The sequence below is a fragment of the Bradyrhizobium sp. SZCCHNR1051 genome (assembly GCF_032489615.1).
Classification (GTDB): domain Bacteria; phylum Pseudomonadota; class Alphaproteobacteria; order Rhizobiales; family Xanthobacteraceae; genus Bradyrhizobium.
In genome coordinates this window covers 1-327,386 of the sequence record NZ_JAUEYJ010000006.1, presented here as the reverse complement: position 1 = coordinate 327,386, position 327,386 = coordinate 1, and the positions used below count along the sequence as shown (strand labels likewise).

305 protein-coding genes, 5 tRNA genes, 1 pseudogene and 1 riboswitch are annotated in these 327,386 nt (G+C 66.1%); of the genes and pseudogenes, 166 read left to right on the top strand and 145 right to left on the bottom strand.

Annotated elements, in window-relative coordinates:
• Positions 1-811: 811 nt before the first annotated feature.
• The 4 genes from QW868_RS10000 to QW868_RS09985 all read right to left on the bottom strand — a co-directional run bounded on the left by QW868_RS10000 (position 812) and on the right by QW868_RS09985 (position 3,941).
• Positions 812-1,489 (bottom strand): nitroreductase, encoded by a 678-nt coding sequence (locus tag QW868_RS10000; protein ID WP_316230444.1) that lies wholly within the window; start codon positions 1,487-1,489, stop codon positions 812-814.
• Positions 1,490-1,610: 121 nt separating this feature from the next.
• On the bottom strand, positions 1,611-2,276 hold the full coding sequence (locus QW868_RS09995) for an HAD hydrolase-like protein (protein WP_316230443.1): 666 nt from the start codon (positions 2,274-2,276) through the stop codon (positions 1,611-1,613).
• Positions 2,277-2,340: 64 nt separating this feature from the next.
• On the bottom strand, positions 2,341-3,180 hold the full coding sequence (locus tag QW868_RS09990) for a uridylate kinase (RefSeq protein ID WP_316230442.1): 840 nt from the start codon (positions 3,178-3,180) through the stop codon (positions 2,341-2,343).
• Positions 3,159-3,941, bottom strand: coding sequence for an ornithine carbamoyltransferase (locus QW868_RS09985; RefSeq protein ID WP_316230451.1), 783 nt, complete (start codon positions 3,939-3,941; stop codon positions 3,159-3,161). Before QW868_RS09985 ends, QW868_RS09990 begins: the two co-directional genes overlap by 22 nt.
• A 150-nt stretch (positions 3,942-4,091) precedes the next feature.
• Here QW868_RS09985 and QW868_RS09980 point away from each other — a divergent pair.
• Positions 4,092-4,463: pseudogene (locus QW868_RS09980) on the top strand (uroporphyrinogen decarboxylase); the annotation flags it as partial.
• Between the two features lie 25 nt (positions 4,464-4,488).
• Here QW868_RS09980 and QW868_RS09975 read toward each other — a convergent pair.
• Complete coding sequence (locus QW868_RS09975; RefSeq protein WP_316230441.1) at positions 4,489-5,118, bottom strand: glutathione S-transferase; 630 nt, start codon at positions 5,116-5,118, stop codon at positions 4,489-4,491.
• Between the two features lie 47 nt (positions 5,119-5,165).
• Entirely contained in the window at positions 5,166-5,855 is a 690-nt protein-coding gene (locus QW868_RS09970; RefSeq protein WP_315775800.1) for a phytanoyl-CoA dioxygenase family protein, read from the bottom strand.
• Between QW868_RS09970 and QW868_RS09965 the strand changes: the two genes are divergently transcribed.
• Positions 5,854-6,033 carry a hypothetical protein gene (locus tag QW868_RS09965; protein WP_315784385.1) on the top strand — a complete coding sequence of 60 codons (180 nt, stop codon included), beginning with the start codon at positions 5,854-5,856 and terminating at the stop codon, positions 6,031-6,033. The two genes, QW868_RS09970 and QW868_RS09965, sit on opposite strands and share 2 nt — an antisense overlap.
• A 141-nt stretch (positions 6,034-6,174) precedes the next feature.
• On the top strand, positions 6,175-6,777 hold the full coding sequence (locus QW868_RS09960; protein ID WP_316230440.1) for a hypothetical protein: 603 nt from the start codon (positions 6,175-6,177) through the stop codon (positions 6,775-6,777).
• A 17-nt stretch (positions 6,778-6,794) separates the two neighbouring features.
• On the opposite strand, the gene QW868_RS09955 is transcribed toward QW868_RS09960, so the two are convergent.
• Together QW868_RS09955 and QW868_RS09950 are read right to left on the bottom strand one after the other, a co-directional pair.
• On the bottom strand, positions 6,795-8,288 hold the full coding sequence (locus tag QW868_RS09955; RefSeq protein WP_316230439.1) for an NAD-dependent succinate-semialdehyde dehydrogenase: 1,494 nt from the start codon (positions 8,286-8,288) through the stop codon (positions 6,795-6,797).
• Between the two features lie 153 nt (positions 8,289-8,441).
• A complete protein-coding gene (locus QW868_RS09950; protein ID WP_042338461.1) occupies positions 8,442-8,762 on the bottom strand; it encodes a hypothetical protein in 321 nt (106 codons plus the stop codon).
• A gap of 343 nt (positions 8,763-9,105) precedes the next feature.
• Here QW868_RS09950 and QW868_RS09945 point away from each other — a divergent pair, with 343 nt between their 5' ends.
• Complete coding sequence (locus QW868_RS09945; RefSeq protein ID WP_315758116.1) at positions 9,106-10,299, top strand: serine hydrolase domain-containing protein; 1,194 nt, start codon at positions 9,106-9,108, stop codon at positions 10,297-10,299.
• Positions 10,300-10,485: 186 nt separating this feature from the next.
• Here QW868_RS09945 and QW868_RS09940 read toward each other — a convergent pair whose 3' ends face one another.
• Positions 10,486-11,487 (bottom strand): adenosine kinase, encoded by a 1,002-nt coding sequence (locus tag QW868_RS09940; RefSeq protein ID WP_316230438.1) that lies wholly within the window; start codon positions 11,485-11,487, stop codon positions 10,486-10,488.
• A gap of 70 nt (positions 11,488-11,557) precedes the next feature.
• Here QW868_RS09940 and murJ point away from each other — a divergent pair, with 70 nt between their 5' ends.
• From murJ to trmB, 16 genes are all read left to right on the top strand, one after another.
• Positions 11,558-13,117: a murein biosynthesis integral membrane protein MurJ gene (murJ, locus tag QW868_RS09935; protein ID WP_316230437.1), complete on the top strand. Its 1,560-nt coding sequence runs from the start codon at positions 11,558-11,560 to the stop codon at positions 13,115-13,117.
• Between the two features lie 49 nt (positions 13,118-13,166).
• Positions 13,167-14,219 (top strand): tryptophan--tRNA ligase, encoded by a 1,053-nt coding sequence (gene trpS, locus QW868_RS09930; RefSeq protein ID WP_015663202.1) that lies wholly within the window; start codon positions 13,167-13,169, stop codon positions 14,217-14,219.
• A gap of 190 nt (positions 14,220-14,409) precedes the next feature.
• Positions 14,410-14,904 carry a universal stress protein gene (locus QW868_RS09925; RefSeq protein WP_316230436.1) on the top strand — a complete coding sequence of 165 codons (495 nt, stop codon included), beginning with the start codon at positions 14,410-14,412 and terminating at the stop codon, positions 14,902-14,904.
• A gap of 108 nt (positions 14,905-15,012) precedes the next feature.
• On the top strand, positions 15,013-15,582 hold the full coding sequence (locus QW868_RS09920; RefSeq protein WP_315784395.1) for a NifU family protein: 570 nt from the start codon (positions 15,013-15,015) through the stop codon (positions 15,580-15,582).
• Positions 15,583-16,020: 438 nt separating this feature from the next.
• Positions 16,021-16,722: a tRNA (adenosine(37)-N6)-threonylcarbamoyltransferase complex dimerization subunit type 1 TsaB gene (gene tsaB, locus QW868_RS09915; protein WP_316230435.1), complete on the top strand. Its 702-nt coding sequence runs from the start codon at positions 16,021-16,023 to the stop codon at positions 16,720-16,722.
• The gene (rimI, locus tag QW868_RS09910) at positions 16,719-17,201 is read left to right on the top strand and encodes a ribosomal protein S18-alanine N-acetyltransferase (RefSeq protein ID WP_315735571.1); all 483 of its coding nucleotides are present in this window, start codon (positions 16,719-16,721) and stop codon (positions 17,199-17,201) included. The genes tsaB and rimI overlap by 4 nt, the downstream gene beginning before the upstream one ends.
• 43 nt (positions 17,202-17,244) lie before the next feature.
• Positions 17,245-17,697 (top strand): Fur family transcriptional regulator, encoded by a 453-nt coding sequence (locus tag QW868_RS09905; RefSeq protein WP_315716937.1) that lies wholly within the window; start codon positions 17,245-17,247, stop codon positions 17,695-17,697.
• Positions 17,690-18,409 carry an HAD family hydrolase gene (locus QW868_RS09900; RefSeq protein ID WP_316230434.1) on the top strand — a complete coding sequence of 240 codons (720 nt, stop codon included), beginning with the start codon at positions 17,690-17,692 and terminating at the stop codon, positions 18,407-18,409. Before QW868_RS09905 ends, QW868_RS09900 begins: the two co-directional genes overlap by 8 nt.
• Positions 18,410-18,464: 55 nt before the next feature.
• Positions 18,465-19,862 carry a tRNA (N6-isopentenyl adenosine(37)-C2)-methylthiotransferase MiaB gene (gene miaB / locus QW868_RS09895; RefSeq protein WP_315735576.1) on the top strand — a complete coding sequence of 466 codons (1,398 nt, stop codon included), beginning with the start codon at positions 18,465-18,467 and terminating at the stop codon, positions 19,860-19,862.
• A 64-nt stretch (positions 19,863-19,926) separates the two neighbouring features.
• Positions 19,927-20,904, top strand: coding sequence for a PhoH family protein (locus QW868_RS09890; RefSeq protein ID WP_315735578.1), 978 nt, complete (start codon positions 19,927-19,929; stop codon positions 20,902-20,904).
• A 62-nt stretch (positions 20,905-20,966) separates the two neighbouring features.
• A complete protein-coding gene (gene ybeY / locus QW868_RS09885; RefSeq protein ID WP_315735580.1) occupies positions 20,967-21,476 on the top strand; it encodes an rRNA maturation RNase YbeY in 510 nt (169 codons plus the stop codon).
• A 2-nt stretch (positions 21,477-21,478) separates the two neighbouring features.
• Entirely contained in the window at positions 21,479-22,648 is a 1,170-nt protein-coding gene (locus QW868_RS09880) for a hemolysin family protein (RefSeq protein ID WP_315735582.1), read from the top strand.
• A complete protein-coding gene (gene lnt, locus QW868_RS09875) occupies positions 22,645-24,255 on the top strand; it encodes an apolipoprotein N-acyltransferase (RefSeq protein WP_316230433.1) in 1,611 nt (536 codons plus the stop codon). The genes QW868_RS09880 and lnt overlap by 4 nt, the downstream gene beginning before the upstream one ends.
• 231 nt (positions 24,256-24,486) lie before the next feature.
• The gene (locus tag QW868_RS09870; RefSeq protein WP_006615449.1) at positions 24,487-24,903 is read left to right on the top strand and encodes a helix-turn-helix domain-containing protein; all 417 of its coding nucleotides are present in this window, start codon (positions 24,487-24,489) and stop codon (positions 24,901-24,903) included.
• A gap of 323 nt (positions 24,904-25,226) precedes the next feature.
• On the top strand, positions 25,227-26,357 hold the full coding sequence (locus QW868_RS09865; protein ID WP_316230432.1) for a M20 family metallopeptidase: 1,131 nt from the start codon (positions 25,227-25,229) through the stop codon (positions 26,355-26,357).
• Complete coding sequence (trmB, locus tag QW868_RS09860) at positions 26,354-27,088, top strand: tRNA (guanosine(46)-N7)-methyltransferase TrmB (protein WP_316230431.1); 735 nt, start codon at positions 26,354-26,356, stop codon at positions 27,086-27,088. Before QW868_RS09865 ends, trmB begins: the two co-directional genes overlap by 4 nt.
• Positions 27,089-27,109: 21 nt before the next feature.
• Here trmB and QW868_RS09855 read toward each other — a convergent pair whose 3' ends face one another.
• A complete protein-coding gene (locus QW868_RS09855; protein ID WP_316230430.1) occupies positions 27,110-28,186 on the bottom strand; it encodes a DUF2336 domain-containing protein in 1,077 nt (358 codons plus the stop codon).
• Between the two features lie 423 nt (positions 28,187-28,609).
• Here QW868_RS09855 and rimP point away from each other — a divergent pair, with 423 nt between their 5' ends.
• From rimP to QW868_RS09800, 11 genes are all read left to right on the top strand, one after another.
• Positions 28,610-29,371, top strand: a complete 762-nt coding sequence (gene rimP / locus QW868_RS09850) for a ribosome maturation factor RimP (RefSeq protein ID WP_315784409.1) — start codon at positions 28,610-28,612, stop codon at positions 29,369-29,371.
• Positions 29,372-29,385: 14 nt separating this feature from the next.
• Positions 29,386-31,008 (top strand): transcription termination factor NusA, encoded by a 1,623-nt coding sequence (gene nusA / locus QW868_RS09845; protein WP_316177831.1) that lies wholly within the window; start codon positions 29,386-29,388, stop codon positions 31,006-31,008.
• Between the two features lie 80 nt (positions 31,009-31,088).
• A complete protein-coding gene (locus QW868_RS09840; protein ID WP_315735596.1) occupies positions 31,089-31,802 on the top strand; it encodes an RNA-binding protein in 714 nt (237 codons plus the stop codon).
• A 94-nt stretch (positions 31,803-31,896) separates the two neighbouring features.
• Entirely contained in the window at positions 31,897-34,656 is a 2,760-nt protein-coding gene (infB, locus tag QW868_RS09835) for a translation initiation factor IF-2 (RefSeq protein WP_315735598.1), read from the top strand.
• Positions 34,657-34,818: 162 nt separating this feature from the next.
• A complete protein-coding gene (rbfA, locus tag QW868_RS09830) occupies positions 34,819-35,235 on the top strand; it encodes a 30S ribosome-binding factor RbfA (RefSeq protein ID WP_315735600.1) in 417 nt (138 codons plus the stop codon).
• Positions 35,235-36,341: a tRNA pseudouridine(55) synthase TruB gene (truB, locus tag QW868_RS09825; protein ID WP_315812176.1), complete on the top strand. Its 1,107-nt coding sequence runs from the start codon at positions 35,235-35,237 to the stop codon at positions 36,339-36,341. The genes rbfA and truB overlap by 1 nt, the downstream gene beginning before the upstream one ends.
• Positions 36,342-36,343: 2 nt before the next feature.
• The gene (rpsO, locus tag QW868_RS09820; RefSeq protein WP_009025947.1) at positions 36,344-36,613 is read left to right on the top strand and encodes a 30S ribosomal protein S15; all 270 of its coding nucleotides are present in this window, start codon (positions 36,344-36,346) and stop codon (positions 36,611-36,613) included.
• A gap of 362 nt (positions 36,614-36,975) precedes the next feature.
• Positions 36,976-39,132, top strand: a complete 2,157-nt coding sequence (pnp, locus tag QW868_RS09815) for a polyribonucleotide nucleotidyltransferase (RefSeq protein WP_315735603.1) — start codon at positions 36,976-36,978, stop codon at positions 39,130-39,132.
• Between the two features lie 145 nt (positions 39,133-39,277).
• Positions 39,278-39,748, top strand: a complete 471-nt coding sequence (locus QW868_RS09810; protein ID WP_316230429.1) for a GNAT family N-acetyltransferase — start codon at positions 39,278-39,280, stop codon at positions 39,746-39,748.
• Positions 39,749-40,009: 261 nt separating this feature from the next.
• Positions 40,010-40,699 (top strand): hypothetical protein, encoded by a 690-nt coding sequence (locus tag QW868_RS09805; RefSeq protein WP_315784417.1) that lies wholly within the window; start codon positions 40,010-40,012, stop codon positions 40,697-40,699.
• A gap of 267 nt (positions 40,700-40,966) precedes the next feature.
• Positions 40,967-41,599, top strand: coding sequence for a hypothetical protein (locus tag QW868_RS09800; RefSeq protein ID WP_316230428.1), 633 nt, complete (start codon positions 40,967-40,969; stop codon positions 41,597-41,599).
• 18 nt (positions 41,600-41,617) lie between these two features.
• Here QW868_RS09800 and QW868_RS09795 read toward each other — a convergent pair whose 3' ends face one another.
• The 4 genes from QW868_RS09795 to fabA all read right to left on the bottom strand — a co-directional run bounded on the left by QW868_RS09795 (position 41,618) and on the right by fabA (position 46,597).
• Complete coding sequence (locus tag QW868_RS09795; RefSeq protein WP_316230427.1) at positions 41,618-43,603, bottom strand: autotransporter outer membrane beta-barrel domain-containing protein; 1,986 nt, start codon at positions 43,601-43,603, stop codon at positions 41,618-41,620.
• A gap of 224 nt (positions 43,604-43,827) precedes the next feature.
• Positions 43,828-44,628, bottom strand: a complete 801-nt coding sequence (gene fabI, locus QW868_RS09790) for an enoyl-ACP reductase FabI (RefSeq protein WP_315735608.1) — start codon at positions 44,626-44,628, stop codon at positions 43,828-43,830.
• Positions 44,629-44,775: 147 nt separating this feature from the next.
• A complete protein-coding gene (gene fabB / locus QW868_RS09785) occupies positions 44,776-45,999 on the bottom strand; it encodes a beta-ketoacyl-ACP synthase I (protein ID WP_315735610.1) in 1,224 nt (407 codons plus the stop codon).
• A 76-nt stretch (positions 46,000-46,075) separates the two neighbouring features.
• Complete coding sequence (fabA, locus tag QW868_RS09780) at positions 46,076-46,597, bottom strand: 3-hydroxyacyl-[acyl-carrier-protein] dehydratase FabA (RefSeq protein WP_315735612.1); 522 nt, start codon at positions 46,595-46,597, stop codon at positions 46,076-46,078.
• A gap of 455 nt (positions 46,598-47,052) precedes the next feature.
• On the opposite strand from fabA, the gene irrA reads away from it, so the two are divergent.
• Positions 47,053-47,523, top strand: a complete 471-nt coding sequence (irrA, locus tag QW868_RS09775) for an iron response transcriptional regulator IrrA (protein ID WP_315758200.1) — start codon at positions 47,053-47,055, stop codon at positions 47,521-47,523.
• 107 nt (positions 47,524-47,630) lie between these two features.
• Here the strand turns inward: irrA and QW868_RS09770 are convergent, their stop codons facing one another.
• On the bottom strand, positions 47,631-48,116 hold the full coding sequence (locus QW868_RS09770; RefSeq protein WP_409997689.1) for an SH3 domain-containing protein: 486 nt from the start codon (positions 48,114-48,116) through the stop codon (positions 47,631-47,633).
• Between the two features lie 413 nt (positions 48,117-48,529).
• Between QW868_RS09770 and QW868_RS09765 the strand changes: the two genes are divergently transcribed.
• On the top strand, positions 48,530-49,531 hold the full coding sequence (locus tag QW868_RS09765; RefSeq protein ID WP_315735614.1) for a D-glycerate dehydrogenase: 1,002 nt from the start codon (positions 48,530-48,532) through the stop codon (positions 49,529-49,531).
• Positions 49,532-49,816: 285 nt separating this feature from the next.
• On the opposite strand, the gene QW868_RS09760 is transcribed toward QW868_RS09765, so the two are convergent.
• Entirely contained in the window at positions 49,817-50,623 is an 807-nt protein-coding gene (locus tag QW868_RS09760; protein ID WP_315775821.1) for a molybdopterin-synthase adenylyltransferase MoeB, read from the bottom strand.
• 151 nt (positions 50,624-50,774) lie between these two features.
• On the opposite strand from QW868_RS09760, the gene QW868_RS09755 reads away from it, so the two are divergent.
• Together QW868_RS09755 and QW868_RS09750 are read left to right on the top strand one after the other, a co-directional pair.
• On the top strand, positions 50,775-52,133 hold the full coding sequence (locus tag QW868_RS09755; protein WP_316230426.1) for a peptidoglycan-binding protein: 1,359 nt from the start codon (positions 50,775-50,777) through the stop codon (positions 52,131-52,133).
• Positions 52,134-52,584: 451 nt separating this feature from the next.
• Positions 52,585-53,388 carry a ParA family protein gene (locus QW868_RS09750; protein ID WP_316230425.1) on the top strand — a complete coding sequence of 268 codons (804 nt, stop codon included), beginning with the start codon at positions 52,585-52,587 and terminating at the stop codon, positions 53,386-53,388.
• Positions 53,389-53,456: 68 nt separating this feature from the next.
• Here QW868_RS09750 and QW868_RS09745 read toward each other — a convergent pair whose 3' ends face one another.
• Positions 53,457-53,942 (bottom strand): cyclic nucleotide-binding domain-containing protein, encoded by a 486-nt coding sequence (locus tag QW868_RS09745; protein ID WP_316230424.1) that lies wholly within the window; start codon positions 53,940-53,942, stop codon positions 53,457-53,459.
• Between the two features lie 79 nt (positions 53,943-54,021).
• The gene (gene mutM / locus QW868_RS09740) at positions 54,022-54,903 is read right to left on the bottom strand and encodes a bifunctional DNA-formamidopyrimidine glycosylase/DNA-(apurinic or apyrimidinic site) lyase (protein ID WP_316230423.1); all 882 of its coding nucleotides are present in this window, start codon (positions 54,901-54,903) and stop codon (positions 54,022-54,024) included.
• A 105-nt stretch (positions 54,904-55,008) separates the two neighbouring features.
• Between mutM and ubiE the strand changes: the two genes are divergently transcribed.
• From ubiE to QW868_RS09680, 12 genes are all read left to right on the top strand, one after another.
• Positions 55,009-55,770, top strand: coding sequence for a bifunctional demethylmenaquinone methyltransferase/2-methoxy-6-polyprenyl-1,4-benzoquinol methylase UbiE (gene ubiE, locus QW868_RS09735; protein ID WP_315812186.1), 762 nt, complete (start codon positions 55,009-55,011; stop codon positions 55,768-55,770).
• Positions 55,767-57,341 carry a 2-polyprenylphenol 6-hydroxylase gene (gene ubiB, locus QW868_RS09730; protein ID WP_315758143.1) on the top strand — a complete coding sequence of 525 codons (1,575 nt, stop codon included), beginning with the start codon at positions 55,767-55,769 and terminating at the stop codon, positions 57,339-57,341. Before ubiE ends, ubiB begins: the two co-directional genes overlap by 4 nt.
• Before the next feature lie 210 nt (positions 57,342-57,551).
• Positions 57,552-58,979 carry a bifunctional phosphopantothenoylcysteine decarboxylase/phosphopantothenate--cysteine ligase CoaBC gene (gene coaBC / locus QW868_RS09725; protein ID WP_315735628.1) on the top strand — a complete coding sequence of 476 codons (1,428 nt, stop codon included), beginning with the start codon at positions 57,552-57,554 and terminating at the stop codon, positions 58,977-58,979.
• A complete protein-coding gene (gene dut, locus QW868_RS09720; RefSeq protein WP_315797170.1) occupies positions 58,976-59,434 on the top strand; it encodes a dUTP diphosphatase in 459 nt (152 codons plus the stop codon). The genes coaBC and dut overlap by 4 nt, the downstream gene beginning before the upstream one ends.
• A 189-nt stretch (positions 59,435-59,623) precedes the next feature.
• The gene (locus QW868_RS09715) at positions 59,624-62,131 is read left to right on the top strand and encodes a sensor histidine kinase (RefSeq protein WP_316230422.1); all 2,508 of its coding nucleotides are present in this window, start codon (positions 59,624-59,626) and stop codon (positions 62,129-62,131) included.
• A complete protein-coding gene (gene tsaE / locus QW868_RS09710; RefSeq protein ID WP_315784435.1) occupies positions 62,128-63,657 on the top strand; it encodes a tRNA (adenosine(37)-N6)-threonylcarbamoyltransferase complex ATPase subunit type 1 TsaE in 1,530 nt (509 codons plus the stop codon). The genes QW868_RS09715 and tsaE overlap by 4 nt, the downstream gene beginning before the upstream one ends.
• 348 nt (positions 63,658-64,005) lie before the next feature.
• Positions 64,006-64,311, top strand: a complete 306-nt coding sequence (locus QW868_RS09705; RefSeq protein WP_008963143.1) for a PilZ domain-containing protein — start codon at positions 64,006-64,008, stop codon at positions 64,309-64,311.
• 156 nt (positions 64,312-64,467) lie between these two features.
• Positions 64,468-65,190, top strand: coding sequence for a nucleotidyltransferase family protein (locus tag QW868_RS09700; RefSeq protein WP_315778422.1), 723 nt, complete (start codon positions 64,468-64,470; stop codon positions 65,188-65,190).
• 1,081 nt (positions 65,191-66,271) lie between these two features.
• Complete coding sequence (gene addB, locus QW868_RS09695) at positions 66,272-69,418, top strand: double-strand break repair protein AddB (RefSeq protein WP_316230421.1); 3,147 nt, start codon at positions 66,272-66,274, stop codon at positions 69,416-69,418.
• Positions 69,412-72,885: a double-strand break repair helicase AddA gene (gene addA, locus QW868_RS09690; RefSeq protein ID WP_316230420.1), complete on the top strand. Its 3,474-nt coding sequence runs from the start codon at positions 69,412-69,414 to the stop codon at positions 72,883-72,885. The genes addB and addA overlap by 7 nt, the downstream gene beginning before the upstream one ends.
• Positions 72,886-72,983: 98 nt before the next feature.
• Positions 72,984-73,304, top strand: coding sequence for a thioredoxin (trxA, locus tag QW868_RS09685; RefSeq protein ID WP_015663255.1), 321 nt, complete (start codon positions 72,984-72,986; stop codon positions 73,302-73,304).
• 140 nt (positions 73,305-73,444) lie between these two features.
• A complete protein-coding gene (locus QW868_RS09680; RefSeq protein WP_316230450.1) occupies positions 73,445-74,455 on the top strand; it encodes an ATP-dependent DNA ligase in 1,011 nt (336 codons plus the stop codon).
• A gap of 2 nt (positions 74,456-74,457) precedes the next feature.
• On the opposite strand, the gene QW868_RS09675 is transcribed toward QW868_RS09680, so the two are convergent.
• The 12 genes from QW868_RS09675 to aroA form a co-directional block, all read right to left on the bottom strand.
• Entirely contained in the window at positions 74,458-75,198 is a 741-nt protein-coding gene (locus QW868_RS09675) for a metallophosphoesterase family protein (protein WP_316230419.1), read from the bottom strand.
• Between the two features lie 12 nt (positions 75,199-75,210).
• Positions 75,211-76,551, bottom strand: a complete 1,341-nt coding sequence (locus QW868_RS09670) for a folylpolyglutamate synthase/dihydrofolate synthase family protein (RefSeq protein WP_316230418.1) — start codon at positions 76,549-76,551, stop codon at positions 75,211-75,213.
• Positions 76,548-77,486, bottom strand: coding sequence for an acetyl-CoA carboxylase, carboxyltransferase subunit beta (gene accD, locus QW868_RS09665; protein WP_315741229.1), 939 nt, complete (start codon positions 77,484-77,486; stop codon positions 76,548-76,550). The genes QW868_RS09670 and accD overlap by 4 nt, the downstream gene beginning before the upstream one ends.
• Before the next feature lie 94 nt (positions 77,487-77,580).
• Positions 77,581-78,417, bottom strand: coding sequence for a tryptophan synthase subunit alpha (gene trpA, locus QW868_RS09660; protein WP_316230417.1), 837 nt, complete (start codon positions 78,415-78,417; stop codon positions 77,581-77,583).
• Positions 78,414-79,637, bottom strand: a complete 1,224-nt coding sequence (gene trpB / locus QW868_RS09655) for a tryptophan synthase subunit beta (RefSeq protein WP_316161327.1) — start codon at positions 79,635-79,637, stop codon at positions 78,414-78,416. The genes trpA and trpB overlap by 4 nt, the downstream gene beginning before the upstream one ends.
• Complete coding sequence (locus tag QW868_RS09650; RefSeq protein WP_315741232.1) at positions 79,634-80,293, bottom strand: phosphoribosylanthranilate isomerase; 660 nt, start codon at positions 80,291-80,293, stop codon at positions 79,634-79,636. Before QW868_RS09650 ends, trpB begins: the two co-directional genes overlap by 4 nt.
• A gap of 77 nt (positions 80,294-80,370) precedes the next feature.
• Positions 80,371-80,763 (bottom strand): lipopolysaccharide assembly protein LapA domain-containing protein, encoded by a 393-nt coding sequence (locus QW868_RS09645; protein WP_315813581.1) that lies wholly within the window; start codon positions 80,761-80,763, stop codon positions 80,371-80,373.
• Positions 80,764-80,840: 77 nt separating this feature from the next.
• A complete protein-coding gene (locus QW868_RS09640; RefSeq protein ID WP_315716888.1) occupies positions 80,841-81,158 on the bottom strand; it encodes an integration host factor subunit beta in 318 nt (105 codons plus the stop codon).
• Positions 81,159-81,327: 169 nt separating this feature from the next.
• Positions 81,328-82,308 carry a signal peptide peptidase SppA gene (sppA, locus tag QW868_RS09635; RefSeq protein WP_315741234.1) on the bottom strand — a complete coding sequence of 327 codons (981 nt, stop codon included), beginning with the start codon at positions 82,306-82,308 and terminating at the stop codon, positions 81,328-81,330.
• A 218-nt stretch (positions 82,309-82,526) separates the two neighbouring features.
• Entirely contained in the window at positions 82,527-84,236 is a 1,710-nt protein-coding gene (rpsA, locus tag QW868_RS09630; RefSeq protein ID WP_315741235.1) for a 30S ribosomal protein S1, read from the bottom strand.
• Between the two features lie 248 nt (positions 84,237-84,484).
• Positions 84,485-85,123, bottom strand: a complete 639-nt coding sequence (gene cmk, locus QW868_RS09625; RefSeq protein WP_315784873.1) for a (d)CMP kinase — start codon at positions 85,121-85,123, stop codon at positions 84,485-84,487.
• Positions 85,120-86,457, bottom strand: a complete 1,338-nt coding sequence (aroA, locus tag QW868_RS09620) for a 3-phosphoshikimate 1-carboxyvinyltransferase (protein WP_316230416.1) — start codon at positions 86,455-86,457, stop codon at positions 85,120-85,122. Before aroA ends, cmk begins: the two co-directional genes overlap by 4 nt.
• Positions 86,458-86,608: 151 nt before the next feature.
• On the opposite strand from aroA, the gene QW868_RS09615 reads away from it, so the two are divergent.
• From QW868_RS09615 to QW868_RS09605, 3 genes are all read left to right on the top strand, one after another.
• A complete protein-coding gene (locus QW868_RS09615) occupies positions 86,609-87,013 on the top strand; it encodes a TIGR02300 family protein (protein ID WP_315741238.1) in 405 nt (134 codons plus the stop codon).
• 81 nt (positions 87,014-87,094) lie between these two features.
• Positions 87,095-87,170, top strand: a tRNA-Ala gene (locus QW868_RS09610).
• Between the two features lie 247 nt (positions 87,171-87,417).
• On the top strand, positions 87,418-87,669 hold the full coding sequence (locus QW868_RS09605; RefSeq protein WP_315741239.1) for a GIY-YIG nuclease family protein: 252 nt from the start codon (positions 87,418-87,420) through the stop codon (positions 87,667-87,669).
• Positions 87,670-87,676: 7 nt separating this feature from the next.
• Here the strand turns inward: QW868_RS09605 and QW868_RS09600 are convergent, their stop codons facing one another.
• Positions 87,677-88,138 (bottom strand): MarR family transcriptional regulator, encoded by a 462-nt coding sequence (locus QW868_RS09600; RefSeq protein ID WP_316230415.1) that lies wholly within the window; start codon positions 88,136-88,138, stop codon positions 87,677-87,679.
• A gap of 170 nt (positions 88,139-88,308) precedes the next feature.
• Between QW868_RS09600 and QW868_RS09595 the strand changes: the two genes are divergently transcribed.
• The 10 genes from QW868_RS09595 (at position 88,309) to QW868_RS09550 (ending at position 97,312) form a co-directional block, all read left to right on the top strand.
• Positions 88,309-88,734: an organic hydroperoxide resistance protein gene (locus QW868_RS09595; RefSeq protein WP_315741241.1), complete on the top strand. Its 426-nt coding sequence runs from the start codon at positions 88,309-88,311 to the stop codon at positions 88,732-88,734.
• Positions 88,735-88,885: 151 nt separating this feature from the next.
• Complete coding sequence (locus QW868_RS09590; protein ID WP_316230414.1) at positions 88,886-90,088, top strand: CaiB/BaiF CoA-transferase family protein; 1,203 nt, start codon at positions 88,886-88,888, stop codon at positions 90,086-90,088.
• A gap of 210 nt (positions 90,089-90,298) precedes the next feature.
• Entirely contained in the window at positions 90,299-91,618 is a 1,320-nt protein-coding gene (gene ugpB / locus QW868_RS09585; RefSeq protein ID WP_315758162.1) for a sn-glycerol-3-phosphate ABC transporter substrate-binding protein UgpB, read from the top strand.
• A 49-nt stretch (positions 91,619-91,667) separates the two neighbouring features.
• Positions 91,668-92,549 carry a sn-glycerol-3-phosphate ABC transporter permease UgpA gene (gene ugpA, locus QW868_RS09580; protein ID WP_315741244.1) on the top strand — a complete coding sequence of 294 codons (882 nt, stop codon included), beginning with the start codon at positions 91,668-91,670 and terminating at the stop codon, positions 92,547-92,549.
• A complete protein-coding gene (gene ugpE / locus QW868_RS09575; RefSeq protein ID WP_315758163.1) occupies positions 92,549-93,397 on the top strand; it encodes a sn-glycerol-3-phosphate ABC transporter permease UgpE in 849 nt (282 codons plus the stop codon). The genes ugpA and ugpE overlap by 1 nt, the downstream gene beginning before the upstream one ends.
• Before the next feature lie 110 nt (positions 93,398-93,507).
• On the top strand, positions 93,508-94,587 hold the full coding sequence (locus tag QW868_RS09570; RefSeq protein ID WP_315758164.1) for a sn-glycerol-3-phosphate import ATP-binding protein UgpC: 1,080 nt from the start codon (positions 93,508-93,510) through the stop codon (positions 94,585-94,587).
• A gap of 134 nt (positions 94,588-94,721) precedes the next feature.
• Positions 94,722-95,147 (top strand): Hsp20 family protein, encoded by a 426-nt coding sequence (locus QW868_RS09565; RefSeq protein WP_006613108.1) that lies wholly within the window; start codon positions 94,722-94,724, stop codon positions 95,145-95,147.
• A 58-nt stretch (positions 95,148-95,205) separates the two neighbouring features.
• Entirely contained in the window at positions 95,206-95,469 is a 264-nt protein-coding gene (locus QW868_RS09560) for a DUF1150 family protein (RefSeq protein WP_009026315.1), read from the top strand.
• A gap of 151 nt (positions 95,470-95,620) precedes the next feature.
• The gene (locus QW868_RS09555; RefSeq protein WP_316230413.1) at positions 95,621-96,127 is read left to right on the top strand and encodes a GNAT family N-acetyltransferase; all 507 of its coding nucleotides are present in this window, start codon (positions 95,621-95,623) and stop codon (positions 96,125-96,127) included.
• A 186-nt stretch (positions 96,128-96,313) separates the two neighbouring features.
• On the top strand, positions 96,314-97,312 hold the full coding sequence (locus QW868_RS09550) for a sulfotransferase domain-containing protein (RefSeq protein WP_315813588.1): 999 nt from the start codon (positions 96,314-96,316) through the stop codon (positions 97,310-97,312).
• Here the strand turns inward: QW868_RS09550 and ptsN are convergent.
• The 7 genes from ptsN to QW868_RS09515 all read right to left on the bottom strand — a co-directional run bounded on the left by ptsN (position 97,273) and on the right by QW868_RS09515 (position 104,119).
• A complete protein-coding gene (ptsN, locus tag QW868_RS09545; protein WP_315716874.1) occupies positions 97,273-97,734 on the bottom strand; it encodes a PTS IIA-like nitrogen regulatory protein PtsN in 462 nt (153 codons plus the stop codon). The genes QW868_RS09550 and ptsN overlap by 40 nt on opposite strands.
• A gap of 328 nt (positions 97,735-98,062) precedes the next feature.
• Complete coding sequence (hpf, locus tag QW868_RS09540; protein WP_315741249.1) at positions 98,063-98,665, bottom strand: ribosome hibernation-promoting factor, HPF/YfiA family; 603 nt, start codon at positions 98,663-98,665, stop codon at positions 98,063-98,065.
• A gap of 72 nt (positions 98,666-98,737) precedes the next feature.
• Complete coding sequence (rpoN, locus tag QW868_RS09535) at positions 98,738-100,375, bottom strand: RNA polymerase factor sigma-54 (protein ID WP_315741250.1); 1,638 nt, start codon at positions 100,373-100,375, stop codon at positions 98,738-98,740.
• A 212-nt stretch (positions 100,376-100,587) separates the two neighbouring features.
• The gene (gene lptB / locus QW868_RS09530) at positions 100,588-101,601 is read right to left on the bottom strand and encodes an LPS export ABC transporter ATP-binding protein (protein WP_316230412.1); all 1,014 of its coding nucleotides are present in this window, start codon (positions 101,599-101,601) and stop codon (positions 100,588-100,590) included.
• Between the two features lie 351 nt (positions 101,602-101,952).
• Complete coding sequence (locus QW868_RS09525) at positions 101,953-102,639, bottom strand: LptA/OstA family protein (RefSeq protein WP_316230411.1); 687 nt, start codon at positions 102,637-102,639, stop codon at positions 101,953-101,955.
• Between the two features lie 4 nt (positions 102,640-102,643).
• Positions 102,644-103,345 (bottom strand): LPS export ABC transporter periplasmic protein LptC, encoded by a 702-nt coding sequence (lptC, locus tag QW868_RS09520; protein ID WP_315813589.1) that lies wholly within the window; start codon positions 103,343-103,345, stop codon positions 102,644-102,646.
• 159 nt (positions 103,346-103,504) lie between these two features.
• Complete coding sequence (locus QW868_RS09515) at positions 103,505-104,119, bottom strand: ribonuclease D (protein WP_315741253.1); 615 nt, start codon at positions 104,117-104,119, stop codon at positions 103,505-103,507.
• A gap of 466 nt (positions 104,120-104,585) precedes the next feature.
• Here QW868_RS09515 and QW868_RS09510 point away from each other — a divergent pair, with 466 nt between their 5' ends.
• The 3 genes from QW868_RS09510 (at position 104,586) to QW868_RS09500 (ending at position 107,461) form a co-directional block, all read left to right on the top strand.
• Complete coding sequence (locus QW868_RS09510; protein WP_316161346.1) at positions 104,586-105,557, top strand: TRAP transporter substrate-binding protein; 972 nt, start codon at positions 104,586-104,588, stop codon at positions 105,555-105,557.
• A gap of 75 nt (positions 105,558-105,632) precedes the next feature.
• Positions 105,633-106,178 (top strand): TRAP transporter small permease, encoded by a 546-nt coding sequence (locus QW868_RS09505; protein ID WP_315741255.1) that lies wholly within the window; start codon positions 105,633-105,635, stop codon positions 106,176-106,178.
• Positions 106,169-107,461: a TRAP transporter large permease gene (locus tag QW868_RS09500; protein WP_316230410.1), complete on the top strand. Its 1,293-nt coding sequence runs from the start codon at positions 106,169-106,171 to the stop codon at positions 107,459-107,461. Before QW868_RS09505 ends, QW868_RS09500 begins: the two co-directional genes overlap by 10 nt.
• 697 nt (positions 107,462-108,158) lie before the next feature.
• On the opposite strand, the gene QW868_RS09495 is transcribed toward QW868_RS09500, so the two are convergent.
• Together QW868_RS09495 and QW868_RS09490 are read right to left on the bottom strand one after the other, a co-directional pair.
• Positions 108,159-108,794, bottom strand: a complete 636-nt coding sequence (locus tag QW868_RS09495; protein ID WP_316161350.1) for a hypothetical protein — start codon at positions 108,792-108,794, stop codon at positions 108,159-108,161.
• Positions 108,795-109,960: 1,166 nt separating this feature from the next.
• Positions 109,961-110,047: transfer RNA gene (locus tag QW868_RS09490), tRNA-Leu, on the bottom strand.
• A gap of 222 nt (positions 110,048-110,269) precedes the next feature.
• Between QW868_RS09490 and QW868_RS09485 the strand changes: the two genes are divergently transcribed.
• Positions 110,270-111,238 carry a complex I NDUFA9 subunit family protein gene (locus QW868_RS09485; protein ID WP_316163672.1) on the top strand — a complete coding sequence of 323 codons (969 nt, stop codon included), beginning with the start codon at positions 110,270-110,272 and terminating at the stop codon, positions 111,236-111,238.
• Between the two features lie 124 nt (positions 111,239-111,362).
• On the opposite strand, the gene QW868_RS09480 is transcribed toward QW868_RS09485, so the two are convergent.
• Positions 111,363-112,169 carry an undecaprenyl-diphosphate phosphatase gene (locus tag QW868_RS09480; RefSeq protein ID WP_315740364.1) on the bottom strand — a complete coding sequence of 269 codons (807 nt, stop codon included), beginning with the start codon at positions 112,167-112,169 and terminating at the stop codon, positions 111,363-111,365.
• 357 nt (positions 112,170-112,526) lie between these two features.
• On the opposite strand from QW868_RS09480, the gene QW868_RS09475 reads away from it, so the two are divergent.
• Positions 112,527-113,219, top strand: coding sequence for a glutathione S-transferase family protein (locus QW868_RS09475; protein ID WP_315758183.1), 693 nt, complete (start codon positions 112,527-112,529; stop codon positions 113,217-113,219).
• A complete protein-coding gene (queG, locus tag QW868_RS09470) occupies positions 113,168-114,352 on the top strand; it encodes a tRNA epoxyqueuosine(34) reductase QueG (RefSeq protein ID WP_316230449.1) in 1,185 nt (394 codons plus the stop codon). Before QW868_RS09475 ends, queG begins: the two co-directional genes overlap by 52 nt.
• A gap of 11 nt (positions 114,353-114,363) precedes the next feature.
• Here queG and QW868_RS09465 read toward each other — a convergent pair whose 3' ends face one another.
• On the bottom strand, positions 114,364-115,149 hold the full coding sequence (locus QW868_RS09465; RefSeq protein WP_315798607.1) for an alpha/beta hydrolase: 786 nt from the start codon (positions 115,147-115,149) through the stop codon (positions 114,364-114,366).
• A 327-nt stretch (positions 115,150-115,476) separates the two neighbouring features.
• Between QW868_RS09465 and infC the strand changes: the two genes are divergently transcribed.
• The 8 genes from infC (at position 115,477) to QW868_RS09425 (ending at position 123,182) form a co-directional block, all read left to right on the top strand.
• Positions 115,477-116,016 (top strand): translation initiation factor IF-3, encoded by a 540-nt coding sequence (gene infC / locus QW868_RS09460; protein ID WP_315740503.1) that lies wholly within the window; start codon positions 115,477-115,479, stop codon positions 116,014-116,016.
• Between the two features lie 466 nt (positions 116,017-116,482).
• Positions 116,483-116,683, top strand: coding sequence for a 50S ribosomal protein L35 (rpmI, locus tag QW868_RS09455; RefSeq protein WP_008539890.1), 201 nt, complete (start codon positions 116,483-116,485; stop codon positions 116,681-116,683).
• Between the two features lie 77 nt (positions 116,684-116,760).
• Complete coding sequence (gene rplT / locus QW868_RS09450; protein ID WP_012040570.1) at positions 116,761-117,120, top strand: 50S ribosomal protein L20; 360 nt, start codon at positions 116,761-116,763, stop codon at positions 117,118-117,120.
• 167 nt (positions 117,121-117,287) lie between these two features.
• Positions 117,288-118,370, top strand: a complete 1,083-nt coding sequence (gene pheS, locus QW868_RS09445) for a phenylalanine--tRNA ligase subunit alpha (protein WP_315798606.1) — start codon at positions 117,288-117,290, stop codon at positions 118,368-118,370.
• Between the two features lie 155 nt (positions 118,371-118,525).
• A complete protein-coding gene (locus tag QW868_RS09440) occupies positions 118,526-119,026 on the top strand; it encodes an endonuclease domain-containing protein (RefSeq protein ID WP_315740368.1) in 501 nt (166 codons plus the stop codon).
• Entirely contained in the window at positions 119,023-121,431 is a 2,409-nt protein-coding gene (gene pheT, locus QW868_RS09435; RefSeq protein ID WP_316230409.1) for a phenylalanine--tRNA ligase subunit beta, read from the top strand. The genes QW868_RS09440 and pheT overlap by 4 nt, the downstream gene beginning before the upstream one ends.
• The gene (locus QW868_RS09430; protein WP_316230408.1) at positions 121,428-122,204 is read left to right on the top strand and encodes a sulfite exporter TauE/SafE family protein; all 777 of its coding nucleotides are present in this window, start codon (positions 121,428-121,430) and stop codon (positions 122,202-122,204) included. Before pheT ends, QW868_RS09430 begins: the two co-directional genes overlap by 4 nt.
• A 33-nt stretch (positions 122,205-122,237) precedes the next feature.
• Positions 122,238-123,182 (top strand): MBL fold metallo-hydrolase, encoded by a 945-nt coding sequence (locus tag QW868_RS09425; protein WP_316230407.1) that lies wholly within the window; start codon positions 122,238-122,240, stop codon positions 123,180-123,182.
• A 134-nt stretch (positions 123,183-123,316) separates the two neighbouring features.
• Here QW868_RS09425 and QW868_RS09420 read toward each other — a convergent pair whose 3' ends face one another.
• Positions 123,317-124,729, bottom strand: a complete 1,413-nt coding sequence (locus QW868_RS09420; RefSeq protein ID WP_315740372.1) for a flavin monoamine oxidase family protein — start codon at positions 124,727-124,729, stop codon at positions 123,317-123,319.
• Positions 124,730-124,921: 192 nt separating this feature from the next.
• Between QW868_RS09420 and QW868_RS09415 the strand changes: the two genes are divergently transcribed.
• Positions 124,922-125,899, top strand: a complete 978-nt coding sequence (locus tag QW868_RS09415; RefSeq protein WP_315758191.1) for a YiiX/YebB-like N1pC/P60 family cysteine hydrolase — start codon at positions 124,922-124,924, stop codon at positions 125,897-125,899.
• Positions 125,900-125,915: 16 nt separating this feature from the next.
• Here QW868_RS09415 and QW868_RS09410 read toward each other — a convergent pair whose 3' ends face one another.
• The gene (locus QW868_RS09410; protein WP_315716843.1) at positions 125,916-126,191 is read right to left on the bottom strand and encodes a metal-sensitive transcriptional regulator; all 276 of its coding nucleotides are present in this window, start codon (positions 126,189-126,191) and stop codon (positions 125,916-125,918) included.
• A 46-nt stretch (positions 126,192-126,237) separates the two neighbouring features.
• Between QW868_RS09410 and QW868_RS09405 the strand changes: the two genes are divergently transcribed.
• Together QW868_RS09405 and QW868_RS09400 are read left to right on the top strand one after the other, a co-directional pair.
• Positions 126,238-128,889, top strand: a complete 2,652-nt coding sequence (locus tag QW868_RS09405; RefSeq protein WP_316230406.1) for a heavy metal translocating P-type ATPase — start codon at positions 126,238-126,240, stop codon at positions 128,887-128,889.
• Positions 128,890-128,965: 76 nt separating this feature from the next.
• Positions 128,966-129,718 carry a sulfate transporter family protein gene (locus QW868_RS09400; RefSeq protein ID WP_315740375.1) on the top strand — a complete coding sequence of 251 codons (753 nt, stop codon included), beginning with the start codon at positions 128,966-128,968 and terminating at the stop codon, positions 129,716-129,718.
• Here the strand turns inward: QW868_RS09400 and QW868_RS09395 are convergent.
• From QW868_RS09395 to nth, 4 genes are all read right to left on the bottom strand, one after another.
• Entirely contained in the window at positions 129,656-131,275 is a 1,620-nt protein-coding gene (locus QW868_RS09395; RefSeq protein ID WP_316230405.1) for a DHA2 family efflux MFS transporter permease subunit, read from the bottom strand. The two genes, QW868_RS09400 and QW868_RS09395, sit on opposite strands and share 63 nt — an antisense overlap.
• Positions 131,272-131,778 carry an isoprenylcysteine carboxyl methyltransferase family protein gene (locus QW868_RS09390; protein ID WP_315813479.1) on the bottom strand — a complete coding sequence of 169 codons (507 nt, stop codon included), beginning with the start codon at positions 131,776-131,778 and terminating at the stop codon, positions 131,272-131,274. The genes QW868_RS09395 and QW868_RS09390 overlap by 4 nt, the downstream gene beginning before the upstream one ends.
• Positions 131,775-132,827 carry a type III polyketide synthase gene (locus QW868_RS09385; protein ID WP_315770652.1) on the bottom strand — a complete coding sequence of 351 codons (1,053 nt, stop codon included), beginning with the start codon at positions 132,825-132,827 and terminating at the stop codon, positions 131,775-131,777. The genes QW868_RS09390 and QW868_RS09385 overlap by 4 nt, the downstream gene beginning before the upstream one ends.
• A gap of 209 nt (positions 132,828-133,036) precedes the next feature.
• The gene (nth, locus tag QW868_RS09380) at positions 133,037-133,861 is read right to left on the bottom strand and encodes an endonuclease III (RefSeq protein ID WP_315813478.1); all 825 of its coding nucleotides are present in this window, start codon (positions 133,859-133,861) and stop codon (positions 133,037-133,039) included.
• Between the two features lie 22 nt (positions 133,862-133,883).
• Between nth and QW868_RS09375 the strand changes: the two genes are divergently transcribed.
• From QW868_RS09375 to QW868_RS09360, 4 genes are all read left to right on the top strand, one after another.
• Positions 133,884-134,417 (top strand): DUF2244 domain-containing protein, encoded by a 534-nt coding sequence (locus tag QW868_RS09375; RefSeq protein WP_316230404.1) that lies wholly within the window; start codon positions 133,884-133,886, stop codon positions 134,415-134,417.
• A gap of 285 nt (positions 134,418-134,702) precedes the next feature.
• On the top strand, positions 134,703-134,918 hold the full coding sequence (locus tag QW868_RS09370) for a hypothetical protein (RefSeq protein WP_316230403.1): 216 nt from the start codon (positions 134,703-134,705) through the stop codon (positions 134,916-134,918).
• A 224-nt stretch (positions 134,919-135,142) separates the two neighbouring features.
• Positions 135,143-136,042 (top strand): bifunctional helix-turn-helix domain-containing protein/methylated-DNA--[protein]-cysteine S-methyltransferase, encoded by a 900-nt coding sequence (locus tag QW868_RS09365; RefSeq protein ID WP_315778139.1) that lies wholly within the window; start codon positions 135,143-135,145, stop codon positions 136,040-136,042.
• Between the two features lie 443 nt (positions 136,043-136,485).
• Complete coding sequence (locus QW868_RS09360; protein ID WP_316230402.1) at positions 136,486-136,908, top strand: hypothetical protein; 423 nt, start codon at positions 136,486-136,488, stop codon at positions 136,906-136,908.
• Between the two features lie 308 nt (positions 136,909-137,216).
• Here the strand turns inward: QW868_RS09360 and QW868_RS09355 are convergent, their stop codons facing one another.
• The 8 genes from QW868_RS09355 to dnaK form a co-directional block, all read right to left on the bottom strand.
• Positions 137,217-137,840 (bottom strand): 2,3-bisphosphoglycerate-dependent phosphoglycerate mutase, encoded by a 624-nt coding sequence (locus QW868_RS09355; RefSeq protein ID WP_315798592.1) that lies wholly within the window; start codon positions 137,838-137,840, stop codon positions 137,217-137,219.
• Positions 137,841-137,864: 24 nt separating this feature from the next.
• On the bottom strand, positions 137,865-138,683 hold the full coding sequence (gene dapB, locus QW868_RS09350) for a 4-hydroxy-tetrahydrodipicolinate reductase (RefSeq protein ID WP_316230401.1): 819 nt from the start codon (positions 138,681-138,683) through the stop codon (positions 137,865-137,867).
• 94 nt (positions 138,684-138,777) lie between these two features.
• Positions 138,778-139,080, bottom strand: coding sequence for a DUF1330 domain-containing protein (locus QW868_RS09345; RefSeq protein WP_315759109.1), 303 nt, complete (start codon positions 139,078-139,080; stop codon positions 138,778-138,780).
• Between the two features lie 32 nt (positions 139,081-139,112).
• The gene (gene pyrF / locus QW868_RS09340; RefSeq protein ID WP_316163688.1) at positions 139,113-139,844 is read right to left on the bottom strand and encodes an orotidine-5'-phosphate decarboxylase; all 732 of its coding nucleotides are present in this window, start codon (positions 139,842-139,844) and stop codon (positions 139,113-139,115) included.
• Positions 139,845-139,850: 6 nt separating this feature from the next.
• Positions 139,851-140,429, bottom strand: a complete 579-nt coding sequence (locus QW868_RS09335) for an NAD(P)H-dependent oxidoreductase (protein ID WP_316230400.1) — start codon at positions 140,427-140,429, stop codon at positions 139,851-139,853.
• A gap of 45 nt (positions 140,430-140,474) precedes the next feature.
• Complete coding sequence (locus QW868_RS09330) at positions 140,475-141,077, bottom strand: class I SAM-dependent methyltransferase (protein ID WP_315740387.1); 603 nt, start codon at positions 141,075-141,077, stop codon at positions 140,475-140,477.
• Positions 141,078-141,313: 236 nt separating this feature from the next.
• Complete coding sequence (gene dnaJ, locus QW868_RS09325; protein WP_315740388.1) at positions 141,314-142,444, bottom strand: molecular chaperone DnaJ; 1,131 nt, start codon at positions 142,442-142,444, stop codon at positions 141,314-141,316.
• A gap of 146 nt (positions 142,445-142,590) precedes the next feature.
• Complete coding sequence (dnaK, locus tag QW868_RS09320; RefSeq protein WP_012040546.1) at positions 142,591-144,486, bottom strand: molecular chaperone DnaK; 1,896 nt, start codon at positions 144,484-144,486, stop codon at positions 142,591-142,593.
• 421 nt (positions 144,487-144,907) lie between these two features.
• Here dnaK and QW868_RS09315 point away from each other — a divergent pair, with 421 nt between their 5' ends.
• Both QW868_RS09315 and QW868_RS09310 read left to right on the top strand, forming a co-directional pair.
• Entirely contained in the window at positions 144,908-146,416 is a 1,509-nt protein-coding gene (locus QW868_RS09315; protein WP_316230399.1) for a hypothetical protein, read from the top strand.
• A gap of 209 nt (positions 146,417-146,625) precedes the next feature.
• Positions 146,626-147,561: a hypothetical protein gene (locus QW868_RS09310; protein ID WP_316230398.1), complete on the top strand. Its 936-nt coding sequence runs from the start codon at positions 146,626-146,628 to the stop codon at positions 147,559-147,561.
• A gap of 164 nt (positions 147,562-147,725) precedes the next feature.
• On the opposite strand, the gene grpE is transcribed toward QW868_RS09310, so the two are convergent.
• Together grpE and hrcA are read right to left on the bottom strand one after the other, a co-directional pair.
• Positions 147,726-148,346, bottom strand: coding sequence for a nucleotide exchange factor GrpE (grpE, locus tag QW868_RS09305; RefSeq protein WP_316230397.1), 621 nt, complete (start codon positions 148,344-148,346; stop codon positions 147,726-147,728).
• A 132-nt stretch (positions 148,347-148,478) separates the two neighbouring features.
• A complete protein-coding gene (gene hrcA, locus QW868_RS09300; protein ID WP_315784965.1) occupies positions 148,479-149,567 on the bottom strand; it encodes a heat-inducible transcriptional repressor HrcA in 1,089 nt (362 codons plus the stop codon).
• A 184-nt stretch (positions 149,568-149,751) separates the two neighbouring features.
• On the opposite strand from hrcA, the gene rph reads away from it, so the two are divergent.
• From rph to hemW, 3 genes are read left to right on the top strand one after another with little or no spacing between them, the layout of a single operon-like run.
• On the top strand, positions 149,752-150,465 hold the full coding sequence (rph, locus tag QW868_RS09295; RefSeq protein ID WP_315759102.1) for a ribonuclease PH: 714 nt from the start codon (positions 149,752-149,754) through the stop codon (positions 150,463-150,465).
• The gene (gene rdgB, locus QW868_RS09290; protein ID WP_316230396.1) at positions 150,462-151,106 is read left to right on the top strand and encodes an RdgB/HAM1 family non-canonical purine NTP pyrophosphatase; all 645 of its coding nucleotides are present in this window, start codon (positions 150,462-150,464) and stop codon (positions 151,104-151,106) included. Before rph ends, rdgB begins: the two co-directional genes overlap by 4 nt.
• Positions 151,093-152,250: a radical SAM family heme chaperone HemW gene (gene hemW, locus QW868_RS09285; protein ID WP_315740396.1), complete on the top strand. Its 1,158-nt coding sequence runs from the start codon at positions 151,093-151,095 to the stop codon at positions 152,248-152,250. Before rdgB ends, hemW begins: the two co-directional genes overlap by 14 nt.
• Positions 152,251-152,263: 13 nt before the next feature.
• Here hemW and QW868_RS09280 read toward each other — a convergent pair whose 3' ends face one another.
• Positions 152,264-153,472 (bottom strand): penicillin-binding protein activator, encoded by a 1,209-nt coding sequence (locus QW868_RS09280; RefSeq protein ID WP_315740397.1) that lies wholly within the window; start codon positions 153,470-153,472, stop codon positions 152,264-152,266.
• 303 nt (positions 153,473-153,775) lie between these two features.
• Between QW868_RS09280 and rsmI the strand changes: the two genes are divergently transcribed.
• The 4 genes from rsmI (at position 153,776) to QW868_RS09260 (ending at position 157,041) form a co-directional block, all read left to right on the top strand.
• The gene (gene rsmI / locus QW868_RS09275) at positions 153,776-154,735 is read left to right on the top strand and encodes a 16S rRNA (cytidine(1402)-2'-O)-methyltransferase (RefSeq protein ID WP_316230395.1); all 960 of its coding nucleotides are present in this window, start codon (positions 153,776-153,778) and stop codon (positions 154,733-154,735) included.
• Entirely contained in the window at positions 154,722-155,132 is a 411-nt protein-coding gene (locus QW868_RS09270; RefSeq protein WP_315778149.1) for a YraN family protein, read from the top strand. The genes rsmI and QW868_RS09270 overlap by 14 nt, the downstream gene beginning before the upstream one ends.
• A gap of 33 nt (positions 155,133-155,165) precedes the next feature.
• The gene (gene gshB, locus QW868_RS09265; RefSeq protein WP_315770625.1) at positions 155,166-156,107 is read left to right on the top strand and encodes a glutathione synthase; all 942 of its coding nucleotides are present in this window, start codon (positions 155,166-155,168) and stop codon (positions 156,105-156,107) included.
• Positions 156,108-156,222: 115 nt separating this feature from the next.
• A complete protein-coding gene (locus tag QW868_RS09260) occupies positions 156,223-157,041 on the top strand; it encodes an exodeoxyribonuclease III (RefSeq protein ID WP_315716815.1) in 819 nt (272 codons plus the stop codon).
• Between the two features lie 33 nt (positions 157,042-157,074).
• Here the strand turns inward: QW868_RS09260 and QW868_RS09255 are convergent, their stop codons facing one another.
• Entirely contained in the window at positions 157,075-157,518 is a 444-nt protein-coding gene (locus QW868_RS09255) for a cyclic nucleotide-binding domain-containing protein (protein WP_315740402.1), read from the bottom strand.
• A gap of 66 nt (positions 157,519-157,584) precedes the next feature.
• A complete protein-coding gene (locus QW868_RS09250) occupies positions 157,585-158,271 on the bottom strand; it encodes a response regulator transcription factor (protein ID WP_315716813.1) in 687 nt (228 codons plus the stop codon).
• Between the two features lie 274 nt (positions 158,272-158,545).
• Between QW868_RS09250 and QW868_RS09245 the strand changes: the two genes are divergently transcribed.
• Positions 158,546-159,067, top strand: a complete 522-nt coding sequence (locus QW868_RS09245) for a L,D-transpeptidase (protein ID WP_316230394.1) — start codon at positions 158,546-158,548, stop codon at positions 159,065-159,067.
• A 20-nt stretch (positions 159,068-159,087) separates the two neighbouring features.
• The gene (locus QW868_RS09240) at positions 159,088-159,873 is read left to right on the top strand and encodes a hydratase (RefSeq protein WP_316230393.1); all 786 of its coding nucleotides are present in this window, start codon (positions 159,088-159,090) and stop codon (positions 159,871-159,873) included.
• A 25-nt stretch (positions 159,874-159,898) separates the two neighbouring features.
• Here QW868_RS09240 and QW868_RS09235 read toward each other — a convergent pair whose 3' ends face one another.
• Positions 159,899-160,582 carry a YggS family pyridoxal phosphate-dependent enzyme gene (locus tag QW868_RS09235; RefSeq protein ID WP_315759092.1) on the bottom strand — a complete coding sequence of 228 codons (684 nt, stop codon included), beginning with the start codon at positions 160,580-160,582 and terminating at the stop codon, positions 159,899-159,901.
• A 112-nt stretch (positions 160,583-160,694) separates the two neighbouring features.
• Here QW868_RS09235 and QW868_RS09230 point away from each other — a divergent pair, with 112 nt between their 5' ends.
• Positions 160,695-162,392, top strand: coding sequence for a diguanylate cyclase domain-containing protein (locus QW868_RS09230; protein ID WP_316230392.1), 1,698 nt, complete (start codon positions 160,695-160,697; stop codon positions 162,390-162,392).
• 23 nt (positions 162,393-162,415) lie between these two features.
• Here QW868_RS09230 and QW868_RS09225 read toward each other — a convergent pair whose 3' ends face one another.
• Positions 162,416-163,402, bottom strand: coding sequence for a GGDEF domain-containing protein (locus tag QW868_RS09225; RefSeq protein ID WP_315740505.1), 987 nt, complete (start codon positions 163,400-163,402; stop codon positions 162,416-162,418).
• Positions 163,403-163,726: 324 nt separating this feature from the next.
• Here QW868_RS09225 and leuS point away from each other — a divergent pair, with 324 nt between their 5' ends.
• From leuS to holA, 3 genes are read left to right on the top strand one after another with little or no spacing between them, the layout of a single operon-like run.
• Entirely contained in the window at positions 163,727-166,351 is a 2,625-nt protein-coding gene (gene leuS, locus QW868_RS09220) for a leucine--tRNA ligase (RefSeq protein ID WP_315813461.1), read from the top strand.
• Positions 166,338-166,889 (top strand): LPS assembly lipoprotein LptE, encoded by a 552-nt coding sequence (gene lptE / locus QW868_RS09215; protein WP_315740408.1) that lies wholly within the window; start codon positions 166,338-166,340, stop codon positions 166,887-166,889. Before leuS ends, lptE begins: the two co-directional genes overlap by 14 nt.
• Before the next feature lie 18 nt (positions 166,890-166,907).
• On the top strand, positions 166,908-167,936 hold the full coding sequence (holA, locus tag QW868_RS09210; protein WP_316230391.1) for a DNA polymerase III subunit delta: 1,029 nt from the start codon (positions 166,908-166,910) through the stop codon (positions 167,934-167,936).
• Positions 167,937-168,322: 386 nt separating this feature from the next.
• On the opposite strand, the gene QW868_RS09205 is transcribed toward holA, so the two are convergent.
• The 7 genes from QW868_RS09205 to hemJ all read right to left on the bottom strand — a co-directional run bounded on the left by QW868_RS09205 (position 168,323) and on the right by hemJ (position 176,497).
• Positions 168,323-169,219: a ParB/RepB/Spo0J family partition protein gene (locus tag QW868_RS09205; RefSeq protein WP_315740410.1), complete on the bottom strand. Its 897-nt coding sequence runs from the start codon at positions 169,217-169,219 to the stop codon at positions 168,323-168,325.
• A gap of 153 nt (positions 169,220-169,372) precedes the next feature.
• Positions 169,373-170,224 carry a ParA family protein gene (locus QW868_RS09200; RefSeq protein ID WP_315798580.1) on the bottom strand — a complete coding sequence of 284 codons (852 nt, stop codon included), beginning with the start codon at positions 170,222-170,224 and terminating at the stop codon, positions 169,373-169,375.
• A gap of 34 nt (positions 170,225-170,258) precedes the next feature.
• Positions 170,259-170,927: a 16S rRNA (guanine(527)-N(7))-methyltransferase RsmG gene (rsmG, locus tag QW868_RS09195; RefSeq protein ID WP_410051285.1), complete on the bottom strand. Its 669-nt coding sequence runs from the start codon at positions 170,925-170,927 to the stop codon at positions 170,259-170,261.
• Between the two features lie 10 nt (positions 170,928-170,937).
• Complete coding sequence (gene mnmG / locus QW868_RS09190; protein ID WP_316230390.1) at positions 170,938-172,815, bottom strand: tRNA uridine-5-carboxymethylaminomethyl(34) synthesis enzyme MnmG; 1,878 nt, start codon at positions 172,813-172,815, stop codon at positions 170,938-170,940.
• 236 nt (positions 172,816-173,051) lie between these two features.
• Entirely contained in the window at positions 173,052-174,389 is a 1,338-nt protein-coding gene (mnmE, locus tag QW868_RS09185; protein WP_316230389.1) for a tRNA uridine-5-carboxymethylaminomethyl(34) synthesis GTPase MnmE, read from the bottom strand.
• 179 nt (positions 174,390-174,568) lie between these two features.
• Entirely contained in the window at positions 174,569-175,834 is a 1,266-nt protein-coding gene (rho, locus tag QW868_RS09180) for a transcription termination factor Rho (RefSeq protein ID WP_315740414.1), read from the bottom strand.
• 240 nt (positions 175,835-176,074) lie between these two features.
• Positions 176,075-176,497, bottom strand: a complete 423-nt coding sequence (gene hemJ / locus QW868_RS09175; protein WP_316230388.1) for a protoporphyrinogen oxidase HemJ — start codon at positions 176,495-176,497, stop codon at positions 176,075-176,077.
• A 414-nt stretch (positions 176,498-176,911) separates the two neighbouring features.
• Here hemJ and QW868_RS09170 point away from each other — a divergent pair, with 414 nt between their 5' ends.
• The 4 genes from QW868_RS09170 to dnaQ are packed head-to-tail and all read left to right on the top strand — an operon-like array spanning position 176,912 to position 179,750.
• On the top strand, positions 176,912-177,751 hold the full coding sequence (locus tag QW868_RS09170; RefSeq protein WP_315740416.1) for a pyruvate, water dikinase regulatory protein: 840 nt from the start codon (positions 176,912-176,914) through the stop codon (positions 177,749-177,751).
• A gap of 11 nt (positions 177,752-177,762) precedes the next feature.
• On the top strand, positions 177,763-178,371 hold the full coding sequence (locus tag QW868_RS09165; RefSeq protein WP_316230387.1) for a Maf family protein: 609 nt from the start codon (positions 177,763-177,765) through the stop codon (positions 178,369-178,371).
• A 38-nt stretch (positions 178,372-178,409) separates the two neighbouring features.
• The gene (gene coaE / locus QW868_RS09160; protein WP_315759082.1) at positions 178,410-179,009 is read left to right on the top strand and encodes a dephospho-CoA kinase; all 600 of its coding nucleotides are present in this window, start codon (positions 178,410-178,412) and stop codon (positions 179,007-179,009) included.
• Positions 179,010-179,051: 42 nt separating this feature from the next.
• Positions 179,052-179,750: a DNA polymerase III subunit epsilon gene (gene dnaQ / locus QW868_RS09155; protein WP_315759081.1), complete on the top strand. Its 699-nt coding sequence runs from the start codon at positions 179,052-179,054 to the stop codon at positions 179,748-179,750.
• A gap of 58 nt (positions 179,751-179,808) precedes the next feature.
• Here dnaQ and secB read toward each other — a convergent pair whose 3' ends face one another.
• Positions 179,809-180,297 carry a protein-export chaperone SecB gene (gene secB, locus QW868_RS09150; protein ID WP_315740420.1) on the bottom strand — a complete coding sequence of 163 codons (489 nt, stop codon included), beginning with the start codon at positions 180,295-180,297 and terminating at the stop codon, positions 179,809-179,811.
• 385 nt (positions 180,298-180,682) lie between these two features.
• Between secB and QW868_RS09145 the strand changes: the two genes are divergently transcribed.
• From QW868_RS09145 to QW868_RS09135, 3 genes are all read left to right on the top strand, one after another.
• Positions 180,683-181,384 (top strand): Tim44/TimA family putative adaptor protein, encoded by a 702-nt coding sequence (locus QW868_RS09145; protein WP_316230386.1) that lies wholly within the window; start codon positions 180,683-180,685, stop codon positions 181,382-181,384.
• Between the two features lie 167 nt (positions 181,385-181,551).
• Positions 181,552-183,174, top strand: a complete 1,623-nt coding sequence (locus QW868_RS09140; protein ID WP_316230385.1) for a murein transglycosylase A — start codon at positions 181,552-181,554, stop codon at positions 183,172-183,174.
• A gap of 12 nt (positions 183,175-183,186) precedes the next feature.
• Positions 183,187-183,762 carry a Smr/MutS family protein gene (locus QW868_RS09135; RefSeq protein ID WP_316230384.1) on the top strand — a complete coding sequence of 192 codons (576 nt, stop codon included), beginning with the start codon at positions 183,187-183,189 and terminating at the stop codon, positions 183,760-183,762.
• 3 nt (positions 183,763-183,765) lie between these two features.
• Here QW868_RS09135 and QW868_RS09130 read toward each other — a convergent pair whose 3' ends face one another.
• The 4 genes from QW868_RS09130 to hslV form a co-directional block, all read right to left on the bottom strand.
• Positions 183,766-184,887: a hypothetical protein gene (locus QW868_RS09130; protein ID WP_316230383.1), complete on the bottom strand. Its 1,122-nt coding sequence runs from the start codon at positions 184,885-184,887 to the stop codon at positions 183,766-183,768.
• A gap of 214 nt (positions 184,888-185,101) precedes the next feature.
• On the bottom strand, positions 185,102-186,406 hold the full coding sequence (hslU, locus tag QW868_RS09125) for an ATP-dependent protease ATPase subunit HslU (protein ID WP_315740425.1): 1,305 nt from the start codon (positions 186,404-186,406) through the stop codon (positions 185,102-185,104).
• Positions 186,407-186,457: 51 nt separating this feature from the next.
• On the bottom strand, positions 186,458-187,057 hold the full coding sequence (locus tag QW868_RS09120) for a DUF2585 domain-containing protein (protein WP_316230382.1): 600 nt from the start codon (positions 187,055-187,057) through the stop codon (positions 186,458-186,460).
• 3 nt (positions 187,058-187,060) lie between these two features.
• Positions 187,061-187,621: an ATP-dependent protease subunit HslV gene (hslV, locus tag QW868_RS09115; RefSeq protein ID WP_316230381.1), complete on the bottom strand. Its 561-nt coding sequence runs from the start codon at positions 187,619-187,621 to the stop codon at positions 187,061-187,063.
• Positions 187,622-187,816: 195 nt separating this feature from the next.
• Here hslV and hisB point away from each other — a divergent pair, with 195 nt between their 5' ends.
• The 7 genes from hisB to coaA all read left to right on the top strand — a co-directional run bounded on the left by hisB (position 187,817) and on the right by coaA (position 192,582).
• Positions 187,817-188,410, top strand: a complete 594-nt coding sequence (hisB, locus tag QW868_RS09110) for an imidazoleglycerol-phosphate dehydratase HisB (protein ID WP_316230380.1) — start codon at positions 187,817-187,819, stop codon at positions 188,408-188,410.
• A 25-nt stretch (positions 188,411-188,435) separates the two neighbouring features.
• A complete protein-coding gene (locus tag QW868_RS09105; protein WP_315813449.1) occupies positions 188,436-188,960 on the top strand; it encodes a DUF2628 domain-containing protein in 525 nt (174 codons plus the stop codon).
• Positions 188,957-189,607, top strand: a complete 651-nt coding sequence (gene hisH / locus QW868_RS09100; RefSeq protein WP_316230379.1) for an imidazole glycerol phosphate synthase subunit HisH — start codon at positions 188,957-188,959, stop codon at positions 189,605-189,607. Before QW868_RS09105 ends, hisH begins: the two co-directional genes overlap by 4 nt.
• 60 nt (positions 189,608-189,667) lie before the next feature.
• Complete coding sequence (hisA, locus tag QW868_RS09095) at positions 189,668-190,402, top strand: 1-(5-phosphoribosyl)-5-[(5-phosphoribosylamino)methylideneamino]imidazole-4-carboxamide isomerase (protein WP_315778164.1); 735 nt, start codon at positions 189,668-189,670, stop codon at positions 190,400-190,402.
• Between the two features lie 11 nt (positions 190,403-190,413).
• Positions 190,414-191,190, top strand: a complete 777-nt coding sequence (gene hisF / locus QW868_RS09090) for an imidazole glycerol phosphate synthase subunit HisF (RefSeq protein ID WP_315740432.1) — start codon at positions 190,414-190,416, stop codon at positions 191,188-191,190.
• A 78-nt stretch (positions 191,191-191,268) separates the two neighbouring features.
• Entirely contained in the window at positions 191,269-191,592 is a 324-nt protein-coding gene (locus QW868_RS09085) for a phosphoribosyl-ATP diphosphatase (RefSeq protein ID WP_257167618.1), read from the top strand.
• 33 nt (positions 191,593-191,625) lie between these two features.
• The gene (gene coaA, locus QW868_RS09080; protein ID WP_315740433.1) at positions 191,626-192,582 is read left to right on the top strand and encodes a type I pantothenate kinase; all 957 of its coding nucleotides are present in this window, start codon (positions 191,626-191,628) and stop codon (positions 192,580-192,582) included.
• Positions 192,583-192,630: 48 nt separating this feature from the next.
• Here coaA and QW868_RS09075 read toward each other — a convergent pair whose 3' ends face one another.
• Together QW868_RS09075 and QW868_RS09070 are read right to left on the bottom strand one after the other, a co-directional pair.
• The gene (locus tag QW868_RS09075; protein ID WP_316230378.1) at positions 192,631-194,868 is read right to left on the bottom strand and encodes a PAS domain-containing hybrid sensor histidine kinase/response regulator; all 2,238 of its coding nucleotides are present in this window, start codon (positions 194,866-194,868) and stop codon (positions 192,631-192,633) included.
• A gap of 127 nt (positions 194,869-194,995) precedes the next feature.
• Positions 194,996-195,223 (bottom strand): hypothetical protein, encoded by a 228-nt coding sequence (locus QW868_RS09070; protein ID WP_315785023.1) that lies wholly within the window; start codon positions 195,221-195,223, stop codon positions 194,996-194,998.
• Positions 195,224-195,626: 403 nt separating this feature from the next.
• Here QW868_RS09070 and QW868_RS09065 point away from each other — a divergent pair, with 403 nt between their 5' ends.
• Both QW868_RS09065 and QW868_RS09060 read left to right on the top strand, forming a co-directional pair.
• Positions 195,627-195,974 (top strand): hypothetical protein, encoded by a 348-nt coding sequence (locus tag QW868_RS09065; protein WP_316230377.1) that lies wholly within the window; start codon positions 195,627-195,629, stop codon positions 195,972-195,974.
• A gap of 459 nt (positions 195,975-196,433) precedes the next feature.
• Positions 196,434-196,913: a hypothetical protein gene (locus QW868_RS09060; protein WP_316230376.1), complete on the top strand. Its 480-nt coding sequence runs from the start codon at positions 196,434-196,436 to the stop codon at positions 196,911-196,913.
• Positions 196,914-197,011: 98 nt separating this feature from the next.
• Here QW868_RS09060 and QW868_RS09055 read toward each other — a convergent pair whose 3' ends face one another.
• Complete coding sequence (locus QW868_RS09055) at positions 197,012-198,550, bottom strand: YifB family Mg chelatase-like AAA ATPase (protein WP_316230375.1); 1,539 nt, start codon at positions 198,548-198,550, stop codon at positions 197,012-197,014.
• A 228-nt stretch (positions 198,551-198,778) separates the two neighbouring features.
• On the opposite strand from QW868_RS09055, the gene QW868_RS09050 reads away from it, so the two are divergent.
• Positions 198,779-199,849 (top strand): DUF2336 domain-containing protein, encoded by a 1,071-nt coding sequence (locus QW868_RS09050; protein WP_316230374.1) that lies wholly within the window; start codon positions 198,779-198,781, stop codon positions 199,847-199,849.
• Positions 199,850-199,868: 19 nt separating this feature from the next.
• Here QW868_RS09050 and QW868_RS09045 read toward each other — a convergent pair whose 3' ends face one another.
• The 3 genes from QW868_RS09045 to QW868_RS09035 all read right to left on the bottom strand — a co-directional run bounded on the left by QW868_RS09045 (position 199,869) and on the right by QW868_RS09035 (position 204,526).
• Positions 199,869-200,702: an outer membrane lipoprotein carrier protein LolA gene (locus QW868_RS09045; RefSeq protein ID WP_409999129.1), complete on the bottom strand. Its 834-nt coding sequence runs from the start codon at positions 200,700-200,702 to the stop codon at positions 199,869-199,871.
• 123 nt (positions 200,703-200,825) lie between these two features.
• Positions 200,826-203,300 (bottom strand): DNA translocase FtsK, encoded by a 2,475-nt coding sequence (locus QW868_RS09040; RefSeq protein WP_316180678.1) that lies wholly within the window; start codon positions 203,298-203,300, stop codon positions 200,826-200,828.
• A gap of 11 nt (positions 203,301-203,311) precedes the next feature.
• A complete protein-coding gene (locus QW868_RS09035) occupies positions 203,312-204,526 on the bottom strand; it encodes an aminotransferase class I/II-fold pyridoxal phosphate-dependent enzyme (RefSeq protein ID WP_316230373.1) in 1,215 nt (404 codons plus the stop codon).
• Between the two features lie 810 nt (positions 204,527-205,336).
• On the opposite strand from QW868_RS09035, the gene bamA reads away from it, so the two are divergent.
• The gene (gene bamA / locus QW868_RS09030) at positions 205,337-207,841 is read left to right on the top strand and encodes an outer membrane protein assembly factor BamA (RefSeq protein WP_316230372.1); all 2,505 of its coding nucleotides are present in this window, start codon (positions 205,337-205,339) and stop codon (positions 207,839-207,841) included.
• 1,150 nt (positions 207,842-208,991) lie between these two features.
• Here the strand turns inward: bamA and QW868_RS09025 are convergent.
• Positions 208,992-209,750: an SDR family oxidoreductase gene (locus QW868_RS09025; RefSeq protein WP_316230371.1), complete on the bottom strand. Its 759-nt coding sequence runs from the start codon at positions 209,748-209,750 to the stop codon at positions 208,992-208,994.
• A gap of 187 nt (positions 209,751-209,937) precedes the next feature.
• Between QW868_RS09025 and QW868_RS09020 the strand changes: the two genes are divergently transcribed.
• Positions 209,938-211,464 (top strand): malonyl-CoA synthase, encoded by a 1,527-nt coding sequence (locus tag QW868_RS09020; protein ID WP_316230370.1) that lies wholly within the window; start codon positions 209,938-209,940, stop codon positions 211,462-211,464.
• Positions 211,465-211,471: 7 nt separating this feature from the next.
• On the opposite strand, the gene QW868_RS09015 is transcribed toward QW868_RS09020, so the two are convergent.
• Entirely contained in the window at positions 211,472-211,729 is a 258-nt protein-coding gene (locus QW868_RS09015; protein WP_315778175.1) for a hypothetical protein, read from the bottom strand.
• 557 nt (positions 211,730-212,286) lie between these two features.
• Between QW868_RS09015 and sdhC the strand changes: the two genes are divergently transcribed.
• The 10 genes from sdhC to QW868_RS08965 all read left to right on the top strand — a co-directional run bounded on the left by sdhC (position 212,287) and on the right by QW868_RS08965 (position 224,128).
• Entirely contained in the window at positions 212,287-212,685 is a 399-nt protein-coding gene (gene sdhC, locus QW868_RS09010; protein ID WP_008965547.1) for a succinate dehydrogenase, cytochrome b556 subunit, read from the top strand.
• Between the two features lie 20 nt (positions 212,686-212,705).
• Positions 212,706-213,080 (top strand): succinate dehydrogenase, hydrophobic membrane anchor protein, encoded by a 375-nt coding sequence (sdhD, locus tag QW868_RS09005; protein ID WP_316230447.1) that lies wholly within the window; start codon positions 212,706-212,708, stop codon positions 213,078-213,080.
• 3 nt (positions 213,081-213,083) lie between these two features.
• A complete protein-coding gene (sdhA, locus tag QW868_RS09000; protein WP_315785744.1) occupies positions 213,084-214,922 on the top strand; it encodes a succinate dehydrogenase flavoprotein subunit in 1,839 nt (612 codons plus the stop codon).
• A gap of 48 nt (positions 214,923-214,970) precedes the next feature.
• Positions 214,971-215,753 (top strand): succinate dehydrogenase iron-sulfur subunit, encoded by a 783-nt coding sequence (locus tag QW868_RS08995; protein ID WP_316230369.1) that lies wholly within the window; start codon positions 214,971-214,973, stop codon positions 215,751-215,753.
• Positions 215,754-215,874: 121 nt separating this feature from the next.
• Complete coding sequence (locus tag QW868_RS08990; RefSeq protein ID WP_316230368.1) at positions 215,875-218,025, top strand: ATP-binding protein; 2,151 nt, start codon at positions 215,875-215,877, stop codon at positions 218,023-218,025.
• A 64-nt stretch (positions 218,026-218,089) separates the two neighbouring features.
• Entirely contained in the window at positions 218,090-220,045 is a 1,956-nt protein-coding gene (locus tag QW868_RS08985) for an ABC transporter ATP-binding protein/permease (protein ID WP_316230367.1), read from the top strand.
• A 118-nt stretch (positions 220,046-220,163) separates the two neighbouring features.
• Positions 220,164-220,991, top strand: coding sequence for an FkbM family methyltransferase (locus QW868_RS08980; RefSeq protein WP_316180662.1), 828 nt, complete (start codon positions 220,164-220,166; stop codon positions 220,989-220,991).
• A gap of 86 nt (positions 220,992-221,077) precedes the next feature.
• Positions 221,078-221,563 (top strand): pyridoxamine 5'-phosphate oxidase family protein, encoded by a 486-nt coding sequence (locus tag QW868_RS08975; protein WP_316230366.1) that lies wholly within the window; start codon positions 221,078-221,080, stop codon positions 221,561-221,563.
• Positions 221,563-221,781 (top strand): hypothetical protein, encoded by a 219-nt coding sequence (locus tag QW868_RS08970; protein WP_315758646.1) that lies wholly within the window; start codon positions 221,563-221,565, stop codon positions 221,779-221,781. Before QW868_RS08975 ends, QW868_RS08970 begins: the two co-directional genes overlap by 1 nt.
• A 244-nt stretch (positions 221,782-222,025) precedes the next feature.
• The gene (locus tag QW868_RS08965; RefSeq protein WP_316230365.1) at positions 222,026-224,128 is read left to right on the top strand and encodes an OmpA family protein; all 2,103 of its coding nucleotides are present in this window, start codon (positions 222,026-222,028) and stop codon (positions 224,126-224,128) included.
• A 174-nt stretch (positions 224,129-224,302) separates the two neighbouring features.
• On the opposite strand, the gene argG is transcribed toward QW868_RS08965, so the two are convergent.
• The 5 genes from argG to QW868_RS08940 form a co-directional block, all read right to left on the bottom strand.
• Complete coding sequence (gene argG / locus QW868_RS08960) at positions 224,303-225,640, bottom strand: argininosuccinate synthase (RefSeq protein ID WP_315758649.1); 1,338 nt, start codon at positions 225,638-225,640, stop codon at positions 224,303-224,305.
• Between the two features lie 112 nt (positions 225,641-225,752).
• On the bottom strand, positions 225,753-226,532 hold the full coding sequence (locus QW868_RS08955) for a phosphatase PAP2 family protein (protein ID WP_315740453.1): 780 nt from the start codon (positions 226,530-226,532) through the stop codon (positions 225,753-225,755).
• Positions 226,533-226,578: 46 nt separating this feature from the next.
• Positions 226,579-227,064 (bottom strand): hypothetical protein, encoded by a 486-nt coding sequence (locus QW868_RS08950; protein WP_315740454.1) that lies wholly within the window; start codon positions 227,062-227,064, stop codon positions 226,579-226,581.
• 158 nt (positions 227,065-227,222) lie between these two features.
• The gene (rlmN, locus tag QW868_RS08945; RefSeq protein ID WP_315740455.1) at positions 227,223-228,434 is read right to left on the bottom strand and encodes a 23S rRNA (adenine(2503)-C(2))-methyltransferase RlmN; all 1,212 of its coding nucleotides are present in this window, start codon (positions 228,432-228,434) and stop codon (positions 227,223-227,225) included.
• 115 nt (positions 228,435-228,549) lie between these two features.
• Positions 228,550-229,161, bottom strand: a complete 612-nt coding sequence (locus QW868_RS08940; protein ID WP_315778183.1) for an invasion associated locus B family protein — start codon at positions 229,159-229,161, stop codon at positions 228,550-228,552.
• A gap of 263 nt (positions 229,162-229,424) precedes the next feature.
• On the opposite strand from QW868_RS08940, the gene QW868_RS08935 reads away from it, so the two are divergent.
• From QW868_RS08935 to QW868_RS08925, 3 genes are all read left to right on the top strand, one after another.
• Positions 229,425-230,399 carry an NADPH:quinone oxidoreductase family protein gene (locus QW868_RS08935; RefSeq protein WP_315785765.1) on the top strand — a complete coding sequence of 325 codons (975 nt, stop codon included), beginning with the start codon at positions 229,425-229,427 and terminating at the stop codon, positions 230,397-230,399.
• Positions 230,400-230,914: 515 nt separating this feature from the next.
• Entirely contained in the window at positions 230,915-231,922 is a 1,008-nt protein-coding gene (locus QW868_RS08930; RefSeq protein ID WP_316230364.1) for a hypothetical protein, read from the top strand.
• A 149-nt stretch (positions 231,923-232,071) separates the two neighbouring features.
• The gene (locus QW868_RS08925) at positions 232,072-233,250 is read left to right on the top strand and encodes a TAXI family TRAP transporter solute-binding subunit (protein WP_315740459.1); all 1,179 of its coding nucleotides are present in this window, start codon (positions 232,072-232,074) and stop codon (positions 233,248-233,250) included.
• A gap of 128 nt (positions 233,251-233,378) precedes the next feature.
• On the opposite strand, the gene QW868_RS08920 is transcribed toward QW868_RS08925, so the two are convergent.
• Both QW868_RS08920 and QW868_RS08915 read right to left on the bottom strand, forming a co-directional pair.
• Positions 233,379-233,792, bottom strand: a complete 414-nt coding sequence (locus QW868_RS08920) for a YkvA family protein (RefSeq protein WP_315758657.1) — start codon at positions 233,790-233,792, stop codon at positions 233,379-233,381.
• 104 nt (positions 233,793-233,896) lie between these two features.
• Positions 233,897-234,316, bottom strand: a complete 420-nt coding sequence (locus QW868_RS08915) for a 4a-hydroxytetrahydrobiopterin dehydratase (RefSeq protein ID WP_315811861.1) — start codon at positions 234,314-234,316, stop codon at positions 233,897-233,899.
• Positions 234,317-234,576: 260 nt separating this feature from the next.
• Between QW868_RS08915 and QW868_RS08910 the strand changes: the two genes are divergently transcribed.
• Together QW868_RS08910 and QW868_RS08905 are read left to right on the top strand one after the other, a co-directional pair.
• Positions 234,577-235,923 carry a TAXI family TRAP transporter solute-binding subunit gene (locus QW868_RS08910; RefSeq protein WP_315740462.1) on the top strand — a complete coding sequence of 449 codons (1,347 nt, stop codon included), beginning with the start codon at positions 234,577-234,579 and terminating at the stop codon, positions 235,921-235,923.
• A 139-nt stretch (positions 235,924-236,062) separates the two neighbouring features.
• On the top strand, positions 236,063-237,634 hold the full coding sequence (locus tag QW868_RS08905) for an alkaline phosphatase D family protein (RefSeq protein ID WP_315778186.1): 1,572 nt from the start codon (positions 236,063-236,065) through the stop codon (positions 237,632-237,634).
• A 45-nt stretch (positions 237,635-237,679) separates the two neighbouring features.
• Here the strand turns inward: QW868_RS08905 and QW868_RS08900 are convergent, their stop codons facing one another.
• Positions 237,680-238,054: a response regulator gene (locus QW868_RS08900; protein ID WP_315778187.1), complete on the bottom strand. Its 375-nt coding sequence runs from the start codon at positions 238,052-238,054 to the stop codon at positions 237,680-237,682.
• A gap of 168 nt (positions 238,055-238,222) precedes the next feature.
• Here QW868_RS08900 and QW868_RS08895 point away from each other — a divergent pair, with 168 nt between their 5' ends.
• The 3 genes from QW868_RS08895 to QW868_RS08885 all read left to right on the top strand — a co-directional run bounded on the left by QW868_RS08895 (position 238,223) and on the right by QW868_RS08885 (position 242,578).
• Positions 238,223-238,984: a Crp/Fnr family transcriptional regulator gene (locus QW868_RS08895; RefSeq protein WP_316230363.1), complete on the top strand. Its 762-nt coding sequence runs from the start codon at positions 238,223-238,225 to the stop codon at positions 238,982-238,984.
• Positions 238,985-239,380: 396 nt separating this feature from the next.
• The gene (gene typA, locus QW868_RS08890) at positions 239,381-241,207 is read left to right on the top strand and encodes a translational GTPase TypA (RefSeq protein ID WP_315740466.1); all 1,827 of its coding nucleotides are present in this window, start codon (positions 239,381-239,383) and stop codon (positions 241,205-241,207) included.
• Positions 241,208-241,333: 126 nt separating this feature from the next.
• Positions 241,334-242,578: an NAD(P)/FAD-dependent oxidoreductase gene (locus QW868_RS08885; RefSeq protein WP_316230362.1), complete on the top strand. Its 1,245-nt coding sequence runs from the start codon at positions 241,334-241,336 to the stop codon at positions 242,576-242,578.
• 99 nt (positions 242,579-242,677) lie between these two features.
• Here QW868_RS08885 and QW868_RS08880 read toward each other — a convergent pair whose 3' ends face one another.
• The 6 genes from QW868_RS08880 to QW868_RS08855 all read right to left on the bottom strand — a co-directional run bounded on the left by QW868_RS08880 (position 242,678) and on the right by QW868_RS08855 (position 247,903).
• Entirely contained in the window at positions 242,678-243,562 is an 885-nt protein-coding gene (locus tag QW868_RS08880; RefSeq protein ID WP_315811863.1) for a LysR family transcriptional regulator, read from the bottom strand.
• 7 nt (positions 243,563-243,569) lie between these two features.
• The gene (locus QW868_RS08875) at positions 243,570-244,640 is read right to left on the bottom strand and encodes a YeiH family protein (protein WP_315811864.1); all 1,071 of its coding nucleotides are present in this window, start codon (positions 244,638-244,640) and stop codon (positions 243,570-243,572) included.
• Positions 244,641-244,777: 137 nt separating this feature from the next.
• Positions 244,778-245,188 (bottom strand): thiol-disulfide oxidoreductase DCC family protein, encoded by a 411-nt coding sequence (locus QW868_RS08870; RefSeq protein ID WP_316230361.1) that lies wholly within the window; start codon positions 245,186-245,188, stop codon positions 244,778-244,780.
• Complete coding sequence (locus QW868_RS08865) at positions 245,188-246,513, bottom strand: SDR family oxidoreductase (RefSeq protein ID WP_316230360.1); 1,326 nt, start codon at positions 246,511-246,513, stop codon at positions 245,188-245,190. Before QW868_RS08865 ends, QW868_RS08870 begins: the two co-directional genes overlap by 1 nt.
• 10 nt (positions 246,514-246,523) lie before the next feature.
• Positions 246,524-246,991, bottom strand: coding sequence for a DUF2269 domain-containing protein (locus QW868_RS08860; RefSeq protein WP_315740471.1), 468 nt, complete (start codon positions 246,989-246,991; stop codon positions 246,524-246,526).
• A 9-nt stretch (positions 246,992-247,000) separates the two neighbouring features.
• On the bottom strand, positions 247,001-247,903 hold the full coding sequence (locus QW868_RS08855) for a dienelactone hydrolase family protein (RefSeq protein WP_316230359.1): 903 nt from the start codon (positions 247,901-247,903) through the stop codon (positions 247,001-247,003).
• A gap of 240 nt (positions 247,904-248,143) precedes the next feature.
• Between QW868_RS08855 and QW868_RS08850 the strand changes: the two genes are divergently transcribed.
• Positions 248,144-248,653, top strand: coding sequence for a GNAT family N-acetyltransferase (locus QW868_RS08850; RefSeq protein ID WP_006611902.1), 510 nt, complete (start codon positions 248,144-248,146; stop codon positions 248,651-248,653).
• A 187-nt stretch (positions 248,654-248,840) separates the two neighbouring features.
• A complete protein-coding gene (ppa, locus tag QW868_RS08845; RefSeq protein ID WP_011923519.1) occupies positions 248,841-249,377 on the top strand; it encodes an inorganic diphosphatase in 537 nt (178 codons plus the stop codon).
• Positions 249,378-249,438: 61 nt separating this feature from the next.
• Here the strand turns inward: ppa and folD are convergent, their stop codons facing one another.
• From folD to QW868_RS08830, 3 genes are all read right to left on the bottom strand, one after another.
• Complete coding sequence (gene folD / locus QW868_RS08840) at positions 249,439-250,323, bottom strand: bifunctional methylenetetrahydrofolate dehydrogenase/methenyltetrahydrofolate cyclohydrolase FolD (RefSeq protein WP_316230358.1); 885 nt, start codon at positions 250,321-250,323, stop codon at positions 249,439-249,441.
• Between the two features lie 263 nt (positions 250,324-250,586).
• Positions 250,587-250,925: a DUF167 domain-containing protein gene (locus QW868_RS08835; protein ID WP_315740474.1), complete on the bottom strand. Its 339-nt coding sequence runs from the start codon at positions 250,923-250,925 to the stop codon at positions 250,587-250,589.
• Between the two features lie 93 nt (positions 250,926-251,018).
• Positions 251,019-251,309 carry a YggT family protein gene (locus tag QW868_RS08830; protein WP_315740475.1) on the bottom strand — a complete coding sequence of 97 codons (291 nt, stop codon included), beginning with the start codon at positions 251,307-251,309 and terminating at the stop codon, positions 251,019-251,021.
• A 180-nt stretch (positions 251,310-251,489) separates the two neighbouring features.
• On the opposite strand from QW868_RS08830, the gene QW868_RS08825 reads away from it, so the two are divergent.
• Positions 251,490-251,565: transfer RNA gene (locus tag QW868_RS08825), tRNA-Ala, on the top strand.
• Between the two features lie 137 nt (positions 251,566-251,702).
• Here QW868_RS08825 and QW868_RS08820 read toward each other — a convergent pair.
• The 6 genes from QW868_RS08820 to QW868_RS08795 form a co-directional block, all read right to left on the bottom strand.
• Positions 251,703-252,509, bottom strand: a complete 807-nt coding sequence (locus QW868_RS08820) for a glutamine amidotransferase (RefSeq protein ID WP_315785792.1) — start codon at positions 252,507-252,509, stop codon at positions 251,703-251,705.
• An 80-nt stretch (positions 252,510-252,589) separates the two neighbouring features.
• Positions 252,590-253,369 carry an SDR family oxidoreductase gene (locus tag QW868_RS08815; protein WP_315785793.1) on the bottom strand — a complete coding sequence of 260 codons (780 nt, stop codon included), beginning with the start codon at positions 253,367-253,369 and terminating at the stop codon, positions 252,590-252,592.
• A gap of 217 nt (positions 253,370-253,586) precedes the next feature.
• Entirely contained in the window at positions 253,587-254,054 is a 468-nt protein-coding gene (locus QW868_RS08810; RefSeq protein WP_316230357.1) for a TerB family tellurite resistance protein, read from the bottom strand.
• Between the two features lie 125 nt (positions 254,055-254,179).
• Positions 254,180-255,589: an adenylate/guanylate cyclase domain-containing protein gene (locus QW868_RS08805; RefSeq protein WP_316230356.1), complete on the bottom strand. Its 1,410-nt coding sequence runs from the start codon at positions 255,587-255,589 to the stop codon at positions 254,180-254,182.
• 69 nt (positions 255,590-255,658) lie between these two features.
• On the bottom strand, positions 255,659-257,050 hold the full coding sequence (locus tag QW868_RS08800; protein WP_315778199.1) for a cytochrome P450: 1,392 nt from the start codon (positions 257,048-257,050) through the stop codon (positions 255,659-255,661).
• Positions 257,051-257,249: 199 nt separating this feature from the next.
• Positions 257,250-258,623, bottom strand: a complete 1,374-nt coding sequence (locus QW868_RS08795) for a hydrolase (protein WP_316163028.1) — start codon at positions 258,621-258,623, stop codon at positions 257,250-257,252.
• Positions 258,624-258,789: 166 nt separating this feature from the next.
• On the opposite strand from QW868_RS08795, the gene QW868_RS08790 reads away from it, so the two are divergent.
• Positions 258,790-260,472, top strand: a complete 1,683-nt coding sequence (locus tag QW868_RS08790; RefSeq protein WP_316230355.1) for an MFS transporter — start codon at positions 258,790-258,792, stop codon at positions 260,470-260,472.
• A gap of 75 nt (positions 260,473-260,547) precedes the next feature.
• Here QW868_RS08790 and QW868_RS08785 read toward each other — a convergent pair whose 3' ends face one another.
• Positions 260,548-261,549, bottom strand: coding sequence for an NADP-dependent oxidoreductase (locus QW868_RS08785; RefSeq protein WP_316230354.1), 1,002 nt, complete (start codon positions 261,547-261,549; stop codon positions 260,548-260,550).
• Between the two features lie 141 nt (positions 261,550-261,690).
• On the bottom strand, positions 261,691-262,278 hold the full coding sequence (locus QW868_RS08780; protein WP_316230353.1) for a TetR/AcrR family transcriptional regulator: 588 nt from the start codon (positions 262,276-262,278) through the stop codon (positions 261,691-261,693).
• Positions 262,279-262,383: 105 nt separating this feature from the next.
• On the opposite strand from QW868_RS08780, the gene QW868_RS08775 reads away from it, so the two are divergent.
• Positions 262,384-263,190, top strand: coding sequence for an oxidoreductase (locus QW868_RS08775; RefSeq protein WP_315778204.1), 807 nt, complete (start codon positions 262,384-262,386; stop codon positions 263,188-263,190).
• A gap of 74 nt (positions 263,191-263,264) precedes the next feature.
• Here the strand turns inward: QW868_RS08775 and QW868_RS08770 are convergent, their stop codons facing one another.
• On the bottom strand, positions 263,265-263,480 hold the full coding sequence (locus QW868_RS08770; RefSeq protein ID WP_315811878.1) for a hypothetical protein: 216 nt from the start codon (positions 263,478-263,480) through the stop codon (positions 263,265-263,267).
• A 115-nt stretch (positions 263,481-263,595) separates the two neighbouring features.
• A complete protein-coding gene (locus tag QW868_RS08765; protein ID WP_315740486.1) occupies positions 263,596-263,883 on the bottom strand; it encodes a hypothetical protein in 288 nt (95 codons plus the stop codon).
• A 321-nt stretch (positions 263,884-264,204) separates the two neighbouring features.
• Here QW868_RS08765 and QW868_RS08760 point away from each other — a divergent pair, with 321 nt between their 5' ends.
• Entirely contained in the window at positions 264,205-265,251 is a 1,047-nt protein-coding gene (locus QW868_RS08760; RefSeq protein WP_316230352.1) for a polysaccharide deacetylase family protein, read from the top strand.
• A 79-nt stretch (positions 265,252-265,330) separates the two neighbouring features.
• Here the strand turns inward: QW868_RS08760 and QW868_RS08755 are convergent, their stop codons facing one another.
• On the bottom strand, positions 265,331-265,747 hold the full coding sequence (locus tag QW868_RS08755) for a hypothetical protein (protein ID WP_316230351.1): 417 nt from the start codon (positions 265,745-265,747) through the stop codon (positions 265,331-265,333).
• Between the two features lie 424 nt (positions 265,748-266,171).
• Here QW868_RS08755 and QW868_RS08750 point away from each other — a divergent pair, with 424 nt between their 5' ends.
• Positions 266,172-266,750, top strand: coding sequence for a hypothetical protein (locus QW868_RS08750; protein ID WP_316230350.1), 579 nt, complete (start codon positions 266,172-266,174; stop codon positions 266,748-266,750).
• Between the two features lie 17 nt (positions 266,751-266,767).
• On the opposite strand, the gene QW868_RS08745 is transcribed toward QW868_RS08750, so the two are convergent.
• Positions 266,768-268,171, bottom strand: a complete 1,404-nt coding sequence (locus tag QW868_RS08745; RefSeq protein ID WP_316230349.1) for a GSCFA domain-containing protein — start codon at positions 268,169-268,171, stop codon at positions 266,768-266,770.
• Positions 268,172-268,558: 387 nt separating this feature from the next.
• Between QW868_RS08745 and QW868_RS08740 the strand changes: the two genes are divergently transcribed.
• Positions 268,559-268,813, top strand: a complete 255-nt coding sequence (locus QW868_RS08740; RefSeq protein ID WP_316230348.1) for a hypothetical protein — start codon at positions 268,559-268,561, stop codon at positions 268,811-268,813.
• A gap of 43 nt (positions 268,814-268,856) precedes the next feature.
• The gene (locus tag QW868_RS08735) at positions 268,857-269,021 is read left to right on the top strand and encodes a hypothetical protein (RefSeq protein ID WP_316230347.1); all 165 of its coding nucleotides are present in this window, start codon (positions 268,857-268,859) and stop codon (positions 269,019-269,021) included.
• A gap of 56 nt (positions 269,022-269,077) precedes the next feature.
• Here the strand turns inward: QW868_RS08735 and QW868_RS08730 are convergent, their stop codons facing one another.
• Positions 269,078-269,920 carry a nucleoside phosphorylase gene (locus QW868_RS08730; protein WP_316230346.1) on the bottom strand — a complete coding sequence of 281 codons (843 nt, stop codon included), beginning with the start codon at positions 269,918-269,920 and terminating at the stop codon, positions 269,078-269,080.
• A gap of 21 nt (positions 269,921-269,941) precedes the next feature.
• The gene (locus QW868_RS08725) at positions 269,942-270,610 is read right to left on the bottom strand and encodes a metalloregulator ArsR/SmtB family transcription factor (RefSeq protein WP_315785862.1); all 669 of its coding nucleotides are present in this window, start codon (positions 270,608-270,610) and stop codon (positions 269,942-269,944) included.
• A 74-nt stretch (positions 270,611-270,684) separates the two neighbouring features.
• Here QW868_RS08725 and QW868_RS08720 point away from each other — a divergent pair, with 74 nt between their 5' ends.
• The 4 genes from QW868_RS08720 to QW868_RS08705 are packed head-to-tail and all read left to right on the top strand — an operon-like array spanning position 270,685 to position 273,515.
• Positions 270,685-271,425 carry an MBL fold metallo-hydrolase gene (locus tag QW868_RS08720; RefSeq protein WP_316230345.1) on the top strand — a complete coding sequence of 247 codons (741 nt, stop codon included), beginning with the start codon at positions 270,685-270,687 and terminating at the stop codon, positions 271,423-271,425.
• A gap of 4 nt (positions 271,426-271,429) precedes the next feature.
• Positions 271,430-272,722: an MFS transporter gene (locus tag QW868_RS08715; protein WP_316230344.1), complete on the top strand. Its 1,293-nt coding sequence runs from the start codon at positions 271,430-271,432 to the stop codon at positions 272,720-272,722.
• A gap of 31 nt (positions 272,723-272,753) precedes the next feature.
• Complete coding sequence (locus QW868_RS08710; RefSeq protein ID WP_315785868.1) at positions 272,754-273,113, top strand: SHOCT domain-containing protein; 360 nt, start codon at positions 272,754-272,756, stop codon at positions 273,111-273,113.
• Between the two features lie 48 nt (positions 273,114-273,161).
• Positions 273,162-273,515, top strand: coding sequence for a DsrE/DsrF/TusD sulfur relay family protein (locus QW868_RS08705; RefSeq protein WP_316230343.1), 354 nt, complete (start codon positions 273,162-273,164; stop codon positions 273,513-273,515).
• An 851-nt stretch (positions 273,516-274,366) separates the two neighbouring features.
• Here the strand turns inward: QW868_RS08705 and QW868_RS08700 are convergent.
• The 4 genes from QW868_RS08700 to QW868_RS08685 all read right to left on the bottom strand — a co-directional run bounded on the left by QW868_RS08700 (position 274,367) and on the right by QW868_RS08685 (position 278,573).
• A tRNA-Thr gene (locus tag QW868_RS08700) sits at positions 274,367-274,442 on the bottom strand.
• Between the two features lie 147 nt (positions 274,443-274,589).
• A complete protein-coding gene (locus QW868_RS08695) occupies positions 274,590-276,479 on the bottom strand; it encodes a heme biosynthesis protein HemY (protein WP_316178776.1) in 1,890 nt (629 codons plus the stop codon).
• Positions 276,480-276,486: 7 nt separating this feature from the next.
• Positions 276,487-277,791, bottom strand: a complete 1,305-nt coding sequence (locus tag QW868_RS08690) for a hypothetical protein (protein WP_316230342.1) — start codon at positions 277,789-277,791, stop codon at positions 276,487-276,489.
• Positions 277,792-277,841: 50 nt separating this feature from the next.
• Positions 277,842-278,573, bottom strand: coding sequence for a uroporphyrinogen-III synthase (locus QW868_RS08685; RefSeq protein ID WP_316230341.1), 732 nt, complete (start codon positions 278,571-278,573; stop codon positions 277,842-277,844).
• A gap of 140 nt (positions 278,574-278,713) precedes the next feature.
• On the opposite strand from QW868_RS08685, the gene tsaD reads away from it, so the two are divergent.
• From tsaD to QW868_RS08665, 4 genes are all read left to right on the top strand, one after another.
• The gene (gene tsaD / locus QW868_RS08680; protein WP_315777336.1) at positions 278,714-279,781 is read left to right on the top strand and encodes a tRNA (adenosine(37)-N6)-threonylcarbamoyltransferase complex transferase subunit TsaD; all 1,068 of its coding nucleotides are present in this window, start codon (positions 278,714-278,716) and stop codon (positions 279,779-279,781) included.
• 214 nt (positions 279,782-279,995) lie between these two features.
• Positions 279,996-280,976 (top strand): NAD(P)H-dependent glycerol-3-phosphate dehydrogenase, encoded by a 981-nt coding sequence (locus QW868_RS08675; protein WP_316230340.1) that lies wholly within the window; start codon positions 279,996-279,998, stop codon positions 280,974-280,976.
• A 312-nt stretch (positions 280,977-281,288) separates the two neighbouring features.
• Complete coding sequence (locus tag QW868_RS08670; RefSeq protein WP_316230339.1) at positions 281,289-281,702, top strand: EVE domain-containing protein; 414 nt, start codon at positions 281,289-281,291, stop codon at positions 281,700-281,702.
• 167 nt (positions 281,703-281,869) lie between these two features.
• Positions 281,870-282,085: a dodecin family protein gene (locus QW868_RS08665; protein WP_315777333.1), complete on the top strand. Its 216-nt coding sequence runs from the start codon at positions 281,870-281,872 to the stop codon at positions 282,083-282,085.
• 227 nt (positions 282,086-282,312) lie between these two features.
• Here the strand turns inward: QW868_RS08665 and QW868_RS08660 are convergent, their stop codons facing one another.
• From QW868_RS08660 to QW868_RS08640, 5 genes are all read right to left on the bottom strand, one after another.
• Positions 282,313-282,717: a DUF2059 domain-containing protein gene (locus QW868_RS08660; protein WP_316204452.1), complete on the bottom strand. Its 405-nt coding sequence runs from the start codon at positions 282,715-282,717 to the stop codon at positions 282,313-282,315.
• 1,133 nt (positions 282,718-283,850) lie between these two features.
• Positions 283,851-285,353, bottom strand: a complete 1,503-nt coding sequence (locus QW868_RS08655; RefSeq protein WP_315777331.1) for an ammonium transporter — start codon at positions 285,351-285,353, stop codon at positions 283,851-283,853.
• Positions 285,354-285,392: 39 nt separating this feature from the next.
• A complete protein-coding gene (locus QW868_RS08650; RefSeq protein ID WP_006611147.1) occupies positions 285,393-285,731 on the bottom strand; it encodes a P-II family nitrogen regulator in 339 nt (112 codons plus the stop codon).
• Between the two features lie 332 nt (positions 285,732-286,063).
• Entirely contained in the window at positions 286,064-287,374 is a 1,311-nt protein-coding gene (locus tag QW868_RS08645) for an ammonium transporter (RefSeq protein WP_315740633.1), read from the bottom strand.
• A 90-nt stretch (positions 287,375-287,464) separates the two neighbouring features.
• Complete coding sequence (locus QW868_RS08640; RefSeq protein WP_172112996.1) at positions 287,465-287,803, bottom strand: P-II family nitrogen regulator; 339 nt, start codon at positions 287,801-287,803, stop codon at positions 287,465-287,467.
• Between the two features lie 246 nt (positions 287,804-288,049).
• On the opposite strand from QW868_RS08640, the gene QW868_RS08635 reads away from it, so the two are divergent.
• The gene (locus tag QW868_RS08635; protein WP_315797919.1) at positions 288,050-288,655 is read left to right on the top strand and encodes a GYF domain-containing protein; all 606 of its coding nucleotides are present in this window, start codon (positions 288,050-288,052) and stop codon (positions 288,653-288,655) included.
• Positions 288,652-289,122, top strand: coding sequence for a zinc ribbon domain-containing protein (locus QW868_RS08630; protein ID WP_316230338.1), 471 nt, complete (start codon positions 288,652-288,654; stop codon positions 289,120-289,122). Before QW868_RS08635 ends, QW868_RS08630 begins: the two co-directional genes overlap by 4 nt.
• A gap of 25 nt (positions 289,123-289,147) precedes the next feature.
• Here QW868_RS08630 and tesB read toward each other — a convergent pair whose 3' ends face one another.
• On the bottom strand, positions 289,148-290,020 hold the full coding sequence (tesB, locus tag QW868_RS08625; protein WP_316230337.1) for an acyl-CoA thioesterase II: 873 nt from the start codon (positions 290,018-290,020) through the stop codon (positions 289,148-289,150).
• Positions 290,021-290,175: 155 nt separating this feature from the next.
• Between tesB and QW868_RS08620 the strand changes: the two genes are divergently transcribed.
• Positions 290,176-291,396: a ubiquinone biosynthesis hydroxylase gene (locus QW868_RS08620; RefSeq protein WP_316230336.1), complete on the top strand. Its 1,221-nt coding sequence runs from the start codon at positions 290,176-290,178 to the stop codon at positions 291,394-291,396.
• Between the two features lie 3 nt (positions 291,397-291,399).
• Here the strand turns inward: QW868_RS08620 and QW868_RS08615 are convergent, their stop codons facing one another.
• From QW868_RS08615 to QW868_RS08605, 3 genes are read right to left on the bottom strand one after another with little or no spacing between them, the layout of a single operon-like run.
• On the bottom strand, positions 291,400-292,329 hold the full coding sequence (locus QW868_RS08615; RefSeq protein ID WP_316230335.1) for an alpha/beta hydrolase: 930 nt from the start codon (positions 292,327-292,329) through the stop codon (positions 291,400-291,402).
• Positions 292,330-292,332: 3 nt separating this feature from the next.
• Positions 292,333-292,530, bottom strand: coding sequence for a Trm112 family protein (locus QW868_RS08610; RefSeq protein ID WP_006613415.1), 198 nt, complete (start codon positions 292,528-292,530; stop codon positions 292,333-292,335).
• Between the two features lie 56 nt (positions 292,531-292,586).
• Positions 292,587-293,129, bottom strand: coding sequence for a TetR/AcrR family transcriptional regulator (locus QW868_RS08605; RefSeq protein ID WP_316230334.1), 543 nt, complete (start codon positions 293,127-293,129; stop codon positions 292,587-292,589).
• 91 nt (positions 293,130-293,220) lie between these two features.
• On the opposite strand from QW868_RS08605, the gene QW868_RS08600 reads away from it, so the two are divergent.
• The 3 genes from QW868_RS08600 to QW868_RS08590 all read left to right on the top strand — a co-directional run bounded on the left by QW868_RS08600 (position 293,221) and on the right by QW868_RS08590 (position 295,056).
• Entirely contained in the window at positions 293,221-293,571 is a 351-nt protein-coding gene (locus QW868_RS08600) for a hypothetical protein (protein WP_315740639.1), read from the top strand.
• Between the two features lie 295 nt (positions 293,572-293,866).
• On the top strand, positions 293,867-294,214 hold the full coding sequence (locus tag QW868_RS08595; RefSeq protein WP_316163049.1) for a cupredoxin domain-containing protein: 348 nt from the start codon (positions 293,867-293,869) through the stop codon (positions 294,212-294,214).
• 11 nt (positions 294,215-294,225) lie between these two features.
• Complete coding sequence (locus QW868_RS08590) at positions 294,226-295,056, top strand: FTR1 family protein (RefSeq protein ID WP_315740641.1); 831 nt, start codon at positions 294,226-294,228, stop codon at positions 295,054-295,056.
• Here the strand turns inward: QW868_RS08590 and QW868_RS08585 are convergent, their stop codons facing one another.
• Both QW868_RS08585 and trxA (QW868_RS08580) read right to left on the bottom strand, forming a co-directional pair.
• Positions 295,057-295,731, bottom strand: coding sequence for an LON peptidase substrate-binding domain-containing protein (locus tag QW868_RS08585; RefSeq protein WP_315715855.1), 675 nt, complete (start codon positions 295,729-295,731; stop codon positions 295,057-295,059).
• Positions 295,732-295,779: 48 nt separating this feature from the next.
• Complete coding sequence (trxA, locus tag QW868_RS08580; RefSeq protein ID WP_315781732.1) at positions 295,780-296,700, bottom strand: thioredoxin; 921 nt, start codon at positions 296,698-296,700, stop codon at positions 295,780-295,782.
• A gap of 288 nt (positions 296,701-296,988) precedes the next feature.
• On the opposite strand from trxA (QW868_RS08580), the gene QW868_RS08575 reads away from it, so the two are divergent.
• A tRNA-Gly gene (locus QW868_RS08575) sits at positions 296,989-297,063 on the top strand.
• 37 nt (positions 297,064-297,100) lie between these two features.
• Here QW868_RS08575 and QW868_RS08570 read toward each other — a convergent pair.
• The 3 genes from QW868_RS08570 to QW868_RS08560 all read right to left on the bottom strand — a co-directional run bounded on the left by QW868_RS08570 (position 297,101) and on the right by QW868_RS08560 (position 301,392).
• Positions 297,101-298,534, bottom strand: coding sequence for a caspase domain-containing protein (locus QW868_RS08570; RefSeq protein WP_316230333.1), 1,434 nt, complete (start codon positions 298,532-298,534; stop codon positions 297,101-297,103).
• 111 nt (positions 298,535-298,645) lie between these two features.
• Positions 298,646-299,950, bottom strand: coding sequence for a nicotinate phosphoribosyltransferase (pncB, locus tag QW868_RS08565; protein ID WP_315758706.1), 1,305 nt, complete (start codon positions 299,948-299,950; stop codon positions 298,646-298,648).
• Between the two features lie 95 nt (positions 299,951-300,045).
• On the bottom strand, positions 300,046-301,392 hold the full coding sequence (locus QW868_RS08560) for an amidase (RefSeq protein WP_315777325.1): 1,347 nt from the start codon (positions 301,390-301,392) through the stop codon (positions 300,046-300,048).
• Positions 301,393-301,776: 384 nt separating this feature from the next.
• On the opposite strand from QW868_RS08560, the gene QW868_RS08555 reads away from it, so the two are divergent.
• Positions 301,777-303,054, top strand: coding sequence for a PQQ-dependent sugar dehydrogenase (locus QW868_RS08555; protein WP_315777324.1), 1,278 nt, complete (start codon positions 301,777-301,779; stop codon positions 303,052-303,054).
• Positions 303,055-303,233: 179 nt separating this feature from the next.
• Positions 303,234-303,815: a c-type cytochrome gene (locus QW868_RS08550; RefSeq protein ID WP_316230332.1), complete on the top strand. Its 582-nt coding sequence runs from the start codon at positions 303,234-303,236 to the stop codon at positions 303,813-303,815.
• A 206-nt stretch (positions 303,816-304,021) separates the two neighbouring features.
• On the opposite strand, the gene panE is transcribed toward QW868_RS08550, so the two are convergent.
• The 5 genes from panE to QW868_RS08525 form a co-directional block, all read right to left on the bottom strand.
• Complete coding sequence (gene panE, locus QW868_RS08545) at positions 304,022-304,945, bottom strand: 2-dehydropantoate 2-reductase (protein ID WP_315740648.1); 924 nt, start codon at positions 304,943-304,945, stop codon at positions 304,022-304,024.
• A 116-nt stretch (positions 304,946-305,061) separates the two neighbouring features.
• The gene (locus QW868_RS08540; protein ID WP_315740649.1) at positions 305,062-305,799 is read right to left on the bottom strand and encodes an SDR family oxidoreductase; all 738 of its coding nucleotides are present in this window, start codon (positions 305,797-305,799) and stop codon (positions 305,062-305,064) included.
• A 108-nt stretch (positions 305,800-305,907) separates the two neighbouring features.
• Positions 305,908-306,516, bottom strand: a complete 609-nt coding sequence (locus tag QW868_RS08535) for a 2-hydroxychromene-2-carboxylate isomerase (RefSeq protein WP_315777320.1) — start codon at positions 306,514-306,516, stop codon at positions 305,908-305,910.
• A 104-nt stretch (positions 306,517-306,620) separates the two neighbouring features.
• Positions 306,621-307,934 carry an MATE family efflux transporter gene (locus QW868_RS08530; RefSeq protein ID WP_316230446.1) on the bottom strand — a complete coding sequence of 438 codons (1,314 nt, stop codon included), beginning with the start codon at positions 307,932-307,934 and terminating at the stop codon, positions 306,621-306,623.
• Positions 307,935-308,085: 151 nt separating this feature from the next.
• Positions 308,086-308,658, bottom strand: a complete 573-nt coding sequence (locus tag QW868_RS08525; RefSeq protein WP_315740651.1) for a DUF2239 family protein — start codon at positions 308,656-308,658, stop codon at positions 308,086-308,088.
• 164 nt (positions 308,659-308,822) lie between these two features.
• Between QW868_RS08525 and QW868_RS08520 the strand changes: the two genes are divergently transcribed.
• Positions 308,823-309,488 carry a glutathione S-transferase gene (locus tag QW868_RS08520; protein WP_315777318.1) on the top strand — a complete coding sequence of 222 codons (666 nt, stop codon included), beginning with the start codon at positions 308,823-308,825 and terminating at the stop codon, positions 309,486-309,488.
• A gap of 3 nt (positions 309,489-309,491) precedes the next feature.
• Here QW868_RS08520 and QW868_RS08515 read toward each other — a convergent pair whose 3' ends face one another.
• Together QW868_RS08515 and ggt are read right to left on the bottom strand one after the other, a co-directional pair.
• A complete protein-coding gene (locus QW868_RS08515; protein WP_315777317.1) occupies positions 309,492-310,898 on the bottom strand; it encodes a serine hydrolase in 1,407 nt (468 codons plus the stop codon).
• A gap of 167 nt (positions 310,899-311,065) precedes the next feature.
• On the bottom strand, positions 311,066-312,772 hold the full coding sequence (gene ggt / locus QW868_RS08510) for a gamma-glutamyltransferase (protein WP_316230445.1): 1,707 nt from the start codon (positions 312,770-312,772) through the stop codon (positions 311,066-311,068).
• Positions 312,773-312,941: 169 nt separating this feature from the next.
• Here ggt and QW868_RS08505 point away from each other — a divergent pair, with 169 nt between their 5' ends.
• Complete coding sequence (locus QW868_RS08505) at positions 312,942-314,345, top strand: MFS transporter (RefSeq protein WP_316230331.1); 1,404 nt, start codon at positions 312,942-312,944, stop codon at positions 314,343-314,345.
• Positions 314,346-314,423: 78 nt separating this feature from the next.
• Here QW868_RS08505 and purH read toward each other — a convergent pair whose 3' ends face one another.
• The 3 genes from purH to QW868_RS08490 all read right to left on the bottom strand — a co-directional run bounded on the left by purH (position 314,424) and on the right by QW868_RS08490 (position 319,606).
• Positions 314,424-316,016 (bottom strand): bifunctional phosphoribosylaminoimidazolecarboxamide formyltransferase/IMP cyclohydrolase, encoded by a 1,593-nt coding sequence (purH, locus tag QW868_RS08500; protein WP_316230330.1) that lies wholly within the window; start codon positions 316,014-316,016, stop codon positions 314,424-314,426.
• Positions 316,017-316,039: 23 nt separating this feature from the next.
• Positions 316,040-316,120, bottom strand: a riboswitch (ZMP/ZTP riboswitch).
• A 173-nt stretch (positions 316,121-316,293) separates the two neighbouring features.
• Positions 316,294-318,009, bottom strand: a complete 1,716-nt coding sequence (locus tag QW868_RS08495; protein WP_315758723.1) for a heparinase II/III family protein — start codon at positions 318,007-318,009, stop codon at positions 316,294-316,296.
• A 244-nt stretch (positions 318,010-318,253) separates the two neighbouring features.
• A complete protein-coding gene (locus tag QW868_RS08490; protein WP_315770591.1) occupies positions 318,254-319,606 on the bottom strand; it encodes an RsmB/NOP family class I SAM-dependent RNA methyltransferase in 1,353 nt (450 codons plus the stop codon).
• A gap of 195 nt (positions 319,607-319,801) precedes the next feature.
• On the opposite strand from QW868_RS08490, the gene QW868_RS08485 reads away from it, so the two are divergent.
• Entirely contained in the window at positions 319,802-320,056 is a 255-nt protein-coding gene (locus tag QW868_RS08485) for a DUF1674 domain-containing protein (RefSeq protein WP_315740657.1), read from the top strand.
• Between the two features lie 84 nt (positions 320,057-320,140).
• Here the strand turns inward: QW868_RS08485 and QW868_RS08480 are convergent, their stop codons facing one another.
• Both QW868_RS08480 and acs read right to left on the bottom strand, forming a co-directional pair.
• Positions 320,141-320,674, bottom strand: a complete 534-nt coding sequence (locus QW868_RS08480) for a L,D-transpeptidase (protein WP_315812021.1) — start codon at positions 320,672-320,674, stop codon at positions 320,141-320,143.
• Positions 320,675-320,863: 189 nt separating this feature from the next.
• The gene (gene acs / locus QW868_RS08475) at positions 320,864-322,816 is read right to left on the bottom strand and encodes an acetate--CoA ligase (protein ID WP_315811902.1); all 1,953 of its coding nucleotides are present in this window, start codon (positions 322,814-322,816) and stop codon (positions 320,864-320,866) included.
• Between the two features lie 377 nt (positions 322,817-323,193).
• Here acs and QW868_RS08470 point away from each other — a divergent pair, with 377 nt between their 5' ends.
• The gene (locus QW868_RS08470; RefSeq protein WP_315797905.1) at positions 323,194-324,381 is read left to right on the top strand and encodes a DNA topoisomerase IB; all 1,188 of its coding nucleotides are present in this window, start codon (positions 323,194-323,196) and stop codon (positions 324,379-324,381) included.
• A 12-nt stretch (positions 324,382-324,393) separates the two neighbouring features.
• Here QW868_RS08470 and QW868_RS08465 read toward each other — a convergent pair whose 3' ends face one another.
• Positions 324,394-324,762: a hypothetical protein gene (locus tag QW868_RS08465; protein WP_315811903.1), complete on the bottom strand. Its 369-nt coding sequence runs from the start codon at positions 324,760-324,762 to the stop codon at positions 324,394-324,396.
• Positions 324,763-325,243: 481 nt separating this feature from the next.
• Here QW868_RS08465 and QW868_RS08460 point away from each other — a divergent pair, with 481 nt between their 5' ends.
• The 3 genes from QW868_RS08460 to QW868_RS08450 all read left to right on the top strand — a co-directional run.
• Positions 325,244-325,798, top strand: coding sequence for a fasciclin domain-containing protein (locus tag QW868_RS08460; RefSeq protein WP_315797904.1), 555 nt, complete (start codon positions 325,244-325,246; stop codon positions 325,796-325,798).
• 216 nt (positions 325,799-326,014) lie between these two features.
• Positions 326,015-326,668: a cytochrome b/b6 domain-containing protein gene (locus QW868_RS08455; RefSeq protein WP_316230329.1), complete on the top strand. Its 654-nt coding sequence runs from the start codon at positions 326,015-326,017 to the stop codon at positions 326,666-326,668.
• Between the two features lie 14 nt (positions 326,669-326,682).
• Positions 326,683-327,386 (top strand): molybdopterin-dependent oxidoreductase (locus QW868_RS08450; protein ID WP_316230328.1); only part of this gene is annotated, 704 nt, incomplete at its 3' end.

Below are 327,386 nucleotides of genomic sequence, written 5' to 3'. Positions count from 1 at the left end.
GACCGCGCCTCTCCTTGGCGCCAAAGACCGCCCCCAACAAACGACGCCCCTCTTGACAACTTACTCCCCATACAAGGTTCAGCCGAGACATCCCGGCCCTCCCTGCGCGATGGGTTTAACGGCTGCTCCGTGCTCTCCCCGGGGACCGGGCTTGTTTGCCCCCGTCGCCCGCCACGACGCACGAACGTCATCGCGAGCTTGGCGCCAGCATCGGGGCGCCAGGACCACACGGCTTGACCGTCCGCGCGCTGCCCATCGTCCAGCGCAAAAGCACCTGACAGACACGCGGCCACCGCTCCCCGCCTCTACGTATCGTGACGACGCGTACGTCCCTCTGCATGAGGACGGGATGCATGGATAAGAGCACGATTTCGGAAAAATCGCAACAGAAAAATGCTGCAAGAGGAATTCGACGGCGATTTTCGCGATAGCTGACGCAAAACATGTGCTCCTCGCCTCGAACAGCAGCGCCGAATGATGCCCTGATCAGGCTTGGTTTTTGGCCGGAGTTTCTTCTGCTAGCTCTCTTTGACGCGAAGCGGCACGACCATATCGTGCAATTGACCTCGTCCGGGCCAGTTGCCCCAGACGACTTCCGCGCGGAACGTCCGGCCGCGACAATGCACGGTCAGAACCTCTCCGACGACCGGCGCGATACCTTCGCAATAATTTTCGTCGCGACGGAGCTCCTTCTCGGTAACGAGCTCTCCAGACTTGAGAAGAATCCGTCTGATCCAATAAGGCATCTGTGATTTTTTGAGCTATCGAAGCCACAACGTCTGTCGTTCCCTGCGGTCTCCTAGATGCCCGTCTACTCGTCGAACCCCACGAACACCGTTGCGTCCTTGACCGGCTTCCGCTCCGACACCACAGCATTGGCCGGGAAATCGTGATCCGGCCAGCCGAGCGCGATGCTCTTCATGATGACCTGGTCCTCGGCGATGCCGGCGTGCTCGCGCACGACTGGCGACTGCATGATGCCCTGGCTGTTGATGACGGCGCCGAGGCCGCGGGACCAGGCGGCATTGACCAGCGCCGTGGTGACAGCACCGCAATCGAACGGCGTGTCGTCGCTGCCGGCGAGCACGCGGTCATAGGTGACGATGATGCAGACCGGGGCGTCGAACTGACGGAAGCCGCGCAGCACCCAATCCTGGCGCTTGTCCTTGTCGTCGCGCGCGATGCCCATGGCGGAAAACAATTGCTTGGCGACGCCGATCTGGCGCTCGCGGTGCTGGCCATCGAACGGCTGACCGATGCGAAACTCGCGCGACTGGGGCACCCCGGCCAGCATGCGCTCGGTGTTGCCGGCGCGGATGCGGTTGAGCGGCTCGCCGGTGATGACGTAGAAATTCCACGGCTGGGTGTTCATCGACGATGGCGCGCGCATCGCCAGCGTGAGGATTTCCTCGATCAGCGCCCTTGGCACGGGATCGGGCTTGTAGCCACGGATGCTGCGGCGGCCGAGGATGACGTCGTCGAACTGCATGTGTGTGGGATTCCCGGGATAATCACTGAGCTGGCCGCGATCTTCGCGGCTTTCCGGTTCCCGTGCAAGGTTGCGAGTGGCCAGGAGGCCTCCTGCGTCCCGTAGCTACTGCTCGAACGGACTATCGCCTCAGCATCGACAGCACTGAACGCGCCAGATCATCTGGATTTTCCACGAGACTGTCTGCACCCGCGGTTTCGAGTTCGTCGCGGCTGCCAAAGCCCCAGAGCACGCCGAGGCTCCTCATCCGGACGGCGTGGGCTCCGGCGACGTCGTGATGGCGATCACCGACCATGAGGCTGTCGCGCGCGGCAATATTCCGTTCGGCGAGGATATGCGCCAGAAGCTCGGGCTTGTGGTCGAGCGCGCCCGATGCCACCGAGCCATGAATGGCGTTAAAATACGATGCGAGATCGAGATGCTCCAGAATGCGCCGCGCGAACACCTCGCGCTTCGACGTCGCCAGATAGATCCGCAAGCCGGCGCCGTGCATCTCCTGCAGCGCCTCGGGGATGCCGGGATAGAGCGCGCTGCCGAACAGGCCGCTGTCGCCATAATGCTGGCGATAGGCGAGAACGGCGTCGTCGACCCGGTCGTCGCCAAAGGCCTGCAGCAGCACGCGCAGCATGTCCTGCAACGGCGGGCCGATGACGGCAGTGACGTCGAGCGTGTCGTCAGGCGCATGTCCGAGCGACCGCAGCGCCGCCAGCGCGCTCGCGGCAATGCCGGGGCGCGAGTCGATCAGTGTGCCGTCGAGGTCGAGCAGGACCGAATGAACCGGGGACATGGCCGAGCATAGCGTGTCGCCGCACAGCCGCAAACATCCGGCACCCCATTGCCATATGCGGAGCTCAGCAGTGCCGATCCGGCGATAGCCGGCCTCCTCTTCTGAAGCGAACAGTCGGATGATCTACGTCGTCGTTGTTGAAAACGACATCGGCCGTCCGAGCCGGAGCACAGGTCTCTTCATAGAGGTCAAAGGCAGGCCCGTAGCGTTCTGCATAGACCTTCATGGCGATCTGCTCTCCGAGGCGGTCCTGATCACGCCCAAGGCCTCTTGCGTCAGAGATGCCTCTCGATGTCTCGACGAAGATCACGATGTCCCAATGATCCCGCAGCTCGGGCCGTTGAAGGAAGGTCCCATCGACGACCAGCACCGCATCGATCGGCGCCAGCTTGGAAGGCTGTGCGATCGCCAAATCACGTTCGAGGTCGAAGGACGCTGTCCTGTAGAGGCGGTCGCCACCGGGCGCCAGTGGCTCGAGCAACAGGGTTCTGACGGCGGACAGATCGCGGGCATCATCGTAGTAGCCGCGAGCGGAGAACCGTCCGCGCGCATAGCGCTCAGCCTTCGGACGGTGAAACCCATCGATCGATGTTCTGATGACCGGGCGACCGCTTCGTTCGATCAGCTCTGCCAACTCGTCCGACAGGGTTGTCTTGCCCGATGCCGTTCGGCCATCGACGGCCACTCTCATCGGATGCGCAACTTCGAGACGCGAGATCTGAAGTGCCAAATCACACAACGTCGCCATTCGATTTGAGCTCACCGATACCTCAACCACCGCTGACGTCCGACTCTGGTCCAGGATTAAAGCCGGCAGGCCAGCGCAAGATTCAACCTTTTCGTCCAAAGCACAATGCGCATGGGGCGCGCCAATACCGGCGGTCACGGCGCGGCGAACACCCATTCGAGCGCGGCGTTCTGCGCGTGCAGCAGAAACGCTTTGGCCTGCACCACCCGACAGGCGCGATGCCGCATGGCATCGGCCGAGACCTCATCTCCCCGCGTCACCGGCGGGCAGGGCAGGAAGTCCAGATCCGGCCGGAGGCCGTCCAGCAATGCTGCGGTGATCTGATAGTCCTGCAATTCGCCGAGATCGGTCGCGACGCGAAAGCGCGGCGAAGCGCCGGGCGCATGCCACCGCGCCGGATAGACCTGGACGACGTCGATCGGAAGCACCTGCGCGACCTCGATCCACGAGCCCAGGATGTTCGCGGCCGGCGCCACCACCGCGATCTTCAATCCCTCGATCGCGCCGCGGCGATGCCACAGGAAGGCGAGGTCGCCGAGCGTCTCGCAGGGATGGTTCTGCCGCGTGCGCGCGTTGACCACGGGCGCCTGCGCCCAGTGGGACAATGCATACAGTATCTCCAGCTCCGGCGTGCGGCAGACCACCGCATCGAACCAGTTGTCGAGATAGGCGGCGAGATCCTCAACCGCCTCCGTGGCGTTGAGACGTAGCGGCGCGTGCACGCACAGCCCGCCCATCGATCGCGCGCCGAGATCGAAGGCGGTGGTATTGCGCCAGCCGCCATCATCGACCACGAGAGCGATGCGCTGGCCCGCAAGCGTCTGCGGCATCTCGCGCGCCTGCCAGCAGGCCGCAAGCTCCTGCGCTCGCATCAGCATGCCTAGGATATCGGAGCCGTCGAGGTCACCCAGGGCCAGGATGTCGCGATCGCTCGTGATGCGCTCTCATCACATCCAAGGGGCACGCTGATATCGATGCCCCGCCCATGTCGGTCATGCGCCGTTCGCAATGCCTCGTCCCACCACCAGCATAACCTTCACCAAAACTCCAGGGAAGGACCCACGCCGATGGCGCAGATCGCGACGATCGAAACCGGGCTCTACCGCATTCCGCTCAGCGTCACGCTGTCCGACAGCACGCATGGCGAGATGACGGCATTCGAGCTGATCACCTGCCGCGTGCGCGATGCCGACGGCGCGGAGGGCGTGGGCTACACCGATACGGTCGGCCGCAATGGCGGCGCCGTCGCCGATATCCTCGGACGGGAGATTCCCGAACTGATCACGAGTCACGAGGCCGACGACACCGAGGCGATCTGGCAGCAGCGGGTGTGGTGAGGCCTGCATCATGGCGGACGGGGCGGACCGACCGTGCTGGCGCTGTCGGCGCTCGGCATCGCGCTGTGGGACCTCAAATCCCGGCACGCGAACCTGCCGCTGCGGTCTCGCGCGCCGCACGGCCGGCCTAAGCCTTTGCGCTCGGACGGCTCGACACCTCGCCGTACCATCGCTTGAGATGGCGGAGATGATCCGGCGGGTCGAGCTTGGCGCGGGCCGCGAAATCCGCCGTCACCATGGCGCTGATGTCGGCAATGGTGAAGTCGGGCCCGCAGACGAAGGCGTGATCGGCCAGCCGCGCGTCGAGCCACGCGAAGTAGTGCGCGACGCGCAGACGCCCCCGCTCGGCGAGCGCCGGGATCTGCTCGAGCGGCAGCGGGCCGGGCAGTGCGCGGCTCTCCAGCCCCGGCGCACTGTTTCGGAACGCTTCCTGAATGGCATAGATGCCGTCCCACTCGATCCGCCGGATCCAGCATTCGATCACGGCGCGCTCCTCCGCATTGCGTCCCATCAGAGCCGGCTCGGGATGCAGCTCCTCGATGTAGCGGCAGATCGCGATGATGTCGGTGATCGCAGCGCCGCTGTCGAGCTCCAGGACCGGCACCGTGCATTGCGGGTTCAGCGCGCGAAATTCCGGCCGAAACTGCTCCCCGGCGCGCAGGTCGAGCTGAACGGTGGGAATCGTGAGGCCCTTTTCCGCAAGGAAGATGCGCACGCGGCGCGGGCTTGGCGCGGTGGCGGAATCATACAGCCTCATGAGCGTCCTCTCTGCGTGATTTGGCTGGAAGCAGCGGGATGGTGCCGCTACTCGGCGCCGAAGATCTCGTCCTGATCCATGCGCACCGCACGCAAGGCGCGGGTCCGGCGCCACTCGTCCAGCTGCACCCATGTGGCGTAGGTGATCAGCAGCGAGCGGCGGCGCGCGCCGCTGCGGTTGCGCGTCGCACCGTGCAGCATGTTGACGTCGAACAGCAGGATGTCGCCGGCCTCGCCCGCCGTGACGAACGCCGAGGACGCGGCCTGCGCATCGTCCGTGTCGGGGCGATGCGAGCCTGGCGCCACTTGCGTGGCGCCATTGTCGGGGCCGAAGGAATCGAGAAAGGCCAGCGCGGAGACGGAATCGGTGCGCCGGCGCTCGACGCTGTCGCGATGCAGCGGCTGCGCGCCGCCATCGGCACACGGCTCGCGCCCTTCGACCTGGCCGAGGAAGAACGGCGCCTTCAGGACATGATGCACGGCGGCAAGCATCACCGGCAGGCGGCAGACCTGTTGCACCGTCGCATCGAGATCGACCATGGCGTGCCGCCAGTCGCGGCCGCGCGGTACCGGCCATTGCTCCGAGGGCAGCGTGCCGGACTCGAACGCATCGCGCAGTGGCGCGATCCAGTCCGCCGGGATCGCACCGCGCAGCAGCAGATAGCCGTCCTCCTCCAGCCGATGCGCATCGGCTTCAGAAAGTCGGCCGACGCCGGTGCGCGCGGGTGCCGCGGTCATGGTTGAGCTCGCAATCTCGAGGTCAGTGGCAACATTCGGCATGGTCGATGATCAGACGGCTCTCGGCAAGCGGCTGTCCTGGATGGGCACGGCGCGTGGCGGCGCGCGCTTGCGTTCATCCGGCTACGGCCGTGACATGACGGCGCGACGGCTGAGCCTGAAGGAGATCCCGCACTGAGGCGATAGGTCGCGCGCGGCGCATCGGCCCGGCAAGGCGCCATTAATCACCCGTTAACCTCATCGACCTACGTCTTCTTGCAACAGACGGCAACGATCAGAAACATAGAGAAGAGAGCGTTCAGACTTTTCGGAAGAGCACATGGCGATCGTCCAAAGCACCAGCCAGATCTCTCCCGCGATGGAGCGGGTCTATCGCCAGAGCAACCTGCTCGGCGAATGGAAAGGCAGCTGGACGGCCAGTGGCCAGGCGGTGAGCTTCAAGGTCGTCAACATTCGCGGCGCCGCGGCGACGGTGGAATACACCCACAATGGACGGACCGAGCGCGGCATCGGCCAGGTCAACGGCTCGACCATCGACTTCGGGTCCGTCACGCTCGGCACCAAGAACGGCAAGAACGCGGTGCTGCTGTTCTCGGCCGGCGGCGGCAAGGCCACGGCGATGCTGGAAAAGCAGGCGCCTCCCGCCGAACAGAGCAACCTGACCGGGAGCTGGGCCGGCTATTCCGGCGAGAACGGCATGAGCGCGAGCTTTCGCGTGCTGTCCGTCAACGGCAAGGAGGCGCAGGTCAGCGTCACCGCCAATGGCGTGACGCGCCAGGGCACCGGCATCGTCTACAAGAACGTCATCATGTTCGGCCAGACGCAGATCTCGACCGACGACGGCAAGACCGGCAAGGTCATCTACCAGGTCGGCAACAAGTCCTACATGGTGCCGGTGGACAAGCTGCCCAAGACGGCCTGAGCGCAGGCGTCCAAAGTTCACACCCCCGCCATCATCACATACTTGATCTCGAGATATTCCTCGATGCCGTGGTGCGAGCCCTCGCGTCCGAGGCCGCTCTCCTTGACGCCGCCGAACGGCGCCACCTCTGTCGTGATCAGGCCGGTGTTGACGCCGACCATGCCGGACTCCAGCGCCTCCGCGACCCGCCAGACCCGGCCGAGATCGCGGGCGTAGAAGTAGGAGGCGAGACCGAACGGCGAGGCGTTGCACATCGCGATGACGTCGGCCTCGTGCTTGAACCGGATCACCGGCGCGAGCGGGCCGAACGTCTCCTCCTGCGCGACCAGCGCGTCCGACTTCACGTCCGAGAGCACGGTCGGCTCGAAGAAGGTGCGGCCGAGCGCATGGCGTTTGCCGCCGGTGACGATCCTGGCACCGCCCTTGACCGCATCGGCGATGTGGCGCTCGACCTTCTCGACCGCTTCCTCGTTGATCAGCGGGCCTTGCGTCACGCCGGCCTCGGTGCCGTCGCCGATCTTCATCGCCGCGACCTTGGCGGCGAGCCTCTCGACGAACTGGTCGTAGATGCCGTCCTGCGCATAGAGGCGGTTGGCGCAGACGCAGGTCTGGCCCATGTTGCGATATTTCGAGACCATGGCGCCTTCGACAGCCGCATCGACGTCGGCATCGTCGAACACCACGAACGGCGCGTTGCCGCCGAGCTCGAGACCGAGCTTCTTCACCGTTCCGGCCGACTGGCGATACAGGATCTTGCCAACCTCGGTCGAGCCAGTGAAGCCTATGAAGCGCACGGACGGATGCTCGCACAGCACCTTGCCGATCGCAGGTGCATCGCCGGTGATGATGTTGAGCGCGCCCTTCGGCAAGCCGGCGCGTTCGGCCAGCACGGCGAGCGCCAGCGCTGATAGCGGTGTGTCGTTGGCCGGCTTCAGCACCACGGTGCAGCCGGCGGCGAGCGCGGGCGACACCTTGCGGGTGATCATCGAGTTCGGGAAATTCCACGGCGTGATGGCGCCGCAGACGCCGATCGGCTGCTTCAGCGCCAACAGGCGCGCATCCGGCTTCTGGGTTGGGATGGTCTCGCCATAGACGCGGCGCGCCTCCTCGGCGAAGAACTCGATATAGGCGGCGCCGATATCGACCTCACCGAGCGCCTCCGTCAGCGGCTTGCCCTGCTCGGAGGTGAGGATCAGCGCGAGGTCCTCGCGGTTGGCCGTGATCAGCTCGAACCATTTGCGCAAGGTATTGGAGCGCTGCTTGGCGGTCAGCCGGGCCCAGGCCGGGAACGCGCGTGCCGCAGCCTCGACGGCTTGCGTGGTCTCCGCCGCACCGAGCTGCGCGACCTTGGCGAGCTCGGCGCCGGTGGCTGGGTTGACGACGGGGAACACCGGCGAGCCGACCCAGGCACCATCGATGTAGCACTGCTCGCGCAGCAGCGACGGATCCTTCAGGCGGTCACGCAGGCTCGGAGCGGCAGTGGAGGCGCGGGCGGCGGCGGGCGGTGTCATCGGGTTCCTCCTCGAAAGCGAGCGATCTTTCCCCCGAATATAGCCACGCGCCGGCCGAGGCGCACGGCTCGTGCCCCTCCTCAACGGTACATTCGATCCGGCGATCCGTGCCTGTACGGCACCAAATGCTGAATGACGAGGAGTCGACCAGGATCAGGCCGCGCCGCTCATGTAGGTCTCGCGGCGGCCGATCATGCGCTCCGCCGCCGCCTTGGCGTCGGCCTTGGTCGAGGTCGCGCAGGTGCGGTATTCGAGATCGGGCAAGGAGGCGGGATCGCGGCGCCCGAACCACGATTTGTGGCCGACGGGCAAGAGCGCCAGCGCCTGCGCCACATTGTCGACCGCTCCGAACGAATACAGCGCACCGGTCGCAGCGATGCGCACCTCATAGATGCCGGGCGTGATCGGTGCCTCGATATTGTCACCGCGCCCCGGGCGGGGATACCGCTTCCACTCGCTCCACGTCGAAATCATATCGCCCCCAACGGCGGACATTGCCGCCAAAAACACGTCATCGGCTCGAAAAGGCCGGTCCTTCAACCCTTTAATGCAAAAATGGTTGCAACTCACAACAGTCGCAAGCCCATGGTGGGAACATGGCCCCCATGTGTCGGCCTCGCGGCTGGGTGGAACTAATCATGATTCTGGCGAAAAATTGAAGCGCTGTGGCCTTGCCGTGGCGCTGTTGTCCCCGCCTGCTTCGTCCGCGCCGCATCATCACGAGATCGCGACCGGCCGTTCGACCGACGATCCTTGCTGGCCGGGCCGGCCCGAGGAACAATCGCCTACCGTCATCAAGAACGGAACGGAGGAGACCATGCAGAACAAGACCGACATCGACGGCGTGCTGCGGCAGAAGGCGGAGGCGGGGGAGATTCCCGGCGTCGTCGCCGTCGCCGCTGACAGCAACGGCATCATCTATGAAGGCGCCTTCGGCAAGCGCGATCTCGGCCGCGACGATCCAATGACCGCCGACAGCGTGTTCTGGATCGCCTCAATGACCAAGGCCATCACCTGCGCGGCCGGGATGCAGTTGGTCGAGCAGGGCCGGTTGTCGCTGGATGCCCCGATCGGCGCGGTGCTGCCCGACCTCGCCGCGCCCAAGGTGCTCGACGGTTTCGACGCCAATGGCGAGCCGATCCTGCGGCCGGCGAAGACCGCGATCACGCTGCGCCATCTGATGACCCACACCGCCGGCTTCTGCTACGACATGTGGAACGGCGACATGGCCACCTATGTACAGAAGGCCGGGACGCCCGGCATCATCACCTGCAAGAACGACGCTCTCAAATTGCCGCTCGCCTCCGATCCCGGCACGCGCTGGGAATACGGCATCAACATCGATTTCGTCGGCAAGGCGATCGAGGCGGTCAGCGGCTCGAGCCTCGACGCCTATCTGCGCGACCATCTGTTCGCGCCGCTCGGCATGGACGATACCGGCTTCAAGCTCGGTCCATCGCAGCGCGCCCGCCTGGTCGGCATGCATGCCCGCGGCGAGGACGGCAAGCTGGCGCCGATCCCGTTCGAGCTCGAGCAGGAGCCGGAATTCCACATGGGCGGCGGCGGGCTCTACGGCACCGCCGGCGACTACATCCGCTTCACCCGGATGATCCTCAACAACGGCCGCGGCAACGGCAACCAGGTGCTCAAGCCTGAGACGGTCGCGGCGATGCGCGACAACCATATCGGCGAGCTGGAGATGACGAAGATGGCCGCGGCGGTGCCCGGTGTGACCAACGACGTCGATCTCTATCCGGACATCGTCAAGAAATGGGGCTTGAGCTTCATGATCACGACGGCGCAGACGCCGGAAGGCCGCAGTGCCGGCAGCCTCGCCTGGGCCGGCCTCGCCAACACCTACTACTGGATCGATCCAGCGCGCGACGTCACCGGCGTGATCCTGATGCAGCTCCTGCCGTTCGCAGACCGGCTGTGCCTGGAGACGTTTGCAGGCTTCGAGCGCGGGGTCTATGCTGGACTCGATGCCGCGGGCGGACAGAAGGCGGCGTGAGCAGACTGCCAACTGACCGGAGTGAGCTCGTAATGAGTTAGTTGGCGTCATGCCCGGGCCTGGCCCGGGCATCCACGTCTTCGGTCCCGCAGCTCAATAAAACGTGGATGGCCGGGTCAAGCCCGGCCATGACGGTGGAGAGAGTTGTGTCTCCGGTGAAAAATAACGCGTGACCACAGCTTCGACCTACACCTTCAGTCCGTTCTGGGCCGCCAAATCCTTCAGCGACACCTGCGGCCTTGCGCCGATGTGCTGGATCACCTCGGCGGCGGCGAGGCCGCCGAGGCGGCCGGCCATCTCGTAGCCGGTCTTGCGCACCAGCCCGAACAGGAAGCCGGCGGCGAACAGATCGCCCGCGCCGGTGGTATCGACCAGGCTCTCGATTGGATGCGCCGGCACCGAGATCACGCCGTCGTTCGACACCACGACGCAGCCCTTTTCGCTGCGGGTGACGATGCCGAGCGTGGCGTCCTCACGCAGCTGCTTCAGGGCGCCGTCGAAATCCGAGGTCTGGTACAGCGAATGCAGCTCGGCCTCGTTGGCGAAGACGAGATCGACGGTGCCGCCGCGCATCAGGTCGAGAAACTCCTCGCGGTAGCGATCGACGCAGAACGAATCCGACAAGGTCAGCGCGACCTCGCGTCCGGCGTCATGCGCGATCGCCGCCGCCTTCACGAACGCATCCTTGGCGTCCTTCGGGTCCCACAGATAACCTTCGAGATAGATGAAGCGCGCCGCCGCAATCTGCGCGGGATCGATGTCCGCGGCGGTGAGATTTTGCGCGGCGCCCAGATAGGTGTTCATGGTGCGCTCGCCGTCCGGCGTCACCAGGATGTAGCAGCAGCCGGTCGCCGGGCCGTCGGCAGCGGGCGCGGTATCGAAGGTCACGCCAGCGGCGCGGATATCATGCCTGTACATCCGGCCGATCTGGTCGTCCTTGACCTTGCCCACGTAAGCGGCACGCGCGCCCAGGCTGGCGAGGCCAGCGATGGTGTTGGCCCCCGAACCGCCGGACATCTCGGTGGCCGGGCCCATATCGGCATAGATCGCGGCCGCGCGGGCCTCGTCGATCAGCGCCATGCTGCCCTTGGTCATGCCGTGCCGGGCGAGAAAGGCTTCATCGGCATGCACCAGCACGTCGAAGATCGCGTTGCCGATCCCGAGAACATCGTATTTCGCGTCAGTCATCCACTGGCCCCGTTTACGGCGTTTTGCAAACGCTGCGGCCTATCACAAGCAGCGCTGCTATAGAAGCCTGATGATCCGCTCATTCGTGACTGTGTTGTCAGGAACACTGGCCTCGCGCCTGCTCGGCTTCATCCGGGATGCGCTGATGGCCGCGCTGCTCGGCGCCGGTCCGGTCGCGGACGCATTTCTCGCGGCGTTTCAGCTCGTCAACGTCATCAGGCGATTGTTGACGGAGGGCGCGCTCAATGCAGCTTTGGTGCCGGCATGGCTGCGAATATACCAGCACGGTGGCACAATGCAGGCGGCAGCCTTCGCCGGGCGCGTGCTCGGCACGGTCAGCGCCGGCCTGCTCGCGGCAACGCTCGTGCTGGCGCTGCTGATGCCGTTCGCGATGACGGTGCTCGCACCAGGCTTCGCCGGTGAAGAGACGCTCACCCTGGCCGTCAATGATGCCAGGCTGATGCTGCCCTATCTCGCCTTCGCCGGCCCCGCGACCGTGCTGCTCGCACTCTCCAGTGCACGAGGCCGCTTCGCGCTGGCCGCGTTTGCGCCGCTGCTCTTCAACGTCGCGCTGATCGTCGTGACCATCGTGCTGCTGATGCAACATCCGGATCCTGCGAACGCCGCACTGCTGCTCGCCGCCACGATCGGCGTCGCCGGGCTGCTGCAGCTCGCCGTCCTCGCGAGGCGAGGCCGCGATGGCCCCCTCGCCTCGCCGGTGCGCGTCACCTTCCATGCGGAAATGCGCGGCTTCTTCGCCAAAGCGCTGCCCGGCATGGTCGCCAGCGCCGGCCCGCAACTGATCGCGGTCGGCGGCGCGATCATCGCCTCCGCCTCGCCTTCCGCGGTCTCGTGGCTGTATTTCGCCAACCGCCTCATCGAGCTACCACTCGGGCTCGTCGGCGTTGCCATGGGCACGGTGCTGGTGCCGGAGCTGACGCGTGCGCTGCACGAAGGCAACAAGCAGGCGCTGGCGGAGGTGCAATCGCGCGGCCTCGAGCTGACGATCGGACTCGCGCTGCCTGCGGCGCTCGGACTGATGATCCTGAACGAGCCGATCATTCGTTTGCTGTTCGAACATGGCGCGTTCAGCTCGGACGATGCCGCCGCGACGGCGCAGGTGCTGACATGGCTCGCGGCGGCATTGCCGGCGCAAGTACTGACCAAGGCGCTGCAGCCTGCCTTCTTCGCGCGCGAGGACACGCAGACACCGCTGCGCGCGACGCTGATCGGATGCGGTGTCGCGATCGCGCTGGCGTTCCTGCTCGCACAATTGTTTGCGGCAAGTGGCATCGCGGCAGGGCTCGCGCTCGGTGCCTGGGCCAATGCGGCGGTCCTGATCCGGCGTGGCGCCACCAGCTTCGGCTTCGCGCTTCCTCCCGTCTCGCGGCGCCGGCTGCCGCGCATCACCCTGGCCGCCGCGATCATGGGCACCGTCCTCTGGACCGTCGCCGGACGCTTCGCCGGCACGTGGAGCAGCAGCCATCTCGGCGCGGCCGTGCTGCTCGCCGCCCTGATCAGCGGCGCCATCATCCTCTACGGAGTGCTTCTATTGTCCCTGGGCGCCGTGAGCTGGCGCGAAACCGTCCGGGCGATCCGGCAAAAGCCCGCCGACGACTTGCACCTTTGAGGCGCACGTGCCAAACGACCCCCCAAAATCATCATCCGGAACAGTGACCATGGCTTTCGTGGAACGGGTTTTCTCGGGCGTCCAGCCGACCGGCAACCTGCATCTCGGCAACTACCTCGGCGCGATCGTCAACTTCGTGAAGATGCAGGAGACGCACAACTGCATCTATTGCGTCGTCGACATGCACGCGATCACCATGCCGATCGATGTCTGGGGCGGCCCGGCCGAGCTGGCGCGCAACACCCGCGAGGTCACCGCGGCGTTCATCGCGGCCGGCATCGATCCGAAGAAGCACATCGTGTTCAACCAGAGCCAGGTCTCCGGGCATGCCGAGCTCGCCTGGATCTTCAACTGCGTCGCGCGCATCGGCTGGCTGAACCGCATGACGCAGTTCAAGGAGAAGGCCGGCAAGGATCGCGAGAACGCATCGGTCGGCCTCTACGACTATCCGGTGCTGATGGCCGCCGACATCCTGCTCTACCGCGCCACCCATGTTCCGGTCGGCGAGGACCAGAAGCAGCATCTCGAGCTCTCGCGCGACATCGCGCAGAAGTTCAACAATGACTACGGCGACTCGATCCGCAGCCACGGCTTCGGCGACGGCCTGTTCTTCCCGCTTCCGGAGCCCTTCATCACCGGTCCCGCGACGCGCGTGATGTCGCTGCGCGATGGGACCAAGAAGATGTCGAAGTCCGATGCCTCGGACTATTCGCGCATCAACCTGACCGACGATGCCGATACGATCGCGCAGAAGGTCCGCAAGGCCAAGACCGATCCGGAGCCGCTGCCGACCGAGGAAAAGGGGCTGGACGCACGTCCCGAGGCCGACAACCTCGTCGGCATCTACGCCGCACTGTCGGACCGCAGCAAGGCCGACGTGCTCAGGGATTTCGGCGGCGGCCAGTTCTCCAGCTTCAAGAACGCGCTGGTCGAGCTGTGCGTCACCAAGCTCGGGCCGATCGCCGCCGAGATGAAGCGCCTGACCGCCGATCCCGGCTACGTCGAGTCCGTCCTGGTCGACGGCGCCGACCGCGCCCAGGCCATCGCCGCGGAGACCATGAAGACGGCCAAGGACATCGTCGGCTTCATCCGCAAGCCCTGAGCAGCACGGCGCGCGCTCCGGAGTCGGCCTTGCGGCCGTAGCCAGGATGAGCGAAGCGACATCCGGGCTACTAGGAGCCGCACCACCGCTGTCATTGCGGGCGCAATGGAACCCGCAGCCCTCTCCCCAACGGAGGCGCGCTGTGGCAGCATCGCGGCCGGATCGACTTGCAGCAGCAGGCGGGAACGCGATGGCGGCGCAGCGGCAGAGCTACCAGACCGGCCATGCGCCGAAATGCCTGGTCGTGGTCGACGACAGCGAGGAGTGGGACCGCGCGGTCCGCTATGCCGGCCGCTGGGCGGTCCGTTCCGGCGGCCGTATCGTCATGCTGCACGTCATCGAGACGGAGGACCAGAACCAGCAATGGCTGGGGGTCGCCGATCTGATGCGGGCCGAGGCGCAGGAGCAGGCGCATGCCGAGCTCGACCAGGCCGCGGCGCTGCTGTCGGCGATCGGCGTGACCGCGCCGGAACGGGTGATCCGCGAGGGTGAGCCGACGACGCAGATCCTGGCGACGATCGAGCACGACAGCGACATCGCGCTGCTGGTGCTCGCCGCCCATTCCGGCCCCGAGGGCCCCGGCCCGCTGGTCACCCATGTCACCAAGACGAGCGGCGCCTTCCCGATCCCGCTGGTGATCGTGCCGGGCGATCTCGGTGACGCCGATCTCGACGCTCTTTCATAGGCTTAGATCGGAAACGCCGGCCATGCCCCCTTGATCGTGCGCGCGTTCGCGCCATCTGCTATGAGGAGACCACAGGCCGGCCTTGAACCGGCGCTGCCGGAGAAAACCATGTTCATCCAGACCGAAGCCACCCCCAATCCCGCCACCTTGAAGTTCATCCCGGGCCGCGTCGTGCTGCCTGCTGGCACGATGGAGTTCGGCAGCCGCGACGCCGCCGCGCGCTCCCCGCTGGCCGAGCGCCTGTTCGCCGTCGACGGCGTCACCGGCGTGTTCTACGGCGCCGATTTCATCACCGTCACCAAGAGCGACGGTGAGTGGCAACACCTCAAGCCGGCGATCCTCGGCGCGATCATGGAGCACTACATGTCGGGAGCGCCGCTGCTCGCCGATGGCAGCGCCGCCAATGACGAATCCGCCGACGAGGACGACGAGTTCTACGACGAGGCCGACACCGAGACGGTCGGCATGATCAAGGACCTGATCGAGAGCCGCGTCCGCCCGGCCGTAGCCAATGACGGCGGCGACATCACCTTCCGCGGCTTCAAGGACGGCATCGTCTATCTCAACATGAAGGGCGCCTGCTCCGGCTGCCCGTCATCGACCGCGACCCTGCAGCACGGCATCCAGAACCTGCTGAAGCACTTCGTGCCCGAGGTGGTCGAAGTCCGGCCGATGTAGCAAGCCAATGGCGAATGGGGTTGGCGAATAGACCTGCGCGCCAATCGCCATCTGCCTCTGCTCACGCTGCGTTGCCGACGGTGGCGGCCACGGCCGCCGCCCGCCGAATGCTCCACGATACCTCGCCGGTTACCGCGCTCTGCGCGCCATGCCGTCGGTGCCGATCCTGAGCACGGGCTTGCGAGCGATTGATCGCCTCGACCTGGACCGTCGGGCATGGCCTTTGCGACCGGATGGCGCGGCGGCCTGAACGTCGAACGGGACGATCATTCCAATAGCCCGGAAAGATTTGCTTAAATGAGCGCCAATTCAGTAGTTTGCGTTCTCGGTCGTGCGTGTTGATGCGTTTTTCCCGATCAGGATGTAAGAAAGCGGCAACCGACTTTCTCAAAGCCCCAAAAAGGTATTCGGCGCTCCCTTCAATGCGAATCTGACCGGATGTTGATCCTCGCCATCGATACTGCCCTCGACCATTGCGCGGCTGCCGTTCTGGACACTGATTCGGCCGCGATGCGCGCCGAGGAAACGCTGCCGATGAAGCGCGGCCACGCCGAGGCGCTGATGCCGCTGATCGCGCGCGTGATGCGCCAGTCGGGCGTCGGCTTCCACGAGCTAGACCGCATCGCGGTAACGACGGGTCCTGGTAGTTTCACCGGACTGCGCGTCGGCCTCTCCGCCGCGCGCGGCATTGCATTGGCGGCGCACAAGCCGGTCGTCGGCGTCACCACGCTCTCGGCCTACGCCGCACCCATCGTCAGCGAAGACCGTACCAACCCGGTGATCTCGGCGATCGATGCCCGGCACGACCATGTCTACTACCAAGTCGTGAGCGGCAGCGGCGAAGAGCTGGTCGCGCCTCAGGTCGCTGCGATCGACGACGTCTTGGCGGTCGCGCGGCTCGGCGCCCCACACCTCGTCGGCAACGCCGCGGCGCTGCTGGCCGAACGGTGGCCTCCGGAAGCCGCCGCGCCAGTTGCGGTCGACTCGCAAAACGGACCCGACATCACCTGGGTTGCCTGGCTCGGCGCGGCCGCGGACCCGGCGCGCGCGCCGGCGCGGCCGTTCTATCTGCGCGCGCCCGACGTCAAGCCGCCTGCCGGCGCGGCGCGCGCGCCGGCGCGGACGGCCCTCTCGTCATGAACATGTTCTTCCGCTGGCTCGGCAGCCCCAAACCGTTGATCGAAGCGGCCGCGCCGCGCGACGCCGCCAGGCTCGCCCAGATCCACGCCGCCTCGTTTCACCGCGGCTGGGGCGAAGGCGAGTTCGAGGCCATGCTGGCCGAGCGCAACACCATGATCCATCGGCTGCGGCTCGGGCGGAAACTCGTCGGCCTCATCGTCTCGCGAATCGGCGCGGACGAAGCGGAAATATTGTCGGTTGCACTTGACCCAAATCAGCGCGGCCGCGGATTTTCTCGTGATCTGCTGCTGCAGCATCTCGGGCACCTCGCGGGGCGCGGGGTCCGGACGGTCTTTCTCGAAGTGGAGGAAAACAACCAGCCGGCCCGCCGACTCTATGAACGCGCCGGATTTGCGACCGTGGGCCGTCGGGAACGCTATTACCTTCAGCCCGGCGGGGAACAGTTGAATGCGCTTCTGATGCGCCGGGACTTGTCGTAACCTGCGCTTGGTGGCAGAAAGCGCATCCTTGAGGCGAGACACGATGACCTCCTTGAAAACCACGCCAGCGCTCAATTCCACCGGAATCGAGGCCCGCTGTGCCGCCACCGGCATGCGCATGACCGAGCAGCGCCGCGTCATTGCCCGCGTGCTCGCGGAAGCCTGCGACCATCCCGACGTCGAGGAGTTGTACCGGCGCTGCGTCGCCGTCGACGACAAGATCTCGATCTCCACGGTCTATCGCACCGTGAAGCTGTTCGAGGATGCCGGCATCATCGAGCGCCACGATTTCCGCGAGGGCCGCGCCCGCTACGAGCAGATGCGCGACAGCCATCATGATCATCTGATCAATCTGCGCGACGGCAAGGTGATCGAGTTCACCTCCGAGGAAATCGAGAAGCTGCAGGCCGAGATCGCCCGCAAGCTCGGCTACAAGCTGGTCGACCACCGGCTGGAGCTGTATTGCGTGCCCCTCGACGAAGAGACGAATGGCTGACGCAGCGCCGGCTTCCAGCTTCGATCTCGTCATTTTCGATTGCGATGGCGTGCTGGTCGACAGCGAGGTGATCTCCTGTCAGACCCACGCCGACGTGCTCAGCCTGTGCGGCTATCCGATCACGACCGAGCAGGTGTTCGCGCGGTTCCTGGGCCGCTCCCTGAAACAGGCGAAGCTCGAGGTCGAGGCCGAGCTCGGCCACAGCCTGCCCGACGATTTCAACCCGAAACTGCAGGACCGCCTGTTCCGCGCCTTCGAGCAGGACCTCGCGGCGATCGACGGGATCACGGAGGCGCTCGACACCATCGACGTGCCGGTCTGCGTCGCCTCCTCCGGATCGCACCAACGCATGCGCGTCAGCCTTGGCGCCACCCGGCTCTACGATCGCCTCGCCCCGCACATCTTCTCGTCCTCCCAGGTCGAGAACGGCAAGCCCGCGCCCGATCTGTTCCTGTTCGCCGCAGCGCAGATGAGGGCGCGTCCGGGGGCCTGCGTGGTGGTCGAGGATAGCTTGGCCGGCATCCGGGGCGGTGTCGCCGCCGGCATGACGGTGCTCGGGTTCCATGGCGGCAGCCACTGCCGGCCTGGGCACGCCGACAATCTGCGCGCGGCCGGCGCCACCCTGGTTTTCGACGACATGCGGCAGCTGCCGGCGATTCTGAGCCGGCTATCCGAGAAAAAGCCAGCGGTCGCTGGATTTTCGGCCCCCTAGCCTATATTTGAGCGCGGCGCCGCATTGGCGCGCCTCCGACTGCATGCAAGGGTTCATGACGCCGCCGCGCAAGCTGCACATCAAGTCCTATGGCTGCCAGATGAATGTCTACGATGCCCAGCGCATGGTGGACACGCTGGGCTCCGAGGGCTTCGTCGAGACCGCTGAGGCCGGCGACGCCGATCTCGTGATCCTCAACACCTGCCACATCCGCGAGAAGGCCTCCGAGAAGGTCTATTCGGAGCTCGGGCGGCTGCGGGTCGCGAAGGAGGACGCCGCAAGGGCCGGCCGGACGATGCAGATCGCCGTGGCCGGCTGCGTGGCTCAGGCGGAAGGCGAGGAGATCATCGCCCGCGCCCCCACCGTCGACGTCGTGGTCGGCCCACAGAGCTACCACCATCTGCCGCAGCTCCTGGCCCAGGCCCGCCGCGGCGAGCGCGCCATCGAGACCGAATTCCCGGCCCAGGACAAGTTCGGCTTCCTGGCGAAGCCCAGCCGCGAGGCGATCCGCGCCCGCGGCGTCTCGGCCTTCGTCACCGTGCAGGAGGGCTGCGACAAGTTCTGCACCTTCTGCGTGGTGCCGTATACACGCGGCAGCGAGATGTCGCGCGCAGTGGCGCGCATTGTCGACGACGTGACGCAGCTCGCCGAGAACGGCGTTCGCGAGATCACCCTGATCGGCCAGAACGTCAACGCCTATCACGGCGAAGGCCCTGACGGCCGGCCCTGGACGCTGGGGCGGCTGCTCTACAGGATCGCCGAGATTCCGGGCGTGGCGCGGCTTCGCTACTCGACCAGCCATCCCAACGACGTCGACGACAGCCTGATCGCGGCGCATCGCGATCTCGGAGCGGTGATGCCGTTCGTGCATCTTCCGGTTCAGTCGGGATCCGACCGAATCCTGAATGCCATGAACCGCAAACACACTGCGTCCGATTACCGGGATGTCGTCGACCGTTTTCGCGCCGCCCGTCACGACATTGCATTCTCTTCGGATTTCATCGTCGGGTTCCCGGGCGAGACCGAGGAAGATTTTCGCGCCACCCTCGCGCTGATCGATCAAATCGGATACGCTGCAGCCTATTCATTCAAGTATTCGCCGCGTCCGGGAACTCCGGCAGCGGACATGCAGGAGATGGTGTCAGCGACCGAGATGGACGAGCGATTGGAGCGCCTCCAGAGCTTGATCGACAGCCAGCAAGCAGCCTTCAACAAGGCCGCGATCGGCCAGGTCGTCGACGTGCTGTTCGAGCGCGCGGCGCGCAAGCCCGGACAGCTGGTCGGACGGACCGCGTATCTGCAGCCGGCCCACGTCATGGCCTCCGACGACATCATCGGTCAGGTTCTGCCGGTGCGGATCGACAGCCTCGAACGCTACAGCCTGCTCGGCGAGCTCGTCACGGCCGCGCCGGCAGCGATCTCCCCCACGCCCCTTGTATCCATCGGAGGCTGAGCACTTGCCCAAGAGCGCATCGGATTCGTCTTCCCTCGCTCCCAGCCGCAAGTTCGACCGCGACATGTCCATGCCTCCCGAGACCCAGGTCGTCATCGATTTCGACGACAACCGCGCCGCTTCCGCCCTGGTCGGCCCCTACGGCCAGAATCTGGCCCTGGTCGAGCGAAGGCTCGGCGTCGTCGTCGATTCCCGCGGCAACCACATCACCATCGGCGGCAGCCGCGACGGCTGCGATGCCGCGCGGCGCGTGCTCGAATCGCTCTATGCGCAGGCCGTCAAGGGCCAGGATCTGGCGCAGGGCGACGTCGAGGGCGCGATCCGCGCCGTGGTGGCGCAAGGCTCGCTGTTCGAGTTCGACGCCAAGAACGCCAAGAACGCGTTCGAGAGCATCAACCTGCGCAAGCGCCCGGTGCGCGCCCGCACCGCCGCGCAGGATTCCTACATCCGCGCGCTGAAGCGCCACGAGCTCGTGTTCGGCATCGGCCCGGCCGGCACCGGCAAGACCTGGCTTGCGGTCGCGCATGCGGCGCAGCTGTTCGAGCGCAAGGAAGTCGACCGCATCATCCTCTCGCGCCCGGCGGTCGAAGCTGGCGAGCGGCTCGGCTTCCTGCCTGGTGACCTCCGCGAGAAGGTCGATCCCTATCTGCGTCCGATCTACGACGCGCTGTACGATCTGATGGATGCGCGCATCGTCGAACGCGCGCTGCAGGCTGGCGAGATCGAGATCGCGCCGCTCGCCTTCATGCGCGGGCGCACCTTGACCAATGCCGCGATCATTCTCGACGAGGCGCAGAACACGACGTCGATGCAGATGAAGATGTTCCTCACGCGTCTGGGCGAGAACAGCCGCATGATCATCACCGGCGATCCGTCCCAGATCGATCTGCCCAACGGCCAGACGTCGGGCCTTGCTGAGGCCGCGCGGCTGCTCGACGGCGTCGAAGGGATCGCACAGGTCAGGTTCACCGGCGAGGACGTCATTCGCCACGAATTGGTGGCGCGTATCGTCGCCGCCTATGAGAGCCCAAAGGCGCGCTGACCCTCGGAGCAAGCTCGCCGATCGGCGCATGATCCGAGCGCCATCCGCACAGAACGACCAGGATGCCACAAAGTCCCATTCCAACCACCGAGGTGATCGTCGCAGCCGACTGCTGGCAGGACCAGCCCGACGCCGAGGAGGTCATACATCGCGCCATCGTCGCCGCCGCTGAGACGGTCGACGCGGACGTCGGAGACGCCGAGATCGCGGTGATGCTGACGGACGACGACGGCATCCGCACCCTGAACAGCAATTGGCGCGGCATCGACAAGCCGACCAACGTGCTGTCGTTTCCGGCGCTGCAGCCGACCGGGCCGCGCGGCGAGGACGACGCACCGCGCATGCTCGGCGACATCGCCATCGCCTACGAGACGATGCGGCGCGAGGCCGACGAGGAGCAGAAGCCGTTCGCGCACCATTTGAGCCATCTGACCGTACACGGATTCCTGCATCTCGTCGGCTACGATCACGAGACCGATGACGAGGCCGAGGAGATGGAAGCGCTCGAGCGCGAGATCCTCGCCCATCTCGGCATCCCCGATCCCTATGCCGACCGGGAGCGGACGAATTGATCATGGCCGACTCCGAACCCATTCACGACAATCCGCGCAACACGCGCAATCTTCCGGCCGTGGTGCCGGCATCCGAGCTCGGCCGCTCGCCGAGCGAGAATTGGCTCCTGCGCGCGCTGCGTAATCTGTTCGGATGGAAGGGCGGCGGATCGGTGCGCGACGATCTGCAGGTCGTGCTCGACGCCTCGACACCCGACGACATCGGCTTCTCCGCGGTCGAGCGCACGCTCCTGCGCAACATCCTCGATCTGCACGAGCGGCGGATCGCCGACGTCATGGTGCATCGCGCCGACATCGTCGCGGTCAGGCGCGACATCACGCTCGGCGAGCTGATGAGCCTGTTCGAGAGCGCCTCGCATTCACGGCTCGTGGTCTACAACGACACGCTCGATGATCCCGAGGGCATGGTGCATATCCGCGACCTGCTCGCCTTCACCACCGCGCAGGCGCGCGTCTCGGACGAGGTGAAGGCGCGGCGCAAGAAGCCGCTGCCGGCCGGTCTCGACCTGAAGGCCGTCGACCTGTCGATGCCGCTGTTCGAGGCCAACATCATCCGCAAGCTGCTCTATGTGCCGCCGTCGATGCGCGCGATCGACCTGCTCGCGCAGATGCAGGCCTCGCGCATCCATCTGGCGCTGGTCGTCGACGAATATGGCGGCACCGACGGGCTGGTCTCGATCGAGGACATCGTCGAGCAGATCGTCGGCGAGATCGACGACGAGCACGACAGCGACGAGCCGCCGGCGATCGTGCGGCAGGCCGACAACGCCTTCATCGCGGACGCCCGCGCCAGCCTCGACGACGTGCGCCGGGTGATCGGCGAGGAGTTCGTGACCGGAGAGGCAGGCGAAGGGGTGGAGACGCTCGGCGGATATCTCGTCAATCATGTCGGCCGGCTGCCGGTGCGCGGCGAGTTGATCTCCGGCCCCGGCAATTTCGAGGTCGAGGTGCTCGATGCCGATCCGCGCCGGGTCAAGCGGCTGCGCATCGCGCCGCGCAAGGAGCGTCCCACACCCCGCCCGCCGCGCGAGAGCCGGCGCCGCGAAATGGCGCCGGAAGCGACCCCGCCGGACACGGACGTCCCGGCCGAGCCGCCGCCGGCAGAGGCCGGCCCGGCGCCGGGCCATGACGATAGCAGCCCGCCACGCGGCGACGGAGCCAGCTCACAGTGATCCGCCCATCGACGATTCGCGGCCTCGCCATCGGCGTTGTCCTGGCCTGGGGCTGGAAGCGCGCGGGGATCGCGCTCGCCGCCGGCGCGCTCTCCTCGCTTGCGATGGCCCCGTTCAACGCCTGGCCGGTGCTTGCGATCACCTTCCCGGTGCTGGTCTGGCTGATCGATGGTGCGGCGGCGGGACGGCGGCGCGGCATCCCGGCTGCCGCCTTCAGCGGCTTCTGTTTCGGCATGGGCTATTTCGTGCCCGGCCTGTACTGGATCGGCAACGCGTTCCTGGTCGATGCCGACACCTTCGCCTGGCTGATGCCGTTCGCCGTGCTGGGCCTACCGGCCTATCTCGCGCTGTTTCCGGCACTGGGCTTCGCATTGGCGCGGTTGATCTGGACGCGTGGTTCAACCCGTATCCTGGCGCTCGCCGTCTGCCTGACCGCGAGCGAATGGCTCCGCGGCCACGCGCTGACCGGCTTCCCCTGGAACACGTTCGGCTATGCCCTGTCGCAGCCGCTCGCGCTGGCGCAGGCGACGTCGCTGATCGGGATCTGGGGCATGACGTTCCTGGCGATCGCGATCTTTGCCAGCCCTGCGGTGCTGATCGACGGCAAGACCTGGCGCGAGCGCTGGCGGGTGCCGGCCGCAGCGGCCGCCTTGCTGGTGGTGATGGGCGTGTTCGGCGTCATCCGGATCGGCCTGCATCCGACCGCCTTCGTCGCCGATCTCAAGCTGCGGATCATGCAGCCGAACCTGCAGCAGGACGTCAAATTCAACTATGGCGCCAAGGCCGACGTCATGCGCCGCTATCTGGCGCTGTCGGATCGCGCCTCCGGTCCGACAGCCACCGGTGTCCGCGACACCAATGTCCTGATCTGGCCGGAATCGGCGTTCCCGTTCTTCCTGACCCGCGAGGCGGACGCGATGGGCCAGATCGCCGACCTGCTGTCGCCGGGCGCGGTGCTGATCACCGGTTCGGTCCGCGCCCCCGACGAGCCTCGGAACGTTCCCATCACCCGGGCCTACAATTCGATCTACGTGATCGACCACGACGGCACCGTGCTGTCGGTCTACGACAAGCTCCATCTGGTCCCGTTCGGCGAGTTCCTGCCGTTCCAGACTCTGCTGGAGCGGATCGGGCTCGAGCAGCTGACGCGGGTGCAGGGCGGTTTCATCCCGGGCACGGCGCGACGCAATCTGGACGTGCCACACGCTCCGCGTGTTCTTCCTTTGATCTGCTACGAGGCGATCTTTCCGAGTGACAGCGTGCCGAGCGAAGAACGCCCGGGCTGGATCGTCAACTTGACCAACGACGGCTGGTTCGGCATTTCGACCGGTCCTCATCAGCATCTGCAGCAGGCGCAGTGGCGCGCGATCGAGCAAGGACTTCCATTAGTTCGATCTGCGAACACCGGCATCTCTGCAGTGATCGATCCCGTCGGCCGTATCGTTAAGCAATTGCCACTCGGTGCAGAGGGCGTGCTGGATTCCGCGCTGCCTGTTGCGTTGCAGCCGACAGTCTATGCAAAGCTCGGCGACATTCCGGTTGCGATTCTGTTAGTGATCGCCCTGAGCACCGTCGTTCGCAGACGTGTTGCTCAAAAGCTTCCCTGACGACAGCAAGATCTCGATTCTTTCCGGGTCCGTAAGATTTTTTTTGACAAGCAAAACCCCAAGTGTTGACAGATAGCTGCTGCAATTCGCATTCTCGCGCGGCAGCATGAGCCGTCCAGATCGTTGCTCGGCCGTCTTCGTTAGTACGCATGCGAACAGAAATTGACGGTGTGAGCGCCTGAGGCATACTGCGACCGCCTCGTTCCGAGGCCCATTCTAAGGAGTTGAGAGATGTCGACGAAAGCGCCCAACCCTGTTGACAAGCATGTCGGCAGCCGGGTGCGGATGCGCCGTATCATGTTGGGCATGAGCCAGGAGAAACTTGGTGAGGCTCTCGGACTCACGTTCCAGCAGATACAGAAGTACGAAAAAGGCACCAATCGAGTCGGCGCCAGCCGGATTCAGCAGATCTCGGAGGTTCTGCAGGTCCCGGTCTCCTTCCTGTTCGAAGGGGTCCCGAGTGGCGGGACCAACGGTGAAGCTTTCGGCGAAGGCGCTTCGCCCGCCTATGTGTCTGATTTCCTGGCAACCTCAGAAGGACTGGCGTTGACCCGCGCATTCACGCGGATCCACGATTCAAAGCTTCGTCGCAGCATCGTCGACCTGGTCGAGCAGATCGCTGATCGCGAAGCTCCGGAAGAAGGCTAGCTGATGCGCCGGCGCTGACATTCCTATCGCGATTTCCTCTCATATGAATGTCAGCGCCTCGGGGGGCCATTAGCAGAACGCGTTTTGCGAGCGTCGCGCTGGGCATGCAACGCTTCGCAGGACGAATGGGCCGATAGACAACTTCGATTGCGACCAATAGAGCGCGATGGCTCCCCTTCGGGAAACGCTATCGCGCTCTAAATCGTTTTATGCACATGTGGCCTGGAACTCCGGCGTCCCAGCCGCCAACCCGCCCTGCGACGCGCCAGCGCGTCCACCGCCTGCTACCACTTCGTAACCATCGAGAACGATTTACAAAGCTCATGACCACCAGCAGCAGCCCGTTCGATAGTCGCACAATTCTCGAAGGCATCCGCCAATGGGTCGAGATCGAGACCCCAACCGAGGCGCCTGATCAGGTCAACAAGCTGGCTTCCCTTGTCGCGGATGGCTATCGCGGGCTTGATGCTACGATCGAACGGATCGCCGGACGCGACGGCTGCGGCGACCATCTCATCGCGCGCTCGTCATGGGGACAGGCCGAGCCCGGAATTCTGGTCCTCAGCCATCTCGATACGGTGCACCCGATCGGGTTCATCGCGCGGCTGCCGTTTTCGGTCGACGGTGACGTCGCGTACGGTCCGGGGATCTACGACATGAAGGGCGGCGCGTATCTCGCCTTTCACGCCTTTCGTCAGCTCTGCGCAGGCGGTGAAGAATCGCCGCTCGGCATTACTCATTTGTTCGTCTCGGATGAAGAGATCGGCAGCCCGACCTCGCGCGCGCTGATCGAGGAGGAGGGCCGCAAGGCCAAATACGTCCTCGTCACCGAGCCGGCGCGTGACGGCGGCAAGATCGTGACCGGGCGCAAGGGCGTGGCGCGGTTCGACGTGGCCATCCGCGGCGTGCCCGCGCATGCCGGCGCGCGTCCACAGGATGGACGCAGTGCGATCCGCGAACTCGCCAACGTCATCCATGCGCTCGAAGCGCTCAACGACCCCGCGCGCGGCATTACCGTGAATGTCGGCGTGGTGCGCGGTGGCACACGTCCCAACGTCATCGCAGAGGAAGCCCATGCGGAGGTGGATGCGCGGCTACCGACGCCAGCCGATGCAGAGGAAATCCTGCCCAAGATCCTGGGGCTGACCTCGCGCAGCGATGGCGTCACGGTTGAAGTCAGCGGCGAGGTGAACCGGCCGCCTTACGTCAAGGGCAACGCCGGCGCGGCCTTGTTCGAGCATGCGAAATCCCTGGCCGAAGAGATCGGATTCGAGCTCGTCGACACCCACACGGGCGGCGGTTCCGACGGCAATTTCACCGCACCGTTCACGGCGACGCTCGATGGGCTCGGCGTCGACGGCAAGGGCGCGCATACGCATTACGAGCAGATGTACATCTCCTCGATCGAGCCGCGGACAAGGCTGCTCTACCGTCTCTATCAAACCCTGCGATGAGCACCGCGATCAACATGCCTGTCGACGACGATCACGCCAGCACCGAGGCCTTGCATGGTCAGGGCTCGTTCTTCGGCCGGCGCAAGGGCCACAAGCTGCGGGCGCATCAGGCCGGCCTGGTCGACAACCTGCTGCCGCACCTCGCGCTCGATCTCGCCGCGCCCGCGGAAGCCGTGCTGCCTTCGCTGTACGATCAGCCGGTCGACGCGCTGCGGCTGGAAATCGGGTTTGGCGGCGGCGAGCATCTTGCCGCCGAAGCAAAGGCGTTTCCGACCACCGGCTTCATCGGCTGCGAGCCCTATGTCAACGGCATGGCCAAGATCCTGTCGGCCATCGAGGCCGACAACATCGGCAATATCAGGCTGCTGGCGGGCGATGCCGCCGAGCTGCTGGCCTGGCTGCCGCCGCAGTCGCTGCAGCGGATCGACCTGATCCATCCCGATCCCTGGCCGAAGCGGCGGCACTGGAAGCGGCGTTTCGTGCAGGATGCAACGGTCGCCGCGATGGCGCGCGTCCTGAAGCCCGGCGGCGAGTTCCGCTTCGTCAGCGACATCGCCGACTATTGCGCCTGGACGCTGTGGCATCTGCTGCGTTCGCCCGACTTCGCCTGGACGGCCGAGCGCGCCGACGACTGGCGCCTGCCCTGGCCGGGCTACACCATGACGCGCTACGGACGGAAGGCGACGCGCGAAGGCCGCGTCGCCAACTATCTGGTCTTCCGCCGGCGCTGACCGCTATGCCGGCGACGTCGTTCAATGTCGTGTCTTCCAGAACGCGACGATACGCTCGGCGGTCGATGGCAGCAGGCGCGCGTAGTTGACCCTGATCGCATCGATGTCGCGCTGCGCCGGCACGCGTTTCGGTCCGAGGCGCAGCAGGATCAGTGCATGCACGGTGCGCCAGTCGAGCCCGATCGTGCGCCCCAGGATCAGAAGCGGATCGTGACGATCGCCCGACACCAGCCGGTCGAGCGTCGCGATCTTAAGTCCGGTCATTGCGGCGAGCGCCGCGATGACCTCTTCGTATTTGTGCTCGGATGCGAAGCGGAACAGCGCCGACTGGTCCAAGCCGCTGGCTTCATACAGCGACAGGATGGTCCGCTGCGCGGGCACGAAATTGCGCGCGCTGTTCGTTGCGCGCGCCGCATCGGCAAGCTCGGCGAGAGCCTGCTTGATCCTCGCCTGCTTGTCCGGCCGCACGACATCGAACAGCCGCCGCCTGACGACATCGAGCGAGCCGGCCAGCAGTTGTTTCAGATGATCGTCGGAAACATCGTCGCGCCGACCGACCGTGAGGGTCAGCACGCCGTCGGAACTCGCGCGGTGGATCAGCGCGGCATAGCCGCGCGGGGAAAACGCTGCGCCATCATTGGCAGCGGTCCGCCGCACCACGTCGCGATCACCACGGCGCACCAGCACGTCCGTCATATCAGCCGACAGGCGCGGCCGCTCCGCCATCGCGAGCAGATGACCCTGGCTCTTGTCGTGCGCAATGTTGATGAGCGCGGGGTCGTCGAGCACGAGCGAACGGCGCAACAGCGGACCCGCCACCCCAACCTCGTCGTCGCGCGCGAGCCGGCTGACGACGGCACGTGGCGCCCTGAGGAGCCGCGACAACCGTTCCGCCAGATCGATCCGCGTCGGCAGATCCGCGAACGGGACCAGATCGATCAGGAGACCGTCGAACAGATTGATGTGCTCGGGACGCAGCTTCGTCGCATCCTCGAAGAACAGGTCGGCGATGCGGCGCGTGGCCTCAAGGCCGCGTTCAGCATTACCATCCCTGACGATCCCGCCGAGGCCGGGGATCAGCGCGGTAGCGGGGGTCATGACGTCTACTCGATACGCAACACGACACGTTTCCGTCCGCTCCGCTCCTTGCGGCATGACGACGGGGCGAAAAGCGCGAACTCAGCTCATTTTTAAGCGATCTTGGTGAATGAAGGGTTAGACCCTGCGGCATTCAGCCGTTGCCGGTCGGGGAAAACGATCCGATCCGCGGTCTCGGCGCGGAGTGAATTCCCGGTTCCAGGCCCCGTTTGAGCCGACACGACCCTTGCCGTCAGGCGGCAAAGCGGCTATATGAGCGCCATCAAACATCATCTCATATACGATCGCGTAGTGAGGGTGGGCCCTTCCGGACCCGCTCTTTTTTGTTACCTGGATCGCTCCGCCGCGGGCGGGATCGGTCCGGTGAGCGCGATCGAACAGGCCCCACGGCCCAACCAAGCAAGACACGCGATCGACGCCTCGATGACGGAACCTACGTTCGCAGCCGCTGACACCGACCTCCTGACCGAGCCCCGTCTCGTCGTCGAGCCGGGCGTTGCGGCGCGCGTGGCGGCGGTGGCCGACCCGGTGCTGCAGGGAATGGGGTACCGCCTGGTGCGGATCCGCATTTCGGGCGAAGGTGGTTGCACGGTCCAGGTGATGGCCGAGCGTCCCGACGGCACGATGCAGATCGAGGATTGCGAGGCGGTGTCGCGGGCGCTGTCGCCGGTGCTCGACATCGCCGACCCGATCGACCGCGCCTACCGGCTCGAGATCTCCTCGCCGGGCATCGACCGGCCGCTGGTCCGCCGTTCCGATTTCGCCCGCCACGCCGGTCATCTGGTCAAGATCGAGATGGCGGCGGCACATCAGAACCGCAAACGCTTCCGCGGCATCATTGCCGGGGTCGAAGGCGACGGCGTGCGCATCATCCGCGACGACGTGGCCAAGGACCAGGAGCCGGACGTCGTGCTGCCGATGGCCGACATCGGCGACGCCAAGCTGGTGCTGACCGACGAGCTGATCGCCGAATCCATGCGCCGCGGCAAGGCCGCCGAGCGCGAGAAGAAGCGCGACCTCGGGCTGGCGCCACCGTTGGCGCCGCACGCCAAGCCGGCGGCCCAGGCCAAGCCAAAACCGAAATCCAAGGACAAGCAGCCGGTCAAGAAGCCGCTGCCGACCAACACCAAGAAACATCGCCTCGCCGCCGACCGCGCGCGCAGAGGCGAGATCGATCCTGATTAGAGGAGATTTGAGCCATGGCCGTCAGCGCCAACCGGTTGGAACTGCTGCAGATCGCCGACGCCGTCGCACGCGAGAAGTCGATCGACCGCGGCATCGTGATCGCTGCCATGGAAGACGCGATCGCCAAGGCCGCCCGCGCTCGTTATGGCAGCGAGACCGACGTTCACGCCGAGATCGATCCGAAGAAGGGTGAGCTGCGGCTGTCGCGCCACATGCTGGTGGTCGAGAAGGTCGAGAACCCCTCCAACCAGATCTCGCTGGATGATGCCCGCCGCGCCAATCCGGGCGCGCAGATCGGCGACACCATCGCCGACACCCTGCCGCCACTGGAATATGGCCGCATCGCCGCGCAGTCGGCCAAGCAGGTCATCGTGCAGAAGGTGCGCGAAGCCGAGCGCGACCGGCAGTATCAGGAGTTCAAGGACCGCATCGGCGACATCGTCAACGGCGTCGTCAAGCGTGTCGAATATGGCAGCGTGATCCTCGACCTCGGCCGCGGCGAGGCCATCATCCGCCGCGACGAGATGTTGCCGCGCGAGGTGTTCCGCAACGGCGACCGCGTCCGCGCCTATGTGTTCGACGTCCGCCGCGAGACCCGCGGCCCGCAGATCTTCCTGTCGCGCACCCATCCGCAGTTCATGGCCAAGCTCTTCGCGCAGGAAGTGCCGGAAATCTATGACGGCATCGTCGAGATCAAGGCGGTCGCCCGCGACCCCGGCTCGCGCGCCAAGATCGGCGTCGTGTCGCGCGATTCCTCGGTCGATCCGGTCGGCGCCTGCGTCGGCATGCGCGGCTCGCGCGTGCAGGCCGTGGTGAACGAGCTGCAGGGCGAGAAGATCGACATCATTCCGTGGTCGCCCGACATCGCGACCTTCGTGGTCAACGCGCTGGCGCCCGCCGAGGTCGCCAAGGTCGTCATCGACGAGGACCGCGAGCGCATCGAGGTCGTGGTGCCCGACACCAACAACCAGCTCTCGCTCGCCATCGGCCGCCGCGGCCAGAACGTCCGCCTCGCCTCGCAGCTGACCGGCTGGGACATCGACATCCTGACCGAGCAGGAGGAATCGGAGCGCCGTCAGGCCGACTTCGAGAATTCCACGCGCGTATTCATGGAATCGCTGAACGTCGACGAGGTCGTCGGCCAGCTGCTGGCGTCCGAAGGCTTCACCTCGGTCGAGGAGCTCGCTTTGGTCGACCTCAAGGATCTCGCCGGCATCGAGGGCTTCGACGAGGAGACCGCGACCGAGCTACAGACCCGCGCCCGCGAATTCCTCGAGCAGCAGGAAGCCGAGCTCGAGGCCAAGCGCAAGGAGCTCGGCGTCGAGGACGCGGTGAAGGACGTGCCCGGTGTCACCACCAAGATGCTGGTCAAGTTCGGCGAGAACGACATCAAGACGGTCGAGGATCTCGCGGGCTGCGCCACCGACGATCTGGTCGGCTGGACGGAGCGCAAGGAGGGCGGCGAAGCCACCAAATTCCCCGGCATTCTCGACGGTCTCGATGTCTCCCGCGACGACGCCGAAGCCATGGTGATGCAGGCCCGCGTCAAGGCCGGCTGGATCAGTGAGGCCGACCTCGCCAAGACCGAAGCGGAAGCCGAGAATGAGGACGAAGCGACCGAAGGACAGCCCGCCTGACCCGTTTGGCTCGCCCCATGGACGGCACGATGACCCCCACCCTGACCCAGCTCGCTTGAGATGAGGAGCCGCATCACCGCATGCTCGCTTTGGCCGACCCCGAGCTCGACAATGGACCGCGGACCGAGAAGTCCGCGACCATGCGCATGTGCGCGGTCAGCCGCGACGTGCGGCCGATCGGCGAGCTGATCCGCTTCGTCGTCGGACCGTCGGGCGAGGTCGTGCCCGACATCAAGCGCAAGCTGCCCGGTCGGGGATTGTGGATCACCGCCTCGCGCCAGGCGGTTGCGGAGGCGGTGCGGCGTCACCATTTCAGCCGAGGCTTCAAGACCAACGTCCGCGTCCCGCCGACCCTTGCCGAAGACCTGGAAGCCTTGCTGGCCCGCAGCGCGATCGAAGCGCTGGGGATTGCCGCCAAGGCCGGCCAGGTCGTCTCCGGTTTCTCCAAGGTGGAAGCGGCGCTGTCGCAGCGGCAATCGCGGTCGACATTGGCTGCCCTCGTCCATGCCGCGGATGGCGCAGCCGACGGGATCCGCAAGCTCGACGCGCTGGTGCGGCCGAACGACGGGGACCAGGGCCAAGCCCCGACAATTCCGATCATCTGCTGTCTCACTTCGGCAGAATTGGATTTGGCACTTGGGCGCTCAAATGTGATACATGCTGCCGTGCTCGCAGGCCCGGCGAGCAGGACATTCCTGTCGCGCAGCCAGACACTGGTCCGATACCGGTCGGCCGACGCTGACAAGATTGCCGGAACCGCGGCCACGAAATCTGCTTCGACTTCGAAGACATAGCACTTTGAAGCCATAGCTACGAAGACATCGCGACGATTGCACGAATGAGACGGTGCGGTAGCCCGCACGCTGGTAACGAGATTAGGACGACTGAATGGCCGACAACAACACTCCGGGCGACAAGAAACTGAGTGTCCCGAGCAAGACCTTGACGCTGAAGCCGCGCGTCGAGACCGGCACGGTACGCCAGAGCTTCCCACATGGCCGGAGCAAGCAGGTGGTGGTCGAGAAGCGCGGCAAGCGCCGCGTCGGCGATGGGGGGCCCGATGCTCCGCATGCGCCGGAGCCGACCGTCGCCAAGGCGCCGCCGCCCCCGCCATCGCCGCGCTCATCCGGACCGCGCCCATCCGGCTCGTCGCAGCGCGGCGGATCCGGGGTCGTGTTGCGCACCCTGACGGAGGACGAGCGGTCGGCCCGCGCCAGCGCGTTGGCCGATGCCCGCGTGCGCGACATCGAGGAACGCCGCCAGGCCGAAGAGGAGGCGCGCCGCCGCGCCGAGCGCGAAGCCGCCGAACGCGCCGAGCGTGAGGCTGCCGAGGCGCGCCGCAAGGCCGAGGAAGAGCGCCACCGCCACGAAGAGGAAGCCAAGCGCAAGGCCGAGCTCGAGGCCAAGAAGCGGTTCGGCGAAGGCGAGGCGCCCCGTCCGGCGACATCCGCGCCGCAGCCCGCCGCGACCGCACCGGCCCGCTCGACGCCCGCCCCCGGCAGGCCCGTCGGCGCACCGGGCAGCCGGCCGCAGCAGATTGGTGGTCCGAGCTCGCGGCCCGGCGGCGCTCAGCCGGCGGGCGCACGCCCGGCCGGCGCCCGTCCTGCCGCCGGCGGTCCGCTCGGCCGCGCGCCGGCGGCGGTTGCCGCCGGTCCGGACGAGGATGAGGGTCCGCGCCAGATCCGCAGGGGTCCCGGCGGAGCCGCACGTCCTGCACCGCCGCCGAAGACCACGCACAAGCCGGGTCCGCAGAAGCAGCGCGGCCGCCTGACGGTGGTCACGGCACTGACGGCCGACGATGTGCGCGAGCGCTCGATCGCCTCGTTCCGCCGCCGCACGCAGCGCCTGAAGGGCCATGCCGCCAACGAGCAGAAGGAGAAGCTCGTCCGCGAGGTGACGATTCCGGAAGCCATCACCATCCAGGAGCTGGCGAACCGCATGTCGGAGCGCGCGGTCGACGTGATCCGCCTGCTGATGCGCCAGGGCGCGATGCACAAGATCACCGACGTGATCGATGCCGACACCGCGCAGCTGATCGCCGAGGAGCTCGGCCACAGCGTCAAGCGCGTCGCGGCATCCGACGTCGAAGAGGGTTTGTTCGACGTCGTCGACGATTCGACCGACACCGAGCCGCGCTCGCCGGTCGTGACCGTGATGGGCCACGTCGACCACGGCAAGACCTCGCTGCTCGACGCGCTGCGTCACGCCAACGTGGTCTCGGGCGAAGCCGGCGGCATCACCCAGCACATCGGCGCCTATCAGGTGACCGCGCCGGATTCCGGCAAGAAGATCACCTTCATCGACACGCCCGGCCACGCCGCGTTCACCGCGATGCGCGCCCGCGGCGCCAAGGTCACCGACATCGTGGTGCTGGTGGTCGCGGCCGATGACGGCGTCATGCCGCAGACGATCGAGGCCATCAACCACGCCAAGGCGGCGAAGGTGCCGATGATCGTCGCGATCAACAAGATCGACAAGCCCGACGCCCGCCCCGAGCGCGTCCGCACCGAGCTGCTCCAGCACGAGGTGCAGGTCGAATCGCTGGGCGGCGAGGTCGTCGACGTCGAGGTGTCCGCCAAGAACAAGACCAACCTCGATCGTCTGCTCGAAATGATCGCGCTGCAGGCCGACATTCTCGACCTCAAGACCAATTCGGATCGCCCGGCCGAAGGCACCGTGATCGAAGCCAAGCTCGATCGTGGCCGCGGCCCGGTCGCCACCGTGCTGGTCCAGCGCGGCACGTTGCGGGTCGGCGACATCATCGTTGCCGGCGCCGAGATGGGCCGCGTCCGCGCGCTGATCTCGGATCAGGGTGAGACATTGCAGGAAGCAGGCCCGTCGGTGCCGGTCGAGGTGCTCGGCTTCAATGGTCCGCCGGAAGCCGGCGATCGTCTCGCCGTCGTCGAGAACGAAGCCCGTGCCCGCCAGGTCACCAGCTACCGCGCGCACCAGAAGCGCGAGAACGCGGCAGCCTCGATCTCCGGCATGCGCGGTTCGCTCGAACAGATGATGTCGCAATTGAAGACTGCGGGCCGCAAGGAATTCCCGCTGGTCATCAAGGCCGACGTGCAGGGCTCGCTGGAGGCCATTCTCGGCTCGCTGGAGAAGCTCGGCACCGAGGAGGTCGCCGCCCGCATCCTGCATGCCGGCGTCGGCGGCATCAGCGAGTCCGACGTGACGCTGGCCGAAGGCTTCAACGCCGCGATCATCGGCTTCTCGGTACGAGCCAACAAGGAAGCGGCCGCGCTCGCCAAGCGCAACGGCATCGAGATCCGCTACTACAACATCATCTACGACCTCGTGGATGACGTGAAGAAGGCGATGAGCGGTCTCCTGGCCCCCACGCTTCGGGAAACCATGCTCGGCAATGCGCAGATCCTGGAGGTGTTCAACATCTCCAAGGTCGGCAAGGTCGCCGGCTGCCGCGTCACCGACGGCACCGTGGAGCGCGGCGCCAATGTCCGCCTGATCCGCGACAACGTCGTGGTTCACGAGGGCAAGCTGTCGACCCTGAAGCGCTTCAAGGACGAAGTGAAGGAAGTGCAGGCCGGCCAGGAATGCGGCATGGCCTTCGAGAGCTACGGCGACATGCGTGTCGGCGACGTCATCGAGTGTTATCGCGTGGAGACCATCCAGCGCTCGCTGTAAGTCCGAATCCTACAGAGCGCGCTGCAATTCGAGTGAGCAGCGATTCCGTGCGCATGCGGAATCGCTGCGTCCCTTGAACTTAACGAAGCGTCGTTGAACTCAATCAGAATGATCCTCTCGCCCGTGCTCACGCCGGGCGACGATCCATTGGATTTTTGAAAAATGCCTCGCCATCACCAGAGGGGAAGCGCCGCTTCCGGCGGCTCGCAGCGTCAGTTGCGCGTGGCCGAGACCGTGCGTCACGCTGTCGCCGACATTCTCAGCCACGGTGACGTGCACGACCCGGACCTGGAGGGACACATCATTACGGTGCCCGAAGTCCGCATGTCGCCCGACCTGAAGCTCGCCACGATCTACATCATGCCGCTCGGCGGACAGGATACGGACGTCGTGCTCGCTGCGCTGGAGCGCAACAAGAAGTTCCTGCGCGGCGACATCGCGCGGCGCGTTAACCTGAAATTTGCACCTGACATCCGCTTCCGCGTCGACGAGCGATTCGACGAAGCGGAACGGATCGAGAAATTACTGCGAACACCCGCGGTGCAGAGAGACCTCAATTCGGATTCGGAAGAGAGCTGATGACCATTCCCCCCGAAACCGGCACTGTCGACGCGCCGAGCGCCGAACCGACCGCCGCCAAGACGATCCATTCTGCCGACGGACGCCCGCCGCGCGACAACAACGATCCGCGCAACAAGCAGCGCCAAGGAAACGGTCAGGGCAACCAGCCACGCCGCGATCGCCGCGACGTCCATGGCTGGGTCGTGCTCGACAAGCCGATCGGCATGACCTCGACCCAGGCCGTGGCGGTGGTGAAGCGCCTGTTCCAGGCCAAGCGCGCCGGCCATGCCGGCACACTCGATCCGCTCGCCTCCGGCGGCCTGCCGATCGCGCTCGGCGAAGCCACCAAGACCGTCCCGTTCGTGATGGACGGCCGCAAGCGCTACCGCTTCACCGTGACCTGGGGCGAGGAGCGCGATACCGACGACACCGAAGGACGGGTCGTCGAGACCAGCCACAGCCGGCCGGATGCCGCGGCGATCCGGGCGCTGCTGCCGCAATTTACCGGCCGGATCGAGCAGACGCCGCCGCGCTATTCCGCGATCAAGGTCCAGGGCGAGCGCGCCTATGATCTCGCCCGCGACGGCGAGGTCGTCGAGCTCCAGCCGCGCCCGGTCGAGATCCATGAACTGACCCTCGTCGACCAGCCCGACCCGGACCATTCGGTGTTCGAGGCGGAATGCGGCAAGGGAACCTATGTCCGGGCGCTGGCCCGCGACATGGGCCGAATCCTCGGCTGTTACGGCCATATCAGCGCGCTCCGGCGGACCCTGGTGGGTCCGTTTACCGAGAACGACATGATTCCGCTGGAACAGTTGGAGGCTTTGTGCAATAGAGCCGCGTCCGGTGAGGGAAGCCTCGCCGACGCACTCTTGCCCGTTGAGACCGCGCTGGACGACATCCCGGCACTGGCCGTCACTCGGGCTGATGCGGCAAGGCTCCACAGGGGTCAGGCCGTCTTGTTGCGCGGACGGGATGCGCCCAATAGTAGCGGCACAGTCTATGTCACGGTCGCAGGCCGCCTTCTGGCGCTTGCCGAAATTGGCAATGGCGAACTCATCCCCAAGCGCGTGTTCAACCTGACCGGACTGACTGCCAGCTCCGGTCGCAACGAAAGAGACTGACGATGTCGGTGACCGCAGAGCGCAAGGCGGAAATCATCAAGGCGAATGCCACCAAGGCCGGTGATACCGGTTCTCCCGAGGTGCAGGTTGCGATCCTCTCGGAACGCATCAACAACCTGACCAGCCACTTCAAGACCCATGGCAAGGACAACCACTCCCGCCGCGGCCTCCTGAAGCTGGTCTCGACCCGCCGTTCGCTGCTGGACTATCTGAAGAAGAACGACGAGGCGCGCTACAAGGCGCTGCTCGAGAAGCACAACATTCGCCGTTGAGCTTCGACTGGGAATGAGCGCGCGGGGTGTTGCGCGCGTTGATGGCATGATGCCGAGGACGCCGCTTCGATCGCGGCGTTCGCGAATCCGGGATCATGCGGTCTGGCTGGATCTGGAAAGAGGCAGATGCGCTCTTCGACTGATCCTGCCCGGACCGTGCAGTACGCCTCAGCAGCAATCCGGCCGCTGGGCGTGACGGGCAAGGTGCCCGTTACTTACGAGAAGGATGGACGCCATCCGAAATAAGAAAACCATGGCAGGATCGCAGGGCGCTGATCGCAATCCAGCGCCCTGCAATCTTGCGCATGGTTTTTTTGTTTCTGCGGGGTCCGCCTTCAATCATCTCATGAAAGAAGATACCCATGTTTACCAAGCATTCCGTCGAGATCGACTGGGGCGGGCGTCCGCTCAAGCTTGAAACCGGCAAGATCGCCCGCCAGGCGGACGGCGCCGTCGTCGCCACTTATGGCGAGACCGTCGTGCTCGCCACCGTCGTCGCCGCCAAGGCGCCGCGCGAAGGCGTCGACTTCCTGCCGCTGACGGTCGACTACCAGGAAAAGACCTACGCTGCGGGGCGCATTCCCGGCGGCTATTTCAAGCGCGAGGGCCGTCCGACCGAGAAGGAGACGCTGGTCTCCCGCCTGATCGACCGCCCGATCCGCCCGCTGTTCGTCGACGCCTGGCGCAACGAGACCCAGGTCATCGTGACCGTGCTGTCGCACGACATGGAGAACGATCCGGACATCGTGGCGCTGGTCGGCGCGTCGGCCGCGCTGACGCTGTCGGGCGTGCCGTTCAAGGGCCCGATCGGCGCCGCCCGCGTCGGCTTCGCCAATGACGAATACATCCTCAATCCCACCCTCGACGAGATGGCCGACACCCAGCTCGACCTGGTCGTCGCCGGCACCTCGGACGCCGTGCTGATGGTGGAATCGGAGGCCAAGGAGCTCAACGAGGACATCATGCTCGGCGCGGTGATGTTCGGTCACCGTCACTTCCAGCCGGTGATCAATGCGATCATCGAGCTCGCCGAGAAGGCCGCCAAGGAGCCGCGCGACGTCGCGATCATCGACAACGGCGCGATCGAGAAGGAGATGCTTGGGATCGCCGAGCAGGACCTGCGCAAGGCCTATGCGATTCCCGTGAAGCAGGAGCGCTACGCCGCCGTCGGCGCCGTCAAGGAAAAGGTGATGGCGCACTTCTTCCCCGAAGGGCAGGAGCCGAAATACGACAAGCTCCGCCTCTCCGGCGTGTTCAAGGAGCTGGAAGCCAAGATCGTTCGCTGGAACATCCTGGACACCGGCAAGCGCATCGACGGCCGCGACGCCAAGACCGTGCGCAACATCGTCTGCGAAGTCGGCGTGCTGCCGCGCGCTCACGGCTCGGCGCTGTTCACCCGCGGTGAGACCCAGGCGCTGGTCGTGACCACGCTCGGCACCGGCGAGGACGAGCAGTACATCGACGCGCTGTCGGGAACGTACAAAGAGACGTTCCTGCTGCACTACAACTTCCCTCCCTACTCCGTCGGTGAGACCGGCCGTCTCGGCGGCACCAAGCGTCGCGAGATCGGCCACGGCAAGCTCGCCTGGCGCGCCATCCACCCGGTGCTGCCGCCGCACCACGAGTTCCCCTACACCACGCGCGTGGTGTCGGAGGTGACGGAGTCGAATGGCTCGTCGTCGATGGCCACCGTCTGCGGCTCGTCGCTGGCGCTGATGGATGCCGGTGTGCCGCTGAAGCGGCCGACCGCGGGCATCGCGATGGGCCTGATCCTCGAAGGCAGCCGCTATGCGGTTCTCTCCGACATCCTCGGCGACGAGGACCATCTCGGCGACATGGACTTCAAGGTCGCGGGCACCGAGAGCGGCATCACCTCGCTGCAGATGGATATCAAGATCGAGGGCATCACCGAGGAGATCATGCGGGTTGCGCTGGGCCAGGCCCGCGACGGCCGCATCCACATCCTGGGCGAGATGTCCAAGGCGCTGACCGCCGCGCGCGCCGAGCTCGGCGAATACGCGCCGCGCATCGAGACCTTCAAGATCCCGACCGACAAGATCCGCGAAGTGATCGGCACCGGCGGCAAGGTGATCCGCGAGATCGTCGAGAAGACCGGCGCTAAGGTCAACATCGAGGACGACGGCACCGTCAAGGTCGCCTCCAACGACGGCGAGGCGATGAAGGCCGCCATCAAGTGGATCAAGTCGATCGCCTCCGATCCGGAGGTCGGCCAGGTCTATGACGGCACCGTCGTCAAGGTGATGGAGTTCGGTGCCTTCGTGAACTTCTTCGGCACCCGCGACGGCCTCGTGCACATCTCGCAGCTCGCCGACAAGCGCGTGCAGAAGACCTCCGACGTCGTCAAGGAAGGCGACAAGGTCAAGGTCAAGCTGCTCGGCTTCGACGACCGCGGCAAGACGAGGCTGTCGATGAAGGCGGTCGACCAGACCACTGGCGAGGATCTCGAGGCCAAGCAGAAGGACACGCCCGCCGAGGCGCGCGAGGCCGCTGGCGAGTAAAGCCGGCGTCCCTTCGAATGAAATACAAAGGGCGGCTTTCGGGCCGCCCTTTTTTGTTGTCCTATTGGTCGCGCACCCTCACGCGTCCCAGGTCACGGCTGCGGATGCAGAGGCCAAGCCGTCACCTCGCTTCAGGTCACCACACATGCTCCATCCTATCATCCGCCCTGCCCGCCCGGACGAATACGACGCCGTCGCCAGCCTCTGGATGGAAAGCTGGTGCTCGACCGGATTGGAGACCCCGAGCGAGAGGCTGCTCGCGCTCCTCAGGGAGCGCGTGCCGCGTGAAGTCGCTGGCGGTTGGAGCCTGTATGTCGCCGACGACCGCGGCGGCCTCGCGGCGATGCTCGCGATCAACATCCCCACGCTCTATCTCGACCAGCTGATGATCGCCCCGTCCCATCAGGGCCGATCGCTCGGCCGCCGGCTGCTCACCTTCACCCGCGAGCTGCTGCCGGACGAAGTGTGGCTGCGCTGCGCAAAGGGCAATGACAAGGCTTGGCGCTGGTATGAGCGCGAGGGCTTCGTGCTGGAAAAGGAGGAAGCTGACCCGCTGCACGGCCGGATCATGAAATATTATCGATGGAAGCGTGACGGTCAGGCGGCAGGCTCCTGATCGCAGGGCGTGCAAGCGCAAATCTTACGCGTGGCGACCGGAAACCATTGCGTGCGCCTTCGCAGGCGAACTAAGTTCGAGTTCGCGACGACCTCGCATTCTCGAACCGTACCCATGTCCGTGCCGCTCCTGTCGATCCGCCGCCTTGCGCTCGTCGCCCTCGCCGCTGCCTTCGCAACCGGGGCTTGGGCCCAGGCTCCGTCAACAACGGCGTCCAAGGCCGCGCCCGCAGCCAAGAAACCCTCCGGAAAGACAAAGCCGATGGCGAAACCAGGCGCCATCGAAAGCGGTCCGTGCCGTCTTGGCGTCATTTCCGCACTCGGCGACCAGCTCGCCGTCAGCAAGTTCGGTCTCACCGTGTTTGAAACCGAAGAGGACGAAGTCACGTTGCCGGGATGGGGACTGGACGACCTCGCCATGGCGCGCGTGCGCGCGGCTACCGGCGGCGACCCGACCGTGCGCAGGATCGGCTATCCGAAAGGCGCGTTCGAGGTCTACTACCACCCGACATCGCGCTTCCTGCCCGATCCGAAGGAGAGCCTGACCGCGATCGTGCGCAACGTCACGACGAATGCGAGCTGCGCGCGCTATCTCGTCGTCACCAGGTTCGAGACGACCATTCCCAACACCACCCTGAGGCTCAGAGGCATCGGCGCCTACAATCAGGGGGTCGGATCGATCCTCAGGCACTCGCATCTGTTTGCGAACGTCAACATCACGCTCATCGACGGCCAGTCCTACGAGAAGATCAGCTCGTTCTCGGCCGACACCGGCGCCAGGCTTGCCGAGACCATGAGGCTCACCGAAGACCCTCTCAACAAGCTCGACAATGCCGACTTCCCCGAGCCTCTCGCGGCTGCGGCCTCCAGCACCGTCCTGCGCGAGCGGCTGCGCACCCTGGTCGCGGCGAAGCTCGATCGCGACCTGCCGAGCTATCTGAAGATCGAATGATGCGGGCGCAGACTTCGGACGACTCGAACGAACTCTCTTCGAGCTCCCTTGGCTTGATCCTTTTCCTCCCTGCGACGAGTTCTCCCAGTGACCATCTCTCGCCGATTTGCTGCGCTCATCATTGCCATGCTCTGGTCCTCCACCAATGCCCTGGCGCAATCGGCCCCGGCGCCGCTGAATGCCAAGCCCGCGAAGCCAGCAGGCAGCAATGCCAAGGCCGCCAAGCCGACGACGGCCCACCGCGAGGGCGGACCGTGCGAGGTCGGGGTGATCGCCGCGCTCGGCGATGTCTTCACGGTGCAGAAGAACGGCATGACCCGCCTGGGCAACGAGTACGCCGAAGTGCCGGTGCCCTGGGGCTTCGACGACATCGTCTACGCCCGTGTGAAGGCAGCCGCGGGTGATGCCGGAATCCGCCGCATTGGCGTCCCCAAGGGAGCATTCGATCCGTTCTATCAGTCGCCCCCAATCAAGGCTGAGAACGGGAAGCTCACGCCCATCGTCAGGAAGGTGGCCGGCACGGCGGGTTGCGCTCGCTACCTCGTGATCACCCGCCGGACCGACAGCGAACCCTCGACAAACGACGAGGTCACCGGCGTCGGTGTCATCAACAGGGGCGAGGGATTTGGCCGGATCAGCCACGTCTTCATCATGCTCGATATCCAGCTCTACGACGGGGCGACGTTCGAGACGCGCGAGCCAGCCACGAGCTCCAGATCGCTGCTCTCACGGCTGACGTCCGGCGTCGGACCGCCATCTCACGCCGGGGACGTCGACAACTCCGCATTCCCCGCCTCGCCGCCGGAGGCTGCGAACAACAACGTGCTGCGCGACATGGCGCGTTCGATGCTCAAGTTCCGGCTCGACCAGCGCTTGCCGGCCTATTTCGGGCGCGAATAGAACGACGAGTTCGGCGCGTCACAGCCTGATCTTCAGCACCGCGTGGCCCGACTGCTGGACGAGACCGGACGATGTCGCGTTGATGCCATAGCGGATGCTGAGGTCGAGCCGGTCGTTGCCGGCGGCCACAAGACCAAGGCCCGCCGAATAGATCCATGGCGACAGGCCGAGGCCGTGGGTGACGAAGCTCTCGCCGCCGCCCGAGAACGCCGCGCGGATCTGCAGCGGCTGATTCAGCGCGTTGTAGCCGACGCCGATATCGCTGGTCAGACGAATCTGCCTGATGGGCGCGTAGACAGCTTTCAGCTGCGCCGTCGTCACGAGCTCCTGATAGATCTGAGGATCGACGTTGAGGCTGAAGCCGCCGGCACCGTTCTCGCTGTAGGAATTGCTGCGAACCGTGCCGTAGTCCAGGTGCAGTGCTGGAACGAGCGCGAATCCGTCCTGCAGCGGAATCCGCGTCTTGATGCCTGCGCCGGCATGGCCGCTGTAGGAGCGATAGCTGCCGCCGGCGGATGCGCCCATGAAGCTTAGCGACCTGTTTTCGCCGTTATCGGTCGATCCGCCATCGAGCTGATAGTCGAAGAGGACATCTCGGGTGATCGCGTAGGCTCCATAGAGCCCGAGCTGATAGGAGGCGAGACCGAGGCGGTTCGGCACGGCGGCGTCGCTTCCGGTGATCGTGTGATGAGAATAACCGAGAACGCCGCCAATGATGGCGCGGGACGAGACCGCGACGTCGGCGCCGAACGCCAGACCGCCGCCGGTGGCATCATAGCCGGGAACGCCATCGCGCCCCGTTTGCTGCGCGGTGCCGCCGAGAGGCTGCATCCAGACATTGCGACCAGCGGCCCAGCCGATGCTGCTGACATCGTCGAGCCTGTTGGTCATCGTCTGCCGGAACGCCTGCTGGCCGACATGGGTCGCCTGCGAGGCCGCCCCGGTCAACACCGGCAACGTCTGCTTCACGGCAGCGCCGAGAGAAGGTCCGTCGAGATTGTCGAGTGCGGCAAAGCCTGAGACCATCGATCCGGTCCAGCCGGCCGGCGTCATCGACAGTCGGTACAGCACGTCAGCCGCCTCCAGTCCGACGCGGCCGCCCGCAGACCGCAGCGTATCCGCATAAGGCTGGATCAGCGACATCGTCGCCAGTCCCCCGGTCAGGTTTCCGGTGAGGTCGTAGGTCGACACCAGCATCTGCGCGCCTGCGGCGTTGCCGCTCGCCGTGCCATAGAGGCTGGTCAGGGTGCCGCGCGAGAGGGTGTTGAACAGCACGCTGCCCTCGGGAGTCACCGAGCCGAGCAGCGTGAAGCCCGCCGCGGTGCTGCCGGGCGGTGCGACACCCGCACCCCAGAAATAGCCGTTCTGATAGCTCGTGATGACGAAACGGCCCGGCGCCTGCGTGCCGAACAATGTCGGACTGACGATCCGCCAAGGCGTGCCGGCGGTCCACGCCCATTGCGGCACGGAGTTGGCCGGCACCGGTGCCGACGGCGGCGGCGTGAAGGTCGCGGGATCATAGGGCAGCATGTAGGCCCAATGCGTCACCAGCAGGCTGTCGCCGGTGATCATCTGCATTTCCATGCCGGTCACGCCGTTGACGTTGCGCATATAGCCGAGTCCGACGGTCGCAGTGCCACCGCCGGTCGGCGTGAACAGCATGGTGATCTGGCCGCTGGTGGTGACGAAGCCCTGGATGGTCGAGGTGTCCGTCAGCAGCGCCAGCCCGATCCTGAGCTGCGCGACGCTGGTGCCGGTGAAGGCACCGTTGGTCGCGGTGCCCAATGTCCACAACGTCTGGTCACCGATCGGGATTGGGTTGGAGAAGCCCGTCTTCGGCGACATGTACGCGAGAAGTTGCGCCGTCGGCACATACCAGCTGGTGTTGGAGATCGTGGAGTCCCAGACGCTCGATTGCGCCTGCGCCGGCCCGGCGCTCCCTGCCGCAAGCGCAATGCCGGTCATCGCGCAGAGAGCGATGACATGGGCCTTCGAACGCAGCATCAATCGCCCCCACGACTTGTCTTGCTGCCGGCGCGAGCGGCTGGCTGACGGAAGCGGCCGATGCACCGGTCATGATGCATCGCAGCGTCGTCGCAACAACCAACACGAGTTGCGCCAATGCTTCCTGATTAGCCGTTCAGGAACATTGTCTTCAACTGGGAAAATTTGGGTCGATCGGGGGACGGAGTCTCGCGTTCCCCTGATACCGCCGATACGCGCGGAGGTCAGTCCGCCTTGAGATCCTCGGGGCGCGGCATCGAGATCACGTTGTAGCCGGAATCGACGTAGTGGATCTCGCCGGTGACGCCACCGGACAGCTCCGACAGCAGATAGAGCGCCGAGCCGCCAAGCTCCTCCAGGGTCACGCCGCGGCCGAGCGGCGAGTGCTTCTGCTGGAACGCGAACATGAAGCGGGCATCGCCGATGCCCGAGCCCGCCAGCGTGCGCACCGGTCCGGCCGAGATCGCGTTGACACGGATGCTGCGGCGGCCGTAGTCGGCGGCGAGATAGCGCACCGAGGCTTCCAACGCGGCCTTGGCGACGCCCATCACGTTGTAGTTCGGCATCACCCGGTTGGAGCCGTCGAAGGTCAAGGTGATCATGCTGCCGCCGCTCTCCGGCATCAGCTCGGCGGCGCGCTTGGCGATCTCGGTGAAGGAGAAGCAGGAGATCAGCATCGTGCGCGCAAAATTCTCGCGCGAGGTGTCGGCATAGCGGCCCTTGAGCTCGTTCTTGTCGGAGAAGGCGACGGCGTGGACGACGAAGTCGAGCCCGCCCCAGGCCTCGCGAAGCGCCGTGAATACACTGTCGACGCTGGCAATGTCCTCGACGTCGCAGGACAGCACGTGCTTGACGCCGAGCTCGTCGGCGAGCGGACGGACGCGCTTGCCGAGCGCGTCGCCCTGATAGGTGAAGGCCATCTCGGCGCCATGCGCAGCCAGCGTCTTGGCGATGCCCCAGGCGATCGAATGGTCGTTGGCGATGCCCATGACCAGGCCGCGCTTGCCTGCCATCAGACCCTGCATGATGTCTCTCCTTCGTCATGCCGGGATCGGCCCAGCCAGGATGATCGCTCCGCCTTCGAGACGCCAATGGCCGGACATCGGTGCGAAGAATGAGCTTCGCGCTGCTGCCCGGCCATGATGCCGACGAAACCAGTGCTGTTGGAAATCTTAAGCGTCGAGCTGCTTGAACACCAGCGTCGCGTTGGTGCCGCCGAAGCCGAACGAGTTCGACAGCACGGTGCCGAGCTTGGCGTTATCGATGCGCTTGCGCACGATCGGCATGTCGGCAAAGGCGGGATCGAGCTCGGTGATGTTGGCGCTCTCGCAGATGAAGCCGTTCTTCATCATCAGCAGCGAATAGATCGCTTCCTGGACGCCGGTGGCGCCGAGCGAGTGGCCGGTCAGCGCCTTGGTCGCGGCGATCGGCGGACATTTCTCGCCGCGGCCGAACACTTTCCGGATCGCCTCGATCTCCGGCGGATCTCCGGCGGGTGTCGAGGTCGCATGCGGATTGATGTAGTCGATCTTGGTCTTCACGGTCGACAGCGCGAGCTGCATGCAGCGCTCGGCACCCTCGCCGGAAGGCGCAACCATGTCGTAGCCGTCGGACGTCGCGCCGTAGCCCACGATCTCGCCGTAGATCTTGGCGCCGCGCGCTTTGGCGTGCTCGAGCTCTTCCAGCACGAGGACGCCAGCGCCGCCGGCGATCACGAAGCCGTCGCGCGTGACGTCATAGGGCCGCGACGCGGTCGCCGGCGTGTCGTTGTGCTTGGACGACATCGCGCCCATCGCGTCGAACAGCACCGACAGCGTCCAGTCGAGCTCCTCGCAGCCGCCGGCGAACATCACGTCCTGCTTACCGTACTGGATCATCTCGTAGGAATTGCCGATGCAATGATTGGAGGTCGCACAGGCCGAGGAGATCGAGTAGTTGACGCCCTTGATCTTGAACCAGGTCGCCAGCGTCGCCGAGGCCGTCGACGACATCGCCTTCGGCACGGCGAACGGACCGACACGCTTCGGGCCCTTGGTGCGGGTGATGTCGGCCGCTTCCACCAGCGTGCGCGTCGATGGCCCGCCTGAGCCCATGATGATGCCGGTGCGGACGTTGGAGACGTCGGTCGGCTCCAGCCCGGAATCGAGGATCGCCTGCTCCATGGCGACATGATTCCACGCCGCCCCCTCGCCGAGGAAGCGCATGGCGCGGCGGTCGACCACGTCGGCGGGATTCAGCGTCGGCGCACCTTGCACCTGCGAACGAAAACCAAGCTCGGCATATTTCTCAGCACGGGAGATGCCGGACTTCGCCTCGTACAGGCTGGCGAGCACCTCCTGGGTGTTGTTGCCGATCGATGAGACGATGCCCATGCCCGTGATGACAACCCGCCTCATGATGTCCGCCTCACTTTGCTCGTGTGTTCTGTTGCAGCCGCGCCTGCTGCACTGTCTGTGGTCGCAGCCCGCTGGTTCAAGTCGGCGCGGCGTCCTGCTTGAACAGGCCGACCTTCAGGTCCTTGGCGCGATAGATAATCTCGCCATCCATCGAAAGCCACCCGTCGGCAATACCGAGCACCAGCTTTGAGCGCATCACGCGCTTGATGTCGACATTGTACACAACCTTGCGCGCGGTCGGCAGAACCTGGCCGGAGAACTTGAGATCGCCGAGGCCCAGCGCACGGCCGCGCCCGGCGCCGCCGGTCCAGCCGAGGTAGAAGCCCACCATCTGCCACATCGCATCGAGGCCGAGACAGCCCGGCATCACCGGATCATTCTTGAAATGGCAGCCGAAGAACCAGAGATCCGGCTTCACGTCGAGCTCGGCGCGGACGACACCCTTGCCGAACTCGCCGCCGGTCTCGGAGATCTCGACGATCCGATCGAACATCAGCATCGGCGGCAGCGGCAGTTGCGCATTGCCGGGGCCGAACAGCTCCCCGCGGCCGCAGGCCAGCAGGTCCTCGTATTCATATGCGCTGCGCCGATCCAGCATGCTTGGTGGCCTTTCTCAACGATCCCCGGTGGAATTTGTGCCGCGCGACATGGACCGTTCCCGCGCGCCGCCCCCCCTCCGCGCCGCGCTGGCCGGTCATCGCGTCGGCACGAAGGCTGGGCCATCGCACCTGGCGAACATGACCGTTGTCAGCGGCGGGCCTAACGACGCCTGGATTCGCGCACATGGCCATCACGGCCGCCGGCGCTCACCATGGCAGGGCAATCGGGTCCGGGCGCTCTCTAACATAGAGGATTGCGGCGTCAATGCGCGTATCCAGGTAAATCGACGCGGCACCGGGGCCCGCGCCCGAACCGGGCGGTAAATGCAGTTTAGGGGCGTTCTAGATACGTTAGTTGCGATAAGCTTGCATCTGAATGGGTTTCTTCCTATATCGGTTATAGATGAGAGCGAATTGTGCGGTGCTTGAAGTGGATGTCAGCAACAACGCCTCGATGAGTGGTCATGACCGCGGCAGCCCGGATCTCGGGAACGGCCGGCAGCCAGCGCTCAACGGCTGCCCATGGCACGACGTCAACGAGATGCTGCAGGCGGCCGGGCTGCGTCCGACCCGCCAGCGCATGGCCCTTGGCTGGCTGTTGTTCGGCAAGGGTGCGCGGCATCTGACGGCGGAAATGCTCTACGAGGAAGCGACGCTGGCCAAGGTTCCGGTCTCGCTCGCCACGGTCTATAATACGTTGAACCAGCTGACCGATGCCGGCCTGTTGCGTCAGGTCAGCGTCGACGGCACCAAGACCTATTTCGATACCAACGTCACGGCCCACCATCACTTCTATCTCGAGAACAACCACGAGCTGGTCGATATCCCTGACCAGCATCTGGCGTTGTCGAAGCTGCCGGAGGCGCCCGAAGGTTACGAGATCGCCCGGATCGATATGGTCGTCCGGCTGCGCAAGAAGCGCTGAGCCTCCGGAACATCTTCATCGAGGCATCATGCCCGCGCCCGCTGCGGGCATTTTTGTGTCGGGAGCGCGTCAGGATAGAGGTCAGCGCATTGCGCGGACCTGGGCCTTCAATTGACCTGTTCGTCGGCGTAGACGCCCCACAGCCGCTGCTGCTGGATCCAGCCTTCGAAACCATTGCCGAGCACGCGGCACCAGCCATTGCCGCATTTCTTCACCTGCGCGACGACGCCGGCCTGCAGCCGCGCCGTGACCGCGCTCGCCGCGTCGGCGCTCTCATAGATCGGGGCGAGATCGTCCTTGTTCTTCATCGTGACCACCGCCGTGCGGCGCCCCGACAGCAACGAGTGATAGACCCACCCCTCCGAGCCCTCGGAATCGCGCACGCGGCGCCAGTTCTCATATTCCGCGGTGATCTCGACCGGCAGGCCGGAGCGCGTATAGACCCAAGCCACGTCGTTGTCCTTGGTCGGACCGGCGCGAACGTTCACATGATCCGACTTCAGGCTGACATAGCGCGGCACCGGCAGGCCACTGGTGGTGAGAACGGAGTCCTTCGCCGCAACGCCCCCTCTGCCGACGGCAACGTCGAACAGACAGACCAGCAGCACCACGACTGCACCGAAACGCCACAACGTCAAATTACTCAACTCACTCTCCCTCGAAAGGACCGACGCGCGCTCCCATCAAAGCGGATTGCGTTGCGATCCTTCGCCCGATCCCCATCGAACTGCCCGGCTGCCCCCCTTCGTGCACAGAGAGGGCTTGCCGAAAGCGCCAGTCCCGACCCGCCGTTGGCTTCTTGTCTTGGCCCGGCCTTCTGCTAGACAGGACCGAACACAAGCGGCCAGGAAGCGCCTGAGAATCGCTCGCGAAGCCCTGTCAGGAACGGATCGGCCCACCTGCGAGATCCGACACGACCAGTCCAGGGAAGCGCCGCTCTCAGGCGACGACGGTAGTTTCGGCGAACCCGGTTAATGAGGTCTGAAGGATCTCATGAGAGCAGCACATGTCAGGTAGGAAAAAGCCCCTCGTCGTGGTGACACGCAAGCTGCCGGACTCGGTCGAGACCCGCATGCGCGAGCTGTTCGACGCCAGGCTCAATCTCGACGACGAGCCGTTGAGCCAGGAACAGCTCGCCGACGCCGTGCGCACCGCCGAGGTGCTGGTTCCGACCGTCACCGACCACATCAGCGCCGACATTCTCAATCAGCCCGATTGCAAGCTGCGCATGATCGCCAACTTCGGCAACGGCGTCGACAATATCGACGTTGCGGCGGCGGTGGCGCGCGGCATCACCGTCACCAACACGCCGAAGGTCCTCACCGAGGACACCGCCGACATGACCATGGCGCTGATCCTCGCGGTGCCGCGGCGGCTGATCGAGGGCGCCTCGATCCTGACCGAGGGCAAGAACTGGGCGGGCTGGTCGCCGACCTGGATGCTCGGCCACCGCATCGGCGGCAAGCGGTTGGGCATCATCGGCATGGGCCGCATCGGCCAGGCCGTGGCGCGGCGCGCCCGCGCCTTCGGCCTGCAGATCCACTATCACAACCGCCGCCCGGTCGCCCCGGTGATCGCCGACGAGCTCGGCGCCACCTACTGGGAAAGCCTCGACCAGATGCTGGCGCGGATGGACATCATCTCGGTGAACTGCCCGCACACGCCGGCGACGTTCCATCTCTTATCGGCGCGTCGGCTGAAGCTGATCCGCAAGGACGCCTACATCGTCAACACCGCGCGCGGCGAGGTGATCGACGAGGAGACGCTGACGCGGCAGATCGAGGCCGGCGACATCGCCGGCGCCGGTCTCGACGTGTTCGAGCACGAGCCCGCGGTCAATCCGCGCCTGGTCCGCCTCGCCAAGGCCGGCAAGGTGACGCTGCTGCCGCACATGGGCTCGGCCACCATCGAGGGCCGCGTCGAGATGGGCGAGAAGGTCATCATCAACATCAAGACCTTCCTCGACAACCACCGCCCGCCGGACCGCGTGCTGCCGAGCATGCTGTAGGCCGATCGATCCGCCAGCCTCTTAGTCGGTGTCCCCGACGCGATCGCGCTGCACCTTGTCCACGACGGCAGCGGAGTGGGTGTCAAGCCCGGCACCTCATCACATGTGTCGTCCCCGCGAACGCGGGGACCCATACCGCGTGATATCTGAAACAGGCAGGCCGCACGTTCCGCGCATATCACCGAATGCGGTGGCTATGGGTTCCGGATCGGCGCCCGCCGACGCTCTCGCGTCGCCGGGCTTGTCCGGGACGACAACGGAGGACTTGGCGCGGTTCTCACCGCATTACGGCTTCTGATGCGCACCCAAATCCGCAATCACCGGCCCATCCCCGTTCAGCGGATTCGTCGGATCGCGGCCATAGCGCAGGGTCTCGAAGCGCATCGTCCGCGCGTCCAGCATCAGCAGCCGGCCGACCAGGCCCTCGCCGAAGCCGACGATCTCGCGGATCGCCTCCAGCGCCATCATCGACCCCAGCATGCCGGCGAGCGCCCCCATCACGCCAGCCTCGGCGCAGGCCGGGACGGTGCCGGGTGGCGGCGGCTCCGGGAACAGGCAGCGATAGGTCGGATTAAACTGGCCCTTCTCATCCCGCTCATGCGCCCGGATCGTCGTCAGCGACGCATCGAAGGTGCCGAGCGCGCCGGTGATCAGCGGCCGCGCGGCCAGGAAGCAGGCATCGGAGACGAGATAGCGGGTGTCGAAATTGTCGGAGCCGTCGAGCACGAGATCATAAGCGCCGATCAGATCGAGCGCGTTGTCGGCATTGAGCCAGGTCCGATGCGCCATGACGCTCACATGCGGATTGAGCGCGTTGATGCGCTCGGCGGCGCTCTCGACCTTGGGTCTGCCGATGTCGGGGGTCGCATGGATGACCTGGCGCTGCAAATTCGACAGCGACACCACGTCATCGTCGACGACGCCGATCGTGCCGACGCCGGCAGCGGCGAGATACATCAGCGCCGGCGCGCCGAGGCCGCCTGCGCCGACCACCAGCACCGCGGCGCGCTTCAGCGCCGCCTGACCGGGACCGCCGACGTCGCGCAGCACGATGTGACGGGCATAGCGCTCCAGTTCTTCGTCGCTCAGCATCGTTGCACCGTCCTTCCGCTGCCGCACCGCTGTCAGCCCATTGTCGGCCCGTAGCGAAGACGGCGGATCTCCGCACTGAACCCTCGCCGGATTGTGACCGACCAAGCAGATGTGCTTATTTATGTCAGCGGCAAGAGCATCGGGATTTGTCATGAGACGGCTGGCCTCGGCAACCTTCATCTGCGCCATCGCCGCGTGCGCATCGGCGCAGGCCCAGACGCCGCAGGGCGCGTTGCCGGGCGCCAAGCCCAAGCCGGTCGCGACCCAGCCGGTGCGCCCGGGCGTGCAGGCTCCCGCCGACACCGCCAATGCGATGAGCCAGGCCGAGCGGCTCGCGCTGCAATCCGATCTCGCCTGGGTCGGCCAGTACAATGGCGCGATCACCGGCGACGTCAGCGAGCGCATGGTCAACGCGATCAAGGAGTACCAGAAGCTCGCCGGCGGCAAGCCGACCGGCGTGTTGAACCCGCAGGAGCGCGCCGTGCTCGCCGACACCGCGCGCCGCAAGCAGGAGGGCGTCGGCTGGAAGCTCGTGACCGAACCGGTCAGCGGCGCGCGGCTCGGCATTCCCACCAAGCTGGTGCCGCAACAGACCAGCGACGGCACCGGCTCGAAATGGACCTCGCCCACCGGCACCGTGCAGGTCGCGCTGTCACGCCGCAAGGAAGCCAACCCGACCACCGCGGCGCTCGCCGACCGCGAGAAGAAGGAGCCCGGCCGCACCGTCGACTACACCGTGGTGAAGCCCGACTTCTTCGTGCTGTCCGGGCTGCAGAACCTGAAGAAGTTCTACATCCGCGGCACCTTTCGGGGCGACGAGGTGCGTATCCTGAGCATCCTCTACGACCAGGCCACCGAGAACACGGTCGCGCCGGTCGTGATCGCGATGTCGAGCGCGTTCACCGCGTTTCCGTCGACATTGGCCGCGCAGCCCGCGCCACGGCGCAGCGTCGATTACGGCACCGGCATCATCGCGAGCCAGGACGGCGCCATCATCGCCGATCGCGAGGTCACCGACAGCTGCGTCGCGATCACCGTTCCCGGCTTCGGCCATGCCGAGCGCGTCGCCGAGGACAAGGAGCGCGGGCTCGCGCTACTGCGCATCTACGGCGCGCGCGGCCTGAAGCCGCTGGCGCTGTCGGGCGGCCATGCGAAATCGTCGGTCGACATCGTCGGCATCGCCGATCCGCAGAGCCAGGGCGGCGGTGCCGCGATCAGCACCGTCAAGGCCCAGCTCGCCGCCAACGGCGCGGGTGACGCCTCGCTGGCGCCGGCGCCGGGCCTCGGCTTCTCCGGCGCGGCGGCGCTCGACGGCGATGGCAAGTTCGCCGGCGTCACCCTGCTCAAGCCAGGAATCATGGCCGGCACGGCGCTCATCCCGTCCACACAGGTCGTGATGGTGAGCGCCGATGCGACGCGCGCCTTTCTCGCCACGCATGGCGTCAAGCCCGACGGAACCTCGCTCGACGCCAAGGCGGCGACGGTGCGCGTGATCTGCGTGCGGAAGTAAAGCCTGCGCCAAACCGGTTCGGCATCGCAATCATGCCGCTGCGCACTGCGGCGCGGCAGCGTTTACGCAATGTTAAGCATGTCGTTTTAGAAAAAATTAAGGGCCCAACGGCGGCCGGCGGGGATCGGACGTGCAGCATCGCGACTGCATGGGATGATGCTCGGCGATGCCGATCGCTTGCCCGCGGCTCGCTGCCACTCAACTTCCTAGCACCTTGCTATCAACTCGGAACGGCTCCCGCCGTAGTCAACCGGTCTGTGCAGGCACAGGCCGAGCGTGAGATGGTTCGAACAGTTTTGTCGGCGTGCTGATTCGGACCACCGCGATCGCTCTTCATGAGTTGGATCGGGCCGGGACTGTCCTGAGCGAGAATAGCTCTGCACCGCGATCGCGATGCACTCAGCTTTGGCGTTCTCATAAGTTCCGTCAACATCCGAAGGACTGTCTCCCGATGTACACGATCGTTTTGGCCACGCAGAAGGGCGGCAGCGGCAAGAGCACGCTGGCGATTGGTCTGGCCGTGGCGGCCCAGCAGGCCGGCCACAAGGTGCGCGTGATCGAAACCGACCGTCAGGGCACGCTCACGAAATGGCAGGCGCGCCGCGCCGCGGGCGAGCCGATCGTCGAAGCCGTCTACGATGCCAAGACGATCGAGCCGCGGCTCGAAGCGCTGGAGCGCGATGGCGTCACCCTCTGCGTGATCGACACCGGGGCCGGCATCACGGCATCCACGACGGCCGCGATCCGCCACTGCGATCTGTGCCTCATTCCGGCGCGGCCGAGCGTCGCCGACATCGAGGCGACGGCACCGACGCTCAGCGTCGTCAAAGCCTGGCGCAAGCCGTTCGCCTTCGTGCTCAACCAGGCCCCGATCCGCGGCGGCCACCGCGTCACCGACGCGACGACCGCGCTCGACGCCGACGCTCCACGCGACATCGCCGAGGTGCTGGCGCAACCCTTCATCATGATGCGCAACGACCACCAGGACGCGCTCGCCGCCGGTCTCGGCGTCAGCGAGTTCGACGCGGCCGGCAAGTCGGCGCAGGAGATTCGCAGCCTGTGGCGCTGGACCGCGGGCAAGCTCGCCGGCGACCACGTCATGCACGACGCGGGCGAGCTGAAGGACGCGAGCGAGCACGCCGAGGTCGAATTCCCGATCATGCTGACGCCGCAGGTCGAGGAGGCCAAGGTGCCGGTGGCGCGGGCCTATCCGACCTGGGCCGACAACGGCATCAACTGGAAGGCTGGGTTGTAGTTGGAATTTGCTCTGAGCTTTCACGGCGCGGGCGGTGCGCTCCCTCTCCCCGCAAGGCTGGGAGAGGTTCAGAAACCCGACGACCGCGCGCCCGTCTCCAGCGCCTTGATCCGCGCATCGGCGCGACGTAGTCGGCGGCACAGCTCGCGATTGATGTTTTGCATCACGATCACATAGGCCTGGATGTCGGCCTTGTAGAAGGCGTAGAGATTCTGTGCCGTCAGCTCATACAAGATGGTCGGCGTCTCCGCGACCACCGTGGCCGACCTGTTCTGCATTTCGAGCAAGGTCATCTCGCCGAAGAAATCGCCAGGCTCGAGACGCGACATATGGATCGCAATGCCCGTCTCCAGGCGCTCGCTCACCTCCAGCGTGCCGCTGTGCACGACGAACATCGAGCGGCCCGCCTCGCCTTCGGCGACGACCACGGCGCCCCTGTCGAAGCGGCGCTCCACCAGCATCGAGACCAGCAGATCGAGGCTCGCGTCGGGCAGGCCGCCAAAGAACGGCGTCGCGAGCAGGAATGCTTTCAGATCGGGCGAGCTGACAGCCATGGCCGCAGTATACGCCCACCCTCGTCCGTCACAAGCGGACCCGCGCAGCCGGCCGTGCGCCGGCGCGTCGGCTGCTACATCACTTCTGGCACTTCGGACACCAGAAGGTCGAGCGTCCGTTCTGCACGAAGCGCTTCACCACGCCGCTGCAGCCATCCGTCCGGCACGGCTCGCCTTCGCGGTCATAGACCTGGAACGAATGCTGGAAATAGCCGAGCTCGCCTGATGTCTGGCGGTGATCGCGCAGCGATGAGCCGCCGGCGCGGATCGCCTCGTTGAGCACGGTGTGGATCGCTTCCACCAGACGCCCGGCGTGATCGGTGGGCTCGCCCTTCTTCGTGGCGAGCGTCGCCGCCAGCCGCCGCGGCGACAGGTGCGCGCGGAACAGCGCCTCGCAGACATAGATGTTGCCGAGCCCGGCGACGACGCGCTGGTCGAGCAGCGCCGCCTTCAGGCTGGTCTTCTTGTTGGCGCAGGCGCGCGCCAGCATCGCGGCATCGAATTCATTGCCGAGCGGCTCGGGCCCGAGATCCTTCAGATGCGGCTCGGTCTCGATCTCGCCGCGGCCTATGATCTTCATGAAACCGAAGCGGCGCGGATCGTTGAATACGATGTCGGCACCTGACGACATGTGAAACACGACATGGTCGTGCACGCTGTCCTTGCCGCGCGGAGTGTGAAACTCGCCCGGCGTCTCCTCGTGCTCCGGCTTGATCACCCGGAACGAGCCGGACATGCCCAGATGCATCAGCAGCACGTCGCCGGAGCCGAGGTCGGCCAGCAGATATTTGGCGCGCCGGCCGAGACCCCTGACGGTCTGGCCCTGCAGGCGCTTCGCAAAATCGGGCTGGAACGGAAACCGCAGGTCACCACGCCGGGCCTCGGCCTTGACGATGACCGCGCCTTCCATGACCGGCTGCAGCCCGCGCCGGACGGTCTCGACTTCGGGCAGCTCAGGCATTCCTGTTCATTTCACCTTTTGCATCCGCGACCATTCACCTTGTCCGGCTGACGTGATAGCGCCTTGGCCGCATCGGCGCTATGGTGCTGTATCGGAGTAAGGGTGATGGATCAGCCGGACCAAACCACTCATTTCGGCTTCAGGGATGTGCCTCTGGGCGAGAAGCAGACGCTGGTGAACGACGTGTTTCACAGCGTGGCCTCGCGCTATGACCTGATGAACGACCTGATGTCGGGCGGACTGCACCGCGTCTGGAAGGACATCATGATCAACACGCTCAACCCGCCGAAGAGCGATGCGCCGTTCGCGCTGCTCGACGTCGCCGGCGGCACCGGCGACATCTCCTTCCGCGCCGCCCGGAAGGCCGGCGCCGGCTTCCATGCCACCGTGTGCGACATCAACATCGACATGCTCGAGGTCGGGCGCCAACGGGCGCTGAAGCAATATCTCGACGACAAGGTCTCGTTCGTCGAGGGCAATGCCGAGAAGCTCGCCTTCCCCGACCGCTCCTTCGACGCCTATACGATCGCGTTCGGCATCCGCAACGTGCCGCAGATCGAGTTGGCGCTCGCAGAAGCCCATCGCGTGCTCAAGCATGGCGGCCGCTTCCTGTGCCTGGAGTTCTCGACCGTCGAGGTGCCCGGGCTCGACAAGCTCTACGACCTGTTCTCCTTCAATGTGATCCCGCAGCTCGGCCGCGCCGTCACCGGCGATGCCGAGTCCTACCGCTACCTCGTCGAATCGATCCGCCAGTTTCCGCGCCCCAGCGCCTTCGCCGAGATGATCTCGGCGGCCGGCTTCTCCCGCGTGTCCTGGCAGACTCTCTCCGGCGGCATCGTCGCGCTTCATTCCGGCTGGCGTTTGTGATCTCCGCACTCACTCACATTACGCGGCTCGCCCGGGCCGCCTTCGTGTTCGCGCGCGAGGGCGTGTTCGGCGCTGTCGATCCGAGCCTGGCGCCGCCGCCGGGCCAGCTCGCGCTCAAGCTGGCGCGGCTGGTCGAGCGCCCCGGCGCCAAATCCGGACCAAGATTGTCGCGCGCGCTGGAGCGGATGGGCCCGGCCTATCTCAAGCTCGGCCAGTTCCTGGCGACCCGGCCCGATGTCGTCGGCGTCATCATGGCGCGCGATCTCGAATCGCTGCAGGACCGGCTGCCGCCATTCCCGCAGGCCGAGGCCGAGGCGGTCATCGCCACCGCCCTCGAACGTCCGATCAGCCAGCTGTTCACGCATCTCGGCCCGCCGGTCGCCGCCGCCTCGATCGCGCAGGTGCATCGCGGCGAGGTCGAACACGACGGCATTCGTCGTCCGGTCGCGGTGAAGGTGCTTCGGCCCAACGTCGCCGCGCGCTTCCGCCGCGACCTCTCCGATTTCTTCTTCGTCGCCGAAAAGGCCGAGGCGCATTCGTCGGAAGCGCGGCGGCTGCGGCTGGTCGAGGTCATCAACACGATGTCGCGCTCGGTCGCGATGGAGATGGACCTTCGCCTGGAGGCCGCCGCGCTCTCGGAGATGGCGGAAAACATCAAGGACGATCCGGACTTCCGCGTGCCCGCGGTCGACTGGGATCGCACCGCCAACACCGTGCTGACGATGGAGTGGATCGACGGCATCGCGCTGAACGATCACGCCCGGCTCGCGGAGGCGAATGTCGATCTGCCCGACGTCGGCCGCAAGGTGATCCAGAGCTTTCTGCGCCACGCCCTGCGCGACGGCTTCTTCCATGCCGACATGCATCCGGGCAACCTGTTCCTGGACCAGCAGGGACGACTGGTCGCGGTCGATTTCGGCATCATGGGCCGGCTCGGCATGAAGGAGCGGCGCTTCCTGGCCGAAATCCTGCTCGGCTTCATCACCCGCGACTATCGCCGCGTCGCCGAGGTGCATTTCGAGGCCGGCTACGTGCCGCCGCATCATTCGGTGGAGAATTTCGCGCAAGCCATCCGCGCCATCGGCGAGCCGATCCACAACCGCACGGCCGAAGAAATCTCGATGGCCAAGCTGCTGACCCTGCTGCTCGAGGTCACCGGCCTGTTCGACATGCGCACCCGGCCCGAGCTGATCCTGCTGCAGAAGACCATGGTGGTGGTCGAGGGTGTCGCGCGCGGCTTCGATCCCAAGCTCGACATCTGGAAGGTCGCCGACCCCGTGGTGCGCGAATGGATCGAGCGTAATCTCGGCCCGCTCGGCCGCATCGAAGGCGCCGTGTCCGGCGTCGGCGATCTGGTCCGGCTCAGCGCGACCCTGCCCGTGCTCGCCGCCCGCGCCGCCGCCGTGCTGGAGCACATGGAGACCATGACCCGCGACGGCCTGCGCCTGTCGCCGGAAACCATCGCCGCCATGGGCCGCACCGAAGGCAAGAAGAGCCGCTGGCGCGCCATCGCGCTGTGGGTCATCGCGCTGACCTTCATCGGCATCCTGTTCGCGGTGCTCAGGTTGTGACGAAGATGTAGGGTGGGCAAAGGCGCAGCCGTACCGTTTCCGCGTCCGAGATCGCAGTGGCGCCGTGCCCACCGTCCTACCGATGCATGCGCATCGACGGTGGGCACGCTGCCGCCTGCGGCTGCTGCTTTGCCCACCCTACGGCTTGATTGCACTGCTGTCATTTTCTGCTAGCATTGCACTCACAACGACAATGCTGGGGAGGCGGTCATGGCGAGCCTGACCATCCGCAAGCTGGACGACTCTCTCAAAACTTATCTGCGCCTGCGCTCAGCGCAGAACGGGCGCTCGGTCGAGGAGGAAGTCCGGGTCATCCTGCGCGCGCTGATCGAGCCTGTCGATCCGTCCGAGCCGCCAATGGCGCCCCCAGCTCCAGCCAACCCGTCTGCCCCGCTCGTCCCCCAGCCCGGCCAGGTGCGCGAAGCCCGCGTCACCCTGATCATCAGCGGCGGCATCGCCGCCTACAAATCGCTCGACCTGATCCGGCGGCTGAAGGAGCGCCACATCCACGTCCGCTGCGTGCTGACCAAGGCGGCAACGCAATTCGTGACCGAGCTCGCCGCATCGGCGCTGTCGGGAGATCGTGTCTTCACCGATCTGTTCGACGCGCGCAGCGAGTTCGACGTCGGCCATATCCGGCTCGCGCGCGACTGCGACCTGATCGTGGTGGCACCGGCGACCGCCGACCTGATGTCAAAGATGGCGCACGGCGCCGCCGACGACCTCGCCAGCGCCATCCTGCTCGCGGCGAGCCGGCCGATCCTGCTGGCGCCAGCGATGAACCCGATGATGTGGAGCAACCCGGCGACGCGCCGCAACGCCGCGACCCTGCAGCGCGACGGCGTCCAGATGATCGGGCCGAACGCCGGCGAGATGGCGGAGAAGGGCGAGGCCGGTGTCGGCCGCATGGCCGAGCCGACCGAGATTGCGGACGCCGTCGTCGCCATGCTCAAGCCGCCGACGCCGCGCCCGCTCGCTGGCCGCCGCGTGCTGATCACCGCGGGCCCGACCCACGAGCCGATCGACCCGGTGCGCTACATCGCCAACCGCTCCTCCGGCAAGCAGGGCTTTGCGATCGCCGCCGCCGCGCAGGCCGCCGGCGCCGACGTGCGGCTGATCGCAGGACCGGTGGAGCTTGCCGACCCCAAGGGCGTCAGCGTCACCCACGTCGAATCGGCGCGGCAGATGCTCGACGCCGTCGAGGCCGAGCTGCCCGCCGACGTCGCGATCTTCGCCGCAGCGGTGGCCGACTGGCGCGTCGCCAATGAGGGCGGCCAGAAGCTGAAGAAGACGGACAAGGCGATCCCGCCGCTGACGCTGGTCGAGAACCCCGACATCCTCGCCACGATCTCGAAGCTGAAGGAGAAGCGGCCGGCACTCGTGATCGGCTTCGCCGCCGAGACGGAACATCTGATCGACAACGCCAAAGCCAAGTTCGCGCGCAAGGGCTGCGACTGGATCGTCGCCAACGACGTCTCGCCTTCGACCGGCGTGATGGGCGGCGACCGCAACACCGTGCATCTCTTGACGAGGGATGCCGATGGCGTCCATGTCGCGTCCTGGCCGATCATGACCAAGGACGAGGTCGCGACGGCGCTCGTCGCCGAGATCGCCAGAACCATGGGACCCATTGCGTGACACAGACCATCGCGATCGACGTGCAGATCCTGCCGCATGGCGAGGGACTGCCGCTGCCGGCCTATCAGACCGCACATGCCGCGGGGCTCGATCTGCTCGCCGCCGTTCCGGCCGATGCGCCGCTCGTCCTTGGGTCAGGCAGCCACGCGATGGTGCCGACGGGACTGTCGATCGCGCTGCCCGACGGCTACGAGGCCCAGGTGCGGCCGCGTTCGGGGCTCGCTGCGCGGCACGGCGTCACGGTGCTGAACGCACCGGGCACGGTGGACGCAGACTACCGCGGCGAGATCTGCGTGCTGCTGATCAACCACGGCAACGAACCGTTTACGATTCGCCGCGGCGAGCGCGTCGCACAGATGGTGATCGCCTCCGTGGTACGCGCCGAGCTCAGCCTCGCGACAACCTTGCCGACCACCGCGCGCGGCAGCGGCGGCTTCGGCTCGACGGGCCGTTGAACTACGGGCCTGCCACTGTTCCGACTCGAAAGAGTCGATCGACGGACGCATTTTCCTCAGGCGCAACCATCGTTCACGGTCTGGACTCTTACCGCTGGAGTCCCGAAGCGGTTATGGTTGATTGATTCGTGAGACGGCGCGGGCGACGCGATCGGCGCCGCCCGAAACTTCGTGCGGTTTGGGGCAAATATGTCGGGCGTGATCGTGGTGATGCGTCAGACGCTGCTGTCGTGCACGTCACTCGCGCGCAAGGGCCTGATGGGTCTCGCTGCGACTGCGCTTGCGCCGGCGACACCGGGCTTCGCAGGCGGTGGCGTGCCGCCGGATGCGATCACGACGCTGTTCGAGCTGAGCCGTCCTGATGTCGCCGAGGTGACGGCGATGCTGGCGCTGCTCGGCTTCTCCGTCGTCGCCGCGGTCGCGCTGGTGCGCACGCGTCTGGCGGCCGGCCGGAAGGAAGTGCGGCTGCGCGCCGACATCGCCGAGCTGCAATTGCAGGCCGATCGCTACCGCGCGCTGCTGTTCGCCGAGCCGCAGATCCTGATCGCCTGGCCGGCCGGCGGCCACCGCCCGCAGATCTCCGGCGACACCGCGATGCTGGTCCCGCAGGATCAGCCGCAGCGCATTCTCGCCTTCGGAACCTGGCTGCCGCCGGAGCCCGCGCTGCAGCTCGACCGCGCCGTCGACGCGCTGCGCGAGGCGGGCGAGGGCTTCATGCTCAATCTCACCACCTCGCACGGCCATGCCATCGAGGCGATGGGCCGCGCCATCGGCGGCCAGGCCATCGTGCGCATCCGCGAATTGTCCGGCCTGCGCCGCGAGCTCGCCGAGACGCAGCTCCGCTTCAAGGCGCTCGGCGAGGAGACGGAGTCGCTGCGCGCGCTGGCATCGGCGCTGCCGTGGCCGATCTGGGCACGGCAGGCCAATGGCGCCCTCGCTTACGTCAACGCCGCCTATGCCCGTGCCGCCGATGCCCGCGACGTGCCGGACGCGATCAGCCGCAACATCGAGCTGCTCGACTCCGCCGACCGTACCGACCTGCAGCGCGCACTCGGCGCCAACGGCCGTTTCGAGGGCCGGCTGCCGATCGTGACCGGCGGCGAGCGCCGCATGTATGACGTGCGCGCCTTCATGCTGGGCCACGGCAGCGCCGGCGTCGCCATCGACGCCAGCGAGGCGGCGGCGCTGGATGCGGCCGTGGTGCGGATGCGGGAAGCACACCGGCGCACGCTCGATCAGTTGTCCTCGGGCGTGGCCGTGTTCGACGGCCAGCGCCGGCTCGCCTTCTACAACGACTCCTATCGCCGGCTGTGGGGTCTCGATCCCGCCTTCCTGGACAGCCAGCCGGATGACTCGTCGGTGCTCGACCGTCTCCGCGCCGCGCGCAAGCTGCCCGAGCAGGCCGACTTCCGGGCCTGGAAGGCCAAGCTTCACGAGGCCTATCGCGCCGTCGAGGCCGCCAAGGACACCTGGTTCCTGCCCGACGGCCGCGCATTGTCGGTCGTCACCACGCCGAACCCGGAAGGCGGCGTCACCTATCTGTTCGACGACGTCACCGAGAGCTTCGCGCTTGCGCGCCGCTTCGACGGCCTGATCCGGGTCCAGCGCGAGACGCTCGACAGCCTCGCCGAAGGCGTCGCGGTGTTCGGCTCGAACGGCCGGGTCGAGCTGTTCAATCCGGCCTTCGCCAAGATGTGGCGGCTGTCGCCGGATCAGCTGCGCGAGCATCCGCATATCGACACCGTGGAATCCTGGTGCCATCAGCTCTATGACGACGCGGTCGCCTGGCGCACCATCCGCGAGGCCATCACCTCGATCGAGAACCGGCTCGACGTTGCGCTGAAGCTCGAGCGCAAGGACGGCAGCGTGCTCGACTGCATGAGCCGGCCGCTGCCCGACGGCGCGACCATGCTCACCTTCCAGGACATCACCGACACCGAGAATGTCGAACGGGCCCTGCGCGAGAGCAACGAGGCGCTCGAAGCCGCCGGCCAGATGAAGATCGACTTCGTCCACCACGTGTCCTACGAGCTGCGCGCGCCGCTGACGACGATCATCGGCTTCGCGCATTTCCTTTCCGATCCGTCGACCGGGCCGCTGACGCCGAAGCAGGCCGAGTATCTCGACTACGTCACCAAATCGACCAACGCGCTGCTGGCGCTGACCAACAACATTCTCGACCTCGCCACCATCGATGCCGGCGCCATGAAGCTCGAGCTCGGGCCGGTCGATGCCGCCAAGGCGATCGAGGCCGCGGCCGAAGGCGTGCAGGACCGGCTTGCCACGGATCGCATCCGATTGACGATCGCGGTGGACCCCGATGTCGGCTCCTTCGTCGGCGACGAGCGCCGCGTCGTCCAGGTCCTCTACAATCTGCTCGCCAATGCCGTCGGCTTCTCGCCGCCGGATTCGAGCGTCGCCGTCAGCGCCCGCCGCACCGATCACAGCGTCATCTTCGCGGTCACCGATTCCGGCCCCGGCATTCCGCCCGAGGTGAAGGACAAGGTGTTCGAATGGTTCGAGAGCCATTCGCAGGGCTCGCGCCATCGCGGCGCCGGCCTCGGCCTGTCGCTGGTGCGCTCCTTCGTCGAGCTGCATGGTGGCAGGGTGCGGATGGATTCGGTGGTCGGCAAGGGCACCACGGTCACCTGTGACTTCCCGACCGACCACGTCGCGCAACGCAACGCCGCGGAATGACGGACCAGCTGACATTCACCACCGCGCTGGCGGACGAGACCGCCACCGCCGCCCTGATGGCCGATCTCGCGCTGCTGATCGGCCCGGGTGCACTGATCACGCTCACCGGCGATCTCGGCGCCGGCAAGACGGCGGCGGCGCGGGCGATGATCCGGTACCTCGCCGGCGACGACGAGCTGGAGGTGCCGAGTCCGACCTTCACTCTGGCGCAGAGCTACGATCTGCCGAGCTTCCCGCTGGTGCATGCCGATCTCTATCGCATCAGCGACGCATCGGAGCTCGAGGAGATCGGCCTGTCGCCGCTGCCGGAGGCGACCGTCGTGCTGATCGAATGGCCGGAGCGCGCCGGCGGCACTCTCCCGCTGGACCGCGTCGACATCGCGCTGCGCCACGATCCATCGCAGGGCGACACCGCCCGCAGCGCCGAGATCACCGGCAGCGGCAAGGCGGCCGCGGTGGTTGCACGGCTGAAAGCCTTGCGCGAATTCCTCGCCGAGGCCGGGCACGCCAGATCGCGCCGCGAGCACATGGCCGGCGACGCCTCGACCCGCTCCTATGCGCGGCTCCACAAGGGCGAGCGCGTCTACATCCTGATGAACTCGCCGAAGCGGCCCGACGGCCCGGCGAGCTACAACGGCAAGCCCTATAGCGGCGCCGTGCATCTCGCCGAGGACGTTCGCCCGTTCGTCGCGATCGCCGCCGCCTTGCGCGGACGCGGCATCTCGGCGCCGAAGATCAACGACGCCGATCTCGGCCACGGCTTTCTCGTCACCGAGGATCTCGGACGCGAGGGCGTGATCGAGGGCGACCCGCCACGGCCGGTCGTGGAGCGCTACGAGGCCGCAGTCGATGTTCTCGCGTCGCTGCATGGGCAGGACGTGCCCGCCGTGCTGCCGCTGGCGCCGCAGGTGACCTACAAGGTCCCGACCTTCGACATCGACGCGATGCTGATCGAGATCGGCCTGATGCTCGAATGGTACCTGCCCGACCGTGGCGTGGAGCTGTCGCAGGTGCTGCGCGCCGAATTCCTGGAAAAATGGCGCGAGTTGCTGGAGGCGCCGCTCGCGGCCAAGCCGACCTGGGTGATCCGCGACTATCATTCGCCGAACCTGCTGTGGCTGCCGTCGCGCGAAGGCATCGCGCGCGTGGGCGTGATCGACTTCCAGGACGCGGTGATGGGCCCGCCGGCTTACGACGTGGTCTCCCTGGCGCAGGACGCCCGGATCGACGTGTCGGCGGAGATCGAGCAGGCGCTCCGAGAGCGCTACATCGCCGCACGCCAAGCTGCGCCGACGGACTTCGACGCCGACGAATTCGGCACGCACTACGCGATCATGTCCGCCCAGCGCAACACCCGCCTGCTGGGCACCTTCGCCCGCCTCAACCGCCGTGACGGCAAGCCGCACTACCTCAAGCACCAGCCTCGCATCTGGGACTATCTCCACCGCGCGCTGGCGCACGCGGCGCTGGAGCCGCTACGCGATTGGTACGCGGCGAATGTGCCGCCACCGGCTGGCGTAGCTTGAGGCACCCTCTCACGGCACCGACGGTGCGCTCCCCTCCCCCTTGCGGGGAGGGGTCGGGGTGGGGGTCTCCGGGCGAGACTCAAAGTGACGAGCGCAGACCTCTCGCCATCAGCGGCAATCATGACCGCCGGCGGCTGTCAGCTGCCGGTCCGAGTAAACCAACAAATTCCGCATCCGTGGCCCCCCCACCCCCAACCCCTCCCCGCAAGGGGGAGGGGAGCGGACCGCCGTTGTGGGAAGAGGACGCGCCAAAACCACCCACCCGCGTCGCTTTACCGGTTCTTAGCCATCCCCCCTTACCTTGCGCCCGCGGCGCCGGTTGCGCGCCGCGCATGAATGGAGGTTGCGATGGCAGAGCGGATGAAGGGCGAACGCGTCGTCTTCGAGCGCGGCATCCCGGCTTTCATGATGGGCATCGACGGCACCTGGCGGCGCAACTGCACCATTGAGGACGTCTCGGAGACCGGGGCGAAGCTGACGGTCGAGGGCTCGGTCGAAGGCCTGCACCTGAAGGAGTTCTTCCTGCTGTTGTCGTCGACCGGCTTGGCCTACCGGCGCTGCGAGCTGGCCTGGGTCAATGGCGACCAGATCGGCGTCACCTTCCTGAAGCAGGGCAAGAAGAAGACCAACAAGCGCGCCACAGCGGAGGCCTGACGGCGTACCGGGAGACACGTGCGGCATCCTGCATCGGGACGACGGCGCCGCCGTCGCACATTCGTCATCGCGCCGGGCTATCGCAACCGACCGAGACGATAGATGTTTTTGCGTGGTATGATTCGTGCGTACCACCTTTGATCGAGATTGCCTGAGATGCCCGTCAAGCCGCACAAAGCCATGGTCCTCGCCGCCGGTCTCGGATTGCGCATGCGCCCACTGACGGAGACGATGCCCAAACCGCTGGTGCGCGTCGCCGGCCGCCCGCTGCTCGACCATGTGCTCGACCGCCTCGCCGAAGCCGGGGTCACCGAAGCCGTCGTCAATGTCCACTATCTCGCCGACCAGATCATCGCGCACACGGCCGCGCGCAGCACGCCCCGCGTGATCATCTCCGACGAGCGCGACCAGGTGCTCGGCACCGGCGGCGGCGTCGTCAAGGCGCTGCCGCTGCTCGGCCACGAGCCGTTCTTCCACGTCAACTCCGACACGATGTGGATCGAGGGCGTGCGCCAGAACCTCTCGCGTCTCGCCGACGCGTTCGATCCGGAGCGCATGGACATCATGCTGCTGATGGCGCCGACCGCGACCTCGATCGGCTACGCGGGTCAAGGCGACTACGCGATGCTCGCCGACGGTACCTTGCGCAAGCGCCGGGAGCATCAGGTGGTGCCGTTCGTCTATGCGGGAGCGGCCATCATCTCGCCCGCGATCTTCGATGGCGCGCCGTCGGGCGAGTTCTCGCTGACGAAGATGTTCGACAAGGCGAACGAGCAGGACCGCCTGTTCGGCCTCCGCCTCGAAGGCGTGTGGATGCATGTCGGCACGCCGGCCGCGGTGGCGGAAGCGGAAGAGGCTCTGATGGAGAGTGCGGCGTAGCGGACTGCCCGACGGGCGAATCAAGTCGGTGCATTGCGCGATTTGCTCCGCCTCGTCGGCGCCGACCCTGCGCTGGGATCACTCAAATCATCTGCGTCGAGAAACGATTTTCGTCCGCACATTCAACCCGATCCCGCTCGTCGCATCCGACGCGCACAAAATTCTTCTTTCGCTTTTACAGAATTCATGTTCTCTGATGCGCATCCCGCCTCGTTGCGAGGGGCGTATCGCGATCGTCACGAACGTTGAGCGCGGGATGCGATGGCCTGTCAGGACCGCAGCGTGCTTTCGGGTACGCGGACGAACGGTTCGGGCAGGACGGCGAAATCGTAAGGTCCCGGCATCCCGATGCTGATGCCAAGCCGTGCGGCGGATGAACCGCGCGGCGACGGTGGCTACAAGCCGGCACACCGAGGAGAGGACGTATAAGCCGTCAACCCATCGCGCAGGGAAGGCCGGGTCGTTCCGGCTGAACCTGTGGTTCCTGCCCCGTGCACTCTTTCCCGCACGGGGGCCACGGGCCTCAGCCGAGGCTCGGCCTTCCCTGCGCCCTTGCTTCGGATGAGGGCGGACGATTTGCATCACTCGGGCGCGACGGCGTCGCGGGAATGAGGACGCATGAGGCGCGGTCGGTGGCCTGCCTAAGATGGCGAATCGGGCGAAACTGCTTCCTCATATTCAGTGTCGTCCCGGCCAAGCCCTGGCATCGCGCAGCGAGGCCAGGGCGCAGAGCCGGGACCCATATCCACAGGGGGGCGTGTTGCGTAGGCTAGCCATGACCATCGCGCCACAAACATCAGCCTGGGGCTATGGGTCCCGGGTCGGCGCCTCTGACAGCGCTGACGCGCTGTCAGAGGCTTGCCCGGGACGACGGCGAATATGCGGAGGTCGCGTGATCAGCTCACTTCACCCGAGTGGCGAACGTCATCCCGGACCGCCGCTTCACGCCGCGAACTGCCCTACCCGCAAGTTCTAGGCAGCCGAGCGCAGCCGCACCTGTCAACACCCATCCACACCCCCGATATGACCTGCGGCCGATCGCTCCCTATATAGACGCCTCGAGCAACCCGAATCGCAGGCCATGCGCGTCTTCACCGTTCCCATCTCGGCGCCGTTCCTGCGCAGCGTGATCGCGGCGCTGGTCGACGGCCGGCTGGTCGACGGCTTCGAGGCGCGCAGCGATCCCGCCCGGCTCGCGACCGCGACGCTGTATCTGCCGACGCGGCGCTCCCTGCGGGTGGCGCGCGAGATGTTCCTCGACGAGCTGAAGACCGATGCCGCGGTGCTGCCGCGGCTCGTGGCGCTCGGCGACATCGACGAGGACGAGCTCGCCTTCGCGGAGGATCGCGACGCGTTCCTCGGGCCGGCGCCGCTGGAGATTCCGGAACGGCTCGACGACCTGCAGCGCCGGCTCACCTTGGCGCGGCTGGTGGCGGCCTGGGCCAAGACGCCGGTGTCGGCGCCGCTGGTGATCGGCGGGCCCGCCTCGACGCTGGCCCTGGCCGGCGACCTGGCGCGGCTGATCGACGACATGGTGACGCGCGGCGTGTCCTGGGATGCGCTCGATGCGCTGGTGCCGGATCAGCTCGACAAATACTGGCAGTATTCGCTCGAGTTCCTGCGTATCGCGCGGACCGCGTGGCCGGCCTATCTGCAGGAGATCGAGCGCATCGAGCCGGCGGCGCGGCGCGATCTGCTGATCGCGGCCGAAGCGGCGCGGCTGTCGGCGCAACCCGATGGTCCCGTCATTGCCGCAGGCTCCACCGGCTCGATGCCGGCCACGGCAAAATTCCTGCTCGCCGTCGCCAAGCTGCCGCATGGCGCGGTGGTGCTGCCTGGGCTCGACACCGATCTCGACGAAGCCGCGTGGAGTTCGATCGGCGGCAGCAAAGATCGCGGCGGCCGCGTGCTGACGCCACCTGCCGTCAACCATCCGCAATATGCGATGCACCTGCTGCTCAAACGCTTCGGCCTGGAGCGGCGCGACGTGGTCCGTCTCGCCCCAACCGGCCGTGGCGGCCGCGAGGTGCTGATCTCAGAAGCGATGCGGCCGTCGGAAGCGACGGCGATGTGGCACGAGCGGCTGCGCCAGTTCGACATCGCCGCCAACATCGCCGAAGCAATGGACAATCTCGCTGTCGTCGCGGCCCCCAATCCGGAGATGGAGGCGCTGGCGATTGCGATCGCGATGCGCGAGGCGCGGCATCTCGGCAAGTCGGCCGCACTGGTGACGCCGGACCGCGCGCTGGCGCGCCGCGTGATGGCGGCGCTGACGCGCTGGCATCTGACCTTCGACGATTCCGGCGGCGATGCGCTGCTGGAGACGCCGGCCGGCATCTTCGCGCGCCTCGCCGCCGAAGCCGCAGCGCGCGGGCTGGAGCCGCCGACCTTGCTGGCTCTGCTCAAGCATCCGCTGTGCCGGCTCGGCCGCGCCGCGAATGGCTGGAAGAGTGCCATCGAGACGCTGGAGCTCGCCATGCTCCGCGGCACGCGGCCACAAGCCGGAAGCAGCGGGCTTGCGCGCGACTTCGCGCGCTTCCGCGACGAGCACACCAAGCTGCACCAGGGCGAAGCATCATCGCTGCACAAGGCCGAGCCGCGCGCGCGTCTCAGTCCCGAGCAGCTCGACCGCGCCGGCGCGCTGATCGCGCAATTGCAGACGGCCCTGGCGCCGCTCGAAAACCTCGCCTCGCCGCGCCCGCAGGATTTCGCCGAGCTCGCCGCGCGGCATCGCGAGGTGCTGATCGCGTTGTCGACCGACGATGTCGGTCTCAGCACCGCCTTCACCGATCGCGACGGCGCGGCGCTGGCGCGCTGCTTCGACGACCTGCTCGCGTCCGGCGAGCGCTGCGGCCTGATGGCGCCGCTGTCGGACTATCCGGATCTGTTCCATACCGCCTTCTCCGATCGCGCGGTGCGCCGCCCCGAGCGCCACGGCGCGCAGCTGCAGATCTATGGTCCGCTCGAAGCGCGGTTGATGCAGGCCGATCGCATGATCATCGGCGGCTTGATCGAGGGCGTGTGGCCGCCGGCGCCGCGCATCGATCCCTGGCTCAGCCGGCCGATGCGGCATCAGCTCGGGCTCGATCTGCCCGAGCGCCGCATCGGCCTGTCGGCGCACGACTTCGCGCAACTGCTCGGCGCGTCCGAGGTGATCCTGACGCACGCCGCCAAGTCGGGCGGCGCGCCGGCCGTGGCCTCGCGCTTCCTGCACCGGCTCCAGGCCGTCGCCGGCGAGGCACAATGGAAAGCCGCCGAAGCGCGCGGCGAGACTTACGTCCGCTATGCCGAGGTGCTCGACCAGCCCGCCGCGGTGAAGCCGGTCGAACAGCCGGCGCCGAAGCCGCCGCTGGCAGCACGGCCGCTGCGCATGTCGGTGACCGCCATCGAGGACTGGCTGCGCGATCCCTACACCATCTTCGCCCGCTACATCCTGCGGCTCGATCCGCTCGATCCCGTCGACATGCCACTGTCGGCGGCCGATCGCGGCTCGGCGATCCACGAGGCGATCGGCGAGTTCACGCAAACCTATGCGGAGGCGCTGCCGCTGCATCCGGCGCATGCGCTGCGCGTCATCGGCGAGAAACACTTTGCGCCGCTGATGGAGCGGCCCGAGGCGCGGGCATTGTGGTGGCCGCGTTTCCAGCGCATCGCCGGCTGGTTCGCGGCGTGGGAGACCGCGCGGCGCGCGCAGATCGGCGCGATCACCGCGGAGATCCGCGGCGAGATCGGCATTCCCTTGGATCAGGGCCGCACCTTCATGCTGTCGGCGCGCGCCGACCGCATCGAACAGCGTGCCGAGGGCACCTACGCCATTCTCGACTACAAGACTGGCCAGCCGCCGACAGCCAAGCAGGTGCGCATGGGGCTGTCGCCGCAGCTCACACTCGAAGCCGCGATCCTGCGCGAAGGCGGTTTCGACGGCATTCCCGCCGGCAGCCTGATCAGTCAGCTCGTTTATGTCAGGCTGTCCGGCAACAATCCGCCAGGCGAAGAGCGCATCCTCGAGCTGAAGATCAACAAGAGCGACACGCCGCAGCACCCGGACCAGGCCGCGCAGGAGGCGCGCGCCAAGCTCGAAGCGCTGATCCGCAGCTTCGAGGATGTCAATCAAGGCTACACCTCGCTGAACCTGTCGATGTGGGCGAACCGCTACGGCAGCTATGACGACCTCGCCCGCATCAAGGAATGGTCGGCGGCCGGCGGACTGGGAGTCGAAGAATGGTGAAGGCGCCCCGCCCCATTCCGCAGGCCGTGCGCGACGCGCAGACGCGCGCGTCGAATCCGGCGGCGTCCGCCTTCGTGTCGGCGAATGCCGGCTCGGGCAAGACGCATGTGCTGGTGCAGCGCGTGATCCGGCTGCTGCTCGACGGCGTGCCGCCGGAGAAGATCCTCTGCATCACCTTCACCAAGGCCGCCGCCGCCAACATGGCCGAGCGCGTGTTCTCGACGCTCGGCCATTGGGTGACGCTCGACGACGACGCGCTCGACAGCGCGATCCAATCCACCGGCATCCCAAACCCCGACAAGAAGCTGCGGGCGTCGGCGCGAAAGCTGTTCGCCAGCGCGCTGGAGACGCCGGGCGGGCTGAAGGTGCAGACCATCCACGCGCTGTGCACGCGGCTGCTGCAGCAGTTCCCGTTCGAAGCCAACGTGCCGGCGCGGTTCTCGGTGCTCGACGAGCGCGACCAGACCGAGATGATGGAGCGCGCCAATCTCAAGGTGCTGCTCGACGCCGCGCGGGCGCCCGACAGCGCGGTCGGCCGCGCGCTGCAGGTGGCGATGGCCAATGCGGCGGACTCGACCTTCAAGGAGGTCGTGCGCGACGCCTGTCTCAGCCGCGATCACTTCATGGCCTGGACCGATGGCGCGGGGCGCGTCGAGGTCGCGGCGCAACAGCTCGGCGAGGTGCTCGGCATCAGCGCCGACGAGACGCTGGAAGCCATCGAGCGCGACATCGTCGACGGCCCCAATCTGCCACTGAGGGACTGGACCGACATCGCCGGCCGGCTCGACGGCGGCGCCAAGACCGATCAGAAGCAGGCCGAGCAGTTGCGCGCGGCGCTGGCGTTCTCGGGCGCCGATCAGGTCGATGAATATCTCCGCGTATTCCTGACCGAGGACAAGGAGCCGCGGAAGTCCCTGCTCACCAAGAAGTTCGCCGACGCCAATCCCGGCATCGCCGGCCTGTTCGAATCGGAAGCGCGCCGGCTCGACCGCCTGATCGAGAAGCGCCGCGCGGCGGTCGTGCGCGACCGCACCGAGGCGCTGTTGCAGATCGCGACCGCGGCGGCTGCGAACTATCGCCGCGAGAAGGAGGAACGCGGCCTGCTCGACTATGACGACCTGATCGACAAGACCCTGGCAATGCTCAACCGAGTCTCCGCCGGCTGGGTGCACTTCAAGCTCGACCGCGGCGTCGATCACGTGCTGATCGACGAGGCGCAGGACACGAGCCCACGGCAATGGGACATTGTCGCCCACATCATCGAAGAGTTCACCGCCGGCGCCGGGGCGCGCGACGGACTCACGCGTACGATCTTCGCGGTGGGCGACGAGAAGCAGTCGATCTTCTCGTTCCAGGGCGCCGACCCGCACGAGTTCGATGCGCGCCGGCGACAGTTGCAGAAGCGCTTCACCGACGCCGGGCTGTTGTTCGACCCGGTGTCCTTCACCTATTCGTTCCGCTCCGGGCCGACGGTGCTGCACGCGGTCGACCACGTGTTCCGCGAGCGCGACGTCTACAGCAGCATCCATTCACCCGACATCGGCCATCCCATCCACAACGCGCTGACCGATGCCGGACCGAGCATGGTCGAGCTCTGGAGCCTGTGCGAGCGCGATGACCGCAAGGAGATCGAGGGCTGGCGTGCGCCGTTCGACGGCGTCTCGGTCACGAGCCCCGAGGTCAAGCTTTCCAGGCGCATCCAGGCCGAGATCAAGCGGCTGATTTCGACGGGCACGATGACCGGCCATGACGGCGCGCGACGGCGGCTGAGCTATGGCGACATGCTGATCCTGGTGCGCCGTCGCGGCAACGCGTTCGACGCTGTCATCCAGGCGCTCAAGCACGCGGGCATCCCCGTGGCGGGCGCCGACCGGCTGAAGCTGACCGAGCACATCGCGATCATCGACCTGATGAACCTCGCCGACGCGCTGCTGCTGCCGCAGGACGATCTGGCGCTGGCGACCGCGCTGAAGAGCCCGTTGTTCGGGCTCGACGACGACGATCTGTTCAAGCTCGCCTGGCAGCGCCGCGGGTCGTTGCGCGAGGCGCTCGCCGCCCATGCAGCTGACGACGAGCGGCTGCAGGCGGTGCTGCGCCGGCTGCAGCAATGCGAGCGCCGTGCCGCCGAGGACACGCCGTTCGCCTTCTATGCCTGGCTGCTCGGCGGCGATGGCGGCCGGCGACGCGTCCTGGCGCGGCTGGGTCACGAGGCCAATGACGCCCTCGACGAATTCCTCGAGCTCGCGCTGTCCTACGAGCGCAAGGCGCCGGCCTCGCTGCAGGGCTTCCTCGCCTGGCTGCGCGCCGCCGACACCGAGGTGAAGCGCGACATGGAGATCTCGCGCGACGAGATCAGGGTGATGACCGTGCACGGCGCCAAGGGCCTCGAGGCGTCCGTCGTCTTCCTGGTCGACACCACCTCGTCGCCGGCGGATTCGCAGCGGCTGCGGCTGATCCACGTGCCGCATGGCGAGCAGGAGATCGTGGTCTGGGCCGGGCGCAAGGCCGACGATCCGCAAGCCGTCGCGGCGGCACGCGTGGCGATGCTCAAGGAGACCGAGGACGAGTATCGCCGGCTGCTCTATGTCGCGATGACCCGCGCCGCGGATCGGCTGGTCATCGGCGGCTGCATGCCGGGCAACATGAACAACGTCCGCGGCGGCAGCTGGTACGACCTGATGGCGCGCGGGCTCGATGCCGCGGAGCTGCAGGTCGAGGTGATCGAAACCGAAGACGGACCGGTCAAGCGCTATGCGCGGGCCGAGGACATCGCGGAAACCGCTGCTGACGAAACGCGGCGCATGGTGGGGACGGCGGTCGAGCTGCCGGCTTGGCTGCGCACGGCGGCGGTGGAGGCGCCCGGCGAGGTCGCCGTGCTCAGGCCGTCCGATCCATCCGCCGACGAGCGGCCGGTGCGCACGGGCGAATCGCTGGCGGCGCGCAGTCTTGCGATGCAGCGCGGCACGCTGGTGCATCGCCTGCTGCAGTCGCTGCCCGACGTGGCGCCGGAGCGGCGGCGCGATGCCGCGCTGCGATATCTGGTTCGCAACGCCGCCGACTGGCCGGACGATGACCGTGCGGGTCTCGCGGACCGCGTGCTCGCCGTCATCGAAGACCCGCGCTTTGCCGCGGTGTTCGCGGCCGGGAGCCGGGCGGAAGTCTCGATCGTGGGCCGCCTCGCACTGGCCGGCCAGCCGCCGGCGCTGGTCTCCGGCCAGATCGACCGACTGGTGGTGACCGAGGCCGAGGTGCTGATCGTCGACTTCAAGACCAACCAGCAGCCGCCCTCGGGACTCGCCGACGTGCCCCCGGCCTATGTCCGGCAGCTCGCGCTGTACCGCGCCGTGCTCGGCCAATTGTACCCCGGACGAAACGTCCGTGCCGTGCTGCTCTGGACCGAAGCCGCTGAATTCATGGAGCTTCCGGCCTCCGCGCTGGACGCCATGCTGCCATCCCAGCACGTCTGAGTGAGCCCGCTTGACCCGGCATCACGCCATTCCTAATTTGACGCCCACGCAGAAGCCGCGCGTCCGCGCCGCTCCCTCCAACCGAACGAGGTAATCCCATGGCCGTTGGCAAGGTTTCCGACGCCGATTTCGAAAGCGAAGTGCTCAAGGCCGACGGTCCGGTCGTGGTCGACTTCTGGGCCGAGTGGTGCGGCCCGTGCCGCATGATCGCCCCTGCCCTCGACGAGATCTCGAGCGCGATGGGCGACAAGGTCAAGATCGTGAAGCTGAACGTCGACGAGAGCCCGAAGACGGCCTCGAAGTACGGCGTGATGTCGATCCCCACCCTGATGGTGTTCAAGGGCGGCGAGATGGCCTCGCGCCAGGTCGGTGCCGCGCCGAAGGCGAAGCTGCAGCAGTGGATCTCGTCGGCGGTGTGACGTCGAGAACCATGATTTTTGGCGAGCGGCCGGCGGAATCGCCGGCCGTTTGCGTTGAGGGGTGTGAGTCAGCGTTTTCGGATGTCGCCATGCCCGCCCGCGCCCGTCGCTCGCCCTCCCGCAAATCCGGCCTGCTGGCCATGGAGGCGCGCTCGGTGGACGCAATCCCGCGCGGCGAGGACTGGCAATACGAGCCGAAATGGGACGGCTTCCGTTGCCTGCTGTCGCGCGAGGGCCCGACGGTGACGATGCAGTCCAAGGCCGGCGAGGACCTCGCGCGCTACTTCCCGGAGATTGTCGCCGCTGCGCGCGAGCTGAAGGCGACCAGCTTCACACTCGACGGCGAGCTGGTGGTGCCGCAGGCGAAGACGTTCTCGTTCGACGCGCTGCTGCAGCGGATTCATCCCGCCGCGAGCCGGGTGAAGAAGCTATCGGTGGAGACGCCGGCGCTGTTCCTGGCCTTCGATCTGCTGGCGAGTGGCAAGAAGGAGCTAGTGACGCACACGCTGCACGAGCGGCGGCCGGCGCTGGAGGCGTTCGCGAAAGCGAACTTCGCGGATCATCCGACGTTCCGGCTGTCGCCGGCGACGAGGCGCTTCGCGACCGCGCAAAGCTGGCTGGCGCAGTCCGGCGGCGGCTCGGATGGCGTGATCGCCAAGCGCCTCGACCTGCCCTACCAGGCCGGCAACCGCGAGGGCATGCAGAAGATCAAGCGCTACCGCTCAGCCGACTGCGTGATCGGCGGCTTCCGTTACGCCACCAACAAGGGCGCCAACGGGCGCAAGCTGGTCGGCTCGCTGCTGCTCGGGCTCTACGACGATGACGGCCTGCTGCACCACGTCGGCTTCACCTCCGCGCTCAAGAAGGAGGAGAAGCCCGCGCTGACCGACAAGCTCGAGCCGCTGATCTCGCCGCCCGGCTTCACCGGCAATACGCCGGGCGGGCCGAGCCGGTGGTCGACCGAGCGCTCGGCGGAATGGTGTCCGCTGAAGCCGAAGCTGGTGATCGAGGTCTGCTACGACCATTTCTCCGGCGAGCGCTTTCGCCACGGCACCTCGATCCTGCGCTGGCGCCCCGACAAGTCGCCGCGGCAATGCACCTTCGAGCAGCTCAGGCAGAAGGTTGCTGATCCCTTGAAGCTGCTCGCGTGAGGTCAGCGGATCCAGCCGGTCGCGAGCGCAGCGGCGAATTCGCCGTCGCCATTGGCGCGCGCGAGCGCGGCCATGGCCTGGTGATCATAGGGCACGTGGCGGAAGGTCACGCTCCAGCCGGCCGACCGCTGCTCCAGGATCGCGTAGCGCGCATCGGGCGTGCCCGCTTCGACGACATGCGGATGCGGCACGTCGTAGGAATAGCCGGGGCTACCGACGCTGCCGGGATTGACGATCAGCCGCCCGTCGCGCAGGCGCACCGCGCGGGCCGTGTGCGTATGGCCGCACAGGATCAGCGGCTGCGAGATATCAGCGGCAAGTTTCTCGATCGCATCGAGCGGCGCGCAAGTGATCGCACCGTCCTGAGCGACGCTCTCGAGCCAGTAGACGTTATCGTCATCGGGCGTCGCGTGACAAAGGAAGGCCTGGTCCCGATAGACGGCCGTTGCCGGGATCGCGCGCAGCCAGTCGCGATGATCAGCTTCGAGCTGGGCGTAGGCGGGTCGCTCCCAAGCTCCCATCTTCTCCGGCGGCCGATCGATCAGCCAGCGGTCATGATTGCCGCGCACATGCATCGCCTCGAGCGGCATCAGCAAGTCCATTGTCTTGCGCGCGTCGAGCGGACCACTGGCCATGTCGCCGAGGTTGACGATATCAGTCACGCCTTGCGCCCGGATGTCGGCCAGCACGGCTTCGAGCGCGAGATGGTTGCCGTGGACGTCTGCGATCGCGGCAAAGCGCATGCGCTATTCCCCTCAGGTCGGCGGCGTGCCGTTGAGGTCGAGCACGTGCCCTGCGAGATAGAGCGACCCCGTGATCAGGATACGCGGCGGGACCTCATAGGCAAGCCGCGCGATGCTGGCGAGCGCGGACGCGACGCCATCGGCGATCTCGACGCGCATGCCGAGCGTGCGCGCGGCGGCGGCCAGATCAGCCGGCGCCATCGCCTTGCTCTCATTGGGTATCGGCACGACGATGATGTGCCGCGTCAGGCCCGCGAAATTGGCGAGGAACGCCGCCGCATCCTTATTGCCCATCATCCCGACGATCACGACGAGCTGCCGCGACACGCGTTCCTCGAGGTCGCCGATCGCCGCCGCAACGACGCGGCCGCCGTCCGCGTTGTGGCCGCCATCGAGCCAGATCTCCGCGCCCTGCGGGGCGATGGCGGTGAGCGCACCGCTCGACAGCCGCTGCATGCGCGCCGGCCATTCAGCGCCGACGATGCCGTCCTCGAACGCCTTGGTGGTGAGCTTGAACTGATCGACCGCGCGCAAGGTCGCGATCGCGAGGCCCGCATTGTCGAACTGATGCCGGCCGAACAGTTTTGGCGCCGGAAGATCAAGAAGACCACGGTCGTCCTGATAGACGAGCCGGTTGCGCTCGACACCGACGTGCCAGCTCTCGCCGGCGGCAAACAACGGCGCGCGCTGGCGCCTGGCCTCACGCTCGATCACGGCCATGGCATCGGGCTCCTGCGCGGCCGAGATCACCGGACAGCCGCGCTTGATGATGGCGGCCTTCTCGGCCGCGATCAGCGCGCGGGTGTCGCCGAGAAATTCCATGTGGTCCATGCCGATCGGGGTCAGCACCGACGCTGCGACCTGCTCGAGCACATTGGTGGAATCCAGCCGGCCGCCGAGGCCGACCTCGAGCAGCACGACATCGGCCGGATGCTTCGCGAACAGCACGAACGCCGCGACGGTCTTGACCTCGAAGAAGGTGATCGGCGCGCCCGCATTGACCCGCTCACATTCCAGCAGGGCAGAGATCAGCTCCTCGTCGCCGACGAGGACGCCGCCGCCGACCTTGCCGAGCCGATAGCTCTCGTTGATGCGCACCAGCCAGGGCGAGGTGAAGACGTGGACGCGCAGGCCCGCCGCTTCGAGCATGGCGCGGAGGTAGGCGACAGTGGAGCCCTTGCCGTTGGTGCCGGCGACGTGGATCACCGGCGGCAGCTTACGCTCGGGATGACCGAGCTGGCCGAGCAGCCGGTGCATGCGTTCGAGCCCGAGCGAAATCTTGCTCGGATGCAGCACGGACAGCCGCGCGATCAACTCGTCGAGCGAGGGCGGTGACTTGGCGAGATCGTTCACGCGGTCGGCGCGACCGCCGGCGCATCCGCCGCCTCAACGGCCTTCGCCGGCGGCGGCAGCTGCGGCGCGGGCTTGGCGTGTTCGACAGCCGGCGCCTTGGTCAGCAGGCGACACAGCCGCGCCAGGGTCGGGCGCAGGTCATGACGATGCACGACCATGTCGACCATGCCGTGGTCCAGGAGGTATTCAGCGCGCTGGAAACCTTCGGGCAGCTTCTCGCGAATGGTCTGCTCGATCACCCGGGCGCCGGCGAACCCGATCAGCGCGCCGGGCTCGGCGATGTGGACGTCGCCGAGCATCGCGTAGGACGCGGTGACGCCGCCGGTGGTCGGATTGGTCTGCACGACGATGTAGGGCAGCTTGGCCTCGCGCAGCATCTGCACGGCCACCGTCGTGCGCGGCATCTGCATCAAGGACAGGATGCCTTCCTGCATGCGCGCGCCACCGGAGGCCGCGAACACGATGAACGGCGACTTCTTCTCGACCGCGAGCTCGAGGCCACGCACGATCGCTTCGCCCGCGGCCATGCCGAGCGAGCCGCCCATGAAATCGAAATCCTGCACGGCGATGACAACGCCCATGCCTTCGAGCTTGCCGAAGCCGACCTTGACCGCATCGTTCATGCCGGTCCGCGCCCGGGCATCCTTGATGCGGTCGGCATAGCGGCGCTCGTCACGGAATTTCAGCGGATCTGGCGTCACCTCGGGCAGGGCGACGTCGAACCAGGTCTCGTTGTCGAACATCGACTTCAGCCGCGCCACCGCGCCCATGCGCATGTGGTAGTTGGAGCCGGGGATGACGAACTGGTTGGCCTCGACGTCCTTGTAGAACACGAGCTGTCCGGAATCCGGGCACTTGATCCAGAGGTTCTCCGGCGTCTCGCGGCGCAGGATGTTGCGGATCTTCGGCCGGACCACGTTGGTAAGCCAGTTCATGTGTCGCTCCGTGTTGCGGTCGCCCGGATATATGGCGGGACGGCGGGGTCACGGCAAGACGGCCGCGACGCCCGGTCGAATAGTGGTTGACGGCCTATTCCGCGGCCTGTTGCGCCCCGTGCACGCCCCTTGCCAGCGCAGCGGCCAGATCGGCAACGGCGCTCACGGTCTTGGCAGTCGCGCGTCCCTCGGCATCGAGGCTGGCGCGGAGCGCATCGACCAGGGCGGTGCCGACCACGGCGCCATCGGCATTGGCGGCGATGGCGCGGGCCGTCTCTGGTGTCCGGATGCCGAAGCCGACGCAGACGGGCAGCTCCGTATGCCGCTTGATCCGGGCCACGGCGGCTCCAACAGCGGACGAATCGGCCGCCGCCGCGCCGGTAATGCCGGTGATCGAGACGTAGTAGACGAAGCCCGAGGTGTTCGCGAGCACGGCCGGCAGCCGCTTGTCATCGGTCGTCGGCGTCGCCAGCCGGATGAAATTCAGCCCGGCCTTCAGGGCGGGAATGCACAGCTCGCTGTCTTCCTCCGGCGGCAGGTCGACGATGATCAGGCCGTCGACGCCGGCGCTCTTCGCATCATCGAGGAACTTGTCGACGCCGTAGATGTAGATCGGGTTGTAGTAGCCCATCAGCACGATCGGCGTGTCAGCATCGCTCTCGCGGAAGCTGCGCACCAGTTGCAGCGTCTTCCTCAGGGTCATCCCCGCCTTGAGCGCCCGCAGACCCGCCGCCTGGATCGACGGACCATCGGCCATCGGATCGGTGAACGGCATGCCGATCTCGATGATATCGGCGCCCGCCTGCGGCAGCGCCTTGACGATGGCGAGCGACGTCTCGGGATCGGGATCACCACCCATGACGAAGGTGACGAACGCCGAGCGGCCTTCCTGCTTCAACTGCGCGAAGCGCGCATCCATCCGGCTGGTCACGATGCCTTCGCCTTTCCTCGCAGGATATCGCCGACCTGCGGCACGTCCTTGTCACCGCGGCCGGACATGTTGACCACCATCAGATGGTCCCTGGGCTTCTTCGGCGCGAGCTCCATGACCTTGGCGATCGCGTGCGCCGGCTCCAGCGCGGGAATGATGCCCTCGAGCCGAGACAGCAACTGGAACGCCGCAAGCGCCTCCTCGTCGGTCGCCGACAAATAGTTCACGCGGCCGACGTCGTGCAGCCAGGAATGCTCTGGCCCGATGCCGGGGTAATCGAGACCGGCCGAGATCGAATGCGCCTCCTCGATCTGCCCGTCCTCGTCCATCAGCAGATAGGTTCGGTTGCCGTGCAGCACACCGGGGCGGCCGCCGGCGATCGAGGCGGCGTGCAGATGCGTCAGGCCGTGGCCCGCCGCTTCGACGCCATAGATCTCGACCGAGGGATCATCGAGGAACGGATGGAACAGGCCCATCGCATTGGAGCCGCCGCCGATGCAGGCAATCAGCGAGTCCGGCAACCGGCCCTCGGCCTCCTGCATCTGCGTGCGCGTCTCGTTGCCGATCACCGACTGGAAATCGCGCACCATCATCGGATAGGGGTGCGGGCCGGCGACGGTACCGATGCAATAAAACGTGTCGTGGACGTTGGTGACCCAGTCACGCAGCGCCTCGTTCATCGCGTCCTTCAGGGTCTTCGCACCGGACTGCACCGGCACCACTTTGGCGCCGAGCATCTCCATGCGGATCACGTTGGGCTGCTGCCGCTCGACGTCGACCGCGCCCATGTAGACGACGCAATCGAGACCGAAGCGCGCGCACAGCGTCGCCGTCGCCACGCCGTGCTGGCCGGCGCCAGTCTCGGCGATGATGCGCTTCTTGCCCATGCGGCGCGCGACCATGATCTGGCCGAGCACGTTGTTGACCTTGTGCGAGCCGGTGTGATTGAGCTCCTCGCGCTTGAAGTAGATCTTGGCGCCGCCGAGATGCTCGGTCAGGCGCTCTGCGTAGTACAGCGGCGAGGGCCGGCCCACGTAGTTCTTTAGATAGCCGTTCATCTCGGCATGAAACGCGGGATCGGCCTTGGCCTCCGCATAGGCCTTTTCCAGATCGAGGATCAGCGGCATCAGGGTTTCGGCGACGAAGCGGCCGCCGAAGATGCCGAAGTGACCGCGGTCGTCCGGACCGCTGCGGTAGGAATTGGGAATGGCTGTCGTCATTGAACGCTCAACTCTTCAGCGGCCCGCGCCGCGCGAATGAAATCCCGGATCATGTCGCAATCCTTCACACCCGGCGCCCGCTCGACGCCCGATGACACGTCGACGCCGCCCGCGCAGGTGATCCGCACGGCCTCGGCGACGTTGTCGACGCTCAGGCCGCCAGAGACCATGAACGGGCGATCGAGCTTCAGGCCCTGTAGCAGACGCCAATCGAAGGTGGCACCGAGGCCGCCGGGGCGGGTCGCATCCTTGGGCGCCCGCGCATCGAACAGGATGCGATCGCACACATCGGCATAGCCCGCCAGCGGCGCGAGATCGGCGGAGGTCGCGACCGGGATGGCCTTCATGACGGGCAGGCCGAAGCGCTGCTTGAGGTCACGGATGCGCGCGACGCTTTCACGTCCGTGCAGCTGCAGGAGATCGGGGTGCAGGGTCTCGACGATGTTCTCGACAGTCGCGTCGTCGGCATCGACGGTCAGCGCCACCTTGAGCGCGCGGCCCCTGACGTCACGACCCAGCTCACGCGCGGCCGTCAGACCGACATGGCGTGGGGACGGCGGAAAGAACACGAAGCCCACCATGTCGGCGCCCGCGTCGAGCGCCGCAGCGAGGGTGTCGGGCGTGGTCAGGCCGCAGATTTTGACGATCAGGGACATCGATGAACAACGCACGTCCGGGCGGAAAGGATCACCAGAAGCCCGCGGCTTCGAAGGCCGCCGAGCTTTGGCGCCTTCTACAACGCGGCGCCCTGCTTGTCTCGCCCATAAGGGGCGAAAAGGCGCGCCGGCGCTGCCGGAACCAGGGATTGTGCCGGCCCCTGATTTGCACGCGCCGCGGCGCTGAGCTGCGCCACCTGCGCGCGGGCCGCTTCGGCATCGGCCTGATGGCGGCGCGCGGCCCGGCGCCAGCGGCGCTGGCCGATCCAGGTGGCACAGCCACCCGCGATCACGCCCAGGATCGCGACGGCGATGATCAAGGCGAACAGCGGGACCGACGCCGAGAGCGCCGGATCAGTCGCGTTGAAGGGATCAAACGACACGGTAACGAAATGCCGATTGGCGACCGCGAAGATGACGAACAGCACCAGCAGCGGAAGGACGACCACGACAGTGAAGAATTTTCGCATGCGCTCGCTCGTGTCAGTCAGGCCGGATTCGCCTCGAAATCAGCCGCAGACGATTAGCACGGCCGGCGCGAGATGCTTCAATCGTCGGCGTCGTCAGCTGCGGCGCCGGCGGGATTGTCCCGGTTCAGCCGCTCGCGCATTTCCTTGCCCGTTTTGAAGAACGGGACGCTTTTCTGGTCCACCGGGACATGAGCTCCGGTCCGTGGGTTGCGCCCGGCGCGGGCCGGCCGATGCTTGACCGAGAAGGCGCCGAAGCCGCGCAACTCGACGCGGTCACCGCGGGCGAGCGCCGCGACGATCTCATCGAGGATCGCATTGACGATGTTCTCGACATCCCGCTGGTAGAGATGCGGGTTGTGCTCGGCGATACGCTGAACAAGCTCGGATTTGATCATCGAGAAAATGTACCCGGGGAGACAAGTCCCATTTCCGTGAAAATATGCTGGACTGTCAAGACGCTAAATCATTCATCGCGGCCATGAATCGGGTTGCGAGGCCCGGTACGGGGCCTCGCCATGGCACACGCAAAACGGGAAGATCGCCCTGAGGATGGTCTTGGCGGGTTCAATTGCCCGGCGCGGGCGTCCAGAGCGCGAGCATGCCGTCGAGACCAATCCGATCGACCGCCTGGACCACGCCGGTGCGCTCGATCTGGCGGGCGATCCCGGAGAGGCCGACGGCATCGAGCGCGATCGAGGTCGCCGTTCGCAGGAAGGTCAGATCGCCGAACCGCGGCGTGAGCTTGTAGTCGCGCACCGGAAGGTCCTTCTTGACGTTCTTGTTGGCGACGAGCCACGCGACGGCGGCCTTCTCGTCGCCGAGCTCGTCGATGAGCTTCAGCTCGATCGCCTGCCTGCCGGTGAAGACGCGGCCATCGGCCACCTTCTCCAACTGCTCATCGTTCATGGCGCGGCGGTCCTTCACCAGTCCGCGGAACCAGGCATAGGAATCCTTGACCAGGGCGTCGAGCGCCGCGCGCGCTTCCGGGCTGGTCGGCTCATAGCCGTTGGGGGCGGCCTTCAGCGGCGAGGATTTGACCTCCTCGATCTTCACGCCGACCGTCTTCAACAGCTCGCCGACATTCGGATACTGGAACAGCACGCCGATCGAGCCGACCAGCGAGCTCTGCTGCGCGACGATGTGATCGGCAGCGATCGCGCCGATATAGCCGCCGGAAGCCGCCAGGCCTTCCACGACGACGACCAGCGGCTTCTTCGCCTTCAGCCGCACCAGCGAGTCGTAGAGCTGCTCGGAGCCGGCGGTGGTGCCGCCCGGCGAATTGATGTGAACGATGACGGCTTCCGCCGAGGAGTTCTCCAGCCGCTCCAGCGCCGCGACGCGCTCATGGTCGCTGCGGATCAGGCCCTCGATATTGACGCGGGCGATCGAGCCAGAGGTCGAGAGCGCGGTGCGGCCGCGCGGCGACATCGCCAGACCGATGGCGGAAAGAGCCGCAATCGCAATCAGCACCGCGACGACGCGCCAGAACGTCAGCTTGCGGCGCAGCCTGCGGCGATCGACGATCACATCCGAATCAAGCGACATGGACAGCTCCTGGAAGTCTCGGCGCGTTTTGCATCCGCAGCCTGAATATCTCGTTATCCGATTACATCAATCGCGGCGCAATTTGAAGAAAGGAAGGCTTGCGGCGAAGCGGCCGGACGGCCGATCCGCCCGGAACAGAGCGCGTATCTCTGCTTCGCTGGAACAAAAAAAGCCCCGGCTTTCGCCGGGGCTTTGATCTGATCACGCGAACCGAAGGCTTACTTCGAGTCGCGGTTCTTGAGCGCGGTGCCCAGGATGTCGCCCAACGTGGCGCCCGAATCGGACGAGCCGTACTGCGCGATAGCTTCCTTCTCTTCCGCGACTTCCAACGCCTTGATCGACACCTGCACCTTGCGGGCCTTCTTGTCGAACTGGATCACGCGGGCATCGACCTTCTCACCGACGGCGAACCGCTCGGTGCGCTGGTCGTTGCGATCGCGCGCCAGCTCGGAGCGCTTGATGAAGGTGGTGAAGTCGGTGCCGGTGATCTTGACGTCGATGCCGCCGTCCTTGACGTCGAGCACTTCGCAGGTGACGACCGCGCCCTTCTTGACATCGCCCGGCTCGGCGAAGGGATCGCCTTCGAGCTGCTTGATGCCGAGCGAGATGCGCTCCTTCTCCACGTCGACGTCGAGCACCACGGCCTTGACCATGTCGCCCTTCTTGTAGTTGTCGATGACCTGCTCGCCGGGTTGCTTCCAGTCGAGATCCGACAGATGGACCATGCCGTCGACGTCGCCTTCGAGACCCAGGAACAGGCCGAACTCGGTCTTGTTCTTGACCTCGCCCTCGACCACCGAACCGGTCGGATGCTTCTCGACGAAGACCTCCCACGGATTGCGCATCGTCTGCTTGAGACCGAGCGAGATGCGGCGCTTGACGCTGTCGACCTCGAGCACCTGCACTTCGACCTCCTGCGAGGTCGACACGATCTTGCCGGGGTGCATGTTCTTCTTGGTCCACGACATCTCGGAGACGTGGATCAGGCCTTCGATGCCCGGCTCGAGCTCGACGAACGCGCCGTAGTCGGTGATGTTGGTGACGCGGCCGTGGAAGCGGGCCTGCAGCGGATACTTCGCCTCGATGCCCTGCCACGGATCGTCGAGCAGCTGCTTCATGCCCAGCGAGATGCGGTGCGTCTCGTGGTTGATCTTGATGATCTTGACCTTCACCGTCTGACCGATGCTGAGCACCTCGGTCGGATGGTTGACGCGGCGCCACGCGATGTCGGTGACGTGCAGCAGGCCGTCGATGCCGCCGAGGTCAACGAACGCACCGTAATCGGTGATGTTCTTGACGACGCCGTCGATAACCTGACCCTCTTCGAGGTTCTGCACCAGCTCCTGGCGCTGCTCGGCGCGGGTCTCTTCCAGCACGGTCCGGCGCGACACGACGATGTTGCCGCGGCGGCGGTCCATCTTGAGGATCTGGAACGGCTGCGAGTTGTTCATCAGCGGCGCGACGTCGCGGATCGGACGGATGTCGACCTGCGAGCGCGGCAGGAAGGCCACGGCGCCGTCCAGGTCGACGGTGAAGCCGCCCTTGACCTGGTTGAAGATGACGCCGTTGACCTTCTCGTTGTTCTGGAACGCCTTCTCGAGCTTGCCCCAGCTCTCTTCGCGGCGCGCCTTGTCGCGCGACAGCACGGCTTCGCCGAGCGCGTTCTCGATGCGGTCGAGGAACACCTCGACCTCGTCGCCGACCTTCAATTCACTGTCACGGCCGGGCCCGGCGAATTCGCGCAGCGCCACGCGGCCTTCGGTCTTCAGGCCGACGTCGATGACGGCCATGTCCTTCTCGATCGCAACAACCTTGCCCTTGACGACGGAGCTTTCCTGCAGGTTGCCCTTGGTGAAGGACTCGTCCAGCATCGCGGCGAAATCATCGCGGCTGGGATTGTAGGAAGAAGCAGAGGTACTCGAAGCCATTTGTTCTCCAGATGCGGACATTCTCGCCAGCTTGGGTTGATCGGCGCATCGAATGGACAGTGCCTGGAGGTCCACAAATCCCCAGACGTCCGCGCGATGCGCGATAAGCGCAAACGACGCGGGCCGGCAGTGCCTGCACATGCGATACGTATGAAGTGCGTCCGGATGATCGGACTCGATTGAACCGCAATCGAGCTATCGACGGTCAAGGGCGGGAGCGGGCATTCCTCCAATGACGCCGGCGGAAATCAAACCCGCTGGCGGCCCGCTCGAACGGCCTCGACGATATCGATGGCGGCCCGGACGCCGCCTTCTATATCCAAATGGGAGTTGTCAAGCAAGTAAGCATCCGGGGCTTGTTTCAAAGGCGCGACGGCCCGGTTCTGGTCACGCTCGTCGCGCGCCAGGATGTCGGCCAGAATGGCTGCCTCGTCAGCCGGTTCCCCACGCGAAAGCGCCTCGAGGGTGCGACGATGCGCCCGGATGCGGGGATCGGCGACGACGTAGATCTTCACCTCGGCATCCGGGCAGATCACGGTTCCGATGTCGCGGCCGTCGAGCACGGCGCCGGGCGGCTGGCTCGCGAACTGACGCTGGAAAGCCACGAGCGCCTCGCGCACTTTCGGCAACGCCGAGACCACGGAGGCCGCGGACCCGACCTGGTGCGACCTGAGCGCCGGGTTGTCGAAGGTCGAGGGATCCAGGGCCATGGCGACGTCCGCCGCCCGCGTCTCGTCCTTGAGATCGATGCCGGCGGTCAGTAGCGCATGCGCGACGGCCCGGTAGATCACGCCCGTATCCAGGTGCCTGAGGCCGTAATGCGCCGCGAGACGCTTGGCCATGGTGCCCTTGCCCGAGGCAGCCGGGCCGTCGATGGCGATGATCATGCGAAATCCGCGCCCGCCTTGCACATCAGCGGGATGAAATCGGGGAAGCTGGTGGCGATGAAGGCGGTATCGTCGACGGTGACCGGCTTGTCGGAGGCCAGCCCCATGACCAGCGCGGACATCGCGATGCGGTGGTCCATGTGGGTCGCAACCAGCCCGCCGCCCGGCACATGGCCCCTGCCCTCGACGATCAGATCGTCGCCGGTGATTTCGACCTTGACGCCGTTAACACGCAGCATGGCCGCGGTGGCCTCCAGCCGGTCGGATTCCTTGACGCGCAGCTCATGCAGGCCGCGCATCACGGTCGTGCCCTCGGCATAGGCGGCGGCGACCGCCAGCACGAGATATTCGTCGATCATCGACGGCGCCCGCTCCGGCGGCACCACGACGCCGCGCAGCTTGGAGGCGCGCACGCGCAGGCGGGCCATCGGCTCGCCGGCATCGCCGCGGACGTCGTCCTCCTCGATCGAGGCCCCCATCTCGCGCAAGGTCGTGAACAGGCCGGTCCGCAGCGGGTTGGTCATCACGTCCGACAGCACGAGATCCGAGCCGTCGACGATCAGCGCGGCGACCAGCGGGAACGCAGCCGACGACGGATCAGCCGGCACGATTACCGGCGCGCCTGTTAGCTCCGGCTGGCCAGTCAGCGCGATGCGGCGGCCGTGGGCGCCTTCCGGCGTGGTCACGATCTCGGCACCGAAATGCTTCAGCATCAGTTCGGTATGGTCGCGGCTCGCCTCCTGCTCGATCACCGTGGTGACGCCGGGCGCGGCGAGGCCGGCCAGCAGCACGGCCGACTTGATCTGGGCCGAGGCGACGGGGGTGCGGTATTCGATCGGGACCGGGTTGCTGGCCCCCTGCAGGGTCAACGGCAGCTTGCCGCCGTCGGCGATGGCGGTGACCTTGGCGCCCATCAGCACCAGCGGGTCGAGGATGCGCCGCATCGGGCGGCTGCGCAGCGAGGCATCACCGTCGAAAACGGCCGAGATCGGGCAGCCGGCGACGGCGCCCATCACCAGCCGGCAGCCGGTGCCGGAGTTGCCGAAATCGAGCGGCGCGCTCGGCTGGGCGAAGCCGCCGACCCCAACGCCACGGACGGTCCACGCGAAGTCGCCGGTGCGTTCGACCTTCGCACCCAGGGCCCGCATCGATTGGGCGGTGTTGAGGACGTCTTCGCCCTCGAGCAGGCCGGAAATTCGGGTCTCGCCGACCGACAATGCCCCCAGGATCAGCGCCCGGTGCGAGATCGACTTGTCGCCGGGCACGCGAATCGTGCCCGAGAGGGGCCCGGAGGCGCGTGATTCCAGGGGAGTCGGGGCGATTGACGTGCTCACGGCAGGATCCTCGTGTTTCGGACGCGGCAGGTATCACAGCCCCCGCCCTCCGTCACGAGCGGTGATTTTCCCGTTGACAGCGCTATTGACAGCGGCGCGGCAACTAGCCAAGTGAGACACCGCTTTTCAGACATTGCCAGGACGCCTGCACGTGGCCAAATCCGAGCTCGGAACCAAACGCATTTGCCCGACGACGGGCAAAAAGTTCTATGACCTCAACAAGAACCCGGTGATCTCGCCCTACACCGGCGAGGTCGTGCCGATCGCGCCGGTGGCTCCGACCCGCGCGATGCGCGGCGAGGCTGCGCGTGCCGCTGCGGCGGCCGACGTGGTCGAGCCCGCCGAGGCCGAGGAGTTGGTGTCGCTCGAGGAGGCCGATGCCGAGGAGAACACCGGCAAGGTCAAGGCCGTCGTGCCTGAGACCGAGGACGACATCGAGATCGACGAGACCCTCGACGACGACGAGGATGATGATTCCACCTTCATCGCCGACGAGGAAGAAGGCGACGAGGACGTGACCGACATCATCGGTGATGTCGGCGGCGACGAAGAATAATCGTCGAAGACACTTGAGATCAGCCGCGAACTGTGGTTCACGGTGCTCCCCGGCGGTCACCCAGACCGCCGGCTCGGTTCAGGGGCCATAGCTCAGCTGGGAGAGCGCTTGCATGGCATGCAAGAGGTCGGCGGTTCGATCCCGCCTGGCTCCACCACGCTTCGCCCTTCGGGCTACGCGTGGCGCAGCCACGACGGAGCCCGAAGGGCGAAGCGTGGTGCCCGGCGAAGCCCCTTGGCGAAGCCGGGCTTTGAGAGGCCCGTCATCTTCTCCAGCTGGTGTTTTCTCGAGTCACGCCTGCCTACGGTTTACGACTTGATTTCGTACGCAGGCAGCCGGGATGACAAACTCCCTTCCCGATTGCAGAATGCCGGCCCGCAGTCCTTCGCGGCGAGTGCCTTCGCATGTGGTACGTCTACATCATCCGCAGCCTCGCCTTCCCCGAGCAGGAATATGTCGGCGCGACAGCGGACATCAGACAGCGCCTGAAGGATCACAACGCTGGCCGGTCAGTTCACACGTCCAAGTTCATGCCGTGGATGCTGGTCTGGTATTGCGCCTTTCCGGACAAGCATCGCGCGTTGGCGTTCGAGACCTACCTGAAATCGCATTCTGGGCGGGCATTCTCAAAGAAGCGCCTGCTCGGTCCAGTCTGACCGCTCCTCACCCCTCCACCGCCGCATTCAAATGCTCCCGCAGGCGCACCAGCTTGCCGTGCAGGTCGGCCAGTTCCGCGAGCGAGCAGCCCGTCGCATCCAGGATCGCGGGCGGCACGATCGACCTTGCCTTGTCGCGCAGGCCCGCGCCCTGGGCGGTGAGGGTGACGATCACCTGACGCTCGTCCTCGGCCGATCGTGTCCGCCTGATGAAATGCAGCGCCTCCATCCGCTTCAGCAGCGGCGTCAGCGTGCCGGAATCCAGGAATAGCCGCTCGCCGATCTCCTTCACCGACAGGCCGTCGCGCTCCCACAGCACCAGCATCACCAGATATTGCGGATAGGTGAGGCCGAGACGGTCGAGCAAAGGCTTGTAGACCCGGTTGAAGGCATGGGCGGTCGAATAGACGGCGAAGCAGAGCTGGTTGCCGAGTTGGAGCGGCGCGTCAGCCACGGACTTCTTTCGCATCGAGGTCACCATAGGTCGATCCTATCGGCATCTTGAGCCCGCACGCCTCGGGTCGACAACGGGCCCGGCGCCCCGATCACGAATTTTCTACCGAACAATTATATTGTTCACAATTCAATTGCGTGCAATATAGCGCCACTGAATTCGTCCATCCAACCGGGAGACACCCCATGTCCGTGAACGTGCTCTACAAGACCAGCGCCAAGGCGACCGGCGGCCGCGACGGCGAAGCCGCGACCCTCGACGGCTCGCTCAAGGTCAAGCTCTCCACCCCGAAGGAGCTCGGCGGCGGCGGTGGCGCCGGCAACAATCCGGAGCAGTTGTTCGCGGCCGGCTATGCGGCCTGCTTCATCGGCGCGATGAAGTTTGTCGGCTCGCAGGGCGGCCCGAAGGTTCCCGCCGACACGTCGGTGACCTCGACCGTCGGCATCGGCCCGCGTTCAGAAGGCGGCTTCGGCATCACCGTCGAGCTCGCGGTGTCGCTGCCCGGCCTCGCCAAGGCCGACGCCGAGGCTCTGGTCGCCAAGGCGCACGAGGTGTGCCCCTATTCCAACGCCACGCGCGGAAATGTCGATGTCAAGCTGACCGTCGTCTGAGGCTGAATTCCGCCCTGCGGCAGCGTTTTCCCGCGCCCGCCGCAGGGCAGGCCTCGCGTTTTCGCGACGGCGCCATTCGGCGAGCCGCGTTTGCACCAGCGCCGCAGCAATGCTTAATGGCCGCGAGCTGAAACCAACCTCGCGACATCCGATGACACCCCAATTTGCTCCCGGCGCCATGGCCGGACTGCGCGTGATCGATCTGACGCGCGTGCTCGGCGGGCCCTACTGCACACAGATCCTGGCCGATCACGGAGCCGACGTGATCAAGGTCGAACCGCCGGCCGGCGACGAGGTCCGCGACTGGGGCCCTCCCTTCCACGACGAAGACGCTGCCTATTTCGTCGGGATCAACCGCAACAAGCGTTCGATCGGCCTCGATCTCGCTTCCGAGGGTGGCCGCGTCGTGCTGATGCGGATGCTCGAGACCGCCGACGTGCTGATCGAGAACTTCAAGCCCGGCACCTTGGAGAAGTGGGGCATCGGCAGCGACACGCTGCGCGAGAAATTCCCGAAGCTGGTGCACTGCCGCATCTGCGGCTTCGGCGCCGACGGTCCGCGCGGCGGCAATCCCGGCTATGACGCGATCATCCAGGCGATGACCGGCATGATCGCCGCGACCGGCTCCTCGCAGAGCGGACCGATGCGGATCGGCGTGCCGCTGGTCGACATCACCACCGGACTCTATGCCGCGATCGGCATCCTGATGGCGCTGTCGGAACGGCAGCGCTCTGGGCTCGGCCAGTTCCTCGAGGTCACGCTGTATGAGACCGGCCTCGCGATCATGCATCCGCATACCGCAAACTACTTCATGCACGGCAAGCCGCCGTCGCTGACCGGCAACGAGCATCCGAACCTCGTTCCCTACGCAATCTTCCCGACCAAGACGGACGATATCTTCATCGGCGTCGGCAATGACGGCACCTTCCGCAAGCTCGCCAAGGAAATCGGCCGGCCGGAGCTCGGCACCGATCCGCGCTTCGCCCGCAACAAGGATCGCGTCGCCAATCGCGAGGCGCTGCGCGGCGAGCTCGCCGCCGTCTTCAGCCAATTCGAGGCGGAGCCGCTGTGCGACCGGCTGCTCGCGGCCGGCCTGCCGGCGGGACCCGTGCAGAAGATCGACCAGGCGCTGACCAGTCCGCACACGATCTACCGCGGCGATGTCATCGAAAAGGACTGGTATAAGGGCGTCGCGTCGCCGATCCGGCTCGAACGCAGCAAGCCGACCCTGCGCTCCACCCCGCCGAAATTCAGCCAGCATGCGCAGGAGGTGCTCAGCGAGTTCGGCTACTCGGAGCACGAGATCCAGGCCCTGCTGTCCCAGGGCACGGTGTGCGCCGAGCGCAAGCGCTGAAGCGCCATCAGCCTGTCGTCTCCCCACGCTAGCGTCGCCTGGGGCATCGCCCCGGCGCCGCGCCGTCTCGCACAAGTCGCGGCATTCCGCCGCGAAGCCGCGACGAACGCGCTTTCCGCTGACGATCCAACCGGTTATACATTCACAAAACTGTCATCTCGCGCTGCTACGGCCGCGACGCCGATGACGTTCCATGGGAGGTATTTTTTAATGTCACTTCGACAATTCTGGACCGCCGCCGCCGCGGCAGCCACGCTGGTCCTTGGCGCCGCCGCACCCGCACATGCGGTGACGGAGATTCAGTGGTGGCACGCGATGACCGGCGCCAACAACGACGTCATCGTCAAGCTCGCCAACGATTTCAACACCTCGCAGACCGACTACAAGGTCGTTCCGACCTACAAGGGCAACTACGCCGACACGATGAATGCCGGCATTGCCGCCTTCCGCGCCGGCAATGCGCCGCATATCATGCAGGTGTTCGAGGTCGGCACCGCCACGATGATGGCCGCCACCGGCGCCGTGAAGCCGGTCTACAAGCTGATGCAGGACGCCAGCGAGAAGTTCGATCCCAAGAGCTACCTGCCGGCCATCACCGGCTACTATTCGACCTCGAAGGGCGAAATGCTCTCCTTCCCCTTCAACTCCTCATCCACCGTCATGTGGGTCAATCTCGACGAGCTGAAGAAGGTCAACGCCGAGATCCCGAAGACCTGGCCCGAGCTGTTCGAGACCGCCAAGAAGCTGAAGGCGGCCGGCCATCCGACCTGCGGCTTCTCCGGCTCGTGGGTCACCTGGGTCAATCTCGAGCAGCTCTCCGCCTGGCACAACGTGCCGCTCGCCAGCAAGGCGAACGGTCTCGACGGCTTCGACACCGTGCTGGAGTTCAACGGTCCGCTGCAGGTGAAGCATCTCGAAAACCTGGTCGAGCTGCAGAAGGACAAGACCTACGACTATGCCGGCCGCACCAACACCGGCGAGGGCCGCTTCACCTCGGGCGAATGCCCGATCTACCTGACCTCGTCGGCGTTCTTCGGCAACGTCAAGGCGCAGGCCAAGTTCGCCTTCACCGCTGCGCCGATGCCCTATTATCCCGACGCCAAGGGCGCACCGCAGAACTCGATCATCGGCGGCGCCTCGCTCTGGGTGATGGGCGGCAAGAGCGCGGACGAATACAAGGGCGTGGCGAAGTTCCTGACCTTCCTCTCGGACACCGATCGTCAGGTCTATATCCACAAGGCCTCGGGCTATCTGCCGATCACCAAGGCGGCCTACGCGAAGGCCAAGGCCGAGGGCTTCTACAAGGATCAGCCCTACCTGGAGACGCCGCTGCTCGAATTGACCAACAAGGAGCCGACGGAGAATTCCCGCGGCCTGCGTCTTGGCAACATGGTGCAACTGCGTGACGTCTGGTCGGAGGAGATCGAGCAGGCTCTGGCCGGCAAGAAGACCGCCAAGCAGGCGCTGGACGCCGCGGTCGAGCGCGGCAACCAAATGCTGCGCCAGTTCGAAAAGACGGCCGTGAAGTGAGGCCAAGAGCCGGCAGGCCACCCGCGGCCTGCCGGCTCGCCGACCGACCATGCAGAAGAACGCCATCTTCCAATCAAAACTGCTGCCGTTCGTGCTGGTCGCTCCCCAGCTCGCGATCGTGCTGATTTTCTTCTATTGGCCCGCGATCCAGGCCGTTATCCAGTCGTTCCTGCTGCAGGACGCGTTCGGCCTGTCCACGAGCTTCGTCTGGTTCGAGAACTACGCCGACCTGCTCAGTCAGCCTGACTATTTTCAAGCCATTCTCCGCACCTTCGGCTTCTCCTTCGCCATCGCGCTCTCGTCGCTCTCGGTCGCGCTGCTGCTCGCGGTCATGGCGGACAAGCCGCTGCGCGGCGTCACGCTGTACCGGACGCTGCTGATCTGGCCCTACGCGGTCGCGCCGCCGGTGGTGGGCGTGCTCTGGATCTTCATGCTGCATCCGTCGCTCGGCGTGATCTCGCGCTATCTGCGCGCGATGGGCATCGACTGGAATCCGCTGCTCGACGGCGACCAGGCGGCGCTGCAGATCATCCTCGCTGCCGCCTGGAAGCAGATCTCCTACAACTTCCTGTTCTTCCTCGCCGGGCTGCAGAGCATCCCCCGCAGCGTGCTCGAGGCCGCCGCGATCGACGGCGCGCGGCCGATGCGGCGGTTCTGGACCGTGACCTTCCCGCTGCTGTCGCCGACCATCTTTTTCCTGCTGGTCATCAACATCGTCTACGCCTTCTTCGAGACGTTCGGCATCATCGACACGATGACCCGTGGCGGCCCGGGCAAGTCCACCGAGACGCTGGTCTACAAGGTCTACACGGACGGCCTGCTCGGCGGCAATCTCGGCTCGTCGGCCGCACAATCCGTCGTTCTGATGGTCATCGTCATCGTGCTGACGGCGATCCAGTTCCGCTTCGTCGAGCGCAAGGTGACCTACTGATGGTCGAGCAAGAAGGCATTCGACGCTACGTCGCGCACGCCATCCTGTGGATCGGAATCGCGATCGTGGCGTTCCCGGTGTATCTCGCGTTCGTCGCCTCGACGCAGGACAATGCGGTCATCGCCAACGGGCAGATGTCGCTGCTGCCGGGCGGGCACTTCCTGTCGACCTACTATCAGACCATCTTCGTCGGCACGAGCGGCTCGACCCGCGAGCCGGTGGCGACCATGCTGCTGAACTCACTGGTCATGGCGCTGCTGATCGCCGTCGGCAAGATTGCGATCTCGATCATCTCGGCCTATGCGGTCGTCTACTTCCGCTTCCCGTTCCGCATGCCGATCTTCTGGCTGATCTTCATCACCCTCATGCTGCCGGTCGAGGTGCGCATCTATCCGACCTACAAGATCGTCGCCGACCTGCACATGCTCGACAGCTATGCGGGGCTGGCGCTGCCCCTGATCGCCTCGGCCACCGCCACGCTGCTGTTCCGCCAGTTCTTCATGACCGTGCCGGATGAGCTCCTGGAGGCATCCCGCATCGACGGCGCCGGGCCGCTCCGCTTCTTCTGGGACACCTTGCTGCCGCTGTCGCGCACCAACATGGCGGCGCTGTTCGTGATCCTGTTCATCCTCGGCTGGAATCAATATCTCTGGCCGCTGCTGATCACCACGCGCGACGACATGCAGACCATCCAGATCGGCATCCGCAAGATGATCACGACGACCGACGCGCTGACGGAGTGGCCGGTCGTCATGGCGACCGCCGTGCTCGCGATGCTGCCGCCGGTGTTCGTCGTCGTCGTCATGCAGCGCCTGTTCGTCAAGGGGCTGGTGGAGACGGAAAAGTGACGAGGGGGCGAATAGCGAATGGCGAGTGGCGAACAGGGATGTTCGCGCAACGGCTCGCTTCGTCCCCTTCCCTGTTCGCCACTCCCCATTCGCTATTCGCTAGGTAACCCATGGCCAACGTCACACTCCGCAACGTCCGCAAGGTCTATCCCGGCGGCTTCGAAGCCATCAAAGGCGTCGATGTCGATGTCGGCGATGGTCAGTTCTGCGTGCTGGTCGGGCCGTCGGGCTGCGGCAAATCCACCCTGCTGCGGATGGTCGCGGGGCTCGAGACGATCACGTCGGGCGAGATCGACATCGGCGGCCGCATCGTCAATGCCATCGAGCCTGCCGATCGCGACATCGCGATGGTGTTCCAGAACTATGCGCTCTATCCGCACATGACCGTCTATAACAACATGGCCTACGGCCTGCGCAATCGCGGCATGGCGGAGAAGGAGATCAGGACGCGCGTCGAGGACGCCGCGCGCATTCTCGAGCTCGGCTCCATGCTCGAGCGGAAGCCGCGGCAGCTGTCCGGGGGCCAGCGTCAGCGCGTGGCGATGGGCCGCGCCATCGTGCGCCAACCCAAGGTGTTCCTGTTCGACGAGCCGCTGTCCAACCTCGACGCCAAGCTGCGCATCGCGATGCGGGTCGAGATCCGCAAATTGCAGCGCCGGCTCAACACCACCGCGATCTACGTCACCCACGACCAGCTCGAGGCCATGACGCTCGCCGACATCCTGGTGGTGATGAACGGCGGCAAGGTCGAGCAGATCGGCAATCCGCTCGACATCTATCAGAAGCCCGCGACCACCTTCGTCGCGTCCTTCATCGGCGCACCGCCGATGAACCTGATGCCGACCGATGGCGTGCGCGCCCAGTTGCACGGCGCCGACGCGGTTCCCGCAGAGGCGGGCCAGCTCGGCATCCGGCCTGAGGATTTCCAGCTCGGCGACACCGTTCCGGCGGGCGGGGTCGGGCTCGACCTCCGCGTCGAGGCGATCGAGCATGTCGGCGCCGAGACCTATGTCTATGGCGCGCGCCAGGATATGGGCAGCGATGACCGGCTCACCGCGACCGCCAACGACATCATCGTGCGGCTGCCGGGCACCGCCGCGCCGGAGATCGGCGCGCGGATTCGCGCCGTGGCGCCGCGGGCCAAGCTGCATCTGTTCTCGGCCGACGGCCGGCAGCGGCTGTCCGTTTAAACCCTTCCACAGGCTGGCCGTTCCGGCGCATTCGGGGTGCTTGAACGCGCCCCGGATCGTGCCCATATTGCTGCTCAAGGGGTGCCGTCAGGGCCCTGATACATCAAAGTCGCTTCGAGAGGACTTTGTAAACCATGTCTCGTGTTCCTTCGCTCTCCAGTCCGTTCCTGCTGGGCTTCGACGAGATCGAGCGCGTGCTCGACCGCGTCGTCAAAGGTGCCGACGGTTATCCGCCCTACAATATCGAGCGGTTCGAGCGCACCAATGGCCAGCCCGAGCGTCTGCGGATCACGCTGGCTGTGGCGGGTTTTACCCGCGACCAACTCGATGTCACCATTGAGGAAAACCAGCTCGTCATCCGCGGCCGGCAGCAGGACGACAAGACCAGGCAATACATTCATCGCGGCATCGCCGCGCGCCACTTCCAGCGCACCTTCGTGCTGGCGGAGGGAATGCATGTGCTCGGTGCGGACCTGAAGAACGGGTTGTTGTCGGTCGATCTGGCCAGGCCGGAGCCTGAGCGGATCGTTAAGACAATCGCTATCAATGAACACGAATAATGGTTTGATGGAACGAGTAGCGGACTCGACCGCTTGAGTCTCAGAAGGAGTCGAGACCATGACTGAAGGTAATGTCGCGTCGGAATCCCCCGTCTCCCTGGAGTCACTGGCGACCCTGGGCGAGGGCCACATCGCTTATGTGAAGCAGATCCGCTCTGAAGACGTACCGGGACTGTTTCCGCAGGCGCCGCACATCGCGCCGGGACTGAAGCTGTTCGCCTTGCATGCCGCCGACGGCACGCCGATCATGCTTACCGACAGCCGCGAAGCAGCGATTGCGAATGCGTGGAGCCACGAACTCCAGGCCGTGAGCGTCCACTGACGCAAAGGCCGAGCCGCAGCGCTTGCAGCGACCGCTCTCGTGAGACTCGATGCTCATGAGGAGCACGCGGCTCACGGACTGACACGAGGGCGGTCCCCGGAAACGGAGACGGCCCTTTTTTCTGCTGGGCTGCTTGGAACGATCGCCGCGCATGACGTTGCTGACAACACCCATGAGCGCAGCCGGGTTGCGTGCAGATCCTGCGCTCGCGGACGCACTGCTCGCGCTCAACAACGCGCATGCCTCCGAGCTGTCGTGGCTCACGCCGGAAACGTTCATGCAGCTGCTCGATCAGGCATGGCGGGCCTGGCGGATTGGCGAGGCCGATGCGCTGATGATCGCGCTGGACCACGCCGCCGCCTATGACAATCCCAATCACCGCTGGTTTCGCGCGCGCTACGATCGGTTCATCTATGTCGACCGCATCGTGGTGGCGCCGGCCGCCCGCGGCCGGGGCCTGGCGCGGCAGCTCTATGAGGAGCTGATTCGGGAAGCGACCGCGGCGGACCACGACCGCATCGTCTGCGAGGTCAATCTGGATCCGCCCAATCCGCAGTCGGACGCGTTTCATGCTGCGCTCGGCTTCGCGCCGCTGGCGGCGGCCAGCATCCATGGCGGCGCCAAGACGGTGCGCTACATGGCGAGATCATTGCGATAGCCGGGGAAGGACGAAGCGGCTGCCGAAGTGCTTTTGAGAAATATGTTTCCGTCGATGTCCGGAACGGTCGATTTGACAACCAGATACAATCCGACACGGTTTAAGGCGAAGGTGTCCAATCCTTAAGTTGTCCCTGTTGCGGCACGCGCTAGTCCGCTGTGTGACGAGCATGTGTAGGGATGGCAAATGCATGGATCACGGCTTGATGCAGGCGTCTTTCGAGAACTTGCACTCGGGACCCTACCCAACCGGCACGTCTTTCTTGACAGTCCTCCGCCGGGGCCGAGCCCTTACTACGTCATCTGCAACAGCGTGCCGAAAGCGGGGACGTACCTGCTGGTCGAACTCGTCAGAGCGCTGGGCGGTCATGTCGATGTCGGCTATCACACCTACACGTCATCGATCAGCAAGCTGAATCCGGACGGTTCGCTCGACTACGGACGCGCGCTTCCGGCCCCGCTCTGGGCGTCGGCCCTGCGCTCCGGCTACTCCTGCGCCTCGCACACCGAGTATTGTCCGTATCTTGAGCAATATCTCCTGGGCAGACCGGAACACAAGATGCTGTTCATCGTCCGCGACCCCCGCGACATCGTCGTGAGCTGGGTCGACTTCGTCTACCACTCGGCGGCCTATCCGAAGATGCGGAAGTGGAACGCCTATCTGCGGTCGGCCGGATCGGCCGCTCACCCCGATGACGCCTCCCGAATCACATCGACCCTCCTCTCTTTGCCCCGATCGGGCATCAAGAAGTTCATGAGCTGGCTGGACTCGCCAGCCTGCCTGACCGTGAAGTTCGAAGAGCTCTATTCAGAGCTCGCGATCGACGATGTGGCGCGGTCGTCGTTTCCTGTCCTTAACCGCATCTGCGACTACCTGGGACTTCCGCGCAAGACGGCCGCGGAGCTCGATGTGCTCGGCCGCGGCCTGACGTCGTCGGGACGCGGCCGGAAGGTCGGCATCTACAAGGAGCGAATGATGCCGCATCATTTCGACCTGCTCCGCAGCGAGGCATTCCAGGAGCTCGTCGTCGAGTTCGGCTACGAGCCGACGCCGTTGCACACGCCCGCGCGGACGAACGGGTTCGGTGCCGCGCGGAGGCTCGTCAGCAGGCTTTCTCGGTCGTTGCAGGGCGGCGCGATACGACGTCAGGCCGCGGAAGCGGGCGGTAGCGCCAGCACCGAATAGATCGCCTGGGCGTCGCGCGAGGCACGGAGCTTCTTGGCGACATCCTGGTCGCGGAGCAGGCGGGCGATCCGCGCCAGGGCCTTCAGATGGTCGGCACCGGCGCCTTCCGGCGCCAGCAGCAGGAACACGAGATCGACCGGCTGGCCGTCCATGGCTTCGAAATCGATCGGCCGCTCCAGCCGGGCGAACAGGCCGAACAGCTTCTCCAGCTTCGGCAGCTTGCCGTGGGGAATCGCGACGCCATAGCCGACGGCCGTGGTTCCGAGCTTCTCCCGCTGCAGCAGGACTTCGAACACGTTGCGCTCGTTCTGCCCGGTCAGCGCAGCCGCGCGCGCTGCCAGCTCCTGCAGCGCCTGCTTCTTACTGATGACCTTCAAAGCCGGCACGATCGCCTCGGGTGCGACCAGATCGGTAATCGGCATAGGGCGTTCCGAGGTGATTGAACCGTCAGGGTGCGAAATAGGTCGGGACAGACCGGCGTCAAGAAGCTGAGGCGGCAGGCGGGCTTAACCCGTGTCCGATGGGTGGGGCTTCTACCCCAACGCAACGGCCGTGCCAACACCCGCAAGCGTGTTCCCGCAGCCTATCCTTAAAGATCGCCGGAGCGTGGCGGCCTGAAGGCGCCAGCGCCCCAACCGCTTGATCGCATCTGTTCATTGCCGTGGCGTGACGTCGCAACCGGTCGGCCAACCGCCTGATCGGGAACCGGTTTTCGCGCCGCCGGAAGATCCCTGGAACGCATCCGCGGGACTACGGCTTCACCGCCGGCGGATCGACCCAGCCGATATTGCCGTCGGCGCGGCGGTAGATGATGTTCACCCGGCCGCTGGAGCCGTGCTGAAACACCATGCAGGGTGCCCCCGAAAGATCGAGCTCCATCACGGCTTCGGACACCGACAGGCGCTTCAACGCCGTGGTGTTCTCGGCAATGATCACCGGGCTGTAGCCGGTGATCTCCTCGTCGCCCTCGGCCGGCGCCTCGATCACGTAGCTCGGCGCATCCAGCACCGCGCCGTCGAGATTGGCGAGCGCCGCATTGGCGGCATGGGATTTGCGCCCCGAGCGGTCCTTCAGCCGGCTCTTGTAGCGGCGCAGGCGCTTCTCGATCATCAGGAGCGCCTGGTCGGCGCTGGCATAGGCGTCCGGCGCGTTCGATTCGGCCTCGAGCGTGATGCCCGAATCGAGGTGCAGCGCGCAATCGGTCTTGAACCCGAAACCGTCCTTGGAGAGCGTGACATGGCCGGAATAGTTGCCGTCGAAGTACTTTCGCAAGACCTCGTCGGTGCGCTCGCTGACGCGCCCACGCAGCGCTTCGCTGACGCTGATGCTCTTTCCGGAAATCCGCAGGGTCATGTGCCGCCTCGATTCATGTGAACCAAGTATGACACTAAGCCTATTTGGTGAAGGCGCAATCTTGCGCAGCGGTCAAACTGACGCGGTATCCCGGGTGCGGTCGGCGCTGGCAGGGGCCGAGAGGGCATGCGCCAGCATGCTCTGCTTGTCGCGGCGGCGCTGTACCGAGGACGGGATCCGCATCGCCTCCCGGTATTTCGCGACCGTGCGGCGGGCGATGTCGATGCCCGCGGCGCGCAGCTTCTCGACGATCGTATCATCGGAGAGAATTGCGGAGGGATCTTCCGCATCGATCAGTTGCTTGATGTGGTGACGTACGGCCTCTGCCGAATGCGCCTCGCCGCCATCGGCCGATGCGATCGAGGCGGTGAAGAAATATTTCAGCTCGAACGTGCCGCGATTGGTCGCCATGTATTTGTTGGCGGTAACGCGCGACACGGTCGATTCGTGCATCTGGATCGCATCCGCAACGGCCTTCAAGTTGAGCGGACGCAGATGCGCGACACCATGGGTGAAGAAGCCGTCCTGCTGGCGCACGATCTCGGTCGCCACTTTCAGGATCGTGCGGGCGCGCTGATCGAGCGCGCGCACCAGCCACGTCGCGTTCTGCAGGCAGTCGGTGAAGTAGGACTTGTCGCCGTCCTTTCGGATCGTCTTCGACAGCTCGGAGTAATAGACCTGATTCACGAGGACGCGCGGCAGCGTGTCGCTGTTGAGCTCGACCAGCCAGCCGCCGTCGGGACCGGGACGGACGTAGACGTCGGGCACCATGGTCTGCGTGCGCGTGGTGCCGAACTTCAGCCCCGGCTTCGGATCGAGCCTGCGGATCTCGCCGATCATGTCGACGAGGTCCTCGTCGTCGACGGCGCACAGCTTGCGAAGGGCAACGAAGTCGCGCTTCGCCAGCAGATCGAGATGCTCGACCAGCGCCTGCATCGCCGGATCGTAGCGGTCGAGCTCGCGCAGCTGGATCGCGAGACATTCGCTCAAGTTGCGCGCGCAGATGCCCGGCGGATCGAAGGTCTGCAGCACGCCGAGCACGGCATCGACGTCGGCCTGCTCGGCGCCGAGGCGGTCGGCGGCCTGGCCGAGATCGGCCGGCAGATAGCCGGCCTCGTCGACCAGATCGATCAGATACTGGCCGATCATGCGGTCCGCCGGCGCGGTGAAGGCCACCGCCGCCTGCTCGGCGAGATGATCCGACAGCGTGGTCTCGGCCGCGACAAAGGCTTCGAGATTGTAGTCCTCGTCACCGGAGGCGCCGCCGCCCCATTCGGTGTAGGTGGTCGGCGCTGCGTCCTGCGCGGTACGCGCGGCGGCCTCAGCCGGCTCCTCGGAGAACACGTTGTCGAGCCCGGTGTCGAGCGTCTGTTCGATCTCCGTACGGGTGCCGAGATCGCGGCTCATCCAGTCTTCCTGGGCGCCCTCGAAGCTCTCGCCGCCGCCGCTCGCACCCTCGCCGAAATCGTCGCCGTTGGCTTCGCTGCCTTCCGAGAACTCGGCGCGCTCGGACATCTGCTGCTCGCCGGCGACCGGCGCTTCCGGACCGTCGCTCGCGCGCTCCAGCAGCGGATTGCGCTCCAGCTCCTCTTCGACGAACGTGGAGAGGTCGAGATTGGACAGTTGCAGCAGCTTGATCGCCTGCATCAGCTGCGGTGTCATCACCAGCGACTGCGACTGGCGGAATTCTAATCTCTGCGTCAACGCCATGGGAGCAAGAACATTCCCTTACTGGTCCAATTCTTGCTTATCCTAATCCGCGCGCGATGTACACGGCTTGACGAATAAGAAAAACGGAGTATGGCGCGCGGAGAAGACGAGGTTACCGGTCCTCGCGAACCTGCTGGAAACAGCGTTGATCGTAGCGTTTCCGCCTGATGTCGCGCAGACGACAAAAGCCGACAAACACCGCGTCCGTAATCCTACAGCCGGAATTCCTCACCGAGATACAGCCGGCGCACGTCGGGATCGGCGACGATCTCCTCCGGGCTGCCTTCGGTAAGAATCTGCCCGGCATAGACGATGTAGGCGCGGTCGGTGAGGCCGAGCGTCTCGCGGACGTTGTGGTCGGTGATCAGAACGCCGATGCCGCGGTTGGTGAGATGGCGCACCAGCTGCTGGATGTCGCCGACCGCGATCGGATCGATGCCGGCGAACGGCTCGTCGAGCAGCATGTAGTTCGGGCGCGTCGCCAGCGCGCGCGCGATCTCGACGCGGCGACGCTCGCCGCCGGACAGTGCGATCGACGGCGACTTGCGCAGCCGCGTGATGGTGAATTCTTCCAGCAGCGCGTCGAGCTCGCGCTCGCGCTTCTTGCGCGAGGGCTCGACCACTTCGAGCACGGCGCGGATGTTCTGCTCGACGGTGAGGCCGCGGAAGATCGAGGCCTCCTGCGGCAGGTAGCCGATGCCGAGCCGCGCGCGCTGATACATCGGCAGCCGCGTGACGTCATGGCCATCGAGCTCGATGGCGCCGCGATCGGCCTTGATCAGGCCGGTGATCATGTAGAACACGGTGGTCTTGCCGGCGCCGTTCGGCCCGAGCAGGCCGACGGCCTCGCCGCGGCGGACATAGATCGACACTCCCCGCACGACCTGGCGGCTGCCAAAGCTCTTCTCGATCGAATGCACGGCGAGGAAGCCCGGCCGGCGCAGCAGCTGCGGGCCGCCCCCCACGCCATTGTTGCGCGGCTTGGCTGGCATCGGCTGCGAGGCCGGCCGCTTGCGCTGGATCTGCTCGGTGTTCTGCGGCGAGCGCGGATTGATGCGCGGCACCGCCTCGTCGCGCACGGAGTCGGCGAGCGCGGCGAGCGGATCATCGCTGTAGGAACTGCCGAACGGATCGTCCATGGCCGTGATGTCGTCGCGCCGGCGCGAGGAGCCTCGCTGGCCGCGCTTGGCGGGACGCCCACGAAACATGCCGAGTAGATCCACCATCCCCGCTTCGCTTACGCCCTTCGAGGCTGCCCGTCATCGACCGCAGCGCTGGCTCGCCCGCCCACCGCGAGCGAACGCATCTCACCTCTCGCGGATCACAGGGAGCGCGAGGCCGGCCAAAGCGCGGGAGGCCGCGCTCCGGAGTTCGTCGTCTGACGGCGAAGTCGCGGTCGCCACGCAGGCGACCGATCGCAAGATCGCAATCGTGTCCGGCATCACTCTTTCGCAGCCACGCAACGGGTTCCACGGCCTCCCGTTGCATGGTCCTGCGACAGAACCGCCCGCTCGCTAGATAGAGGCAGCAGCGGCGCGGTTCAACTGGGCCGCCGGCGTTTTGCTAAATAATTGAAGTCACTTCGATTTGCCTGGACCGAGCTGCAGCGGCCCGGCGCCGCCCGGAGCCGAGGCCGTCGACGGACCGCAGCCGCCGCCCGCGCCCGCGCCCGCCTGCGGCAGCAGCACCTGGACGCCGCGCCCGCTGTCGGATTCGACGCGCGACACGCCGGTCGTCATGTCGACCGTCAGCCGGTCGCCGCGCATCACGTTCTTGCACTGGGTCAGCACCACGCCGCCCTGCATCGAGATCATGTTGGTCTTGGTGTCGTAGACCGCGGTCTCGCCGGTCACGACCTGGTCCTTCTGCGTCACCTTGACGTCGCCGCGCGCCTCGAGACGGCGAATCGCCGAGCTGCCGTCCGGCCCGGGCGTCGCAGCCGGCGTCGCCTTGGTCGCCTTGGCGCCGCCCTGCTGGGCGCCGCCGTCGTAGAACACCACCAGCGACTTCGAGGTCATGGTGGTATCGCCCTGCACGACCTTGACGTTGCCGGTGAAGGTCGCCTCCTTCTTCTTGTCGCGCATCTCGAGCGCAGCGGCCTCGATCTGGATCGGCTGGTCGCGGTTCTGGGAAAATCCCTGCAGCGCGTTCGGAACACCGGTGGTCGCGCTCTGCGCCTGCGATGAGTCGGCAAGCGCGAGCAACGCCAGCGCGCCGAAGCCGGCGCCGCGAATCGCTACGGGAATGAAACGGCACGTGGTCATGAGCTCACTTCACGTTGCGGGCCGGACGGCCGGGATCGGCGCTCGCCGTCGTGGCCGGAGCGGCATTCATATTGTCGAGGTTCATCATCACATTGCCCTCGAAGCGGATGACCTCGCCATTGTCGGTGATGCGCAGGCGGTCGGCGGAGAGCGTACCGTTGGTAAGCTTGACGTCGACGCGCTCGTCCGAGCTCACGGTGCCCTTGGCCATGTCGACCGAGGCCCGGCTCAGCCGCGCCTCGTAGCCGGTCGACGTCGTCAGCAGGATGTCCTTCGTCAGCTCGAGCTGCTGCTGCTTGGTGTCGAACACGCCGGTATTCGCCCTCAACGTCACCGTCGACTGATCCTCCATCAGCACCTTGGCACGGAGAATATTGAGCTCGACGTGATCCGGATCGGTGAGGTCCTGCACCGCGCTCCGGGCGACGAGATCATACGGCCGCTGGTCCGGCGTGAAGCCGGTGAGATGCGGCGTCTCCATCGTGATCTTGCGGCCGGAGATGACGAGGTTGCCGGTGAGATTCGGGGTGTTGATCTCCATGTGGAACGGATTGAACAGCGCGATGCCGATCACGACCGCCATCGCCAGTCCCACCGCCGCCGGCACCGCGACCCGCAGCACGCGCACGAAGCGGCTGTGGCGCGCCGCGACCGCAAAGCGCGCCTGCAGGGTGGGATCATAGGCGGGGTTGTGGACCGAGTTCACCAGGGCTCCGACGGACACGGGATGCGCGCGAAACAGCGCCCATCCTACCATGGGGGGCCCCACCATTGCAGCCTGGAACTGGCGCTAAATCGCGACCCAGGGGCCTCGCGATCATTACGAGACATTAATGATCGTGAACGCGGCTGCGATTCGCCCCCCTCAGGAATGCGCGAAGATGTCCTCAGCCTCGAATCCGCCCAGATCGAGCGTCGCCCGGTGCGGCAGGAACGCGAAGCAGGCCTGCGCCAACGCCAGCCGCCCTTCGCGCGCCAGCATCCCGTCGAGCTTTTCGCGCAGCGCATGCAGATGCAGCACGTCGGAGGCAGCGTACGCGAGCTGCGGCTCGCTGAGCTGCTCGGCGCCCCAGTCGCTCGACTGCTGCTGCTTGGAGAGATCGACGTTGAGCAGCTCGCGCACGAGGTCCTTGAGACCATGGCGGTCGGTATAGGTGCGCGCCAGCCGCGAGGCGATCTTGGTGCAATAGACCGGCTGCGGCATCACCCCGAACGCGTGAAACAGCGCCGCGACGTCGAAGCGCGCGAAGTGGAAGATTTTGGTGATGTCCGGGTTGCCGAGCAGCGCCTTCAGGTTCGGCGCATCGGTGTGCCCCTTGGGAATCTGCACCACGTCGGCCGAGCCGTCGCCGGGCGACAGCTGCACCACGCACAGCCGGTCGCGGTGCGGATTGAGCCCCATGGTCTCGGTGTCGATCGCCACCGAGGTGGTATAGCGGGAAAGATCGGGCAGGTCGCCGCGGTGCAGGCGTACGGTCATGGCTCTCAAAACCTCGTCGAATCGAAATCGGACGCGACGGGCCGGAGCAACGCCGCGGGAAGCGCTCGGGAACCGGCTGTAGCCCGGCGCTGGTAACCAACCGGCAAACCCGCCGGGCCGGTCCGGAGATCAGCCGTGGGAATGCCAGCCCCGCCGCCCGGGCGCAAGGGCCGGACAGGGCCAGGTGATCGCATCTGAGGTGGCGCCGGCAATGTCTCCGCGGCCGTTCGAGGCGGCGCCTTCGTCATTGAGGCGGTCGACCCGCTGGTTGCATCGCGCCAGATCGCACCCAATCGATCGATGCAACTCTTGCATTGATCGATGCCGCCTTTGGCTTGGACAGAAAATGCCACTGGCCGTACGCGTGATATTGTCGCATGACTTCGCATCTGGAGTGCAGCGACCCAAGGCGGCCTGCAGCATCTGCCCAACAACAACGACATAATCAATTGAGGAGGAAGCCAAGATGAAGGCACTTACAGGTATCATTGCGGCCGCTGTGCTGGCGGTCTCGTCGCCTTTGGCGACCGCGCGCGATTTCCGCTCCGCCGACGTGCACCCCGCCGATTATCCGACCGTCGAAGCCGTCAAGTTCATGGGCAAGCAGCTCGCAGCCGCGAGCGGCGGCAAGCTTGGCGTGAAGGTGTTTCCGAACGGCGCCCTCGGCTCCGAGAAGGACACGATCGAGCAGCTCAAGATCGGCGCGCTCGACATGATGCGGATCAACTCCTCGCCGCTCAACAATTTCGTGCCGGAGACCGTCGCGCTCTGCCTGCCCTTCGTGTTCCGCGACACGCAGCACATGCGCAACGTCCTGGACGGGCCGATCGGCGATGAGATCCTGGCCGCCATGGAGCCCGCCGGCCTGGTCGGCCTGGCCTATTACGACAGCGGCGCGCGCTCGATCTACACGGTCAAGGCGCCGGTGAAGTCGCTCGCCGATCTCAAGGGCCTGAAGATTCGCGTCCAGCAGTCCGACCTCTGGGTCGGCATGATCCAGAGCCTCGGCGCCAACCCGACCCCGATGCCCTATGGCGAGGTCTACACCGCGCTCAAGACCGGCCTCGTCGACGCTGCCGAGAACAACTGGCCGTCCTACGAGTCCTCGCGTCACTTCGAGGCCGCCAAGTTCTACAACGTCACCGAGCACTCGCTGGCGCCCGAAGTCCTCGTGATGTCCAAGAAGGTCTGGGACACGCTGAGCAAGGAGGATCAGGCGATGATCCGCAAGGCGGCCAAGGACTCCGTGCCGGTCATGCGCAAGCTCTGGGACGAGCGCGAGCAGACCTCCCGCAAGGCCGTCGAGGCCGCTGGCGTCCAGGTCGTGACAATCGCCAACAAGCAGGAATTCGTCGACGCGATGAAGCCGGTGTACCAGAAGTTCGCCGGCGACGAGAAGCTCTCGAGCCTCGTCAAGCGCATCCAGGACACCAAGTAAGAACCACATAAAAATAGGGACCGGGTCCGGCGTCGCCGTGCGGCGGCACCGGACTCAGGCCACGGAGGGCCGGGAATGACAGATCCTCATGTTGGAGACCACGAGCAGCAGGAGGGACGTCCGTCGACCGGCCTGCTCTCGCGGATCAACGCCGTCATCGCGCGCGTCGGCATGTATCTGTCCGTCGCCGGCCTGCTCGTCATCGTCACCATCGTGTTCTACCAGGTGTTCGGACGCTACGTTCTCAACTCCAGCCCGACCTGGACCGAGAATCTGGCGCTGGTCCTGATCCTCTATGTCACGCTGATCGGCGCCGCCGTCGGCGTTCGCGACGCCGGCCATATCGGCATGGACAGCCTCCTCGTGATGCTGCCGGATCATATGCGGGAAAAGATCGAGCTCGTCATCCACGTGCTGGTCGCGATGTTCGGCGTCGCGATGGCCTACAACGGCTGGATCCTCGGCGCCTCCGTGGGCACCGTGAAGATCGCCAATCTCGGCCTGCCCGAAGTCGTCCGCTACGTGCCGCTGATCGCTTCGGGAATCCTGATCGTCATGTTTTCCATCGAGCACATCATGGCTCTGTTGCGCGGCGAAGAGGTCGTCCCGTCATGGAACTGATCATTCTCGGCGTCACCTTCTTCGGCTTCCTGGTCCTCGGCGTTCCCGTTGCGTTTGCGATCGGCCTCTCGGCGATCTGCACCATACTCTATGAAGGCCTGCCGGTCGCCGTCATCTTCCAGCAGATGATGTCGGGGATGAACATCTTCTCGTTCCTCGCCATCCCGTTCTTCGTCTTCAGCGGCGAGCTGATGCTGCATGGCGGCGTCGCCGATAAGATCGTGCAGCTCGCCAAGAATCTCGTCGGTCACATCCGCGGCGGGCTAGGCATGTCGAACGTCGTCGCCTGCACGCTGTTCGGCGGCGTCTCCGGCTCGCCCGTGGCCGACGTGTCGGCGATGGGCGCGGTGATGATCCCGATGATGAAGAAGGAAGGGTTCGACACCGACTACGCCGTCAACGTCACCACCCACGCCTCACTGGTCGGCGCCTTGATGCCGACCAGTCACAACATGATCATCTATGCGCTCGCCGCCGGCGGCAAGGTGTCGATCGGCGCGCTGATCGCCGCCGGTCTTCTTCCGGCGCTCGTGCTGATGGTCTGCATGCTGGTCGCGGCCTACGCGGTCGCCGTGAAGCGCGGCTATCCCGCCGGCAAGTTTCCCGGCTGGTCCGAAGTGTTCCGCTCGTTCGCGGCGGCGCTGCCCGGCCTCTTGATCGTCGGCATCATCCTAGCGGGCATCCTGTCCGGCGTCTTCACCGCCACCGAGTCCGCGGCCGTCGCCGTCACCTACACGATCCTGCTGACGTTCTTCATCTACCGCACCATGACCCTGCAGAACTTCCTGCGGGCCGCCGCCAAGGCGGTCAAGACGACCGGCGTGGTGCTGCTCCTGATCGGCGTCTCCACCATGTTCCAGTATCTGATGGGACTGTACGAAGTCGCCGATTTCGCCGGCGATCTGATGAGCAAGGTGTCGACGCAGCCCTGGATGATCTTCCTGCTCATCAACGTCATCCTGTTCCTGCTCGGCACGTTCATGGACATGGCGGCCACCATCCTGATCTGCACCCCGATCTTCCTGCCGATCGCGATGAAGGCGGGCATGGATCCGGTGCAGTTCGGCATGTTGATGCTGATCAACTGCGCGCTGGGCCTCAACACCCCGCCGGTCGGCACCACGCAGTTCGTCGGCTGCGCCATCGGTGGCATCTCGGTCGGCGCCGTCATGCGCACCATCCTGCCGTTCTACGCCGCCCTGATCGCCGCCCTGATGTTCGTGACCTACGTCCCCGCCTTCTCGCTGTGGCTGCCGCGGTTGTTGATGGGGTACAAGGGATAGCTGGACTGGGCGGTCGCCGGCCTCGGCCGCGAGCCTCGGCCGGCGAACCGCCGCCTGCGATCGTTGGCGTGACAGCCACATGCTCCGCTGTCGTCCCGGACAAGCCTGCCGACGCAACGCGTCGGCGGGCGCAGATCCGGGACCCATAACCACCGAACGGAGTGGGGTACGCGGAACGTGCCGACTGCCCATTTCAGACATCACGCGGTATGGGTCCCCGCGTTCGCGGGGACGACACCGGTTATGAGTGGAAGGGTCGCGTAAGAAATTCACTACGGGATTAAGTCGATCAAGGGCGCCGGCTTCTTGCTCCAGACATTTCGTCACCTTTAGCCTATGGCTGCTCTGGAAGGTCGACCCGGCAAACACCGACTCATCATCATAGATATTCGTGCCTTTGCTGGATCAAATTCGCGATATCTAGAGCATCACCACCAGCCTATGGTGTGGCCGACGCTGGCGGCGCCAGTGATAGCAGTGATCAGGGTGGCAACGGCCACAACAACCTTATTGAAGCTGTCGAACCTGTCGCGCGAGCTCATTTCCGATCTCTCCCGTATTGGGGCCAGTAGCGCTAACCGATGCAGGCGAGCGTCAACCGCTACGGTCGGCGCTGCAACGCACCAGTAATGTGCTGATCATCATGCGGAAGTTCGGGCCTAACGTCGGGCAGGTAAGAGTAGAAAGGGCCAGAAACCTAGTTTTTGCCTTTTATGGCTGCCCACAACTTGCGGGCACGCGGCCGCACGGTACTTTCATTGGCATTGTGGCCCTTGGCCGTGAGCCACGTAAGCATGGCCTGTTCGATGTCAGCTTGCTTCTCTGGTTTCAGGTCGCCCTCGTATAGCTGTCGGCATATCTCGACCCATAGGTCATCCCACCACTCAGCCGGTGGACGACCGCCAGCTACGAGCGGAACAACTTCAGGCTTCACGGCTTCCACCGGCAAAATCTTCTCGATCGCGGCACGATCAAACTTCACGCCGTACGCAAAGATCTGAATCTTGCTATCCAGCCAAGTGGAAAAGTCGCCGGAATCCCATTGTTGTTTTAGCGCGATCTCTCCGTGAGCCCACCAAAACGCACGGGGAATGTCCCTATCCTCGAACTGCTTCTCATTTATTTGAAGGCGTTCAGCACGAGCACGGATAAGTCCATGGTTAGCTCGCTCACAGATCCGCCGCGTTGCGATCGAAAGTTGGAGGCTCTTTAACATCTGCAAGGCGCGACTTGCGCTGATCCATTCAATTTCATCGCTCTTTGGATTCTTATGTAATTCGTCCCACTCGTCGCTGAATCTCTTTAGATTGCCGTATCCGTACGCTGATGCCATTGTTATCGCTCCCTGTGCGGCAGCAAAGCCTGGACCGTCACCTGCACCAGATGTGATCTACTTCAGAACTCCAACAACATTTCAATGATATCTGCGCAGCATGATCCCCGCCAGGTGCGGCGATTGATAAACACTTCGGCTACGGCTTCATCCCGCCAGGATTGTTGTGCAATCAACCCAGATTTCTGTCACGGCAGCCCCCCCGAGGGACCGACGTTTGACGGCTGCGATAATGGTTTCGAGGACTACCTGTTTGAGGCAGCCCGTCGAGTTATTATGTCGCATGCTGAAACGTTGCGCCGTCGGGCAAATCACCTGCACATTTCCGCGCGTCCCTGCTGCCGCATGAGGGGCGTTTCGCGACCGTCACGGATCGTTGGCAGTGGGATGCGATGGGCGTGTGTCGACGCAGCGTGAATTAGTTCGCGCGGACGAACGGCGATGCACGCACGGTCAAGTCGCGCGGTCCTGATATCCCGACGCTGATATCAACTCATGACGAAGCTTTCGCTTCGGGTTGAGGATGGTGGCCAACAAGCCCGGCGCACCAGGGAGAACGCGAAGCAGCCGTTAAAACCAATCGCGCAGGGAGGGCCGGATGATCCGGCGCGTACCTGTGGTTCCTGCCGCCAGCATTTTCCTTCGCTGGCGGGCCATGGGTGCGGTCGGCACCCGGCTCTCCCTGCGCCCTCATGATATCGAGGGCGAGACGATCGGCATGGCTCGGGCGCAAAGCGCGCCGCGAGGCTGATAGGTCTTGCCCTAAACGAGAAGGACCACGGCGGTCATGGTGATCACTCAACACGAAGGCGGTGCCCACCCTCCCCTGGAGGGGGAGGGTCGCCTCACGGAGAGCGAAGCGAAACGTGAGGCGGGGTGGGGTGATCTCTCCTCTGGCGCTGGCGTGCGTGGAGAGATCACCCCACCCCGCTCGCCCGCTTCGCGTGCGATCGACCCTCCCCCTCCAGGGGAGGGTGGAGACTCGCAGCCGGCAGCAGCGGCTACATCGCGGGCGTTGAAAGGAGGATTATCGGCTGGCTCGGGGACGAGCGTGTCGCTGATGTCCCGAAGACATCAGCTAAATCGATGCCACCCAATCAGATCCGGAGGCGCATCAGCGCCGTCGTCTGTCACAGAGTTCTGTGCGGGGGAGGTCACCACCAAAATGGTGCCCAGGAAAGGACTCGAACCTTCACGGCCGTTAAGCCACTGGCACCTGAAGCCAGCGCGTCTACCAATTCCGCCACCTGGGCATGGGGGCGCTGTGTACGGATCGAACGGGCGCTTGTCAAACCGCTGAACGCCCAAGATGACAATTTTTCTGAAGCCATGCGCAAAAACACGGCTCCCTTTTCCGCGGTGCGGACGATGGGCTATACAGCGGCCCAGGATGGCGGGCCGCGGGGTGCGAATCGCCGCTGACAGCTATCTCGTCCGGGGCGGACCGACCGCCCGGCAATCCCAGGACTCATTCCATGGCATCGAATCTGGACACATTGGTTACCGTCTTCGGCGGCTCCGGCTTCGTCGGGCGCAACGTGGTCCGGGCGCTGGCCAAACGCGACTACCGCATCCGTGTCGCGGTGCGCCGGCCGGAGCTCGCCGGCCACCTGCAGCCGCTTGGCCGGGTCGGCCAGATCCACGCCGTACAGGCCAATCTGCGCTATCCCGACTCGGTCGCGGCAGCGCTGCGTGACAGCCATGTCGCGATCAACCTCGTCGGCGTCCTGACCGAGAGCGGCGCGCAGACCTTCGAGGCCGTGCAGGCCGAGGGTGCCGCCACCGTCGCCAAGGCGGCGGCCGCCGCTGGCGCCCGCATGGTGCACGTCTCAGCGATCGGCGCCGACGCAGAGTCGACCTCGAGCTATGCCCGCGCCAAGGCGGCCGGCGAGACCGCCGTGCTGGCCGCGGTGCCCGAGGCCGTGATCATGCGCCCCTCGGTCGTGTTCGGCCCCGAGGACCAGTTCACCAACCGCTTTGCGGCGCTCGCGCGGGTCTCGCCGTTCCTGCCGCTGATCGGCGGCGGCGAGACGAAGATGCAGCCGGTCTATGTCGGCGACGTCGCCACCGCGGTGGCCGATGCGGTCGACGGCAAGGCGCAGCCGGGCGCGACCTACGAGCTCGGCGGGCCCGAGGTGCTGAGCTTCCGGGAAATCCTGAAAATCATCCTCGACATCACCGATCGCGACCGCGCGCTGCTGCCGCTGCCGTTCGGGCTCGCCAAACTGCAGGCCGCAATCCTGCAGTTCGCGCCGGGGCCGCTGAAGCTGACGCCGGACCAGGTCGAGCTCTTGCGCCACGACAACGTGGTGTCGGAGGCGGCAAAGGCGGCCGGGCTGACCTTGCAGGGCCTCGGCATCACGCCTGACTCGCTCGAGGCGGTCGCCCCGCAATATCTCTGGCGCTTCCGTCCGTCCGGGCAGTTCCAGCGCAAGAACGCGTGAGGGGCCACCGGCCTCTCCACGTCATTGCGAGGAGCGAAGCGACGAAGCAATCCAGAGTCTCGCCCACCAAACTGGATTGCTTCGCTTACGCTCGCAATGACGGTGGATGGAGCTGGGGCTCAGCTCACTTCCCCAGCGCCAGCGCGATCAGGCCGAGGGTGCCGACGATGACGCGCCACCAGGCGAACAGCACGAAGCCGTGGCGGGTGACGTAACCGAGGAAGGCCTTCACCACGATCATGGCGGTGATGAAGGAGACGACGAAGCCGATCGCGATGAGGCCGAGGTGATCGGACGTCATCTCGGCGCGGCTCTTGTAGAAGTCGTAGACGAAGGCGCCGACCATGGTCGGGATCGCCAGGAAGAAGGAGAACTCCGCGGCCGAGCGCTTGTCGCCGCCGAGCAGCATCGCCGCCACGATGGTGGCGCCGGAGCGCGACACGCCGGGGATCATGGCCAAGCACTGCGCGACGCCGATCCACAGATACATCATGAGCGGATAGCGCGTGGCGTCGTGCTCCCGCGGCTTGAGATCGATCTGATCGACCCACAGCAGGATGGCGCCGCCGACGATCAGCGAGAAGCACACGACCCAGGGATCGAACAGGAGCGCCTTGATGTACTTGCCGGCGATGAGGCCGATGATGACGGCGGGCAGGAACGCGATCAGCACGCCGATGATGAAGCGGCGGTCGTCAGCGTTCGACATCGCGCCGATGGCGACGCGCGACAGCTTGAAGAAGTATAGCGCGACGATGGCGAGGATGGCGCCAAGCTGGATCAGGATCGCAAAACTCTTCCAGAACCCCTCGTCGCCGAGCCCGAAGAAGCGCTCCGCCAGCAACAGATGGCCGGTCGAGGATACGGGAAGAAACTCGGTGACGCCCTCGATTATGCCGAGAAGCACCGCCCGCAGCGTATCTGACATCATTGATCGGATCCTGGATTGCCGGCAAAACGCGGCCCTTCTCGCCTATTCGGCTCCCGCCCGCAATTGCAAAAAGCGCTCGAACCGGCCACATCCGATGAATGAACCGGCGTGTGATCGGCCATGCGAATCAGAACGAGGCAATGCCGGACAGCGGATCGGGCGCGCTGATCGCTGTTCCCGAAAGCGCCGTTTCCCGCATGACCGCCCGTCGCCCTACTGCTTACACTTTCGCCGACCATGCGCTAATGGTCCGATTCGCGAGCGCACCCGCGCGCCGGTATCGGGACGAGGCGTCGGTGCGAACCGATGGTTGATTGTTCGTTAAGCGCCGTAGCCGCGGAATCGTCGAAAGGCTCCATGTACACGCTCTACCACCATCCCTTCTGCCCGCATTCACGCTTCGTCCGGCTGGTGCTCGGCGAATACGGGCTCGATCTGCGCCTGGTGGAGGAACGCGCCTGGGAGCGCCGCGAGGCGTTCCTCGTGCTCAATCCCGCGGCCACCACGCCGGTGCTGTCGGTCGAAGGCCTGCCGCCGGTGCCCGGTGTCGGCGTGATCGCCGAGTTCATCGACGAGACCTGCGGGCCCGAGATGGGCGATCGCCGGCTGATGCCGGCGTCGGCGGCCGAGCGCGTCGAGGTGCGCCGGCTGATGGACTGGTTCAACACCAAGTTCTTCGAGGAGGCCTCGAACCTGCTGGTCACCGAGCGCATCTACAAGCGCTTCATGAGCGAGGAGGATGGCGGCGGGCCGCCGTCGACCGACGTGATTCGCGCCGCCAAGACCAATGTGCGCTATCATCTCGCCTATATCGGCTGGCTGGCGCAGCGGCGCAATTTCCTGGCCGGCGACCGGCTGACCTATGCCGACCTGGCCGCCGCCGCGCATCTGTCGGCGATCGACTATCTGGGCGACGTGCCATGGATCGAGGACGACGCAGCGAAGGCGTGGTACGCGCGGGTGAAGTCGCGGCCGTCGTTCCGGCCGCTGCTCTCCGACTGGCTGGCGGGCGTCCCGGCGTCGCGGACCTATGTGGACCTGGACTTCTGAGCGCCGATAGGCCCACGCCGGAGACGTTGAAGGCGGCGCTGACCGTCGAGGCGCAACGGCTGGGCTTCGATGCCATCGGCATCACCGCCCCGGTCGTGAGCGCCGAGCGGGCCGCCGCGTTCGAACGCTTTCTCGCCGCCGGCCAGCACGGCGACATGGACTGGCTGGCGCGCGAGCCGTCCCGCCGCACCGATCCCACCACGCTGTGGCGCGAGGTCCGCAGCATCATCATGCTCGGCGTCAATTACGGCCCCGACGAGGATCCGCGCGCGGTCCTATCCCAGCGCAGCAACGCTGCGATTTCGGTCTATGCCCGCGGCGACGACTATCACGACGTCATCAAGAAGAACCTCAAGACGCTCGCCCGCTGGCTGGTCGCACAGGCCGGTTGTGATGTGAAGGTGTTCGTCGACACCGCAGCCGTCATGGAGAAGCCGCTGGCCGAAGCGGCCGGGCTCGGCTGGCAGGGCAAGCACACCAACCTGGTGTCGCGCGGTTTCGGCTCCTGGCTGTTCCTCGGCGCCATCTACACCACGCTGGACCTGCCCGCCGATGCGCCGGAGCGCGATCATTGCGGCTCGTGCCGGGCCTGCCTCGACAGCTGCCCGACCGCGGCGTTCCCGGCCCCCTACAGTCTCGATGCGCGGCGCTGCATCTCGTATCTCACCATCGAGAACAAGGGGCCGATCCCGCGCGAGTTCCGCAGGGCGCTGGGCAACCGCATCTACGGCTGCGACGACTGCCTCGCCGCCTGCCCGTGGAACAAGTTCGCGCAAGCGGGGCGCGAGGCGAAGCTGGCAGCCCGCGAATCGCTGCGGTCCCCCGATCTCGCCGAGCTGGCTGCGCTCGACGACGCCGCGTTTCGCGCACTGTTCACGAAATCGCCGATCAAGCGCGTCGGCCGCGACCGCTTCCTGCGCAACGTGCTGATCGCGATCGGCAACTCCGGCGATGCGGCGCTGACGCCGTCAGCCGAGCGGCTGGCGACCGATCCGAGTCCGCTGGTGCGCGGTGCCGCCGCCTGGGCGCTCGCTTGGCTGCTCGACGAGGCTGCTTACGCGCGGCGTGCGGAGGCGGCGCTGACGTCGGAGACCGACGAGAGCGTCCGCGCGGAATGGCAAGCCCGATGCTGAAGCGGGCCGCCTCAGCCCATCTCGCCGACGGCGGCCAGCATGCGCGCGATGTCCTGCGGACGCGACAGCCGGTGGTCGCCGTCCTGGATCATGGTCAGCACCACGTCTTCGGCCGGCAGTCGGTGGGTCAGTGCGAACGCGTGCTGCCAGGGGACGTCCGGGTCCTGCGCGCCCTGCAGGATGCGCACCGGGCAGCCGACCTTGATGGCACCGCCGAGCAGGAGATGATTGCGCCCGTCCTCGATCAGCGCCCTGGTGATGGGATAGGGCTCGCCATACTCCGACGGACGCATCCAGACGCCCTTGGTCTCGATCTCGGTCCGGACCGCCGACGGGAAGCCCTTCCACATCAGCTCCTCGGTGAAATCGGGCGCCGGGGCGATCAGGACCAGGCCAGCCAGCGTCGCCTCCGCCGGGTCCTTGAGCAGCTCGCGCGCCAGCAGCAGCGCCATCCAGCCGCCCATCGAGGAACCGATCACGACCTGCGGTCCGCGGCAGATTTGCCGGAACACCGCGACGCTCTCCTCGAGCCAGCGGCCGATGGTGCCGTCGACGAAGCGGCCGCCGGATTCACCATGACCGGAATAGTCGAAACGGACGCAGGCGCGGCCGCGCTCGGCGGCCCAGGCGTCGAGCGCCAGCGCCTTGGTGCCTTTCATGTCGGAATTGAAGCCACCGAGCCAGAACAGCCCGGGCGGGCGGCCTGGCCGCGCCCGCACCGCGATCCGGCGCGACGATTCGCCTGCGCCGACGGTGACGAAGACGGGCGTATCGGCATTTTCTGCAGCAGGGTTCATGGATCGTTACTCGATTTCGGGGGCTGTGTGGGCGAACCAGCCGGTCGCGTCAATCCGCTCGACCGGGCGCTGCCGCTTGCGAAAGGGCCCCGCGCACTCTATGTCCGCCAGCGGAGACACGAGGCCTCGAAAGTGCGGTTTTGATCGCCATTCTTGGCCATGCGGTCTCTTTGGGGGAATGCACGGCCGCGCCGAAGTCCTGCGCGTGCGACGCAAGAGCCATGACGGCCGGATGTTAATTCGACGCACGGGACGCCAGCTGTCTTGCCCGCGAGGGCATCTTCCTTCAAAATAGTCGCCTTCTTCCACAACCTTGGAGAACTACCCATTCGCCGCCCCAATCGAGCCCCGCCCGCTGCCGTCAAAGACGGGCCGCGCACAAATGATGAGATTCGCAATGCGCAGATCCAGCTGATCGATTCAGAAGGTACCAACCGCGGCACTGTCGAGACCGTGGTTGCGATCAAGATGGCCGCTGATGCCGGCATGGATCTGGTCGAGATTTCGCCGAACAACAATCCTCCCGTCTGTAAGATCATGGACTACGGGAAGTACAAGTATTCGGCGCAGAAGAAGGCCGCCGAGGCCCGCAAGAAGCAGAAGGTCGTCGAGATCAAGGAGATCAAGCTCCGCCCGATGATCGATGATCACGACTACGACGTGAAGATGCGGGCGATGCAGCGCTTCTTCGAAGAGGGCGACAAGGTCAAGATCACACTGCGCTATCGCGGCCGCGAAATGGCGCACCAGGAGATCGGCACCAAGCTGCTCGACAAGGTCAAGTCCGACGTCGCGGCTTTCGCCAAGGTCGAGCAGGACGCGCGGTTCGAGGGACGCCAGGTGGTCATGGTTCTGGCCCCGCGCTAGTCGCCAGCCACCGACGCACCAAACCGAGCCCGCCACACGTCTGGCGGGCTTTTCTCTTGAGGCCCCCGTCAGAACCGCTCTTTGCGGGCGCGGATCAGGACCTGCCACCGCCCGCTGCAGCTGCCGGAGGAGCCTTTGCGGCTCCACCGAACGGAGCCGGCCGGTGCTGGTGGCCGAGGGCCGCCCTGGGATACCTGTACCCGCGGCTCGCATGTCGGCTGACCATGTCGGCTGACCATGGCTCGGACGAGCCGATTCGGCGGTTCAGCGTTGCCAAGAGCCACCGTCTCTGGCATAAGCGCGGCCTTCGTCGCCCGGCTGATCAAGGGCTGCCGTGGCGATGTCCCTGTGCGGGTGGATCCTTGTTTGGACCCAATACCTGAGCACAACCAACGCTCTAACGAGCATTTTCGCCTGATGGCGCCGCTTTAGCGGGCGGCTTGCCGTTGGCATGAAGGAGAGCCAAATGCCCAAGCTGAAGACCAAATCCGGCGCCAAAAAGCGCTTCAAGGTGACTGCCACCGGCAAAGTGATGCACGCCCAGCGCGGCAAGCGCCACGGCATGATCAAGCGGACGAAGAAGCAGATCCGGCAGCTGCGCGGCACCCGCGTGCTGTTCAAGACCGACGGCGACAACGTCAAGAAGTACTTCTTGCCGAACGCCTGACCGGCCTCTCGCTTCCGAAACCCTGGCCGCCTCCAAGCCGCGGCTGATCGTCATCTCTGAATCCAAGGATACCCGGCATGTCTCGCGTCAAACGCGGTGTGACCGCCCACGCCAAGCACAAGAAAGTCTTCAAGGCCGCCAAGGGCTATTACGGCCGCCGCAAGAACACGATCCGCACCGCCAAGCAGGCCGTCGAGAAGGCCGGCCAGTATGCGTTCCGCGATCGCAAGCGCAAGAAGCGCACCTTCCGCGCGCTCTGGATCCAGCGCCTGAACGCCGCGGTGCGCCCGTTCGAGCTGACCTACAGCCGATTTATCGATGGCCTGTCCAAGTCCGGCATCACCGTCGACCGCAAGGTGCTGTCGGATCTCGCGATCAACGAGCCCGCCGCGTTCCAGGCGATCGTTGAGAAGGCCAAGGCGGCGCTCGCCGCCTGATCGCCTCCGCATCGCGAGGATTTCAAAAGCGGCCGATGATCTCGGCCGCTTTTTGCTATCCGGCGCAATACAAGGCTTTGCTCGCCGGCTTTGCTTGCCCGCTTTCACTTGACCCGTGTCGCCCGCGCGGCGACAACCCAGCCGCCTTTTCCGCGGAGAATTTGCCCGTGTCGGACCTCGCCTCGCTCGAAACCTCGATCCTCGACCAGATCGCCACCGCCGGCGACGAAGCCGCGCTGGAAGCCGTGCGCGTCGCCACCCTCGGCAAGAAGGGCTCGATCTCGGCGCTGCTGGCGACGCTCGGCAAGATGTCGCCGGACGAGCGCAAGACTCAAGGCGCGGCAATCAACCTCGCCAAGGACAAGGTCACGCAGGCGCTCGCCGCACGGCGCGAGGTGCTGAAATCGGCCGCGCTGGATGCGCGCCTCGCCGCCGAGACCATCGACGTCACCCTGCCGCTGCAGGACGCGCCGGTCGAGACCGGGCGCATCCATCCGCTCAGCCAGGTGATGGACGAGCTCACCACGATCTTCGCCGACATGGGCTTTGCGATCGCCGAGGGCCCCGACGTCGAGACCGACGACTACAACTTCACCAAGCTGAACTTCCCGGAAGGCCATCCGGCGCGGGAGATGCACGACACGTTCTTCTTCAATCCAAAGCCGGACGGCTCGCGCATGCTGCTGCGGACCCACACCTCGCCGGTGCAGGTGCGGACCATGCTGAGCCAGAAGCCGCCGATCCGCGTCATCTGCCCGGGCCGTACCTACCGCATCGATTCGGATGCGACCCACACGCCGCAATTCCACCAGGTCGAGGGCCTCGTCATCGACAAGGGCTCGCATCTCGGCCACCTCAAATGGATCCTGCACGAGTTCTGCAAGGCGTTCTTCGAGGTCGACCACATCAACATGAAGTTCCGGCCGTCGTTCTTCCCGTTCACCGAGCCGTCGCTCGAGGTCGACATCCAGTGCCGCCGCGACAAGGGCGAGATCCGCTTCGGCGAGGGCGAGGACTGGCTGGAGATTCTCGGCTGCGGCATGGTGCATCCGAACGTGCTGCGCGCCTGCGGCATCGATCCCGACGAGTACCAGGGTTTTGCCTGGGGCATGGGCATCGACCGCATCGCGATGCTGAAATACGGCATGAGTGATTTGCGCCAGCTGTTCGAGGGCGACGTCCGCTGGCTGTCGCACTACGGCTTCAAGCCGCTGGATGTGCCGACGCTCGCGGGGGGGCTGAGCGCGTGAGCGTTGCCGGCCTCGCTGTCTCCGCTCGGGCGGTAGGACTCCCTCTCCCGCTTGCGGGGGAGAGCTGGATCCCCCGCGCGCGCGCTTCGACAACCACCGGTTTCTCCGTTCCCTCCCCCCTTGTGGGGGAGGGTCAGGGAGGGGGGTAGCCCCGGATGCCGCACGCAGTTGTCAGCGAGCGCCATCGCCGCCGGGCGAAGCAACTTCGCCAGGCGATGACGCGCGCCGAGACACTGCTCTGGCGCTACATCAAGGCGAACCGGATCGATGGCGCCAGCTTTCGCCGCCAAGTCCCGTTTCGTAACTACATTGCTGACTTCGTCTGCTTCTCGGCAAAGCTTGTCATCGAACTCGACGGGGAATCGCATGATTTCGCCGAACGGCAGGCAAGAGACGCCCAACGCGACGCATTCTTCGCAGCCGAAGGCTTTGAAGTCCACCGCTTCACCAACGAGCAGGTGACTTCGAACTTGGAAGGCGTCGTTGAAGCCATCCGTCAGGCTCTCGCCGTCCGCGCCCGTGGCTTACCCCCCTCCCCAACCCTCCCCCACAAGGGGGGAGGGAGCGGAGAGAGCTGTGCAAGCGGCCAAGACGGCACATACGAAGCCAACACACACGATACAAACACCAGCAAGATCCGAGGCATGCAGCCATGAAATTCACTTTGTCCTGGCTGAAGGACCATCTCGACACCGACGAGCCGGTCGAGACGCTCGCCGACAAGCTCACCATGATCGGCCTCGAGGTCGAGCATCTCGAGGACAAGGCGAAGCTGCTCGCGCCGTACAGAATCGCGCGCGTCGTTTCCGCCGAGCAGCACCCGAACGCCGACCGCTTACGCGTCTGCATGGTCGACACCGGCGACGGTGGCGCGCCGGTGCAGGTGGTGTGCGGCGCGCCGAACGCGCGCTCGGGCCTGGTGTCGGTGTTCTCGCCGCCCGGCACCTACATCCCCGGCAAGAACATCACGCTCTCGGTCGGCACGATCCGCGGCGTCGAGAGCCGTGGCATGCTGTGCTCCGCGGCCGAGCTGCAGATTTCCGACGATCACGACGGCATCATGGAGCTGCCGGAGGATGCGCCGATCGGCACTCCTTACGCGGAGTGGGCCGGCCTCGGCGATCCCATGTTCGAGATCAACCTGACGCCGAACCGCCAGGACTGCACCGGCGTGCACGGCATCGCCCGCGACCTCGCCGCCGCCGACATGGGCAAGCTGAAGGACCCCGGCATCAAGCCGGCGAAGGGCGAGCTCCCCTGCCCGGTGAAGGTCACGGTCGAGGACGAGAAGCTTTGTCCGGGCTTCGCGCTGCGACTGGTGCGCGGCGTCAAGAACGGCCCGTCGCCGAAGTGGCTGCAGCAGCGCCTCACATCGATCGGCCTGCGCCCGATCAACGCGCTGGTCGACATCACCAACTACATGACCTTCGACCGCGCGCGTCCGCTGCACGTGTTCGACGCCAAGAAGGTGAAGGGCAATCTGGTCGTCCGCCGCGCGCGTGACGGCGAGACCCTGCTCGCGCTCGACGGCCGGACCTACACGCTCGACCATTCGATGTGCGTCATCGCCGACGATTCCGGCGTCGAATCGCTCGCCGGCATCATGGGCGGCGAAACCTCCGGCTGCGACGAAGGCACCACCGACGTGCTGATCGAATCGGCGCTGTGGAACGAGATCAACATCGCCCAGACCGGCCGCAAGCTCGGCATCAATTCCGACGCGCGCTACCGCTTCGAGCGCGGCGTCGATCCGGCCTTCATGGTGCCGGGCCTGGAGATGGCGACCAGGCTCGTGCTCGAGCTTTGCGGCGGCACGCCGTCGGAGACCATCGTCGTCGGCAATCCGTTTGGTGATGACCGTATCATCGATTTCCCACTGACCGAGGTGAAGCGGCTGGCGGGCATCGAGGTGCCGCTGACTGAGATGCGGCGGATCCTGACGCATCTCGGCTTCGTGGTCGCCGGCAACGGCCCGGTCGTGAAGGTCGCGGTGCCCTCCTGGCGCAGCGACGTGCATGGCAAGGCCGACCTCGTCGAGGAGGTCGTGCGCATCGTCGGCGTCGACAAGGTGCCGATGACGCCGTTCGAGCGCGGCGATGCCCCGCGCAAGCCGGTGCTGACGCCGATCCAGCTGCGCACCCGGCGCGCCAAGCGCGCGCTGGCGGCGCGCGGCATGGTCGAGGCCGTGACCTGGTCGTTCATTTCCAAGCCGGCGGCCGAGCTGTTCGGCGGCGGCAAGGCCGAGCTCGCGCTTGCGAACCCGATTGCCGCCGATCTCTCCGACATGCGGCCGAGCCTGCTGCCGGGACTGATCGCAACCGTGCAGGCCAACGCCGATCGTGGCTTCGGCGATGCCGCGATCTTCGAGGTCGGGCAGATCTTCAAGGGCGATGGCCCCGCGGACCAGCTCATGGCAGCGAGCGGCATCCGCCGTGGCGTCGCGTCGGCGAAGGGTCTCGGCCGACATTGGACGGGATCGCAAGCGGCGAGCGCTTACGACGCGAAGGCCGATGCACTCGCCGTGCTGGCGGCCGCCGGCGCGCCGATGGCGTCGCTGCAGATCGTCGCCGGCGGCCCCGCCTGGATGCATCCGGGACGCTCCGGCACGATCCAGATGGGACCGCAGAACGTGCTCGGCCATTTCGGCGAGCTGCATCCGCGCACGCTGGAGGCGCTGAAAGCCGACGGGCCGCTCGTCGCCTTCGAGGTGATCCTGGATCGCATTCCGGCCGCCAAGGCGAAGCCGACGCGCGCCAAGCCGGTGCTGGAGCTGTCCGCATTCCAGCCGGTGTCGCGCGACTTCGCCTTCATCGTCGACCGCAAGGTCAAGGCCGGCGATATCGTGCGCGCCGCGCAGGGCGTCGACAAGAAGCTGATCACCGATGTCGCCGTGTTCGACGTCTACGAGGGCAAGGGCATCGAGGACGGCAAGAAGTCGGTGGCGATCGCCGTCACCCTGCAGCCGCGCGAGAGGACGATGACGGACGAGGAGATCGACGCCGTCGCGGCAAAGATCACGGCCGACGTTGGCAAGAAGACCGGCGGCACGTTGCGCGGATGAGCCTGTCCGGGCTCATCCCTGCCGATCTCAGCCTGTTCGCGGCGGTCGCGCTGGCGATCGTCGCTTTCATCGCCGCAACCGCGCGCGGCTTCTCCGGCTTCGGCGCGGCGCTGATCTTCATGCCGCTCGCGAGCAGCTTTGCGACGCCCCGTCTGGTCGCGCCGCTGCTGCTGGTGATCGACTTCGTATCGATGGCCCCAATGGTGGCGCCGGCCTGGCGCGAGGCCGACCGCAAGGCCACCGCCGTGATCGTCGCGGGTGCGTTGGTCGGCGTGCCCGTGGGCACCTATTTCCTCAGCCGGCTGGACCCTGTCACCGTACGCTGGATCATCACCGGTTTCGTGATCGCGCTGCTTGCGCTGCTGCTGTCCGGCTGGCGCTATCGCGGCAGGGAGTACACCGCGCTGTCGGTCGCTGTCGGCTATATCTCCGGATTCTGCAGCGGACTGGCGCAGACCGGGGGCCCGCCGATCGTCGGCTACTGGCTGGGACGCCCGATCCCGCCAAAGATCGCGCGAGCGAATATCGTGCTGTTCTTCGGCGCATCGGACTTCTTCGCCATGGTGAGCTACGCAATGAGCGGGCTGATCACCTGGGATTCGCTGAAGCTTTCGCTGCTGATCGGTCCGGTCTACGCGCTTGGTGTCGCGTTCGGCGCGTCGCTGTTCGGCCGTGCCAGCGAGCAGTTGTTTCGCGCCATCTGCTATGCGCTGATCGCAATCGCCGTGATCGCCGGCCTGCCGGCCCTCGACGGCGTGCTCGGGCGGGGTTAGCCTTCCTGCAACGAAGCAGACAGGGAGGCCACCGTGATCCATCGGCGAACAATGCTCAAGCTCGCGCTGGGAACGGCCGGCGCCATCGCGGCGCCCGCGGCGTTCGCGCAAGGCGCAAAGACCGGCACGCGGATCGTCTTCCTCGGCACCAAGGGCGGCCCACGCGTCGGCGTGGGCGCTTCGAATCCGGCCAATCTCGTCGTCGTCAACGGCACGCCGTTCGTGATCGATTGCGGCATGGGCGTCAGCCGTCAGCTCGTCAATGCGGGCGTTCCGATCCCGTCGGTCAAGTACATCCTGATCAGCCACCACCATTCCGATCACAATCTCGAATACGGCAACCTGTTCTACAACGCCTGGGCCGCGGGATTGTCGACGCCGATCCAGTCGTTCGGACCAAAGGGCCTGGAGGCGATGACCAGGAGCTTCTGGGAAACTAACAAGTTCGACGTCGACACCCGCATCGCGGACGAAGGCCGGCCAGATCCGCGGCCACTCCTGGTCGCGAAGGATATCGACGCGGACGGCGTCGTGCTGAAGACGGCGGACGTGACGGTAACCGCGTTCCGCACGCCACATCCGCCGATCACCGACAACTTCGCGTACAAGTTCGAGACGCCCGACGGCACGATCGTGTTCTCGAGCGACACGGCCTATAACCCGAAGCTTGCAGAGTTTGCCAAGGGCGCCGATGTGCTCGTGCATGAATGCCTCTATGTGCCCGCGGTCGATCGGCTGGTCGCCAAGACGAAGAACGGCTCGACGCTGAAGAAGCACCTGCTCGACAGTCACACGACCACGGAAGACGTCGGACGCATCGCCGCGGCTGCAGGCGTGAAAGTGCTGGCGCTCAGCCACTTCGTACCCGGTGATGATCCCGAAGTGACGGACGAGGACTGGACGCGGGACGTCAAGAAGAACTACACGGGCCGCATCGTGGTCGCGAAAGACCTGATGGAATTGAAGCTGCCTGTGTAGCCAAGGCGTACTTCAATCGGCAGCTCGCCTGCATCAGCCGTAGGGTGGGCAAAGGCGCAGCCGTGCCATTTCAACGCTTGAGATCGCAGTTGCGCCGTGCCCACCATCTTGCTGATGAGTTTGCGGATCGACGGTCAATCCTCCGGCGAGGCCGAGCGCACCTTGCCGCGACGGCGCGGTCGTTGCCGCTCACTGCTCGGCTCCGGCTCGGCGTCCTTGATCGCGCCGATCCGGCGCAGCGCGGCTTCGGCGGCGCGCTCGCCGGAGTCCCAGGCGCCGTCGACCGTGCCCCACAGCGTTTCGTGCGTGGCCTCGCCGGCCAGGAACAGCGGGCCCAACGGTTCGCCGAGAATTTTGCGGGCGCCCTGGCTGCCGGGCGTGGCCGCCGACATCGCGCCGAGCACGCCCGGCACCTGGTTCCAGCGCGTGGCTGCGGACGACTTCACCGCTGCGGCGGCTTCACTTCCAAACAGCTTGCCGATCCACTCCCGGGCGAAGTCGGCCATCGCCGCCTCGCCCTGCGCTGATAGTTCGCGGCCGAAGGCGCCGGCAACATCGACGGTACAAAGCGACGATCCACCGATATTGGCAAGCAGCAGACCCGTGCGGTTGGAATTGCTCTGCTCGATGATGACCTCGTCCCGCGACAGGCCGAGCGGATTGCCTGCCAGCATCAGCGCAATGTGATCGTAGCTGCCGAGGCTGAGCTTGGCGGCGGCGTCGAGCTGCCGCTTCGGCAGCTCGGGCGCGAACTTGATGGCGCCTGATGTCAGCACGTTGGTCGACACCGTGAGGATGACGGCGCGCGTCGCGATTCGCCCCGCCGGCGTTTCCACCGCGACGTCGCGGTTGGTCCACACGACGCGCGTTGCCGGAGTCGACAGCGATGACGGCAACGATTCGCCGAGCTTGGCGAGGAACGTGCCCAGCCCCTGCCGGCAGGCCAGCGGAGCGCTGCGACCCTGTGCGCGCGCCTTGTCCATCGCGGAGAGATCGGCGAGATCCTTTCCGGTCGCGCTGGCGCCGAGCACGAACGCGGTGGTGCTGGTCCAGTCGCCCAGATCTTTCGGCAGCGCCGCGGCGCAGGAGGTATCGAGCTTGCCGCGCGCCGCCTCGTCGATGGCGCGATTGGCGCGCACCAGCCCGGCCAGGAACTGCTCGGTCTCGCCAGGCCGCGCATTGCGCCGGCCGACCCGGATCTTCTGCCCCACGGGAGCCGCGACGAGATCGAGTCCGACGCCGCGCGCGAGCCTTCCGATGGGATTGCTGTCGGCGCTGAGCAGCCAGCGTGCGCCGCGATCGAACGGCACGCCGAAGGTGGCGACATCCGTGCTGCAGCGGCCGCCGATCTGCGGCGCGGCCTCCAGCACCACGACCTTGCGGTTGGCGGCCACGATCCGGCGGGCCGCGGCGATTCCCGCCGCACCCGCCCCGATCACGACAATGTCAGCCTCGCGCGGAACAGCCGCCTGCGCGGCGCGGCCTGAGATGGGCAGCGCGGCCAGCGCCGCGGAAGCGGAGAGGAAGCCGCGGCGCGTGAAGTTCATGACATGGTTTCCGAAAGCTTTGAACGAAACGAATACCGACCGAATTTGCCGTATCTGCTGCGCTGCGGCAACCGGGATGGTAAACGCGATACCGTGCGGACTGCTTCGACTATGAACCAAATTGCAACCGCAATCGACCATCATGGAAGAAGGGAAAAGCCGGCGACCGGCCAAGGTCGCCCGGGGAGCGTTATGGGTATCGTGCTCGACCAGATCGGCAAGCTGATTGCCGCCTATCTCCAGAAGGAGATCCCCGGCTATGAGCCGTTCACGCCGAGCGATCCGGACTACCTGCGCAAGGACGTCCAGCCCGGCGACGTGCTGTTGGTCGAGGGCAACAGCCGCATCTCCGGCATCATCAAATATCTCACGCAATCGACCTGGTCGCACGCCGCGCTCTATGTCGGCCCCATCGATGGCGCCGTCGAGCCCGACGGGGAGCCGCATGTGCTGGTCGAAGCCTATGTCGGCGACGGCGTGATCTCGGCGCCGCTGTCGAAATACTTCGCCTATCATACCCGCGTGTGCCGTCCGGTCGGCCTGACCTATGAGGACCGGCACACGGTGTGCCGCTACGCCATCAATCGCATCGGCTTCGGCTACGACACCAAGAACATCATCGACCTGATGCGCTATCTGATCCCGATGCCGGTTCCGCAACGCTGGCGGCGGCGCATGATCGCGCTGGGTTCGGGCGATCCGACCAAGATGATCTGCTCGGCGCTGATCGCGCAGGCGTTCGACGCGGTCCGCTATCCGATCCTGCCGAAGATCACGCGCGCCCCCTCACGGCGCGCCAAGCGCGAGATCCTGCACATCCGCGATTCGTCGCTCTACATGCCGCGCGACTTCGACATCTCGCCCTATTTCGAGATCGTCAAGCCGACCATCGTCAATGGATTCGACTACACGACGCTGCACTGGGCCGACAAGCAGAAGCCGCTCGCGGAGGTAGCGGGCGAGTTCGCCGTGTTTCCAGGCTCCGTCACAGCGCCGCCGCTCGTTCCTGAGGCGGCTGACGAAGAGGCGGCGCAGCCGGTTCCGGCTGAGGAAATGATGATCGAGGAAGTCAGCGAACGGCTCGTCGTCAACGAGCATTACCTCGTCGCCGAGCCGGTGCGGCAGGTCGCGCCGCGCGCGGCTGCCCGACGGCGCAAGGTCGCGGTTTGATCGTCATCCATTCTGCTCAGCGATCCGACCGGCCGATCACGTCCATCAGCTCCGCGATCTTCTGCCGCTGATCGGCCTTGTCGCCGGAGGCGATCGCGTGCTCGACGCAATGCGCGACGTGGTCGCGCAGGATCTCCTCCTCGACCCGGCGCAGCGCCGCCCTCACGGCGGAGATCTGGGTCACGATGTCGATGCAGTAGCGGTTGTCCTCGACCATCTTCGACAGGCCCCTGACCTGCCCTTCGATCCGGCTCAAACGTTTCTGACAGGATGTCTTGATGTCCTCGCGCATGGGGCCTATATACCCCTACAGGGTATAGGTTTCAAGAGGCTGGGCGATGTCGGAAACCAAACACGAGCATGGTGGCGCGGCCGCCGGCGAGGGCGGATGCGGCTGTGGATCGCACGCGCGCGCGGTGGAAACCGGACACAACCAAGCATCCGCGGACAACTGTTGCAGCGATCGTGCCGGCGCTGCGCCTGAGCCGGCGAAGGTCACGGATCCGGTCTGCGGCATGTCGGTCGATCCGGCGACCTCGACGCATCGCTTCGAGCATCAGGGTCACACCTTCCATTTCTGCTCGGCCGGGTGTCGCACCAAGTTCGCCGCCGATCCCGCCAAGTATCTCGCAGCCGCCACTGCACCTGCAGCCGCGCAGTCGTGCTGTGGCGGTCATGAGCACCATGCGCATCAGCATGACCAGGCAAAAGTCATCGACCCCGTCTGCGGCATGAGCGTCGATCCCGCGACCTCGAAGCATCGCTTCGAGCACGAGGGTCACACCTTCCATTTCTGCTCGGCCGGCTGCCGCACCAAGTTCGCGGCTGATCCCGACAAATATCGCGGCGAACGCGAGTCGCCGCCCGCGATGCCGGCAGGCACGATCTACACCTGCCCGATGCATCCCGAGATCCGGCAGGTGGGCCCGGGCACCTGCCCGATCTGCGGCATGGCGCTGGAGCCCGACGTCATCAGCCTCGACGACGCGCCCAATCCCGAGCTCGCCGACATGACGCGGCGATTCTGGATCGGCACCTTGCTCGCCGCTCCCGTCGTCGTACTCGAGATGGGCGGCCACCTCGTCGGCGGCCATGGCTTTATCGATCCGATGTTGTCGAACTGGATCCAGCTCGCGTTGGCGACACCAGTCGTGCTGTGGGCCGGCTGGCCGTTCTTTGTCCGCGGCTGGCAATCGGTCCAGACGCGCAATCTCAACATGTTCACCTTGATCGCGATGGGCACGGGCGTCGCCTATGTCTACAGCGTGGTCGCGACCCTGGCGCCGCAGGCGTTTCCGCCGGCGTTCCGCGGCCATGGCGGCGCGGTCGCGGTGTATTTCGAGGCGGCCGCCGTGATCACCGTTCTCGTCCTGCTCGGCCAGGTCCTGGAGCTGCGCGCACGCGACGCGACGTCGGGCGCGATCAAGGCGCTGCTGCAGCTGGCGCCGAAGACGGCGCGGCGGCTCGATGCCGACGGCAACGATCATGAGGTGGAGATCGCCGAACTCGCGGTCGGCGATCGCCTGCGCGTGCGCCCGGGCGAGAAGGTGCCGGTCGACGGCATCATTCTCGAAGGCCGCTCCTCGCTCGACGAATCGCTGGTGACGGGCGAGTCGATGCCCGTGACCAAGGCCGAAAGCGAGCGCGTCATCGCCGGCACCTTGAACCAGACCGGCAGCTTCGTGATGCGCGCCGACAAGGTCGGCCGCGAGACCCTGCTGTCGCAGATCGTGCAGATGGTCGCCGACGCGCAGCGCTCGCGCGCGCCGATCCAGCGCCTCGCCGACCAGGTCGCGGGCTGGTTCGTGCCGATGGTGATCGCGGCTGCCGTTGCCGCCTTCGTCGCGTGGTACGCGTTCGGTCCCGAGCCACGCTTCGCCTTCGGCCTCGTCGCGGCCGTGAGCGTGCTGATCATCGCCTGTCCCTGCGCTCTCGGTCTCGCGACGCCGATGTCGATCATGGTCGGCGTCGGTCGCGGCGCCCAGGCCGGCGTGCTGATCAAGAGCGCCGAGGCGCTGGAGCGGATGGAGAAGGTCGACACGCTGGTCGTCGACAAGACAGGCACCTTGACCGAGGGCAAGCCGAAGGTGACGGCGATCGTCACCGCGGATGGTTTCGACGAGACCGAGGCGCTGCGGCTCGCGGCAAGCGTTGAGCGCGCCAGCGAACATCCGCTCGCCGCGGCCGTCGTCCGTCATGCCACCGAGCGCAACATCAAGCTCGCCGACGTCAAGGGCTTCGACGCACCGACCGGCAAGGGCGCCCGCGGCGAGGTCGAAGGCAGGGCCATCGTGCTCGGTACCGCGACTTATCTAGCCTCACTCGGCATCATCACCGATACGCTGGGCGTCGAGAGCAAGCGGCTGCGCAGCGAAGGCGCCACCGTGATCACGATGGCCGTTGACGGCAAGCCGGCAGCGCTGTTTGCGATCGCCGATCCGGTCAAGGCCTCGACGCCGGAGGCACTGAAGGCGCTCGCGGCCGACGGCGTCAAGGTGATCATGCTGACCGGCGACAACCGCACCACGGCCACCGCGGTCGCGCGCAAGATCGGCATCACCGAGGTCGAGGCCGAGGTGCTGCCCGAGCAGAAGAGCGCGGTGGTCGCGCGTCTGCGCGCCAGCGGCAAGATCGTCGCGATGGCCGGCGACGGCGTCAACGACGCGCCGGCGCTCGCCGCGGCCGACGTCGGCATCGCCATGGGCACCGGCACCGACGTGGCGATGGAGAGCGCCGGCATCACGCTGTTGCGGGGCGACCTCGGCGGTATCGCGCGGGCGCGAAAGCTGTCGGCGGCGACGATGCGCAACATCCGACAGAACCTGTTCTTCGCGTTCATCTACAACGCCGCCGGCATCCCGATCGCCGCGGGCGTCCTCTATCCCCTGTTCGGCATCCTGCTGTCGCCGATCATCGCCGCCGCCGCGATGTCGCTGTCGTCGGTCAGCGTGGTCGGCAACGCGCTGCGACTGCGGGCGACCGAACTTTGATACAAAGCCGGCGGACTTGCCGAAGCCCGCCGGCATGTCTACCTCTGCCGCGGGCTTTGCAGCGAGGGACCCCGCCATGATCGACGCCGCCATCAAGGCGATTTCGCAGATTTTGTCGCCGCCGATGCGCTCGATCCTGTGGCGCGCGATCGGGCTTGCGCTGGTGCTGGTCACGGTGCTGGCGATCGGGCTGCAGCGGCTCTTGACCTGGCTCGCGACCGCCGGCGAGGGCTGGGCGGAGGCCATGCTCGGGCCGAACTCGCACGGCACCCTGGAGGTGCTCACCTGGATCATCTCGATCGCCGCCGGCTTCGGCGTCGTGTTCGGCGGCATCATGCTGATGCCGGCGATCACCTCGGTGATCGCGAGCCTGTTCGTCGACGACGTCGCGGACCTCGTCGAGCGCGAGCATTATCCGGCCGAGCGCCCCGGCGTCGCCCTGCCCTTCGGCGTCGCCATCATCGAGGGCCTCAAGGCCGCCGGCCTCACCATCCTGATCTATCTGGTCGCCCTGCCCTTCGTGTTCCTGGCCGGCGCCGGCTTCGTGATCTTCTTCCTCGCCACGGCGTGGCTGCTCGGCCGCGAATATTTCGAGCTGGCCGCGATGCGATTCCGGCCACCGGCGGAAGCCAAGGCGATGCGGCGCGACAATGCGGTGACCGTGTTCACCGCGGGGCTGATCATCGCGGCCTTCGTCACCATCCCGATCGTGAACCTGGCGACGCCGCTGTTCGGCATGGCCTTCATGGTCCACCTGCACAAGCGCCTATCCGGACCGCGGCCCGAACTGATCGAGCCGTCGCCGGAGCGCCGGCTGCGCAGCCTCTAGCGCCATCATCCGCGGCGACAGGCTCGCCGCCTTGCCGCGGGCGAAGGGGATCAGCAGGAAGCCGAGCAGCGCGACACCGGCGAGCAGCGACCACGCCTCGTTGACGCACAGCGCGAGCGAGGCCTTCTCCACCAGCGGCCGGACATAGGCGATCGCCTGCTCCTCCGAGACGCCGCGCGGCCGGTTGTGCAGCAGCTCCGGCGCGAGCCCGATCGCCTTGGCCGCCGCGGTATCGCCGGCCAGCAGGCGGTCGCGAAACGCCTGGGCATGCATGGCGACGCGGCCATAGATGATGGTGTCGATCAGCGCGATGCCGATGGCGCCGCCGAGATTGCGCATCAGGTTGAACAGCCCGCTGGCATCGGCGACCTCGGCCTGCGGCAGGTCGCCGAGCGCGATCCGCGTCGGCGGCAGCAGGCAGAACATGATGCCGACGCCGCGCACCACCTGCGGCCAGAACATCTCCTGATAGTCCGCAGCCGGCGGCTGGAACGCGCTCGCGGCCAGACCGAAGCCGAACAGCACGAAGCCGAACGCCGTCAGGAGACGCGCGTCGACCTTGCCGTCCAGCGCCGTCACCAGCGGAGCGGCGATCAGTTGCGCCACGCCGGTGACCAGCATGATCTTGCCGATCTCGAACGCGTCGTGACCGCGCACGAAGGCGAGGAACACCGGCATCAGATAGACCGAGCCGAACAGCCCGATGCCCAGACAGAAGCTCGACAGGCAGCCGAGCGTGAACGACCGCCGCTGAAAGCTGCCGAGCCGCAGGATCGGATGCGGTGAGGCCAGCAGGCGCTGGATCAGCAAAGTGAGGCATGACGCGCTCAGCACCAGGAACGCAATGCAGTTCGACGACAGCCAGCCGCCCTTCGGGGCCTCCTTCAGCCCGAGCTCGAGGCTGGCCAGGGACACCGCGAGCAGCAACAGCGCAAACAGGTCGAGCTTGTCGAGCTCCGCGAGATCCATGCGCTGCTTCGGCAGCAGGCTTGGCGTCATCAACGCGGCGATGATGCCGGGCACGATGTTGATCAGGAACAGCCAGGGCCACGACCAGGTGTTGGTGATGAAGCCGCCGACGACCGGGCCGATGGTCGGTGCGAGCACCGCGACCACGCCGCCGATCGTCGTCGCGACCGCGTGCAGGCGCGGTGGAAACAGCAGGAACACGGCGGAGAACACGACGGGGATCAGGAGACCCCCGAAGAAGCCCTGCAGCACGCGAAACGCCAGCAGCGTGTGAAAATCGCCGCTGAACGCGCAGCCGAGCGAGGCGGCGGTGAAGATGCCGACGGCGCCGACGAACAGCCAGCGCAACGTGAACACGCGCGTGAGCAGCCCGGTGAGCGGAATGGCGATGATCTCGGCGATCAGATACGCCGTCTGGATCCAGCTCATCGCGTCCGGCGTGATGCCGAGCGCCTCCTGGATGGTCGGCAGCGACGTCGCCACCACCTGGATGTCCAGGATCGCCATGAACATGCCGACGCACATCAGGATGAAGCCGAGCCAGGTGGCGAGGCTCGGACGATCCTGCGGCGCGGCCGATGCGCTCATGCGGTCTGGCCGCCGCCGATGCCGGTGAGTGCTTCCGATTCGGCGCGGATGCGGATGAACAGCACCGCCGCATTCAGGCCTGAGAAGATCAACGCGATCAGCGGCAGATGCAGCGCCAGCGGCAGCAGCGCGATCTCGGCTGCGACCACCAGATAGTTCGGATGCGAGATGTAGCGATAGGGACCATCGGTCACCAGCGGCGCACCGGGCAGGATGATGATGCGCGTCGTCCAGCGCGGGCCGAGCGTCGCCAGCACCCACCAGCGCAGACCCTGCAGCAGCACGAAGCCCGACAGCAGCCACGGGTCGACATCCTGGTCGGCACCGAGCAGCCACAGCGACACCAGCCAGGCCGCATGCATCGAGATCATCAGCGGATAATGATCCGCCCCGACCTCGATCGCGCCCATGGCGCGCAGGCGCTTGGTGTTGTGGCGGGCGAGCACGAGCTCGCCGAGCCGTTGCATGGTGACGAGGGCGAGGACGAAGGCGGCGAAGGTCATGCGGCGTTCCTCAATGATACGCAGCTTGCGGTGAACCCAGGTCCGAGCGCAGTCAGCACCGAGCGCGGCGGCAAGCCCCGGGCGCGGGCGCGCTCCAGCACGAACAGCACGGTCGGCGCGGACATGTTGCCGTAGTCGGCGATGATCTCGCGCTCATGATCCAGCGTGCCCTGGCCGAGCGACAGCGCGCGCTCCAGCGCCGTGATCACCTTGGCGCCGCCGGGATGGCAGACGAAGCGGTCGACGTCGGCAGGCGCGAGCTTCATCCGGTCCAGAATCTCGTTGACGGCCGGGCCCATGTTCTCGGTAACGAAGTCAGGAATGGTGCGCTGGAAGATGACGCCGAAGCCTTCAGGATCGACGCTCCAGCCCATGATGTCGAGCGTATCCGGCCACAGCTTCTCGCCGGTCGCCTCGACCCTGATAGCGCCGCCATCGCCAGCGCGCAGGATCGCCGCTGCGGCGCCATCGCCGAACAGGCTCAGCGCGACGATGTTGGCTTTCGTCAACTCATCATGGCGCACGGCGAGCGTGCACAATTCGAATGTCACCAACAGCACATTGGTGCCGGGCCGGGCCTGCGCCAGCCGCGCGGCGATCGACAGGCCCGAGACGCCGCCGGCGCAGCCTAGGCCGAACACCGGCACGCGCGACACGTCCGCGCGGAAACCCAGGCGCCCGGCGACGCGCGCTTCCAGCGTCGGCGTCGCGATGCCCGTCGAGCTCACGGTGACGATGGTATCGATGTCGGCGGCTGCGAGATCGGCCTGCGCGAGCGCCTTGTTGGTCGCATCGATGAACAGCGCCTCGGCGCCTTCGAGATAGGCCTCGGTGCGCTCGGGCCAGCCGCGGCGCTCCATGTACCATTCGATCGGCTTGACGCCGTAGCGCTGGCGGATGCCGGTGTTGGCGAACAGGCTCGCCATCGTGTCGAACTGCGGAAAGCGCGGCGACAGCACCACGCGTGCGGCCTCCATCACCTCGTTCTGGCGGAACTGATGCGGTGGCACCGAGGTCGCGAGCGACACGAGTGCGGCGGTATGGTCCATGCGGCTGATCCTTCAACGTCCCGGCGCAGAAAGGTCCGAGAACGCGGGAATCGTCACGCGCCGCTCACATCGCCCCGGATTATGGGTGTCATCTTATGTCCAATGCGGGCGGCGATGTGGCCCGGCCATGGTGAGACGGCGTCGCGCCGTGACACAATAGTGACTGTCAAACGCGTTCTCAGGCGAAACCGTTCGTCACGCACAACGTATCAGGCGGTCTTCTCGGGCCAGCGGCAGAGGTCCTTGATCAGGCACAGCTCGCAGCGCGGCTTGCGCGCCAGGCACGTGTAGCGGCCGTGCAGGATCAGCCAGTGATGCGCGTGCAGCATGAACTCGGCCGGGATCACCTTCTCTAACCCGAGCTCGACCTCCAGCGGCGTCTTGCCAGGGGCCAAGCCGGTGCGGTTGCCGACGCGGAACACATGGGTGTCGACCGCCATCGTGTGCTCGCCGAACGCCATGTTGAGCACGACGTTCGCGGTCTTGCGGCCGGCGCCGGGCAGCGATTCCAATTCGGCGCGCGTGCGCGGCACCTCGCCGCCGAATTCGCTGATCAGCTTCTGCGACAGCGCGATCACGTTCCTGGCCTTGGTGCGGTAGAGGCCGACGGTCTTGATGGTGTCGCGGAGTTTGTCCTCGCCGAGCGCGATCATCTTCTGCGGCGTGTCGGCGACGGCGAACAGCGGCCGCGTCGCCTTGTTGACGCCGGCGTCGGTCGCCTGCGCCGACAGCACCACGGCGACCAGCAGGGTGTAGGGGTTGAGGTGCTCGAGCTCGCCCTTCGGCTCCGGATTGGCCTGAGCGAAGCGGCTGAAGGCCTCGCGGATCTCGGCCGGGGTCCAGGGCCTGGCCGCGCTCAACGCTCTCTTGACCGGCCGGGCAGGGCTCTTCGGCTTGGCCGTCGGAGCCTTCTTGACGGCCCGTTTCGAGGCGGCCTTAGGGGCTGACTTGGGAGCGGCCTTGGGAGCGGCCTTGTTCAAGGGGCTGCGAACCGGCGCCGGCTTGGCGCGTTGGGGGCGGGTGATTTTGGCCATGATCTGGGTATACTGAGGCCCCATGACGCCAGGCAACGCTTTTGCGTATCAGGAGACCGACACCGACGCCGCTGATCCCGAGCTGTTCGCAGCCCGGCTGACGCCGCATCGCTCGCTCAGCCGCACCGGCTTTCTGGTGCTGATGGTGGTGGTCTGCGCCATCAGCTTCATCGGCGGCCTCGCCTCGCTCATGATGGGCGCCTGGCCGGTGCTCGGCTTCTTCGGCCTGGATGCGCTGGCGATCTACTGGGCCTTCAAGGTCAACTTCCGCCGCGCCAACGCCTATGAGGACGTCTCGATCACCCTGACGGAGCTGCGCCTGCGCCGCGTCAGCCACAAGGGCCACGTCATGGAATGGCGCTTCAACCCGCTCTGGGTGCGGCTCGACCAGGAAACCCACGAGGAGTTCGGCATCGAGCGCCTCTACCTCGTCGCCCGCGGCCAGCGCGTGGCGATCGCGAGCTTCCTGGGCCCGGAGGAAAAGGCCAGCTTCGCCAAGGCGCTGACGGCGGGGCTGCAGGCCGCGAAACGCGGGCCGCTGTACAATCCGCTGTAGGGCGTTATCTCGGCCAGCACTCCCCTGGGGAACGAGGAGCAACCCCGCGGCCGTCCTTGGGTCTCGCACCATGAGGCCACAGCACGGGCCTCGCCCTTCGAGACGCCCGCCTTCGGCGGGCTCCTCAGGGTGAGGAGAGACAGGGCACGAGGATCGTCATGACCGAAGGCGCGTATCTCTACATCGTGCTCTGCGCCGACGGACGCCTGTACGTCGGAACCACGAGGGACATCGCTGGAGCTGAGGGTCGCCCAGCATAATGACGGGACCTTCGGCGGGTACACGTTGACCCGGCGTCCCGTCAAACTGCTCTACTCGCAGTGGCTCGAGCGGATCACGGATGCCATCGAAAGCGAACGCCGCCTGAAGAAATGGAGTCGCGCCAAGAAAGAGGCCTTGATCCGCGGCGATCTCGATGCGCTGCAGGCTCTCTCAGCGCGCAGAACGGCTTTCGGGGGGGAAGACCTTCGCCCGCAAAGAGACCCCAAGGCGATAAGATGAAGCAGTGGTCCATTCCCTCGCCATGAACACGCTGTCGGCGTGTTCGTGGTTTTGCGTGCAGCGGCCGTTTGCGGCGCTTGACCCTCATGGTGAGGAGCGCCGCCCAAGCGGCGCGTCTCGAACCATGAGGCCCGAAACGATCAGCCCAGCCGATCACATTCGCCATAGCCCCCCGATCAGAAATCGGGTGGAGTACCCGCCCCGGCCGCCCTACATCCAAGCCCATGATGACCCTCGCCATTCACGATTCCGCCCTGGCCAAGCCGGGCCCGCAACAGACGGCGGCGCTGCGCGACTACGACGCGGTGCGCCGCGCGATCGCCTTCATCTCGGAACACTGGCGCCGGCAGCCGACCATCGAGGACATGGCCGACGCCGCCAGCCTGACGCCCGACGAGCTGCATCATTTGTTCCGGCGCTGGGCCGGACTGACGCCGAAGGCGTTCATGCAGGCGCTGACGCTCGACCACGCCAAGGGCCTGCTGAAGGGCTCGGCCAGCGTGCTCGACGCCGCACTCGACTCGGGGCTCTCGGGCCCCGGCCGCCTGCACGACCTGTTCGTCACCCATGAGGCGATGTCGCCCGGCGAATGGAAGACCGGCGGCGCCGGCACCACGCTTCGTTACGGCTTCCACCCCTGCCCGTTCGGCATGGCCTTGGTGATGGCCACCCCGCGCGGCCTCGCCGGCCTCGCCTTCGCCGATCCCGGCCAGGAGGCCTCCGCGCTCGCCGACATGAAGAGCCGCTGGCCCCGCGCCACCTATATCGAAGACGTCCCCGGCACCGCCGGCCTCGCCCAGCGCATCTTCGACAAGACCCTGTGGCGGCCCGACCAGCCCTTGCGCGTCGTCCTGATCGGCACCGACTTCGAGGTCCGCGTCTGGGAAACCCTGCTCAAGATCCCCATGGGCCGCGCCGTCTGCTACTCCGACATCGCGACGCGACTGGAGTCCCCGAAGGCCTCGCGCGCCGTGGGCGCCGCGGTCGGCAAGAACCCGATCTCGTTCGTCGTGCCGTGCCATCGCGCGCTCGGCAAGAGCGGAGCGCTGACGGGCTATCACTGGGGGCTGACACGCAAGCAGGCGATGCTTGGGTGGGAAGCGGGGCAGGTGGGGATGGGGTAGTCCTCCTGCGTCACATCCACCGTCATTCCGGGGCACACGCCGCGTCCACCGTAGCTCGAAGAGCGAAGGCGGACGTACGAGCCCCGGAATCTGACGTCAGAAGACGCGGCGGCCACCGCCGTCAGGTCCGACGTAATGCAAGCCAGATGGCTAGCAGGACGAGAAACGCGGCGAACGACCAACCGTTCTGGACAGTCGACAGGGCGGTTAACCAAGGGGCGAGTTGCATCTAGTAACCTCATCGGTTGGTGAGGCTGTCCATTGATACGACGTCGGCCCTACTCGCAACGCACCCTGACGGAAAGGCCGAGCGAACGCGGCGAAAGTAATCGGGGCGGTCAAACACGGACTGGCATGGCGACAAATTCGGATAAAAATAATCCTATTGCGCCTTTACAGAATTTATGATTATCTCCGCCCATCCCGCCTCGACGAGAGGGGCGTTGCGCGCGATCGTCACGACACGCGAGGCGGGGAGCGATGGCCGCGATCTGCCGCAGCGTGTCTCCGGACGCGCCGACGAACGGCTGGCTGCGGACGTGAAGTCGCAGGGTCCTGATACCCCGATGCTGGTATCAAGCCGCGAGGGCGGCAGAGCGCGCCGCGTGGTGATGGTGGCCAACAAGCCCGGCGCACCAGGGAGACTGCGTATAAGCGTTAAGACCGTCGCGCGGGGAATGCCGGTTGTTCCGGCTGGACCTGTGGTGACTGCCGCCTGCTTTTTTTCTGCAGGCGGGCCATGGGTGCGGCCAGCATCCGGCATTCCCCGCGCCCTCTCGATGTTCGGAGGGACATGGTTGAAGCAGGGCTCGGGCGAGATGCGCCGCGAGATCGTGGGGCCGTGGGCGGGGCTGTTTGAGATGTGAATCGGGGAGAAAGATCGGCGTGCCGGTGATCGCACTGGCCGATTCCCTCCGCATCGTCGCGGGCCTCATGGTTCGAGACGCGTCGCAAGGGCGACGCTCCTCACCATGAGGGGCGGCTTCGCATTCGGAGCTGCGAATTGACGATGAGCAGCGTGCTCATGGAAGGGTCGATCTCCGGAGCAACTTACGCCCCTCACCCTGAGGAGCCCGCCGCAGGCGGGCGTCTCGAAGGGCGAGGCCCGGACCTTGGCCTCATGGTTCTCAAGGCGATGCGGGAGCATCGGAGACGGAACGCTTTGGGCGCGCGATCAGCCCGCCAGATCCAGCTTCGACTCCACCGTGGAGTCCGCATTCAGCCGGTAGATGATCGGCACGCCGGTGGCGAGCTCGCGCTTCAGGATGCCCTCCGGCGTCAGCTTTTCCAGCACCATGATCAGGGCGCGGAGCGAGTTGCCGTGGGCGGCGACCAATGTGCGCTGGCCACGCAGGACGCCGGGGAGAATTTCCTGGACGTAGTAGGGCAGCGCGCGGGCCAGCGTATCCTTGAGGCTCTCGCCGCCGGGCGGGGGGACGTCGTAGGAGCGGCGCCAGACGTGGACCTGCTCCTCGCCCCATTTGGCGCGGGCGTCGTCCTTGTTGAGGCCGGAGAGGTCGCCATAGTCGCGCTCGTTGAGCGCGAGGTTTTTGCTGGTCGGCAGGCCGGTCTGGCCGAGCTCGGTCAGGATCAGGTCGAGCGTGTGCTGGGCGCGCGTCAGCACCGAGGTGAAGGCGACGTCGAAGGTCAGGCCCTGGGCCTTCAGCTTGCGGCCGGCCTCCTTGGCCTCGGCCACGCCCTGCTCGGTCAGGTCCGGATCCTTCCAGCCGGTGAACAGGTTCTTCAGATTCCACTCGCTCTGGCCGTGGCGCACCAGCACCAGGAGACGTTCGCTCATCAGTTCGCTTCCATCGACGTTGAACTAGAAAAGGTCCTTGAGGCCGAGCACGTCATCCATCGTGTAGTAACCCGGCGGCTTGCCATGCGCCCACAGCGCCGCCTTCAGCGCGCCGTGGGCGAAGATCATGCGGTCCTCGGCCTGGTGCGACAGCACCAGCCGCTCCGAGGGACCGGCGAAGATGACGCTGTGATCGCCCGCCGCCGTGCCGCCGCGCAGCGAGGCGAAGCCGATGTCGCCGCTGCGGCGCTCGCCGGTGATGCCGTCGCGGCCGCGCGCGGAATGCTCGTCGAGCGCGATGCCGCGGCCCTCGGCGGCGGCGCGGCCGAGCATCAGCGCGGTGCCGGAGGGCGCGTCGACCTTGTGCTTGTGATGCATCTCGAGGATCTCGATGTCGAAGCCGGCATCGAGCGACTTCGCCACCTGCTTCACCAGTGCCGCCAGCAGGTTGACGCCGAGGCTCATATTGCCGGACTGCACGACGACGGCGCGCTTGGTGACGCTCTTGATGACGGCGTCGTCCGACGCGGACAGGCCGGTCGTGCCGACGACGTGGACGAGGCCGCGCTCGGCGGCGATGGCGACGTTGGCGATGGTCGCGGCCGGGACGGTGAAATCGAGGATGCCGTCGGCCTCGGCGGACATGGTCCAGAGGTCGCCCGACAGTGTGATGCCGTTGGCGGGCAGGCCGGCGAGAACGCCGGCGTCCTTGCCGATCAGCTCCGAGCCCGGAGCTTCGAGCGCGCCCACCAGCACGGCGCCGTCGGTTTCGGCGATCGCGCGCACCAAGGCGCGGCCCATGCGGCCACCGGCTCCGGCAACGATCAAGCGCATCTTGGACATGTTAACTCCTCCGCCCCTTCAAGGGCTATAGCCGGGGCTGATAGCGGCGGCAACCGAGCGTGGCCAAGTCGCGGGTGGTCGGGGCGGGCGGCGATCAGGGCTGCGGGCCGTCATAGCCCTCGATGATCACCAGGTCGCCTTGCGAATGCGGCGCGCGCATCGCCACCAGCCGCTGGTATTCGGCAGAATTGTAACATGCCAGCGCGGTGGCGTAGTCCTTGAACTCGATCACGACGTTGCGGGAGCGCGAGGTGCCTTCCTTGGTCTCGTACTGGCCGCCGCGGACCAGGAATTTGGCGCCGTACTGGTGGAACACGGCGCCGTTCTGCGCGACGTAGTCCTTGTAGCCGTCCATGTTGTGCACGTCGATCCGCGCGATCCAATAGGCCTTGGGCATCCCTGTCGTCTCCTTGCTCTCGGTCGCCTTGCTCAGGTTCGGTTGGTCTTGCCGACCAGCGCGACGGCGCTGGCGATGTCGGCGACAATGCTCTCGGCGGCCGCTGCCGGATCGGCGGCGGCGGTGACCGGGCGGCCGACGACGAGGCGGTCGGCGCCGCCGGCGATCGCCAGCACCGGGGTCATGATGCGCTTCTGGTCGCCAACGTCTGATCCCGCCGGGCGGATCCCGGGGGTGACGAGCTGCATGTCAGGGCCGACCAGCGGGCGCACCAGCTCGGTCTCCTCGGGCGACAGGATCAGGCCGTGGATGCCGATCTCCTTGGCCTGCCTGGCGCGGTGCGCCACGAGCTCCTTGACGCCCATGGCGTAGCCGGCGGCGGCGAGGTCGGCATCGTCGTAGGACGTCATCACGGTGACGGCGAGCAGCTCGAGGCTGGAGCCGGCGGCGCCGGCGAGCGCGGCCTTCATGCTCTGGGAGAAGCCGTGCACGGTGAGAAAGCGCGCGCCGAGCCTGGCGATCTGCCGGGTGGCGCGCTCGACGGTGGTCGGGATGTCGTGCAGCTTGAGGTCCATGAACACGTGCTTGCCCTCGGCCGCAAGCCGTTCGGCGAGGCCGAGGCCGCCGGCATAGGTCAGCTCCATGCCGATCTTGTAGAATGTCACGGCGTCGCCGAGCCTGATGATCATGGCTTCGGCATCCGCCACGCTCGGCAGATCGAGCGCCACGATCAGGCGGTCGCGGGGAGCAATCTCGGTCGGCATGTCACCTCACATCGTATGTTGCGCGACAACGATCAGCTCCCGCACCAGGGCGTCGAGCGCCGTGATGTCGGCGGGCAGTTTGAGCCGGTCCATGTCGTTGTAGGCCTTGTCGGCGCAGGCCAGCGCAAGCTGGCCCGGGATCACCGTCGCGTTGCAGGCGGTCAGCATCAGCCGCAACGCGGCAAGCGCGCGGATGCCGCCGAAGCGGTTCTCGGACGCCGCGGCGATCGCAAACGGCCTGCTGCGGAGCACCGCGCCGCGGCTGCCCGGCGGCTCGTCGACGCGCGAGATCCAGGTGATGGCGTTGCTCAGCAGCGGCGGCACCGAGGCGTTGTATTCCGGCGTCACCAGCAGCACGGCATGATGAACGCCGATCATGCGCGTCAGATTCACGGCGTGAAGTGGAATGCCCGATTGGGCCTCGAGATCGGCGTCGTAGATCGGCAGCGGGAAGTCGGCGAGCGAGATGCGGGTGATGTCGGCGCCGGCCTGCACGAACTGATAGGCGGCTGCCGCGGCGAGCTTCGCGTTGTGCGAGCCGACCCGCGTCGAACCGGGGATGATGAGGATCTTCAGCGCGGACATCGTGAGGTCGGTCAACGACCCGCCACGAAGGATCGCGGCCGCCGGTCAGGGCTTGCGATACACCCAGACGCGCGCCGGCGGAAGGTTCATCCAGATGCGCTCGGATGCCTGCGTGGTGACGCCGGGCAGCGACTTCGGAATCGGCGGCACGACGGAATAGGTGAACTGCACGAACGGCGCATTCGGCGACATCGCCGCGAACGCATCGCGGATCAGCTTCATGCGGGTCAGCATCGGCTTGGTCACGAGCGGCAGGCCGGAGACGACGGCGGAGGCCGGGGCGCCCAGCACGTTCCAGAGCGTGTCGCGAAGGCGATAGGCGTCGCCCTGGACCACCTTGGCCTGCGGGTAGCGATCGCGCAGCAGGGCGCAGAAACTCGGATTGTACTCGACCAGCACCAGCCGCTTCTGATCGATCCCATGTTCGACCAGCGCATTGGTGATCGCGCCGGTGCCCGGTCCGAGCTCGATGACGGGGCCTGTCCCGTGCGGATCGACGTACTGCGCCATCGTGCGGGCCAGCAGCCGACTCGACGGCATGACGGCGCCCATGTGCAGCGGCTTTTCGATCCATGAGCGGAGGAAGCGCACTTCGTCGTCCAGACGGAGAGGCTTTTTCGACGCACGCACGGACGTTTGCAAGGGCATCTCAGTACCAGACGGGACCGTCTTCACGGCGATGTCAGAAAAGAGTCACAAAGACGTATAGGGCGCAGGCGGGGCGGTCAAGCCGAACCGTAACGTACGATTAAGGCTGGCGGGTCCGCGCTCTTACAGTTGCATTCGATAATTTTTTGCATGTGCAAAGCAGCAAATTGGCTCGACACATGAATCCCGAAGTCATTCGGCGAAACCACCCGGCCGTGCTTGCTTGAACTCACGGCTCAGCTCGCCGCCTTGCCGAAGAAATCCTTGACCTTGGTGAAGAAGCCAGCCGCCTCGGGCTGGGTCGCTCCCGAGGACAGCTTCTCGAACTCGGCCAGCAGCTCTTGCTGCTTCTTGGTCAGGTTCTGCGGCGTCTCGACCACGATCTGGACATACATGTCGCCGGTCTGGCGCGAGCGCAGCACCGGCATGCCCTTGGCCGCGATCCGGAACCGGCGCCCGGACTGCGCACCGGCGGGAATCTTAACCTTGGTCTTGCCCTTGTCGATCGTCGGCACCTCGAACTCGCCGCCAAGCGCCGCCGTCACCATTGAGATCGGCACCCGACAATGCAGGTCGGCGCCGTCGCGCTGGAAGAACTCGTGCTGGGTCAGCGACAGGAAGATGTAGAGATCGCCGGGTGGTCCGCCGCGCAACCCCGCCTCGCCCTCGCCGGCAAGACGAATGCGGGTGCCGTCCTCGACGCCCTGGGGAATGTTGACGGACAGCGTGCGGTCACGGGTGACGCGTCCGGAGCCGGAGCAGGACGGACAGGGGTCCTCGATCATCTGGCCACGGCCGTGACAGCCGGGGCAGGTCCGCTCCAGGGTGAAGAAGCCCTGCGCCTGCCGCACGCGGCCGGCGCCGCCGCACATCGAGCAGGTCTTCGGCTTGGTGCCGGCCTTGGCGCCGGTGCCGGAGCAGGATTCGCAGGTCACCGAGACCGGAATCTCGATCTGCGCCGTCTTGCCCTGGAACGCCTCTTCCAAGGTGATTTCCATGTTGTAGCGCAGATCGGCGCCGCGCTCGCGCCCGGTGCCGCCGCGTCGCTGCCCGGCCATGCCGAACAGGTCCTCGAAGATGTCAGAGAACGAGGAGGCAAAGCCGGCGCCGAAGCCGTGCGCGCCGCCCATGCCGCCCTGCTCGAAGGCGGCGTGGCCATAGCGGTCGTAGGCGGCGCGCTTGTCGGCGTCGCGCAGCACCTCGTAGGCCTCGTTGATTTCCTTGAATTTCACTTCGCTGGAGGCATCGCCCGGATTCTTGTCCGGATGCCACTTCATGGCCAGCTTGCGGAAGGCGGCCTTGAGCTTGGTCTCGTCGGCGTCGCGTTCGACTTCCAGGGTCTCGTAGTAGCAGCGCTTGGTGGACATCAATCAAACCCGCCCGAACTTCGCCCAACAGGAACGGCTCGCGCGACAGTCGCGCGCGTTCCGAGGCCAACGAAAATGACCCCCATCCAACGAGCAGCGAAGCGCGCTCTTTGGCATGGGGGTCATGATCATCGCCTCTGCCTCAGTTAAGCAGATTTCTTCTTGTCGTCGTCGACCTCGGTGAACTCCGCGTCGACCACGTCATCCTTGGCGGCGTCGCGGGCCGCGTCGCTTTCGGCCTGCTGCTTGTACATGGCCTCGCCGAGCTTCATCGACGCCTGGGCCAGCGTGTTGGTCTTGGCCTTGATCGCCTCGGCATCGTCGCCCTTCAGCGCTTCCTTGAGATCGCTGACGGCATCCTCGATGGCGCGGCGCTCGGTGTCGGCGACCTTCGAGCCATGCTCGGCCAGCGCCTTCTCGGTGGAGTGCACCAGCGCGTCCGCATGGTTCTTGGCGTCGACCGCCTCGCGGCGCTTCTTGTCCGCCGCGGCATTGGCCTCGGCGTCCTTGACCATCTTGTCGATGTCGGCTTCCGACAGACCACCCGAGGCCTGGATGCGGATCTGCTGCTCCTTGCCGGTGGCCTTGTCCTTGGCCGAGACGTTGACGATGCCGTTCGCGTCGATGTCGAACGTCACCTCGATCTGCGGCATGCCGCGCGGGGCCGGCGGAATGCCCATCAGGTCGAACTGACCGAGCATCTTGTTGTCGGCCGCCATCTCGCGCTCACCCTGGAAGACCCGGATGGTGACCGCGTTCTGATTGTCCTCGGCGGTCGAGAACACCTGGCTCTTCTTGGTCGGGATCGTGGTGTTGCGGTCGATGATGCGGGTGAACACGCCGCCCAAGGTTTCGATGCCGAGGGACAGCGGCGTCACGTCGAGCAGCAGCACGTCCTTGACGTCGCCCTGCAGCACGCCGGCCTGAATCGCCGCACCGATCGCCACCACCTCGTCGGGGTTGACGCCCTTATGCGGCTCCTTGCCGAAGAACTGCTTCACCATCTCCTGGATCTTCGGCATGCGGGTCATGCCGCCGACCAGCACCACTTCGCCGATCTCGCCGGCGGTCAGGCCGGCATCCTTCAGCGCCTTGCGGCACGGCTCGATGGTCTTCTCGACGAGGTCGGCCACCAGCGCCTCGAACTTGGCGCGGGTCAGCTTCATCGTCAGATGCTTCGGACCGGACTGGTCCGCGGTGATGAAGGGCAGGTTGATCTCGGTCTGCGTGGTCGACGACAGCTCGATCTTGGCCTTCTCGGCAGCTTCCTTGAGGCGCTGCAGGGCGAGCTTGTCGTTGCGCAGGTTGATGCCCTGCTCCTTCTGGAATTCGTCGGCGAGGTAGCTGACCAGACGCATGTCGAAGTCTTCACCGCCGAGGAAGGTGTCGCCGTTGGTCGACTTCACCTCGAACACGCCGTCGCCGATCTCCAGGATCGAGACGTCGAAGGTGCCGCCGCCGAGGTCGTACACGGCGATGGTGCCGGCCTTCGTCTTGTCGAGGCCGTAGGCGAGCGCAGCCGCGGTCGGCTCGTTGATGATGCGCAGAACCTCAAGGCCCGCGATCTTGCCCGCGTCCTTGGTGGCCTGGCGCTGGGCGTCGTTGAAGTAGGCGGGGACGGTGATGACGGCCTGGTCGACCTTCTGGCCGAGATGGGCTTCCGCGGTCTCCTTCATCTTCTGCAGGATGAAGGCGGAGACCTGCGAGGGCGAATAGGTCTTGCCGTCGGCCTCGACCCAGGCGTCGCCGTTGCCGGCTTTGACGATCTTGTAGGGGACGAGCTTCTTGTCCTTCTCGACCATCGGGTCGTCGTAGCGGCGGCCGATCAGTCGCTTGACCGCGAAGAAGGTGCGTTCGGGGTTGGTCACGGCCTGGCGCTTGGCCGGCTGGCCGACCAGGCGTTCGCCATCGTCACTGAACGCGACGATCGACGGCGTCGTGCGCATGCCCTCGGCGTTCTCGATGACTTTCGACGATTTGCCGTCCATGACGGCCACGCACGAATTCGTGGTGCCGAGATCGATCCCGATGACCTTTCCCATGGTCTCATATTCCTTCTTTTTGCGGCAGGTTGGGTGGGGCCCTGACGGCGCCCCCATCCAAAACCCCCTCAGATCAAATGCTCGCGATATTGCGACGATGAGCGTCATATAGGAGGGGGGGACTGGCCCGCAAGGACCGGACCAGGGGTTCGACCCAACGAAAATCACGGCCGTCGCCGAACGACCTCATGGAGACATCAGAGCGGCTCATCGGAATTGGCGGCGACGCGAAACGGCGGCTCGGACCGGAGGCGACTGCGCGAATCCACCTGCCGGCACGTCGAATGGCCCCGTGCGAAATAGGAGGGTGCGGTCGCGGACAAGTGCGACAAATCCGGTACCGCTGATCTGCCCCAATGACCGAAATGCGTTGTTAACCCACGGGCCCTAGCCTGCCGCACTCCTGGGACGGGAATGAGGCATGGTCATCGACTCCGATTGGGGCTTTCCGCAGCGCGCGCGCGAAGCCGGCCAAGCCACGTTCCCGAGACTGCTGATCTGTGCCATCGTGGTTGCAGCGGCGTGGCTGCGGTACGTCCTTCCCCTCAATGTCGATGTCAGCTGGTGGCTCCTCGTCAGCGAGCGCATGCTCGATGGACAGCGGCTCTACGTCGACATCCTCGAGACGAACCCGCCGATGGCTGGGTCGGTCTATCTGCTGGCCGTCGCGCTGGCGCGTGCGATCCATCTCAGGCCCGAGCTGGCGACGAATATCCTGATCTTCGTGCTGACCGCGGCATCCCTGACGCTGGTATGGCTGGTGCTGCGGACATCGGCCCTGCGCCATCGCCTCGCCGACGGCAGGCTGGCGGCGTGGACGACCGCCCTGCTTCTGATCGCGCCGATGTATGATTTCGGCCAGCGGGAACATCTGGCCCTGATCACGATATTGCCGGCGATCGCGGTGTACATCCTGCGCGCCAGGCGCGAGCGGGTGGCCCCGGCGGCCATGCTCATCGCCGGTCTCAGCGCCGGCCTCACGATGAGCTTCAAGCCTTATTTCGCCTTCAGCGTCGGCTTCTGCATACTCGCCGCCGCGGCTCAGGCGCGCGACTGGCGCGTGCTGTTCGCGCTGGAGAACTGGATCGCCGCGGCACTGGTGCTGATCAACGCGGCGTGCATCTACCTGTTTTTTCCCGAATATTTCACGGTCATCTATCCGCTGGTCCGCGACGTCTATCTGCTTCTGAAGGCGCCCGTGCCGACCATCCTCGTGACCCTGCCGATGGGCCTGTGGCTGGCTGCAGCAGTCATCATCCTCATTCTTCAGCGCACGCAGCACGAGCGCGACGCCGCATCGTTCACCACATTGGCCGCATCACTTGGGTTCCTGGTGTCATTCGTCGCGCAGCAAAAGGGCTGGGGCTACCATGCCTATCCGATGGTGGCGCTGGCGCTGCTTGCCGCCGGCCTTGCCGTGTCGGCGATCGACGCCAGCCGCGACGCGCGACGCTGGCCGCGTGTCGCCACCGCTCTCGCCGGCGCCGTGCTCTTCGTGCAGACCTGCTTCTGGTTCAATGGTAGTGTCGACGTCCAGCAGATCGAAGCCCAGGTGGCCCGGCTCGGGCCGCGCCCGAGCATGCTCGTGCTCAGCGCGGCGGCGGTCATCGGGCACCCCATGGTGCGGACCCTTGATGGCACCTGGATCTCGCGCCAGGAGGCGTTCTGGGTTCGGGAAATCGTTCGCCGGTCGCAACAAGACGGAACCATCGATTCACAGACTGCGCAGAGGCTCGCGCCCTATGTGGAACGTGAACGCGCCGGGATCATCGCCGACTTCCGGAGGCAACCGCCCGACGTCGTCCTGATCGACAATCAGAACAGCGACTGGGGCGACTGGGCGCGTTCCGACCCCGAGATCAGGGCTCTGCTCGCGCCCTATGTGCTGGTGCAGACCGTCGATGGCGTCGAAATCCTGAAGCGCGGCTAGCACGGCACCGTCATCAGCCCGCCTTTCGAGGCGAAATGACCTGGGAAATGCGACCCGCAGGGCGCGCTGATCGCCGCAGGCGATCAAAACCGCGCGCCCGGCCTGTTGCGGGGGGCGCAAAGCCGCTAAAAGCGTGCCGCCGAAGACCACGCTGGCGAGGACCCCCCGACCGCCTCGGCGCGAGGCCTCGGTCAACGAGGCAATGTTTGATGATGATCGTTCGACTCTTCGCCGCGGCTACCCTGCTGATGTCGCTGCTGCACTCCGCCATGGCCGCCGAAGCCATATTTCCGCCCGGCGTCCGCGTCGGGCTCGCGCCGCTGGTGGGGCTCGCCAAGGCCAAGACGTTTTCCGGCTTCGAAACCGAGGACCAGAGCGTCAAGGTGCTGCTGACCGAACTGCCGGCGGCCGCCTATGGCGAGGTGAAGAATGCGTTTACCGCCAATCCCGCCGGGACCGGCAACGTCAAGCCGGAGAGCATCGAGACCGCCGCCGGCACCGCCTACTACACGGTTGAGAACGGTCGGGATGGCGCCACGCCGGTGCGGCGCTACTCGATGATCCTGCCCGGCAACGGCTTCTCCGGCTACGTGGCCGTGCAGATCCCGGAGACCGCGAGCCGGATCTACACCGACGATGCCGTGCGTCAGATGTTCGCCTCCGCCGTCGTCCGCAAGGACGTTCCCGTCGACGAGCAGCTCGCGATGATGCCGTTCAAGGTGACCGAGCTCTCCGGGTTCAAGACCATCCGCACGCTCGGGCCGGGTGCCTTGATCCTGGCCGACGGCGAAGAGGACAAGGGCTTCGAAGCCGCGCCCTTCGTGGTGATCGGGCTCGTGGCCGGGGTGGCCCCGGAGGCGGGCGACCGCGCGCGTGTCGCCCAGCAGGCGGCCACCACCATTCCGGGCGTCCGCGAAGCGCGCATCACGATGTCCGAACCGATCCGCATCGACGGCCAGCCGGCCTACGAGACCCGGCTCGAAGCCACCAGCGGCAAGGACAATACGCCGGTGACCGTGGTGCAATGGCTGCGCTTCGGCGGGCCGAATACGCTGCGGATCATCGGCAGCGCGCCGCGCGATCAGTGGTCGGTAGCCTTCCCGCGCTTCCGCGCCGTCCGCGACGGCATCCAGCCGAGAGGCTAAGCCCAACTCGGTATCCGGACGCCGCGGTCTCATCGGCCGCGGTCCACTTGCCGCGACACGAACTACAAACTCGCGCCGACAAACAAGAAGCCACGGGCATCACCGCCCGTGGCTTCTTCGTTGGACTGATAGGACGGCAGGAGAAGGCCTGCCTATGCTCACCGTCACGCGGCGCTGTTCGACTGATCGTTGCTCGGCGCGGGCGCCGCCTTCGCGCCACCCTTGGACACGCCGACCAGCGCGGGACGCAGGATGCGCTCGCCGATCATGAAGCCGGCCTGCACGACCTGCACCACGGTGCCCGACGGCACCGACGAATCCGGGACCTCGTACATCGCCTGCTGGAAGTTGGGGTCGAACTTCTCTCCCGTCGGATCGAACTTCTTGACGCCGTTCTTCTCCAGCGTGTTGAGCAGCGAGCGCTCGGTGAGCTCGACGCCCTCGATCAACGATTTGAGGCCTGCATCGGCATTGGCGCGGGTCTCGGCCGGCACGGCATCGAGCGCGCGCTGCAGATTGTCGGCGATGTCGAGCACGTCGCGCGCGAAACCGGTGATGCCGTACATGCGTGCATCGGCGACTTCACGGGCCGTCCGCTTGCGCAGGTTCTCCATCTCCGCCAGCGTGCGCAGCATCTTGTCGCGCGCGTCGGCCGCCTCCTTGGCAAGGGCCTCGGCCGAGCCGGTCTCAGGATCGTCGGGCATGATGTAGGGCTTGGAGACGACGGGGTCGCTGGCCTGCGCCGGGTTTTCCGGATCATTCTTGTGCAGGTCGGGATCGGTCATGGACAGACTCGCAAGTTCGGCTGACGGGTTTTGGGGGTATGGGGCGGGATATCGTGCTTTGAGCGTCGAAAATCAAGCGCAGCCTGACCATCGCGCCCGGAGGCGCTGTCCGCGGGTTAACCATGCCACGCGTCAGCCACCCAGCAGCCGGCTGACCAGACGCGCGGCATAATCGACCGTCGGGATCACCCGGGCATAGTTGAGCCGGGTCGGACCGATGACGCCGAGTACGCCGACGATGCGACCCGTGGCGTCGGAATAGGGCGAGACGATCGTCGACGAGCCCGACAGCGAGAACAGCTTGTTCTCCGAGCCGATGAAGATGCGGACACCTTCCGCGTTCTCTGCCCGTCCAAGCAGATCGACGACGCCGCGCTTGGTCTCGAGATCGTCGAACAGCCGCCGCACGCGCTCGAGATCTTCGAGCGCATGCAGGTCCTCGAGCAGGTTGGCGTGGCCGCGCACGATGAGCTGCCGCTCGTCGCTGTCCCCTCCGGACCAGCTCGCGACACCGGCGGCGATCACCTTCTGCGTCAGCAGGTCGAGCTCGGCGCGATCATGCGCCAGCGCCGTCTCGAGCTCGAGCCGTGCTTCCGCCAGCGTCCGGCCTCTGATGCGGGCATTGAGGAAATTCGACGCCTCGGTCAGCGCCGAGGACGGCACGCCCGGCGGCAGAACCAGAACCCGGTTCTCGACCTGCCCGTCCTCGCCCACCAGCACGACCAGCGCACGCTCGGGCTCGAGCCGCACGAACTCGATGTGCTTCAGCCGAGTGTTGGATTTTGCGGTCAGCACCACGGCAGCGGCACGGGTCAGACCCGACAGCCGGGTCAGCGCCTCGTCCAGAGCGGCCTCGACCGATTGCGCCCGCCCGACCGCGGCGAGCTGGCTCTGGATCGATTGCTGCTCAGCCTCGGTCATGTCGCCGACCTGCATCAGGGCGTCCACGAAGAAACGCAGGCCGGCCTCGGTCGGCAGCCGGCCGGCCGAGGTGTGCGGCGCGTAGATCAGGCCGAGCTGCTCGAGATCGGCCATGACGTTGCGCACCGAGGCCGGCGACAGCGGAACCGCGATCAGCCGCGAAATGTTGCGCGAGCCGACCGGCTCGCCGGTCGCCAGATAGCTTTCGACGATCTGCCGGAAGATCTCGCGCGAGCGCTCGTTGAGCTGCGCCAGACCGGCCGGCGGTGTCATCAGGTTGATCGGATCGTGGTGGGCCACCAGATGCTCTCCTCGCAGCTGCCTATAATGTGTCCATGCGGCGGCTCGGTGGCAAGCCGGTCGTCGCGTGCTCTCGGGCGCGACGAGGCCATGATAATCCCTTGATAAGCCCTTGCCGCTGCCGGTCGCGGCTCCTACAAGGCCGGTCAAAGTCGGTCTTTCGCGCGCTTTCACGGAGAGAATCATGCGGCCGAGCCGCCGTGCACCGGATGAACTGCGGGCCGTGAGCCTGGAACGCGGCGTCGTCAAATACGCCGAGGGCTCCTGCCTGGTGAAGTTCGGCGACACCCATGTGCTGGTCACCGCCACGCTGGAGGACCGGCTGCCGCCCTGGCTCAAGGGCCAGGGGCGCGGCTGGATCACGGCTGAATACGGCATGCTGCCGCGCGCCACGCTGGAACGGACCCGGCGCGAGGCCTCCGCCGGCAAGCAGACCGGTCGCACCGTCGAGATCCAGCGTCTGATCGGCCGCTCGCTGCGCACCGCGATCGACCTGGAAGCGCTCGGCGAGCGCCAGATCACGGTCGATTGCGACGTGCTGCAGGCCGACGGCGGCACGCGCACGGCGTCGATCACCGGCGCCTGGGTGGCGCTGGCCGACTGCATCAAGTGGATGAAGTCGCGCAACATGATCAAGACCGAGGTGCTGCGCGCCAACGTCGCCGCGATCTCCTGCGGCATCTACAACGGCACGCCGGTGCTGGATCTCGACTACGCCGAGGATTCCGAGGCGGAGACCGACGCCAATTTCGTCATGACCGGCGACGGCCGCATCATCGAGGTGCAGGGCACGGCGGAGAAGACGCCGTTCACCGAGGCCGAGCTCCTGGCGCTGATGGCACTGGCCCGCAAGGGCGTGGCGCGACTGGTCGACCTGCAGAAGATGGCGGTCGCGTGAGTAGCGGTCATCGCAAGCTCACCGGGCGCCTCGTCATCGCGACCCACAATCCCGGCAAGCTTGCCGAGATGCGCGAGCTGCTCGCCCCCCATGGCGTCGAGGCGGTGTCGGCCGGCGATCTCGGCCTGGACGAGCCGGACGAGACCGGCGAGACCTTCCAGGCCAACGCCCGCATCAAGGCGGTCGCCGCGGCCAGAGCAGCGCAGCTTCCTGCCTTTGCCGACGATTCCGGTATCGTGGTTCATGCGCTCGATGGGGCGCCGGGGATCTATTCGGCGCGCTGGGCCGGACCGGACAAGGATTTCACCAGCGCGATGGCGCGGATCGAGCGCCTGCTGCAGGAGCGGGACGCGAGGAGTGCCGACAAGCGCACCGCGCATTTCGTCTCGGCGCTGTGCGTGGCGTGGCCGGACGGTCATGTCGAGGAGGTCGAGGCGCGGGTCGACGGCGCCCTGGTCTGGCCGCCGCGCGGCACGGCGGGCTTCGGCTACGACCCGATGTTCCTGCCCGAGGGGCACGACCGGACCTTCGGCGAGATGACCAGCATCGAGAAGCATGGCCTGCCGCCGCTCGGGCTCGGCCTGTCGCACCGGGCGCGCGCCTTCGTGAAGCTCGCGGAGATCTGCCTTGACCAGCGCTGACAGCGAAGCGTTCGGCGTCTATGTGCACTGGCCGTTCTGCCTGTCGAAATGTCCGTATTGCGACTTCAACAGCCACGTCCGGCATGCCGCCATCGATCAGGACCGCTTCGCCCGCGCCTTCGCGCAGGAGATCGCGACCACGGCCGCCCGCATCGGGCCGCGCACCGTCACGTCGATTTTTCTCGGCGGCGGCACGCCGTCGCTGATGCAGCCGCAGACGGTCGGCGCCATTCTCGACGCGATCGGCAAGCACTGGCACGTCGCTGGCGATGTCGAGGTGTCGCTCGAAGCCAATCCGACCAGCGTCGAGGCGACACGCTTTGCCGGCTATCGCGCCGCCGGCGTCAACCGGGTCTCGCTCGGCGTCCAGGCGATGGACGATGCGTCGCTCAAGATGCTGGGACGCCTGCACACCGCCGAGGAGGCGATGAAGGCGGTGGCGATCGCGCGCAATGCGTTCGAGCGTTATTCGTTCGATCTGATCTACGCCCGGCCCGACCAGACGCCGGCGATGTGGACCGAGGAGCTGACGCGCGCGATCGGCGAGGCGGCTGAGCACCTGTCGCTGTATCAACTGACGATCGAGGAAGGCACGCCGTTCTTCGGCCTGCACGCCGCAGGCAAGCTGAAGACGCCGGATGAAGGCCTGGCCCGCACCTTGTACGACGTCACGCAGGAGATCTGTGGCCGTCACGGACTGCCGGCCTATGAGATCTCCAATCATGCCCGCCCGGGCGCGGAGTGCCGGCACAATCTGATCTATTGGCGCGGCCACGAATATGCCGGCATCGGCCCCGGCGCCCATGGTCGTCTCGACATCGGCGGCATCAGGCATGCGACCGCGACCGACAAGCGGCCGGAGGCCTGGCTGATGCGGGTGGAGTCCAACGGTCATGGTGTGATGACCGACGACGAGCTCAACCGCGAGGAGCGCGCCGACGAATTCCTGCTGATGGGGCTGCGTTTGGCCGAAGGCATCGACCCCAGGCGGTATGCCGCGATCTCCGGCCGTGCGCTCGATCCGCGCCGCATCGCGCTGCTGCGCGAGGAGGGCGCCATCGCGGTCGATCCGGATGGACGGCTGCGCGTGACTCAGGATGGCTTTCCGGTGCTCGACGCGGTCGTCGCCGATCTCGCCGCCTGAAGGATTCTGCGACTCACGTCGCGCTGAAGCTCTTCGGCGCGCCGGCGACCGTCTGTCCGCCCCCCGAACCGACGCGCATCACGGCAAGCCCGCGCTCATTGGTGCCGTCGCTGCGGAACCGGAACAGCCCATCGATGCCGGCAAAGCCCGATGCATTGGTCAGGACATCGGGCGCGAAGCGCTGGTTGCCCTGGGTGCGCGCCAACGCGGCCACGAGCGCCACCGCGTCGTAGGCGAGGGTTGCCGTGCGCACGGGATCGCCACCGAACCGCGTCCGGTAGCGACCGGCGAAGGCGCGGAAGCCGGAGGGATCCGGCGCAGCATAGAGGCCACCCTGCAGGCTGGCGCTGGCATAAACGCGCGGATTGTCCCACAGCCCCGTGCCGAGCAACTGAATGTTGCGCAGATTGGCGCCGGCAGCGGTCAGCGCATCGGCCGTCGCCGCGACCGATTCGCCGTCGTCGGCCAGCAGCAGCGCATCGGCACCGCCGAGCGCCTGCGCCACCGTGCGCGCAGGCCCGGCGCGGTCGCTGGAATATTTCTCGAACGCAACGATGCGTCCGCCGCGGCGGCTGACCGCGGTCTTGAACGCACCCTCGACGACGGTTCCATAGGCATTGTCGGGCAGCAGCGCCGCGAACGAGCGTTTGCCGACGCTGGCGGAATATTCGACGATACGGCTGGCGTCGGACTCCGGCAGGAAGCTGAGCAGATAGACGCCGCGCCCCGCCACGCTCGAATCGGTCGAGAAGGCGATGACCGAGATGTTGCGCGCGCGCGCCACCTGGGCGGTCGCCGGTACCGAGCCCGCGAACAGCGGACCGAGAATGATCTCGGCGCCTTCGTCGCAGGCCTGTTGCGCGCCCTGCTGCGCCCCTTGCGGGCTGCCGGCGTCGTCCTTGATCAGGAGCTGGATGTTGGGGTTCTGAAACTCGGCGAGCGCCATCTCGGCCGCGTTCTTCATCGATTGCGCAGCCACGCCGGCATTGCCCGACGCCGACAGCGGCAGAATCAGCCCGACCTTGACCTGGCCGTTACCGGCAACCGCCGGCTGCTGCGGCGGTCCCGCCGGCGCCGTCGGCTGCTCGAACGGATTGAAGCCCTGCTGGACGTTGGAGCACGCCGACAGCAGCGGCGCGCCGACGATCAGGCCCAGCGCCGTTCGCCGGGCGACCCCATGGGGTCCCGGACCGAGAGAGTTGGGATGACGCGGGCCCACCATGGCATCTCTTCGTTCGGCCAAGACCGGCCAGAAGTTCCCCAAACGCACGTCCGCCAAGCCGTGCTGATTCACTCATATTGTCGACGAATAGTTAAGCAAAACAAAAGGCTGTCACCGCCACAAAGCCGATCAATTCGACGTTTTGTACGGCCTATCCCCTGCTCGTACACATCCCCATTGACGTGCAGTTTCGGACTTGAAGGTTCGATGAACGGCCGCGCGCCGATGCCGATCGGAACTTCAAAATTGCTGCGCTGCTGTTCCCCTGTGGCAATCCCGCGGCATGCCCTTTAAATTACCTCGATGGGCGCGAAGGCAATCCCCAAGACGTCGCCAGACGACGGCAAATCTTCCACCACGTCGACCTACCTAGTGGCGGGTCAAATCGTCGTGGCGCCCAAGGCACGGCCTGGATTGCATCTGGTGGCAACGCCGATCGGCAATCTCGGCGACATCACGCTGCGTGCACTGGAAACCCTGGCCGGCGCCGACATCATCTTCTGCGAGGACACGCGAATCACGCGGCGCCTGACCGAGCGCTACGGCCTGGGCGCGGAACTCGCAGCCTATCATGAGCACAATGCCGAAGCGGTCAGGCCGCGGATCCTGCAACGTCTGGCCCAAGGCGCAGCCATCGCGCTGGTGTCGGACGCCGGCACGCCGCTGATCTCCGATCCCGGCTACAAGCTGGTGCGCGAGGCCTGTGAGGCCGGACACGCCGTCACCGCGCTGCCGGGACCTTCCGCCGTGCTCGCGGCGCTGAGCGTGGCGGCGTTGCCGACCGACCGCTTCTTCTTCGAGGGATTCCTGCCGGCCAAGCAGCAGGCGCGGCGCACGCGGCTGTCCGAGCTCGCGCGGATCGAGGCGACGCTGGTTCTGTTCGAGGCGGGCAGCCGGGTGCAGGAGACGCTGGCCGATCTCGCCGATGCCATGACTGGGCGTCAGGCCGCGATCTGCCGCGAGCTCACCAAGCTGCACGAAGAGGTGCTGCGCGGAGCAATCGGCGATCTCGCTGCACGGGCCGGCGATCTCGAAACGCGCGGCGAATTCGTGCTGGTGATCGGTCCACCGCCGCGCGATGCCGAGGTGCTGACCCAGGACGCGCTGGACGCCGTGCTCAGGGATCTGTTGCAGCGATCGAGCGTCAAGGACGCCGTGATGCATGCCGTCGAGCTGTCGCGCCGGCCGCGACGCGAGGTGTATGCGCGCGCGCTCGAGCTCTCGAAGGGCGCGCGGTCGGGGGAGGCCGATGGCAAAGACTGAGCGTGCCTCCCCAGACAAGCCGGCGAAGACGGCGGCACCCGAGCGCGTCGCCGCCTTCCGCACTGGATTGTCGGCGGAAGCCCGTGCCGCAGCACTGCTGATCGCCAAGGGCTACCGCATCCTCGCCAGACGCTTCCGCACGCCCCATGGCGAGATCGACATCATAGTGCGCAAGCGCAGCCTGGTCGCCTTCGTCGAGGTCAAGGCGCGCGCCTCGCTCGACGATGCGGCCTATGCCGTGACGCCTCGCCAGCAGCAGCGCATCATCGATGCCGCCCAGGCCTGGCTGATGGCGCATCCGGACCATGCCGAATTCGAGCTGCGCTTCGATGCGATTCTGGTTGCGCCGCGCAGCCTGCCGCGCCATCTGATGGCGGCCTTCGACGCCAGCACCTGACATGAACTGACTGCAGAGAGCAGGGACCTGCCCATGAAACTGAATGTCGCCGTCCAGATGGATCCGATCGCGCGCATCAACATCCGCGGCGACTCGACCTTTGCGATGCTGCTCGAAGCACAGCGGCGCGGACATGGCCTGTGCTACTACACGCCGGACAAGCTGTCGCTGCGCGGCGAGGAGCTGTACGCGCCGGTGCAGGCGCTGACCGTGCGCGACCAGGTCGACGACCACTTCACGCTCGGCGAGCCCAAGCCGACGGCGCTGACCTCGTTCGACGTCGTGCTGCTGCGCCAGGATCCGCCGTTCGATCTCGCCTACATCACCTCGACGCACTTCCTCGAGCGCATCCATCCGAAGACGCTGGTGATCAACGATCCCGCCAGCGTGCGCAACGCGCCGGAAAAGCTGTTCGTGATGAACTTCCCCCAATTGATGCCGCCGACCTTGATCTCGCGCGATCTCGACGAGATCAACGCCTTCCGCGATCAGCACGGCGCTGTCGTGATGAAGCCGCTGCATGGCCATGGCGGCGCGGCGGTGTTCCGCGTCATGCCGCAGGACATGAATTTCGGCTCGCTGTTCGACATGTTCTCGGTGACGTTCAAGGAGCCCTGGGTGATCCAGCGCTTCCTCCCCGAAGTGAAGCATGGCGACAAGCGCATCATCCTGGTCGACGGCGAGTTCGCCGGCGCCGTCAACCGCGTGCCGGCGGCGGACGATCTGCGCTCCAACATGGTGCGCGGCGGCGCCGCGCAGGCCACCGATCTCAGCGCCCGTGAGCGCGAGATCTGCGACACGCTGGGTCCGGAATTGCGCGCGCGCGGCCTGCTGCTGGTCGGCATCGACGTCATCGATGGCAACCTCACCGAGATCAACGTGACGTCGCCGACCGGCATCCGCGCGATCTCGCGGCTCGGGGGCCCCGACATCGCCGCCCGCGTATGGGACGTCATCGAGAGCAAGCGGCGCTGATCAGGCACCGTCCCACATGGCTGGGGATAAGGCCAGCCAACGCGGTCATTCCGATGCGTCAGAAGCGGAGCGGAATCGCCGACATCAACGCATTTCATGATATGACGCGGGTCTCATGCGTCTCGTCCTGACCACCTGGAACATCAATTCGGTGCGCCTGCGCATCGACCTCGTCGCCAAGCTCATCAAGCAGGTCAGGCCCGATGTGCTGTGCCTGCAGGAGACCAAGTGCATCGACGACGCTTTCCCGCTGAAGCGTTTCAAGCGGCTCGGCTATGAGCACGTCGCGCTGAACGGGCAGAAGGGCTATCACGGCGTCGCCGTGATCTCGAAATGGCCGTTCGAGGAGACCAACGTCCGCACCTTCTGCGACAAGGTGGATTCGCGCCACATCACGGTGGCGTTCGGCGAGAAGGCGCAGCTCGCGCAGCCGCTGGTGCTGCACAATTTCTACGTGCCCGCAGGGGGCGACATTCCCGACCCCGCGCTCAACCCGAAATTCGAGCACAAGCTGCAATTCCTCGACGAGATGAAGGCGTGCGAGCCGCTGCATCCGCGCGGCGACGACCGGCACATCCTGGTCGGCGATCTCAACGTCGCGCCGCATGAACACGATGTCTGGTCGCATAAGCAGCTCCTGAAGGTGGTGTCGCACACGCCGATCGAATGCGAGAAGCTGTTGGCGGCGCAGACCCATGGCGAATGGGTCGACGTCGCCCGCGAGCGCATCCCGATGTCGGAGAAGGTCTACACCTGGTGGAGCTACCGTGCCGCCGACTGGACCGTCGGTGATCGCGGCCGAAGGCTCGACCACATCTGGGTGTCACGCGCACTGAAGGACCGGGTCAGCGACTTCAGGATCCTGCGCGACGCCCGCAGCTGGGAGCGGCCGTCGGATCATGTGCCGGTCACGGTGACGCTGGACGTGTCGTAGCGAAAGCGAAGCTGACCCGCCCGGACAAGAAGATCACGACGTCAGCTTGGTCCCGGCCGCCATGATGTCATTGGCGATTCGGCTGGCGCGGTGGGCGAACTCGTCGCGCAGCCGGCGCGCAGCCATGGCGTCGCTCTCGAGCACACGCTGAAACAGGCTGCGCGAAATCCGCACCACGGTCGAATATTCCAGGGCCGTCGCGGTCGCCGGGCGCCGCATCTCGACCAGCAGCGCCAGCTCGCCGATCAGCATGGTCGGCGTGGCGACGATCTCGGCACCGACCTCGTCGCTGATGCGCAATGACCCACGCTGGACGACATAGCCGCAATCGGCGGTGTCACCTTCGCGGAACAGGGTCTCGCCGCTCTGGATGTTACGCTGCTCGGAGCCGATGGCGATCATGCGAAGCGAGTCGCTTCCCAGCAGGCGCAATGTTGGGACGCGCTCCAATAGCGCAATATCGTCTTCGATCGACATCAAGGGCCCGGGGAAGGCGGAATGGAACCAATATCATAAATGGCGAAACCGCCATCCCCGAACCTATCACGGTACCAACTTGTAGCCACCGGCCTCCGTCACCAGAATCTCTGGATTCGCGGCATCTTTCTCGATCTTCTGCCGCAGACGGTAAATGTGCGTTTCCAGCGTGTGGGTGGTGACGCCGGAATTGTAGCCCCAGACCTCCTGGAGCAGGGTCTCGCGTGACACCGGCTGCTGGCCGGCGCGGTACAGGAAGCGCAGGATCGCCGTTTCCTTCTCCGTCAGGCGGACCTTGCGGGCGTTGGCGCCCGTCAGCATCTTCGAGCCCGGCCGGAAGCTGTAGGGACCGACCGAGAACACCGCGTCCTCGCTGGCCTCGTGCTGGCGAAGCTGGGCGCGGATGCGGGCCAGCAGCACGGCGAAGCGGAAGGGCTTGGCGACATAGTCGTTGGCGCCGGATTCGAGCCCGAGAATCGTATCGGAATCGGTATCGTGCCCGGTCAGCATGATGATCGGCGCCTTGAAGCCGCCCTTGCGCAGGGACCGCACCACTTCGCGGCCATCGGTGTCGGGCAGGCCAACGTCCATCAGAACCAGGTCGGGTGAATTGGCCTTTGCGGCGGTGGCGCCTTTGGCGCCGGTATCGACGGCCTGGGCTTCGAACTCGTCATGCAGCGAGAGCTGCTCCATCAGGGCATCGCGCAGATCGGTGTCGTCATCCACGATCAGGATCTTGCGGGCATTGGCCATTGTACAATCCTCTAGGTGGCGCCGGCGGGATCGGATGGGTGGCGCCGTCAAACGGTGGGCAAACAGGCTCATCAGCCCTGTTCCGTCTTGAAGTAGGGGGCTGTTACCGATTCACAAGCGCCCGGACTCTACTTCAGAATTGGGCAGGGATTGAGATGATTGTCCCGTTCGACCCTCGCGGCGGACCATTTGCCGACATTAAGGCAATTACCGGGCAATAAAGGGCAATGAAAAGGCACGTTGTTTCATGTCGTTATCGAGGAGGACGCGTGGCATGCCAGCATCGCTGATCTCGATTCGCACCACGGCGGGGTCGCGGCAGCGCGGCTGGCTCCAGGTCTGGGGCCAGGCCATCCCGGTGGCGCTCGGCCGCGGCGGCATCCTGGCCAACAAGCGCGAAGGCGATGGTGGTACGCCACGAGGCGTGTTCCGGCCGCGGCGGCTGTGGTGGCGGGCCGACCGTCACCCCCGCCCACACACGGTCCTGCCGGTTCGGCCGATCGGTCCGGAGGATGCCTGGTGCGAGGACCCGGCCGACCGGCATTACAACCAGGCGATCCGGCTGCGCGGCGACTGGCCCGGAGACCGGCTGGCGCGCCAGGACCATCTGTACGATTTCATCATCGAGATCGACCACAACACGCGGCCGCGGATCGCGGGCCGCGGCAGTGCCGTGTTCCTGCATCTGGCGCGGCCGAACTTCGGCCCGACCGCAGGCTGCGTGGCCATGACCCGCCCAGCGATGCTGCGTCTGTTGCAAAGGATCGGCCCGCGCACCAGGATCGTCATCCAATAACAAGAGAAGGGGAGGACGGCATGCGCGCACCGGATCAGCCAGCCAGCGCCGCGGGCCTTCTGCGTCAGCATTGGAACGAAGGCCGGAAGCTGGCAGCGCTGCCGCCGGAGCTGCGTCCAAGGGACCGCGCCGAGGGCTATGCCATCCAGGCCGAACTCGAGCGCCACTCGCCCAAGCCGCTATTTGGCTGGAAAATTGCGGCGACCAGCGAGGCCGGCCAGCGCCATATCAATGTCGCCGGTCCGATGGCCGGGCGGATCCTGGCCGAGACGGTGTTGCCGGCGGGTGGCACCGCAGCGATGGCCGGTAACGCGATGCGGGTCGCGGAGCCGGAGTTCGCGTTCCGCCTGGGAGCGGACCTGCTGCCGCGGCCGACACCCTATGACGTCGCAGAGGTGCTGGCCGCGGTCGACACCCTGCATCCCGCGATCGAGATCCCGGATTCGCGGTTCGCCGACTTCGTCAGCGCCGGCGAGGCGCAACTGATCGCCGACAATGCCTGCGCGCATCTGTTCGTGCTGGGCGAGGCCACCACCGCCGACTGGCGCAGCCGCGACCTGATCGCGGAGCGGCCGCGCATCGCGCTGCGTGGCGAGACCTTCATCGGCCACGGCCGCAACGTGCTTGGTAATCCGCTGATAGCGCTGGCCTGGCTGGTCAACGAGCTCAGCGCGCTTGGCGTGCCCGCGCGGGCAGGGCAGGTGGTCACGACCGGCACCTGTCATGCGCCGCTGCCGATCGGCAGCGGGGACCACATGGAGGCCGATTTCGGCGATCTGGGGCAGGTATCGGTGCGGTTCGAGTAGGGGCCGGCCGCGATTGCGCCCCCCTTCAGCGATGCCCGAAGATCGCCGAGCCAACACGGACATGCGTGGCGCCGAACTGGATGGCGGTGGCGAAGTCAGCGCTCATGCCCATCGACAGATGCGCAAGGCCATTGCGGGCGGCGATCTTGGCGGTCAGCGCGAAATGCGGACCGGGCGCGTCCTCTACCGGCGGAATGCACATCAGCCCTGAAATCGCGAGCCCGTAGTCCTTGCGGCAGGCGGCGATGAAGGCGTCGGCGTCGCCGGGCGCGATTCCCGCCTTCTGCGGTTCCTCGCCGGTATTGATCTGGACGAACAGCTGCGGATGCCGGCCCTGGGCGGAAATCTCCTTGGCGAGCGCCGCGCACAGGCTTGGCCGGTCCACCGAATGGATGGCCTCGAACAGCGCCACCGCCTCCTTGGCCTTGTTGGATTGTAGCGGCCCGATCAGGTGCAGTGCGAGTCCCGGATGCGCGGCCATCAGTGGCGGCCACTTGGCTTTGGCTTCCTGAACGCGATTTTCACCGAACACGCGCTGTCCGGCCGCGATCACCGGCTCGATTGCCTCGGCATCGAAGGTCTTCGACACGGCGATCAGCGTGACCGAGGCGCGATCGCGCTCGGCATCGCGGCAGGCGCGCAGAATCTCCTGCTCGACCGCGGCGAGCGCAGACGGCGAGGACGGGGATGAGGCGTTCAATTCAGGCACGATGGCGTCCGTCGGTCGGTAGATTTACGGGTTTGGCTGCAATTTTACAGAGTTCGAGAAAGGGTTCTTGAGCCCTTCTCCTTACCCTGCACGGTCGGGGTAGGGGAAAGAAATGCCAAGCATCCGCTTCAATCGCAATAGAGTGAAGCTGAACCGGCTGATGGGGATCCGCGCCCGGCTGGCGCTGCTCGCCCTGATCCTGGTGGCGCCGCTGATGCTGGAACGCGCGCGCTCCCTGGAAAGCGCCAGGACGAGGCAGATCGCGCTCGCATCGGAGGAATTCTTCGGCCTCGCCCGGCAAAGCGCCGACATGCAGCGCGAGGTCATCATGTCGGTGGAGACGGTGCTGAAGTCGACCGCCTATGTCCGGGCGTCGAGCACCGGCGTGAGCCGCAGTTGCGACATGATGCGCGCCAGCCTGCCGGCGACCCTGCCCTGGATCCGCACCCTGATGATCGCCGGCCGCGACGGCCGCATCCAGTGCTCGACCAACAACCAATATGTCGGGCTCGATTTCAGCGACCGGCCGTATTTCCGTGGCGCCCAGGAATCACGCGATTTCGTGTTCAGCGACTACCTGCTGTCGAAACCGGCGCACGTGCCGATCGTCATGGCCGCCTATCCGGTCGGCGCCATCACCGGCGAGCCGGACGCGGTGATGCTGGCGAGCGTGAACCTGGAATGGATGTCCAAGATCATGAACAATCTTGGCGGCCGCCCCGGCATCACGGCGGTGCTGGTCGACAGCGAAGGAACCGTGCTGGCAGCGCCCGTCGACCGCACCGAGCTGATCGGCCGGCCGCTCGACAGCGTGCCGTTGTTGTCGGCCGTTGCCGAGACCGCGCTGAGTTCGGGGAAGCCGACCGAGACGATGGGCTTCACGGCGGCGGATGGATCCAAGCGCGCGATCACCTTCACCCGGATCGCCGACACCGGATCGCGGCTGATCGTCAGCATCGATGAGACCCGCGTCACCGCCGCCATCGACCGCGAGATCCGCAACGCCTATCTGCAGGCCGGCCTCGTGTGCCTGATCGTGCTGCTCGGCGCGCTGATCGCCGCCGAGAAGCTGATCGTGAAGCCCGTCAGCATGCTCGCCGCGACCGCCAAGCGCTTCGGCCATGGCCACTGGTCGGCGCGCGTCACCACCAAGCATCTGCCGTCGGAGTTCGTGCCGCTGGCAAAGTCCTTCAATGCGATGGCCGCCAAGCTTGGCCAGCGCGAGCGCGAGCTGGTCGCCGCGAATGACCGGCTGACGGTGATGGCGTCGATCGACATGCTCTCAGGCCTCGCCAACCGCCGCGGCTTCCAGAACCGCATCGACGTCGAATGGAGCCGCGCGCAGCAGGCCGGCACCGAGCTGTCGCTGCTGATGATCGATGTCGACCACTTCAAGCTCTACAACGACACCTATGGTCACCCCGAGGGTGACGCCTGCCTGTCACGTCTCGGCGAGACGCTGTCGCAGATCGCCGGCGCGATGACGGCTTTCGCCGGCCGCTATGGCGGTGAGGAGTTCTGCCTGTTGTTGCCGGGCATGGGTGCCAGAGAGGCGCTCGCGATCGGCGAGCAGGTGCGCGCCGCGGTGCTGGAGCTCGAGCTGCCGCATGCGACCTCGGCGCATCAATGCGTCACCGTGAGCGTCGGCGTCGCCTCGACGCGGCCGAACGAATCGCTGATGCCCTCCGACCTGATCGAAGCCGCCGACGCCGCGCTCTATGCGGCCAAGCATCGCGGCCGCAACACGGTGGTTGCACATGGCTTCGCGGATTTCGCTGACGACAGGAGCGGCGTGGTGCGCGCCGGATAGGGCGCTGCGGCCGCGGCCCGCAATCAGCCGACCGCGAGCTTGCGGTCGAGCTCGAGCTCGGTGACGACGCGGTTGCGACCGAGCTTCTTGGCGAGATACAGCGCGCGGTCGCAACGGTCGATGAGATCAGCCATCGATTCGCCGAACTGGAACTGGCCGACGCCGATCGACACCGTGATCTGCGGCAACACCTCGCCGGTCGAGCGACGCGTGAACTGACAGTCGGCGATGGTGCGTCGGATCCGCTCCGCGATGACAGTGCAACCTTCGAGGTCGGTCTGCGGCAGCACCGCGATCAGTTCCTCGCCGCCATAGCGCGCCGGAAGATCGTTGTCGCGGACGCGCTCGCGCAAGGCTTTGGCGACAAGGCGAAGCACCTGATCGCCGACGCCATGGCCGTAATTGTCGTTGAACTTCTTGAAGTGGTCGACGTCGATCAGGAGAATGCTGAGCGGCTCGTCGCGCTCCATCGCCTCGATCTGCGCGTGGCGGAAGAACTCTTCGAGCGCGCGGCGGTTCGGCAATCCGGTCAGCGTGTCGGTACGCGCGCGCTGCTCCGACTTGTTGAGCGAGTCCCTGATGGTGTCGAGCTCGCGTGACTTTTCGGCAAAGCTCACTTCGAGTTTCGCAGCACGCGCGGTCGCCTGGGCGAGCTCGCTGACCAGGTTCTCGATCAGGATCTTCGGATCGACGCCCTGCTCGCTGCGTTCGGCAACGCCATCGATCGCCGCCATGTGCGTGCGGTTGTCGGCGATCGCGGCGGTCAGATAACTTTTGGCGGAGTCCATCACGCCATGCAACTGCTGCGAGACTTTGTGGACGACGGCCGCTTCCGTACCCTGCTGGCCGATGTACGTGTCGAACAGCGCCTGGTTGGTGGTCTTGTCGAACTTGCGCTTGTTGCTGACCAGGATGTCGACGGCGCGCTTGAGGTCCGACGCCGAGCCCAGGGAGTACTTGAACCACAGATGGAAGTTGTTAGGCGTCGGTGGCACGCGCTGTTGAGCCATGGATTTCATGGCCTTTTCCGCGACCGTCGTCGCGTACTCGAAGTCAAGCTCGTCGAACGTAGCGCCGGACACGATGTGGAGTGACCCCAGATGCGGGCGGATGCCTGGATGTATGCACTCAGTCTCCCATTCAAGTCTTAACCGTGCCTCAATCGGACCTTCGACACTGCCGGCAGAGCCCGCAAAAAAACTCACGATTACCGTCGCTTAGCCGATGCCCAAAATGGTATCATCATCTGTCGCCCCATTGACCGGGCTGCCGCTTTTGTGGCCTAGTCCGCCGTCTTCAAACGACGCGAATCCTCGAAAATTATAAGCGATTCCATGACATCCGAACGCTACAACGCCCGTGAAGCCGAGCCGCGCTGGCAGCGCCAGTGGGACGAGAAGGCGATCTTCGCCACGAAGAACGACGATCCGCGCCCGAAATACTACGTACTCGAGATGTTTCCCTATCCGTCGGGACGCATCCATATCGGCCACGTCCGTAATTATACGCTCGGTGACGTGCTGGCCCGCTTCATGCGCGCCAAGGGTTTCAACGTCCTGCACCCGATGGGCTGGGATGCGTTCGGCCTGCCGGCGGAGAACGCCGCGATCGAGCGCAAGGTGGCGCCGAAGGCGTGGACCTACGACAACATCGCCGCGATGAAGAAGCAGCTGCGCTCGATCGGGCTGTCGCTCGACTGGGCGCGCGAGTTCGCCACCTGCGATCCGTCCTACTACAAGCACCAGCAGAAGATGTTCCTCGACTTCATGCAGGCGGGGCTGGTCGAGCGCGAGAAGCGCAAGGTGAACTGGGATCCGGTCGACATGACCGTGCTCGCCAACGAGCAGGTCATCGACGGTCGCGGCTGGCGCTCCGGTGCGGTGGTCGAACAGCGTGAGATGAACCAGTGGGTGTTCAAGATCACGAAGTACTCGCAGGAGCTGCTGGACGCGCTCGATGGTCTCGACCGCTGGCCCGACAAGGTGCGGCTGATGCAGCGCAACTGGATCGGCCGCTCGGAAGGCCTGCTGATCCGTTTTGCGCTGGATCCGGCGACGACGCCGGCCGGCGAGACCGAATTGAAGATCTTCACGACCCGGCCGGACACGCTGTTCGGCGCCAAGTTCATGGCGATCTCGGCCGACCATCCGCTGACCCAGGCCGCGGCGGCGAAGAACCCGGAGCTCGCCGCGTTCATCGCCGAGATCAAGCGGATCGGCACCGCGCAGGAGGCGATCGACACCGCGGAGAAGCAGGGCTTCGACACCGGCATCCGCGCCGTGCACCCGTTCGATCCAAGCTGGACCTTGCCGGTCTATGTCGCCAATTTCGTGCTGATGGAGTACGGCACCGGCGCCATCTTCGGCTGCCCGGCGCATGACCAGCGCGACCTCGACTTCGTCAACAAATACGGCCTCGGCAATGTCCCGGTGGTTTGCCCCGAGGGCCAGGACCCAGCGAGCTTCGTCATCACCGACACCGCGTTCGACGGCGACGGCCGCCTGATCAATTCGCGCTTCCTCGACGGCATGACGATCGCGCAAGCCAAGGACGAGGTCGCCAGGCGGCTCGAGAGCGAGCCGCGCGGCGGCGCGCCGGTCGGCGAGCGCCAGGTCAATTTCCGCCTGCGCGACTGGGGCATCTCGCGCCAGCGCTATTGGGGCTGCCCGATCCCGGTGATCCACTGCCCCAAATGCGATGTCGTGCCGGTGCCGGCGCAGGACCTGCCGGTCGTGCTGCCTGATGACGTCACCTTCGACAAGCCCGGCAACGCACTCGACCACCATCCGAGCTGGAGGCACGTCACCTGCCCGACATGCGGGGCCAAGGCGACCCGCGAAACCGACACGATGGACACCTTCGTCGATTCGTCCTGGTACTTCGCGCGCTTCACCGATCCGTGGAACGAGACCTCGCCGACGACACCTGCGGTCGCCAACCGGATGATGCCGGTGGATCAGTATATCGGCGGCGTCGAGCACGCGATCCTGCATCTGCTCTACAGCCGATTCTTCACCCGCGCGATGAAGGCCACCGGCCACGTCGCCATGGACGAGCCGTTCGCCGGCATGTTCACGCAGGGCATGGTGGTCCACGAGACTTACCAGAAGGCCGATGGCACCTACGTCAATCCCGCCGAGGTCAAGATCGAGGTCGGCGGCAACGGCCGCCGCGCGGTGCTGGCCGCCACCGGCGAGGACATCACGATCGGCCCGATCGAGAAGATGTCGAAGTCGAAGAAGAACACCGTCGATCCCGACGACATCATCGAGAGCTACGGCGCCGACGTCGCGCGCTGGTTCATGCTGTCGGACTCACCGCCGGATCGCGACGTGATCTGGAGCGACGAACGGGTGCAGGGCGCGGCCCGCTTCGTCCAGCGGCTGTGGCGGCTGGTCAACGAATCGGTCGCAGCAAGCCAGGAGGCCCCCTCCTCCCGTCCCTCCGACTTCGGCGCAGACGCGCTGGCGCTGCGCAAGGCCGCGCATGGCGCTCTCGACAAGGTGACCGGCGGCATCGAGCGGCTGCATTTCAACGTCTGCCTGGCTCACATCCGCGAATTCGCCAACGCGCTGGCCGAGGTGCTGGGCAGGCCGGCGACGCCGGCGCCGGACCTGGCCTGGGCGATTCGCGAGGCCGCTGGCATCCTGGTGCAGCTGATCTCGCCGATGATGCCGCATCTGGCCGAGGAATGCTGGCAGGTGCTGGGCCAGACTGGCCTGATCTCGGAGGCCTCCTGGCCGCAAATCGAACGCGATTTGCTGGTTGAGGACAGCATGACCCTGGTCGTCCAGGTCAACGGCAAGAAGCGCGGAGAAGTCACAGTCGCCAGCAACGCGCAGAATCCGGAAATTGAGTCTGCCGTTTTGGCCCTCGATGCAGTAAAACTAGCGCTGGACGGCAAGGCCGTTCGCAAGGTGATCATTGTTCCCAAGAGGATCGTGAATGTCGTCGGCTAGGTTTCGGATCGCTGCACGCCTCGTTGCCGTGGCCGCCTTGGCCGGGCTGACGGCCGGCTGCTTCCAGCCGATGTACGCGGAGCACGCCGACGGCACCCCTGCCCTGCGCGACAAGCTGATGGGCATCGAGCTGCCGCCGGTCGACAAGCCGAACGCCTCCCCCGAGGCGCGCATTGGCGTCGGTATCCGCAACGCGCTCGCATTCAAGCTCTACGGCACCGCGACCGGCACGGCCCCGACCCACAAGCTGGTGCTGCGATTGCAGACCAGCCGGTCCTCGCTGATCGTCTCGCAGACGACCGGTCTGCCGACCACCGAGAATGTCGGCGTCGACGTGCAGTACAATCTGGTCGAGCTGGCGACCAACAAGTCGGTCATGACCGGTACGACCTTCGCGCGTACCTCCTACGACATCCCCGGCTCGTACCAGCGCTTCGCCCGCCAGCGCGCCTTCCGTGATGCCGAGGATCGCGCCTCCGAGGAAGTCGCCGAGAAGATCAAGACGCGGCTCGCAGCCTATTTCACCGCCGGCACCTGACGCACGGCTGATATCGCCGTGGTCGCGCTGCGCGGACGAGACATCGATGCCTTCCTGGCCAAACCGGACGCCACCCGGCCGCTGATCCTGTTGTACGGCCCGGATACGGGCCTGGTCCGTGAGCGTGCCGAGGCCCTTATCGCGTCGGCCGTCGACAACCCCGATGATCCCTTCTCCGTGGTCAGGCTCGACGGTGACGAGCTCTCCGCGGAACCGTCGCGCCTCGTCGACGAAGCCATGACGGTGCCGCTGTTCGGCGGCCGGCGGGCCATCCGGGTGCGCGCCGGCTCGCGCAATTTCGCCAGCGGCGTCGAGACGCTCAGCGAGATGAATGTACGGGACTGCCGCATCGTCATCGAGGCCGGCGACATCCGCCCCGATTCGCCACTGCGCAAGATTTGCGAGAAGGCCAAAACGGCGGTCGCGATCGGCTGCTACCCGGACACCGAGCGCGATCTCGCCAAGCTGATCGACGACGAATTGCGCATCGCCGCCCTGCGCATCGCGCCCGACGCTCGCGCCTCGCTGATGGCCCTGCTGGGGGGCGACCGCCAGGCCTCGCGCAACGAGCTGCGCAAGCTGACCTTGTTCGCCCATGGCGAGGGCGAGGTGACGCTCGACCATGTGATGGCGGTGGTCGCCGATGCCTCGGAGATGAAGCTCGACCCGATCGTCGACGGCGCCTTCGGCGGCAAGCCCGAAATGGTCGAGACCGAGTTCGGCAAGGCCATGATCGCCGGCACCTATCCCGGTGTCATCATCTCCGCTGCGCAGCGACATGCAGCATGGCTGCACAAATCGGCCCTTGCCGTCGCATCCGGCACGCCCGTGTCGGCCATTCTCGAAGGCGGTTTTCCGCGGCTGCATTTCTCACGAAAGCCGAGCGCCGAGACGGCGCTGCGCAATTTCTCTCCGGCGCGGCTGCTGCCGATCATCGACCAGCTCGCCACCGCCGCCCTCGACATGCGCAAGCAGCCGGGCCTCGCCGCAGCCATCGCGCAGCGAACGCTGCTGTCGATCGCGGTGAACGCGCGGCGCAAGGGGTGAGTGGGCCCGAGGCCTTGCTCCAATCTCCGACGTCATTCCGGGGCGACGCGCGCCGGCGCGGCGAGCCCGGAATCCATCGGGCCAAGCGATCTGCCGAGAGATGGATTCCGGGTTCGTGCTGCGCACTCCCCGGAATGACGGAGGAGAGTTTCGAGATCACCAGAGGCAACCGTGACCAGGAAGCACTGGTCGTACCCCTCGCCTAATGAGTAACTCGTCGTGCCCGGGCTTGACCCGGGTACCCATCCTCTTGGAGCGAGCACCCTTAAAAGATGGATGGCCGGGTCAAGCCCGGCCATGGCGATGTGGTGAGGACGTCATAACAAAGCTGACAGGAGTTCGTAGGAAGTATCTCGACAACGGGACAGCAATTACGACCTAACAGCCTAACCCTGCTCCAGCCGCCGCATCACCTCGTCGAGCTGCTCGAGGCTGCGGTAGGTGATCTGCACCGTGCCGCCGGGGTCGCGGTGGCTGATCGACACCGAAAGGCCGAGCGCATCGCCGACACGCTTCTCCAACGCGATGGTGTCGGCGTCCTTCTTCTCCGCCGGCGCACTGCCCCCAGAGCTGCGTGGCTTCTGCGGCTTGCGTTCCGGCACGCCCTCCTCGTGCGCGAGCGCCTCGGTCTGGCGGACGTTCAATCCTTCCGCGATGATCTTCTTCGCCGCCGACATCGGATCCGGCAGGTTGATCAGCGCACGCGCATGACCGGCCGAGATCTGTCCCGTCGCGATGAAGCCCTGCACCTCGGCCGGCAGCTTGGTCAGCCGCATCATGTTGGCGACGTGGCTGCGGCTCTTGCCGACGATCTTGGCGATGTCTTCCTGGTTGCGTTTGAACTCGTTGGCGAGCGCGTGATAGCCCTGCGCCTCCTCCATCGGATTGAGATCCTCGCGCTGCACGTTCTCGATGATCGCGAGCTCCAGGGCATCGCTGTCGCTGACATCGACCGGAACGATCGGCACCTCGTGCAGGCCGGCGGCCTGCGAGGCGCGCCAGCGCCGCTCGCCGGCGATGATCTCGTAGCGGTCGTGCTGGCCCTTCACCGGACGCACCACGATCGGCTGGATCACGCCGTGCTGCTTGATCGAGGCCGAGAGCTCGGCGAGCTCGCCGTCGGAAAACGTCTTGCGCGGATTGCGCGGGTTGGGCTTCAGAAACTCGATGGGCACCTTGCGCTGGTTGCGCGGCCGCTCTGGCGGCGCCCCCGCCTCGCGCCCGACGTCACCGATCAGACTTGCGAGACCCCGGCCCAATCGCGATCGCGACTCGTCGGCCATCGCCTTCTCCTTTGGATTCACGTCACGCTCCGCTTGCGTCTGCTGCCGATCGGTCCCGTCGGCACAATGAACGAGGGAGCGGATTCATTTCGAAACCCGCTGTCGTCCTCGAATGAGATCCGGGCGACGAGGTCCCCCGGAGCAGAGGCAAAGTCAGTTCGTGCGCAGGTCACGCTCGCGCTGAATGACTTCGGTCGCGAGCTTGAGATAGGCCTCGCTGCCAACGCACTTCAAGTCGTAGACCAGCACCGGCTTGCCGTAGGACGGCGCTTCCGAGATGCGCACGTTGCGCGGGATCATCGTGTTGTAGACCTTCGATCCCATGAATTGGCGGACGTCGGCGACGACCTGGTTCGACAGGTTGTTGCGCGAGTCGAACATCGTCAGCACGATGCCGTGGATCGAGAGGTTCGGGTTCAGGGTCGAGCGCACCTGCTCCACAGTCTGCAGCAGCTGCGACAGACCTTCGAGCGCGAAGAACTCGCACTGCAGCGGCACCAGGATCGCGTCGGACGCGGCCATTGCATTGACCGTCAGCAGGTTCAGCGACGGCGGACAATCGACCAGCACGTAGGTGTAGTCGTTCTCCGGCGAGACGTTGTTGTTGAGGCCGGCGATCGCATCGCGCAGACGGAAGGCGCGGTTGGCGGTGGAGCCGAGCTCGAGCTCAAGACCCGACAAGTCCATCGTCGAGGAGGCGATGTGCAGCCGCGGCACGGCCGTCGCAACGATGGCGTCGCGCAGCGAGGCCTCGCCGATCAGCACGTCATAGGTCGAGCAGTTGCGGCTGCCGCGGTCGATGCCGAGCCCGGTCGAGGCGTTGCCCTGCGGATCGAGGTCGACGATCAGCACCCGCTCGCCGATCGCTGCCAGCGCCGTGCCGAGGTTGATCGCGGTCGTGGTCTTGCCGACCCCGCCCTTCTGATTGGCGAGCGCCAGGATGCGCGGATGCCCCTCCGGGTGTTGGGCTCTATCTTCTTGATAAATCTGATCAATTACGGCCATGCGCGATCGCCATTGGTTGTCGTCTTGACGGAATTCAGCTCTGTCGCTCGATGCAATCGATTGCGACGATCCAGCCCTGCCCGCCCGTCCGGCTGGAGTGAAGTTTCGACTCAATTTTCCAATACTTAGTAGATTCGGTCAATTCCGCTTCTACATCTTGACCCTTGAGAAACAGCGCTTTCGCGCCTTTTTTCACCAAGGGCTCCGCAAAGCCGATGAGCTGATGTAGCGGAGCCAGCGCGCGTGCGGTCACGCAATCGACTCGCCCGCTCCACTTCTCCACGATATCCCCGATCTCTGACAAATGCACGATCCCCGGAGCGCCGGTGACGCGAATTGCCTCGCGCAGGAACGCTGCCTTCTTGGCGTTGCGCTCGACCAAGTGAATCTGTGCATCCGGCCGATCGGCCAAAGCGCAAGCAAGCACGACGCCGGGAAAGCCGCCGCCGCTGCCCAGATCAACCCAGATCCTGGCGTCGGGCGCGAGATCGAGAAGCTGCAACGAGTCGGCGATGTGGCGCGTCCAGAGATGAGGCAAGGTCGACGGCGCGACCAAATTGGTCTTCGCCTGCCACTCCAGCAGCAGCGCAATGTAGCGATCGAGGCGCTGCTCCGTTTCACGTGAAACGGGAGTCAGCGCGAGCGCTGCCGCCTTGTCCGATTCGATCATCTTGGATGCCACCGCTGGCGATGCCTGTTTCACGTGAAACGCCTCAGCCGGTGGCCTTGCTGCGACGCGCTTCCCGACGGAGATAGGCCGCAAGGATCCCGAGCGCCGCCGGCGTCATGCCATCGATCTGGCCCGCCTGTCCGATCGTCCACGGCTTGGCTGCAGTCAGCTTCGCCCGCGCCTCATTCGAAAGACCCGGGACGAGCGCATAATCGACCCCACCGAGCACCAAGCCCTCATCGCGCCGGAAGGCATCCACGTCCGCGCTCTGGCGGCGGACATAGACATCATATTTGGCATCGATCTCCAGATGGACGGCGGTGCCGGGATCGATCGCACCGAGCTCCGGCCAGATCGCTCTCACCTCGGAGAAGCCGATCTCCGGATAGGCCATCAGATCGAAGGCCGAGCGGCGCTGGCCATCCTTGTTGAGCGTGAGGCCATGCTTCGCCGCCTCGTTGGGCGTGATCGTCAGCGACCTCGCCATCGAACGGGCAGCCTCCAACCCATCCATCTTGGTTCGATGGAAACGCGCGCGATCGCCACCGACGCAGCCGAGCGCAATGCCCTTGTCGGTGAGACGCTGATCGGCGTTGTCCGCCCGCAGCGTGAGACGATACTCGGCGCGCGAGGTGAACATGCGGTAGGGCTCGGTGATCCCGCGCGTCACGAGGTCATCAATCATCACGCCGAGATAGCCGTCGGCACGATCGAACACGATCGACTCGCCGCCGCCCGCCGCGAGCGCCGCATTGAGCCCGGCTACCAGACCCTGGGCGGCAGCCTCTTCGTAGCCGGTCGTGCCGTTGATCTGACCCGCCAGGAACAGGCCCCTCATCCGCTTGGTCTGGAGCGTTGGCTCCAGCTCGCGTGGATCGACGTGGTCGTACTCGATCGCATAGCCCGGTCGGATCATCCGGACGCGCTCGAGGCCCGGGATGGTCGGCAGCAGCGCGAGCTGGACCTCCTCGGGCAACGAGGTCGAGATACCGTTCGGGTAGACGGTGGTGTCGTCGAGCCCTTCCGGCTCCAGGAAGATCTGGTGACCGTCGCGATCACCGAAGCGTACGATCTTGTCCTCAACCGACGGACAGTAGCGCGGCCCGGTCGACTTGATCTGGCCGGAGTACATCGGCGAGCGATGGACGTTGGCGCGGATCACCTTATGGGTCGCGGTCGTCGTTCGGGTAATCCCGCACTGGATCTGCGGGGTGGTGATCCTGTCGGTCAGGACGGAGAACGGCTCCGGCGGATCGTCGCCGGGCTGCATCTCGACCGCTGTCCAGTCGATCGTCGATCCATCCAGACGCGGCGGCGTGCCGGTCTTGAGCCGCCCAAGCCGAAATCCGATGGCTTCGAGAGACCGGGACAGCCCCAGCGCCGGCGCTTCGCCGACCCGGCCGGCCGGCCAGGTCCTCTCACCCAGGTGAATCAGACCACGCAGAAACGTGCCGGTCGTGATAACGACGGCGCCACAGATGAAGGTCCTGCCGTCAGTCAGCCGCAACCCCGCCACCCGCCCGCCGGTAGCGATCAGTTCGTCCGCCTCGCCTTCAATGACGGCGAGATTCGCGGTCTCCCGGATCGCCGACTGCATCGCGGCAGCGTAGAGCTTACGGTCGGCTTGGGCGCGTGGACCTCGAACGGCCGGCCCCTTCCGGCGATTCAGAACCCGAAACTGGATACCGCCAGCATCGGCGACGCGACCCATCAGCCCGTCGAGAGCATCAACCTCGCGAACCAGATGTCCCTTCCCCAGCCCACCTATGGCCGGATTGCAGGACATGGCGCCGATGGTCGCGAACTGATGCGTGATCAGGGCGGTTCGGGCACCCATGCGCGCCGCGCCCGCCGCAGCTTCACAGCCAGCGTGGCCGCCACCGATGACGATGACGTCGTAGGATGTCAGATGCTCGCTCATGAGGCTTATCTAGCGCGTGCGGACAACGCTCGGAAGACGTTTCACGTGAAACATTCGCCACCGTCGGGCAGGGAGGGAGATGTTTCACGTGAAGCAGCATCGGTGCCATCTGGGACTTGTTTCACGTGAAACGTCCAACGAGGGCTCTACCCTGTTTCACGTGAAACGATTGACGATCAGTTAACCAAGCAACATTTCATTAAGCATATCTGCGTCCGCCGAGGTTCTTGACGCTGCTACTTTCCGATACAGAACTCGCGGAAGATCACGTCCAGCACATCCTCGACATCGACCCGCCCCAACAGACGCCCAAGCGCCAGTGCGGCGATCCGCAGCTCCTCCGCGGCGAGCTCCTCACCGAGATCAACAGCCGTAACGCTCCGACGAAGCGCCGCCACGGTCTCATTGAGCAGGGCTCGTTGCCGCTCCCGGGTGATCAGGCCATTCTCGGTCGATCCGAAGAAGTCACGGGCGAAGCCTATCAGAGCCTCCAACAGGCCGGCCACCCCTGCTCCGGTTCTGGCCGAGATCGCAAAGACGGGAGCATCGCCCTGCACCGTCGCCGTGGCTGTCTCCTGCGGTCTCGGCAGATCGATCTTGTTCCGGACCAGCCAGACAGGCACCTCGCTTCGACGCTCTGCCTCCGGCTGATTATCCTCGGACAGCCACAGCACGAGATCGGCCTGCGCAGCCCGATCCCGGGCCCGGCGCACACCCTCCTGCTCCACGGGGTCGTCCGTCTCCCGGATCCCCGCGGTATCGATCACCGTGACGGGATAGCCCTGGAGATCGAGCTGGATCTCGATGACGTCGCGCGTGGTGCCGGCATGAGGCGAGACGATCGCCACCTCACGTCGGGCCAGCTGGTTCATCAAGGTCGACTTGCCCGCGTTTGGAGGTCCGGCGATGACGACCGTCAGACCATCGCGTAGTCGCTCGGCCCGGCCCTGCGCCGACAACACGGTCTCGATCTCTGCCAGGAGCTGTTCAATCCGCGATAGCGCCGACGCCATCAGCTCGGCTGGCACGTCACCTTCATCGGCAAAGTCGATCCCGGCCTCGATCAGCGCCGTAGCTTCGATGATCTGCTCACGCCAGCCCCGCGCCTTGTCGCCGAGCAGGCCCTTCAGCTGGCGCAACGCCTGGCGCCGCTGCCGATCCGTGTCGGCATGAATGAGATCGTCGAGGCCTTCGGCTTCGGTCAGATCGATCTTGCCATTCTCGAACGCGCGCCGCGTGAACTCGCCCGGCTCGGCAGGGCGCATCTGCGGCATCGTCGACAGCACCGAGAACATTGTCGCGACGACGGCACGGCTGCCATGGACATGCAGCTCGGCAACATCTTCGCCGGTGGCACTGGCCGGGCCGGGAAACCACAGCACGACGGCATCGTCGATCGGTTCGCCATTGCCATCCCGCAGCAAGGCGCGCGTCGCCATCCTCGGCAGCGGCAGTTTCCCCGCAAGCATCTGAAGGGCGATGCCGGCGTGAGGCCCGGAGAGTCTGACGATCGCAATCGCACTCGGCAGGCGTCCGGAGGACAGCGCGAAGATGGTCTGGTCGTGAGGATGCATGATCCTCAGTTGGGCTCACCGGCAGCGAAAGACAATCGGTTTGCAGCGGCATGCTTTACGCCGGCGAACCATGGCGGGCGGATAAGCATCGAGGACTTCTCGCCGGGCGCAGCGACAAACAAGTCAAACAAAAGGGGCGCTCCAAAGAGCGCCCTTTCCAAATCGAGACCGTGGCCCGATCAGGTGTTCATGGATTCGAAGAACTCGGCATTGCTCTTGGTGCTGCGGAGCTTGTCGAGCAGGAAGTCGATCGCGTCCATCGTGCCCATCGGATTGAGAATGCGGCGGAGCACGTACATCTTCTTGAGGTTCTGCGGCTCGGTGATGAGCTCTTCCTTGCGGGTGCCCGAGCGGGCGATGTCGATCGCCGGGAAGGTCCGCTTGTCCGCGACCTTGCGGTCGAGGATGAGCTCGGAGTTGCCGGTGCCCTTGAACTCTTCGAAGATGACCTCGTCCATGCGGCTGCCGGTATCGACCAGAGCAGTCGCGATGATGGTCAGCGAGCCGCCTTCCTCGATATTGCGCGCGGCACCGAAGAAGCGCTTCGGCCGCTGCAACGCGTTGGCGTCGACACCGCCGGTCAGCACCTTGCCGGAGGACGGCACCACCGTATTGTAGGCGCGGCCGAGGCGGGTAATCGAGTCCAGCAGAATGACGACGTCGCGGCCGTGCTCGACCAGGCGCTTGGCCTTCTCGATCACCATCTCCGCGACCTGGACGTGACGCGCCGCCGGCTCGTCGAAGGTCGAGGACACAACCTCGCCCTTCACCGAGCGCTGCATGTCCGTGACTTCTTCCGGACGCTCGTCGATCAGCAGCACGATCAGGTAGCACTCGGGATGATTGGCCGTGATCGAGTGCGCGATGTTCTGCATCAGCACCGTCTTGCCGGTGCGCGGCGGCGCGACGATCAGCGCGCGCTGGCCCTTGCCGATTGGCGCGACGATGTCGATCACGCGTGGCGACAGATCTTTGCGGGTCGGATCCTCGAGCTCGAGCCGGAAGCGCTCGTCCGGAAACAGCGGCGTGAGATTGTCGAAATTGACCTTGTGCTTGGACTTTTCGGGATCCTCGAAGTTCAGCGTGTTGACCTTGAGCAGCGCGAAATAACGCTCGCCCTCTTTCGGGCTGCGGATGTGGCCCTCGATGGTGTCACCGGTGCGCAGCCCGAAGCGGCGGATCTGCGAGGGCGAGACGTAGATGTCATCGGGACCCGGCAGGTAGTTGGCATCGGGCGAGCGGAGGAAGCCGAAGCCATCGGAGAGCACCTCGACGACGCCCTCGCCGATGATGTCGATTTCCTGGATCGCGAGCTGTTTGAGGATGGCGAACATCAGCTCCTGCTTGCGCATCGTGCTGGCGTTCTCGACCCCGTTTTCCTCCGCGAAGGAGACGAGCTCGGCCGGCGTCTTTGACTTGAGGTCCTGTAGTTTGATTTCCCGCATTGGGGTGGTCCTGTGGAAGCGACTTGGGAGGGATGCGAGGTGGCTGTGGGAAGGCGGACGAAAATGAGGTCCGCAGGTCTGAGCAAGGTTGGCGCCGATGAGGCACCAGACCTGATGCGGCGGCCGGTCAAGCCGGAACGCAACCACATCCGCCTGCGTGGGGTGGGATATCTACAATATAGAAAATCGCGCCGGCGTCTGCAAGGCGTCTGCAGCGCAGCGGTATTCCGAGGGAAACGGTCAGAACGGCTTGACGATCACGAGAATCACGATGCCTATCATCAGCACCGTTGGTACCTCATTGATGTAGCGGTAGAATTTCTGGCTGCGGGTGTTCTTGTCGGCGCCGAATTCCCTGACCCAGCGGGTAAACAGTCCGTGGACTCCGGACATGACCAGCACCAGCAGAAATTTGGCATGAAACCACCCGCTGGTATACCAGTGGCCTGCCCAGACCAGATAGAGCCCGGCAAGCCACGTCACGGTCATCGCCGGATTGATGATCGCCTTGAGCAGGCGCCGCTCCATGACCTTGAACGTCTCGGACTGCTTCGAGCCGATCTCGGCGTCGCAATGATAGACGAACAGCCGCGGCAGATACAGCATGCCGGCCATCCACGCGATGACGGCGATGACGTGCAGGGCCTTGATCCACTCATACATCGGAGACGCGTGATCCTCTCGGCTGGTGATCAGCTTGCGTGCCGAGACATATCCGCTCGCTCAGTCCCCTCCAAACCAAATAATTTTAGAATCTTAAGGTTTGAGTCTAGGTAGCGGTGGATTGGACTCATGCAATGTCATCCGCAGTGTGCTCGCAGCTTGTTCACATCCCTCAACATGTAAGCTGCACGCGCCGGATCGCCGCAGAGTTCAATGTGATTCAAACGCTTGTCGAAATCCTTCGACAGCTTATCCAGAGACAAACCGACCTCGTCCCGATATCATCGCGCTGCTGCCTGGCGCCGTCCCGGACGGCGACCATGTGCAGAACTATCGGGGTTATACAAAGGGAGCGGTCCGAGGCCGCTTTTTGGTCCCATCCTTCACAGGGATTCACAGATCGTTAAGGATTTGATGCCCACCACCGGCAATTACTTTCACCTGCATCTGGTTTCCGATTCGACGGGCGAAACCTTGATCACGGTCGCGCGAGCGGTCGCCGCGCAGTACACCAACGTGACCCCCGTCGAGCACGTGTACCCGCTGGTTCGCAGCCAGAAGCAGCTCGACCGTGTGCTCGACGAGATCGAGGAAGCCCCCGGCATCGTGCTGTTCACCCTGCTCGAGAAGGACCTGGTCAGCCGGCTCGAAGGCAAGTGCCAGCAGATCAACATCCCGAGCCTGTCGATCATCGGTCCGGTGATGCAGCTGTTTGAGGCCTATCTCGGCGCATCGACCGCCGGCCGCGTCGGTGCGCAGCATGTGCTCAATGCCGAATATTTCGCCCGCATCGATGCGCTGAACTACACGATGCTCCACGATGACGGGCAGATGGTCGACGGCCTCGAAGACGCCGAAGTGGTGCTGGTGGGCGTCAGCCGGACGTCGAAGACTCCGACCTCGATCTATCTCGCCAACCGCGGCGTGCGCACCGCCAACGTGCCGCTGGTCCCGGGCATTCCGATCCCGCATCAGCTCGAGACATTGAAGAAGCCGCTGGTCGTCAGCCTGCATGCGACCCCGGAGCGGCTGATCCAGGTGCGGCAGAATCGCCTGCTCAGCATGGGTGCGGAATCCGGCAATGAGAATTATGTCGACAAGCAGTCGGTGACGGACGAGGTCGCCTATGCACGCAAGCTGAGTGCGAAGTTCAACTGGGTCATGCTCGACGTGACGCGGCGCTCGATCGAGGAGACGGCGGCCGCGATCCTGAAACTCTATACCGACCGGCAGCGGCAGCGGCTTCCGGACTAGTGAGCGGATCAATGTCCATCTGGTGCAGTGACGAGCCTCTCATTCTGGCATCGCAAAGCCGCGCGCGGTGGATGCTGCTCGCGAACGCAGGCCTCGCGTGCGAGGCCCTTCCGGCCGATATCGACGAACGCGCGGTGCAGGCCGAAGCCGGCCTGGTGGCGCCCTACGAGATCGCCTTACACCTTGCCAACGCAAAGGCCGCTGCGGTCTCGGCAAGCAGGCCCAATTCATATGTGGTGGGCGCGGATCAGACGCTCGCATTGGGTGAGCGCATGTTCAACAAGCCAGCCGGCCGCCAGCATGCCATGCAGCAACTGTTGGCGCTGGGCGGGCGCACCCATGCGCTGCACTCGGCCATTGCCGTGGTCCGCAACGGTGAGGTGCTGTTCTCGCACGTCGCAATTGCCTGGATGACGATGCGCGCCCTCACCGAAACCGAGATCGCGGCCTATCTCGATGTCGCCGGCGAAGCCGTCACATCCAGCGTCGGCGCCTATCAGCTGGAAGGGCTCGGTGTGCACCTGTTCGACCGGATCGACGGCGATCACTTCACCATACTCGGCCTGCCGCTGTTGCCGCTGCTCGCCTATTTTCGCGAAGCGAAGCTGCTCAGGATCTGATGCCGACCGCAGCCACGCGTAAGGGGGAGTGACCGCGGATGAGAGTGCTGGGTCTGACCGGCTCGATGGGCATGGGCAAGTCGACGACCGCAAAGCTGTTCGCCGAAGCCGGTGTACCGGTCTACGACGCCGACGCGACCGTTCATAAGGTCTATGAGGGCGAAGCCGCGCCGGCGATCGAAGCCGAATTTCCTGGGACGACGGTGGACGGCAAGGTGGATCGGGCCAGGCTCTCCGCCAAGGTCGTCGGCGATCCCGCCGCGATCCGCCGGCTCGAAGCGATCGTGCATCCGATGCTGCGCTCCTACCACCAGAAGTTTCTCGATGACGCCGAGCAGTCCGGCGTGCCGGTTGCCGTCGTCGATGTCCCCTTGCTGTTCGAGACCGGCGGCGACAAGCGCGTCGATGCCGTGGTGGTTGTGTCGACGTCGCCCGAGATCCAGCGCCAACGCATCCTGGCGCGCGGCACGATGACGGAAGAAGCGCTCGATGCGCTGCTCGCACGGCAGATGCCGGATGCCGAGAAGCGCAAGCGCGCCGATTTCGTCGTGGATACCTCGCACGGGCTCGATCCGGTGCGGGCACGCATCCGCGACATCCTGGCGGAGGTCGTTAGAATGCCGCAGCGCCGGGGCTGATTCGCGAACGCCGGCGGCGCGGAATTCGACGGATCAGATCAGATGCGTGAGATCGTTCTCGACACCGAAACCACCGGCCTCGACGCCCTGCGCGGCGACCGCCTGGTCGAGATCGGCTGTGTCGAGATCATCAACCGCATGCCCACCGGCCAAGTCTACCACCGCTACATCAATCCCGAACGCGACATGCCGGCGGAGGCGTTCGCGGTTCACGGACTGTCGAGCGAGTTCCTGGCGGACAAGCCGCTGTTTCACGAGATCGTGGAGGAGTTCCTGGAATTCATCGGCGATGCCCCGCTGGTGATCCACAACGCCTCGTTTGACATCGGCTTCATCAATGCCGAGCTCGACCGGGTCAAGCGCGCGGCCATTCCCAGGGATCGTCTGGTCGATACGCTGCTGCTCGCACGTCGCAAGCATCCTGGCGTGTCGAACCGCCTCGACGACCTCTGCTCACGCTATGCGATCGACAACTCACGCCGCACCAAGCACGGCGCGTTGCTCGACGCCGAACTGCTGGCGGAGGTCTATGTCGATCTCGTCGGGGCGCGGCAGTCGCAGCTGATCCTGACCCAGGACAGCCAGGAGATCCGCATCGGGGGGGCCGGCGATACGCCGCGCCGTCAGCGCGAGCAGCCGCTTCTGCCACGTGTCACGGATGCGGAGCGAGAGGCGCATCGCGCCTTCATCGCCACCCTCGGCGACAAGCCGATCTGGATGGAGTTTCTCGCCGGCACGTGATCCGCCGGATCGGCAGCGGATCACGCCCTGCAAACATCAATCGTAAAGCTGAACCAGATCAGCTCGACAGCACCTGGCCGCCCTGGGCCGCTGCCTGGCGCTCCATGTTCTGGCGGTACAGGCCAACGAAATCGACCGGGTCCAGCATCAGCGGCGGGAAGCCGCCGTCGCGCACCGAGTTGGCGACGATCTCGCGGGCGAACGGGAACAAGAGGCGCGGGCATTCGATCAGCAGCATCGGCGACAGGTTTTCGCGCGGAATGTTGACCAGCCGGAACACGCCGCCATAGACCAGCTCGAAGCTGAACATCACCTGGCTGCCGCTCTCGGCCTTGCCCTCGATCGTCAGCGTCACCTCGTATTCCGTGTCATTCAGCGCGTTGGCGCCGACATTGATCTGGATATTGATCTGCGGCGGCTGGCCCTGCGGTGCCAGGGACTGCGGCGCGTTCGGATTCTCGAATGAGAGATCCTTGATGTATTGGGCCAGCACGTTCAGTTGAGGAGGAGCAGCCGCCTCGGGAGTGGCGCCGTTACCGTTGGTCATCGCAGTGTTCTCCAGGCAAAAAGGGCGGGTCGTTGCGGCGCGTGGCTACCATAGGGCCGGCTTGTTCCACAAGGACGAGCCACGGACGCCGCAAAAGGCCGAGGCAAAGGATTGATCCGGCCGGTATGCCTCTATTTGTCGCATCAGCCACCGGGCGGAACCAGCGACCGGCCTACCCCGTTCCAATCAGGGGTCGATCGGATTTCCCCTTGAGAAGGAAAAGGGTTAGGATCGCTACGCCACAATGTGCCATTGGCCGGGCCCAATTCGATGACTACATCCGGGTCGACCGAGGGATTCACGGGTCTTTACCTGGATCCTGTAGAACGGGTGTCCGGTGGCCGGGCTCCGCGTTCGGCTCGACAGGTCAGAAAGCGAACACGACGTGGACATTTATACCATCATCTTCCTGGCGTTGGCGGTCTTCATCTTCGTGCGCCTGCGCGCCGTGCTCGGGCAGCGCACCGGAAGCGAGCGGACGCCGTTCGATCACGCCGCCAGAAACGCGGTCCAGGGTGCGCCGGACAACCACGTCATGCCGGCTCCCAACAAGCCCGTCGACCCCTCGGCTTCGGTCCCCGGCGGCGAGATGCCGGCGGCGGGCGATCGCTGGCGCGGCCTGGCCGAGTCGGGCACGCCGCTCGCGCGTGGCCTCGACGCGATCGTCGCCGATGACTCATCGTTCGATCCGCGCCATTTCCTGACCGGTGCGCGCAGCGCCTACGAGATGATCGTGCTGGCGTTTGCCAATGGCGATCGCCGCGCGTTGCGCGACCTGCTGTCGTCCGAGGTCTATGAGAGCTTCGACGCCGTCATCAAGGAGCGTGAGAAGCAGGAGCAGAAGACCGAAACCCGCTTCGTCTCCATCGATACCGCCGAGCTGGTCGGTGCCGAGCTGCGCGACCGCACCGCGCAGGTCACGGTGCGCTTCGTCTCGCAGATGATCTCGGTGACACGCGACAAGATGGGCAACATCGTCGACGGCAATCCGGACAAGGTGGCCGACATCACCGACATCTGGACCTTCGCCCGCGACACCGGCTCGCGCGATCCGAACTGGAAGCTGGTCGGCACCGGCAGCCATTGATGGAATAGGTTGCCGTCGGCGGTGTTACGTTGGAGGCCACCGCTCTCCGTGTCGAGCCGGCTGCGTCAGGAGCACGACGAGCCGCATCCTCGGTTTTTTGAGATTGATCTTTTGAACATGCCGTTTTCTCCGAATTTCGCGTTGAGTGGTACTTTGATGGTGCAAGCATGGTTCGCGAAATTTGGAAGCGGGGTTTCGCCGCCCATCGCGTGAAGTACTGGACATCGGCGCTCGCCTTGAGCGTCGTTGCCGTGGCGCTCGCCCCTTACGCGGCCGAGGCGGTGCGCTCGCGCCACCGGACCCCGGCGGCGTCGGTGCGCCACCTGCCCTACCCCCAGCTCGACTGGCCGCTCGAAATCAACAACAGCCAGTACCTGCCATTGGCCTGGAACGACGTGCCCGGCTGGAACGACGATGATCAGCTCGCGGCGTACCGGACGTTCCGCGCCAGTTGTAAGCCGATCGCCGCCAAGACGGATGTCACGCCGGACGCCAAGGCGCTAGGCGATTCCCTGCGTGATCCTTGCCGCGATGCGCGGTCCGCCGATCTTTCCGACAATGCTGCAGCGAGGGCGTTCTTCGAACGGCACTTCGAGCCGCTGAAGATCTCCAAGCTCGGCGATGCCGACGGCTTCGTCACCGGCTACTACGAACCCGTGATCGACGGCTCGCGGACCCAGAACGAGGTCTACAACGTTCCGGTCTATCGCCGCCCCTCCAATCTGTTCGTCCGCGGCTACAAGCAGGACGCTACGAGTCTGCCCAACAAGGGCCCCGTCTACCGGAAGATCGGACGGCGCAAGCTGGTCCCCTATTACGACCGCGCGGAGATCGAGGACGGCGCCATCGAGGGCCGCGGCCTGGAGATCGCGTGGCTGAGGAACCAGACGGACCTGCTGTTTGCCCAGATCCAGGGATCCGCGCGCATCAGTCTCGACGATGGCTCGACCGTCCGCATCAACTACGATGCCTATAATGGCCATCCCTATACGCCGGTCGGTCGTGTCCTGATCGAGCGCGGCATCATTCCGCGCGAGCAGATGTCGATGCAGCGCATCCGCGACTGGATGGAGCAGAACCCGGAAGGTGCCAACGAACTGCGGCGGACCAACCGCTCCTACATCTTCTTCCGCGAGGTGCAACTGTCGGAGAAGGACGAGGCCGTCGGCGCCCAGGGCATCCCGCTGACTCCGGGCCGCTCGATCGCGGTCGACAAGTCGCTGCACGTCTATGGCACGCCGTTCTTCATCACCGGCGAGTTGCCGATCGAATCCGAGAAGTCGAAGACGGCTTTCCACCGGCTGATGATTGCCCAGGATACGGGCTCGGCGATCGTCGGACCTGCGCGCGCCGATCTCTACTTCGGCGCGGGACAGGACGCCGGCAAAGTCTCCGGCCGCCTCAAGCACAGCATCCAGTTCGTGATGCTGGCGCCGAAGAGCCTCGATCCGGTCGCGCGTGGCCGCAAGATGCCGCTGCCGGATGCGCGTCCGTCGGAGAAGATCGCCAAGCTGTTTCCGCAAGCGCTGCCGAAGCAGGCAGCGAAGGAGGCTGCTAAAGATCAAGCGAAGGAGCAGGACCAGGCCAAGACGGCGGCGGCGCCCTCCGCGGCCAAGGATTCAAAGGTCGCGGCTACCTCCGCGATCGCCGTCGCAAAACCCGCGACCACGGTGGCGCAGAACGTGGTGGCCCCACAGCCAGTGCCCCTGCCCGAGGCCCGACCGCGACTCGAAAGTGATCGCAATATCCGCCGATTGCGTTATGGCAGACGCCACCGCAACCGCCGATGACAAGTCGTTTCCATGTCGCATGATCCCGAGCCGCCGCGCGGCCGTCGCAAGCGCGGCCTTTCCGAGGACGAGCGCACGCTGTGGGAAACGGTCGCGCGCCAGGTCAAGCCGCTGCGCAAGACACAGCGCCCGGTGCGGCTGCATCCGCCGATGACGACGTCCGAACCGCAGCCGGACAAACCCGCGATGACGCAGCGGCCGGTCGCGCCGGTTGCCGCGCCGAAACCCGTCCGGCCAGCGATTCCGCCGCTGGTTTCGCTCGGCCGGAAGGAGCGTTCGAAACTGTCGCGCGGCCGCAATGAGATCGATGCGCGGCTCGATCTGCACGGCATGACCCAGAGCCGGGCGCACCAAGTGCTGCATCATTTCCTGCATCGCGCGCAGCATGATGGGCTGACCTTCGTGCTCGTCATCACCGGCAAGGGCACCATCGGCGCGGACCCTGAACGCGGCGTGCTCCGGCGCCAAGTGCCACATTGGCTGAGCCTGCCGGAATTCCGCTCGCTGATCGTCGGCTTCGAGGAGGCCCATGTCGGACATGGCGGCGCCGGCGCGCTCTACGTCCGTATCAGGCGCTCAAGAGGCTGAGGCTCAGAACGGCCGGATGATGCCGACGCGCGGTACGGCGGTGACGATCCAGCCCAGGATCGTGGTCCTGCGATCGTCGGGATCAATCGGTGCAATCGGCTTGGTCGCGGGAAGCGTCTTCACCGCGTGCAGCATCATCACCATGCAAACGACCCAGCTCGAGATCCAGCGCGAATAGTCGAACACCATCGCGAACATCACGACGTAGGCGAGGCTGATGAAGATCAGCGCGGCGATGACGATCTGGCGATGACGCCGCTCTTCCAATGCGCCGACAAGATCGCTGTAGTAGCTCCATAGCGGTGCATGCAGCCAGAGCAGCAGCGCATATACGGGCACGCCGAGCAGATTGGACGGCATGCGCGCCCAGGTGTCCTGCACTTCCTTGGACAGCGGCTGGTACCAGACATAGGCGAACTGAAGCAGCTCGGTGCGCGATGGATCGGCCATTCGTGTCTGCAAATAACTTACGAAATCGGCTTCGGGCAGCGGCATGGTTCCGAGGAATTGCGCGGCCAGGAACAGGATGCCGAGGCCGAGCAGCGCGCTTGCGCCCACGGCAAGGTCGAGCCGGGCGATGGGGCGGGCCAGATAGTAGCGCAGCACGACGATGGCGACGATGGTGGGCACATACATCAGCAGATGGATGTGATGGATCAGCACCAGCACCGCCGAGATGAGCGTGGCGAGCAGGACGTAGCCGAGTGAGCTCGCCGGGACCAGCAACAGGATGATGACGCCGAGACAGCCATAGATGTCGAAATGACCGAGCGTGAACAGGAAGTTCTTGAAGACGAACGGCGACCCAGCCGTGAAGACGAACAGCGGCAGCTGCGCGCGATCAAAACCAAAGGTGCGTCGGAACAGCTGCAGGTACAGAGCGAGCGTGATCAGCCAGACGCTGCCGCCGATTGCGAACACCAGCCACACCGGCAGCTTCGCCGTGAACAGTCCGACGATGGCACCGACCAGCGCGCGCTTGATGAAGCCGTGGTGATAGTCGACCAGCAGGTGGATGTAGGGGATGTAGGGCGGCAGCGTGATCTTGTGCAGGAGCACGCCGAGCATCACGGCGGCGTTGACGGCGAGCATCGCCTGCCAATGTTTGTTGTAGGCGCCGGTCATGCCATGACCGAGCGATGGCCGGCGGGGAGACTGTCACCACGACATCCAACATTGTCCCGGCTTTGAGCCGGGACCCATAGCCACCGCTGTACACGCTGAGGCAGGGCTGGAGCCGCCATCGAGAGTCACAATTGGCTTTGGTGGTTATGGATCCCCGCTTTCGCGGGGACGACGGCGGAATTTGTAGCTAGGCCTCGACCCATACGGGTAGCCGCTACAAAATGAACCGGCTGAGATCAGTGTTCTTGGCGAGATCGCCAATGTGCTGCTGCACGAAGGCGGCGTCGACCCGCATGGTCTCGCCGCTGCGGTCGGAGGCCGTGAAGGAGATGTCGTCGAGGACGCGCTCCATTACGGTCTGCAGCCGACGCGCGCCGATGTTCTCGACCGTGGAGTTGACCGCGACCGCGATGTCGGCGAGCGCGTCGATCGCATCGTCGGTGATGTCGAGCGTCACGCCCTCGGTCTTCATCAGCGCGACATATTGCTTGATCAGCGACGCCTCCGGCTCGGTCAGGATGCGGCGCATGTCGTCGCGCGTCAGCGCCTGCAGCTCGACGCGGATCGGCAGCCGGCCCTGCAACTCCGGCAAGAGGTCCGATGGCTTGGCGATGTGGAACGCGCCCGACGCGATGAACAGGATGTGATCGGTCTTCACAGCGCCATGCTTGGTCGAGACCGTCGTGCCCTCGATCAGCGGCAGCAGGTCGCGCTGCACGCCCTCGCGGGAGACGTCGCCGCCTGCGCGGTTCTCGCGCACACAGATCTTGTCGATCTCGTCGAGGAACACGATGCCGTTGTTCTCGACCACGCTGATCGCCTCCTGCACCAGCTGGTCGCTGTCGAGCAGCTTGTCGGACTCTTCCGCGATCAGGATGTCGTGCGAGGCTTCGACCGTGACGCGCCGCGTCTTGGTGCGGCCGCCGAGTTTGCCGAAGATGTCGCCGATGGAGATCGCGCCCATCTGCGCCCCCGGCATGCCCGGGATCTCGAACATCGGAAGGCCGCCGCCGGACGACTGCGTCTCGATCTCGATCTCCTTGTCGTTCAGCTCGCCGGCGCGCAGCTTGCGGCGGAACGAGTCGCGGGTGGCGGCGCTGGAGCTGGCGCCGACCAGCGCATCGAGCACGCGCTCCTCGGCGGCAAGCTGGGCCCGGGCGGCGACGTCCTTGCGCTTGCGCTCGCGCACCTGGACGATCGCGACCTCGACGAGATCGCGGATGATCTGCTCGACGTCGCGGCCGACATAGCCGACCTCGGTGAACTTGGTCGCCTCGACCTTCAGGAACGGCGCGCCCGCGAGCTTGGCCAGCCGCCGCGCGATCTCGGTCTTGCCGACGCCGGTCGGCCCGATCATCAGGATGTTCTTCGGCAGCACCTCCTCGCGCAGGCCTGCATCGAGCTGCAACCGGCGCCAGCGGTTGCGCAACGCAATGGACACCGCCCGCTTGGCGTCGGCCTGGCCGACGATGTAGCGGTCGAGTTCGGAGACGATTTCGCGGGGTGAAAAGTCGGTCATGAGGCTCTAGCTAGGGTCGGACGGGGATGAGGGCAAGCCGGATTTCCGCCGTCACAGGAGCGGCGGTCCGGCCTGCCACTGCCGGATCGCCTCGGTTGGATAGATCAGCATCAAGATGTTCAGGGTCAGGTTGTCACGGATGTGCAGGCCCACCCCGATCTCGAGCGCGACTGCAATCACGACGGTCAGCCAGACCGGCAGCACCCGCGCCAGCAGGAAGCCGGTCATCATCGCCAGCGTATCGCCGACGGAGTTCACGATGCTGTCGCCGAAATAGTCCAGCGAGATCGTGGCGGCACGATAGCGCTCGATGATGAAGCTGGAGTTCTCGACCAGCTCCCAGGTGCCCTCGATCAGCATCGCCAGGATCAGCCGCCCCTGCCAGGGCAGCCGCGGCACCACCAGCATGGTCAGCGCATAGAACAAGAAGCCGTGAATGATGTGGGAGAACGTGTACCAGTCGGTGAGATGCTGGGAGTTCTCCGAGCTCTGCACCACGCCATGCCACAGCTTGACGGTGCCGCAGGCGCAGATCGGCAGCCGGCCCATCGCGAACAACAGTGCGGCCTGCAGCGCCAGCAGACCGAGCACCGGGATGAGCCAGGGTCCGGACGACCGCCGGGACGGGGCGCCGATCTCGTCCGCGGTCATGGTCTACTCGGCCGACAATGCTTCGATGGTGATGTTGCGGTTGGTGTAGACGCAGATGTCGGCGGCGATGTCGAGCGAGCGGCGGACGATGCTCTCGGCGTCCTTGTCGGTGTCGATCAGCGCACGCGCCGCCGCAAGCGCATAGTTGCCGCCGGAGCCGATCGCCATCACGCCGGACTCCGGTTCCAGGACGTCGCCCGTCCCGGTCAGCACCAGCGAGACGTCCTTGTCGGCGACGATCATCATCGCTTCGAGCCGCCGCAGGTAGCGGTCGGTGCGCCAGTCCTTGGCGAGCTCGACCGCGGCCCGGGTCAGCTGCCCCGGATATTGCTCGAGCTTGCTCTCCAGCCGCTCGAACAGGGTGAAGGCGTCGGCGGTGGCCCCGGCGAAGCCGCCGATGACGTCGCCCTTGCCGAGCTTGCGCACCTTCCTGGCATTGGACTTGATCACGGTCTGGCCGATCGAGACCTGGCCGTCGCCACCGATCACCACCCTGCCCCCCTTGCGGACGGTCAGAATCGTGGTGCCGTGCCAGACGGTGGGCTCGTTCGAGGATGCGTGCATGGGGGATCCCTGGTTGATGCCCTGATTTAGGCGCTCAGGCGTCGGGATACAATTACCGGGTCCCTGCCCTGCCCGACCCGGTCTTGAAATCCGCTCACCATGGCCCGAGATCAGGCGTACGGGGCGCTATCCCGCAGTAGCTAAGCCGACATCCGCCTGATAAAAGGGCCGCGTTTTCAAGGGAAAGCTGACCCCATGCGTAGCGCGACCATCAAGCGCAAGACCAAAGAGACCGACATCGAGGTGTCCGTGAACCTCGACGGGACCGGCGTCGTGAACATCGCGACCGGTATCGGCTTCTTCGATCACATGCTGGATCTGCTTGCCCGGCATTCCCGCATCGACATGACGGTCAAGGCGGTCGGCGACCTGCATATCGACTTTCACCACACCACCGAGGATGTCGGCATCGCGCTCGGCCAAGCGGTGCGGCAGGCGCTCGGCGACATGGCCGGCATCACCCGCTATGCCTCGATCCACATGCCGATGGACGAGACCTTGACGCGCATCGTGATCGACGTGTCGGGCCGGCCGATGCTGGTGTTCCGCACGACCTTCGGGCGCGACAAGATCGGCGAGTTCGACACCGAGCTGGTGCGCGAGTGGTTCAATGCGTTTGCCATGAACGCCGGCATCACCTTGCACGTCGAGACGCTGTACGGTGAGAACGCCCATCATATCGCCGAATCCTGCTTCAAGGGTCTGGCGCGAGCGCTGCGGACAGCGCTTTCGATCGATCCGCGCAATCAGGGCGAAGTGCCATCCACCAAGGGTCAGCTCGGCGGCTGACCGCTTCCCTCAAGGGATCATCGACATGCCTGTCTATACGGTTCACGCTCCCCTGGCCGCCGGGGTCGATCTGCGTTCGACCGATCGCTTCGTCTTCATCCGCGACGGCTTCCATTTCTGGGCCGCGGTGCTCGGCGCCGTCTGGCTGGCCTGGCATCGCCTCTGGCTTGCGATGCTCGTCTGGGCCGTGCTGATGATCGCGCTCGACGTGATCCTGGTGCGCGTCGGCGTCAACGGTGGTGCGATTGCCGGCGTCGATTTGTTGTTCGCGATCCTGCTCGGGCTTGAAGCCTCGAGCCTGAAGCGCTGGAGCTACTCGCGCGGCAATTGGCGCCAGATCGACGTCGTCGTCGCCGACGATCTCGATGCCGCCGAGCGCCGCTTCTTCGAGCGCTGGGCCGCCCGGCGCAGCACGCTCGGCTACGACAATCACACCGTCGATCGCGGCGCGGCGCCGCCGACCCGCGACAATGGCAATGGGCTGCACCCGCCGCCGCTGCCGCATGCCAGCATCATTGGCTTGTTTCCCGAACCCGGAGGTGGACGATGAGTGTTGCAATCATCGATTATGGCTCCGGCAATCTGCATTCCGCCGCCAAGGCGTTCGAGCGTGCCGCGCGCGGCATGGCGGATCCGCAGAAGGTCGTCGTCACGCGTGATCCCGACACCGTGTATCGCGCCGACCGCATCGTGCTGCCCGGCGTCGGCGCCTTCGCCGATTGCCGCCGCGGCCTCGACTCCGTCAACGGCATGCTGGAGGCGATGACCGAAGCCGTCCGCCACAAGGCGCGGCCGTTCTTCGGCATCTGCGTCGGCATGCAATTGATGGCAACGCGCGGCAAGGAGCATGTCACCACCGACGGCTTCGACTGGATCGCCGGCGACGTCGAGAAGATTTCCCCTCGTGACGAGAGCCTGAAGATCCCGCACATGGGCTGGAACACGCTCGACCTGGTGCAGGAGCATCCGGTCCTGGAGCGGCTGCCGCTCGGGCCGAAGGGCTTGCACGCCTATTTCGTGCACTCCTATCACTTGAATGCGGTCAACGAGAACGATGTGCTGGCGCGCGCCGATTACGGCGGTCCGATCACGGCGATCGTCGGCAAGGACACCGCGATCGGCACCCAATTCCATCCCGAGAAGAGCCAGCGTTTCGGTCTCGCCCTCATTTCCAACTTCCTGAAATGGAAGCCGTGAGCGCTTCCGTCCTGTTCGCCGCAAGAGGCGGACAGGGCGCGCTCGTGAAAGACAACTGATATGATCCTGTTTCCCGCCATCGATCTGAAGAACGGCCAGTGCGTGCGCCTGGAGCAGGGCGACATGGCGCGCGCCACCGTGTTCAACCTCGATCCCGCCGCGCAGGCCAAGAGCTTCGCCGACCAGGGCTTTGAATATCTCCACGTCGTCGACCTCGACGGTGCCTTCGCCGGCAAGCCTGTCAATGCGCAGGCCGTCGAGAAGATGCTGGAGGTCGTCAAGATGCCGGTGCAGCTCGGCGGCGGCATTCGCGATCTCAAGACGGTCGAGGCCTGGCTCGGCAAAGGCGTCACCCGCGTCATCATCGGCACCGCAGCGGTGCGCGATCCCGAGCTGGTGAAGACCGCTGCGAAGGCCTTTCCCGGCCGCGTCGCCGTCGGCCTCGATGCCCGCGACGGCAAGGTCGCGGTCGAAGGCTGGGCGGAGACGTCCGAGGTCACCGCGCTCGACATCGCCAAACGCTTCGAGGACGCCGGCGTCGCCGCGATCATCTTCACCGACATCGCCCGCGACGGCCTGCTCAAGGGCCTCAACCTCGACGCTACGATCGCGCTCGGCGATGCCATCTCGATTCCCGTGATCGCCTCCGGCGGCCTTGCCTCGATCGAGGACGTCAGGGCGATGCTGACACCGCGTGCGAAAAAGCTCGAAGGCGCCATCGCTGGCCGCGCGCTCTATGACGGCCGGCTCGACCCGGCAGAGGCGCTGGCGCTGATCCGCGCGGCGCGCGCGTAGGAGAGAACAGGATGTTCAAGGTCCGTGTCATTCCCTGCCTCGACGTCAAGGACGGACGGGTCGTCAAGGGTGTCAACTTCGTCAATCTGCGCGACGCCGGCGATCCGGTCGAGGCCGCGATCGCCTATGACGCCGCCGGCGCCGACGAGCTCTGCTTCCTCGACATCACCGCCACCCATGAGAACCGCGGCATCATGCTGGACGTCGTCCGGCGCACGGCGGAGGCCTGCTTCATGCCGGTCACGGTTGGCGGCGGCGTGCGCACCATCGACGACATCAAGACCCTGCTGCGCTCCGGCGCCGACAAGGTCTCGATCAATTCGGCCGCGGTGAGCAGGCGCGAATTCGTCAAGGAGGCGGCCGAGAAGTTCGGCGAGCAGTGCATCGTGGTCGCGATCGACGCCAAGTCCGTGTCGCGGCCGGGCGGCGGCAGCCGCTGGGAGATCTTCACCCATGGCGGACGCAAATCGACCGGCATCGACGCGCTGGAATACGCCCAGGAGGTGGTCGCGCTCGGTGCCGGCGAGATCCTGCTGACGTCGATGGACCGCGACGGCACGCGCCAGGGTTTTGACCTGCCGCTGACCCGGGCGGTCGCCGACAGCGTGCCGGTGCCGGTGATCGCCTCCGGCGGAGTCGGCAATCTCGACCATCTGGTCGACGGCATCCGCGAGGGCCGCGCGACTGCGGTTCTGGCCGCCTCGATCTTCCATTTCGGGGAATTTACCATCCGGCAGGCCAAGGAGCACATGGCGCGCCAGGGCCTGCCGATGCGGCTCGATCCCTGACGACATTGCGCCGCAAAAATGTTAGATGAACGCTGGTCCGGCCGCCGTGGTTCGGGCAGGCGTTCCGAGTACCGGCTGATGTCCCGTTTCACGCTTCACGATCTCGCTGCCATCATCGACGCGCGCGCCGCGGCGGGCGGCGAGGCGTCGTATACGCGCAAGCTGCTCGACAAGGGCCCGGCGCAATGCGCCAAGAAGATGGGCGAGGAGGCGGTCGAGACGGTCATCGCCGCTGTTGGCACCGACCGCGAGCATCTGATCTCCGAAAGCGCCGATCTGCTGTTTCATCTGTTGGTGTTGTTGAAGTCGCGCGACGTCCGGCTCGAGGAGGTCGAGGCGGCGCTCGGCAAGCGCACCGGTCAGTCGGGGCTGGAAGAAAAGGCGTCGCGCAAGACGGAGTAGGGCGCGTCGGCCGGGGAAACGAAGGGCAGCGTCATGGATATGCGCACCACCGAACAACAATATAATCCGTACCGCGTCTTCACCCGCGAGCAATGGGCCGAGCTGCGCAACGACACGCCGATGACCTTGGAGCCCGGCGAGTTCTCCAAGCTGCGGTCGATGCACGATCGCCTCGATCTCAAGGAGGTCGAGGACATCTATCTGCCGTTGTCGCGACTGCTGTCGATGTATGTCGACGCGGCGCAGCGGCTGTACTACGCGCAGCGCCAGTTCCTCGGCATCCGCGACCGCAAGATGCCCTACATCATCGGCGTTGCCGGCTCGGTGTCGGTCGGCAAGTCCACCACCGCGCGCGTGCTGCAGGCCTTGCTGGCGCGCTGGTCGCCGCGGCCGAAGGTCGATCTCATCACCACCGACGGTTTCCTCTATCCGAACGCGGTCCTGGAGCGGCAGGGCCTGATGCAGAAGAAGGGCTTTCCGGAAAGCTACGACCTGCCGCGGCTGCTGGGTTTCCTCTCCGACATCAAGGCCGGCCGGCATCAGGTGCGCGCGCCGGTCTACTCGCATCTTACCTACGACATCGTCCCCCATCAGTGGGTCGAGATCGACCAGCCGGACATCCTCATCGTCGAAGGCGTCAACGTGCTGCAGACCGGGCCGCTGCCGCGCGACGGCAAGGCCGTGCCGGTCGTCTCCGACTTCTTCGACTTCTCGGTTTATATCGATGCCGATGAGGCGATCCTGCGCAAATGGTACGTCAAGCGCTTCCTGTCGCTGCGCGACACGGCGTTCCATGATCCCCGGTCCTACTTTAACCGCTACGCGCTGCTGTCGGACGAGGAGGCCATCGCCACTGCGATCGCCATCTGGGAGCGCACCAACCTGGCCAATCTCGAGGACAACATCCTGCCGACAAGGCCGCGCGCGACGCTGATCCTGAAGAAGGGCGCGGACCACGAGGTCGAGACGGTGGCGCTCAGGCGGTTGTGAGCGTGGCCCGCGAGCGTAGCGCTGAACTGATCCGCTCCAACTAATTACTTACGCCGCCACCTGTCGCGCCGCCGCCAGATTCGCCAGCGCCTCGTCCAGCTTGTCGCGATCGATCGGCTTGACCAGGAAGCCATCCATGCCGGCCTCGAAGCAGGCGTAGCGGTCCTCGACCAGGGCATTGGCCGTGAGCGCCAGGATCGGCGTGCGCCGGCCCGGCTCGCTGGCCTCGATGGCGCGGATGCGCTTGGCGGCGGCAATGCCGTCGAGCTTAGGCATCTGCACATCCATCAGGATCAGATCATAGGGCGCGCCGGCCGAGCGCGCCGCGAGCCAGGAGTCCAGCGCGGCTTCGCCATGCACGGCGATGTCGGCGTGGTGGCCGAGCTTGGTCAGCAGCGAGCGCATCAGCAGCGCGTTGATGTCGTTGTCCTCGGCGACGAGGATGGACAGGCTCCCGCCGGCCTGAACCGCAATCGGCGGCGCGATCGGGATCGGATCGTCAGCGAGCGCCGGGACCGTTCCATCGGTGTCAAAGCTCACGCGCGCGGCGAGCGAGGCGGCCCGCAGCGGCTTGACCAGATAGCCGTTGAACGGCGCCGCTGGTGTCAGCTCGTGGCGGCTCGCCGGCGTGACCAGCACGATCAGCCGTGTCGTGTGATGTTGCGCGGCCCCGCCCAGACGGAGCGACGCGTCGCTGCCGATGGCGTCGTCGACCAGCACGGCGTGCCAGGCGCGTTCGGGCAGCAGGGCTTCCGCCACCTCGGCCTCGGCGACCAGGCAGGTCTGCGCGCCCCAGTTCTGCAGGCGCCGTTCGATCAGCTCGGCCTGCAGCCCGGCCGGCGCGACCAGCATGATCGACTGTCCCGCGAGGTCGGGGCCACGGAAACTGTTCTGCTCGCCGCGCTCCAGCGCCGGCGGCAGCGGCACCGACACCTCGAAGGTGGAGCCAGCGCCGAGCTGGCTCTGCAGCGCGATGCGGCCGCCCATGCGCTTGACGATCCGGTCGGAGATCGCCAGGCCAAGTCCGGTGCCGCCGAAGCTGCGCGCCACGCTGTCATCGGCCTGCTCGAATTCGCGGAAGATGCGCTCCTGGGCGTCGGCTGCGATGCCGATGCCGGTATCGCGCACCTGGAAGCTGATCTCGTTCGGCCAGATCCCGGGCTCGGCGATCAGCGCGACGCCGCCCGAAGCCGTGAACTTGATGGCGTTGCCGGCGAGGTTGAGCAGCACCTGGCGCAGCCGCGCGGCGTCGCCGGTCACCCAGGTCGGCAGCCGCTCGTCGAGATAGGCCGCGATCTCCAATTGCTTGGCCTGCGCCCGCGGCGCCAGCAGCTCGGTGACCTCCTCGATCAGCGTCGCCAGCGAGAATGGCTGCGCCTCCAGCGCCAGCTTGCCGGCCTCGATCTTGGAATAGTCGAGCAGCTCGTCGATCAGCGACATCAAGGCTTCACCCGAGGTGCGAACCGCCTTGGCGTAGGTGGTCTGCTCCGGCGTCAGCTGCGTCTCGAGCAGCAGCCCGCTCATGCCGAGGATGCCGTTCAGCGGCGTGCGGATCTCGTGGCTCGCCATTGCCAGGAACCGCGACTTGGCGCGGTTCGCGGCATTGGCCTGGTCGCGCGCCTCCGCCAGCGCGCGCTCGGTCTCGGTGCGGTCGGTGACGTCGCGGCCGACACATTGCAGCACGGCGGGCTGGCCGGCGTCGGAACGCACCAGTGCCTCGCGCCACGCGATCCAGCGCGGCCCGATCGCGCTCTCGATGCGCTGGTCGTGGACGCGCGTGCCGTTCGGCTCCAGCGCGCTGTCGCCCTGCTCGATCAGCTCGAAGGTGAACGCGCTGCCGAGCAGGTTGTCGCGGTCGAGGCCCGCCATCCGGCAATAGGCGTCGTTGACGAAGATGATGGTGCCGTCGCGCGCGCGCATGACGATGAGGTCGCCCTGCTGCTCGAACAGATTGCGGGCGCGCTGCTCGGCTTCCTGCAGCTCCCAGTTCCGGTCCGCCAGCACCTCGTTGTGGAGCGCAATCTTGTGCATCTTCTTGGCGACGAAGCGCAGCCGCATGCTGAGCGTGGCCAGGCCGACGCAGGCGAGCGCGAACAGGAAGCTGGCTCCGATCGCGAACGTGTGTGGGTTATAGCCGGAGTTGTCGGAGATGCTGGCCTTGATGAAGCCGTACGCGCCGCCGAAGCCAGCGGAGAAGATCATCAGCGAGCGCAGGATCGCGAAGATGGTGCGGTGACGGCGCATGAACCGGCGCAGGCGTAGCCTGACGTGAAAAATCGGTCCCATCTCGATCACCCCCGACGATTTCGATCCCAATGTCATGGCCGGCCCGCACCATGCGGAGTCGGTATTGCTGAGACTTTGAAAGGTCGTGCACGCGCGATTCTGCCGTGCAGAGATGGTGAACCGGGCGTTAGCCCGGCTCACAGAACCGGATCGGTCGGTGATGAGGCGTGGTTGCGCGCGCGGGATCATCGGTGAAGTCGACATGGAGATCGGCGTGAAAGGGCGCGGAGCCGAGCGAGACGCTGTCGGCACCGACGGCAATGCAGGGCTGCGGGGAGGGCGCCAATTCGAGTCTGGCGATGACCGCGGCCGCGATCAGCGGCACGGCCGAGACGAGGACCTTGAAACGCAACATGATACGCACCGACGCGGAAGGCCTGATGACGGAACGCGGGCCCTATGGTTGTCGGAGCGTAAAGAGAAGTCGTTACCAGAGTGTTGAACTAGCGGGAGTCACGTCGCGGAGTGCACCAGGAACTTCGTTGCGCCAGTTCGGAAGGCGTACGAAGTTTCGGCACTGTTCGCCGTGGGAAAGGCGCCGCAGGCGCGGCCGGACCGGGTACAATATCTCCCATTTGAACTCAGTCCGAATTGTTCCCGCTCTGGCGGAGTCGAACCATTCATTCTCGATAGGAGCCTTCAATATGCCATATTCATTAACGGCTGGCTGGCAACGTGGGCTGGCTGGGGTATGGTCCTCTGTCAATTGATTCGGTACGCTTGGATTTCCGGTGGTTTCCCAGAAGGAAAGAGTGGCTATGGCACCTGCCGAGGTACCTGACACGGTGAGCTTCTTTTACATCAAAGGTACCCAGTTCCGGGTAGTGCATTCCGACGGAGTTATTGGCGGAATTACTCCTCGGGGCTTTATTCACTGTGCATTCTATAACGAGAGAGCAGCGATCCCTCAGGTTCAGACTCACAACGTTTCGCCCGAGGGGCAATTATCACCGCCTGTGTCTACCGACGGCAAGGTTGGCATCGTTCGGGAAATCGATTTTGATGTAATAATGACTAAGCAAGCCGCCGTTGATCTTCGAGATTGGCTCACTCAACAAATCAAAGAACTCGACCAATATGCTCAAGCGAAGGGGACTCAGCCATGAGACCTCCTCTCATTGGATTTCAAGCATCTCCTTCTACTACCGATCTGAATTCGGTTCCGGGCGTGGTCTCCAAACGGTACGATAGCGATCTCCTAACTAGGAGCGTTGGTACACACCGTCCCTACAATAAAGGTCTGCTAGACCATGCTGTAGAAGACAGTGCACGCGCATTCTTTGACTCAAAGGTTTCCGAGTGGTTGGCCGACACTCGGTGGCAGTCCTCCATTTCAGCAATTACGGCTCATCCTGCGTTTGCAGACCTAAAGAGTTTAGGCGACCGATCGGTTTCCTTCGTACTTGAACGAATGCAGAATGGCTCTGTCCATCTTCATTGGTTTCCGCTTCTACATGATCTTTGCGGAGTCGACCCCGTTCCACCTCATGAGCGAGGTTTCGTTCCACAGATGACCGCAAGTTGGTTGCGTTGGGGGCAGCAGACAGGACGCATTTGACAGGGACATGAATCCTTTTCCGAACGTCGCTGAGGGGATCACATTTTTTCCGAAGAGTGATGCGACGCCGAATTACAATTGCATCGCTTGGGCTGTGACCTACGAACAACAAGCTATCTGGCCCGATGATCGCGGACAGATGGGATGGCCGATCCATTTGCCCCGCGAAGAAACGCCTGCGGCATTCCAGGCGTTTTTTGAGAGTGCTGGATTCGTCGTTTGCTCCGACGGAACCCTTGAAGCTGGACACGAAAAGATTGCCATCTATGTCTTGAATGGTCTCGTTACTCATGCGGCCCGTCAGCTGCCGAATGGGCGGTGGACGAGCAAGATGGCGCAAGGCGTCGACGCCGAGCATCCTAGCCCAGATACTCTCGTTGGCCCCGGATACGGGTATGTCAGATTGTATATGCGTAGGCGTTACGACGGGCGTCCTCCGCTTCTTCCGCCGCTGAATCCACTACCACCACTAATAATCCGGCCCTAAACTGAAAGACCGGCGGTGACTGTCGGGTCGCACTCTTTAGAAAACTCGATCTAGGAACGGGTCCGCGCAAGACGGCGTAGTCTCCTGCTGAAATAGACTCAAGCCGCATGGCGATTGTCCTCCGCCAGCGCACGATACGACAGCGCCTCGGCCAGATGCAGCCGGCCGATGGTCTCGGCGTGGTCGAGATCGGCGAGCGTCCGCGCCACGCGCAGCACGCGGTGATAGCCGCGGGCGGACAGCCGCATCGTCTCGGCGGCCTCGCGCAGCAGCTTCTGGCCGGGCGCATCGAGCCTGGCGATCTCGTCGAGCACGGCGGCCGGCGCCTCGGCGTTGGTCCGGATGTGCGGCAGGCCGGCTTTGGCGTAGCGGGCGCGCTGCAGGTCGCGCGCGGCCGCGACGCGGGCCGCGACCTCGGCCGAGCCTTCCTTGGAAGGCGGCAGGATCAGGTCGGCGGCGGTCACCGCGGGCACCTCGATGCGCAGGTCGATGCGGTCCATCAACGGGCCGGAGATGCGCATCTGGTAGTCGGCGGTGCAGCGGTCGATGCGGCCGCGCTTGCAGGCATAGCCGGGCTCGAAGGCGTTGCCGCAACGGCACGGATTCAGCGCGGCGACCAGCATGAAGCGGGCAGGGTAGGTGACGCGGTGGTTGGCGCGCGAGATCGAGACCTCGCCATTCTCCAGCGGCTGGCGCAGCGAATCGAGCACGCGCGGATCGAACTCCGGCAGCTCGTCGAGGAACAGCACGCCCTGATGCGCCAGCGAGATCTCGCCGGGGCGGGCGCGCAGGCCGCCGCCGGTTAGCGCCGCCATGCTGGCGGAATGATGCGGGCTGCGGAACGGCCGGCGCGACGTCAGCGCGCCACCCTCGATCTCGCCGGCCACCGAGGCGATCATCGAAACTTCCAAGAGTTCTGCCGGCGACAGCGGCGGCAGGATCGACGGCAGCCGCGCCGCCAGCATCGACTTGCCGGCGCCGGGCGAGCCGATCATCAGCAGATGATGCCCGCCGGCAGCGGCGATCTCGAGCGCGCGCTTGCCGCTCTCCTGGCCCTTGATGTCGCGCAGGTCGAGCAGGCTTGCGGGTGCCTCCTGGATCTTCGGCTGCGGCCGCGACAGCACCTGCGTGCCCTTGAAATGGTTGGCGATCTGGATCAGCGAGCTCGCCGCGATGATCTGCAAGTCCGGGCTCGCCCACGCCGCCTCGGCGCCGCAGGCGGCCGGGCAGATCAATCCTTCCTCGCGCGCATTGGCGCCGATGGCCGCGGGCAGCACGCCGGCGACTGGCGCGATCGAGCCGTCGAGGCCGAGCTCGCCCAGCACGGTGAAGCCGCCGAGGGCATCCGGCGGAATGGCGCCGATCGCGGCCATCAGCCCCAGCGCGATCGGCAGGTCGTAATGGCTGCCTTCCTTGGGCACGTCGGCCGGCGCGAGGTTCACGGTGATGCGCCGCGCCGGCAGCGCCAGGCCCGAGGCGATCAGCGCCGAGCGCACCCGCTCGCGCGCTTCCGACACCGCCTTGTCCGGCAGGCCGACGATCGCGAAGGCCGGCAGGCCGGGCGCGACCTGGACCTGCACGTCGACCGCGCGGGCCTCGATCCCCTCGAAGGCGACGGTGGAAACGCGCTGGACCATGATGCCCCTCCCGGGCAAGGAGGCTAGCGGATGCCGGCCTTGTTCGCAAGAACAATACGGGAACATTTGTTGCCGCGCTCTGCCGCAATCCATTAACGACAGCCGCGTGGGGTTCAGCTCCGTCCGCCGGGCTTAACGCCCCTTTAGTCCGGCCTTCGCATTCTTCCTCAATTGATGATCGACCCGCGCCTCTGTCACAGCCGAGAGGCGCCCAACGAGGGACGTGCGATGCCTCCAGCGCCTGCGGCAGCTCCGACCGCCAAGACGCCCGCCGGTGATGCGCGGACGGTGTCCGAGCTCGCCACCGACATGCTGCGCCGGACCACCAGCCTGTTCCTGGCCGGTCCGCGGCCGGCGTCGGCCGAGCAGCTCGATCTCTACGATCAGATGTTCGCCCGGCTGATGCCGCAGGTCGCGACCGAGCTGCTGGCCGAGCTGAGCATGGCGCTCGCCAGCGTGGAGCGTGCGCCTTACGCCACCGCGCGGCTGCTCGCCGTTCACCCCGAATTGCGCGTCGCCGGACCGATGCTGGCCAAGGCGGCGGTGCTGACCGAGCGCGACCTCGCCGAGTTCATCCGCACCGGCAGCCCGGCGCATCTCGTCGCGCTCGCCAGCCGCAGGGGCATTAGCGACAGCCTCACGACGCAGCTGATCGCACGCGGCTTTCCGGCGGTGCGTATGGCGCTGGCACAGAACCTCTCCGCCCGGCTGTCCGAGGATGGCTATCGCAGCCTGTTCAAGATCGCCGAGCGCGACGAGGATCTCGCCGAAAAGCTCGCGCTGCGCACAGATCTGCCGGCCAAGCTGTCGCGGGCCTTCGTCGCCGCGGCGAGCGAGGGCGCCCGCGCCCGCTTCATCAAGGCCGCACCGCCGGCGACCCGCGCCACCCTGCAGGCGACGCCGACCCGCTCGCCCGGCGCGGCAATGCGCGCGATCTGGGATTATCAGCAGGTCAAGGCCGAGGTTGCCGCCCTCAGCCGCACCGGCAAGCTCGGCGACTCCGCCGTCAACCGCTTCTGCGCCACCGGCGATTTCCCTGCCGTGATCGCAGCGCTGGCGCTGCTCTGCGTCGTCACCATCGAGACGATCGAAGCGCTGCTGGAGGAGGATCGTCTCACGGATCTGCTGCTGGCCTGCAAGGCGGCGCGGCTGAGCTGGGCGACGACGTCGATGATCCTGCGCGGCCGGCCCGGCTGCGACGCGCTTCCGGCCGATGACCTCGAGGAGGCGCGCAAGCGCTTCGAGAAGCTTGCACTGTCCGAAGCGCAATGGAAGGTGCGCGGGCTCGAATCGCGCTGAGCGAGCGCGAGAGGCGGCGTCAGCCCGGCGGCGTGCTCGGATAGGCCGTGAAGTCGATCTTGAACATCGCCGGATCGAGCTTCTTGGTCGTATCGAGATTGTAGACGGCGATGGTGGTGTCGTAGCCCTGCGGATCGGTCACGGTCCACTGCTTGAGCTGGCCGTCCTTGACGCCGAGCATCAGCATCAGCCGGCTGGTGCCGATCAGCGCCTGCTTCTCCTCGATCGTGATCGTGACGTAGAGGTCGTCGGCCGCGACCGCGATCACGTTGGTGTCCTTGAGCAGGTCGATGCGGTCCGACAGCAGATAGCGCAGCGGCGTCTGCGACAGCGGATAGACGTCCTGGGTCGCGAGCTTGCGGTCGCGCACCACCAGCGAGGAGCCGTCGGCGATGATGTCGATCGGCGTCGGCGGCTCGTATTCGAAGCGGACCTTGCCCGGCTTCTGGATGTAGAAATCGCCCTTGGTCTTGCTGCCGTCCGGGCCGACCTGGACGAAGTTCCCGACCAGCGTCTGCAGCGACGACAGATAGGCGCTGACCTTGGCCGCCTGCGCCTTCTGGTTGGCGTCGAACGAGGTGAAGATGCTGGCCGGCACGTTGCGCCGGGGATCGGGAATGATCGGGTTGGGCGGGGCGGTCTGGGTGGTCGAGGGACTCTGGCCCGAGCGCTGCTGGTCGGAGGCGCTGAGCTGGGAGCCGCTCTTCGGGCCTGATTTCGGAGCCGGCGTGCCCTGCGCGGCGGCGTGACCGGACGCACCGGCGACAGAGCATGTCGTCACGGCGCAGGCGACCAGCCAGGCGCAGATCCGGCGCCCGCGCGAAGCTGCGTGATACGAAAACGTGCTGTTCAACAAGGAGCTTTTCAAAACGACGTCCTGAGTTTTACGCGTTCTATCCCGGATCGGGCGGGCAGCGTGATCGTAATCGCGTGAAGATCGGGCACCGAAACGGCGTTTCTGCGGCCATCGGGGCCGTCAGAATCCGCCTTCCTCCTCGGGCACCAGGATCTCGCGCTTGCCGGCGTGGTTGGCCTGGCCGACGATGCCTTCCTGTTCCATCCGCTCCATCAGCGAAGCGGCCTTGTTATAGCCGATCTGCAGCCGGCGTTGAATGTAGCTGGTCGAGGCCTTGCGGTCGCGCTTGACCACGGCGACCGCCTGGGAGAACAGGTCGTCGCCACCGCCGCCGCCCATGCCGGTGGCATCGAACACGGCGCCATCCTCCTCGCTCGGCTCCTCGGCGGTGACCGCCTCGAGATATTCCGGCGAGCCCTGTGCCTTCAGGTGCTTGACGACCTTCTCGACCTCCTCGTCGGAGCAGAACGGGCCGTGCACGCGGCTGATGCGGCCGCCGCCGGCCATGTAGAGCATGTCGCCCTGGCCGAGCAGCTGCTCGGCGCCCATCTCGCCGAGGATGGTGCGGCTGTCGATCTTGGAGGTGACCTGGAAGGAGATGCGGGTCGGGAAGTTCGCCTTGATGGTGCCGGTGATGACGTCGACCGACGGGCGCTGCGTTGCCAGGATGACGTGCAGGCCGGCGGCGCGCGCCATCTGGGCGAGGCGCTGCACCGTGCCCTCGATGTCCTTGCCGGCGACCATCATCAGGTCGGCCATTTCGTCGACGATGATGACGATGTAGGGCAGGGGATCGAGGTCGAGCTTCTCCTCCTCGTAGATCGCCTTGCCGGTCTCCTTGTCGAAGCCGGTATGGACGGTGCGGGTCAGCTCCTCGCCCTTGGCGCGCGCTTCGCCGAGACGGGCATTGTAGCCGTCGATGTTGCGCACGCCGAGCTTGGCCATCTTCTTGTAGCGTTCCTCCATCTCGCGCACGGCCCATTTCAACGCGACGACGGCCTTCTTCGGATCGGTGACGACAGGCGTGAGGAGATGCGGAATGCCGTCATAGACCGACAATTCGAGCATCTTCGGGTCGACCATGATCAGCCGGCACTGGTCCGGCCGGAGCCGGTAGACCAGGCTCAGGATCATGGTGTTGATGGCGACCGATTTGCCCGAGCCGGTGGTGCCGGCGATCAGCATGTGCGGGGTGCGGGCGAGATCGATGATGATGGATTCACCGCCGATGTTCTTGCCGAGGCACAGCGGCAGCTTGGCGACGCTCTCGGTCGCCTCCTTGGCGACGAGCAACTCGCGCAAATAGACCTTCTCGCGATGCGCGTTGGGCAGCTCGATGCCGATGGCATTGCGGCCGGGCACGACCGCGACGCGCGCCGACAGCGCGCTCATCGAGCGGGCGATGTCGTCGGCGAGACCGATGACGCGCGACGATTTGATGCCCGGCGCCGGCTCCAGCTCGTACAGCGTGACGACCGGGCCGGGATGCGCCTTGACGATCTCGCCGCGCACGCCGAAGTCCTGCAGCACGCCTTCCAGCGCGCGCGAATTGGCCTCCAGCTCGCTCTTCGACAGCGGCTGGCGGTCGGAGGATTTCGGCGCCGCCAGCATCGAGACCGAGGGCAGGTCGTATTTGTCGTTGGACTTGCGCGCCGGCGTCTTGGCCGCGGGCTTCTTGCGGGCGCGGGGAGCGGGCTCCTCCTCCTCTTCTTCGTCCTCGCCTTCGTCGGCCTCGTCCTCGTCGCCGCCGTGCTCGTCCATCTCGGGCGCGAGCGTCGGCTTGCCCTGGCCGCGGCCCAGGCTCGGCTCCTGCCGGCTTGCGGCGGCGGCGCGCGGCTGCGGGCCTGATGACACCAGTGCGCGGTAGGCCGTGCTCAGGAACCAGACGACCTGCGCCTTGGCGCTCATGATGGCGTGGAACACCCAGCCGAGCCGGATCGCCTTGCGGTCGTCGTCGTCCTCGGGGTCGGCCAGCGGCGTGTCGTCGTCCTCATCCGCGAGCAGGCTCGGATCGGCTTCCTTCGCGCCCATGCCGCCGGCCACCAGCAGGCAGCCGATCATCGCAACCAGAAGAAGGGCGCCGAGCACCAGCCGATAGATCACACCGGGCGGCCCGAACACTACGGCCGGTGCGCGCACCAGGGCGTCGCCGACCACGCCGCCGAGACCGGTCGGCAGCGGCCAGGCGTGCGAGCGCGGCCAGCAGCTGGCAAGTCCGGCGGCGATGACGGCGCCGAGCACCCAGGCGCCGAAGCGCAGCGCCTCGCGATCGAACGGCCGATGCGTCATCATGCGCCAGCCGCGGATCGCGATCGGCAGGATGACCATGATGGCGCCGAGGCCGAAGATCTGCATCAGGAGATCGGCGCCGATCGCGCCGGGATAGCCGACGATGTTGCGGATCGCGCGCGAGGTGGCGTGGCTCAGGCTCGGGTCCTGCACCGACCAGGTCATCAGCGCCGCCGCGGCGATGCCGGACAGGCCGATCAGCGCGAGGCCTGCGAGCTCGCGCAGCCGCCGCACCAGCGCGTCGCGCAGCGACGTCGGCAGGTGGTTGACCAGGGGAATGACTCGTTCGATCGCCGGCATCTGCATCAGCCCCGCGATTATCCCAGGACCTCGACCAGCCGGTGCAACGCCTCACCAGTGGAGTCGGCATCGGCCACCAGCGCCAGCCGGATATAGCCGGCGCCTGGATTGAAGCCGTCGGCTTGCGGCCGCGCCAGGTAGCTGCCGGGCACAACCCGCACGCCGGCGTCGCGATACAGCCGCAGCGTCACCTCCTCGTCGCCGCCGCGGTTCGCCACGTCGAGCCAGACGCAAAAGCCGCCATCGGGCCGCCTGTAGCCATAACGGTTGCCGATGATCTGGTCGGCGAGGTCGAACTTGGCGCGGTACAGCCGCCGGTTGTCCTCGACATGTGCCTCGTCGCCATAGGCGGCCGCCGCGACATGCTGCAGCGGCACCGGCACCTGCGGCGCCGCGACGTTGCGCAGCTCGTGGAAGGCGGCGAGGAATTTGCGGTCGCCGGCGGCGAAGCCGATGCGCATGCCCGGCACGTTGGAGCGCTTCGACAGCGATTGGAACGCGACGACGTTGGCGTAGTCGGGGCCGGCATGCTCGAGCATGCTGCCGGGCGCCTGTCGCGTGTAGATCTCCGAATAGCACTCGTCGCTGAAGATCAGAAAGCCCCAGCGGTCGGCGAGCCGGACCAGCTTGCGCATGTAGTCCGGGCTGGCCACCGAGCCCTGCGGATTGGCGGGCGTGGCGAGATAGAACGCGACAGTGCGCGAAAGCGTCGTCTCGTCGATCGCATCGAGATCGGGCAGGAAGCCGTTGTCGCGCGTGGTCGGCAGATAGATGGAGTCGCAGCCGGCGGTACGGGCGCCGACGCCATACACCGGATAGAACGGGTTCGGCATCAGGATCGCCGATCGTCCGCGGCGCGGGCCGACATGGCGGAGCGCGGCATGGGCGGCGAAGAACAGGCCCTCGCGGCTGCCGTTCAGGACGAGAACCTCGTGCTCGGGATCGATCGCGCGCGGCAGTGCGAATCGCCGCGCCAGCCAGCCGGCGGCCGCCTTGCGGAACGGCTCGATGCCCTTGGCGGCCGGGTAGCGGCCGAACTCGGCGATGTGCTGGGCCAATACAGGCCCGACGAAGTCCGGCACCGGATGCTGCGGCTCGCCAACGGCGAGCGTGATCATCGGCTTGCCCGGCTTGTAGGGGGCGAGCAGCTCGTTCAGCCGCGCAAACGGCGAGCGTTCGCTCTCCGAATGGCTGGCGCCAGCGGGCGCGGGGGATGAAGCGGTCATTGCCATACGTAAAACGCGCGCCAAACCAGTGGAAGCCGCCGATCGCCCATGAACCGGTGCCTTTGTGGTCACCATAGGTGGGGCGAGGTTAAGACGCGATTAACCATCGGCGCTGCCGCCCGTTTTGATCGGTTTTTCCGGCCCGATCCAGAGGCAATTTCGCAACAGCGGCGGACATTGTGGCGATTCGGGTGGGGCGGCGGGAACCGTAGGAGGGCAAGGCGACCGCAGAAGGCGGCGGCTTGCACACCGCCGAGCAGCGCATTCGCGCTCAGACCGTGGGCATGGCGCTGCCGCGACCTCGGATGGAGCCGCGGCACCGCCGCGCTTCTGCCCATCCTACGGGCCATCGGCTCGCGCGCGAGGGAAAAGGGCGGCCCGGTGCGCCGGAATATCAATGGGAATCTACGCGCACCGGGCCTTGGCCGAACTACTTGGGGGCTTAGTTCGGATGACGATCAATTAGCACCCTCGTTTTTCCCTCGTATTGCCAACTTCCGAAGATTTGTAGAATTTGATTTCGGAAGCCACCGAATGCGGCGCGGCCGGGCCGATTGCTTAACGGAGATGTCCGCCTCAGCCGTGGCTTTCTGGTCGCAGCGCGGGCGACGCACTTATTAGCTGCTCATACCCTCTGCCGCTCGGTTGGCCCGAGAATCTTGTCTGACCGGAAACACTCAGTCACATCCCGCATCATCAGACATTTCACGAAACGAGATCGGCGCATCGCGACCATCTTTGACGGGCATCAGCGATTCCGGTGGCGTGCCGACGAACGTGTGCGCGCCGAGGACTCTGACTTTCGAAAGAGCGTCGATGATGCGTCTGAGACTGCCGGGCGTGCTTGCCCTGATGCTGCTGGCCATGCCAATGACCGCGCCGCCCCGCATCGCGATGGCAGCGCCGGCCGCGGTTGCGACCTTGATCACGGTCGAGGGTAACAGGCGCGTCGAATCCGACACCATCCGCTCCTATTTCAAGCCGGGTCCCACCGGCACGCTCGATGCCGGCCAGGTCGACGACGGCCTCAAGGCCCTGGTCCAGACCGGCCTGTTCGCCGACGTGAAGATCGACCGGCAGGGCGGCCGGCTGATCGTGCGCGTGGTCGAGAATCCCGTGATCGGCCGCGTCGCCTTCGAGGGCAACAAGAAGGTCAAGGACGAACAGCTCACGGCGGAAGTGCAGTCGAAGCCGCGCGGAACGCTGTCCCGTCCGATGGTGCAGTCGGACGCGCAGCGCATCGCCGAGATCTATCGCCGCTCCGGCCGCTACGACGTGCGCGTCACGCCGGAGATCATCGAGCAGCCCAACAACCGCGTCGACCTCGTCTTCACCATCGAAGAGGGCGTCAAGACGGGCGTGAAGTCGATCAGCTTCGTCGGCAACAACACCTATTCCGCCGCGCGCCTGCGCGACGTCATCAAGACGCACGCAACGAACTGGCTCAGCTTCCTCGGCAACAACGACGTCTACGACCCCGACCGCGTCGAGGCCGATCGCGACCTCATCCGCCGCTTCTATCTGAAGAACGGCTATGCCGACGTTCAGGTCGTCGCGGCGCTCAGCGAATATGACCCGGACCAGAAGGGCTTCCTGGTCACGTTCCAGATCGAGGAGGGCCAGCAATACCGCGTCAGCTCGGTGCAGTTCCAGTCGAGCGTCGCGGCGCTCGACGCCAACACGCTGCGCGGCTATTCGCGCGTCAATGTCGGCGCGCTCTACAACGTCGAGCAGCTCGAGAAGTCGGTCGAGGAGATGCAGATCGAGGCCTCGCGTCGCGGCTTTGCCTTCGCCGTCGTGCGTCCGCGCGGCGACCGCAATCTGGAAGCCCACACGGTGGCGATCGTGTTCCAGGTCGACGAGGGTCCGCGCACCTATATCGAGCGCATCACCATCCGCGGCAACACCCGCACCCGCGACTACGTGATCCGGCGCGAGTTCGATCTCTCCGAGGGCGACGCCTACAACCGCGCGCTGGTCGACCGCGCCGAGCGCCGGCTGAAGAACCTCGACTTCTTCAAAGAGGTGAAGATCACGGCCGAGCCGGGCTCGTCGAGCGACCGCGTCATCCTCGTGGTCAATCTGGAGGAGAAGTCGACCGGCGACCTCTCCGTTTCCGGCGGCTATTCGACCACCGACGGCGCGCTGGGTGAGGTCTCGGTTTCGGAGCGCAACTTCCTCGGCCGCGGCCTGTACGCCAAGGCGTCCGTGAGCTACGGCCAATACAGCAGGGGCGTCTCGCTGTCCTTCGTCGAGCCCTATCTGCTCGACAACCGGATCGCGCTCGGCCTGGATGTCTACTACAAGCAGCAGCTGGCGAACAGCTATACGAGCTATGGTGTGACGACGATCGGCTTCAGCCCGCGGCTCGGCTTCCAGTTGCGCGAAGACCTCTCGCTCCAGCTGCGATACTCGCTCTACCGCCAGGAGATATCGCTGCCGTCCTACTACCAGAACTGCAACAACAACGCCGCCAACAGCCTGCTCGCCTTCAACCCGACCCCGGCCTACATCAAGAGCGTGCTCGGCGGCGTCGATCCGACCAATTCGACCAGCTCGGGCTATTACGGCTGGGGCTGCTACGGCGATGGCGAATCGAGCCTGCCGGTCCGCAAGGAGCTGAGCGACGGCGCCGCGCTGACCTCCGCGCTCGGCTACACGCTCAGCTACAACACGCTCGACAACAACAAGAACCCGACGGATGGTCTGCTGATCGACTGGAAGCAGGATTTCGCCGGCGTCGGCGGCAACGTCAGCTACCTCAAGTCGGCGATCGACGCGAAGTATTACTCGCCGCTGGTGGCCGATATCGTCGGCATCATCCACCTGCAGGGCGGCATGCTGAACAAGATCGGCGACAAGGATCTGCGGATGCTCGACCACTTCCAGATGGGACCGAGCCTGGTGCGTGGCTTCGCCTCGAACGGAATCGGGGCGCGCGACATCACTTATGCGAGCCTCGGCGCGACTGGCGACGCGCTCGGGGGCACCAAATATTGGGGCGCCTCGGCGGAGCTGCAGATGCCGTTCTGGTTCCTGCCGAAGGAAGTGGGCTTGAAGGGCGCCGTCTATGCCGATGCCGGTTCGCTGTGGGGCTATCAGGGCCCGACCTCCTGGGCGGCGACCGGCGAGGTCAACACCGCGACCTGCAAATGCGGCCTGCTGTACGATGACAGCAAGGTGGTGCGCTCCTCCGTCGGAGTCGGCCTGATCTGGGCCTCGCCCTTCGGCCCGCTCCGCTTCGACTACGCGGTGCCGCTGTCCAAGGGCAAATACGACACCGTCCAGGAGTTCAGATTCGGCGGCGGCACGTCGTTCTGAGTGCGGATGAAGCAGGCTTGATTGATCTGCGAGCGTTGGAATCTCGCCTTGACGCCAGCGGCGGTGCGCTCCCCTCCCCCTTGCGGGGAGGGGTCGGGGGTGGGGGTCCACGAATCATGCTCGACATGAGAGTCAAAGCCCGTGCCCTGATATCGGCGATAGCGCCGCTTGCTGTTCGCCCGGCGTTCACGCCACTGAAGTCAGCGCCCGCGGACCCCCACCCCCAACCCCTCCCCGCAAGGGGGAGGGGAGCCGACTGTCCAAGGGGAAAGAGATCGTATCGCGCAGAAGACGCCGTCAGCATTCCTCCCATGCGCAAATTGCCCGTCGAGCTACTTTGTCGCACGCTGCCGACGTTGCATCGTCGGGCAAATCACCTGCACATTTCCGCGCATCCTGTTGCCGCATGAGGGGCGTTTCGCGACCGTCACGGACCGTTGGCAGTGGGAGGCGATGGGCGTGTGTTGCCGCAGCGTAGTTCAGTCTGCGCGGACGAACGGCGATGTACGCACGGTCAAGTCGCGCGGTCCTGATATCCCGATGCTGATATCAAGCGGGTGCTGATGCTAACGTGTCGCGCTCGTGATGGTGGCCAGACAGCCCGGCGCACCAGGGAGAACGCGAAGCAGCCGTTAAAACCGTTGCGCGGGGAAGGCCGGGTGTTCTCGGCCAGACCTGTGGTACCTGCCGCCTGCATTTTCTTTCGCAGGCGGGCCACGGGCGCGGCCAGCGCCCGGCCTTCCCCGCGCCCTCATGATTCGAGGGCGGTGAGTTTCAGCACAGCTCGGGCGCATCGTGTCGCGAGAACGAGATCGTTCGCCTTCGATCTGCGTCTCGGAGGCAACGACGGGTGCGCCAACCACAGCTGTCGTCCCGGGCAAGCGCGAAGCGCGCCGACCCGGGATCCATAACCACAGGGTTCAGTTGTCTTGCACGGGACTCGCAGCCTGCCTCTTACAAACATGATGCGGTATGGGTCCCGTTCGCAGGGACGACGCCGGTTATTTGGCGCGCGCTCGGCCCTCACGATCCAAATAATAAAGAGAGGGGCATTGCCGGGTATTTGCCCGAACCGAAGTTGCGGACCTGGTCGCGTACGACCAAGTCCTGGGCTGTAGGCGCGCTCGCCGTGCTTGATATCCGGCGCTCCTCAATCCCTGTTGCCCGGCGTCTGAATGAATCCCCGATTCCATGTCGGGCTGATCAGGATCTCGTTGACGCAGACGCGCGGCGGCATGTTCGCGACGAAGGCGATGGTGCGGCCGAGATCCTCCGGCTGCAGCATCCGCGCCTGCTCCGCGGCGCTCGGCACCACCGGGCGCTGCTCCAGGATCGGCGTGGCGACCTCGCCGGGCATCAGGCAGCAGGCGCGCAGGCCGTTCACGCATTCCTCCATGTTGAACGAGTGCGTCAGCGCCAGCACCGCGTGCTTGGTCGAGGTGTAGGCCGGTCCCGGCATCTTCGAGACATGGCGGCCGGCCCAGGACGAGACGTTGATGATGGTGCCATCCTGCTGCGCCCGCATCGCCGGCAGCACCGCCTTCATGCAGTAGAGCACACCGTTGAGATTGATCTCGACCAGCTGGTTCCAGCCATCGATCGTCATGTCGTCCCAGCGCCGCTTCGGCACGTTGACGCCGGCCGAGTTGACCAGCAGATCGATGCGGCCGTGCCGCGCCAGGATGGCATCGGCCGCGGCCTGTACGTCGGCGGCCTTGGCGACATCGAGCGGCACGGCCTCGGCCGTGCCGCCCGCCGCGGCAATCTGGGCCACCACGGCCTGGAGCGCGGCCGTGCGCCGGCCCGAGGCGATCACCGTCCAGCCCTCGGCCGCGAGCGCCAGTGCGCCGGCCTCGCCGATTCCGGTGCCGCCGCCGGTGATCCACGCGATCCGTTTTCCCTTGACCATATCCCAGCGTCTCCCGGTTGCCTTCGAAAGGGCGTTTTTGCTAGAGCAGCCTCGATCAGAGATGGCGACCGTGGTGACTGCGATGTCACCGGTCTTGTTCGCTGTCCCGGCCCTTTTCGTCTTCGTCGAGCATGATGTTCCGCCGGCTGGCACTGCCGGCCTGCCGATGCTCCCAGGGGAATGTTGCATGAACCAAGCCGCCAACGCCAATCTGTTCTCCCACCTGTTCGATGGCCTCGACGATCCCAGCCGCCTGGCGATCGAGACCCATGACGGCCAGCGCATCACCTATAGCGATTTGATCGCGCGGGCAGGCCAGATGGCGAACGTGCTGGTGGCCCGTGGTGTGAAGCCGGGTGATCGCGTCGCGGCGCAGACCGAGAAGTCGGTGTCCGGCCTCGTGCTCTATCTTGCCACGGTGCGCGCCGGCGGCGTCTATCTGCCGCTCAACACCGCCTATACGCTCAACGAGCTCGACTATTTCATCGGCGACGCCGAGCCGACCGTCGTGGTGTGCGATCCCGCGAAGGCCGAAGGCATCGGCGCGCTGGCGGCCAAGGTCGGCGCCAAGGTGGAAACGCTCGATGCGTCAGGCACGGGCTCGCTGACGGAAGCCGCCGACAAGGCCGGCTCCGCCTTCACCACCGTGCCGCGCGGCGCCGACGATCTCGCCGCCATTCTCTATACGTCGGGCACCACCGGCCGCTCCAAGGGCGCGATGCTGTCTCACGACAATCTCGCCTCGAACTCGCTGACCCTGATCGACACCTGGCGCTTCACCAAGGACGACGTGCTGATCCACGCGCTGCCGATCTATCACACCCATGGCCTGTTCGTGGCCAGCAACGTCACGCTGTTCGCGCGGGCGTCGATGATCTTCCTGCCCAAGCTCGATCCGGACCTGATCATCAACCTGATGGCGCGCGCCACAGTGCTGATGGGTGTGCCGACGTTCTACACGCGGCTGTTGCAGAACCCGCGGCTGTCGAGGGAGACGACCAGCCACATGCGGCTGTTCATCTCCGGCTCGGCTCCGCTGCTCGCCGATACCCATCGCGAATGGTTCGCGCGGACCGGCCATGCCGTGCTCGAGCGCTACGGCATGACCGAGACCAACATGAACACGTCGAATCCTTACGAGGGCGAGCGCGTGCCCGGCGCGGTCGGCTTCCCGCTGCCCGGGGTCTCGGTGCGCGTCACCGATCCCGAGACGGCCAAGGAGCTCGCACGCGACGAGATCGGCATGATCGAGGTGAAGGGCCCGAACGTGTTCAAGGGCTATTGGCGGATGCCGGAGAAGACCAAGTCGGAATTCCGCGACGATGGTTTCTTCATCACCGGCGATCTCGGCAAGATCGACAAACAGGGCTACGTCCACATCGTCGGCCGCGGCAAGGACCTCGTGATCTCCGGCGGCTTCAACGTCTACCCGAAGGAGATCGAGAGCGAGATCGACGCCATGCCGGGCGTGGTCGAGTCCGCCGTCATCGGTGTGCCGCATCCTGATTTCGGCGAAGGTGTCACCGCGGTCGTGGTGCGCCATCCGGGGGCTGATGTCAGCGAGGCCGGCGTGCTCAAGGGCCTCGACGGCCGACTGGCGAAATTCAAGATGCCCAAGCGCGTGTTCGTGGTCGACGAGCTGCCGCGCAATGCGATGAGCAAGGTGCAGAAGAACGTGCTGCGTGACCAGTACAAGGACATCTACACGAAGTGACGGCGGCCTAGCGCCGTCGTCCGATCGCGAGGCCGGCGAGCGCGGCCAGCGGCGGCGCGGCGCAGATCAGCACGAATTCGAGCACGGCGAGCGAGGCGATCTCGTGCTGGATGGCGAATGCGAGACAGGCGGCGAACAGGCCGGAGGCGGTGAAGCCGAGCACGCAGGTCAACGGCTCCTCGGCGGGCTCGTGCGACGACACCTTGCGCGCCGGCAGTGCCGCCGGGCGTTCGGTGGTTGTCGGTCGGACCGTCGGCAGCGGCATCAAGGCTCCCTGCACCGCGTCTGTTGTACCTCGCACAGACTAAGCTGCTTCGCCGGGCGGCGACATGCGGCAAAATCGACCGGCGAAGGGGCCGTGTGCGCGGCGAGGAACCTGGGAGATCGAGGGAGATTTGCTGCAGCGCAGGCGGTCGCCGACGCAGGTTGTTGTTCCGCGTATCGCTCCGGGCAGGTTTGCAGAATCGTCAGATGGCACTGGCTCTTGTCGCGAAACCCGCTTCCTCAAGACCGAGGTTAAGCGGTGAATCAATGCTCGACAGTCGGCGCTATTCAACAGTCTCGCCGCGTTGGTAACGGCCTTGGTGAGGAGATAAGAATGAACGATGGTTCGTCATATCCGGTCAGGATGGGTTTCTGGTATACCACGGCGGCCATTGGTCCTTTTTCCACCGGTCGCCTAGCACTGAATCGTCGTTCGGTTTTGGGCGATTTGTTCGTTGCAACGCCTGTTCCTTCTCCGTAAATAAAGCCCGCCTTGCCGATCCACATGGCCGCAAGCCCCTTCCGTTCACGGCCCACAAGAAATCATCAAAGCAACCAATGACAGCCAGGATCGAACGACCGCTTTCGCCGCATCTGCAAACCTACCGCTGGACGCTGACGATGATCCTCTCGATCGTCCATCGCGCCACCGGGGTTGCACTATATTTCGGGACGCTGCTGCTGGCCTGGTGGTTGATCGCCGCCGCGTCCGGTCCCAGCGCCTACTCCTACGTCCAGGGCTTCATGGGCAGCTTCCTCGGCCGCCTGATCGTGTTCGGCTACACCTGGGCGCTGCTGCATCATCTCTTGTCCGGCATCCGCCACTTCGTCTGGGACCTCGGCTACGGCTTCAAGCCCAATGAGCGCGAGACGCTCACCTGGGGCGCCCTGATCGGCGGCATCACCTTGACTGTCCTGGTCTGGATCGTGGCTTACGCAGTGGGAGGCGGCCGATGAGCAACGCACGCGCGAAGTCGATGCGCACCCCGCTCGGCCGCGTCCGCAACCTCGGCGCGGCCCATTCGGGCACCGGTGATTTCTGGCGCCAGCGCATCACCGCGGTCGCGATGACCCTGTTGATCGTGCCGATCGTGATCGTGGTGATCATGCTGCTCGGCCGCAACCAGGCCGGCGCGGCGCAGATCCTGGGCTCGATTCCGATTGCCGTGATCATGCTGCTGTTCGTGATCGCGAGCTGCTGGCACATGAAGATCGGCATGCAGGTCGTGATCGAGGACTACGTGCACAGCGAGCCGCTCAAGCTCGTCGCGATCATGGCCAACAACTTCTTCGCGGTGACCGTGGCGCTCGCCTCGATCTACGCCCTCATCAAACTGTCCACTGGAGTCTAGGCCATGGCCGGCGGAGCAAATGGCAGCGCGAACGGCGCGCCCGCGACGAACGGAAAAGCATATCCGATCGAGGACCACACCTATGATGTCGTCGTGGTCGGCGCCGGCGGCGCCGGCCTGCGCGCGGTCGTCGGCTGCAGCGAGGCGGGCCTGCGCACCGCCTGCATCACCAAGGTGTTCCCGACCCGCTCGCATACGGTGGCGGCGCAGGGCGGCATCTCGGCCTCGCTCGGCAACATGCATCAGGACGATTGGCGCTGGCACATGTACGACACCGTCAAGGGGTCGGACTGGCTCGGCGACCAGGACGCGATCGAGTACATGGTGCGCAACGCGCCCGAGGCGGTCTACGAGCTCGAGCATTGGGGCGTGCCGTTCTCGCGCACCGAGGACGGCAAGATCTACCAGCGGCCGTTCGGCGGCATGACCCTGGACTACGGCAAGGGCCAGGCGCAGCGCACCTGCGCCGCCGCCGACCGCACCGGCCACGCCATGCTGCACACCATGTATGGCCAGTCGCTGCGGCACGCCGCGGAGTTCTTCATCGAGTTCTTCGCCATCGACCTGATCATGGACGACCAGGGCGTCTGCCGTGGCGTCATCGCGCTCAAGCTCGATGACGGCACCTTGCACCGATTCCGCGCCCAGACCACGATCCTGGCGACGGGCGGCTATGGCCGCGCCTATGCCTCCTGTACCTCGGCGCACACCTGCACCGGTGACGGCGGCGGCATGGCGCTGCGCGCCGGCCTGCCGCTGCAGGACATGGAGTTCGTGCAGTTCCACCCGACCGGCATCTACGGTTCCGGCTGTCTTGTCACCGAAGGTGCGCGCGGCGAGGGCGGCTATCTCGTCAACGCCGAGGGCGAGCGCTTCATGGAGCGCTATGCGCCGTCCGCAAAGGACCTCGCCTCGCGCGACGTCGTTTCCCGCGCGATGACCGTCGAGATCCGCGAAGGCCGCGGCGTCGGCCGGAAGAAGGACCACATCTTCCTGCATCTCGACCATCTCGATCCGAAGGTGCTGCAGGAGCGCCTGCCCGGCATCTCCGAATCCGCCAAGATCTTCGCCAATGTCGACGTCACGCGCGAGCCGATCCCGATCGTGCCGACCGCGCACTACAACATGGGCGGCATCCCGACCAACTATCGCGCCGAGGTGCTGACCAAGAAGGACGGCGACGACAACGCGATCGTGCCCGGCCTGATGGCGGTGGGCGAGGCGGCCTGCGTCTCCGTGCACGGCGCCAACCGGCTTGGCTCGAACTCGCTGATCGACCTCGTGGTGTTCGGCCGCGCGGCGGCGCTGCGGCTGGCCGAGAAGCTGACGCCGAACGGCAAGCAGCCGGACCTGCCCAAGGACTCCGCCGATAAGGCGCTGAGCCGGCTCGATCATTATCGCCACGCCTCCGGCGGCACGCCGACCGCGAAGCTTCGCGAGAGCATGCAGAACGTGATGCAGACCAACTGTGCCGTGTTCCGCACCGGCGAGGTGCTGCAGGAAGGCCACAACCTGATCCACAAGGTGTATGGCGGCATCGGTGACATCGCAGTGTCCGACCGCTCGCTAGTGTGGAATTCCGACCTGATCGAGACGCTGGAGTTCGACAATCTGATCGCGCAGGCGGTCGTGACGATGGACTCGGCGGCGAACCGGACCGAGAGCCGCGGCGCCCATGCACGCGAGGACTTCCCGGATCGCGACGACACGAACTGGATGAAGCACACGCTCGCGTGGATCGACAGCAAGGATGGCAAGACCACGATCGATTACCGTCCGGTGCACAACTACACCATGACCAACGACGTGCAGTACATTCCGCCGAAGGCGCGCGTGTACTGATCGCGTGTGACCTGAGCCCGTCCGTCAAACCCAAGAAGGCCTTCCGAAATGGCTGAGTTCGCACTTCCGAAGAATTCTCAGATCACCGGCGGCAAGACCTGGCCCAAGCCGGCCGGCGCCGCCGAGGTTCGCGAGTTCAAGGTCTATCGCTGGAATCCGGACGACGGCAAGAATCCGAGCGTCGATACCTATTACGTCGACATCAAAGATTGCGGCCCGATGGTGCTGGACGGGCTGATCTGGATCAAGAACCACATCGATCCGTCGCTCACCTTCCGCCGCTCCTGCCGCGAGGGCGTGTGCGGCTCCTGCGCGATGAATATCGACGGCCAGAACACGCTCGCCTGCACCAAGTCGATGCACGACGTGAAGGACGGCGTGGTCAAGATCAACCCGCTGCCGCACCAGCCTGTCGTGAAGGACCTGGTGCCGGACCTCACCAATTTCTACGCGCAATATGCCTCGATCGAGCCCTGGCTGAAGACGACCTCGCCGACGCCGCAGAAGGAATGGCGGCAGAGCCACGAAGATCGCGAGAAGCTCGACGGCCTCTACGAGTGCATCCTGTGCGCCTGTTGCTCGACCTCGTGCCCGAGCTACTGGTGGAACAGCGAGCGCTATCTCGGTCCGGCCGCGCTGCTGCAGGCCAACCGCTGGGTCAAGGACAGCCGCGACGAGGCGACCGGCGAGCGGCTCGACAACCTCGAGGATCCGTTCCGGCTGTATCGCTGCCACACCATCATGAACTGCGCCAAGGCCTGCCCGAAGGGGCTCAACCCGGCCGAGGCGATCGCGGAGCTGAAGCTCAAGCTGGTCGAGCGGCAGATCTAGCCGGGCCGACCACTTTCGATCTGACCTTCCGCGCCCGAAACTGGTGCAAGTTCCGGGCGCGGCTAGTTTGTAGCTGCCGTCGATTGCGTTAAGCTCGTGGCCCTTTGAAGCCGGAGCGACCGTGCAGACCGCACAACGCAAATCGCTGACGATGCTGCGCTGGATGATGGTCGCGTCTCTCGCGCTTCCCGTCGCGCTGTTCGTGATCGCGGCCTACGTATCCCACGGCACGACATATGAGGAGGCCGATCGCGAGATCCGCCGCTCGCTCGAAATCGTCCACGAGCACGCGCTGAAGGTGTTCGAGACCATCGAACGCAGCCTCTCGGAGATCGACGAGGTCGTCCGCGACCTGTCGGATGCCGACATCAAGGCGCGCGAGCAGGTGCTGCATGCTCGGTTGCGGCAATTGTCGGACGCGCTGCCGCAGATGAAGTCCGCCTGGGTGTTCGACGCCAATGGCCGGCCGCTGGTCAACAGCATGATCTATCCGGCGCCGGACATGACGTTCCTCGACCGCGACTACTTCAGTGCCCACGTCAAGGACAGCATCGGCACCTTCATCGGCGCGCAGTTGACGCCGCGGCCGCCCTATCAGGGCGCGCCGTTCTTCAGCATCAGCCGCCGCCGCCAGAGCGACGACGGCAGCTTCACCGGCATCATCCAGGCTTCGGTGCTTCCGGATTATTTCGAGCATTTCTATGCCCGGATCGGCCGGGCACCCGGCAGCTACTTCGCGCTGCGCCGCTTCGATGGCCTCATTCTGGCGCGCTTCCCGGCCGGCGGGAGAAGCGCGGCCGCGGGCCCCAGCGACGTCCCCGCCGGGGCCGCAGATACGGAGCAGCTCGTCACCGAGATCTCGCCGGTCGATGGCGTTGAGCGTCTCGTCGGCTATCAGCGGCTCGGTGGCTATCCCGTCTACGTCTCGGCAGGGCTGGCGACGTCGACCATCCGCAACCGCTGGCTCGGTACGATCGGCCGGCACCTCATCTTCGGCATCCCGGCAACCGCGCTGCTCATCGTCTTCCTGGCCCTTGCCCGGCGGCGGACCGAGCGCCTGCATGTCGAGGCCGCCCGCCGCCTCGAAGCCGAGGATGCGCTCAAGCACGGTCAGCGCATGGAGGCGCTGGGACAACTGACCGGCGGCGTCGCGCATGACTTCAACAATCTGCTGACCGTGATCCGGGCCTCGGCCGATCTGTTGCGCCGGCCGAATCTGGCTGATGAGCGGCGGCAGCGCTATATCGACGCGATCTCGGATACGGTGGCGCGCGCATCGAAGCTCACGTCGCAGCTCCTCGCGTTCGCCCGGCGCCAGACGCTGAAGCCGGAGGTCTTCGACATCGGCCGCAGCGTCGTCGCCCTGCGCGACATGACCAAGACCCTGGTCGGGTCGCGCGTCGAGGTCGTGGTCTCCGTTCCCGACGAGCCGTGCTACGTTAATTCCGACGCCGGCCAGTTCGAGACGGCACTGATCAACCTGGCCGTCAATGCCCGCGATGCGATGGCCGGCCAGGGACGTCTCAGCATCACCGTCGCCCCAGCAGCGGCGCTGCCGACGCCGTCGGCGCCGCACGACCGTCCGCCGCTGGGCTATGTCGCCATCACCGTCCAGGACACCGGCGTCGGCATCCCGTCGGAGCATTTCGGACGCATCTTCGAGCCATTCTTTACGACCAAGACCATCGGCCAGGGCACCGGCCTCGGTCTCTCGCAAGTGTTTGGCTTCGCCAAGCAGTCCGGCGGCGAAATCGGGGTCACGAGCGAAAAGGGGCGCGGCGCGACGTTCACGCTCTATCTGCCGCGCGTCGCTCCAGCCCAGGTGCAGCGTGGCGAGGACGGCAGCCATGCGGAGCCGATCGGCGGTCGAGGCATGTCGGTGCTGGTGGTCGAGGACAACATCGACGTCGGCAGATCGGCGACCGAAGCGCTGGCCGAGCTCGGCTATCGCACCACGCTGGTCGACAACGCCAGAGACGCGCTGGAGGAGCTTATCGGCGGCACCAGCCGGTTCGACGTCGTCTTCACCGATGTCGTGATGCCCGGAATGACCGGGCTGGAGCTTGCCGAGGAAATCAGGCGGCTCGAGCTCAACGTGCCGGTCGTGCTGGCGAGCGGTTACAGCCATGTGCTGGTGCAGCAGGGCACGCACGGCTTCGAGCTGCTGCGCAAGCCCTATTCGATCGAGGAACTGTCGCGTGTGCTGCACAAGGTCGTTCCCGTGCCGCTGTATCGCGCCCCACCGATGGCGCCGAACACGCAGGTGCCCTGAAAGCGGCGCGAATTGCGCGGGAACCCGGGTGGGAACCTTCTGGTTGCGTTGCTGTTATCGCGGAATGGGACAGGTTCAGGACATCGCGCGGCCGGGGGGACAGGCGCCCGAGAAGGCGCCGATCATCGAGATCGCCGCTGAGAATGGTACCCAGGTCGAGCCGCCGCCGCCCGAATTGGTGGAGGCCGATCCGGAGCTGTCGCCCGAAGAGGCCGAGCAACTGCGCAAGCGCTATCTGCTGACCCGGTTCTGGATCAGCGCCCGCGGCTATTGGGGCAAGAGCGGCGACCGTCTGGCGTGGGCGTTCACGCTCGGGCTGCTGTTTCTGATCGTTGCGACTGTCGGATTTCAGTACGGCATCAACGTCTGGAATCGGTCGATCTTCGACGCTATCGAGAAGCGCGATTCGGCGACCGTCTTTCATCTCACCGCGATCTTCTTCCCGCTTGCGATCGGCAGCGTCATTCTCGGCGTCGCCCAGGTCTATGCGCGCATGTCGATCCAGCGGCGCTGGCGTGCCTGGCTGACCAACAGCGTCGTCACCCGCTGGCTGGCCAGCGGGCGCTACTATCAGCTCAATCTCGTCAGCGGCGACCACAAGAATCCGGAATACCGGATCGCCGAGGACCTGCGCATCGCGACCGATTCGCCGGTCGACTTCATCGCCGGCGTGACCTCGGCGCTGCTGTCGGCTGCGACCTTCATCGTCGTGCTCTGGACCATCGGCGGCGCGCTGACGCTGCATCTCGGCGCCGCTGAGATCACCATTCCCGGCTTTCTGGTCATCGCCGCGATCGCCTACGCCGCCATTGCCTCGGGCTCGATCATGACGATCGGCCGCCGCTTCGTGCAGGTCTCCGAGGACAAGAACCAGGCCGAGGCCGATTTCCGCTACACCCTGACTCGCGTCCGCGAAAACGGCGAGAGCATCGCCTTGCTCGGCGGCGAGACCGAAGAGCGCGCCGGCATCGACCGGACGTTCGGCAACGTGCTGCAGCAATGGGCGCGGCTCGCCGGCCAGCACATGCGCACCACCCTGGTGTCGCAGGGCTCCAGCCTCATCGCTCCTGTCGTGCCGCTGCTGCTGTGCGCGCCGAAATTTCTCGACGGCAGCATGACGCTCGGGCAGGTGATGCAGGCGGCGAGCGCGTTCACGATCGTGCAGACCGCGTTCGGCTGGCTGGTCGACAACTATCCGCGGCTCGCGGATTGGAATGCCTGTGCCCGCCGCATCGCCTCGCTGATGATGTCGCTCGATGCGCTGGAGCGTGCGGAGAGAGGCGACGGCATCGGCCGCATCAAGCGCGGCGAGACCTCCGGCGACGCGATGCTCAGCCTGAATGATCTGCAGGTGACCCTCGACGACGGCACCGCCGTGGTCGGCGAGACCGAGGTCGTGGTCGATCCCGGCGAGCGCCTGCTCGTCGCGGGCGAATCCGGCACCGGCAAGAGCACGCTCGTGCGCGCCATCGCCGGGCTGTGGCCGTGGGGCGGCGGCAGCATCAACCTCCACCCCGACCGCAAGCTGTTCATGCTGCCGCAGCGGCCCTACGTGCCATCGGGCACCCTGCGCCGGGCCGTCGCCTATCCCGGGGCTGCCGAGGATTGGAGCGTGGCGCAGGTCGGCGAAGCCCTGCACAAGGTCGGTCTCGACCATCTCAAGGACAAGATCGAGGAGGACGCGCCCTGGGATCAGACGCTCTCCGGCGGCGAGAAGCAGCGTCTCGCCTTCGCGCGCCTGCTGCTGCACAGCCCCGACATCGTCGTGCTCGATGAAGCCACCTCCGCGCTCGATGAGAAGAGCCAGGACCGGATGATGGAGATCGTGACGAGCGAGCTGCCGAAGGCCACCATCGTCAGCGTGGCGCATCGTGCCGAGCTGGAGGCCTTCCACAGCCGCAAGATCGTGCTCGAGCGGCGCAAGGGCGGCGCCAAGCTCGTCAGCGACATTGATCTCATTCCGCGCAAGGGACGGCGTCGCCTGATCGGCCGCTTCCTGCGTCAGCGCAAGGCGGCCTGAGCGGCTCGGGTGTTGCCTCAGCGCGGTCCTGGTGACGACACAATGCGGCCACGCTGCCTGCATTGGAGATCGCGGCGAAACCGGCTATCACACGTCGCCCTCAGCCCAGGACGCGACCTTGACGCCCGACAACGATCCTTCTCCGCCCTCCTTTGGTGCCTTCGCTCCGAATGCCGCCCAGGCGCTGGTGATCCGGCTGGCGCACGGCTCCGGCCTGAAGCGCGGCGCGTTCCGGCCGATGTTGACGCGCGTCGTCAACGTGCTGGGGGCAGGTCCTCTGGATGTCGGCTATCAGGGCGCCAATTTCCGCTTCTATCATCAGGTCAGTGCGACCGAACGTGGTGCGCTGTTCAATCCCGACTACAATCGTGAGGAGCTGGATTTCCTGCGCAGCCACGTTCCGCCGGGCGGCGTGGTGGTGGACGTTGGCGCCAATGTCGGAACGTTCGCCTTGCCGCTTGCCCGTCACGTCGGGCCGAGCGGTCTCGTGATCGCAGTGGAGCCGCATCCGGTCACACATGCGCGGCTGAGCTTCAATCGCGATGCGTCCGCGCTGTCCCAGGTCAGGCTCGTCGCGGCGGCGGCAGGCGAGAGCGACGGCGAGGTGATGATCGAGACCGATGGCGACAATCTCGGCGCCAGCCACATCGTGACCGGAGAGGCGGGTGCTGAAGCATTCAAGGTCCCGTCGTTGCGGCTGCAGACCATCCTCGAACAGGCCGGAGCGACCACGGTCGATGCGCTGAAGATCGACGTGGAAGGCTTCGAGGACCGTGTGCTGACCTGCTTCTTCCGTGACGCGCCTGCCGCGTTGTGGCCGCGTGCCGTCGTCATCGAACACCTGTCGCGCGAGGAATGGCAGAACGATTGTCTCGCCGACATGCTCGGTCGCGGCTACCGCGAATGCGGCCGCACGCGCAGCAACACGCTGTTGCTGCGCGGCTGAATCGGCATTCTGTCGCCGTCCCCAATACGTCCGGAACATCGGCGCCCCACGCGGCGTTGTCGTCCCTGACATTGAGGGAGCCGGCCATGAGCAACGACGACGCGCGCGACCAGGGTCGCGTTTGGGACCTGATGAAGAAGATCGGCTTCGCGATGCTGGTCACCCGCGACGGTGACAGGCTGCGGGCACGGCCGATGAGCGCCTATCTCGCGCGCGACGAGAACATGATCTATTTTCTCACCGACGTGCGGCATCACAAGGACGAGGAGATCGCACGCTCGCCCCAGGTCAACCTGTCGTTCGCAGACGCCGGCAGCCAGAAATACGTGTCGCTGACGGGCACCGCGGCCATTTCCAACGATCGCGGCAAGATCCGAGAGCTGTTCTCGACGCCGGCCAAGGCCTGGTGGGACAGCGCCGAGGATCCGAACATCCGCCTTTTGAAGATCACGCCCGACGACGCCGAGTTCTGGGACTCGCCCGGCACCATCGTGCGCTACGTCAAGATGGCGGCGGCCGCCGTCAGCGGCACGCGTCCCGACCTCGGCGACCATCGAAAGGTTGCGATGTGATGCCGATCGAACCGCCAGAGATTCCGCCGGCGACGCCGGGCCGCCCGGTCGAACCGCCGCCGGAGGATCCGGTCGGCAATCCGCAGCCCGACATTCCGCCGCCGGTGTACGAACCCGATGCGCCGGCGCCCCCGCGCGAGCTGCCCGGGCAGACGCCAGACGAGATCCCCGGCCGAGGGCCACTCGGCCCGACCACGCCCAATCCGGCCACGGATTGACCGCGATTGAGTGGTCATGATGATCGCCTGCGAAGGGGCTGGCCGTGCGCCGGTCCCGCATTTCGGCGATTGGGCCAAGCCCTTGAAAATCAAGACTGAATGAAACCTGAATGGCGACCCTGCGGGGGTGGTTTCGCGTCGAAATAAATCCGCCTGCGGATTTGAACTGCGCCACAATCCGGCCTAACGCATACTCGTTGATCTCTCCGTGCTTGAAAAAGATCGTTCCGGGAAAACAAGACACATGAGCAAACTTCGCGTCCTGCTGCTGGCGACGACTGCGCTGTCGGCGATGCAACTAATGAGCTCCGGCTCCCGCGCGCAGAGCGCGCCGATGATCATGGCGCAGGGTCCAGGCGGCCCCGGCGGCGAGGTCGGCCCGGACGGTCGGCCCAAGCAACCGCCGCATGGTCAACCGCCAGGCCCGCCGCAGCGGCCGGGTGGCCCGCCGCCGGCCGCTGCACCGCCCCACCAGGCACCGCCTGCAGCTCCGCCGCCACCCGCGGCGGCTCCGCCTCGCCCTGCTCCCCCGCCGCCTCCCCCGGCAGCGGCGCCGCGGCCCGCGCCTCCGCCACCTCCCCCGCCGCCACCGCGTGCGGAGCCACCGCGCCCCGCACCCCCGCCGCCGCGCGCAGAGCCGCCTGCGGCTCCTCCGCCGCGTCCGACACCGCCGCCGCCCCCGGCCGCTGCGCCTCCGGCGCCTCCGCCTGCTCCGCCGCCCGTGGTGCGCGAGCCTCCGCGTCCGGCGCCTCCGCCTGCTCCGCCGCCGCCCGCTGCGGCACCATCACGGCCGACGCCGCCTTCGCCGCCCGTGGTTGCTCCGCCTCCGCCCCCAGCTCCGCCTCCAAGTGCCGCGCCGACTCAGCGGCCTGGAACGCCGCCGCCCCCGGCTGGCGCGACGCCGCCCCATTCGCCGCCGGCCGCAAGCCCGTCGCCGCAGCCCTCCGCCGCGCCGACTCCCGCTCCGGGTGGACCGGCGCCGGGAGGCCGGCCGGGCGCTGGTGGCCCGCCGCCTGGCTCCCCGCAAGGCGGGCCCCCGCCGCGGGGGGCTCCCACCGCGCCGGCCGGTACGGTCGCGCCTGCTCCGGGAACCCCGCCGGCGCCAGCCGCGCCTGCGGCCACCCAGACGCCGTCGCAGCAAGGCACGCCGTCCGGCAGCCCGACGCCCGGCGGACGTCCGGGAACGCCTCCAGGCGCTCCGGGTGCGCCGCCTCCAGCGGCAGGTCCCGGTGCTGCTGGACCGGGGCCGGGACCCGCCGGCGCGCCGCAGGCCGGTCCGGGCGCCGTGCCGCCCGCCGGACCCCCGGCCATGTCCAATCGGCCGCCGCCGCAGGTCACGGCGCCCATCCCGGCGCCGCCACCGCCGACGGCACAGCAGCTCACGCCGATCGCGCCGGGCGCGCCGATGGCTGGGCCGCAGCGGCTGGACGATTTCCGCGGCCAGCGCCGCGAGGTCCAGGAGGGCGGTCGCACGCTGATCTACGAGCCGGGACGCGTCATCGTGCGCGATCCGAGCGGCCAGTCCTTCGTGCGTCACGACGAGCTCGAGCGCTTCCGCTACGGCGCGCGTGACATCCGCGTGCAGCGGGAGGATCGCGGCGAGATGCGCACGGTGGTGATCCGCCCCGACGGTAGCCAGATCATCACGGTCACGGCCGCCGACGGCCGGCTGCTGCGCCGCATCCGCCGCGATATCGGCGGCCGCGAGATCATCATCATCGACAACGCCTATCGCGATCCCGCCGCGGTCGGCGGCTTCTATGTCGACCTGCCGCCGCCGGAGATCCGCATCCCCTACAACCGCTACATCGTCGACGCCGAGGAGGCGCCGCCGGATGTCATTTACGACACGCTGATCGCGCCACCGGTGGAGCGCGTCCAGCGCCGCTACTCGCTGGACGAGGTCCGCTACTCCCCGTCGGTGCGCCAGCTGATGCCGTCGATCGATCTCAACACGATCACCTTTGAAACCGGATCGTGGGAGATCGGTCCCGACCAGGTGGCGAAGCTGCAGGTCATCGCCGACGGCCTCAACCAGGCGATCCAGCGCAACCCGCGCGAGGTCTTCCTGATCGAAGGCCACACCGACGCGGTCGGCAACGAGACCGACAATTTGTCGCTCTCCGATCGCCGAGCCGAATCGGTCGCCACGCTGATGACGCAGCAGTTTGGCGTCCCCGCGGAGAATCTGACCTCGCAGGGCTATGGCGAGCAGTATCTGAAGGAGCAGACGCAGGGGCCGAGCCGCATCAACCGGCGCGTCACGGTCCGCCGCATCACACCGCTGCTCAATGGCGGCCAGGCCGCGCTGCCGCCGCCCCCTCCGGGCGTGGCACCGCCGCGCTGAGGTTGCGTCAGATCTAAAAATGAAAATGGCCGGGAGCGATCCCGGCCATTTTTGTAAGTGGCAATCCGCTTCGCCCTGTTCGGTGTCGTCCCCGCGAACGAAGGGATATGGGTCCCTGCGTTCGCGGGGACGACAGCGGTGGAGACGGCGCGGATTGCGCTCGACAGCTCCAACTCAGCTCTTGTCGTGGCCGAGCTGGAAGATCTCCGCGCCTTCCGATCCCGACAGCAGGCCCGTGTCCGAATAGAGCTTCAGCTTGGAGCGGGTGTCGGTGATGTCGAGATTGCGCATCGTCAGCTGGCCGATGCGGTCGGCAGGCGTGAACGCGGCGTCCTCGACCTTCTCCATGCTCAGCCGCTCCGGCTGGTAGGTCAGGTTGGGGCTCTCGGTGTTGAGGATCGAGTAGTCGTTGCCGCGGCGCAGCTCCAGGGTCACCTCACCGGTGACGGCGCGCGCCACCCAGCGCTGCGCGGTCTCGCGCAGCATCAGGGCCTGCGAATCGAACCACCGGCCCTGATAGAGCAGGCGACCGAGGCGCATGCCGCTGATGCGGTACTGCTCGATCGTATCCTCGTTGTGGATGCCGGTGACGAGTCGCTCATAGGCGATGTGCAGCAGCGCCATGCCCGGCGCCTCGTAGATGCCGCGGCTCTTGGCCTCGATGATGCGGTTCTCGATCTGGTCGCTCATGCCGAGACCATGACGGCCGCCGATCGCGTTGGCCTCCAGGAACAGCGCCACGGGATCGCTGAAGGTCTGCCCGTTCAACGCGACCGGCTGACCCTCCTCGAAGCGGACCACGACCGTCTCCGGCTTCACGGCGCAATCCTCGCGCCAGAACGGCACGCCCATGATCGGATTGACGATGCGGATGCCGCTGCTGAGGCTCTCGAGATCCTTGGCCTCGTGGGTGGCGCCGAGCAGATTGCTGTCCGTCGAATACGCCTTCTCGGCGCTCATCTTGTAATTGAAGCCGTTGGCGGTCAGGAACGCCGACATCTCGGCGCGGCCCCCGAGCTCGTCGATGAACTGCTGGTCGAGCCAGGGCTTGTAGATCTTGAGATTGGGATTGGTGAGCAGGCCGTAGCGGTAGAACCGCTCGATATCGTTGCCCTTGTAGGTCGAGCCGTCGCCCCAGATGTTGACGCCGTCCTCCTTCATCGCGGCGACCAGCATGGTGCCGGTGACGGCGCGGCCGAGCGGCGTGGTGTTGAAATAGGTGATGCCGCCGGTCGAGATGTGGAAGGCGCCCGACTGAATCGCGGCGATGCCCTCATGCACCAGCTGAGTGCGGCAATCCACGAGGCGCGCCTTCTCCCCGCCGAAGCTCAGCGCCTTGCGCGGGATCTCGTCGTAGTCGGACTCGTCGGGCTGCCCGAGATTTGCCGTGTAGGCAAAGCAACGCGCGCCCTTCTGCTTCATCCAGAGCAGCGCGGCGCTGGTGTCGAGGCCGCCGGAAAAGGCGATGCCGACTTTCTCGCCCTTGGGCAGGCTTTTCAGGATCGTGGTCATGGGAGAGTCCAACCGTGTTTGTGGCTGCGCCGTTCAGAAATTCGGGCGCGAATAACAGATTTTGCGTTGCTGGGCACGCCTTTAATGGCGACTGAGGGTGACCGGCCCGCGCTCAGGCCGCGGGGCTGGTATCCGCGGTACGGCGGCCGAACAGCCGGCGCATCAGGCGGAAGCCCGGCCAGGCGAAGCGGGTCAGGGCGGCGTCGATGCCGGCGTCGGTGAGGCGGGTGGACGGCCAGCGGTAGATGTAGCCGTGCAGCAGCCAGATCACGATGAAGGTGACGAGGCCGGCGGCGGCGATGTCGGTGAGGAAGTGGCCGCCGAAGGCCATCCGCAACACCGAGGTGGCGAGGCCGAACAGGACGGCGGCGCCGTAGGCGACGGGCCGGATCGCCGGCGGCGTCAGCGCGGCCGGCGCCAGGGTCCAGAATGCGGTGGCACCCTCACCGGAGAAGAACGAGCAATTGCGGCCGCAGCCGCCGCGCGGATCCCACCACGGCACGAACTGCATGTCGCCGCCGAACTCGGCCACGACAACCGGGCGCGGCCGGCCCCAATAGGACTTGAAGGTGAAATTGGTGAGCACGCCGGCCGAGAGCGACAAGGTCAGCAGCAGGAACGCCATGGTGCGGCCCTTCACCAGCAGGGGCCGGTCGGGACGGATGAGCTTCACCACCAGCGCAACGATGGACGGCAGCGCGATGCCCCAGGCGAGCCACATCGCGGCATCGCGCGCGAACGCGGCATAGCCGTCGAGCTTCAAGGGGAAGCTGCGCGTGCGCGGATCGTAGAACAGCGCGGCCAGCTTGAGATCGAGCTCGGGATAGACGCCGAACAGCACGCCGATGACGAGCGCGAGCGACAATGCGATGAAGAGGCCGGTCCGGTTCATGACGCGCGGTTTAGCGAAAGCAGGTGGCGATGGAAAGGCCGGCGGCTCAACGTGGCGATCCCGACGGCAACGGTGGCGGTGGCGGCAGACGCGGTGGCGGCTCGCGCCAGCGGCCGGCGTTGCGCCCGGCGATCAGCCAATAGACCAGTCCGCCGACGATGCCGGCGCCGGTCAGGATCTCGAGATGGCGGCGCACGATGCCTTCGAAGCGGAAGGTCTCGGGATCGAACGGGACGAGACCGAGATAGCAGGCTGCGCCGACCACCCCGCCGCCGATCGCATAAGCAACCACGCTGCGGATCGAGAACGCCTCGGTGATCAGTGAGATCAGCAGCGCCGGGATCAGCGCGAAGCCCGACACGAAGATGAAGCCGAAGCCGATGATGACCTCGAACGCGCCCTGATCGATCGGGCCGTTGCCGAGATCGGCGAACTCCGGAAACAGGATCGCGGTCACGACGATCAGCCCCGCGAGGAAGCACGCGCCGAGAAAGGCGAAAGCGATCACGAAGAGACGGCCAATCAGCGCCATGGCTTTAGACCCGTGTTACCCAAGCGAGGCCCCGCTTTCTTCCGCTCGTCATGGCCCGGCTTGAGCCGGCCATCCATCATTCAGTCGATGAATTGATGGGTGCCCGGGTCAAGCCCGGGCATGACGATCTTGTTCGGAGATGCAGGCGCGATCAATCATCAATCCGTCATCGCCATCGCGCGCAGTGCCTGACGCTCCCGCGCGGACAGCTTCTCCGTCTCCGACTTCAACTGGCCGCAGGCGGCGAGGATGTCGCGGCCGCGCGGCGTGCGCACCGGCGAGGAGTAGCCGGCGTTGAAGACGTATTCGGAGAACTTCTCGATCTGCTCCCAGTCCGAGCACTCATAGGCCGAGCCGGGCCAGGGATTGAACGGGATCAAATTGATCTTGGCCGGGATGCCCTTGAGCAGCTTGACCAGCAGCCTGGCGTCATCGAGCGAATCGTTGACGCCCTTGAGCATCACATATTCGAAGGTGATGCGCCGCGCGTTGGAGGCGCCCGGGTAGTCGCGGCAGGCCTGCAGCAGCTCTTGGATCGGATATTTGCGATTCAGCGGCACCAGTTCGTTGCGCAGCTCGTCGCGCACGGCGTGCAGCGAGATCGCCAGCATCACGCCGATCTCCTCGCCGGCGCGCTTGATGTTCGGCACCACGCCCGAGGTCGACAGCGTGATCCGGCGGCGGGAGATGCCGATGCCCTCGTTGTCCGAGACGATCAGCAGCGCGTCGCGCACCGCATCGAAATTGTACAGCGGCTCGCCCATCCCCATCATGACGATGTTGGTGATCAGCCGGTTGCCGAGCGGGGTCTCGCGGTCGGCCCAGTCGTTCAACCGGTCGCGCGCCACCATGACCTGGCCCACGATCTCGCCCGCCGTGAGGTTGCGGACCAGCCGCTGCGTACCGGTATGGCAGAACGCGCAGTTCAGCGTGCAGCCGACCTGCGACGAGACGCACAAGGTGCCGCGATCGGTCTCGGGGATGTAGACGCACTCGACCTCGTGGGCCTTCTGCAGATCGTCGCCGCTCGGCAGCCGCAGCAGCCATTTGCGGGTGCCGTCGTTAGAAATCTGTTCGGCCACGACCTCGGGACGGTCGACCGTGAAACGTTCGGAAAGCGCGGTGCGCGTGTCCTTCGACACGGATGTCATCTCGTCGAACGACCTGGCGCCGCGGAAATAGATCCAGTGCCATAGTTGCTGCACCCGCATCTTCTGCTGCCGCTCGGGCACGCCGATGTCGCCGAGCCTGGCCGCCAGCTCCGCACGCGACAGGCCGATCAGCGAAGGCTTCGCCGGCGGGACGTAGGTTTCGAGCGGAGTCTTTTCGAGGGGCGCGGAGGAATCGCGCAGCCCGGCAGTCGTTGCCATGTCGATGGGCCCAAAGTGCTGCCCGGCCGCGGCGGCCGAAGGCTTTCAGCGGGCATATATAACGATCCGGCCGGCAAATGCGACCCGCCCGGCGAGCGGTATCGGCGGCTGCCGTCTACCGGCGGCAATCCTGCGCGATGCGGTCGAGCGCCTGGGCCAGGCCCTTCAGTGAGAACACGTCGGTGGTTTCCGTGCCCTTGACCGAGACGCCCTTGACCACCGCCTCGGGCGCCTTGCGCATGGCATCGACCATCCGCTCTTCCTCGGCGGCGTTCTTGATCCAGAGCCCGTCGCCCTGGGTATACATGGCGTAGGAGGCGCCGCCGACCTCCACCGCGGCGTCGGATCCGGGCTTCAGCGCATAGCCGATCATGATCGAGACCTCGTTGAAGACCTTCTCGGAGGGCCGCGTCGACACGAAGGCATAGGCAGGATCGCGCGGACGGTTGGGCGGATTGGTCTTGGAAGATGTCGGCTTGGCCAGCGCGAAGCAAACCTTCTTGCCGCCGGGCATCGCGGTATAGGCGCCCCAGCCGCCGAACTGTCCGATCAGCGTCGGTTCCGCCCCGCCGATATTCGGGACGGCTGGCTTCGGTTCCGATTTCGGTGCCGCCTTCGATTGCGGAGCGGCGGCCCTCGGCGCAGCGCTCTGTGCCGCAGCGAGGCTCGGTGCTCCGAACAGCAGCACGCTGCCGACCAGCGTTGTCAACAATCGCCCGAACAACATGATACGTTGAGTTCCCCCGCGACTTCGTTCCACCAACATTGTGACTGGAAAATGGCTCGGAATCGCTGATCCTTGGTCGCGATGGATAGCGGCTAAACGCTTCGCTTGCAAAGGCCGCAGACCTGGGTTGTCCGGCGCTCCGCGTCCTCGAGCCGGCGCCGCGCACATGCCGCGGCCTCATGATGATTGTGGCGCGGCGGCAAATCCGGCATGACGTTCCCAAAGCCGGACCTCGATCCGGCACCAACGACCAAGGAGCGCCAATGAAAGCCATTCTCTGCTCGCAATTCTGCCAGCCTGACGATCTCGTCCTCACCGAGGTGCCCGATCCGGTGGCCGGTCCCGGCGAGGCTGTGATTGCGATCAAGGCGGCGGCGCTGAACTTCTTCGACATCCTGATGATCCAGGGCAAGTACCAGATCAAGCCGCCGTTCCCGTTCTCGCCGGGTGCGGAGGTCGCGGGTATCATCGAAAGCGTTGGCGATGGCGTCACCGACCTGAAGGTCGGCGACCGTGTCGTCGCCTCCTGCGGCCATAACGGCGCGCGCGAGAAGATCGCGCTGCCAGCAGCGTCGATCGTCAAGATTCCGGACAATCTCGATTTCGACCGCGCCGCCGGCATCATCATCATCTACGGGACTGCGCTGCATGCACTGGAGGACCGCGCCAGTCCGAAGCCGGGCGAGACCTTGGCCGTGCTCGGCGCGGCCGGCGGCACCGGCCTTGCGGCGTGCGAGCTGGGCAAGCTGATGGGGTTGAAGGTCATCGCCTGTGCCTCTTCGGACGAGAAGCTCGAATTCGCCAGGCAGCACGGCGCGACGCTGACGTTGAACTACGCCAAGGAGGATCTCAAGGAGGGGCTGCGGCGGCTCACCGACGGCAAGGGCGCCGACATCATCTTCGATCCCGTCGGTGGTGCCTACGCCGAGGCGGCGCTGCGTTCCATCGCCTGGGAGGGCCGCTTCCTGGTGATCGGCTTCGCCGCCGGCGACATCCCGAAAATGCCGCTGAACCTCGCGCTGCTGAAGGGCTGTGATATCCGCGGCGTGTTCTGGGGCGCCTGGACCCGACTCAACCCCGCCAAGAACCGCGCCAACCTTGAAAAGCTCGTGCGGTGGACCGCAGAGGGCAAGCTGTCGTCGCATGTCGACCGCACCTTCCCGCTGGCGCAGACCGCCGATGCCTTGAAGGTGCTCGCCGGCCGCCAGGCGATGGGCAAGGTGATCCTGCACCCCTGAGGACGTGCAATGAAGGCGCCCGGGGTGCGTATCCCCGGGGTAGCCTCGCCCTGATCCGCGCAACCAAACCGAGCAGAGCCCTGCCTGCTCTGCGGACGGCTTGCTCGAGCCGGCCCGAGGTCGCTGTGACATCCTCGCGCTGCGAGGCGCCGCAAATTTGTTCTGCGGGCTGCCGCGCCGGCGTCACGGATTCGCAACCGGAAGCAGAAAATCCGAAAACGAGCGTTTCTTGGTTAACGCAACCGAGCCACATTGTGGCATGGTAAATTGTAGGGCTTGGCTGTTGTTATTTCGACGTTTCTGGATTTGGTGCGGTGCGATGTCGCACTCGCGTTGCCACAATCAGATCAAAATATTTCCAGAATCATGCCGGCTCTCGTCCACTTTTAGTCGGATTCAATTAGTCAATTAGTTGTCGGCAGTGGGGTGCCTCTGGCAATCGTGACGTGTCTCGAGCTTCTGACGGGCTTGGGACCAAAAGTATGTTGCGTGAAGTTGAGATGGGGATGAAGGCCATGGCTGAGCGGACGACGCGCGGGCGTTTCAACAACAGAACTCCTTCGGAGCCTGACTTCAGGCCTTTCCCCGATGAACTCCCTCAGGAGCGCCCACCGAACTATCGTTTCGGCCGGTCGACCCAGGACAACTATCCAAACGACGAATCGATGCCGATGTTCCTCTCTGAGTATGAGAGCGGCAATCAGATCGACAGCACGCATTTCGAGGACCAGTGGCCGGTGCGGACCCGCCGCGTGTCGGTCTCGTCCCGGATTCTTCTCGCCGTGGTGGCTGCGGCCGGCGTCGCGGTGCTCTTCGCGCTTGTCACCTCGGATGCGACGCGCGACCTGATCGCCAGTGCCAAGGCTTCCATCATCGGCGCCACGCCGGATCCTACGGCCCCGCCGCAGGCCACCAACACGCAGCTCACCGCGCGCGACATGCAGCTGAACGAGCCGGCGCGACTGCCGCCCGAGCCGCCGGCTGCGGCGGCGCCGGTGCAGACGGCAGCCGTGGCCCCGACGCGTGACGACATCGCCAACGCCTACCAGACAGCGCTGCAGAACCGCACCGTGACGCAGCCCGCGCCGGTTGCAGCACCACCGAGCTTCGCCACGGCACCGGCCGCGCCGGCCCCGAGCGCGATGGAGCCATCCTCGATCAATTCGCCTGGCGCGGGATCGGCAATCGTCGCACCCGGCCTCGGCGCCGTGACCGCTGCTCCGCCGCCCGCGCAGGTCCGCCGGCTCGATCCCGACGAGCTCGCGGGCATCATGAAACGCGCCAAGAGCCTGCTGGCCGCGGGTGACATCCCGCCGGCGCGACTGCTGCTGGAGCGCGCCGCCGAGGCGCAAGAACCGGCCGCGGCGCTGATGCTTGCGCAGACCTACGATCCGCACGTGCTGGGAACGAAGGACATCCGCAACATCAATGCCGATCCGGCTGCGGCGCGCAACTGGTACCGCCGCGCCGCCCAGCTCGGCTCGACCGAAGCGCAGCGCAGGCTCGATCAGTTGCAGAACTGAACGCTCGTGACGGCAGCGATGCCGCCCCGTTTCATTTTTTTGTTTCACGCGTGATTTTCGAGTCCGTTCATGGGCGACGCCAGGCGAGACTTGGTGCTGCCCGCGTTCCGGCTCGTAAACATGTGCCAACCTTACATCGAGGGGGACAGATGCGACGTGTTGTTGGAGCGGCCGTAGCCGCAATGATGATGATAGCGTGCGGCTTTGCTGCCCACGCCGAGGAAGGCGAGTTCGACCCCGCCAAGGTGAGCGACAGCCTCAAGGCGATCTTCCAGTTCGGCTCGGTGCAGACCAAGCAGGCGCTGAACGCCAACACGGTGACGCTCATCACCGGCACCATCGGCGGCACCTATGTGCAGTTCGGCGCCGACCTGGCCTCGCTGCTCGATGACGGCAACAATCTGCGCGTCTTGCCGATCGTCGGCCGCGGCTCGGTCCAGAGCGTGGCCGACATCCTGTTCCTGCAGGGTGTCGATCTCGGCATCGTCCGAGCCGACACGCTCGACTATCTCGAGCGCAAGGGCTTCGCCAAGGACATCAAGCGGCAGTTCACCTACGTCACCAAGCTCTACAACGAGGAGATGCAGGTCATCGCGCCGCGCGCGGTGCGCACGCTGCGTGACCTCGAAGGCCGTCGGGTCAGCGTCGACCTGCCGAATGGCGGCACCTTCGTCACGGCGCTGACGGTGTTCGAGCGGTTGGGCCTGCGCGCCAACTTCGCCTATATCGAGCAGCGCATCGCGATGGAGAAGCTGAAGCGCGGCGAGCTCGATGCCGTCATCGTGGTCGGCGGCAAGCCCTACAAGTCGGTCAGCACCTTCGTCAACGACGGGCGCTTCCATCTCGTCAACGTCGATTACGATCGACCGCTGCAGACCGACTACCTGCCGGCGACCCTGACCGCGAAGGACTATCCGAACCTGATCGCCGAGGGCGAGAAGGTCGACACGATCGCGGTGCCGGCCGTGCTCGCCGCCTATAATTGGGCGCCGAACACCGACCGCTATCGCAAGCTCGCGACCTTCGTCGATGCCTTCTTCACCAAATTCCCGGCATTCCAGAATCCGCCGTTCCATCCGAAGTGGAAGGAGGTCTCGCTGTCGGCACCGCTGGCCGGCTGGCAGCGGCTGCCGTCCGCGAGCAAATGGCTGGAGAGCCATGCCATGGAAGGCGCACAGCGCGACCGCTTCGATGACTTCCTGAAGCAGAGCAGCGCCGGCAGGGCGATGCCGAGCGAGGCCGACCGCGAGGCGCTGTTCAAGCAGTACCAGGCCTGGGAGGCCGAGAAGACCGGCAGCGCCCGCGCCCAGGCGCGCGGCCAGCGCTGAGCTCGTAGCGTTCGACGAGGTCCCATCAGGAGAAAAGCCCCGCGAACGCGGGGCTTTTGCTGTTGTATGCTGTTGTGCCCGTCCGAGGCGCTGACTGCGGGAACCCGGCTTGCCGGCCCGAGCCGCCGTCAGCCGATATTCTCGCCGTCCTTCGCGACGTCAGCGTTCTTGTCTGCCGCCAGCCGCGCGAGTACGGCGCGGGCCGCGGCATGATGGTCGGGCGTGATGTTCGAGGCGACCATGCGGATGGCGGTGGCGAGCACCGCCGCGTCGTCGGTGAAGCCGAGGATGGGCAACACGTCAGGCATGAAGTCGAACGGCACGACGAAGTAGGCGATGGCGCCGAGCAGGGCGACCTGGACGTGCCGCGGCGTCTCCTTGTCGAAGGCGCAGTAATACGCCGCAAGCAGCTCCTCGGCGAACGGCAACCGCGCGACAACCTTCTTGAACTTGATCCAGAAACGGCGGCGAAGGGTCTCGCGATCCCGGGCCAGCCGCTCCGCGGGCTCGAAGCCAACGTTGTAGTCGGTCGCATCCGACATGATGTCCGATCTCCGGTTCCAGACGGCGCTGGAGGCGCCATGCTCGAGCTGTCATGTGGGGACGGCGACCTTGGCCGCAAGGCACCCGTATCCGCGTGGATTCGTCAGCCGCTGATCGTTGCGGCGATCGCATCCATCGCCTTGGCGAGCTCGATGTCGCGCGTGGTCACGCCGCCTGCGTCATGGGTCGTGAGGACCACCTCGACGGTGCGGTAGACGTTGCGCCACTCGGGATGATGGTCGTGCTTCTCGGCGACCAGCGCGACCCGGGTCATGAAGCCGAACGCTTCGTTGAAGTTCTTGAACGTGAAGGTGCGGGCGATGGCCTCACGGCCCTCCAGCTCGGACCAGTCGGGAAGCTCCCGCAGGGCGGTGGCGCGTGCCTCCGCCGACAATCGTTGCGGCATCTCGATCTCCTCTTGTGGTGCAATCGACTGGACACGTGGCAGCGTCCGGGCGATTGCGGGGCTACCTCCGGCTGGATCGCGCCGGTGTCCGGTTGCCAAGACTAGCCGAAAACGCATCCCGATCAGAGCCTTGTCACAGGCGCCATGCCGGGAGGGACTCGGAACTGTCCCGATCCTGCGGTAACTGGTGCGATGGTAACCATGACGCAGATGTCACCCCGGGCGGACAAGAAATTTGCTACAGTTCAACTCTATCGAAGGACGACGTGGCCAGACGAAGCCGCCTGTGGCATCGCCCGGGCCTGGGACCACCGGAGGACGGGAATCTGGTAGATACTCAGACCACGCCAGCGCAGCGCTCACGGATGCGCCCTGCCGTGTTCATCGTCATCGCCGGGATCCTCGCGGTCGTCGGCGCTTTGACGGGTGCCTACTATTTTGCGATGCGTCCCGTGGTGCTCAAGATCGCGGTCGGTCCGCCCAACAGCGACGACCTGAAGGTCGTCCAGGCCCTGACCCAGGCCTTTTCCCAGTCGCACGCCTCCGTCAGGCTGCGGCCGGTTCCGACCGAGGGCGCCGCCGAGAGCGCGCAGGCGCTGGCCGCCGCCAAGGTGGACCTTGCGATCGTGCGGGGTGACCTCGAGGTCCCAAAGAACGCACAGGCGGTAGCGACGCTGCGCAAGAACGTCGTCGTCCTCTGGGTGCCCTCGTCCGGCAAGGGCAAGAGCCGCAAGGGTGGCGCCAAGATCACGAAGATCTCGCAGCTCGCGGGCCACAAAGTCGGCATCATCGGCCGGACGCCGGCGAACGCGAACCTGCTGAAGGTCATCCTGCGCCAATATGGCGTCGACCCCGGCAAGGTCGAGATCGTCCAATTCCCGATCACCGAGGCCGCCGAAGCGGTCCGAAGCCAGAGGGCCGATGTCTATCTGGCGGCCGGTCCCATCAACAGCAAGATCACGGCGGATGCGATCGCAGCCGCCACCAAGGAGGGCGGCCCCCCCACCTTCCTGGCCATCGATTCCGCCGGAGCCATCGCACAGAACCATCCCGAATACGAGGCCACCGAGATTCCGGCCGGCGCGTTCGGCGGGGCGCCCGATCGCCCTGAAGATGAAGTGAAGACGATCAGCTTCAATCACCACATCGTGGCACGCAAGGGCCTCGCCGAATCGACGGTCTCGACGTTCACGCATCAGCTGTTCTCGGTGCGCCAGCAGCTGATGTCGGAATTTCCGCTTGCCGCCAAGATCGAGACGCCGGACACCGACAAGGACGCCGCGATCCCCGTCCATCCCGGCGCGGCGGCCTTCGTCGACGGCGAGGAGAAGACCTTCCTCGACCGCTACAGCGACTACATCTGGTGGAGCCTGATGGCGCTTTCGGCGATGGGCTCGGCCGGCGCGTGGTTCGCCGGCTATCTCAAGCGCGACGAACGCACCATCAACACCTCGCTGCGCGATCGTCTGCTGGAGATGATCACGATCGCGCGCAAGTGCGATTCGACCGAGGAGCTCGATCAGCTCCAGGCCGAGGCCGACGAGATCCTGCGCAACACGCTGACCTGCTTCGAGGACGGCGCGATCGAGCACGCGGCGTTGACCGCGTTCAACATCGCGCTCGAGCAGTTCCACAACGCGGTCGCCGATCGCAAGCTCATCCTGATGAGCATGCCCGCCAATCTGCAGCGAACCGGCGCGCAGTTGCGTGCCGCCGGCACCTGAGGTCTGCCACGCTCCCCTTGCGGCGGTGTCGCGCACTGCCCAAGACGCCGCGTGTAATTCCAGCGTCATCAATCTTTTCTAGGTCTGCCGGGCCGTGGCTCGCGCCTCCTCCCGCGCGCGATCCGACCAGGAGATCCGCATGACGCTTCGCATTCCTCGACCGCGCACAGCCCTGTCCCGCCGCCGCTTCCTGTCGACAGCCGCCGCAGCCGGCGTCACGACGCTGGCGATGCCCTATCTGAGCCGCGCCGCCGACCGGCCGCAGATCACGCATGGCGTGCAGTCCGGCGACGTTGGCATGGATGGCGGCGTGGTCTGGGCGCGTGCCGACCGGCCGTCGCAGATGCTGGTCGAGGTGGCGACCACCGAGTCGTTCAAGGACGCGCGTACGCTGCCTCCGGTCGCCGCACTTCCGGAAAGCGACTTCACGGCCAAGATGCTGATCGACGGTCTGCCCAGCGGCCAGGACATCTTCTACCGCGTCAAGTTCCGCGACCTTTCGCATGTCGCGGTCGAAAGCGAGGCCGCGCTTGGCCGCTTCCGCACCGCGCCCGGCAACAGGCGCGACGTCTCGTTCGTCTGGGGCGGCGACGTGGCGGGGCAGGGCTGGGGCATCAACCCCGACGATGGCGGCATGTTCACCTTCTCGACGATGAAGAAGCACCGCCCGGACTTCTTCCTGCACTCCGGCGACACCATCTACGCCGACGGTCCGATCAAGTCCGAGGTGAAGCTGCCGGACAACAAGGTGTGGAAGAATCTCACCGTGGAAGAGAAGGCGAAGGTCGCCGAGACGCTCGACGAGTTCCGTGCCGCTCACAAATACAATTTCCTCGACGAGAACGTCCGCGCCTTCAATGCCGAGGTGCCGATCTTCGTGCAGTGGGACGATCATGAGGTCACCAACAACTGGTCGGCCTCCAAGGAGCTGCCGGCCAGCTACAAGGAGCGCAACATCCAGCTGCTCGCGGCCCGCGCGGCGCGCGCCTTTCACGAGATGTATCCCATGCGCGAGAGCATCATCGAGCCGGGGCGCGTCTATCGCACGATCAATTACGGCCCTCATCTCGACGTGTTCGTGCTCGACGAGCGCAGCTACCGCGGCGCCAACGGTCCCAATCTCGAGGACAAATATGGTCCGGCGTCCTACTTCATCGGGCCGGAGCAGATGCGCTGGCTGAAGCAGGCGCTGCTCAATTCGCGCGCGACCTGGAAGGTGATCGCCTCCGACATGCCGCTCAGCATCATCGTCTATGACGACGCGGCCAACAAGAAGGGCTCGGAAGCGGTTGCCCAAGGGGACGGCCCGGCGCGCGGCCGCGAGCTCGAGATTGCCGAGATCCTGCGCTTCATCAAGACGGCGCCGATCCAGAACACGGTGTGGCTGACGGCGGACGTGCACTACGCGGCCGCGCACTATTACGATCCGAACAAGGCGCAGTTTCAGGACTTCGAGCCGTTCTGGGAGTTCGTCTCCGGTCCGCTGCATGCCGGCACGTTCGGTCCGAACGAGCTCGACAACACCTTCGGCCCCGAGGTGCGGTTCATCAAGGCGCCGGGCCTCGATAAGCAGAACCTGCCGCCATCGGCCGGCATGCAGTTCTTCGGCCACGTCAAGATCGAGGGCGCCACGGGCCAGATGACCGTGACCCTGCGCGATCGCGCCGACGTCGCGCTGTGGTCGACCACGCTCGATCCGAAGCTCGGCTGAGCTGTCGTTGTTCGGCGGCAAGACGATCGCGTGCTGCGACGGCAACTAGTCGCGTCGGCGCAGCACCGCCTCCAGCGCGTCGGTCGGGCAAGGCTTCGGCAGCCGTGGCCGGTCGGCGAACGCGGCCGGCACGCGGTCGGCGCCATAGCCGGTGGAGAAGGCGAAGGGAATGCCGAGCGCCGTCAGCCGCTCGGCAATCGCAAAGCTCTTTTCGCGGACCAGGCCGACATCGAGCAATGCGAATTGCGGGGCGCGCTCCGCGATCATGGCGAGCGCGGTCGCGACGTCGGCTGCGATCCTGATGTCGGGAACGCCGAGGTCGGTGATCGTGTCTTCCAATCCGAGCGCAATGATGGGGTCGTCTTCGACGACCAGCACATGTTGATAAAGCTCGGGCACGCCTGATTGCGAGCTGGTCATGGGATCTGCGGGTTCCAGGATGAGGGATGGGCGCCGCAGCCGGCGTCTCCTCTTGAGTGCGCTGGCGGGTTCCTGGAACCAAGGCAGCATATCAGAGTTCGTGTGTCGGTGCACTTGTGAACACAAGGAGCACGAATCACGCACATGCGTTGCGCGCAGGGGATGACGATGCTGAGCCAGGGTGTGACCACGCTGAACCGGGAGCGGCCCCACAACAACCTGCTGCTGCGGCTGAGTGCGGCCGACTACGCGCTGATTTCGCTGTATCTGGTGGAGGACGAGGCAACGCCGAACGATCTGCTCTACAGTCCCGGGGACGACGTGCAGATCGTGCATTTTCCCTGTGGGCCGGCGCTCACGTCCTATCTCGTCCCCAATGAGGACGGCCGCGACGTCGAGACCATCCTGGTCGGCCGCGAGGGCGCCGTCGGCGGCATCGTCAGCGAGGGCTTCCTGCCGGCCTATACGCGGATCGTCGTCAAGTTCGGCGGCCCGTTTGCACGGCTGCCACTGTCCCGCCTGGCGGCCGCCAAGCTGCAATCCAAGACGCTGCGCAACGTGTTCGCGCGCTACGCCGATTGCATGCTGGCGCAGATGTTCCAGTCGACCGCCTGCAATGCGATTCATTCGATCGAGCAGCGGACGGCGAAGTGGATCGTGGCCGCGATGGACCGCACCGACGGCGAGCCGATCGTGCCCCTGACGCATGAGCAGCTGGCGACGCTGCTCGGCGTCGGCCGCAGCTATGTCAGCCGGGTCGTCCAGACCTTCCGAGCCGAGGGCATTCTCGAAACCCGCCGCGGCGCCTTCATGGTGCGCGACTTCGACGCGCTGAAGCGCCGCTCCTGCCTGTGCAACGAGGCCGTGAAGACCCATTTCGAGGAGGTCCTGCGCGGCGTCTATCCGACCGAGCAGGCCGCGACGGGCTGAGCCCACAAGCGTTTTTTTCTTTCCGCGCATAGGCGCAGCCGACGGCTGTCGGCGCTGGTCCTCGTGGGATTGCCGGTCGGAGTGGTTGGTCTCGTCTTCTACCGCGCCGCCCGGAAGCGTGCGGTCGCGGAGGCGTTAGCCAGCCGCTCGGAAACCGCTCCTCGTTCCTGAAAGCAGTCATTGTTTTTTGGCATTTTCTGCCTATATTGCGCCGCAACGCGTGAGGTCTGCCCGGTCGATTGGCCGGGCTTCCTATTTGGGGCTGCCGGCCCCTGCCGCCGAACGAGTTTCGCGAGCGCGCGTCGTAAAGCTAACAGCTTGATTCGACTATAACAAAGCGCGCGCCCCGCCGGGGACAGAGCACGGGCTCTTGAGAAAGCTTAGAAGACACCGACCATGAATCTTCGCAACATCGCCATCATCGCCCACGTCGACCACGGCAAGACCACCCTGGTTGACCGTCTCCTGCAGCAGTCGGGTACCTTCCGCGAGAACCAGAAGGTTGCCGAGCGCGCCATGGACTCGAATGACCTGGAGCGCGAGCGCGGCATCACCATCCTGGCCAAGGCCGCCTCGGTGCAGTGGAAGGACACCCGCATCAACATCGTCGACACCCCCGGCCACGCCGATTTCGGCGGCGAGGTCGAGCGCATCCTGAACATGGTGGACGGCGCCCTGGTGCTGGTCGACGCCGCCGAGGGCCCGCTGCCGCAGACCAAGTTCGTGGTCTCCAAGGCGCTCAAGGTCGGCCTCAAGCCGATCGTCGTCATCAACAAGGTCGACCGTCCCGACGCCCGTCCGACCGAGGTCATCAACGAGGTGTTCGACCTGTTCGCCGCACTCGACGCGTCCGAGGAGCAGCTCGACTTCCCGATCCTGTACGGGTCGGCCAAGCAGGGTTGGATGGCCGAGAGCCCGGAAGGTCCGAAGGACGCCGGGATGCAGCCGCTGTTCGACCTGGTGCTGCGCCATGTGCCGGCGCCGTCGGTCGAAGAGGGGCCGTTCCGCATGATCGGCACCATCTTGGAGGCCAACAACTTCCTGGGGCGCATCATCACCGGCCGCATCACCTCGGGCAGCATCAAGCCCAACCAGGCCGTGAAGGTGCTGAACGCCGAGGGCAAGGTCGTCGAGCAGGGCCGTATTTCCAAAATTCTCGCGTTCCGCGGCATCGAGCGCGTGCCGCTCGACGAGGCCGAGGCCGGTGACATCGTCGCCATCGCAGGCCTGACCAAGGGCACCGTCGCCGACACGTTCTGCGATCCCTCGGTCGAGACGCCGCTCCCGGCGCAGCCGATCGACCCGCCAACCGTGTCGATGTCCTTCATCGTCAACAACTCGCCGCTGGCGGGCACCGAAGGCGACAAGGTCACGAGCCGCATGATCCGCGACCGCCTGCTGCGCGAGGCCGAGGGCAATGTCGCGCTGCGCGTCGTCGAATCCGCCGACAAGGACGCCATGGAAGTGTCGGGTCGCGGCGAATTGCAGCTCGCGATCCTGATCGAGACCATGCGCCGCGAAGGCTTCGAGCTGTCGGTGTCGCGTCCGCGCGTGGTGCTGCAGAAGGACGAGGCCACCGGCGCGTGGCTGGAGCCGATCGAGGAGGTCGTGATCGACGTCGACGAGGAGCATTCCGGCGTCGTCGTGCAGAAGATGAGCGAGCGCAAGTCCGAGATGATCGAGATGCGCCCGTCCGGCGGCAACCGCCTGCGGCTGGTGTTCTACGCGCCGACCCGCGGCCTGATCGGCTATCAGGGCGAGCTGCTGACGGACACCCGCGGTACCGCGATCATGAACCGCCTGTTCCACGGTTATGCCCCGTTCAAGGGCGAGATCGCCGGCCGCCGCAACGGCGTCCTGATCTCCAACGACCAGGGCGAGGCGGTGGCCTACGCGATGTTCAAGCTGGAGGACCGCGGCCCGATGATGATCGAGCCGGGCTGGAAGGTCTATCGCGGCATGATCGTCGGCGAGCACACCCGCGACAACGATCTCGAGATCAACGTGCTGAAGGGCAAGCAGCTCACCAACATCCGCACCACGTCGAAGGACGAGGCGGTCCGTTTGACGCCGCCGATCCGGATGACGTTGGAGAAGGCGCTGGCCTATATCGAGGACGACGAGCTGGTCGAGGTTACGCCGAAGTCGATCCGCCTGCGCAAGAAGCATCTCGATCCGAACGAGCGCAAGCGCGCCGAGAAACAGAAGGAAGCGGTGGCGTAATTTCCGCCCTCCATCCTCAAATGCGTCATGGCCGGGCTTGTCCCGGCCATCCACGTTTTGGGGCTTGCGAGGACGACGTGGATGCCCGGCACAAGGCCGGGCATGACGACGGAGTTGGATGAGCCAATGTCTTTCCCATCCTCCATCGACATCGCCATCATCGGTGCGGGTGCCGCGGGCCTCGGCGCCGCACATGCGCTGCAGGACAAGGGCGTCTCGTTCATCGTCCTGGAGGCCCGCGACCGCATCGGCGGCCGTGCTCACACCATCATGGCTTCGCCTGACGTCACCTTCGATCTCGGCTGCGGCTGGCTGCATTCGGCTGATCGCAACTCCTTCGTCGGCATCGCCGAGCAGCTTGCTTTCACTATCGACACCAGCCGGCCGCCCTGGCGCGACCAGGCCTATGACGCGGCATTTCCGCGCCACGAGCGCGAGGAGTTCTTGCGGGCGCTGGAGGCGTTCTTTACGCGCACCGCAGAGGCCGCCAAGAGTGGCCGCGATGCCCCGGCGAGCATCTGCCTGGAGCCCGGCAATCGCTGGAACGGCATGATCGATGCGATCTGCACCTATCTCAACGGCTGCGAGCTCGACCAGATGTCGCTGCTCGACTTCGAAGCCTATGAGGACACCGAGCTGAACTGGCGCGTTCGCCACGGCTATGGCGCGCTGGTCGCCGCCTATGGCGGGGGCCTGCCGATCGCCTTGAACTGCAACGTGACCCTGATCGATCACGGCGACACGCGCATTCGCTTGACGACCTCGCGGGGCACGGTGACGGCCGACAAGGTCATCGTGACCGTGCCGACCAGTCTCATCGTCGACGAAGCGCTCCGCTTTTCGCCGGCCCTGCCGAGCAAGGTCGAAGCCGCCGCTGGCCTGCCGCTCGGTCTCGACAACAAGGTGACGCTGGCGCTCGACGGCTGGGAGCACCTGCCGAGGGATTCGGGCATGCGCGGCCGAAGCCACACCGCGCGGGTCGGCAGCTTCCAGCTGCGCCCGTTCGGCCAGCCCTGCATCGAAGGTTTTTATGGCGGCAGCTTCGCTCGCGAGATCGAAGTGGCGGGCGAGGGGGCCTTGGCGGCGCAGGCGATCGACGACATCGTGGCCCTGCTCGGCAACGACATCCGCAAGAGCCTCCGTCCGCTCGCCGAGTCCCGCTGGGGCGCCGACCCGTTCGCGCGCGGCGCCTATTCGCATGCACTGCCCGGACATGCCGACAAGCGCGCCGTGCTGGCCGCGCCGGTTGATGATCGGCTGTTCTTCGCCGGCGAGGCGACGCCCTCGGATTTCTTCTCGACCGCCCATGGCGCGCGCGACAGCGGCGAGCGCGCGGCGCGGGAAGCTCTGGCGTCAGTAACCAAGCGCTAGCACATCCACCGTCGTTGCGAGCACAGCGAGGCACTCCAGACTGTCACCGCGGTGGGATTTCTGGATCGCTTTCGCTACGCTCGGGATGACCTGCCCCAATCAATGCGTCTCCCCCACCATCCGCAGAAACTCCCGTGCGGCCTGCGTCTGGTGATGCTCTTTGTGGCGCAGGCTGTAGAAGTGCCGCTTGGGCAGCTCGATGTTGGCGACGGCGAGCAGCCCCGCCTTGACGGCGCGCATTGCCACCAGGCGCGACAGCACCGTGACGCCGGCGCCGGCTTCGACGGCGCCGCGCACGGCCTCGTTGGACGGCAGGTCGAACACCACATCGAGCTCGGCCGGAGTGATTCCGAAGCGGCCCAGCGCTGTTTCGAGCGCGGCGCGCGTGCCGGAGCCCTGCTCGCGCAACACCCAGCGCGCCGTCCTCAGGTCGCTGGTTGTCACGGACCTGCCGCGGCACAGCGGATGATCGATCGGGCCGACCAGCACCATGTCGTCGTCCGCGACCGGCTGGGCCGTGAGCACGGGATCGTCGACATCGCCCTCGACGAAGCCGAGATCGGCAGAGCCCTCGCGGACCTGGGTCGCAACCTGCTCGGTATTGCCAATCGACAGTTGCAGCTTGATCGCCGGATGCGCGGCATTGAAGCGGTGAATGAAGGCCGGCAGCCAATAGCCCGCGATGGTCTGGCTGGCCGCCAGCGCCAGCTGCCCCCGCTTCAGGCCGGCGAGATCGTTCAGCACGGTCTCGGCGGCGGCCGCGCGCGCCAGCACCGCCTTTGCTTCGACGAGAAACGCCTTCCCGGTCGCCGTGAGCACGATGCGGCGTCCGACGCGATCGAACAGCTTGGTCTCGTAGCGGGCTTCGAGCGCGGCTACAGCCGCGGATGTCGCCGACTGGGTCAAATTGAGGTCGCGGGCCGCCTGGGTGACGTGCTCGCGGGTCGCGACCGCCACGAAGATCCTGAGCTGTTCGAGCGTCACGTGCGTCCTATGTGGTCAGCTTCACCAGGGCCAGGCTGAAGCCTGCGATGAACAGGAAGGCGAGCAGGCCCAGCGCCAGGGGCCGCAGGCCCTTGGCCTTGAGCTTGGCGAAATCCGTTTCCAGTCCCATCGCGGCCAGCGCCATCGACAGCAGGAACGTGGTCGCCGTCACGATCACGGTCTTCATCTCGGCGGGTATGCTGATCACGCTGTTGAGGCCGACCAGCGCAATGAAGCCGAATACGAACCAGGGCAGCGGCGGCTGCGCATTGCTCCGGGTCTCGCCGCCATGGCGCGCGCGCCGCGTTGCCAGCAGGCCGAGCGTGAGCACGACCGGTGCCAGCAGCATCACGCGGGCCAACTTGGCGATGGTGCCGAACTCGCCGGCCTGCTGGCCCTGCTGAAACGCGGCCGCGACCACCTGGGCGATCTCGTGAATGGAGGCGCCGCTCCACAGGCCGAAGGCGTGCGCGTCGAGATGCAGCAGTGTCGGAAGCAGCGGATAGATGAACATTGCGATCGAGCCGAACACTGTGACGCAGGCCACCGCATAGGCGACGTCCTCGTCATGGGCGCGCGTGACCGTGTTGGTCGCGATCACGGCGGACGCGCCGCAGATCGAGGTGCCGGCGGCGATCAGCTCCGCCAGCTTACGATCGACGCCGAGCAGCCGTCCCACCCACACCGTAAACAGGAAGGTGCCGGTGAGGCTCAGCGCGATCACCACGAGTCCGCGGGCGCCGACCTCGACGATCTGGGCGGCCGTCAGTTGCAGGCCGAGCAGGATGATCGCCAGCCGCAGCACGCGGCGCATCGAGAAGGCGACGCCGGGCTTGGCTCGCGCCGGCGTGCCGATGACGTTATGCAGTGCCATCCCTGCCACGATCGCGAGGATCATCGGGCTGAACAGGCCGAGGCCCGGCACCAGGCGCAGCCCGAAGGCGCCGGCCGCGAGCGCCGCGGACAGCGCGAGCCCGGGCAGCAGCGTCGGTGCCGCCGGCGTCGCAGGCGCGTGGGCAGGTCGATGAGGAACGGCAACGGGCGCATCGGCGATCAAATCATGCGACGGGGCAGCCATGGAAAACTCTCCCAAACAGGGTCTGGAGAGGAGAATTTCATGCTGCGATCAATCGATCCAACAGATTATATCGTATATATCATTCGTTCAAATCGATCAATTCCTGGCTCGCTCCCGCATCTCACCCGCGGATCGGATCACGACTCCAGCACCCGCCTCCGGAGCTCGGCATCGGGCACGAAGCAGGATTCGTATTTGCCGAAGATGCGGTAGCGGTTGCGCGCGACCAGGCTGTAGACCGCATCGCGCAGCGGCTTCGGGATGGCGAGCAGCGCGCGCGTCCAGCCCCAGCCCGGCAGGCTCGACAATACGGTCAGCGCAGCATCGGATTTCAGATGCGCCTTGCCGCCATGCACCACCGCGTTGGTGTCGGGCTCCTGGGGATCGATGCCGAAGGCCTGCGCCAGCCGGGTGCCGTAAGGCGACTGGATCGGCGTGAAGCGGAAGCGCTTTGCGGTGTCGCGCGCGATCACGAACTGCACCCAGCGGGAGCAGAACACGCAGACGCCGTCGTAGAGGATCACGTCGTCGTCGGGCCAGTGGGTCATCATCGATTGTCCATCATGAGCAGCGCGACCAGCATCAGCACGATCGCAGGTCCCGTCTTCACCAGCGCGCCGAGCGGCTCGAGCCAGAGGTCGGGCGTGAGGATCGCGCAGCCGAGCATGTAGCCGAGCGAGACAAGGATGCCGGCGGCGAGCCCGAATGCTGCGGTTCTGCGGAACGCGATCAATACGCCGACCGAAATGTCCACCATGCTGGTGATCGCCGCAAATGGGACGGCGAACCAGTCGGGCCAGCCGCGCGTGGTCAGGATCGCCGTGGTCGCGGGGAACGAGACCAACAGTGCGATCGACCCCGACGCGACCCAGAACAACACCAAGCCGGCGATGATCAGCGGCTTGATCAGGAACAGCCGCGCGAACCATTTGTCCTGAATGGTGGCGCCACGCGCGCCGACGGCGTCCAGCGTCCCGGGTGTGATGCCGGTTGCCGCGATCCACGGTGCGGGATCGCCGTGCACTCCGCGGCGAAGCTCGGCGATCGCGGTGGTGCGCATCGGCGGCATCCAGCCGAGCCGGCTGCAGAGGTCACCGGCGAAAGCGCCGAGATTGATCAGCGGCGCGGGCACGGCAACGCGTGGCCAATCCATCGTGCCGAAACTGCGCCGAAACGCATCGACGACGTCGCCAAGCGTCATCGCCTCGGGCTGCATCAGGTCCCAGCTCACCGCGCGCGTCGCCTCGTCATCGATCGGCCGCATCGCGAGCCAGGCGATCGTCGCGGCGATGTCCGCGACCGCCACCGGCTGGAACGGTGTCGCCGCATCCTTCGCCGGCAGGTCGACCGGAAGCGCCGCGAGCGCGCGGACCATCGCGCTGCCGCCATAGGCCGACGGCGCGATCACGAAGCCGGGGCGCAGGATGGCGTAGGGAATGCCTGAGGATGCAATCAGCCGCTCCGCGTCGCGCTTGGTGGTGGCGAAGGCGGTGTGATCCTCATCGGCCGTGCCGGGGATCGAGATGTGAATGAAGCGCACGCGACGGCCGCAGGCTGTGATCGCTGCGAGCACGCGCGCGACGAACTCACGATGCACGGCCGTAGTGTCGCTGCCAGGACCATCCTGCAGCACGCCGAGGCAGTTGACGACGACATCGATCTCGTGGGCGCGGATCAGACTCGCCAAAGCCGGCGCATCGAGCGCCATGATCGGCAGCTCGATGTCGAACGGTGACACGCGTTGTGATGGCGAGAACGCGCGCGCCACACCGACCGTCGCAAAGCCACGCTGGCGCAGATCGTCGGTGATGAAGCGCCCGATCAGGCCGGAAGCGCCAAGCACGAGGATGCGGTGGTTGGTCGACGTGATCATGCGCGTCTCGTCAGAACGGCTTTGCGATCATCAGCCAGAGAATGGCCATGACCGCGCCGAAACCGGGGATGCCGCACAGGAACCAGCGGCGGAAGACGATGAAGTAGCGCGGCGGCAGCTCCTCGGCGCCGACGTCCGCGAGGCGCGCCAGGTCGCGCAGCTCGATCTGCATGAAGATCACCGGCACCCAGAACAGCCCGGCGACCGCGTAGAGCGCGAGCGAGGTGAGCAGCCAGCCGTCAGTCACAGCGGTCGACGACAGCCACATCAGCGTGCCGCCCGTGACCGGCTGCAGCAACACCGCGGACAATGTGAAGAGCATGTCGGCGATCACGACCACGCCGGCGGTGCGAGCGATGAACGCGGCCTCGCCACTCAGATGCGCCATCAGCATGAAGAATGCGATCCCCGTGCCGGTGCCGAGAATGACGATGGCGCCGAGCACGTGCAGATATTTGACCAGGAAATACAGCGTCATCGTGTCCTGCTAGTTCGGCGGCACCGGATGCGTCGATCGACGTGTCGTTGTCAGCGCCCTCGACAGCAAATCCGCCGCCAGTGCCACGCCGTCGTCGTGCTCGATCATCCAATGCCCCTCCTCGCCGGAAGGTGGCAACAGGTTGAAGCCCGCCTGGCCTCCAGCCGACGTGAAGGCATCCGCAAGCCGACGCGAAAGCGGTGGTGGAAAGTAGCTGTCGTTGGCCGCAACAAGCCACGTGACAGGCACGCGCGCGCCGCGTCCGAACGCGCGGGCCGTATCAAGCAGGCGCGCCTCTGCACAGACACGCCCGGGCACGTCGTCGGCATGCCCGCCACGGCCGGGCGCGAACACGACGATTGCTGAGACGATCTGCGGCGGCTGATCGGCGAGCGCCAGCGCGCCCCAGCCGCCGGCCGAATGGCCGATGATGACGGCGCCGCCCTTCGCGGCAAACGGCTGCTCGCGCATGTCCGCGAGCGCGCGCAAAATCTGCGCCGCGGTCGCGCGTCCTGCTTTCTCATAGTCCGCGTCGGCGCAGCCGCCCTGGTCTTCGACGTAGGGACCGCCCGTGCGGCCGTGCCCGAGCCGCTCCGGGACCAGCACGGCATAGCCCCGCCCCACCAGGAGACGCGCCAGCGCCGTGTAGGTGGGCTGCGGCAGCTGTGCCCGCCACAGCGGATTCTGCGTCGAGGCATGCGCGATCACGGCCAGCGGAAACGGCCCGTGGCCGGCAGGCCGATAGAGGATCGCACGCGCGGGAATTTCGGTCTTGATGGACGGTATCAGCCATTGCTGCCGGCGCGCCGGCTCGGCTTCGGGCGACGCGGGACCGAACGGCTGTGCCGTTGCGCCGGCTGCCGACAGGACGAGCAGTGGGAGCAACCATGAGACGCAGCGAAGCAGCACCATTCAGCCGAACGGGAAGATGTTGAGCTTGCGCCACACTAGCCCACGCCGCGGCCGGTCAGATGCAGTTCTTCCCGCGACGTGTGAATCAGCGGTGACAGGACACCACCGACGCCCGACAATGTTGCGAAATTGTCCCTTTTCGGCACAGCTTTCCGCCACGGTGATGCCGAAAGTCCACAGGTTAACCGATCTTTAACGTGGCACCTTGAAGGCGGACCGCCGACTTGCTTTGATCTCGTCATGAGCACAACCCTGATCGAAGTCCGTCCGGCCAAGGCTGCAGATGCGGCTGCGGTGGCGTCAGCCCATGATGAAGCCTGGCGTTCCGCCTACCAGGGGATCATCCCTGGCGCAGAGCTGGAGAAGCTGATCAACCGGCGCGGCCCCCAATGGTGGGACAGCGCGATCCGCAAAGGCAGCCGCGTCAGCGTGCTGGTGTTCAACGACAAGGTCGCAGGCTATGCGAACTACGGCCGCAATCGCGCCCGCAGCCTGCATTTTGACGGAGAAGTCTACGAGCTTTATCTGCGACCGGAATTTCAGGGGCTGGGGTTCGGTCGCCGGCTCTTTCAGTCCGCCAAGCGCGACCTCGCGCAGAGCGGCCTGAAGAGCATGGTGGTGTGGGCGTTGTCCGACAACGATCCCGCCACCGAGTTCTACCGCGCATTGGGCGGCCGCATGGTCGCGCGGTCGTCGGAGCGCTTCGGGCCGAAGTCGCTCGACAAGGTCGCCTTTGCCTGGACCAACTGAGTCTGGACCGGCTGTGCTCTGGGCGCGTTAAGCGTTAACGCGCCGGCGGATTGAACTGAAAGTGTTGGCCTGAGGTAGCTGTTGCGCAGCCGCGATTTTTTTGCGACTGCGAATGCCAGCGCTCGCCTGTCGAGCGTCCGACCCTCAACGTTCAAGTTCCCAAACGTTCAAGTTCTACGGAGCATCCATGCGCATCGACGCCATCCCGATCGGGAAAGATCCGCCGCGCGAGGTCAACGTCGTCATCGAAGTGCCGGTCGGCGGCGAGCCGATCAAGTACGAGCTCGACAAGGAAGCCGGCACGCTGTTCGTCGACCGCTTCCTCTATACGGCGATGCGCTACCCCGGCAATTACGGCTTCATCCCGCACACGCTGTCCAACGACGGCGATCCCTGCGACGTGCTGGTGGCCAACACCCGCGCGATCGTGCCCGGCGCGGTCATGAGCGTGCGCCCAGTTGGCGTGCTGCTGATGGAGGACGAGGCTGGCGGCGATGAGAAGATCATCGCGGTGCCGTCCTCGAAGCTGACCCAGCGCTACGACAAGGTCCGCACCTATTCGGACCTGCCGGACATCACGCTGCAGCAGATCCAGCACTTCTACGAGCACTACAAGGATCTCGAGCCCGGCAAGTGGGTGAAGGTGCTGCGTTGGGGCAATGCCGACGACGCCCACCAGCTGATCGCCGAGGGCATCGCGCGCGCCAAAGCCGCGAAGAAGTGAAAACGATTGACGTCATTCCGGGGCAGCCGCGCAGCGGCTGAACCCGGAATGACGCAGGTGGTTACACCGCCGGCTTCGGCAGCCCGGCAATGGCGCAGGCGGCGCGCAGCGTGTTGACCAAGAGGCACGCGACCGTCATCTGGCCGACGCCGCCGGGCACCGGCGTGATCGCGCCGGCGACCTCCGCCACTTCCGCATAGGCGACATCGCCGACCAGCTTCGTCTTGCCGTCAGCCGTTGGGATACGGTTGATGCCGACGTCGATCACGGTCGCGCCCGGCTTGATCCAGTCGCGCTTCACCATCTCCGGGCGCCCGACGGCGGCGTAGACCAGATCGGCGCGCGCGGTCAGCGCCGGCAGGTCGCGCGAGCGCGAATGCGCGATCGTCACCGTGGCGTTCTCGTTCAGCAGCAGCTGCACCAGCGGACGGCCGACCAGATTGGAGCGGCCGATCACGATCGCGTTCAGGCCCTCCAGTGAGCCATGCACGGTCTTGCTGAGGATGATGCAGCCGAGCGGCGTGCACGGCGCCAGCGCCGGCTGGCCGCCGGCGAGACGGCCGGCATTGTGCGGATGCAGACCGTCGACGTCCTTGGCCGGATCGATGGCGTTGATGACGGCCTCGGTCTCCAGCCCCTTCGGCAGCGGCAGTTGCACCAGGATGCCGTGCACGGCGGGATCGCGGTTGAGCTTGCCGATCAAGGCCAGCAGCGCGTCCTGCGAGACGTCGGCGGGCAGCTTGTGCTCGAACGAGGCCATGCCGGCGGCCTGGGTCTGGGTGTGCTTGCTGCGGACATAGACCTCGGACGCCGGATCGTTGCCGACCAGCACCACGGCGAGGCCTGGTGTCAGGCCATGGTCGCGCTTGACCCGCTCGACCTCACGGGCGACCTGCGCGCGCAGGTCGGCTGCAATGATCTTTCCGTCGATGATGCGCGCGGTCATTTTGCTCTATCCTCCGTTCAAAGGCTGTTCATCGAGCAAGATGCCGGCCGCGTGCTCCCACCCTCCCCTGGAGGGGGAGGGTGGGAGCACGCGAAGCGGGCGAGCGGGGTGGGGTGAAAGCCACGGATGCCGGTGCCGGTGGAGAGATCACCCCACCCCGCCTCACGCTCGCTTCGCTCACCGTGAGGCGACCCTCCCCCTCCAGGGGAGGGTGAAGATCGCCGCTTGCGAAGCCGAAAGGCCTCGGCTCGCGCTTCTTGCGTCTATTCTCGTTGTTTCCGGGTCGGCTTATGGGCTGCGGTGAGGTCGCGCAAGGCCTGATCGAGCGCCGACGGATCGCCGTCGATGGCGACCTGTTTCAGCCGTGACGTCGCGCCAGAGGTGATTCGCACCGAGGCCTTGGTGACGCCGATCGCCTTGGCCAGCAGCTCGGTCACGGCGCGATTCGCCTCGCCGCCATCGGCGATCGCGCGCACCCGGACCTTCAGCACATTGCGGCCGTCGGACAGCGTCTCGACGCCATCGACGGCGTCCCGGCCGCCGCGTGGGGTCACCCGCAATGCGAGGGTGACGCCGCCCTTCGAACATCGCCAAGGGACCATCGATAGGGACCCTCGATCCGAATCAGCAGCAGACCTGAGTTGACGCAAGCAGCACCCTTGAATCCCGCGCGTCTACGTCAGTGCGTGCAGGCGCTAGACAAACAGACCCTGAAGCGCCGGGATGATCACGAACCGGATGAACTGGATGAGGATGAAGAGAACGAGAAACGAAAGGTCCAACGCTCCGGCAGGAGGCACGAAGCGCCGAATCTGTCGGAGCGCGGGCTCTGTCAGAGCATCAAGCGTGTAAAGCACCTGTCGGACCAAGTCGTTCCGGACGTTGATGACGCTGAACGCGACCAGCCAGGACATGATTGCCGCAACGACCAGGATGAACACGTACAGGCCGAGAAGCCAGTCAACGAAGTCTAAGAGGCGTATCATCCGGGGTTCCTGGAACGAGATATCACCCGTTAGATATCTGTTCCCTCCCGCGCAAACAAGGGAAGGTGCCCGTCAAGGCTAACAGGCGATGTGACCGTTCTTGACTTGACCAGGGCACCGACTGTAAATGGCGCCCGATCTGCCGGCCGCCTGTTCCCAACATCAAAGCGGTCGTGTTACGGGGCCATAGCTCAGCTGGGAGAGCGCGTCGTTCGCAATGACGAGGTCGGCGGTTCGATCCCGCCTGGCTCCACCACGCTTCGCCTTTCAGGCTACGCGTGGCGCAGCCACGCAATGCCTGAAAGGCGAAGCGTGGTGCCCGGCGTAGCCTCTTGGCGAAGCCGGGCTGAAGTCTGAACATTCCAAGCCAATCGACTGACCAGGACGCCGATCCTACTCCGCCGCCTCGGCCATCGCCGCCACCGGCTCGCGCGCCAGCCAGCCATCCAGAAAATGTGCCAGCCAGGCCCGCTCGGCGGCATCATGCATGGCGCGACCCTCGAAATGGTGGTGGCGCAGACGGGCGCCGGGGGTGTCCAGCCGGGCATGACCGCGGGTGGTCCAGCGGCACATCATCGCGTAGGTCACGTCGGGGTGGAACTGCAGCCCGGTGGCGTTCTGGTATTGATAGGCCTGCACCGGAAAGTCGCCGCCCTCGGCGAGCAGATCGGCGCCATCAGGCAGATCGAAGCCCTCGCGGTGCCAGTGATAGACGTGATCAGGCCAATGCGGGCAAAGCCTGCGCCCGGCCCGGGTCGGGCGGATCGGATAATAGCCGATCTCGGCGCGTCCCTCTGGATGCGGCGCAACGGGGGCGCCGAGCTGGATCGCCAGCATCTGCGCGCCCAGGCAGATCCCGAGAAACGGACGCTGCTCCCGCAGCGGCACCTCGATCCAGTCGATCTCGCGGCGGACGAAGTCGTCCGGATCGTTCGCGCTCATCGGACCGCCGAAAATAACGGCACCCGCATGCCCATCGAGCGTCTCCGGTAGCGGATCACCGAACCGCGGCCGGCGGATGTCGAGCGGATAGCCGCGGGCGCGCAGGGCGTTGCCCACGCGGCCAGGGCTCGATGTTTCCTGATGCAGGATGATGAGGACGGGCCGCTGCGGCGCAGCCGCCGTGGCCAGCTTCGAGTAGAGATGCCGAACGTCCGCCTGGGTCCCGTTCGGATGGAGCGAAGGGTCTTGCCTGAGCATCACCTGGCGATCATAGCTAAGCAAAGGTTAACGGCGCGTGAGCGAGCGCACATTGCAAAGCAAGCGCCGGGCCAGCGCGATCAGGTCCGCTTCAGCTGCAGCCGGCCGACCGCGGCGAGGATGAAGCCGCGCGGGAACCAGCGCAGCATGAACGGCACGATCTTGATGCCGAGCCCGGGCAGCACCACGCGCTTGTCGGCCATCAGGCCGCGATAGCCGGCTTCCGCCACGGCCTTGGGCGAGACGTTGAGGATCACCGAATCCACGCCCGGCTTGAAGCCGGCGCGGTCCTGGAATTCCGACGGCACCGGACCGGGACACAGCACCGTGACCCGGACGCCATGCGGCGCCAGCTCCTTGCGCAGCGCCTCGGTGAACGAGATCACATAGGCCTTCGAGGCGTAATAGACCGCCATGCCAGGCCCCGGCAGGAACCCGGCCACCGATCCCAGATTGAGGATGCCGCCCTTGTTGCGGATCAACTGGTCGGAAAAACGCAGCGACAGCTCGGTCAGGGCGCGGACGTTCACCGAGATCATGTCTAGCTGCTCGGCGCGGTCGAGCTGCACCGCCTTGCCGAACAGGCCGAAGCCGGCGTTGTTGACGAGATATTGCAGCTCCAGGCCGGCAGCCGACAGCGCAGCCTCGATGGTCGCGCCGGCGTCGGGGGAGGTGAGGTCACAGGGGATCACCAGCGGCGCCGGGCCGCCCTTGGCGGCGATCTCCTGCGCCAGCGCCGCGAGCCGGTCTTCGCGCCGGGCCGTCAATACGAGTCGGTGCCCGTTCGCGGCAAACACGCGCGCCAATTCGCTGCCGATTCCGGCAGAGGCACCCGTTACGAGCGTGACACGTTCACCCACGATCCCTGCTCTTCGATCACAATTCGCACATCATCCAATTGCGGCGGACGAGAGCATAGTGGGACGGGAACATGCAAGACACCGCGATGCATGGCCTTGCGCTGGATTGCGGCAATAGCCTCAGATTCACATGGATTTACATGAACGGGGGTGTCCGGAACAAAATTAAAGTTTGTTCATCTCCGCATGAAGTCGGTTCCACCCGGAGCGACGCGGTTCAAGCCGGGGCGCCGGACTTGCGCGCCGCCACCCGGTGCTTGAGGTCGAGGCGGTCATGCGTGGAGACGCCGAGCAGCTCCGAGGCGCGCCAGACCACATTGTCCTCGAATTCGGTCACCTTGCCGTCGGCGTAGACCAGCTCCCACATCATCTCGACGATGCGCAGGCGGCCCGCTTCATCGACCTCGCGCATGATGACGCTGGTGAAGCGATAGAGATCGACCGCGTCGCCCTCCGCCAGCATGCCTTGCGCGATCAGCCGGTCGGCGCTGCCGGGATCGAGCCCGAAGCGCAGCTCGATCAGCCCGTGCAGCTTGCGCCGCTCGGCCTCGCTCGGCTCGCCGTCCAGCGAGATGACGTGGATCAGCAGCGCGGTCGCGGCCAGCTGATAGCCGTTGTCGTCGAAAGCCGGAGTCGCCTGCGGCGAAACGACGTCGGCGATGAATTGGCGCAATCCCTCGAGCATGGAATCCTTCGCTGTCAGATCCGTAGCGGATCGCAAACCGGCCGGCGAATGCTCATTATATGCAAATGCCACGCTGCGCCGGCAATCCGCTGCGACCTTTGGACTGCATGACATTTCGGTAAGCCTCAGGGTATTTCGTACACCATCATGCGGTCGGCGATGCCGCGCAGCGCGGCGTGCTTCTGGATGGGCGCGATCTTCGCGCTCCGCAGGATGTCGGCAACGCCGGGGCTCTCGATCACGGGCGCGGTGAGATGGATCTCCTGCGCGGTCGACAGGCTCTGCACGCGCGACGCGATGTTGACGGTCTGGCCGAAATAGTCCTGGCGGTCGTTCAACATCACCGCGAGGCACGGCCCCTCGTGGATGCCGATCTTGACCACGAGATCCTCGGTTCCGCGCTCGGCATTGAGCCGCTGCATCGCCGCGCGCATGCGCAGGCCCGCGGACAGCGCATGCTCGGGCTGGATGAAGGTCGCCATCACGGCATCGCCGATGGTCTTCACCACCGCGCCCTTCTCGGCGTTGATGATCTCCAGCAGCGCGCGGAAATGGGCGCGCACCAGGTCGAAGGCCGCGAGATCGCCAACGCGCTCATACAGCGCCGTCGAGCTCTTGAGGTCGGTGAACAGGAAGGTGAGAGAGGTGATCTTCAGCCGCTGGTCGATGTTGAGATTGTCCGCCTTGAACACGTCGCGGAAGGTCTGGTTGGACAATATGCGCTTGGCGGTCAGGAAAGGCCGGCGCTTGCCGAGGAGATGGTGGAGCGCATCGCCGGCAACGAAGACGGTCGGCAGCGTCCGTACGCCGGCCTGATTGTCGAGCGCCAGTCGCAGCGGGCCTGGACGCAACGTGATCGATCCGGTCGGAGGATGCGCCCTGTTGAATAGCAGTCCGAGCTGCTGGCGCTCCTTGGTGGGCTCGCCCTGAACGTCGATGAAATGCGCAGAATGCGTCACCGGTTCGAAGATGATGATGAAATCGGATGGGAGCTGCAGTGAGAGCACGGCCTTCTCACCGGCTGGCAGCTCGAGCGCATCAAGCGTCACTTCTTCGCTGAGCGAGGCAAAAGACTCCCGGTTGAGGTCGATCCCGGAACTCCAGAAGACCTGCTTGTAATACTCCCAGAGCGGCAGCGTGTTCGGATCGTGAGCGGCGATGCTCCTGACCTTGGAGCTCACGGTGAAAGCAACTTCGACCTGCTCGTCGATGGAAGGCTCGTAGCCGCAAGCGCATAGTCCGCAATGGTAATCGTCATGGCGGAGAGATTTCAGCGTGGCGTGCGCATCCAGCACGCCGCTGCAGCCAGGACAGAGCACGTTCCAGGTCAGATCGAACAAGCCGATCCGTGCAGCATGCAGGAACCCGGAAATAACCCGTTCTTCATCGAGACCGGCGCGCGCCGAGAACTCCAGGGCATTGATACGGTTGAGTTCGTGATCTTCACCCGCCTCAATCAACCGTGTGATCGCGTCCGCAACGGCCGGATCGGCGGTCTGCTTCAGAACCGAAAGCTGGGCCTGGATGTCGCTCATGGCGTGTTAAGATGGTGCCTAGCAAACCCACAAGCAAGAGACGAAGCGATGGCCCGGCCGCCGCCGGGATCAGACGCCCGCCCTGGGCGTGAGCTTGAACAGCGGCGAGCGATCCGGCTGGGTCGTGACCACGCCGACCGGCATCACGGGTGCGGCGTCGAGCATTTCGATGTCGAAGGCCGCCACCAGCCGTGCCAGCGCCAGCACCGCCTCGGTCAGGGCGAAATGAGCCCCGATGCAGACCCGCGCGCCCGCTCCGAACGGCAGATAGGCGAAGCGCTCCGGCGGCGGCGCGCCCGGCATGAAGCGATCCGGTATGAAGGCGTTGGGCGTTTGCCATAGCCTCTCGTGCCGGTGCAGCAGCCAGGGCGAGATCAGCACGACGTCGCCGCGCTTCACCTGGAACTCGGCGATACGGTCCGGCCCGCTTGCGGCGCGCGCAATCAGGAAGGCGGGCGGATAAAGCCGCAGCGTTTCGTCGATCACCGCGCGTGTGAACGGCAACTGATCCGGATTGCTCAGATCCGTCGCGGCGCGCGCCTCCTGCGCCAGCCTGTCCTGATTGGCCGGGTCGAGCGCGATGAGATACAGCGCCCAGAACAGCGCCGTCGCGGTCGTCTCGTGCCCGGCGAGGATCATGGTCGCGACCTCGTCGGCGAGCTGCGCATCGGTGAACGCAGCGCCCGTTTCCGGATCGCGTGCCGCGCCCATCAGGTCGAACAGGTCGCGCGGCGGCGCATCCTCCAGCTTGCCGGCCGCGCGCCGCTCGGCCATCAGCATGGCGACGAAATCGGTCCAGCGCTTGCGGAAGCGTCGGCGCGCGAAGTCGCGCGGCGTCGGCCAGGACAGCGGCAACACGATGTCGAGCAGATGCGGGCTGGCCAGCCGCGCGCCATACTCGTAGACGAAATCGCGCAGGGTGGCGCCGTGCCGGCCCATCTCGAACGAGAACATCGTGCGGCCGGCGATGTCGAGCGTCATGCGCTGCATGATCTCGCGCAGGTCGAGCGGCTGACCGCATTGCTCTCTCAGCCGGACAACAGTCTCGTCGGTCACCGCGACCATGTGCGGAACGAGGCCGGAAACGGCGCGCGGCGTGAAAGCCGGCGCCAAGGTGCGGCGCTGGTGCTTCCACGCCTTGCCTTCGGCGATCAGCAGCCCCTCGCCGAGCACTGGACGCAGCACGCGGATGGCGCCGACGGTGCGGACGTAGTTCTCCCAATTGTCGACCAGCACATGCTTGATGGTATCAGGCGTATTGAGAATGTAGCTGGAGCTGCCGAAGAAGCGGCCGCGGATGATGTCGTCCTCATAGGCGCGCTGGCTCCAGGTCGCGATCGCGTTGTCGCCCATCATCAGCACGCGGCGCAGCGCGCCCATGCTGTCCGGCGCCCGCGGCGGCGTTGGAGGAACCAGTGGCACGCGTGCCTGCGGCAGGTAGTGGACTTCGGCGGTACTCATTCACTGCCTCTCGACGCTGTCGTGAGCGGGGAACGGCGGACCGGCGGCATGCCGAGCGCCGGCTGCTGTAGGACGAACCGGCCGGCCGCGGAACGGCGGTTTCCTGCCAGAGGTAATTCGGTCACCTCGCTTGCAACATGCGTGGGAGAGCGCGATTCAGCGCTCTCCGAGGCTGTGATGTACCATCATACTCCAGCAACTAATTAGTCAGCTCGATCATCGCAATCCTGCTCTCCGATGCTGGCCAAAGACGGGCGGCGATGCGTTCCTCGTTGAACAGTCCGATGACGCTGCGCCCGACGTCGCCCGCTGGCAGCCGCAATGTCGTCGCTGCATCGGTCGGTATTCCCTTCTGTACGTCCCCGGGTTCCTTGCCGTCGAGCAGCACGATGTCGCGGGGCAGGCCGAAATAGCCGCGCGGCCTGATCATGATGAGAATCGCTCCGGCGCCGGCATCGGCCTGGCCGAGCGGCCGCGCCGCTCGCAGATGCACGACGTCGGACGAACGCGGGAACGGCGAACGGTAGAAGTGCGTGATCGGCGCGCCCGGCGAGGTCAGCACGATCTCGAGATAGGATGTCGGATCGACCTCCGCGGGACCCCAGCGTCCGTCGGCGCCGGCCTGGCCGCGATAGACAGGCTCGCCGTTGCGTGCGCCGGTCTCGATCGAGACGCGATAGACCTCCACGCTTGCGCCCGCCACTGGGCGATTGGTCGGCGCGCCGCCCGGCGTGCCCGTCACCAGGCCGCTGATCCGCACCTGCTGCTCGGGCTGGATCGCGATCTGCGCCGGCTCACGGCCGGCGATGAATTTGTAGATCTCGCGGAACGCGCGCGGGTGGAACGCGACCTCGCGATGGTCCAGCGCGCCGAGCACGAGATTGGTCGCGCCCTTCAACGCCGGCCCTTCCGCAGTGATCCCGGTGGGCACGCCGGGCTTGCCGACCAGCCGGCCATCGGCCTGCGCATATTTGTCGAGGCCGTCGCTGCGCAGCGTGAGGAAGGCGGTGCCCTCGGCCACCTCGCTGTCACCGACATTCAGTCCGCGCAGGAACGGGCCGCGGCCGTTGAACTCGCTGCCGGGGCTGTCCTCCCAGTCGAACACGCCATGATTGGGCGTGCCGCACAGCACCGCATGGCTGACATCGGCGCCGCCGCCGTTCTTCACCACGTTGCGGATCGCATTGCCGCCGCGCGAGCTGCCGACCAGCGCGATCCGCGCTGCACCGGTGCGCTCCTTGAGCGCCTTGATCGCTTCGGCAAGTTCGCGCCGCTGGTCGTCGGTCGACGAGCGACCCGGCTGCGCCACGGCGTCGTCATTGCGCGCCAGCGGGTCGGTGAAGTTGAGCGCGGCAAGGCGCGTTCGCGGCACGCCGTTGGATTCCATCCGCCACAGCGTCGTCAGCCAGAGCGCCGCGTGGTCGCCATTGCCATGCACGAACAGGATCGGGGGAATCTCGCCTGCCGATGTGGTCGCCGCCGCCGTTTGCGCACGTGCAGGTAAGGTCAGACCGCTGGTGAGCAGGGGCAGGGTTCCCATGGTCTGCAGAATGGTGCGGCGCGTCAGCTTCATCGGCGGTCTCCCTTTTGTCTCATTCATTTTGTGTTCGTTGGCCGCGGTCCATGATGCGAGCCTGAATAGCGAGCACTGGACAGCGGCGGACATTCGCAGGCATCACATACGTCCGGGCGGAATCAAGCGATAGTTCAATGCGGACGGACGACGTGGACGGAACGGCATGAATGCGCCGCAGAAACGTGAGCTGTTTGCGGCCGAGAGCATCGCCGCGCCGCTGCGGCACGCTGTGTTCCGTCGCATCTGGCTGGCGAGCCTGCTGTCGAATCTGGGCCTGCTGATTCAGGCCGTGGGCGCCGCCTGGGCGATGACGCAGATGACGTCGTCGGCCGACAAGGTGGCGCTGGTGCAGACCGCCTTAATGCTGCCGGTCATGTTCATCTCGATGCCGGCCGGTGCCATCGCCGACATGTATGATCGGCGCATCGTCGCGCTGGTTGCGCTTGCGGTGGCCCTGGGCGGCGCCGCCACCCTGACCGTGCTGGCCTGGCTCGGCCTCGTGACCCCAGAGCGGCTGCTGGCGCTGTGCTTCGTGATCGGCAGCGGCATGGCGCTGATGGGGCCGGCGTGGCAATCCTCGGTCAGCGAGCAGGTGCCGCCAGAGACGCTGCCGGCGGCAGTCGCGCTGAACGGCATCAGCTACAACATCGCCCGCAGCTTCGGCCCGGCCATCGGCGGCGTGGTGGTCGCCGCTGCCGGCGCGGTCGCAGCCTTTGCGGCGAATGCGCTGCTGTATCTGCCGCTGCTGGCCGCGCTGTTCCTGTGGCGGCGCGTGGTCGAACCGAGCCGCCTGCCGCGCGAGCCGCTCAACCGCGCCATCGTCTCTGGCGTCCGCTACATCGTGCATTCGCCGTCGATCCGGATCGTGCTGATCCGCACGCTGGTCACCGGCATCATCGGCGGCTCGATCTCGGCGCTGATGCCGCTGGTGGCGCGCGACCTGCTGCATGGCGGCGCGCAGACCTACGGCATCATGCTCGGCGCCTTCGGCATGGGCGCGGTGGTCGGCGCGCTCAACATCGGCGAGATCAGGAAGCGGCTGTCCGGTGAGGCCGCGATCCGCACCTGCGCGCTGACCTTGGGCGCGGCCACCGCGGCCGTTGCACTCAGCACCGCGCCGTTGCTGACGGCGGCGGCGCTCGTCATCGCCGGTGCGGTGTGGATGCTGGCGGTGGCGCTGTTCAACATTGGCGTGCAGCTTTCGGCGCCCCGCTGGGTCGCGGGCCGCGCGCTGGCGGCATTTCAGGCGGCGATCTCCGGCGGCATCGCGATCGGCAGCTGGGGCTGGGGCCGCCTCACCGACGCCGCCGGCGTCGAGGTCGCGCTGCTGGTGTCGGGCGCGCTGATGATGGTGTCGCCGCTGCTCGGCCTGTGGCTGCGGATGCCGCCGATCGGCGCCCGCAACGAGGACGGCGAGACCTTGGCCGATCCGGAGGTACAGCTCGAGCTGACGCCGCGCTCGGGGCCGCTGGTGGTCGAGATCGAGTACCGCGTCGCCGAGGACAATGCCCGCGCCTTCCACGACCTGATGCAGGACGTGCAGCTCAGCCGCCAGCGCAACGGCGCCTATGGCTGGTCGATCGCCCGCGACATCGCCGATCCCGAATTATGGACAGAGCGCTATCACTGCCCGACCTGGATCGACTATCTGCGTCAGCGCAACCGCTCGACCCGCGCCGAGCGCGAGCTGCACAAGCGCGCGATCGACTTCCACATCGGCACCGACCCGGTGCGCATCCGCCGCATGCTGGAACGCCCGTTCGGCTCGGTCCGGGCCAAGGAGGATATCGACCGCACCGCCGAGCAGGCACCGGCCGTTGCGTCAGCGGCCCGCAGCGGGCCCTAGAACGGCGGGGGCAAGCGTAGCCTTCGCGAGCTATGTCCGCTTCAGGATCGCTGTCAGCTGCAATCAAGAAACCCGCTACTGCACCTTGATCACGACCTTGCCCTTTGCACGGCCGGTCTCGACATAGGCGAGCGCCTCGGGCGTCTGGATGAAGGGGAATATCTTGTCGACGACGGGGCGAATCGCGCCGCTATCGATCAACCCGGCGATCTGCTCGAGTTGCCGGCCATCGGCGTGCATGAACAGGAATGAATAGTCAACGCCGAGGCTCTTTGCCCTCTTGCGCACGCTGCGGCTCAACAGCCGGATAACAAGCTTCAGAACGGCGTTCAGCCCGAGAGCCGTGGCAAAGGCCGGGTCGGGCGGCCCCGAAATCGAGACGAGGCGGCCGCCCCGCTTCAGGACGTTCAGCGATTTCGCAAGCGTCTTCGGATCCTGGCTGTGCAGCACGACGTCGTAGCCGGAGAGAACTTTTTCGAAGTCCTGGGTCGTGTAGTCGATCACCACATCGGCGCCGAGGCTGTTGACGAGGGCGGCGTTCTTCGTACTCGTCGTCGTCGCGACCGTCGCCCCCAGATGCTTGGCAAGCTGGATCGCGATCGTACCGACGCCGCCGGAGCCAGCCTGAATGAAGACCTTCTCGCCCGGCTTCACCTCCGCGACATCGACCAGAGCCTGCCACGCCGTCAGCGCGACCAGCGGCACGGACGACGCCTCTTCCATCGTCAGTGTGCGGGGCTTGAGTGCGACATCGTCTTGGTGGATGGCGATGAATTCCGCGAAGGTGCCAATGCGGTGATCTCTTGGCCGGGCATAGATCTCGTCGCCGACCCTGAAGCGGCTGACCCCATCGCCGACCTTGACGACGGTCCCGGCGACGTCGTGACCGAGCACAAAGGGCAGACGGTAGGGCAGGAAGATCTTGAACTCGCCGTCCCTGACCTTCGAGTCGATCAGGTTTACGGCCGAGGCATGAACGCGAATGAGGACGCCAGCGCTCTGGACCTGCGGATTGGGCCGTTCGACGAGGCGTAGCGGGCCCTTCTTCTTGTACTTCTCGACGACGTAGGCTTTCACTGGGACTCTCCGGTCTGTGTTCCTTGCCTGGCAAGGTTTGGCTTGCGCCGTGCGATCTGCACAAATTCAGGTGTGGTCGAGGCTGATGGCGCCGCGCGTGACGTCATCCGAACGCACACGACGCGCGCATCGGGCGTTCATTCAGGCTTGAGAAGCGGGTGCGCGCGTAAGGCCAGCCAAGGTGCGGATCGCGCGTTTTCCGCTCCGCAGGATGCCACTCGACGCCTCTTCGTCGACTGCGCGGGCCAGTTGGAGCGTCCCGATCAGGGTCGCAAAGATCGCGCATGCCACATCTTCCCTCGCTTCGACATGGGCCGGAAGTGCTTCCGCGAGAAGCAGCACAAGGGCGCGAGACTGTTGGGCATACATGCCGCGCGTCTCTTCCGGCTGCCGCGCAAGCTCCGGTAACAGTGCCGCGGAGGCGCAGCCCTGCCCCGGATGGTCCCGGTGTTCGGGGGAAAGATAGATGTCGATCAAGCGATCGAGTCCCCCTTCGTCCAGCACCTCGCGCAGCCATACGGCCTGCCTGCCGAGGGAGTCGGAGATCGTCTCGCGGACGAGATCGGCCTTCGAAGGGAAGTGCGGATAGAAGGCGCCGTTCGTCAGGCCGGCATCCTTCATGATCGTCGCCAGACCTGAGCCCGCAATTCCATCCGTGCGGAAGCGCTCGACAGCGACGTCCATGATCCTGCGGCGCGACGTGTCCTTTCGGCCCTTTTCGTATCGCATGACGCCTTCGTCCGCATCTCTATTGCATTATGATCATAATATCACTAAACGATCATAATGCAACCCGTCTCTGACGCGAAGTCCGAGATTACGTGAGGAAAACACATGGCCGCCGTAAGAACTGCAATCGTGACCGGGGCATCCTCCGGCATCGGCTACGCTGCCGCCGAAGGTCTAGCCCGCGCGGGTTTCACGGTGTTCGGAACAAGCCGGAAGATCGCCAATGACGGCCCCCAGGGTGTCACGATGCTGGCCTGCGACGTCACCGACGAGGCGTCGGTTTCCGCGCTGATCGCAGACGTCGTCTTGAGGGAGGGGAAGATCGACCTCCTCGTCAACAACGCCGGCATCGGCATGTTCGGCGGCGCAGAGGAATCCTCGATCCCGCAATCGCAGGCGCTCTTCGACGTCAATGTCTTCGGCGTGATGCGGATGACGAATGCGGTGCTGCCGGTGATGAAACGCCAGGGCGGCGGCCGCATTCTCAACATCGGCTCCATCCTCGGGGTCATCCCGGCGCCGTACTCGGCGCATTACTCGGCCGCCAAGCATGCGATCGAGGGCTATTCGGAATCGCTCGACCACGAGGTCCGGGCCTTCAATGTCCGCGTTTCCGTCATCGAACCGGCCTATGTCCGCACCGTTTTCGATCAGAACGGCATGGAGCCCGACCAGCAGAAGGCCGAATACGATCAGGCGCGCATGGCTGTCGCGGCGCTGCTGCGGGATGTCATGCCCAAGGCCGACCTGCCGGATGTCGTCGTGAAGGTGATCATCAAGGCGGCGAGCGATCAGGTCCCGCGCCGGCGCTACACCGCAGGCAATGCGGCGCGCATGGTCAGTCTGCTGCGCCGGTTCGCAACCGCCGGACTATTCGACAAGACCCTGCGCAAGCAGTTCCGCCTCGCGTAGTCAGACGCTTCCGACCGCCTTCGGGCGGGCCGCACCAGTTCGCGAAAATTGCTGTCCGTGCTGCGGGACGGACCTTACTGCCCGTGCTCGGTCAGCACCTTCTCGCAAGCCTTCGACAGCTTGGCCCGATGCTCCTTGAGACAGGCCAGCACCGCCTGATCGCCGTTGTTCATCACCGCGCGGCAATGCCGCGAGACGTCGCGCGCGCAGGCATCCTGGCCGGGCTGCTGCTGGGCTGAGGCCGCCGACGCCATCAGGACCAGAGGAATGATCGTTAGGATTTTGTTCATGACTGGCGCCTCGCTCCCGGCATTGAAAGGTTGGCGGCGCTTTTAGTGGTCACAACCGGCCGTCGCAAGCGCCGCGGTCGCAGCCGGGGCGCGCAGGGGAGCCAAGAGCGGTTCCTCAATTGGCGTCGTTGACCTCGGCGACCTTGCCGCTGCGCCGGGAGACCTCCTTGTCGAGCACTGCGCGGCAGCCGGAGCTGAGCGACGAGCGGTTCTTGATCATGCAGGCGGTGATCGCCGGGATGTTCGGGATCTCGCTGCTGCACAGGCGGAAGGCGTCGCCGGTGCACATCTGCTGCGCTTCGGCGCTGAAGGCGAAGCTCGCAGTCGAGGTGAAGGCCGAGACGGCGGCGACGCTGATGGCGGTCAGAACGGCCTTACGCAGAACATTGGTGGACGTCGTCATGGCTGGCTCCTATTGGCGCCGCATGTCTGCGGAGCCGCGTGTTTCAATGCGCCCATCATGGCCTGATCGCTCTCTAGCAACCGTGATGCGGGTCACGCCAGATCCAAACCTGGTCGGCAGTTCCGGCAGGCCGATGGCCGCGGCGACATGTCGCTCCGGTGAACTGCCGCTTCGGCGCCGGCATCATCCTGGAAATCTTGCTCGATCCTGGTCGTGTTGGCACCGCGTTAAGGAATCGTTGGCACTAATGGAAGCTAATTGAAGGAGGCGGACAGCGTTGCGTCCGCCATCGAGTGTCTCGCGCTTTCGGGAAGAGTAACCATGCGTAATGCGTTAGGCTTGCTGCTGGCCACCGTCGTCGCGGCGTTGGCGATCACCGGTGTCTGGTACTACGTATCGAAGCCCAGCGCCGCCAAGGCCGCCGCGCAGAGCGCAGCGGCGCGGCCGTCCGAGCCGGCGCCGCCCCCTCCGGCACGCGTCGCCGCCAAGGCCGGCGCCAAGGACGATGTCGAGACGACCGGCACGATTTCCACGCGCATGGCGGCAAGCGCGCCGGCGCCCGTGCAGCCCAAATCGACCTGCGCCAATCCTGACGCGCTCGGCATCTCGCGCACCGTCATGGTCGACACCACCGGCGGCCCCGGCTTCGGCCTCGACCATTTCAAGCAGTTCGACTTCCTCGCCGACCACGAGGTGGTGCTGACCTTCGACGATGGCCCGTGGCCGGTCAACACGCCGGCGGTGCTGAAGGCGCTGGCCGACGAATGCACCACCGGCATCTTCTTCACGATCGGCAAGCATGCGACCTATCATCCGGAGATCCTGCGCCAGGTGCTGGCCGCCGGGCATGTCGTCGGCGTTCATACCTGGTCGCACGCCAATCTGAACGGCAAGAAGATGACCGACGAGACGGCCAAGGAGGAGCTCGAGAAGGGCTTCAGCGCGGTCAAGTTCGCGCTCGGCACCAACCCGGCGCCGTTCTTCCGCTTCCCGCAACTGCAGCACCGGCCCTCTGCCGTGGCCTATCTCGGAAGCCGCAATGTCGCGATGTTCTCCTGCGACGTCGACAGCTTCGACTTCCGCTCCAAGGATGCCGACCAGGTCGTCAACACCGTGATGACCGGGCTCGACAAGAAGGGCAAGGGCATCATCCTGATGCACGACTTCCAGAAGAACACCGCGCTGGCGCTGCCGACCCTGCTGCGGCGGCTCAAGGCCGGCGGCTACAAGGTGGTTGCGATGAAGCCGAAGGGCACGCTCGACACGCTGCCGGAATATGACGCGATGATCGGCCAGGATCCGAAGCTGCCGACGACAATGACCAATGCGCGGCCGATCTCGAGCGTGATCCAGACCATCTCGCAGTGATGCTCCGCTGCAGGGTCTCCTCGCGCGAAAGGCCGGGCATTCGCCCGGCCTTCTTCGTTTGTCGCCTGTCGCCGGCCGCTCACCAATAGATGCCGTGGCGATGCAGCTCGCGGACGATCCGGGCTTCAGTCCAGCTCTTGCGGCGCGTCCGGTCGGAGCGCGCCGATTTCGACCGCCGCGATGATTTCTGCACCGAGCGGGTCGGCTCGGGTGCCGGCGTCGCAGCGGCGACGGCGGGCTGTGGTGGAGTTGTTGCGGCGACCGGAGCCGCGGGAGCCGCAGGCGCAACCGGTTGCGCAATCGGCTGGACCTGGACCGCGGCTGCTGGCACCGGCGCCGGCGTGACGGTGACCTCGCCGGCCTGCTGGACGTAGGCCGGGCGCGGTGCCGGAGCGGCGGCATCGCTCGACGTCATCGACAGGCTGCGCGTTCCCTCGGCCTGTGCGGCCGCGGCGGACGCGAGCATCATGGCTCCGATCAGGATCATCTTGCGCATCGTGAAAGCTCCCCTCGTTGACTGAGAGGAGGTTTAGACGCCGGCGCGACCGTCCGATGTGACCGCGGTCACGCTCGGCCCTGCAAGCGCGAATGGAGCCGGGATCTCGGCACATGTCATTGCGGACCGGCGCACCATTTTTCTCGAACCCTTTTCGCCGCCGCGGCGACTTCCGTTCAGGACGCGGGAGCTCGGGACGAGCCCATCCGGACAAGCGACCGACTGCAGCACTTGCGCGGTGGCGCCCGCGGCAGTCCTGCTTACCTGACTTTTGCTACCAAATGACCGACGCGGAGCTTCATGGGGCCAGGGCGCCCTAAGATTGAGGTATGATTGTATGTATATGTCCTGTTCGTTGGTGCTGGTTCAGAAGATTCGCCGAATCCGATAGTCAGGGCGATCGATTCGGAGGAAGGATGCGCGCATGGGCCGGGTGATCGTTGCGATGTTCATGGCGGCCGTGACGTTGCTGGCCGCCAGCGGGCAGGGCCGGGCGCAGTCCGGCGACAACAGCGTCGAGGAGATCTATATCGCGCGGAGCGTGCGCCAGGGCCGCGTCGTGCCGTCGGATTTCTGCGCGCCGACCAAGACCGGCTTCGCGCCGGCGCTGGAGGATCAGCTCTCGATCCGCGCCGTTGGGGTCCGGCCGGCTGACGGCCGCATGACCGACACCGGCGACAAGAGCATCGGCGAGATGCGGGTCTGCATCGGCCAGGCGATGGATCCGACCCTGCTGGGCACCTACACCGAGGGCCAGCTCAACGGCATCGCATTCACCGGCATCGGCGATTGCCGGCTGGTGCGCGGCAATCTGCCGGAGGACGGCCTGCTCACGCACCGCTGCTTCCTGGCGCTGTCGGGCCTGCCTGAGCCGTATGTCGGCGGCTTCCTGGTCTCGAGCTCGCTGTATTCGAAGACGCCGTTCGGACCTGAGAGTTCGCCGCCGGGCTATGCCCAGGCCGGCATCCTGGTCATCCGACTCTGGAAGAAGCGGCTGCCCTGAGGCCGCCGTTCGCGCGCTCAGGCCGGCGAGAAGGTCTGCACGAAGGCGCGCACCGCCGCGGACACCTTGTCCTCCGAGACGTGCCAGGCGGCGCCGTCGTCGGCGGCGAAGAAGCTGGAGGCGTTGGAGCCGGCCCAGCGGAACACCTCGAACGACGGCCAGTACCAGATGTCCTCGAGGTTCGAGTTGTTGACGACCTCGTGCGCGACCAGCCGCATCGTGCTCTTCGACAGGCAGTCGGCCTGCACCACCGATTCATATTCGAACGAGGTGAGCAGCGGCACCGGCGACACGGTGACGATCACCTTGATGCCTGGCCGGATGCTGCGGATGAACTCGATCAGATAGAGCACGTTGTCGACGTTCTCCTGCACGCTGGCGGTGCGGAACTTGTACTTCTCGGCCAGCGCCCGCGAGTTCAGCGCGGTCGGCCGCGGCAGCACGAAGGCGCCGGTCTCGCGGTCGAAGAACGCCGCGGCGACGCCGAGCGTCAGGATGAAGACATCGGCCTGCTTGATGACGGCCAGCGTGTTCTCCTTGCTCGATCCCGGCGGCAGCAGCTCGACGATGCGCTCGCGGATCTCCGGATCGATCTTGGCGTCGCGCAGCCAGTCGACGAACACGCGGTTGGCGAAGGTCGTGTTGATGTACTCCGAGATCTCCATGTGGTGGCTGGAATAGCCACTGTCGGTGAGGCTCTTGGAGAGATTGCGCGCGAAGCACGAGCCCATGGTGAAGAAGCGCGTGCTCTTGTCGAGGAATTTCGGCGCGGCGGCGAGGTTCACCGCGATGTGGTTGGTGATCAGCGTCTGCAGGTCGCCGAGGAAGTCCTTGGTCTCCGGATAGCGTCCGACCTTGGCGCGGCCCTTGGCCTCCTTGGCCTTGCCCTTCTTGGCGTTCGACCGCGCGAGCTCCAGCGTCTCGCGGTTGATCGGGTTGTCATAGGCCGGGTTGAGCTTGATCGCCTTCTCCAGCGCAGCGACCGCTTCCTCGAATTCGTTGCCCTGGGTCAGGATCTCGCTGAGCGAGAAATAATCGGCCGCCTGGTTGGAGGCGCGGGCGAGCTTGCGGAACAGCTCCATCGAGCGCGTGAACGGCCCGACATGGCTGCAGCGCACGGCCGCACTGCGGATCAGGTGCAGGTTGCCCTCGCTCGGCTCGTCGAAGATCTCCGGATGCTCGTCGAGGATCGCCAGCATCATGTCGCGCGCCTCGGCGCGCTTCTTGTGCGAGCCGTCGTCGATCAGCTGCGCATAGATGAAGCGCGCGTTGATGTCCTTGGGGTCGAGCTCGAGCAGCTTCTGGAACGCGAGCTGGGCGCTGACGAAGTCCTTGTCCTCGATGTATTTGTAGGCGAGCGTCCGGATCTGGCCGACGATGGATTGAAACTGGGTGTGGTTGTCGAGGGCAGTCGTGCTCATGTCGCGGGTTCGCCTTTGTCTCGCGTTGCGTCTTCGGCCGTTGGTCCGGCGCCGCTGCCAGCAGCCGGTGCATCGCCAGTGCCGGTCGAATCGTCATGCGCACAGGCGCCATGCCCTCGCGAGAGACGTCCCACCATGACCTCTGGATACTGATCGCCACCGGCCCTGCCGCTGGCGTACGCCCCGAGCGCAACCGGCACGGGCGGGATTCGAACGCCTCGGACGTGCTCGTCCGGATCGCCGCCTGCTGCCGGTGCGGGCATTCACCCCGCCGCTCGCGCCGAACGATGGCGCGATTTGGGTTAAGCAATTCTTAACCGGCCAGTGGCGCGCGGCGAGCCGTCGCATTCCCACTGTATTCCACGCTCTGAAGGGGTCTAACCACCGATGCAGAAATACGGCCCTGAAAATGAGCGCGTGAAGCGCGACTATGCCTTCTTCCTCCAAGCTGCCAGCGGCAAGCAGGATGCGACCATCGACGCCGCCCTTCGCGCGATTGAGTGCTTCGAGACCTCGACCGGTCGGAAGGCATTCAGCAAGTTTCATGTCGAGCAAGCCCGAGCGTTCCGCGCCGGGGATCAACCGGGCCACAATGACCGGCCGTTGAGCGCGACTCGGTGGGACCCTCTGCCGGTCTCCTGAGGAATGGAAGCCATGGAGCCAAAACCTCGGACACGAGAGCGAAATGACGACCTTTGTGGGATATGGCGAGGTGCCGGGGCATCGCCAAACCGAAATCCTTCGCTCCCTGGCAAACCCGGCACAAGCAAAGATCGAGGGGCTCGATATCGGCGCACTGGAAGCATTAGCGAAGAGTGCAAGGGCGAATGCTCTGGCAAGCGCACGGTGAACGGCCGAACGATCTCGGAAGGATTAAGCCCAGCAGCAGCCAACATCGCGGCTACTTCACCCGAAGCCTGGTGTTCGAGGTGAAGCAGACCATGCTCGGACGACGGCGGCGACGACCGCGAGCGTTGCGATGGTCCCATCTGCCTCGCCCTTCTCGAAGTCTCCTTCAACCTGAGCCATCGCGTTTGTCACATGAGCAAAACAGATTACCGACTGGCCCCTTGCGTTCGCGAATGCATATAGGGCCGCAGCCTCCATCTCGACTGCAAGGACACCCAAATCCCGTGCGGAAGCAATCGCGGCTTCGGTTTCGCGATACGGCGCATCGGTTGTCCAGGTCGGGCCGCGGTGAACCGAGATGCCCGTGAGCCCACGTAGCGCCTGTTCGGCGCGATTGAGCAACTTTGAATCTGGTGCTTCAGCAAACGTTGCTGGCGGAAGATAGTGATAGCTCGTCCCCTCGTCGCGCAGCGCGCGTTCGATCAGGACGAAGTACGGCGTGGGTCCGATTGGAGTGATTTGGCCGGCGGACGTGACGCTGACGAGTAGCCGACAGCCGGACGCGAAGAGTTGCTCGGCGATCAGCACGGCGAACGGTGCGCCGACGGCGCAGCCGACGATGCCGACCTCGCCGATACCGTCGAAATCAAAAGCAAGAAGCTCAGTGTGATAGCAGGCCCATCCTTCATGGACGCGGCCGGCGCCGGTCCGTTTGAGGTGGCGCACGACATCGCCGTCCGGGTCAAGCACGCAGATTTCGGGGACCGCGACGAGCGGCAGTTCTCTCTGCCGCCGCGCCTCCCTGAGCAGCGCTTCGGGCCGGAACACCGAGGCCGCTTTGTGGTCCTTGACGCCGACAATCGGCCACGCAGCTTCTGCGCGCGGAGGCTTAGCATTCATGATGCACCAGATGCGCTTGTCTCAAGCGAGCGATTCGACGGGCAGGCCGGCGGCTTTCCATTCGGGGTAGCCATCCTCGAGACGGCGGACGCGATAACCTCGCGTCCTGAGCGCTGCGACCGCTTCGAACGAAAGGACGCAATAGGGGCCGCGGCAATAGGCGATCACCTCCCGGCCCCTCGGAAGTTCGCCCAAACGTCGCTCCAACTCGGCGAGTGGAATGTTGAGAGCTCCCTGTAGATGGCCCAGCGCGAACTCGTCTTCGGGGCGCACATCGAGCACCGTGACCAGATCGTCGTGCAATCTCGCGACCAGATCATCTCGCGACACCGGTTCGAGCGCGTCGCGGGCATGGAAGTAGTCGGTCACGACGCGGCCGATCTCGGCGATATTTCGCTCGCCGACGCGACCCAGGGCCTTCGTCAGCGCGACCACTTCGGCATCGCCGGCCAAGCGATAGAGAACGTGTTTACCCCGACGCTCCGTCTCGACGAGACGCGCGCGCCTGAGGATCTGCAGGTGGCGGGATGTGTTGGCGAACGTCAGATGAGCACGGGCCGATAGCTCCTCGACGTTGCGCGCCCCCTGGGCGAGGTGCTCCAACAGTTCAAGCCGATGCGCATGGCCCAACGCCTGCGCCACCTCGGCGAGATTTTCATAGATCGCGTGTTTCGGTCCGGTACTTGACACGGCAGCTCCTGAAGATATCATTCAGCAGATCGATTGAATGGTATCTAGCCGCTCTTAGAGGGGAGTGCAAGTCCATGATCCTCCGCCAGTTCTTGCATAGCGAGCCCGTCGGCATCTCCTACCTCTTCGGCTGCGGCGGCAAGGCGGCCGGCGCGGTCGTCGATCCCGTCGGCGATATCCAGCCCTATCTGCAAGCCGCCGACAATGCCGGCATGCGCATTCACTTCGTCATCGATACGCATGTCCATGCCGACCACCTCTCGGCGGGTCGGGCTCTCGCCCACGCGGCAGGGACGCCATACGTGCTCTCGTCGGCCGCGGGCGTGTCGTTTCCGTTCAAAGGTGTGAGCGACGGCGAAGTCCTTCCGCTCGGCAACGTCACGGCGACAGTTCTCCACACGCCGGGGCACACACCCGAGCACATCTGCATTCTTGTGACGGACCGGACTCGCGCCGACGAGCCCTGGTTCGTCCTGACCGGCCACACCCTGATGGTCGGCGATCTGGGCCGTACCGAACTCGCCGCCAGCGCCGAAGATGGCGCAAAACAACTGTTTCGCAGCGTGCGCCAGCTGAAGGGGCTGCCGGACTACGTCGAGGTGCTGCCCGGCGCCTATGCGGGTTCGGTCTGCGGCCGCCGGCTGAGCGGCAAGCCCTGGTCGACCATCGGCTTCGAGAAGCGGCACAACCAGGCCTTCATGATCGAGGATGAAGCCGAGTTTGTGCGGTTCATGGTCGCCGAGATTCCGCCGGCGCCGCCGGAAGCCGCGAAGATCAGAGCCGCCAATTCGGGCGTCACTGCCGCTGCGGCCTGATGCCATGAGCGAAACGGTATCCGCTCCACAAGCCGCCTCTTTGGTCAGATTGGGGCTGAGGGAAAATTGGCCGCAGTTCGCTCTACTTGTCCTCATCAACGCTTTCGTGGGCGGGATGGTCGGGATCGAGCGAACCGTCGTGCCACTGATCGGTGCCGAGGAGTTCAAGGTCGGCTCGACGACGCTTGTCGTCTCTTTCATCGTCAGCTTCGGCGTCGTGAAGGCGTGCGCCAATCTGATTTCCGGCAAGCTTGCCGACAAATGGGGGCGCAAGCGGGTTCTGATCCTTGGGTGGCTCGTAGGACTTCCAGTGCCCTTCATGATCATCTGGGCGCCAAGCTGGGGATGGGTGATCGCCGCCAATGCCCTTCTAGGCATCAATCAGGGCCTTGCCTGGTCGATGACGGTGATCATGAAGATCGATCTCGTCGGGCCGAAGTCGCGCGGCCTTGCGGTGGGCCTGAACGAGTTCGCCGGATACCTCGCGGTCGGCGCGACCGCCTACCTCACCGGCTATCTTGCGTCGGAGTATGGGTTGCGGCCGGCACCGATCTATCTCGGTGTGGCCTATGCGATTCTCGGCGCCGCGCTTTCGATCCTGCTGGTGCGCGATACGCGCGAGCACGTCCGATTGGAGATGGCGGTGCATGCACGGCAAGCGTCTCCGATCAGCTTCCGGGAGATCTTCCTCCTCACGTCATTCAGGGATCGCAACCTGTTTGCCGCATCGCAGGCCGGGCTGGTGAACAACCTCAACGACGGCATGAGCTGGGGCATCTTCCCGCTATTCTTCGCCTCCTTCGGTCTCGCGGTTGATCGGATCGGCATATTGAAGGCCGTCTATCCAGCGACGTGGGGCATCCTCCAAGTCGCCACGGGTCCCCTGTCGGACCGCTGGGGCCGCAAGGGCCTGATCGTCGCCGGCATGTGGGTGCAGGCCGGGGGCTTGTTCCTGACCGGGGGGACGAGTCATTTCGAGTGGTGGCTCGTCGGCAGCCTGCTGCTCGGACTTGGCACGGCCATGGTGTACCCGAGCTTGATCGCCGCCGTGTCCGACGCCTCGCATCCAAGCTGGCGCGCTCGCTCGCTCAGCGTCTACCGCTTCTGGCGCGACCTCGGCTACGCGATCGGTGCGCTGTCGGCCGGCATCATCGCAGACAGATTCGGACTTTCAGCGGCGATTGTTTCGATCGCCGCTCTGACGTTCATTTCCGGGGCTGTCGCGGCGGTGTTCATGCGGGAGCGTACAGCGACTTCGGTTGACCTCGCGCAACAAGCGAGGCGACCGGCGGGGTAGAGTTGAATTTCTTCAATGATGGAGCAAGCCGATGCAGAAAGTATTGGTTCGAACGGTCGCTGCTCTCTCCCTCCTGCCTGGGGCAGTATGGGCGCAAGCGCAGGCGCCGTCAGATCCTGAACGCTACTACGGTTGGGGCCCGCACATGATGGGATGGGGCGGAGGATACGCCATGATGTTCGGTCCGTTTTTCATGATTCTCTTTCTCGCAGTCCTGGTTGCCCTCGCAGTTGTCCTCGTTCGCTGGCTGGGCGGCCCATGGCCGGGGACATATCCGCAACACCAATCGCCGCCAGCCCGGACGGCGCTCGATATCCTCAAAGAGCGCTTTGCGCGTGGCGAGATAGATAAGGCGGAATTCGAGGACCGGCGGCGCGTTCTCGGCGAGTAATTCGGCGCGTCCAACCGCAAGCTTGATCAGTTGGAAGAGGAGGCGCCCTTGCAGGTTCTGCTGATACTCAACGACCCGCCCTACGGCACCGAGCGCACCTACAACGGCTTGCGCCTCGCTCTCGCTCTCGCCAAGAGCGATCCAGCGACCACCGTGACGGTGTTCTTGATGGCTGACGCGGTAGTGGCCGCGAAGTCGGGCCAGAAGACGCCGGACGGCTACTACAATGTGGAGCGCATGCTAAAGGGCGTTCTCGCGGGCAAAGGACAAGTCCTACTTTGCGGCACCTGCATGGACGCCCGCGGGCTTGCTGATGCAGAGATACTCGGCGGTGTCAGGCGCAGCACCATGGTTGAACTCGCGGCGATGACCGTTTCCGCCGAGAAGGTGCTGGTGTTTTGATTCAGTATCCAAGAAGAGTGCCTCTTGGTCCAATGACCGTCACACCGCTCGCAGAGGAACGACCACGGGTTACGGTGACGCTGCACCTTTCTCGTCGTCCTGCTCGGGAGCCAGTTTGGCCTCGTCATCGAGTTTGATGGCGGCCAAACGGGACCATTGGCGGCGTGCCGCCGCAGGGGAGCAGCGCAGGGCACGAATTCCGAATACCAGAAATTTTGTTGACAAGGTCCCCAAATCAATGGTTTGATCTCGCGCATCCCGCCCGCACTGAGAGGGGCGCATCGCGATCGTCACGGGACGTTGCGGCGGGGAGCGGTGGCCGCGGAGCGACGCAGCATCTCGATGGAGGTGCGGACGAACGTCGTTTCGCGGACGGTCAAGCCGTGTGGTCCCGACACCCCGACGCTGGTGTCTTGGTCGGTGACATCCCGATGACGGGGGCAAGCAAGCCCGGTCCCCTGGGAGAGCACGGAGCAGCCGTTCAAACCATTGCGCAGGGAAGGCCGGGTTGTTTCCGGCTGAGCCTGTGGTTCCTTCCCCGTGCATTTTCTTCGCACGGGGGCCGCGGGTGCCAGTCGGCACTCGGCCTTCCCTGCGCCCTCTCAATCGACGAGGACGCCGACTGCAGCAGAGCTCGGGCCGAACCGGCCGCGAGGGTGCGGTGGTATGCGCGTGAGCAAGGCTGCGACGAGCGGTGGGCTGTTTGACAGGGTTGATCGGATCAGAACGCGGGGCTTAGCCGGAGCACCGGGGGGCTCAAACGCCCGGCTTCGCCAAGAAGCTACGCCGGGCACGCCTCGCCCTTCGGGCACCTGCGCGGCTGCGCCACGCGTAGCCCGAAGGGCGAAGCGTGGTGCCGCAAGAGGGACTCGAACCCCCGACCCCGTCATTACGAATGACGTGCTCTACCAGCTGAGCTATTGCGGCGAACCATAGCGGCGAGCGCCCGGCACGGGGACGGACGACGCGATCGCGCTCCTGATATCGGGCGAACGGCCCGTTGGCAAGGACAACGCGCGCCGCCGCGGCGCGGAAACGAACCGGTGTGACCCGGAACGGCGGGGCTGGTTGCCCTCAGCCGCCGAACCGCGACCAGAACCCGCGCCAGCCGCCGGCCTGGGCCTTGGGCGCGAGCTGCTCGGCGAACTCGTCGCGGGGCTGGTCGTCGTCGTCGACGCCGGGATCGTCCGGCGGTCGCATGATCGGGACGATCGCCTGGATCGGCGTCTCCGCCGGCCTGGCGAGATCGTTGCGGGTGCGGAACAGCGGCGTCGGCGCGGTGGCCGCGGTCTCGGCCGGCTTGGCGGCCACGGCATCCGGCTCGGCCTCCGGCTCCGATTCGGCCTCGGCGGGGGCCGCGGCCTGCAGCGGCGGCGCCGGCTCGGCGGCGATGGCCGTGGCCTCGATCAGCCTGCCGTCCTCAGCCGTGTCCACAGGGATATCCACGGGCTTGTCGACAAGCTTGTCCACTGCCTCGACTGGCTTTTCGGCCTGCTCGGGCTCGGCGGCTGCCGCCGGCCGCGGCGGCTCGTTGTCCTGCACGGCCGGCGTGATCACCACGGGCGCGGGTGCGGCCTCGCGCGGCGGCTCGACCGCGGCTTCGGCCATGGCCGGGCGGACCGGCGGCGCCAGCACGGCTTCGGCGAAGGCCGAGCTTTCGATCACGCTGCTGCGCTCCGAGGGCAGGCTCGCCACCGGCGTCTGCCACTGGAAGGCGTCGAGCCGGCCGGTGACCGGCGAGATTGGCTGCCAGCGGTCGCTGACATAGCCGTCCGCGGTCCAGGCCGGGTCGTGGCGGGCCCGCACCGCGCGCAGCGCCCATTCGCGCGCCTTGCCGGCGTCGCCATGCTCGGTGCGCTCCAGCTCGGCCATCAGCATCGCCACGCGCTGGGTCGGGTCCTCCGTGAACGGCGCCAGCGCCTCGCGGGCGCGGCCGAATTCGGCGGCGTCGATCGCCGCGCGCGCCACCGCCAGCGCGCCCTCGACATGGCCGGGCGTCCGCGCGGCCAGGTTCTCCACCCGCGCCAGCCGCTGCCGGGCCGAATCGCCGAGCCGCACATGGGCGTAGGCGTCGGCGAGATCCGGATGCGGGCACGCGGCCCAGGCGGCCTCGATGATCTTCATCGCGCGCCGCACCTGGTGCGCCTCGCTCTCGAACTTCGCCGCCAGCACCGCGGCCGGCACCAGGGTTGGCGCCAGCTTCACCGCGTCCATCGCGCTGGTGCGCGACAGGTCGCGGTCGCCGGTCTCCAGCGCCAGCGCGCGCGCCGTCAGCAGCACGCCGCGCTGACGGCGGTAGGTCGGCTTGTCGATCATGCCGGCGGTGTAGTTGCCGTCGAGGATCGAAAGCGCACCGTCCCAGTCGGCCTCGGCGCAGCGGAAGCCGAGCACCGCATGCGAGGCCCAGGTGGCGTTGGGCGCCAGCCTGAGCGCTTCGTCGGCGATCATCACCGCAGCATAGGCGTCGTCGGCGCGCTGCGCCTCGATGAACAGGCCGCGCAGGCCGAGCAGGCGCGTGTCCTGGCGCTCGGCCATGGCGCGGAAGGCCCGCCGGGCGCCGTCGCGGTCGCCTTCGAGCTGCGCCGCCTGGGCGTGCAGGAGCAGCGTCAGCGGATCGTCGCCGGCCAGCCGCCTGGCGGTGTCGGCGTGCTGCCGCGCCGCAGTCGAATCGCCGTGGCCAATCGCCAGCAGGCCGTGGGTGATGGCGTGGCGGCCGCGCTGATGCCGGCGGGCGCGGTGCGCCTTGCGGATACGGCCGGGTGCCCGCAGCAGCGCGCTGATCAGGTTCCACAGCGCGACGCAGGCGGCGATGGTGAGGCCGAGCGCGAGCACGAACACCGGCAAGGTCATGGCGATCCGCCACGGGCCCCAATTCAAGACGACGTCGCCCGTCTGCTCGGCGACCCAGGCCGAGCCCGCAGCGGCGAGCCCGACCAGGATGAGGAAAATGACGATCCGGAACATGGGCGTCCTATTGCGCGGGTTTGGCGAGCGCGGTCATCGCGTCGTCGGCGAATTTGCGGGCGGCCGACAGCGCGGCGTCGCGGGCATCGGCGCGTGCGAGCCAGTCATTGGCGGGGGCGCGATCACCAGGCGAGAGACCCTTCAGCTCGCGGCGGGCCTCGGCGAAATCGTTGCGCAGCGCCGCCGCGGTGATCCGTGCCACGACCGCGCCGCGATCGGTGCCGGCGCCGTCGGTGCGCTCGACCTTGACCAGGCTCGAGGCGCCGGCCGAGAGCTTGCTGAGGATCGAGGTCCCGGTGGTGCTCTCGGGCGCCGGCGGCGAGAGCTTCGGCACGATGGTGAGCAGCTCGCGGCTCAGTGCCGCGGGGCTCGGCACGCCGGTCGTGGCGAACGCCTCCAGCGGCTTCAGCGCGGCCGCGTCGGGCGCCAGCGATTTGGCGGTGGTCAGCGCCGCTCCATAGGGATCGCCGTGACGGACGGCGACGTCGAGCAGGGTCGCGGCGACCACGCGGCGCAACGGCGCGTCGTCGGCCGGCTTGGCCGCCTCTGCCGCCTCGGAGATCCTGGCGCGCTCCTGCGCCAGCGCCGCGCTCTGGTTCTTGCTCGCCCGCTCCAGCGCGTCGATGCGTGCGGTCAGGCCGGAGAGATCGACCGGCTCGGGTGCGGGCGCCGGCGCGGAGCCGTCGCGCGGCTGCGCCCGGACGTCGTTGAGGGCGGCCACGGTCTTGTCGGCCTGAGCGCGCAGGCCGACGACGTCGTTGCGAAGCGCTGCCATCGCCTTGTCGGCGGCATCGAGCCGGCCGGTCACGGCGCCATCCGGCTTGCCGATGCGCTGCTCCAGCCCGGCGACGCGGGAGGTGAGCTCGTCGACCGCCGTGGCCTGCGGCGAGATCGCCGACGGCGGTGCGACCTGCGGCCAGCCCAGCATCCAGCCGACGCCGATGACCAGCGCGGCCGCGGCCGCGCCGGAGAACGGCGCGATGATCCAGGGCGACACCGGCCGGGAGGGGGGCGGCGCCATGCGCGGCGGCTCGGCCGCGGCAATGGTCTCCTCGACCCTGTCATCGGCGGCAGCAGCCGCTTCGGCGTCCGGCGCCAAATGCGGGTGCGATTCGGCGGCGGTCTCCGACGAGCCTTCGGCCATCGCCGCCGCCGGAGCGGACCATGGCGAGGCGGTCGGCCGCTCGGCCGCGCTCTCGCTGGCCGACGGGCGCTCCTCGCGTGAGGTCGGCTCCAGGTCGATGGTCGGCGGTGGCCGTTTCGGCCGCCCAGTGTCGGAGGCCGGTGCAGCGGTGTCGGGTTCATCGACCATGGTGGAAGTTCCCTGGCTGAGGCAAGATTGAGCAGGCTCTCTTACGCCATTCACGACCGTAGCGCACGGGTCAGGCCCTCCAGCATGTCGTTTTCATCCGGATGCGCCGCGATTGTGACCTGGGTGGCGCCGGCCTCGCGCAGCACCTCGGCGACATTGGCCGACAGGCAGCCATGGGGCACCGCCAGCGCCGAGATTTCGACGCCATCGGTCCGGATGGCTGCCACGAATGCCGCGGCACTCCGCCGCGAATAATGCAGCACCGCCTCGATCCGGTTGGCTGCGAAGGCCGCGCAGACGTCGCGCGGCAGCGCCGCGACCGGCGCCATCCGATAGACGGTCTGGGTGACCACATCGAAGCCGCGCTCGGCGAGCTCGGAAGCGAGGTCGCGCGAGATGTCGGCGCCAGCGAGATAGAGCAGGGTGGCCTTGGCGTCGACGACGACGCCGCTGTCTGCGATCAGGTCGCGCAACGCCGTCGCATCGGCCGCGGCCGAGATCACCTGCGTGAAGCCGGCCTCGCGTGCGGCTGCGGCGGTCCGGTCGCCGACCGCGAACAGCGGCAGGCGCAGCAATGCGGACCCTCTGAGCTGCGGCGCCGCCGCGCGCAGCGCGTTCGATGATGTCACGATGACGCCGGCGGCGTCGCGGCCCGCGTCCGGCGGCAGCGCGACCGGCTCGAAGCGCAGCATCGGCGCCAGCAGCACCTCGAAGCCGCGCGCGCGCAGGGCGCTCGCGGTGCGTTCATTGTCCGGGGCGGGACGGGTCACCAGCACGGCCATGTGCTATGCTCCCGTCGAACACGGATCGGCCGGGCTGCAACGGACGGACGATTGCACCTGGCGACCTCGTGGTGTTAGGCGGTTCTGCGCACTCATAATGACCAAAAGGGTTGAGATTGGGTAACGAATCGCAAACGCTCGTGCTGGGCATCGAAACCACCTGCGACGAGACCGCCGCGGCCGTGGTGGCGCGTGATTCGGACGGCAAGGGGCAGATCCTCTCCAACGTGGTGCGCTCGCAGACCGACGAGCACGCCATCTATGGCGGTGTGGTTCCAGAGATCGCGGCGCGCGCCCATGTCGACATGCTCGACCATCTCATCGACGCGGCGATGCGCGAAGCCGGCATCGACTATGCCGCGCTCGGCGGCGTCGCGGCGGCCGCCGGCCCCGGCCTGATCGGTGGCGTCATCGTCGGCCTCACCACCGCCAAGGCGATCGCGATGGTGCACGACACGCCGCTGATCGCGGTCAACCATCTCGAGGCGCATGCGCTGACGCCGCGCCTCACCGATGCAATCGACTTCCCCTATTGCCTGTTCCTGGCCTCCGGCGGCCACACCCAGATCGTCGCAGTCGCCGGCGTCGGCGACTACGTCCGGCTCGGCACCACCGTCGACGACGCGATGGGCGAGGCGTTCGACAAGGTCGCGAAGATGCTGGGCCTGCCCTATCCGGGCGGACCGCAGGTCGAGCAGGCCGCGCGCAATGGCGACGCCGCGCGCTTTGCCTTCCCGCGTCCGATGCTGGGCCGCAGCGATGCCAATTTCTCGCTGTCCGGGCTGAAGACGGCCGTGCGCAACGAGATCGGCCGGCTCGACAAGGTGAGCGAGCAGGACATCGCCGACCTCTGCGCCAGCTTCCAGGCGGCGGTGCTGGACTCGACGGCCGACCGCCTGCGCGTCGGCCTCGACCTGTTCAAGCAGCGCTTCGGCGCGCCGACCGCGCTGGTGGCCGCCGGCGGCGTCGCCGCCAACCAAGCCATTCGTGGCGCGCTCGACGATGTCGCGCAGCAGGCCGGCACGCGGCTGATCATGCCGCCGCCCGCGCTCTGCACCGACAATGGCGCCATGATCGCCTGGGCCGGACTGGAGCGCCTCGCGCTCGGCCTCGTCGATGGCATGGACGCCGCCCCGCGGGCGCGCTGGCTGCTGGATGCGAATGCCAGCGTGCCCGGCAAGTTCGCGAATACGCGCGCGGGGTTTTGAGGGTGATGGAATTGCTTTTTCATTCCGCACGAAGCGGCTGGATCGCCCTCGGCTGTGATGTGGCAAGCTCCTGCACCACACGCGGTGCGCTCCCCTCCCCCTTGCGGGGAGAGGTCGGGGGTGGGGGGGGCTCCATAAAAATTCTCGCTCGTGGCACCCCCCTCCCCAACCCTCCCCCGCAAGGGGGGAGGGAGCGCAGCCGAATCCGCGGCGAATGACTCGTTTCCAAACGATCTCCGTCATCGGCGCCGGTGCTTGGGGCACCGCGCTCGCCGCTGTCGCAGCGCGCGCCGGGCGTGACGTCACGCTCTATGCCCGCGATGCCGACCACGCCGCGCGCATCGGCGCTGCCCGTGAGAACCCGCGCCTGCCCGGCATTCCCCTCGCGTCGCGCATCGCCGTGACCGCCGATCTTGCCGAGCCCGCCCGCGCCGACGCCGTTCTCATCGTCGTCCCCGCCCAGCATCTGCGCGGCGCCGTCATGCATCTCGCACCGCTGCTCCGTCCGGGCACGCCGCTCATCGCCTGCGCCAAGGGCATCGAGCACGGCACCCATAAATTCATGACCGAGGTGATCGCGGAGGCCGCGCCGAACGCGATCCCCGCGATCCTCTCCGGCCCGAGCTTCGCCGACGACGTCGCGCGCGGCCTGCCGACCGCGGTGACGCTCGCCGCGCCCGACGAGGCGCTTGCGGCCGATCTCGTCCATGCGCTGGGCTCGCCGACCTTCCGGCCCTATCACTCCACCGACGTGCGTGGCGTCGAAATCGGCGGCGCCGCCAAGAATGTGCTGGCGATCGCTGCCGGCATCGTTTCCGGCCGCAAGCTCGGCGCCTCGGCGCTGGCGGCGCTGACCACGCGCGGCTTCGCCGAGCTGGTGCGGCTCGGCCGCGCCTATGGCGCCCGCAGCGAAACGCTCACCGGCCTGTCCGGCCTCGGTGACCTCATCCTGACCTGCGCCGGTCCGCAGTCGCGCAACTTCGCCGCCGGCCTCGCGCTCGGCCGCGGCGAGCCGCTGCCCGCGGGCAAGCTTGCCGAGGGGCAATACACCGCGCCGGTCCTGGTCGAGCTCGCAGCCTCCCGCGGCGTCGAGATGCCGGTGGCGCAGGCCGTTGCCGCGATCCTCGCGGGCGCGGTGACGATCGACGCCGCGATCGAGGCGCTGATGATGCGCCCGTTCAAGGCGGAGGAGTGAGCGTTCTGGCTGCGCACCACATTCACCCCTCACCCTGAGGAGCCCGCCGCAGGCGGGCGTCTCGAAGGGGGAGGCCCTGATCCGGCCTCATGGTTCTCGGGGCGATGCGAGAGCATCGCCTGAACGCGCCTGCGGCACTCCTCACCATGAGGGTTGAGCGCAGAGACCGGCGCCGCGTCATCGCTGGGCAAAAGCGCAGCGCCCCGGCTCTAAGGTGTTGACCCGGCCGTTGTCGTCTTCTTTGATCCGGCCGCCGAGCGAGGCCGTATTCCGCTCGAGACTGGCGCGACGTGATCTGAGGATCTTGCACATATGAACTACTGGCTGGTGAAATCCGAACCCTCGGTGTGGTCGTGGGACCAGCAGGTGGCGAAGGGGGCCAAGGGCGAAGCCTGGACCGGCGTGCGCAACTTCACGGCGCGGCAGAATCTGGTGGCGATGAAGAAGGGCGACCTCGCCTTCTACTACCATTCCAACGAGGGCAAGGAGATCGTCGGCATCGCCGAGATCATCAAGGAAGCCTATCCCGATCCGACCGACAAGACGGGCAAGTTCGTCTGCGTCGACATCAAGGCGCACAAGGCGTTCAAGACCCCGGTGACGCTCGCCGCGATCAAGGCCGACAAGACGCTGAGCGAGATGGCGCTGGTGAAGCAGTCGCGGCTCTCGGTGCAGCCGGTGACGGCGGAGGAGTGGAAGCACATCTGCAAGCTGGGCGGCGTGTAGGGCGCAAGGGCTTGTGAGACGCGCAAGGCGTTAGCGCCATTCGTGGTAGCTCCGGACCTGCGGCTGCCATGGGCAGGCTGCGTCCTTTCAGGCGCCGCGCTATGATGCTACGTTCAGTTGTAGCAGGGAGCACCTGCTTCCTGCTCCATACCGAACAGGAGACCGACATGTCTGACAGCGTCTACAAAGTCATCGAGCTGATCGGTACCAGCAGCGAATCTTGGGAAAAGGCGGCCGCGAATGCGGTCGAACAAGCTGCGAAAACACTCCGGGACCTGCGCGTTGCAGAAGTCGTCAAGCTCGACATGCAGCTCGATGCGAAGGGGAAAGTCGAAGCCTATCGGGCCAAGCTCAACGTGTCGTTCAAGTTCGAAGGCGCATGAGCTGACCATCGACCTGCGTTGTCGTTCGCCGGCCTATCGGCCGCGGCAAGGTTTGAGCCTGCAATCCGGTGTCGTGCCCGCCATCGGGGGCATGACCGTGGACGTCTCGGTTCGGCTTCCCGGGGGATGGCGAGGCGGGACGGACCACAAGCCTGTCATACGGAAATTGCCCGTCGCGCCGGTTATGTCGCAGGGCAGCGCCGCTGCATGACGATCGGGAGTTCGGATCAGAGATCGAGACCTTTCTTCCTCAGTTCATCGACCATCTGCTTCCTGATCTCTTCGCCGAGAGCTTGACCAAATTTCTGCCCGGCAATGCTCGACTCCTGGGTGACGGACGGCAGCTTCTGCAGGACTCTTTGACCTGTCGGGGTCCTGTAGAACTCAGCCATGGTCCTGAGGTCGTCCGCCGAGAAGTTCCTGGCATAGACGACCGCGATCGCATCCGAGAATTCGGAAACCCTGCCCTGAAAGGCCTGGGTGAACTTCGGGATCAACGCATCATATTGCAGAGCGACCTCGGCGCGCCCCTGGACGATCGTCGGTCTCAGGTTCTTCAGAACGATCGGCAACAGGGCTGTCGCCTGGTCATTCATATGCATCACGGAGACCAGCTCTTTCGCAGCCGCCAAGGACTCCTGTGATGTCGCTTGGGCTCTTGCCGATGGCGGCGCTGCGGCGGTGAGCCAAATGGCGGAGGCGACGACGACGTACCGACAGCGATGCTTCATCCTGATCCCCCATGTGCCGGCTGCAGCGGCGATCGCTGTTACGGCCGGGCTCCAATTCTTAAAATCAGCCGGAGCCAGTGAACAGTATTGCTAAGCTGTGTTTTCTGCCGCTGCAACCGGATTGGCATCCCCCGCGCTATTGTGCGGATCAAAGCCTGCTCGGTTGCCCGTCGGGCAGTTTCCGCATTCCCGACATGCGCCAATTGCCCGTCGAGTTAGTTTGCCGCAGCCGCGCCGGCTTGTGTCGTCGGGCAAATCACCTTCACATTTCCGCGCATCCTGTTGCCGCATGAGGGGCGTTTCGCGACCGTCACGGACCGTTGGCAGTGGGAGGCGATGGGCGTGTGTTGCCGCAGCGTAGTTCAGTCTGCGCGGACGAACGGCGATGCACGCACGGTCAAGTCGCGCGGTCCTGATATCCCGATGCTGATATCAAGCGGGTGCTGATGCTAGCGTGTCGCGCTCGTGATGGTGGCCAACAAGCCCGGCGCGCCAAGGAGAACGCGAAGCAGCCGTTAAAACCGTTGCGCAGGGAGGGCCGGGTGTGTTCGGCCAGACCTGTGGTACCTGCCGCCAGCATTTTCTTTCGCTGGCGGGCCACGGGCGCGGCCAGCGCCCGGCCTTCCCTGCGCCCTCATGATTCGAGGGCGGTGAGTTTCAGCACAGCTCGGGCGCATCGTGTCGCGAGAACGAGATCGTTCGCCTTCGAGCTGCTTCTCGGAGGCAACGCCGGGCGCGCCAACCACAGCTGTCGTCCCGGGCAAGCGCGAAGCGCGCCGACCCGGGATCCATAACTACAGGGTTCAGTTGTCTTGCACGGGACTCGCAGCCTGCCTCTTACAAACATCACGCGGTATGGGTCCCGTTCGCAGGGACGACGCCGGTTATTTGGCGCGCGCTCGGCCCTCACGATCCAAACAAAAAGAAAGGGGCCCCAGCTTGCGCTGGAGCCCCTCAACGGTCAGGGCATTGCCGGGTATTTGCCCGAACCGAAGTTGCGGACCTGGTCGCGTACGACCAAGTCCCGGGAGAACTCAGTAGTTGTAGGCGCGCTCGCCGTGGTCGGTGATGTCCAGACCCTCGCGCTCCTGCTCCACGGTCGGGCGCAGGCCGATGACCACGTCGACGACCTTGTAGAGGATCGCCGAGCCGACACCCGACCACACCAGCGTGGCGACGACAGCCTTGAGCTGCGCCAGCATCTGCGTGGCGAAGTCGTAGGTGCCGGCGTTGTTGCCGGTGATGTTGGTGTAGTCGGTGATGCCGACGCCGCCGAGAGCCGGGTTGACCAGGATGCCGGTGGCCAGAGCGCCGATGATGCCGCCGATGCAGTGCACGCCGAACACGTCGAGCGCGTCGTCATAGCCGAGCGCGTTCTTCACGGTGGAGACGAAGAACAGGCAGACCGGGGAGACGATCAGGCCGAGCACCAGAGCGCCGATCGGACCGGCATAACCGGAGGCCGGGGTGACGGCGACGAGGCCGGCGACCGCACCCGAGCAGATGCCGAGCAGCGAGGGCTTGCCCTTGACGGCCCATTCGCACAGCAGCCAGGACAGCGCCGCACCGGCGGTGGCGACCATGGTGTTGACGAAGGCCAGCGCGGTGACGCCGTTCGACTCCAGGTTGGAGCCGGCATTGAAGCCGAACCAGCCGACCCACAGCAGCGCGGCGCCGATCATGGTCATGGTCAGCGAGTGCGGAGCCATCAGCTCCTTGCCGTAGCCGGTGCGCTTGCCGATCAGAACCGCGCCCACCAGGCCGGCGATGCCGGCATTGATGTGGACGACGGTGCCGCCTGCGAAGTCGAGAGCGCCAGCGCCGGCGAGCCAGCCGACAGCGCCGGTGACTTCGTCGAGCTTGGCCTGGGCAGCGGTCTTGGCGGCAGCGTCGCCAGCGGCAGCGAGAGCCTTGGCAGCAGCAGCGATGTCATCGGGAGCTGCGATGAACCAGACCCAGTGCGCGATCGGGAAGTAGATGAAGGTCACCCAGAGCAGGATGAACAGCATCACCGCCGAGAACTTGATGCGTTCGGCGAAGGCGCCGACGATCAGGGCCGGGGTGATCATCGCGAAGGTCATCTGGAACACGAAGTAGGCCAGCTCCGGGATCACCACGCCGTTCGAGAAGGTCGGAACGGTCGAGTTGGCGTCGACGCCGTGCAGGAAGGCCTTGGAGAAGCCGCCGACCCACGAGGTCATGCTGCCGCCGTCGGTGAAGGCGAGCGAGTAGCCGTAGAGCGTCCAGATCACGCCGACCATCGCAACGATGGCGAACACCTGCGTGAGGACCGAGGCCATGTTCTTGGTGCGGACGAGGCCGCCATAGAACAGCGCGAGGCCGGGGATGGACATCATCAGGACGAGGGCGCTGGACACGAGCATCCAGGCGACGTCGCCCTTGTTGGGAACGGGGGCGGCTGCGGCAGCGGCGGCAGGCGCGTCCTCGGCGAACGCCACATCGGCGAGGCCTGCGACGCAGAGCCCTGCAATTGCGAGCGTAACCCATCCCGCGCTGGTTGGACGCTTGAACGTCATTTTATTGTACTCCGTAAGTGTTCTGGTTTGAGCGCGAAATCAAAGGGCCGCAGCGTCCGCTTCGCCGGTGCGGATGCGCACGGCGTGGTCGAGGCTGATGACGAAGATCTTGCCGTCGCCGATCTGACCGGTCTTGGCGGCCGAGCTGATCGCATCGATGGTCTTGTCGACCTGGTCGGAGGGGATCGCGACCTCGATCTTGATCTTGGGCAGGAAGCTCACCGCATATTCGGCGCCGCGGTAGATTTCCGTATGACCTTTCTGACGGCCGTACCCCTTCACTTCCGTCACCGTGAGACCATGAACGCCGATGGCGGTCAGGGCGTCCCGGACTTCTTCGAGCTTGAATGGCTTGATGATCGCCATAACAATTTTCATGGGTCCTATCCCCGCTTGGGCCCGGCACGGACGTTACCGAGCGCTTCCTGTCGACTGAGGTTCACCACGCGGAGAGAGCTTCACGACGCGGGCACAGCCGGGAGCGATAGAATCAAATGCCGTGCCAGACGGCTGGTCAGGGCTAACGAGCGGTGAATCCTGACCTTTTCACCCCTCACCGGGGGCATCAAAGGCTGCGCTATTCCGTCGCGCTCAAGGAATGGGCATGCATGCGCAAAAGTTACGCATGTCAGGCTCAAGACACAATGCTGCTCACCGCGCGGGCAGAATCCCGCGACGCCGAACAGGTCAATTGGCGCCAATTGCTGCAGCTATTGTAGCGCCTCGCCATGCTGGGAGATGTCGAGTCCTTCCAGCTCGTGCTCGCGCGACACCCGCAGCGGCACGAAGGCGCTGACCAACTTCAGGAGCCCCCAGGTGACGCCGCCCGACCACACCAGGGTGACGGCGACGCCGTAGAGCTGGGCCGCAAGCTGCTTCGGGTTGCCCTCGATCAGCCCGGCTGTGCCGCCGATCGCGGCGGTCGCGAACACGCCGGCCAGCAGCGTGCCGGTGAGGCCGCCGACGCCGTGGACGCCGAACACGTCGAGCGAATCGTCATAGTTGAAGCGGTGCTTCAGCGAGGTGCAGGCCCAGTAGCAGATGATACCGGCGAGCGCGCCGATCACCAGGCCATGCCAGGGGGCGACGAAGCCGGACGCGGGCGTGATGGTGCCGAGGCCGGCGACCGCGCCGGAGATCATGCCGAGCACCGACGGCTTGCGCCGCGTCGACCATTCCAGCGCGCCCCAGGTGACGGCGCCGGCGCAGGCGGCCAGATGCGTCGTCAGGATCGCCATCACCGCATGCGCATTCGCCCCGAGCGCCGAGCCGCCATTGAAGCCGAACCAGCCGACCCAGAGCAGGCCGGTGCCGACCACCGCGAGCGACAGATCGAACGGCGAGAGGTTCTCGCTGCCGTAGCCCTGGCGGCGTCCCATCACCAGCGCCGCGACCAATCCCGCGGTGCCCGCGGAGAGATGCACGACGAGACCGCCGGCGAAGTCGACCACGCCGGCCTGCGCGAGAAAGCCGCCGCCCCAGATCCAATGCGCCAGCGGCACATAGACGAAGATGAACCATGCGATGCTGAACAGGAGGTAGGCGGAGAAGCGCATGCGGTCGGCGACCGAGCCCGCCACCAGCGCCACCGTGATGATCGCGAACGTCATCTGGTACAGCATGAACAGCGACTCGGGGATCGTCCTGGCGCCGGGATGGACGCTGTCCATGCCCATGCCGGCGAGGAAGGCGCGGTCGAGCGAGCCGATCCAGGTGCCGTCGCCGACGAAGGCCAGCGAGTAGCCGAATGCGACCCACAGGATCGAGATCAGCATCACGGCTGCGAGGCTCTGCGCCATCGTCGCCAGCACGTTCTTCTTGCGCACCATGCCCGAGTAGAACAGCGCCAGACCGGGAATGGTCATCATCAGCACCAAAGCGGTGGCGACGATCATCCAGGCGGTGTCGGCCGGTTCGATCGTGGACGGCGCTGCGGCCGCTGCTGGCGTGGTGAAGGCAATCGCGCCCGCTGCAGCCAATGCTGCAGACGCGCGCAGGCAACGAGACGCGCAGGTCTCCATGACAGTCCCCCCGGCATGTCAGATGTTAGGATCTTGCAGTTCGCCGCGCCGTTGCGGCGGGCGTGCAGCCGTTGCGGCTGCTTGACGGGCTTAGAGTGCGTCGGTGTCGGTCTCGCCGGTGCGGATGCGGCGGGCATGATCGATCGGCGTCACGAAGATCTTGCCGTCGCCGATCTGGCCGGTGCGCGCGTGCGTCGTGATTACCTCGACCGCCTTCTCGGCGATGTCGGAGTTGACCGCGATCTCGATGCGCAGCTTGGGCAGGAAGTTCACGATATACTCGGCGCCCCGGTAGATCTCGGTATGGCCCTTCTGGCGGCCGTAGCCCTTCACCTCGGTGACGGTCATGCCGTGGACGCCGATCGCGGTGAGGGCCTGGCGCACCTCGTCGAGCTTGAAGGGTTTGATGATCGCGACGACGAGCTTCATGGGCGGGCCTTGGTTTCCTCGGGTCTGGGCAGCCTGCTTCTGAGGCAGGCGTCGAACGGCTGTTGTGGCCTGTTCCTAGGCAAATGGCACAAAAAGAGCGCAGCGTTAAGCGATATTTGATCGCCTATTGCTTGGATATCGTTCGGACAGCTAGTCTGAGCGCGACTCATTGCAGCGACCCCGCGCTCAGATTGAACGACGCTTTGCGGCTCATGTGCCACGAAAACATTATTTTGGAGAGAAACCGTGGGCAATATTCCCGAGATCAATCCCCTTCCTTCCAGCACAAGTCCCGTTTCCGCAGTGCCACTGGATGCCCCGCCCCATCCGCTGGATGCGGAGTGGCACGTCCATATCAATGGACAGACCTACGGCCCTTACACCGGCCACCGCCTGGGTGAGTTCGTCAAGGAAGGCCGCATCGACAAGTCGACCCAAGTTCTCGCGGTCGGTAGCGAGGCTTGGTCCTTGGCTGGGCAAGACCTTCGTCTCGCCTCGCTGTTCAACCGGGCTCCGCCGCAAGCTCCGCCGATCTCCGCTGCAGCCGGCTCGACCGTTGTCCAGATAACCAACCAGATGGCGCCGACAGCCGTCCTTCTCGACGACACCGGAGTCTTCGGCGCGAAATCGCCGGGCGTCGCTCTGTTCCTTTCATTTCTCCTCTGCGGTGCGGGTCAAATGTACTGCGGCAGAGTCGGGAAAGGAATCCTGATGCTGATTGGGTGTATAGCTCTGTGGTTCATCTTTTTGGGATGGACAGTCTGGATTTGGTCGATGATCGATGCCTACGCGACGGCGAAGGACATGAACCTGCGATACCTGCGTCGCCTGCAGTCGGGCCAGCCAGTATGACGAAAGCTGCGCCCAATATTTCCTTTCAGAGCTGCCCGTCCTGCGGCTCCGCTTTGAACGAAGGCGCGCTGACATGTGGCTATTGCGGCAGCGTCACTGCCGTCGAAAATATTTCGAGCCGCGTGAGATCTGAGTTCCGGTATTGGGTTGGACGGGCCGGGGCCTATCTGCAGGACCCCGCGGTTCTGATCTGGGTGCTTGCGACCGTTCCCGTACTGATCTTGCCACCATTACTGGCATTGATGATGTGTTTCAGAGGGAGCTGGAATAGCAGACGCGGCGATGCCGCTAGACAAGCTTACTTCTCTGTCTTCTCTGTTTCAGTCGTCGCCATCGTCAATATCGCGCTGAGCTTGATCTTTTGGCGCTGGCTGAGCGAGATATCGATGTCAGCAGGGCTGTCCTTTGGACTCTTTCTCAAGTCGCTGGGAATTGTTTCTCCAAGGGCGTCACTGCAGGCCATCTAACGTGTTCATTTACAACGGGCGCAGCTTACCGGCGCTCGCGGATCGAGCCCTCCTGCGCGACGGAGGCGACCAGCGTGCCGTCGGGCTTGAAGATCGAGCCGCGGGTGAGCCCGCGGCCGCCCTGCGCGCTCGGCGAATCCTGCGCATAAAGCAGCCATTCGTCGGCGCGGAACGGCCGGTGAAACCACATCGCGTGATCCAGCGAGGCCGGCATCATGCGCTTGTCGAACAAGGTGCGGCCATAGCGCGCCATGACCGCGTCGAGCAGCGAGAAGTCCGACGCATAGGCCAGCGCGCACATGTGCAGCGCCGGATCATCGGGCAGCTTCGCCGCCGTCTTGATCCAGACGTTGATGCGGCCATCCTCGATCTTATGGCCGAAGTACCGGTTCAGTTCGACGGGGCGCAGCTCGATCGGCCGGTCGGATTCGTAGTAGCGGCGGATGAAGTCCGGCATCCTTTGGAAGACTTCCTGAAACATCGGCTGCTTGGAGATCTCCTCCGCCGTCAGCTTCTCCGGCGGCGGCACGTCCGGCATCTTGTCCTGGTGGTTGAATGCGCTGTCCTCGTCGCTGTGGAAGGACACCATGATCGAGAAGATCGCATTGCCGTGCTGGATCGCGGTGACGCGCCGGGTCGCATAGCTCTTGCCGTCGCGCAGGCGCTCGACCTGGTAGATGATCGGCACCTGCGGGTCGCCGGGCAGGATGAAATAGCAGTGCAGCGAATGCGGCAGCCGGCCCTCGACAGTGCGGCACGCCGCCATCATCGCCTGGCCGATCACTTGGCCGCCGAACACGCGCTGCCAGCTCGTCTTCGGGCTGTTGCCGCGGAACAGGTTCACCTCGATCGGCTCGAGATCGAGGATCGAGATCAGGTCGATCAGTCCCTTGGACATGGCGTGGTGCTTTCGCTGGCTCGGCCGTCAGCTCCGGCCCCGTTCCAGCGGGATCAGGCATCCGGAAATGACGGTTTCGGAGGGCAGACCTTGTTTCACGCCCCTGTTTCGCCCAGCTATACTCCACTCGCAAGAGTAACCGTGAGCAGGGCGGCATGACGACACAGCGAAGCATTGTCATTTGTGGCGGGGCGTTTGCCGGCCTGGCGCTGGCGTTGGCGCTCCGTCAGGGGCTTGGGCCCGAGGTGCCGGTGATCGTGGCCGATCCGGCGCTGGCGAACCGGCCGAGCCGTGATCCGCGCGCCAGCGCCATCGTCGCGGCCTGCCGCAAGCTGTTTGACGCGATCGGGGTCTGGGCCGATGTCGCGCCCGAGGCGCAGCCGATCCTCGACATGGTCATCACCGACTCCAAGCCCGAGGATGCGATCCGCCCGGCGTTCCTGACCTTTGCGGGCCAGGTCGAGGCCGGCGAGCCGTTCGCGCACATGGTCGAGAACCGGCTCTTGATCGACGCGCTGGTCCGGCATGCGGAGGCCGCAGGCGTCGAGCTCAAGGCGATGCCGGTGACCGGCTTTGCGACGCGGGCCGACGGCATTGCGGTGACTCTGGGCGACGGCAGCCAGCTCGAGGCGAGCCTGCTGGTTGCCGCTGACGGCGCGCGCTCGAAGCTGCGCGAGCGCGCGGGCATCCAGACCCATGGCTGGGACTATGACCAGTCCGGCATCGTCGTGACCATCGGTCACGAGCGCGACCATGGCGGCCGCGCCGAGGAGCATTTCCTTCCGCCCGGACCATTCGCGATCCTGCCGCTGACCGGCAAGCGCTCCTCGCTGGTGTGGACCGAGCGGCGCGCCGAGGCGAAGCGCCTCGTCGCGCTCAGCGCGGATGAATTCCAGGCCGAGCTGGAGAAGCGCGCCGGCCTGCATCTCGGCGAGTTGAAGGTGCTCGACCAGCCGCGCGCGTTTCCGCTGTCCTACTTCGTCGCCCGCTCGTTCATCGCGCCGCGGCTGGCGCTGGTCGGCGACGCCGCCCATGTGATCCACCCCATCGCGGGGCAGGGGCTCAACATGGGGCTGAAGGACGTCGCCGCACTGGCCGAGGTCGTGGTCGATGCGGCAAGAATGGGAATCGATCCGGGGCAGGTCGATGTCCTCGAGCGCTATCAGCGCTGGCGCCGCTTCGACACGATGGCGATGGGCGTCGCCACCAACTCGCTGAACTTCCTGTTCTCCAACAAGTCGACCTTGCTGCGCACCGTGCGCGACATCGGGCTCGGCATCGTCGATCGCGCGCCGCCCTTGAAGGAGCTGTTCATCAAGCAGGCCGCGGGCCTGACCGGAGAGATGCCGAGGCTGTTGAAGGGCGAGGCGCTTTGAGGCTCAGCGCGGGCTCGCGCCCGCGATGAAGACGGCGACGGCCTCGACCATGTCCGGATCGAGCGGTCGGTCCGGATCGTTGTAGGACGACAGGTTCTCGTCCTCATTGGCGACGTCGACCAGCACGTGGTTCATGTCCGGCAGCCACAGCGTCTTGGCGGCCGGCGCGGCGGCGGCGAGCGCCACCATGTCGAGCCGTGGGATCTGGGAATCGCGGGCGCCGCCGACGATGAGGGTCGGGATCGTGAGCTGCTTGAGCGGATCGATCGGATCCTCGGCGAAGGCGGAGCCGATGCCGGGCTGCATGCTCGGGGCGATCGGCAACTCGGACGGGGCGGGATCGACGACCTGCCCGGCCATGATGGCATCGATCGCCTTGGCGACCGGCTCCATCTTCGCGGCCGGCAGCTTCTTCTCGAGCTGCGCCTTCAACAGGTCGCCCTGCCGCCGCGCCGACGACGCAAGCAGGACGAGGCGGTCGACGGGGGTGCGACGGGCGGTGAGGATGGCGACCAGGCCGCCCTCGCTGTGGCCGACCAGGACGATCCGGGCGAACCTGCCGCGCAGGAAGTCGACCAGCGCGGCGGCGTCCCCGACATAATCCTTGAAGCGGAAGTCTTCCGGGCGGCCGAACTCCGCCTTCCAGCCGCGCGCGCCGCGCTTGTCGTAACGCAGGCTGGCGATGCCGCGGGCGGCGAGCTGCTCGGCGAGCTTCTTCAAGGTCGCCGGCTTGAGCTGCGGCCCATTGCCGTCCCGGTCCGTCGACCCGGAGCCGGCGATCAGCAGCGCCACCGGAGGGCGCTCGACGCCCGCTGGCGTGGTCAAGACGGCGTCGAGTGCGCCAATGCGGACGGCGCTCTCCTCGGCCGAGACCGCCGAGGTGAGGGCCATCAGCGCCACGGCGAGTGCGCAGCGGATCACGACGGGCCGCATCGGTCAGTCGATCTTCCGCGCTTCCTCCGGCAGCATGATCGGGATGCCGTCGCGGATCGGGTAGGCGAGCTTCGCCGACCGCGAGACCAGCTCCTGCTTCGCCGCGTCGTATTCCAGCGGGCCCTTGGTCATCGGGCAGACCAGGATCTCGAGCAGCTTGGGATCGACGGAATTGGCGGGGCGTTCGAGCGGGGCGTTCATGGCAAGGGTCTCCGGCGGGCGCCTCTGTAGCATATCGTCCGCCTGGTTGTCGTCCTTCAAGGCTTGTACAGGGCGATCCGGATCAGCTCGTCGATGACCGTGTCCAGTTGCTGGGCCGGCAACGGCCGATCCGACAGCGCGTGGCCGAGGAAGGCCCAGTACAGCACCTGGGCGCGTGCGTGCGCGATCGCCGGCATCAGTCCTTCAGCTGAAAGCAGGCTCTCGACATAGCCCAGCCGGCGTCTGTCGATGGCCTGGACGGCCTGGCGCGCGGCGGGGTCGGATCCGGCCCAGCTGCGCACGGCGCGCTCCAGGGTGAGTCTGACGGTGAACGCGCGCCGGAGGAGCACGGCAATCGCCGGCTGGTCGCCGGCGCTCGCCTCCACCCCGGTGATGGTCTGCTCGGCCGCAATCTCCCGCCACTTTTTGAGGAGGGCGGCGTGAAACGCGGCCACATCGGCGAAATGCCAGTAGAAGCTGCCGCGCGACACGCCCATGGCTTTCGCCAGCGGCTCCGCCTTCAGCGCGGTGAAGCCCCGGGTGGCCAGCACCTTCAATCCCTGTGTCAGCCAATCGTCGGCGGAGAGCTGATCGGTCATGTCGTCACCATCAGGGCGACCATACATAACTGTATTGACGGCCGCCAGGGCTTCGTGCATCTTCCATACATAACTGTATGGAAGGCGTGCCATGCGCGATGCGCTGCTCGTAACCGCGGGGCTGATGGCGATCACCGTCGCCGTGATCCATGGCGTGCTCGGCGAGACGATGGTGTTCGCGCGTGCCACCATCTCGCCGGAGCGGTTGCGAACCCTGCTGCGGCTGGTCTGGCAAACGGGCACGGTGGCGTGGATCGGCTGTGGCGTGCTGCTCACGGCCGCCCCGCGAATGGCGTCGGAGTCGGCGCGGCATTGGACGGTGGTCACCGTCATCGTCGTGTTCACCTTCGCTGCAGGCGCCAATGCGCTGGCGACGCGCGCGCGGCATTTCGGCTGGATCATGCTCGCCGGCGTGGTCCTCCTCGCCATCGCCGGCTACTGACGCTGCGAATCCGGTCGACATAGCCGCGGCACAAACTCGGCGAGATGACGGCATTGCGACGCTTTGCAACCGCTGCATCGCCTTAACTGCCGTTCGGCCGCACTCCGTTCACCGCGAGGCCACTGCCACGACACATTCGCCAAGAATGGTTCTAACTTAGAAGGAGTCTCTTTGCAGACACGGCGACGAGCCGCTTAGTTGTTCGTCGTCGCGAACGGGTGCCCGGCGTCGACATCGATCCGGGCGCGCAACCGTTCTCCGATTTGCTTGTCGGGATAGGAGAGGGGACGGATCGATGTTGGTCGACGTGGTGCGGAAGTTGGTCGTCGTAGGTGGAAGCGTCGGCATGCTGCTGATGGCAGCGCAGGCGCACGCCGGGGAATCGAACGAGATCTGCCTCACCTATGCCAATGGTCAATTCGAGCCCAAGGAGCCGACCGTTCCTGCCGACGCGCCGCTGACGATCCGCGTCAAGAACATGGAGAGCAAGGCCATCGAGTTCGAGAGCGAGACCCTGAAGGTCGAGAAGGTGATCGCGGCCAACAGCGAGGCGGTGCTCAACGTCCGCGCCATGAAGTCCGGGCGGTACGAGTTCTATAACGACTTCAACGAAAAGGCCCGCGGCTTCGTCAACGTCCAATAGGTCCAGATCCCATGCTCGCCGCCCTGATCATCGTCTTCCGCGAAGTGTTCGAAGCCGGCCTGATCGTCGGCATCGTGCTCGCCGTCACCAGCGCGGTCCCGCATCGCCTGCGCTGGATCGGCGCGGGGCTGTTTGCCGGCCTGGTCGGCGCATGCATCGTCGCGGCGTTCGCGGGCACGCTGACTCAGCTATTCGAAGGCATGGGACAGGAATTGTTCAATGCAGGGGTCCTGTCGGCTGCCGTGATCATGCTGACCTGGCACAATGTCTGGATGGCCCGGCACGGCCGCGAGATGAGCAACGAGTTGCGGACGATGGGCCAAGCGGTGGCCGAAGGCGCCAAGCCGCTGGTCGCGCTGGCGACCGTGATCGCCATCGCCGTGTTGCGCGAGGGCAGCGAGGTCGCGCTGTTTCTCTATGGCGTGGCGGCCTCCGGTGACGGCGGCGGGCGGGCGCTGCTCGGTGGCGGCGTCCTCGGCCTGCTGCTCGGCGTTGCCGTCTGTCTCGCGACCTATCTCGGCCTGATGCGCATCCCGCCGCGCGCCCTGTTCAAGACCACCACCGTGCTGATCACCCTGCTGTCGGCGGGAATGGCCGCGCAGGCGGTGTTCTTTCTCGCCCGCGCCAACTGGCTGACAACGTTCGACCAGGTGGTGTGGGATTCGAGCGCGGTTCTGCCCGAGCGTGGCGTCGCCGGACGGACCCTCAAGGCCCTGATCGGCTATACGGATCAGCCCACCGCGATGCAGCTCGCGGTTTACATCGGGGTGATCCTCGCCACCATCGCGCTGATGCGTCTCACGGCGGCGCCGCCAGCGCCGCGTGCGGCCGCCGCCGAATGATCATTGCAGCGGCGGATCACCCGAGGTCCGCTTCTTGGCGAGATCCATCTCGGTCACGGCGATGAGGATTTCGGCGCGGGTCTTGAGGTCCGGCGCCTCGAGCATCGCCTGCTTCTCCGCCGGGCCGTAGGGCGACATCATCGCCAGCGCGTTCACGAGCGCTTCGTTCGGCGCCGCTTCGATGCCGGCCCAATCGACCTTGAGATTGTTGGCCTTGAGGAAGTCGGTGAGCACCGCGAGCAGCGCCTCGCGGTCGACCGCGTCCTCACCCTTGCGCGCCGTGAAATCATCGACGAACGGGAAATAATCGACCTTGCACTGCCGATAGGGCGTAAGCACCGTCATTTCCTCGACCACCTTGAAGCGGGACACGCCGGTGAGCTCAAGGATGTAGCGGCCATCGCCGGACTCGGCGAGCTGCGTGATCCGGCCGACGCAGCCGACCTTGAACAGCACCGGCCGCTCCTCGCTGGAGGAATGTGTGACGTCGGGTTGGATCATGCCAATGAGCCGATGGCCATCGCGAAGCGCATCGTCGACCATCGCGAGATAGCGCGGCTCGAAAATGTTGAGCGGCATTTGGCCGCGCGGCAGCAGCAAGGCTCCCGCCAATGGAAACACCGGAACGATCTCCGGCAGCTCGGCGGGACCGCGATATTCGGCATTGATCGGCATGCGATACCTCGTGTCCGCTGGAACGAGCGCGCGTCCCGTCCAGCCGGGTTACGAAAACAGGATCGTCGACAGCCGCTTGCGGCCCTCGATGGTGGCCTCGTCTGCGCCGCCCCAGGCTTCGAAGAACTGCACGAGCTGCTTGCGCGCGCCGTCCTCGTTCCATTTGCGGTCGCGCTTCACGATCTCGAGCAGCTGGTCGGTGGCTTCCTTCCGCTTGCCCGCGGCGTTCAGCGCCGTCGCCAGGTCAAAACGCGCCTGGTGGTCGAGCGGATTGGCGGCGACCTTCTGTTCGAGTTCGCCGACCGGCCCGAGCGACTGGGCTTGCTCGGCCAGATCGATCGCGGCCTGCACGGCGGAGACCGCCGAATCGCTACGCTTGGCGTCCGGGACCATCGCAAGCGTCTGCTTGGCCTCGTCGATCGCGCCGAGCTCGACCTGGCACTTCGCAAGCCCGGCGATCGCCGGGATGTTGGCGGCATCGACCGCGAGCACCTCGGCATAGATCTCGGCCGCGCCGGCCGCATCGCCCTCGGCGAGCGCGGCTTCGGCTTCCTTGAGGATTTCGGCGATGTCGGGCTCGCCGACGCCCGGAACGCCCTTGGTGATCTTTTCGATGAAGGCGGCGACCTGGCTCTCGGGCACGGCACCCATGAAGCCATCGGCGGGCCGTCCGCCGACGAACGCGATCACGGCCGGAATCGACTGGATCCCCATCTGGCCGGGAATGGCCGGATGCTCGTCGATGTTCATCTTGACCAGCTTGACCTTGCCGTTGGCGGCCTTGACGGCCTTTTCCAGGATGGGCGTCAGCTGCTTGCACGGTCCGCACCACGGCGCCCAGAAGTCGATGAGGACCGGCTGCCGCTTCGATTCCTCGATGACGTCCTTCACGAAGCTCTGCGTCGTGGTGTCCTTGATCAGATCCGGCACCTGCGGCGCCGCTCCGCCGCCCTGCTCAACAATGGTCACGGGGTCCCTCGTCCGAAAAATTCCGATGGACGGCGACCGGGAACCGGCCGCCGCCGCGCCTCAATACACGTTTTCTCTCACTTTAAGTGGCGGTCCAGCTGGAAATTTCAATCAGCGCCCATCGCGGCCCGGTGATGGGCAGGTTTGGGCCCGGTTCGGCCGGCCCCGACCGCAAAAATTTGAACGTCGTCGGCGTACGAAACCTGTCGCAGACCTGTTGCATTCGTCCGCGGCATTTGGCATAGGTCTGCCCGTCGCTGGCGGCCACGCCGCCAAGGCGTCACGGATGCGGGTGTAGCTCAGTGGTAGAGCACGACCTTGCCAAGGTCGGGGTCGAGGGTTCGAACCCCTTCGCCCGCTCCAAAAATTCCGCTCCGTTCCCCTCTCGCCTTATGCCTCATCATTTCGTCGGCGGGGATTTGTCCCAGGCCGCGAGTGCGTCGGCGAATACCCGATCTCCACTGGGACCTTTGCCGATGGCGAGGATGCCCCGGCGCTGGTTCGCATAGACGACCGGGATGTCGAACCATTCGCGCCGTGCGAGGAGTTCCTCGTTGCGCGCGCGATCGGCCTCGACGTTGGACAAGCCCACCAGGAATGAACCTTCGGTGATCTTGACGGAAAGCCCGGCAAGCGGCGTCCCGCGCGACTTCTCATCCGTCTTCATCAGCATTCCCGGGACGCTGCTGATGCCGCCACCGACGAAGTCGGCAGCGGGCCTGAATGTGAGCTCGGCGACATGGCTGGCCGGCAGGCTGGGATCGTCGTTGCGGCGCAGCTGCAGGCTGACCTTCAGCTTGCGCTCGGGAATGTCGATCTCGCCACGGATCACCGGCGTGGGCCGCCCTGATTGTGCGTTCTTGACCGTCTCGGTCCGCCAGGTGATCGAGCCGGAATAGCGCCTACCCTTGGGGTCGGAGAGATCCTCATCATACAGCACGGCAAGTCCGGGCGTCCGCGCATCTGCCGCGTCGGACGAGGCGGTCGGGCTCGAAACGGGAGCGCTGCTCCGGGCGGCGTCTGGGCCAGCCGGCTGCGCCGGCTTCGCGGCGGCGGCGCTCAGTTGAGCGCCGCTGTCGATCGACGTGAACATCACGAGCGGCCGCTGCGTTCCGCTGGTGGCGCGCTCCACCGCGGCGTCGGTCTGGTTGAGGATCTCGATCAGACGTTGACCAGGCTGCTGGAGCGCCTCTGCAAGGGCTGCGGCGAACACGCCGTGGCCGTCCGGGCCGCGCTGTCCTGCCGTCCCGGCCTGTGCGGCAAAGGAGATCACGGTCCGTGCGGAAACGTCGACCGGGACGAGGCCGGCGGCAAGACCGGCGATGCCGCGCCCGGCGAACGGATTGGAGCGGAAGGCGTCGAGAATGATCACGTTCTGCCGGGGGCTCGATCCGCCCAGCTCGCGCAGAATCGCAGTCAGGTCGCGCAGCTCGGTGTTGAGATCCGCAGCTGTCGCCGGTGCCGCGTCGACCGGGACGAGATAATCGGCGCCGCCCAGGTTGAGCCCATAGCCGGCATAATAGATCAGCGCGACGTCGGCGTCGGCGATCCTGCCCTTGAACTCGGCAAGCGCACGATCGAAGCCTCGCCTGTCGAGGTCGATCTGCGCGGCACCGCCGCTCAGGGTGAAGCCAAGCCGCGACAGGCTGTCGGCGATCAGCCGGGCATCCGCCGCCGGCTCGTCCAGCAGCGGCGCGCGCTCGTGAATGGAGTTGCCGATCACCAGCGCCACGCGCTTGTCGGCGGCAGCAGGCGCGGTCGAGATCAGGATCGCGCCGACGACAAGAATGGTTGCAGATAGTAGCTGTCCAACTCGGCCGATCACCCGACGCATGCCAACGATCTCCTGTCACCCGCGCTTGTGCGACGATTTTACCGCATTTCGAACAAAGCAGGAACAAGAAACGGGGCAGGAAAGAGAAATCGCCGTGGGCTGTCGGGCGGCCTAGACGACCACCGGCGTGCGCACCCGGCCGGCATCGCCGAACACGCGGAGATAACGGGCGATCTCGGCGGGATCGCCGGTCGCCTTCTCCGGGTTGTCGGACAGCTTCACGGCGGGATGCCCGTCTGCCGACGTCACCTTGCAGACCAGCGAGATCGGATCGAGGTCGACCGAGCCGTCCGGCGAGCAGCCGACGAAATCGTTGGTCAGGTTGGTGCCCCAGCCGAACGACAGCCGCACCTGATCGGAGAATCGATGATGGAGCTGCTCGATCGATTCGACGTCCATCGCGTCGGAGAACACGAGCAGCTTCTGCTTGGGATCGCGCCCCTTCGATTTCCACCAGGCGATGATCTCCTCGCCGGCCTGGATCGGCGGCGCGCTGTCGGGACGGAAGCCGGTCCAGTCGGCGACCCAGTCGGGTGCGTCGCGCAGGAAGGCCTTGGTCCCGAACGCGTCGGGCAGCGCGATCAGCAGGTTGCCGGCGTAGGTCTGCCGCCACTGGTCGAGAATGCGATACGGCGCGAAGCGCAGCTCGTCATCGTCCTTGGCAAGTGCCGCCGCGACCATCGGCAGCTCATGCGCGTTGGTGCCGATGGCTTCGAGATCATTGTCCATCGCCAGCAGCACGTTGGAGGTGCCGGTGAACGACGAGCCGAGACCTTCCTTGACGGCCTCGACGCACCAGCGCTGCCACAGGAAGCCGTGGCGGCGGCGGGTGCCGAAATCCGACAGCCGCAGCCCCTCGAGCTTGCGCAGCCGCTCCACTTTGGCCCACAGCTTGGCCTTGGCGCGGGCGAACAGCACGTCGAGCGCGAACCGGCCCTGTCCCTTCATGGCCTGGCGCGAGCGCAGCTCGTTGACGATCGCGAGCGCCGGGATTTCCCACATCGTGGTGTGGGTCCAGGGTCCGTGGAAATGCAGCTCGTACTGGCCCTCCGACTTGCGCAGTTCGTATTCGGGCAGGCGGAAATTGGCGAGCCAGGCGATGAACTCCGGCGAGAACATGTGGGTCTTGCCGTAGAAGGTGTTGCCGGCCAGCCAGATCAGCTCCTTCTTGGCGAAGCGGATGGTGCGGGCGTGATCGAGCTGCGCTCGCAATTCGCCTTCGTCGATGACGTCGCCGAGCCGCACCCGCCGGGTCCGGTTGATGACCGAGAAGGTCACCTGCTGACTCGGGTAGAACTCCCGAATCATCTGCAGCATCAACAACTTGTAAAAATCGGTGTCGAGCAGGCTGCGCACGATCGGATCGAGGCGCCAACCGTGATTATAGGTTCTGCTCGCGATGTCTGTGACTGTCATGTGATCGTTTTACAGCGCTGGCCGCAAACCCGCCACTGGGCTTGTCGCAGGAGGCCCTCGTGGCGCAGCGGCATCCTTGCTCGGGTTCGTGGCGGCTATTTGCGCGCCAGGAGCGGCACGCCGGGATCGAACGCCAGCACCGCTTCGGCCCATTTCGCGACGCGGAGCACATGGAGGTCGTTGCGATAGGGGCCGGCGATCTGTACGCCCAGCGGCAGGCCGTTGTTGCCCAACCCGGCCGGCAAGGAGACTGCCGGCGCTCCGACGAAGGTCCAGGGCGCGCAATATTCGGCGTCTCCGGTCCAATCCAAGCCGCGCGGCGCTTCGCCGAACGCCGGCAAGGTGAGCACTGCGTCGAAGCCGTCGAGCTCAGCGGCGAGCGCCTTCTGCCTTAAGGCCTGGGCCGCCTTCGCGGCGAGATATTCCATGGCCGTCTTGCTTCGCCCGCTCTCGACGTGGCCCTTCATGACCTCGCTGACCCGGTCGGGATGGCGCGCGATCAGATCGGAGAAGATCGTGGTCGCCTCGCTGAGCATGATCGTGGTGATCGCATGCCAGTTCACCGCGTCGAGCTCTCTCAGTTCGACCTCGATGATCGTCGCACCGGCGCTGCGCAGCTTGTCGATGACGGACTCGAATACGGTCTTCTGCTCCGCCTCGGCGCGCTCCCATTTGGCGAAGCGCACCGCCGCGAGCCGTGGCGTGCGGTGCGGCGTGAGGCCCTGGTCGATGCCGACGGTGAAGCCCGGCAGCGGCCGGCCGTGGCGATCATCTGCGCTGGTGCCGGCGAGCAACGAGAGGGCGAAGGCCACGTCGTCGACGCGGCGGGCGAAGAAGCCGACATGGTCGAGCGACGGGCTAAGCGGATGCACGCCGTCGCGTGGAATCGCGCCGAAGCTCGGCTTGAAGCCGACGACGCCGTTGAAGGCCGCCGGTCGGATCACCGAGCCGAGTGTCTGTGTTCCCAGTGCCAGCGGCACGAGGCCGGCCGCAACCGCGGCGGCTGATCCGGACGATGAGCCGCCCGGTGTGTGCTCGGGGTTCCATGGATTGACGGTCGGACCGGGATGACGCCAGGCGAATTCAGTGGAGACCGTCTTGCCGAAGATGGTTGCGCCGAGATTGCGCAGCCGTTCGACCACCCAGGCGTCCGCATCCGGCACGTGATCGCGATAGATTTGCGAGCCGTTGGTGGTCGGCATGTCCGAGGTGGCGATGATGTCCTTGATGGCGACGGGAATTCCACCGAGCGGGCCGGTCTTTGGAGCGACATCCCGCGGCAGATATTCGAATGCTTTCAGCTGCGGTTCGATCGCCTGCGTCTTCTTCAGGCATTCTTCACCATAGGCGATGGCCGCTGCGGGGTCGGCTGCGAACCGCCGCAGCAAGTCGAGGACGCCGGCACCGGCCTTCGGTGTGGACACAGGGAAACGCTCGGACATTCATCGATCCTGTCGACTTGATCTCGTTGCCGGGCGGTGAACGGCCGCAGCGTGTTGTTCCGATCCTATCGGCTGTTCAAGCATACGCCAATCGTCCGGCCGATCGGCGCATATGAATACAGCGCATGGCGGCAGGCCCGTGCCGCGTGGCGGACAATCGCCGATGCGGCGCAGGCACGCGCACGGACATGCGCATCTGGCATGACATGAGTGGAGCGGCATCATTTGAGCCTCGCGCGAACCTGGCAGCAATCCGCTTCTCACCCGCTCAGGATGTGCTACCATTTTCGAGCAGGACCACTGATGTGGTCGGCCAAAGGACGTCTTCAGATACGTTCCGATAAGTAGACGCAGCCACATGAGCTGCCTCATGGGAGTGAAGCGATGACATCGGCTTTTCACCGAAGCATTCTTGCGCTTGCAACAATAGGTCTCCTCGCCGGCACCAGCATCGCCGGCGCGCAGCAGCAATCCGATCAGGGGAAGGGCCTGAAGAAATACGAATCCGGCACCAAGGAGTTCTGGACGCATCCGCCGGACGACTGGTTCCTCGGCGACGAGACCGAGGCGCAGAAGGGGCTGGCGCCGCCGTCGGGCCCGCCGACTGGCGCGTCCGATGCCGAGCTCGCGAAGATCGTCAAGCAGGTGAAGCTGCCGGACGGCTTCAAGATGGAGGTCTGGGCCTCGGGCGTGCTCGCCGCGCGGCAGATGGCCTGGGGCGACAAGGGCACGCTGTTCGTCGGCTCGTTCGGGCTCGGCAACGTCTATGCCATCACCGACAAGGGCGGCAAACGCGAGGTCAAGACGGTCCTCAAGGGCCTGAACATGCCGACCGGCCTCGCCTTCCAGGATGGCAATCTCTACGTGATCGCGGTCGACAAGCTGATCAAATACGAGAATGCCGAAGCCAGTCTCGACAATCTCGGCCAGGGCAAGGTCGTCTACGACGACATGCCGTCCTATGCGGCGCATGGCTGGAAATACATCGCGGTCGACAAGGAAGGCTGGTTCTATATCCCGTTTGGACCGCCCTTCAACATCGGCATCCCGCCGACGTCAGTCTCGCAGATCCGCCGAGTCGATCCGCGCACCGGCAATGCCGAGATCTATGCGCTCGGCGTCCGCAACAGCGTCGGCGGCGACGTCGACCCGCGCACCGGCAAATACTGGTTCACCGAGAATGCGCGCGACTGGGTCAGCGACGATCTGCCGAGCGACAAGCTCAACATGATCTCGAAGATCGGCGAGCATTTCGGCTATCCCTATTGCCACCAGGGTGACCTGCCGGATCCGAAATTCGCGATGGGTCACAAGTGCTCGGAGTTCACACCGCCAGTGCTGAACCTCGGTCCGCACGTGGCGCCGCTCGGCATGAAGTTCTACACCGGCGACCAGTTCCCGGCGGAGTACAAGAACAACATCCTGATCGCCGAGCACGGCTCCTGGAACCGGCACAAGTACCAGGGCGCGCGGATCATGCGCGTTATCGTCGGCCCCGACGGCAAGGACCCCAAGCAGGAGGTGTTCGCCTCCGGCTGGCTCGAGGGCGACCAGGGCTATCTCGGCCGCCCCGACGACATCATCCTCGCCAAGGACGGCTCGATCCTGGTGGCGGACGACTGGGCCGGCGCGATCTATCGCATCAGCTACGAGAAGAAATGAGCTCGTCGTGAAAGCGGGGCTGCGCGCTGCCTTACGGCGGCCGCAGCCCCAACTATTTTGAATGTCGCGCGTTGATCAAGGACGACGTGCCGCACCCGGTCGCGGGTTTCGGGCATCGTCCGCGCGCCAAAGCAATGATGGGAGCGAGAACGCCTGCGATGAATCCAGGGACCTCCAGAATGCACCAGGTGATGGCCGCCGCGCTGATGCTCATGCTTGTGCTTGCGGCGCCTCCGGCCCATGCCGCCGATATCGAAGCGGGCAAGGCCAAGGCCGAGCTCTGCGCCGGCTGCCACGGCGAGAACGGCATCTCGCAGACCGAGAACATTCCTTCGCTCGCCGGCCAGCAGGATCAGTTCATCCAGTGGCAGCTCGTGTTCTTCCGCGCCGGCACGCGCAAGAACGAGGCGATGAAGCCGATCGTCGATCAGCTCACCAACGAGGACATCCGCAACCTCGGCGCCTATTTCGCCTCGCTGCAGCCGGCCAAGGCGCCGCCGGACAACGATCCGGATCTGTCGGCCAAAGGCGCGCAAGCCGCCGCCGGCCGGCGCTGTGCCTCATGTCATCTCGACAGCTATGCCGGCACCAAGGGCGTGGCGCGGCTCGCCGGCCAGCGCGAGGAATATCTCGTCAAGGCGCTGCACGACTACAAGTCCGGCCAGCGCGTCGGCGGCAGCCAGGCCGCCATGACCGATGTTGCCTATCCGCTAAGCGACGAGGAGATCACGGCGCTGGCGCATTATCTGGCGCATCTGTAGTTGGGACGTCGCCCAGATCACAACTGTCGTCCCGGCCTTGCGCCGGGACCCATACCGCGGAAGCTATCGAGGGACGTCGGTGAGAGTGGCCTGCTTCACTACGGACGGTGGCTATGGGTCCCGGCGCAAGGCCGGGACGACATCGGAGTCTGTGGCGCGGTCGTGCCTGACCAACGGTTCGGCGAACACCGAGGCGACACCAAGAGCTACTTGCCCCGCTGCGCCTCGTACACCTTGAGCTGCGTGTAGGATATGCGCAGGCGCGGCACCGGGACCTTGGCGGCATCGGCGCGGGCGACGAGATCGCCGATGACGTGATCGGCCTCGACCGGAAGGCCGGCGCTGAGATCGCGGAACATCGAGGCGGTCATCGGTGATCCCTCCGCGGTGAGCATGCCGGAGACGCGCTGGAAGAACGCGCCGGCTGGGGGGTAGCCTGCGGCCGCAGCGGTGGCGCTGCATTCGTCGAGCATGCCGAGCAGGAAATCCTTGCCGCCCGGCGCGGTCAGGATCACGCCGACCGGCGCACGCATCAATGTGGTCGATGCAGCGAGCGAGGACAGGAACACCCACTTCTCCCACATGTCCTGCATGACGTGGTCGCTGGCCGACGCATTGAAATTCCCGCGCCGGAAAATCTCGAAGATCGCGCGGACGCGGTCCGACGATCCGCCGTCGCGCTCGCCGAAGCTCAGCGATTGCATCGGCTGCAACTGCACGACCTCGCGCTGCTCGTTCAGGGTCGCGGCGATGGCGCAGAGCCCGCCGAGCACGCGCGCGCGCCCGAACCTGGCGTCGAGCACGTCGAGATGCTTCATGCCGTTGAGCAGCGGGATGATCGCGGTGTTCGGACCCACGGCCGGCGCGAACGAGGTGATCGCATCGTCGAGGTCGTAGGCCTTGCAGCTCAGCAGCACGACGTCGAAGTGCTGCTTCAGAGTGTCCGCCTGTACGGTCGGCGGATTGGGGAGGGTGACGTCACCGGTCGGACTGCGGATCACGAGGCCGGCACTGGCGAGTTCAGCCGCGCGGCGCGGGCGGACCAGGAAGGTGACATCGGCGCCGGACTGCAGCAGCCGGCCGCCGAAATAGCCGCCGATGGCGCCGGCGCCGACGACGAGAATACGCATGGGTAGGTCCTCTCTCTCAGCGAGGTCTCATCATGCAGGAGCGAATAGCGAATGGCGAGTAGCGAATGGGGATGGCCACCATGCCCTACTCGCTACTCCCTGTTCGCCATTCGCCTCTACCATTTCTCGCCAAACGGACGGATTTCCATCTCGAAGGTCCACGCGCTCTTCGGCTGCTGGTAGAGCTGCCAATAGGCACCCGCGACCGAGGCCGGCGGCATCAGCAGGTCGGGATTGTCCAGCGCCTCCTTGCCCCAGAGTTGGGCGCGGCGCTCGCGCACCCAGGCGGTATCGACGCCGGAATCGATGATCAGGTGGGCGACATGGATGTTCTGCGGCATCAGTTCGCGCGCCATCGCCTGCGCCACCGCGCGCAGGCCGAACTTGGCCGAAGCGAAGGCGGCATAGCCGGAGCCGCCGCGCAGCGAGGCGGTCGCGCCGGTGAAGAAGATCTTGCCGCCGCCACGGGGCAGCATCAGCCGGGCGGCCTCGCGCCCGGTGACGAAGCCGGCCCAGCACGCCATCTCCCAGACCTTGCGGAACACGCGGTCCGTCGTCTCGAGGATCGGGAAATTGACGTTGGCGCCGACATTGAAGATCACGACCTCGAGCGGCGCATGCCTGTCGGCGTCGTTGAGGAAGGCGGTGGTCTCGTCCTCCTTGCGGGCATCGAGCGAGCGCGCCACGATCCGCCCGCCAGCGGCCTCGACCTCCGCGACCAGCGGCGCGAGCTTCTCGCCATTGCGCCGGCCGGCGAACACCGTGAAGCCTTCGGACGCGAATTTCTTGACGATCTCGGCGCCGATGTAGTCGCCGGCCCCGACGATCGCGACGGTAGCGTTGCGCTGTTGCATGCTTGCTCTCCCGATCTCACTTCAGCGTCATTGCGAGGAGCGAAGCGACGAAGCAATCCAGCCTTGCTTTGCGGCGGGATCGCGTCGCTGCGCTCGCGATGACGACAATCACTTGCCCAGGATGTATTCCTCGACGTCGCGCAGCTGCTCCTTGCCGAAGAACATCTCATTGCCGACGAAGAACGTCGGCGAGCCGAACGCGCCGCGCTCGACCGCGCGCTGGGTGTTCTCCACGAGCTTCGCCTTCACCTCGGGCTCCTGGGCGCGGGCGAACAGCTTGGCCCCGTCGAGCCCGGACGATGTGATCGCGGCGATCGCGATCTCGGGATCGTCCATCTTCTTCGGCTCGCGCCACATGTGGTGGAATGCCGCGTCGACATAGGCCTCGAACACGCCCTCGAGCTGGGCCGCGATCGCCGCGCGCATCAGGTTCAGTGTATTCACCGGGAAGTACGGGTTCCAGACCCAGGGCTGCACCTGATAGCGCTTGAGGAAGCGCTGGGTCTCGACCTCGTGGAATTCACGCTTGTTCTTGATGCCGGCGAGTGACTCGGCCGGTGACTTGTTGTTGGTCGCCTTGAAGATGCCGCCGAGCAGCACCGGGACATAGTAGAACTGGACGCCGATCCGTTTCACGATCGCCGGGATCGCCTCATGGCTCAGATAGGCGTTGGGACTGCCGAAGTCGAACATGAATTCTGGCGCAGGACGGCTCATGGGCGGTCTCCTCGGTTTTTCACATTGTGGTCCAGCGCAGCAGCTCCGTCCAGGGTTTTATGACGGTCATCATATTCCAGCGGCCGGAAGACGCCGGTGGTGCGTCAGATCATCCGGCGCACCGTCCGCTTGCGCCACACCAGGAGATAATAGCTCATCTGCAGCAGCATCATCGCGGCGAACGTGATGGGATAGGCGAGCCAGACGCCGTCGAGCCCGATGCTGCGGCTGAGCCAGGTGGCGGCGGGCACCTCGATCGCGGCGATCGCAAACGCCGAGATCGCCAGCGGCATCCACACCGTCCCGGAGGCGCGCATCGCCGACGAGAACGTGATGGACATGCCGAACAGCACGGAGCTCCACAGCACGATGTGCAGCGAATGCTGCGCCACCTCGATGACGGCAGGGTCGGTGATGAAGAGTCCCATCAGCACCCGTGAGAACAGATAGCCGATCGCGACCAGGCCGCCGGTCAGCACCACGTTCATCTCGATGCCCGTGCGCACGATGTCGCCGATCTGCTCGGCTTGCCCGCGACCGATCGCCTGGGCGCCGAAGATCGAGACCGAGATCGCGATCGACAGCGCCGGAAACTGCACATAGCCGAGCACCTGGTTGACCGCGCCATAGGCCGCCGTCGCGTCCGAGCCGAAGCCGTTGACGAGGCCGATCAGCACCATCTCGGCCAGCGACATCACGATCATGCCGATCGCGGCGGGGATGCCGAGCCGCAGTACGGCCCGCAACAGTTTCGGATCAGGCAGCATGCCCCGCAGGAATGCCGCATCGATCGCCAGCGGATGCTTGCGACGGCGCAGATGGACATGGAGCCAGGCCAGCGTCGTCAACGTCGAGATCGCCGAGGCCCAGGCGGCGCTGGCGACGCCGAGCACGGGCGCGCCGAGCCAGCCGCGGATGAAGACCGGGGTGAGCACCAGCCCGAGCGTGGTCGATGCGGCGAGCGAGGCCAGCGGCGTCACGGTGTCGCCGACGCCGCGCATCTGCGACGACAGCAGGATGTAGGCGAAGGTCAGCGGCATCGTGATCATCATGATGCGGGCATAGCCCGCGGCTGCATCAAGGATGTTGGCGGGCGTGGCGAGCGCGGTCAGCAATTGGCGGCTGAACACGCCGCCCAATACCGCGATCAGGCCGCCGAGCAGCAGCGCAATGGTCAGCGTCGTGCCGGCGACCTGCTTCACCTTCGCGGGCTCACCGGCGCCCCAGGCCTGGCCGATCAGAACGCCGGCGCCTGAGCCGAGGCCCATGACGAAGGAGACGAAGAAGAACATCGCCGGGAAGAACACCGAGACCGCGGCGAGGGCATCGACGCCGATCATCTGGCCGAGATAGACGTTGTTGATGGTGCCGAACAGCGACTGCAGGATGTTGCTCAGCATCATCGGAACGACGAACATCAGGAACGGCTTGCGCAGCGAGGCGGTTGGCGGCGACACGGCATGTTTCTCCGTCGACCGCTCTTCATTCGGAGTACGGTCGCGTTGCGAGGAATTGGAACAAGAGCCGCCGCGAACGGCCGCTCTCATTGGCCGTTGAAATCAGCCGATCTCACTCGGCGCGGTGGCGGTGCGCGAGCGCGACGGCGTGGTCGCGGATGTCGGCCGGCCAGTCCGCGATCAAAGCGGCGAAGCGGCCGAGATCGCCGGCGAACAGCGCCCGCGACGCCTCCTCGAACTGCGGCAGGTTGCTGCCGATCCCGGACATGAAATGATAGGCCGCATCGCGTGCCTCGCGGGCGCGATCGGTGTCGCCGCTGGCGCGGCGGGCGTCGTGGACCAGCTTGCGCAGGGCGACCGAGGCGCCGCCCGGTTGAGCGTTCAGCCAGTCCCAGTGCTGCGGCAGCAAGGTCACCTCGCGGGCCACGACCCCGAGCTTCGGCCGGCCGCGGCCACGCGGCTCGCTCGGCCCTTGGTTCGCGGCCGCGCCGGCTTCGACCGGCAGGCGCGCCAGGATCTCGCGGTCGCTGCCGCGCAGATCGAGGTCGATCGGCTGCCCGGTGCGGTCGCTGAAAATCACGATCGGCTCGGTGCCCGGCGCGGCGTGTTTCAGCACCAGTGCCACCTTGGGCAGCGGCCCGGCGGCAACCCGGGTTTGGCCGGCAAATGCGGTGAAGGTGTCCATATCGGCAGTCCCATGTGATCACCCCAATAAGACCCGGGTGAAATTAAAGTCAATATTACCCGGGTAATTATTTCATGCCGGGGTGAGGATCCCGGCGCCTCGCCGAACCCGTCCTGTCCTGCTACGGAACGGCGCCCGCCACCCGATCCGTCCCTGGAAACCCCATGCTGACCGTTCACCACCTCAACAATTCCCGCTCGCAACGCGTGCTCTGGTTGCTCGAGGAGCTCGGCGTGCCCTATGAGATCATTCGCTACGAGCGCCAGCCCGATATGCGCGCGCCGAAGGAGCTGCGCGCGATCCACCCGCTCGGCAAGTCGCCTGTCATCACCGACAACGGCAACACCGTCGCCGAATCCGGCGCCATCGTCGAATATCTGATCGAGACCTACGGCAATGGCCGCCTGATCCCGCCGCCGAAGACACCGGAGCGGCTGCGCTATTCCTATTGGCTGCATTACGCCGAGGGCTCGGCGATGCCGCTGCTGCTGCTGAAGCTGCTGTTCAACATCATGCCGAAGCGCGCGCCGGCGCTGCTCCGTCCGATCGTGCGCAAGGTGTCGAACCAGGCCTTGAGCACGCTGGTCAATCCGCAGCTGAAGCAACACATGGCGTTCTGGGAAAGCGAGCTGCAGAAAAGCGAGTGGTTCGCCGGCGATTCGTTCACCGCGGCCGACATCCAGATGAGCTTCCCGCTGCAGGCGGCGGCATCGCGCGGCGGCCTGGAGCAGGGCCATCCGCGCGCGATGGATTTCCTCGCGCGCATCGAGTCGCGGCCTGCCTACAAGATCGCGCTGGAGAAGGGCGGGCCCTACGAGGTCGGCCGCTGAGCGCTATTTTGTGGCCGTCGCCGGCGCCGCGGTCGCCGCAATCACCTCGCGCACCAGCCGGGCGACGCCCTTGATGTCGCCGTTCGGATCCACGGAATCGCCGAGCCGGACCACGACCATGCGCTGGCTCGGCATGATCACCAACCGCTGGCCGAGCAGGCCGAAGGCGAAGAACGCGTCCGGCGGAATTCCCGCGCGGGCACGTCCCTGCGCGTGAAAATGCTGGCTGCGGTTGGTCCACAGCCCGGCGCCGTAGTCGGTGTCCAGCGTCGCAGTTGCCGACATCGCGACCCAGCCTTCCGGGAGAATGCGCCGGTCGCCGACGACGCCGTCGCCGAGATAGAGCAGTCCGAGCTTCGCCCAGTCGCGCGCGCTCGCCAGCATGTTGCCGTAGCCCTGAACGGTCCCGCTCCCATCGTATTGCAGCGTCGCGCTGCGCATGCCGAGCGGGTTGAACAGCTCGCGCCAGGCCAGCTCGATGGTCTGCTCCGGTCCCCCGGCGGCGTCGCGGATGATGCGCGCCAGGATCTGGGCGCTCGCGCTCGAATAGGCCCAGCGCTGGCCGGGCGGCGCGATCAACGGCGCATGCACCGCGAACGCCGCCATGTCGCGGTGGATGTCCATCTGGCTCGACGGATCGAAGCCGGAATTGGTCTCGTCCAACGCCAGGCCTGATGTCATGCGCATCAACTGCTCGATCGTGATGTCGTGGCGCGGATCTCTGGCCTCGCGCCACTCCGCGACCGGCGCCGGGATCGACGGGCTCAGCTTGCCCTGCCGGGTGAGGATGCCCAGCAGCGCATTGGTGACCGTCTTGGTCATCGAGAAGCCCACAAGTGGCGTATCGACGCCGATGCTCGGCGCATAGCGCTCTGCGATCAGGTGACCGTCCTTGACGACGACGACCGCCTTGGTGCGGCGGAACGGCGGGTTGGCCGGCTCCTCGAAGGCGTGATCGAGCGCCGCCTTCAGCGCGGGATCGCTGGGCTCCACCGCCGTGTTTTCCGCGAAGTCGGGCAGGGCGGGAGCAGGCCCCGCAGCACGCAGCACAGCGACGTCGGTGTGCGGCAGGTAAGGCGGCTTCTGGCCCTGGAGCGTCACGCAACCGAGGCCGTCGTGAAACGAGGCGCGGGTGGCGTGCAGGCCGAGCAGCGACGCCTCGACCAGGCGCATGTCGGGCTCCACCCGGTAGCGCATCACGGCCCGCAACCGGCGCAGGCCGGGCCGTTCCATGGTCTCCGCAAACACCGTTTGCGGATCGAGGCCGGAGACGTAGGTCTTGGCGCAGATCATCTCGGCGACCGCGCTGGTCGCGACGCGCAGCGCCCGGTCAGGCCGATAGGTGAGCCATCCCGCCACCAGCAGGGCCGCAAATACCAGCAGACCGACCACGAATCTTCGCAAATGCACCAGAACGTCCGACACCGTCTCGCGGGCGAGCCTCGCTGCGCCCTGGTATACTTCTAACGCGCCTCGGTCACCACGCCAACGGAGGGAAGCGGGTGAAGGGCCCCGCCGGGCGGCGGCAAATCGTCATCCGGGGCCACGATGTCCGACATCGCCTGGGAACCGGCGCCTCAGCGCCCGGCTGCGGTGGCGCCCTTGCTGCGCGGATCCGGCGCGCCGACGAATCCATCGGACGTCACCAGGATGGAGTTGGCCGAGGTCCGTCCCATCGGCTCCTCGATCTTGTGACCTCGGGCGCGTAGACCGGCGAGCACGTCATCGGCAAAACCCTTCTCGATTCGGACCTCGTCGGGCATCCATTGGTGATGCAGGCGAGGCGCGGTGACGGCCTGTCGGACGTCCATCCGATAGTCGAGCACGTTGATGGTCACCTGCAGCACGGTCGAGATGATGCGGCTGCCGCCCGGGGAGCCCGTGACGAGCACGGGCTTGCCGTCCTTCAGCACGATGGTCGGCGACATCGACGACAGCGGCCGCTTGCCGGGACCGGGCAGATTGGCCTCGAAACCGACCAGGCCGAAGGCGTTGGAGGCGCCGGGCGCGGCGGTAAAATCGTCGAGCTCGTTGTTGAGCAGCACGCCGGTGCCCTCGGCGACGAGGCCGACGCCATAGGGGAAGTTCAGCGTGTAGGTGTTGCTGACGGCATTGCCGTCATTGTCGACGACCGAGAAATGCGTGGTGTTGCTGCCCTCCCGCAGCGGCGTGGTGTTGAGCACGTCGCCGGCGCTGGTGGCGTGCGCGGGATCGATCCCGGCGCGCTGGCGCGCGGCATAGTCCTTCGACAACATCGCGCGCACCGGCGCGTCGACGAAGGCGGGGTCGCCGAGATAGCGCGCACGATCGGCATAGGCACGCTTCATTGCCTCGATCAGCAGATGCAGCGACGCGGGCGAGCCCTGCTTCAGCTCAGCGAGCGGAAAGCCTTCGAGGATGTTCAGCATCTCGACCAGCACGGTGCCGCCCGACGACGGCAGCGGCATCGACACGATGTCATAGCCGCGATAGGTGCCGCGCACCGGCGTGCGCAGCACCGGCTGGTAGGATTTGAGGTCGTCCGCCGTCATGATGCCGCCGGCATCCTGGATCGCCTTGGCGAGTTGGTCGGCGACCGGCCCTTCATAAAATCCGCGCGGGCCCTGCTCGGCAATGGCGGTGAGCGTCGCCGCCAGATCGCGCTGGATCAGCCGGTCTCCTTCCCTCAGCACCGTGCCGTCGGGACGAATGAAGATCGCGGCCGACGATTTCCATTTGGCCAGCCGCGGCGCCATCATCGGCAGGGTGACGGCAACGTCGTCGGTGACCGGGATGCCGTCGCGCGCCAGCACGATCGCCGGATGCAGCAACTGCGCCAGCGTGAATTTGCCCGAGCCGTATTTCTCCAGCGCCAGCGCGAGACCTGCGACCGATCCGGGCACGCCGATCGACAGTGCGGAGTCGCGCGACTTGGCATTGTCGGGCTTGCCATCGGCGCCGAGGAAGATGTCGCGCGTGATGGCAGCGGGGCCGGTCTCGCGATAGTCGATCGCCACGTCCTCGTTGGTCCTGGCGATGTGAATGACCATGAAGCCGCCGCCGCCGATGTTGCCGGCAACGGGATAGGTGACCGCCATCGCAAAGCCGGTGGCAACGGCGGCATCGACTGCGTTGCCGCCGAGCGCGAGGATGCGCTGGCCGACTTCGGCTGCGATCCTCTCCTGTGCCACCACCATGCCATGCGCGGGCGGCTGCGCCGGCGCGGCGACACCGGGTGGCTGCGGGATGTCGATGGCTTGCGAATCCAGCGCCCGCGCCGGCAGGCAGCCGGCCAGCAACAGCATGAAACCCGCAAGGAGCCGTCGTCGATCAATCGTGAACGTGGTCATCGCAATTCCGCCGTTGCTGACATCCGCCTGGGATCGTCAGATGTTATAGGGCCGCGTCGCCGGCGTAAAACGCGACACCGTGATCGTCGCAGGATGCGACGCCGTGATCGCAAAGGATCTTCGAATGGCCGTCACCACGATCGAGACCTCTGGCACTGCCGACGGCCGAATCTATCCCGGGCGCGCGGCCGTCGTCAGCTGGATCTTCTTCGATTGGGCGGCGCAGCCCTATTTCACGCTGATCACGACCTTCGTCTTCGCGCCCTATTTCGCGGCGCATGTCGCGCCGGACGCGGCGAGCGGCCAGGCGCTGTGGGGCTTTGCGACCGCCGCGGCCGGCATCGTCATCGCGCTGCTGTCACCGGTGTTCGGCGCCATCGCCGATGCCACCGGCCGCCGCAAGCCATGGATCGCGGCGTTCGGCGCGATGCTGGTGATCGGCGCCTCGCTGATGTGGATCGGGCGTCCCGGCGCGCCCGATCTGATCCCGCCGCTGCTCGCGGCCTATGTGATCGCCACCATTGGAGTCGAGTTCGCCACGGTGTTCAACAACGCGATGATGCCGACCTTGGTGCCGCCGGAACGCATCGGCCGGCTGTCCGGCACCGGATGGGCCACCGGCTATGTCGGCGGCATCCTCTCGCTCGTCATCGTGCTCGGCTTTCTCGCCGCCAATCCCGATAGCGGCCGCACGCTGTTTGGATTCAAGCCGCTGTTCGGGCTCGATCCGGTGAGCCATGAAGGCGACCGCATCTCCGGTCCGCTCACCGGGCTCTGGTTCATCGTGTTCGTGCTGCCGATGTTCCTGTTCACACCGGACTTTCCGGCGCGGCACCGGCTGGGCGCGGCCGTGCGCGAAGGCATCGGTCAGTTGAAGGAGACATTGCGCAGCCTGCCGCAGCAACGTGACGTTGCGTTCTTTCTCCTCGCCAACATGATCTACACCGATGGGCTGGTGTCGCTGTTCGCGTTCGGCGGCATCTATGCGGCCGGCACGTTCGGCTGGAACACGATCCAGATCGGCACCTTCGGCATCATCCTCGCCGCTGCCGGCACGTTCGGCGGCTGGCTTGGCGGCAAGCTCGATGATCTTCTTGGGCCGAAGCGAGTGATCGCCGGCAGCATGACCTTGCTGCTGCTCGCGATCATCGCGATTCTCATGGTGAGCCGTGATTCGGTTCTGTTGATCGCGGTCACGCCGGCTGCGCCCGGCGGCCCGCTGTTCGCCACGCTGCCGGAGCGCGCCTACCTGCTGCTCGGCTGCATCATCGGCGCCTGCGGCGCGCCGCTGCAGGCGGCCTCGCGCTCGCTGCTGATCCGGATGGTGCCGAAGGAGCGCGTGGCGCAATATTTCGGTCTGTTCGCGCTCACCGGCAAGGTGACGTCGTTCATCGGGCCATTGCTGATCGGCACCATCACCGCGGTCACCGCGAGCCAGAAGGCCGGCATGGCCGTGCTCGTGCCGTTCTTTGCGGTGGGGCTGGTGTTGCTGGCGCGGGTCAACTCAGACCGTCATGCCCGGGCTTGACCCGGGCATCCATCCCGCTTCGACAGGCTCTTCTTTAGACGATGGATTGCCGGGTCAAGCCCGGCAATGACGACCTCGCTAGTGCCGGAAGTGCCGCACGCCGGTCAGCACCATGGCGATGCCGTGCTCGTCAGCCGCCTTGATGACCTCGTCGTCCTTCACCGAGCCGCCCGGCTGGATCACTGCGGTGGCGCCGGCCTCGATGCAGGCGAGCATGCCGTCGGCGAACGGGAAGAACGCGTCGGAGGCGACGACCGATCCCTTGGTCAGGGGCTCGGCGAGCTTCAGCTCCGCGGCCGCATCCAGCGCCTTGCGCGCGGCGATGCGCGCCGAATCGACCCGGCTCATCTGCCCGGCGCCGATGCCGACCGTTGCCGAATCCTTGGCATAGACGATGGTGTTCGACTTGACGTGCTTGGCGACGCGGAAGGCGAAGCGCAGGTCACGCAGCTCGGCCTCGGTGGGCGCGCGCTTGGTCACCACCTTCAGCTCCATGTCATCGACGACGGCATTGTCGCGGCTCTGCACCAGAAGGCCGCCGGACACCGTCTTCGCGGTCAGGCCGGCCTCGCGCGGATCGGGCAGGGCGCCGGCGAGCAGCAGCCGCAGGTTCTTGCGGCCGGCGATGATGGAGATCGCCTCCTCGGTGGCGTCGGGCGCGATGATCACCTCGGTGAAGATGCCGGTGATCGCGCGTGCCGTGGCGGCGTCGAGCTTGCGGTTCATCGCGATGATGCCGCCGAACGCCGAGGTCGAATCGCAGGCCAACGCCTTCTGATAGGCGGTGACGAGATCGGGCCCTTCCGCGACGCCGCAGGGATTGGCGTGCTTGACGATGACACAGGCGGCGGTGCGCGCCGGGTCGAACTCGGCGATGCACTCATAGGCCGCGTCGGTGTCGTTGATGTTGTTGTAGGACAGCTCCTTGCCTTGCAACTGGCGCGCGGTGGCGACGCCCGGACGGCGGCCGGGCAGCGCGTAGAACGCCGCATGCTGATGCGGGTTCTCGCCATAGCGCAGTGACTGGATCAGCTTGCCGCCGAAGGCGCGGTAATCGGGCGCGTCGTTCTGGATGGTGGCGGCGAACCAGTTGGAGATCGCGGCGTCATAGGCGGCAGTGCGCGCATAGGCCTTGGCAGCAAGTCGGCGGCGCAGCAGTAGCGTGGTCGAGCCGTCATGCCGCGTCAGGTCGTCGAGCACGGCGTGATAGTCGTTGACGTCGACCACTACGGCGACGTCCTCGTGGTTCTTCGACGCAGCGCGGATCATCGCCGGGCCGCCGATGTCGATGTTTTCGATGCAGTCGTTGAACGCGGCGCCGCGCTCGACCGTGGCCTCGAACGGGTAGAGGTTGACGACGAGCAGGTCGATCGGCGCGATGTCGTGGCTCTTCATCGCCGCCGCATGCTCATCATTGCCGCGGATCGCGAGCAGGCCGCCATGCACCTTGGGGTGCAGGGTCTTGACGCGGCCGTCCATCATCTCCGGAAAGCCGGTGAGGTCGGAGACGTCCTTGACCTTCAGGCCGGCCTCGGAAATCGCCCTGGCGGTGCCGCCGGTCGATACGAGCTCGACACCGCGCGCCGCAAGCGCGCGCGCGAACTCGACCAGACCGGTCTTGTCGGAAACGGATAACAGGGCACGGTGAACGCGACGAAGCTGATTGGTCATGGGCAGAGTCCTTGTGCAGGAGTTCAATTTGCCCAGGCGCACGGCGGTCAATCCCGCGCTCCCCGATGGTGCTCCATCCAAAGTCGCCAGTCGCACGAGAGCGGGCCTCATATCAGCTTTTGCCGCCCGCGACAACGGGTGGGCGATCGAACGATCATCTTGGCCGCACATCTCACGATGAGCCGCCCGAACGTCGGCCGCGTTCCGAGGGCCCGCCGAAGGCAGACGGCTCGACGGACGGTGATGTGAGATGATCTGAGAAGCGAGAGCCAGGGTGTTACAGCGGCAATTCCGGCTCTCTCCGCGCGTTGCGGCGTCCGTTGGTCTCGGTCGGCGACGCCGACGAGCGCACGAAGCTCCAGCGGATCGACGGGGCCTGCTGCGCGTCCTGCCGGATCACCAGTTGCGTGGTGCGGCGCGGACCGTCATTGCCGGCGAGAAACACGCTGTCCTCGAGATCGACGCGATCGTCGAACGTCTCGAACGTCCAGACCTCGCGATTGGGCAGCACCAGCATGGCGCCGCGGCCGTCGCTGAGCCGGCTGGCCTTGACGGCCGGATGCAGGTGGAAGCGCAGCGCGTAGTCCGAGCCGCCGCCGCGAAGACGGGCGCCCTGCGCCGGCGTCACGGTGTCCTCGCCGTCCAGCCGGGAGCCGTCCTCGGCCGCCACCAGCACGCGGCGGTGGACGAGGCCGAACTTCGCCGCGTAGCCATTGTGCGAGGTCGATAGCACGGTGCCGTCAGGCACGACCTCGCGGAAGTTCTCGACCCGCGTCGGACCCGACACGATCGGCGCGCCATGCAGCAGGCGCTTCATCGCCGACATCTCGACGAAGGTGCAGGACGAGGTGTTGTGATAGGTCAGCGTCGAATGCGCCACCGTGCTGCGCGCGAAGGCGCGCCAATTGTCGCGGCCGGTGGACGGCATGCCGCAATTGATCACGATGCGGCACGGTCCGGAGGACATCTCGAAGGCGAGACAGCCGGCATGGGCCTCATGGCTCAGATGCGGCGGCGGCGGCGCACCGGTGTCGACGATCACCGTCATCGGTCCCGCGTCGAGCCGCTGGAAACCGGAATGCGGCATGCTCGCCATCGGCGTGCCGTGGGTGTCGTCGTAGGCGAGCAGGGTCGCCAGCAGGTCGGACGGGGTGCCGCCCATGCCATTGAACAGCGCCATGTTGCCGTCGCCGTGCCGGAAGAAGCGCAGCATCGGCATCATGCGGTCGATGGCGTTGAGCAGCGCCGGCGGCGGGGCGATGTTGCGGGCCGCAAACGTCTGCCGCAGCGGCAGCAGGTCGATCAGCAGCTCGATCAGCGCGCCCGGATTGCGCGACACGTGGCCGCCATCGGGCAGGATCTGCCGCTGCAATTCGTCGGAGAGTTTTCGGGTCGCGCTGCGGATGTGCTTGGCCTGGTTGGCGAGGCACAGCGCCGCGTAACACAGTGCGATCAGCACCTGCAGCCGCGGCGCGCCATCCGGGATGTCGATGGTCGAATAGCGCAGATAGCGGATCTCGCGGGTCAGCCCCCGAAGATAGCGGCGGTAGAACTTGCCGTCGGAATCGGCCAGCACCAGCGGCGCCTGCGACAGCAGCGAGATCACCCGCCGGGCCAGCACGTCGGCGCGCCGGCTCAGCGGATGGCGGCCGATCTGGTTGGTGATCCAGTCGTCGACCAGGGCACGGGCGTTGGCGCGGGTCAGCGCGGTGTCGGCTGCGCGCAGATGTCGCAGCCAGCCGAAGCCGAGCAGGGCGACCTCCCAATCCTCCGATGGCGGCTCCAGGTCGAAGATCGAGCGGCCATGGCAGGTCACGATCTTGCCGGCGAAGACGAAGCGGCCGGCATAGATCTCGGCGGCCCGTGTCGCGTCCGAAGTGCGCAGATCATGCGGCGCAATGATGAGTCGGTCCGCCCGTCCGGGCCACAAGCCGGACACGGATACCGATACACCGCTGACGTTGGACATCAGGCTGCGCGCAAAGCGGCCCATCACCAGCGTCGATATGCGTCTGCGTTGAGCGGCGGACACGCCAAGCCTTGGATTCAGAGGGGGATTCGGTTGCGCATCCTTCATAGATCGCAACTGCCGCCGATACACCATTTTTGGCCCCGGTGCAGCACCATCGCGGGACCAGAATCTGGTGCAAAATCAGGATTTAACGGACTAACGCAACGCCGACGCCCTCAACCCGCGACCGACGCAGGGCCGGCGCACGGCGCGTACGATGACACGCTCACGGCCGCCGCTCCAGTCTCGCCGCATAAAATCCGTCGAGACCGCCAAGCCGGGGGTCCTGGTGCGGCAAATGGCAGGGCAGAGTGCGCAGGTCGCCGGCCGGTGTGACCAGCTCGGCCAGTCCTGCCACCTCGCCAGGGGTGACGGGGATGCGGCGCAGCTCGGTGGTTTCGGCCAGCACGCGCTCGACCACCTGCTCGCCCTCCTCGGGCTCCAGCGAACAGGTACAGTAGACCAGGGTTCCGCCCGGCTTGAGCAGGCCGCTCGCTCGGGTCAGCAGCCGCGCCTGGAGTGCTGACAGGGCGGCGATGTCGGCCTCGCTGCGCAACCAGCCGACATCGGGATGGCGCCGAATGGTGCCGGTTGAGGTGCAGGGGGCATCAAGCAGCAGGCCGTCGAAGCCGCCGCTTTCGGCGGGCTGCCATTCGGCGGCATCGGCCACGACCGTCTCGGCCGTGAGCTGCAGCCGGGTCATGTTGTCCTTCAGCCGGTTCATCCGGGCCGGCGACCGGTCGACCGCGGTGACGCGGGCGCCGCCGTGGGCAAGCTGGGCCGTCTTGCCGCCGGGTGCGGCGCAGAGGTCGGCGATGGTCTTGCCGCCGACGTCGCCGAGCAGCCGTGCAGGCAGGGCGGCGGCGGCGTCCTGCACCCACCATTGGCCCTCGACGAAGCCCGGCAGGACTGTCACCGAACCATGCAGCACGGTGCGCACGGTCCCGGTCGGCAGCACCTCACCATGCAGTCGCGACGCCCATTGCGCCGGGTCCGACTTCACTGTCAGGTCGAGCGACGGCTCCTGGCCGAGCGCCGCGGCGATGTCCTTCGCGGTCGCTTCGCCGTAATGATCGATCCAGCGCTTGAGCAGCCAGGGTGCGATGTCGAGCGGCTGGCCGGTGGCGTCGTCGAGCAGGCCCGCACCCTCGCGCGCGCAGCGCCGCAGCACCGCGTTGACGAGCCCGGCATACTTCGCGGCGCGGCGGTCGGCCTGGACCAGGCGGACGGAGAGGTCGACGGCGGCGTGGTCGGGGACGTCCATCCACAGGATCTGGGCGGCGCCGATCAAGAGCGCGCTCTGCGCCCGCGGCGCGTCGGTCGGCACGCCGCGATCCAACAGCCGCGACAGCACGTGGCCGAGCGTTCCGAGCCGCCGCAGGGTGGTGGCGACCAGCCGGCGCATCAGCGCGCGGTCGCGGTCGGCGAGATGCTTCAGTCCGGGATGCGCGCCGGTTCCGTCGAGCTGATCGTCGAGGGTGCGATGCTTGTGCAGCACGCCGTCAACCACGTCGGCGGCGATGCGGCGTGCCGCCAGGCCTGGGACTTCGGAAGGGGTCGCAAAACGCGGCGGAGGCATGCCTGGGAATTACTCGCGAAAGAAGAAAGGCAGTTCCGCGACGATCGGGTGCATGCCATCAGCTTGCGGGTCCTCTGTCACCGGAATATGCCAAATGTAAGAATCGGCTCCGCATTTTTTAGACCTGTTTTATCGCGTGCGCTCACACGATCTGATGATATCGGGAACGATCCGGTTCAACGGTGGAATGGTACGATGAGTAACGAGCCCAAGAGTGAGTCCAAGAGCGGGCCTGAGACCAGGCCCGCATTGTCGGTGGTCGCCAGCAACGACAATCCGCGCAAGCCGCTGACGCCGGCCGCGCAGCGCGCGCTGGCCGAGGCTGAGGAACGCCGCCGACTGGCAGCAGAACAGACGAAGCCGATGCCGACGGAGTTGCAGGGGCCGAAAGGGCCGGAGCCGACCCGTTACGGCGACTGGGAGAAAAAGGGAATCATCTCGGACTTCTGACGGGATGTCCGCGCGCGACGTTCGCGGTTCGGCGCCGGGCTCGCCGGTCCCGCGTTCGCTGCGCTCCCGTATCGCAACGGTGACTCAGCGCGTGACAACCACCGTCGTGCCGATCGACACGCGCTCGTAGAGATCGGTGATGTCGGTGTTGAGCATGCGGATGCAGCCGTAGGACACGTAGCCGCCGACCGAGTTTGGCACGTTGGTGCCATGGATCGCATATTCGCCGCCCGCGAGCGTCATGGCGGCGACGCCCATCGGGTTCTGCGGCGAGCCGCCGGGGATCACGTCGGGGATGTTGGGCTTGTCGCGCTTGACGTCGGCCGGCGGCGCCCAGGCCGGATATCTGTACTTGCCGTCGATCTTGGTGGTGCCGGCCCATTGCCGGCCGGCCTTGCCGACGCCGACCGTGTAGCGCATGGCGTGGCTGCCATCGAGCACGAGATAGAGCTTCCGCTCGCCGGTCCTCACCACGATCGTGCCCGGCGAATAGTCGCCGGCGATGGCGACCAGCTCGGGACGGGCCGACGCAGAGTCGGCCGTCGTGACCATGGCTCCGACCACCGACGCGGCCACCATCGCGGCCTTTATTGTCAGCCCGACCGCCCCAGTCCGCATTTCCATCCCCTAAGGCCGTTCCGCGGCGCCTGCTCCCCGGCCGGGAGCACGCGGATGGCTTGAGGAAAGAAAAACTTCGTCTGCAAGTAAATGACCTGAAAACAACACTCCCGCGGAATCAGCCGCGGGAGTGCGATGGGCCTTGACGACTGCGGCGAGCGCGTCTCGCGCCCGCCGAGCATGGCGTGCCTACGCCTGCTTCTCCTTGCGGTTCTGACGGTGCTGCACGAGGTCGTCGACCACGCCGGGATCGGCGAGGGTCGAGGTGTCGCCCAGCGCGCCCGGCTCGTCCTCGGCGATCTTGCGCAGGATGCGGCGCATGATCTTGCCGGAGCGGGTCTTGGGCAGGCCAGGGGCGAACTGGATCTGGTCGGGCGAGGCGATCGGGCCGATCTCCTTGCGCACCCAGGCGACGAGCTCCTTGCGCAGCTCCTCGCTCGGCTGCTCGCCGGCCATCAGGGTGACATAGGCGTAGATGCCCTGGCCCTTGATGTCGTGGGGATAGCCGACCACGGCGGCTTCCGAGACCTTGGCGTGGGCGACCAGCGCGCTCTCCACCTCGGCGGTGCCCATGCGGTGGCCGGAGACGTTGATGACGTCGTCGACGCGGCCGGTGATCCAATAGTAGCCGTCGGCGTCGCGGCGGCAGCCGTCGCCGGTGAAGTACTTGCCCTTGTAGGTCGAGAAGTAGGTCATCTCGAACCGGGCATGGTCGCCATAGACGGTGCGCATCTGGCCCGGCCAGGAGCGGGTGAGGCAGAGATTGCCTTCGGTCGCGCCCTCCAGCGGCTTGCCGTCGGCATCGACGATCTCCGGCACGACGCCGAAGAACGGCCGCGTCGCCGAACCCGGCTTCAATTTGGTCGCGCCCGGCAGCGGCGTGATCAGGATGCCGCCGGTCTCGGTCTGCCACCAGGTGTCGACGATCGGGCAGCGGTCGTCGCCGACGACGCGGTGATACCACTCCCAGGCTTCCGGATTGATCGGCTCGCCGACCGAGCCGAGCAGGCGCAGAGACGCGCGCGAGGTCTTCTTGACCGGCCCGTCGCCGCCCTGCATCAGGGCGCGGATCGCGGTCGGCGCGGTGTAGAAGATGTTGACCTTGTGCTTGTCGATGACGTTCCAGAACCGCGAATTGTCCGGATAGTTCGGCACGCCTTCGAACATCAGCGTGATCGCGCCATTGGCCAGCGGCCCATAGAGAATGTAGCTGTGGCCGGTGACCCAGCCGACGTCGGCGGTGCACCAGTAGACGTCGCCGTCGTGATAGTCGAACACGTATTGATGCGTCATCGCGGCGTAGACGAGATAGCCGCCGGTGGTGTGTAGCACGCCCTTGGGCTGGCCGGTCGAGCCCGAGGTGTAGAGGATGAACAGCGGATCCTCCGCATGCATCGGCTCGCACGGGCACTCGGTGGTCACCATCTCCGCGGCCTCGTGGTACCAGAGGTCGCGGCTCGGGTTCATCTCGATCTTGCCGCCGGTGCGCTTGACCACGACGACCCAGTCGACATTGTCGACCTTGTTCAGCGCGGCATCGACATTGGCCTTGAGCGGCACCTTGCGGCCGCCGCGCAGGCCCTCGTCGGCGGTGATGATGATCTTGGAATCGCAGTCCTTGATGCGCTGGGCAAGCGAGTCCGGCGAGAACCCGGCGAACACCACCGAGTGGATGGCGCCGATGCGGGCGCAGGCCAGCATTGCATAGGCGGCTTCCGGGATCATCGGCAGATAGATGGTGACGCGGTCGCCCTTCTTGACGTTGCGGTTGCGCAGGATGTTGGCCATCCTGCACACCTCGTCGTGCAGCTCGCGATAGGTGATGCGCTTGGATTGCGAGGGGTCGTCGCCCTCCCAGATGATCGCGGTCTGGTCGCCGCGGGTGGCGAGGTGACGGTCGACGCAGTTGTAGGCGGCGTTGAGGACGCCGTCCTCGAACCATTTGATCGAGATGTTGCCGGGGGCGAAGGAGACGTTCTCGATCTTCGTCGGCGCCTTGACCCAGTCGACGCGCCTGGCCTGCTCGGCCCAGAAGCCGTTGGGATCCTTGATCGAGCGCGCGTACATCTCCTGGTACTTCGCGTCGTCGACAAAGGCGCGTTTCGCCCACTCGGCCGGAACGTCGTAGATCTTCTCGGACATTTCACACCCTCCACATGCGGCCCGCCGTGGTCCAGCGCAGGCCGTCGTTGTTCCCACTATGCGTCCGCGTAACCGGCGGCGACAAGGCAAGACAAGTAGAACCTTCGGCGGGGACCCGGTCTGCGCAGGATCAAAGAATTGTGCGCGGAGGTTGCGGCAGCCGGCCGCGCGGCAGAGGTCGCGACAATCAGCAGCATCAAGGTTACCCAGAATCGGGTCGCCGTCCGGTATTTTGAAACCGCTTTGCCCAAAATTAGGGACTCGCTATCCGGCCCATCACGCCCTAAATCGCCTTGAAGCTGTGGATAACTGGGCCGGAACCAAACCGGACTCCGGGGCATTGAGCGGATCAACACGACGGCAGGGCGTCTAAAGCAATGATGGACCAGCAGAATTTCGAGAGCCCGCGGGTCGGCCCGGCCGACGCCGAGGTCGCGCTCGCGAAAGCGCTGGGCCAGTGGCCGTCCAAGCCGCCGCGCCGCAAGCTGACCTTGAAGGATCTGGCCCACGCCAAGACCGCCGACGCCCAGGGCAATGCCAAGACCTCGGTCGAGGAGCTCGCCAAGCGCATCGGGCTGAAGCTCGGTGACCAGGCCGAGCTGACCATCCGCCGCATCAAGCGCGGCAAGAGCTATACCTTCATCCGCGCCAATGGCACCCCGATCCGCCACGCCGGCACGATCCGCCGCCTGCACGCCATGGCGGTGCCGCCGGCCTATCGCGAGGTACGCTACGCCCCCGACCCGAGCCTGCACCTGCAGGCGGTCGGCGTCGACGCCGCCGGCCGGCTGCAATACCGCTATCACGCCGACTGGGAGAAGGTGCGCGAGCATCGCAAGGCGCATCGCCTCGCCAAGCTCGTCGGCGCGCTGCCGCGCATCCGTCGCGCGGTGTCGAAACATCTCGCCGGCGACGAGCCGACGCGCGAGTTCGCGCTCGCTGCTGTCATCGAGCTGATCGCGCGCACGGCAATCCGCCCCGGCAACGAATCCTATGCGCGGCTGAACGGCACCCGCGGCGCCACCACGCTCTTGAAGTCGAACGTCGCGCTCGAGGACGACAGCCTGGTGCTCACCTTCAAGGCCAAGGGCGGCAAGGCCGTGCGCAAGGAATGCGACGCCGCCAAGTTGGTGCGGGCCGTCGGCATCCTGCGCGGCGTGCCCGGCCGGCGCATGTTCCAGTATCGCGACGCGCAGGGCGTCGTGCGTGCGGTCTCGACCACGCAGGTCAATGCCTTCCTGCGCGAGATCGCCGGCATCAAGATCTCGCTGAAGGATTTCCGCACGCTGATGGCCTCCGCCGTCGCGCTGGAGACCTTGTCGCGGATCACGCCGGCGGCGAGCGCGCGCGGCCGCAAGAAGCAGATCCTGGAAGCGATCCGCGCCGCCGCCGACGAGCTCACCAACACGCCGGCGATCTGCCGCCGCAGCTATGTGCACGACACCATCGTCACGGCGTTCGAGGACGGCATTCTCGAACGCTTCGCCGCCACCATGAAGGGCCAGCGCTCGCAGACGCGGCGCGAGCAATTGCTGGCGCAAGTGGTGACGGCCGTCTCGGCCTGACGCAGCTAACGATCAAGCCTGGCAGCGCGTCCCGATCTTGGCCGACGCAAGGAAGCGGGCGATCGGATCGAGCTGCCGGCACGGCACCGCCGCACTCTTCACCGTCGCGGCCTCGCGCTTGGCCGGCCGCAGCACGGTCGACTTGCTGGCTGGCTTGGCGCGGCGGGCAGCCGACGCACCACGTCCCTCCGCGCGCACGGCCCTCGAGAGCAGCGGCAGGCGCGCGCCTTCGTTGAGATCGAGCGGCGGTGTTTCGAAACTGCGATCGGACTCGTTCAACGTATCAACGCCGGGAATCGGCTCGCGGATCAGCGACGACGTCGCTTCGCCCGCGATGTCGCCGGGCGATACCGCGGCAAGCACCATCTTCGTTGCAAGCAAGCAGCAGATTATCACGAGGCAGAACCCCGCAATCCAGATCGTTCTGTTCACTGTAGGAAACCCCCGCCGATTGCGCCGGACAGTGCGGGACATCCCCTTCCCGCAGCCGGCGCCGTGCCGACCAATCAACCTTAAGAAAGTCTTACTCGCAATGTTTTCGGCAGGTTCGGCCGGCCTCGGCTCGCATCGTAGTTAATGGCGCTGGCGATCGCGCATCGACGTCGGCCAATGACCGATGTGGAGTGATCAGTTCGCAGCAGGCTGCGACATTGCGGCGCGGCTCTCGTTCAATGAGTCGGTGAGACGATCTCGATCGCCGCAGGTTTCACGGATCACGTTAAATTATGCGCCGAAACTCGCTTCCGAACGCGGCGTAGCTCGGCCTGACACGACGCAAGAGCGCATCCGCTCAAGATCAGCATCGGTGTCGCAGTCGAACTCATCACGCGGCTCTGCCGCCGTCTTCATTAGGGAGCTAACCATGTCCAAGCGCATTGCCTTTCTCGCTGCCGCCGCCTTCAGCGCGCTGTCGCTGACCTCGACCTTCGTCGCGCCCGCCAGCGCCGAGGAGAAGACCGTGATGGTCGGAGGCGCGGCGATGTATCCGTCGAAGAACATCGTGCAGAACGCGGTCAACTCGAAGGATCATACGACGCTGGTCGCCGCGGTGAAGGCCGCCGGCCTGGTGCCGACGCTGGAAGGCAAGGGACCGTTCACGGTGTTCGCGCCGACCAACACCGCCTTCGGCAAGCTGCCGGCCGGCACCGTCGACAGTCTGGTCAAGCCGGAGAACAAGGCGACGCTGACCAAGATCCTCACCTACCACGTCGTGCCCGGCAAGCTCGAGGCGTCCGACCTGAAGGACGGCCAGATGCTGAAGACGGTCGAGGGCGAGCAGCTCACCGTCAAGCGCGAGGGCAGGAACGTCATGATCGTCGACGCCAAGGGCGGCACTTCGATGGTGACGATCCCGAACGTCAACCAGTCGAACGGCGTCATCCACGTGGTCGACACCGTGCTGATGCCGGCGTCGTGAGGCCCGGCGCGACACCGGACACATCCGTTTCTTCCTCCTCCTCGCGGATGTGACCAGGAGCGAGCCGGGCCACCCCCGGCTCGCTTTTTTGTGAACGCGATCGATTCTGCGTATCGTCTTGATCGGCGCCGCGGGTGTAACGGAGCCCGCCGAGCCGGCGTATACTTGGCGTGACGAATGCAAGCGACGCAAATGCAAGCGACGGAGCCGACCGCCATGACGAGCGCCACCACCGGCGCCCCCTCGACCCTCGCGGCGACGGGGGGACCAGTAACTGGAGTCGCGACCAAGGTCGTTCAGCCGGCCTGGGTGCGCGTCATGCATTGGATCAACGCCGTCGCGATGATGATGATGATCATGTCGGGCTGGCAGATCTACAACGCCTCGCCGCTGTTCGACTTCCGCTTCGACCGCAGCTTCACGCTCGGCGGCTGGCTCGGCGGCGCGCTGCTGTGGCACTTCGCGGCGATGTGGCTGCTGATGCTGAACGGCCTTGCCTATCTCGTCACCAGTCTCGCCACCGGCCGGTTCCGCCGCAAGCTGCTGCCGATCTCGCCGGCGTCCGTCATCGCCGACCTCAAGGCCGCGCTGACGTTCAAGCTCGCCCATGACGACCTCACCGTCTACAACGCGGTGCAGAAGCTGCTCTATCTCGGCATCATCGGCGTCGGCATCGTCGTCGTGCTCACGGGCCTGTCGATGTGGAAGCCGGTGCAGCTGCATTGGCTGGTGAGCCTGTTCGGCGACTATCCGGCGGCGCGCTACGTCCATTTCGTCTGCATGGCGCTGATCTGCGCCTTCCTGGTGATCCATATCCTGCTCGCGCTGCTGGTGCCGAAGAGCCTGCGCGCGATGATCATCGGCCGCTGAGAGGAGAGACAACCATGGCGAAACGTCCGTTCCTCATCCCCGGCGTCGACAAGCGGCTCCTGATCAAGGACTCGCTGAAGGTGATGCCCGATCTCACGCGGCGCCGCTTCATCACCGGTGGCGCCAGCCTCGGCGCGCTGACCTTGCTCGCCGGCTGCGACGTCGTCGACGGCGACACCGCCGAGGAGCTGCTCAAGAAGGTCTCGAAGTTCAACGACGCGGTGCAGGCCTGGATGTTCAATCCGGACGCGCTGGCGCCGACCTTCCCGGAGAGCGCGATCACCAAGCCGTTCCCGTTCAATGCCTACTACACGCTCGACGAGGCGCCGGAGATCGACGCCGCCGACTGGAAGCTCGAGGTGCGCGGCCTCGTCGACAACAAGAAGTCGTGGACGCTCGACGAGCTGCATGCGCTGCCCCAGGTGACGCAGATCACGCGCCACATCTGCGTCGAGGGCTGGAGCGCGATCGGCTCCTGGACCGGCACGCCGCTGCGCGATTTCCTCAAGCTGATCGGCGCGGACACCCGCGCGAAATATGTCTGGTTCAACTGCGCCGACAAGGACGGCTACAACTCGCCTCTGGACATGCGCACCGCGCTGCATCCGCAGACCCAGATGACCTTCAAGTTCGCCGACCAGATCCTGCCGCGCGCCTATGGCTACCCGATGAAGATCCGCGTCCCCACCAAGCTCGGCTTCAAGAACCCGAAATACGT

What these genes read in the sequence shown, in the direction of transcription:
- QW868_RS10000 (WP_316230444.1), bottom strand. Translation starts at nt 1,489, where the DNA reads ATGCAGTTCGACGACGTCATCCTCGGCCGCCGCAGCATCCGTGGCTAC.
- QW868_RS09995 (WP_316230443.1), bottom strand. Translation starts at nt 2,276, where the DNA reads ATGTCCCCGGTTCATTCGGTCCTGCTCGACCTCGACGGCACACTGATC.
- QW868_RS09990 (WP_316230442.1), bottom strand. Translation starts at nt 3,180, where the DNA reads ATGGGTGTTCGCCGCGCCGTGACCGCCGGTATTGGCGCGCCCCATGCG.
- QW868_RS09975 (WP_316230441.1), bottom strand. Translation starts at nt 5,118, where the DNA reads ATGAGGCTGTATGATTCCGCCACCGCGCCAAGCCCGCGCCGCGTGCGC.
- QW868_RS09965 (WP_315784385.1), top strand. Translation starts at nt 5,854, where the DNA reads ATGGTTGAGCTCGCAATCTCGAGGTCAGTGGCAACATTCGGCATGGTC.
- QW868_RS09970 (WP_315775800.1), bottom strand. Translation starts at nt 5,855, where the DNA reads ATGACCGCGGCACCCGCGCGCACCGGCGTCGGCCGACTTTCTGAAGCC.
- QW868_RS09960 (WP_316230440.1), top strand. Translation starts at nt 6,175, where the DNA reads ATGGCGATCGTCCAAAGCACCAGCCAGATCTCTCCCGCGATGGAGCGG.
- QW868_RS09955 (WP_316230439.1), bottom strand. Translation starts at nt 8,288, where the DNA reads ATGACACCGCCCGCCGCCGCCCGCGCCTCCACTGCCGCTCCGAGCCTG.
- QW868_RS09950 (WP_042338461.1), bottom strand. Translation starts at nt 8,762, where the DNA reads ATGATTTCGACGTGGAGCGAGTGGAAGCGGTATCCCCGCCCGGGGCGC.
- QW868_RS09945 (WP_315758116.1), top strand. Translation starts at nt 9,106, where the DNA reads ATGCAGAACAAGACCGACATCGACGGCGTGCTGCGGCAGAAGGCGGAG.
- QW868_RS09940 (WP_316230438.1), bottom strand. Translation starts at nt 11,487, where the DNA reads ATGACTGACGCGAAATACGATGTTCTCGGGATCGGCAACGCGATCTTC.
- murJ (WP_316230437.1), top strand. Translation starts at nt 11,558, where the DNA reads ATGATCCGCTCATTCGTGACTGTGTTGTCAGGAACACTGGCCTCGCGC.
- trpS (WP_015663202.1), top strand. Translation starts at nt 13,167, where the DNA reads ATGGCTTTCGTGGAACGGGTTTTCTCGGGCGTCCAGCCGACCGGCAAC.
- QW868_RS09925 (WP_316230436.1), top strand. Translation starts at nt 14,410, where the DNA reads ATGGCGGCGCAGCGGCAGAGCTACCAGACCGGCCATGCGCCGAAATGC.
- QW868_RS09920 (WP_315784395.1), top strand. Translation starts at nt 15,013, where the DNA reads ATGTTCATCCAGACCGAAGCCACCCCCAATCCCGCCACCTTGAAGTTC.
- tsaB (WP_316230435.1), top strand. Translation starts at nt 16,021, where the DNA reads ATGTTGATCCTCGCCATCGATACTGCCCTCGACCATTGCGCGGCTGCC.
- rimI (WP_315735571.1), top strand. Translation starts at nt 16,719, where the DNA reads ATGAACATGTTCTTCCGCTGGCTCGGCAGCCCCAAACCGTTGATCGAA.
- QW868_RS09905 (WP_315716937.1), top strand. Translation starts at nt 17,245, where the DNA reads ATGACCTCCTTGAAAACCACGCCAGCGCTCAATTCCACCGGAATCGAG.
- QW868_RS09900 (WP_316230434.1), top strand. Translation starts at nt 17,690, where the DNA reads ATGGCTGACGCAGCGCCGGCTTCCAGCTTCGATCTCGTCATTTTCGAT.
- miaB (WP_315735576.1), top strand. Translation starts at nt 18,465, where the DNA reads ATGACGCCGCCGCGCAAGCTGCACATCAAGTCCTATGGCTGCCAGATG.
- QW868_RS09890 (WP_315735578.1), top strand. Translation starts at nt 19,927, where the DNA reads ATGTCCATGCCTCCCGAGACCCAGGTCGTCATCGATTTCGACGACAAC.
- ybeY (WP_315735580.1), top strand. Translation starts at nt 20,967, where the DNA reads ATGCCACAAAGTCCCATTCCAACCACCGAGGTGATCGTCGCAGCCGAC.
- QW868_RS09880 (WP_315735582.1), top strand. Translation starts at nt 21,479, where the DNA reads ATGGCCGACTCCGAACCCATTCACGACAATCCGCGCAACACGCGCAAT.
- QW868_RS09870 (WP_006615449.1), top strand. Translation starts at nt 24,487, where the DNA reads ATGTCGACGAAAGCGCCCAACCCTGTTGACAAGCATGTCGGCAGCCGG.
- QW868_RS09865 (WP_316230432.1), top strand. Translation starts at nt 25,227, where the DNA reads ATGACCACCAGCAGCAGCCCGTTCGATAGTCGCACAATTCTCGAAGGC.
- trmB (WP_316230431.1), top strand. Translation starts at nt 26,354, where the DNA reads ATGAGCACCGCGATCAACATGCCTGTCGACGACGATCACGCCAGCACC.
- QW868_RS09855 (WP_316230430.1), bottom strand. Translation starts at nt 28,186, where the DNA reads ATGACCCCCGCTACCGCGCTGATCCCCGGCCTCGGCGGGATCGTCAGG.
- rimP (WP_315784409.1), top strand. Translation starts at nt 28,610, where the DNA reads ATGACGGAACCTACGTTCGCAGCCGCTGACACCGACCTCCTGACCGAG.
- nusA (WP_316177831.1), top strand. Translation starts at nt 29,386, where the DNA reads ATGGCCGTCAGCGCCAACCGGTTGGAACTGCTGCAGATCGCCGACGCC.
- QW868_RS09840 (WP_315735596.1), top strand. Translation starts at nt 31,089, where the DNA reads ATGCTCGCTTTGGCCGACCCCGAGCTCGACAATGGACCGCGGACCGAG.
- infB (WP_315735598.1), top strand. Translation starts at nt 31,897, where the DNA reads ATGGCCGACAACAACACTCCGGGCGACAAGAAACTGAGTGTCCCGAGC.
- rbfA (WP_315735600.1), top strand. Translation starts at nt 34,819, where the DNA reads ATGCCTCGCCATCACCAGAGGGGAAGCGCCGCTTCCGGCGGCTCGCAG.
- truB (WP_315812176.1), top strand. Translation starts at nt 35,235, where the DNA reads ATGACCATTCCCCCCGAAACCGGCACTGTCGACGCGCCGAGCGCCGAA.
- rpsO (WP_009025947.1), top strand. Translation starts at nt 36,344, where the DNA reads ATGTCGGTGACCGCAGAGCGCAAGGCGGAAATCATCAAGGCGAATGCC.
- pnp (WP_315735603.1), top strand. Translation starts at nt 36,976, where the DNA reads ATGTTTACCAAGCATTCCGTCGAGATCGACTGGGGCGGGCGTCCGCTC.
- QW868_RS09810 (WP_316230429.1), top strand. Translation starts at nt 39,278, where the DNA reads ATGCTCCATCCTATCATCCGCCCTGCCCGCCCGGACGAATACGACGCC.
- QW868_RS09805 (WP_315784417.1), top strand. Translation starts at nt 40,010, where the DNA reads ATGGCGAAACCAGGCGCCATCGAAAGCGGTCCGTGCCGTCTTGGCGTC.
- QW868_RS09795 (WP_316230427.1), bottom strand. Translation starts at nt 43,603, where the DNA reads ATGCTGCGTTCGAAGGCCCATGTCATCGCTCTCTGCGCGATGACCGGC.
- fabI (WP_315735608.1), bottom strand. Translation starts at nt 44,628, where the DNA reads ATGCAGGGTCTGATGGCAGGCAAGCGCGGCCTGGTCATGGGCATCGCC.
- fabB (WP_315735610.1), bottom strand. Translation starts at nt 45,999, where the DNA reads ATGAGGCGGGTTGTCATCACGGGCATGGGCATCGTCTCATCGATCGGC.
- fabA (WP_315735612.1), bottom strand. Translation starts at nt 46,597, where the DNA reads ATGCTGGATCGGCGCAGCGCATATGAATACGAGGACCTGCTGGCCTGC.
- irrA (WP_315758200.1), top strand. Translation starts at nt 47,053, where the DNA reads ATGAGTGGTCATGACCGCGGCAGCCCGGATCTCGGGAACGGCCGGCAG.
- QW868_RS09765 (WP_315735614.1), top strand. Translation starts at nt 48,530, where the DNA reads ATGTCAGGTAGGAAAAAGCCCCTCGTCGTGGTGACACGCAAGCTGCCG.
- QW868_RS09760 (WP_315775821.1), bottom strand. Translation starts at nt 50,623, where the DNA reads ATGCTGAGCGACGAAGAACTGGAGCGCTATGCCCGTCACATCGTGCTG.
- QW868_RS09755 (WP_316230426.1), top strand. Translation starts at nt 50,775, where the DNA reads ATGAGACGGCTGGCCTCGGCAACCTTCATCTGCGCCATCGCCGCGTGC.
- QW868_RS09750 (WP_316230425.1), top strand. Translation starts at nt 52,585, where the DNA reads ATGTACACGATCGTTTTGGCCACGCAGAAGGGCGGCAGCGGCAAGAGC.
- QW868_RS09745 (WP_316230424.1), bottom strand. Translation starts at nt 53,942, where the DNA reads ATGGCTGTCAGCTCGCCCGATCTGAAAGCATTCCTGCTCGCGACGCCG.
- mutM (WP_316230423.1), bottom strand. Translation starts at nt 54,903, where the DNA reads ATGCCTGAGCTGCCCGAAGTCGAGACCGTCCGGCGCGGGCTGCAGCCG.
- ubiE (WP_315812186.1), top strand. Translation starts at nt 55,009, where the DNA reads ATGGATCAGCCGGACCAAACCACTCATTTCGGCTTCAGGGATGTGCCT.
- coaBC (WP_315735628.1), top strand. Translation starts at nt 57,552, where the DNA reads ATGGCGAGCCTGACCATCCGCAAGCTGGACGACTCTCTCAAAACTTAT.
- QW868_RS09715 (WP_316230422.1), top strand. Translation starts at nt 59,624, where the DNA reads ATGTCGGGCGTGATCGTGGTGATGCGTCAGACGCTGCTGTCGTGCACG.
- tsaE (WP_315784435.1), top strand. Translation starts at nt 62,128, where the DNA reads ATGACGGACCAGCTGACATTCACCACCGCGCTGGCGGACGAGACCGCC.
- QW868_RS09705 (WP_008963143.1), top strand. Translation starts at nt 64,006, where the DNA reads ATGGCAGAGCGGATGAAGGGCGAACGCGTCGTCTTCGAGCGCGGCATC.
- QW868_RS09700 (WP_315778422.1), top strand. Translation starts at nt 64,468, where the DNA reads ATGCCCGTCAAGCCGCACAAAGCCATGGTCCTCGCCGCCGGTCTCGGA.
- addB (WP_316230421.1), top strand. Translation starts at nt 66,272, where the DNA reads ATGCGCGTCTTCACCGTTCCCATCTCGGCGCCGTTCCTGCGCAGCGTG.
- addA (WP_316230420.1), top strand. Translation starts at nt 69,412, where the DNA reads ATGGTGAAGGCGCCCCGCCCCATTCCGCAGGCCGTGCGCGACGCGCAG.
- trxA (WP_015663255.1), top strand. Translation starts at nt 72,984, where the DNA reads ATGGCCGTTGGCAAGGTTTCCGACGCCGATTTCGAAAGCGAAGTGCTC.
- QW868_RS09680 (WP_316230450.1), top strand. Translation starts at nt 73,445, where the DNA reads ATGGAGGCGCGCTCGGTGGACGCAATCCCGCGCGGCGAGGACTGGCAA.
- QW868_RS09675 (WP_316230419.1), bottom strand. Translation starts at nt 75,198, where the DNA reads ATGCGCTTTGCCGCGATCGCAGACGTCCACGGCAACCATCTCGCGCTC.
- accD (WP_315741229.1), bottom strand. Translation starts at nt 77,486, where the DNA reads ATGAACTGGCTTACCAACGTGGTCCGGCCGAAGATCCGCAACATCCTG.
- trpB (WP_316161327.1), bottom strand. Translation starts at nt 79,637, where the DNA reads ATGACGACAGCCATTCCCAATTCCTACCGCAGCGGTCCGGACGACCGC.
- QW868_RS09650 (WP_315741232.1), bottom strand. Translation starts at nt 80,293, where the DNA reads ATGTCCCTGATCGTCAAAATCTGCGGCCTGACCACGCCCGACACCCTC.
- QW868_RS09645 (WP_315813581.1), bottom strand. Translation starts at nt 80,763, where the DNA reads ATGCGAAAATTCTTCACTGTCGTGGTCGTCCTTCCGCTGCTGGTGCTG.
- QW868_RS09640 (WP_315716888.1), bottom strand. Translation starts at nt 81,158, where the DNA reads ATGATCAAATCCGAGCTTGTTCAGCGTATCGCCGAGCACAACCCGCAT.
- sppA (WP_315741234.1), bottom strand. Translation starts at nt 82,308, where the DNA reads ATGTCGCTTGATTCGGATGTGATCGTCGATCGCCGCAGGCTGCGCCGC.
- rpsA (WP_315741235.1), bottom strand. Translation starts at nt 84,236, where the DNA reads ATGGCTTCGAGTACCTCTGCTTCTTCCTACAATCCCAGCCGCGATGAT.
- cmk (WP_315784873.1), bottom strand. Translation starts at nt 85,123, where the DNA reads ATGATCATCGCCATCGACGGCCCGGCTGCCTCGGGCAAGGGCACCATG.
- QW868_RS09605 (WP_315741239.1), top strand. Translation starts at nt 87,418, where the DNA reads ATGTGGTACGTCTACATCATCCGCAGCCTCGCCTTCCCCGAGCAGGAA.
- QW868_RS09600 (WP_316230415.1), bottom strand. Translation starts at nt 88,138, where the DNA reads ATGCGAAAGAAGTCCGTGGCTGACGCGCCGCTCCAACTCGGCAACCAG.
- QW868_RS09595 (WP_315741241.1), top strand. Translation starts at nt 88,309, where the DNA reads ATGTCCGTGAACGTGCTCTACAAGACCAGCGCCAAGGCGACCGGCGGC.
- QW868_RS09590 (WP_316230414.1), top strand. Translation starts at nt 88,886, where the DNA reads ATGACACCCCAATTTGCTCCCGGCGCCATGGCCGGACTGCGCGTGATC.
- ugpB (WP_315758162.1), top strand. Translation starts at nt 90,299, where the DNA reads ATGTCACTTCGACAATTCTGGACCGCCGCCGCCGCGGCAGCCACGCTG.
- ugpA (WP_315741244.1), top strand. Translation starts at nt 91,668, where the DNA reads ATGCAGAAGAACGCCATCTTCCAATCAAAACTGCTGCCGTTCGTGCTG.
- ugpE (WP_315758163.1), top strand. Translation starts at nt 92,549, where the DNA reads ATGGTCGAGCAAGAAGGCATTCGACGCTACGTCGCGCACGCCATCCTG.
- QW868_RS09570 (WP_315758164.1), top strand. Translation starts at nt 93,508, where the DNA reads ATGGCCAACGTCACACTCCGCAACGTCCGCAAGGTCTATCCCGGCGGC.
- QW868_RS09565 (WP_006613108.1), top strand. Translation starts at nt 94,722, where the DNA reads ATGTCTCGTGTTCCTTCGCTCTCCAGTCCGTTCCTGCTGGGCTTCGAC.
- QW868_RS09560 (WP_009026315.1), top strand. Translation starts at nt 95,206, where the DNA reads ATGACTGAAGGTAATGTCGCGTCGGAATCCCCCGTCTCCCTGGAGTCA.
- QW868_RS09555 (WP_316230413.1), top strand. Translation starts at nt 95,621, where the DNA reads ATGACGTTGCTGACAACACCCATGAGCGCAGCCGGGTTGCGTGCAGAT.
- QW868_RS09550 (WP_315813588.1), top strand. Translation starts at nt 96,314, where the DNA reads ATGCATGGATCACGGCTTGATGCAGGCGTCTTTCGAGAACTTGCACTC.
- ptsN (WP_315716874.1), bottom strand. Translation starts at nt 97,734, where the DNA reads ATGCCGATTACCGATCTGGTCGCACCCGAGGCGATCGTGCCGGCTTTG.
- hpf (WP_315741249.1), bottom strand. Translation starts at nt 98,665, where the DNA reads ATGACCCTGCGGATTTCCGGAAAGAGCATCAGCGTCAGCGAAGCGCTG.
- rpoN (WP_315741250.1), bottom strand. Translation starts at nt 100,375, where the DNA reads ATGGCGTTGACGCAGAGATTAGAATTCCGCCAGTCGCAGTCGCTGGTG.
- lptB (WP_316230412.1), bottom strand. Translation starts at nt 101,601, where the DNA reads ATGGTGGATCTACTCGGCATGTTTCGTGGGCGTCCCGCCAAGCGCGGC.
- QW868_RS09525 (WP_316230411.1), bottom strand. Translation starts at nt 102,639, where the DNA reads ATGACCACGTGCCGTTTCATTCCCGTAGCGATTCGCGGCGCCGGCTTC.
- QW868_RS09515 (WP_315741253.1), bottom strand. Translation starts at nt 104,119, where the DNA reads ATGACCGTACGCCTGCACCGCGGCGACCTGCCCGATCTTTCCCGCTAT.
- QW868_RS09510 (WP_316161346.1), top strand. Translation starts at nt 104,586, where the DNA reads ATGAAGGCACTTACAGGTATCATTGCGGCCGCTGTGCTGGCGGTCTCG.
- QW868_RS09505 (WP_315741255.1), top strand. Translation starts at nt 105,633, where the DNA reads ATGACAGATCCTCATGTTGGAGACCACGAGCAGCAGGAGGGACGTCCG.
- QW868_RS09500 (WP_316230410.1), top strand. Translation starts at nt 106,169, where the DNA reads ATGGAACTGATCATTCTCGGCGTCACCTTCTTCGGCTTCCTGGTCCTC.
- QW868_RS09495 (WP_316161350.1), bottom strand. Translation starts at nt 108,794, where the DNA reads ATGGCATCAGCGTACGGATACGGCAATCTAAAGAGATTCAGCGACGAG.
- QW868_RS09485 (WP_316163672.1), top strand. Translation starts at nt 110,270, where the DNA reads ATGGCATCGAATCTGGACACATTGGTTACCGTCTTCGGCGGCTCCGGC.
- QW868_RS09480 (WP_315740364.1), bottom strand. Translation starts at nt 112,169, where the DNA reads ATGATGTCAGATACGCTGCGGGCGGTGCTTCTCGGCATAATCGAGGGC.
- QW868_RS09475 (WP_315758183.1), top strand. Translation starts at nt 112,527, where the DNA reads ATGTACACGCTCTACCACCATCCCTTCTGCCCGCATTCACGCTTCGTC.
- QW868_RS09465 (WP_315798607.1), bottom strand. Translation starts at nt 115,149, where the DNA reads ATGAACCCTGCTGCAGAAAATGCCGATACGCCCGTCTTCGTCACCGTC.
- rpmI (WP_008539890.1), top strand. Translation starts at nt 116,483, where the DNA reads ATGCCCAAGCTGAAGACCAAATCCGGCGCCAAAAAGCGCTTCAAGGTG.
- rplT (WP_012040570.1), top strand. Translation starts at nt 116,761, where the DNA reads ATGTCTCGCGTCAAACGCGGTGTGACCGCCCACGCCAAGCACAAGAAA.
- QW868_RS09440 (WP_315740368.1), top strand. Translation starts at nt 118,526, where the DNA reads ATGCCGCACGCAGTTGTCAGCGAGCGCCATCGCCGCCGGGCGAAGCAA.
- pheT (WP_316230409.1), top strand. Translation starts at nt 119,023, where the DNA reads ATGAAATTCACTTTGTCCTGGCTGAAGGACCATCTCGACACCGACGAG.
- QW868_RS09430 (WP_316230408.1), top strand. Translation starts at nt 121,428, where the DNA reads ATGAGCCTGTCCGGGCTCATCCCTGCCGATCTCAGCCTGTTCGCGGCG.
- QW868_RS09420 (WP_315740372.1), bottom strand. Translation starts at nt 124,729, where the DNA reads ATGAACTTCACGCGCCGCGGCTTCCTCTCCGCTTCCGCGGCGCTGGCC.
- QW868_RS09415 (WP_315758191.1), top strand. Translation starts at nt 124,922, where the DNA reads ATGGGTATCGTGCTCGACCAGATCGGCAAGCTGATTGCCGCCTATCTC.
- QW868_RS09410 (WP_315716843.1), bottom strand. Translation starts at nt 126,191, where the DNA reads ATGCGCGAGGACATCAAGACATCCTGTCAGAAACGTTTGAGCCGGATC.
- QW868_RS09405 (WP_316230406.1), top strand. Translation starts at nt 126,238, where the DNA reads ATGTCGGAAACCAAACACGAGCATGGTGGCGCGGCCGCCGGCGAGGGC.
- QW868_RS09400 (WP_315740375.1), top strand. Translation starts at nt 128,966, where the DNA reads ATGATCGACGCCGCCATCAAGGCGATTTCGCAGATTTTGTCGCCGCCG.
- QW868_RS09395 (WP_316230405.1), bottom strand. Translation starts at nt 131,275, where the DNA reads ATGAGCGCATCGGCCGCGCCGCAGGATCGTCCGAGCCTCGCCACCTGG.
- QW868_RS09390 (WP_315813479.1), bottom strand. Translation starts at nt 131,778, where the DNA reads ATGACCTTCGCCGCCTTCGTCCTCGCCCTCGTCACCATGCAACGGCTC.
- QW868_RS09385 (WP_315770652.1), bottom strand. Translation starts at nt 132,827, where the DNA reads ATGGACCATACCGCCGCACTCGTGTCGCTCGCGACCTCGGTGCCACCG.
- nth (WP_315813478.1), bottom strand. Translation starts at nt 133,861, where the DNA reads ATGGCCAAAATCACCCGCCCCCAACGCGCCAAGCCGGCGCCGGTTCGC.
- QW868_RS09375 (WP_316230404.1), top strand. Translation starts at nt 133,884, where the DNA reads ATGACGCCAGGCAACGCTTTTGCGTATCAGGAGACCGACACCGACGCC.
- QW868_RS09365 (WP_315778139.1), top strand. Translation starts at nt 135,143, where the DNA reads ATGATGACCCTCGCCATTCACGATTCCGCCCTGGCCAAGCCGGGCCCG.
- QW868_RS09355 (WP_315798592.1), bottom strand. Translation starts at nt 137,840, where the DNA reads ATGAGCGAACGTCTCCTGGTGCTGGTGCGCCACGGCCAGAGCGAGTGG.
- dapB (WP_316230401.1), bottom strand. Translation starts at nt 138,683, where the DNA reads ATGTCCAAGATGCGCTTGATCGTTGCCGGAGCCGGTGGCCGCATGGGC.
- QW868_RS09345 (WP_315759109.1), bottom strand. Translation starts at nt 139,080, where the DNA reads ATGCCCAAGGCCTATTGGATCGCGCGGATCGACGTGCACAACATGGAC.
- pyrF (WP_316163688.1), bottom strand. Translation starts at nt 139,844, where the DNA reads ATGCCGACCGAGATTGCTCCCCGCGACCGCCTGATCGTGGCGCTCGAT.
- QW868_RS09335 (WP_316230400.1), bottom strand. Translation starts at nt 140,429, where the DNA reads ATGTCCGCGCTGAAGATCCTCATCATCCCCGGTTCGACGCGGGTCGGC.
- QW868_RS09330 (WP_315740387.1), bottom strand. Translation starts at nt 141,077, where the DNA reads ATGCCCTTGCAAACGTCCGTGCGTGCGTCGAAAAAGCCTCTCCGTCTG.
- dnaJ (WP_315740388.1), bottom strand. Translation starts at nt 142,444, where the DNA reads ATGTCCACCAAGCGCTGCTACTACGAGACCCTGGAAGTCGAACGCGAC.
- dnaK (WP_012040546.1), bottom strand. Translation starts at nt 144,486, where the DNA reads ATGGGAAAGGTCATCGGGATCGATCTCGGCACCACGAATTCGTGCGTG.
- QW868_RS09315 (WP_316230399.1), top strand. Translation starts at nt 144,908, where the DNA reads ATGGTCATCGACTCCGATTGGGGCTTTCCGCAGCGCGCGCGCGAAGCC.
- QW868_RS09310 (WP_316230398.1), top strand. Translation starts at nt 146,626, where the DNA reads ATGATGATCGTTCGACTCTTCGCCGCGGCTACCCTGCTGATGTCGCTG.
- grpE (WP_316230397.1), bottom strand. Translation starts at nt 148,346, where the DNA reads ATGACCGATCCCGACCTGCACAAGAATGATCCGGAAAACCCGGCGCAG.
- rph (WP_315759102.1), top strand. Translation starts at nt 149,752, where the DNA reads ATGCGGCCGAGCCGCCGTGCACCGGATGAACTGCGGGCCGTGAGCCTG.
- QW868_RS09280 (WP_315740397.1), bottom strand. Translation starts at nt 153,472, where the DNA reads ATGGTGGGCCCGCGTCATCCCAACTCTCTCGGTCCGGGACCCCATGGG.
- rsmI (WP_316230395.1), top strand. Translation starts at nt 153,776, where the DNA reads ATGGGCGCGAAGGCAATCCCCAAGACGTCGCCAGACGACGGCAAATCT.
- QW868_RS09270 (WP_315778149.1), top strand. Translation starts at nt 154,722, where the DNA reads ATGGCAAAGACTGAGCGTGCCTCCCCAGACAAGCCGGCGAAGACGGCG.
- gshB (WP_315770625.1), top strand. Translation starts at nt 155,166, where the DNA reads ATGAAACTGAATGTCGCCGTCCAGATGGATCCGATCGCGCGCATCAAC.
- QW868_RS09260 (WP_315716815.1), top strand. Translation starts at nt 156,223, where the DNA reads ATGCGTCTCGTCCTGACCACCTGGAACATCAATTCGGTGCGCCTGCGC.
- QW868_RS09255 (WP_315740402.1), bottom strand. Translation starts at nt 157,518, where the DNA reads ATGTCGATCGAAGACGATATTGCGCTATTGGAGCGCGTCCCAACATTG.
- QW868_RS09250 (WP_315716813.1), bottom strand. Translation starts at nt 158,271, where the DNA reads ATGGCCAATGCCCGCAAGATCCTGATCGTGGATGACGACACCGATCTG.
- QW868_RS09245 (WP_316230394.1), top strand. Translation starts at nt 158,546, where the DNA reads ATGCCAGCATCGCTGATCTCGATTCGCACCACGGCGGGGTCGCGGCAG.
- QW868_RS09240 (WP_316230393.1), top strand. Translation starts at nt 159,088, where the DNA reads ATGCGCGCACCGGATCAGCCAGCCAGCGCCGCGGGCCTTCTGCGTCAG.
- QW868_RS09230 (WP_316230392.1), top strand. Translation starts at nt 160,695, where the DNA reads ATGCCAAGCATCCGCTTCAATCGCAATAGAGTGAAGCTGAACCGGCTG.
- QW868_RS09225 (WP_315740505.1), bottom strand. Translation starts at nt 163,402, where the DNA reads ATGGCTCAACAGCGCGTGCCACCGACGCCTAACAACTTCCATCTGTGG.
- leuS (WP_315813461.1), top strand. Translation starts at nt 163,727, where the DNA reads ATGACATCCGAACGCTACAACGCCCGTGAAGCCGAGCCGCGCTGGCAG.
- lptE (WP_315740408.1), top strand. Translation starts at nt 166,338, where the DNA reads ATGTCGTCGGCTAGGTTTCGGATCGCTGCACGCCTCGTTGCCGTGGCC.
- QW868_RS09205 (WP_315740410.1), bottom strand. Translation starts at nt 169,219, where the DNA reads ATGGCCGACGAGTCGCGATCGCGATTGGGCCGGGGTCTCGCAAGTCTG.
- QW868_RS09200 (WP_315798580.1), bottom strand. Translation starts at nt 170,224, where the DNA reads ATGGCCGTAATTGATCAGATTTATCAAGAAGATAGAGCCCAACACCCG.
- mnmG (WP_316230390.1), bottom strand. Translation starts at nt 172,815, where the DNA reads ATGAGCGAGCATCTGACATCCTACGACGTCATCGTCATCGGTGGCGGC.
- mnmE (WP_316230389.1), bottom strand. Translation starts at nt 174,389, where the DNA reads ATGCATCCTCACGACCAGACCATCTTCGCGCTGTCCTCCGGACGCCTG.
- rho (WP_315740414.1), bottom strand. Translation starts at nt 175,834, where the DNA reads ATGCGGGAAATCAAACTACAGGACCTCAAGTCAAAGACGCCGGCCGAG.
- hemJ (WP_316230388.1), bottom strand. Translation starts at nt 176,497, where the DNA reads ATGTATGAGTGGATCAAGGCCCTGCACGTCATCGCCGTCATCGCGTGG.
- QW868_RS09170 (WP_315740416.1), top strand. Translation starts at nt 176,912, where the DNA reads ATGCCCACCACCGGCAATTACTTTCACCTGCATCTGGTTTCCGATTCG.
- QW868_RS09165 (WP_316230387.1), top strand. Translation starts at nt 177,763, where the DNA reads ATGTCCATCTGGTGCAGTGACGAGCCTCTCATTCTGGCATCGCAAAGC.
- coaE (WP_315759082.1), top strand. Translation starts at nt 178,410, where the DNA reads ATGAGAGTGCTGGGTCTGACCGGCTCGATGGGCATGGGCAAGTCGACG.
- dnaQ (WP_315759081.1), top strand. Translation starts at nt 179,052, where the DNA reads ATGCGTGAGATCGTTCTCGACACCGAAACCACCGGCCTCGACGCCCTG.
- secB (WP_315740420.1), bottom strand. Translation starts at nt 180,297, where the DNA reads ATGACCAACGGTAACGGCGCCACTCCCGAGGCGGCTGCTCCTCCTCAA.
- QW868_RS09140 (WP_316230385.1), top strand. Translation starts at nt 181,552, where the DNA reads ATGGTTCGCGAAATTTGGAAGCGGGGTTTCGCCGCCCATCGCGTGAAG.
- QW868_RS09135 (WP_316230384.1), top strand. Translation starts at nt 183,187, where the DNA reads ATGTCGCATGATCCCGAGCCGCCGCGCGGCCGTCGCAAGCGCGGCCTT.
- QW868_RS09130 (WP_316230383.1), bottom strand. Translation starts at nt 184,887, where the DNA reads ATGACCGGCGCCTACAACAAACATTGGCAGGCGATGCTCGCCGTCAAC.
- hslU (WP_315740425.1), bottom strand. Translation starts at nt 186,406, where the DNA reads ATGACCGACTTTTCACCCCGCGAAATCGTCTCCGAACTCGACCGCTAC.
- QW868_RS09120 (WP_316230382.1), bottom strand. Translation starts at nt 187,057, where the DNA reads ATGACCGCGGACGAGATCGGCGCCCCGTCCCGGCGGTCGTCCGGACCC.
- hslV (WP_316230381.1), bottom strand. Translation starts at nt 187,621, where the DNA reads ATGCACGCATCCTCGAACGAGCCCACCGTCTGGCACGGCACCACGATT.
- hisB (WP_316230380.1), top strand. Translation starts at nt 187,817, where the DNA reads ATGCGTAGCGCGACCATCAAGCGCAAGACCAAAGAGACCGACATCGAG.
- QW868_RS09105 (WP_315813449.1), top strand. Translation starts at nt 188,436, where the DNA reads ATGCCTGTCTATACGGTTCACGCTCCCCTGGCCGCCGGGGTCGATCTG.
- hisH (WP_316230379.1), top strand. Translation starts at nt 188,957, where the DNA reads ATGAGTGTTGCAATCATCGATTATGGCTCCGGCAATCTGCATTCCGCC.
- hisA (WP_315778164.1), top strand. Translation starts at nt 189,668, where the DNA reads ATGATCCTGTTTCCCGCCATCGATCTGAAGAACGGCCAGTGCGTGCGC.
- hisF (WP_315740432.1), top strand. Translation starts at nt 190,414, where the DNA reads ATGTTCAAGGTCCGTGTCATTCCCTGCCTCGACGTCAAGGACGGACGG.
- QW868_RS09085 (WP_257167618.1), top strand. Translation starts at nt 191,269, where the DNA reads ATGTCCCGTTTCACGCTTCACGATCTCGCTGCCATCATCGACGCGCGC.
- coaA (WP_315740433.1), top strand. Translation starts at nt 191,626, where the DNA reads ATGGATATGCGCACCACCGAACAACAATATAATCCGTACCGCGTCTTC.
- QW868_RS09075 (WP_316230378.1), bottom strand. Translation starts at nt 194,868, where the DNA reads ATGGGACCGATTTTTCACGTCAGGCTACGCCTGCGCCGGTTCATGCGC.
- QW868_RS09070 (WP_315785023.1), bottom strand. Translation starts at nt 195,223, where the DNA reads ATGTTGCGTTTCAAGGTCCTCGTCTCGGCCGTGCCGCTGATCGCGGCC.
- QW868_RS09065 (WP_316230377.1), top strand. Translation starts at nt 195,627, where the DNA reads ATGGCACCTGCCGAGGTACCTGACACGGTGAGCTTCTTTTACATCAAA.
- QW868_RS09060 (WP_316230376.1), top strand. Translation starts at nt 196,434, where the DNA reads ATGAATCCTTTTCCGAACGTCGCTGAGGGGATCACATTTTTTCCGAAG.
- QW868_RS09055 (WP_316230375.1), bottom strand. Translation starts at nt 198,550, where the DNA reads ATGGTCCAGCGCGTTTCCACCGTCGCCTTCGAGGGGATCGAGGCCCGC.
- QW868_RS09050 (WP_316230374.1), top strand. Translation starts at nt 198,779, where the DNA reads ATGCCTCCAGCGCCTGCGGCAGCTCCGACCGCCAAGACGCCCGCCGGT.
- QW868_RS09040 (WP_316180678.1), bottom strand. Translation starts at nt 203,300, where the DNA reads ATGCAGATGCCGGCGATCGAACGAGTCATTCCCCTGGTCAACCACCTG.
- QW868_RS09035 (WP_316230373.1), bottom strand. Translation starts at nt 204,526, where the DNA reads ATGGCAATGACCGCTTCATCCCCCGCGCCCGCTGGCGCCAGCCATTCG.
- bamA (WP_316230372.1), top strand. Translation starts at nt 205,337, where the DNA reads ATGATGCGTCTGAGACTGCCGGGCGTGCTTGCCCTGATGCTGCTGGCC.
- QW868_RS09025 (WP_316230371.1), bottom strand. Translation starts at nt 209,750, where the DNA reads ATGGTCAAGGGAAAACGGATCGCGTGGATCACCGGCGGCGGCACCGGA.
- QW868_RS09020 (WP_316230370.1), top strand. Translation starts at nt 209,938, where the DNA reads ATGAACCAAGCCGCCAACGCCAATCTGTTCTCCCACCTGTTCGATGGC.
- QW868_RS09015 (WP_315778175.1), bottom strand. Translation starts at nt 211,729, where the DNA reads ATGCCGCTGCCGACGGTCCGACCGACAACCACCGAACGCCCGGCGGCA.
- sdhC (WP_008965547.1), top strand. Translation starts at nt 212,287, where the DNA reads ATGACAGCCAGGATCGAACGACCGCTTTCGCCGCATCTGCAAACCTAC.
- sdhD (WP_316230447.1), top strand. Translation starts at nt 212,706, where the DNA reads ATGCGCACCCCGCTCGGCCGCGTCCGCAACCTCGGCGCGGCCCATTCG.
- sdhA (WP_315785744.1), top strand. Translation starts at nt 213,084, where the DNA reads ATGGCCGGCGGAGCAAATGGCAGCGCGAACGGCGCGCCCGCGACGAAC.
- QW868_RS08995 (WP_316230369.1), top strand. Translation starts at nt 214,971, where the DNA reads ATGGCTGAGTTCGCACTTCCGAAGAATTCTCAGATCACCGGCGGCAAG.
- QW868_RS08985 (WP_316230367.1), top strand. Translation starts at nt 218,090, where the DNA reads ATGGGACAGGTTCAGGACATCGCGCGGCCGGGGGGACAGGCGCCCGAG.
- QW868_RS08975 (WP_316230366.1), top strand. Translation starts at nt 221,078, where the DNA reads ATGAGCAACGACGACGCGCGCGACCAGGGTCGCGTTTGGGACCTGATG.
- QW868_RS08970 (WP_315758646.1), top strand. Translation starts at nt 221,563, where the DNA reads ATGCCGATCGAACCGCCAGAGATTCCGCCGGCGACGCCGGGCCGCCCG.
- QW868_RS08965 (WP_316230365.1), top strand. Translation starts at nt 222,026, where the DNA reads ATGAGCAAACTTCGCGTCCTGCTGCTGGCGACGACTGCGCTGTCGGCG.
- argG (WP_315758649.1), bottom strand. Translation starts at nt 225,640, where the DNA reads ATGACCACGATCCTGAAAAGCCTGCCCAAGGGCGAGAAAGTCGGCATC.
- QW868_RS08955 (WP_315740453.1), bottom strand. Translation starts at nt 226,532, where the DNA reads ATGAACCGGACCGGCCTCTTCATCGCATTGTCGCTCGCGCTCGTCATC.
- QW868_RS08950 (WP_315740454.1), bottom strand. Translation starts at nt 227,064, where the DNA reads ATGGCGCTGATTGGCCGTCTCTTCGTGATCGCTTTCGCCTTTCTCGGC.
- rlmN (WP_315740455.1), bottom strand. Translation starts at nt 228,434, where the DNA reads ATGGCAACGACTGCCGGGCTGCGCGATTCCTCCGCGCCCCTCGAAAAG.
- QW868_RS08940 (WP_315778183.1), bottom strand. Translation starts at nt 229,161, where the DNA reads ATGTTGTTCGGGCGATTGTTGACAACGCTGGTCGGCAGCGTGCTGCTG.
- QW868_RS08935 (WP_315785765.1), top strand. Translation starts at nt 229,425, where the DNA reads ATGAAAGCCATTCTCTGCTCGCAATTCTGCCAGCCTGACGATCTCGTC.
- QW868_RS08930 (WP_316230364.1), top strand. Translation starts at nt 230,915, where the DNA reads ATGGCTGAGCGGACGACGCGCGGGCGTTTCAACAACAGAACTCCTTCG.
- QW868_RS08925 (WP_315740459.1), top strand. Translation starts at nt 232,072, where the DNA reads ATGCGACGTGTTGTTGGAGCGGCCGTAGCCGCAATGATGATGATAGCG.
- QW868_RS08920 (WP_315758657.1), bottom strand. Translation starts at nt 233,792, where the DNA reads ATGTCGGATGCGACCGACTACAACGTTGGCTTCGAGCCCGCGGAGCGG.
- QW868_RS08915 (WP_315811861.1), bottom strand. Translation starts at nt 234,316, where the DNA reads ATGCGTTTTCGGCTAGTCTTGGCAACCGGACACCGGCGCGATCCAGCC.
- QW868_RS08905 (WP_315778186.1), top strand. Translation starts at nt 236,063, where the DNA reads ATGACGCTTCGCATTCCTCGACCGCGCACAGCCCTGTCCCGCCGCCGC.
- QW868_RS08900 (WP_315778187.1), bottom strand. Translation starts at nt 238,054, where the DNA reads ATGACCAGCTCGCAATCAGGCGTGCCCGAGCTTTATCAACATGTGCTG.
- QW868_RS08895 (WP_316230363.1), top strand. Translation starts at nt 238,223, where the DNA reads ATGCTGAGCCAGGGTGTGACCACGCTGAACCGGGAGCGGCCCCACAAC.
- typA (WP_315740466.1), top strand. Translation starts at nt 239,381, where the DNA reads ATGAATCTTCGCAACATCGCCATCATCGCCCACGTCGACCACGGCAAG.
- QW868_RS08885 (WP_316230362.1), top strand. Translation starts at nt 241,334, where the DNA reads ATGTCTTTCCCATCCTCCATCGACATCGCCATCATCGGTGCGGGTGCC.
- QW868_RS08875 (WP_315811864.1), bottom strand. Translation starts at nt 244,640, where the DNA reads ATGGCTGCCCCGTCGCATGATTTGATCGCCGATGCGCCCGTTGCCGTT.
- QW868_RS08870 (WP_316230361.1), bottom strand. Translation starts at nt 245,188, where the DNA reads ATGACCCACTGGCCCGACGACGACGTGATCCTCTACGACGGCGTCTGC.
- QW868_RS08865 (WP_316230360.1), bottom strand. Translation starts at nt 246,513, where the DNA reads ATGATCACGTCGACCAACCACCGCATCCTCGTGCTTGGCGCTTCCGGC.
- QW868_RS08860 (WP_315740471.1), bottom strand. Translation starts at nt 246,991, where the DNA reads ATGACGCTGTATTTCCTGGTCAAATATCTGCACGTGCTCGGCGCCATC.
- QW868_RS08855 (WP_316230359.1), bottom strand. Translation starts at nt 247,903, where the DNA reads ATGGTGCTGCTTCGCTGCGTCTCATGGTTGCTCCCACTGCTCGTCCTG.
- QW868_RS08850 (WP_006611902.1), top strand. Translation starts at nt 248,144, where the DNA reads ATGAGCACAACCCTGATCGAAGTCCGTCCGGCCAAGGCTGCAGATGCG.
- ppa (WP_011923519.1), top strand. Translation starts at nt 248,841, where the DNA reads ATGCGCATCGACGCCATCCCGATCGGGAAAGATCCGCCGCGCGAGGTC.
- folD (WP_316230358.1), bottom strand. Translation starts at nt 250,323, where the DNA reads ATGACCGCGCGCATCATCGACGGAAAGATCATTGCAGCCGACCTGCGC.
- QW868_RS08835 (WP_315740474.1), bottom strand. Translation starts at nt 250,925, where the DNA reads ATGGTCCCTTGGCGATGTTCGAAGGGCGGCGTCACCCTCGCATTGCGG.
- QW868_RS08830 (WP_315740475.1), bottom strand. Translation starts at nt 251,309, where the DNA reads ATGATACGCCTCTTAGACTTCGTTGACTGGCTTCTCGGCCTGTACGTG.
- QW868_RS08820 (WP_315785792.1), bottom strand. Translation starts at nt 252,509, where the DNA reads ATGCTCAGGCAAGACCCTTCGCTCCATCCGAACGGGACCCAGGCGGAC.
- QW868_RS08810 (WP_316230357.1), bottom strand. Translation starts at nt 254,054, where the DNA reads ATGCTCGAGGGATTGCGCCAATTCATCGCCGACGTCGTTTCGCCGCAG.
- QW868_RS08805 (WP_316230356.1), bottom strand. Translation starts at nt 255,589, where the DNA reads ATGAGCGACATCCAGGCCCAGCTTTCGGTTCTGAAGCAGACCGCCGAT.
- QW868_RS08800 (WP_315778199.1), bottom strand. Translation starts at nt 257,050, where the DNA reads ATGAGTACCGCCGAAGTCCACTACCTGCCGCAGGCACGCGTGCCACTG.
- QW868_RS08795 (WP_316163028.1), bottom strand. Translation starts at nt 258,623, where the DNA reads ATGAAGCTGACGCGCCGCACCATTCTGCAGACCATGGGAACCCTGCCC.
- QW868_RS08790 (WP_316230355.1), top strand. Translation starts at nt 258,790, where the DNA reads ATGAATGCGCCGCAGAAACGTGAGCTGTTTGCGGCCGAGAGCATCGCC.
- QW868_RS08780 (WP_316230353.1), bottom strand. Translation starts at nt 262,278, where the DNA reads ATGCGATACGAAAAGGGCCGAAAGGACACGTCGCGCCGCAGGATCATG.
- QW868_RS08775 (WP_315778204.1), top strand. Translation starts at nt 262,384, where the DNA reads ATGGCCGCCGTAAGAACTGCAATCGTGACCGGGGCATCCTCCGGCATC.
- QW868_RS08770 (WP_315811878.1), bottom strand. Translation starts at nt 263,480, where the DNA reads ATGAACAAAATCCTAACGATCATTCCTCTGGTCCTGATGGCGTCGGCG.
- QW868_RS08765 (WP_315740486.1), bottom strand. Translation starts at nt 263,883, where the DNA reads ATGACGACGTCCACCAATGTTCTGCGTAAGGCCGTTCTGACCGCCATC.
- QW868_RS08760 (WP_316230352.1), top strand. Translation starts at nt 264,205, where the DNA reads ATGCGTAATGCGTTAGGCTTGCTGCTGGCCACCGTCGTCGCGGCGTTG.
- QW868_RS08755 (WP_316230351.1), bottom strand. Translation starts at nt 265,747, where the DNA reads ATGCGCAAGATGATCCTGATCGGAGCCATGATGCTCGCGTCCGCCGCG.
- QW868_RS08750 (WP_316230350.1), top strand. Translation starts at nt 266,172, where the DNA reads ATGGGCCGGGTGATCGTTGCGATGTTCATGGCGGCCGTGACGTTGCTG.
- QW868_RS08745 (WP_316230349.1), bottom strand. Translation starts at nt 268,171, where the DNA reads ATGAGCACGACTGCCCTCGACAACCACACCCAGTTTCAATCCATCGTC.
- QW868_RS08740 (WP_316230348.1), top strand. Translation starts at nt 268,559, where the DNA reads ATGCAGAAATACGGCCCTGAAAATGAGCGCGTGAAGCGCGACTATGCC.
- QW868_RS08735 (WP_316230347.1), top strand. Translation starts at nt 268,857, where the DNA reads ATGACGACCTTTGTGGGATATGGCGAGGTGCCGGGGCATCGCCAAACC.
- QW868_RS08730 (WP_316230346.1), bottom strand. Translation starts at nt 269,920, where the DNA reads ATGAATGCTAAGCCTCCGCGCGCAGAAGCTGCGTGGCCGATTGTCGGC.
- QW868_RS08720 (WP_316230345.1), top strand. Translation starts at nt 270,685, where the DNA reads ATGATCCTCCGCCAGTTCTTGCATAGCGAGCCCGTCGGCATCTCCTAC.
- QW868_RS08715 (WP_316230344.1), top strand. Translation starts at nt 271,430, where the DNA reads ATGAGCGAAACGGTATCCGCTCCACAAGCCGCCTCTTTGGTCAGATTG.
- QW868_RS08710 (WP_315785868.1), top strand. Translation starts at nt 272,754, where the DNA reads ATGCAGAAAGTATTGGTTCGAACGGTCGCTGCTCTCTCCCTCCTGCCT.
- QW868_RS08695 (WP_316178776.1), bottom strand. Translation starts at nt 276,479, where the DNA reads ATGTTCCGGATCGTCATTTTCCTCATCCTGGTCGGGCTCGCCGCTGCG.
- QW868_RS08690 (WP_316230342.1), bottom strand. Translation starts at nt 277,791, where the DNA reads ATGGTCGATGAACCCGACACCGCTGCACCGGCCTCCGACACTGGGCGG.
- QW868_RS08685 (WP_316230341.1), bottom strand. Translation starts at nt 278,573, where the DNA reads ATGGCCGTGCTGGTGACCCGTCCCGCCCCGGACAATGAACGCACCGCG.
- QW868_RS08675 (WP_316230340.1), top strand. Translation starts at nt 279,996, where the DNA reads ATGACTCGTTTCCAAACGATCTCCGTCATCGGCGCCGGTGCTTGGGGC.
- QW868_RS08670 (WP_316230339.1), top strand. Translation starts at nt 281,289, where the DNA reads ATGAACTACTGGCTGGTGAAATCCGAACCCTCGGTGTGGTCGTGGGAC.
- QW868_RS08665 (WP_315777333.1), top strand. Translation starts at nt 281,870, where the DNA reads ATGTCTGACAGCGTCTACAAAGTCATCGAGCTGATCGGTACCAGCAGC.
- QW868_RS08655 (WP_315777331.1), bottom strand. Translation starts at nt 285,353, where the DNA reads ATGACGTTCAAGCGTCCAACCAGCGCGGGATGGGTTACGCTCGCAATT.
- QW868_RS08650 (WP_006611147.1), bottom strand. Translation starts at nt 285,731, where the DNA reads ATGAAAATTGTTATGGCGATCATCAAGCCATTCAAGCTCGAAGAAGTC.
- QW868_RS08645 (WP_315740633.1), bottom strand. Translation starts at nt 287,374, where the DNA reads ATGGAGACCTGCGCGTCTCGTTGCCTGCGCGCGTCTGCAGCATTGGCT.
- QW868_RS08640 (WP_172112996.1), bottom strand. Translation starts at nt 287,803, where the DNA reads ATGAAGCTCGTCGTCGCGATCATCAAACCCTTCAAGCTCGACGAGGTG.
- QW868_RS08630 (WP_316230338.1), top strand. Translation starts at nt 288,652, where the DNA reads ATGACGAAAGCTGCGCCCAATATTTCCTTTCAGAGCTGCCCGTCCTGC.
- tesB (WP_316230337.1), bottom strand. Translation starts at nt 290,020, where the DNA reads ATGTCCAAGGGACTGATCGACCTGATCTCGATCCTCGATCTCGAGCCG.
- QW868_RS08620 (WP_316230336.1), top strand. Translation starts at nt 290,176, where the DNA reads ATGACGACACAGCGAAGCATTGTCATTTGTGGCGGGGCGTTTGCCGGC.
- QW868_RS08615 (WP_316230335.1), bottom strand. Translation starts at nt 292,329, where the DNA reads ATGCGGCCCGTCGTGATCCGCTGCGCACTCGCCGTGGCGCTGATGGCC.
- QW868_RS08610 (WP_006613415.1), bottom strand. Translation starts at nt 292,530, where the DNA reads ATGAACGCCCCGCTCGAACGCCCCGCCAATTCCGTCGATCCCAAGCTG.
- QW868_RS08605 (WP_316230334.1), bottom strand. Translation starts at nt 293,129, where the DNA reads ATGACCGATCAGCTCTCCGCCGACGATTGGCTGACACAGGGATTGAAG.
- QW868_RS08600 (WP_315740639.1), top strand. Translation starts at nt 293,221, where the DNA reads ATGCGCGATGCGCTGCTCGTAACCGCGGGGCTGATGGCGATCACCGTC.
- QW868_RS08595 (WP_316163049.1), top strand. Translation starts at nt 293,867, where the DNA reads ATGTTGGTCGACGTGGTGCGGAAGTTGGTCGTCGTAGGTGGAAGCGTC.
- QW868_RS08590 (WP_315740641.1), top strand. Translation starts at nt 294,226, where the DNA reads ATGCTCGCCGCCCTGATCATCGTCTTCCGCGAAGTGTTCGAAGCCGGC.
- QW868_RS08585 (WP_315715855.1), bottom strand. Translation starts at nt 295,731, where the DNA reads ATGCCGATCAATGCCGAATATCGCGGTCCCGCCGAGCTGCCGGAGATC.
- QW868_RS08570 (WP_316230333.1), bottom strand. Translation starts at nt 298,534, where the DNA reads ATGCGTCGGGTGATCGGCCGAGTTGGACAGCTACTATCTGCAACCATT.
- pncB (WP_315758706.1), bottom strand. Translation starts at nt 299,950, where the DNA reads ATGACAGTCACAGACATCGCGAGCAGAACCTATAATCACGGTTGGCGC.
- QW868_RS08560 (WP_315777325.1), bottom strand. Translation starts at nt 301,392, where the DNA reads ATGTCCGAGCGTTTCCCTGTGTCCACACCGAAGGCCGGTGCCGGCGTC.
- QW868_RS08555 (WP_315777324.1), top strand. Translation starts at nt 301,777, where the DNA reads ATGACATCGGCTTTTCACCGAAGCATTCTTGCGCTTGCAACAATAGGT.
- QW868_RS08550 (WP_316230332.1), top strand. Translation starts at nt 303,234, where the DNA reads ATGCACCAGGTGATGGCCGCCGCGCTGATGCTCATGCTTGTGCTTGCG.
- panE (WP_315740648.1), bottom strand. Translation starts at nt 304,945, where the DNA reads ATGCGTATTCTCGTCGTCGGCGCCGGCGCCATCGGCGGCTATTTCGGC.
- QW868_RS08540 (WP_315740649.1), bottom strand. Translation starts at nt 305,799, where the DNA reads ATGCAACAGCGCAACGCTACCGTCGCGATCGTCGGGGCCGGCGACTAC.
- QW868_RS08535 (WP_315777320.1), bottom strand. Translation starts at nt 306,516, where the DNA reads ATGAGCCGTCCTGCGCCAGAATTCATGTTCGACTTCGGCAGTCCCAAC.
- QW868_RS08530 (WP_316230446.1), bottom strand. Translation starts at nt 307,934, where the DNA reads ATGTTCGTCGTTCCGATGATGCTGAGCAACATCCTGCAGTCGCTGTTC.
- QW868_RS08525 (WP_315740651.1), bottom strand. Translation starts at nt 308,658, where the DNA reads ATGGACACCTTCACCGCATTTGCCGGCCAAACCCGGGTTGCCGCCGGG.
- QW868_RS08520 (WP_315777318.1), top strand. Translation starts at nt 308,823, where the DNA reads ATGCTGACCGTTCACCACCTCAACAATTCCCGCTCGCAACGCGTGCTC.
- ggt (WP_316230445.1), bottom strand. Translation starts at nt 312,772, where the DNA reads ATGCTGTTGCTGGCCGGCTGCCTGCCGGCGCGGGCGCTGGATTCGCAA.
- QW868_RS08505 (WP_316230331.1), top strand. Translation starts at nt 312,942, where the DNA reads ATGGCCGTCACCACGATCGAGACCTCTGGCACTGCCGACGGCCGAATC.
- purH (WP_316230330.1), bottom strand. Translation starts at nt 316,016, where the DNA reads ATGACCAATCAGCTTCGTCGCGTTCACCGTGCCCTGTTATCCGTTTCC.
- QW868_RS08495 (WP_315758723.1), bottom strand. Translation starts at nt 318,009, where the DNA reads ATGGGCCGCTTTGCGCGCAGCCTGATGTCCAACGTCAGCGGTGTATCG.
- QW868_RS08490 (WP_315770591.1), bottom strand. Translation starts at nt 319,606, where the DNA reads ATGCCTCCGCCGCGTTTTGCGACCCCTTCCGAAGTCCCAGGCCTGGCG.
- QW868_RS08485 (WP_315740657.1), top strand. Translation starts at nt 319,802, where the DNA reads ATGAGTAACGAGCCCAAGAGTGAGTCCAAGAGCGGGCCTGAGACCAGG.
- QW868_RS08480 (WP_315812021.1), bottom strand. Translation starts at nt 320,674, where the DNA reads ATGCGGACTGGGGCGGTCGGGCTGACAATAAAGGCCGCGATGGTGGCC.
- acs (WP_315811902.1), bottom strand. Translation starts at nt 322,816, where the DNA reads ATGTCCGAGAAGATCTACGACGTTCCGGCCGAGTGGGCGAAACGCGCC.
- QW868_RS08470 (WP_315797905.1), top strand. Translation starts at nt 323,194, where the DNA reads ATGATGGACCAGCAGAATTTCGAGAGCCCGCGGGTCGGCCCGGCCGAC.
- QW868_RS08460 (WP_315797904.1), top strand. Translation starts at nt 325,244, where the DNA reads ATGTCCAAGCGCATTGCCTTTCTCGCTGCCGCCGCCTTCAGCGCGCTG.
- QW868_RS08455 (WP_316230329.1), top strand. Translation starts at nt 326,015, where the DNA reads ATGACGAGCGCCACCACCGGCGCCCCCTCGACCCTCGCGGCGACGGGG.